Raw genomic sequence first — 461373 nt, forward strand, 5'->3', positions numbered from 1 at the left:
CATCATGCTCATGGACCTGAATGCCCAGATCAAGGAAGGCGACAAGGTGCCGCTGACCCTGACCGTGGAAGACGCCAGAGGTGAGAAAGAGTCGATTCAGGTTGAAGCCGTTGCCAAGGCGATTGGCACCATGGATCACGGCAACATGGCGCATGATCACAGCAAGATGAATTGATTTCCCCGTCAGTTGAAACACAGAACCTGTGGGAGCGGGCTTGCTCGCGATGAGGCCGGCACATCCAACAACGATATTGGCTGACCCACCGCCATCGCGAGCAAGCTCGCTCCCACAGTTTTGATCTTCAGTGAATGTGAGCCCCCCCGGTCGGCCACAATACCTGTGGGAGCGGGCTTGCTCGCGAAGAGGCCGGCACATCCAACAAAGATGTTCGCTGACCCACCGTCATCGCGAGCAAGCTCGCTCCCACAGTTTTGATCTTCAGTGAATGTGAGCCCCCCGGTCGGCCACAATACCTGTGGGAGCGAGCTTGCTCGCGATGAGGCCGGCACATCCAACAAAGATGTTCGCTGACCCACCGCCATCGCGAGCAAGCTCGCTCCCACAGTTTTGATCTTCAGTGAATGTGAGCCCCTCCGGTCGGCCACAATACCTGTGGGAGCGGGCTTGCTCGCGAAGAGGCCGGCACATCCAACAACGATATTGGCTGACCCACCGCCATCGCGAGCAAGCTCGCTCCCACAGGAGTTGCCCAAAAATATCCCTTGGAAATCCACCGTCGTCGACAATTTCAACGTGCGCGACCCGCCCTGAGTCAGGTCGTTGTTGGCGGCGAGCCTTTCAGGTCTTGGCGACACCCCATGTCATTCGCCAAGACCTTTTCACATCAATTCAAACCAGCTTGAGCACGACGTTGATGTTGTTGCGCGTGGCTTTCGAGTACGGGCAGTACTGGTGCCCGGTGTCGACGATTTTTTGCGCGGTTTCACGATCCAGCCCTGGCAGGCTGACATTGAGCCGCGCCTGCAACAGGTAGCCGCCTTCATTGGTGCCCAGGTCAACTTCGGCGTCAACGGCCACATCCTTGGGCAACGCCACTTTCATTTCCCTGGCCGCCACTTGCATGGCGCCGATGAAACAGGCTGACCAACCAGCAGAGAACAGTTGTTCCGGATTGGTTCCGCCGCCGCCCGCGCCCGGGGACGACAGCTTCACATCAAGGATCCCGTCGGAGCTGCGTGAGGCGCCGTCTCGCCCGCCCGTGGTGTGGGTTTTGGCGGTGTACAACACTTTATCGATCTGGTTCATGGTGACCTCCTGATTGAGTTGTAAGAAACCGGTTTTAACACCCCATCCAGTCGCGGGGATGGTCAATCAATATAGACGTCACAGGCCAATACCGTGGTCGAGCCGACAGGCGTCCGCTTTCTATTTACTTGCGCGCCAACTTGTACCTGACGCAGTCCTCATAAAAGCTCTGCCGTACAGCAGTCGGTTTCAATCGCGACGGACTGTCATAAGTTTGTTCTGTAATACCAAGTGCCATCATGCGCATCCAGGATTTGGCGAACTTGTAGACCTGGATTTTCTGGCGGGCGGCATACAGGGAAACGCCCGAGAGCTTGAGTTCCTGCGCCCTCGCAGCGGTGCCCGCCCCCCAACTGCACATGTACTGATCATTGCTGGCCAGTTCTTTTGCTTGAGCCGAATGGGCTATACCCGCAACAACTAGCGGAATTAATACGATCCATGTCTTGCGCATCTTGACCTATTTAAGCAACTGAAAATGAACTAATTTTGCTGAGGATTTTTAAACTTGGGGGCCAGCATCGTGCCTTTTCTGCAAATTAATGCAAAAAAGAAATGGATAACGCCATTTCTTGCGAGTTTTCAATCCTTTGCTATAGCTAAGACTCTCAATCGCCAACTAAGTGAGGCAACGGAATGTCAGTCGCAAAGAAAATGAGTGTGGGGCAACTGACAATGTTGACCGCCGTCAACATGTTGGGGTCAGGTATTGTGCTACTACCAACAAAACTGGCGGAAGTCGGTGCAATTTCGATCCTTTCCTGGCTGGTGACGGCCACCGGCTCACTCGCTCTGGCCTACGCCTTTGCGCGATGCGGGATGCTCAGCCGCAAGACCGGCGGCATGGGCGGTTATGCCGAATACACGTTCGGCAAAGCGGGTAACTACATCACCAACTACACCTACGGTCTGTCGCTGTTGATTGCCAACGTGGCGATCAGTATTACCGCGGTCGGCTATATCCAGGTGTTGTTCGGGATAAAACTCGATTCGCTGCAAGTCGGTCTGGCGACTATTGCTCTGCTGTGGATCACCACCTTCGCCAACTTTGGCGGCGCGCGCATTACCGGCCGGATCGGTGCGGTGACCGTCTGGGGTGTGATTGCGCCGGTGGTGTTGGTATCCACTGTCGGCTGGTTCTGGTTTGACAGCAGCGTTTACGCCGCCGGCTGGAACCCCCACGACAAGGGCTGGTTCGAAGCGGCCGGTGCCTCGGTGGCTATCACCCTGTGGGCCTTCCTCGGTCTGGAATCGGCTTGCGCCAACACCGACGCGGTGGAAAACCCTGAGCGCAACGTACCGATTGCCGTGCTGGGCGGCACCCTGGGTGCGGCGGTGATCTACATCGTCTCCACCAACGTCATCTTCGGTATCGTCGGCAACGAAGAACTGGTCGCGTCCACCGCGCCGTTCGGCCTGGTGTTCGCCAAGATGTTCACCCCGATGGTCGGGGACATCGTGATGGCGACGATGGTGCTCGCCTGCATCGGTTCGCTGCTGGGTTGGCAGTTCACGATTGCCCAGGTGTACAAAAGCTCGGCGGACACCGGTTACTTCCTGTCGATCTTCGCCAAGGCCAACAAGGCGGGTACGCCGATTGTCGGCATGCTGGTACTGCTCGCCGCACAGACCGCACTGGCCCTGCTCACCATCAGCCCCGACTTGAGCAAGCAGTTCGATACCCTGGTCAACCTCGCGGTGGTGACCAACCTGGTGCCTTACATCCTGTCCATGGCCGCGCTGATGACCATGCAGAAAGTCTCCAACGTGCCGGAAGGCAAGGCACTGGTGACCAACGTCATTGCCCTGATCGCGGCGGCCTACAGCTACCTGGCGCTGTACAGCTCCGGTGAGCAGGCCCTGATGCTGGGCGGCGTGGCCACGATCGTTGGTTACACCCTGTTCGGTTTCGTCAACAACCGTCTGATCCGTCTCGAAGCTCTCAACAACAGCGTACCGACGCAAACCGTCAGCGCGCAGCACCTCACTGCCGAGCCAGTGCCGGTGAACAATCTGATTAAAACCACTATGGAGGTTCAAGCATGACGGAATATAAACACTCACTGGGCATGCTGGCGCTACTGGTCAGCAGTCCGCCGGACAAACGAACGGTGTTTGGCCGCGCCCTGGATCAACTGGTCCACGACGTAGAGGGCCGTGGTGTCAGCGTACTGGCCTCGGAAAGCCTCACCGATGCCGCCTCGATCCTGCGCTCGGACCCTGCCGTTCAGTGCGTGCTCATCCGCTGGGAAATGGACACCAGCGAAGGCCACGCCGACTGCACCAAATTGCTGGTCAAACTGCGCGAGCGCAACACCCGGGTGCCGGTGTTCCTGATCAGTGACCGCACCACCGCGTCGACCATTCCGTTATTGGTCATGCAACACGCCGACGACTTCATCTGGCTGCCCGAGGACACCTCCCGTTTCCTCAGCGGGCGCATCCTGGCGGCCATCGAACGCTATCGCCAGGCCGCCCTGCCGCCGATGTTCGGCGCCCTGGTCAAGTTTGCCCGCAACTATGAATACTCGTGGCACACCCCCGGCCATGCCGGCGGCACCGCGTTCCTGAAGAGCACCGCAGGCCGGGCCTTCTACGAGTTCTTCGGCGAGAACCTGCTGCGTTCCGACCTGTCGATCTCGGTCGGCGAACTGGGTTCGCTGCTCGATCACAGTGGTCCGATCGGCCAGGGCGAACGCTATGCCGCCAAGGTCTTCGGCGCCCACCGCACTTACTACGTGACCAACGGTTCGTCGATGTCCAACCGCGTCATCCTCATGGCCAGCGTCACGCGCAACCAGATCGCCCTGTGCGACCGCAATTGCCACAAGTCCGCCGAGCATGCGATGACTCTGTCCGGGGCGATTCCGACCTACCTGGTGCCGACCCGCAACCGCTACGGCATCATCGGCCCGATCCTGCCGCAAACCCTGAGCGCCGAAGGCGTGAAAGCCGCCATTGCCAACAACCCGCTGGTCAAGCAAGGCATCGACCCGACGCCAGTGCACGCGATTGTCACCAACTCGACCTACGACGGCCTGACCTACAACGTCACCCGCGTCGAAGAGTTGCTGGGCGAAAGCGTCGATCGCCTGCACTTCGACGAGGCCTGGTACGGTTATGCGCGCTTCAACCCGCTGTACAGCGGACGCTATGCCATGCACGGCAACCCGGCCGATCACGACAAGTCCAGGCCGACCGTGTTCGCCACCCAGTCGACCCACAAGTTGCTGGCCGCCTTGTCCCAGGCCTCGATGATCCACGTGCGCGACGGCCGTAACCCGATTGAACATGCGCGCTTCAACGAGTCGTACATGATGCACGCCTCGACCTCGCCGAACTACGCGATCATGGCGTCCTGCGACGTCAGCTCGGCGATGATGGAAGCGCCGAGCGGACAGATCCTCACCAACGAATCGATTGAAGAAGCGATCAGCTTTCGCCAGGTTCTCTCGCGCATGCACAACGAGATGCTGAGCAAGGATGACTGGTTCTTCACCTGCTGGCAGCCGCCGACCGTACAGGTTGGCGCAGCGACCGTGCCGTTCCATGAAGTCGACCCGGCGACCCTTAAAACCGACCCGAACTGCTGGGTCCTGCACCCGAACGCGGTATGGCACGGCTTCGGCGACATCGAAGATGGCTACTGCATGCTCGACCCGATCAAGGTCTCGGTGCTCAGCCCGGGCATGGGCGACGACGGCAACCTGCTCGCCTCCGGTATCCCGGCCTGTGTGATCACGGCGTACCTGGGTCGTCAGGGTATCGTGGTCGAGAAAACCACCGACTTCACTATCCTGTTCCTGTTCTCGATCGGCATCACCAAAGGCAAATGGGGCACGTTGCTCAACGCCCTGCTCGACTTCAAGCGCGACTACGACGACAACGCCGAACTCGAGCTGTGCCTGCCCGACCTGTACAACGCCAACCAGCAACGCTATACCGGCATGGGCCTCAAGGATCTGGCCGACGAAATCTTCGCCGCCATGAAGAAGCACAAGACCACCGCCAACATGTCCCAGGCCTTCGGCACCCTGCCAAAAGCCGAGTTCAGCCCGGTGGAGGCCTACGAAAAACTGGTGCGCAACGACATCGAACTGGTCACCCTCGAGCAAGCCGCCGGGCGTCTCGCCGCCACCGGTATCGTGCCGTATCCACCAGGCATCCCGTTGCTCATGCCAGGTGAGAACGCGGGGCCGTCGGACGGTCCGTTGCTGGCGTACCTCAAGGCGCTGGAAGCCTTCGACAAATCCTTCCCCGGCTTCACCCATGACACCCACGGGATCGAAGTCGAGGACGGCGTTTATCGGATGCTGGTCTTGAAGTGATTTAAACGGGACCTCCAACAAACGCAGTACCAATGTGGGAGCGGGCTTGCTCGCGAAGGCGTCGTGTCAGACAACATGAATGTTGGCTGCAAGATCGCTTTCGCGAGCAAGCCCGCTCCCACATGTTTAGATCGCCTTCACGCCAAAATCCCTATGGGCAAACTCAATCACAGCGCTCTATGATTGATCCCCATGACCACCACCGCTGCGATTCGCCAACCCTGCCCGCCCGGCGCCTGCGACTGCGGGCGTGACCCGTTGCTGGAAACACCGGGGGCGGACCTGCGCATTCTGTTTCTGACCCGCAACGAAGAAAAACGCCTGATCGAACGCCTGGAGAACCTGCAGAGCCTGGGCGATCTGGAGCACCTGCAACGGCGCATGTTCGAACAGTTGGGCATCCGCGTGGACATCGCCCCCGGCTTCAACGAAGTACGCACCATGCGCGGCATCGGCATCCAGATCGGCGAACTGCCGGGGCTGTGCCGCAAGACCCGCGCCAACATCCCAGCCGCCATTCGCCGGGCCATGGAAAAGCGACCGGAGATTGCCTACGCGCTGCTCAATGCCAACGACCTGTTGCGTGACGCCTGATGAAGCCCATTCTCGATTTCCCCCTCACCGACAAGATTCTCACCTCGTTCGCACTGGCCATCGGTGCCGATCTGCAGGGCTACCGCAACCACATTTACCGGGTGCTGAATTTCCACACTGCCCTCAACGGTACCGAAGGCCTGCCCTCTGAGGCTGTTCAAATCGCGGCGGCGTTTCATGACCTGGGTATCTGGACCGATGACACCCTTGACTACCTGCCCCCGTCCATTGCCCTGGCCACCGAATACCTCGACAGCCAACAACGCTCCCAACTGAACGCTGAAGTCAGCGCGTTGATACTTGAACACCACAAGCTGCGCCGCTATCGCGGCGCCTACGCCAACAGCGTCGAACCCTTCCGCCAGGCCGATCTGGTGGACGTGTCCCTGGGCCTGGTCCGTTTCGGCTTGCCCCGCCCCTTCATCAAAACCGTACAGTCGGCCTTTCCCGACCATGGTTTTCACTTGATGCTGATGAAGCTTTCGGCAAAGCAATTCATCCGCTCGCCGTTGCGGCCGCTGCCCATGTTTCGCTGGTGAAACAGGCGTCTGTTACCCCCTTGAATATGCACCGGAACAGGATCAGCGGTCGTACATGAATCGCGGGCCACTGCTATGCCTTCCTTGGGAGATTTTGCCGCAAGCCAGCCAGGACGGAGCTGGAAACCCAAGCGTGGCCACGGCCCCGGCGCCAGCCAGGTACGCGCAGAACACAGGTGCCAGTGCGCAACAGGAGGTGGCCGATGTTATTCATCGTCAGTTGGACAATCAGCCCTGACAACCGTGATGCCGCAATCGCACGCTTTCTCAAGACCGGTGGCGCGCCGCCCGCGGGCGTCACCATGCATGGACGCTGGCACGCCGTAGGGAGTTCGGCCGGCTTCGGCATTGCCGAGGCGAGTGATCTGGTGCCGATTCAAAAGTGGGTGCTGGAGTGGAACGACCTGATGAGCATGGACGTGCACGCCGCATTGACCGATGAGCAAATCGCACCATTGCTGGCCGCCACTGCCGGCCGGTAATGACGATGAAGGCGGCGAGCATCGCTCGCCGCCCGATTCGACCGGCACCTTTGCCGGTACGCCATTTCGATACAAGCGCCTGAAACGCTGACTTTCTGGCTATTCAATGCTGGATATTTTGCAATTCAAACCTACGCTCTTCGCGGGGTATTACGAATTTTAATGGCGATTGGGGGTTCGTCTCGATGTACAGACACTAGTACGCAGGAGCTCGACATGAACCGGACAACCTTATCCTCGATCTTCGCTATTCCCCTGTTGCTGTCTGCAATGACATTTCCCGGCCAGACCCTGGCCGCCGACAAAGCCCCCAACATCCTGGTGATCATGGGCGACGATATCGGCTGGTCGAATATCGGCGTCTACAACCAGGGCATGATGGCCGGCAGAACCCCCAACCTCGACCAACTCGCGAATGAAGGCATGCGCTTTACCGACTACTACGCCGAAGCCAGTTGCACCGCCGGGCGCGCCAACTTCATCACCGGCGAACTGCCGATTCGTACTGGCATGACCACCGTCGGCCAGGCCGGCTCGCCCGTGGGTATTCCTGCCGAAGCCGTCACCATCGCGACTGCCCTCAAGGCCATGGGGTATGCCACCGGCCAGTTCGGCAAGAACCACTTGGGCGACCTGAATCAGTTCCTGCCCACCGTCCACGGTTTCGACGAATTCTTCGGCTACCTCTATCACCTCGACGCCATGGAAGACCCGGCGCACCCCAATTATCCGAAGGAACTGCTGGAAAGCGTCGGCCCACGCAACATGGTCCACAGCTGGGCCACCACCACCGATGACGCCACCGTGATGCCGCGCTGGGGCAAGGTCGGCAAGCAGAAAATCGAAGATGCCGGCACGCTCTATCCGGACCGGATGAAAACCGTCGACGACGAGATTCGCGACAAGGCCTTCTCGTTCATCGACAAGGCCAAACAGGACAACAAACCGTTCTTCGTCTGGCTCAACCCGACCCGCATGCACATCGTCACGCACCTGTCCGACAAGTACCAGGCCATGCGCAACTCGGAGAATGGCTGGTCGGAAGAGGAAGCCGGTATGGCGCAGCTCGATGACATCGTCGGCGATGTCCTGGCGAAGCTGAAAAAAGACGGCATGGACGACAACACCATCGTGATTTTCACCACCGACAATGGGGCGGAAAACTTCACCTGGCCCGATGGCGGCACGACACCATTCGCCATGGGCAAAGGCACGGTCATGGAAGGTGGCTTCCGGGCACCGGCAATCATTCGCTGGCCGGGCAAAGTACCGGCCAACCAGGTCGCCAACGGCATCATGTCCGGGATGGACTGGTTCCCGACCCTGGTCGCGGCGGCGGGTAACCCGAACATCAAGGCAGAGCTGCTCAAAGGCAAACAATTGGGCGACACCACCTACAAAGTTCACCTGGACGGCTATGATCAAACTCCAATGATCACCGGAAAAGGTCCGTCAAACCGGCATGAAATCTTCTACTTTGGAGAGAGTGCCCTGGGTGCGATCCGCATCGATGACTTCAAGTACCGCTTCATCGATCAGCCCGGAGGCTGGCTGGGGGCCAAGGTCACGCTGGACATGCCGATCCTGACTAACCTGCGCCTCGACCCGTTCGAACGCGCTGGATGGCCGGAGAACATGGCGGCCAATGGTTCGCTGGAGTATTTCGAGTGGTTCAAATTCCAGTTCTGGCGTTTTGTGTTTGTGCAGCAACAAGTGGTCAAACTGGCCGAATCAGCCGTGGAGTTTCCGCCAATGCAGAAAGGTGCAAGCTTCAATCTTGAAGCGGTCAAGGCCAAGATCGAAGCGGCCCGGGCCGCCATGGCCAAGTAAACAGCCGAAACCGTGGGTGGCCGGCACAAGTCACCCACATTAAAAATGGACATTTGCCGAGGTTGTTACATGCGCACAAGCACACTGGCCCTACCTGCCTGTACGTTACTTGCACTGTGCTGCCAGCCAGCCTGGGCCGGCGGCATCCTGCTCTATGAAGTCGGCACCGATAACACCGGACTGGCCAACGCCGGTGCCGCTGCCCGCGCGCAAGGCCCTTCGACCATCGCCAGCAACCCCGCCGGCATGAGCTACCTGCCAGGCACACAAATCACCGCCGGCCTGCAGGTTCTGTACGGCGATTTGAGCTTCGACCGCGACGCCGGCACCAACGTCCAGGGCAGCGGCAGTGGCAATGCCCTCGATCCGATTCCCGGTGGCAGCTTCTTCATCAGCCATGAACTGGACGAGCACTGGAGCGTCGGTTTCGGCCAGTACGGTGACTTCGGGTTGGCGGTCAACTACGACAACGATTGGTCAGGCCGCTACTTCACGCAAAACTCCAGCCTGCTCGGCTTGTCGCTGGTGCCGAGCGTGGCCTATCGCTTCAACGAGCAGTGGTCGGTCGGCCTCGGCATCAAGGCCATGTACGGCATGTTGAAGGCAGACACTGCCATCAACCGCGCTCCATTGGGTTTCACTGACCGCGCTGACGGCCAATTCAAATACAGGGACAACACCTGGGGCTATGGCGCCAACGTCGGCGTGATCTACGCCCCGCAACCCGGCACGCGCATCGGCCTGACCTACACCAGCCAGGTTGACCTGGACTTCGAGGACCGGCTCGATGTGAAGGGCGATGGACGTCTGCTCGAGCGCGTCAACAACACCAACACCGAACTCGACATGAAGGTGCCGCAAACCGTAACCCTGAGCCTGTTCCAGCAACTGGACCGGCAATGGGCGCTGCTGGCCTCGGCCAACTGGCAGGACTGGTCCGAGTTCGGCGACATCGCCGTGGAGGTCGACACCACGGCGTTTGGAGCGCAGTCGACTACGGTCGACGCCGGCTTCAAGGACACCTGGCACCTCTCCCTGGGTGCGCAATACCAGGCCACCGAGCAGTGGTTGTGGAACTTTGGCGTGGCCTACGACAGCAGCGCCGTCTCGGACAGCAATCGCAGTGTGGTGGTGCCGATGAACGAATCCTGGCGCATTGCGACAGGAGCCACCTATGCTCTGAACAAGGACACCGATGTCAATGTCAGTTGGGCCATGGTCTGGCTCGGCGACATGCCGGTGGACCAGAGCAAGTCCGCATCGGGCGATCGAATTTCCGGTCAATTCGACAATGCCTGGATTCAAGCATTGGCAGGGAATATGACCTGGCGCTTCTGATGTTTTGTAAACGTAAGAACGACGATTTCATCCAAGGAGTAAACACCACTATGAATCTGTCCCGAAAACTGCTCGTCGGCGCCACGCTGGCCGGTCTGTTACTAGGCGGTTGTACCTCGAAAGTCACTGAGAAGGCGCAATACTCAGGCTTCCTGTCCAACTACAACAACCTGCAGGAAGTCCAGACGCCGAGCGGCGGAACCGCGATGCGCTGGGTCAGCCCTTCGTGGAACGCGAATGCTTATGACACCGTGGTGTTCAACAAACTGGAACTGTACCCGGCACCCAAACCCAATGAGCGAGTCAACCAGCAGACGCTGGCCGACATTCAGAACTACATGACCAACAAGGCCAAGACCACACTGGGCCAGAAGTACCGCGTAGTGTCCAATTCCTCCTCCGCACCGGCGGGTTCCCGGTCCCTGATCATGCGTGCGGCGATTACCGGGGTCAGCGCCGAAAACGAAGGCATGAAGTGGTATGAAGTAGTCCCCATCGCAGCCGTAGTCGGGGCAACGCAGGCAGCCACCGGTCACCGTGACCAGGAAACCATCCTGTTCATCGAAGCCGAGTTCATCGACGCAAAGAGCAATCAGACCGTGGCCAAAGTGGTACGCAAGGTGTTTGGCACTGCCCTGGAAAATGAGAGCCAAAAGGTTACCGCCAAGGACTTCAAGGCGGCGATCGACAAAATGGGTAGCGATTTCCAGACGTTCCTGAAGTAACACGCTCTTGTGGCGAGGGAGCTTGCTCCCTCGCTGCATGGAGTCCGGCCTGAGCTATTTTTTCATCCCGACGGTGATCGCCTGCCGAGATCTGTGCAGTTCCGTCCATGACCATGGGGGCGTTACGTTTTTGCCGCCAAAGCCAATTCAGGCACCGCACCAGGCCTGCTGCTCCAGATGCAATTGCAGCTGCGGGTCAATCTGCAACGCCGCTGCCAATTCATCCAGATAATTACCTTCGGCATCCTGCTGGTCGTCCACCAGCATGACACTGGCCAGGTACATCTCCGAGGCCATTCCAGCATCGGTCGCCGAGCCCGCCTTGGGCCGACGCGCCAGCGCCCCCCTGTTGCGCCATCGAGCCCTGACCGGCGCGCAGTAACTGTTCGAGCAGATCGCGGGTGTTCATGCCGTTTGTCCTCTTTGGAAGGATTTTATCCAGTCAGGCAACGATAGTCCCCGCAGGTGAATGTGCCGGCACCGTTGGGCTGACGCGCCCTCACTGCCGCGGATTTGTCCGGGGTGTTTTTTGCCGGCGCAGCTAAGATTCATAGGTGGTGAACCTTATTCCCGGATACCCGGTCGATACCTGCAACCCGACCCGGTTTGCCACCGCCCCCACCCGGGGTGATAACTGGCTTGCTTCATTTACTGGAGAACGCCCCTGTGATTTCAACCCTGTACATCGCCAGACTCAAAGCATGGGGCGCCCATGGTTTTACGGCCACCGGCGTAGTCACCGCTTTCCTCGCCACCCTGTCGCTGCTGGATAACCAGCCGACCCATTGCCTGCTGTGGCTGGGTGTCGCCCTGATCGTCGACGGGCTGGACGGTGCGCTGGCGCGCAAGGTCAATGTGCAGTCGGTGCTGCCGAGTTTCGATGGCTCGATCCTCGACCTGGTGATTGATTACCTGACGTATGTGTTTATCCCGGCATTGTTCATCTATCGCTACATCCCGCTGCCGGACTACACCTTGCTGCTGAGCGTATCGCTGATTCTGGTGTCGTCGCTGTTCTGTTTCTGCAACGTCAACATGAAGAGCAAGGACAACTACTTCCAGGGCTTCCCCGCCGCCTGGAACGTGGTTGCCCTGTGCCTGTACATCATCGCCCCATCGCCGTGGATCACCTTCTTTACCGTCATTGGCCTGGCCCTGCTGACCGTGACCCGGATGAAATTCCTGCATCCGTTCCGCGTACGCCGGTTCATGCCGATCAACATTGCGGTGACGGCCATCTGGCTGCTGTGTAGCTTGTCGCTGGTGCTCAACCATCCGCTGATCAACCCGTTGGTAATGGGGCTGTGGCTGCTGATGTCGGCGTATTTCCTGGGCGTCTGCTTGTGGCGTACGGCACTTGAGTGGTTCGACGAATCGCGGCTCAAGTAGCCATGCCGGTCCATATCGTTCAACTCGGATCACCCCGTCGCCCCGACGAAGGCTTGCGCCTGGGCACGGTACGCCGCCCTCCCCGTGGCGTACCGAAAGCCGAATTCGCCCGTCGGGATTTTTATGATGTCTGGCAACCGCTGCTGTCGCCCAGTGCGCAATTGGTGGCTGAGGCCAAGGCCGCGCAGGATGCCAGGGCCTGGGAGGTGTTCAGGCGCAAGTTCAAGGCCGAGATGAACCAGCCCGCTGCCAGTCAGATGCTGGACCTGCTGGCCGCGCTGTCCCATCAGACGTCCCTGGCCGTGGGGTGTTATTGCGAGGATGAAGCGCATTGTCATCGGTCGGTATTGCGCGAGTTGCTGGAGGCGCGGGGGGCTATAGTGATTTAGATACTATGACCACCACACAATCCCTGTGGGAGCGAGCTTGCTCGCGATAGCGGTGTATCAGACACAGCACTTGTGACTGGATGACCGCCATCGCGAGCAAGCTCGCTCCCACAGGGTTTCGCATTGTGGCCACTCAACGCCGTGTGATCACCACCTCCAGGTATTCACTCGGCACCACCAGCGACTTGTCGTCCGCCCGGTTCATCCGGTTGATCAAGTCGGTCAGGTCCGTTTCCAGGGCCATGGCGCCATCCGGTGGCAGTGCCGCGAAGGCTTTGTGCATCGGCCCGTACCAGTCGCGGAAGGTGTCGATGAAATGCACCGCCGAGCGATAGCGGAAATTGAAGGTGCGGCGCGTCACCTGAAGCAGAAACTCACGCGCGTCAAAATGCTCGTGCAGCCAGGCTTCGGTGCCCCAGCGTGAGGGCGGATTCGCTCCCGCCGGGGGTGGCAGGTGCTGGCCCAGGGTCTTGAACATCTGGCCGACGAAACCTTCCGGCGTCCAGTTCGCCAGGCCGATCCGGCCGCCCGGGCGACAAACCCGCGCCAGTTCTGCGGCGGCTTTGGGCTGGTCCGGCGCGAACATCACGCCGAAGGTAGAAAGCACGGCGTCAAAACTTGCATCGGCGAATGGCAAGGCTTCGGCGTCCGCCACCTGGAAGGTGACATTCAGGCGTTCTGCCCGGGCCCGTTCTTCGCCGCGCTCCAGCAAGGCAGCGACATAGTCGGTGGATGTCACCTGGCAACCACGACGCGCAGCGGCAAGTGTCGCGTTGCCGTTGCCGGCGGCAACGTCGAGCACGCGTTCATCGCACAACAGGTCGCAGGCTTCGGCCAGTTGTTCGCCGACGATCTGCAGGGTGGTGCCGATCACGGCGTAGTCGCCGCTGGCCCACGAGGCCATCTGGCGGTTTTTCAAGGCAGTCAGATCAATGGGTGTACTCATGGAGACGGTCTCTGGGTTGAAACACGAATCGGGTCTGAGCGCGGTTACTCCGCCGTCGTCGGATCGATGATGTTCATGACCCGGGAAATACGGTTGGCGGGAAAACCACTGATCCTGGCGTGCTCCTGAATCTGCTCCTCGCTTGGCGAGATGTACACGCAGTAGAGCTTGTCACCGGTGACATAACTTTGCAGCCACTGCACCTCTGGCAACTCACGCAACGCCCGGCAGGACTTTTGCGAAGCGGCTTTCAAATCCCTCTCCGACAGCGCACCGGCGCCCTGGATCTCGCGTTCAATGACGAACTTCGGCATGGCAACCTCTCTTTTCTTGTTGTGGGTGGCAGGGCCGGCACAGACCCTGTGAACCAACTATCGTCCTGACGGGCGCTGGCGTCCTGCCCGATCGTCGCCCAAGCCTGCCCGATCGTCCGGAGATTCCACGTTGCGCGCCGAGGCGTTCACAATCAGGAATCCTGTCACGGGGAAAGCCCTATGGACGCTCTGTCACAGACCCTGCGCGTTGTGCACCTGGTCGGCGCGATCTTCATCAACGCCCGGTTCACCGCGCCCTGGTGCTACCAGTCACCCAGCGCAGACACGGCAGCGCCGTTTCTGGAGCCCGATGCAGAACGGGTGGTGATCTTCCACTTGATCACCGAAGGCGAGTGTTACGTGGAACTGGGTGATGAGCCACCGCTGCTCCTGAGTGCGGGTGACGTGGTGATCTTCCCCCAAGGCGATGCCCATCGCATGTGCTCCCGACCGGGATTGCCCCCGGCCACGGGTGCGCGACTGGATGCGGTGCTGGCACGCCGCCCCCGCCAGCTGAGCTATGGCGGAGGTGGCGCGGTCACCCGGTTGGTGTGCGGCTACCTGGCATGCGACACGCGTCTGGCGGGCATATTGCTCAAAGGTTTGCCCGCTGTGGTGCGGGTCAATGTGCGCGGTTCGAATGCCGGTATCTGGCTGGAATCCTCCGTGCGCTACGCCCTCGCCGAAGCCCGCTCACCCCGCCCCGGCGGTGAAGGGGTATTGGCCAAACTGGCCGAAGTGCTGTTCATCGAAGTGTTGCGTCTGTACATGAACGAACAGGGCGAAGGGCGTACGGGCTGGCTGGCCGGTGTGCGCGACCGGATTGTCGGCGCCGCCCTCAATGCCTTGCACAAAAAACCCTGCCATGCCTGGACACTGGACGAACTGGCACGCACGGCCAGCACGTCGAGATCGGTGTTGGCCGAACGCTTCCAGCAACTGGTGGGGATGTCGCCGATGCAGTACCTGACGCAATGGCGCATGTTGCTGGCCGCCAATCTGTTACGCAGCAGCAACAGTTCATTGACGCGGATCGCCGAAGAAGTCGGTTACCAGACCGATACCGCCTTCAGCCGCGCCTTCCGTCGCGAGTTCGGTGCGCCGCCGGCGGCGTGGCGGCGCGGTCAGGAGAAAAAAACCATGGCCCACGAGGCCAGGCCTGTGAGCCATTGATCAAGCGGATTACGCCGCTGGCGCGCTGGCCCTGGCCTCCTCCAGCAACTGCTGAATCATTTTTTCCTGCGTGTCGTAGCTGCCCTCACCGAAGTGGGTGTAACGCACCTGCCCCTTGGCATCGATGATGTAGTGCGCCGGCCAGTACTGGTTGTCGAAGTTGCGCCAGATCGCGTAGTTGTTGTCGATCGCCACCGGGTAGGTGATGCCGTATTCCTTCACCTTGGCCCTGACGTTGTCGATGATGCGTTCAAAGCCATATTCAGGCGTGTGCACGCCGATCACCACCAGTCCGTCCTTTTCATATTTCTTCGCCCAGTCCTTCACGTACGGCAAGGTGTGCTTGCAGTTGATGCAGTCGAAGGTCCAGAAGTCCACCAGCACCACTTTGCCTTTCAAGGCTTCGTTACTCAGTGCGGGGGAGTTGAGCCAATCCACTGCACCGGACAGCGAGGGCATGGCGCCTTGGGCGTTGTCCATGGTGCTGTCGGCCTTGACCTTGCTGACCAGGTAATCGACGACTTTCGGCACGGTTTCCAGCACGCCTTTCTCCACACGGCTGACACCTTCCGATGAGGTGTTGGCCAGCAACAGGTCATTGGCGCCAGTGGCGATCACCGCCGCACCGGCCAGCACCGCAACCCCGGCGCCACGACGCAACCAGCCAGTGACCGGGATCGACGGTTTCAAACGATTGACCAGGCCGCGACCGGCAAAGATCAACGTGCCCAGGGACAACGCACTGCCCGCGCCATAAGCCACCAGCAGCAGACTGGTGCCGGCGTTCGCGCCTTGCAACATGGCACTGGTGAGAATCACCCCGAGGATCGGCCCGGCGCACGGTGCCCAGAGCAACCCGGTGGCGACACCGATCATGATCGAAGCCACAGGCCCGGACATCTTGCGCGAGTCCGGGTCGATGCGATTGCCCAGCAGCACGAAAGGACGCGCCAGCCAGTCGCCGACTCGGGCGGAGATCAGCGACAGGGCGAACAACACCATCACGAACAGGGCGACGTGGCGGCCGGTGTTGCTGGCCTGGATCACCCACTCAGTGCTGACCACGGCCAGGCTGGAAACCAGGGCAAAGGTCAGGACCATACCGCCGAGGGTCAGCAGGATCGAGGAGCGTGTGCGGTCGGCACCGGCAAACAGGAAGGGCACGACCGGCAGGATGCACGGGCTGAGGACGGTCAATATGCCGCCCAGGAACGCGATGAGTAACATGGGATCACCTAAGACAAATCAGAGGGCGACACACAATCAATGTGGGAGCGGGCTTGCTCGCGAAAGCGTACGTTCAGCCAGCGATGATGCGGCTGACACACCGCTTTCGCGAGCAAGCCCGCTCCCACAGTGGGTCGGGGGTGTTTTCAAGCCATCTGCTCATCCAGCAACTGCCCCTGAGGCGTGCGGCTGGAACCATTCTCGGCAAGCATCTGCCCTTGCGGCGTACGGCTGGAACCGTCTTGCGCAAGGAAGCCATTGGTGCCCTTCTCTGCCACTGGCGTGAGCTGAAAGCAGGTGTTGCTGCCGCAGGCGCTTTGCTCGACAACGGCGTTGGCATGAGCTGCCGCACCAGCAAAGGAAAAGGCGATGGCGGTGAGAAAGCGGGATACGTTGTTCATGATGTCCTTCCTGTTTCAAATGGATTAAGCGGTCGTTGATCGCAACACTCAGTTTTCCGAGTTGCAGTTGTCAGCCAATTTGCGGTAATCCAGCACCTGGGTCTTGGACCGGGAATCGAGGTACGTCAGCCGCGCATTCACCACGCCGCAGGACGGTGCAGTGTCCTCGGTCAGCGACAGCACTTTCTTGATGTCAAGTTGGGTGCCGTAGGTGTAGGTTTTAGGCGCAACATCGGCTTCGGCACGGGCCGACAAGGTGCAGATATTCAGTGCGGCAAACAGGCAGGCGGCGTAGATGGCTTTGGTGTTCATGGCGGATTCCTCAAGGTTTCGACAGGTTGACCGTTGGTTGATCCGAGGCGGTTGGGTTTGCCTCGATGGAACCTATTAAAAGCCTGCGAGGTATCTCGTCTGTGTCGGGAATCGGCGTGAATCAATCGGTACGTATCAGAACGGTGCCTGGATACACAGCAATACAAAACCGCTGAAAACCGGCTTTTTTGCCTTCGTGTGTATCCGCAGGCAAGCCAGATACACTGCAATACAAAGGGCGGCAGGCGAGCCCGCCCAGGCTCGATAGACTGTGTGGCAATCCCCATTTATCAGAGGTTTGGCCCAATGGATCACGTTGATCACATCCTCATCGTTGACGATGACCGCGAAATCCGCGAGCTGGTAGGCAATTACCTGAAGAAGAACGGCCTGCGCACCACCGTCGTGGCGGATGGACGGCAGATGCGTGCTTTTCTGGAAACCACCCCGGTGGACCTGATCGTGCTGGACATCATGATGCCGGGGGACGATGGCCTGCTGCTCTGCCGCGAATTGCGCGCCGGCAAACACAAGACCACGCCAGTGCTGATGCTCACCGCCCGCAACGATGAAACCGACCGCATCCTCGGCCTGGAAATGGGCGCCGACGACTACCTAGTCAAACCCTTCGCTGCCCGTGAACTGCTGGCGCGGATCAACGCGGTGCTGCGGCGCACACGCATGCTGCCGCCGAACCTGGTGGTGACCGAAGCCAGCCGCCTGTTGGCCTTCGGCCGCTGGCGCCTGGACACCTCGGCCCGTCACCTGCTCGATGAAAACGACACCATGGTCGCCCTGAGCGGTGCCGAGTACCGATTGCTGCGGGTGTTTCTCGATCATCCGCAACGGGTGCTCAACCGTGATCAATTGCTCAACCTGACCCAGGGCCGCGACGCCGACCTGTTCGACCGCTCCATCGATCTGCTGGTCAGTCGCCTGCGTCAGCGGTTACTCGATGACGCCCGCGAACCGGCCTACATCAAGACCGTGCGCAGCGAAGGCTATGTGTTTTCCCTGCCGGTGGAAATTCTGGGCGATCAATCATGACGCAGGCGTTACATTGGCCGCGTACCCTGGCCTCGCGGCTGTCGTTGATTTTCCTGATCTGCCTGATCCTCGCCCAGGCACTGTCCTTCGGCGCGCAGTATTACGAGCGCTACGAATCCTCGAAAAACACCATGCTCGGCAACCTGGAAACCGACGTTTCCACGTCCATTGCCATCCTCGACCGTTTGCCCGCCGAAGAGCGGGCCGGGTGGCTGCAGCAACTGGAACGACGCAACTACAGTTACCTGCTCAACGAAGGTTCGCCCGGCACGCCCATACGCACCGACATGCCCGATGCACCTATTGCCATCACCTCGATCAAAGACGCCATCGGCCATGACTACCCGATGACCTTTACCGACATCCCCGGACCGAAAAAACATTTTCAAGTGCACTTGAACCTGGCGGATGGCAGCCCGCTGACCATTGACGTGCGCCCCGCAATGGTCCCGTTGTCGCCCTGGCTGCCCATCGTGTTGCTCGGGCAACTGGCGCTGATGCTGGCCTGCTCCTGGCTGGCAGTCAGAATCGCCATCCGCCCCCTCACCCGTCTCGCCGGCGCCGTCGAAACCCTGGACCCCAACGCCCATCCCGTGCTCCTGGACGAAAAAGGCCCGACCGAAGTCGCCCACGCTGCCAAGGCTTTCAACTCGATGCAGGCACGCATCGCTGCCTACTTGAAAGAACGCATGCAATTGCTCGCCGCGATTTCCCACGACCTGCAAACCCCGATCACCCGCATGAAATTGCGCGCCGAGTTCATGGACGACTCCAGCGAAAAAGACAAACTGTGGAACGACCTGGGCGAGATGGAACACCTGGTACGCGAAGGTGTGGCCTACGCCCGCAGCATCCACGGCGCCACCGAAGAAAGCCGCCGCACCGACCTCGACTCGTTCCTCGACAGCCTGGTGTTCGACTATCAGGACATGGGCAAGGACGTTCAGCTCACCGGCAAGAGCGCAGCTGTCATCGACACCCGCCCACACGCCTTGCGCCGGGTGTTGGTCAACCTCACGGACAACGCATTGAAGTTTGCCGGTGCTGCCGAGTTGCGGGTGGAGAAACAGGCCGATGGCAACCTCTCGATCAAGATCCTGGACCGAGGCCCGGGGATCGCCGAGGAGGAACTCAAGCAAGTGATGGAACCGTTCTACCGTGTGGAAAACTCCCGCAACCGCAGCACCGGTGGTACCGGGCTGGGGCTGGCGATTGCCCAGCAACTGGCGATAGCGATTGGTGGGTCGTTGACCTTGAGCAATCGCGAAGGGGGCGGCTTGTGTGCGGAGCTGAAGCTGCCGCTACTTCACTGAATTTCTCGCCTTCCTCTGTGGGATCTAATTACACCGAGGGGTCGACCATTGGTCACCACTGTCAGAACTGACAGTAGCCAGCACTCCCCGGGCTCCTGTGCAATGTCTGTCCACAGGATCAATGGGAAACCACGATGGACTTGCTCGAATCAGTGACCCGGGCGTGCACGCGACTGGCGCCTGGCGGCTGGCATTCGTTGTTACTGCGCCATGGGCTGGACATCCTCGCAGCACCGCTCGCCACTGAGCTGATCAAACCGCTGACCATCGACCGCAGCCTTCCAGGCTTTGAGGATTTTTCCAGCGCCGGCAACCGGGCGATTGAATCCGGCCAGCCGTCGCGCAGCCTGCTGTATCACGCGTTGGCCTCGCCCGAGGTCACTCTCGACGGAGCTGGGCAGCCTCTGCTGTGGTATCCGACACCTGCCGAAATTGAAGCAGTTCTCGATTATGTCTATGGCGTGAACCCACCCACACTCGAAGACCTCCAGCGAAAAGCCGAGGGCGCACCTCTGGCGCTGGTGGTGTTTGCCAGCGAGTACCGTTGCGCCGGCGACACCGTGCACGGTGAACACGCCGACCTGTGTTTCTCCCGTACCGGCATCGCCCGCGTCGGTACCGCCGCCGCTCGTTACGACCCCCAACTGCGGTGTTTCCTGCCGTTCGTAGACGATGATGTGCACGGCATCAGGGTCATGCCCGTGCGTTACAGCGCTTACATCGCCATGCAACACAAGGGTGACGCCACACGCTTCGGACCGATGGATTTTCGAGCCGATGTGGATGCCGATCTGGATTTCTGGGTGCCGCTGCACAAGTTGTTCGATGGTACGCAGTGCCTGGCCGGGCTGGACCTGACACTTGAACTGGATAAGTACCAGATCAACGAGAAATTACGGCATATCCATCTGCGCCACAGCGGTACAGGCTGGGGGGAACCGGAAATCAGCCAGCCGCCGTTCGTCATCACTGACGGTTTGGCAGATTGGGCTGCGCACGCAGACTTTGGGCTGGGGTTGTTACTCCCACAGCCAAAATCCAGGCTGGTGGAGCTTGCCTATCACCAAGGCAACCCCTTGTCCTTCCAGATGCCTGCCGGAACCGCAGGCATGGTACATGGCCGACATAAGGTGCTGGAGGACGGTAGCATTGAGGATCTGAATGACCGGGAAGGCGTGGCGGAGCTGGTCAGGCAAGGTGGCTATCCTGCCAGGCATTACCTGGATGGCACGGCCGATGGCTGGGTTCAGGCTCGTTGCCCTGCTTTGGAGAATGTTCTGCCAACGGTAGCGGCGTATTCGGTGATCGGCGCCCCGGACTTCTTTCCGTTGTGCAGCCAGCGTCAACTCAAACGCTGGGCAAATACAGAGCCCGCCCTGCCCTCACCGGATATCTGGCATGCACGACTGGAGGCGTTGTCGAATGTTCGATACTGCGCCAACCTGAGCCTGAAAGATCAACCCTTTTCGCCGGATGATCGCGGCGTCACGGCCATTGTGGCCTTGCCGCGTGAGGTTGGCTCGACGCTGTCTCCCAGCCTGCAACGGCCACCGGTTATGCGCCCGTCCTCGTTGCCGGATGCTGCAGCCGGCATCTTCGGCCCCGGCTGGGAAGTCGGATGGGTTCGACAACAATCCGAAGACGGGACCTGGCTGGATTGCCTTAGCGGATACCAGATGGCCAGCCCCTTTACCGAAGATGTGCGGATCTGCGCGGCCCTGGGCTCCTACTGGCCGGGTGTGGCGCCGGATTCGGCGCGCACCTTTGAACCACGGGGTAGCCTGCACACCATCATCCCGCTGACCGACCAGGAAATCGGCCAGACCGACGACCCGGCCTGGGATAACCAGCGAGGGCCACGCCTGGTACAGGAACAGCAAACGAAGGACGTGTTCGTCCAATACGACGCCTACGAATACACCGACTACACCCGGGTGGCACTTGATGGACACTTCTCCCTGCAACTGACGGGCAACACCACGCTGCTGGATTATGAAGACCGGGTGCTGTCGATGCATCGGGTGTACAACGCGCTGGGAATCGGGAATGACAAACCCCTGCGCAATACGTGGCCGTTGTTGTCATTCACCCTCGTACAGCGGCCGAATCCGGAACTCGATACTGCGCAGCAGGAGACCGGTCTGCAACTGAATGGCTGGGTGCATCGCTATCAGTTGTACGAGCGAGGATCCGACCCGACCCCGGATATCAACTTCAAACTGCGCAATGTAAAGATCCTGCACCTGGCGACCCTGTTGGTCAGTGCCGAAGCGATCCTGGTCAAACACGACGAATCGCCTTGGCAGGATGCAAGTGAATCACTTTGATGTGTTGGTGGTCGGGGGCGGTCCGGCGGGAAGTGCCGCAGCGATCAGTTGCGCGCAGCGTGGACTGCGGGTGGCGCAGCTCGAGGGTCAGGGTTTTCCGCGATATCGTCCTGGCGAAAGCCTGCACCCGGGCATCGAGCCCTTGCTGCAGCAATTGGGGGTGGCCGATCAAGTGTGCAGCCAAGGGACGATTCGTTTTCCCGGGCAGTGGGTGCAGTGGGACAGCCCGCCTCGCTTCTGTGGTTTTGGCGAGGACCTTACCGGTCCCTGGCTTGGTTTTCAGATTGCCAGGACGCGACTGGACGCGGTATTGCTGCAACAGGCTGCGATGCTGGGCGTCAGGGTGCTGCAACCGTGCCAGGCCCGACGCCTGCTGACCCACGACCAGCGAGTGATCGGCCTGGAGTCCGATTCTGGCCCCTTGTTCGCGCCATACGTGATCGACGCCAGCGGGGCAACGGGTTGGCTGGGCCGGCAACTCTCGTCAACGGTGCGTCGCCATTCGCCACAGTTGATCGTCCGATACGGCTACCTGAAAGGCTGCATCCATCCCTACGAACAAAGCCCACATCTGCTGGCCGACGTCTATGGCTGGACATGGATTGCACGTGTGGAAGACCAGTTGCTGCACTGGACGCGCCTGTGTTTTGACAAAACATTGGCCCTGTCCCGAACCGCTCCCGGGCACCTGCGGCGATTACCCCGAGTGGGACCGATTCGCGGCGCCGATGTGTCCTGGCGCATCAGCGCGGCGCCTGCCGGTGCAGGTTTTTTCACGGTTGGCGATGCGGCCAGTGTTCTCGATCCGGCGGCTTCGCACGGCGTACTCAAGGCGCTAATGACTGGCATACAAGCGGCGCAGGCAGTGTTCGACGGCCTGCAGCAGCCTGTCTTCCAATACGAGGCGCAGGCGCAATACAGTCGCTGGCTTCGTGACTGGTTCGAACGTGACCTGGTGCAAATGCGTCGCTTCTATAGCGCTCATCCTTGCCCGCCAGATTGGCTGGAGCACTCTACTCGATCCGTGAGCTGACTCGTGAGGGTGACGGGTGCAGTGGTCAACTAATTCCGGACACCTCGATAGGTGGAGAATGCATCTATCGAGGTGTCCGGGGAAATTAGACCACTACAAGCTCGCCCCCACAGGGGGATTGGGTATACCTGTGAGTAATTGGTCGGCTAACAGGCAGCCATCGCGAGCAGGCTCACTCCTACAATTGGACCGAGTACATTCGGTGGAAATTGGTTGGCTGGCAGGTCGTCTTCGCGAGCAAGCCCGCTCCCACAATTTGATCGGTGGGCATCAGCAAGAAATTGGTCGGCTGGCAGGTCGTCTTCGCGAGCAAGCTCGCTCCCACAGAAAAGCAACAGGAGAGCAGCCCACACCACCGCGTCGCTTCTCACCACTCATCAGGCCGAGCGTTAGCTCGCCTGCAGCTCTTGATCTTGATCTTGATCCACCCGCCCCCTCGGGAGGCCTCGTTCCGGCGTTCATCCGGGGGTAGGCGCGCAGCGCCGTTCGACGCAGTCGAACACATCGAGAGGAGGTCGAAGCGAAGCCGACCGGAGGCGATGCCCCCGGATGAATGCCGGAGCGAAGGAACCCCGAGCCTCAGCGAGGGGCCGTACGTAACGGGCGAGACCTTTTGGTTCCTTTTGGGGCGTTTGCCAAAAGGGACTCGCCGTAAGGGCGAAACCATAAGCCGCCGTGACCGCAGCAACGGATATGTACTCAATCAACCCAGAACCTGGTCGGCCCAAAGGCCGCCACGGTCAAAGAAGGTCAAAGAACGTCAAACAACCCCAACTACCCCTTCCTCATGCATCTGCCGCAACAACCCCAAACCACCCTCGAAAAACACCGAAGAACCAACCTGCCCCGCCTCCACCGCCAACCCCTGCAACTGCGCAAGCCCGGTCAACTCCGGGAACTCGCCAATGCGCTGCAACAACCGCCACGCCAACGGACTCAACTCGGAAAACTTCACACTCCAGTCCTCGGCACGACGCACCAGCAACAACGTAGGCTGAGCCGGTAAAACGTCAGGCTGATAATCCGGTCCCACTTGCTGCACCGGCCAGGCATACGCCAACGGCCAGGCCAGTGGCGACACTTGCAACGGCCGATCCAGCAACGCCCCGGCATCACCCGTGACCAAAGGCCCGGCCTCGGACTGTTGCAGCGCCATCTCCACCCACTCGTAATGCGCCAGCTCCACCATGAACGGCGGCCACGGCCCATCGGTCAATGCCTGAGGTCCAGTCGCGAGAAACTCGACAAACTCCTGAGCAATCTCACCAAATTTCGGTGTACGGGCGCGGTAGTCCCGCAGAAAGATCCGCACCAGTGAACGCCAGCGTTCATCGCCCAGAATCCTCACCAACACCGGAAAGGTGCCACTGAGCAGTGAACACAGATTGGCAAACACCAGGTCGCGATAAACCTGCGCCCGCGCCGGGTCCATTTCGGTGGGCGGCGCGTGGTGTTCAGGGTCACGCAGGTACAGGCCCATGGTGGTTTGTTGATGCAAAAGACTCGACTTATCCACGGTTCACCCCCTCCTGTTGCAACTGGCGAATGACCTGCAATTCCGCCAAGAGCTCGGCGAATACCGGAAAATTGAAATCCCGCTCCAGCAAGGTCGGTTGTGCACCGAACCGGGCATAAGCCTGGGCCAGCAACGACCACACCGCCGGTTTGACCGAGGCGCCATGGGTGTCGATTTTCAAGGTATCGGACTCGTCGAAATGCCCGGCGATGTGCATGGCCACCACCCGACCCGAATCGATGCCAGCGAGAAACGCCTGCGGATCGAAGCCGTGGTTGATCGAATTGACATACACGTTGTTGACGTCCAGCAGCAGGTCGCAATCGGCCTCACGCAGCACGGCATTGGTGAATGTCACCTCGTCCATGTCTTGTTGGGGCGCGGCGTAATAGGAAACGTTTTCCACCGCCAGCCGCCGGCCGAGGATGTCCTGGGCCTGACGGATCCGCGCGGCGACGTGGTGCACCGCTTCTTCGGTGAAGGGCAACGGCAACAGGTCGTACAGGTGACCGTCATCACTGCAGTAACTCAAGTGCTCGCTGTACAGCGGCACGTTGTAGTGATCGAGGAAGCGGCGAACCTCTTGCAGAAAATCGACGTCCAGCGGCGACGGTCCGCCCAGGGACAGGGACAAACCGTGACAGGACAACGGATAACGTTCCGCCAGGGCCCGCAATGCCGCGCCGTGGGCGCCGCCGATGCCGATCCAGTTTTCCGGCGCGACTTCCAGAAAATCGAAATCGCCTGCCGGCGCGGCCTGGAGGTCTTTCATTAAACCGCGGCGCAGGCCAAGGCCAACGCTGGCCTTGGCTTCGGGGGGAATGGAGGTCTGCATGGTGTCGATCTCACAAGATGTTCAAGGACGCGAGCCGGTGCCCGCCATGAGACACAGTTAATCGAAGGGGTGTATCGGGACTGTGTTCGGCTTGTGCCGGAATAAGAGGTCACTGTGTCAAAAAGGGGTCTGGATACAGTGGGATACACACGATCCTTGTGGGCACTGCTGATCCCTGTGGGAGCGGGCTTGCTCGCGAAAGCGGCGGGTCAGTCAACCTCTCTTTTGAATGTGCCGGCCTCTTCGCGAGCAAGCCCGCTCCCACAAGGTCCAGCGTCCGTCAGGAAGATGTAGCTTTCGTCGCCCAACGCGGCGCTGTATGGCCTGCGAACTAAACTGAATGCACGCAGGACCCGCTTGGTGCCCTGCACATTCCCACGACCACCGCCCAGCGGCGAACAACTCCCCAAACAATGCCTCTGGACCGTGATCCTGCTGAAGGAGCACACGTGATGGACGAGGCCAGACTTAACGATTTCATGGGCAAACTGGTGAATGACATGGGCGGCGCAGCGATGCTCGCCAACGTCATCCTCGGCGAAGAGCTCGGTCTGTACCGGGCGATGGCCGACAGCCAGCCCATCACCCCCGAAACCCTTGCCGAGAAAACCGGCTGCAACACCCGCCTGCTGCGCGAATGGCTCAGCGCCCACGCTGCCTCCGGCTACATGGAACACCGCGACGGCCGGTTCCGCCTGCCCGAAGAGCAAGCCCTGGCCTTGGCCATCGAAGACTCACCGGTCTATATCGCCGGGGGTATCGGTGTGGTCGCGTCGTTTTTCCACGACAAGGACAAGCTGGTCAACGCCATGCGCGGCAACGGCGCCCTGCCCTGGGGCGAGCACCATCCGTGCATGTTCAGTGGTACCGAACGTTTCTTTCGCCCAGGCTACAAAGCCCACTTGGTCACCGAATGGTTGCCGGCCCTCGACGGCGTGGTGGCCAAACTGGAAGACGGGGCCAAAGTGGCGGACATCGGCTGCGGTCATGGCGCCTCGACGGTGATCATGGCCCAGGCGTTTCCGAATTCGCGCTTCGTCGGCTTCGACTACCACGCGCCCTCCGTGACTGTCGCCACGCAACGGGCCGAAGAAGGCGGTGTGTCCGGCCGGGCCAGGTTCTTCCAGGGCACGGCAAAAAGCTACCCCGGCAGCGACTACGACCTGATCTGCTACTTCGACTGCCTGCACGACATGGGTGACCCGGTGGGCGCGGCCAAACATGCTTATGAATCGCTGAAAGACGACGGCACCGTGCTGCTGGTCGAGCCCTACGCCAATGACTTGCTCGACGACAACATCAACCCGGTAGGACGCTTGTTCTACGCGGCGTCGACCTTTGTCTGCACGCCCAACTCGCTGTCCCAGGAAGTCGGCCTCGGGCTGGGTGCCCAGGCCGGTGAAGCGCGGTTGCGCAAAGTGTTCACCGACGCGGGTTTCACACGCTTTCGCCGGGCGACGGAAACGCCGTTCAACCTGATTCTGGAGGCGCGCAAATAAACACCGCCGCCACTTGCAGAAGCGTGCGAGCGGCTGTTGCCGTTATTGGCGGAGCGACTCTATTGCTGATCAACCCAATACCCCGTGGGAGCGAGCTTGCTCGCGATGAGGGCAGCACAGTCAACACATTTACTGACTGATCCACCGCCATCGCGAGCAAGCTCGCTCCCACAAGGGATTGTGATCAATTCATGGAGAAACGCTGCCCAAGGTTTTCCTCCTTCAGCACATCAAACAATGCCTGCGCCGCCGCCGACAGCTCTCCCCCCGGCAACGTCAATACCCCAAGTGCCCGCTCTACTACCGGGTCACGCAAAGTGATGCAACGCGCGCCCAGTTCACGCATCTGCCCCGCGCACAAGGCCGGCACCGCGCTCACGCCAAGGCCACTGGCGACCATGCGCCCGACCGTCGCCAGTTGATGGCTTTCAAACTCCACCGACAGCTTCATGCCGCGGGTCTGCAAATGCTCCTCCAGCATCACCCGCACGGTGGAAGGTCGCTGCAAGGTAATGAATGGCTCCTTGAGCAACGTTTGCCAGTCGATGTCATCCCGCCCGGCCAGCGCCGAATCCAGGGGCACCACCGCGACGAAGCGGTCGATGTACAGCGGTGTGAATTGCAGCGGCGAACTCTGGGTCGGCTCGAACGCCACCCCCAATTCCACCTGGCGGTCACGGACCATTTCCAGCACTTGCTCGTTGATCACGTCATTAACCGTCACGTTGACGTTCGGATAGCGGGCGCGGAATGTCTTGAGGATCGGCGGCAGCAGGTTGCCGGCGAACGAGGGCATCGCCGCCAGGGTCACGCGACCGCGCTGCAGGGTGAAGCGCTGACGCAGTTCATCTTCGGCATTGTCCCAGTCGGCGATCAACCGGCGTGCCAGCGGTACCAGGGTTTCTCCTTCGGCGGTGAGCGCCACGTTGCGCGTGTTGCGGGTGAACAAGCGCCCGCCCAGGCCCTCCTCCAGCGCCTTGATGGTCAGGCTCAGGGCCGATTGCGACAGGTGCAGGCGTTCACAGGCCACGGCAAAGCTCAGGCTCTGGGCTACAGCCAGAAAGGCACGGATCTGCTTGACGGTCATACTCGCTCTCTCCCGGGTCTTGTAGGAGCTGCCGAAGGCTGCGATCTTTTGATTTTGATCTTGCGCCAAAAAACAGGATCAAAAGATCGCAGCCTTCGGCAGCTCCTACACATTGTTGAGTTTTATCTATCAATCAACATTAAAAATCAACTTAACAAATGAATTAACCAGCGCGACACTCAACTCCATTCGGCTAGCCAGCCGCCCACAAAGAATAAAAGAGGTGCATATGGCAGGTTTCGACAAGCGCGTGAGTTCCTACGAGCAAGCGTTGGCAGGTCTTGAAGACGGCATGACCGTGATCGCTGGCGGCTTCGGCCTGTGCGGGATCCCGGAAAACCTGATCGCCGAGATCAAGCGCAAAGGCACTCGCAACCTCACCGTGGTTTCCAACAACTGCGGCGTCGACGGTTTTGGCCTTGGCGTACTGCTGACCGACCGCCAGATCAGCAAAGTGGTGGCGTCCTACGTCGGCGAAAACAAGCTGTTCGAAGAGCAACTGCTCAAAGGCGAAATCGAAGTCATCCTGACCCCGCAAGGCACGCTCGCCGAGAAAATGCGCGCTGGCGGCGCTGGCATTCCAGCCTTCTTCACCGCCACCGGCGTTGGCACTCCCGTTGCCGAAGGCAAGGAAGTGCGCGAATTCCATGGCCGCAAGTACCTGATGGAAGAGTCCATCACCGGTGACTTCGCCATCGTCAAAGGCTGGAAAGCCGACCATTTCGGTAACGTGATCTATCGCCACACCGCCCAGAACTTCAACCCGCTGGCCGCCACTGCCGGCAAGATCACCGTGGTCGAAGTCGAGGAAATCGTCGAACCCGGCGAGCTGGACCCGGCACAGATCCATACCCCTGGCATCTACGTCGACCGGATCATCTGCGGCACGTTCGAGAAGCGCATCGAACAGCGCACCGTGCGTAAGTGATCCCCTGCCCCCGGACCGAATGAAGGAATAACAACAATGGCACTTTCCCGCGAACAAATGGCTCAACGCGTCGCCCGCGAAATGCAGGACGGCTTCTACGTGAACCTGGGCATCGGCATTCCGACCCTGGTCGCCAACTACATCCCCGAAGGCATGGAAGTCATGCTGCAGTCGGAAAATGGCCTGCTGGGCATGGGTCCGTTTCCTACTGAAGAAACCATTGATGCCGACATGATCAACGCCGGCAAGCAGACCGTGACCGCCCGTATCGGTGCTTCGATCTTTTCCTCGGCCGAGTCCTTCGCGATGATCCGCGGTGGTCATGTCGACCTGACCGTGCTGGGCGCCTTCGAAGTGGATGTGCAGGGCAACATCGCCTCATGGATGATCCCCGGCAAGCTGGTCAAGGGCATGGGCGGCGCGATGGATCTGGTGGCCGGCGCGGACAACATCATCGTCATCATGACCCACGCGTCCAAGGATGGTGAGTCCAAGCTCTTGTCGCAATGCAGCCTGCCGCTGACCGGCGCCGGTTGCATCAAGCGCGTGCTGACCGACCTCGCCTACCTGGAAATCGAAAATGGCGCATTTGTCCTCAAAGAACGCGCACCTGGCGTCAGTGTTGAGGAAATCGTCGCCAAAACCGCTGGTAAACTGATCGTGCCGGACCACGTGCCGGAAATGCAGTTCGCTGCCCAGTGAGGAATCATTCCATGCAAGAAGTCGTCATTGTTGCCGCCACGCGCACCGCGATCGGCAGTTTCCAGGGGTCGCTGGCCAATGTGTCCGCGGTTGACCTGGGCGCTGCGGTGATCCGCCAGTTGCTGGCGCAAACCGGCCTGAACCCGGTCGAAGTCGATGAAGTGATCATGGGCCAGGTGCTGACCGCCGGCGCCGGGCAAAACCCTGCGCGCCAGGCTGCGATCAAGGCCGGCCTGCCCTTCGCTGTACCGGCCATGACCCTGAACAAGGTCTGCGGTTCCGGTCTCAAGGCCCTGCACCTGGGCGCCCAGGCGATCCGCTGCGGCGATGCCGAGGTGATCATCGCCGGTGGCCAGGAAAACATGAGCCTGGCCAACTACGTCATGCCCGGCGCGCGCACCGGCCTGCGCATGGGCCACGCGCAAATCGTCGACACCATGATCAGCGATGGCCTGTGGGATGCGTTTAACGACTACCACATGGGCATCACCGCCGAGAACCTGGCCGAGAAGTACAGCCTGACTCGCGAGCAGCAGGACGCGTTCGCCGCCGCCTCGCAGCAGAAAGCCGTGGCCGCCATCGAAGCCGGGCGCTTTGTCGATGAAATCACCCCGATCCTGATCCCGCAGCGCAAGGGCGATCCGCTGTCCTTCGCCACCGACGAGCAGCCACGGGCCGGCACCACCGCCGAATCTCTGGGCAAGCTCAAGCCAGCCTTCAAGAAGGACGGTTCGGTGACCGCCGGCAACGCGTCGTCGCTGAACGACGGTGCCGCCGCCGTGATCCTGATGAGCGCCGAAAAAGCCAAGGCCCTGGGCCTGCCGGTACTGGCGAAAATCGCGGCTTACGCCAACGCAGGCGTTGACCCGGCGATCATGGGCATCGGCCCGGTGTCGGCCACCCGTCGTTGCCTGGACAAGGCCGGCTGGAACATCGACCAACTGGACCTGATCGAAGCCAACGAAGCCTTCGCCGCGCAATCGCTGGCCGTGGCCAAGGACCTGGAATGGGACTTGAACAAGGTCAACGTCAACGGCGGCGCCATTGCCCTGGGCCACCCGATCGGTGCTTCGGGTTGCCGCGTGCTGGTAACCCTGCTGCATGAAATGCTCAAGCGTGATGCCAAAAAAGGCCTCGCCACCCTGTGCATCGGTGGTGGTCAGGGCGTGGCACTGGCGCTCGAACGGGCTTAAAGCGTTCAACAGACGGCGCGGGGACCCACGAAGATCCGTCGCCGTCTGGACAAACACCCGGTGCGATGCAAGTCGTACCGGGTTCTTTTTTGCCTGCGTTTTTTCAGGTGGACCGCGTTATCGTTTTTCGCGAGCAAGCCCGCTCCCACAGTGGGCCGTGCTCGTCTGGACAACTGTGGGAGCGGGCTTGCTCGCGAAGGGGCCCGACAAGTCACCCCAAGAACTGCAGAGTCAACCCACTGTCCGCCCCACTGATCACCACAAAGCAAAGTCTACGGAGCCATGCCCAGCAACTGCTGGCGCAATTCGGGGTTGCTGGTACGCGGATCGAGCCAGATGGCAAAAAATGCCTGGGCGAATTGCAGGTCCTTCACTTCACGCAATAACTGCTGGCCAAGAAAAAACCGCGCGCCCTGCCCCGGCAGATACACCCCGGTCAGCCGCGTACCGGCCTGCACATCGACGAACGACTGTTGCATCTGCGTCTGCCAGGACGCCAGTTGCTCGGCACTGACCGAGGTACCAGAGAGTCGCTTGATTTCCCTGACGCTGGCGTTCACCAGATCTTCACAGGAAATGCTGCGCTGGTAGATCAGTTCCAGGGCGAACGGCTGATCGCCCGCCAACGGCCGCGACGTGCTCCAGAGCCGCGCGCTGTAAACATCGAAGCCGTACTTGCGAAAATCACCACTGCCGATGACTTGCGCACCGGGCAGCGAATCCTGCCAATTGGCCAGGGCCTGGCAGTTCAGCAAAACAAGCAGCCACAGACCATGGCGCAGCGGTAATCGTCGGCGGTTCATGCGGGTTGGCCTCATCGCGGGATGCCCAGAAAAACGTATGCGCAAAAGGCCCCTTCGGAGAATTTCCTAAGGGCCGTATTTTTGTATACAAAATCCGCATACAGATAAAGCAATCTACCCGACGCAATGTTACCGTTGCTACCTCACACAGGTCGGAGACATGCGCGTGTTAATCCTCAAATTGCTGGTGATTCCAGGCTTCCTGCTGCTGATTTCCCTGGCTGGCAAACGCTGGGGGCCGAGCGTGGCCGGTTGGTTGTCGGGATTGCCGGTGGTGGTCGGACCGATCCTGTTGTTCCTCGCCCTTGAACAAGGCCAGGCGTTCGCTGCGCAATCGGCCACCGCGGCACTGTCGGCCATGTTCGCGATGATTGCGTTTTGCGTGACCTACGCCCAGGTCGCACAACGGGCCGGATGGCCGGTGGCGTTGACGATCTCGCTGTCGGTCTGGGCGGTGGTGGCGGTGGTCCTGTCGCTGATCCCGGCATCCCTGGTGTTTTCGGTGTGTGCCGCCGCGACCGCGCTGCTCGCCGCACCGTACCTGTTCCCCACCGTGCAACCGGTGCTCAGTGGCCCGGCGCCGAAATCCGACAAACTCTTGTTGCGCATGGTGGCCGGTGCATTGCTCACATTGATCGTGACAGTGTTGGCCAGCACTGTCGGCGACCGCTGGAGCGGCCTGCTGGCGGTATTTCCGGTATTGGGCAGCGTGATGGCGGTGTTCTCCCAGCAAACCCGTGGCCCGGCCTTTACCGCTGCGTTGCTGCGCGCCACCGCCACCGGTATGTACTCGTTCGCCGCATTCTGTCTGGTGTTGGCGGTGACACTGCCGACGATGGGAATGAACGCCTTTGTGCTGGGCATCGCGGTGTCGGTGGCCATGCTGGGGGTGACCAAACGCCTGCTGGCGCGGCCGGTTGGCTCGACGACGGACGCTGAAGACACCGTCAAAGCACCGAAACACGTTCGATAATTCCGCACAATTGGAGCAACAACCTCGCACGTCAATCGAACGGGTTTGCTTCAACATCAGCCTCAGTTCCAACCCCTACCCGACTGAGGCCTACACCATGAAATTGTTTTTCCACCCTTCGCCGAACCCGATGAAAGTTGCCCTGCTGCTCGAAGAGCTGCAAACGCCTTACGAATTGATCGGCGTCGACACCTTCAAGGGCGAGCAGCACCAGCCAGCCTTTCTGGCAATCAACCCGAACGCCAAGGTACCCGCGCTGGTTGATGGCGATGCCACCGTGTTCGACTCACAGGCGATCCTGCTGCACCTGGCACAGAAACATCAGCGTTTCCTGCCAATGTCCGCTGCCGGCCAGGCCGAAATGCTGTCGTGGCTGATGTTCATCGGCACCGGCCTGTCGCCGTTCTCCGGTCAGGCAGTGCACTTTTTGCACCACGCACCGGAAGATCTGCCTTACGCGAAAAACCGTTATTCCAAGGAAGTCGAACGCCACTATCGCATCCTCAACGAGCGCCTGGCCCAGCATCAGTACCTGGCAGGCGACACCTACAGCATCGCCGACATGGCCCTGTGGGGTTGGGCCAACTACGCGCCCTACATCCTCGGCGAGAGCGGTCTGGCGGCCTACCCGAACGTCAAGCGCCTGTACGATGAAATCAGCGCCCGCCCAGCCGCCCGGCGTGCCCACGGTTTGAAAGAGAAACTGGTGCTCAAGGCCGAATTCGACGAAGAAACCCGTCGTAACCTGTTCCCGCAAAACCAGGCGTAAGAAGAAAGTGACCGCTCGTTAGAGCACGCTGGAATGCACCACAACCTCCATGGGATGATCGCGCCCCACCGCGCGCCCGTCCCTGGAGATTTCGATGTCATTGTTGAGTAAAAAAGCCCTTGTCCTGCTGCTGGCAGCCGCTACCGGCCTTGGGGCTTTGAATGCGCAGGCCGCCAAGGCCACTTCCAGCGATGCGCCAGCACAGAAGGTCTCGATGCTCGGCGGCAAGTTCACCTTCAACCTGCCCAAGGGTTTCAGCGCCAACCCGCTGCCCGCCAGCCCGGACGGTGCCAGCGGCACCCTGTACAGCAATGCGACCACCAGGACCGTGGTGATCGCCGCGGAAAACACCCTGCCCAATGGTGTCAACGTCAAGGACAACGACGGCGGGTTCCTCGATGGCACCGTGGCTGACTTCGATGCGGCGCAACACAAATCCCTGCCCGACTACAACAAACTGAGCGAGAAAAGCCTGACCCATAAAACCGGCCTGGGCCTGCGCCAGGTCGATGGCACCGCCACTCAGGGCGGTGGCATGACCCTCACCACCACACTGATGGCGGCATCCGGCACCCGCATGGCGGTGATTCAGGTGATCTCCCGTCCCGGCGACATGGCGGCCCATGAAACCCTGATCAAACAGATTGTCAGCGGAAAATAAGGTTCAGGGGTTCAGACGCTGCAGCCAGGCGCTCAAATCCTCTATCTCGTCGGCGCTGATGTTATGACCGACACCTTGGTAGCCGTGGAACTCGGGTTCGAGTGACACGCTCTGCAACAGGCTGTTGGCTTCGGTACCGTCGCTGTAGGGAAGGCGTTTGTCCTCCTCGCCATGACCAATGAAAATCGCCAGCGACTGGCGTTTTTCATCCGGTTTGAGCTCGGACTTGAGCACCGGCAGAATCCGCCCGCTCAACGCAGCAATCCCACCTAGCGCCTCGGGATGCCGCAAGCCTGTTTCGTAGGACATGATCGCGCCCTGGCTGAAGCCCACCAGGTACACCTTCTCGGGTTCGGTGTGATATTTCTTCGTGGCCTGTACGACGAAATCCAGCAACAACTGACCGCTGGACGTCAGATCATCGGTCTCGCCGTTGTAGGCCCCGTTGCCCTTCTTGCGGAACCACTGATAGCTGCCCGCCTCCATCACCAAAGGTGCCCGCACCGACAGGTAGGTGTAGGCCGCGGGCAAGTCGTCCTTGATGCCGAACAGGTCCTGCTCGTTACTGCCGTAACCGTGGAGGAAAATCACCAGGGGTTGATGGTTGGAATCGGCGCCGGCCTGCTCCAGGTACTTGAGCGGCAGGTCGGTTTGCAGCGGGGTTTGGGCGTGGACGGCAGTGGATGCCAGGAGGGTGAGCAGCGCGAGAATCTTCAACATGGGTCTTCCTTCACGGAATGCAGGATTCGCGCAAGAGCCTAACACTGCTCAGTAGGCAGGAACATCTCGGGCGTGGCTGATGCCGCCTTCGCGAGCAAGCCCGCTCCCACATTTGGAATGCATTTCCTGTGGGAGCGGGCTTGCTCGCGAAGAGGCCCGAACAGGCAACAAAAATCTCCCGGTCAATCGTTGATCAACTTGCCCGCCCGAATCGGCTCGCGCCCGGCGACTTTCGCCTGCCATGTGCCCGGCTGGGTGTAGCGCCCACGGTCGATGGCGAACAGCACACCACTGGTGCCGGCCTGCACGGTGGTGACCTTGTCGTTCAATGGGTCGACCACCTCGAACAACGCATCGCCCTTCTCCACCCACTCCCCGGCCTCACGCAGGAAACTGACCACGCCGTGATGCGGGGCGAACAGGTATTGGGTGCCTTCGAACGGCATGCCTTCACAGCATTCGGCCGGTGCCGCCGGCCAGGTGCCGGAGATGAAACCTTGCTCGGCGAGGAACCCGAGGATTGCCTCGCAATTGGCCTGCGCCTGGTCGACCCGGGTATCGCCCATGCTGCCCAACTCCAGCGTGGTCGCCAGATTGGCCGGTGGAATCGCCGCTGCCGGGAACGCCCTGGCCAGACGCAACCATGGCGCAGAGCAGGATTCATCGAACGAGCTGCCGCCGGAGTCTTCACACAACAACGCCACGCCAGCCTGCAAGCGCGCCGCCAGGGATTGCCATTGCGGCCAGTGCTGCGGCAACGCATAGATGTGGATCGCCGCATCGAAATCGCAATGCAGGTCGAGGGTGATGTCGGCGTCGCAGGCATGGCGCAGCAACAGGCGGTGCATCGCCTCCAGCTGCGATGTCGCTGCCGGCAAATCGTCGATGACCTGGCCCATGGCCTGGCGAATCAGCGCGATGTTGGCCTGGGCATCGGAACCCAGGCGAGCACCGATCAATTCGGCCACCGGCGCAGCGAGTTCGACGAACGAGCGGTTGAAGTTCTTGCCGCTGCCCAGCTCGAAACGACCCATGTGGCTGCCCTGCAGGTGCTGATCGAGGCCAATGGGATTGGCCACCGGCACCAGTTCGATCACACCGTTCAATTGTCCGAGTTGTTCAAGTTCGGCCAGGCGTTTTTTCAACTCCCAGGCCGTGCGCATGCCCGGCAGTTCGTCGGCGTGCAGGCTGGCCTGGATGTATACCTTGCGCGTGCCCGCGCCATAACGAAACACGCTGAGGGTACGCTCGGTGCCCAGGTGGCTCCAGGGCAATGGGTGGTCGATGCGTTGCATGGGGAACTCCTACATACCAAGGTCACCATTATGGGAGCGGGCTTGCTCGCGAAGGCGTCCTGTCAGTCAATTTATTTGTTGAATGATAAGACGCTTTCGCGAGCAAGCCCGCTCCCACAGGTATCTCAGTGCTGAAAATGATTGCACAAAAAAAATGGCAACCGCGCCAACGGTTGCCACTTTTTTAAACGGCTCGCTTACTCGCCGTAAACGTCAAACTTGAAGTATTTGTCCTGCACTTGCTTGTACTTGCCGTTGGCGCGGATTTCGGTGATGGCTTTGTTGAACTGCTCGGCCAGGACGGTATCACCCTTGCGCACGGCAATGCCTGCGCCGCCACCGAAGTATTTCGGATCGTTGTACTCAGGACCGACGAAGGCAAAACCTTTACCGGCGTCGGTTTTCAGGAAACCGTCGTCCAGGTTGACCGAGTCGGCCAGCAGCGCATCGATGCGGCCGGACACCATGTCGAGGTTGGCTTCCTGCTGGGAGCCGTAGCGCACCAGCTCGATACCGGCAGGCACCAGCACTTCCGTGGCGAAGCGGTCGTGGGTACTGGCGCGCAGCACACCGACTTTCTTGCCTTTGAGTTCGGTCAGCGGATCCTTGATGCTGGAACCTTCCTTCATCACGAAGCGTGCCGGGGTGTGGTAGTACTTGATGGTGAAATCGACGTTCTTCTTGCGGTCATCGGTGATGGTCATGGACGACAGGATGGCATCGATTTTCTTGACCTTCAGCGCAGGGATCAGGCCATCGAACTCTTGCTCGACCCAGGTGCATTTGACTTTCATCTGCGCGCACAGAGCGTCGCCAATGTCCACGTCAAAACCGGTGAGTTTGCCGTCAGGGGTTTTCATCGAGAATGGCGGGTAGCCGGCTTCGATACCGATGCGAATCGGCTTGGTGTCTTCGGCCACAGCGGTCAGGGACAACATCGACAGTGCCAGGGCACCGAACATCACTAGCTTCTTCATTTATTACTCCTGTGTGCGGAGGCTTTTATTGGCAGCTTCGATTGGCAGCGTTCGGTCATCGCTTCGTGAGCGGGAACCGAAGTGGGCGGCAGTCTAGAGTGGCTACAGGAGGGCAAATTACGCTGAGGCGACAAATATTTATAGAAAAGTGGCGGCAGGATGCAGGCGTTGAGATGCACGCTCCATGACGGTGCAAAGTCTGTCAGACAAGCCGCTTATTCAGACCAGACCTACAAGTTTTCCGGCGTCATCCGACGGAATGAACCGACTGGCGATACCAGGAGTTTTGCGGCACATTGAGCGCCCTTGCGTCCCATCGAGAGTAGCGTGATGCCCACGTTGAACCTGATCCAGCACCACCCCGCCGAAGGTCCGGGCGCCATCGCCTTCTGGGCCGAATCCCGAGGGCTGACGCTGAACGTGTTTCGCGCCGACCTCGGCCAATTGCCGCCCGTCAGCGCCGATCCCGTGATCCTGTTGGGCGGGCCTTATGAATCCAATGCCGGTCCGACCTGGCTGGAAGCCGAGCGGCAATGGCTCAAAGGCAGCCTGGATCGGGACGCAGCCGTTTTCGCGATATGCCTGGGGGCACAATTGCTGGCGTTAAGCCTGGGCGGGAACGTCAGGCGTATGGACCGGACTGAAACCGGATGGACCACCGTGACCTTTATCGACGGGCAAACGCTGAAGGTGCTGGAGTGGCACGAGGACGCCATCGACCTGCCGCCTGCCGCACAGCTGTTGGCCAGCAGCGAACACTGTGTGCAGCAGATGTACCGCGCCGGGCCGGCGCGGCTGGGGTTGCAGTTTCATCCGGAGTGGAACGCCGAGTCGGTGGCCATGCTCAATGCGCATTTTGGCGATGAATCGCCGTTGCCCCGGGGTCCGCAGGACGGTGCGGCCTACGCCCAAGTGTTTACGTGGTTGCAGGCAACACTGGATGAGTGGTGGGCGGCCGCTGCCTGTCGCTGATGTAGATCAAAGCGCATTCCTGTGGCGAGGGGGCTTGCCCCCGTTGGAGTGCGAAGCGCTCCCAAAATACTCGACTAATGCCCAGATTTTGAGGTTGCTGCGCAACCCAACGGGGGCAAGCCCCCTCGCCACAGAACTCAATGGGGTTTGAAGATCAGCATTCGCAACCGATCACTTCACTGACAGGCCGCGGCACCACGGCACTCAACTCAAACCCTTCATCCAGCCATCCGGTCACGCCGCCGATCATCTCCTTGACCGGGTAACCCAGGGCCGCCAGCTTCACGGCTGCCTTGTTGGCGCCGTTGCAGTGAGGCCCGGCGCAATAGACCACGAACAGGCTGTCTTTCGGATAACCCGCCAAACCTTCGGCTGTCAGCAAACGCCCGGGAATGTTGATCGCTCCCGGCACATGCCCGCGCTCAAAAGCCAGCGGCCCACGAACATCCACCAGAATGAAATCGACTTCACCCCCCTGCTGGCTGGCGTGGACGTCAGAACAATCGGTTTCGAGGGTAAGACGGTTGCTGAAATGCATCAGGGCTATGGCCGATGGGGCAGCAGGAATTTCGCGAACCAGGCTGGTCATGGGCTGTACTCCAAAGAAGCGGTGGGTGTGGGAAGACTTTATCCGCCAGACACTTGCGGCTACAGTGGCGCACAAGACACTCACCGGGAATTTTCCGCCAAATGCACCCTACTCCAGGAATGGTCGCGATTCTGGCCTACGACGGCCTCTGCACGTTCGAGTTCGGCATTGCCGTGGAGATCTTCGGCCTGCCACGACCTGAATTCGATTTTCCGTGGTACGAGCACCGTATCGTCGCTGTCGATCAAGGCCCGATGCGTGCCATGGGCGGCATCCAGGTACTGGCCGATGGCGGCATGGAATTGCTCGCCAATGCCCGCACCATCATCATCCCCGGCTGGCGCGACCGTAGCGCCACGGTGCCCGTGGAGCTGATCGCCGCCCTGCGCCAGGCCCATGCCCGGGGTGCGCGGTTGCTGTCGATCTGCTCCGGGGTTTTCGTCCTCGCTGCCACCGGGTTGCTCGACGGGCACGGTGCGACCACGCACTGGCGCTATACCTCGGAACTGGCCGAGCGGTTTCCCGGCATCCTGGTGGACCCGGACGTGCTGTATGTCGACTCCGGCCAATTGATCACCTCCGCCGGCAGCGCGGCAGGCATCGATGCCTGCCTGCATCTGGTGGCGCGGGATTTCGGTACGCAAGTAGCCAATTGCGTGGCCCGGCGCCTGGTCATGTCGCCGCAACGCAGCGGTGGCCAGGCGCAATTCATTCCGACGCCGGTCAGTCCTACACCGCGCAGCGATCTTTCCCGCGTCATGCAGTGGGCACGTGAGCGTTTGCACGAGCCACTGGAAGTGCGCGACCTGGCCAGCAAAGCCGCGATGAGCGAACGCACGTTCCTGCGTCGCTTCACCGAAGCCAGTGGCCAGTCACCGAAAACCTGGTTGCAGCACGAACGTCTGGGCCGCGCCCGCGAGCTGCTGGAAAGCAGCGACCAGAACACCGAGCAGATTGCCGAACGTTGTGGTTATCGCTCGGTGGAAAGCTTCCGGGTAGCCTTTCGAACGGTGGTCGGCGTACCGCCTTCGGTGTATCGGGAGCGGTTTGGGCGTGGGGGCAACGCTGTGTTTTGAGGTGTTCTCAAGGCCCTCTTCGCGAGCAAGCCCGCTCCCACAGACAACACAAAACCTGTGGGAGCGGGCTTGCTCGCGAAGGGGCCAGACCGGGCTACCCAACTTTCAAGGCTTGCGCAATAAATAGGTATCCATGATCCAGCCATTGGCCAGCCGCGCCGCCTTGCGCACCCGTTCAATTTCATCCGCCACATCCTTGAGCTTGCCGCGGATCAGGATTTCATCCGGCGTCCCCAAATAGGCCCCCCAGTAAATGTCGGTGTCCTGATCGGCCACCTGATGGTAGGCATCCTGGGCATCGAGCATCACCACCAGGCTGTCGGCATCGCTCACCTGCCCCGCCGCCAGGCGCCGGCCTGTGGTGATTTCTACGGAGCGGCCAATCTGGTTGAGCGGCACCTTGTGCTGTGCTGCCAACGCCTGGACGCTAGTAATGCCGGGGATCACCTCGAACTCGAACGCACAGGCACCTGAGGCCTGGATCGCCTGAAGAATACGAATGGTGCTGTCGTACAGCGCCGGGTCGCCCCACACCAGAAAACCGCCACACTGACCGTCAGCCATTTCCTCGTTGATCAGCCGCTCGAAGGTCTGCTGTTTGGCCAGGTTCAAGGCGTCAACGCTGCACTTGTAGTCCACCTCACCGCGCTCGCGCTCCGGGCTGTGGGCTTCGACAAAACGGTAATCGTGATCGGTGATATAGCGTTCGCAGATTTCGCGCCGCAAATCGGTGAGTTTGTTTTTGCTTTCACCCTTGTCCATGAGAAAAAAAACATTGACCTGATTCAGCGCCTTCACCGCTTGCATCGTGATGTAGTCGGGATTGCCGGCACCAATACCGATGACCAGGAGTTTTTTCATCACAGCAGGTCCTCGGGATCAGTGCCCGGCAAACGCAGCCGCCAGCGGCCATGGAACCTCAGCTCGACAGCCGCCAAGGGTTCGACGTCGATCAGGCTGGACGCCCCCCCCTGCAACACGTGCGTCAGCGCTGCGCGAATGACAAAGGGATGGGTAATGGCAACGATGTGCCCTGGTGTCGACTGCAACGCTGTCAACCACGCGCCCACTCGCTCGCCCAATTGCACCAGTGACTCACCACCGTGTGGTGCCGAAGCAGGGTCCCCCAGCCAATACTGGAGCACCTCGGGTTCGGCTTTTTGCAGATCGCCGATACGCTCGCCGCTCCAGCGCCCGAAGTTGCAGTCCCTCAGGGCGTCGACAAGCTCCGGCACGCTGCCGAACAGTTCAGCGGTTTGCCGGGTGCGCAACTCCGGGCCGCAGACAAGGCGTGGAGCACCCTTGAACTGATTACAACGGGAGAGCCTGAGCGCTTGCCAATCCATCTCCAACGGTTCATCCAACGGAAAACGCGCCAATTTCTGTGCGACGGTTCGAGCGTGGCAAATCAGGGTTAAACGGGTTGCCTGCACCAGGAGTCACTCTATGGATGGAAAGGAACAATGGTTCAATTGTGCCGCAAGTAAGCAGACCAGGGGGGTAATGCCCGCCAGTTAAGCAATTTCAGCCGCGACACCCGTTGTAGCAGCTGCCGAGCCCGCGAGGCTGCGTTCGGCTGCGAAGCAGTCGTGAGTCCAGCTGACGCGGTCTGCCTGACGTACCGCAATGACTGATTTTACGACTGCTTCGCAGCCGAACGCAGCCTCGCGGGCTCGGCAGCTGCTACAGATCGCATTACCGTTTAACTGACTGACATTAGGCCTGGGGGGTGTTTAATTTTCCTGTTTGAAACTGATTCCTTCAGTCATTTCCTGGCAGATTTTCTGATATGGCTGACCGCAATTCAGGCAATGACCTACAGGACTTTACGACATCGGCCTAGCCCTCTGGCACAGGCATTTCGCCCCTTTTCCGGACACGACCGGACCATGCAAAAATTAACTAGACAGGCAGTACGCGATAATTAAATACTCCTTTCAACGGACTGTTAAAACATGTTCCACGCTCATCCAGCAGGAGCCCGGATGCCCTTTCTCGAACACCCGATCAATGCGTCTGGTCAGACACCATCTCCGGCCGAACCTTCCGTTCCTCGTTTAATGCAGTCAATCCCAAGAAATATCTGACAAGAAAAAGAGTGGCGCCTGACAACGTTCAGACGACCATCGATTTAATGTGTGGCAAAACCGACAGTGATAGTCAGGTTCGGCTCAAACCGCCGAGTCGTTTGATACAGGAGTGTCTCCATGATGGTCTTGCGTCCAGTCGAGTTGGCCGACCTGCCCCAGTTGCAGAGGCTGGCTCGTGAAAGTCTTGTGGGCATCACGTCCCTGCCCGACGATAGCGAACGGTTGCGCGAAAAAATCCTCGACTCCTGTGCCTCGTTTGAAAAGGACGTCGATGGTCATGGCCCGGAAAATTATTTCTTTGTGCTCGAAGACCTGACGACGCAACACTTGGTCGGCTGCTCGGAAATCCTCGCCACGGCGGGGTACAGCGAGCCGTTCTACAGCTTGCGCAATCGGCACTTCACCAGTGCCTCGAGGGAACTGAACATCGAGCACGGCGTACCGGCCTTGTCGTTGTGTCACGACCTCAGTGGCCACACCTTGCTGCGGGGTTTCCATATCGATGCCGCGTTGGTGCGCACCGCGCACTCCGAACTGCTGTCGCGGGCGCGCCTGTTGTTCATCGCCGCCCATGCCCGGCGCTTTTCCGAAACGGTGATCACTGAAATCGTCGGCTACAGCAGTGATGAAGGCCACTCGCCATTTTGGGACGCCGTGGGCAAGCATTTCTTCGACTTGCCCTACGTCGAGGCCGAACGGCTTTGCGGCCTGCAGAGCCGCACCTTTCTCGCCGAACTGATGCCGCAATACCCGATTTACGTGCCCATGCTGCCCCGGGCGGCACAGGACTGCATCGGCAGCATCCACCCCGATGGCCAGGAAGCCTTCGATATCCTCGAACGTGAAGGCTTCGAAACCAACAGTTACATCGATCTGTTCGATGGAGGCCCTACACTGTACGCGCGCACGTCGGGCATTCGTTCCATCGCCCACAGCCAGTGCGGCGTAACGCAACCGGGACCGATGATCGATGCCCGTGGCAGCTATCTGGTGAGCAACGATTCCTTGAAGGATTATCGGGCCATCGTCGCCGATCTTGACTACATCACCGGGCAACCCGTCACGCTGGACACCGCCATGTGCAAGGCGCTGAAGGTAACCGAGGGCAGCCCGATCAGGCTGATTGCCCTGTGAACACCCTCCAGGTTCAATACCCGAGCACATGTGAACAAGGAACTGCAGCATGATTGTCCGTCCAGTCCAGATCACCGACCTGCCTGCCGTGTTCACGCTGGTGCGTCAGGCCAGTCCGGAGCTCACCAGCCTGCCGGCCGACGAAGAGCGCCTGGCTCACCGGATCCGCTGGGCTCAACGCACTTTCGCCGGGCAGGTCGATCGCGCCGATGCCGATTATCTGTTCGTGCTCGAAGACGACGAGCAGCAAGTGGTGGGCGTCAGCGCCCTGACGGGTGGCGTCGGCCTGCGCGAGCCCTGGTACAACTACCGGGTCGGGCTGACGGTCAGCGCTTCAGCGGACCTGGGTATCCAGCGTCAGATCCCGACCCTGTTCCTGAGCAATGAATTGACCGGGCAATCGGAAGTCTGCTCGTTGTACCTGCGTCCCGATCAACGCCGGGCAAGCAACGGCCGCCTGCTGTCGCTCGGGCGTTTTTTGTTTGTGGCCGAGTTTACGCAGCTGTTCGGCAACCGGCTCATCGCCGAATTACGCGGCAGTGCCGACGAACGAGGTGGCTCGCCGTTCTGGGACAGCCTCGGCCGGCACTTTTTCAAGATGGATTTCAGCTACGCCGATCACTTGTCCGGGCTAGGCAACAAATCGTTCATCGCTGAACTGATGCCGCGCCAGCCGCTGTACACCTGCCTGCTCACCGAACAGGCCCAGGCGGTGATCGGCAAGGCCCATCCGAATACCGAGCCGGCCCTGAAAATCCTCAGCGCCGAGGGGTTTGCCCACAAGGGCTACATCGATATCTTCGACGGCGGACCGGTCATCGAAGCCCCGGTTTCCGGGGTTCGCACCGTGCGCGACAGCCAACCGCTATTACTGGACATCGGCTCGCCGGACGATACAGCGCCCATCTGGCTGATTCACAACCGTCGCCTGGAAAACTGTCGCATTACTTGCGCCCCGGCCCGACAAATGGGCAACAGCCTGGTGGTTGATCGCCAGACCGCCAAGCGCTTGCAGCTACAACCCGGCGACTCGGTGCGCGCCGTGCCGCTGCTTGACCAACGGCAACAGGCCGTGGCGGCGTGACTTATCAGGTCCATCGCTGCGACGTCAATCGGCCTTGCCCAGCAAATTCGTCATCATTCTCCCCTTGCCCGCGTGATAGCCTTTTATTTCTTTGGCGTTGACACTTTTGCTCAAGCCCTTCCATTCCATTGGTGGAACTCATATGTCCAGGCTTTCCCATCAAGATTTGCGCCGCAGCTTTCGCCAACTGTTCGCCTCCAGCACCTGCTACCACACGGCCTCGGTTTTCGACCCGATGTCGGCCCGCATCGCCGCCGACCTGGGCTTCGAAGTCGGGATCCTCGGTGGTTCGGTCGCATCGCTGCAAGTGCTGGGCGCCCCTGACTTTGCCTTGATCACCCTCAGCGAATTCGCGGAACAGGCCACCCGCATCGGCCGTGTCGCCCAGTTGCCGGTGATTGCCGACGCCGACCACGGCTACGGCAACGCGCTCAATGTCATGCGCACCATCGTCGAACTCGAACGTGCCGGCGTCGCCGCGCTGACCATCGAAGACACCCTGCTGCCTGCGCAGTTCGGCCGTAAGTCCACCGACCTGATCACGGTCGCCGAAGGCGTCGGCAAGATCCGCGCGGCACTGGAAGCCCGCTGCGATAAGGAAATGGCGATCATCGCCCGCACCCACGCAGGGATTCTGCCGGTGCAGGAAATCATCAGCCGCACCCGGCAATACCAGCGCGCCGGAGCCGACGGGATCTGCATGGTGGGCGTAAAGGACTTCGACCATCTGGAACAGATCGCCGAGCATCTGAGCGTGCCACTGATGCTGGTTACCTACGGCAACCCGCTGCTACACGATGACAAACGCCTGGCCGAACTGGGTGTACGCGTGACCATCGACGGCCATGGCGCGTACTTCGCCGCGATCAAGGCGACCTACGACAGCCTGCGTGAGCAACGCCAGATCCTCACCCAGACGTCGGACCTGAGCGCGACCGAACTGACTCACACCTACACGCAACCCGAGGAATACATCCGCTACGCGGAAGAGTTCATGAGCGTGAAGGAATGACGGTTTAAACCGACACACCGCCTTCGCGAGCAAGCCCGCTCCCACATTTGATCGCGGCTGTACGCCAATGCTGTGCTTACCGTAATTCCACTGTGGGAGCGAGCTTGCTCGCGATGAGGCCATCACAGCCAACATCCATACCGCCTGACACACCGCCTTCGCGAGCAAGCCCGCTCCCACATTTGGATCGCGGCTGTACGCCAATGCTGTGCTCACCGAAAATCCACTGTGGGAGCGAGCTTGCTCGCGATGGGGCCATCACAGCCAACATCCATACCGCCTGACACGCCGCCTTCGCGAGCAAGCCCGCTCCCACATTTGATCGCGGCTGTACGCCAATGCTGTGCTCAACACAAAGCCACTGTGGGAGCGGGCTTGCTCGCGATGAGGCCATCACAGCCAACATCCATACCGCCTGACACGCCGCCTTCGCGAGCAAGCTCGCTCCCACAGGTTTTGCAGTGGACGGTCAGACCGAGTCGAGCAGTTCGTGATGGGGTTTGCCGTCACCGCAACAGATCACGCGATTGCGCCCGGTGGTTTTGGCTTCGTATAGCGCATGATCGGCGTCATTGAGCCAAAACGTCGCGTCGGCGTGGGTCGGGTTGAATGATGCCATGCCAATGCTCAGGCTGACTTTCAGCGCAGGGTTCTGCTCGTACCCCAAGGCGGCGAAGCGATCACGCAGGGCATCCATGACGGCGGCGGCGCGGTTCAGGGGCAGATCGGGAAGGATCACGCAGAACTCGTCACCGCCGTAGCGCCCTGCCACATCAGTCGCTCGCAGGTTCTGCTTGAGCATTTTGCTCAACTGACGCAAAACGATGTCGCCGGCAACATGACCGTAGGTGTCATTGATGGCCTTGAAATGGTCGATGTCGATCAGCGCGATCGCGCCGCCCTTTTGCTGGCGTTTGCAACGCTGGAACTCGACCTCCATCTGGTCTTTCCAGGCCCCATGGTTCAGCAGGCCTGTCAGGCTGTCGGTGCGGCTCAGTGCCAGCAGTTCACGCTTCTGAAGGCCGAGGGTATGGGCCTGGCGGAAGCAGATCCAGCCCAAGGACAATGGATACAGGCACAGCAAGGGCAAACAGGCATAGAGTTGCACCGGACTGGTGGCAGGAATGAGCGCCGGGGCAAAAATCTGCAAGCCAACGCAGAGGCCCAGCACCTGCGCGGCAGTCCCGGCCAGCAGGAAGCGTAAGCCGCCGATGGCCACGTTGTGCATGGCCATCATGGAAATGGTGGTCGCGCTGGGTAGTGGATTGAAATGCATGGCGGCAATCCAGAAGCCGCCGAGAAAGGCATCGATCAGCAGATTGCGGTGTTCGGCGTGATAAGGCTTTCTGGCCCGGCGCGCCCATTGGTAAGCCAGGTGCGGCCAGACCAGGCCATTGAACCACATGAACCCCCAGACCCAGGGCGCCGGATCGAGTGGATACATCGCCGCACTCACACACACCAATCCAAGGGCCAGCCCCAGAATTCGCGATGTATAGAGCCTCCTGGCCAATGAGAATCCCCTTCCTCCCGTATTTTCCATAAGGCCTCTGTGCCACTCGACGGAATGCGATAACAGCCCGTGCCTATGCGCTGGAGTCTATCAGGGCGAGATTAAATAGCCATCACCGGCTGGCGGGCTGCATATCCGTACATCACGCTGACATAAAAGCAAAAGCCTCGCCTCAAGAAACGGCTATACATGAAATAAGGGTTGATCAATGACCATAAGAGGAGGCCCATGCAGACCTTTCAAGTATTGATCATCGGCAGCGGGTTTGGCGGCCAATGTGCCGCAATCAATTTGCTCAAGGCCGGCATCGACGATTTTCGCCTGTTGGAGCGACGGGATTTCTTCGGCGGCACCTGGTGTCAGAACACCTATCCCGGCGCAGCGGTCGATGTGCCCTCGCCGCTGTACTCCTTGTCTTTCGCTCCGTATCGCTGGACGCAAATGTTCGCCGAACAGGCCGAACTGCACCGCTACACCCGCCATGTGGTGGAACACTTCGGGCTGCGGGACAAGGTGGAACTGGGCGCTAATGTCGAGCACATCGAATGGGACGACACCAACAAGCACTGGACGGTGTACACCGCCGGCAAAGGCACGTTTTGCGCGCAGTTCCTGATCAACGCCACCGGGCCGCTGAGCCAACCGGTGGTTCCGCACTTCGACGGCCTGGAACGCTTTCAGGGCAAGACGTTTCACACCAACAACTGGGATCACAACTACGACTACCGGCAAAAACGCGTGGCCATCGTCGGCAGCGGCGCCAGTGCGGCCCAGGTTATTCCGGCCATTGCGCCGGACGTCGGGCAGTTGCATGTGTTCCAGCGCACTCCCCACTGGGTGTTGCCCCGCGCAGACCGCAGATTCAGCCGCTTGCAGCGTTGGCTGCTGGGGCTCAAGCCAGCCTACAAGCTGCTGCGCTGGTGGATCTACTGGCAATTCGAAACCCGGGTGTTTGGCTTCAAGTATTCGAAGCCGGCCGTGCACAGGGTCCAGCGCCAGGCCCTGCACTTTCTCAAACACCAGGTGCCGGACGCCGAACTGCGGCGCAAACTCACGCCGGACTACACCATCGGCTGCAAACGGGTGATTCTGTCCAGCACGCTGTACCCCGCACTGGCCCGTCGCAACGTGACACTGCACTGCCGCGAGCAAGGCATCGCGGCCATCGACGAAACCGGCATCGTTACCCTCGATGGCCAACACATCGACGTGGACCTGATCGTCTGGTCCACCGGCTACGACGCCACCGACGGCGTGATTCCCTACCCGGTAACGGGAAAAAACGGCACCCGTCTCAAGGATGTCTGGGCACCGTACCCGCGTGCCTACCTTGGCACCGCCCTGCCGGACTTCCCCAACCTGTTCATCGTCACCGGGCCGAACACCGGCATTGGCCACACCTCGGCGCTGTTCATCATCGAATCCCAGATGAACTACATCCTCGATTGTATTTGCACCTTGAAGGCTCAAGGATTGAGGAGCATCGAAGTTCGCCATGAAGCGGAACGTACCTACACTGAAATGATCCACCGCGAAATGGAACGTACCGTATGGAAGTCCGGTGGTTGCCACAGTTGGTATCAAAGCAAGAGCGGTCATGTGATTGCCATGTTTCCCGGGTTCAGCTTCAGCTTTCATCGCTTGACCCGAGCGCTGAAACCCGCCGATCACATATTGTCCTGAGCAGATAGAAGGGAGACGCGTGATGCTTTTGTTGTTCGTCGTTTTCGCAGTTTTCGTCGCCTGGAGCTGGCTGACCTACCCGGCCATCGGCTACTGGCTCTATGACTTGAACATGGCGGCCGAGGCCAAGCTGTACCGGCTGCACAAAATCGTCGTGCCCATCCCCGAGATGACCGTCTCGACCTGGCAAGGCGGGCCGTACGAAGCCACCAGCAATGTACTGATGCTCCATGGCTTCAGCGCCGACAAGAACCTCTGGCTGCGTTTCGCCCGGCACTTTGTCGGTAGCCATCGGGTGATCATCCCGGACATCGCCGGCCACGGCGAAACCGGCTTCAAGGCAGGCGGCGGCTATGACATCCCGCTGCAGGCCAAGCGCATGATCCAGCTGCTGGATGTGTGCGGTGTCGAGAAAGTCCATGTCATCGGCAACTCCATGGGTGGCTACATGGCGGCGTGGCTCGCGGCCACTTACCCGGAGCGCATTGTGTCCTTGGCCCTGATTGACCCGGCCGGGGTCACTTCGCCAGAACCCAGTGACCTTGAGCGGCATTTGGCCAAGGGCCACAACCCGTTTCTGATTCACTCGCGGGAAGAATTCCAGCGCTTCTACGCCATGACCATGGCCTCACCGCCCTGGGTACCGAAGCTCGTGCTCGATGCCGTCGCCCAGCGCTATGAACAGTCCCGCGAGGAACTGGAAGAAATCTTCCGGGATTTCCGCGCCAGCCCGCCGATGGAACCGCACCTGCCCGACATCACCGCCCCGGCGCTGTTGCTATGGGGGCGCAAGGACCGGCTGATCGATGTCAGCAGCGTGGCGGTCTGGAGCAAGGGCATCGCCGACCTGCGTGTGCATATCTGGGACGCCGTCGGGCACATGCCCATGGTGGAAGCGCCATCCGGTTCAGCACGCCTGTATCGGGAGTTTTTGGCATCGCTGCGCTCGGAGAGTCCACAGGATCAACGACTGCACTAGGGGAAACTAATTGAGAACGCCCCCTTGCAGTCCTTTGCAGAATGAAGTTCGTCAGAAACTTCGTTTGTCGGCGTCGCTGAAGGCTGCGATCTTTCGTCCATCCTTTACGTCACCGCGCCAGGAATCCTGTTCATGAACCACCCGAACTTCGTCAGCCCTGACCTGATCCGCCAACGCTTCTCCAAAGCGATGTCCGACATGTATCGCGAGGAAGTGCCGTTGTACGGCGCGTTGATGGAACTGGTGGAGCAAACTAACCGCCACGTGCTGAACAACGATCCGCACATCCTGCAACAGCTCAAAAGCACCGGCGAAATCGAGCGACTGGACCTGGAGCGTCATGGTGCGATCCGCGTCGGAACGGCCGACGAACTGGCCACCCTCGCCCGCCTGTTCGCGGTGATGGGCATGCAACCGGTGGGTTACTACGACCTGACGCCGGCTGGTGTACCGGTACATTCCACGGCGTTTCGCGCGGTGCATGAAGCGTCATTGCAGGTCAGCCCGTTCCGGGTATTCACCTCACTGTTGCGCCTGGAATTGATCGACGACCTGGAATTGCGAGCGTTCGCCCAGTCGATGCTCGACCAGCGCTCGATCTTCACCCCCACGGCCCTCACGCTCATCGAGCGCGCCGAATCCCTGGGTGGCCTGACCGGGCAGGAAGCCGAGGTATTCGTCGAACAGGCACTGGAAACGTTCCGCTGGCACCACAGCGCCACCGTCACCGCCGAGCAATATCAAAAGCTCAGCGCCCAGCATCGTTTGATCGCTGATGTGGTGGCGTTCAAGGGCCCGCACATCAACCACCTGACACCGCGGACCCTGGACATCGATATCGTGCAGGCGCAAATGCCGGCCCATGGCATCACCCCCAAAGCGGTGATCGAAGGTCCGCCCCGCCGCCAGTGCCCGATCCTGCTGCGCCAGACCAGTTTCAAGGCCCTGGACGAGCCGATTGCCTTCACCGATCAAAACGAGGCGCGCGGCAGCCACAGTGCCCGCTTCGGCGAAATCGAACAGCGCGGTGCCGCCCTCACGCCCAAAGGCCGCGCACTCTACGACCGCTTGCTCAATGCCGCACGGGACGAACTCAAGGACTTCCCCAACGAAGCCAACGCCGCGCGCTATAACGCCCTGATGGGGCAGCATTTCAGCGAATTTCCTGACACTTGGGAAGGCATGCGCCAACAGGGCCTGGCTTACTTTCGCTACTTCGTGACGGAAAAAGGCCTGGCGGCGGGCGACCTTAAAAACACTTCCCTGGAAGACCTGCTCAGCAGGGGTTTCCTGCGGGTTGAACCGTTGGTGTACGAAGATTTCCTGCCCGTCAGCGCGGCGGGGATCTTTCAGTCAAACCTGGGGGACGCAGCGCAAACACGCTACGGTGAACACTCCAATCAGCAAGCGTTCGAAAAGGCCCTGGGACGTTCGACGATCGATGAGCTGGAGCTGTATGCCGAGAGCCAACGGCGTTCGATTGAACAGTGTTTCGCTGCGTTGGGCCAGTAGGCCTCGACACGACAGGTTTCAGCGGGTGAACCGAAGGGTTGCCTCGGTTGTGACGCAGCGCCTTGGTGTGCAAGAAATCGCCCGGTCGAGCCCGCGACAACGCTTTTTTTCACGCTGAAGAGCCTGCTTGTCAGGCCCCTCAACCCGGTACGCAAGAACCTGCGCGATGCTGTGCAAGTTCTTGCGTAAATTTCCGCGTTTATTCTGCCGAAAAGCCTGCAAATCTCGAAATAAAATCATAACTATCTGATTTATATCGATTTTATAAGTCGTGGCACAGTCCTTGTTATCTGTCAGGTCCCCAGGAGGTAATGCTGCCTCCCGGGCAACCTCACGTTTGAGCAAGGAGAGCCTGCATGGCTACACCCGCGTATATGTCCATTACGGGCGAGAGACAAGGTTTGATCACTGCCGGTGCATTCACCGCCGACTCCGTTGGCAACATCTACCAGGAGGGTCACGAAGATCAAGTCATGGTCCAGGGCTTCAGTCACGAAGTGATCATCCCTCGTGACCCGCAGTCCGGCCAACCCACCGGTCAACGCATTCACAAACCCGTCGTGATCACCAAAGTGTTCGACAAGTCCTCGCCACTGCTACTGGCGGCCTTGTGTTCGGGCGAGAAGTTGCCCCAGGTCGAAATCCAGTGGTTCCGCACGTCGGCTCAAGGCACGCAAGAGCACTATTACTCAACGGTTCTGGAAGACGCGATCATCGTCAATATCAAGGACTACATGCACAACTGCCAGGACCCGGCGACCGCACATTTCACCCATCTGGAGGACGTACATTTTTCCTACCGGAAAATCACCTGGACGCACCATAACTCCAACACGACGGGCCACGATGACTGGCGCACTCCGGTCGCTGGCGGTTAAGTCTCACCGGACGCAAACATCGACCCTTGGCCGATGTTGCTCAAGTCAATAAAAACCATGGCTGATCGACCCTTCACAAATCAATAAAAAGAACCGGGTCATTCAGCCAAGGCGCGACAAAAAAATGGGCGACCTACAGGTCGCCCATTTTTATAACCGAAACTTTTAATACAGCGAAGAAAGTGTTCGCCCAGTGCAATGGCCTCGGCAATCCATGCACTGGTAAAGAGCCCTGACACTGGGCGAACGGAAGGTATTTTAGTAGAAGCGAACTAATATGTCCGCAGTACGAAGATGAAATTTATCGACACAATGTTTAACAAAATGTCGACTTAAATACTATGCCGCATGGAACCTTAAACTCACCAGTTCGACCATATGAGCTGATTATTCCTACACAAAACTTGCATAAAAACAATCAACCCATATAGAGCCATTACTCAATATCAGTGCTTGCTGGTCACCGTCAATATGTCGGTGTAAACCACGTTAACGCTTTGCCCGACTTTCAAGTCCTTGAGTTTGGCCTGGACTTCAGGTCGTTTGACATCGACTTTCTTGGACTGGCCTTGCGGATTTTCGAAGGTCACCTGGTTTTTCTTCAGGTCAATGTGGGTGATTTTCAGCTGCACTTTCACCTGACGGTAAGCTTCGCCGCCCGGGTTGGCGCTACCTGGTGCAGCACGCACTTCACCGGTGGCTTCGGCGGTGCCGGGCAGGCCTTTGTCGACAACGGTGTCGAGGTAGGCTGCAACGGCGCTGGTGACCCTGATGTCGACCGTGTCGCCGGCCTTGAGGTTGTCGAGGTTTTTCGCCTTGTCGGTCAGTTGCACAGGGAATTCATTACCCTGCGGGCCTTTCAGGACCACGATACGGTTTGCGGTATCTACCGAAACGACATGGGTGGCGACCTGATCAACCACCACAACTTCGGACAACGGGAGTTCGGCGGCAACCGCACCGAAACTGGCGGCAGACAGCAAGGTTGCGAGGGTGATGGCTTTGGTCAGTGCGTGGCGTTTCATAGGCAGAACTTTCCCTGTGATAGATGGCAACAGACGGCGTTGAAGCCGGGCTCAACGCCATGTGTGCGATGAGCATAGACGCTGTTCGGCGAGTGGTCGCTGCGGGCCACTGATTTTCGTGGCGCAGGTTACTGGTAACCGGTCATTTCCAGATATCCGTTCCCTGCATGACTGCCACTGAGGTGCACCGGGCCTTCCCAGTAGGGTATGCGCAAGTCCATCCAGGATTGGGGATTGAGTGCGGTGATAGCGATATCAAGGTGTTTGGCGGGAATTTTGATCGACCAGCGAATGGGCATCTCGCGCCCGGCAACGCTGGCGGTGTCTTGCGGCGTGAGGCTAATGTCACTGGCGTGCAGCAATTGTGTCTGACCCCGGGCGTCGATCCAGGTGCCGGTGAGGTAAGGTTCGCCGTCCTTTTGCCGCATGCGATACAGCATCACCTGCTCGCCGCTGTCCAGGTGCAGGGAGAACCAGTCCCAACCGGTCTGGTTGCTCGTCAGGGGCTGGCTGCTCCATTCGCGGTCGAGCCAGGCCGGGCCACTGACCAGAAAGGTTTTGCCGTCGATTTCCAGCGTGCCGCTGGCCTGGAAAAACGGCTGACTGTAGTAGTAGGAGGCCTGGCCCTGTTCGGATTTCTGGCTGAACCCCTGGTCCCCCTGAAGCACCAGCGGACCTGTCGAGGTCAACCGCAGCCGGTAGCTGAAACGCTGATCGCGGGCACTGAGTTGCAGGTCGGCCAACGGATTGTCGACAGTCGCCTGGCTACGCAACTGCCAGTCATCGATCCATGCATTGAACGGCGCGCCGCTGACTCCGGCCTGACCGACGCCACCACGGGCGTAGCGTTCGGCCGCGTGGTGCACGGTCGCCGACGTCACCGCCGCATGGCCGAGCCAGATGGTCTGATTCTGCCATCCCGCCCCTTCAGGAGTGGCTTTCAAGGCGCTGCGGAACAACGTCCATTGCGCGCCGAACTCACGCCCCTGATCGTCCTTCAGGTTGGCCGTGACGTACCACCATTCGATGCGAAAGCCGTCGTGCGGGCCGTGATCCACCGGGAAGCTGAACACCCGACCGGGCACCACCGGGGTGAACGCGGCAGCCTGGTTGCCCAGCCCGGCAAACCCCTTTTCTATCGGTGCCGGTTGATCGCAACCGCTCGACAGCAGCGCCAGGAGCAATACGCCGACCTTAATCTTCATGGGCAAACATCCGTAGCAGGTCCGCCGGTTGCGTGCGGTACAAACGGTACAACGGCCAGGCCGAGGCCAATAACGTTGCCACCAGTGCCAGCCCCATCAACTGCACCAGTTGCAGTGGAAACACCCGCAACGGCAGGCGCCAGCCAAAGGCCTGAACATTGATCACCGTGTCCAGGCACCACGCCAGGGCGATGCCCAACGGCAATGCCAGTACCAGGGTCAACAGCGCCAGCAACCAGGTTTGCCCGAGGTTGAGCAACATCAAATGCCGACGTGTCACGCCCAGCGCCCACAACGGCGCCAGTTGCCCGAGACGGCTCTGACTTTGGGTCAACAGGCTGATGAACAGCGCCACACCGGCCACGCACAACGTCAGGCTGTTGAGCGCGGCGGTGGCGGCGAAGGTGCGTTCGAAGACTTGCGTGGACCAGCCCTTGAGTCGCGCCTGATCGACGATGCGGCTGTCGTCCAGGGTAAAACGCGCCTGCAACGCCGTGACGAACGCCGGGATCGATGCAGGTTCGATGCGCAGGTTGAACCGATTCGGTGCCAGTTGCGGCCAGCCGCGTAACAGGTGGTTGATGTTGACCAGGATGTGGCCCCTGGGATTGCCATAGTCGGCGTAGATTCCGACGATTCTCGGCGACCACGGGCCGGTTGGCGTCGGCAGCGTCAGGTGATCGCCCAGTTGCACGTGCAGGCGCCGGGCCAGTTGTTCGCTGAGCATCACCGCATCGTCCTTGGCCAGTCGTTCCCAAGGGCTGTCGCCCAAGGCTTCGAGCAACGGCCAGTGCTGGCGATAGGTCGGGTGGTCGATGATCCCGGACAGGTCCGTCGGCCAGCCCTGCAACTGGATCGACACCGGCCAGTTGGGCAGCACCGCCGCCAGTTGCGGCTGCTGGTTGAGCCAACTGTGCAGCTCCCTGGCCTGGGCCGGGTTCTGTGGATTGAGGTAAAGCTCGGCCGTCAGCCGTTGTTCGAGCCAATCGCTGAAGGTTTGGCGGAACCCCGCGGTCATGCTGCCGGCACCGATGTTTGCCGCCATGGCCAACAGCAATGCCATCAACGCCAGGCTCAACGCCGGAAGTTGCTGGCGGCAATCGGCCACAAACCACTGGCCAAGCACCGAGCGACTGCGCTGCAACCCGAGACTGAGCAGTGCACTGAGCACCACCGGTAACACCAGCGCGGCACCGATCAACAGTGCGCCCATCAGCACGAAGCCACTGACCAGGCTGTCGCCGAAAATCAACGCCAGCAGCCCTGTCACCCCGGCTATTGCTGCCACCCAACCCTGGCGTCGCAACCAGTGTGCATGGGCCTGATGCCAGGCCTGCGGGTCGGCCAGTGCCAGCAATGGCAAGCGCGCCGCCCGCAGCAGACTGTTGGCCCCGGCCAGCAATGCGCCGATCAGACTCAGGCCGATACCACTGAACCACCATGTCAGGCTGAGGCTCAACTGCCCCGCCACTTCGGCGCCATACAAGCCACGCAGGCTGGCGGCGACATCCGGCAACAGCACGCTGGCTAGCAGGTAGCCGCTGACCACCCCGGCCACACCGCCGATCAGGGCCAATCCGCCCAATTCGACGGCGAGACAAGCCACCAGCATCCGCGCACTCACACCGCAGGCACGCAGGGTCCGAAGCAAGCCTCGCCGTTGCTCCAGCGCCAGCCCGATGGCGGCGTGCACGATAAACAGGCCGACCACGAACGACAGCACCCCAAGGGCGTCGAGGTTCAGGTGAAAGCTTTCGGTCAGGCGCGCCAGGTTGTTTTCTTCGTCGGCGCTCTTGAGTTGCAGCTGTCCCTTGAACGGATCGGGCAGCGTCGCGGTGTAATCCTTCGGTAACAACAGTCGCGACAGTTGATCCGGCAACCCGAGAATCTGCTGGGCAAAACCGATGTCCACCAGCAGCACTCCGGGCACCATATCGGCCTGCACATGCAGCGGCGGCAGTGCCGCGCCAGCCAGGTTCAATGGCCGGTCACCTTCGCGCAATCCCAGTGCCTGCAAGGTCTGCGACGAAATCCAGGTACTTCCCGGCGCGCTGAAGAAACCGACAACCTGTTCGATCGCCAAGGCCTGCCCGGCCACCGCCGCGCCCGCCGGCAACGACACCGGCTCGATGCCCATCAACAGCAAACGCTGCTCTTCATGCCCCTTGAGCGTGACCCGCCCTTGCAGCACCGGTGACACCGGCCACCCCGCGCGGCGCAGATCGATAAACCATTGCTGTGGGAACGTGCCGCCACCGGGTGCACTGAGGCTGGCCTGGGGTTCGCCGCCGATCAACCGGCTGGCCCGGGCATAGCTGTCGCGCGCCTGACTGTTGAGTGCCTGGACGCCGGTCAACAGACTGGTAGCCAGCCACAGCCCGGTCAACACACTGAAAAACTGCACCGGATGCTGCCGCCAATGGCTGAGCAGCGCGCGCAGGGTTTCGCCAAAGATGCGCATGTCAGCGCTCGTCCGCAACGGCCAGACGACCACCGCACAACAGCGCTTTTTCCGCCAACCGTGCCGCCACACCGGAACTGTGGGTGACCATCAACAGGCTGGTGGAGCTGTCGTCGAGCAATTCCAGCATCAACTGCAACACCTCGACACCGGTGGTTTCATCGAGGCTGCCGGTGGGCTCGTCGGCCAGCAACAATTGCGGGCGCGACGCCAACGCCCGCCCCAGCGCAACCCGTTGCTGCTGGCCGCCGGACAGTTGCTCCGGGTAGCGCCGCAGCAACTCGCCCAAGCCCAGGCGCCGCACCAGATGCGCCTGCCAGCGTGGGTCGTGGCGCCCGGCCAGACGCGCCTGAATCGCCAGATTGTCTTCGACCCGCAGGCTGCCGATCAGGTTGAATTGCTGAAACACCAGGCCGATTTCCGTACGACGCCAGTTCGCCAGTTGCCCTTCATTCATCCGTTCCAGGCAATGCTCGCCACTGCGGATGCTGCCGCGATCGACCTTGTCCAGCCCGGCGATCAGATGCAACAACGTGCTTTTGCCACTGCCCGATTCGCCCATCAGCGCCAGGCTGCTGCCGGGCTTGAGCGTCAGGTCGACGCCTTGCAGCACCGGTAGCGGCCCTTGCGGTGTGGCGTAGCTTTTGAAAACGCCGTGGACTTCAAGCATGGGTCAACCTGCTGGATATGCGTGGTCCAAGAATAGCGGCCCTGAATGCTTTTTGTCCGTTGCTGATGATCGCCGTGCCCGAGCCCCGTCCTACCCTCAAAGCTGGTCTAACCATAACGATAAAAAACGGAGACGCCATGCCTCGTTTCACCTTGAGCCCTCGTGGCCTGCTCGCTTGCCTGATCACTGCCTGCCTTGCGCAATCGGTGGTTGCCGCCGACGAACCGGTCGCGGCCAGCCCGCAGACCACGGCCAGTAACGCCGCCGTCCTGCAACAACTGCCATTCACCGACCGCACCGACTACGAGTCGGTCAAGAAAGGTTTGATCGCGCCGTTCAAGGGCCAGATCAAGGACGCCTCGGGAAAGGTCATCTGGGATATCCAGGCCTATGACTTCCTCGCCAGGGATCAGGCCCCCGAGTCAGTCAACCCGAGCCTCTGGCGCCTGGCCCAACTCAGCGCCCATGCCGGATTGTTCGAAGTCAGCCCTCGGCTGTATCAGGTGCGCGGCCTTGACCTGGCCAACATGACCATCATCGAAGGCGACGACGGGCTGATCATCATCGACCCGCTGACCATGGCCGAAACCGCCAAGGCTGCACTGGAACTGTACTACCGGAACCGTCCGCACAAACCGGTGGTGGCGGTGATCTACAGCCACACCCACGTCGACCACTTCGGTGGCGTGCGCGGGGTCATCGACGAGGCCGACGTCAAGGCCGGCAAGGTCAAGGTGTTCGCCCCCGCCGGGTTCATGGAACACGTGATGAGCGAGAACGTCTACGCCGGCAACGCCATGAGCCGCCGTGCGCAGTTCCAGTTCGGCAGCCTGCTGCCCCGTGGCGAAAAAGGCCAGGTCGATGCTGGCCTGGGCAAGAGCACGCCGAGCGGCGGCACCGTCACCCTGATCCCGCCCACCGACCTGATCGACAAAGAACTGGAAACCCGCACCATCGCCGGCCTCGACGTGGAATTCCAGTTGACCCCGGGCACCGAGGCGCCGGCGGAAATGAACCTGTACCTGCCGCAGTTGCGCGCCTTGTGCATGGCGGAGAACGCCACGCAAATGATGCACAACATCCTCACCCCACGCGGCGCGCAAGTGCGTGACGCCAAGGCCTGGGCAGAGTACCTGGACGACAGCCTGGCGCGGTACGGTGACAAGAGCGACGTGTTGTTCGCCCAGCATAACTGGCCGACCTGGGGCGGCGAACGCATCCGCACCTTCCTCGCCGACCAGCGCGACATGTACGCCTTCCTCAACGACCGTACCTTGCACCTGCTGAACCAGGGCCTGACGCCAGTCGAGATCGCTGATTCAATCAAGAAACTGCCCGGCAGCCTGGACCAGAAGTGGTACACCCGAGGCTACTACGGCTCGCTGAGTTTCAACACGCGTGCGGTGTATCAGCGTTACATGGGGTTCTATGACGGTAACCCGGCCAACCTTAATCCGCTGCCACCGGTAGAGACCGCCAGACATACGATCGAAGCCATGGGCGGCGACGCGGCAGCACTGGGAAAAATGCAGGCGGCAATGGCCATGGGTGAATACCGCTGGGCCGCGCAACTGGGCAATCAGTTACTGTTCGCCAACCCGGACAACAGCGATGCGCGCAAAGCCCAGGCCGAGGCGCTGGAGCAATTGGGCTATCAAAGTGAAAACGCCACCTGGCGCAACATGTACCTGACCGGCGCCATGGAACTGCGCACCGGCGTGCCGCCCCATGCGGGCACTTCGGTGTCGGTAGACATGGTGCGGGCCATGAGCCCGCAGATGTTCTTCGACTTCCTGGCGGTGCGTCTGGACAGTGAAAAAGCCGTGGGCCATGACCTGACCCTGAACTGGACCTTCGAGGATCAGAACAAGGACTTTAACCTGACCCTGCGCAACGGCGTGCTGACCCACCGTGCCGGCCTCAATGCCCAAGCGGATGCCAGCGTAACCATGAGCAAGGCCACCCTGGAACAGATCAGCCTCAAGCAACTGGATATCCCGACAGCGATCCAGAACGGCCTGATCAAGCTTCAAGGCAATGGCAAGAAACTGGGGGAATTGATGAGCAGCCTCGATACCTTTGCGCCGCAGTTCAATATCGTTACCCCGTGAAACCAGGCTTGCTCCCACAGGTAAATGCAGTTTCTGTGGGAGCGGGCTTGCTCGCGAAGGGGTCATCAGATTCGACACGTCATTGCCTGACACACCGCCTTCGCGAGCAAGCCCGCTCCCACAGGGATCCAGGCTGTTCACGGCAATTGTGAATTACTCAGACACCACTTCAACCACCGGCATTTGCCAGTGTTGATTGACCACCTGCTGCCCGGGTCCATACAGGCGCAGGACCAGGGTGAACACCCCGCTTGCTGGCGTCGGCAACCAGTTGCTCTGCTCCGGCGGAGCGGTGTTCTGCAGGATCAACGTCAACCCGCCGTCCGCGTCCACTTGCAAACGATCCCGGCTGCTCAGGCTGTAGCGATTGATCGGGTTGGCCACCAGTTGCCGGTCCGGCAAGTCATACAACGTCAGCGACCAGAACTCGCTGGCCGGCGGCAATTGACCCGGTGCGAAACGCAGGCGATAGCTTCGCCCGCCCTGCAAAGGTTGCCCCTGATTATCCATGCGGGTGCCGGTGTAGAAGGCCTCTTCCACGCTGTTTCCGTAGATGCCGACATTCGCCGCCACGGCGCGGTTGAGGTAATTGCCGTTCAGCGCTTCGCGAGTGCCGAACAGGCCGAGGGTGGTGCGTACCTGGCTCACTGCGGTTTGCAGTTGCGCCTGGGCATCCTGAATCCCGGCGAGCAGTGCCTGGCGCACATCCGCCGGCAGTGCCGTCACATCGAAAGCCTGACCCGGCACGATGCCGATCCGCGCAAATCGTGCGCGCAAGGCTTGTTCGGACGGTTGTGTCGGACACAGGCTGAGGATCTGATTCAGCGCCGCAATGAACTCCGGCCCCAATCCGGTCTTGCTGTCCCAGGGTTGCCAGTTAATGGCTGGCGCAGCCACAGGCGGTGCACTGCCGAGGTATGCATGCAACGGTCGCAAACCGTATTGCTGCTGCAAGGCACGCACCGCTGGCAGGTCCTCGGCGTTTTTCAGGCCCGTTCTCCCAAGCACCATGACGATTTCGGTTTCACTGCGCAGCACGGCCTTGACGCCGTCCGGTGTCGGGCCTTGCCAGTCGGGGCCGGCGATCAGGTAATTCCCCGCATCGCGACCGGTGCTGAGCACGCCGATATAGGCAAAGTTGTGGGTGTACTGGTCGACCAGTTGAAGCACGTAATAGCGGTCGTCAGGCACGGCCGGCACACTCAACACCTGCGGCTCGCTGCGCAGGTCAAGCCACGCCCAGGAGTACGGCGTGTCATTGTTCGGCGTGACGATTTCGCGGTTGTTCGGGGTGTACAACTGGCTGTAATGGCGAAAGCGATTGAAGCCGCCGACGTACTCCGGCGCCGCCGGGTCGAGCACCTGCTTTTCCATCGTCTGGTAATGCATGAGCATCGGGTAGGCATAGATCCATGCCTCCCGGGCAATGGTGCGCAGATCATCTGGACCGGCGGCCAACAACCAGCGTGGAAACATCAGGCTTGCTCCCAATACTCCCATGCTGCCCAACACCCGGCGGCGACTGAAGATCATGTTCATGGCTCGACCCTCGCAATGGTCGGCAATCGATAACTGCCATCCAACGCCCCACCTTTTGGCAAGTACAGGCGCAGCAACAAGTTGAACGGCCCCTCGGGAGTCGGCAGCCAGTTGCCCTGCGGCGCAGCCTTGGGCGCATCGGCTTGCAGGATCAGGGTCAAGCCGCCGTCGGCATCATATTGTAGACCAGGGGTGCGGTCGCCCAAGGCGTAACGCTGGATCGGGTTGGCCACCAGCAACTGGGTTTTGCCGTCATACAAGGTCAGCGACCAGAACGCATTCACTGGCGGCAATTGCCCGGCGGGGAAATGCAGGCGATAGGCGTGTTGACCGTCGAGTGGCTGTCCCTCGGTGTCGTGCAGTGCCATCGGGTACAGCGCTTCCACTGCATCGTTGGCGTAGATGTAGCGCCAGGCAACCGCGGCACGGGTCAGGTCGTCGTCGCCGAATTTGCCGACGTTGGAAGGCGACGGCAACCAGCCCTGCTGTTCCACCGACAACTGGCTCGAAGCCGTGCGCACCTGTTCGCGACCGGCTTCGGCGCCCTGGGCGATGGCTGCGCTCAAGTCTGCAGGCGCCTGAAATTCGCTCCCCGGCTTCACGCCGATGGCGGCGAAACGAGCCAGTTTCTCTTGCTCGCTGGCGGTCCATTGATGCAAAGGTGCCAGTGCGTTGAAGGTGTTGAACAGCGCCTGCGCCGGACCCAGTTTGGTGTCCGTATAGGCTGGAAGTTGCAGCGGCGCCAACGGTTCAGGCACCGCGCTACCACTCACTGTGGACAGCGCTTGCAAGGCGTAGCCCTGCAGCACTTGTGCGGCGTCTTTCTGGTCCGCTTCGCCTTTGACCTCGGTGCGCCCCAACAGGAATACCAGCCGGCTCGGTGAGCGAATCACAGCGCTGAATCCCGACGGCACTTCGCCCTTCCAGTCCGGCCCGACAATCAGGTAGCGCCCTGCCTGATCACCCGTGGCGCGGGTACCGATGTAGTCGAGGTTGTCGGTGCGCATGTCCACCAGTTGAAAACTGTAGTAACGCCCCTGCACGGCTGGCACCTCCAGAACCATTGGTTCGCTGCGCAAATCAAGCAAGGCGCGGGAATAGAAGGTGTCGTTGTTCGGCGATACGACTTTGTTGTCCTGCGGGCCGAGCAAGCGCGGTTCGCTGTAGAGCCGGTTGAACGGCAGCTTCGCGGCGATGGCGCTGAGCACTTTGTCGTGCTCGACCGTGGCGTAGGCGAACACATAGGCCTCCTGGGCCAATGCCTTCGCCTTGGGTTGATCGAGGGTTGCCGCGTGAACGGTGCCCAGGCTTGCGCCCAGGGCCAGAACCGATATCCAGTAGCGCACGATTGATCTCCTTTAGATAAACATCGGCACACACAGATCCCTGTGGGAGCGGGCTTGCTCGCGAAAGCGGTGTGTCATTCACTAATGATGTCGACTGACACGACGCCTTCGCGAGCAAGCCCGCTCCCACATTGGATTTGTGGTGACTTGGCGAATGGTTACTTGGCCCAGCGCCGCAGGTCCGACGGGGTGTAGTCGTCAGTCTTGGCGGTGAAGCCCACGCGCATCGGTTCGGTCTCTTCGTTGGCCAGGCCGCCGGCGTAGTAGCGTCCGGAGATCAGGTCATAGGAGGTTTCCAGCACGTTGTAGGTGAAGCCATGGTCGTACTGTTGAATCGCGTGCAGTTCACCGCTGCGCCATAGCTCACCGCGGCTGTCGTACTGATCCGACTGGGCGATCTGCCAACTGTCCTCGTCCACATAAAAGCGGCGCTTGGCGTAGATATGCCGCGCACCGGGCTTGAGGGTCGCTTCCACCACCCACACGCGGTGCTTCTCGTAGCGGGCCAGGTCCTGGTTGACATGGTTGGGCTTGATCACGGCATCGTACTTGAGGTCGTGGCTGCCGATCTTGTAGCTGTTGTAAGGGATGAACAGCTCTTGCTTGCCCACCAGTTTCCAGTCGAAACGGTCCGGTGCGCCGTTGTAGCCGTCGATGTTATCGGCGGTGATCAGGCCGTTGCTGTAACGGGCGCTGTTGTCGTAGGCGATCATCGGCGCACGACGCACGCGACGCTGGCCAGGCAGGTATTGCCAGGCCGAACGCGGCTCGGCGACCTGGTCGATCGGTTCATGCACCAGCACCGCCTCGCCGGACAACCGCGCCGGCTCCAGGACCCGGCTCTTGAACATGAACAGGATGTTGGAGCCCGGCTCCAGCCCACCCACGGTGTCGGCGAAGTTGATCAGCGACTGGTTGCGCACGTAACTGGTGGCACCGTTTTCACGCACCAGTGCGGCGCTGCTGATGCGCTCGTAACTGCCACCGCGATAACGGGTCATGTGGTTCCACATCACCTCCAGGCCTTCGGTGGGCAGTGGAAACGGGATGCCCCTGGCGTAGTCATGCAGACCGTTACCGCCATCGGCCAAGCTGGTTTTGGCGACATTGTCGCGGCTCGCTGCCAACACATCCTTGGGCAGGTTGGCGCTGCGATGCGTCGGGTAGATGTTCATCTTGTAAGTGTCGGGATAGCGCTTGAACAACGCGACTTGCCCGGGACTGAGAAACTTCTCGTACTGCGCCACGTTCTTCGCGGTCACCGTGAACAACGGTTTCTCGGCGCCATACGGATCACTGTAACCGCCCTTACTGTCGACCGTGCCGGCGTTGCTCGCCAGGCCCCCGGTCCAGGCCGGAATGCTGCCGTCGGCATTGGCTGCCATCTCTGAACCCATGGGGGTCAAGGTCTTGCCCAGGGCCGCCGGATCAGTGCCTTTGGCCTGAGCCAGGCCGACGGTGCAGGCCAGGGCCAGCACGCACAATTGCATACGCATAACGATTCTCCTTAGAAGTCTGCCTTGAAGCTGACGGATGCGAAGTCGCGGTCGTCGAGGGTGCTGTAGTCGTTGGAACCGAAGAACGTGTTGTAAGCCAGTTCCACGCTGTAATCGTTCATGTAGACGCCGGTCAGGCTCACGCCGAGGGCTTGTTGACCTTCCTGGAACGGCCCTTGCGGATCGTAGGAAAAACCCTCGACGTCATGCCGCCAGTTGATGGCCGGAATCAGGTTGATGCCCGGCAACACGTCGCTGTATTCGAGGCTGGCGCGCAGGCGATAACCCCACGACCACTCGGTGGCAAAGCCCTTGTCGGTGCAGTACTGGTTGGTGACGCCGGAGGCCTCGGTGTTGCACAGCGTGCCGTTGCGCGGGGCGCTGCGGCCGAACGCGGCGTTACGGCCCAGGCGCTCGTCGCCGAGATCGTCGATGTGCACGACCCCGGCTTCACCGAACAGGCTCAGGCGCGTGGCGCCCAGCACGTTGTCGATGGCCTGGGTGGCCGAACCGGTCAGCTGCCAGACGCCCTTGCGTTCCCACGCATCGAACTGGCTGCCATTGGTGGTGCTGAAGCCGGGCGGCAACTGCACCCAGGAACTGCCCCCCGGCCCGGAAATCACGGCGACGTTGACGTCGGGTGCGTTGATCGCGATCGGCATGTTCGGCCGGTAGCTCAATTCACCGGCCAGGGAAATCCCGGTGACCGGCTCGACGCCGTTGAGGCTGATGCCGTACAGGTGAATGTTTTCCGGGAAGGCCGCCGCATAGCTCGGCCCCTGGATGCCACCGGGAAAGGTGCCGGGCAAGGCGGTGTTCCTGGCATTAATGGTGAAATACGGCAACCGCGAGTGATAGTTGATGTAGTAAATCGCAGCTTCGGCATCGTTCAGCGCCGGGATCATCTGGCGCAGGGCGAAGCCGAACTGGCCGTTGTCGGACGGCGATTCGTTGCCCCGGGACGTCGCGAACAAACCCGCGGCCTGCATCTGTTGATCGGTCTGTACCTGACTCAGAAACAGCGGCCCGCAACCCGGCTGGATCACGTCGCTGCTGGCGAAGAAGGTGCCGCAACCATCGAGGACGCTGGGGCGCCAGTTGTATTGGTAGAAACCTTCGAGGTTGGTGGTGTCGGTCAGGCCGAAGCTGAACGACACCATCTCCACCGGCAACTGGCCTTCCTTGATTTCCACACCGGGGCGGTTGAACGCCGAGACATCGAGCGGGTTGATCACGTTGATGCCGTTCTGGATCAGCAGCGACTCACCCCAGGACAACACCTGGTTGCCGACCTTCACGCTCAGCGGATGCCCGGCCACCTGGAAGTCTTTCCAGACATAGGCATCGAGCACCTCGAACCCCTTGAACTTCGACAGGTCGTCCCAGCCTGAATCATCGAAATCCTTGAAACGGCCGTTACCGGTTTCATAGGCGTGGTCGTACCAGTATTTGAAGCGAATGAACGCGCCCTGGCCCTGGCCATCGAGACTGAAATCGGTGAGGCCCTTGAAGAGCTGCGAGATGGGGTCGCCCTTCTCGAAGTTCAGCCGGTTGTCGTCGGCACTGACGCTGCTGCCATTGGCATTCACACCCTGGGCCTGCAGGGCGTTGGCGCGGGTCATCAGGCTTTTGTCGGGGTTTTGCGTCGACCAGCTGCTGCCCAGGCTCAGGCTGGTCTTGGTCGACAGGCTCCAGTCTTCGTTAAGGTCAAATGTGCTGGCGTACGCCGGCCCCGTGAGTACGGCAAGAATCGCCAGCGCAAGGGGTTGCGGGCGGGTGTGGCCAAGCCGGTGAAGTCGTTGGCGGACTCCGGCTGTGGCCGAGCATTTTTTTATCATTATTAGGCTCCGGTCTGGTTTGCTCAGCCCGGACAAGGTGCCCAACTATCGGCCGCGACACGCAAGCGATGGCCGACAAAAAATAATCATCGGGGGGCTGCGTGGCGGGTGGTTTATGTTTTGAAGGTGTACATATTCGTTGCTGCGGTAACGGCTACTTGTGGGAGCAGGCTTGCTCGCGAAGGCTTTGTGTTGGGCGATATGTTTTTTACGGGTGTACATATCCGTTGCTGCGGTCACGGCCGCTTATGGTTCCGCTCTTACAGCGGGTCACTTTGGAAAAGCCCCAAAGTAACCAAAGGGCTCTTGCCCCTGACATTCGGTGCCTCGCCGTGGCTCGGCATGCCCTCGCTCCGGTCCTGCTCCGTGGGCCCGCCGCCATCGGCCATCCATGGCCGGGGGCGGCTAACCCGGCATCCATGCCGGGTTGCCCACTGCGCAGAACCTTTGCTCGGCCTCACGAGGGGGCGTACACCGCAAAAGCAAAGCGAGGCGGCCTACCGGCCGGCCTGATCGCGGGGTTCGTTCGCCTGTGAGAATTGAGTTGGCTGACAGGCCGTCATCGCGAGCAAGCTCGCTCCCACAGGAAGCCGGGGATGTACATGGATTTTGCGCCTGACACTGGTCAACTGTGGGAGCGAGCTTGCTCGCGAAAGCGGAGTGTCAGCCAACAGAGATGTTGAATGATCAACCGCATTCGCGAGCAAGCCCGCTCCCACAGAAAAGCAAAAGCAGATCGTCGTACACCTTCGCTCTACACCACTCATCAGGCCGAGCGTTAGCTCGCCTGCAGCTCTTGACCTTGATCCACCCGCCCCCTCGGCAGGCCTCGTTCCGGCGTTCATCCGGGGGTGGGCGCGCAGCGCCGTTCGACGCAGTCGAACACATCGAGAGGAGGTCGAAGCGAAGCCGACCGGAGGCGATGCCCCCGGATGAATGCCGGAGCGAAGGAACCCCGAGCCTTGGCGAGGGGCCATACGTCAGGGGCGAGACCTTTTGGTTACTTTTGGGGCGTTTGCCAAAAGTGACCCGCTGTAAGAGCGGAACCATAAGCCGCCGTTACCGCAGCAACGGATATGTACACACCCTACAAACCAAGGCGAAACTGCTTAGGCGTAATCCCGAACTGCTTGCGGAACGCCCGAATGAAATTACTCGGCTGCCGATACCCCAGCCTCTCGGCAATCCGCTCAATCGGCTGGTCCCCCGCCGTCAACCAGTGCCGCGCCAGCTCCAGACTGTCGCTACGGGTGTGTTGCGCCGCCGCGGTCTGCCAGTGCCGCAACATGCTCTGATGCAAAAACGCATTAGCCCCCAGCAACGGCTCATCGAGACTAGCCGCTGACAGGCTCAAACACGGATGTGCCCCCTCCAGCACCTCGATACCGACACTGCGCAACCACTGCCCGGCCGCTTGTTGTGGAGTCAGGCGGACGGCGACGAACACCTCGGCCGGGGTACGCCCCAGGCGTCGGGCGATGTTGCGCACCAACGTCAGGGTCGCCGCATCGAGACCAAAAAAATGTGGCTGTTGATCGGCACTGCGCAAGTGCAAGCGAGCCTGCCCGCCACCCTCCTCCAGTTCCGCCACCACGTAGTTGGTCACCCGAGGCAGAAAATCGGTGAGGCATGCCAGGCTTGCGCGCAGGGTCGCGGCGGAGTCCAGCAGAATGTTCAAACCCCGTAGCGTGGTGGTGGCCATGCCGTTGACCAGATCGCAGCCAAACGATGCACCCGCGCCCGCACGTTCACATTCACGCCACAGGCGTTCGACCAGATGCGCGGGCACCTGCAAATCCTGCCCGTCGAGCAACGACAGGCAAATGCCGGACCGTTGCAGCAGTTGGTCCTGGCACAGGCCGGACTGCCGCGCATGGCTGAGAATGGTGCGGGTGAAGGCGCTGGAAATGAACGGTTGGCTGGTCATGGCAAGCTACGGCGAGAAGACAGGCGTGTACTTATGCCAGCCTCTGTGCTATCGATCCAATGCATTAAAAGTATTCGCCGAATGCAGGAGACGCATGATGGATCTACGCCAACTCCGCCACCTTGTCGCACTGGCCGATTACCGCAATTTCGGTCGTGCCGCCGAGGCCATCAATCTCAGCCAACCCGCTTTCAGTCGCAGCATCCAGACCCTGGAACGTGATCTCGACTGCGTGCTGGTGGAGCGCAGCAGCCGCGAATTCCGCCTGACCGGCCAGGGTGAACTGGTGCTGCAACATGCCCGGCGGCTGCTCGCCGGCAGCCAGGCCTTGCACAACGAACTGACGCAATACAACGGCCTGACCGGTGGCGAGTTGCGCTTCGGCTGCGGTCCCTATCCGGCCCAGTTACTGGTGCCCGAGGCACTGGCGGAATTCATCCAGGCTCATCCGGCGATCCGCATCAGTTTCCATCAAGGTGACTGGGAACAATTGGCGCTGTGGCTACGGGAACAGCAAATCGAATTTCTGGTGGCCGACGCACGCTACTTCACCGGCGACCCGCAATATCAGGTGCAACTGCTGCGCCCACGCAACGGACGGTTCTTTTGCCGCATCGGTCATCCACTGGCCAAGCGCGAAAACCTGTCCCTGCGCGCCCTGCTCGACTATGCGGTGGTCGGCACGCGGATACCGCCGATGATCCGCAAGATCCTCGCCGACGTGCAGGGCGAAGCAGACTTCAACCCGAGCGTTGAGTGCGCGCAATTCGATGCCATCCGCCGCGTGGTCATGCGCTCCGACGCAGTCGGCATCGCCACCGTGGAGGCTCTTGCCGAACTGGTCGATCAGGGCCAGATCCGCCTGCTGGAATTTGCCGATGTGCCCAAGGATGATCCCGGCCTGCAACTGCACTACGGCATCGTCAGCCGCGCCGGCCACTCCCTGACACCGGCCGCGCTGGCGATGGTCGATGCGGTGCTGACGGTCGACAAACGTTTGCTGGCATCGAATTAAGGCATGCCAGCAACACCGCAATCCCTGTGGGAGCGGGCTTGCTCGCGAAGGGGCCGTGTCAGTCGACATCATTAGTGAATGACACACCGCTTTCGCGAGCAAGCCCGCTCCCACAGGGTTTCACGCACGCCGGGCGAACGACTGCAATGTCCGCGGCTCACCGAGGGCACGCAGCAGGCAATGCGTTGCCTCCTCGCGGCTACGCTCGAAGCGATAGCGCGACTCGATGTACAGCGCCAGTTTCAATTCCACCGGTTCGTCCAGGGGCAGCGGCACCTGTTGCAAGCCCAGCACACTGGCGACCCGGCTTGGCAGGCTGATGCCGAACGGCTGACGGTCGGCGATCAGCTTCGCGGCGAGGGTGCTTTGGGTGCTCATCGCCACGTTCCGACGCAAGCCCTTCAAGCCAAGTTGCAAGTCCACCGGGCTGAGCCCGTCACGGCGGCTGGACACCTGAATCTGCGGCTGCTCCAGATAGTCCTGCAGGGTGCGCGGCGGTTCCTTGAGCGCAGCACCGTAGGCGAACACGTAGTGGTCGGCGGGCAAAGCCTGTTTGTGCAGGCCGGCAAGCCCGGCCAGCGGTTGATCGAGGTCGATCAGGATATCCAGCTTGCCGCTGGCCAGATCCTGCAAGGCGTCACGGCGCCGGGGCTGGAAGTAACGCACCTGCCAATCGGCGTGGGGCGATGCGAGCAAGGCATCGAGCAACACCGGTTGCAGGCAATCCAGACAACTGATACGCAGCAGCGGATTGTTCTGCCGCGCAGCGGGAATCATGCGCAAGCCATCGCGCAACGACTCTAGCGCTGCACGCACGTAGTCGGCCAGACGATGGGCGACCAGTGTCGGCGTCACGCCCAGGCGACTCTTGATGAACAGCGGGTCGCCGCACAAGTCGCGCAGGCGACGCAGTGCATTGCTCATGGCCGGTTGCGACAGGCACATCACCTCGGCGGCACGGGTAACGCTGCGCTGCTGGTAAATCGCATCGAAGGCAAGCAACAGGTTCAAATCGAGCTGGCGTAAATCAAGCATGGTCTTGCTCCGGCAAATCGCTTAACGTCGGGCAGCCTAACCAGTGTTCTAGGACAAGCTGTGAGCCCTACATGACAAAAAGCGATCAGCCACTGCACGACCAATCAATCCCCAATGCGTTCTACGCGCCGACCCTGTTGCCGGCCATCGAAGAGTTGCTGGCTCGCGGTGTGTCCCGCGATAGCATCGAAGGTCTATTTCGTCGCAGCCTGTTCGAGTTGCGCACGCCATTCATGCGCATCCCACTGTTCATGTCGCGGCGCTTCTGGGCGTTTGCCCTGGAACAGAGCGGCGACCCGCTGATCGGCCTGGCGGCCGGTCGGCGTTTCGTTTCCACCGCCACCAATGGCCTGACGTACCTGTTCGACGTGGCCGCCTCACTGGACAGCGCCTGCCAGTATTTCGTGCACTTCTTTCCGTTTTTCAACGGGCACTTCCGGGCGCAGATTGTGCGCGGCGCAGACCGCATCGAACTGTGCCTGCTCGACTGCGGTAGCGTGAAAGCCAGTGCAGCGACCGCCGATTACATCCTCATCAGCCTGTGCAGTATGTTACGGCGCAAATTCCTCGCCAGTGGCCTGGAACGGGACCCGATTCTCCACGTTGGCCTGGTCGGTGCTTGCACGGCCAACTCGCGGGAACATGAACAAGCCTTTCGCGCATCGGTGCAATGGGGGCAGGCGCAGCACTCGATCCGCCTCGATCCGCAGCTGTTCGTCATCCCGTTGACGCCGGGCAATCATGAGCTGGAACACACGTTGGTCGAACTGCTGGAACAGACCCGACGCAATAGCGAACCGACCTTGCTGGAGCAAGTCTGTGACCATTTGATCACCGACCTCTCCGAGGCCAACTGGCAGCAATTCTGTACCACCCAGCACTTGCTCGAGCGCACCGCCGCCCGACGCTTGAAGGCGTTGGGCTGGAGCTTTTCAGAGTTGCTCGACGAGTACCGCCGCTACCGGGCCGAAGATTTTTTGCAGGGGACAGACCTGGAACTGGTGGAGATTTCCGACCGTCTGGGCTACAGCGATGTGCAAAGCTTCAACCGTGCGTGCCTGCGTTGGCTGGAGTGCGCGCCGGGCGCCTGGCGAACCCGGCAAGGTCAATGAAAAACCACGCTCTTGCGCCACGGGTACCTTGAGTTTTTGCGTCCGCCCATTTTCCAGCTACAAATGATGAGTGGGTTGGGTGTCCAAAAACCTGACAGTGCTTGTCATGGGTCGGACGTCAAGGGACGGCTTCAATTTCAGGGATGACGCGCCCAGCGGCCACAGTCGCCACCCCGGCGCCCGGCGCGACACCCGCGGTCAAAACGCCTGCGCCTACGGAAAAACTCAAGGAGGGTGAACATGCCTCGGCAAGTGATAGTCAACGCTGACGACTTCGGCCTCAGTGCCTGCGAAAACGCCGTGATCCTGGGCGCGTTCCAGGCCGGGCTCATCAGTTCCGCCACCGCCATGGCCAACATGCCGGCGTTCGAAGCGGCCTGCGTCCTGGCCCGGCATCCATTGCTCGAAGGCCGCATTGGCCTGCACTTCAACCTGACCTACGGCCGTCCGTTGAGCCAAAGCATTGTGCAACGCCCGGCGTTTTGCGACGGTGCCGGCGTGTTCGACCTCAATCTGCCCCGCACCCGCCTCTGGCTCGGGCGCCGGGATCGCCACGCCGTGCTCGAAGAACTCGAAGCCCAGTGGCAGCGCTGCCTGGACAACGGCATCCGCCCCAGTCACCTGGACTCCCATCAACACGTGCACAACATCTGGCCAATCGGCGAGATCGTCGCGCGCTTCGCTGCCCGCCAGGGGGTACCGGTGCGTCTGGCGCGCAACCTGGGACAAAACCTCAGCCTGCCCAAGCGCGTGTTCAAGGACCTGCTCAACCGTCGCCTGAGCAACCTGGCCGGCACCACCGCCGACTACGTGTGCACCCCGGTGGACCTGCGCAATGCCGAGCCGCCGCCCGACGGATTGCTGGAAATCGTCGCCCACCCGAACCGGCTCGGCGCCGACTTCGGCGATGCCTACCTGGAACCGGGAGAGTCTTTGAGTGCGTTGCTGGAACAGCGTTTGCCGGGTGTGCCGAGGGTGGCCTACACCGCTGCTGGCGATGCCACACATCAACGTGCGCAGACCGTTCTGGAGTAACCCGCAATCCTTGTGGGAGCGTGGCTGCTCGCGATGGGATCGCCTACATCCTCCTCAGAAAAAAACCATCTGATCGCGGAAATGTCTGACTGCTCATCTGTATCCACTTGGATACATTTGAGCAATGAATTATCTTGTCCAGCAAACCGCTACTTTCGCAGCATGGCACGCCTCGGTTCGCGATATGCGAGCCAAGCTAGCTATCGCTCGTCGCATTGACCGTGCATCTGCGGGTAATCTTGGCGACAACAAGTCTGTCGGTGATGGCGTTTCTGAAATGCGCGTGGACGTGGGTGCCGGATACCGGGTTTACTTCACGATGCGAGGTGGTGTCGTCATTGTCCTGCTGGCCGGAGGTGACAAGTCATCTCAAACCGCCGATATCAAACGCGCAAAAAAAATGGCAAAGGAGGTTTAACCATGAGCCAGACTTTGACGACTTTCGACATGGCAGCCCTGCTCGACAGTGATGAGGCCATTAGCGAGTATCTGTCTCAGGTACTGGCAGACGGCGACAATGAGGAGTTTCTTCGCGCTATTGGCTATGTGGTGAAAGCCCGTGGCATGACACAGATAGCCAAAGACTCGGGAATGGGTCGCGAAAGCCTCTACAAAGCCTTCGCGCCGGGAGCAAAACCACGTTTCGATACGGTCCTGAAAGTCATTCATGCCCTGGGCATAGATCTCTGCGCGCAACCGGGGCACACCGTCAATCACTCAAATCTCTAATTTGATTCTCCGTGTTATGTTGCTGGCTTCACCACCACCCACGTAAAACACAACGGCAACTGCGCCACCTGCTGCTGATAGCAGTCATAAAGTTCTTCGCGATTGGAGTGCGGGTATTCCTTGAAGTGACGGATCTGCAGCCCTGCCGCAATGGCAGCGCTGAAGAGGTCGCCCAGGGTATGGACGAACCAGTAGGACGCCGCCGCCGGCTGTTCGACCTTGCCTTCGTAGACGATCGGTTTGTGCTGCACGAACGGTTCGCTACGGAAGTATGAGGTGGCCAGGTGATGAGGGTCGGTTGCCTCGGGGTCGAACATCTCCAGGAACGGGTGGGTTTCGTACACCACCAGCGCGCCACCCGGCTTCAGTGTGCGCGCCACATGGTGGAAGAATTCGCCAATGTCCGGCATCCAGTTCAAGACGCCGATGGTGATCAGCGCCAGGTCAAAGCGATCCTGCAGTTGAGCAGGCAAGTGGTGTATGTCCGCTTCAATGAATTGCGGTGCATGGGGGGAGCGGGATGCCAGTTCCCGTGCCTGTTCGAGAAACGCGCCGGACTGGTCGACGCCCACCACGCTTCGTGCACCCAGGGCGAACAGCGACAGACTTTCGCGGCCGTTGTTGCAGCCCAGTTGCACCACCTCCTTGCCGTCGACACCTGTTTGGGTCAGCAATGCGGTCAGGGTGTCATCCAGGCAGGAAAAATCCGCGTGGGCCACGTCTTTCAACAAGGCTTGCCATTCGCAGGAGTCTTTGTGGTGACGGGCGGAATCATTCCAGGCATCGCGGTTACTGGCGATGGCTTGTTCTTTTGAAGGCAGTTCCATTGCTCGCTCCAGGGTTCGGGTCGTCGATTTGACCGGCCGGAGTCTAGATCAACCTCATCCTGGCATGTGTTGCGAACTTGTAATCCGCACAGCGCCGACGGCTGCCCACGGCGGCAGCTATAGTTAATGACCTTGGGGAGTGCGATTAAACCGATTTCGCAGGTGTTGCCATGAAAAAAACCGACCTGACGTTTTTGCTCGCCTTCTGCCTGAGCGCGACCGCTGTCGCCCACGCCGGCGACTTTCCAAACACCACTGACTACAGCAGTGAATTCAACTATTACGGCGCCGACCAACCCTTCGCGCACCCCGTGCCACCGTCCATCAGCATCGTGCCCCCGGGTTCGTACATCCCGACCGCGCCCGGGGAATTCATTCCGGTTTCGGGCGAGCACGTGTTCTATGACTCGCGCCTGCCGACAGTGGCTGACGCCACGGTTCGTGTGTTTATCCGCTCCTACGATCCGGAGCATGGCGTCTACGTGAATCAGGAAGTCCAGGACTCCGGCTGCATGCAGTCCTGCCTCAGGCAAGGCCCTATGTTGCAGTGAGCCTAGGGGGCGTTCTCAATTGGTTTCCCCACCGCGTCAGGGAAACCGATTGAGAACGCCCCCTACCACTGGCGTTTGTCCGGACGGGCGAGGCCGAGCTTTTCGATCCGGTAGCGCAACATGTCGCGGCTAAGACCCAACAGGCGTGCCGATTTGGTAACGTTCCAGTCTGTCTTGTCGAGCATCTTGCGCACCATGTCGCGCTCCACTTCCGGCAGGTTCATGGATTCGGTGCCGTTGCAGGACGGACGCGGTTCGCCGAGTTGTTGCGGCTCGTTATGAAACGTCGGTGGCTCATCCACCAGGCTCAGGCAGACGTTCAACTGATGGGCGGCGATGGTGTCGCTTTGCGCCAGCAACACGGTTTGCTCCAGCATGTTGCGCAACTCACGCACATTGCCTGGCCAGCTGTAGCTGAGCAGCAACTCTTCGGCCTGATTGCTGAAATGCAGGTTCGGCTTGCCGTAGCGTTTGCCATGCACCCCCAGGAAGTGCCGGGCCAGCAGCAGGATATCGTCGCCACGGATAAACAGACGCGGCACCTTGATCGAAATGATGCGCAGGCGGAAAAACAGGTCGCGGCGGAATTTGCCTTGCTGAACCATTTGTTCGAGATTGCAGTTGGTGGCGCTGATCACCCGCAGATTGACCTTTCGCTCCTTCACCGAACCGACCCGGCGAATGGTCCGGTCTTCCAGCAGTTTCAGCAGCTTGGCTTGCAACAACAGGTCCATTTCACCGATTTCATCGAGGAACAGCGTACCGCCATCGGCCGCTTCCACCAGCCCCATGCGACGATCCTTGGCGTCGGTGAAGGCGCCCTTCTCGTGACCGAACAGTTCCGATTCCACCAGATTGGACGGGATCGAAGCACAGTTGAATTCAATGAACGGGCCTTTGCTGCGCGGGCCGTCGAAATGCAAGGCCCGGGCCACCAGTTCCTTGCCGGTGCCTGTCTCGCCTTCCACCAGGACGGGCGGCAGATCGCTGTTGGCCATCCGCCGTTCGGCGTCGAGCAACTGGCTGATGGTGCCTTTGAGGTACACCATCGGTGCCGACTCGCCAATCAGTGCCTGCACCCCCGACTTCTGGGCCTCGCGCTCCTGGTAAAACGAAAGCGTACGCTCCATGCGGTCAGTAGCCAGGGCCTTGTCCAGCAGCAGCTTGAGCTCTGGCAGGGCCACCGGTTTGGTGACGTAGTGAAAGGCCCCCTCTTTCATCGCTACCACAGCGTCTTCGACGTTGCCGTAGCCGGTCATCATGATCACTTTCAGATCCGGCGCGCGGATGCGCAGCTTCTGGATCAGGTCGTGACCACTCATGCCCGGCAACGAGTTGTCGGTCAGTACCACATCAGGAGCGAAAGAACCCAATTGCTCCAGTGCATCTTCAGCCGAGTGGCAGACGGTCACCTCGAAGTCCTTGCGCTCCAGGTAAGTCTGAATATTCTCGGCGAGGATTTCGTCATCCTCGACCAGCAGAATGCTGTGCTCCATACTCCCCTCCCGTTGCCACTTTGAAATTGAGACAAACGCGGGTTCCTTCCTGCTCCCGACTGGTCAGTTCGACGGAGCCGTCAAACCGCTCCATTATTCTTTTGACCAGGGCCAGGCCTACACCCAACCCGCCTTGTTTGGTAGTGAAAAACGGCTTGAAGACCATTTGTTGCTGTTGTTGGGACATGCCCTTGCCCGTGTCGGTCAGGATCATGCTCAAGTCACCGGGCACCGGGGAGTCGATCTCGATCGTCAGCACGCCCCCCTTGGGCATGGCTTCCAGTGCATTCGCAAACAGGCTATTGAGGATTTGCGTGAGCAGCATCTGTTGGCTGACAACCGGTGGCACGCTGACAGGAGCGAAACGCACTTCGACATTCGAACGTTTGATCAAGGACTCAAAGGCACTCAACGTGTCATCGAGGGCCAGCACCAGGTCGACCGTTTCACAGTCGTCATTCATCGGCCGCAACGACACCAGCAATTCACGGACCCAGCGCGACATGCGGTCGACCTGATTGATGATGTCGCCAATGTTCTTTTGAGCGCTCTGGGTGGCGATTTCCTGGGCCAGCTCGGCGCTGGAACGGATATTCGCCAGCGGATTGCGCAAGCTGTGGGCGACCGCCGAAGACATCTCGCCAAGGGCGACAAAGGTCTCGTTGGCGATCAGTTGTTTCTGCTGGCTCTGCAACAGCGTCGCTGCGCGTCGCACGATCCAGAACAGCCCCAGGTAAATGGCCGCCCCGCCGATCAGTGTGGCCAGCCAGATTGCCTTGAAGCCACGCTGGATGCGTTCAACCAGATCCAGTGGCTCCTTGTAGATCTCCACCATGGCAATCACTTTGCTTCTGTCGGCGTTGAACATCGGAATGTAATTCTCGACGAACAAGTATTCCGGTTCACGCAGCATGCGTTGCTCAGGACGCTCCTCATCGATTTCGTGGTAGCTGGTGGACACCTGGGATTTCATTTCAAAGGATTCGTCCAGCTCATCGTTGCCTTCGATGCGCACGCCGATCAACTCGGGGTTGGTCGACCAGACCACCGTGCGGTCCAGGGCGTACACCGTCGCCAGCAGAATGTCTGGCAGATGCTCCACATGGTCGAGAAACTCAACGCGAGCGGCGGCCCGGGATTCAGGGCTGATATCGGGGTCGGCATGGTCCAGGCGCGGGTCGAGCATTTCGCCCATGGTTCGGCTCGAGACAATGCCGGCATGACGGATTTCGGCCTCGCCAATGGCCTGGATGAACTGCGCGGTCAGCATTGAATCGCGCTCGATGCTTTCGTTGACCACAAAGCGCGTGGAGATGTACCCCAGACCCAGCGCCACCGCAGCGATGATCAGAAAGCTCGCCAGGGAGAACCAGCGCAGCAAGTTGAACTGCGGCCGCCACCCCTTGCGTTGTGCTGCCGAAGCCTGTGGCGCAGCTACTTTTTGTTGTTCTAGTATCTGCATGGCGGTGTCCTGGATGCTTGAAATCGAGCCTGTTCAGCCGCTTTCTGTATCAGTGTAGGTGGCATTAATAGCCACTGACCGGCCAACGTAATTCTTTTGACACGACTGCACCTATGGCATGTCGGGTTGCGCAACCCCGTGATGATGCTCCGGCTCCTCGTTACCGCTGACCATGGGCGCCGCCGGCGGATGCTGGCGATTGGTTTCTTCCTGCAGGAAATCGATGATGGACTGGGCGGAAAGCTCATCCAGCCGCAAGTTGGGCATCGCGATCTTGTTGTAGCGATTGAACAGTTCCATCGCAATCGGGTCCTTTTCGGCGAGCATGCGGTCAGGTTCGCGGATCCAGCGGATTAGCCAGGCCGGATCGCGCTGAAGGGTCACGCCGATCAGGTCCGGGCCGATGCTGTGCAGACCGATGCCCTGCCCGTCCAGCGGACCGAGGCTGTGGCAAGACGCGCAACGGGTGCGGAACAGCTCTTCGCCATTGCTCGGCGGACGAATTTCCGGAGCGTCGGCGTAGCTTTCTTCCACGCTGGGTTGCTTCCAGTTGTGCAAGGAATTGGCCAGTTGGTCGGCCAGAATCCACGGATTTTCGAACGGCGAGGATTTCATCCAGCGCCCCGTTCCCTGGTTGCCGATGATCAGGCTCAGGTTGTGGTCCTTGCTGCGCCCGTTATCGATGCCTTCGATGAACAGCCCCAGCTTCTTGCGCAGTTCGGTGACGTCGGCGAACTCTCCGGTGAGGAATTTCCACCCGGGTCCGACCTGGAAGCGTTGTGCATAGGCCTTGAGCACCTCGGGGGTATCACTCAAGGGGTCGATGCTGATGGAGTAGAAAAAGATGTCCTTGCCGACCCGATCCCCCAGCAGTTTCTGCACCTGGCGCAGGCGTGCGGTTTCCAGGGGGCAGGAGTCGCTGCACGTGGTGAAGATGAAGTTGATCACCACCACCTTGCCTTTGATCATGTCATCGAAAAAACGCATTTGCTGACCGTCCTGGTCGGTCAACAGGGTGTTGGGAAAATAGTCGCCACCCCACGGGGTAGCGGCTTCAACGTCAGTGGCCACGGGAGTCGACGCCAGAGCACGTGCGGGCGCCGACGTCAGCTGGTTGGTGACCAGCAGGTGGCTGGCCAGCAATCCGGTCACCAACATCAGCACAAGGTCCATGCCCAAGGCTCGTGAGCGTGGTGAACTCGTCTTCATGCTCATGTCGACATCCTCCCTGTTCAAGGTTTGACCACCACTTTAGGGCCGAAGCCGTCGCCATTGAGGAAGGTTGGCGGTACGGCAGAGTTCACGTAGCGCACACCGTCCCGGTTGCTGTCGTTGGCGATCATGTGGAATGGCACCCTGGCATAGGACACACCGGAGTCTTTGGAGCCTTGGAACTCGCCGCTGGTTCATCAGCGGGTTCGTCATAATAGGCCGAAGGATCGGATGGCTCTGGCTGTCGCTCATCATCAATGGGGCTGGCGCGCAGTGTCGCTGTACCCGGCGTCATCGTCAGCAGGACGCCCAAGGGCGTTAGCAGTCCGGGACGCTTGAAGTTGTACTGCGCTTTTTTCTCCATCACCAGCCGCCTCGAGGTCGTGAAGGGGGTGATGGTGGATGTGCAAGGACCTCGCCAATCTTGCAACTCTTTTACATAAAAGCATTAACACTCTACAGAACAATGGCTTATCAAAATTGATAGGCCACGACCGTGGAAATGTCTGGGGATTGAAACCCGTTAACGGGGATAGTTCATCCCCATGTTCAGGGGACCAGATTAAACAACAGGCGGACAGTGGTGCCCTCGCCTTCACGACTATCCAGGGTCACCTCACCACCAAAGCGCTCCATGATCCTCTTGACCAGTACCAGCCCGACTCCCAGCCCGCCCTGCTTGGTGGTGAAGAATGGCCGGAAGGCCATGGCGCGCTGTTCTTTGCTCATGCCTTTGCCGGTATCGCTCACACTCACGCAGACGCGCCGGGCATCGCGCGGCTCGATCTGGATGGTCAGCGTACCGCCGCTGTCCATGGCTTCCACCGCATTGGACAGCAGGCTGTTGAGGATCTGGGTCAGTTGCACCTGCTGGCTCAGGACCATGGGCGTCTGGTCCGGCTCGAACACCACGTTGACCCTGGCCTTGCTGATCTGATGCTCGTAAGCCATCAGGCTGTCATGCACTGCCGCCACCAGGTTCACCGGTTCAGCCTCGTTATTGAGCGGTCGCAGGGACTGGAGCAACTCCCGTACCCAGTTCGACATGCGATCGACCTGAACAATGATGTCGTTGATGCTCCCGTGTGCCGGACCGTTGTCGAACTCAATCGCCAGCTCGGCGCTTGAACGGATGGTCGCCAACGGATTGCGTAAACTGTGGGCGACTGCCGAGGACATCTCCCCCAGAGCCACAAAGGTTTCATTGGTGATCAATTGTTTCTGTTGCGCCGCCAGCAGGATCGCTGCTCGCCGCACGATCCAGTACAGGCCCAGATAAATCAGACCTCCGCCCAGGGCGGTCGTCAGCCAGATCAGCACCAGGCCGCGCTCCATGCGGTTGATCAGGTCCTGCGGTTCCTTGTATATCTCGACCATCGCCGTGACGGTGGTGCCATCGGCATCGAACAGGGGAATGTAATTTTCGATGAAGATGAACTTGGGCGGCTCCACGAACTTCTGCTCCATGCGGGATTTGTCCACTGCATGGTAACTGGTCGACACGAGAGTCTTCGAATTGAACGCCCGGTCGAGGTCTTCATCGCCATGGATCGTGGTGCCCATCAAGGCCGGGTTGGTCGACCAGGTCACCACGCGGTCGGGGGCATAGATGTTGGCCAGAATCACGTCCGGCAAATTTTCGATATGGTCGAGGAAATCTTTACGGGCACTGGCGCGGGCCAGCGGGTCGACGTCAGGAAAGTCCATGTCTTTTCGTGGGTCGAGCAACTCGCCCATGGTCCGGATATTGGGAATCGACACATGGCGCACATCGGCCGAGGCAATCGCCTGAATGAATTGCGCGGTCAACAGCGCATCGCGCTGCACGCTTTCGGTGATCACGAATCTTGTAGACACCGCCCCCAGCGCCACCGCCACCGTGCCTATCACCACCATGCTGATCAACGAAAACCAGCGCAGCAGATTGAACGGCTCCTTGCGCGTGTTCAAGCGAACCTCGCTTTCGGTCACAAGTACTTTGGCGATAGTGTTCATGGACACGGTTCCCGGAAACCTCCTATAGGTTTATAGCCCACACATGGCCGTTTGCCCGAACCTGGGTACTGCGATTCCCACCTCCCGCGGCCCCATCTACCCCCAAAGTTGGGGACAGCTGCCCGTCCCCCAACTTCCCGGTCTATCGCCAGCGACTGCGCCAACGCCTTGACTCCGGGCTTCTCACGGGCGTTTTCGCTGATTGGTATGGAAGTTGCCAAACACCCTGCCAACTAACCCGTCCCCAAGGGGCAGGTACTTCGATAGAGGGAATACTCATGCACCCTTTACTGTCCAAAGCCGCGACTGCCCTGGTCGTGACCGCTCTAGCCCAAGGCATTGCCCAGGCAACGCTGTTTGCCGTAGACCCCGGACCCTACCTGCCAGCCAATGGCAATTTTGCCGCCTGGTATCAAGATACCCACGGCCGAACCCTTGACCTGTGCTTATCCAAAGCTGTCAGTTCCAGGGTTCCAAGCGCGCCAGGCGCGCCGACTTACATGTGCTCGTTGATTCCGACCCCAGGTATTTTCGACGACACCAAACCGTTGGTCTTCCCGACCAATTTCCCCGACGAAGCGTTCTGGGCCACCGGCGAAACCACCATCGTCGATGCTGCCCGGGGCATTGATCTGACCTATGTCTCGGCGCTCGAAGCAGCCTTCAGTGGCGGTGATCCACTGGAGGGCGACCAGATCAGCTTCGCCCGTATCCGTATTCGCATCGACGTGCCCACCGCCGGCACTTACATCGTCACCCACCCCTACGGCGTCGAAGTGTTCACCGTCGATACCCCCGGCCGGAGGGCGATCAACATGACCCGGGACATCGGCATCGGTGCACCAAAAACCTACAACGGCGCGCTCAAGGGTGACGTCGGGCCGTTCCTGCGCAGCGTCAATGGCCCCTACACCGAAACCAACCCGACCACTGGCCAGACCGAACAATTCGTCGGCGATCCGAACCTCACGGAAGCCGTCACCGGCAGCCCGTTCAACACCAACTACGTCCGCATCGAAGGCCCCAATGGCCTGGACTTGCGCACTAACCTGTTCGCTGTATCCGGCAAGTTGTCGACGGTGGTCCGGCCGACGCCGGTGATCGCCGAGCGCAGCACCTACTCGCGACAGGCCGGCACCAGCGCTCCGGTGGCCCAGCAGGATGTGTTCGTGCTGGCCCCGCCACCACCGGCCACCGTGACCCTGGACAGCAACAACCCGGTCCTGAACTTCACTGAAGCGAACACCACCGGCCACTGGTATGCGCAGTCGCCGAACAATCCGACGCTGCCAAGCACCTTGCAAGTGACCGCCGATAACCACCTGGCCATCGCCAGCAGCACGCCGACCACCTTGCCCATGCCGCTGACCGACCTGGTGACGATCTCACGCGCCGAGTACAGCCTGAGCACCGGGCAAATCACCATCGTGGCTTCGACCAGCGATGAAACGTCGCCACCGGTGCTCACCGCCACCTCCGGCACCGGTATCGCCATCGGCGCCCTGAGTGGTGACGGCGCAGTGAAAAGCCTGGCCACCGGCATCACGCCGATTCCGCCAGCCCAGGTTCGCGTGACGTCATCCAATGGCGGCAGCGATACCGAAGAAGTGGTCATCGTGCAATGAACGCTCACATGCCCAGATCCTCATCAGGAGGCATCATGAACAAATGGCCACGCCTGGCGGTCAACGCCCTGGGACTGACTCTAGCGCTGTCCGGCAGTGCTTTCGCGCAACTCGCCGCCGTCGATCCCGGCCCTTACACCTTTGCCACCGGAAAATTCCCGATCTGGTATCAGGACAACAATCAACTGTCGATGGAACTGTGCCAGTCCCGCGCCGCCAGCTCGCGGGTCGCTGCCAGCGTGCCACCCGCCTACATGTGCACCCTGCTGCCGACACCGGGTATTTTCGACGACACCCAGCCGATGGTGTTCCCGGATAACTGGCCAGACGAAGCCTTCTGGTTTCTCGCCGAGACCAGCATTCCCGACAACACCGCCGGCTACGGTATGGACGCCTATGTCGCCGGGATAGAAGCGGCATTCGCTGGCGGAAATCCGCTCGATGGCGATCAAATCAGCTTCGCGCGGATCCGTATGCGGGTGAACATTCCCGTCGCCGGAACCTACACTATTACCCACCCCTACGGCGTGGAAACGGTCAACGTCACCACCCCCGGCCGTCGTGCGATCAACCTCACCAGGGACGTCGGCATCGGTGCACCGGGTAATTTCAGCGGCGCACTCAACGGTGCGGTCGGTCCGTTCCTGCGCAGTGTCAACGGCCCCTATACCGAGGTGAACCCGGACACCGGCGCCGTCGAAACCTTTGTCGGCGACCCGAACCTCACCGAACCCGTGACCGGCAGCCCCAACAACACCAACTTCGTGCGCATCCAGGGTCCGGCCGGCACTATCCAGACCAACCTCTTCACCCTGTCCGGCAAGGTGCTCGACAATCGCGCGCAAACTGCAGTAGACATGAGCCGTGCCACCTACCGCCGCACAACAGGCACGGGCGGCACCAACACCCGGGTCGAAGTGTTTGCCACAGCGGCCAACGGTTCGAGCCTGTGCTTTCGCGAAAGCATCGCCCTGGTGCCCGGCCCGCCTGTGTCACCTTGCCAGACCAACATGGTCAGCGATAACAACGGCGTGTTCTTCGCCCAGCATCTGCTGACCAACGGAACCGTGCCTGCAGTCGTGGTAGTCACCGCCACCGACCCGGCCGGGACCACCCGCCCGACCTCGGTGTCGAGCAAGCTCTCGGACGTGGTGAAAATCCAGACCGCCCGTTACAGCTGGAGCAACCACAGCCTGCTGATCGAGGCCACCTCTACAGACGAAGTGGTGGTTCCGGACATGGTTGCCCAGGGTTACGGACGGCTGTCGAAAACCGGCACCCTGCAAAGCCTGACAGTGCCTGACCTGAGCCAACCCCCTGCAACCGTTACGATCAAATCCGCCGCCGGCGGCAGTGACACCGAGCCAGTCGCCGTAGTCGGTACGGCACCGGACACCGGCGCGAACCAGGCACCGATCGCCGTCGCCGATACCGGCAGCACCAGCTTCGGCGTGCCGATCACACTCAACCTGCTGGCCAACGACCGTGACCCGGACGGCAACACGCCGCTGAGCATCACCGCGTTGACCCAACCCGCCGCAGGCCAGGGCACCGTGGCACTGAGCGGCACTACAGCGGTGGTCTACACCCCTCCAGCCGTCGTCAACGCACCGCTGACCACGACCTTCACCTACAAGGCCCAGGACGTCAAAGGCCTGGCCTCGACAACAGCGGCAACCGTGACCATTACCGTGGCGCCTAACCGGCCTCCGGTGGCAGTCGCCGATGCCGTTACGACACTGGGGGTGGCGATTCCAATCAACGTGCTGGCCAACGACACCGATCCGGAAGGCAACTTACCGCTAGCGGTCGCCAGCTTCACTCAACCACCGGCAGGTAGCGGCACCGTCAGCAGTAACGGCACGGTGCTCACCTACACCCCACCGGCCACCGTCACCACAGCCTTCACCACGACCTTCACCTACATCGCCCGGGACAGCTTCGGCGCCCAGTCGACGTCGCCGGCCACGGTCACGGTGCAGGTCTCGCCACGGCCTGCTGCGGAATCCTTCGCAGTGACCACCGCAACGGTGAGCGCCCGCTCCAATAACCGCTTCACCTGGAACTTTGCCGGCACCTCATCGGTGACCACCGGCAACACCATCACCGTCAAGGTCACCACGCCGACCGGGCTGGTCACCCTGGGCACCACCTCTGTCCCGGCGAATGGACGCTGGAAGTTGACGGTGAACAACACCACCACGGTCGTTCCGTCGGCGAACCCGACCGCCACCATCACCTCGTCCCAAGGCTCCGTGCGGACGGTGCCGGTGATCGCCAACTGAGCCCGCGCCCCCATTAGCCACGTTGGTTGATGGGGCCGGCTTCAACCCTCTGGAAAACCGCGGCCTCGGGTGGGGAGGCCGCGGTTTTTTTGCCGGGTGCATTGATGGAAGCAATCCAGCGGTGGTCTGGCTGCCATCACTGGCGCGGTGTCCGACCACAACTGCAAGTGAATGGTTGGCTCGTAAGCCGCCATCGCGAGCAAGCTCGCTCCTACAATTGGACCGAGTACATTCGATGGAAATTGGTCGGCCGGCAGGCCGTCTTCGCGAGCAAGCCCGCTCCCACAATTGGACCGAGTACATTCGGTGGAAATTGGTCGGCTGGCAGGCCGTCTTCGCGAGCAAGCCCGCTCCCACAGAAGAGCAAAGGCCGAGCGGCGTACACCCACGCTCTTCACCACTCATCAGGCCGAGCGTTAGCTCGCCTGCAGCTCTTGATCTTGATCCACCCGCCCCCTCGGCAGGCTGAGGGGAGGCGTTCATCCGGGGGTGGGCGCGCAGCGCCGTTCGACGCAGTCGAACACATCGAGAGGAGGTCGAAGCGAAGCCGACCGGAGGCGATGCCCCCGGAGGAAGGCCGGAGCGAAGGAACGCCGAGCCTCAGCGAGGGGCCGTACGTAAGGGGCGAGACTTTTTGGTTCCTTTTGTGTCGTTTGACAAAAGGGACTCGCCGTAAGGGCGAAACCATAAGCAGCCGTTACCGCAGCAACGGATATGTACTCAGACCCACAGACCCACAACCTGATCGACGAGTCCAACAACGCCAACACACCGCGCTGACTGCGCGGTGTGTTGAATGGACAGCCCTAGCGCACCAGTCGCCCGGCCAACGCCTTGGCCTGGCTTGCCACATCGGTGACGGCGGTACTTTCCCACCACATGCCGCGCAACGGCGGACCCATGGCAAACAGACGGCTGGCGGGCTGGCCCTCGGCGTTCAGGACGGCGCCATCGACCTCTGCGGCGATGCCCAGGGCCAACGGCCCGGGCCGGACCAGGCCACGGGCGAGCAGTTGCCGGGGCAACGGCCGCGCAACCCGGCGCCAGTCGTATTCGATTCCGCTGGAGTTGATCAGGGCGGCACCGCTGACGACACAGCTGTGCGCCTCGCCGCGCCGTCGAAGGCGGATACTCACCTCGCCATTGAGCGAAGGCTCAAGCCCCTTGAACGAGGCCGCGTGAATACGTAACCGCCCTTCTTTATATAAGTGCTCCACCAGTTCGGCACTCAAGGGTGGCGAACGGTGGTGATGGCTTTCCCACCACGGCCGCACATGCCGCACGAACTGCCGACGCTGCACGTCCGTCGCCTGATGCCACAAGCGGCCGATGTGTGCCCGCACCGTGTCCAGTGGCGCTTGCCAGTCAATGCCCAGGGCGATGGCGTCCCGGCAGTGCCGACGCAGTTCGCGCATCAACTGACGAGGTGTGCGGATGCTCTGGTCCTGCTCGAGAAAATCCACCCAGACCGGTGGCTGGCGACGCACATGGGGCAGCAGGCCATGGCGGGAAAACACTTCAATCGGACCACGATGCCCGGACTGATCCAGGGACACCACGGCATCGACCATGGTCAAGCCCGAGCCGATGATCATGACCGTCGACTGCGGATCGAGCTGCCGCATGGCTGCCACATCCCACGGATCGAGGGCCGCAGCGTTCAAACCACTGGATTGGGTTTGCGGTGTGCGCGCGGCGGGGAACATACCGGTGGCCAGCACCGCAAACGCCCCTTGCAGGCATTGGCCATCACTCAGTGTCAGCCGCACGTTATCCGTACCGGTTTGCAAATCCACCACTTCGGCCCGCACATGTTCGACGGTCGAACCGTTCAAGGCACCCACTGCTTGCGCTTCTGCCAAACGCTGCTGCGCGTACAGACCGAATATCCCCCGGGGCGGAAACAATTCGCTGATCGGCACATGCTGCTGGTCCGACTCCGGCCAGCCGCCGCCGGCAATATAGTCGGTGAGCCATTGGGTCAGATCGTCGGCGTTGTCCGGATCGACACTCATCCGCGCCGCGTTGCCATTGAGCGTATGCCCCAACTCCACCGCGCTATAGGCCTCGCCCCGGCCGAGTTCGGCACGGGGCTCAATCACCAGCACCTTGCGCTTGCCTGGCCGGCGCATCAACTGCGCCGCCAGCATCGTGCCACTGAGGCCGCCACCGACAATCAGGATGTCGGCGTCATGGGTCAAGGCGTGGTCCATCGTGTTCTCCCTGTTCAGATCACCACGTTACGCACAAACCTTGCCGCCACCGCCCCGTCGTTGCGATAACAGTGCGGCTGGTTGCTGGCGAACATGAAGAATTCACCCGCAGCGATATTCTGCGGCTGGTCGCCGAGCATAACGGTCAGGCAACCTTCGAAGACATAAATCTGCTCGCTCCAGCCATCGGCGTCCGGCTCCGACGGATACACCTCGCCCGGTTGCAGGCACCATTCCCACTGCTCGACTTCGCGGCTGGCCTGGGCCTTGGAAAGCAACACCGCTTTACTGCCAGGAATCGTGCCGGTCCAGGCCAGCTCATTGATACGGCTGGGGTCGCGGGCGTCGGGCGCCTGGATCAAATCACTGAAGGCAACGTCGAGGGCTTCGGCCACCCGGTCGAGGGTGGTCAGGCTGACGTTCTTTTCCCCCGCCTCGATCGCCACCAGCATTCGGCGGCTGACACCGGACTTTTCGGCCAGCGCGGTCTGGCTCATGTCGGCGGCATGACGCAAACGACGAACATTTTGACTGACGTGCTGGAGCACCGATGCCCGCTGGGTAGAATCTTTGTGCACTATATTGCTCACTGAGTGGGGTTGGGCAGTATACTGCGCAACATTCGGCGCATTGTGCGTCCCCCTCCAGTAGCGTGCAAGGTCATGACGTCGGTGAACTCCCCAAAAGCTTCCTCCCGTTTTACACGGTTCAGCAAGGCCGAATGCGTGCTGGTGCTGATCACGATGATCTGGGGCGGAACCTTCCTGCTGGTACAGCATGCGATGACTGTCAGCGGCCCGATGTTTTTCGTCGGCCTGCGCTTTGCCGCTGCCGCGAGCATCGTCGCCCTGTTTTCCTGGCGTCACCTGCGCGACCTGAGCCTGTTCGAACTCAAGGCCGGGTCGTTCATCGGCGTCGCGATCATGCTCGGCTACGGCTTGCAGACGGTCGGGTTGCAAAGCATTCCCAGCAGCCAATCGGCATTTATTACCGCGCTGTACGTCCCTTTTGTGCCGTTGCTGCAATGGCTGGTGCTGGGGCGGCGTCCGGGGTTGATGCCCAGCATCGGCATCATGCTGGCCTTTACCGGGTTGATGTTGTTGTCCGGACCGTCCGGTGCGTCGTTCAACTTCAGCCCCGGTGAAATCGCTACCTTGATCAGCGCGGTGGCCATTGCGGCCGAGATCATCCTGATCAGTACCTATGCCGGCCAGGTCGATGTGCGCCGGGTGACGGCGGTGCAACTGGCGGTCACTTCCGTGCTGTCGTTCCTGATGGTCGTGCCCACCAATGAGGCGATCCCGGACTTCTCGTGGTTGTTGCTGTGCAGCGCGTTGGGCCTTGGGGCGGCGAGTGCGGCGATTCAGGTGGCAATGAACTGGGCACAAAAAAGCGTTTCACCGACCCGCGCCACGCTGATCTATGCCGGCGAGCCGGTATGGGCCGGGATTGTCGGGCGCATCGCCGGGGAACGCTTGCCGGCGATTGCCCTGGTCGGGGCCGGGTTAATTGTGGCGGCGGTGATTGTCAGTGAGCTGAAGACCAAGGGTAAGGCTGTTGCGGTCGAGGAAGAGCTGGAACAGGAAACACAGCGATAAACCGCTGCTTCTGCATCGCTGGATAGACCGCCTTCGCGAGCAAGCCCGCTCCCACATTGAAATGCGTTTCAAATGTGGGAGCGGGCTTGCTCGCGAAGGGGCTGATACAGGCGAAATCCCTCTACCGGAAACAATGTGAATCAGGGGTTTTTCCATCTACCGTGTAGGATTCTGCGACAGCTTGGCGTTTGGTGATCCGGGAGCTGGCACGTATGATGCTTCACAAACTTCCGCAGATTAGAAGCCTATGTCCCTGATAGTTCTACTGCTTCTGCCTTTCATAGGTAGCTGTTTGGCGGCCGTGTTGCCGCACAATGCACGTAACGCCGAATCCCTGCTGGCTGGCCTGGTCGCCCTGATCGGTACCGTCCAGGTTGCGCTCCTGTATCCGCAGATCGCCCATGGCGGCGTTATTCGCGAAGAGTTTTTCTGGCTGCCCAGCCTGGGTCTGAACTTCGTCCTGCGCATGGATGGTTTCGCCTGGCTGTTCTCCATGCTGGTACTGGGCATTGGCACGCTGGTTTCGCTGTACGCCCGCTACTACATGTCGCCGGACGATCCGGTGCCGCGTTTCTTCGCGTTTTTCCTGGCGTTCATGGGCGCCATGCTTGGCCTCGTGATCTCCGGCAACCTGATCCAGATCGTGTTTTTCTGGGAGCTGACCAGCCTCTTCTCATTCCTGCTGATCGGCTACTGGCACCATCGCGCCGATGCCCGGCGCGGCGCCTACATGGCACTGATGGTCACCGGTGCGGGCGGATTGTGCCTGCTGGCGGGGGTCATGCTGCTCGGCCATGTGGTCGGCAGCTATGACCTGGACAAGGTCCTGGCCGCCGGCGACCTGATTCGCGCCCATGCCCTCTACCCGATTCTATTGCCCCTGATCCTGATCGGCGCCTTGAGCAAAAGCGCACAATTTCCTTTCCATTTCTGGCTGCCCCACGCCATGGCCGCACCGACCCCCGTGTCGGCGTACCTGCACTCGGCGACCATGGTCAAGGCCGGGGTTTTTCTGCTCGCAAGGCTCTGGCCATCGCTCTCGGGCAGTGAAGAATGGTTTTATATCGTCAGCGGCGCCGGTGCCTGCACCCTGTTGCTCGGGGCGTACTGCGCGATGTTCCAGAACGACCTCAAGGGGTTGCTGGCCTACTCGACCATCAGCCACCTCGGCCTGATCACCCTGCTGCTCGGCTTGAACAGTCCACTGGCCGCCGTCGCCGCAGTGTTCCACATCCTCAACCACGCCACGTTCAAGGCCTCGTTGTTCATGGCCGCGGGTATCATCGACCACGAAAGCGGCACTCGCGATATCCGCAAACTCAGTGGACTGTTCAAACTGATGCCGTTCACCGCGACCCTGGCCATGGTTGCCAGCGCCTCGATGGCGGGTGTGCCGCTGCTTAACGGCTTCCTCTCCAAAGAGATGTTCTTCGCCGAAACCGTGTTCATCAATGCCACGCGCTGGGTCGAACTGAGCTTGCCGATCGTGGCGACCATTGCCGGTACCTTCAGCGTGGCTTATTCCCTGCGCTTCACCGTAGATGTGTTCTTCGGTCCGCCGGCAACCGACTTGCCCCACACACCCCACGAGCCACCGCGCTGGATGCGCGCGCCAGTCGAGCTACTGGTGTTCACTTGCCTGCTGGTGGGGATCTTCCCGGCGCAGGTGGTCGGCCCGCTGCTGGCTGCCGCGGCGCAACCGGTGGTCGGCGGCACGCTGCCCGAATACAGCCTGGCCATCTGGCACGGCCTGAACGCACCGATGATCATGAGCCTGATCGCCCTCTCTTGCGGCACCCTGCTCTACTTGCTGCTGCGCAACCAATTCAAGCGTGGACGCTTCCACTACCCGCCGGCCATTGGTCGTCTCGACGGCAAGCGCCTGTTCGAGCGTGGCTTGGTCGTGATGGTGCGCCTGGCTCGTCGCCTGGAGCCCCGGATTGGCACCAAACGCCTGCAAATGCAGTTATTCCTGGTGGTGCTCGCCGCCGTGCTGGCGGGGTTGATTCCCATGTTGCACAGCAGCCTGCACTGGGGGGATCGACCGAAAATCCCGGGGTCGATCGTCTTCGTCACCCTGTGGTTGCTGGCCATCGCCTGCGCCCTTGGCGCGGCCTATCAGGCCAAGTATCACCGTCTCGCGGCCCTGACCATGGTCAGCGTCTGCGGCCTGATGACCTGCGTTACCTTCGTCTGGTTTTCGGCGCCGGACCTGGCCCTGACGCAACTGGCGGTCGAAGTGGTGACCACGGTGCTGATCCTGCTGGGCCTGCGCTGGCTGCCACGGCGGATCGAAGAAGTCTCGCCGTTGCCGGGCAGCCTGCGCCGGGCACGGGTGCGGCGTATCCGCGACTTGCTGCTGTCGACCGCGGTCGGTATCGGCATGGCGTTGCTGGCCTACGCCATGCTGACGCGCCAGACACCCAACGATATTTCCTCGTTCTACCTGAGTCGCGCCTTGCCCGAAGGCGGCGGCAGCAACGTGGTCAACGTGATGCTGGTGGACTTCCGTGGTTTCGACACCCTCGGTGAGATCACCGTGCTGGTGGCCGTGGCCCTGACCGTGTTCGCCTTGCTGCGCCGCTTCCGTCCGCCGAAGGAAAGCCTGCAACTGCCGGCCCAGCAACGCTTGCTCGCACCGGACGTGGTCACCGACCTGGTCAACCCGCGCCACGCCAGCGACACCGCGCTCGGCTTCATGATGGTGCCGGCGGTGCTGGTGCGCCTGCTGTTGCCGGTGGCGCTGGTGGTGTCGTTCTACCTGTTCATGCGTGGGCACAATCAACCGGGCGGCGGCTTTGTCGCGGGGCTGGTGATGTCGGTGGCGTTCATCCTGCAATACATGGTCGCCGGCACGCAGTGGGTCGAGGCGCAAATGAGCCTGCGGCCGCTGCGCTGGATGGGCACGGGACTGCTGTTTGCCACGGCCACTGGCCTGGGTGCGATGCTGGTCGGCTATCCGTTCCTGACCACCCACACCTGGCATTTCTCGTTGCCGCTGCTGGGTGACATTCACCTCGCCAGTGCGCTGTTCTTCGACATCGGCGTGTACGGCGTGGTGGTCGGCTCGACCCTGTTGATCCTCACCGCCCTCGCCCACCAGTCGGTGCGGGGTCACAAAACCGCTGCCCAGCCTAAATCCGTTGCCGTCAAAGGAACCGTCTGATGGAAGAAGTCATCGCAATCGCCATCGGCGTACTGGCCGCGTCCGGCGTCTGGCTGATCCTGCGCCCACGGACGTTTCAGGTGGTCATGGGCCTGTGCCTGCTGTCCTACGGCGTCAACCTGTTCATCTTCAGCATGGGCAGCCTGTTCATCGGCAAGGAACCGATCATCAAGGACGGCGTCCCTCAGGATCTGCTGCACTACACCGACCCGTTGCCGCAAGCGCTGGTGCTGACTGCAATCGTCATCAGCTTCGCCATGACCGCGCTGTTTCTGGTGGTGCTGCTGGCCTCCCGGGGCCTGACCGGCACCGACCATGTGGATGGCCGGGAGCCTAAGGAATGATGGCGATGTCTCACCTGATCGTCGCGCCCATTCTGCTGCCGCTGCTGACGGCCGCGATCATGCTGATGCTCGGCGAGAAACACCGACCGCTCAAGGCAAAGATCAATCTGTTCTCCAGCCTGCTCGGGCTGGGTATCGCCGTGGCGTTGTTGCAATGGACACAAACCACCGGCGTGCCCGGCTCCATTGGCGTGTACCTGCCGAGCAACTGGCAGGTGCCGTTCGGCCTGGTGCTGGTGGTCGATCGCCTGTCGGCGCTGATGCTGGTGCTGACCGGCATCATCGGCGTCAGTGCCCTGCTGTTCGCCATGGCCCGCTGGGACAGCGCCGGTTCGAGTTTTCACGCGCTGTTCCAAATCCAGTTGATGGGGCTTTACGGTGCGTTCCTCACCGCTGACCTGTTCAACCTGTTCGTGTTCTTCGAGGTGTTGCTGGCCGCATCCTACGGGCTGATGCTGCACGGCTCGGGCCGGGCGCGGGTGTCGTCGGGGCTGCATTACATCTCGATCAACCTGCTGGCCTCGTCGCTGTTCCTGATTGGCGCGGCGCTGATCTATGGCGTCACCGGCACGCTGAACATGGCCGACCTGGCGGTAAAAATCCCGTTGGTGTCCGAGGCCGATCGTGGCTTGCTTCACGCCGGCGCAGGGATTCTGGCCGTCGCGTTTCTGGCCAAGGCCGGCATGTGGCCACTGAACTTCTGGCTGGTGCCGGCGTATTCCTCGGCCAGCGCACCGGTGGCGGCGATGTTCGCGATCATGACCAAGGTTGGCGTCTATACCTTGCTGCGCTTGTGGACGCTGCTGTTTTCCGCCCAGGCCGGGGCATCGGCGTTCTTTGGCGGTGAGTGGCTGATTTATGGCGGCATGGCGACCATTGTCTGCGCCGCCATTGCGATCCTCGCCGCACAACGCCTGGAGCGCATGGCCAGCCTGAGCATTCTGGTGTCGGCGGGCATTCTGCTGTCGAGCATCGGTTTCGCCCAGCCGAACCTGGCCGGCGCGGCGCTGTTCTATCTGTTCAGCTCGACCCTGGCATTGAGCGCGCTGTTCCTGCTGGCCGAACTGATCGAGCGCTCGCGCTCGGCCAATGAAGCCCTGCTCGAGGATGAAGCCGAACTGCTGCCCCGGCCACTGGAATCTCTGTATCCGCCCAAAGGCATCAACCTCGACGACGAGCAGAAAGCCGTGGTCGGCCAGGTGATTCCCTGGACCATGGCGTTTCTTGGCCTGAGCTTCATCGCCTGTGCCTTGCTGATCATCGGCATGCCGCCACTGTCCGGCTTTATTGGCAAACTCGGGTTGATCGGTGCCCTGCTCAATCCGCTGGGCTTGGGCAACAGCGGTGACGAACCGATTTCCAACGCCGCGTGGGGCCTGTTGGTGTTGTTGATTTTGTCAGGGCTGGCGTCGCTGATCGCGTTCTCGCGTTTGGGTATCCAACGCTTCTGGACGCCGGCGGAACGGCCATCGCCCCTGTTGCGACGCCTGGAATGCGTGCCGATTTTCGCGCTGCTGGGCTTGAGTATTCTGCTGACCTTCAAGGCCGATCCGCTGTTGCGCTACACCCAGGCCGCCGCCGATGCCTTGTACAACCCGCAGCAATACGTGATGGCCGTACTCGACACTCGCGTCGTACCGAACCCTGCGGCCAAGGCGACCCCGCAGGAGGTGCAACCATGAAGCGCCTGTTTCCGGCACCGTTGCTGTCGCTGGCCTTGTGGCTGCTGTGGCTGTTGCTGAACCTGTCGACCAGCCCCGGCAATCTGCTGCTGGGTGCCGCGCTGGGGTTCTGCGCGCCGCTGATGATGCGCAGGCTGCGTCCCCTGCCGGTGCGCATCCGTCGTCCCGGGGTGATCCTGCGCCTGGTCCTGCTGGTCGGGCGTGATGTGCTGGTGTCCAATTTCGCCGTGGCCTGGGGTGTGCTCAGTGCCGGTCGCCGCCCGCCCCGCTCGCAATTCATCAAGGTGCCGCTGGACTTGCGTGACGCCAACGGCCTGGCCGCGCTGTCGATGATCACCACGGTGGTGCCCGGTACGGTCTGGTCGGAGCTGGCACTGGACCGCAGCATTCTGCTGTTGCACGTCTTCGATTTGGACGATGAGGCGCTGTTCATCCAGCACTTCAAGGCAACCTACGAACGTCCGTTGATGGAGATCTTCGAATGAGCCCATTGCTGTCGAACGCGATCCTGCTGAGCCTGTTCTTCTTTTCCCTGGCGATGATCCTGACCCTGATTCGCCTGTTCAAAGGGCCGTCGGCCCAGGATCGGGTCCTGGCGCTGGACTACCTGTACATCGTCGCATTGCTGATGATGCTGGCGCTGGGTATTCGTTATGCCAGTGACACCTACTTCGAGGCGGCGCTGCTGATCGCACTGTTCGGTTTCGTCGGCTCGTTCGCCCTGGCCAAATTCCTGCTGCGTGGTGAGGTAATCGAATGAATACGCCATTGTCGTTGTGGGTGGAAATCCCGGTGGCGATCCTGCTGGTGCTCGGCAGTCTGTTTGCATTGATCGGCGCCACGGGCCTGCTGCGCATGAAGGACTACTTCCAGCGCATGCACCCACCGGCCCTGGCCTCGACGCTCGGGGCCTGGTGCGTGGCGCTGGCTTCGATCATCTACTTTTCGGCGCTCAAGTCCGCGCCGGTCTTGCACGCCTGGCTGATTCCAATCCTGCTGGCGGTTACCGTGCCGGTGACCACCTTGCTACTGGCCCGGGCGGCGCTATTCCGTAAACGCATGGCCGGGGATGATGTGCCGGCCGAGGTGAGCAGCCGGCGGACCGAGAGCGGCAGCTAGACCAAAGTTTTTTAGTGCCTGGACCGGCCTCTTCGCGAGCAAGCCCGCTCCCACAGGGATTGCGTTGAGCCCTGTGGGAGCGGGCTTGCCCGCGAAGGCGATAGACCTGCAATACATCAGCACCGGTCTGTCTCAGACCCAGGCCACCGCCAACAACCCAGCCCCCAACACCACACACAACGGCGAGTAAACCCAGGTGTCCAGTCGGGCAAATTCCGAGCCTTTGACCTCTTTGAAAAACCCCACCAGCTCCGAATCGCCAATGGCCCGGGCAAACAGCAAAATCGCAATCGCGCTGATCAACCACTGCAACGACCAGTGATGCAACGGTGGCAGCCACCAACCCACCCGCAAACACACCAGCACGGCAATCAACAGCAGCGCTGCGGCCACCACCAGCGTGATCCAGCCCCGCGGCTTGAACGCTGGCCTCAGTTGTGCGCTGCCCTCCTGCGGTACTTGCGGCACCGCCGCTACCGCCGCCCATTCGCCACCCAACGCCCAATACACATGCACCAGACTGATCACTGCGAAGATCGCCACCAGCCATTGAGCCAACAACAAGGTCATGGTTCAGAGATCCTTGAAAGGGATTTGAACAGAACATTGTAGGAGCTGCCGCAGGCTGTGATCTTTTGATTTTGCTTTTTTAAGACAAGATCAAAAGATCACAGCCTGCGGCAGCGCTTACAGGGCGGCGGAGACTTTATCCGCCACGTCCTTGGGCAGCCAGGCTCGCCAGACATCCGGATGAGCCTTCATGAACGCCTGCGCAGCCTGACGCGGCGGCGTGTGTTTCTCACTCATCTCGGCCAGTGCTTTGTTCAGGGGGTCGATCGGAAAGTCGACTTTGGCGAAGAACTCGGCAATCTGCGGATATTGTTTCTGGAACGGTGTGGAGACACCGATGGACAGTTTGGAGGCCAGGGAACGGGTCGGCTGTGGATTGGGATTGTCAGCGTCGGTCAAGGTCTTCCAGGCTTCGGCGTCGAACGGTGGCTCTTCGAGTTGAATCAGCTTGAAGCGGCCGAGCAACGGCGTGGGCGACCAGTAGTAAAACAGCACCGGCTTGCCACGATGAATTGACGAACTGATCTCCGCATCCAGTGCCGCGCCCGAACCGCTGCGGAAGTTCACGTAGCTGTCGTCCAGCCCATAGGCCTTGAGCTTCTGCTTGTTGACCACTTCCGAAGTCCAACCGATGGGGCTATTGAGGAAGCGTCCCTTGGCCGGGGCTTCCGGGTCCTTGAACACGTCTTTATAGCGCGGCAGGTCGCTGACGCTGCGCAGGTCCGGCGCCAGCGGCTTGATGCCCTTGGCCGGGTCGCCCTTGATCACATACTCCGGCACCCACCAGCCTTCGGTCGCACCCTTGACCGTGTCGCCAAGGCTGACGACTTTGCCCTCGGCCTCCGCCTTGACCCAGACCGGGCTGCGACCGGCCCACTCTTCGCCAATGACCTGAATGTCATTGTTGGCCAGCGCGGTTTCCAGAGTAATGGTGGTGCCCGGCAAGGTGTCAGTCGGCAGCCCGTAGCCCTTCTCGACAATGATGCGCAAGACATCGGTGATCAGGCTGCCGCTTTCCCAGTTCAGGTCGGCGAAGTGGATGGGCGTCTGCGCGGCAAACACCGGGGCGGCTGTCACCATCAAGCCGAAAGTGGCCAGGACAGCAGCCAGCAACCGTCGAAATCCGTTCATGCTTTTGCACCTCGTGCTGTTCACAGCAATAGCAGGATGGCCTGGCAGTAGACCGCGAAGCCTCTGAATACTCAGTCCAATGACTGTAGTAGAGGTTCGTGCTTTCGAGGTGCGCGGATCAGTTTTCGGAAGTTTCCTGCAAACGCATCAGCTCTCGTCTGACCATGCTGGCGTATGCCGCCGGTTGCAGTTGGTAAAGCTGTGACGCCACCCAATTCAGCCAGGCTCCTTGCAGAATAGTCTTCTGCCCGAACAGCCGCCGCGCCTCGTCTTGAGCGCTGGCCTGGTTCTGTTCGTGGAAATCGGCGCGGGTCAGGGTCATCACTCGCTGGCCTTGAAGGTCACCAACTCGCCCTTGCGCCACTTGGCAGCTTTGGCAGTCACGGCTTTCAGGGTCTTGGTCAGGCCTTCCTGCAACTGTTGATGGGCGGCAAACACCATCACCACGCTGTGACCTTCCTTGAACACGATCCCCTGGCCGTCGGCCGTGGTCACGAAGGCGTAATCGCCAATTCCGTAAACCGTCAGCTTGATGTCGCGGAACTTGATGTCCAGCTTGCCGCCTTCGCGACTGGGCAGCACGGATGCGCTGAAATGATCGCCGACCTTGAGTTTGAGTCCGGGTTTGTCGTCCACCACCAGGGCCGATTCGGTGTCGATTTCGGCAATGTAGATGCCTTCAGCGTTCTGTTCGGTGATGTAAACGAAACGTGACTGAAACTGCTTGACCAGCTTTGCGCGCAAATCACCCAGCACGAACAAAGCATGCATATCGAGATTACTTACTGCCAAGGAAACATCCCCACATCTGAAAAATGGTGCCGTGCGCGAAAAAAAACGCACAGCCAAAAAAGCGGCAATGCCGAAGGTGTAGCCAAAGAACCCGGATTGAAGTCCTGAATGAGCAGTGCACTCACTTATCACGAAGCTTGAGAAGACTACTGGAACGTCACCCGCATCGTCTTGCCTGGCGTTCGTCACAGGCTGAAGGAAAACACCCTTCCTGCTGCCAGAAAATTATGGACTATCAACTTCGGGGAAAAATCTCATCAAGAAAAAATCTTTTCCTACATATCGTCCGCAAAAAATTGCTTTAGATAAACATCATTCACCCACCAGTGAGGGTGATTCTAGAGCAGCGATGCTCTTGGAGACTAGCCAAAACGACGTACATACGTCGATAAAACAATGAAAAGGACTTCATATGTGCACGCTCACACACATTGCCTATCCCCTGGTGCCTGACACAGAAACAACGTCGATCTCGCCGCCGATACGGTTCCATCCCCATGAACCGCTTCACGATGTCCCGACCCACCCGCGATTTCGAGTCGTCATGGCGGGCAATGCCTTCTTCCATATCAAGGACATTTCTACAGGCAGCGTCAGAGGTTTCCGAGCTGATCATAACGAAGCGTGTGCTCTCGCCCGGCTTCTTGAATCACGTTGTTGACATGCCCGGCGCGGTCATTTCCATCGACGTTTCGTCTGCCCGCCGACTTATCTCAGCCGTCGACAGGCAACTACTGCCATACTGCCCGCCCAATAAAACGGATCCGCAAAGAATCGGGTTACGTTGACAACAACAATGTATTTCCAGGGGAAGCCTGCAACGTGACGGAATTTGATATCGGCGAGTTTTTTATCCGCGGTGAAGCCAGAGAAGTCGGTGGTGAATTCCAGGCCGTGATTGTCATGCGCGCCAAACCACCACTGAAGACCGTGACGTATTACCAGGTCGAAAAGGATCGCTGGTTCAAAACCCCGGATGTTGCCGCCATTGCGGCCCAGGAGTCAGCCAGGGAACTGAAGACGGCGGTCGATGCGGGCGCATTGAAAGCCTGATTGTCGGGTTGGCGGTCTATGCTCACTGTTGCGCCTGAACATCGCGATCGAACTCCACCCGTGCGTCGCCCTTGAAGCCAGGGTATCGCACCCCGTTCCTCGACCCGACTGATGACCTGCAAGGAGATGAACATGGAATCACCGACCCACGACTTGAAAGGCCTTTTTGACCAACTCGGCCTGGACTCCAGCCAGAAAGCGATCGACGACTTCATTGCCAGCCATTCCCTGCGTGACGACAAGAAACTCATCGATGCCGAGTTCTGGTCACCGCAACAGGCCGGTTTCCTCAAAGAGCAATTACGCGAAGACGCAGACTGGGCGCGGGTGGTCGACGACCTGAACCTGCGCATGCACCAGACGCACTGACAACCTCAATGCAGGCTGCCAGGTCTTTCGGCGTTCAATTGCGCCAACCAGGCAGTCTTGCACTCCTCCGCTTCATCGCGACTGGAGAACGCCGTGCCCCGGCGCTCGCCATTGAGCAACACGACCCAGCAAACCTTGCGCCCCAAGGAGCGCAAATTGGCAGGTACACCGCTGCCGATCATGACCGCGACATCAACTTTGCCTTGCATGCTGACCTCCCGAACTTCATTAGCAACCTAATTAGTAGGTATGTTAATTAGTTTTCCGGCGAGGAAACAGCAAAACCCTGTACAGGTCAGTTGCCGGATCCGTAACAATCGCCCGGCATCCCGGGGTTTCTAGCGTGGCTTTTCCGGTTTGTAGCCCAGGCGCAAACCGCCCCAATGCCTGCCCTTGAGCGTGATCGGTACCGAGAGATCGTGCATCAACTCTCCGGTGTCGCGTGTATAGGTTTGCAGCAGCACTGCCTTCTGATGGCTGCCACAGCGAATCCCGGTGCGATCAGCGAACTTGCGCTTGGTCCGGCTCTGCAAGGCATCGATCTGGGCGTCGCCCGTCAGCGGCTGACTGAACACACTGTTGTGGGTCGGCACATAACCCTGCTGGGTACAGGCGATGGCAAACACCAATCCTTCGTGGCGCGGTAACAACGGTTCCTGGATCGCCGGCAGAACCTGATCGGTGTAGCGGTCGAAGCGAGTCTGGTACTTGGTCGGGCTCGTATTGGGGATAGTCTGGTAATTACGGTCGAACAAATCGTCGAGACTGATTCGGCCGGCGTCGATATCCGCTTCGAAACGCGCTGCAATCTGGCTCGCACCTTCGCGTGCCAGGTCATAGATCCGCTGGTGATAGTCATCCAGCCCCACCTCGGCAAGACGCTCGCTGATGGTTTCGGCTTGCCCTTCCATTTGTACCGCCGCATGGGCCAGGCGTTGAGTCTGCTGGTCGCTGACCGCCAGGTCGCTGCGCATCTGTTCGATGGCGTGAAACAGGCTATCGAGTTGTTCACGGTTGGTGTCCGCGCCCTGGGAAATTTCCCCGACCCGGGATTCGACACTGGCGGCCAGACGGGCAATGTTCTCCAGGTGCTGTCCCGTTCGTTCGACCTGCTCGACACCTGCGCCCAGGTCGCTGGACAGTTGGCGGATCTGCTCCACCACCTGCGCGGTGCGTTGCTGGATATCGGCCACCATCTCACCGACTTCGCCAGTGGCGGTCGCCGTGCGTGCGGCCAGCCCGCGAACTTCGTCGGCCACTACCGCGAACCCGCGACCGTGCTCCCCCGCCCGCGCCGCTTCTATCGCTGCGTTCAATGCCAGCAGGTTGGTCTGGCTGGCGATGGACTGAATCACCAGGGTCACTCGCTGGATATCATCGCTGCGCAGGCTCAAGGCTTCGATCAGTTCGCGGCTGTTGCTGGCGCGCTGGCTGAGCTGATGCATGCGTGCAATGGACTCGATCAATTCCGTGCGCCCGGCCACCCCGCTTTGGTGAGCCTCACTGGCGGCACTCAGCGCCTGGCGACTGAGCGTCGAGGTGGCCTGTTCGGTGGTGATCATGACTTCGGCGTTACTGACGATCTGTGCCGCCGCCGTGAGTTGCGATTGCAACTTGTCCGCCAACTGCCGAACCGAAAACGCGACACCGGCGGCCGACAGCGCGTTATGGCTGGTGGTGTAGGAAAGATCGCGAGTCAATTCGCCAATGGCATCGGGGTTGGCTGGGTAAGCAGCCTCAGGGGTCGCGCGCGAACGCAGGCGAGGCAGCCAGATAATCAACACGGCCAGGGGCAAGGCAAGGTAAAGCGACCAGTCGCCCAGCGTCATGCCACTTAACAACAGCATCAGGGCGATGCTTTGCAACGTCGGCGTCAACCAGCGGCTTTTCGGCAACAGCACTGGTGCAGGCACTGCTGCAACCAGAGACCCGTCTCTCGTCTTCATCGTCACCCCGGAAAGCTTCTAATTGTTGTCTTCGCATTAAACGCCACCATAAGGCCATTATCCATGCGCCTTTAGTCGCGAACGTTGCAGCAGATCAATAGAAGAACCGGGAAATCGAAGACGGCAGAAAACAAAGATCGCAGCCTGCGGCAGCGCCCTACTTCAATTGCGTAGGAGCTGCCCCAGGCTGCGATCTTTTCAAGGCAGCCCGGATCAAAGGGGCTGCCTCGCAGAATCAGGCCTGACGCTGGTGCTTGTCGATTTGCTCGTGGCGTTCTTGAGCTTCGATGCAGTACTTGGTGGTCGGGCTGATCAGCAGGCGCTTGAGGCCAATCGGCTCGCCGCTGTCGTCACACCAGCCGAAGCTGTCTTCCTTGATGCGTTCCAGCGCTTGTTCCAACTGAGGCAGCATGCGCTGGTCACGATCGATCGCGTTCACCAGCCAGGTGCGCTCTTCTTCAACCGAAGCCGCGTCTGCCGGATCGGCCGGGGTGTCCAGGCTTTCGATCGCGATGCGGTTCTGCTCGATGCGCTCATGGGTTTCGACTTTCATGTTCTGCAACAGCTCTGAGAAAAAAGCATGTTGCTCGGCATTCATGTAGTCATCCGCCGGCATGGCCAGCAACTTGTCCTTTGTCATTGATATCTCTATAAAAAAACGTGCATTAAGGCGAATTAGGGAGCGTTCCGGCAGACCTGGGCAGGCCATCGGAAAGGCGCCGTTTGTTCCAAGCGCCACCCGGCACTCAATTTACGAGGGGCGGCAGTCTACGGCCGACTTGAGGCCTCAGCAACTGAAAAGACAGCGAATTTGTCCGACAAAGCCCTGAAAATGCTCTACGGCAGGCTTTGAGGCGGTAATCGGAGTGCCTTTATAGCAAGAAATTCAATCGAGCGGCTGTATATAGAAGACCAGCGGCTGCCACCGGGCATTTTTCACGGTCATTTGCAGGGATGCAAACCTCAGCTAAGGTTGTCCCTCCCAAAATGGCCATATAAAGGAAAGGACCATGAAGCTGATCGGTATGCTCGACTCGCCCTACGTAAGGCGCGCAGCCATTTCTGCCAAATGTCTGGGAATCACGCTGGAACATCAATCGGTGTCGGTGTTCCGCCACTTCGAACAATTCCGGGAGATCAACCCGGTGGTCAAAGCGCCCACCCTGGTGCTGGATGACGGTGAGGTGTTGATGGACTCGACGCTGATCATCGACTACCTGGAAACCCTCGCCGATAACAGTCTGATGCCCGTCGAACCGGCTCAGCGTCTGCGCGCGTTGCGCCTGATTGGCCTGGCGCTGGCCGCCAGCGAAAAGTCCGTGCAGCTTTACTACGAGCGCAACCTGCGGCCGGCAAAAGTTCAGTTCGAACCTTGGGTGCAGCGGGTCGAGGGACAACTCGCGGCAGCCTATACGGCGCTGGAGCAGGAACTGGAAAAGCAGCCGCTGAAGACTGACGGTGCGATTGAGCAGGATGGCATCACCCTCGCCGTGGCCTGGAGCTTCACCAACCTGGTGGTGCCGGATCAGGTGAATGCAGCGCAGTTTCCGCGGATCGCCGCGTTCACGAAGTATGCCGAGGGACTTGAGGTGTTTGTGGATACGCCGATCGAATAGATAGATTCGCTTCGCCTGACCTGCCGTCTTCGCGAGCAAGCCCGCTCCCACAATAATTTTCGTCGTACGCGGATTTTGTGCTCGACATCATTCCATTGTGGGAGCGAGCTTGCTCCGGGCGGCATTCCGACGATGGCGTCGTGTCAGTCGACCCATGAATTGCCTGTCAGCCCGCTATCGTGAGCCAGATGAAAGTTAATTTATTAAGTCGCAGGCAATTCTTGGCAAAATGTTCGCAACTTCGTATTGAACTGCTTATCAGGCCAGCCTTATGACCCGCATCTTGACCATCGAAGACGACGCCGTGACCGCCCGGGAAATTGTCGCCGAACTGAGCAGCCACGGCCTCGACGTCGACTGGGTCGACAATGGCCGCGAAGGGCTGGAGCGTGCGGTCAGCGGCAATTATGACCTGATCACCCTCGACCGCATGTTGCCCGAGCTCGATGGCCTGGCGATCGTCACCACACTGCGGACCATGGGCGTGACGACGCCGATCCTGATGATCAGCGCACTGTCCGATGTCGATGAGCGAGTGCGCGGCTTGCGCGCTGGCGGCGACGACTACCTGACCAAACCCTTCGCCACCGATGAAATGGCCGCCCGGGTCGAAGTCCTGCTGCGCCGGCAGAACACCGTGACCGCCCAGGCCACCACGCTGCGGGTGGCGGATCTGGAGCTGAACCTGATCAGCCACGAAGCCAGCCGCGACGGCCAACTGCTGACGCTGTTGCCCACCGAATACAAGTTGCTGGAATTCCTGATGCGCAATACCGGGCAAATCCTGTCGCGGATGATGATTTTCGAAGAAGTCTGGGGGTACCACTTCGACCCCGGCACCAACCTGATCGACGTACACATTGGCCGTCTGCGCAAGAAGATCGACCCGCCTGGCAATGTCCCACTGATTCGGACCGTGCGAGGCTCGGGTTATGTCATTGCCGAACCCGTCTAAAGGCTGGCGCTCTTCCAGTAGTCGCCTGCTCGCGCTCTACAGCTCCCTGTTCGTGATCTGGAGCGGGATTCTCATGGGGGTCATGTACTACGAGGTTTCCGCTTACCTGGACAACCTGGCCAAGCATTCGCTGATGCAGCGCCAGCACCTGTTTTCACGCTTCTCCGGCGAGCAACTGGTGGACGCCCTCGCCGTCAGCATGACCTTCGACATCCGCGGCATCGACGCCTACGGCCTGTTCGATGCCCACCACCGTTACCTCAGCGGCGCCCTGCGCTACATTCCGGACGGCTTGCCGCTCGACGGCAAGATCCACATGCTCAACGACTGCGATGCCTCCGATGACACCGACGACCAGACGCTGCCTGCCGACAGTTGCGACGCCGTGGCGACCCGCACCCTCGACGGCCGCTGGCTGGTGCTGGTGCGTGACAACGGTTCGTTGTTTGCCGTGACCCGGATCATCCTTCACGCCTTGTTCTGGGGGGTGACGCTGACCATTGTGCCGGGCATCGTTGGCTGGTATTTGCTGCGGCGCCGTCCGTTGCGGCGCATTCGCGGGATTCAGGCCAGTGCCGAAGCCATCGTCGCCGGCGACCTGAGCCGGCGCCTGCCACTGTCCAATCGGCGTGACGAACTGGACATGCTCGCCGCCATCGTCAACGCCATGCTCGAACGCATCGAGCGCTTGATGAACGAGGTCAAGGGCGTGTGCGACAACATCGCCCATGACCTGCGCACGCCCCTCACCCGCCTGCGCGCGCAGCTTTACCGCATGCAGCAGCAAGCCGGCGAAGGCTCGCCGCAGGCCATGCAACTGGACCTGGTGCTGGCCGAGGCCGATACACTGATGGCGCGTTTCCGAGGCTTGCTGCGGATTTCCGAACTGGAAGATCGCCAGCGCCGCTCCGGTTTCGTACAACTGGACCCGGTGCCGTTGCTGCAAGAACTGCATGAGTTCTATCTGCCCCTGGCGGAAGACGACGGCCTGGTTTTTCAACTGCACCTGCCCGCCTCCTTGCCCCCCCTCAATGGCGACCGGGCACTGCTGTTCGAAGCCGTGGCGAACCTGCTAAGCAATTCGATCAAATTCACCCCGCCCGGTGGCGCAGTGATTTTGCGTGGGGTCAACGATGGCGGGCATACACGGATCGAAGTGCTCGACTCCGGCCCGGGCATTCCCGAGGCGGAACGTGAGGCGGTGTTCCAGCGGTTCTATCGTGCCGAGGCGGGCAATCAAAAAAGCGGCTTCGGGCTGGGGCTGTCCATCGTCGCGGCGATTGTCAGCCTGCACGGATTTACGCTGGAGGTCGGCAGCAGCGAACTGGGTGGTGCGCGGCTGGTGCTCGATTGTCGGGAGAGTTTGATAGCGCAGGCCTAGTGTTCATCCGAAGATCAAAACAGATCCTTTGTGGGAGCGGGCTTGCTCGCGAATGCGGTTTCTCATTCAACAAATATGTTGTTTGACTCTCCGCTTTCGCGAGCAAGCCCGCTCCCACAGGAAATGGTGTTTTGACTGTCAGACCGGGTAATTGGCCCGCAGCGCCTCAAGCCCACCCTGATAGATGCCGGTAAACAACGCCTCCACCTCCTCCACGCTCACGCCCACCGGCTCGAACCTCCCGGACCAGGTCACCCGCGCGCCCTTGCCTTGCGCCTCGACCTTGATCGTCGCCAGATAATCAGTCGCCGGAAAGGGTGCCTGTAAAATCGAGTAGCTGTAGGTTTGAGCCGCGTTGTCGAACGCTTGCAGACGTTCGATCACCACCGCGCCGTCCGCCGTTTGCAGGCTGCGCACACGCCCGCCTTCGCTCAGTTCGCTCTTGGGAATGAACGGCAGCCAGTCCGGCAGCGAATTGAAACCGCCAATCAATTGCCAGACCTGTTCGGCCGAAGCCGGGATGTCGATGAAGGCTGATGCAGTTGCCATGAAATATTCTCTCTAATCAATAAGGTTCAGATGGCCAGACTGTCGACGACACCGCCGTCAACTCGCAAGGCAGCGCCGGTAGTGGCAGAGGATAACGGCGAAGCGATGTAGGCCACCAGATTGGCAACCTCCTCGACATCCGCCACGCGCTGGATGATCGACGTCGGCCGGGCCTTGCGCACGAACGCATCGGCTTCGTCCCGGGCGCTGCGCCCGGATTCGGCCGTGGCGTCCTTGAGCATTTCTTCCAGGCCATCGGTAAAGGTCGGGCCGGGCAGGATCGCATTGACCGTCACGCCGGTGCCGGCCAGACGTTTGGCCAAACCATGGGACACGGCCAGGTTGGCGCTTTTGGTCACGCCATAGTTGATCATGTCCGCCGGGGTTGCCACGCCGGATTCCGAAGACAGGAAGATCACCCGCCCCCAGCCCTGCTTGACCATCTCCGGCGTGTAGTGCCGGGACAGGCGCACGCCGGAGATCACATTGACTTCGTAGAAGCGTGTCCACTCACTGTCCGGGGCGTCGAAGAAGTCCACCGTGTTGAAGATCCCGAGGTTGTTCACCAGGATGTCCGCCCGAGGTTCGGCGGCGAACAATATTTCGGCGCCTTCGGCGGTGCCGAGGTCGGCGGTCACGCCGCGCAATTGCGCGCCGGGTACGCGTTGGCGAATGCTCGCCAGCGCCTGCTCGACCTTGACCGTGTCGCGGCCGATCACCACCACCGTGGCGCCCGCCTCGGCCAGCGCCTGGCTGATGCCCAGGCCAATGCCGGCGGTGCTGCCGCTGACGATTGCCAATTTTCCACTCAAATCAATCTTCATGCTCAAGCTCCAGTGAGGGGCAAGGGTGCGCGCTCGGAAACCAACTTCGCCTCACGCATCGCCTGCCAGAATGCAGCGGGAATCACCGCCGACAACGCGGCCACATCTTCGGCGATCCGCTCCGGGCGACTGGAGCCCGGAATCACCGCGGCCACTGCCGGGTTGGCCAACGAGAATTGCAATGCAGCGGCTTTGACGTCGACACCGTGGGCCGTCGCAATGCGTTTGATCTGCTCGACCTTGTTGATGATCGCCGGGCTGGCCTTCTGGTATTCGAAGTGCGCGCCACCGGCGAGGATGCCCGAGCTGTACGGGCCACCGACCACGATTTCGACGTTCTGCGCCTGGGCAGCGTCCATCAGACGCTGCAAGGCACGATCATGGTCGAGAAGAGTGTAGCGGCCAGCCAACAGGAAACCGTCCGGCTGCGCTTCACTCAGATCAAGGGTCAGTTCGCACGGTTCGACCTTGTTCACCCCCAGGCCCCAGCCCTTGATCACGCCCTCTTCGCGCAAACGCGTCAGCACTTTGAAGGCACCGGTACGGGCCTGGTTGAAGTACTCCAGCCACTGATCGCCGTAGAAATCCTGGGCGATGTCGTGCACCCAGACGATGTCCAGGCGATCGGTTTGCAGGCGCTTGAGGCTGTCCTCGATCGAACGCATCGTTGCATCGGCGCTGTAGTCGTTGACGATCCTGTTCGGCCGGCCGTGCTCGAACACTCCGCTCTTCTCGCCCAGGTCACGGGCGGCGGCGTCTTCAACTTCATCGAGAATCACCCGGCCGACCTTGCTGCTGAGTACATAGTCGTCACGGTTGTAGCGCGACAGTGCGCTGCCAAGGCGAATCTCCGACAGTCCCGAACCGTAGAACGGCGCGGTATCGAAGTAGCGCACGCCGGCATCCCAGGCCGCGTGGACAGTCGCCTGTGCTTCTTCTTCCGGGATGGCGCGGAACATGTTGCCCAGCGGTGCGGTGCCGAAACCCAGCGCGCCAGGCAGTTTGTCTTTCAAGCTCATGGATGATTCCTCGTCAGTAGTCAGGGGTCAGTGATGACCGTTGAGCAGATCCTAGATTGCGAGGATCTGACCGTCCAAGACATAATGTGCAGCACTTGAGTCCCTACAGGTCTGATATGATCGACATCCGCCAATTGCGCTACTTCGTCGCCGTCGCCGAGGAAGAACACGTCGGGCGCGCCGCCGAACGTCTGCACATTTCCCAGTCCCCCCTGAGCCGGCAGATCGCGCAGCTCGAAGAACGCCTGGGCCTGACCCTGTTCGAGCGCAGCCAGCAACGCATCCGCCTGACCCGCGACGGCCAGACCTTCCTCGCCGAAACCCGCGCCCTGCTGACCCACGCCAATCGCCTGGAATCCCTCGGCAAACGCCTGGGGCGCGGCGAAGAAGGCGGCCTGTGCATTGGCTACATCGAAAATGCCATGCACGCTGGCGTGCTGCCCAATGCCTTGCGCGTGCTGCGGGTGGACCGGCCGAACGTACATGTGGCGCTGTACAACCTCAGCTCGGCCGAACAACTGGAAGGCTTGCGCCAGCGAAGCCTGGACATCGCCCTGGTCAGCGAACCACCGACCGATGACGACCCCGACCTGCTGGGTTTCCAGGTGCTGGACGACCCGATGCTGCTGGCCCTGCCCGAGCACCATCGGCTGGCGCAGCAGACAGTGCTGACCCCGGCGGACCTCGCCGACCAGGAATGGATCGGCGTGCAGCACCGACAGAACGCCAGTTGCCACGACGACTTCATCAGCGCCTGCATCCGCGCCGGCTTCACCCCGGATATCCGCATGCAAGCCACCGAACCCTTCACCGCACTGGGGCTGGTCGCGTCGGGGCTGGGCATCGCGATGATCCAGAAAGGCCTGAGCCGCAACGCCCCGCCGGGGGTGGTGCTGCGGGAAGTGCCATGGATTTGCTACACCACGCCATTGTGGGCGGCGTGGCACCGGATCAATTTGCGGCCGCTGGTGGAGACATTCAGGAAGGTGTTGACGGAGCCTGAATCCACCACCTGAAACTGTGGGAGCGGGCTTGCCCGCGATTGCGATCTACCTGCCAACAAAACCGTCGGCTGACACTCCGCCATCGCGGGCAAGCCCGCTCCCACAGGTTTCGTGCTCAGCCCAAAGCCATGTTTTTGTCGTGACAACCGCACATTAAACATCGACTGACCACCCTTGTTTAACGGCTGTCAGCGTAACTTGATGAAAGCTACAGCGCCTTGCGTCATTGCCTACGGTTACGCCAGAATCCGCCGGCTTACGCGTCTTGGGTCCGGGCTTTATCGTTAGCCGGTCGCTGAAAAACAGCGATCGGGTTTGGTAGCCCGGAGTACTGCGCGTAGCGCCACTTCAAGCAGTTGCTGCTTTTATGGTCGTCATGCGCAGGGCCTCTTCGGGGGCGCCGGTTCCAGTACTCCGGTCTACCAACCTGTGCATGGCCACCGCCCTTCGTTTGGTAGCGAAAGTGATGGCTCCAATTTTTACAGTACTGGAGTTCTATCGATGATCAAACCAACACCCAACCCGCCAGAAACCGATCCAGCCTCCCCCTACGAAAGCCCCGACTCCAAGCAATTCCACGAAGCGGCCGAGCGCGCCCTCAATCACTACCTCAACCCCGCCGCCAACATCATGGCCACGCCCCACAAACCGTCCACGATGTTCACCATCAACCCCGACATCGACACCGAGACCCTGTTGGCCCACGCCTGCGAATCACTGGCCTCGGCCAATGTGATGACCAATGATCTGGCGGGTTTTCTTGAGGGCTCGCATCGCAACACACTGCTGGGCATTGCTCAGGTCATCATGCTGGGTGAACTGGCGGTGAACCGGGCGCTGGATCGACTTGATCCGCCTGAGTAAAGCGCCGAACGTGTGGGAGCGGGCTTGCTCGCGAATGCGGACGTTCAGTCGCCTTGATGTTGTCTGACACTCCGCGTTCGCGAGCAAGCCCGCTCCCACAGTTGATTGATGCCGTACGCAGCCTTTTTGCTCGCTGGCGATCCCGTGTGGGAGATTCTATGGAACGGGTCAACGATAACGATCCGGCAGAACGCTGGTTGCGTTCGAAAATTGCACAGCACATGGCGGTTCCACCACCGGCACATTGACCGGGCGGAACAGGAACGGCTCGGACTCGCGCAGGTACACCGGCATGTCGGTCACCGGTGGCATGGCCGGAATCTCGAAGTACATCTGCACCACCCAGCCACGGTGATAGCTGGCATGGTTGACCACGTGCAGCAGCATCGCGCCGGCGCTCATGATGCCGCTTTCGCCCGAAACAAAGGTGAACTCCACGAGCTTGTCCAGGGAGGCATCGGTTTGCCGGGCGCTCCAGTCGCAGTACCAGCGATCGATCTCTTTTTGCGCCATGCGCAGTTCGGACAGATCGGCATGCAGCAGATCGTGTGAGGTCTTGAAACCATGCCCCCGGCCTTCAAGATGCGCCTGCCAGATGCAATCCACCACGTAGACGTGATTGAGGGTACCGATCATGTTTTTGAACACCGACACCCGTTCTTTTTTGACTTCGCCCGGTGGGAGCGCCGCGAGACTGTCAAAGAGGCGCTGATTGGCCCAGCGTTTGTAATCGGCCAGCAGGCAGGCTGTGCGTACGGTGATCATCAGAGTTCTCCGATGGCGGTAAGCGCATTCCCTAGCATAGACCCGATGGCCGCGAAGCAGTACCAGCACTGATCATCGGTCGTTCAAGCGCTTCACCACGCGCTCGGCGGTGCCAGGGAACTCTTGGTGATCGCCGCGCATCCTAAATTATGTGGTACTTACCTTATGCTTCATGCTGTCGGAGGACACCGTCATGCGCCGTCTGTTTATCATTTCTTCCCTGGTTCTTTGTTTACCCTTCGGCTCGGCTCTGGCTAAAGTGGATGCCGGTGACGTCGCTACTTCCGCCGGGGTTTCCGCCTCGCTTTATTCGACGTTCAAAGACGACAAACTCATGATTCCCGCCCGGGATGACGCCTCCAGCTTCGTCGCCAGTGGCGGTGCGATTCGTGGTGCTTACCTGGAGTCGGTGTTGAAAAAAATCCGTCAGGACAATCCCGCTCTCAACAACGCAAGCGACGAAGACCTGGCCCGCGCCATCCTCGTCCGGGAAGGCGTTGCCGCCGATCACTGAGGATCGTCATCGTCAGCGGTGGGGCTTGTGACACCGGGATAGCGTTTCCAGCCCTACCTGGCGTGCGTGCCAGTGGACAAGCGTGCCCACCCGGCCACGAGTTGCGCGTTGATACTCACCCCGCCGCACACCACGATCACCACGTCATGGGCATCGGCAATCGCCGGGTGATCCAGGTAGGCAATCGCCAATGAAACCCCGCACGCCGGCTCGACCAACTGACGCAAATCATTGGCGTAACGCACCACGCCCATGATCGCTTCATCATCACTGAGTACCACGCATTCATGGGGGAAAGCGCCAATGTGCCTGACCGGCCACGCCGCCACTTGCGCGGCGCCCAGGGACGTGGCAACGGTGTCGATTTTCGCCAGTTTGACCGGGTGCCCGGCCGCCACCGCTGCGGCGAACGATGCCGCGCCCTCGGTTTCGCAGGCAATGAGCCGACAATCGGTGCGTCCATGACGGATCAGACCGGTGAGCAGCCCCGCCAACAGGCCACCACCGCCAACCGAGGTCACCAGCACATCGACCTGCGGACAGTCTTCGAGGATTTCATCGACCATTGTGCTGTGCCCTTCCCACAACACCGGGTGGTCGAAGGCCGGCACGAATTCGCTGCGCGGGTCCTGGGCGAGTTCCTGTGCCCGTTGATTGGCTTCGTCCCAGACCTTGCCGTGCACGATCACCTCGGCGCCGGTCTTGCTGATCCGCGCCCGGGTGCTTTGCGGAGTCGTATGCGGCACCACGATGCATGCCTTGAGCCCCAAACGGGCTGCAGCCATGGCCGTGGCCAGCCCCGCGTTCCCGGCGGAGGGACAGACCACTTCGCGCTTGCCCTGCTCCGCCGCCCGGCTGCACAGCAAACCCATGCCGCGCATTTTGAACGAACCGCTGGGTTGCAGGTTTTCCAGTTTCAGCCAGATACGCCGGGTCGGGGTCGACAGGCCAGGGTGCAGGATCAAAGGCGTTCGGATGTGAAGCATATGAACTCCTGTTACACGCCACCGGCTCGTCGAACTCCCGCGAGCCGGTGGTGAACGGTCCTCTCTCCCAAGCTTAGTTCACCCGACCTCGGGGCGACCGTCTCAACGATAACGCGGCGCCGCTGCGCAGTTGCCAAACAACCCGGACAGCGTCCGGCGCTGGGCTTCGTAACGGTCCCACTGGCTGCCATCGTGCAGGCCCGGAATAGTCACCACTTCGCCGGCCGCCAGGCCAACGAGCGCGGCATCGACCATGTCTTCGGCGGACATCACGATTTCTTTCGGCAGGTTTTCCACCGGGTTGCCGGCCTCGCTCCAGAAATCGGTGGCGGTCGCCCCCGGCAACACCGCCTGGATGCGTACGCCCTTGTCCGCCAGTTCATGCTGCATCGACTGGCTCAGTGCCAGGACAAACGCCTTGGTCCCGCCGTACACGCCGTTGAGGATTTGCGGGGCGATGGCGACGATGGAGGCGATATTGATCACGGTGCCGCTGCCCCGGGCGACGAAACCCGGTACAGCCGCATAGGCCAGGCGCATCAACGCCGTCACATTGAGGTTGATCATCGCGTCCATGTCGTCCACGGGACTGGCGAGCAGCGGCATGACGCCACCGACCCCGGCATTGTTGACCAACAGGGTGATGCTGGCGTCGCTGCGCAGGATCTGTTCGACCCGCAGCGAATCCGCCTTGTTCGTCAGGTCGGCGACAACCGCTTCCACGGTGCGCCCGGTTTCGTCGCTCAAATGGCTGGCCAGGGCATTGAGTCGGCCCCGGCTGCGAGCCACCAGAATCAGGTCGTAACCCTGCCGGGCGAGGCGATCGGCATACACCGCACCAATGCCCGAAGAAGCGCCGGTGATCAGTGCAGTGCCTTTGGATGAGAGAGCCATGGTGCAATTCCTCTACGGTGAGGCGAGAGATTCGCCGGGTGCAGACCGTTATAAAGGGACTTTCTACTGTCTCAAATGACGTTTAAAGTACGTTTTTCGGACACAAGCGTTTGAGGACAGATCCATGATCAGCGTGGGGTTCGTGGTTTTCGAGGGTTTCCAGTCCATGGCACTGGCCGCCATGCCGGTGTTCGAGTACGCCAATTTCAGTGCCGCAGAGACGCTGTATGACGTGCGCGTGCTGTCCGAAAACGGGCACAACCTGCGGGCCTCCGGCGGCTTGAGCGTTGGCACGGAGGCATTCGACGGGCGCGTATTCGACACGGTGATCGTGGTCGGTGGCGACTCAATCGTCGAACAGGCGCCCGAGGCCGTGCTGGATTACCTGCGGGCCAGCATCCACACGGCACGCCGGACGGCGTCGATCTGCTCCGGGGCGTTCGTCATGGCCCAGGCCGGTTTGCTCGACGGCCGGCGTGCCACCACTCACTGGGCCTACGCCCGGGAACTGCAAGCGCGGTTTCCGGCGATCAAGGTCGAAGCCGATCGCATCTATGTAATCGACGGTTCGATCTGGACCTCCGCCGGCATGACAGCGGGTATTGACCTCGCATTGGCCATGGTCGAAAAGGACCACGGCGCCGAGTTGGCCCGGGCGGTGGCACAGAAACTGGTGATGTACCACCGCCGCGCTGGCGGCCAGTCGCAGCACTCGGCGCTGCTGGAGCTGGAGCCGAAATCCGATCGCATTCAAACCGTACTCGGCTACGCCCGGGAACACCTAGCGCAACCGCTTTCGGTGGAGCAACTGGCGCAAGTGGCCAACCTCAGCCCCCGGCAATTCAGCCGGGCGTTTCGCGCCGAAACCGGGCAATCGCCGGCCAAGGCCATCGAAAACCTGCGCCTGGAAGCGGCACGACAGATGCTTGAACGCGGACGCCTGACCCTCGACCAGATCGCCCTGGAAACCGGGTTCAGTGATCGACGGCGCATGCGTGAAACATTCCTGCGGGTGTTCGGGCAACCGCCACAGGTGATCAGGCGCAATGCGCGAGCGGAGGTATCCGTGTAGCAGCCGGCTTGCCGGCGATTGCCTCAGAAGGATGTGTTGAGTCTGGAAACGCCATCGCTGGCAAGCCAGCTCCTACAATGAAGGGTGGTGAGATTCCTCGTGTGAGGTAGTTATGAAAATGTCGGCCAAACTGGCGTTTTTCGCCATCGTCAGCACCCTCGCCTACCTCGTCCTGGCGATCTGGGGGCTGGGTGGCTTCGCGGCTTATTTCAGCCACGGTTCTCTGGTCGTCGTTGCCCTGGCCACCCTGGTCATGGCCATTGCATCACTGTTCACCGAGGTCAACCTGAGTTCGGGGGAACGCGAAGACCGGGCCAATCGCTGGGTCCTCCCGGCTTTCGGCGTGATCGGTGTGCTGAGCGGCTTTCTGCCGGCCTATACCGACCGCATCGATTTCTGGACTTTCGGCGGTGAGGGCGTGCGTTGGCTCGGGGCGCTGTTGTTCATCGTGGGCGGCGCGCTGCGGTTGTGGCCGGTGTTTGTGCTGGGCAAACGCTTCAGCGGGCTGGTGGCCATCCAGCCGGGGCATCAGCTGGTCACCGAGGGGATTTACCGTAACCTGCGCAACCCCAGTTATCTGGGGATGATGGTCATCGCCGTGGGCTGGGCGCTGGCCTTTCGTTCGGGGGTTGGGTTGTTGCTGGCAGCCTTGACCTTGATCCCGCTGATTGCCCGGATTCACTCGGAAGAGGCTTTGCTGAAGGCGCAGTTCGGCAGCGAATACGAGGCCTATTGCGCCCGCTCCTGGCGGCTGGTTCCCGGACTTTACTGACTGCAACACTGATCCCCTGTGGGAGCGGGCTTGCTCGCGAAGGCGTCCTTTCAGTCGACATGTTGTTTGAATGATGGACCGCTTTCGCGAGCAAGCCCGCTCCCACATTAGATGGCGTGCAGGCGCAGACCAGCGGCATCCACCTGAACCCGCACCGATTCATAACTTGCCAGCGACGCATGCAACGTCTCGATCGGCTGCTCATGCGTCGCCGTGACAATCATCAAATCCGCCCCCGCCGCCTCGGCCGCCAGAATCCCCACCGTGGCGTCTTCAAAAATCAGACACTGCGCAGGCTCGACGCCCAGGCGCCGGGCTGCGAGTTTGTACCCCGCTGGATCGGGCTTGCCGGCCGTGACGTCCTCGGCAGTCACCAGCACCTCAGGCTTGGGAATCCCCGCCGCCGCCATCCGTCGCAACGCCAGTTCCCGCGGGGCGGAAGTGACGATGGCCCACTGGCTGGCTGGCAAAGACCGCAAAAATTTCGCCGCACCAGCCACTTCGAAGACCCCGTCGACGTCGTCGATTTCCGCTTCGGTAATCCAGGCGGCTTCGGCCTCGGCATCTACACCGGGCAACCCCAGGCGCCTGATGGTATCGATGGCGCGGGCGCCGTGAATGGTCGGCAGGAAGGTTTCGACATCGACACCATGACGCACCGCCCAGGTTGTCCAGACCCGCTCGGCGGCGGCAATGGAGGTCAGGACGGTGCCGTCCATGTCGAATAGAAAGGCACGGTAAGTCGAGTTGAAAACAGAATGATCAGACAAGGAATAGAACCTCGCAGGTGCCGCACGGATTTACCCGGCAATGTAGCATCTGCGAGGGCGTCAGTTGAGCTTCCTGGACTTTAAGGCGCCATCGACACAGTCCAGCAATGAACCGATGGCCCAGGGTTTCTTGATGAACGAAACGGCGTGTCGCACCCCGGAGCTGGCCGGGGTTTCAAAACCGGACATGATCATGATCGGCTTGTCCGGCCAGCGATCACCGAATTGGTTGGCCAGGTCCGCACCATTGAGCGTGCCGGGCATGGTGATGTCCGTCAGCAGCAAGCCCACCTCCGGCGCATGCTGTTCCAGATAGATGGCTGCCGCGTCTGCACTGACATGCGGCTCGACGACAAAACCTTCCTCCTGAAGAATCTCACAGAGAAATTCGAGGATCAGCGGGTCGTCCTCAACCACCAGAATCAACCCGCCAGGAAGATCTCGACCCGCTGTCGGTGCTCGACTCATGACCGTGCCGCTCCCTGATTGCCTCAATGATTTCGCGGGCTCTAGCCCGCCACTTAAAGTTATGAGCAGCGGATTCGGCGGAAATTCATTTTTGATACAGCCAGGTGACCGGCATCAAGCGTCCGGATCAATCACCGATGTCCTTTTTCGGGGTTCAGGCAGTTCGGGGCGACAAAAAACCTGTGGGAGCGGGCTTGCTCGCGAAGGCGTAGTGTCAGTCGCTATCAATGTTGACTGATACGCCGCTTTCGCGAGCAAGCCCGCTCCCACACGGTCTGCGGTGGTTGGACTTACTGAGACATTTCGCTTTTTTTCATTGCATCCTTGGACATCGCATCTTTTTTCATCGCGTCCTTGGACATGCTGCCTTTGGACATGGCGTCCTTGGACATCGAATCGGTTTTCTTCATCGCGTCTTTCTTCATCGCATCCTTGGACATCGCATCCTTGGACATCGAGTCCTTGCTCATGCTGTCGTTACTCATAGTGTCAGCTGCAAAGACACTGGCGGCACCAACGGCCAGGCACATGGACAGAACAACGGTGGTCAACTTTTTCATGATGAAACTCCTTGAAGCACGGGATTGCGGACGGTGAATGTTTCGGGCATTCATCAGCTGCCACCAAACCAGTTGTAGCCCTGGTCTTCCCAGTAGCCGCCGCTGTAGGTGTTGCTGACGAAAATCGCCTGAATGTGTTTGGGGTTCTTGTAGCCAAGTTTGGTGGGCATGCGCAGCTTCATCGGGAAGCCGTATTGGCGCGGCAGCACCGCGCCGTCATAGGTCAGCGTCAGCAGGGTTTGCGCGTGCAGCGCGGTGGCCATGTCGATGCTGGTGTAGTAGTCGTCGGCGCATTTGAAACCGACGTATTTGGCGTCGGTGTCGGCGCCGATGCGCTTAAGGAAATCGCTGAAACGCACGCCACCCCAACGGCCGATCGCGCTCCAGCCTTCAACGCAAATGTGCCGGGTGATCTGCTCGGTCTGGGCCATGGCACGCAGCTCTTCGAGGCGCCAGCTGCGTTTGTCGGCGACCAGTCCGGTGACTTCCAGGCGATAGCTCTCCTCCTCCACCGCCGGTGCCTCGTCGATACCGTAAAAGGCATTGAACGGAAACGGCCGGGTGATCATCGACTCGGGATAGGTCGGCGCCATCGCGTTGGGGTTGAACAGCCAGCCCTGCACGCGGTCGTTAAAGCGCGACATGGACGACAACGCGGTCTCGACGCTTTCGTTGTCGGTGATGTTGCAACCGGACAACATGGCCATGCCGCCCAGAGTCAGGCCGCGCAGCAGGAACGAGCGGCGCGAGCGGTCTTCAATCTGCGGGGCGAGGATCTTGCGGGCGTCGGTCAGGATCGACGACTCGTCCAGCCCGGGTATCTGAATGCGCTTTTTCATGCTTGCTCCTTGCGGCCGACGATCATGGCCAACAGCGTTTTCGGCACCAGCGCGACCATCAGCAGATGCACCGCCACGAAGGCCACCAACAGCGCCATGGCGAAGAAATGCACGCGGCGTGCGCCTTCGTAACCGAACAGCAATTCACGCAGCAGCGGGAACTGCACCGACTTCCACAACACCAGCCCGGAGAGCACCAGCAGCGTGATATCGACCATCACGAACAGGTAGGCGACTCGTTGCACCTGGTTGTAATGACTGAGGTCAGCGTGTCCGAGTTTTCCGCGCAACGCGGCCCACAGGTCATGCAACACGCCTCTGGGCGAAACCGGGAAGAAGCGTCGCTTCAGGCGTCCGCTGAACAGGTTGAAGGCCAGGTAGATCAGGCCGTTGATCGCCAGGAACCACATCGCCGCGAAATGCCATTGCAGCGCGCCGCCCAGCCAGCCGCCGAGGGTGATCGACTTGGGAAAACTGAATTCGTAGATCGGCGAGGCGTTGTAGATGCGCCAGCCGCTGGTGACCATCACCAGCACCGCCAGGGCGTTGAGCCAATGGGTCAGGCGTAGCCAGCGTGGATGACTGGACTTGGGTGAAGCAGTGGTCTGCGACATGTCCGGCTCCCGGTTGTTATTCGTTGGAGCCGATTATGGGAGCCGGAAGATCGCCAAATCCTCACGTAAAGTTAAATTAAACGTGATAACTCGTTCCTGACGAACATCAGAAAACCTGTGGGAGCGGGCTTGCTCGCGAAGGCGACGGCACATTCAACATTGATGCAAGCTGAACCACCGCTTTCGCGAGCAAGCCCGCTCCCACAGGGGGATTTGTGTGGTCCGCCGTATGCGCAATTATGTTTAAATGCCGCCCCCTACAAATGACCGACCCGACCCGATGAACCCTGAAGCCCTCGCCACCCTCAACCAACAGGTGCTGACTGCCCTGGCAGCCGCCCCCGCAGAAACCCGTCGCCTGTTCCACGGTCGTGGCCGCTGCTGGCCGGGGCTGGAGCAAGTGACTGTGGACTGGTTGCAAGGCGTGGTGCTGGTGGCGCTGTTCAAGGAGCCGGAAGCAGCGCAACTGGAAGACTTGAAGCAGTTGCTGATGGCGATCACCCAGTCTGAACAGTGGGCGAAATCCGGCGCCCATACGCTGCTGCTGCAACATCGCTACCTGCTGCAAAGCACCACCGAATGGCTGCTCGGGGAAGCCATCGAGGAAATGACCATCACCGAAGGCGGTCTGAAGTACCGGGTGGATCTTGGCCGCAAGCAAAACACCGGGCTGTTCCTCGACATGCGCTACGGTCGCGACTGGGTGCGGGCCAATGCCGAAGGCAAACGGGTATTGAACCTGTTCGCCTACACCTGCGGTTTCTCGGTGGCGGCCATCGAAGGCGGCGCGAGCCACGTGGTCAACCTCGACATGTCGAGCCCGGCCCTGAGCCGTGGTCGCGACAACCACCGGCTCAACGGCCACGACTTGAGCAAGGTGAGTTTCCTCGGCCACGACCTGTTCAAGTCCTGGGGCAAGGTGATCGGCAAAGGCCCGTACGATCTGGTGATCATCGACCCGCCGTCGTTCCAGAAAGGCAGCTTTTTACTGACCAAGGATTACCAGCGCGTGCTGCGCCGTTTGCCAGAGTTGCTCAGCCCTCAGGGCACTGTGCTGGCGTGCATGAACGACCCGGCCTTTGGCCCCGACTTCCTCATCGACGGCGTGACCCGCGAGGCACCGAGCTTGCGGTTCGAGCAGCGGCTGGAGAATCCGCCGGAGTTTCCCGATGCCGATGTCGAGTGTGGGTTGAAGGCGTTGGTGTTCCGGCTGGAAGGCTAAAAGATCACAGCCTGGACACTACTAATGCGGATTTCGTATGCCCTCGACTCTGTAATGAACATCACCTTGGTGGCTCAACATAAGTCGGTGGGCTCCCCGTTTGGTACTTCCAGGAAAACCTCGCAGATCCGCAGACCACAAACCGTCCTGATGCCGATGCCAACTGAGCGCTCCAGTGCGGCCTTCACGCAGACTGCTGATCGTTGAGGAAACACTTTTGTGGCGAGGGTCAGACGAATTACCCAGGATTGAATCCACCGCTTGGGTATCAATCTCCCAGTGTTGAACTGATTTCGGCGCCATTGATGATGCGACCGAGCTCGTACCGGACTGTGACGTTTTACCGGCCTTGCGCATGTTCGAAACAGAGGCACCTTCTACCTCAAATGATTCAACATAGGGCGATTGTTCAGTGGATGATTGCTCTTTCGGCGTATCTCGAACCAGCAGCGTGTTGTAGCCAAGCCGCTTTAGCTCTCGAACCGGATTTTTTTCCGTGCTAAGGACGCGCCATACCTTGCCTACGTTGCCTTCGGGACCTGTATAGCCAAATATTTTTCCTGTTTGCGAATGGAAAAGTCTAAGGGCCACCCCGTCACTTCCCGAGGCATTACGGTGTTCAAAAGCAAAGCTCGAAAACTTTGTAGTTTCCTCCTGTGTCAGGTTTTCGTTCGCCGCCAGGCTGGTGGCCAGATTTTTAATGTCCTCGCCAAACTGCCGTTCCACTACGTCTTGATTGGCGGCCACAGCCTCTGGTCGTAACTGTAGATACTCGTGCGTTCGCACAATCCCGAACAGCGCTCCACCCAGCAGGGCGCCGACTGAGGCACCTGTCATGGCATTGCCCGCCAACCAACCTAACCCGGCCCCGGTCAAGGTCAGCAAGAACACGAGAATAGCCCCTCCCAAAATCTGGGTACCCGTAACCTGCTCTCCGTTTAATCCGAGTCGATCAGCGAAGTTGATCGGGTTATTACCCACCATCTCATAGCGATTGGGCCCCTCCACTTCCCCCGCCGGATCCGGACAAATCCAGTGCTGCAACCAAGGGGCGTAATACCTATAGCCATAGTAATAGAGCCCAGTCGCATCCCGTTCCTTGCCCGAATAACGAATGGTTTTGTACTTCGCTACCAATGCGCTTTTACCCGCCCAGCACGCCGTACCGCCAAAGGGGTAATAGTGTTCCTGGGTCAGCACGCCCGCCTCGTCGTCCAGTTCCAGGGTGCTGGAACCGAGGTGGTCGCTGAGGCTGAAGCGTAATTGATCGTCATGAGTACCTTGGGGCCAGTGCAGTGCCCGCACGCTGCTGCGCCCTGCTTCGATACTGATAACGTGATGCTCTTCACCCTCGGCCTGGCGGTGGATTTCCAGACCGGGGAGGTAACGGACCTCGCTACACAGGGTGCGACCGCTGCTGTGGGCGAATCCCACTTTGCGCAGGCGATGACCGGGGCGGTCGTAGCGGTAGCCTTCGTAGTCGTCCGGCCCGGTTTCGCGTTTGACCAACGTCACGCGAGTCAATTGATTGCGACTGTCCCAGAGCATGGCTTGCCCGCGTTGCAGTTCCCGTTGATTGCCACCGGCATCAAAACCCGAGTCGATATCGGGCTCGCCCGGCAGCGAACCGTCGTCCCGTTGCCCGAGGCTGCGATTGCTTCGGGCCGAGGTGAACATCGAGAAACCGGGCGCACCGCTGTGCTGGCGGCTAATCAAATTGCCGCCCCGGTCGTACTCGAAGCGCTGGGTGTAATTACGCCGTTGATTAGGGTCCAGTGGCGTGGGCAGCAGTGTCGGCAGCGTCGGACCATGACTCAGCTGGCTGACCTCCCAACCTCGGGCTTCGACCAGTTGGTACAGGCTGTCGTAGCGGTAGCGGTTGATCGGGTCGATGCGCTGGTTGTTGAAATGGGTCACCGGTTGGGACCGGTCATGCAGTTCGACGATGTTGCGCGCCGCGTCGTAGACGTAGTTCAGGTCCTGCAAGGGGGTCTGGTTGCCGACCGCCGCCGTCAGCCGGATCAGACGCCCGTCATCGGCCGCGTACTCGACGCGGGTCAGCACGCCATTGCCGGCAGTTTCGCGTTCAACCTGATTGAGGGCGTTGTAGCGGATCGCACTGACCAGCCGTTGCGGTCGCGTGCCCTCGCCGGCCATGTGCAGCCAGGTCTCACTCACCTTGCCCGCCACGTTGTAGCCAAAGGTGCGAACGTTGCCCATGGCATCGGTTTGTACCCGCAGCTCACCGCCGGGAGTGAAGGTGTGGCGGGTGATGAACGATTGCGCTTCCAGCCATGTCTCGCACTCATCGATGTCCAAGGGCCATCAGGGATTTCGAGGTCAGCGAGGAAGCGTTGTTCTTCAACCAGCACGGCACCGGCAAGTCCATAGGCGGGGAAGATTTGAGTGCCCGCCGGATGGTCATGGCGGATCAACTGCCCGCATTGGTTGCGCTCGGCGAACGCTGGAGCGCAATCACCGTAGGTCAGTCGCTCCACTACCCGAGGCGCTTCTCCAGCGACCTGTTCCACGACGGCGATCGGTCGCTGTTGTGCGTCGAACCCGGTGTGCCGCTGACTGCCGCGCGCATCCCAGAACGAACAGGGCGAACCGGCCTGATCCGGCAAACCCAACTGCCATCCGGCATCGACGCTGTCCGTCAGCAACGGTTGACCGCTCAGGCCGTAGAGCGTGGTCAGGTTCGGTTTCGGCGCCGTGCCCCACAATCGCGGGTCCCAGGACTCAACCAAGCGGCCTGCCGCGTCGAAGCGTTGCCGGGTGATGCGTGGATCAATCGCCGGGCTGTCCGGGTGGCGGCAGTAACCGACGCTGCGCACTGCCAGGGTGCGCGGATCAATAACCGATAGCGCCGGTGTCCCGGCGTGGTGATGGTCGTTCACGGTATTGACGGTCCTTCGCTTTGACTGAGGAAAGACTGGGCCTTTTTTGGCCGGACCGAAACTGTAAGAAGTTACAGGTCGGCGCCTGTGAAATCGTCATCGCGAGCAGGCTCGCTCCTACAATGAATCGTGCCGAATGGACGGGAGCAAGCTCCCTCGCCACAGGTGATCACCGACTCTGGCAGGGAAGTTTTCATACAGGGAAATCAGCGCTTTACCGGGGAGACAGCAATGACTCTTGGCTGGAGAATGACTGGCAAATCCGCCCACGCCTAAAGTGAGCTACGCCGTCTCACTCCACTACTATTGAGAGATCTGGCTTCACTCTTCGAAGTTCTAAAGCTCTCAAGCTCCTCCCAAACACTTGGCCGACGTAACCCGGCAGCAGGTTTCACATGTACTAAAAAATCGGGTGGCGATTGGTATGCTCTGCCTTGAATGACAATCGCAGGCTCGTCAATTCGCTCAACTTTCCAAGGAGTCATTCCAAATACATCAGCAATTCTTTTCGTAGATTTACCATTTTCAGTTTTATCAAGAAATACATCCATCATCTCCTTCGACCCACTCTTCAAATTTTCCGTAAGCTTTATAGTGTTTGCATTCACTACAGCAGTACGCCTGATAACAGAAGGCAGATGACCAAAAAAACCATTATGCTTCGACACTGCTGAGTACTGATACTTAACCACATCGGCCGCATAGTATTCTTTCGCCTTGGATGGCCGCTTATTACGAATAAAACTCCACTCATCCTTGGTATAGAGATTATAAAACTCGTCACTGACACTTTGGGTAATTTCACCAACATAATTGGAAATTTTAGAGGTAATCCTCCCGCTCTCAATGGACCCAAGATCATGCTTTAAAGCAGACGAAACAAATTCATAGCGAGCGCCATCCTCACCCGTAATATTCAGCCGCGCTTGCAACTTCATGACCAATCTCTTTCCTACAAGATCCTGATATTCCCGTTCCCATCTATTAACAATAGGTTCATTGATTAATCCCTCGCTATCATAAAAGACTACAGGGTTATTTTTTACCATCTGGTACTGATTTGATCCCGCGACGTCTCCAGCCGGGTCCGAGCTCAACCACCGCTGCAACCACGGTGCGTAATAGCGATACCCGTAGTAATAAAGCCCCGTCACATCCAGTTCTTTCCCCGAGTACCGAATAGTCTTGTACTGCGCCACTAAGGCACTTTTGCCCGCCCAGCAGGCCGTGCCACCAAAGGGGTAATAGTGTTCCTGGGTCAGCACGCCCGCCTCGTCGTCCAGTTCCAGGGTGCTGGAACCGAGGTGGTCGCTGAGGCTGAAGCGTAATTGATCGTCATGAGTATCTGCGGGCCAGTGCAGCGCACGCACGTTGCTGCGCCCGGCTTCGACACTGATAACGTGATGCTCTTCACCCTCGGCCTGGCGGTGGATTTCCAGACCGGGGAGGTAACGGACCTCGCTGCGCAGGGTGCGGCCGCTGCTGTGGGCGAACCCCACTTTGCGCAAGCGGTGGCCGGGGCGGTCGTAGCGGTAGCCTTCGTAGTCGTCCGGCCCGGTTTCGCGTTTGACCAAGGTGACCTGGTGCAATTGATTGCGGCTGTCCCAGAGCATGGCTTGCCCGCGTTGCAGCTCCCGTTGATTGCCACCGGCATCAAAACCCGAGTCGATATCGGGCTCGCCCGGCAGCGAACCGTCGTCCCGTTGCCCGAGGCTGCGATTGCTTCGGGCCGAGGTGAACATCGAGAAACCGGGCGCACCGCTGTGCTGGCGGCTAATCAAATTGCCGCCCCGGTCGTACTCGAAGCGCTGGGTGTAATTACGCCGTTGATTAGGGTCCAGTGGCGTGGGCAACAGTGTCGGCAGCGTCGGGCCATGACTTGGCTGGCTGACCTCCCAACCTCGGGCTTCGACCAGTTGGTACAGGCTGTCGTAGCGGTAGCGGTTGATCGGGTCGATGCGCTGGTTGTTGAAATACGTCACGGACTGGGACTTGTCCTCCAGCTCGACGATGTTGCCCAGCGGGTCGTAGCGGTAGTTCAGGTCCTGCAAGGGGTTCTGGTTGCCGACCGCCGCCGTCAGCCGGATCAGACGCCCGTCATCGGCCGCGTATTCAACACGGGTCAGCACGCCATTGCCGGCGGTTTCGCTTTCAACCTGATTGAGGGCGTTGTAGCGGATCGCACTGACCAGCCGTTGCGGTCGCGTGCCCTCGCCGGCCATGTGCAGCCAGGTCTCACTCACCTTGCCCGCCACGTTGTAGCCAAAGGTGCGAACGTTGCCCATGGCATCGGTTTGACGCTGAAGCTCACCACCGGGGTTGAAGGCGTGGCGAGTGATGAACGACCGATCTTCCAGCCATGTCTCGCGCTCATCGATGTCCAAGGGCCAATCAGGGATTTCGAGGTCAGCGAGGAAGCGTTGTTCTTCAACCAGCACGGCACCGGCAAGTCCATAGGCGGGGAAGATTTGAGTGCCCGCCGGATGGTCATGGCGGATCAACTGCCCGCATTGGTTGCGCTCGGCAAACGCTGGAGCGCAATCACCGTAGGTCAGTCGCTCCACTACCCGAGGCGCTTCTCCAGCGACCTGTTCCACGACGGCGATCGGTCGCTGTTGTGCGTCGAACCCGGTGTGCCGCTGACTGCCTCGTGCATCCCAGAACGAACAGGGCGAACCCGCCTGATCCGGCAAACCCAACTGCCATCCGCCATCGACGCTGTCCGTCAGCAACGGTTGACCGCTCAGGCCGTAGAGCGTGGTCAGGTTCGGTTTCGGCGCCGTGCCCCACAATCGCGGGTCCCAGGATTCAACCAAGCGCCCTGCCGCGTCAAACCGCTGCCGGGTAATGCGTGGATCAATCATCGGGCTATCCGGATGGCGGCAATAGCCCACGCTGTGAACCGCCAGGGTGCGCGGGTCGATGACCGACAGCGTCGGTGTCGCGGCGTGAGGGTTCATGGCGTTGACGGCCCTTCGTTCTGACAGAGGACAGACTGAGCCCTTTTACGCCGGACCGAAACTGTAAGAAGTTACAGTTGAGCGTCTTTGACACCACCATGGTGGGCAACGCTTTTTCCATTCAAGCGGATGAGACGCAGGGCAGGCGATTCAACGCGGCTGCAACACCAAGGCAAACAACTCGCCATGCCCGCTCACGTTGAGCTTGTGATAGAGGTTGCGCCGGTGCACTTTCACTGTCTCCGGGGAAATGCCCATTTGCTGGGCGATGGCCTTGCTGGAGAAGCCCTGGAGAATCAGGCGCGCAGTTTCGATTTCCCGCAGCGTCAGGCGTGCGTCGAAGCGATCGAGCAAGGTCGCCAGATCGCCGGCCGGTGGTTCGGCGACCGGCCCTTCCGGCGGCAGCAAATCCAGGTGTCGGCGCATCGCTGCCAATACCCAATCACGCACGCACAGCAGGCGGCCCTGCTCCTCAAGGCTAAAGCGCGAAGAACGCCCGAGGGACAGACCGAGCACGGCGCCGTCGATGTTGACCATGAACTGCAACTCGTCCCCACCGACCACGGCGCTGAAGTAACTGAGGTAATACTCGCTGTGCTGGAACTGGTCGGGGGCCACTGATTCGAGGCTGTGCAAACCGTCGGCAATGCCCGCACAGGCGGCTTGATAGAACGGATCGAGCAGGTACATGCCGGCGCTGTAGTCCGCCAGTTCTTCCTGCTCATCGCGGTTGCCATTGGCATCGAAATCAATCAGCAGGCGCGGCACATGCCCCGGCCGCATCAGCGCCACCAGGGCGTTGTCCAGCGGCACCAGCAAGCGTAGGGTATCGACCAGCGCACGCCAGAAACCGTCCCGCCCCACTGCCGTGAAAACCCGCGCCAGCCCCTGGTGCACCGGCAACTCTTTCAACAACGCGTCCACGCACTACCCCTTTTGAGTAACCCATGATGGGAATGGGTGAAGGCCACCCCGGTCGATACGCTGCAAACTCCTGATTACCACCGGCCATAGCAGGCCAGGAGTGCCGCATCATGAGTCGTCACCGCTTGTATTTCAATCTGGGGTTTGGCGCCTGTCTGGCGGCGTCGCTGCCGGCCTTTGCCGTCGAAACCCCGACCGTGCACGTATACAACTGGTACGACTATATCGGCCCCACCACCCTGCAGGATTTCAAGCGTGACACCGGGATCGCGCCGGTCTACGACACCTTCGACAGCGCCGAAGTACTCGAAGGCAAGTTACTCACCAGCCGCAGCGGCTACGACGTGGTGGTGGCGAGCAACTTCAGTCTGCCCACCCTGATCAAGGCCGGCGCCCTCGCCCCACTGCCCCGCTCGCAGATGCCGGACTTCAAGAACATGGACGCCGATCTGCTGGCGAAACTGGCCAACAACGATCCGGGCAACCAGTACGCCGTGCCGTATCTTTGGGGCACCAACGGCATTGGCTACAACATCGACAAAGTGCGCGCGGTGCTGGGCGACAAAGCGCCTGTGGATTCCTGGGATCTGGTGTTCAAGGAAGAGAACCTGGCCAGGCTCGGCGAGTGCGGTGTGGCCATGCTCGACTCGCCGTCGGAGATGCTGCCGGTGGCCCTGCACTACCTCGGCCTGCCACCCAACAGCACCAATCCCGAAGACTACAAGAAGGCCGAAGCGCTGCTGCTCAAGCTGCGCCCGCACATCGCCTACTTCAACTCGTCGAAGTTCATCAGCGACCTGTCCAACGGCAACATCTGCGTGGCGGTCGGCTGGTCCGGGGCGATGCTCGAAGCCAAGACCACAGCCGAGCAGGCCGGCAACGGCGTGAAGATCGCCTACAGCCTGCCCAAGGAAGGCGCGCCGGTGTGGTTCGACACGCTGGTGCTGCTCAAGGACGCACCGCACCCCGAACAAGGGATGGCGTTCATCGACTACCTGATGCGCCCTGAAGTCATCGCCCCGGTCAGCGACCACCTCAACTATCCCAACGGCAACCGCAGCGCCACGACGCTGGTCGCCGAGGCGACCCGCAGTAACCCGGCCGTCTATCCGCCAGCGGAAGCCATGGCCACGTTGTTTACCCTCCAGCCTTTGCCTCCGGCCACCGAGCGAGTGCGCACGCGGATCTGGAGCAAGGTCAAAAACGGTCAGTAGCAAGGACACCGCAAAACCCTGTGGGAGCGAGCTTGCTCGCGATAGCGGTGGATCAGTTGCCATAGATGTTGAATGTAACGACCCCATCGCGAGCAAGCTCGCTCCCACAGTGTCCGTGGTGCCCAACAAATATTCTTTTTCTGCCACGATCTGAAGATGAGAAAGCCATGAAACCACGCGCCCGCGACCTGAAAATTCCGTTCGGCCAACTGCAACCCGGCCCGCTCAACGCCATCACCGATGTCCCCGGCGTGCGGGTCGGCCACAGCGATGTACGAGGCCGCACAGCCAATGGCCGCGACATCCTCACTGGCGTCACCGTCATCGAACCGCGTGCCGGTTCCACCAGTCAGCAACCCTGTTTTGCCGGCGTACATGTGCTCAACGGCAATGGCGATGCCACGGGGCTGGAGTGGATTCGCGAAGCGGGGTTGCTGACCAGCCCCATCGCGTTCACCAACACCCATAGCCTGGGTGTGGTTCGCGATGCGCTGATCGTGCTTGACCGCGAGCAGCAAGCCGATGACGGGCGTCTCTACTGGAACATGCCGGTGGTGCTGGAAACCTTCGACGGCCTGCTCAACGACATCAACGGTTTTCACGTGAAGCCTGAACACGTGGCCCAGGCCGTGCGCTCGGCGGCGGGTGGCCCGGTGGCCGAAGGTAATGTCGGCGGTGGCAGCGGCATGATCTGCCACGAGTTCAAGGGCGGCATCGGCACCGCGTCGCGACGCTTGAACGGCGCCCAGGGTGGCTGGACGGTGGGGGCGATTGTCCAGGCCAACCACGGTATCCGCCATGAACTGCGCGTCGACGGGTATCCGGTCGGGCGCTACATGGAACAGGTCGATTCGCCGTTCCTCAAGGCCTCGTTGCCCCATCCGGGCATGGGTTCGATCGTGGTCTGCCTGGCCACCGATGCGCCGTTGCTGCCACACCAGTGCACGCGCCTGGCCCAACGCGCCAGCCTCGGCCTGGCCCGCACCGGCGGCGGCAATGAAGACCACAGCGGCGACATCTTCATCGCCTTCGCCACCGGCAACGATCACGTGCCGCCGGCCGCCTATGAGAGCAAGAAAACACCGACCACCGACAACCTGAGCATGGTCAACAACGACCACATCAGCGAGCTGTTCCTGGCCGCCACCGAAGCCGTGGAGGAAGCCATCATCAATGCCTTGCTCGCCGCCGACACTGCCGAAGGCAACGGGCACGCGGTGCAGGGGCTGGATGTCGAAACGTTGCTCAAGGCGTTGCGTAGCGCTGGCTGGCCGGGGGATGCGACTAGTGGTACTTGAGTGAAATACTCGGTCTTTTTACGATGAACTTGCGCAGCCGTTTGTTGACTCAAACCGCTGCGTAGGTGGTGAGTGCACTGAACCCCTACCAAGCTCACCGCCTGCTTCACGCGCATCTTGAGCCTCACGGCTCCTCTTCCTCCCCATCAAAGAGCTTTGAGGCTCTTTTTTTGCCTCTGAAAACCAACACTATTCATTGTGGGAGCGGGCTTGCTCGCGAAGGCGGTGTGTCAGTCAATATTTATGGCGACTGATACGACGCCTTCGCGAGCAAGCCCGCTCCCACAGGGGGGGATTTTCATTGGGGTTGGGGGATGCACAGCGAACGCCACGCTGCCTGCGCCAGCATGTCCCGGTACGCCTTCGGGCTGCCCTTGACCCGGCCCGACAACCAGGCGCGGCAGTAACTGTCGGCCTGGCCGACGATCAGCGACGGTATCAATTCCGCCGGAAAATTCCCCAGCTCATTACCGTGTGCCCCCAACCACTCCAGCAACTGCTTGTTGCGCGTCTTGTTGCGGGTGGCGAGTTCGTCCTTGAACGGCCCCTTGGTGACGGCAAACCGCGCGTGGTACTGGAAGCGTGCCCACTCCGGCTGGCTATCGACCCAATCCACATAGCTGTGCACCAGCGCATGCACCCCTGCTTGTGTGGTGTGTGCATCAGCGAGGTAGCTGTCGCGCAAACGGGCCTGATCGTCGAGGGCGGTAAAAAACAGCGCCGCCACCAGACCTTCCTTGTTGCCGAAATGGTGATAGATCGCGCCGACACTGGTATCGCATTCGGCGCGAATCATTTCGATGGTCGTGGCCTCGATCCCCTGTTCGTTGAACAGGCACAGGGCCTTTCTGAAGATGCCGCGCTTGAGTTCGGCGCGTCGTCCGGGGTAGCAGCGTTCGAGCAGGTCGGCGGTTTCCATGCTGAAAAACAGTCCAGAACAATCATGAGGACGCTGGCGAATGCCAACGGGTAAGTCGCAACAGGTTGACAGATTTCTCATCGACAGAATACTGTTCCGTCACAGAACAATATTCTGTTACGGAATATTGTTCTGCAAACTGTCATCCTCAAGAGGCATCAAAATGAGTCAGTTCCTCAGCATGTTCAACAGCGCAGGCCCGGAAGCCTTCAGCCAAATGGCCTGCCAGGTAGCACCCTATTTCTCCAGCATCAACCCGCTGGTCAAGGACTTGCGCAATGGCTCTGCCACCGTGCACGTACCGTTCGCCCGGGAGATCACCAATCATTTGGGTACGGTGCATGCCATTGCCATGTGCAATGCCGCCGAACTGGCTGCCGGGATGATGACCGACGTTTCCATTCCCGCCGGCGCACGCTGGATTCCCAAAGGCATGACTGTCGAATACCTGGCCAAGGCCAAGAGCGATGTGACGGCGGTGGCCGCGGGGGAAGCAGTGGACTGGGCCACTGAAGGCGACAAGATCGTGCCGGTGGACATTCACGATGCCGAGGGCAAGAAGGTGTTCACGGCGCGGATCACCATGAATGTGAAGCTGCCCTAAACGCTGCCCGCAGTTAAATGTGGGAGCGGGCTTGCTCGCGAAGGCGTCGTGTCAGTCGCCATCAATGTTGGCTGACACACCGCTTTCGCGAGCAAGCCCGCTCCCACAGGAGGATTTGTGGTGTTTGGGAGAGTGCGATCAGACCAGGCGCAACCGGGAGCCAGACGCCGGCACCGCATCGTCACCCAACCGCGCCCGCACAAATTCATTGGCCTTGCGCGTCAACTGGTCCAGGTGCCGGTCGCGTTGTTTTTCCGCGTCGGTCATGGCCCGCTTGCCGTGCTTTTGCAGCAGGTAGGTATGAATCTGCCGCACTTCCAGCGAGCTGTAGATCGACGCCACATCCAGCAGCGCCATCAAGCCATCGGTGGCGTGGTCGCGGGTGTTCATCAACACCTGGGTCGCACGCACGCCCACCACCTGAAAACCCATCGCCTCGAAATACGGCACCTTGACCACCGCGCAGGTCAGCTCGGCATGGGGATAACGGCCGACCATTTCCCGCAGCATCCACCGGGCCACGCCCTGGCGCCGATATTCGGCCTGTACCGCCATGTACGCCACGCCGCAAGCCTCAGGGTCGTCCTGTACCGGCAGGTACAGCACAAAGCCAATGACCTTTTCCGGATCGTCTTCATCAGTGGCAACGATCAACTCCACGGCAATGCCCTTTTCTCCGTTCAGCGCCTCCAGATACAGATGCACCTCATAGCCGATCGCGTATTGATAGAGGTTGTACAGCAGGTTGCTGGGCGGGATCGCGACCATGCTGATGTCGGTCAGGTTGTCGACCACCATCTGCAGGATCTGGCTATTGATGTGCTCGGGGCACGGGGTCTTGAAGTGGCTGATCAGGGGCATTGCGGTGACAGGCTCCGGGAGGCAAGGGCCGCCTATCATAGCGCGCCTGACACCTGCGGTCCGAAGGGTGATGGACAGACATCCCCCCTATTCATGAGCCATGTACATCGCCGGCGTTTGCGTTACGGCTGGAGGCGTTGCGTTTTCGAGGCTGACAGCAATGACTCAGGCACAATTTGTGCTGGATGTAGTTGCCTCATCGCGAGCAGGCTTGCTCCCACAGGGGACTGCGGTTTTGCCCACTCCTCGATCTTCTGTGGGAGTTCGCATGCTCGCGATAGCATCCACTACCACAACGGCCTGCGGTGTGAATGGGGGGGAATCAATGGGTAAAGCCCCCCAACTGTGAGGATTCCCACCCACCAGGCCACTACGACTAAAGTCCGAACCGCCAGTCTTTTGATATCAATCAGGTTTTTGTCTCCCTCGATCTCCCCGCGATTGGCGCACCTCTTGCATTGAGCGAAATGCGAACGTCAGCCACACCGGCGCGCCCCGAGGGGAACAACATGAAAAAAATGCCTGACCTCCAGTCGCTCGGTTTTTTCCGAAAACCGGGCATCGCCGCTGTGTTGCTGATCAACGTCAGCATCGGCACCGCCAATGCCGTACCGCTGGATGATTTCGGTCCGCCACCACCGACGGACCCCTCGGCATTTAGCAATCCCCCGGCCGACCTCGACGCCGCAGCGGCTGCCTTACGGGCCATGCCACCCGTCAACCAAGGCTCCATCGCCCTGCCCAATGGCGCTTTTGGCACCCGCCTCACCACGCCAACGACTGATAACGTGCTGCCGCCAGCCCTGCAAACATCCTTCAAAATCCCCACCAATGGCAAGCCCAGCCCATTGTTCGGGGCGCAGCCGTACACTCAGCAACTGCTGCTGTTCGAAGAATTCGGTACGGAAAAACTCGACCCGACACTGCCGGCACCACCCCTGACCTTTCCGGTTCCGCTCGTCGGCCCGGCGCCCACGCAGGACCCGAACAACATCGCCCGCAGCGGCCCTTCGCCCACGGCACTGGTAGCCTTCATGCGCCAGCCGGGGCTGTACCCGTTTCCGTCGCAGTTTTCCAACGTACTGGACCGCAACCCGTGGAAAGCGCAGATCGAAGCCTTCCTCAACCGCCATCCGGTCGGTTCACCGGCCGAAGGTCGTCCGCCAGGAAAAGGCTGGTCGCACCAGCGCTGGAACGAGTTCTACCCGCAGGTCGGCTTCAAAACCGTGCAAGCGGGCGCCCAGCTCAACAGCGGCATGCGCGACCGCCGACAGTTGCACAACTACGCCGTCGGTGAGTTCGGGCCTGGCGGGCTCTACAACCAGACTTCGAGCACCCCGGTCATTGCGGGCACCACCAAAGGCATAAATGTTCGTTTTCACCCCAACATGCCGATTCAGAACCACAAGGCGCTCTGGACCTTCGACGGCACCTTTCCGCCAAAACTGTTGATGGTGCGTTACGGTCAAGCCGCGCTGATGCGCCACTACAACGCCCTGCCGATCGATCCAGCGGCCAACATGGGGTTTGGCCTGCACACCCTCACCACCCACGAACATAACGGCCACTCCCCGGCCGAAAGCGATGGTTTTTCCGGTGCGTTTTTCTTTCCGGGGCAGTACTACGACTATCGCTGGCCGATCCAGCTGGCCGGTTACGACACCATCAACACCAGCGCTCAGGATCCGCGTGCGGCGTTCCCTTGCGCCCCGGGCGAAACCCTGTTCGTCAACGATGCCACTCCAGGCCTGAAGACGTGCAACAACGGCAGCATCAAGATCCGTGGCGACTGGCGTGAAACCATGAGCACCCACTGGTTCCACGATCACATGGTCGATTTCACCGCGCAGAACGTCTACAAGGGCAACGCGGTGATGATGAACTACTACAGCGCCCTGGATCGCGGTAACGAAGCCTTCGAAGACGGCGTCAACCTGCGCCTGCCCAGCGGTTCGGCGCTGCCTTGGGGCAACCGCGACTATGACGTCAACCTGATGGTGGCCGACAAGGCCTGGGACGCCAATGGCCAACTGTGGTTCAACCCGTTCAACACCGACGGCTTCCTCGGCGATCAGGTCCTGGTCAACTGGCAGTATCAGCCACGCCTGAACGTGCGGGCGCGCAGCTATCGCTTCCGCATCCTCAATGGCTCGGTGTCGCGCTACTTCAGGATCGCGCTGGTGCGTGAAGTCGCCGGCACCGGTGGCGAATTCCCCGGGCCGGCCGGTTCCGGCGTGTCTTATAGCCGCGTGCCGTTCCACTTGATCGCCAACGACGGCAACCTTATGGAACATGCCGTGCCGTTCGACGGCAGCATGGACCTGGAAGGTAACGGTGACCTGCAGAACCACAACGCCATCCTGCCCACCATGGGCATCGCCGAGCGTTACGACATCATCGTCAACTTCGCGAAAAACGGGATCAACACCGGCGACAAGCTGTACTTCGTCAACCTGATGGAGCACCACGACGGCAAGGGGCCGGAGGCTACAGTGCTGAGCCTGGCCGACGTGCTGTCCGGGACGTACAAGGCGGTGCTCAAGCTGGGCAGCAAAGGGCTGGAATGGGACGGCGGCGACCCGGGGGTGGGCAAGTTCATGCAGATGGTGGTCCAGCCTTATACCGGCCAGGACGTGAGCATGAACCCCGCCGACTACGAACCCGCCAAACCGGGTAAACCGGCCGGCAAGACCATGATCCCGCTAACCCTCAACCGCGATGATCCGGTGGTACAGGCCAAGCTCAAGGCGGCGCGGCATCGCGAGTTCATCTTCGGCCGCTCCGATGGCACCGACGAAGCACCGTGGACGATCAAGACCGACGGTGGTCAATTCGGCTTCCCCATGGATACTCGAATCATCAGCGCCGCTCCGCAACTGGCCAACGGCCCGACCCCGGCCGGGTTCTCCGGCGACGGCACCCTGGAAGTGTGGAGAATCAAGAGCGGCGGCAACGGCTGGAACCACCCGGTGCACGTGCACTTTGAAGAGGGGATCATCCTCCACCGCGATGGCAACCCGCCGCCGGAATGGGAAAAATGGGCGCGCAAGGACGTCTATCGCATCGGCGATGGCATCGACAGCTCGGTGGACGTGGAAATGGCGATCCGTTTCCGGGAATTCGCCGGGACCTACATGGAGCACTGCCACAACACCCAGCACGAGGACACGTCCATGTTGCTGCGCTGGGATATCGAGCACCCCGGCCAGTTCCAGTTAATGCCAGCGCCCCTGCCCGGCTGGGACGGCGTCACCTACGTCAATTCCTCCGCGTTGCCGACCTTCCGCACTGGCGATACCCGCGCCAATAACGACGGCGATAACCAAAAACCGATCGCCAACCCCGACAGCGCCATCAGCAACAACGGCCAACCGGTGACTATCAACGTCCTGGCCAACGACACCGACCCTGACGGTAACGTGCCACTGAAAGTGGTGGGGCTGGAGCAACCGGACTCCGGCAAGGGCGTAGTCAGTACCGATGGTACGCGCGTGATCTACACACCACCGGCCACGGTCGCCGCGCCGTTCACTGCGACCTTTACCTATAAAGCCGCTGATGCCAAGGGCGCGGAGTCGGCATCGGCGACGGTGTCCGTGGCGGTCTCGGCAGCGGTCAACGAGAACCTGATCGTCACCAGCGCTACCGTCACCGCCCGCAGCAACAGCCGCTGGTATTGGGTGCTGTCCGGCACCACCTCGCGTGGCACGGGCAATACCATCACGGCGACGGCCACGACCACAACCGGTACGGTGAACCTTGGCACCGCCACCCTGACGCCTACGGCTACAGGTGCGCGCTGGAATATAGCGGTGACGACCGTCGGCAGTGGCCCGTCGCCTAGCCCGACAGCGACCATCAAATCGGCCTTCGGAAAAACCGTGACAGTGCCAGTAGTGGCGCAATAGAGCGGTTTGATCGGCGCCCGGTCCATGCAATGTGGACCGGGCGCTTTTTTGTGGATCGTACGGTGGTACCGAGGCCTGATTGATCTTAGCCTTTGTATTGACTGTGACAACGCCATCGCGGGCAAGCCCGCTCCCACAAGGATCTTCAGTGAGCACAGAAATTATGCTCGACTCAGATCCCTGTGGGAGCGGGCTTGCCCGCGATGGCGGCTCCTCGGTCGATCAGAAAAACCTCTCTATTTTCCCATCAGCATGGTCACGTCAATGGCCGGCAAATTATCGATGGGGTCTCCAGTCACCGCTGCGGCGCCACCATCCGAAAACGGATATTGATCTCGTTGGACACCACACTGTCCGCCCACTCGCCCTCGCCTATCTTGAAGTCGTCACGCTTGAGCACCAGTTGGCCCTCGAAAATGCCGATGGCGCTCTCCGATTTCAGCAGCACCGGTACACTCACTTCCCGAGTAAGCCCCCGCAGGGAAAGCTTGCCGGTGATGGTGTAGCGGTTATTGCCCAGGGCCTTGATGGAGGTCGACTCGAAGGTCGCCACCGGATAAGTCGCGGAGTCGAACCACGCCGGCTTTTGCAGCTCGGTATTGGCGTCGCTGCTGCCGGCATCGATGCTCTTCAGGTAGATGGTCAGCGCGGCATGGGCGGCGCTGGGGTCATCGGTGTCGAAGTCCAGTTTGGCCTTGAACTTGCCGAAGGTGCCGTAGGTTCTCGAACCCATTTGCTCATAGGTGAAACTCAATGTACTGGCCTTGGCGTTCACTTCCTTGTATTCCACGGCTCCAGCGAACGGCATAAGGCCGAACACAAACGTACCGGCCAGAGCGACGAAACACGCGGATCGAAGGTTCATGGCACTCTCCGGGAGGGCTCCCGTCTTGAGTTGTCGTGCCGCACACGAAGGGTGGCACCCAATGGACTAAAGCAAACTACGGGGGTTTATTCCACCTCAGGCGTTGTTTTGCGACCACCTGTCGATGGCCGCCCGCGTTACCCACACTCCTCGCGTTGCCACGCTCGCTGCAACAGCTCGATAACCTCGGTATCCGGGGTCTGGGAAAAATCCATGTACCAATGACCGATCGAAGTGAACCACTGCGGCATCAACAGGCAGACCAATTCATCCACCTCGCTACGCAGCGCCTGCGCCGTATCGACCGGCGCCACCGGCACCGCCACCACGATGCGCGATGGTGCCTGCACCCGCAGCGCCTGGATCGCCGCCATCATCGAAGCGCCGGTGGCCAAGCCGTCGTCGATCAGGATCACCACCTGGTCCTTGAGCTGCACCGGCGCCCGCGTGCCGCGGTAAACCCGCTCGCGGCGCAGCAGCTCGCGGGTTTCCCGTTCGACCACGGCGTCGAACGCGACACGATCAATCGGGTGCGCCCGCAGTGCCTCTTCATTGCGAATCTGGATACCGCCGCTGGCAATCGCGCCCATGGCGTACTCCGGACGGGACGGCACGCCGAGCTTGCGCACCAGCATCAGGTCCAGGCGAACCTTCAGCGCCGTGGCCACTTCATAAGCCACCGGCACGCCGCCACGGGGCAAGGCCAGAACAATCACATTGGGTCGGTTAGCATAAGACCGCAGCGGCTCAATCAAACGCCGCCCGGCCGCCGCCCGGTCCTGCAAAATGGAATGGGACAAGGGGTCCATTCGAAAACCTCCCCAGGCGATCACGCCTCATGCCAGTCAGTTAAGCGATAATGCGATCTGTAGCAGCTGCCGAGCCCGCGAGGCTGCGTTCGGCTGCATAGCAGTCGTGAGTCCAGCTGACGCGGCCTGCCTGACGTACCGCGATTACTGATTTTACGACTGCTTCGCAGCCGAACGCAGCCTCGCGGGCTCGGCAGCTGCTACAAAGGGTGTCACGGCTGAGATTGCTTGACTGACTGGCATAGGCGATCGCACCTGTCTTTTTCAGTCACACCGTCCTTTTGTGGCGAGCTTCAGTGAACAGCATGCCCCTTGCGCCGCGTCCCGCCTACACCAACCGCTCGATCTTCTGATGCTGCCACACCAGTTTGTAATACAGCGTCTGCAACACCAGCATCCCCAGATACGCCACCGGAAACGCCATCCATACTCCTTGCAACCCGAACTTCGCATCCAGCAGATACGCCGCCGGCAACTGCACGCCCACCACGCAGACAATGGAAATCGCCACCGGCACCAGCACCGTACCGCTGGCGCGCATGATGCCGCCGATAATCGCCTGGAAGCCAAACACCAACAGGCTCCAGAGCATGATGTGCAACAAGTGCCGGGCCATGCTGCGCGTCGCCTCTTCGGTCAGGAACGAGGCCAGCAACCAGTGCGACAGCAAGTAACCCAATACAACCAGACCACCGGTCAGGCACACGTTGATCATCAACCCCGTGCGCAGAATCGGACCCATGCGCTCGATGCGCCCGGCCCCGATCGCCTGCGCCCCGAGGATCGACGCGGTAATCGCAATCGACAGCGCCGGAAACTGCACGTAATTGACGATCTGCGTCACCGCCCCGTACGCCGCCGTCGCCTGGGAACCGTGTTGGTTCACCAGCGCCAGAATCACCAGCTCCGACAGCGACAACACCACCATCTGCAACCCGGTGGGCAAACCGATGCGCAACACCTTGCCGAGAATCGCCATGTCCAGCTTCATCACCGCAAAGAACTCCCGGTCCGGTGCCAGCGGATGGCCCTTGCCGATCAGCCGCCACGCGAGCAACCCCATCGCCACCAGGTTACCCACCAATCCGGCGTACGCCGCACTCTGAATCCCCATCGGCGGCAACCCGATCCACCCGCGAATCAACGCCGGCGTCAGCGCCAAACCCACGCACGTCGACACCACCAGCGCCAACAACGGCGACAACGTATCGCTCACCCCGCGCAATAACTGGGTGAACAACACAAACACCAACAGCGACGGCATGATCCACAACATCACGTGGGCATACGCCACCGCATCGTCCAACACATCCGCCGGCGTCCCCAACCCCACCAACGCCGACCGCGCAAACACACTCCCCACCACCGCCGCCACCAACCCGATCAACACCCCCAACAACAACGTCGCTCCGGCAATCGCCTTCACCAGATGCACCTCCCGCGCACCCCACGCCTGCCCGATCAACACCCCGGCGCCAGCACCGAGGCCGATGACCAGGGCGATGAAGAAGAAAACAATGGGGAACATGCCGGATACGGCCGCCAGGGCTTGGGTGCCGAGCATTTGGCCGATGTAGATACTGTTGACGGTACCGGACATGGATTGCAGGAAGTTCGACAGGACCATCGGGGCAAGGAAAAGCAGGTAGATTTTCCAGAGGGGGCGTTGGGAGGGTGGGGTTTGCATTGGATAGAGGTCCATCTCGACGGCGGGAGGGCTGATTGACGATAGCTTCGGTGAGTCAAAACCGGGGGGCAATGAACATCTCAGGTCTGTGTTTATATTTCCAGCAAATGCTTGCGAGCGCAGACCACGGAGTAATCGAAAGCGGGCGCCGAATGCACCTGATGCCAGTCAGGTAAGCCCCGGATATTGTGGGAGCGAGCTTGCTCGCGATGACGGTTGGACAGTCACACAAGAGGTGTCTGACAGTCCGCCATCGCGAGCAAGCTCGCTCCCACAAGGTTTGCAGTGTTCAAACACTTGACTGGCAGGCATCAGCCGAATGCCGCGCCTGGCGGGCTTCATGGACCAGCTACCTGCTCTTTCCGATCAATGATCTATGCTCGTGTACGGCAGTAAACCAGCTGGAGCCCTCGGCGCATCCAATCGCTGATCAGGACATCCAGGGCAGAGAGGACTGTGGTGACAGGAGCAACACAATGATGAAACCGGAATATTCAACCTGCATGAAATGGATCGCAATCGCTGCCGCCTCGGCGGCTCTTGTTGCAGGCTGTGCCAGCCAGAACGACCCTGTGGCCCAGGCCGGGAAAGCCGACGCAGCCAAAGGTATCGCCGCCCCCGGCCTCACCGAGACGAAGGCCATCGCCGAGGAAGCCTTCATCTACGGACTGCCGATCGTCATGAACTATGCGGTGATGTATGAGTACGCCGTGGACAAGAACGGCCCACAGTTCAAGGCCCCCTTCAACCAGATCAAGAACGAACCCCGCGTCTTCACCTACCAGGACACGGCCATTGTCACACCCAACAGCGACACGCCCTACTCCTTCCTCTGGCTGGATCTGCGCGCCGAGCCCATGGTGCTCACGGTACCGGCAGTGGAAAAGAAACGTTATTACTCGGTGCAACTGATCGACGGCAATACTTACAACTACGGCTACATCGGCAGCCGCGCCACGGGGAACGGCCCGGGCAACTACCTGGTGGCCGGGCCTGACTGGAAGGGGTCCACACCACCGGGCATCAACAAGGTCTTCCATTCGACAACCCCCTTCACGGTCGCTGGTTATCGCACCCAGCTCTTCAATCCCAAGGACATGCCGAACGTGATGAAGGTGCAGTCGGGCTACAAAGTCCAGCCGCTGTCGGCGTTTTTGAAACAACCGGCGCCACCGGCACCGCCGGTAATCAATTTCCCTGCGACTACCAAGGCGGGGATCAAGGAGAACTTCTTCGAGTACCTCGATACCGCGCTCCAGTACGTGCCGCCAACGCCGGAAGACCGGGAGATTCGGGCTCGAATCGCGAAAATCGGCATTGGACCGGGCAAGAGCTTCGAGTTCAAAGACCTCTCGCTCGAACACAAGGCCGCTGTCCTGCTGGGCATGAAGGAAGGTGACGAGAAGGTGGACAAGTGGTTGTCCGGCGGACTCAAGAACGTCAATGGCTGGGGCATCGGCTCGTACTTTGGCGACCGCCATTTCTACAATGGCGACTGGTTGAAGCGCGCGGGCGGGGCCAAAGGCGGTATTTACGGCAACGATGCCGTGGAAGCCACTTACCCCATCACCCGCACAACCGCGACCGGCGAGCCACTGGACGGCAGCAAACACAACTACACGCTCACCTTCCCCGCCGGGCAACTACCTCCAGTGAACGCCTTCTGGTCGGTGACCATGTATGACGGTAAAACACAGCTGTTGATCAAGAACCCGATCGACCGCTATCTACTGAACTCGCCCATGCTGCCCGGCATGAAGAAAAATGCCGACGGTTCGTTGACCCTCTATATCCAACGGAACTCGCCCGGCAAGGCGCTGGAAGGCAACTGGCTGCCCGCCCCCGACGGCCCGATCTACCTGGTGATGCGCCTCTACTGGCCCAAAGAGACACCACCTTCGATCCTGCCGGCTGGCGAAGGCACCTGGAAGCCAGCAGGCATCGTGGTATCGAAATAGAACCCGGCGCGCCAGAACGCACAGCCCCCCGACATCTGCCGGGGGGCTGCCCTTTCTCAGGAAGGTAGATACTGCGTCACACTCTCGTCCAGCAGCTTGATCAGCGCAGGCTCCATGAACTGGAACTCATCAGGTATGTTCAGGCAGACGATACGTTTGCCTGCCAGCTCAGAGCTATATCGCGCCATCAATTTTTGTCGATGGATCGGCTCCATCACACATATCAAATCAGCCCACTGCAGCAGCTCAGGGCTCACCGGAACAACTGCCCCGTAGTCCACACCCGCTGAAGCAGTTTCCACGCCGGGCCAATCAGCAAACCGTTGCTCGGCCGAGGGACTTCGCAGCCGATTCTGGCTGCAGATGAAGAGAACGTTCACATCGGATGACTCCAGACAGTGTTCGTACCCCGAGGTGGGAACGAGACACTGTTTTATGTTGAAGCAGATGAGGCGTGCCGTCAGCTACCTTGGGTCGTGGCGGTTGGTGGGTTCGAAACTTCAGGACCTGATTTGCACTGCATACCGCGTTTTGGGTGACTTGCAGCTCGGTCCTCGCGTAACGAGTAATGCAAACCAAGGCCGATTACCGCATTCGCGACGGAGTCGCAGGTGCTGGAGGCTCACTTCCGGCTTTGATATGTGAAAAGACATGGTTTGAATCTACCTGTGACCAATATCCCAACATAAGGCGAAGTTCAGTCCGATTCGCCCCGACGTTCATCGATTTATTTTTGATAATTATTAATTTCCCAGCCCCCTCTTTATCCGTTTTAAATGCGCATAGAGGAGGGTTAGCGAAAGTAGAACCTGCATGTGGCTTTGACGAGAGCTTCGAATGCCGTCAAATCTGCATCTACGGAGTCTGCCCCTTCTCACCTTGTTTACTGTTTCCCCCCGCATATTCAACCGGGACACGCAGACGAAAGTTCACACACCGCACTTCGGTTTTTTCCAGGTTCGAGACTGAGCTAAACCACCAAACGGAGGGACTCCAAGATGCTGATAAAAATCGAGAAAGCGAGCACACCGGAATACTGGAATGTATGGATGAATGCGTGGTGCGTTAAATTTCGCAGCTATGCAGAAGCCCTGGCGTTCGTGAACAGATTGGAAGGTCGGATAAATGCACCACACTTCTTGCCTATCAGCGAAGACAGACTTGTATTAGAACTGTCTTAACCTCGCGACCTCATCACCAACCACTGCGCACGCCTGGCTTCTGCCTTTTTCGCCGCTCCTTTCTTTCTACTCGGAGCTGCGGGGGGATAGGCTTTTCAGGGGCTTATGGTGGGGGAAGCAGCGGCTGCACTATTCTTGGCTGCCTTGGCAGGGGGTCGATTGAATCGACGCTATCTACGGTGTTGTATCGGCGCTCATTAATCTATTTTTGATAATTATTAATTTCTGTTCTCCCCTCCCTCAGCCTTAAATGCACTTCGAGGGGGGTTGACCAAGGTGGGGTTACAGGTGACACCTTAACGGATGCTTCGAATGCAGCCCAATCTGTATTTGAAGAGGCTGACCTTCCTCACCATGTGTACTTTTTTGCCCCGTATCTTCCCCCAGGAGATGCGGGGTTTTTTTACAGTAAAAAATACAAGTCAAACACTCGAACCATTACTGGCGGGTGTTTTGTATTTCCAGACTTTGTTTTTTCTTAAGATGCAGGTTCATCGAAATGAATTGTCCCTGGTTTCGTAGACATCTCTGAATGGCCTCGAAGTTCGCCTTGGATGAAGCGCTTCATGGGCAATTCTTGCAATGAAATCCTCAGGAATCATAGCGACGTCTCGCAGACTTGCCTTGGCCCATTGCGCCCGGAACGCATTCTGTACAGGACAGATATCTATCCACCACTCGCCGTAACTTTAAAAGCCATGAAGATATTGCAAGCACCGCGGCCATCACAGTCAGCATCACCGGACGGGCTCGGTGGAGGGTGGCATCCAGCACCGCTGTCTTGATCTGAATGCGGTCTGCTGTGCCGGACACCTCGACTCGCCTGCTCGGTCTCATCACGGCTTTTCAGCGCACCAAATTTAATGACAAAAATATCAATATTGAAATTATTCTCAATTTTGCATACCGTGACCCTGCCTGACGATGAGACCTGTACGCCTCACGACTTCAATCACAACAAGGGCTCGAGATGAACAACAACAAGAACGTTTCCGAATTGCCTCCCTCCGCCGTCGATGTGCTGGTCGTCGGTAACGGTCCGGTAGGTGCGACAATCGCAGCGCTGCTCGGCCGCTACGGTGTTACGACCCTGGTGCTGGACAAGCTCCATGAAATCGTACTGATGCCTCGTGCCATTGCTCTGGACAACGAGGCTCTGCGCATCCTGCAACTCGCCGGATTGTCGGAGGATGCTTTCGAAAAGATCGTTATCCCTGAAGTGAAAATGCACTCTCCAGTCCTCGGACAATTCGGTCGAGCCAATACTGAAGGGTGTATCCACGGCCATCCCAAGCTAGTGACGTTCTATCAACCCGACCTCGAACGAGCGATGCGCGGCCAGGTTTCCCGACTGAAATCAGTGACCAGCCTGGGTGGCTTCGAGCTGGAGAGTCTGGTCGAGGAAGCAGAGTGCGTAGTCGCCACTGTACGGGATCAAGATGGCCACTCGCATTCCGTTCGCGCCCAGTATCTGATCGGTGCGGACGGCGCCAGCTCCAGGGTCAGGGCGCTGATCGGCCAGGAGTTCGAAGGACAAACCTATGCCGAGGATTGGCTGATTGTCGATGCCAGGAACCGGCATCAGTCAGCCATTGATCACATTGAGTTTATCTGTGATCCGCGGCGACCCACGCCGCACATGCCCGCCCCCGGCGGAAGAGAACGCTGGGAATTCATGCTGCAACCCGGCGAATCCCGGGAGGAGCTGGAAAGCCCGGAAAGCATCGCGCGGCTCATTGCGCCATGGATCAATCCGCAGGAACTGGAAATCGAGCGCAAGGCGGTGTATCGATTCCACGCGCGTTGCTGCAATAGATTCAGCAAGGGACGTACTTTCCTCGTCGGTGACGCTGCACACATCACCCCCCCTTTTGTGGGGCAAGGTCTCGTAGCGGGCCTTCGTGACGGCGCCAACCTTGCCTGGAAGCTGGCTTGGGTTCTTCGTGGCCATGCCGCGCCTGCGATACTCGATACCTACGATGTAGAGCGCCGCCCGCATGCCCAGGCGATGATCAATCTGGCAAAACTCATGGGCCGCCTGGTAATGCCCAAGAACAGGATCGCGGCTTTCTTCATCCACGGTCTGATGCGTATGCTGGCGTTGACTCCAGCGACCAGAAGGTACTTCGAGCAACTGGACATCAAGCCGAAGAACACCTTCAAGCACGGCCTGTTCGTGCAGCATCGTCGGGGTGACAAGCTGGTACGTGGCAGCCTGTTTCCCCAAGCCTGGATTCGTACCCTGCAAAAGCAGATCAAACTGAGCGACGACGCACTGGGGGACAACCTGACCCTGGTTGGATTCGGTGTTGACCCGTTGTCACTGCTCACCACTGATCAGATCGTTTCCTGGGAAAAGATGGGGGGCCACTTCCTGGAGGTCAGACCCCGCGGTCAACGCTCCGGCGGCAGTTGTGACTTCATCGAAGACATGAACCATGACATCCTGCCGCTGGCGGCTAAAGGAACGCTGGTCGCCGTTCGTCCTGACCGTATCATCATGCACCACGCCCCCGGCACAGAGGCAAGCGGGCTCCTTCGAGACTGCCGGGGCCTGTTGATGAGCGATGACGCCACGCCTGACAACGTTTCGATTACCATCAACGAGCCGATTAAATTACGAGCCTGATCATGCATTCCCCCACCCATCCTTTAGAAGCTGCTGAGCCGGAACCTCTCACCAGGGGCCACAAGAAGCGTGAGCGCACCCGTCGCGGTCTGGTAGACGCGGCATTACGGCTTATCGCACGTAAGGAGGTGGGGGAGATTGCATTGTTTGAGGTAGCCGCAGAGGCGGCGGTATCCAACGGCACCATCTACAACTATTTCCGAACGCGCGACGAAGTACTCGAAGCGGTGGGTATTGCCATGGCCTCCGAGTTCTCTGACGCCATTTCCGTCATGAACTCGGACGTGCATTGCGGTGCGCAGCGGCTTTCGATTGGTGTTCGCATGTTTGTGTGTCGGGCGGCTGCCGACCACCAATGGGCGAATGCGCTGCTGCGCATCATCCATTTCGACCAGGCCATGCGCTCGCGTTTGGCTGCCCATGTACTTGGCGATCTGCGTGAGGGGCTGCGTGCAGGCACTTTTGCTTATGAGGATGAAGGGATCGCCCTGGATTTGGTCTTGTCGTGCACAACCGGAGCGATGCGTTCTGTTGTCGAAGGACGTGCAGTGATTGAGCACGATGTGCGGGTCGCCGAAATGATTCTCCAGGCCTTGGGCGTAACGCCTGCCAAAGCCCGGGAAATAGCCGTAAAGCCATTGCCCACCTGAAATGCAGGTTTTCGCTTCGCCTGTGCAGCGTTCCTCGCCATGTGTAGAGGCGTGTTCATCATTCAAACCGTATCCAGCTGGCGGGATCAGGCCGCGACCAAAAGGCTTATTGAACACTAGTGTTCAACTACGCCACTGTAATCGCTAATTTTTCAAGCCCATTTAAAACCAGCCCCCCCTTTCTTCTATAGACAAAATATGAGCTTCACATCAAATCAAGGCGCGAGGCGGGAGCTGTCATCCCGAAAACACGTTGACACAAACTGAACACAGGTGTTCAATCGAACCTCAGATGAGTCTGGAGATAAATTGTGCAATCCCTGAACCCAACACAGCGCCGCATTCACCAAGCCGCTTTTCGTCTATTCGCGGAAAAAGGCACCTCGCAAGTGAACATTCTCGATCTTGCACAAGAAGCAGGGGTGGCGCGCGGCACGATCTACAGCAACATCGAGAGCATGGAAAGCCTTTTCGAAGCAGTCGCCAGCCAGCTCGCCAAAGAGATGCATGAACGGGTCAACAAGAGTTTCAACTCCCTATCCGATCCCGCTCAGCGCCTGGCCAACGGCATCCGACTCTTCATTCGTCGGGCTCACGAAGACTCCCACTGGGGGGCATTCATCCATAAGTTCGCCATGAGCAGCTCTTCGCTGCGTGAAATGTTTAGCAGCCAGGCGACGACGGATCTTCTGAGTGGACTTTCCACCGGTCGGTACATGTTTCAGCAAGAGCAATTGCTCTCGGTCCTGACGCTGATATCGAGCAGCGTCCTCGGGTCCATTTTCCTGGTTCTGGAAGGGCACAGAACGTGGCGCGAATCGGGATCTGATACGGCCGAACTCGTGTTGCGGGCCTTGGGTGTGCCTCTTGAAGAGGCGAAAGCGCTGGCGGCCGTAGAGTTGCCGGCACTGCCTCCGATCGACTAAGCGCGGTAACCGACACTACGAGCAAACCCCTGGAATTTTCAGGGGTTCGGGGATCGCTTTGCCCTAAAAAACTGGAAAACAAGAACAATGAATAGCAAAAATGAAATGCCCTGGTTGGCAACGCAACAGCCTGCCAGGCATCCGCAACCGACGGTGAAAGCTCAAGGTCTGACTCACCTGATTTTTCAAAGGCCGGACTTGAATGAGGCAGCGCATTTCCTGACTGACTTCGGTCTGACCGTCAGTCATAAGAGCACCGAAATGCTCTATCTGCGCGGCACAGAGTCAGCTCCCTATTGTTACCGCGTGCACCGTGCAGAAAAGGCAGGATTTATCGGGTTCGGCCTGGCAGTCCGATCGCTCAAGGATTTGGAAAAGCTGACGCAAATTCCAGGTGCATCCTCGGTCGAGGCCTCGACCCATCCTGGTGGCGGCCACTACGTCAGACTGACCGATCCTTCCGGCTTTATCGTCGAGGTGGTTTGCGACCAGACGCCCGGTAAAACCCTGGAACACAGAGCCCCACTTCCTTGGAATCTGGCGCAAGAGCAGCCGCGAATCAACGCCACACAGCGCCCGCCGATTGCACCGCCTGAAGTCCTCAGACTGGGCCATATCGTCATTGAAGTGGCTGACTATCAGGCGACTTGTGCCTGGTATACCCAGCATTTCGGGTTTATTCCCAGTGATGTACAGGTACTCCCCGACGGCACCCCCATCGTCGCCTTCATGCGCCTTGATCTCGGTGACAGGCCGGCAGATCACCATACGTTGGCGATCGCACAGGGGTTCATGGCGACCTATAGCCATAGCGCCTATGAAGTCGTCGATGCAGACGCGGTGGGAATGGGACAGCGCGTCCTGCGCGAGCGCGGCTGGAAGCACTCCTGGGGCATCGGCCGACACATTCTGGGCAGTCAGATCTTCGATTACTGGCAAGACCCATGGGGCGATAAGCACGAGCATTACTGCGACGGGGATATTTTCACGGCCACTCGGCCTACCGGCATTCATCCCGTGAGTCCCGAGGCAATGGCGCAGTGGGGGCAGCGCATGCCCAAGAGTTTTACCAAACCCAGGATGAGCTTCAGCAATGTGCGTGCGCTGATCCGCAACCTGCGACGCAGCCCGGACTTAACCATTCGCAAGTTGATAACACTCATGCGGATGTTCGGGTAGAGCTGCCGCCATGTCGGGTAACTCAACCCAGTATGGCCGGCGGGATGTGCTCAAAGCCGGTGCCTTGATCGCCGGCGGCTCGTTGGTCTACAGCGTTACCAGCCCCCCTTCAGAACAACACCACAGTTCCCACGCCACCGAATGCGGGACAAACGCCGCTCCAGGAGTACCTTCAATGTCTGCTGTACATGTAGTCCGCTTTGAATTCGAGAACGGTATCCACTGGGGCGTGCTTCGCCAGGGCCGTATCACGGTCATCCCCGGTGTTTTTGAAACCACCGGTGATTTCATCCGCCAGAACAGTATTGACGACCTCGCTCAGCTGAAAGGTTCGGAGTTGGATGAGAGCGTAGTAAAACTGCTATCGCCGGTGACCCGCAACCAGCAGTTCGTCTGCCAGGGCGCCAATTACCGTCAGCACATGATTGAGTCGGGCATGGATCCGGATGCGAAGAAATTCAACATGATCTTCACCAAGGCGACGAGTTGCCTGGTGGCGGCTGACAGCGACCTGATCAAGCCGCGTACCGTGCGCTTCCTCGACTACGAGATTGAACTGGGGCTTGTGATGAAACGCGCGATCACCGGTTCCGTGTCTGTCACTGACGCCAATCTGCATGAGTTCATCGCAGGCGTCGTCATTGTCAATGACTACTCGGCCCGCGACATTCAGATTCCCCAGATGCAGTTCTACAAGGGCAAGAGTTTCCGCACATTTGGTCCGGTCGGTCCTTACCTCTGCCTTCTGGATGCCAAGGACATGCATTACCTGAAAGCTTTGCAGCTACGCCTGACGGTCAACGACCAGGTGCGACAAAACGACAGTACGGTAAACCTGGTTTACGGTCCCGCTGAAACCCTTACCGAACTCTCCGCCGTGCAAGATCTCGCCGTTGGAGATCTGATTGCCACCGGTACTCCTGCCGGCTGTGCTCTTACGATACCGTCGCCTGCGAAACAGCGCATCGCAGCCCTTATGCCAGAGGCCACCAAGTGGAAGCTTTTTCTAAAGGCGCAGGAAGGGCGGTCTCAGTACCTCAAGCCAGGAGACGTCGTCGAAGCGCGCATTAGCAGCGTTGATGGCGTGATTGATCTGGGTGTGCAACGCAACCGAGTCGTAGAGGAAGCCTGACGATGATGGTGCGATCACTGAACGACATTGAACGTATCGAGCAGGTCCCGTTGGCAGAGCGTAGCCTGGCTTCCAGCACCTATGAAGCACTGACACGGACAGCCAGGCTCAGCCCCAACGCGCCCGCACTGAGTTTCTTCGCCGACGCCAGCTGCTTCAGGAACACCCACCACTGGAGCTATGCCGAACTCGTCGAAGCTATCACTCGCGCGGCGAATGCCTTCCACGACCTGGGCATTACCCCGGGTGAAGTACTGGCCTTCATCCTGCCCAACCTGCCGGAAACCCACTTCACCATCTGGGGGGGTGAAGCGGCCGGTGTCGTCATGGCGATCAATCCGCTGCAAGAGGCCAAACAGATAGCGGCCTTGCTACGGGCCGCCAAGGCCAGCGTGGTGGTAACGCTCGCGCCGACCCCGGGCAGCGACCTGTGGCCCAAGCTGGCCTCTCAGCTCGATCAACTTCCCGAGATCAAGCACGTCGTTTGGGTTGGCATGGGACCCTACGTTGATGTCGCTCAGCGTGAATCCCTTGAATCCCTGGCAGAGAAAGAACGTGAGTTGCACAGGGGGGCCACGATTCACGAATTACGAACGTTGATGGACGCTCAGCCAGGCACGCAACTGAAGAGTGCCCGACTGTTCCGCCCTGAGGATCGTTCCTCTTACTTCTGCACCGGCGGTACCACCGGGCTGCCCAAGATTGCGATGCGTACGCACGGGGCGGAGGTCTTCAACGCGTGGGCCATGGACACGCACATGCGGCCACACGGGAGTGGCCAGGTCATTTTCTGCGGGTTGCCGCTGTTCCACGTAAATGCACAGCTGGTGACAGGCCTGATGCCTTGGAGCCAAGGTGATCATGTCATCCTCGGCACGCCGCAGGGTTATCGTGGTGAGGGTGTGATCCCACGCTTCTGGGAGATGGTTGAGTACTTCGGCATCAACTTCTTCTCGGGTGTTCCTACCGTCTATTCCGCACTTTTGCAAAATGAGCTGGAAGGCCGCGACCTGTCCAGCCTTCGTTATGCCATGTGCGGTGCCGCGCCGATGCCGGTCGAACTTTTCCGGGAATTCGAAGGCCGGACCGGGGTGAAGATCCTCGAAGGTTATGGACTCACGGAAGGCGCATGCGTCTCCTCGGTCAATCCACCCCATGGCGAACGCTACATCGGCTCCATCGGTATACGGATTGCCTACCAGGACATGCGCGCAGTCTTGCTCGATGACTCGGGAGAATATCTGCGCGATGCCAAAAACGATGAAATTGGCCTGATCACCATCACGGGTCCGAACCTGTTCGAGGGTTACGTTGAGGAAAACCATAACCGCGGCCTGTGGATCGAAATCAATGGTCAGCGTTGGCTGAATACAGGCGATCTGGGACGCCAGGATGAAAATGGCTATTTCTGGCTGACCGGGCGCAAAAAGGAACTGATCATCCGCGGCGGCCACAATATCGATCCCAAACAAATCGAGGAGGCTTTGCAGGCCCACCCAGCGGTGGCGTTGGCGGCCGCCATCGGCAGCCCGGACGCCTATTCGGGCGAAGTCCCGGTCGCCTACGTGCAACTGCGACCAGGCCACGTCTGCAATGTTGAAGAACTTGAGCAGTTTGCTCAGCACCACATCAGTGAGCGGGCAGCCATTCCCAAGCGGATCGAAATCCTCGACGCCCTGCCATTGACTGCGGTTGGCAAGATCTTCAAGCCTGCTTTGCAGCAGCGCGAGGTGGCCCGAGTAGTTCGGCAGGAAGTGGAACGCATGTGTCTGAAGGACATTGCGGTAGAGGTGATTCAGCACGAACAACGTGGGTTAGTCGCCTGCATCCGGGCCGGGAGAAATCAAGAGTCCCTGGCCCTCCTTCTGGGTCGCTATAGCTTTCAGGTGGAGTGGCTCAAATGATCCTGACTTCGTAAGTTCGGCACCTCGGTCCTGGCAGTAGTCGGCCAGGGCCTTTTTCACAACTTCGATCAACGCCAACCGGCACTGCCAAGTGCACCGGAAGGCGAAGCCTTGCCTGCGCACCAGTCAATAAAAACAATACGAGGTGGGAAATGAAACTGAGCAACCGTGCAACCCCGTGTCTCTCAGCTGTGCGAGAAGTGTCTTCCTGGATTAAATTCACAGGTGCCGCGGCAATACTCAGCGTTTCAACAAGCGCAAGCGCCAATGGCATTGCCCTTAACGAACAAAGTGCAAGCAGTGCGGGAACTGCTTATGCGGGCAGGTCGTCTTCCGCGCTGGATGCCAGCACTATCTTTGGCAATCCCGCAGGTTTGACCAAGTTGAAACGTGCTGAGATTTCCGGCGGAGCTGCGGTCGTCTCGGTGAGCGATGACATCAGTGATGCGCAGAGCAGTGCCCCGGGAACGAATAAAGGGGACTCGGTACCTTTGGGGGTCGTCCCTTTCGCCTATATGTCGACGCCGCTTGACGATCGATTTTCGATTGGTATTGGCCTGTATGCTCCGAGTGGTCTGATCAATGATTACGAGAGAAACTTTCAGGGCCGCTACCATGGCTCCTATAGCACGACCAAGGAAATAACCCTGCAGCCCACCATTGCCTGGCGGATCAATGATTACGTGTCCATTGGTGGCGGACCGACCATAAACCGTTTCAATGCAAAGCTTCAGAATTACCTGGCCACCGGCGCCCTGAACAACGGCCAGGACACACTGGTTACCATCAAAGGCGATGACACGGCACTTGGCTACAACGTCGGCGTTTTGTTTGATTTGAGTGATGCGACCCGTTGGGGGATTAACTATCACTCGAAGGTGAGCTATGAACTCAAAGGGCATACTGAGGTTTCCGGCTCCCCGAGCGTTATCCCGCTGGACGGAAACTATGACAACAAGATAGACCTCACGATGCCCGAATCCGTGGACACGTCTATCACCCATCATTTCAATAGTCGCTGGACGGGATACCTGGGGACCACCTGGAAACGTTGGAGCCGGATCAAGAAGGTCGAGGCAGTCAATAGCGGTCTTTCCCCCTTGGGTCAGGCGGCCGGCCTGGGAAGTGTGACCGAAGAAATGAACTGGCACGACACGTGGTCCACCGCAGTTGGCGCGTCCTGGCAATTGAACCAGCAATGGCTGCTGCGCGCAGGCTACGCCTATGATCCGTCGCCCATTGGAAATGCCGATCGCAGCGTGCGCGTTCCGGTCGGGAATCGCCAGGCCGTGACCTTGGGTGGCGCTTATTCGCCGAATTCCGATCTGACGATAGACTTTGCTTATGGTTATCTCTGGGATTCCAAAGCCTCAGTAAAACAGTCGAACAACTCCGGCCTTCAACCGGAATACAGTGCCAAGTACGAAAACAGTGCGAATGGATTTTCAGTCCAGGCAACCTATCGGTACTAATCGACAGCACTGAGTTTTTAATAAAGCCCATTATTGCGAGCCTTCCTGAAAGCTCTCCTTTCATCGTTAATCAACTATCCCAACGGGACGTGACGAAGTGCTGCCTGGCAATCAGCGCCCACTGCCGCGAATACGTTCGCGGTTGTGGGTGGGTTGTCATTTCATTACCGCTAATCCATCGAGTTTTCTGCGTGAACCTTCTGAATCACGGCCCTACAGGCGGGCCCCTACCCCGCTGACTCCGCATTCCTTGCCTCTAAATCCGCCAATACTCCCCACAAACGACGTAACACCCACCAAGAATAATGGCATTAGGCTACTCTCTCCTCGGTTTCTCATATTCACTGCAACACCCCAAAAAACGCCACAGCTTCAGTATCAGGCTCGCCTGACCGGTATCAGCCCCCTGCTTCATCCTCACTCAACTACATGGAGTAAGCGTGAATGCCCTTCCCCCCTCGTTTCCTCGATCACTACCGCAAAGCCGACCGCATCATGCTGGGCCTGATCTGGCTGATGTTCGTCTTCGCGGTGGGCCTGGCGTTCTGGCACGACACGTTCAAGCAAGCGCTTTTAGTGGGTGGCGGCACCAGTGTGTTGTTGACCGTGCTGTATCGCGCCATCGGCGGGTCGCGGTTGATGCGCTGTTTGCTAGGCGTTGGCTTGATGGTGATGGCGGCGTTGCATATCAATCAGGCCGAGGGGGTCATTGAGTCGCACTTCGGGATTTTCGCGTTGTTGGCGGTGCTGACGTTTTATCGCGACTGGTTGCCGATTCTGGTGGCGGCGGCTGCGATTGCCGTGCATCACGTGGTGTTTCATGTGCTGCAACATCAGGGTTTTGCGGTGTATGTGATGGCGCATCACGGTGGCTGGACGATGGTGTTCGTTCACGCTTTTTATGTGGTGATGGAGACGGTCGCGCTGCTCTATCTGGCGGTGCACAGTCAGGCTGATGCGGTGGAGAGCCAGGACATGCTGGACAAGATGCTCGCCACCACGTCGCAGTTCACCGCCAACGCCGAACAGGGTGACAAGGCGCGTGTGCATGTGTCGCTGGCGCAGCGTTTCGATCAGTTTTTGATGCAGATCACCGCGTTGGTCGACGGGGTGGTGCGTGACTCTCACGGCTTGGGTCAGTTGGGCCAGGAGTTGGCCAAGGCGAGTAATACGCTGGAGAAAGGCGCGAAGCATCAGTTGACGGAAATCGCGCAGATGACCGGGTCGATGCAGCGTATGGGCGATGCGATGGAGCATATCGTGGTGCATGTCGAGCATGCCGTTGAACATGCCGGCCAGGCCAGTGCGCAAGTCACTCGCGGTCAGGAAAGCGTGAACCGTGCGCGGCAGGAAATCACTCAGTTGGCGTCGCGCCTGGAAGGCACCAACCAGACCGTGCAGGTGCTGGCCGGGCAAGCACAGCAAATCGGCACGGTGCTGGAGGTGATCAGCAGTATTGCCGAGCAGACTAACTTGCTGGCGCTCAACGCTGCTATCGAAGCGGCGCGTGCCGGCGAGCAAGGCCGGGGCTTTGCCGTGGTGGCCGATGAAGTGCGCAGCCTGGCGCAGCGCACGGCGGTTTCCACCAAAGAAATCCGGACCATCATCGAGGCCTTGCAGCAAGGCAGCCGCAAAGCGGTCGAGGCCATGCAGGACAGTCGCGAGGGGGTGGAACGCTGTGTCGAGGACAGTCAGTTGGCGGCGGCGATGTTACAGGCCGTGGGCAGTGACATCTCGCAGATCGATGAACTCAATGGACGGATTGTCACGACAACCCGCGAACAATCCACGGCGAGTTTCGAGATCGTCGGGCGCTTGCAGTCGGTGCAGAGCATTGCGCAGAACACCGCAGACGATGTGGAAACCCTGGCGTTGAGCAGCCGGCGCTTGCCACCTATTGCCACGCGCCTGGATGCACTGGGGCGTACGTTTCATCAATGATCGTGCTGTGGTTTACATGAACAGTTTTTCATCTTGTAAATCATAGCCTTACATCACTTGATGGAGCAACCAAGCCACAATCAAAACCAACGCTTTATTCGCAATCCACTGACAATCCCATCACATTTCGCCGGATAGCCTTGTTGCTCCAGCCGCTTCACGCAACGTGCGAAATAGTGATGAAACATTCGTTAGTCAGGTTTCTGAAAAGTGACCAGGGTGCACTGACCCTTCTGCTCGGTGTATCCGCGTTTCTATTGCTGTTCGGGTTGGGGACAAGGGAGCTTTGGGGGGCGGAAACGCGCTGGGCGAACATCGCGCTGCAAATGTTGCAAACCGGCGATTACTTCGACCCTTATCTCAAGGGCATGCCCTATTACGACAAGCCGCTGCCTTCCTATTGGCTGATTACGGCCACTGCCCACCTGATGGGTGGCCTCGGGCACTGGTCGCTGCGCTTGCCTTCGGTTCTGACGGCGTGGCTGAGTGTCTGGCTGGTCTATTTGATCGGTGAATGGCAGTGCGGCGTTTATTCCCAATGGGAAAACGATGGGAATCCCTGTGGCCGGGCAAGCCTCGGTTCAATAGATGTATGAGGGGGGCAATCAACGAAACAGGGCGCCTTGCAGGCTAACGCCGATCAGCTACGCCTTCCTTGTAGCAGCTGGCGTAGCCTGCGTCCGGCTGCGCAGCAGTCGTAAATCCGCCTTGCACGATCTCTCTGACGTACCGCGAACTCTGATTTTGCGACTGCTGCGCAGCCGGACGCAGCCTTCGGCAGCTGCTACAGATTGCGTTGTGGCTTAACTGATCGGCATTAGCGTTGCAGACGCCTTTTTTTCGTCCGCATCCAGTCCACTGGTCGCACCGATATTGCTCTACAGATTCAATATATCTAAATTTGAGTCTATAGACCCATATCGAGCACACGAACATGGCCGTCCTCGCCCAAGCCCAATCCTTCAGTAAAAACCAATGCGTCACCGGCCTGCGCGCCGCTGTGAGCATTCTGGAAAAGTGGCAAGCCACCAGCGATCAGGCCTGTCGCATCCTGCGCATCTCCCGCAGCACCTATACCCGCGCCCGTCAGCGTGACCCGGAGTGGGCAGTAGCACTGGATGCGGACCAGATGCAACGCATCAGTTTTGTGCTGAACATTCATGCGACGTTGCGGCTGGTGTTCGATAACCCGGAGAACGTCTACGGTTTTGCTTCGATGGCCAACGACAATGAGTTTTTCAATGGCCGTAGCCCGCTGGAGATCATGGCTCAGGGCGACATGATTTCGCTGTATGAAACCTTCCGCCGCATCGACATGCTGCGGGGGGCGCAATGGTGATGGCGAGTGAGCTAGCCGCGTTTGCCGGAGAGTCGTTGCAGGCTTATCGCTTGGTCAATTCGAAGTTTCCGCCCATTGCGCTGTTTGATGATGTGGCGGACGCGGATGAGTTTGAGGTGTTGTTCGAGATTCAGGCGCTGACCAATCCACGGTTGAAGAATGAGGTGGGTCAGCTGGAGTTGATTGCGCGCAGTGAGATCCCGTTCGGGATTGCGGGTTGCTCTTATGCCATCGCGCCGTTTACTCATGTGAACCCGGCGGGTTCGCGCTTCAGTGACGGCAGTTTTGGCGTGTTGTACCTGGCGGATACGATGGAAGCGGCGCTGGCCGAGGTGCGGCATCACCAGGGGCTGTATTGGTCAAAGGTGCCGAGCCTGAACTATGAGCGGTTTGTGTTTCGGGGGTTGGCTTGTGCCTTTGGCGATGCCGGAATGAAGGATGCTGCGGCCCTGCCGATGAACGATCCGGTGTATGCGCCGGACGACTACAGCCATTCCCGTGTTCTGGGGCGGGCGGTGCGGGACGCCGGTTGTCCCGGTTTGCGTTATCACTCGGTGCGGATGCCGGGCAGTCATTGCTGGGCGTTGATGACGCCAAGGCCCGTGTCCTCGATCATTCAAGCGGCGCATTACGAGATGATCTGGAATGGGCAAATCACCAGTGTCAGCCAGATCAGCGAGGCTTGAATGCCTTGCGATAACCCTGTGGCCGCTGATGGCTCCGACAAACTGATGCAAAACCGCGTCGGCATGAAAGGTTCCCCGATTTATAGTGGGGTGTAGCAGCTGCCGAGCACCGCGAGGTTGCGTTCGGCGGCGCAGCCGTCGTAAACCCTAAGCGCACGATCTGCCTGACACACCGCACAATCTGATTTTACGACGGCTGCGCCGCCGAACGCAGCCTCGCGGTGCTCGGCAGCTGCTACAAGGGTTGCGCAGGCCACAAACAGAAACCATGGCCTCAACAGCCGGTTTTTTTCGTGCGGGTCATCAGTTCGTCCGTTGTTCATGCACTTTCGCGGATCGCGAGAGGCCAATCTTGATGCCGACCAGAATGGGCGCGGCAAAGACGAACAGCAGGGCCACGGCAAAGAACGCCGTATCGAAGGCAATCACCGTGGCCTGACCCGACACCGCTTTGCCCAGCAGGCTCGTGGCTGCCCGGCCGGCAGCTATCTGATCCATGCCCTTCCCTGCCAGCATCGCGGTAGTGGTCGTCAACCGTTCGATGACCGCGTGCGCCCCTGGGTTGACGTTGGCGCCGAGAACCGCGCCATTTGTGACAACGTGATGGTCGATCAAGGTCTGCAACCCTGCGACACCCATCAAGCCACCCAACTGGCGCCCGGTATTGAACAGGCCGATGCCGCTGGCCAGGATGCGGCTGTTGAGGGTGCTGAAGGCGATCAGCGTGATCGACAGAAACAGGAAGCCAAGGCCCAGGCCGCGCAACAGGATGGCCGCCATCATGTCATTGGTGCCGCTTTCGCTGGTGGAGCCGGACAGCATCCACATCGCCGCCATGATCAGCAGGATGCCAAAAGGCACGGTCGCCACGGGCGGCACGCGGCGGACCTTGAACAGATAGGCAGCGATGAGCAGCGAGCCGACAAAAAACCCGCCACTGGGCAACAGGAGCAGGCCGGCATCGGTCGGCGTGAACGCGAGTACCGACAGGGCGAACGCCGGGATCAGGTACGCGCTGCCGAACAAGGCGGCACCAGCGACGAAACTGACGATAAAGGCAAAGGTGAAGTCGCTTGATTTGAACAGGCTGAAATCGAGCAGCCCCTGGCCTTCGGCCAATACTTGCTGGCCGAGAAAAGCCAGCAACGCGGCGGTGCCGATCACTGTCAGCAACAGGATGCGCGGTTCCTCGAACCAGTCCCAGCGACTGCCCTGGCTGAGCACGTAAGTGAAACAGAACAGCGTGGCACAGATCAGTGCACAGCCGAGCCAGTCAAACGAACGTTGCCGGACCCTGGCGGGCATGGGGTGGTCGGCAATGAGCAAAAGGCCGATCGCCGCCAGGGCCAGCGGCACCACGCTGAAGAAAATCCAGGTCCAGGACTGGCTGTCGATCAACCACCCTTGCAGGGCCGGTGCGAGAGTCGCAGACGCGACCACGGCCGCCATGGCGAACAGGGCCTGGAGGATCGGCTGAAGGGCGCGCGGATAACCGCGAAAAATGATCGCCTGGCCCGCCACCAGCAAAGTACCGCCAGCGAAGCCTTGCAGGATGCGCAATGCGATCAGCAACTCCAGCCGGGCGGTAACGGCAGCCACGCAGCACGCCAGGCCCATGACCAGGGTGGCGCCGATGATCACGTTGCGCGCAGAAAACCTCTGCATCAGCCAAGGGGCGATCATGAACCCGATCAGCTTGAGTGCGATGTAGCCGACGTCCAGCCAGGCGAACTCGTCAGGCGTGGCATAGGTGTCGCCGATGATGTCGGCGCGGCCGAGGGCCAGCACGGTGCTGGCGATCGCTTCCGTCAACGTGGCCAGCACGATGCCCGCGATGAGCAGCACGCCGGTGGTCGGTCTGGTGCTACTCATGAACCTGCCCCTTGCGAAACCTCCACCCGCGCGGACAGCCCCGGCACGATGCGCCCCGGCAGCGGATTGCCAGCCAGGCGGATCTTCACCGGAACGCGCTGCACCACACGCACAAAGTTTCCGGTGGCATTGTCGGGTGGCAGCAGGCTGAACGCCGAGCCACTGCCCGGTGCAAAGCTGTCGACCACGCCATCAAGTGCCGCGTCGGGGTAGCCATCGACCGTAACGCGCACGTGCTGGCCGGGGCGAAGATGTTCGAGCTGGGTTTCCTTGAAATTCGCCACGACCCATACATCGTTAACCGGCACGATATCGAGCAGGGCGACACCCGGCGTGACGAAGCGGCCGAGGCGAACCTGACGGTTACCGACCACACCATCCACCGGTGCATGTACCACGGTGTGCTCAAGATCGATCCGGGCGAGATCGCGCGCGGCCTGTGCTTGCGTCACGGCGGCCACGGCAGCCTCGCGCTCGGCCACAAACACCGTGATGCGTTGTTGTTGCGCCTCGACCGTTGCCGAAGCGGCCGATACCGAAGCGGCGGCTCTGGATTGCGCCGTGCCGGTTTCATCGACCAGGGCCTGGCTCACCGCGTTGCTGACGATCAGCTTGCGGCTGCGGTCATGGGTCTTGGCCGCCAGGCTCATGTCGGCGGTGGCCGAGCGCCTTTGTGCTTCGGCCTGCCTGATCAGCGCATGCTGAAGCTGGATCTGCGCATCGACATGGGTCAGGCGCGCCTGGGCGGCGCTGACATTGGCCTCGGCTTGCGCAAGTTTGGCGCGATAGTCGCGGTCATCGATACGAAACAGCACATCACCCGCATGCACGGCCTGGTTGTCCCCGACCTCGACCGCCGTGACATAGCCGGCGACCTTGGCGGCCAGCGAGGTGACGTCTCCGCGAACATACGCGTTGTCGGTCGAGGTTACGCCACTGGAAAACGCCATGGCTCCCCAAACCGCCACGACTATCAAGGCACCGACGCACAGCAATAGGCCGATGGTCTTGCGCTTGCCGCGTCGCACCACGACCTCAGGCGTTCCGGTACTTGCGCTGGTGGCAATGGCGGCTTTGTCCAGGAGCGAGTTCATTTTTTCATTTCCTGTTCAGTGCCAAGAACTAAAGCAGCCACTGGGCGACAGGGTCTGCCGCCCGGCTGTCGAACGTTCATGAGCGCATTGATCGGCTCACTGTTTGATCGGTGTGACGAGCACCTTTTCTTCGGTGTCGAGGACGAACACCGCCAACAGGCGTGCAGGTTGGGTATCGCTGGCGTTGGCGCTGACCAGATGCACGGAACCCGGCTCCTCTACGAAGTTTTCACCGACGTTGTAGATTTTCTCCGGCTGACCTTTGACCTTGATGCGGAACGAGCCTTCAAGGACCGTTGCATAGATAAAGGCTGTTTTCGGATGGGTATGGGCCGGCGATGCGGCGCCCGGCCCATACTCGACGACCACGCCCCTCATGCTCTTGCCCGGGATATTGGGAATGGGACGGTCGAACACCACCGTCACCTTGCCGGGGGGCGGCTCGGCGGCCGATGCGGCGCTGATCGAGAGCGCGGCGAAGACAGCGGCCATCAGCAATCGGGTAACCATGGGATTTCTCCTGGATTCGTAGGGAAATGTGAGGGTGCGATTCGTTACTGCGCCGTCGACCGGGCCAGCCAGTCGTCGAAGCGGATCGCCCCCAGGCGTGCGTTCTTGCCGGTGACCAGCGATTGATCGTCGAGCACGGCGCCGAAGTAACGGGCATGTACATCTGGCACGACCTTGCGGTTGTCCTGGGTCGCCCGCAGATAGCGCCTGGCCAGTTCGTCGATCGGCATGGTTTCCGGACCGCCAATTTCAACCGTGCCATTGACCGGTGCTGCCAGCACGACATCGGCCAGCGCCGCTACCACGTCGTCGGACGCAATCGGCTGGATCAGCGCCGGCGAAGCATGAATCTCATCGCCGACGGTGAACGACTGGACAATGCCGCCGGCAAACTCGCAGAACTGCGTGGCACGCACAATGGTGTAAGGCATGCCGGACGCCTTGATAAGGGCCTCCTGCGCGACCTTGGCCCGGAAATAACCGGTATCGGGAAGCCGTTCGCTCCCGACAATCGACAGGGCAACGTGATGACGAACCCCGGCGGCGGCTTCGGCGGCCAGCAGGTTACGGCTCGACGTTTCAAAGAAATCGAGAACGGCCTGGTCCTCCCACGACGGCGCGTTCGCCACGTCGACCACCACATCAGCACCATCCATCGCTTCGGCCAGGCCTTCGCGGGTGATGCTGTTCACGCCCGTGCTGGGGCTGGCGGCAAGCGCGTCATGGCCGCGCTCGCGGAGGGTACTCACAAGTTTCGAGCCGATGAGGCCGGAGCCTCCTATAACGACGATCTTCATGGCTTTTCTCCTCTTGTCGACTGCAACTATTGCGTCGGTGTAGAGCGAGATTGCCTGCACGCGTGAAGCAAGTCCTTGCACCGGGCTTGGGATTGCCTTGGAGAGTGCTTGGATTTACGTCCAAAGCTGATGATGTTCGTCCAGCCGCCCTTGTCGCAGACGGTGCAGCGGCTGTCGAGCTGCCGTATCATCTCCCCCAGTTACCAACCGCCAGCCGCCTGGGACACGGCGTTGAGGGCGCTTCGCCAGGGGATGCTCAACTTGCCATTCGCGTTTGAAGATTACGTGCTCGATCAGGAGCGCCGGGAGCTGACCTTGCGCGGGCAGGTCGTGGCCGTCGGACCGCAGGTCTTCGACCTGTTGCTGCTGTTCGTCAACAATCCCGATCGCGTCCTCAGCAAGGACGAGTTGCTCAAGTCGGTATGGAGCGGCCGGATCGTTTCGGAATCGACGATCACCAGCCACATCAATGCGGTGCGCAAGGCCATCGGTGATACCGGTGAGGAACAGCGCCTGGTGCGCACCGTCGCCCGCAAAGGCTACCGCTTCGTCGGCCGGATCAACGGCGACACGACCGGGGAAGCACCCCGGCCCGACATCGACGAACGCTCGAGCGCTGCCCCGAAGCAAGTCCCCTCCTCTACGCTCGCCCTGCCGGACAAACCCTCGATAACAGTCCTGCCGTTCCAGAACCTGAGTGGCGATCCGGAGCAGGAATACTTCGCCGACGGCGTCGTGGAGGACATCATCGCCGCCCTGTCGCGTATCCGCTGGCTGTTCGTCATCGCACGCAATTCGAGCTTCACCTACAAGGGCCGGGCGGTGGACGCCAAGGGCGTCGGCCAGGAGTTGGGCGTTCGCTACGTACTCGAAGGCAGCGTGCGCAAGTACGGGAACAAGCTGCGCATTACCGGGCAACTGATCGACGCGACGAGCGGGACGCACATCTGGGCGGAGCGCTTCGAAGGCTTGCTCGACGACATCTTCGAACTGCAGGATCAAATCACCCAGAGTGTCGTCGGGGCTATCGCGCCGCAACTGGAACGGGCTGAAATCGAACGCGCCAAACGCAAGCCGACGGAAAGCCTGGACGCCTATGACTACTACCTGCGTGGCATGGCAAAACTGCACAGCGGCAGCCGGGAAGCCATCGAACAGGCGCTGCCAATGTTCTACCAGGCCATCGAACTCGATGCGGAGTTTGCCTCGGCCTATGGCATGGCTGCCTGGTGCCACTTCTGGCGCAAGCTTAATGGCTGGATGAACGACCGGCCTGCAGAAATTGTCGAGGGCATACGACTGGCGCGTCTGGCGGTGACCCTCGGCCGCGATGATGCCGTGGCGTTGACCCGGGGCGGACATGCGCTGGCCCATCTCGCCGGCGAAGTCGACGGCGGCATTGCACTGCTCGACAGGGCACGCCTGCTCAATCCCAACCTCGCCCCCGCCTGGTTTCTGGGCGGTATCCTGCGGGCGCTGCACGGTGAAACAGACGCCGCCATCGAGCATTTGAACCATGCCGTGCGCTTGAGTCCGCTGGACCCGGAAATGTTCAGGATGCAGGTCGGGATGGCGCTCGCGCATTTCTTCGCCGGGCACTTCAATACCGCTGCAGACTGGGCGGAAAAGGCACTGGGCAACCTGCCCAGCCTGCTGGTCGCGGCCGCGCTGGTGGCGGCCAGTCATGCGCTCGACGGACGAATGGATAAAGCGACGTGGGCGATGCAACGTCTGCAAGCGCTGGATCCCTCTCTGCATCTCGGCACCCTCAAGGACTGGTTGCCCATTCAGCGGCCTGAAGATTTCGCCCGTTTCATCGATGGATTGCGCCTGGCGGGATTGCCAGAGTAAAGGCGACCAACCCTGTAGGAGCGAGCTTGCTCGCGATGGTCGTCAACGATGACGCGGGGTTTCTGATTAATCGCGGTGTCTTCAAGTCCATCGTCGGAACGCCGCCCGGAGCAAGCTCGCTCCTACAATTGCAACGGTAGGCCTTTGACTCAACGCCACGTCCAAAATCGCTTTCTCGGATTCGATGTAACTTGCCTTCGGTGTTCATGGGTGCGACCGTTGATTGACGCGTTAAACGCATCCACTGAACTTACCAGCAGCGTGGCAAGTCATCCCCTGACGACTATCGCAGCACGCGATGAATTCAACCGCGGTTCCGTTCACTCAACGCGCCGTCCCCTCCCCCATCACATCCTCCGCCCAACTGATCGCCGCCACGACAGTCGGGAAACCGATGGTGCTGGTCAACGCGATCAGGGTGTGACGGATCTGCTCCGGCGTTGCACCCGCCTCCAGCGCCCGGCGGACATGACTGTGCACGGCGCCCTCGGAATGGATCGCCGCTGCGGCGCCGAGCTGAATCAGTTGAACAACTTGCTCGTCCAGCGGCCCGGCGTGACGCACGGCCGTGCCCAAGGCCTCAACTGTATCCAGGTAATCCGGGTAGTGCTGTTTGAGGTTCTGGTAGGTTTTGTTAGCTCTCTTCTTCACCATTTTCATTTCCCCGCGAGCCTGTACCGGCCTGCTTCGTTGGGCCTTCCACGGCCATGTTGACCCCGACTGGGCAAACTTCAATCACCGAAAACTTGCGGAAATCGACAGTAGGCTAAGCTTAGTGCAGCTAATTGCCCACGATGCTCGCGGCTGCAGTTTTTGGATTTTTCTGGAGAGCGTCTGCAACAGCTATTCCAGAAAGGCCCAAAAAATTTGCGCAGGATTGCCGTGATGACCGAGCCTCTACTCAGTTTTGACGATCTCAAGCGTGCTGCCGCTTCCGGCGAAATCGATACCGTGCTGGTGTGCATGGTCGACATGCAAGGACGGTTGGTCGGGAAGCGATTCCAGGTCGAGTTTTTCATCGACAGCGGCCACGAAGAAACCCACTGCTGCAATTACCTGCTGGCCGATGACATCGACATGGAGCCCGTGCCCGGTTATGCCGCGGCCAGTTGGAGCAAGGGCTACGGCGATTTCGTGCTCAAGCCCGACATGTCCACCCTGCGGCGCGTGCCGTGGCTTGAGTGCACGGCGCTGGTGCTGTGCGACGTGCTCGATCATCACCATCGCAAAGACCTGCCCCACAGCCCCCGGGCGATTCTGAAAAAGCAGGTCGAGCGCCTGCGCGAGCGCGGCTATACCGGCATGTTTGCCTCGGAACTCGAGTTCTATCTGTTCGATGAGAGCTACGAGGCGATCCACCAGCGCAACTATCGCAAACCGAAAACCGCCGGCCATTACATCGAGGATTACAACATCCTGCAGACCACCCGCGAAGAGCCAGTGCTGCGGGCGATTCGCAAGCATTTGCAGGCATCGGGCATTCCCGTGGAAAACTCCAAGGGTGAGTGGGGCCCGGGCCAGGAAGAGATCAATATCCGCTATGCCGATGCCATGACCATGGCCGACCACCACGTCATCATCAAGCACGCCTGCAAAGAGATCGCGCAGTTGCAGGGCAAGGCGATCACGTTCATGGCCAAGTGGCGCTACGACGCTGCCGGCTCCAGCAGTCACATCCATAATTCGCTGTGGGACAAGAACGCCAAAAAGCCGCTGTTCTTCGACACGAAAGCCGAATTTGGCATGTCGAAACTGATGCGTGCCTGGGTCGCCGGGCAGCTCAAGTACGCCAACGACATCACCTGTTTTCTCGCGCCCTATATCAATTCCTACAAGCGCTTCCAGGTCGGCACTTTTGCGCCGACGCGGGCGGTATGGAGCCGCGACAATCGCACCGCCGGCTTTCGCTTGTGTGCCGAAGGCAGCAAAGCCATCCGCATCGAATGCCGCATCGGCGGCGCCGACCTCAACCCCTATCTGGCCTTCGCCGCGTTGATCGCGGCGGGCCTGGCCGGTATCGACGAGAAGCTCGATCTGGCGCCGCCGTTCGAAGGCGACGCCTATCTGGATGAGCATTTGCCGGAAGTGTCCAAGACCCTGCGCGATGCGAGCGCCGCACTCAAGGCCTCCAGCATGTTGCGCAAAGCGTTCGGCGATGAGGTGGTCGACCACTACGTGCACACCGCCGAGTGGGAACAGAAAGAGTACGACCGGCGAATCACCGACTGGGAATTGCAGCGCGGTTTCGAGCGCTACTGAGAACATCATGACTGCGAAGGTTCAACTGATCTCACCGGTCGATGGCCGGGTGTACGTCGAACGCGATCTGGCCGATACGGCGCAGGTCGAGCAGGCGTTGACGACTGCTGCCAGCGCACAGGCGTCATGGCAACGCCGCTCACTGAGCGAACGCGCAGCTTTTTGCAATGCCGCGGTGGACGCGATGCTGTCGATGCAGGCTGACATCGTGCCGGAGCTGGCCTGGCAAATGGGCCGCCCGGTGCGTTTTGGCGCCAGCGAACTGCGCGGGTTTGCCGACCGCGCCCGGCACATGATCGCTATCGCGCCGCACGTCCTGGCCGCTGTAGAACCGGAACCGGTGGCGGGTTTTCGACGTTACATCAAACGCGAGCCGTTAGGCACGGTGCTGGTGGTTGCCCCGTGGAATTACCCCTATCTGACGGCGGTGAACACGATTATCCCGGCGCTGATGGCCGGCAACAGCGTGATCCTCAAACATGCGTCACAGACGCTGTTGGTGGGCGAGCGTTTTGCCGAGGCCATGCGCCGCGCCAATCTGCCGGAAGGGTTGTTCCATAACCTGCTGCTCGATCATCGGCAGACCGCCGCGCTGATTGCTTCGGGCCGCGTGCAGCAGGTCAACTTCACCGGCTCGGTCGACGCCGGCAAAGCCATGGAAAGTGCCGCCACGGGGCGTTTCATCGGCGTGGGCCTGGAGCTCGGCGGCAAAGACCCGGCCTACGTGCGGGCAGACGCCGACCTCGAACATGCGGTGGAAAACCTGGTGGACGGCAGCTTCTTCAATTCCGGGCAGAGCTGCTGCGCTATCGAACGCATCTATGTCGATCAAAAAATCTACCCGGCCTTTGTCGAGCGCTTTGTCGCCCTGACCAATCAGTATGTGCTCGGCAATCCACTGGACGCAGCCACCACCCTCGGTCCACTGGTGAATCCCGGTGCGGCGGACTTCGTGCGCAAACAGATCGCCGAAGCGTTGTCGCTGGGCGCCAAGGCATTGATCGATGCCAAGGCGTTTCCCGCCGACATACCGGGCAGTGCCTACCTTGCACCGCAAGTGCTGGTGGACGTGACCCATCAAATGTCGGTGATGCGCGAGGAAAGCTTTGGCCCGGTGGTCGGCATCATGCCGGTGGCCAGTGATGAGGAAGCCATCGCCTTGATGAACGACAGTCCGTTCGGGCTCAGCGCCTCGCTGTGGACGCAAGATCTCGGCGCTGCCGAACGCCTGGGCAACGAGATCGCCACCGGCACCGTGTTCATGAACCGCTGCGATTACCTGGACCCTGCGCTGGCCTGGACCGGGGTGAAGAACAGCGGGCGCGGCGTCACCCTGTCGCCCCTGGGCTACGAGCACCTGACCCGCGCCAAATCCTTTCATCTGCGTCACGAGGTGTAGACCATGAACCTGACAGGAAACTGGAACTACCCCACGAGCGTGCGTTTCGGTGTCGGTCGCATCGCGGAACTGGCCGATGTCTGTCGCAGCCAGGGTATCCAGCGACCGTTGCTGGTGACCGACAGTGGCTTGGCGCGCGCGTCGATCACCACGGCGGCGCTGGAGGCGTTGCGTGGTGCCGGTCTTGGTGTCGAGCTGTTTTGCGACCTCAAGCCCAATCCGGTCGAAGCCAACCTGGCCGGCGGGCTCGATGCCTGGCGCGCCGGCAAACATGACGGCGTGATCGCATTCGGCGGCGGCAGTGGCCTGGACATGGGCAAACTGATTGCGTTCATGAGCGGCCAGACCCGCCCAGTCTGGGATTTCGAAGACATCGGCGACTACTGGACCCGCGCCGACGACAGCCGCATCGCCCCGGTCATTGCGGTGCCGACCACGGCGGGGACAGGCTCCGAAGTCGGTCGTGCAGCGGTAATCATCGACGAACGTACTCACACCAAACGCATCATCTTCCACCCGAAAATGATGCCGCGCGTGGTCATCAGTGACCCGGCCCTCACCGTCGGCATGCCCGCCAAGGTTACCGCCGGCACTGGCATGGACGCGTTATCGCATTGCCTGGAAGCGTACTGCGCCCCCGGTTTTCATCCCTTGGCCGATGGCATTGCCGTGGAAGGCATGCGCCTGGTGGCCAACGCTCTGGTGAAAGCGGTACACACGCCGTCGGACCTTGAAGCGCGAGCACAAATGCTCGCGGCAGCGGCAATGGGCGCCACGGCATTCCAGAAAGGCCTGGGCGGGATGCATGCGCTCTCGCATCCGGTGGGTGCGCTGTACGACACCCATCACGGCATGACCAACGCCACCTTCATGCCCTATGTCCTGCAATTCAATCGCACCGCCATCGAGGAGCGCATCACTCGCCTGGCGGCGTACCTGCGCCTGCCCTCGCCGGGGTTCGACAGTTTCCTGGCCTTCGTCCTCAAGCTGCGCAAGGACATCGGCGTACCCCATACGCTGGTTGAACTGGGCGTAGATGACCGGCAGGCCGACTTGATTGCGGACATGGCGATTGTCGACCCCTCCGCCAGCGGCAACCCGCTGCCATTGACCCGGGACGACGTGGCAAAGATTTTCGACGCAGCACTTCACGGCCGTCTGTAGGAGCGAGCCTGCTCGCGATGGACTTGAGGATGACGCGGGGTGTCAGGCTCCCCGCGTCATCGTTGACGTTCATCGCGAGCACGCTCGCTCCTACAGAAAACCAAGGTCGAGCCTACGGCGGCTCAGTTCGGCCTGTCCAAAACCTGAAAAGGGGCGCACAACAATGAACCCAACGAGCCAGCCCGGCACCGACGTGCAGGACGATGACGTCAAGGTGCTGCACAGCATGGGCTACGCCCAGCAACTCTCACGACGAATGGGGGTTTTCTCCAACTTTGCCATTTCCTTTTCGATCATCTGCATCCTCTCGGGAGGCATCAACTCGCTGGCCCAGGGCACCTCGGGTGCGGGTGGCATATCCATCGGGATCGGCTGGCCGATCGGCTGCCTGATCTCCGGGGTATTCGCCATGGCCATGGCGCAGATCTCCTCGGCCTACCCCACCGCTGGCGGCCTGTACCACTGGGGCTCGATTCTCGGTAACCGCTTCACTGGCTGGCTGACCGCGTGGTTCAACCTGCTGGGGCTGGTCACCGTGCTTGGCGCGATCAACGTCGGTACCTATTACTTCTTTTTCGGTGCCTTCGGACCGGCACTGGGCATGGAGGATACGACCACGGTCAGGGTGATTTTCCTGGCGATCCTCGCGGGCCTGCAGGCGTTGTGTAACCACTTGGGTATCGGCCTGACCGCCAGGCTCACTGACTTCTCCGGTTACCTGATCTTCGCCACGGCGCTGGCACTGACCATCGTCTGCCTGATCTCGGCACCCAGCTATGAATTCGCGCGGTTGTGGACCTTCAACAACTATTCCGGCGAGGTGGGTGGCAGCGTCTGGCCGCAGGTCTCCAACGGCTGGATTTTCATGCTCGGCCTGCTGTTGCCGATCTACACCATCACCGGCTATGACGCCTCTGCGCATACCTCCGAGGAAACCCGCAATGCGGCCATGTCGGTGCCCCGCGGCATGGTCATGTCGGTCGTCTGGTCGCTGCTGTTCGGCTGGCTGATGCTCAGTGCGTTCCTGCTCATGCTGCCGAACATGGACGAGGCGGCCAAGCAAGGCTGGAACGTGTTTTTCTGGGCCATGAACACCCAGGTCAACCCGATACTGAAACTGGTGCTTTACGTGGCGATCTTCATCTCGCAGGTGCTCTGCGGGCTGGCCACGGTCACCTCGGTTTCGCGCATGATCTTCGCGTTTTCCCGGGACGGCGGCCTGCCCTGCTCAAAAGCGCTGTCATCGGTCTCATCGACCCATCGCAGTCCGGTCGCGGCCATCTGGACAGGTGCCACCCTCGCGGTGTTGTTCGACTGGGGATCGTCGGTGATCTCGATCGGGGCAACGCCGGTCTATACGATCGTGGTGTCCTGCACGGTGATCTTCCTGTTCTTTTCCTTCGCCATTCCCATCGTGCTGGGGCTGTTTACCTATGGGACGTCGAAGTGGCCGACCATGGGGCCATGGAACATGGGGCGATTCTGGTATTCGGTGTTCGCCATCCTCTCGATCCTCGCGATGGTGATCATTTTCGTCATCGGCATCCAGCCACCGAACGATTGGGCGCTGTACATCACCATCGGTTTCCTGATCCTGACGGCCATCGTCTGGTTCGGTTTTGAAGCCCGGCGCTTCCAGGGGCCGCCGGTGGGCGACATGATCGTCAAGCGTCAGGCGGAAATCGCCGCGGCGGAAGCGGCGTTGAACAGGGAATAGGCGAGTGATGAGTAACCTGTGGGAGCGAGCTTGCTCGCGATGAGGGCCTAAAGTTCAACATCAATGTTGACTGCCCCATCGCTATCGCGAGCAAGCTCGCTCCCACAAGGATTGCAGTGTTCAAACCTTTAACTGATCGGCATTACCCGATCAACCGGGCTTTTTTGCAGGCTGATGATCTATCCTGTGCCTCCCCCGATTCCACCCCGGAGACACCTGTGCCCGCCCTCACCGCCCGCGAGGTTTACCAGCCGTTGCGCGATGCCGCCCAGGGCATTCGTACATTCAAGCGTCTGGATGATCCGCGCACATCGAGCGCTGTGCTGGTCGACATCGACGGCTGGCGACTGATACTTGAAGTCGATGCCGGCCACTTGTGCCACTGCCTGCACGGCCAAAGCCCCGATGGCCGTGAGTATGCGTTCGACAACGGGCAGCGCTTCGGCACCGACCCGGTGAGTTTGCTCAGTACCTGGGAGCTGGCGCAGATTGAACGGTTGCTGGCCTGAATCCTTCGCAACCTATCGTTCCCTGGCCGCACTTGTGATAAACAAGCCTGAGTGATTTCTGCGTCCAAGGAGGTTCTGCCCATGCCCCGTTCCCCACGTCTGTCGCGCTGTCTGGCCTGTGCCCTGCTTGGTTTGTTCGCGGGCGGTACCCAGGCCGGCACGACGCCCCCGGCGCCCAATGCCTTGCAACCGTTGCTGGCGACGATGAATGAGCGGTTGTACATCAGCGAGCTGGTGGCGCTGACCAAGTGGGACAGCGGCAAACCGGTCCAGGACAACGCCCGGGAAGCGCAAGTCATCGCCAACGCCCGCATGCAAGCCACCCAGCGCAAACTCGACCCCGACGATGTCGCCAACCTGATCGCCGCCCAGATCGAAGCCAGCAAACTGGTGCAATATGGCCGGCTCGCGCAATGGCAAGCGACGCACAAGGCGCCGGACACGCCACGGCCAGACCTCAACAACGACATCCGGCCCAAACTCGACAAGCTGCAGAACCTGCTGCTCACGCAGTACGCCGCGTTCCTGCCCTACCGCAAAGACCCGAACTGCCCGCAATGGCTGGCCACCGAACGCTCCGCGCTGACCAAGGATTACCTGCATGACCAGGCGATGATTCGTGCGACCGGAGAGCTGTGTATCGCTGGGCGATAACCTCCAATGAGCCAGGTAGAAACCCTCGTCAAAATCCTGCTCGGCCCGTTGTTGCTGGTGCAGGGCCTGTATACCCGTCGAGTGACGCCCAGGTTGCCGGAGGCCGCAGGCGAACGCCAGGGCGAGGCCGGCAGCGGCGACGTTCTGCGCGTGTTGATTGTCGGCGACAGCGCCGCCGCGGGTGTGGGTGCGGCGACTCAAGGCGAGGCCCTCAGCGGTCGGCTCGTCGAGCGCCTGGCCGAGGATTATCAGGTGGCGTGGAAACTCTGGGCGCGCACCGGCCTGGATGCGCAAGGCTTGCTGGAACTGCTCGAACAGCACGCCGCCGAGCCGTTCGATGTGGCGCTGTTGTCGATTGGCGTCAACGATGTCACCAGCACATTGGCGGTTGATCAGTGGCTGGCCCGGCAACGGCGCTTGATGGCGCTGTTGTGCGACAAATTCGCGGTGAAGCAGATTGTGCTGTCGCCGCTTCCGCCCATGCATCTGTTCCCCGCCCTGCCCCAGCCGCTGCGCTGGTTTCTGGGTTTCAGGGCACGTCGTTTCAATGCACAGTTGGCGGATCTGGCGGAACGAGTGGATCAATGTACGATGCTGACAACCCCGCTGGCACCTGCACCGGGCTTGATGGCCAGCGATGGTTTTCATCCGGGGCCGATGCTCTACCGTCAATGGGCCGACGATGTCGCCAGGGTTATCGACCAACGCTTTCGCACTACAACAATAAAAACAGGAGTTGAAGATGTCTGAGCTGAACCTGAATTCCAATGTTGCAGCGTCCCTGAAGCACTGGCACGCGATGATCGGCAACCGCGACTTGAGCGGCTTGCCCGAATTGCTCGATCCGCAAGCGGTGTTCCGTTCGCCGATGGCGCACACGCCGTATCCGGGGGCGCCGGTGGTGTCGATGATCCTCAACACGGTCATGAACGTGTTCGAGGATTTTGCCTATCACCGCGAACTGGCGACGGCGGATGGCTTGAACGTGATCCTCGAATTCAGCGCCAGAGTCGGCGGGAAAGAGTTGAAGGGCATCGACATGATCCGCTTCAACGAGCAGGGCAAGATCGTCGAGCTCGAAGTGATGGTGCGGCCGCTGAGTGGCTTGCAGGCGCTGGGCGAGGAAATGGGCCGGCGCCTCGGTGCTTATCTGAAGGCCAGTAAGGCCTGATTTATCTGATTCAACAAATACCCTTGTGGGAGCGGGCTTGCTCGCGAAGGCGGCGAACCAGTCGATAGAGATGTTGACTGACACTCCGCTTTCGCGAGCAAGCCCGCTCCCACATTAGTTGTGTAAAAACTGAACTCATCACACCAACGGCGGGTGACTGGTCACGCAGTGAATCCCGCCGCCGCCCGCGGAAGTCGCGTCGATGTCGAGCTGCACCACCTTACGGTCCGGGTAGAGTTCGGACAGCAGGTCGAAGGCTTTGTCATCGGCTTCTTCATCGCCGAACTGCGGAGCAATGACCACGCCGGGCTCGGCATCGCGCTGGTAAGCCAGTTGCTGAGTCGACAGCGAGAACACGGCGATGGCACGCAGCTTCACTCAATGGCTGGTGGAGAACCCGGGCGAGTGATTACTGCGCCGGAAAAGTTTGCAGATAGGCCAACAGGTCTTCGATTTTTTCCGGATCGCTCAGCCCCCAGAAAATCATGCGCGTGCCGGGTACCACTTTCTTCGGCGCTTCAAGGTAGGCGATCAGGGTTTCGCGATCCCAGACCAGGTTGGCGGATTTCATCGCATCGGAATACACGTAATCCGTGGTGGCGGCGGAGTGACGACCGATCACACCATTGAGTTGCGGGCCGAAGAAGGCGCGAGCCGATTCGCCGATCTGATGGCAGCCGCTGCAGAGGCGCTTGAAGACTTTCTCCCCGGCCTGGACATCGCCCGCAGCAAGGGTGGGAGTGCTGAACAGGCCAGCGGTGAGCGCCATGGCGAGGGTCAATGCGGCGATTTTCTTCATGTTCCGTTTCCAGTCGGGTATTGCCGGATGACTATTGGAACACGGTGGTCGGGGATATCCCAAGTGGTCAAATGGACGCAATCCCTGTGGGAGCGGGCTTGCTCGCGAAAGCGATAGTCCAGTCACCTACGATGTTGAATGTGAAGGCCCCTTCGCGAGCAAGCCCGCTCCCACAGGAACTTGTGCATGGCTTATTTTTTGGATTGGGTTCGGGATGTATTGAGTTCAATAGCCGCCTGAATCAATGCCTTCAGCGCCGTTTCGTTGATCTGCTCGCCCTCGTGGATATCAATCGCACGGCGGGTATTGCCTTCAAGGCTTGCGTTGAACAGTTTTGACGGATCGTCCAGTGAAGCACCCTTGGCAAAGGTCATCTTCACCACTTGCCTGTAGGTTTCCCCGGTACACAGGATGCCGGCATGGGACCACACCGGCACACCCCGCCACTTCCACTCTTCAATCACTTCGGGGTCAGCTTGCTGGATAATCTTGCGGATGCGCGCCAGAGTTTCGCCGCGCCAGTCCGCCAGTTCGCGGATTCTTTCGTCGATCAGCGCCGAAGCTTCGCCTGACTCAACCTTGTCCGTTTTCATCGCCATCTCCACCTTCTTCATGAGGGTTGTGATCGATGAGGGTAGACGGCGTTCGAGGTTTTTTAAACGCAGCGGACTGGTGGCAGCGCAACGCGACACAGCTGGCCGGTTTCAGTGTTTGCTCATCAATCCATGCAGCACGCCGAACCGCAAACCCGGTTCAGACGCAATCATATGCGTGATCCCGAACACCTTGAACGCCGCCAGCATGACCACCAGACCGCCGGGCAAAATGCTCAGGCGATGGGTGGGCAAACCCGCCAACTTGAGGTGTTTGACATGTTTGACTTCCAGCAGTCGCAACGACAGGCGCAACAGGCCGCCGTAGGTGATGCCGCTTTGACCATCGTCATTCAAGCCATTGGCCTTGAGCACCTTGGTCAGCATCCGCGCCGTCCCGGAAGAGCCGATCGCCTGCTGCCAGCCCATGGCGCGGTAACGGCGGGCAATGCGTTCGAATTGCACGGTGGCCGCGCGTTCGGCCTCCAGCAGCGCTTCTGCCACGATCCGCCCGCCATGGAAGTAATGCGCACCGAAGGTTCCGCTGCCGATGGCAATGCTCTCGGTAACCAGCAACTGGTCGCCACGGCCGATGATCATTTCCGTGGAGCCACCGCCGATATCCACCACCAGCCGCGTGCTTTGCGCCGGCAAGGTGTGGGCCACGCCGGCGTACACCAGTTGCGCTTCTTCCTGACCGGAAATGACGTCGATGCGAAAGCCCAGGTGACGCTCGGCGCTGGCCAGGAACAGCGGCGCGTTGTCCGCTTCGCGCACGGCGCTGGTGGCCACCGCCCGCACGCGCCCGGCCTCAAAACCGCGCAACTTCTTGCCGAATCGCGCCAGCGCCTGCCAGCCCCGGTCCAGCGCCAATTCATCGAGTGCCCCGCCCTGCAGGCCTTCGGCCAGACGCACCGGTTCACGCAGGGTTTTCACTTCCTGGATGACCATCTGCTGGTTCCGTCTCACCGACTGACCAATCATCAGGCGAAACGCATTGGAACCCAGGTCGATGGCGGCAAACAGCGGGGCATCTTTCATACGGGGTTCCTTGCACATTCATCTGCCGGCAGGCTGACGGCCGCCGGGTACTCAAGACGGATTGCGAAGATCTTGCCATGGCTTTCGATGACACCAAGATGACACCAGCGGGCATCACCACTTCGTAACAAACTTTGTCCAGGATCGGCAGTGCCACCCACGACCCGAGTGTCTCACCATGCTTTCCAATCAGGACACCTTGATCCAGCGCATCCACCGCGAGCTGCTCGATATCAGTGACGAAGAGCTGGAACTGGAATTATCGGAAGACGGACACAACCTGGACGCACTGTTCGATGAACACATCGAGGATGGCAGCGAGAAAGAAGCCCGGCGCCGTTACTTCGCCGAACTGTTTCGCCTGCAAGGCGAACTGGTGAAACTGCAGAGCTGGGTGGTGAAAACCGGGCACAAAGTGGTGATCCTGTTCGAAGGCCGCGATGCCGCCGGCAAGGGTGGCGTGATCAAGCGCATCACCCAGCGCCTCAACCCTCGGGTTTGCCGGGTGGCCGCCCTACCCGCCCCCAACGACCGCGAACGCACGCAGTGGTATTTCCAGCGCTACGTTTCGCACCTGCCCGCCGCCGGCGAAATCGTGTTGTTCGACCGCAGCTGGTACAACCGCGCCGGGGTCGAGAAGGTCATGGGGTTCTGTAATGACGACCAGTACGAAGAGTTCTTCCGCACCGTGCCGGAATTCGAGCGCATGCTCGCCCGCTCCGGCATCCAGCTAATCAAGTACTGGTTCTCGATTTCCGACCAGGAACAGAACCTGCGCTTTCTCAGCCGCATTCACGACCCGCTCAAGCAGTGGAAACTCAGCCCCATGGACCTGGAGTCGCGCCGCCGCTGGGAAGCCTATACCAAGGCCAAGGAAATCATGCTCGAGCGCACCCACATTGCCGAAGCGCCATGGTGGGTGGTGCAGGCCGACGACAAGAAAAAGGCCCGGCTCAACTGCATCCATCACCTGCTCAACCAGATGCCTTATGAAGAAGTCGAGCTGCCGGTAATCGAATTGCCGCAGCGGGTCCGGCAGAAAGACTATTCACGCGTCCCGGTGCCGCAGGAAATCATCGTGCCGGAGATTTACTAAAGCTCCCTCGCCACAATTAATCGACAGTCGCTGGACTACCGGTGTCCTGACGAATGGCCATAAAGCCGTCATCGAATCGTCATGGAACAACCGCCATACTCAGTCCATCCAATGCGTGCTTTAACTTTCTGCTGCCAATTCTGGCGGCTTTTTTTTGTGTTTTTTTCAGGCATTGCCGGGGCGCATGCCCTTGAACCTCATACAAAAGCCCCCCATCCGTCTCGCCCCTTCCGTGTATTGATTGGCTGAAGGCTTTTCTGACAGCCACGGACCTCAATACAAGCTTCCTAATCCCACACGCGCTCAAGACACGACCGACAGCATCCCCACGCCCCTGGCGCGCACTCTTGTCCCTGAAAAGCGATCACTTGATTTGGCGCCCAGGGAGGGGCATTTCACTGAAAGGAATGCACTCATGGGACAGGATCTTGAGGGGTACCACTGCGCCGTCTGCCGCGACCAGGCCAAGGCCCGCGCCCGACAGCCCAAGCACTGGGATGCGGCAGAGGAGCAACGCAAATACGCGGAAATGCTGGCTCGACAACGGGCGCGCGAAGAGCAGGCCAACCAGGCGTGGGAAGAAAAAAAGGCCCGGGAAGAAGCGGCACGCGTAAAGGTCACCCTGCGCATCGGCGTATTTTTCGACGGCACCGGCAACAACCCGTTCAATGTCGAGATGGGGCGTAAATGCGGGGCTCATCATCCGGTGTCGGAGGACGATCTGGATGGCAGTTGCAAGCCGTATATGCGGGACCCTGAGAGCAGTTATGGGGGGGAAGTGACGAATGTTAAGCGGTTGCATGAGTTGTATGCGGAAACTCATGACGCGCAAATAATAACTCGACAAAAACACGTATTCGATAAGGTCTACGTCGAAGGAATTGGCACAACCGCAGGCGAACCAGACCGATTGCTGGGCGCCGCGTTCGGTCGCGGTGAGACCGGAATCGAGGCCCGGGTATATGACGCGTTTGCTCAGATCAAACGGCGGTTACGCAACTTCCATGAACGCTTCCCGGACCTGCAGATCCAGTCCCTGATCTTCGATGTCTTCGGCTTCAGCCGTGGCGCGGCCGCCGCCCGCCACTTTGCCTACTTGTGCATGGTCGGCATCAACAGCCCGCTCGTAGATACGTTGTACCTGCCGGATCGCCTGTTCGCCCGCGGCTTCAGCAAGGTGTTCGGTGAAGGGGTCAAGACCGGGTTCATCGGTCTGTTCGACACCGTCGCTTCCGTGGGTGGCCTGAGCAACCTGGGGTATGTGCGCAGCCCCGCTGCCCCCGGGGTCAAGCTGCACTTGGCGCCGCGTTTCTTCCCCAACGTTCTGCAACTGGTGGCCCGGGACGAATACCGCGCCAACTTCGCCCTTAACCGCGTCGGCCCGGACCATCCGGAAATCAGCCTGCCGGGAGCCCACTCGGACATCGGCGGGGGTTACCGGGATGACGTCGAAGAGTGCGTGCTACTCAGCCCCCTGCAAGCCCTGGACGTGGGCGAGTTCACCGAGGTCAAAACCACCTCGATCTACCGCGAGGCCGAGCAGGAACGGGAAAAATGGCACGCCAAGGGTTGGCCACTGGAAATGCTGGAACTGGTGACTCCAGATCCCGTCAAGCTGCTGCCTGCCCCCAGAGAGCAGGCAGCGCCGAAACAGAAGCGGGTGTTTGTCGGCTTGCAGCTACGGCGCAAGGTCAGTGCCGGACTGGCGCTGGTGTACTTGCGGGTGATGTATGAAGCCGCCAAAAAGCATGGGGTGGAGTTTGACGACCTTCAAGAAGATCCCGAATTGGCTCCGCCTGTCGAACTTCAGTCCATGTGTGAGCGGTTTGTCGCGGGGGACTACAGCCTGACCGCTGCCGAAGAGCAACTGCTGAAGCTACGTTACATCCACCAGTCGTCGCACTGGAACCCGACTTTTCTCTCCGGGCCTCGCAGCACCCGATTCGAGCTGGCTTATGCCCATGTCCCCACGGCGGATACCGTAAGGGTGCTCCACCCCCATGTTCCGGAATGGAGGCTGTCACCATGAAAACCCTCATGGCACTACTGGCAACGTTGGCGATCAGCGCCTGCCAGTCCGGCGATCCGCTATCCGCCAAAAATGATTACAGAACATCCTGGTGGTACATCGGTTTCACCGAACCCGCCCACATGACCGTCTGGGTCGAGACCTCGGCTGTCGAGGACATAAAGGGACGGGTACTTCACCATATCGCGGCGGGCGCAGCAGCCCGCAGTGATAATGAGAATGGCACCGAAAATGCTCACGGATGGATAGGTGTGGGTGGCGCCGGCATGCCCGTCACGGGCGCCGACCTGCCAAAACGCCTCTTTGTGCGCTGGCAATCGATTGTCGAACGCCAGACCTACGCCGGCTGGATCGATATCTCCGAATCGACCCGCGACATCATGCGCAACTCGACGGCCCAGCGTTGTCACGAGACACCCCAGTTCACCGCCAACCCAAGTGCCGCCCTGAATCTGGGACTGGCGCCGGGCGGCATCATTCAGGTCTGGGTTCGGGACGACTGCTTCCGCGCCCACAAAGTCGACCGCGGACAAGTCGGCATCGAACCCTTGGGTCCCAACCAAGGCAAGTACAACGGCCATTACAGAAAAATCAAAGACTCCTCCCAACGCTACATCGAACGCTTCGGCATCCCCTATGGCAGTTGGTAATCATGAGCCTTGGTTTTCACCCATGTCCCCACGGCGGACACCGTGCGGGTGCACCACCCCCATGTTCCGGAATGGAGGCTGTCACCATGAAAAACCTCATTGCACTACTGGCCACGTTGGCGATAAGCGCGTGCCAGCCCGTCGATCCGCTGTCAGCCAAAAATGACTACAAACTGCGCTGGTGGGGAATTGGCTTCACCGAGCCTGCCCACATGACGGTCTGGGTCGAGACCTCGGCTGTCGAGGACATAAAGGGGCGAATCATTCACGATGTCGCTGCGGGTTCTGCGGGCAGCAGCGACCTCGAAAATGGCACCGAAAATGCTCGTGGCTGGGTGGGCACGGGTGGTGAGGGCATGCCGGTGTTGGGCGCCGACCTGCCCAAACGCCTCTTTGTGCGCTGGCAATCGATTGTGGAGCGCAAGACCTACGCCGGCTGGATCGATATCTCCGAATCGACCCGCGACATCATGCGCAACTCGACGGCCCGGCGTTGCCACAAGTACCCGCAGCATAGCGCTAACTCGAGTGCGCAACTGAATCTGGGACTGGCGCCGGGCGGCATCATTCAGGTTTGGGTTCGGGACGAGTGCTCGCACGCCCACAAAGTCGACCGCGGGCAAGTCGGCATCGAACCCTTGGGGCCCGACCAAGGCAAGTACAACGGCTTCTACGGCAAGATCAAAGACTCCTCCCAACGCTACATCGAGCGCTTCGGCATTCCCTATGGCAGTTGGTAATCATGAGCCTTGGTTTTCGCCCATGTCCCCACGGCGGATGCCGTACGGGTGCATTACCCTCATGTACCAGAATGGACGCTGTCACCATGAAAATTCTATTTGCCTTGCTGGCAATGTTGGCGATAAGCGCGTGCCAGTCCGCCGATCCGCTGTCAGCCAAAAATGATTACAGAACGCCCTGGTGGTACATCGGCTTTACCGAGCCTGCTTACATGACTGTTTGGGTGGAAACGACTGCGGTTGTCGATATACAGGATCGACTTATCCCCGCAGGGGCCTCAGGCGCAGCGGCGCAAACGCCAGACGGTGAATACACCAAGGAAATCGCTCGCGGATGGGATGGCATTGGCGGCTCTAGCATGCCGGTCACGGGCGCCGACCTGCCAAAACGCCTCTTTGTGCGCTGGCAATCGATTGTCGAACGCCAGACCTACGCCGGCTGGATCGATATCTCCGAATCGACCCGCGACATCATGCGCAATTCGACGGCCCGGCGTTGCCACAAGTACCCGCAGCATAGCGCTAACCCGAGTGCGCAACTGAATCTGGGACTGGCGCCGGGTGGCATCATTCAGGTTTGGGTTCGGGACGAGTGCTCGCGCGCCCACAAAGCCGACCGCGGGCAAGTCAATGTCGAGCCCTTAGGTCCGTATCTTGGAAAAAACAAGGGCCGGTACGCGTGGAAGATCAAAGACTCTTCCCAACGCTACATCGAACGCTTCGGCATTCCCTATGGCAGTTGGTGACTACCTCAATCGTCATTAACCTACAAACATTCCTGTGCCGCACGCTCGAAACTCGATGGCACGAAGGTTGACGCCAGCAGCTTGCGTTCGTACAGGAACACCTTGCCGCCGTTCGAGGCCTTGTAGGTTTCCATCACATTGTCCGCCGCCACCTTGCTCGGGACGACGATGCGGTAGCTGCGCTGGGTCTGCGATACGGTGGGGTTGAGCGCTTCGTGCTGTAACTTCGGCACCACGCAATGGGTGTATTCCTCGGGTGACTTCGACGTCTGCAAGGTCAGCGTCGGGTCATTCGGCGTGCCGGCACAACCGGCCAGCAGCAGCGAGACGAAGGCCATGGCGGGGGCAAGGGAAGCGCGCATGAGTCAGGTCCTGTAAAGCAATCCACGGTTGATTGAGTGCCCGCCGTTCAATGGGCGACGGGATTGGTTAACTTGCTGTTGTTTCAGCCGGCCGTTACCAGCGCTTTCAACGACGCATCGAACTGTTTCAGCGCGGTCAGTTGCAGGTCGCGTTGCTGTTCGATTTGCGCGGCGATCTCGGGCGCGGCTTTGTCATGCACCCACACCGACGGCAGTTGTTTCTCCACCGCGCCTTCGGCCTTGCCGATGTATTGCAGGTTGGCGTCGTAGAACCGCGCGGCGAAACGTGCTTCGACCCGGTCGTTACGCTGGGTCAGCAACTGGTTGTGGGTATCGAGCATCACCACCACGTCCGGGTGGGCCTGCACCAGCGCATCGAGGTTGTCGTAGACCGTCACGGACAGAAAGCTGTTGTGCAGTGAACCCATCAGCCAGTCGATGGCCAATTGCGGATCGGAGCTGTTGACGAACGCCTGGCGAATCCGCGCATCCAGTGCGTTCTTCGCACCGTTCACGGCCACCGAGTGGTATTGCTCGAGGTATTGCTGGTTTTCCACGGTGTTTTCGCTGTAGAGCACCCCGACCGTCTGCCCGTATTGCAACCCGCTGTGACCGCCGATAATCGGCGACAGGCGGCAAGCGCTTGTGTCCTCGGCGTAGGCCGATGCGGTGGATGCAACACTGCCCAGCAACAGGGCAATCACAGCCAGTCGGGTCAACATTTTCATCGCGCAGGTTCCTTGAGCAGCGTGTTCAATGCAGGCGATTTTCCGCCTTTGCACAAAAAACAGAACTTGCGATTCTTGATGATGACTATTGACTGAACCGATAGTGCGACAGCGCCAGCGGCAAACACTTTGTGGCGAGGGAGCTTGCTCCCTCGCCACAGGTATAGGTTCGTGTGCTTACTGTACGTTCTTCAGCTTGACCACATCACCGGAGATTTTGGTGGTGTAACCCGTCAGGACCCACGCCCAGAACCAGCGTTCCTGCACCTGTGTGTTGATCATGGCATCGCCGCCTTTGGCCTTGATTGCCTCGTCCTGTGCGCGTACAAAACGACTGTTCTGACGGATAGGGATGACGCCAAACAGCAACAGGCCGGTGGCGCTCGCTTCACTGTGGCCCAGCACGGTGTACTGGCTGCTGTCGTAATGCTGGGTATTCATCGGGGCACTGTTGCAACCGGCCAATACCAGGCCGAACAGGGTAACGGCAGCCACTTTACTGAGGTATTTCACTGAACAACTCCAGGGGGAAAACGCCCGTGATCCAATTCTCGGGCTGTGCGCATCCTAGCAAAATGATGCCTCATTGACATCACTCTTGAGGCTGACCATAAAAACAGGGTTCAGTTGGCGCAAATTTACCGGTCTATGGCGCATACAGTGCTGTGGCGACAGCTGCAATCAGCGGATAGTCAGACGCTTTATCAAGGAGAGAAACCATGGTCACTTGCTACCTGAAATACGTACTCGACCCCTACCAGCTCGAAGCCTTCGAGCACTACGGCAAGTTGTGGATTCCACTGGTAGAAAAATTCGGCGGCCAGCACCACGGCTACTTTTTGCCTTCGGAGGGCGCCAACAACATCGCCCTGGCCCTGTTCACCTTCCCCAGCCTGGCGGCGTACGAACATTACCGGCAGCAATCGATGAGCGATCCGGACTGCATCGCGGCGTTCAAGTACGCCGAAGAGAGGAAATTCATCCTCAGCTACGAGCGTTCATTCATGCGGCCGGTGTTTGGCTGAAAGGCTCGCTGACTCAGTCTTTTTTCAGATCCAGGCAATAGGTGTAGTAACCGGGGTCGCGCACCCAGCCCAGGGATTCATACAGGCGCTGGGCGGTGAAGTTGTCGGTGGCGGTTTCCAGGGTCATGCCCTTGCCGCCAGCCAGCTGCGCAAAGTCGCGGGCGGTGTTCATCAGCAGTGTGCCGACGCCTTTGCCCCGGGCGGCGGGCGTGGTGAACAGATCACCAAGCAACCAGGTGCGGTGGGCGTCGATGGAGGAAAAGGTCGGGAACAACTGGACGAAGCCGAGGTTTTCCCCGTCGCTGTCCCGGGCAAGAAAAATCACCGATTCATCCCGGGCGATGCGCTCGGCAATGAAGGCACGCGATTGCGCCAGGTTCGATGGCTGCCTGTAGAACATCCGGTACGCGTCAAACAAAGGGGCGATCTGGTCGATGTGCGATGCGTCGGCGCGCAGGGCCTGAATAGCCATGAGGGTGCTCCATTGCGGTCTCAAGGATTTACAGACTAGCAATGGCCAGGAAACAACGACGCACTATTTTCCTGAAAGCACCGTTAACCCTGTGGGAGCGGGCTTGCTCGCGAAGGCGGCAGCACATTAAACATGGATGTGACTGATCCACCGCTTTCGCGAGCAAGCCCGCTCCCACATTAGGTTTGCACACTGATTGCCGGTTGCAATCAGACCCGCACGTTACGCCCCGGCAGCGAACTGCGCTGGCTGCTTTCCCAACCTTCGACCAACCCCACCGGCACATCCGACGCCGGCAGCATCTTCACGCCACGCACCAGATCGGACGCCCGTTCGGCGAGCATGATGGTCGGCGCATTGAGATTGCCGTTCGGCTCCGTCGGGAACACCGACGAATCGATCACCCGCAGACCGGCGATGCCGCGCACGCGCAATTCGGAGTCGACCACCGCCATGTCGTCCTCGCCCATGCGGCACGAACCGCACGGATGGTAGGTGCTTTCCAGGTTGTCACGCACGAAGGCGTCGAGGTCTTCATCGCTGGTCACCTGCGCGCCCGGGGCGATTTCGCCGTCGCGGAAGCGGTCCATGGCTTTCTGGCCGATGATTTCCCGGGTCAGGCGAATACAGCGGCGGAAGCCTTCGCGGTCCTCTTCCCGTTGCAGGTAGTTGAAGCGAATCTCTGGATGCTCGTACGGATCGGCCGAGCGTACCCGCACATAACCACGGCTTTTCGGTTTGTTGGGACCGGTCAGCACCATGAAACCATGGCCCTTGATCGGCTTGTTGCCGTCGTAGCGCATCGCCGCCGGCAGGAAGTGGAACTGGATGTCCGGCCAGCGCAGACCCTTCTCGGAGCGGATGAAACCACCGGCCTCGAAGTGGTTGGTGGCACCGAGGCCGTCCTTGAACAACAGCCAGCGCAGACCGATCATCAGCTTGCTCAGCGGGTCCATCTTGCTGTTGAGGGTCACCGGTTCCTTGCAGCCGAACTGGATGTACACCTCGGCGTGATCCTGCAGGTTCTCCCCTACCCCCGGCAGATCATGGCGCACGCCGATCCCGGCCTTGCGCAGGACCTCGGCTGGGCCGATGCCGGAGCGTTGCAGCAGGTGCGGCGAACCGATGGGGCCGGACGAGATCAGCACTTCGCGGTTGCAACGCACCTGGTGGGTCTGACCACCGTGGTCATACATGACCCCCACCGCCCGCTTGCCTTCAAGGATGATCTGGCGGGTCATCGCATGGGTGATCACCGTCAGGTTCGGACGGCCCATGGCCGGGCGCAGATACGCGTTGGCCGTGGAGCAACGCACGCCATTCTTGACGGTCATGTGCATGGCACCAAAACCTTCCTGCATGTAGCCGTTGCAGTCTTCGGTCTTGATGTAGCCCGCTTCGGCACCGGCTTCGACCCAGGCGCCGTACAGCGGGTTTTTCATGTGGTTGCCGTTGGTGGTGTGCAGCGGCCCGCTCTGACCGCGATAGCTGTCACCACCTGACTCGTAGCTCTCGGCGCGCTTGAAGTACGGCAGGCAGTTGCGATAGCCCCAGCCTTCGGCCCCCAGGGATTCCCATTCGTCGAAATCCAGCGCGTGGCCACGGATGTACACCAGGCCGTTGATAGACGACGAACCGCCCAGCACCTTGCCCCGTGGGCAGTGAATCCGCCGGCCGTTGAGGTAAGTCTCCGGCTCGGTCTCGTAGCGCCAGTTGTATTTCTTGGTGTTCATCGGGATCGAGAAGGCACTGGGCATCTGGATCACTACGCTCTTGTCACTGCCGCCGAATTCCAGGACCAGCACCGAGGTGGCCGGGTCTTCGCTCAGGCGGTTGGCCAACACACAACCTGCCGAGCCTGCGCCAATGATGATGTAGTCGTATTTTTGCGTCGCCATTTTTTGCGTGGTCATTCTTTGCGTGGTCATAGTTATCTCCCGACCGTCGATTCAGTGAATACCCGCGGTGGCTGCTGCTTGTGGGTCAGCGTGTCGCCGGTGGTGTATTGCGGGGAGGTTTTTTCGATCTGCTGGATCACCGCTTCTTCGCGCTTGAGATCGATCGAGCGGCTCAGCCAGTAGTACGCCAGCCCCGAGACGATCAGCCCGACCAGCCAGGCGATGTCAATGCTGCCCAGCGCCTTGGCGAGCGGGCCGACATACACCTCGCGCTGTTCAACGCCGTCGAAGATGTAGAAGAACGGGATCATCGAGATAAAACCGATGGCATACGCGGCGATCCCGCGCAGCCCCCAGCTGCCATAGATGTTGCCGTGGGGCATGAAGAAGTGCGGGATGGCGTAGCGGCCCTTGCGCACGAAGAAGTAGTCGGTGAGGTTGACCGAGGTCCAGGGCACCAGGAAGTACAGCATCACCACCAGGTAGATCCCCAGCACCGACAGGCCTTTGCCCGAACTCTGGATGCTCAGCGCCACGCCCAGTTGCAGCAGGATCACGAAGCCGATGGCCAGGATGCGTGCCTTGCGTGTTGGCTCGATGTGCTTGATCGAGTCGACACAGGTCAGCGTGGTCAGTTTGGCGCTGTAGATATTCATCGCGATCACCGGCAGGAACGCCAGGATAGTGACGACCACCACCGCCGTGCCCACCAGCGGCGACACGGTGTTGCCGACTTGCCCGAGGGCCACCAGCACGTCCGTGGAATGCAGGTGATCGGCGAGCCAGCCACCCACGGAAATCATCCACGCACCAGACAGCGAAGCCCCGAGAAACACCACCGCGATCAGCTTGCCGCTGGAGGTGTTCTTCGGCAGGTAGCGCGAGTAGTCCGACACGTACGGGGCATAGGCGATGTTGTAGCTGGCGGCCGCCGCAAACTGCGCGATGAAACCGGTCCAGTTGAAACCCAGCGGTTCCCGGGCCACTTCACCCGCTGCCAGCGCCGGCATGGCCGCATCCGGCACCCAACCCATCAGCACCGCCACGGTCACCAGGCCATACAGTGGCAGCGACAGGAACAATGCCCATTTGAAACTGCGGTGCATCCAGTCGTGGCCGAGAATCGCCAGCACCGCTGCCGGAATGGTCACCGCCACCGCGATCACTGCGGGGTTGAACCCGAACAGCGTGTGCAACCCCTGCATCATCAACACCAGGTTGACGATGTTGAAGCCGGCGAACACGAACAGCGTCGCCAGCAGCACCAGGATCACTCCGCGATAACCGAACTGCGCACGGGACTGGATCATTTGCGGCAAGCCAAGGTGCGGGCCTTGCGAGCCATGGAACGCCATGAACAGCGTGCCGAACATGATGCCCAGCGTGCCGGCGAGCGTGGTCCACAGCGCGGTCAGGCCAACGCTCGGGCCGACGAAGCCGATGGTCATGGTGAAGAAGGTGAAATTGCCGAGAAACCAGAACGGGCCCTGGCTCGACAGTTTGTCGGTGCGCTCGTTCTCGGGGATGAAGTCAATCGAATGCCCCTCGACGACGGATTTTTCATCGAGGCTGGACACGCTCGGGGCGGACTTGGCGTTAGTGTTCATGATGGACTCTTATTGTTGGAAGATCATGACGAGATAACCGCGTTCTTTTCGGTGAACGTCCTTGTAATGAGCACCTCTGTGGTGAGGGAGCTTGCTCCCGTTGGACTAGCGCAAAACCTGTGGGAGCGGGCTTGCTCGCGAAAGCGGTGGGTCAGGCAACATAGATGTCGGATGTGCCGGCCTCTTCGCGAGCAAGCCCGCTCCCACAAGGGCGCGCTTCAGCCTGGCAGCGTGATCCATACCGCCTTGGTTTCGAGCAGGTAATCGAGCTGCTCGGCGCCCAGGTCCTTGCCGAATCCGGACTGTTTGTAGCCACCGAACGGCATCGACGGATCGAGGGTGCCGTGGGCGTTGACGTAGACCGAACCTGCCTTGAGGCGCGGGATCAGGCTGTGCACTTTGCCAAGGTCGTTGGAATACAGTGCGGCAGCCAGGCCAAAGGGCGAGTCGTTAGCCAGGGCCAGTGCCTCTTCCTCATCATCGAACGGTGCAGTGACCAGCACCGGGCCGAAGATCTCTTCCTGGACAATGCGCATGTCGTTGCGGCAATTGGCGAAGATGGTTGGCTCGACGAAGAAGCCAGGGCCATCGACCGGTTGGCCGCCGTAGACCAGTTCGGCGCCTTCGGCCTTGCCGGTTTCGATGTACTCGGTCACACGCTGCTTTTGCAGGGCCGAAACCAGCGGGCCGATGAAGCAGTCCGGGTCCAGGCCCGGGGCCATTTTCAGGGTGCGTGTGTAGGCGATCAGCTCACGCAGGAATTCGTCGTAGACGCTGCTATGAATATAGGCCCGTGTACCGGCATCGCATACCTGCCCGGAGTTGAAAAACACGCCGTTGGCGACCGCTTGCGCTGCGGTGGGGATGTCGGCGTCGGCGCAGACGATGACCGGTGATTTGCCACCGAGTTCGAGGGTCAGGCGTTTCATGTCATCCAGCGCTGCGCGGCCGACAGTCTGACCGACCGGAGTCGATCCGGTGAAGGTCAGTTTGTCGATGCCGGGGTGCGTGGCCATGGCCGCACCGACCACGCTGCCGCGCCCGGTGACGATGTTGATCACGCCGTCGGGGATGCCCGCTTCCTGCACCAGTTCAGCGAAGCGCAGGGCCGACAACGAAGTCAGCTCGGCGGGTTTGACTACCACGGTGCAACCGGTCGCCAGGGCCGCGCCGAGTTTCCAGGCCATGGTCTGCAACGGGAAGTTCCACGGCACGATGGCGCCGACCACGCCGACTGCTTCCTTGCGGGTATAAGCCAGGTAATTGCCCGGCAGCGAAGGCTCGACGGTACGGCCATGCAGCTTGGTGGCCCAGCCGGCGAAGTAACGCAGGGTGTCGACGGTGCCCTGGATGTCCACGTCCTTGGCGAAGGCCACGGACTTGCCCATGTCGATGGATTCGATTTCCGCCAGCTCGGCAGCGTTCTGTTCGATCAGGTCGGCCAGGCGTTGCATCATCCGTTCGCGCTCGGCCGGTTTGGCCTGACGCCAGGCGCCGCCGTCGAACTGGGCGCGGGCGGCTTGCACGGCGCGGTCCAGATCGTCGGTAGTACCCATGGGAATACGGGTGATCAGGCCTTCGGTCGAGGGCTCGATCACATCGGAGGTTTCGCCGTTGCTGGATTCAACCCAGGCGCCGCCGATGAACATCTTCTGGACCTTGCTGAGGAAGGTCTGGGTGGCTTCGCTGACGCCGAATTTTTGCAGGTAACTTTTGACGATCGTGTCCATTTTTATTCTCTCTGCCCGGCAGTCAGGCACTGCCGGGGCTCTGGTTTCTGAGCTTTGTGGTTTCGATGATCAGGCTGGAGTCGACTCGCTCTCGGCGGCGGCCCGCACCTTGCCACGTTCGTGGAAGATGAAACCAATGCTGTTGAGCAACAGTTGCGCGGCGAGGATCGAGGTCATGCCGGTCGGGTCGTACACCGGCGCCACTTCCACCAGGTCCATGCCGACGATGTTGCCCTTGCTGCGCTTGGCCAGGGCCTGGATGATTTCCAGTACTTCGTAGTAAAGGAAGCCGCCGTGGCTCGGGGTGCCGGTGCCGGGGGCGATAGACGGGTCGAAACCGTCGATGTCGATGGTGATGTAGTAGTTGATGTTCTGCGGGATCAGCGCCAGCACGCCCTCGACACCAAGGCGACGCACATCACGCACCGAGAGAATTTTCGAGCCGGCTTCATGGGCCGCTTCGTAGTCGTCGCGGTTGGACGACGACACGTTGCGGATGCCCATTTGGGTCATGCCGACAATGTGGTTCATTTCCGAGGCACGACGCAGCGGGTTGCCGTGGCCGTAGCGCACGCCGTGGCGTTCGTCGACGAAATCCAGGTGCGCATCGAAGTGAATGATGTGGATCGGGCCGCGGCCTTCGAAGGCCTTGATCACTGGCGCGTGCACCGAGTGGTCGCCGCCGAGCACCACCGGCATCACGCCGGCATCGAGGATCTTGCGTACGGCGTATTCGGTGTTCTTGTTACTGGTTTCCATGTCGGTATGCACGATGTCGGCATCACCGACGTCGACCATGCGTACGTCCGAAGCGGTGAGGTACATCACGTCATCTTCGTGGTCGTAGGCGCCGGCGTGGCCGAAGGAAAACAGCGTCGATGCTTCGCGAATCCCGCGTGGTCCGAAGCGTGCGCCGGAGCGCCACTGGGTGCCCATGTCGTTGGGTACGCCAAGCACCGCGACGTCGGCATCCAGCGCGTCCCAATCGGTGCACACCGGGGATTTGCCAAAGGTGCAATGCCCCACGAATGGCAGGTTCAGACGACCGGATTCATAACCGTTGTTCGACATTTCTAGCCTCTCCACTTCTTGTTATCGGCCTGGCGGACTGCAAGGCGACCGCCGTTGGAAAGACTATGGGCGCAGGTTTTCGTGGAAAAAATGCTAAACATCAGATACTCATATCGGCATTACCGATGCATCCACCAGCGGGAGGTTCCAGGTGATTCAGCTGCACGATGTCGATCTGAAGTTGCTCAGAGTATTTGCCACGATTGTCCGCTGTGGCGGCTTTTCCGCCGCGCAGGCGGCGTTGAACGCCGGGCAGTCAACCATCAGCGAACAGATGACCCACCTGGAAACCCGCCTCGGGGTCAAACTCTGCCAGCGCGGGCGCAGCGGCTTTCGCTTGACCGAGCAAGGCGTGGCGATCCATGAAGCCACCCAGCGCCTGCTGTCGGCGGTGGAAAATTTCTGCATGGACGCCGACGTACTCAAGCAGCACATCAGCGGCAAGCTCAACCTGGGGATCATCGACACCACGATTACCGACCCCGATTCGCCCATTCCGCGCACCACCCAGCGCTTCGTCTCCCGCGGGCATGACGTGCACCTGAACGTGTACGTCGGCACTCCGGCGGAGCTCGAAGAGCGCGTGCTCGACGGCCGGCTGCACCTGGCCATCGGGCACTTCCCGATCCATGTGCCGGGCCTGCAACACACACCGCTGTATCAGGAAGCCCTCGGTTTGTATTGCGGGCGGCGCCACCCGTTGTATGGCAGTCATGCCGAAGGCGAGGAACTGCTCGAAGAGGTTGGCGCAGGGCGGATCGTGGTGCGCGGCTACATGCAGCAATACGACCTGGAACACCTGGGCGTCAGCAAGGCGGCGGCCACCGTGGACAACATCGAGGCGTCGGCGATCCTGATCATCTCCGGCGCCTACATCGGTTTTCTGCCCGAACACTTCGCCAGCCAATGGCTCAAGACCGGCGAAATGCATCAACTGGCACCCGCGAGCTTGCGTCTGAAATCGCCGTTCGACGTGATCACCCGACGCGGTACGGCACCGCCGCCGATCCTCCAGGCGTTCCTCGAGGACCTGGCCGCCAGCGCCCGTAAAACCGGCACGCCGTGAGGTGACGCTCGCCAAATTGAAATTTTGCCGGGCATACTGATTTTAGTTCGCCAACCTTGCAGGCCCGTCATGCGCATCCACGTCACCTTCATCGACCGCGTCGGAATCACCCAGGAAGTGCTGGCCCTGCTCGGCGGACGCAGTTTCAATCTGGACGCCGTGGAGATGGTGCCGCCGAATGTCTACATCGACGCGCCGACCCTCGGTACCGAGGTGCTGGAGGAGCTGCGCGAAGCGCTTTTCGGTGTGCACGGCGTGCAAGCGGTGACCATGGTCGACATCCTCCCGGGGCAACGCCGGCGCCTGCAACTGGACGCATTGCTGGCAGCCAGTTCCGACCCGGTGCTGGCGGTGGATGATCGCGGCCATGTGCTGCTGGCCAACCCGGCGCTGATCGCCCTCTGCGGGCGTGAACCGGCCGGTGAATCGCTGACCGCACTGTTCGACGATGCCGATTTGCAGCGCACCCTGATCGCCCATCATTTCCGCCTGCCGATGCACGAGGTCAGCCTCGGCGGCCAGACCTTGCTCCTCGACGCCATGCCAATCACCGACGCCGGCGCCCTGCTCACCCTGTATCAACCCAATCGCATCGGCGAACGCCTGTCGGCGCTGCACCATGACCACGCCGAAGGCTTCGATGCGCTGCTCGGCGAATCGCCGCCGATCCGTGCGCTCAAGGCCCGCGCTCAGCGTGTAGCGGCCCTCGATGCGCCGTTGTTGATCCAGGGTGAAACCGGCACCGGCAAAGAACTCGTGGCCCGTGCCTGCCACGCGATCAGTCCACGGCACGATGCGCCGTTCCTCGCCCTGAACTGCGCGGCGCTGCCGGAGAGCCTGGCCGAAAGCGAGCTGTTCGGCTACGCCCCCGGCGCCTTCACCGGCGCACAACGGGGCGGCAAGCTCGGTCTGCTGGAACTGGCCGATCAGGGCACGGTGTTCCTCGATGAAGTGGGTGAAATGTCGCCTTATCTGCAAGCCAAGTTGCTGCGCTTTTTGAGCGATGGCTGCTTCCGTCGGGTCGGTGGCGACAAAGAGGTCCGGGTCAATGTGCGGGTACTCAGCGCCACCCACCGCGACCTGGAAAAAATGGTCGCCGAAGGACGTTTTCGCGAGGACCTGTTCTACCGCCTCAACGTGCTCAACCTGCAAGTACCGCCGCTACGCGAGCGCGGTCACGACATCCTGCTGATGGCCAATCACTTCATGCAACAGGCCTGCGCGCAGATCCAGCGACCGGTTTGTCGTTTGGCGCCGAGCACCTTCAGCGCCCTGCTCGGCAACCGCTGGCCAGGCAATGTGCGGCAATTGCAGAACGTGATCTTCCGTGCAGCGGCGATCTGCGAAAACCCGCTGGTGGACATCGACGACCTCGACATCGCCCGCACCGCCGTCGAGCGGCAAAACGACGGCGAAGTGGGCAGCCTGGAAGAGGCCGTTGGCGACTTTGAAAAGAACCTGCTGGAGCAGCTCTACCGCAGCTATCCGTCCAGTCGCTTGCTCGCTGCGCGGTTGCAGACGTCCCATAGCGCCATCGCGATTCGCTTGCGCAAGTACGGGATTCCCAACAAACCGTAAGACTGACTCGGTCAAAATGTGGGAGCGGGCTTGCTCGCGAAAGCGCCGTGTCAGGCAACACTGATGGTGAATGACACACCGCCTTCGCGAGCAAGCCCGCTCCCACAGGGGGATCAGTGTTGTTGCCGGATTCTCTGTCTGAAAATCGATACAACGTAGCGAAATCAAGACAACCACTTGCCTGCCAGCAATCACGGTGCTTGCGTCCGAGGCTTTACTTGCCTGTATTGATTTCAATACGGCACTCGTCGTTCCCTTCTTGTAAAAACACTTTAAGCCATTGATTTAAAACAACTAACAAACGTTGGCACCGCCCTTGCTATCACTCCTCCAACCCCGCTCGTCGCCCCGCCACGAGCCTTAAAACAATAAGGAGTTGAGATGAGCCAATTGCGTTTTACCGTCGATCACGAATGGTTGCGCCTTGAGAGCAATGGCCTGGTCACCGTCGGCATCACGGCGTTTGCCCAGCAGGCGCTGGGGGATGTGGTGTTCGTTCAGGTGCCTGAACTGGGCGCCTTCGATGCCGGCGCTGAAGTGTCGGTGCTGGAGTCGGTGAAAGCCGCCAGCAGTATCGGCATGCCGCTGGACGGTGAAGTGGTCGAGATCAACGCGACGCTCGAGAGCACCCCGGAATTGGTCAACGAAGACCCGTTGGGCGAAGGCTGGTTCTTCCGTTTCAAACCGGTCGATGTCGAGGCGTTGAGCGACTTGCTGGATCTGGACGCCTATGAACGCCTGACCGCCGAACACGCCGACGCTTGAAGCCCCCCACGAATCCAGAAAAAGGACCACACCATGTTCAGCAAACACGACCAGATCAAAGGCTACGACGATGAACTGCTGGCGGCGATGAACGCCGAGGATGCGCGGCAGGAACACCATATCGAACTGATCGCCTCGGAAAACTACACCAGCCAGCGGGTCATGCAGGCCCAGGGCAGCGGCCTGACCAACAAGTACGCCGAAGGCTATCCGGGCAAGCGCTATTACGGCGGCTGTGAACACGTCGATGTGGTCGAGCAACTGGCCATCGACCGTGCCAGACAACTGTTCGGCGCCGACTATGCCAACGTCCAGCCGCACTCCGGCAGCCAGGCCAACGCCGCGGTTTATCTGGCCCTGCTGCAAGCCGGCGACACCGTGCTCGGCATGAGCCTGGCCCACGGCGGCCACCTGACCCACGGCGCCAAGGTGAGTTTTTCCGGCAAGCTCTACAACGCCGTGCAGTACGGCATCGACACCACCACGGGCCTGATCGATTACGACGAAGTCGAGCGCCTGGCGGTCGAGCACAAGCCGAAGATGATCATCGCCGGGTTCTCGGCCTATTCGAAGACCCTGGACTTCCCGCGCTTCCGCCAGATCGCCGACAAGGTCGGCGCGTACTTCTTCGTCGACATGGCCCACGTCGCTGGCCTGGTGGCCACCGGTCTGTACCCGAACCCGTTGCCTTACGCCGACGTGGTCACCACTACCACCCACAAGACCCTGCGCGGCCCACGCGGCGGTTTGATACTGGCCAGGGCCAATCCCGAACTGGAGAAAAAACTTAACGCCGCCGTTTTCCCCGGCGGTCAGGGCGGCCCGTTGATGCACGTGATTGCCGCCAAGGCCGTGTGTTTCAAGGAGGCGCTGGAACCGGCATTCAAGACCTATCAGGCGCAAGTGATCCGCAATGCCCAGGCCATGGCGTCAGTTTTTATCGAACGTGGTTACGACGTGGTGTCTGGCGGCACTGACAACCATCTGTTCCTGGTCAGCCTGATCCGCCAGGGCCTGACCGGCAAGGACGCCGACGCCGCCCTCGGCCGCGCCGGCATCACCGTCAACAAGAACGCCGTGCCCAACGATCCGCAATCGCCGTTCGTGACGTCCGGCCTGCGCATCGGTACCCCTGCGATCACCAGCCGTGGTTTCAAGGAAGCGCAAAGCATCGCCCTGGCAGGCTGGATCTGCGACATCCTCGACCATCTGGGCGATGCCGATATCGAGGCCAACGTCGCCCGACAAGCGGCGGCCCTGTGCGCGGACTTCCCGGTCTACCGCGACTGATCACACAACACAAAACCCCTTGTGGGAAAAAACTCTGTGGGAGCGAGCTTGCTCGCGATGGCGGACTTTCATTCAACATCAATGCTGAATGTAATGGCCTCATCGCGAGCAAGCTCGCTCCCACAGGGTCTCCCACAGGTTATGTGCCCTGCCGCACAAGGAAAACACCATGAACGCCATTGTCGAATCAACCGGCAACAACCCGGCCAAGGTGGAGGTCGGCACCAAACTGCGCGGCGCGGACAAGGTCGCGCGGATTCCGGTGAAGATCATTCCCACGGATGAATTCCCGCGCAAACCCGACTGGATTCGCGTGCGCATGCCGATCTCCCCCGAGGTCGAGCGGATCAAGCAACTGTTGCGCAAGCACAAGCTGCACAGCGTCTGCGAAGAAGCCTCGTGCCCCAACCTCGGCGAGTGTTTTTCCGGTGGCACCGCCACGTTCATGATCATGGGCGACATCTGCACCCGTCGCTGCCCGTTCTGCGATGTCGGCCATGGCCGGCCCAAGCCGCTGGATGCCAACGAACCGATGAACCTGGCCGTGGCCATCGCCGAACTGCGCTTGAAGTACGTGGTGATCACCTCGGTGGATCGCGACGATTTGCGCGATGGCGGCGCCCAACACTTTGTCGATTGCCTGCGTGAGATCCGCAAGCTGTCGCCCGGCGTGCAACTGGAAACCCTGGTTCCGGATTATCGCGGACGCATGGACGTGGCCCTGGCGATCACCGCCACTGAACCGCCGGATGTGTTCAACCACAACCTGGAAACCGTACCGCGCCTGTACAAAGCCGCACGGCCGGGTTCGGACTTCGAATGGTCGCTGGACCTGCTGCAGAAATTCAAGCACGCGGTGCCCCACGTGCCGACCAAATCCGGGCTGATGCTGGGCCTTGGCGAAACCGACGAGGAAGTCATCGAAGTCATGCAGCGCATGCGCGAGCACGACATCGACATGCTGACCCTCGGCCAGTATCTGCAGCCCTCCCGCAGTCACTTGCCGGTGCAGCGCTTCGTGCACCCGGACACCTTTGCCTGGTTCGCCGAGGTAGGTGCGCGCATGGGCTTCAAGAACGTCGCGTCCGGGCCGCTGGTGCGCTCGTCCTATCACGCCGATCAACAACTTCATGGAGGTGCAGGCGGTTTCAAGCCATGATGAGTTGACTGGTCATGCATGGAGCCGTTCCCGATGTCTCGTTCACCCTGCCTATTGATGCTGTGCCTGAGCCTTGCCTTGCCGTGCATGGCCGACGAGCCGAAACCCGGGCACATGGTGTATCTGCGTGCGGTCGACCCGGGCATCGTGCAGGACATCCGCTACGCCAGCGCCCACAACTTTACCGGACACCCGCTCGACGGTTATCAGGCGCCGGAGTGCCTGCTGTCCGTGGACGCCGCCAAAGCCCTGGCCCGAGTGCAAACGGCGCTGAACGCCGAGGGTTACGGTTTGAAGGTATTCGACTGTTATCGCCCGGTGCGGGCGGTGGCGGACATGGGCCGCTTCGCCAACGAGCCCGGTGACCCGCTCAAGACCGAATTCTATCCACGGGTCGACAAGCAGGACTTCTGGCGCTTGGGTTACGTGGCTCGGGTGTCCAATCACTCCCGGGGCAACACCGTCGACCTGACCCTGACCGGCCCCGACGCCCTGCCTGCCGATACCTGGACGCCATCCGCGCATCCGGTGGATTGCACGGCACCCTACGGCCAGCGCTGGCACGACGGCGCGCTCGACATGGGCACCGGGTTCGATTGCTTCGATGAACGGGCGCACACCGATTCGGCGCTGATCAACGCCACGGCCAAAGCCAATCGCCAGCGACTCAACAGCGCGATGGAAAAAGAGGGTTTCAGCGGTTATTCGGCCGAGTGGTGGCACTTCACGTACAACGCAAATACGCAGAAACCGGACGTCATGGACTTCCCCATTACGCCGTTGGCGCCATGAACAATCTGCTCAAAACCCTGTTGCTGCTGTTTTTTCCATGGGTGGCGATGGCCCAAGGACTCGACGGCAGCGATCAGCTGATCGTGGTCACCAGTAAAAACTGGGATGACGTTCAAGCCACTGCTCAGCGCTATGAGCGGCACGGCAAGACCTTTGAAAAATTCGAAGCGCCGTTTGCGGTGGTGCTCGGCAAAAATGGCATGGGCTGGGGCAAGGGGCTGCTCGACGTCGGGCAACCTGAAGGACCGGTGAAACAGGAAGGCGATGGCAAGGCCCCGGCCGGAATGTTCAAGCTGGGCACGGCGTTTGGCTACGGGCCTTCCGCCGAAACCCGCCTGGCCTATCTGGCCTTGACGCCAACTATCGAATGCGTGGACGACAGTCAGTCTGCACGCTACAACGAATTGGTCGACGGCGCGGTGGTTGCGAAGGACTGGACCAGTTCCGAACGCATGCGCCGCAGCGATGACTTGTACCGCCAAGGCATTTTCATCGAGCACAACACTCCGGCCAGCCCCACTGCCGGCTCGTGCATTTTCTTCCACATCTGGCGCGGCCCCACGGCACCGACCCGCGGCTGTACGGCCATGGACCCGGCAAATATCGCGCAGTTATTAAACTGGCTGGACCCGGGCAAATCCCCGGTGCTGGTGCAACTGCCGCAAGCGCAGTACGAGCAGTTGCGTGAGCGTTGGAGCCTGCCAGCACGTTAATCACGCCTGGCACCGAACCTGTGGCGAGGGGGCTTGCCCCCGTTGGACTGCGCAGCAGGCCATCTTTTAGGGCCGCTTCGCGCCCCAACGGGGGCAAGCCCCCTCGCCACAAAAGCTCGCCGCTCTTCCTGTGTTAACCCCGTTCAACCACCACGCCACTCATCGACGGCCTGGCCAGCGCGTAATAAATCCCCCCCGGTACCAACAACCCGACGATCCACGAAATATCCACACCGCCCAGTTGCGCAACCATCGGCCCGGAGTAGAAATGGGTGTCGACAAAGGGCAACTGGATCAACACGCCAATCACGTACACGCTGATCCCCAGCACGTTCCAGCGACCGTATCGCCCTGCCGGGTCGGACAATGCCGGGATGTCGTAACGTTCCTTGTTGATGAAGTAGTAATCCACCAGGTTGATCGCGCTCCACGGAGTGAAGAACGTCAGCAAAAACAGGATGAAGTACTTGAACGAGTTGAGAAACGAGTACTGCCCCAGCAACGCCAGCGTGGTGGATGCCGCGACGATCAGCAGCACAAACAGCATGCGCTGGCGGGCGGTGATTTCCAGGCGACGGCAGAAACCGCTGAGGATGGTCGCCACGCACATGAAACTGCCGTAGGCGTTGAGGGTCGACACCGTGACCTTGCCGAACACAATGCTCAGGTACAGCAGGGACGCGATCACCCCGCTACTGCCCAGACCGACAATGGTCGCCACTTCGTGCCCACGGAAATTCGCCCCGGCCAATGCGGCGGCGAACACCCCCAGCACCATCGAAGCCTGAGCCCCCAGCACCGTGCCCAGGCCCACGGCAGCGAAGGTTTTCCACGATGAAGTCTTGCTCGGCAGGTAACGCGAATAATCCGCCACATAAGGACCGAACGCGATCTGCCAGGACGCCGAGAGTGACACCGCCAGCAGGAAGGTGCTCCAGCCAAAATGACGATTGTCGAGCAGCAGGCCGATATCGTTGAGGGTCATCAACCGGGTGAACAGGTAGGCGAAGGCGATGATGCCCAGCACGCTGGCCACCCGCCCGACCAGGTGAATCACCCGATAACCGAAGATTGTCAGGAACGCGATGCACGCCGCGAAAATCAGGATGCCGGCGCTGTCGCTGACGTTGATCAACTGCGCAATCGCCTGCCCCGACAACACCGCGCCGGTGGCACTGAAACCGAGGTACATCAGGCACACCAGGACAATAGGGATCGCCGCGCCATACACCCCGAACTGCACACGACTGGAGATCATCTGCGGCAGGCCGAGCTTCGGCCCTTGCGCTGCGTGCAACGCCACCACGGCACCGCCGAATAGCTGACCGATGAGCAAGCCGATGAGTGACCAGAACACATCGCCGCCCAGCACCACGGCCAGGGCGCCGGTGACGATGGCAGTGATTTGCAGGTTGGCGCCGAGCCACAGGGTGAACTGGCTGTAGAGACTGCCGTGACGCTCGGCCTCGGGGATGAAATCGATCGAACGGGTTTCGATCAGGGGACTTCGTTGCACACTCATGACGGTGTTTCCTTTGAGGAACTGTTTTTGTTATCAGAGATAGAACTCAGAAGGTCTTGGTGGCGCTCGCCACCACCGTGGCCGAGCACAGATCGTCATAGCCATACCAGCCACTGCACTCGCTTTTCGACAGGTCGGTGTCGACATAACTCAGGCCCCAGGTCACGCCGACGAAATCGCGGGTCAGCTTGGCTTCCCACTCGTAGTAAGCCTCGCGGTTGTCGCCGTTGGCGGACCAGAAGGCCGGGTCTTTCACATCGTTGCGTCCCACGCGCAGCTCCAGGCCGACCTCGGCCGGCAGCGCGATTTTATAGCCCAGATAGGTGTAGAGCGTGTCTTGGTCTTCGCCGAAAGCGTTCGGTGTGTCCTTCGAGTAATAGGCGCCAAGCTTCACGCCGTACACGTCGAGAATGGCGTAGACCTCGCTCAGGTTGAATTCTGAATTTTTCGGATAGTCGTACTTGATGTAGCCCAGATCGAGGCTGATCGCGTCCGTCGCCTGCCAGTAGTAACCGGCGTAGTACTCAAGTTCCTGCCGGGTATCGAAGCCGCCACCGAAATCCACGTTGGAGGTCCAGGCGCCAATGTACAGGCCGCTGCTGTGCAGCAATGTTGCGCCGGCCTGGGCCGCCGGATCGCCCAGGGTCTGCGAGATGCCGCGGCTACGGTAGTCGCTGACGACGCCCAGGGTCATGTCCAGGCTGAAGTCATCGTTGAGGGCCAGGGCCTGGCTGGTCAAAGGCGCCAATGCCAGTGCGGCGAGGGTCAAAGCTGAAAGTACGTTCATGCGCTTCTCTTGTTTTTATGGGGATACGGGGAATTTCAGCCACGGCGCTGCCAGACCCGTCGCAATGCGAGGGGCCTGGCAGTTTTCAGGCAATGCGGTTGAACGCAGGTCAGGACGCGGGCGCGTAGACCTGCTTGCCGGCGAAGAAGGTGTTCAAGACTTTGGTCTCGAACAGTTCGTCATCGCTGACCTTGAACACATCGCGGTCGAGGATGATCAGGTCAGCCTGTTTGCCCGGCGCCAGCGAACCGATCTGCTGCTCCAGGCGCAGGGTTTTGGCGGCGTTGAGGGTGTAGGCGTAGAACATGGTCTGGCGATCGATGCTCTCCTTGGCATTGAGCACACCGAGCGGCCCTTTGCGCGTACTGGCCTGGGCAATGGCGTTGAACGGATTGGGGCTGGACACTGGCCAGTCACTGCCGCCGGCAATCACTGCGCCGGCGTCATGCAGCGATCGGGCGGGATACTGGTAACCGTAGGCGAAAGCGCTGATGTAGGGTTTGACCAGTTCGACAGTGTAGGTCTCGCCGGTGGCCCACAGCAGTTGCATGGAGGCGATCACCCCCAGTTGCTTGAAGCGCGCAAACTCCTTGGGATTGACCAGTTGCAGGTGAGCGATGCTGTGCGGCACCGGCGTCGGGTTGAGCTTGCGCGCATAAGCCACGCCATTGAGCGACTCACGCACCGCACGGTCGCCGACCGCATGCATGTGCACGATCCAGCCACGCTTTTCTGCCGCCACCACCAACTCACCGAAGTGCGTCGGGTCGATCAGTAGCTGACCGTTCTTGTGGCTGTTCTTGAACGGCACGATGACCGCGGCGGTCTGCCCCGGAAATTCGAGAATGCCATCGGTGAACACCTTGATGCCGGGGAATGTCAGGTTGGGAACGCCTTCGAACTGCTGCATCACCGTGGCGATCACTTCCAGATCGGCCGGGCGGCTCTTCGGGTTGGTGACCATCAATGCCGCGACGTGAGCACTGAGTTCACCGTTCTGCGCCAGCGCCTTGTACAGCGGCAGCACGCCGACACTTTCCGTGGTGGCCTTGAAATCGAACAGCGAATCCTCACTGCCGCCGTTCGCCGCAGCGTCCATCCAGGCGGTGATGCCGTATTGATTGTTGACCCTCACCGCCTCGCGAGCGGCTTTGAGCATGGTCTCCGGGCTGGGCGCGGGGATCCCGCCGCGCACCACGTCCCAGCGGGATTCGGCAAAGTAGCCGTTAGGTGTGAAGTCCTGTTCATGCCCGATATAACCGCGGTCTTTTTCCGGCAAGCTTTTAACCAGTGCTGCGTCGATATTCAGGCGCTTGAGCATCGCGTTGTTGGCCCAACCGGTGTGGCCGTCGATGCCGCTGAAGACAATCGGCTGATCGGCCCAACGCCCCTGATTGAACACTTTGCCGAGTTCACGGCTTTTCTCCCAATAGGCCGAACTGACCCCGGCGACGCTGATCACATCACCGGCCCGGGCACGGCCGGCCTTGTCCTCCTCGATCAACCATTGCTCCAGTTCCGGCAAGGGTTTGACCTCGTCCAGCAGGTTGGCCTTCATGTTGTCAAAAGCGCCCACGACCGGGTGGCTATGGGTGTCGATCATGCCTGGCATCAACACCTTGCCCGCCAGGTCGATGCGCTGGGTCCCGGCATCGGCCAGGGCATTGATTTCAGCATCGCTGCCGACCTTGAGGATCTTGCCGTCTTGCACCGCAACAGCCTGCACCAGCGCCTGGCCGGGTTCGGCGGTAAAGACCTTGCCGTTGAACAACACCAGGTCGGCGGCGGCCATCGCTTGCACCGACGATAACGCCAGTGCGGCGGCCAACAGGTTTGGAATAAATCGCATCGGAACACTCTCTGGTTTTTATTGGACGGATCGGGAAGTAACGACTTGGGAAGCAACCTGTGGAGCGAGCCCGAGGAACGGCGCCTTGGCCCATACGACCTTGCCGCCGACCAACGTCAGCAGCACGTCGTTGCGACCCAACGCCTCCTCGGGCACCTGCATGAAGTTCTTGTCGAGCACGATCAGGTCAGCGAACTTGCCGACTTCGACCGAGCCCAGCACCGCATCCAGCTTCAGCTGCCGGGCGGCATTGAGGGTGATGCTGCGCAGCACTTCGGCTCGCGACATGGCCGGTTCGGCATTGAGTCGCCCGGCATACTTCGGTCCATAGCTGTGCGGATTGGTGGGGTCGCCGGAGCGGGTGACCCCGACTTTCAGCGCCAGGAACTCATCGAGGGGATCGACTGGCCAGTCGCTGCCAAACGCCACACGACCGCCAGCATGGGCGATGCTGCCCGAGGGTTCCATGCGTTCGAATCGCTCGGCGCCGAGGTGATCGCTGGTGCCGTCGACCGTGGACGGCGCCTGCTGCGCCCACTGGAACGACATGGTGGCCGTGACGTCCAGTGCCTTGAAGCGTGGGTAGTCGGCAGGGTCGACCGACTCGGCGTGGGCGATGGCCGGGCGGAAGTCTTGACCGGGCAGTTCCTTGCGCACGTAGGCGACGCTGTCCAGTGCGTCCCGCACCGCGCGCTCACCGGTGGCGTGCAGGTGCGGATCGAAACCGGCCTTGACCGCTTGCAGCAACAGCGGATTGAGCACCTGCGGCGGGAAGTACAATTCGCCCAGGTTCTTGCCCGGTGTCCACTTCGGCGCCTGTTCGGTGCCGCTGTTGTGCAGATACGGGGTCAACATGGCGCCGGTGTCCGCCGGGGCATTGATGATGCCGTCCATGAACAGTTTGACGTGGCGCATGTTCACGCCCGGCGCGACATGCACTTCGCCCTGGTCGTAGGTGTTGGCCAGGGCCTTGGCCTCGGCGATGGTTTTCACCGGGTCGGCGGCAGCGGCGGCCGGGTCCAGCTTGATCGCCAGCAAGGCCCGGGCGGTCAGTTCGCCGGTTTTTTGCAGACGGGTAAAGGCCTTGCCGTTTTCCGGCCCCGACAGGGCATCGAAGAAGCTGGTGATGCCCTGCTGGCGCATGGCGTCGAGGGCCGCACGGGTCTGGTTGAGTTTTTCTGCGTCGGTCGCGGGTGGCACCACGGCGGCCAACGATTCGGCGGCGCCGTCCTCGCAGATGCCGTTCGGGTTGCCGGTGCTGTCACGTCGGTACTTGCCGTCTTCGGGGTCGGCGGTGTTCTTGTTGATCCCGGCCAGTTCCAGGCCGCGAGAGTTGGTCAACACGGTGTGAAAATCGGTGGAGCGCACCTGAATCGGGCGCCGGGTCTTGAGCGCGTCCAGGGTCGATTTGTCAGCGTCGCCGTCAAGCCCGGTCATGCCTATACGATCCCAACTGCCGACTTCCAGCCAGACATCCGGACCCTTGTCCTTCTCGGCATCGAGGCAGGCCTGGATGCTCGCCTGAAACTGCGCGCGGGTCATGGTCTGGTATTTCAGATCGCACAGCGTCATGGCACGACCGCCATCCCCCGGATGCATGTGCGCATCGACGAACCCCGGCATCAGCATGCGCCCGGCCAGGTCGATCAGTTGGGTTTGCTTGCCGATGTAGCCATCGACCCCGGCATCGCTGCCCACGTAGACAATCTTGCCGCCGGAAATCGCGATGGCCTGTTGCACGGAATCCTGGCCATCGACGGTGTAGACGTAGCCATTGCGCATGACCGTGTCGGCGGGCGTCGCGCCCAATGCCATGCAGGAAAACGCCGTTGTCGACGCAACGGCGATGAACAACCTGGAAAGTCTCAAATGCCTCACCCCTGTTCTTATTGTTTTGAAGCGGCCCGAAGCGACTGCACAAGCCCTTGATAGACAGGGACTACCCTATAGGGCGCGGCGCTCGAATGGACCTCTGCAAATGAGGAGGGGGCAGGCAAATAATTGAAACGGCGGGGATTAATCCCGGCGCACGGACTCCGCCAGCGTACCCGGCGAACGCAGGACGGAGCCCAGCTCCACCTTGCTTTTCACACCGAGCTGCAAGTAGCAATTACGCAGGTAGGTGCGCACGGTCGCGGGGCTCAGGGCGAGGAGTTTGGCGATCTCTTTGTAGGAATGGCCGGCGGCGAACAGCATCGCTGCGGTGCGTTCCCGTGGCGCCAGACCGTCCCCGCCCGACGGTGCTTCGAGGGACAGGATAACGTGTTCGGCGTTGGGGCTGAGGGTCAGGGCGCAGCGGCCCAGGCGGATCACGCAGGGGGCTTTGGACAATTGCGCAACGACTTCGACCGGCAGTGTCGAACCGCTCCAGCCGGGCAATTCGCGCTGGATTGCGGCGCACAACCTGGCGCCGACATAGAGCAGACTGCCGTCCAGGCGCGCGATCCCGGAGTCGCTCGCACCATGGTCGGTGTCGAAGCGGATCATGTCCTGCACCTGAAACCGCCACAGCTGGAACAGGTGTTCGCAGTAAGCCGCAAACAGCTCGCCTTCCGTTTCATTGAATGCCTGCTCATGCTCACCACGGTAGAGGCAGACGAAGAACATCAAGCCGCTTTCCGGCAGTTCGAAGGTGATGCACATCAAATGAAACAGGTCGTGACGCCGGGCGAAGTCGTTGACCGCTTCACAGGGGTCATTGAAACCGCTGTCGCGCAACACCTCGCCAGGTTGATTCAAGGTGGTATGGGAGAATTTGTCGTTGGCCGCTACCGGATGCCATTCGGCAACAAAGGATTCGGGCAGGTTGATGCGTCCGTGCATCCAGCTTTGGGTGGTCACGCTGCTCGGTGAGGACATCTCGCCCCACCAGGCAGACGCGAACGGCACCAGGGGACTGAAAGCCTGCACGCCATCGGCGATGAAGCGTGACGCCCCGCTCTCCCGCGCCAGCCGGCCAAGGTGCAATACGCAATGATTGAACGCCTTGAGCGTGGCCATCGTCGCGTCACCGCCGACCTTGTTACCCTCCCCCATCATTTCGATCCCGTTCACTGCATGGCCTTTCGTCTCGACGATGCCATAGGCCCGTGATGGGCGTCCAGCACGCAATGACATCAACGGTTACAAACTGCTGTTCAACCCGTACAACCGTGGCCTGCGGTCCTGGTGCAAGTCATTGCGGGCGCTGATGCGCTTGTTGCGCGCCTCGGCCAGATTCAGCGTGGCCAGCAAAATCTGCTCGCCACCCTGCTCCGCCGGCCCGGCCAACGGATAGCCGTCGGCGTCGACAATAACCGAGCCCTGGACCCAGCCGACGCCGCGCTCATGACCATAGCGGTCACACGCGGCAATGAACATCCGGTTCACCGACGCATTGGCCTGCACCCGCAGCACCTCCGCCGGGCGCTCGGTTTGCGGCCGCGGACCGTCGGGCCAGTTGACCGGCGCGCACAACAGATCGGCCCCGGCCAGTGCCGGCAGTCGCACCCACTCGGGAAACTCCAGGTCGTAGCAAATCAGCATGCCGAGACGCCCATGAACCGTCTCGACCACCGGTGGCGCGGCATCGCCGGCGCTGAAGATTTCTTTTTCGGCATCCCACAGATGCGCCTTGCGGTACACCGCACGCAGCCCATTGGCGTCGATCATCGCCGCGCTGTTAGCCAGTTCATTACCGGGCAGGCGTTCGCAGAATCCGCCGACGATCACCAGGTTCAACTCCCGTGCCAGGGACTGCCACAGTTGCAAGGTCGGACCGTCGGCGGGTTCCGCCAGGGACAGCGCTTCGTCGCGGTCGGCAAACAGATAGCCGCTCTGCACCAGTTCGGGCAACACGACAACCTGCGCGCCCAGGTACGCCGCCTGACGAATCGCACGTTCGGTGAGCGTGCGGTTATAAGCCAGGTCGCCGATTTTCGGTGCCAATTGGCAGCAGGCGACCACGGTATTTTTTACGCTGTTCAACGCCCTGCCTCCGCAGATGAATGGGTCATGGCGACGATGTCGCTTTCGCTCAGCGCGTCGATCACCCGGCGCTCGGCGGCCAGATCAATCGAGCGGCTGAGCAGGTAATAGGTCAGCCCCGACACCACCAGGCCCACCAGCCAGGCGATGTCCACGCCTTCGAGCACCCGCGCCAGCGGGCCGACGAAAACCTCTTTGCCGGCGGCGGCATCGAAGATGTAGAAGAACGGCACCATCGCGGCGAAGCCGATCAGGTACGAGACAATGCCGCGAAATTGCCAGGCGCCGTAGATGCCCTTTGGCGTGAAGAAATGCGGGATCGCATAGCGGCCCTTGCGCACGAAGAAGTAGTCCACCAGGTTGACGGCGGTCCACGGCACGAGGAAGTACAGCAACAGCACCAGAAAGGTGTTCAACAGCGCGATGCCGTCCCCTTTGATCGATAGCACGCAGGTCAACAGAATCACGCTGATCACACTGATCGACAGCACGCGGGCGCGGGGAGTCGGGGTGATTTTCTTGATCGAGTCGACACCGGTCAGCAGCGTCAGCATGGCGCTGTAGGTGTTGAGCGCGATGATCGGCAGGAAGCCCGCCACCGAGACGATCACCAGCAGGTTACCCAGCCCCGGCACCATCGAAGAGCCGACCTGATTCAACGCAACCAGCGCGTCTGCCGCTTTCAACTGCTGCGCCAGCCAGGCGCCGAGGCCGATCATCCAGCTGCCGGACAACGAGGCACCGATGAACACCGCCGCGATCAATTTCACCCGGCTGGTGTTTTTCGGCAGGTAACGGGAATAGTCGGACACGTAGGGCGCATAGGAAATGTTGTAGCTGGCACCGATGGCGAACAGCGTGGCGAAAGCCACCCAGTTGAAGCCCAGATCGGTCGCCGGTGCAACGCCCTCCTGACCCGCACCGAACATCAGGGCAATGGTCACCAGGGCGTACAGCGGCAAGGTCGCCAGCAAGGCCCACTTGAACGCCTTGTGCATCAGGTCGTGGCCGTAGATCGACAACAGCGCACCGATCAGCACCACGGCGACGGCGACGATGGTCGGGTCGATGCCAAACACGTGCTCCAGGCCATTCATGATCAGCGAGATGTTCACCACGTTGAAGCCGACGAACACGAACATCGTCGCCATCAACGCCAGGATGACCCCGCGATAACCGAACTGGGCGCGGGACTGGATCATTTGCGGCAGGCCCATTTCCGGGCCCTGGGAGCCGTGGAACGCCATGAAAATGGTGCCGAACATGATGCCCAGGGCACCGGCGAGCATGGTCCACAGTGCTGACAAGCCGAGGCTCGGGCCGACAAAACCGATGGAGATGGTGAAGAAGTGAAAGTTGCCCAGGAACCAGAACGGTCCCTGGCTGCTGAGTTTGGCGTGACGTTCGTTTTCCGGAATGTAATCGATGGAGTGGCCTTCGATGGCCAATCCGCCGCTCGTCTCGGCGGCGTGCGCAGACACTGGGGAACCTGACATACGATTGTTCCTATGCTGTTGTTTGTTGTTTTTGTGGGTACAGCGCTCGCCACGACGTCCAGATCCGGTGAAACTCCATAAAAAGCTGACGATGACGCTGGTTTCACGGCAATGTAGGGCGTGAGTTCCGGCAATAAAATATCGCAGGCACACTGTTCACATAGATCAGAACCTATGTAAGTGAGAATCGGGAGCCCCCATGCTGGGAACTGTAACGGAGCTGGATCTGCGTCTGATCCGGGTATTTCTGACCGTCGTCGAGGCTGGCGGCATCTCGGCGGCGCAAACCGCCCTCAACACCACCCAACCGACGATCAGCGCGCAACTGGCGACGCTGGAAGCGCGGGTCGGTTTCCGCTTGTGCGAACGCGGTCGTGGCGGGTTTTCCGTAACGCCCAAAGGCACTCAATTCATCGAGGCGGCCCGACGCTTGCTGGCGGCGGCCGAGGGTTTCCGGGTCGAGGTGCAGCACATCAACCGCAAAGTCTCGGGCAGCATCAACATCGGCCTGTTGGGGCAAATCGACCCGGTGGCGAACAAGAAAATCGGCCTGGCCATTGCCCGTTTGCGGGCTCGGCACGAGGGGCTGTATTTCCATTTCACCGAGCTGTCGTCATCCTTGCTGGAGGAGAAAATCATCAACGGCCATATCGACCTGGCCATTGGTTACTTCTGGCACCGCTTGCCCAGCATCGATTATTTCCCCTTGTTCCCGGAAACCCAGATTGCCTACTGCGCACCCTCGCATCCGCTGTTCGGGCAAGTCGGCGCACTGACCCGCGAAGATGTCAGCGGGTTTGACTGGGTCTGGCCGAGCCATCCGCTGCCGGAAATGCCGGCCCCCACGTCAATTGAACGCCTGACCGTGCTCACCGACAGCATGGACGGCGCGGCCCTGCTGATTCTGTCCGGCCAGCACCTGGGGTTTCTGCCGCAGCACTACGCGACCCGCCATGAACAACTGGGGCAGTTGCACCCGCTGAATCCGGACCTGCTGCGCTATGAGGTCAGCTTTCATGCGGCGGTGCGACATTCGTCTCGTCAGCGCGATCTGGTGAGTGCGTTCCTGAATGAGCTGATCGAGATTTTCGGCGCGGTGTAGATCCTGTGGGAGCGGGCTTGCTCGCGAAAGCGTCGTTACAGTCAATATTGATGTTGACTGACCCACCGCTTTCGCGAGCAAGCCCGCTCCCACAGGGAAATGCGGTGGTTTCAGAAATAGATGTCCTTGGCCGGTATCACATCGATCCGCGCCACGGAGCCGGTCAGGTGCGCCAGGTCCTTGTTGTGTTCGGCAATGATGTCTTCGGCGCTGAGGTTGCCGTTGTCGACGGTGGAATGCGCGTCGCCCGCCAGCACCACGTCGTAGCCCAGTTTCAGGGCCTGGCGCACGGTGGCGTTGACGCAATAGTCAGTCTGCAGGCCGCAGATGACCAGGCGTTCGAAGTCCTCCTTCGGCAACAGTTTTTGCAGGTTGGTCTGGTAGAACGAATCCCCGGTGGTCTTGCGCACGCGATGATCCTTGGGCGAGGTTTGCAGCCCTTCGGCCAGTTGCCAGCCGGCAGCCTCATGAACCAGCGGACTGTCCGCCTCTTCGTGCTGGATCAGCACCACGGGAATTCCGGCCTTGCGCGCCCGGGCAGAAAGGTCATTGATGGTATCGATGACGCGCCCGATCTCGAAGCACGCGTACTCACCGGAACACAAAGCCTGCTGGACGTCGATGATTAACAGTGCAGTGCTCATGATTTCCTTCCTTGAACGGTCGATGGATCAGGGGACGAACATAAGCCCGTCCCCTTCCGGACACAACCCTCAATAACCCAGCGACAACCCGGTGTTACGCCGTGGGTCGTTCGCCCCGTAGAAACGGTTCTTGCCCACCGGTTTGCCACCCAGGGACGGCGCGCCGACCAGGATCGCCGCCAGATGGTTGGCATCCTGGGGACCGGTGAACTTGTGGCCCCAGCTTTCGAGGATTTTCACCGTGTCCGGGCTGGTGGTGAAGGCTTCCAGGTTGGTTTCCTCCGGCAGCCACTGCTGGTGGAAACGCGGCGCATCCACCGCTTCCTGGATGTTCATGCCGTAGTCGATCACGTTGAGCATGGTCAACAAGGTCGCGGTGATGATACGGCTGCCACCCGGAGTGCCGACCACCATCACCACTTTGCCGTCCTTGGTGACAATGGTCGGGCTCATGGACGACAGCGGCGCCTTGCCGGGCGCGATGGCGTTCGCCTCGCCCTGCACCAGGCCGTACATGTTCGGCACGCCGATTTTCGAGGTGAAGTCGTCCATTTCATCGTTGAGGATGACCCCGGTCTTGCTCGCCATAACCCCGGCACCGAACCAGTCGTTGAGGGTGTAGGTCACCGACACCGCGTTGCCCCATTTGTCGACGATGGAGTAATGCGTGGTGTTGTTGCCTTCATGGGGCGCTACGCCCGGCTTGAGTTCACTGGATACCGCGGCTTTTTGTGGTTTGATCGCTTCGCGAAGCTTGGTCGCGTAGTTTTTATCCAGCAGATGAGCGATCGGGTTTTTCACGAAATCCGGATCGCCCAGGTAGCTGTTGCGGTCCACATAGGCGTGGCGCATCGCCTCGATCTGATAGTGCATGCCCTGGGCCGAGTGATAGCCCAGGTCCTTCATCGGATAGCCTTCGAGGATGTTCATGATCTCGCAGATCACCACGCCGCCGGAGCTCGGTGGCGGTGCGGAAACCACGTGATAGCCACGGTAGTCGCACTCGATGGGCGCCAGTTCGCGGGTCTTGTATTTGTCGAGATCGGCCTGGGTGATGATGCCCTTGTTGGCCTGGCTGGAAGTGACGATGGCGTCGGCGACCCAGCCCTTATAGAACCCGTCGGCGCCTTTCTCGGAGATTTCCCGAAGGGTCTTGCCGAGGTCCTTTTGCACCAGTTTCTGGCCAACCTGCATCGGCTCGCCCTTGCTGAGGAAGATTGAGCCGGAGTCCTTCATGTCCTTCTTGAACATGTCAGTGGCGTAGTCCAGCAGATCGACGTCACCCTGCTCCAGTTCAAAACCCTCTTCAGCAAGCTTGATGGCCGGGGCGATGATTTCCTTGCGCGGCTTGGTGCCGTACTTGGACAGCGCCAGTTCCATGCCCGAAACGGTGCCCGGTACACCCACGGCCAGGTGACCACGGGTACTCAAATCGGGAACGACGTTGCCCTCTTTGTCCAGGTACATGTTGGCGGTAGCGGCCAGCGGGGCTTTTTCACGGAAGTCGAGGAAGGTCTTGCGCCCGTCCGCCAACTGAATCGTCATGAAACCGCCGCCGCCGAGGTTACCTGCCGCGGGATACACCACCGCCAACGCATAACCGACCGCGACCGCCGCATCCACGGCGTTGCCGCCTTTCTTGAGCACATCCACGCCCACATGACTGGCCAGATGCTGGGCGGTGACCACCATGCCGTTTTCCCCGGTAGCCGGGGCCACGGAGGCGGCGTGAGCAGTCAGACAGCTGAGTGCCAATGAGGTCGCAATCAGCGATTTGGCAAAAGGTTCATACTTCATGAGTCAGTCTCTTCTTGTTATTACGTAGGAAAACGCTTCAAAAGCCGTAGCCAAGTATGGTCGGGATTACGTATTGCGCCTCCCCGTCGAGACAGTATCCTTAACGCCTGTTCAGCCATTTCCCGCGAGCCCCGGCATGACCTACACCTGCATCACCATCGCTTCGCCCGTGGGCCAGTTGAAGCTAGTCGCGAACGGTTCACGACTGGCGGCCATCCTCTGGGAAAACGACAAACCCGGTCGGGTGCGCCTCGGACCGATGAGCGAAGCGCCGGATAACCCGATCCTGGTGCGCACGGCTGCGCAGCTTGGCGAATATTTTTCCGGCACCCGCGATCGCTTCGAACTGGAACTGGATTTTGCCGGCACGGAATTTCAGAAAAAGGTCTGGGCGGCCCTGCTGACCATCCCGTTCGGTGAGACCCGCAGCTACAGCCAGATCGCCGAGCAGATCGGCAACCCGGCGGCAGTCAGGGCGGTGGGTGCGGCGAATGGCAAGAACCCGATATCGATCGTGGCGCCGTGTCACCGGGTGATTGGCGCATCGGGCAAGCTGACCGGGTTTGCCGGGGGGCTTGAGGCGAAGGAGCTGTTGCTCACACTTGAAGGTTGCGAGTGGTCTGGCGCCAGTCGCATGGATGATTTGTTTTAAGGAAACACACCATATTTGTGGCGAGGGGGCTTGCCCCCGTTGGACTGCGCAGCGGTCCCAAAAGCATTTGTACTTTTATTCTGGACGTTCGCACGCTCCGCGATGACGACTGCTTCGCAGCCGAACGGGGGCAAGCCCCCTCGCCACAAAAGCCCTTCCACCACAGGGTCAGGTTGGGGCGAAGAGGTTCTTCATCGCCGCATACTGCAACAGCATGATGGTCTTGGCGTCGCAGATCTCGCCGCGGTAAAACGCTTCGAGCGCATCGTCGAAACGCCATTCCAGCACTTCCAGTTCCTCGGTTTCCGCCTCCAGCCCGCCACCGTCGCTGACTTTCGAGTTCGCATCGTACTCAGCGATGAAGAAGTGCAATTTTTCCGTCACCGAACCGGGGCTCATGTACGCCTCGAACACTTTCTGCACATGGTGCACGCGGTAACCGGTCTCTTCCTCCGCCTCATCGCGGATGCGGTCTTCGGGTGCCGCGCCCTCCAGCAGCCCCGCCGCCACTTCGATCAACAGTCCATCGTGACCATTGACGAACACCGGCAGGCGAAACTGCCGGGTCAGAACCACGGTTCGCTTTTCGCGGTTGTACAAGAGAATCGCCGCGCCGTTGCCACGGTCGTAGACCTCTCGTGTCTGGCGTTGCCACTCGCCGTTGTTGCGATGGTAATCGAAGGTGATTTTCCTGAGCAGGTACCAGTCGTGGGACAACACTTGAGACTCAAGGATATTGACCCGCTCGGCTGTGTTCGACATGACAACGCGTCCTTTTACTTGTCTGAAGGCCCACATGTTAAATGAAAACGTACAGCGCTTGCCCCCTCAAGCAAGCTGCGCGTTGACGACGGTTCAACTTTTCCGGGGATGGAACAATCGCTGCAAGCGGGATAGGCTGCGGTTTCAATGCCATATGGATATAGCCATGAACCTGCGTATCGAACTGTCGCAAAACCCCACGGAAGAACAACGCCAGGCGATCCTCAAGCCATTGCGCGCGTACAACGGCTCGAAGGCCGAAGGTAACGTGCCTGAGCACATCGCCTTGCTGGTGCGCGACGACAACGACGAAATCCTCGGCGGCCTGCATGGCCGATTTTTTTACCAGTGGCTGTACATCGACTTGCTGGTGGTGCCGGAACAGGCGCGGGGACAGGGCATGGGCTCGAAGCTGATGCAGATGGCCGAGGACCTGGCGCGGGAGCGGCGCTGCATCGGGCTGTGGCTCGACACCTTTGAATTCCAGGCACCGGAGTTCTACAAGAAATGCGGCTACAGCGAGATCGGGCACATTGCCGACTATCCGCCGGGCCACAAACACTTCTTCTTCCAGAAGCGCCTGAATTATTGATCAACACAAAACCAATGTGGGAGCGGGCTTGCTCGCGAAAGCGGTAGATCAGTCGACATCAATATTGACTGAAGGACCGCTTTCGCGAGCAAGCCCGCTCCCACAAGGGACTTGCATCTGCTATCAGATCACAGACAAGTCGCCAACGCCGCCAACCGGCGCTTGGCCACGAAATCGTCCTTCTGCGCGTAGTAGCTCAAAACCGTGCCCGAGGCATCGGTGGTCACGTCGACGAAAGACTCCGCCGAACGCGTGTAAACCGTAGTGCCGCCCTTCTCGCCTGCCTGCAAATACGCCGCGGCATCGACACCGAACACGGCCTCGTCCTGCCAGGAAAACTGCACGCACTGGGCGACGTCTTTTGCCGGTTTTTCCGAGTTCAGAGTCTTGTACGGGGCCTTGGTGCGGGCATCGTTCATCACCGAGCCCGCGCATCCCGCCAGCAATGTCACGGCCAGCGCCACCATCAGAAATCGCATTGCATTCACTCATCAGGAAAAAGCGGACTTTATCACCCCGGCAGCCCGTATCGTTCTGCTTTACTGCATTTATACCGCGACACCGCGCAACGATTCGCGCACCCTGTCGCGCCAATACCGCCGCATCGCGCCTATCACTGGAATTCTGATGACACCTAATGCCGAGTTTTACAAACCGACCGCAGAATATGCCGACAAGCTGATCAGCCAGATCGGTCAGACGCCTTCATGGATCGCCAAGCGAATCGGTGTCACTGACAAGCGGATTCGCTACATCCTCAACGGCGAAAGAACCGTCAAAGGCGAAACCACACCAATCCAGATGACCTACACCGAACAGTTTGCCCTCGAATGCCTGGCAGCAGCGGCCAAGGCCAGCAAGAAGCAGTCTGCGTAATCCTCACTCAAGGAGCGACCATGGCGGCAACCGAACAGCAACATGAACAGGCACTGAAGCGGTTTCTCGACGAACACCCCGATTTGCGCCACGACCTCGACAACCTCAACCCGCTACTGGCGCAGGCCAAGGGAGAAACCCCGGCGCAATACCGCGACGAACGCCTGCATGAAGCTTTTGAAGCCGAAGCCGAACGCCTTGGCCTGTTTGCCTGGGAACTGACCTTGCAACTGACGGCCGCCACGCCGCAGGACTATGAAACCCAGCGCCGTGAAGTGCATCGGGAAGTGGCGGAGATGGCTGGCATGGATTGGCTGGAGTATTGCGACTTGTATGGGATAGAACCATAGGGTTTGCTGTCAGTCCGCCTTCGCGAGCAAGCCCGCTCCCACATTAAACCGCGCTCTTCAGATAGAACCCGGTCGAATGTGGGAGCGGGCTTGCTCGCGAAGGGGCCAGAACAGCCAACATCACTTTAGCCGCCCCACCGATAAAGCATTATCATGGCCGCAGTTTCGCTGATCGAGTCCGTCATGAAGTTCGCCATCGCCGTATTTTCCGCCGCCCATGCGCCCTCCTCGCGCCGCGCCTTGCTGTTCGCCCAAGCGGCGCTGGCCGGCGGGCATGAGATTGTCCGGTTGTTTTTCTACCAGGATGGCGTCTACAACGCATCCGGCAGCGTGGTCACGCCCCAGGATGAACTGGACTTGCCCAAGCAATGGCGCACATTCGTCAGCGACCATCAACTTGATGGCGTGGTGTGCATCGCCGCCGCCCTGCGTCGTGGTGTCTTGAATGAAGAAGAAGCCAAGCGCTATCAGCGCGAAGCTGTAGCCGTCGGCGCGCCCTGGGAATTGTCCGGCCTCGGCCAATTGCATGACGCGGCACAGGATGCCGACCGTCTGATCTGTTTCGGAGGCGCATGACATGGCCAAGTCCTTGTTGATCATCAGCCGTCAGTCGCCATGGTCCGGCCCTGGCGCGCGGGAAGCGCTGGATATCGTGCTGGCCGGCGGCGCCTTCGATCTGCCGATTGGCCTGTTGTTTCTCGATGACGGCGTGTTCCAGCTCGCCGCCGGTCAGAACGCCAAGGTCTTGCAACAGAAAGACCTGAGCGCCAATCTGCAGGCCCTGCCGATGTTCGGTGTCGAGGAACTGTTTGCCTGTGGCGACAGCATCACCCAGCGCGGCCTCGACCCGAGCGGCCTGTCGCTGGAAGAAGCCCAGGTGTTGGCCGCCCACGAAATCACCGCCCTCATTGACCGTTACGACCAGGTGATCACCCTCTGATGTCGACTTTGCATGTGTTGTCTCATTCCCCGTTCGGCGACGAACGCCTGACCAGTTGCCTGCGCGTGATCGGCGCCAACGATGGGTTGCTGCTGTCCGGTGATGCGGCCTATGCGTTGCAACCGGGCACCGCACCATTCGTTGCGCTCAGCGCACGTGGCCTGAAACTGTTCGTCCTGGCCGAAGATGCCCAGGCCCGTGCGCTTGCGGTTCCAGACTGGGCCCGGGCCATCGATTACCCGGCCTTCGTCGAACTGTCGATTCACTACGACAAGGTCAACAGTTGGCTATGAATGCATTGACAGTTGGCGCCCGCGCCATCGAGCTGGACAAGGACGGTTTCCTGGTCGAACTGAGTGACTGGTCTGCCGATGTGGCCAGTGCCCTGGCGGCTGCCGAAGACATCGAGTTGACGCCCGAACACTGGGAGGTCCTCGAACTGCTGCGCAGTTTCTACGCTGAGTTCCAGCTGTCACCGGCCACCCGTCCGCTGATCAAATACACCGCATTGAAACTCGGCCCGGAAAAAGGCAACAGCCTGCACCTGAACCGCCTGTTCAAAGGCACCCCCGCCAAACTCGCCGCGAAACTGGCGGGCCTGCCCAAACCGACGAATTGCTTATGACTGACTATCCTGCACTGACCCTCGAAACGCCCGCCGAGCACCCGTTCGCCCAATTCGTGCGGATCCTCGGCAAGGGCAAGCGTGGCGCCCGCGATCTGACTCGGGTCGAAGCCCGCGAAGCCATGGGCATGGTGTTCGATGACAAGGTCGAGGAAACCCAACTCGGCGCCTTCCTGATGTTGTTACGGCACAAGGAAGAAAGCGCCGAGGAAATGGCCGGGTTCACTGAAGCCTTGCGTGAACGCCTGAATCCGCCGGCACTGGCGGTGGATCTGGACTGGCCGACATATGCGGGCAAGAAGCGTCATCTGCCGTGGTTTCTGCTGGCGGCCAAGTGTCTGGCGCAAAATGGCTTGCGGATTTTCATGCATGGCGGCGGTGCCCACACGGCTGGCCGGTTGTACACCGAGCAACTGCTGGGCGAGTTGAACATTGCGCTGTGCCGTGACTGGCAACAGGTGGGCTCGGCGCTGGATAACGACGGACTGGCGTTCATGCCGCTGGTTGACTGGGCGCCACAGCTGCAACGGATGATCGACCTGCGCAACACCCTGGGCCTGCGCTCGCCGATCCACTCGCTGGCACGGATTCTCAATCCGCTGGGGGCGCGTTGCGGCCTGCAGAGCATTTTCCACCCTGGCTATCAGGCCGTGCACCGCGACGCCAGCGGATTGCTCGGTGATACCGCCATCGTGATCAAGGGCGATGGCGGCGAGATCGAGGTCAACCCGGACGCCGACAGCCACCTGTACGGCACCACTGGCGGTGTCAGCTGGGATGAGGAATGGCCGCAGCTGTCGAGCCAGCGCCATGTCAAACCGGCCAGCCTCGATCCGGAGCACCTCAAAGCCGTATGGCGTGGCGACGTGGTCGACAGCTATCCGCAAATGGCCCTGATTTCGACCATGGCCCTGGCCCTGCGCGGCCTCGGCCAGAGCCGCGAACAGGCCTTCGAAACCGCCGAAAAATACTGGGCTGCGCGGGACAAATCGATTTAACCGATCATTCACGCCCGATTTTTGCGCTTTTTGTTCGAACCCATCGGAATAGACTCAACTGCAACGCTTATGGGTTTCGGGAGTCTTGAACATGGGTTTGTTAGTCGATGGCCGCTGGCAGGACAAGTGGTATGAAAGCAGCAAGGACGGCGCGTTCCAGCGCGAACAGGCGCAACGCCGCCACTGGTTGACCACTGACGGCAAGCCGGGACCGACCGGTGTCGGTGGATTTGCGGCCGAACCCGGGCGCTATCACCTGTACGTGTCCCTGGCCTGTCCGTGGGCTCATCGCACGCTGATCCTGCGCAAACTCAAAGGCCTCGAAAAGCTGATCGACGTCTCGGTGGTCAGTTGGTTGATGCTGGAAAACGGCTGGACCTTCGACCGGTACCTGGGCTCGACCGGCGACAAGCTCGATCATTTCGACTTCATGCACCAGCGCTACACCGCCGATGCCGCCGACTACACCGGCCGCGTCACCGTACCGGTGCTGTGGGACAAACAGCAAAAGCGCATCGTCAACAATGAATCATCGGAAATCATCCGCATGTTCAATGGTGCCTTCGATGATTTGACCGGCAATGACCTGGATTTCTACCCGGCGCCACTACAGGGTGAAATTGATGCGCTGAACGAGCGGATCTACCCGGCGGTGAACAACGGCGTATATCGCGCCGGGTTTGCCACGTCGCAACAGGCTTATGAAGAAGCCTTCGACGATGTGTTTGCCGAGCTGGATCGACTGGAGCTGCTACTCGGCGCCAACCGTTACCTGGCTGGCGAGTACCTGACCGAAGCGGACATCCGTCTGTTCACCACGCTGATTCGCTTCGATGCGGTGTACTACGGGCACTTCAAGTGCAATCTGCGGCGGATCGCCGACTACCCGAACCTGTCGAACTGGCTGCGCGAGATTTATCAGTGGCCGGGGATTGCCGAGACGGTGGATTTCACCCACATCAAGAACCACTACTATGCCAGTCACCGCACCATCAACCCGACGGGTGTGGTGCCGAAAGGCCCGGCACAGGACTTCACCGCGCCCCATGATCGGGAGCGGTTGAGCGGCAAAGGGGTTTGGCGCAAGGCCTGAGCTTCGCACTGGCTTTGAGGGCCTCTTCGCGAGCAAGCCCGCTCCCACAGAGGATTTGTGTCGTTCACGAATCCAATGTGGGAGCGGGCTTGGTCGCGAATGGGGGCGACGCGGTCTCTAGACCTGCCCCTGAGCCCCTTCAAACCACGCCAGTTTCTCGCGCAGCTGCACCACTTCACCGACGATCACCAATGTCGGCGCATGCACTTCGTGCTCCGCCACCAATCGCGGCAGGTCCGCCAGGGTGCCGGTGAACACACGCTGATTGACCGTGGTGCCCTGCTGGATCAACGCCGCCGGGGTATCAGCGCCGCGACCGTGCTTGATCAACTGCTCGCAGATGACCGGCAAGCCCACCAACCCCATGTAGAACACCAGGGTTTGTGCCGGCGCGACCAGATCGGCCCACGGCAAATCGGTTGAGCCGTCCTTCAGGTGCCCGGTGACAAAGCGTACCGATTGCGCGTAATCGCGATGGGTCAGCGGAATCCCGGCATAGGCTGCGCAACCGCTGGCCGCCGTGATCCCCGGCACGACCTGGAACGGGATGCCATTGGCCGCCAGCTCTTCGATCTCTTCACCGCCACGACCGAAGATGAACGGATCGCCCCCCTTCAAACGCACCACACGCTTGCCCTGTTTGGCCAGATCCACCAATTGCTGGTTGATCTGATCCTGCGGCACCGCGTGATCGGCACGGCGCTTGCCGACGTAAACCCGCTCGGCGTCGCGACGGCACAGTTCGAGAATCGCCGGCGCTACCAGACGGTCGTACAGCACCACGTCGGCTTGCTGCATCAGACGCAATGCCTTGAACGTCAGCAGGTCGGGATCGCCCGGCCCTGCGCCCACCAGATAGACTTCACCGGTTGCAACCGGCGCTTCACCATCGATCTTCGCTTGCAACAACCGCTCGGCTTCACCGCCCTGCCCGGCCAGTTGCCGATCGGCAATCGGGCCCTGGAAAACATCTTCCCAGAACGCCCGTCGCTGCTGCACATCCGGAAACAGGCCTTTGACCTGATGACGAAAACGCGCCGCCAGTCCGGCCAGTTGACCGAAGGTGGAAGGAATCCAGGTTTCGATCCTGGCGCGGATCAAACGCGCCAGCACCGGCGCATCGCCGCCGCTGGACACCGCGATAATCAGTGGGGAACGATCGACGATGGCCGGGAAGATCACGCTGCACAGGGCCGGCGCGTCCACCACGTTGACCGGTACGCAACGCCGATGGGCATCGGCGGAGACTTGTGCGTTCAACGCTTCGTCGTCGGTGGCGGCAATGATCAGCCCGCAACCGTCCAGATCCGCCTCGGCATAACCACGCAACAGGCACTCGCCACCGCTGCCGGCAACCAGTTCGCGCAATTGCGCTTCGATTTCAGGTGCAACCACCCGCAGCAGCGCACCGGCATCGGCCAGCAGGCGGGATTTGCGCAAGGCAATTTCCCCCCCACCGACGACCAACACACGACTGCCGCGAAGGTTGTGGAACAGCGGCAGATAGTTCATTTAGCCAATGACCTCAAGGCCACCCATGTACGACTTGAGAACTTGCGGCACACGGATCGAACCGTCGGCCTGCTGATAGTTCTCCAGCACCGCCACCAGTGTACGACCCACCGCCAGGCCGGAGCCGTTCAGGGTGTGCACCAGTTCCGGCTTGCCGGTTTCCGGATTGCGGAAGCGCGCCTGCATGCGGCGGGCCTGGAAGTCGCCGCAGTTGGAGCACGACGAAATCTCGCGGTACTTGTCCTGGCTCGGGATCCACACTTCCAGGTCGTAAGTCTTGACCGCGCTGAAGCCCATGTCGCCGGTGCACAGCGCCAGGGTGCGATAAGGCAGTTCCAGCAGTTGCAGGACTTTCTCGGCGTTGGCGGTCAGGCCTTCCAGCGCTTCCATCGACTTCGACGGCTCGACGATCTGCACCATCTCGACCTTGTCGAACTGGTGTTGACGGATCATGCCGCGGGTATCACGACCCGATGCGCCGGCCTCACTGCGGAAGCACGGTGTGTGGGCGACGAACTTGATCGGCAGCAGTTTCGAGTCGACGATTTCGCCAGCGACGATGTTGGTCAGCGACACTTCAGCGGTCGGGATCAGGTACAGGTCGGCTTCGCCTTCGCGCCCGATCTTGAACAGGTCTTCTTCGAACTTCGGCAACTGACCAGTGCCTTGCAGCGCCGGCGCCTGGACCAGATAAGGCGTGTACGCCTCTTCGTAGCCGTGCTCGGTAACGTGCAGGTTGATCATGAACTGCGCCAGGGCGCGATGCAGGCGAGCGATCGGGCCGCGCAGCAAGGCGAAACGAGCGCCGGACAGCTTGGCGGCAGTTTCGAAGTCCAGCCAGCCGAACTTCTCGCCCAGGGCCACGTGGTCCTGAACCGGAAAATCGAAGGCAGTCGGGGTGCCCCAGCGGCGCACTTCGACGTTGCCGTCTTCGTCGTCGCCAACCGGTACCGATTCGTGCGGCAAGTTGGGGATACCGAGCAGGATCGAGTCCAGTTCGGTCTGGATCGCGTCGAGTTCGACTTTGCCGGCGCTCAATTCGCCCGCCATGCGCTCGACGTCCGCCATCAGCGGCGCGATGTCTTCACCGCGCTGCTTGGCCTGACCGATGGATTTGGAGCGCGCATTACGTTCAGCCTGCAGTGCTTCGGTGCGGGTCTGGACGGTCTTGCGCTGTTCTTCCAGCGCTTCGATGCGCGCAACATCCAGCACAAAGCCACGGGATGCCAGGCGGTCCGCTACGTCCTGAAGGTTGCTACGTAACAGTTTGGAATCGAGCATGTCGGTTTCTCGTTATCAAAGTTTGGTCAAGGACAGGCCGGCCCAGGTGGCGAGCAGCCCGCCGAATACGCTGATGGCCGCATAGCCCAGGGCCAGCGGCACTTGCCCGGTTTCCAGCAGGCGCACCGTATCCAGTGAAAAGGATGAAAAAGTCGTCAGCCCCCCGAGGAAGCCGACGATCAACCCGGCGCGTACCGCAAACGATACTTCCGGGCGAATCAAAAACAGGCCGTATAGAACGCCGATCAGCAAACAGCCCACGATATTAACGGCCAGCGTCGCGGTATAGAAGTGCCGCGGCCAATTCGCGTTGATCCAGTTGCCCGTGGCGAAGCGCAACAACGTGCCGGCAATCCCGCCGACGGAAACCGCAAAAATCAATGGAAGCACTACTTTCTCCGCTGCCTTGGGCTTAAACGATCGAGTTTCGCCAGGTGATTGAGCTTTTCGCCGATTTTCAACTCGAGGCCACGGGGGACCGGTTGATAGAACGGGATCGGGTCGAGTTCTTCCGGGAAATAGTCTTCGCCAGCGGCATAGGCATCCGGCTCATCGTGGGCGTAACGGTATTCATCGCCGTAGCCCAACTGCTTCATAAGCTTGGTCGGCGCATTGCGCAGGTGCAGCGGCACTTCCAGCGAGCCATGTTCGGCGGCGGCGCGCAGTGCGGTCTTGAAACCCATGTACACCGCGTTGCTTTTCGGTGCGCAGGCCAGATAGGTGATGGCCTGGGCCACCGCCAGTTCACCTTCGGGGCTGCCGAGGCGCTCCTGCACTTCCCACGCCGCCAGGCACAGGCTCAGAGCACGTGGATCGGCGTTGCCGATGTCTTCGCTGGCCATGCGCACCACGCGCCGGGCCAGGTACAAGGGGTCGCAACCGCCGTCGATCATCCGCGCAAACCAGTACAGCGCACCATCCGGGTTGGAACCACGCACCGATTTATGCAGCGCGGAAATCTGGTCGTAGAACGCTTCGCCGCCCTTGTCGAACCGGCGGCGGGTGTCACCGAGCAGACTTTGCAGGAGCTCGGTGCCGATTTCACTGTTGTCCTCGGCCAGGTCCGAGGCGTTTTCCAGCAGGTTGAGCAAGCGCCTGCCGTCGCCATCGGCGGCCGACAGCAGCATCTGGAAGCCTTCATCACTGAGGCTCAGGTTGCGCTTGCCCAGGCCCCGCTCTTCGGTCAGCGCGCGCTGCACCAGTTTGCGCAACGCCGTTTCATCAAGACTCTTGAGCACATAGACACGCGCCCGCGACAGCAAGGCGTTATTGAGCTCAAACGAAGGATTTTCCGTGGTCGCGCCAATGAAAATCAGCGTGCCGTCCTCAACATAGGGCAGGAACGCATCCTGCTGGGACTTGTTGAAGCGATGCACTTCGTCGACGAACAGAATGGTGCGGCGGCCGTACTGCGCGGCCTGCTGCTTGGCGATTTCCACCGCCTGACGGATCTCCTTGACCCCGGCCAGCACCGCCGAGACCGTTTCGAAGTGTGCATCCGAGACTTCCGCGAGCAATCGCGCCAGCGTGGTTTTACCCACCCCGGGCGGCCCCCAGAAAATCATCGAATGCAGGGTACCCTGCTCCAGCGCTTCGCGCAGGGGCTTGCCGCGAGCGAGCACGTGTTCCTGACCGACGTACTCGTCCAGATTGGCCGCACGCAAGCGGGCGGCCAAGGGCTGGGCGATCGGGGCACTTCCAAACAGATCCATGACTACCTGTGAAACCTCACTGGGCTTATATGCCACACCGTCCAGAGATTGGACAAAGATCCCGTGGGAGCGGGCTTGCTCGCGAAGAGGCCGTGTCAGTCGACATTTTGATTGAATGACACATCGCCTTCGCGAGCAAGCCCGCTCCCACAGGTCCGGCGTTTTACTCTTGAATCACATCCGCACCCTTGGGGATGTCGAACTTGAATTTGGACGCCGGGATCGGCTCGTTGGCCTTCACCCCGGTGAACAGGATATTGGTGCGCTGACCAACGCTGTCGATCAGTTGCATGTCGTTAACCAGACCATTGCGGAACGACAGGCGCAGGCTGTCGAACAGCGTGTCCTTGGTCTTCGGCTTGAGGGTGAAGTCGATCACGCCGCCGGCTTCCTTGGCGCTGATATCGAAGCTCTGGCTGATCTTGGACACGTCACCGGACAGCAGCAAGGCCGGCGTCTGGGTCAGGCGCTGGTCGAGCTTCTTGATGGTCGCCTGTTCCAGGTCCGGGTCCCACAGGGTGACTTTCTTGCCATCGGAGATCATGGTCTGCTCGGCCGGCGCATCGGTGTGCCAGTAGAACAGGCCCGGACGCTGCAGGGACATCTCGCCGGCAGTTTCCTGCAACTGGGTGCCGGTGCCATCAAGGGTCAGTTGCGAGAACCGTGCGGTCAGGGTCTGGGATTTTTCCAGCAGTTGGGTCAGGCGCGCCACGTCCTTGTCATCGGCGTGAGCCGAGAGCGTGGTCAAAGCCAGTACCGGCAGCAACAGCATGCGGATCAGACGCATGGGAGTCCTCATAACATTCGTGGGAGTGCGGGCGGCGCCAAAAGACGCCGCCCTTTCATACTTGGGTCAGTCGCGCACCGGGCCCGGGGCCAGGACTTCACGCGAACCGTTGGTGTTCATGGACGTCACGACCCCGGCCATTTCCATGGCTTCGATCATGCGCGCGGCGCGGTTATAGCCGATTTTCAACTTGCGCTGAACGGCGGAAATGGAGGCGCGACGGCTTTCCAGGACAAACTGCACTGCTTCGTCGTACAGCGCGTCGGCCTCGGGATCGTCGCCATCGCCGCCACCGCTGCTGCTTTCAAAGCCACTGCCCGCCTCTTCGACACCGTTGAGAATGTCGTCGTTGTATTCCGGCGCGCCACGCAGTTTCCAGGCTTCCACTACGCGGTGAACCTCATCGTCGGACACGAAGGCACCGTGAACACGAATTGGCAGACTGGTGCCCGGCGGCATGTACAGCATGTCACCGTGGCCCAGCAATTGCTCGGCACCGCCCTGGTCGATGATGGTCCGGGAGTCGATCTTGCTCGATACCTGGAACGCCATGCGGGTCGGGATGTTGGCCTTGATCAGGCCGGTGATCACGTCCACCGACGGACGCTGGGTCGCGAGGATCAAGTGGATACCCGCCGCACGCGCTTTCTGCGCAATACGGGCGATCAGCTCTTCAACTTTCTTGCCGACGATCATCATCATGTCGGCGAATTCGTCGACCACCACCACGATGGTCGGCAGCTTTTGCAGGAGCGGCGCTTCGTCGTGGATGCTTTCGCGCTTGTACAGCGGATCGCTCAACGGCTCGCCGGCGTCCTGGGCTTCCTTGACCTTGGCGTTGAAGCCCGACAGGTTCCGTACGCCCATCTTCGCCATCAGCTTGTAGCGTCGCTCCATCTCGGCAACGCTCCAGCGCAAGGCATTGGCGGCGTCCTTCATGTCGGTGACCACCGGGCACAACAGGTGCGGAATGCCTTCGTAGATCGACAGTTCAAGCATTTTCGGGTCGATCATGATCAGCTTGGCGTCTTCCGGGCCGGACTTGAACAGGATCGACAGGATCATCGCGTTCACACCCACCGACTTACCGGAACCGGTGGTACCGGCCACCAGCAGGTGCGGCATTTTCGCCAGGTCGGTGATGACCGGCTTGCCGCCGATGTCATGGCCCAGGGCCAGGGTCACCGGCGACTTGAAGTTGTCGTACTCGGGGGTCGACAGCACTTCGGAGAAGCGCACGATCTGCCGGTCTTCGTTGGGGATCTCGATACCGACCGTGGTCTTGCCCGGAATCACTTCCACCACGCGCACGCTGGTCACGGCCAGGGAACGGGCCAGGTCTTTGGCCAGGTTGGAGATGCGGCTGACTTTTACCCCGGCAGCCGGCTGGATTTCGTAACGGGTAATCACCGGGCCCGGGTGAATCGAATCCACCGCGACTTCAACGCCGAATTCCTTGAGCTTGATTTCCAGCAAGTGGCCAACCGCAGCCAGGGATTCAGGCGAGTAATTGAGCTGTTTCTTTTCCGCCGGATCAAGAATCGAGATCGGCGGCAAGGTACCTTCCACGGCGCTGTCGACGAACAGCGGCGCCTGTTTCTCTTTTTCGACGCGTTTGCTCGGTGCGACAGGCTTTGGCGGCGCGGGCGCAATCACTGGCGGCACCTGCTTCTCGCGCTCGGACATGTGCTTGCTCAGGGCTTGCTCACGCTCGATCAGGCGCTCCTTGACCTTGGCCTGCTCGCGCTTGTCGGTAACGGTCGGCGCGACCACTTCATCCATACGGTCGTCGACCTCACGCAACTGGGCAACCAGTTGTTTGCGCTCGGTACGGGCCGCCCACCAGCGATTGGCCGCCCCCTGGAACAGTTCGAACAGGTCGAGGGTGATCTTGCCGGTGATGTCCATCACCTTGAACCACGACAGGTCGGTAAACACGGTCAGGCCGAACAGGAACAACGCAATGAACAGCAGCGTGCTGCCCTGGATATTCAGGGCATTCCTGGCCAGGTCGCCAAGGCTTTCGCCCAGCGCACCGCCCGCACCGGCCGGCAGACCGGTCGCGGCATGAAAATGAATATGGGCCAGCGCAGCGCCGGACAGCACCAGGAATACCAGGCCGATCAAGCGCCAGGAGAACAGCCAACCGCTCCACTGCCACGGTTCGTGACGCTGACGGAATATCTGGTAAGCCTTGATCGCCAGCAGCAACGGGAAGATGTAGGCGAAGTAACCCAGCACCATGAACAGGATATCGGCGCTGTAGGAGCCCGCGGGCCCGCCGAAGTTCTGCACATCGTCGATCTTGCTGTTATGACTCCAGCCCGGATCATCCTTGCCATAGGTCAACAAGGCCATCATCAGGAACAGGCACAAGGCACCGATGGCGATCAGCGCACCTTCCTTGAGTCGGTAGTGCAAGTGCTGGCGCCAGAGCGGAACGACGGCTGGTTTAGGTGCTGCGGTGGATTTCTTCAAAACGCTTCTTTTCCTGCGCCATGGGCGCGTCCATCTGGTGAATGTCTATAAAAACTGCCAAAAACTGCTCAATCCAGGCAGGTAAAAAAGTTAACACACGTAACCGGGACTACTTTTAACACTGCACCTCGGTCTTTATAAACACGGCGCGCACTGAGTATATGTAACACGCAAGGCATTGTACGGGTTTGTACGCCCGACGCCATGCTTGAGCCCCTTGGGTGTAGCATAGTCAACAGCACATGACATGCTGTTCAATTTGAGCATGCATTCTCTTTTGTGACAAAGGCTTATGAGGTGTTTTTATGAGCGAAGCGAAGCATTCCCGCCTGATTATCCTGGGCTCCGGTCCTGCCGGTTACAGCGCAGCCGTTTATGCCGCCCGCGCCAACCTCAAGCCCGTTGTCATTACCGGCATACAGGCAGGTGGCCAGCTCACCACCACCGTCGAAGTCGATAACTGGCCAGGCGACGTCGAAGGCCTGACCGGACCGGTCCTGATGGACCGCATGCAAAAACACGCCGAGCGCTTTGCCACCGAGATCGTTTACGACCACATCCATACTGCCAAGTTGCAACAACGGCCGTTCGAGCTGATCGGCGATGGCGGAACCTACACCTGCGACGCACTGATCATTGCCACCGGCGCGAGCGCGCAATACCTGGGCCTGCCGTCGGAAGAGTCATTTGCCGGCAAAGGGGTTTCGGCCTGCGCGACCTGTGACGGATTCTTTTATCGCAACCAGGTGGTTGCGGTGATCGGCGGCGGTAACACGGCGGTCGAAGAAGCATTGTATCTGTCGAACATCGCCAAAGAAGTGCACCTGGTCCATCGGCGCGACAAGCTACGCTCGGAGAAAATCCTCCAGGACAAACTCTTCGAAAAAGCCGCCAACGGCAATATCCGCCTGCATTGGAACCAGAATCTGGACGAAGTGCTCGGCGATGCCAGTGGCGTGACCGGTGCCCGCCTGCGAGACAGCCGAACGGGTGAAACCAAAGAGCTGCCGCTGGCCGGCGTATTTATCGCCATCGGCCACAAACCCAACACCGACCTGTTCATCGGGCAACTGGAAATGCGCGACGGGTACCTGCTGGTCAAGGGCGGCAGCGAAGGCGATGCTACCGCCACGGCGATTGCAGGCGTGTTTGCCGCCGGCGACGTGGCCGATCATGTTTATCGCCAGGCCGTTACGTCTGCCGGGGCCGGTTGCATGGCGGCACTGGACGCCGAAAAATACCTCGACGACATTCCTGTCGTTTGAAGGCAAACTTTACGACGGGTCAACACCCGCCACCGCCCTCCCCTTCTGCAAGCCCGGACGCCATGCTGACTTGGTTACAACGCAACTCCCTGACCTTTCCACCGCTGGAAAAGGCCATGCGCGACCCCAACGGGTTGCTGGCTGCCGGTGGTGACCTGTCCGCTGATCGGTTGATCAACGCCTATCGCCACGGGTGTTTTCCATGGTTTTCCGAGGGCCAGCCGATCCTCTGGTGGTCTCCGGACCCGCGCACGGTTTTGTTTCCCGACGAATTGCACGTCTCGCGCAGCCTGAACAAACTGCTGCGTCAGCAACGCTATCAAGTGACCTTCGATGAGGACTTCGCCGCCGTCATCCGCGCCTGTGCGGCTCCCCGGGATCACGCCGACGGCACCTGGATCACCGACGCGATGCAGGACGCCTACATTGAGCTGCACCGGCGTGGTCACGCCCACTCGGTGGAAGTGTGGGACAACAACGAATTGGTCGGCGGATTGTATGGCTTGGCGATGGGCCAGCTGTTTTTCGGCGAATCCATGTTCAGCCGCGCTGACAACGCCTCGAAATTCGGCTTTGCGACACTGGTTCGACATCTGAAAGACTCAGGTTTTGTGCTGATCGATTGCCAGATGCCCACCGATCACCTGCACAGCCTGGGAGCGCGGGCAATTCCTCGCCGCGACTTTGCCAATTACCTTGCGCAGTATCTGGACCAGCCCAGCAGCGCCAATTGGGTTTGCTGAGCGACATTTGCGCGCGTGGCTTACACTTATTCAAAAGCATTATCCCGAGGGTTGATCATGACCGAGTTGGCGCGTTTGAAGTTCTATGCCACTCAGCCCCACTCTTGCAGTTATCTGCCCGAGGAGCAGGCCACGACCCTGTTCCTCGACCCTAGCCAGCCCATGGATGTGCATGTCTATGCAGACCTGTCAGAGATGGGTTTTCGTCGCAGTGGCGATCATCTCTACCGGCCGCACTGCCAGAATTGCAATGCGTGTGTTCCGGCGCGCATTCCTGTAGTGCAATTCACCCCCAACCGTCAGCAGAAGCGCATCTTCAAGCGCAATGCCGACTTGCAGGTACGCCCCGCCAAGCCGGGTTTCAACGAAGAGTATTTCGATCTTTATCAGCGTTATATCGAACAACGCCATGCCGACGGCGACATGTACCCGCCCAGCCGCGATCAGTTTTCCACGTTCCTGGTGCGCGACCTGCCGTTTTCCCGGTTCTACGAATTCCGTCTCGACGGCCGTTTGCTGGCGATCGCCGTCACCGATCTTCTGCCGAACGGTCTGTCGGCGGTGTACACCTTCTATGATCCCGCTGAAGAGCGTCGCAGCCTGGGACGCTACGCCATCCTCTGGCAGATCGCCGAAGCCCGGCGCCTGGGGCTGGATGCGGTCTATCTGGGTTACTGGATCAAAAACTGCAAAAAAATGAACTACAAGACCCAGTATCGCCCCATTGAACTGCTGGTTAACCAGCGCTGGGTCGTCCTGAACTAGAGCGCACCCTAAACCCCTTGGCTTGAACCCCACTTTTCGGGCACAATGCACGCCGCTTTTGCCTGGCGCAGTTGCACCGGGCCATTCACTGGACACCGAGGGCTTTACTGCATGTCGAAAGAAGACAGCTTCGAAATGGAAGGCACTGTCGTCGACACCCTGCCCAACACCATGTTTCGCGTGGAGTTGGAAAATGGGCACGTCGTAACCGCGCACATCTCCGGCAAGATGCGCAAGAACTACATCCGTATTCTTACCGGCGACAAAGTGCGCGTCGAGCTGACGCCCTATGACTTGAGCAAAGGGCGCATCACTTACCGCGCTCGCTAATCAAGTCAATACAAGACGCCCGGCTTATGCCGGGCGTTTTTGTTTGTGTGGGAGCGGGCTTGCTCGCGAATGCGGTGTGACAATCGACATCTTCTTCTCTGACCCACCGCTTTCGCGAGCAAGCCCGCTCCCACATTTGAATTGCGTACGACCGAGACAGCAAAAAGGCGCCTTTTGGCGCCTTTTTGCTTTATCGCGATAGAACGTCAGGCCATCTCGGCCGTGGTCTCGAACTCGAAGGTCAGCTCCCCGTCCTTGATGTCGATGTGCACCACACCGCCATGTTCGGCCAGTTCGCCAAAGAGAATCTCCTCAGCCAGCGGACGCTTGATCTTGTCCTGGATCAGGCGAGCCATTGGGCGAGCCCCCATTGCCGCGTCGTAACCACCTTCGGCCAGCCAGTTGCGGGCCGCATCGGTAACCTCCAGCAACACCCGCTTGTCTTCCAGTTGCGCCTGAAGTTCGGTAAGGAACTTGTCCACCACGCTCTTGATGACCTCATGGCTGAGGCGACCAAACTGGATAATGGTGTCCAGACGGTTGCGGAATTCCGGCGTGAAGCTCTTCTTGATCACTTCCATCGCATCGGACGAGTGATCCTGATAGGTGAAACCGATCGAAGCGCGAGCTGCGGTCTCGGCACCGGCGTTGGTCGTCATGATGACGATTACGTTACGGAAATCCGCCTTGCGCCCGTTGTTATCGGTCAACGTACCGTGATCCATGACCTGCAGCAGCAGGTTGAAGACTTCCGGATGCGCTTTCTCGATTTCATCGAGCAACAACACGCAGTGTGGCTGCTTGGTGATGGCTTCGGTGAGCAGACCGCCCTGATCGAACCCGACATAACCCGGAGGCGCACCGATCAGACGCGATACGGTGTGGCGCTCCATGTACTCGGACATGTCGAAGCGAATCAGCTCGACGCCCAACGCCTTGGCCAACTGACGTGCCGCCTCGGTTTTACCGACACCGGTAGGCCCTGCGAACAGGAACGAACCAACAGGCTTGTCAGGGGATTTGAGCCCGGCACGGGACAGCTTGATCGCGGTGGCCAGCGAGTCGATCGCGGCATCCTGACCGAACACGGTCAACTTCAGGTCACGCTCAAGGTTACGCAACAGCTCCTTGTCGGAACTGGTGACGTGTTTAGGCGGAATCCGCGCGATTTTCGCGACGATGTCCTCGACCTGAGGCACTTCGATGCGTTTAACGCGCATTTCGATCGGCTGCAGGCGCTGATAGGCACCCGCCTCGTCGATCACATCGATCGCCTTGTCCGGCATGTGCCGATCATTGATATAGCGCGAAGCCAGTTCGGCGGCGGCGCGCAGGGCTTCATCACTGTATTCGATATTGTGATGGCTTTCGAAACGCCCCTTCAGGCCGCGCAAAATGCCAATGGTATCTTCCACCGAAGGTTCCGACACATCGACCTTCTGGAAACGCCGGGCCAAGGCACGGTCCTTCTCGAAGATGCCACGGAACTCCTGGAAGGTGGTCGAACCGATGCAACGGATATCACCGGACGACAGCAGCGGCTTGAGCAGGTTCGAGGCATCCATGACGCCACCGGACGCGGCACCCGCACCAATGATGGTGTGGATCTCGTCGATGAACAGGATCGCCTGCGGACGCTTTTTCAGTTCATTGAGCAACGCCTTGAAGCGCTTCTCGAAATCGCCACGGTATTTGGTACCGGCCAGCAAGGCCCCCAGATCAAGGGAGTAAACCACGCTGCTGGCCAGCAGATCTGGCACCTGGTTGTCGACAATGCGCTTGGCCAGGCCTTCGGCAATCGCGGTTTTACCCACGCCTGCCTCGCCCACCAGCAGCGGGTTGTTTTTGCGACGACGCGCCAGGATCTGCGCGACACGCTCGACTTCCAGCTCACGACCTACCAACGGATCAATACGACCCTGGCGCGCCAGCTCATTGAGATTGCTGGCATAAGCATCCAGGGGATTGCCTGAGGAAGAAGACTCACCGCCCTCGTCGTCCTGCATATCTTGCTCACCTTCAGAGTGATCGCCATGCCCCGGCACCTTGGAAATGCCATGGGCGATGTAGTTGACGACATCTATACGGGCAACGCTCTGCTGTTTCAGCAGGAACACTGCCTGACTCTCTTGCTCACTGAAGATCGCGACCAGCACGTTGGCACCAGTCACTTCGCGTTTGCCCGAGCTCTGTACGTGAAACACAGCACGCTGCAGTACACGCTGGAAGCCCAGGGTTGGCTGGGTTTCGCGATCCTCGTCATGAACAGGGATCAATGGCGTGGTGGAGTCGATGAACTCCTGCAGGTCATGCTTGAGTTTGTCGAGGTTTGCGCCGCATGCACGCAAAACGGTGGCGGCAGCCTCATTGTCCAATAGGGCCAGCAAGAGGTGTTCGACGGTCATGAACTCATGACGCTTCGAACGGGCCTCCTTGAAGGCAAGATTGAGGGTGACTTCGAGCTCGCGGTTTAACATAGCTTCACCTCATACCCAAGTGGTCGGCGATTAACCGTCCTTCTCGATTTCACAGAGTAGCGGATGCTGGCTTTCCCTGGCGTACTGGTTGACCTGCATGGCCTTGGTCTCGGCGATGTCGCGGGTAAACACTCCACATACTGCCCGCCCTTCTGTATGGACGGCCAGCATGACCTTGGTCGCCAGCTCGCGATTCAGGTTAAAAAACACCTCGAGCACTTCGACGACGAAATCCATCGGTGTGTAGTCATCGTTGAACAAAACCACCTTGTACATCGGCGGCGCCTGTAATGCAGGCTTTGCCTCCTGAACAGCAATGCCTGCGGAATCGTCGTCGTGTAAATCAGGGCGATCCTGATTGAATGTTAGTCGAATCTGGCTGATTGCATGCATGGAAAGAAAGGTTCGTCAGTTGTTCAAATACAGTGGTGGGGGCGGCTATCAGCGTTTTCAACTCCGACTGCCCGGTCAGCTTGACTATCGGCAAAACGGTGTTACAACCAATAGAGCCCACAGTGGGTAAAAAAGGTCCGCGGAGTCAATCTTATTTACAGATTCGACTGCGGATGTACTGGATGATACTCCAGTGATGGAGTCTGTTGCAGAGGGAGTTGGTATGGCTGTCGGCAAGGTCAAATGGTTCAACAATGCCAAGGGTTACGGTTTCATCAACGAGGAAGGCAAGACAGAAGATCTGTTTGCCCACTACTCGGCCATTAAAATGGATGGTTATAAAACCCTGAAAGCCGGGCAATCTGTCGTATTCGATATCATCCAGGGCCCCAAAGGCCTGCACGCGGTCAACATCAGCAACCCGGTGGACACCTCGAAAATCACGACACAGACACCTGAACAGACCGTTTCGGTTTAACACCGCCGCGTCATCCAGTCATAAAAAAACCGCCTGACTCAACTTCTTGAATCAGGCGGTTTTCATGTGCCGGCGTATTCTTACATGTGCGAGATCAGCGCATCACCGAAGCCGGAAGACGAAACCAGCTTCGCACCCTCCATCAGACGCTCGAAGTCATAGGTCACGGTCTTGGCGGAAATCGCGCCGTTGGTGCCCTTGATGATCAGGTCGGCCGCTTCGGTCCAGCCCATGTGGCGCAGCATCATTTCGGCGGAAAGGATCAGCGAACCCGGGTTGACCTGGTCCTTGCCGGCGTACTTCGGTGCAGTACCGTGGGTAGCTTCGAACATGGCCACGGTGTCGGACAGGTTGGCCCCTGGCGCGATACCGATACCGCCCACCTCTGCCGCCAGGGCGTCAGAGAGGTAGTCGCCGTTCAGGTTCAGGGTTGCAATCACGTCGTACTCGGCCGGGCGCAGCAGGATCTGCTGGAGCATGGCGTCGGCGATGGCGTCCTTGACGATGACGTTCTTGCCGGTTTTCGGGTTCTTGAACTGCATCCACGGACCGCCATCAAGCAGGGTCGCGCCGAACTCTTGCGCCGCCACTTCGTAGGCCCATTCCTTGAAGGCACCCTCGGTGAACTTCATGATGTTGCCTTTGTGCACGATGGTCAGCGAATCGCGATCGTTGTCGACCACATATTGCAGGGCCTTGCGCGCCAGACGCTTGGTGCCTTGCAGGGACACCGGCTTGACGCCGATACCGCAGTTCTCGTCGAAACGGATCTTGGTAACGCCCATTTCTTCCTTGAGGAACTTGATGACCTTGGTGGCTTCCGGCGTGCCAGCCTTCCACTCGATGCCGGCGTAGATGTCTTCGGAGTTCTCACGGAAGATGGTCATGTCGACATCGCCTGGCTTCTTGACCGGGCTAGGCACGCCTTCGAACCAGCGCACCGGACGCAGGCAGACGTACAGGTCGAGTTGCTGACGCAGGGCCACGTTCAGGGAACGGATGCCGCCACCGACCGGGGTGGTCAGCGGGCCCTTGATGGAAACCACGTAATCCTTGACCGCGTCCAGGGTTTCCTGAGGCAGCCAGGTGTCCTGATCGTAAACCTGAGTCGCTTTCTCCCCGGCGTACACTTCCATCCAGGAAATCTTGCGCTCGCCACCGTAGGCCTTCTTAACAGCAGCATCGACAACCTTGATCATGACCGGACTGATGTCGACACCAATGCCGTCGCCTTCGATGAAGGGGATGATCGGGTTATTAGGAACGTTGAGAGAATGGTCTGCATTGACGGTGATTTTGTCGCCGACGGCTGGAACCTGAATCTTCTTGTAACCCATGCTGAACTCCATTGATTGGATTGAACATCTGGCTTGGTTCGAGCGTAACCCAGTTGAATCGGCGCGCAAACCCTATGTTCTATCCATATGCCGCAAAGCCGTACAACCAGCGGCCTACAAGCCTGAAAGCAAAGGGAAAAACGCCAAACTCAAGCACGACGAATGACCTTACGCCCTCCTCGCCCCTGCGACCTTTAGACCAATGGACGACATTCGTTGCGTATGAACCATCGGCAGATTGCCAGCTACCTATGTATAATGCCGCCGCTGACTAAAGGGTCACGCCAGGTTGGACAGCTCTACGACGAGCATTTCCGCCAGTTGGGCCGATCTGTTACCGCAGCCCGGCTACTTGACACCCTACTGATGCACCCAACATCACAGCAACGAAACCTCGATATTCGGCTCATGGATGACTTTGAACGAACGCGCTTACCCGGCGCCCTCGAGTTTCTGCGCACGCTTTAGCAAAGAAGAGAGAGTTAATCCGAATATGCCCACCCGCTCGAAGATCATCTATACCTTCACCGACGAAGCTCCTGCCCTCGCCACCTATTCACTGTTGCCTATCGTAGAGGCGTTCACCGCCTCGGCTGATATCGCCGTTGAAACCCGCGATATCTCTCTTGCAGGGCGCATCCTGGCCAGCTTCCCCGAGCAACTGGGTGACAAAGCCGTAGCCGACCACCTCGCCGAACTGGGCGCCCTGGCCGTTACGCCTGAAGCCAACATCATCAAGCTGCCGAACATCAGCGCCTCGGTTCCACAACTGCAAGCCGCGATCAAAGAGCTGCAAGCCCAGGGCTACAACCTGCCGGACTACCCGGAAACCGTGACCTGCGACGCCGACAAAGAAGCCAAGGCGCGCTACGACAAGATCAAGGGCAGCGCCGTAAACCCGGTTCTGCGCGAAGGCAACTCCGACCGCCGCGCTCCGCTGTCGGTCAAGAACTATGCGCGCAAGCACCCGCACAAAATGGGCGCCTGGGCCAAGGACTCCAAGTCCCACGTCGCGCACATGAGCACCGGCGATTTCTACGGCAGCGAAAAAGCCGCCCTGATCGACGCCGCTGACGCCGTGAAAATCGAACTGATCGCTCAAGACGGCACCACCACCGTCCTGAAAGAAAAGACCAGCGTACAAGCCGGCGAGATCCTCGATTGCGCGGTCATGAGCAAAAACGCCCTGCGCAGCTTCATCGCCGCCGAAATCGAAGACGCCAAGGCACAAGGCGTGCTGCTGTCGGTTCACTTGAAAGCCACCATGATGAAGGTCTCCGACCCGATCATGTTCGGCCAGATCGTTGCCGAGTTCTATAAAGACGCACTGGCCAAACACGCTGACGTGCTGACACAGATCGGCTTCAACCTGAACAACGGCATCGGCGACCTGTACGCTCGCATCAAGGCATTGCCTGCCGAGCAGCAAGCCCTGATCGAAGCTGACATGCAGGCGGTCTACGCCGCTCGCCCTTCCCTGGCGATGGTCAACTCCGACAAAGGCATCACCAACCTGCACGTGCCGAGCGACGTTATCGTCGACGCCTCGATGCCGGCCATGATCCGTGACTCCGGCAAGATGTGGGGTACCGACGGCCAGCTGCACGACACCAAGGCCGTGATCCCGGATCGCTGCTACGCGACCATCTACCAGGCAGTGATCGAAGACTGCAAGGCCAACGGCGCATTCGATCCGACCACCATGGGCAGCGTGCCAAACGTTGGCCTGATGGCGAAGAAAGCCGAAGAGTACGGCTCCCACGACAAGACTTTCCAGATCAAGGCTGACGGCGTTGTTCGCGTCACCGACAGCAAGGGCAACCTGCTGCTGGAGCAGTCGGTTGAAGCCGGCGACATCTTCCGCATGTGCCAGACCAAAGACGCGCCGATCCAGGACTGGGTCAAACTGGCCGTCAACCGTGCTCGCGCCAGCGGCACCCCGGCGATTTTCTGGCTGGACCCAATGCGTGCCCACGATGGCGTGGTGATCGAGAAAGTTCAGGCCTACCTGAAGAATCACAACACTGCCGGCCTGGACATCCAGATCATGTCGCCGGTCGACGCGATGAAGTACACCCTGCAGCGCACCCGCGAAGGTAAAGACACCATCTCGGTGACCGGCAACGTACTGCGCGACTACCTGACCGACCTGTTCCCGATCATGGAACTGGGCACCAGCGCCAAGATGCTGTCGATCGTGCCGCTGATGAACGGTGGCGGGCTGTTCGAAACCGGCGCCGGCGGTTCGGCTCCGAAGCACGTTCAGCAGTTGCTGGAAGAGAACTTCCTGCGCTGGGATTCGCTGGGTGAATTCCTGGCCCTGGCCGCGTCCCTGGAACACCTGGGCGTGACCTACAACAATCCAAAGGCGCTGGTTCTGGCCAAGACCCTGGACCAGGCCACCGGCCAGTTCCTGGACAACAACAAGTCGCCATCGCGCAAAGTCGGCAACATCGACAACCGCGGCAGCCACTTCTACCTGGCGCTGTACTGGGCTCAAGCCCTGGCAGCCCAGACCGAAGACACTGCACTGCAAGCGCAGTTCGCGACCCTGGCCAAGACCCTGACCGAGAACGAGGCGACCATCGTTGCCGAACTCAACGCTGTCCAGGGCAAGCCAGTGGACATCGGCGGTTACTACCACGCCGACGCCGAGCTGATCAGCAAGGCCATGCGCCCGAGCGCAACCTTCAACGCGGCTGTCGCTGCGCTGGTTTAAGGTTGTAAGGAAGCACCACAAACCCCGGCCCAGCGCCGGGGTTTGTGTTTGTGGCCCGATCCAATGTGGGAGCGGGCTTGCTCGCGAAAGCGGTTTATCATTCAACACCTTCATTGACTGACTCACCGCTTTCGCGAGCAAGCCCGCTCCCACAGGGACAGCATTTCAACTTCGAGGAGATCTCATGGACTGGAAACCCCACATCACCGTCGCCACCATCGTCGAAGACAACGGCCGCTTCCTGATGGTCGAAGAACTCAAGCACGGTCGCGTGGTGCTCAACCAGCCCGCCGGCCATCTCGATCCGGACGAAACCCTGACCGAAGCCGCTATCCGCGAAACCCTAGAAGAAACCGGCTGGGACATCGAACCGACCGGTGTACTGGGCATTTACCTCTACACAGCCCCGAGCAACGGCGTGACCTACCAGCGGGTCTGCTTCATCGCCAAACCGCTGAAACACCACGCGGACTATCAACTGGACGACGGCATCGTCGGCGCCAAGTGGTTGACCCGCGAGGAATTAATCGAACAACGCGACAACTGGCGCAGCGAGCTGATTATCCGCTGTATCGATGACTATCTGGCAGGCTTTCACTTCAGCCTTGAATTGATCCGTCCTTCTCTTTAGCCATGCAGGCTCCAGCCTGTTAGAATCGCGTCCTTTTTCAAGACACTCATTGAATCCCTATGCGTGATCCAGCCCCTTCTGACACACAAAAGAAGCGCGTCATTGTCGGCATGTCCGGCGGCGTGGACTCTTCCGTTTCCGCCCTCCTGCTGATCGAGCAGGGCTATGAGGTGGAAGGCCTGTTCATGAAGAACTGGGAAGAAGACGATGGAACGGAGTACTGCACCGCCATGGATGACCTGGCGGATGCCCAGGCCGTGTGCGACAAGATCGGTATCAAGCTGCACACCGCCAACTTCGCCGCCGAGTACTGGGACAACGTGTTCGAACATTTCCTGGCCGAATACAAGGCCGGACGCACGCCGAACCCGGACATCCTGTGCAACCGCGAAATCAAGTTCAAGGCGTTCCTCGACTACGCCATGATGCTCGGCGCCGATCTGATCGCCACCGGTCACTACGTGCGTCGCCGTGACATCGATGGCCGCACCGAACTGCTCAAGGGCCTGGACCCGAACAAGGACCAGAGCTACTTCCTGCATGCCGTCGGTGGCGAACAGATCGCCAAGACCCTGTTCCCGGTCGGCGAACTGGAAAAGCCGCAAGTACGTGCCATCGCCGAAAAATACGAGCTGGCGACCGCGAAGAAAAAGGATTCCACCGGGATCTGCTTTATCGGCGAGCGCCGTTTCAGCGATTTCCTCAAACAGTACCTGCCGGCGCAACCGGGCGAGATCAAGACCACCGAAGGCGAAATCATCGGCCGTCATCACGGCCTGATGTATCACACCATCGGCCAGCGCCAGGGCCTTGGCATCGGCGGGCTGAAAGATGCCGGTGACGAGCCGTGGTACGTGCTGATCAAGGACCTGGAGCACAACGAGCTGATCGTCGGCCAGGGCAATGACCACCCATGGCTGTTCTCCCGCGCCCTGCTCGCTTCCGATATCTACTGGGTCAACCCGATCGATCTCAGCCAGCCACGCAAGCTGACCGCCAAGGTTCGTTATCGCCAGAGCGACCAGCCCTGCACCCTGGAAAAAACCGCCACGGGTTATCGCGCAACCTTCGATGACCCGCAACGCGCGGTCACTCCGGGTCAGTCCGTGGTGTTCTATGACGGCGAAATCTGCCTCGGTGGTGGCGTGATCGAAATAGCGGAACCATGGACGAGCAAGGGCCAGGCCCTATGAACCCAATTCAGGAGCAACTGACAGCACTGGGCGGCGTATTTCTCGCCGCGGTGCTGGTGGACAGGATTGCCAAAACCGGCCAGACCAACGAAGCCGGCCTGACCTGCATGCTCGGCAGCCTGCTGATCCGCGACCCCAAGGACACCCTGGAAGTCTACGGTGGCGACGACATCAACCTGCGCGAAGGCTATCGCGCACTGATCGGTGCCCTCGAACGCGATCCGAGCGCCCTGCAACGCGAACCGCTGCGTTACGCCCTGGCCATGCTCGGCCTTGAGCGCCAACTGGCCAAGCGCAAGGAAATGCTCGACGCGATCGGCAAACGCCTGCCGCAGATTCAGTCCCAGGTCGAGCACTTCGGCCCGGCTCACGAAAACGTGATCGCTGCCTGCGGCGCGCTGTATCAGGACACCCTGAGCACCCTGCGCCAGCGCATTCAGGTGCACGGCGACATGCGCAACCTGCAACAACCGAGCAACGCCTCGAAAATTCGCGCCCTGCTGCTGGCCGGCATCCGTTCGGCCCGCCTGTGGCGGCAATTGGGCGGTCATCGCTGGCAGCTGGTGATCAGCCGCCGCAAATTGCTGAAAGAGCTTTACCCGTTGATGCGTAACGAATAACTCGCATCAGCAAACCTTTACACCGTGTTACGCGTAATACGCCGGTCAGTTGGCGACGGACCGGCGGATTTTTTCATGTATGATACGCGCCCCATTTCGTTGCCCGACTGTCCGAGAACACCCCATGCAGCTCTCTTCGCTCACTGCGGTTTCCCCTGTTGACGGCCGCTACGCCGGCAAAACCCAGGCCCTGCGCCCAATTTTCAGCGAGTACGGCCTGATCCGTGCCCGCGTTCTGGTTGAAGTGCGCTGGCTCCAGCGCCTGGCCGCTCACCCTGCCATCAGCGAAGTACCGGCGTTCTCTGCCGAAGCCAACGCTGTGCTCAACACCCTGGCGGAAAACTTCTCTCTGGAGCACGCCGAGCGCGTCAAAGAGATCGAGCGCACCACCAACCACGATGTCAAAGCCATCGAATACCTGCTCAAAGAGCAAGCGGCCAAGCTGCCGGAACTGGCCAAGGTCAGCGAATTCATCCACTTTGCCTGCACCAGCGAGGACATCAACAACCTGTCCCACGCCCTGATGCTGCGTGAAGGCCGTGATGACGTGATGCTGCCGCTGATGCGCCAGACCGCCAACGCCATCCGTGAACTGGCCATCCGTTTCGCCGACGTGCCGATGCTGTCGCGCACCCACGGTCAACCGGCCTCGCCGACCACCCTGGGCAAAGAACTGGCGAACGTGGTTTACCGTCTGGAGCGCCAGATCGCTCAAGTCGCCGCCGTTCCGCTGCTAGGCAAGATCAACGGCGCTGTCGGCAACTACAACGCTCACCTGTCGGCCTACCCCGAGATCGACTGGGAAGCCAACGCCCGCGCCTTCATCGAAGACGAGCTGGGCCTTGGCTTCAACCCGTACACCACGCAAATCGAACCGCACGACTACATCGCCGAGCTGTTCGACGCAATCGCTCGCTTCAACACCATCCTGATCGACTTCGACCGCGACATCTGGGGCTACATCTCCCTGGGTTATTTCAAACAGCGCACCATCGCTGGCGAAATCGGCTCGTCGACCATGCCACACAAGGTCAACCCGATCGACTTCGAGAACTCCGAAGGCAACCTGGGCATCGCCAACGCACTGTTCCAGCACCTGGCGAGCAAGCTGCCAATCTCCCGCTGGCAGCGCGACCTGACCGACTCCACCGTACTGCGCAACCTCGGTGTCGGCTTCGCCCACAGCGTGATCGCGTACGAAGCCAGCCTCAAGGGCATCAGCAAACTGGAGCTCAACGAGCAGAAGATTGCCGCCGACCTGGACGCCTGCTGGGAAGTATTGGCCGAGCCGATCCAGACCGTGATGCGCCGCTACAACATCGAAAACCCGTACGAAAAATTGAAAGAACTGACCCGCGGCAAGGGCATCAGCCCTGAAGCGTTGCAGACTTTCATCGACGGCCTGGACATGCCAGCCGCCGCCAAGGCCGAGCTGAAATTGCTTACCCCGGCGAACTACATCGGCAACGCTGTAGAGCAAGCCAGACGCATCTGATCGATCGCTAGACCCTTTTAAGACGCCCGGCCGCGCCGGGCGTTTTTATTCCCGTCTGAAAAGTGCATTTTTTCAATAGGTTACACATGAATCCTGATACTCCTCTTCAACTTCTGGGCGGCATCACGGCACGGGAATTCCTGCGCGACTACTGGCAGAAAAAACCACTGCTGATCCGTCAGGCGATTCCTGATTTCGAAAGCCCGATCGACGCCGACGAACTGGCCGGCCTGGCACTGGAAGAAGAAGTCGAATCGCGCCTGATCATCGAGAATGGCGAACGCCCATGGGAATTGCGTCGCGGACCGTTCGCCGAAGACGAATTCAGCAAGCTGCCGGAACGCGAATGGACCCTGCTGGTGCAAGCCGTGGATCAATTCGTGCCGGAAGTCAGCGAACTGCTGGAAAACTTCCGCTTTCTGCCGAGCTGGCGCATCGACGACGTGATGATCAGCTACGCAGCCCCGGGTGGCAGCGTCGGTCCGCACTTCGACAACTACGATGTGTTCCTGCTGCAAGGCCACGGCAAGCGCAACTGGAAAATCGGCCAGATGTGCAACTCCGAAAGCCCGATGCTGACCCACGCTGACCTGCGCATCCTCTCCGAATTCGAAGCGACCGACGAGTGGGTGCTGGAACCGGGCGACATGCTCTACCTGCCACCGCGCCTGGCCCATTGCGGCGTCGCCGTCGATGAATGCATGACCTACTCGGTCGGCTTCCGCGCACCAAGCGCCGCTGAAGTGCTGACCCACTTCACTGACTTCCTCAGCCAGTTCCTGTCGGACGAAGAACGCTACACCGACGCCGACGCCTTGCCGACAGCCGATCCTCACCAGATCCAGCGCGACGCACTCGACCGTTTGAAACTCCTTCTGGCCGAGCACATGAGCGACGAGCGCCTGCTGCTGACCTGGTTCGGCCAGTTCATGACCGAGCCACGCTACCCGGAACTGGTGGTTGGCCCGGAAGACGTCGCAGAAGACGACGTCATGAACGAACTGGAGCAAGGCGCGATCCTGATTCGCAACCCGAGCGCACGCCTGGCCTGGTCCGAAGTCGATGACGACCTGCTGCTGTTCGCCAGCGGCCAGAGCCGCTATCTGCCGGGCAAACTGCGCGAATTGCTGAAGATGATCTGCGCCGCCGACGCGCTGCACGCCGACAACCTGGGCGAATGGTTGAGCGATGAAGACGGCCGCGGCTTGCTGTGCGAACTGGTCAAGCAAGGAAGCCTGGGGTTTGCCGATGAATAAGATTCACGTACGTGTCGCAGACTGGCAAAAGGATAACGCCGAGATCCGGCGCATTCGTGAAACGGTGTTTGTCGCCGAGCAGTGCGTTCCACCCGAGCTGGAATGGGATGCCGACGATGCAACCGCCGTGCATTTCCTCGCGTTCGAAGGCGATTTTCCGATTGGCACCGCCCGCCTGCTGCCTGACGGTCACATCGGCCGGGTGTCGGTGCTCAAGGACTGGCGCGGTCTGAAGGTCGGCGATGCGCTGATGCAGGCGGTGATTGGCGAAGCCGAAGAGCGCGGATTGAAGCAGCAGATGCTCAGCGCTCAGGTACAGGCCACGGCGTTCTATGAGCGCCTGGGCTTTCACATGGTCAGTGAGGAGTTCCTGGAAGCCGGGATTCCGCATGTGGACATGGTTCGTCATTCGGCCTGATACCTTGTGGCGAGGGGGCTTGCCCCCGTTTGAGTGCGCAGCACTCACAAAATCATGAAGTCAGTTGAATTTTGGGGCCGCTTCGCAGCCCAACGGGGGCAAGCCCCCTCGCCACAAAAGCTGCATGCAAACACCACAAAACGCCCTGACATCACACGATGCCGGGGCGTTTTGCTGTCTAGCATTCAACTAGCGCCACTCCAGGCCGACAAACTGGCAATATCAAGCCTTTAGAACGCGGAGATAACGGATATGTCCCTACGCACCCTGCTCAGCACCTTGCTGGTGGCCTGCAGTTTTTCGGTCATGGCAGCCACCGAAATCGTGCCCCTGAACTACCACACCAGTGCCGACCTGTTGCCGGTAGCACAGGACTTCATCGGCAAGGAGGGACAAGTCAGCGCCTATGGCAATCAACTGATCGTCAACGCCGATCAGCGCAAGATCGACGAACTTAAAGCCCTTATTTCGCAACTCGATACGGCACCCAAGCGCCTGCTGATCACCGTCGACACCAGTGACAACAACTTCCAGGGCGACCAGGGTTACTCGGTGAACGGCGCCAAGCCAAGCCAGACCCGCATCGTCAACTACAGCACCGACAGTCGTGACGGCGGCATCCAGCAAGTGCAAGCCAGCGAAGGCGCACCGGCGCTGATCCAGGTCGGCCAGAGCGTACCGATCACCAGCAGCCAGAACGACGCCTATGGCGGTTACAGCAGCCAGACTGAGTACCGCAATGTCACCCAGGGTTTCTACGTCACGGCAAACGTCACCGGCGACATCGTTCACCTGTCGATCAGTACCAACCGTGACCGCATGAGCCAGGAACGTCCCGATGTAGTGAACGTACAAAGTACCGACACAACCGTCACCGGCCACCTCGGTGAGTGGATCCTGCTGGCCGGGGTCAATGGCCAGACCCAGGCCGACAAACAGGGCCAGACCCGCAGCTACTCAACCCAGAGCCGCAACGACATGACTTTGCGGGTGAAAGTCGACACCTTGGACTAAACCACCAAAAACTGACTGGCGAGTCGTATTAGACCAAAGATGTAGTGCCTTAAAAAAAGCACTACAAAACGTTTGACGAGCCAAAAAAGCGAAGGCATGATGACCTCGCTCCCGCTAATCAGGGGCCCTGGCAAGGGCCTTCGAGGCGATGTTCGCAACCTACCCCCGCGAACCGCTTCGTGTCTGTACCGCCCACAAGGTGTGTTTGACGAGGTTGTCGACTGGAACGAAGTTGTCCCGAGGGACGGAAGCGTAATTAGGTAACCCGGCACCACACTGATGTTCGTACCAAGGCCCACGACGCCCGAATGCGCCCGCAGTTCGCCTTTACCTGCTCACTTCCCCTCGAGCCCATCGTTCTTCCCGTCGCCCTCCCCGCCGAATCCGACTTGACCGCTTAAGCTTCTGGTCAGCGAGCGCAGGAATTTTCCACCGCAGAACAACTTTTCATAAAGACGCGACGAGGTTTATCTCCCATGGCACTGACACGCGAACAGCAAATTGCAGCCCTCGAAAAAGACTGGGCTGAAAACCCGCGCTGGAAAGGCGTGACACGCACTTACTCCGCTGCTGACGTCGTCCGCCTGCGTGGCTCGGTTCAACCTGAGCACACTTTTGCAAAAATGGGCGCCGAGAAGCTGTGGAACCTGGTCACCCAGGGTGCCAAGCCGGCCTTCCGTCCTGAGAAAGATTTCGTCAACTGCATGGGCGCCCTGACCGGCGGCCAGGCCGTACAACAAGTCAAAGCCGGTATCCAGGCGATCTACCTGTCGGGCTGGCAAGTGGCTGCGGACAACAACTCCGCCGAATCGATGTACCCGGACCAGTCGCTGTACCCGGTGGACTCGGTTCCGACCGTGGTCAAGCGCATCAACAACTCGTTCCGTCGTGCCGACCAGATCCAGTGGAAAGCCGGCAAGAACCCGGGCGACGCTGGCTACATCGACTACTTCGCGCCAATCGTAGCTGACGCCGAAGCCGGTTTCGGCGGCGTACTGAACGCTTACGAGCTGATGAAGAGCATGATCGAAGCAGGCGCCGCCGGCGTTCACTTCGAAGACCAGCTGGCTTCCGTGAAAAAATGCGGCCACATGGGCGGCAAGGTACTGGTTCCGACCCAGGAAGCCGTACAGAAGCTGACTGCTGCCCGTCTGGCTGCTGACGTTGCCGGTACCCCGACCATCATCCTGGCCCGTACCGACGCGAACGCCGCTGACCTGCTGACGTCCGACTGCGACCCGTACGACCAGCCATTCGTGACTGGCGAACGTACCCAGGAAGGCTTCTACAAAGTGCGCGCCGGTCTTGACCAGGCGATCGCTCGTGGCCTGGCCTACGCGCCGTACGCCGACCTGATCTGGTGCGAAACCGCCAAGCCGGACCTGGACGAGGCTCGTCGCTTCGCTGAAGCGATCAAGAAGGAATACCCGGACCAACTGCTGTCGTACAACTGCTCGCCTTCCTTCAACTGGAAGAAAAACCTGGACGACGCGACCATCGCCAAATTCCAGCGCGAACTGTCCGCCATGGGTTACAAGCACCAGTTCATCACCCTGGCCGGCATTCACAACATGTGGCACAGCATGTTCAACCTGGCGCACGACTACGCCCGCAACGACATGACTGCCTACGTGAAGCTGCAAGAGCAGGAGTTCGCTGACGCCGCCAAGGGTTACACCTTCGTGGCTCACCAGCAGGAAGTGGGCACCGGCTACTTCGACGACATGACCACCGTGATTCAGGGTGGCTCGTCTTCGGTGACCGCGCTGACCGGTTCGACTGAAGAAGAACAGTTCCACTGATCTGCTTCGCCTGAGAGATCAGCCGCTGCAGACCCGATAGAAAGCTAACCGCAGCGCTGCACATCTGACGCCCCGACTGGTTCGGGGCGTTTTTTTTGCCTGCGATTTCTTGATCGCCCCCTGTAGCAGCTGCCGAAGGCTGCGTTCGGCTGCGCAGCAGTCGTAAAACCCAAGCAACACGGTGAGCGGCCTGGCGAGGACTGCGTCCTCGAACGCAGCCTTCGGCAGCTGCTACAGGGATCGCGTGCATGCCAGGTTCTGCGCGAAAATCATTGATCCAGAGCCGTTTCCCGATCAGGAAAAAAGGCTAAAACGCCCCCGCTCACTACTTGCAGTAACGCGCATATAAGCCAACTTTCCAGCCACTCATCCGTTAAACAGTTTAAAAAACGACTCAAATAATATTGATTATCATTTATCGGCAACTATGTTCGTTACATTCCCTACAAAACATAATTGACGAAATGCCGGCTAATGCCCACGGGCCAAGGGCCACAGGGCTTTTTTGGTTCGCTATGTCCTTATCCCTGTAAATAATTTCGCTACAGGAATTTTACTTGCCGGGTGTTTAGCCATAAAATCAGCGGGATTGATTGCTGCGACATATCGTCACTGCTTTTGTTTCTTTTCAAGCTCAGAGACCTTTGCTCTCTGTTAAGGATTACCAGCATGCCCGAAGCGACAGGACTCATGGCCCACAACTGGGGCTTTGCCATTTTCCTTCTAGGCGTCGTCGGCCTCTGCGCCTTCATGCTCGGTGTCTCCAGCCTACTCGGGTCAAAAGCCTGGGGCCGCAGCAAAAACGAACCGTTCGAGTCCGGCATGCTACCTACAGGTGGCGCCCGCTTGCGGCTCTCAGCCAAATTCTATCTGGTCGCGATGCTTTTCGTGATCTTCGATATCGAAGCCCTCTTTCTCTTTGCATGGTCTGTGTCCGTCCGCGAAAGCGGCTGGACCGGATTCGTCGAAGCTCTCGTTTTCATAGCAATTCTGTTGGCAGGCCTTGTCTACCTATTCCGAGTGGGCGCCCTTGACTGGGCTCCGGAAGCTCGGCGCAAGCGGCAAGCGAAGCTGAAACAATGAGGCTTTGGCAATGCAATACAATCTCACCAGGATCGACCCCGATGCTCCTAACGAGCAGTATCCGATTGGCCAGCGGGAAACCGTTTCCGATCCGTTAGAAGATCAAGTCCACAAAAACATTTTCATGGGCAAGCTCGAAGACGTGCTCAACGGCACGATCAACTGGGGGCGCAAGAACTCCCTGTGGCCGTATAACTTCGGTCTTTCGTGCTGCTACGTGGAAATGACCACCGCCTTCACGGCGCCCCACGACATCGCGCGCTTTGGCGCCGAGGTTATCCGGGCATCGCCGCGCCAGGCGGATTTCATGGTTATCGCCGGTACCTGCTTCATCAAGATGGCGCCGATCATTCAGCGTCTCTACGAGCAAATGCTTGAGCCTAAATGGGTCATCTCCATGGGTTCGTGCGCCAACTCCGGTGGCATGTACGACATCTACTCTGTCGTTCAAGGGGTGGACAAGTTCCTGCCCGTGGACGTCTACGTGCCTGGCTGCCCGCCCCGCCCTGAAGCTTTCCTGCAAGGCTTGATGCTGTTGCAGGAGTCGATTGGCCAGGAGCGTCGCCCACTTTCCTGGGTCGTTGGCGATCAAGGCGTGTATCGCGCCGAGATGCCTTCCGAGAAGGAAAAGCGCCGCGAACAGCGTATTCAGGTAACCAACCTGCGCAGCCCCGACGAAGTCTGATCCAGATCTGCTTCTTTCCATAGAACGAGAACCTGGCTTCATTCTTTACGTTGACCGAAAGCGATAAATAACCATGACTACAGGCAGTGCTCTGTACATCCCGCCTTACAAGGCAGACGACCAGGATGTGGTCGTCGAACTGAACAACCGTTTTGGCCCGGAGGCGTTCACCGCCCAGCCTACCCGCACCGGCATGCCGGTGCTTTGGGTTGCCCGTGCCAAACTCGTCGAAGTCCTGACATTCCTGCGTAACCTGCCCAAGCCGTACGTCATGCTCTATGACCTGCACGGTGTGGACGAGCGTCTGCGCACCAAGCGTCAAGGTCTGCCGAACGGCGTCGACTTCTCCGTGTTCTATCACTTGATGTCGATCGAACGTAATAGTGACGTAATGATCAAGGTCGCCTTGTCCGAGAGCGACCTCAGCCTGCCGACCGTCACCAGTATCTGGCCGAATGCCAACTGGTACGAGCGTGAAGTCTGGGACATGTTCGGCATCGACTTCAAAGGCCACCCGCACCTGTCGCGCATCATGATGCCGCCGACCTGGGAAGGTCACCCGCTGCGCAAGGACTTCCCGGCCCGCGCCACTGAATTCGACCCGTTCACCCTGAACCTGGCCAAGCAACAGCTCGAAGAAGAGTCTGCGCGCTTCAAGCCGGAAGACTGGGGCATGAAGCGTTCCGGCCCGAACGAGGACTACATGTTCCTCAACCTCGGCCCGAACCACCCGTCCGCGCACGGTGCGTTCCGCATCATCCTGCAGCTGGACGGCGAAGAGATCGTCGACTGCGTACCGGACGTCGGTTACCACCACCGTGGTGCCGAGAAGATGGCCGAGCGTCAGTCGTGGCACAGTTTCATCCCGTACACCGACCGTATCGACTACCTCGGCGGCGTGATGAACAACCTGCCGTACGTGCTCTCGGTCGAGAAGCTGGCCGGCATCAAGGTGCCCGAGAAGGTCGACGTCATCCGCATCATGATGGCCGAGTTCTTCCGGATCACCAGCCACCTGCTGTTCCTGGGTACCTACATCCAGGACGTCGGCGCCATGACCCCGGTGTTCTTCACCTTCACCGATCGCCAGCGCGCGTACACGGTGATCGAAGCCATTACCGGTTTCCGTCTGCACCCGGCCTGGTACCGCATCGGTGGCGTCGCCCACGACCTGCCGCGCGGCTGGGAAAAACTGGTCAAGGACTTCGTCGAGTGGATGCCCAAGCGTCTGGACGAATACCAGAAAGCCGCACTGGACAACAGCATCCTGCGTGGCCGGACCATCGGCGTCGCCGACTACAACACCAAAGAGGCCCTGGAATGGGGTGTCACCGGTGCCGGCCTGCGTTCGACCGGTTGCGATTTCGACCTGCGTAAAGCGCGCCCGTACTCGGGCTACGAGAACTTCGAATTCGAAGTGCCGCTGGCCGCCAATGGCGATGCCTACGACCGCTGCATTGTGCGTGTCGAAGAGATGCGCCAGAGCATCAGGATCATCGACCAGTGCCTGCGCAACATGCCGGAAGGCCCGTACAAGGCGGATCACCCGCTGACCACGCCGCCGCCGAAAGAGCGCACCCTGCAGCACATCGAAACCTTGATCACGCACTTCCTGCAAGTTTCGTGGGGCCCGGTCATGCCGGCCAACGAATCCTTCCAGATGATCGAAGCGACCAAGGGCATCAACAGTTATTACCTGACGAGCGATGGCGGCACCATGAGCTACCGCACCCGGATTCGTACCCCAAGCTTCCCGCACCTGCAGCAGATCCCTTCGGTGATCAAAGGCAGCATGGTCGCGGACTTGATTGCGTACCTGGGTAGTATCGATTTCGTTATGGCCGACGTGGACCGCTAAGCATGAACAGCACGCTTATCCAGACAGACCGTTTCACCTTGAGTGAAACCGAGCGCTCGGCCATCGAGCACGAGTTGCATCACTACGAAGACCCGCGCGCGGCGTCGATCGAAGCCCTGAAGATCGTCCAGAAGGAACGTGGCTGGGTGCCGGACGGCGCCCTGTACGCCATCGGCGAGATCCTCGGCATCCCGGCCAGCGACGTTGAAGGCGTGGCGACGTTCTATAGCCAGATCTTCCGTCAGCCGGTCGGCCGTCACATCATTCGTGTCTGCGACAGCATGGTCTGCTACATCGGCGGCCACGAGTCCGTGGTCAGCGAAATCCAGAGCAAACTGGGCATCGGCCTGGGCCAGACCACTACCGACGGTCGTTTCACCCTGTTGCCGGTCTGCTGCCTCGGCAACTGCGACAAGGCGCCGGCGTTGATGATCGACGACGACACTTTCGGTGATGTGCAGCCTGCCGGCGTTGCCAAATTGCTCGAGGGCTACGTATGACCCTGACTTCTTTCGGTCCAGCCAACCGCATCAAGCGTTCGGCCGAGACTCACCCGCTCACCTGGCGTCTGCGTGACGACGGCGAAGCCGTCTGGCTCGACGAATACCAGGCCAAGAACGGTTACGCCGCTGCGCGCAAGGCCTTCGCCGACATGGCCCAGGACGACATCGTCCAGACCGTGAAAGATTCCGGCCTCAAGGGTCGCGGCGGTGCAGGCTTCCCCACCGGCGTGAAGTGGGGCCTGATGCCCAAGGACGAATCCATCAACATCCGCTACCTGCTGTGCAACGCGGATGAAATGGAGCCGAACACCTGGAAAGACCGCATGCTGATGGAGCAACTGCCCCATCTGCTGATCGAAGGCATGCTGATCAGTGCCCGCGCACTGAAAACCTACCGCGGCTACATCTTCCTGCGCGGCGAGTACACCACCGCTGCCAGGCACCTCAACCGTGCCGTGGAAGAAGCCAAGGCAGCGGGCCTGTTGGGCAAGAACATCCTGGGCAGCGGTTTCGATTTCGAGCTGTTCGTCCACACCGGTGCCGGGCGTTATATCTGCGGTGAAGAAACCGCACTGATCAACTCCCTCGAAGGCCGCCGCGCCAACCCGCGCTCCAAACCGCCCTTCCCGGCCGCCGTTGGCGTGTGGGGCAAGCCGACTTGCGTGAACAACGTTGAAACCCTGTGCAACGTGCCGGCGATCATTGCCGACGGCGTGGACTGGTACAAATCGTTGGCTCGCGAAGGCAGCGAAGACATGGGCACCAAGCTCATGGGCTTCTCCGGCAAGGTCAAGAACCCGGGCCTGTGGGAACTGCCGTTCGGCGTCACCGGTCGCGAGCTGTTCGAAGACTACGCCGGTGGCATGCGCGACGGTTACAAGCTCAAGGCCTGGCAACCTGGCGGCGCCGGTACCGGCTTCCTGTTGCCGGAACACCTGGACGCACAAATGTACGCCGGCGGCATCGCCAAAGTGGGTACCCGTATGGGTACCGGCCTGGCCATGGCGGTAGACGACAGCGTCAACATGGTGTCCCTGCTGCGAAACATGGAGCAGTTCTTCGCCCGCGAATCCTGTGGCTTCTGCACCCCGTGCCGCGATGGCTTGCCATGGAGCGTCAAGCTCTTGATGGCCATCGAGAACGGCGAAGGCCAGCCAGGCGACATCGAGACCCTGCTGGGTCTGGTCGGTTTCCTCGGCCCAGGCAAGACCTTCTGTGCTCACGCACCGGGTGCGGTGGAGCCGTTGGGCAGCGCAATCAAATACTTCCGCCATGAGTTCGAAGCCGGTATCGCGCCTGTCAGCGCCACCGTCCCGCCTCTGGCAAGGCCGATCCTGGTCGGCGCGTAAACGCTTAAAAAAGGCGAAGGGTCCGTGCCCTTCGCTTTTCGTGTGATGACGCCTTTAACGGCTGTGTTGATTCACGCGGATAACAAGATTCCATTAGCCACGCCCGCTGACACCGGGCCAACGAAGAACTTTGAACCATGGCCACTATCCACGTAGACGGCAAAGAGCTCGAAGTCGATGGGGCAGACAACCTGTTACAGGCATGTCTGTCGCTAGGCCTCGATATTCCTTATTTCTGCTGGCACCCTGCCCTTGGCAGCGTTGGCGCTTGCCGCCAGTGCGCGGTCAAGCAGTACACCGACGAAAACGACACCCGTGGTCGTATCGTGATGTCCTGCATGACCCCTGCCACCGACAACACCTGGATCTCCATCGAAGATGAAGAGTCCAAGGCCTTCCGCGCCAGTGTTGTCGAATGGCTAATGACCAACCACCCTCACGACTGCCCGGTCTGTGAAGAAGGCGGTCACTGCCACCTGCAAGACATGACGGTAATGACCGGCCACAACGAGCGCCGTTACCGCTTCACCAAGCGTACCCACCAGAACCAGCAATTGGGCCCGTTCATTTCCCACGAAATGAACCGCTGCATCGCTTGCTACCGCTGCGTGCGCTTCTACAAGGACTACGCCGGCGGCACCGACCTGGGTGTATACGGCGCACACGACAACGTGTACTTCGGTCGCGTTGAAGATGGCGTGCTGGAAAGCGAGTTCTCCGGCAACCTTACCGAGGTCTGCCCGACCGGTGTGTTCACCGACAAGACTCACTCCGAACGCTACAACCGCAAGTGGGACATGCAGTTCTCGCCGAGCATCTGCCATGGCTGCTCCAGCGGTTGCAACATCTCCCCGGGCGAGCGTTACGGCGAACTGCGCCGCATCGAAAACCGTTTCAACGGTTCGGTGAACCAGTACTTCCTGTGCGACCGTGGCCGTTTCGGCTATGGCTACGTCAACCGCGAAGACCGTCCGCGTCAGCCACTGCTGGCGGGTGGCACCAAGCTGAGCCTCGACGAAGCGCTGGATAAAGCCGCGGACCTGCTGCGCGGTCGCAACATCGTCGGTATCGGCTCGCCTCGCGCCAGCCTCGAAAGCAACTACGCGTTGCGCGAACTGGTCGGTGCCGAACACTTCTACTCGGGTATCGAAGCGTCCGAACTGGAACGCATCCGCCTGGTCCTGCAAGTGCTCAAAGACAGCCCGCTGCCAGTGCCGAACATGCGCGACATCGAAGACCACGACGCCGTGTTCGTCCTCGGTGAAGACCTGACCCAGACGGCTGCGCGCATGGCCCTGTCCCTGCGTCAATCGGTCAAGGGCAAGGCCGAAGACATGGCCGATGCCATGCGCGTTCAGCCTTGGCTCGACGCCGCGGTGAAGAACATCGGCCAGCATGCGCTGAACCCGCTGTTCATCGCCAGCCTGGCTGAAACCAAGCTCGACGACATCGCCGAAGAATGCGTTCACGCAGCTCCCGATGACCTGGCCCGCATCGGTTTCGCCGTGGCTCACGCCCTCGACGCCAGCGCTCCAGCCGTTGAAGGTCTGGACGCGGAAGCCCTCGAGCTGGCCAAGCGCATTGCCGACGCCCTGCTCGCAGCCAAGCGTCCGCTGATCATCGCCGGTACTTCTCTGGGCTCCAAAGCCCTGATCGAAGCGGCCGCGAACATCGCCAAGGCCCTGAAGCTGCGCGAGAAGAACGGTTCCATCAGCCTGATCGTGCCAGAGGCCAACAGCCTCGGCCTGGCCATGCTCGGTGGCGAATCGATCGACGCCGCGCTGCAAGCCGTGATCGACGGTAAGGCTGACGCCATTGTCGTGCTGGAAAACGATCTGTACACCCGTACCGACAAAGCCAAGGTTGATGCCGCGCTGACCGCCGCGAAAGTGCTGATCGTGGCGGACCATCAGAAGACCGCCACCAGCGATCGCGCGCACCTGGTCCTGCCAGCCGCCAGCTTCGCTGAAGGCGACGGTACCCTGGTCAGCCAGGAAGGTCGCGCCCAGCGCTTCTTCCAGGTTTTCGATCCGAAGTATCTGGACGCGAGCATCCTGGTTCACGAAGGCTGGCGCTGGCTGCATGCCCTGCGCGCCACCCTGCTGGGCCAGCCGATCGACTGGACCCAACTGGACCACGCCACCGCCGCTGTCGCTTCCAGCACTCCGATTCTGAACCGCATTGTCGACGCCGCACCGTCCGCCGCGTTCCGCATCAAGGGCATGAAACTGGCCCGTGAACCGCTGCGCTATTCCGGTCGTACCGCCATGCGCGCCGACATCAGCGTGCACGAACCGCGCACCCCGCAGGACAAGGACACCGCGTTCGCCTTCTCCATGGAAGGTTACTCGGGTTCGGCCGAACCGCGTCAGCAAGTGCCGTTCGCCTGGTCTCCGGGCTGGAACTCGCCGCAAGCCTGGAACAAGTTCCAGGATGAAGTCGGTGGTCACATTCGCGCTGGCGACCCGGGCACTCGCCTGATCGAAACCAGCGGTGACTCGCTGAACTGGTTCGCCAGCGTTCCGCGTGCGTTCAACCCGGCCCAGGGCACCTGGCAGGTCGTGCCGTTCTTCCACCTGTTCGGCAGCGAAGAGAACTCTTCGAAAGCCGCTCCGGTTCAGGAACGCATTCCGGCTGCTTATGTTGCTCTGGCCAAGTCCGAAGCCGACCGCCTGGGTGTCAATGACGGCGCCATGCTGAGCCTGAACGTGGCCGGCCAGACCCTGCGTCTGCCGCTGCGCATCAATGAAGAGTTGGGCGCCGGACTGGTGGCACTGCCTGCGGGCATCGCCGGCATTCCGCCAGCGATCTTTGGCAAATCCGTTGACGGTCTGCAGGAGGCAGCGCAATGACCTTGTTCACTCCTGAAGTGATCGACATCATCATCGCGGTCCTCAAGGCCGTGGTGATCCTGCTCGCCGTGGTGGTCTGCGGCGCCCTGCTGAGCTGGGTCGAGCGTCGCTTGCTCGCCCTCTGGCAGGACCGTTACGGTCCGAACCGCGTCGGCCCGTTCGGCGCGTTCCAGATCGCGGCCGACATGATCAAGATGTTCTTCAAGGAAGACTGGACGCCGCCATTCGCCGACAAAGTGATCTTCACTTTGGCGCCGGTCGTGGCCATGAGCGCCTTGCTGATTGCCTTCGCAATCATCCCGATCACCCCGACCTGGGGTGTCGCGGACATCAACATCGGCATCCTGTTCTTCTTCGCCATGGCCGGTCTGTCGGTCTACGCGGTGCTGTTCGCCGGTTGGTCGAGCAACAACAAGTTCGCCCTGCTGGGCAGCTTGCGGGCCTCGGCGCAAACCGTGTCGTACGAAGTGTTCATGGGCCTGTCGCTGATGGGCATCGTGATTCAGGCCGGCTCGTTCAACATGCGCGACATCGTTGAATACCAGGCGCAGAATCTGTGGTTCGTCATTCCGCAGATCTTCGGTTTCCTGACCTTCTTCATCGCTGGCGTCGCCGTGACTCACCGTCACCCGTTCGACCAGCCGGAAGCGGAACAGGAACTGGCCGACGGTTACCACATTGAATACGCCGGCATGAAATGGGGCATGTTCTTCGTCGGCGAGTACATCGGTATCGTGCTGATCTCGGCGCTGCTGGTGACCTTGTTCTTCGGTGGCTGGCACGGTCCGTTCGGCATTCTGCCGCAGATCCCGTTCATCTGGTTCGCGCTTAAAACCGCGTTCTTCATCATGTTCTTCATCCTGCTGCGCGCCTCGATTCCGCGCCCACGGTATGACCAAGTGATGGATTTCAGCTGGAAGTTCTGCCTGCCGCTGACCCTCGTCAACATGCTGGTGACCGCTGCGATCGTGTTGCTCAACACGCCCGCCGTCGCGGCTCAGTGAGGATAGAGAATCATGAAGTACATTTTTGACATCGTGCATGGCTTCTACACCCAGCTTCGCAGCCTGGTGATGATTTTCGGCCATGCCTTCCGCAAGCGCGACACGCTGCAATATCCGGAAGAGGCGGTGTACCTGCCGCCACGCTTCCGTGGCCGGATCGTGCTGACCCGCGACCCCGACGGCGAAGAGCGTTGCGTAGCGTGCAACCTGTGCGCCGTGGCGTGCCCGGTCGGCTGCATCTCGCTGCAGAAAGCTGAAACCGAAGACGGTCGCTGGTACCCGGACTTCTTCCGCATCAACTTCTCGCGCTGCATCTTTTGCGGCCTCTGCGAGGAAGCCTGCCCGACCACCGCGATCCAGCTGACGCCGGATTTCGAAATGGCCGAGTTCAAACGTCAGGACCTGGTTTACGAGAAAGAAGATCTGCTGATCTCCGGCCCCGGCAAAAACCCTGATTACAACTTCTATCGTGTTGCAGGTATGGCGATTGCCGGTAAGCCCAAAGGCTCCGCGCAGAATGAAGCCGAACCGATCAACGTGAAGAGCTTGCTGCCTTAAGGAAGAAAGATGGAATTCGCTTTCTATTTCGCATCGGGTATCGCTGTGGTGTCCACGCTCCGCGTGATCACCAACACCAACCCTGTGCACGCCCTGCTCTACCTGATCATTTCGCTGATCGCCGTGGCGATGACGTTCTTCGCCCTCGGCGCACCGTTTGCCGGTGTCCTGGAAGTGATCGCCTACGCTGGCGCCATCATGGTGCTGTTCGTGTTCGTGGTGATGATGCTGAACCTTGGCCCGGCCTCGGTTCAGCAAGAGCGCGTCTGGCTCAAGCCCGGTATCTGGGGCGGCCCGGTCCTCCTCGCCGCGCTGCTGCTGGCAGAACTGCTGTATGTGCTGTTCTCCCACCATAGCGGCCAGGCCGTCGGCCACACCACCGTAGACGCCAAGGCCGTGGGCATCAGCCTGTTCGGTCCTTACCTGCTGGTGGTCGAACTCGCCTCGATGCTGCTGCTCGCCGCAGCCGTCACGGCGTTCCATCTGGGCCGTAACGAAGCCAAGGAGCAATGACGATGCCTGCTATCCCTATGGAGCATGGTCTGGCGGTCGCCGGCATCCTGTTCTGCCTCGGTCTGGTCGGCCTGATGGTCCGCCGCAACATTCTCTTCGTGCTGATGAGCCTGGAGGTCATGATGAATGCCTCCGCCCTGGCGTTCATCGTTGCCGGTAGCCGCTGGGCGCAGCCGGATGGACAGATCATGTTCATCCTGGTGATCAGCCTGGCAGCTGCCGAGGCCAGTATTGGCCTGGCGATCCTGCTGCAACTGTATCGCCGCTTCCACACGCTCGATATCGACGCTGCCAGTGAGATGCGCGGATGAACCTTCTCTATCTGACTTTCCTGTTCCCTCTGATCGGTTTTGTGCTGCTGGCGTTCTCCCGGGGACGCCTCTCGGAAAACCTCTCGGCGCTGATCGGCGTCGGCTCCATTGGCCTGTCGGCGATCGTCGCGACTTATGTGATCTGGCAATTCAACGTTGCCCCGCCGGAAGGCGGCCACTACACACAGGTGCTGTGGCAATGGATGGCGGTGGAAGGCTTCACGCCGACCTTCACCCTGTATCTGGACGGCCTGTCGGTGACCATGCTCGGCGTGGTCGTCGGCGTCGGCTTCCTGATCCACTTGTTCGCATCCTGGTACATGCGCGGTGAAGACGGCTACTCGCGTTTCTTCGCCTACACCAACCTGTTTATCGCCAGCATGCTGTTCCTGGTCCTGGCCGATAACCTGCTGTTCGTGTACTTCGGTTGGGAAGGCGTGGGCCTGTGCTCGTACCTGTTGATCGGTTTCTACTACAGCAACCGCAACAACGGTAACGCCGCACTCAAGGCTTTCATCGTGACCCGTATCGGTGATGTGTTCATGGCCATCGGCCTGTTCATTCTGTTTGCCCAACTGGGCACGCTGAACGTTCAGGAACTGCTGGTGCTGGCTCCGCAGAAATTCCAGGCCGGCGACTTCTGGATGGTCATGGCCACCCTGATGCTGCTCGGTGGCGCTGTCGGTAAATCCGCGCAACTGCCGCTGCAAACCTGGCTGGCGGACGCGATGGCCGGTCCTACTCCGGTTTCGGCACTGATCCACGCCGCGACCATGGTGACCGCTGGCGTCTACCTGATCGCCCGTACCCACGGTCTGTTCACCCTGGCGCCGGAAATCCTGCACCTGGTGGGCATCGTTGGCGGTGTGACCCTGGTTCTGGCGGGTTTTGCTGCCCTGGTTCAGACCGACATCAAGCGTATCCTCGCCTACTCGACCATGAGCCAGATCGGCTACATGTTCCTGGCCCTGGGCGTTGGTGCCTGGGACGGCGCGATCTTCCACCTGATGACCCACGCCTTCTTCAAGGCGCTGCTGTTCCTTGCTTCCGGTTCGGTAATCGTTGCCTGCCACCACGAGCAGAACATCTTCAAGATGGGCGGCCTGTGGAAGAAACTGCCACTGGCCTACGCCAGCTTCATCGTCGGCGGCGCGGCCCTGGCGGCCCTGCCTCTGGTAACCGCAGGCTTCTACTCCAAGGACGAAATCCTCTGGGAAGCGTTCGCCAGCGGCAACCACGGCCTGCTGTATGCGGGTCTGGTCGGCGCATTCATGACCTCGTTGTACACCTTCCGCCTGATCTTCATCGCGTTCCATGGTGAAGCGAAGACCGAAGCACACGCCGGTCACGGCATCGCCCACTGGCTGCCACTGTCGGTGCTGATTGTATTGTCCACTGCCATCGGTGCGATGATCGTTCCACCGCTTCACGGCGTGCTGCCGGAAAGCGTCGGCCATGCCGGCGGCGAAGCCAAGCACAGCCTGGAAATCGCCTCGGGCGCCATCGCCCTGGCCGGTATCCTGCTGTCCGCGCTGCTGTTCCTCGGCAAGCGTCGCTTCGTCACCGCCATCGCCAACAGCGGCATCGGCCGTATCCTCTCGGCCTGGTGGTTCGCTGCCTGGGGCTTCGACTGGATCTACGACAAACTGTTCGTCAAGCCTTACCTGGCGATCAACCACATCCTGCGCAAAGACCCGCTGGACCAGACCATCGGTCTGATCCCGCGTATGGCCAAAGGCGGCCACACCGCCCTGAGCCGTACCGAGACCGGTCAACTGCGTTGGTACGCCGCCTCGATGGCTGCTGGTGCCGTGCTGGTAATCGGCGCCGTCGTGCTGGTAGCGGTCTGATATGAACCTTGCGAACTTGCGAAAGGAATTGAGCCCGTCATGATTCTGCCTTGGCTAATCCTGATCCCCTTCATCGGCGGCCTGCTGTGCTGGATGGGTGAGCGCTTCGGCGCCACCCTCCCCCGCTGGATTGCGCTGATCACCATGTCCCTGCTGCTCTCCCTCGGCCTCTGGCTGTGGGCCAACGGTGACTATTCATTTGCACCGGCACCTGGCGCCGATCCGACCTGGGCGCTTGAGTTCAAGCACGTCTGGATCGAGCGCTTCGGCATCAACGTGCACCTGGCCCTCGACGGCCTGTCGCTGTTGATGATCCTGCTGACCGGTCTGCTGGGTGTCCTCTCGGTACTCTGCTCGTGGAAAGAGATCCAGCGTCACGTCGGTTTCTTCCACCTGAACCTGATGTGGATCCTGGGTGGTGTCGTCGGCGTGTTCCTCGCCCTCGACCTGTTCATGTTCTTCTTCTTCTGGGAAATGATGCTGGTGCCGATGTACTTCCTCATCGCGCTCTGGGGTCACAGTTCTTCGGACGGCAAGAAAACCCGGATCTACGCGGCGACCAAGTTCTTCATCTTCACTCAGGCTTCCGGCCTGATCATGCTGGTGGCGATCCTGGGTCTGGTACTGGTCAACTTCAACGACACCGGCGTGATTACCTTCAACTACGCCGACCTGTTGAAGACCAAGATGTCGACGACCACCGAGTACATCCTGATGCTCGGCTTCTTCATCGCCTTCGCGGTCAAGCTGCCGGTCGTACCGTTCCACTCCTGGCTGCCTGACGCTCACGCCCAGGCGCCGACCGCAGGTTCCGTCGACCTCGCCGGTATCTTGCTGAAGACCGCGGCCTACGGCTTGCTGCGTTTCGCCTTGCCGCTGTTCCCGAATGCCTCGGCCGAGTTCGCGCCGTTCGCCATGACCCTGGGTCTGATCGGGATTTTCTACGGTGCGTTCCTGGCGTTCGCGCAAACCGACATCAAGCGTCTGATCGCCTTCTCGTCCGTTTCCCACATGGGCTTCGTACTGATCGGCATCTACTCCGGCAGCCAACTGGCGCTGCAGGGTGCGGTGATGCAGATGCTGGCGCACGGCCTGTCGGCGGCGGCACTCTTTATCCTGAGTGGCCAGCTGTACGAACGCACCCACACCCGCGACATGCGCGAGATGGGTGGCCTGTGGTCGAAGATCGCTTACCTGCCTGCCCTCAGCCTGTTCTTCGCAGCCGCGTCGCTGGGCTTGCCGGCTACCGGTAACTTTGTCGGTGAGTTCCTGATCCTGATCGGTACCTTCGCCAGCGCGCCATGGGTCACAGTGATCGCCACGTCCGGCCTGGTGTTCGGTTCGGTCTACTCGCTGATCATGGTCCACCGTGCCTTCTTCGGCCCGTCGAAATCGGACGCGGTGCTGCATGGCATGGACGGTCGCGAAATGATCATGGTGGTCGGTCTGGCAGCGCTGCTGATTTACATCGGCGTCTACCCGCAACCGTTCCTCGATACCTCTGCCGCTACGATGCATGGCGTGCAGCAATGGCTCGGCACCGCCTTCACTCAACTCGCTTCGGCCCGGTAAGAGCGCTATGGAATTCACGACTCAACACTTTATCGCGCTTGCGCCGTTGTTGATCACCAGCGCCACGATCATCGTGGTGATGCTGGCGATTGCCTGGCGCCGCAACCACTCCCAGACCTTCCTGCTGTCGGTGGCGGGTCTGAACCTGGCTTTGCTGTCGATCCTGCCAGCCTTGAAGGTCGCGCCATTGGCTGTGACCCCACTGCTGCAAATCGATAGCTTCGCTTGCCTGTACATGGCGCTGATCCTGGTCGCCACCCTCGCGTGTGTCACCCTCGCCCACGCCTACCTCGGCGATGGCGGCACGGGTTACCCGGGCAACCGTGAAGAACTGTACCTGCTGATCCTGATGTCCGCTGCCGGTGGCCTGGTTCTGGTCAGCGCGCAGCACCTGGCCGGGTTGTTCGTCGGTCTGGAACTGCTGTCGGTGCCGGTCTACGGCCTGGTGGCTTATGCCTTCTTCAACAAGCGTTCGCTGGAAGCCGGCATCAAGTACATGGTGCTGTCGGCCGCCGGTTCCGCGTTCCTGTTGTTCGGTATGGCCCTGCTCTACGCTGACGCCGGTTCCCTGAGCTTCAACGGCATCGGCCAGGCCCTTGCGGCCACCGGCCTGCCAAGCTCGCTGGCGCAACTGGGCCTGGGCATGATGCTGATCGGTCTGGCATTCAAACTGTCGCTGGTACCGTTCCACCTCTGGACTCCAGACGTTTACGAAGGTGCTCCGGCGCCGGTTGCAGCGTTCCTGGCTACCGCTTCGAAAGTGGCGGTGTTCGCGGTGATGGTGCGCCTGTTCCAGATCTCGCCAGCGGCGAGCAGCGGCGTGCTGAGCAACGTGCTGACCATCATCGCCATCGCGTCGATCCTGTTCGGTAACCTGCTGGCCCTGACCCAGAGCAACCTCAAGCGTCTGCTGGGTTACTCGTCCATCGCCCACTTCGGCTACCTGCTGATCGCCCTGGTGGCGAGCAAGGGTCTGGCCGTGGAAGCCATCGGCGTGTACCTGGTCACTTACGTGATCACCAGCCTTGGCGCGTTCGGCGTGATCACCCTGATGTCCTCGCCGTACAAAGGTCGCGACGCAGACGCCCTGTACGAATACCGCGGCCTGTTCTGGCGCCGTCCGTACCTGACCGCCGTCCTCACTGTGATGATGCTGTCCCTGGCCGGTATCCCGCTGACCGCGGGCTTCATCGGCAAGTTCTACATCATCGCCACCGGTGTCGAGTCGCACCAATGGTGGCTGGTCGGTTCCCTGGTACTGGGCAGCGCCATCGGCGTGTTCTACTACCTGCGCGTCATGGTCACCCTGTACCTGATCGAACCGAACCTGCGCCGCGTCGACGCCCAGCTGCACTGGGAACAACGTGCAGGCGGCGTGATGCTGCTGGCTATCGCGGTACTGGCTTTCTTCCTCGGCCTGTACCCACAACCACTGCTGAACCTGGTTCAACAGTCGGGTCTGGCGGGTTGATCGCTTAGGCGACTCTCGGTAACAAACAAAAACGGCACCTGAGGTGCCGTTTTTGTTTTTGTAAGATTTGTTACCACTGCCCTGCCCTCCCTCGGGAAACCCGGAACGCTCTCGCACAATACTCAGGGTCGTCCTACAGCCGGCATTGAGTAGCTTGCTTTATCTTGAATGACTTCAGGATAAATAAATCAACGCGAGAACGAACAATGAACCGTGACATTTTTTCCGAACTGAAGGACGGCCTCGAGGCTCTGGCCGACGAGCGCCAAGGCAAAGTGACGCTGCGGACACACAAGGTCAAACTGCCAAAACTGGCACCTGACACTGTCGAGCCGTTGGCTGCGTTGGAGGTGAATCACGCGATAGAGGCAGAACAGTCACATAACCAACGAATAGGAACAATGAAAGCCAAACTGGTGATCTCTGAAGACTTTGATGCCCCGTTGCCTGATGACATGCTTGATGACTTCGAAGGTAGTCAAATTTGAGGCTTCTGATTTTCGCCAAATGACTCAACACGTAGATGTTCGTTCGGCTGATGAAATTTGGTGACTGAGACGGCCCCTTCGCGAGCGAGCCCGCTCCCACAGTTGATGTGCAGCGAACAAAAAAATGGTGCCCGACGCTGATCCAGTGTGGGAGCGGGCTTGCTCGCGAAGGGGGCGGAACGGGCACAAACAAAAACGGCACCTTTCGGTGCCGTTAGCGTTTACGGCTTAGCTGTTATTTACGCGCATCCGCCCACGATTTCAGCAGCTGGTTGTAGCTCACGGTTTCGCCTTTCGGCTTCTCGTTTTCCAGTTTAGGTTTCGGCGCGCCCGGTTGGTCGAACCAGTATTGCGCGTCTCGCTCAGGATTCATTTTCGGTGCGCAGGTGGCTTGTGCCTTCGAACGCTCCAGACGGGACATGATCGCGTCCTGATCCTTGGCCAGACCGTCGAGTGCCTGTTGCGGGGTTTTATCGCCGCTGGCTGCTTCGGCAATGTGGCTCCACCACAACTGCGCGAGGCGAGGATAATCAGGCACGTTGGTCCCGGTCGGGGTCCATTGCACGCGGGCCGGGCTGCGGTAGAACTCCACCAGGCCACCGAGCTTCGGCGCCAGGTCAGTCATGGCTTGCGAGTTGATGTCCGACTCGCGGATCGGGGTCAGGCCGACGATGGTTTTCTTCAGCGAAACGGTTTTCGAGGTCACGAACTGCGCGTAGAGCCAGGCTGCCAGTTTTTGCTTTTCAGGCGTGGACTTCATGAAGGTCCAGGAACCGGCATCCTGATAGCCGAGTTTCATGCCCTCCTCCCAATACGGACCTTTCGGCGACGGCGCCATCCGCCATTTCGGCGTGCCGTCGGCATTCATCACTGCCAGACCTGGCTTGGTCATGTCGGCGGTGAACGCGGTATACCAGAAGATTTGCTGGGCGATGCTGCCCTGGGACGGCACCGGGCCCGATTCGGAGAACGTCATGCCTGCCGCTTCCGGTGGCGCGTACTTCTTCAGCCAGTCAACGTATTTGGTGGTGGCAAACACCGCCGCCGGACCGTTGGTGTCGCCGCCGCGAGTCACGCTGGAACCGACCGGATGGCAATCCTCGACACGAATGCCCCATTCATCCACCGGCAAGCCGTTGGGAATGCCCTTGTCGCCGCCACCGGCCATGGAGAACCAGGCATCGGTGAAGCGCCAGCCCAGGGACGGGTCTTTCTTGCCATAGTCCATATGCCCGTAGACGCGTTTGCCGTCGATTTCCTTGACGTCCTCGCTGAAGAACTTGGCGATGTCTTCATAGGCCGACCAGTTCACCGGCACGCCCAGCTCGTAGCCGTACTTTTCCTTGAACTTGGCTTTCAGGTCCGCGCGTTCGAACCAGTCGGCACGGAACCAGTAGAGGTTGGCGAACTGCTGGTCGGGCAATTGATAGATCTTGCCGTCCGGTGCGGTAGTGAACGAGATGCCGATGAAGTCCTTGATGTCCAGGGTCGGCGAAGTGAAGTCCTTGCCTTCATTGGCCATCAGGTCGGTGATCGACTCGGTCTTGCCGTAGCGGAAATGTGTACCGATCAGGTCCGAGTCGTTGACCCAGCCGTCATAGATGCTCTTGTCCGATTGCATCACCGTCTGCAGTTTTTCCACCACATCGCCTTCTTGCAGCAGGTCGTGGGTGACTTTGATCCCGGTGATCTCGGTAAAGGCCTTGGCCAGCACCTTGGACTCGTACTCGTGGGTGGCGATGGTTTCCGACACCACCTTGATGTCCATCCCGCGAAACGGCTCGGCGGCCTTGATGAACCACTTCAGTTCCGCCAACTGCTGATCGGCCGTCAGGGTGGACGGCTTGAACTCGCTGCCGATCCATTTCTTCGCGGCGTCTTCATAGGCATCGGCCCAGGCCGAAGCGCTCAAACCGCTGAGTGCCAGCATGGCTGCCAATGAAATGCTATGTCGCAGCTTATTGTTTTTATCGAACATAAGACCTCCTTATTGAGTTTCGGAGCAACATTGCCGAGCGATTCGACTAGCCCCAACGCATCACAGCCAACAGCCACACCAGGGACAACGCGAAGGCTACCCAGATGCTCCAGTCGGTGACGCCGATTACCAGCAAGTGCAGGTAGGCGCTGCCGAGAAGACCGATAAACAACCGATCGCCACGGGTGGTGGCAATCGGTAGAACTCCTCGCCGAAGCACGCTCGGCGAACGCAATTCCCAGGTGGTCATGCCCAACAGAATCAAGGCAATAACGCCGAAGAACGCCGCCGTGGGGACCGTCCAACTCATCCATTCCATCATCAGCTCCTCATACCCGGCCCAGGGCAAAGCCCTTGGCCACGTGGTTGCGAACAAACCAGATCACCAGCATGCCCGGCAGGATGGTCAACACCCCGGCCGCCGCCAGTACCCCCCAGTCGATACCGGATGCCGAGACGGTGCGGGTCATTACCGCTGCGATCGGCTTGGCGTTCACCGAGGTAAGGGTTCGCGCCAGCAGCAGTTCGACCCAGGAAAACATGAAGCAGAAGAACGCCGTCACGCCGATGCCGGAGCCGATCAGAGGGATGAAAATCTTCACGAAGAACTTGGGAAAACTGTAGCCATCGATGTAGGCGGTTTCGTCGATTTCCTTGGGCACGCCGGACATGAAGCCTTCGAGAATCCACACCGCCAGCGGCACGTTGAACAGGCAGTGAGCCAGGGCCACGGCGATGTGGGTGTCGAACAACCCGATCGACGAATACAGCTGGAAAAAAGGCAACAGGAACACCGCCGGCGGCGCCATGCGGTTGGTCAGCAGCCAGAAGAACAGGTGCTTGTCGCCAAGGAAGCGATAACGCGAAAACGCATAAGCCGCCGGCAGCGCCACGCTCAGGGAAATCACCGTGTTCAGGCTCACGTAGTACAGCGAGTTGAGGTAACCGGTGTACCAGCTCGGGTCGGTGAAGATCACCTTGTAGTTGTGGAAGGTGAAATCCTGGGGAAACAGCGTCAGGCCACCGAGGATTTCGTTGTTGCTCTTGAAGGACATGTTCAGCAACCAGTAGATCGGCACCAGCAGGAACAGGATGTAGAGCAGCAGTGGAACAAGCTTTCTCTTGCTCATGGCGGGCCTCAGCGGTTGGCGTCGGAGTGAGTCATGGCGGTGTAGAACAGCCAGGACACCAACAGAATGATCAGGAAGTACACCAGCGAAAATGCCGCTGCCGGCCCCAGGTCGAATTGCCCTACGGCCATCTGGGTCAGGGTCTGACTGAGGAACGTCGTGGCATTGCCCGGACCGCCGCCCGTGAGTACGAAGGGCTCGGTGTAGATCATGAAGCTGTCCATGAAGCGCAGCATCACAGCGATCAGCAGCACGCTCTTGAGCTTGGGCAACTGGATATGCCGGAACACCGCCCAGGCCGAGGCACGGTCGATCCGCGCCGCCTGGTAATACACATCCGGAATCGCCCGCAACCCGGAGAAGCACAACAGCGCCACCAGCGAGGTCCAGTGCCAGACGTCCATCACCAGCACGGTGACCCAGGCGTCCATGGTGTTCGCCGCATAGTTGTAGCTAATGCCCATGGCATTGAGGCTCGAACCGAGCAGGCCGATATCGGCGCGGCCGAAGATCTGCCAGATGGTGCCGACCACGTTCCACGGGATCAGCAGCGGAATCGCCAGCACGATCAGCACCACCGAAGACCAGCGGCCCTTGGTCGGCATGGTCAGGGCGATGGCGATGCCCAATGGAATTTCGATCAGCAACACGCAGGCCGAGTAGATGAACTGGCGCAACAACGAGTCATGCAGGCGCGGGTCGAGCAACACCTGCTTGTACCAGTCGGCACCGACGAAATAGCGGCTGGACTGGTCGAAAATGTCCTGCACCGAATAGTTGACCACGGTCATCATCGGGATCACCGCACTGAACGCCACCAGCAGGAACACCGGCAGCACCAGCCACCAGGCCTTGTTGTTCTGCACCTTGTTCATGGCTGCGCCCCTTTGTTGACCATGGCTTCGTTGACGGCTTGCGCCTCCAGCAGGAATTCATCGGCGTAAACCATCAGCCACTGCGCCGGAAAACTGATGTAGGCCGTGCCTTGTGGCACAACTTTGTCTTCGGCCAGGCGCACTTTCAGGGTGGCTCCATCGAGGTTGAGGGTCACGATCTTGTAGGTGCCCAGGTCTTCGACGTGTACGACTTGTGCCCGCAGCGCGTCATCAAAGGCTTCGTCCCACACATGGACGAACTCCGGGCGAATGCCGACCTTGAGGGTTTTCCACCCGGATTCGGCAATACGCTGCTGCATCGCTTCGGACAGCGGCAGGTGGGTCGAGGCGAAACCGACGCCACCCGGCTGCGGCTGCACTTCGATCAGGTTCATCCCCGGGCTGCCAATGAAGTAGCCGACAAAGGTGTGGCTCGGGCGCTCGAACAATTCCCTTGGCGTGCCGAATTGCACGATCTGCCCGCCGTACATCACCGCAATCTTGTCGGCGAACGTCGAGGCCTCCAGTTGATCGTGGGTGACGTAGACCATGGTGATGTTGAACTGCTCATGGATCTGCTTGAGCTTGCGCCGCAGCTTCCACTTCAGATGCGGGTCGATCACCGTCAACGGCTCATCGAACAGGATCGCCGACACGTCATCGCGCACCAGCCCACGACCCATGGAAACTTTCTGTTTTTCGTCGGCGGTGAGGTTTCGCGCCTTCTTGTACAGCAGCGGCTGCAGATCGAGGACTTCGGCGATTTCCTGCACCTTGCTATGCACCTTTGCCTCGGTCAGGCCTTGATTGCGTAGCGGAAAGGCCAGGTTGTCGAACACTGTCATGGTGTCGTAGACCACCGGAAACTGGAAAACCTGGGCGATGTTGCGCTTCTCCGGAGTCAGGTCGTTGACCGCTTTACCGTCGAACAGCACATGGCCCTGGGATGGGCTGAGCAACCCGGAAATGATGTTGAGCAAGGTCGACTTGCCGCAGCCTGATGGCCCGAGCAAGGCGTAGGCACCGCCCTGCTCCCAGATGTGATCCATCTCGCGGATCGCGTAGTCCTCGGGGCCTGCCGGGGTCCTGGTGTAGCTGTGGGCGAGACTCTGCAAACGGATTTCGGCCATCAGGCAACCCTCGCGATACGCCGGCCCGGCGCCTGGACGAGCCGCCCCTGCGTATCGAACACAAACAGTTTATGGGTCGGGATATAGATACGGATCGGCGCGTCGACGTCGTATTCGTGAACACCCGGCAAGTGCAGCACCAGCAGGAAATGCTCGTTGCGCACGTGAAGAAAGGTTTCCGAGCCGCTGATTTCCGCGACTTCGACAGTCACCGCCAGTTCGAGATCATCATCGTTGCTCGGCACCAGCGAGATATGGCTGGGCCGCACCCCGAAACGGAACTCGCCCTCTCCCACCGGGCGCAAATCGACGTTCAGCGGGAAGTGCACGAAGTTGGCGAAACTCACTTCGTTGCCGGCAATGCGCCCCGGCATCAGGTTGATCGGCGGCTCGGAGAACAGCTCGGCCGCCAGCACGGTTTGCGGCTGGTGATAGACCGAGGACGACTGGCCGCTCTGGATCACCCGGCCTTCATGAAGAATGGTGGTGGTGCCGCCCAGGGCCAGGGCCTCGTTGGGTTCGGTGGTGGCGTAGATGGCAATGGTGTGATGCGCCTTGAACAACTCGCGCATTTCCTGGCGCAGCTCTTCACGCAATTTGTAGTCGAGGTTGACCAGTGGCTCGTCGAACAGGATCAACTCGGCATCCTTGACCAGCGCCCTGGCCATGGCCGTGCGTTGTTGCTGACCGCCGGAAAGCTCCAGCGGATAGCGCTTGAGAAACTTTTCGATGCGCAGCATCTTCGCGGTTTCCAGCACCTTGCTCTGGATCAGATCATTGGATACACCGGCCTGACGCAGCGGCGAGGCGATGTTGTCGAACACCGTCATGGTCGGGTAATTGATGAACTGCTGATAAACCATCGATACATTGCGCAAGCGCACGGGGCGCTGGGTAACGTCGACGCCATTCATCAGGACGCGGCCGCTGTCGGGCTTGTCCAGACCGGCCATCAGGCGCATCAGGCTGGTTTTGCCGGACAAGGTCCGACCCAGCAAAACGTTGAAGGAACCGGGTTCAAAACTCAGGTTGGCATCGTCGATCCAGATCTGACCCTCGACGGTGCGGCTGACGTGTTCCAGGGTTAATGACATGGCTCGGCCTTTTTTATTTTTGAAATCAAGCGACCGGAGCTGTAAAGCGACATTTGTGCCAGAAATTGCAAACGATTGATTCAGTTTGAAATTTCTGAAAATGACTACGGAGTCACGTTCGTTGCTGAACACAAATGAACAACCGGAAATGAACAACTGAACAGTTCACCCATTGACAGTGAACAATAGTGAACAACACTCTACGGATGCGTTTTGCCTTTCCCGGTACCTGAAATAGATGCAAAACCTGTGGGAGCGGGCTTGCTCGCGAAAGCGGCCTGACAGTCACATTGATGTTGAATGTGCCGCCGCCTTCGCGAGCAAGCCCGCTCCCACATGAAGTTCGTCGTGCTGCAGAACTACCCATAACAACAATAAAGTCTTGTTCAGAGATCGACTGCCATGGCCGCATCCGCATCGCCGCTGTCCCACGACGCCATCATCCAGGACTCCTGGTCCCGTTGCCGCGCGTTCGGCCTCAGTCATCAGAGCACGCCGGCATTCGACCAATTGCCGGCCGCGGGCATCGCGCAATTGCTGGAGAGCCAGCATTCGCTGGTGCAAACCACCCATCAGGAAGTGCTGCCCTACTACGAGAACATCCTGAGCAATTCCAATTGCCTGATCATGCTCGCCGACCATCAGGGCCAGGTGCTCACATCGTGGGGCACCCAGCGCTTTATCGAACCCAAGCTGGCCCGGGGGTTCAGCGCCGGCGCCAGCTGGATGGAACGCTGCAGCGGCACCAACGCCATCGGCACCGCCCTGGCCTGCGAGCAAGCGGTGCACATCGAACACGACGAACATTTCCTCAAGGCCAACCGCTTCATGACCGGTTCCGCCGCGCCGATCTTCGATGCCGAGCGCAAGGTGATCGCGGTGCTGGACGTTTCCAGTGACAGTTACCTCCCGCCATCCCATACCCTGGGCATGGTCAAGATGATGAGCCAGACCGTGGAAAACCGGCTGATCCTCAATCTGTTCCACGGTCAGCATTTCCAACTCACGTTCAACACCGGGCTGAACAACCTCGACAGCCAATGGGCCGGATTGCTGATATTCGATGAGACTGGCCAGGTGCTGTCGGCCAATCGGCGGGCCGATAATCTGCTGGGCATCAGCCTGTCGCGGGTCAGTATCGAGAACCTGTTCAAGGTCTCGCTGCTGGAGTTGCTCAATCAGCCCGAAGGCCTGCCCTTTGCCTTGCAAACCTCCGGGCGCAACCGCTTCCAGTGCTTGTTGAAACGGCCGAAACAGGCATCCATTCAACCCCGAGTGTTCACCGAACCGGTTGTAGCCACACCCGCGGCCATCAGCCTCAACTCCCTGCATTTCGGCGACAGTCGTGTGGAAAAAGCCGTGCGCCAGGCCGAGCGATTGCTGGAAAAAGACATTCCACTGCTGATCCACGGTGAAACCGGGGTCGGCAAGGAAGTGTTCGTCAAAGCCCTGCATCAGGCCAGTTCGCGCAGCAAAAAAGCGCTCATCGCCGTCAACTGTGCGGCGATTCCCGCCGAACTGGTGGAGTCCGAGTTATTCGGTTATGAGAAAGGCGCGTTCACCGGCGCCAACCAGAAAGGCAGCATCGGGCTGATCCGCAAGGCTGACAAAGGCACACTGTTCCTCGATGAAATCGGCGACATGCCGCTTCCAACCCAGGCCCGTTTGCTCCGTGTGTTACAGGAGCGTTGTGTGCAACCCGTGGGCAGCAGCGAGTTGTTCCCTGTGGACCTGCGCATCATTTCAGCGACCAATCGCTCGCTACGGGAACAAGTACAACTGGGGCGGTTTCGTGAAGACCTGTATTACCGCATCGGCGGCCTGACCCTGGAGTTGCCGCCCCTGCGCGAACGCAGCGATAAGGATGCACTGTTCAAACGCCTGTGGGAGCAGCACCGTGAACCATCGCAATGGGCCGGTTTAAGCCAGGAAGTGATGGCGTTATTCGGCCGCCACCCGTGGCCGGGCAACCTGCGCCAGGTCAGCAGCGTGATTCAGGTGGCCCTGGCCATGGCCGAGGAACAGCCGGTGCGACCTGAGCATTTGCCGGATGATTTTTTTGTCGATCTGGAGATGGATCCGGTGGAGATGCCGGAACCATTGGCCGTTGACCTCAATGATGTCGAGGACTTGAACCGGCAGTTGCAGGCGGTCGGGGGGAATATTTCGTATCTGGCCCGGCGGTTGGGGGTTAGTCGCAATACCCTGTACAAGCGGTTGCGTCAGGCCGAATGACAAGTTGGCCGAATGGGCCTCTTCGCGAGCAAGCCCGCTCCCACATTGGATTTGCGTCGTACACAAAGCTCAAACACACTAAAGATCAACTGTGGGAGCGGGCTTGCCCGCGAAGACGTCAGTCCTGTCGCCAAAGAACGAACAGCCAACCCCGAAAAACAAAAACCCGCACAAGGCGGGTTTTGTTTTACAGCGGATCAGGCAATCAGTCAGCCAGACGCCAGGTTGTGCCGCCCTTGCCGTCTTCCAGCACCACACCCATGGCGGTGAGCTGGTCGCGGATGCGGTCGGATTCGGCCCAGTCCTTGCCGGCACGTGCCGCCAGGCGCGCTGCAATCAGCGCCTCGACTTCAGCTGCATCCACGCGCCCTTCGGCGCCGGCCTGCAGGAAGTCATCGGCTTCGAGCTGCAACACACCCAACACGCTGGCCAATTCTTTCAAACGGGCTGCCAGACCGGCCGCTGCGTCGAGATCGCTCTCGCGCAGGCGGTTGATCTCGCGGACCATCTCGAACAGCACCGCGCAGGCTTCCGGTGTACCGAAGTCGTCGTTCATCACCTGGGTGAAACGCTCGACAAAGGCTTCGCCGCCCGCCGGCGCCACGTTCGGCAGGCCTTTCAACGCGTGGTAGAAACGCTCCAGTGCGCCTTTGGCGTCCTTGAGGTTGTCTTCCGAGTAGTTGATGGCGCTGCGGTAGTGGCTCGACACCAGCAGGTAACGCACGACTTCCGGGTGGTACTTGTCGAGCACGTCGCGAATGGTGAAGAAGTTGTTCAAGGACTTGGACATCTTCTCGCCATTGATGCGGATCATGCCGCAATGCATCCACGCGTTGGCGTAGGTCTTGCCGGTGGCTGCTTCGCTCTGGGCGATTTCGTTTTCGTGGTGCGGGAACTCCAGATCGCTGCCGCCGCCATGAATGTCGAAGGTCTCACCGAGGCAGCAAGTGGACATCACCGAGCATTCGATGTGCCAGCCCGGACGCCCGGCGCCCCACGGCGATTCCCAGCTCGGCTCGCCCGGCTTGGTGGCTTTCCACAGCACGAAGTCCAGCGGGTCCTGCTTGGACTCGTCGACTTCGATGCGCGCACCGATGCGCAGGTCTTCGATCTTCTTGCGCGACAGCTTGCCGTAGCCCATGAACTTGGCGACGCGGTAGTACACGTCGCCGTTGCCTGGTGCGTAGGCGTAGCCCTTGTCGATCAGGGTCTGGATCATGCTCAGCATGCCCGGGATGTGATCGGTGGCACGCGGTTCCATGTCCGGCTTGAGGATGTTGAGGCGTGCCTCGTCCTCATGCATGGCGGTGATCATACGTTCGGTCAATGCGTCGAACGGTTCGCCGTTCTCCCGGGCCCGATTGATGATCTTGTCTTCAATGTCGGTGATGTTGCGTACATAAGTCAGGTTGTAGCCACTGAAGCGCAACCAGCGGGTCACGAGGTCGAACGCGACCATGCTGCGGCCGTGGCCAATGTGGCAGTAGTCATACACGGTCATGCCGCACACGTACATGCGCACATTGTTGCCATCGAGCGGCTTGAAGACTTCTTTGCTCTTGGTGAGCGTGTTGTAGATCGTTAGCACGTTATTTCCCTTGACGCTGAATCACTGGCCCCACGAATCACGCAGGGTCACGGTACGGTTGAATACCGGCTGACCTGGTTTCGAGTCCTTGAGATCGGCGACGAAGTAACCTTCGCGCTCGAACTGGAAACGGTCTTCCGGCTGTGCATTGCCCAGCGAAGGCTCAGCACGACAACCGGTGAGTACCTGCAGCGAGTCAGGGTTGATGTTGTCCAGGAAACTGGCGCTGTCTTCGGCCTTCTCCGGGTTCGGAGAACGGAACAGACGATCGTACAGGCGCACTTCGCACTCGACGCTGGCAGCGGCCGGCACCCAGTGGATCACGCCTTTGACCTTGCGACCTTCCGGGTTCTTGCCCAGGGTATCCGGATCGTACGAGCAGCGCAGTTCGACGATGTTGCCATCGGCGTCCTTGATCGCTTCGTCGGCACGAATCACGTAGCTGCCACGCAGACGCACTTCACCGGCCGGCTCCAGGCGCTTGTAGCCCTTCGGCGGCTCTTCCATGAAGTCTTCACGGTCGATATAGATTTCACGAGCGAACGGCAGCACACGCACGCCCATATCTTCCTTGGGATGACGCGGCAGTTCGAGGTTCTCGACCTGGCCTTCCGGGTAGTTGGTGATCACGACTTTCAGCGGACGCAGTACGCACATGGCACGCGGAGCGCTGTGGTCGAGGTCGTCACGGATGCTGAATTCGAGCATGCCGAAGTCGACCACGCCGTCGGAACGGTTGGTGCCAATCATTTCGCAGAAGTTGCGGATCGATTTCGGCGTGTAGCCACGACGACGGAAACCCGACAACGTGGACATGCGCGGATCGTCCCAGCCGTTGACATGCTTTTCATCGACCAGTTGCTTGAGCTTGCGCTTGCTGGTGATGGTGTAGTTCAGGTTCAGGCGGCTGAACTCGTACTGGCGCGGCTTGGCCGGCACCGGCAGATTGTCGAGGAACCACTCGTACAGCGGGCGATGGCTTTCGAACTCCAGGGTGCAGATCGAATGAGTGATGCCTTCGATGGCGTCCGACTGACCGTGGGTGAAGTCGTAGTTCGGGTAGATGCACCACTTGTCGCCGGTCTGGTGGTGGTGAGCGTGACGGATGCGATACATGATCGGGTCACGCAGGTTCATGTTCGGCGAAGCCATGTCGATCTTGGCCCGCAGCACGCGTGCGCCGTCGGGGAATTCGCCGGCCTTCATGCGCGCAAACAGGTCCAGGTTTTCTTCGACGCTGCGCTCGCGGAACGGGCTGTTTTTGCCCGGTTCGGTCAGGCTGCCACGGTATTCCTTGGCTTGCTCCGGAGTCAGGTCATCGACGTAGGCCTTGCCGGACTTGATCAGTTCAACGGCCCAGTCGTGCAACTGGTCGAAATACTGCGAGGCGTAGCGCACTTCGCCGGACCACTCAAAGCCCAGCCATTTGACGTCGCTTTCGATCGCGTCGATGTATTCCTGGTCTTCCTTGGCCGGGTTGGTGTCGTCGAAACGCAGGTGGGTAACGCCGCCGAACTCCTGGGCCAGGCCGAAGTTCACACAGATCGACTTGGCGTGACCGATGTGCAGGTAGCCGTTGGGCTCAGGCGGGAAACGGGTGACGATCTGCGTGTGCTTACCCGAGTCCAGGTCCGCCTGGATGATCGGGCGCAGGAAATTGACCGGCACAGCGGGGCCGGTCTTGGAATTCGAGGTAGGGTCGACAGTGGGCTTGCTCATAGGATCCTTGAACGTACAAGTGCGCGGCCGGGAAGACGGGCCTGACAAAACAAAGCCGCTATCATAGCCGATGCTGTCAAGGGCCTGACAGAGCGCACTCTGTAAACCGTCGTATTTAATAGGCTGTAAATGAAAAAACAGCCTCGAAATTCGCGTCTGGCACGCTAAACTGCGCACCTTGGCCAAAAAGGCTGAACCGGTGACGGGACATGAGGTTCCAACACCACGAATTCCTTATAAAGAGTAACAATCATGACCCAAGTCAAACTGACTACCAACTTCGGCGACATCGTCCTCGAACTGAACGCCGACAAAGCCCCGATCACCGTGGCCAACTTCGTCGAATACGTCAAAGCCGGTCACTACGAAAACACCGTTTTCCACCGTGTCATCGGTAACTTCATGATCCAGGGCGGCGGTTTCGAGCCAGGCATGAAAGAAAAGAAAGACAAGCGTCCAAGCATCCAGAACGAAGCTGACAACGGTCTTTCCAACGACAAGTACACCATTGCCATGGCCCGCACCATGGAGCCGCATTCGGCTTCCGCACAGTTCTTCATCAACGTGGCGGACAACAGCTTCCTGAACCACAGCGGCAAGAACGTACAAGGCTGGGGCTACGCGGTATTCGGTAAAGTGACCGCTGGCACCGACGTTGTCGACAAGATCAAAGGCGTGGCCACCACTTCCAAGGCCGGCCACCAGGACGTACCGGCAGACGACGTGATCATCGAGAAAGCCGAGATCATTGAGTGATACTGCTGATTTCAGACTTGCATCTGGAAGAGGAGCGCCCGGACATCACCCGGGCGTTTCTGGATTTGCTCGCCGGACGCGCCCGCTCGGCGAGTGCGTTGTACATTCTGGGCGACTTTTTCGAGGTGTGGATTGGCGACGACGCCATGACACCGTTCCAGCGCTCCATCTGCCAGGCCCTGCGCGATCTCAGCGACAGCGGCACGGCCATTTTTCTGATGCACGGCAATCGCGACTTTTTGCTCGGCAAGGCGTTCTGCAAAGAAGCCGGCTGCACATTGTTGAAGGACCCGAGTGTCGTGCAGCTCGCAGGCGAGCCGGTGCTGCTGATGCACGGCGACAGCCTGTGCACCCGCGATGTCGGCTACATGAAGCTGCGCCGCTACCTGCGCAACCCGGTCACCCTGTTCATTCTGCGCCACCTCCCGCTGCGCACACGCAAGAAATTGGCGCGCAAGCTGCGCAGCGAAAGCCGTACGCAGGTGCGAATGAAGGCCAACGACATCGTCGACGTCACGCCCGAAGAGATTCCGCGGATCATGCAGGAGTACGGCGTGAAAACCTTGATTCACGGGCATACCCATCGTCCCGCAATTCACAAGTTGCAGCTTGGCGAGCACGCGGCCAGGCGCATTGTGCTGGGGGACTGGGATCGTCAAGGGTGGGCATTGCAGGTCGACGAACAAGGGTTTGCGCTGGCGCCCTTTGATTTCACTCCGCCACCGCAACTGGCAGATCACGCGAACTGAAGGCTGTAGGAGATCCCTGTGGGAGCGAGCTTGCTCGCGATAGCGGATTAACATTCAACATCTCTGTTGACTGATCAACCGCCATCGCGAGCAAGTTCGCTCCCACAGGGGTTCTGCAGTGTTTGTTAGTGCCCGGCAGACGCCGCAGGCCCGGCCTTCGCCGTAAACGGTGGCTTGGCCAGCCACACAATCAGGATCAGCCCCAGGAACATCCAGCCCAGCAAGGTGAAGTAATCCACCGTGGACATGATGTACGCCTGGCTGATCACCATCTGATCCAGCTGCGTATAGGCCTTGGCCCCTGCCCCGCCCAGATGGGTAATCGCCTCGCGGGTCGCCGGGTCGAACGGCGTAATGCTTTCAGTCAGGTACGCATGATGCTGATCCGCCCGACGAATCCAGATCCAGGTCGTCAGTGACGCCGCAAAACTGCCGCCCAAGGTCCGTAAAAACGTCGCCAGCCCCGAGCCGTCGGCAATCTGGCTCGGTGGCAAATCCGAAAGGAGGATGGTCAGGGTCGGCATGAAGAACAGCGCCACGCCGATCCCCATGAACAACTGCACCAGCGCGATGTGCTGAAAGTCCACTTCATTGGTGAACCCGGCGCGCATGAAGCAGCTCAGGCCGATGGCCAGGAATGCCCCGCCCGCCAGCACCCGCATGTCGAATCGCGGCGCGTACTTGCCGACAAACGGCGCCAGCAGCACCGGCAGGATCCCCAGCGGCGCCACGGCAAAACCGGCCCAGGTCGCGGTGTAACCCAGTCGCGTTTGTAGCCACTGCGGCAGGATCAGGTTGATCCCGAAGAACCCGGCATAGCCCAGAATCAGCACGATGGTGCCGTAGCGGAAGTTGCGATGGGCGAACAGGCGCAGGTTGACCACCGGGTGCTCGTCGGTCATTTCCCAGATCACGAAGAACGCCAGGGCCACCACCGAAATCACGCTGCCGATCACGATGAAGCTCGATTCAAACCAGTCGGCGTCGTTGCCCTTGTCGAGCACGATCTGCAACGCGCCGACACCGATGATCAGCGCGATCAAACCGACGTAGTCCATCGGTTGGCGGCTGGTGACCACCGGGCGCTTTTTCATCTGCCGGGTCACCACCCATGCCGCGAACAAGCCGATCGGCACGTTGATGAAGAAAATCCACGGCCAGCTGTAACTGTCAGTGATCCAGCCGCCAAGGATCGGCCCGGCAATCGGCGCGACCACCGTGACCATTGCCAGCAATGCCAGGGCCAACCCCCGTTTCGCCGGGGGGTAAACCGCAATCAGCAGGGTCTGAGTCATCGGGTACAACGGCCCCGCCACCACGCCTTGCAAGACCCGAAATCCCACCAGCTCCGGCATGGACGTCGAAATCCCGCACAAAAACGAGGCCAGCACGAACAGCAGCGTGGCCCACACAAACAGCTTCACCTCGCCAAATCGGCGACTGAGCCAACCGGTCAGCGGCAAAGCGATGGCGTTGCTCACCGCGAACGAGGTGATCACCCAGGTGCCCTGTTCCGAACTCACGCCCAGGTTGCCGGAAATCGTCGGCAACGCCACGTTGGCGATGGTGGTGTCGAGCACTTGCATGAAGGTCGCCAGCGACAGGCCGATGGTGCTGAGCAGCAAGCTCGGTGGCGTGAAAGACGCGTTATTGCTCATCACGAATCCTTTGAAACCTGATCGGTGCTGCGCCTGTTACAGACGCAGCTAACCCTGTGGGAGCGGGCTTGCTCGCGAAGAGGTCGGCACATTCAACATGGATGTCGCCTGACGCTCCGCCTTCGCGAGCAAGCCCGCTCCCACAGGGTCGATGTAATGGCATTTCAGCGTTGCGCGGTCTTGCTGACCGCGGCGCTGTTGTCGTGGATCAACTGGGTGATCATCGCGTCCGCCTCGGCCAACTGACGGTCGTAGACATTGGTGCTGAACGAGGCCTTTTGCGGCGGCTGTTGTGCCAGCACCGGGCCACTCTGGTCGCGCAGGTTCACGTCAACCATGGTCGACAGACCGACCCGCAACGGGTGCCTGGCCAGTTCTTCGGCGTCGACGTGGATCCGTACCGGCACGCGCTGCACAATCTTGATCCAGTTGCCGGTGGCGTTCTGCGCCGGCAGCAAGGCAAAGGCGCTGCCGGTCCCGGCACCGAGGCTGTCGATGGTGCCGCTGTATTTGACGCTGCTGCCGTAGAGGTCGGTTTCGATCTCCACCGGTTGGCCAATGCGCATGTCACGCAACTGGGTTTCCTTGAAGTTGGCGTCGATCCACAGCTGATCCAGCGGAATCACCGCCATCAGCGCGGTGCCCGGCTGCACACGCTGGCCCAGTTGCACCGAACGCTTGGCCACGTAACCGGTGACCGGTGCAATCAGGACGCTGCGTGAGTTGTTCAGGTAGGCCTGACGCAATTGCGCGGCGGCGGCCATCACGTCCGGGTGCGATGAAACCACGGTGTCATCGACCAGCGCGCTGGTGGTCTTGAGCTTTTGTTCGGCGTTGGCCAGGGCGTTTTGCGCCGAGGTCAGGTCGTCGCGGGCGTGGGACAGTTCTTCCTGGGAAATCGCCCCGCCGGCGGCGAGGTTCTTGCGGCGGCTGAAGTTGTCCTGGGCCTTTTGCACTTCCGCTTTCTGGGCGTTGACCTGGGCTTTCATGCCATCCACATCGCTGTACAAGCCGCGCACCTGACGCACGGTACGCGCCAGATTGGCCTGGGCATTTTGCAGACCGATTTCGGCGTCGTTCGGGTCGAAGTTCACCAGCACCTGGCCTTCATGGACCAGATCGCCATCGTCGGCGCCGATGCTGATCACGGTCCCTGTGACCAGCGGCGTGATTTCCACCACGTTGCCGTTCACATAAGCGTCGTCGGTGCTTTCGCTCCAGCGCCCGTAAAACTCGTGGTAGGCCCAGACGCCCGCGCCGCTCAGCACGACAGCAGCCGCCAGGACCAGCAACATGAACTTGCGCTTGCCCGAATTGGGGTTGCCTTGAGTGTTTTCAGGAGGTTGAGTTGTATCGGTAGTGGCCATGACAGGTACCTTGAATTAGTGGGTCAGCGTGGCTGGCGTGGCGTTGGTCGAGGCGATGGCCTCAGGCTGGAAACCACCGCCCAGTGCCTGCATCAGTTGGATCGACAGGTCGATCTGCTCGGCATTCAGGTTGGCCAGCTGACGCTGGGCCTGGAGCAATTGCTGCTCGATGCTGAGCACGTCCAGGTAGTTGCCGATGCCGGAACCGTAACGCTGGACCACGGTGTTGTAGGAATCCTGGGCGATGTCGGTGGCGTGCTGCTGGGCCGCGATCTGCCGACCGATATCGCGCAACTGGTTGATGCTGTCACCGACATCCCCCAGCGCCTTCACCAGGCTTTTGTTGTACTGCGCCACGGCGAGGTCGTAATCGGCGTCACGCGAATCGAGGTCGGCGCGCAAACGGCCACCGTCGAAAATCGGCACAGAGATCGTCGGTGCAATGTTGAAGAAGCGGCTGGCCGAACCAAACATTGCATCGCCCAACAGGGATTCGGCACCGGCAGCGGCGCTGAGGTTCAAGTTGGGATAGAACCGGGTCTTGCCGGCGTCGATACTTTTGCTCGCCGCCTCGACCCGCCAGCGTGCGGCCACCAGGTCCGGACGACGCCCGAGCAGCTCGGCCGGCAACACCGAAGGTAGCGCTACCGCGCTCGGCTGAAGAATGTTCGGGCGGGCGATTTCATTGCCACGGTCCGGGCCTTTGCCGAGCAGCACCGCAAGGGCGATTTTCGCGGTGTTCAGGCGCTTTTCAGCGTCGATCAAATTGGCTTGGGAGGTGGCTTCCAGGCTTTCGGTCTGCAGGAACTGGTACTGGCTGTCGATCCCGGCAGTCAGGCGCCGCTGGCTCAGGTCGAGCATTTGCCGGGTGCGTTTGAGGTCTTCGCTGGACAGGTCATAGACGATATGCGCCTGCCCCAGATCGCTGTAGGCACGAGCGACGTCAGCGGCCAAGGTCAGTTGCGCGGCCTGCTGGTCGACTTCGGCAGCACGGGCCTGGCCCAGGGCCGCTTCCCAGGCATCGCGTTGGCCGCCCCACAGGTCGAAGTTGTAGTTAAAACTGCTGCTGATGTTGCGAATGGTGGCGTAAGCGTCGCCTTGCCCGAGCGGGTCCTGGTCCCGGGCCAGGCGCGAGCGGCTGACACCGGCGCCAGCATCCAGGGTCGGCATCCGCGCGGCGTCGGCAGCGTAGGCGGCAGCGCTGGCCTGATGGGCACGGGCGTCGGCGATTTGCATGTCCGGACTATCACGCAAGGCCTCGCGGATCAGTCCGTCGAGTTGCGGGTCGCCGAGGCTTTTCCACCAGTCGCTTTTCGGCCAGGCGGCCGGCGACAACGTCACGCCGCCGAGAGATTGCCCGGCCTTGAGGTTTTTCGCGTCGAGGCTGACACCTTCGGTTTTCAGGCCGCTGTAGCTGGCGCAACCGGCCAGGCTCATGGCCAACAGCACCAGGCTCAGGCTGGTACGCAAGGGTTTACTGCTCATTTGTCACCTACCCGCAGCAGGGTGATCGAGTCACCGGCGGCTACCAGAATTTTCTTCAGAATCATCTCCAGGGTCTTCAGCTCATCCGGAGTGATGGCACCGGCCAGCTCATTCATGGCTTCGGCACCGATGTGCGGCAACAGCCCGGCGAGCTTTTGCCCTTCTTCCGTGAGTACAAGCTGCACCTGGCGGCGATCCGCCTCGGAGCGCTGGCGGGCGAGGAAACCTTTCTGTTCCAGACGATCGAGCATGCGAGTCATCGAGCCGCTGTCCAGGGACAGGTGACGGCACAACTCGCCCGGCGAGTCGACGCCGTACTGGGCCATGATGATCAACACCTTGAACTGCGCGGCGGTGATGCCGTGGGGTTCCATGTGGGTGTCGATGATCCGGTCCTTGAGCAGCGCGGCGCGCCCGAGCAGCAGGCCGAGATGGCAATTGTGGAAATCGTCCGGAGAGAAATGTTTCATCTGACCACCAATTAGCTGCCTAGGCAGTGAATGTATGTCGAGATGTTACTGCCTAGGCAGCGAATGTCAACGCGATAGTTAGCATGCTTGGTAAATAATTGACCAATGGTGTCGGGATTTGTGCTGCCCACACGGACGCCTTCGCGAGCAAGCCCGCTCCCACAAGGATCACGCTGAACCTGTGGGAGCGGGCTTGCTCGCGAATGGGGCGACTCGGTCTTTTGTAGGAAATGCGGGCCTAGAAATCCCGCTTGTAGAAGATGTCCAGCGAACTGGCGACGCCGCCGGCGGCTTCGAGGTAGACCTTTTTGCTCAGCTTGTAGCGCAAGGCAATGGTGTTGGCCGGTTCGAACACGCCAACGCCATAGCGCAGGCTGAGCTTTTCGGACAGGTTGCCGCTGGCCACCACGCTGGTGGTGGTGCCGCTGCCCTGGGTGTCGAGCTGGAAGTCCTGGATCCCCAGGTTCTTGGCCAGACCGCTGGTGACCCCGGAGCTGCCCATCAAGCCCAGACCGAGGGCCGCCTGGGCGAGCATGTTGTTGTCTTCGCCATTGCTGCTCAGCGGACGCCCGAGCACCAGATAGGACAGGGCCTGCTCCTGGCTCATGGCCGGCTCCGAGAAGATCTGCGTGGTCGGCTGCTCGGCGCTGCCACTCAGGCGGATGCCGGCGATGATGTCATCCGTCTTGCGAATGGCTTCGATGTCCAGGTACGGCTGATCGATGGGACCGGCAAACAGCAAGCGTGCCCGGCGCACTGAAAGCCGCTGGCCGTAGGCGCGATAACGCCCGTCGTTGAGCCACAGCTCGCCGCGGGTGTCCATGTTGTCGCCGACGTGCACATGCCCCTGTACATTCGCGGTCAGGCCAAATCCTGCGAAGCTCAGCTTGTCTTCGCCGACGATCACTTCAATGTCCATCTTCATCGCCAGCGGCGACTTGCCCTCCTCGGTCTGCTGACCGACGATCACGGTGTCATCGGAGACCTTGACCGTTGATGGCGGCAACTCACGAATGGTGATTTCGCCCTTGGGCACCAGCACTTTACCGGCGATGGCCAGCTCGTCGTCCTTCATCGAGATTTTCAGGTCCGGTGCGACTTCCAGCTTGGCGTAAGGCTCGACGGTGACCGGCAACTGCGAACCCTTGAGCGCCAAATCCACTACCAGCGCCTGGCCCCAGGCGATGTTGCCGCTCAAGCTGCCCTGCCCGGCCTTGCCGCTGTTCCAGCCGCCGTTCAGTTGTACGCTTTCACCGGCGATGAGCGCTTGAAGGTGCAGGTTTTGCAGCTCCATCGGCAATTCCGGTCCAGAGATCACGCCATCACTGAGTTGCAGGCTGCCATTGACCTGCGGCGCCAATAGACCGCCAGCGATCGTGCCGCTGCCATTCAAGCGCCCGGCCAACTTCTCGACCATCGGTACAAATGGCCGCGCCACCGACAGATCCAGCCCGCTCAAGCGGAACGAACCGCTCAACGGTTTGTTCTTCGGCAACGGATTGAGCTGCGCCTGGACCATCAGTTCGCCGAGTTTGCCACCGACGAAGTTGAGCTCGGTGTCGATGCGTTTGGGCGTGAGTTTGCTGGTGAGTTTCAGGGTCTGGTACGGGAAGTCCAGCCACTGGTCCTTTTCCTTGATGCGCAACGTGCCGCCGCCGGCATCGACGCTGATCTGGCCGTTCGGACCGCTGTCCGGCAGGTCCAGTTGCAGGTCGGCATTGAGGTGGCCCTGCCAGGCGAAATCCTTCGGCAGCCACTGGGCGAGGCTGTCGATCGGGAATTGCTTGAGGTGATAACGCAGCTTCGGCTCGGGCATCAGGCGCGAATCCTCACCGCACAGGCTGGCCTGGCCGGAGGCCCAGCAATGGGCGCCAAAGTTGATTTTGCCGTCCGCCAGGCGTTCAAGTTTCGCCGGCCCTTGCAGCTTCCAGTCCTGGCCACCGGCCTGAATATCACCGCTGGCCAGACGTCCGCGCCAGTTGCCCTGGTCCAGTGCACCATCCAGCCCAAGCGCGAGTTTCAGCTGCGGCCCTTGCAGGTCGAGATTCAGCTTCTGGTTTTTGATGTCGCCCTGACCGCTGGCGGTCAGCGTTCCCAGTGAAGTGTCGCCCGCCCGGATGCCGCTGCCCTTGAGGTCGATTTTTGCTCGTTGTGCGCTGTCCAGGGTGGCGTCCAGGTTCAGGCTTTGCAGGCGATTGTCCTGGAAGGCCAGTTGCGAACCTTGCAGGTCAAGCTTGCCTTGCGGCGCCTTGAGTGTGCCGGCGACATCCACGCGGCCATTGAGTTGGCCGCGCAGTTGTGGCCAGAGCTGGGCCAGACGCGGCAATTTGAGATCGATCTGCCCAACGAGTTTCTGTTGCAGGCTACCTTTGCCGCTAATGCTGTTGTCGCCAAGGCGAACTTGCAGGGCGTTGAGGTTCCATCGCTCGCCGCTGCCATCGGCCTTGGCCTGGATCACTGCCGGTTGACCGCGCAGCTTGCCTTTGAGGTCCAGGTCGGCATTGAGGCTGAGCGTTTCATTCTTCATCTCGCCCTGGCTGCGCAACGGCCCGGCCAGCGTGCCCGGCAGCTCCGCGACCCAGTAAGCCGGGTTGATCGCCGACAAATCCAGCGCGGTGTCCCAGGCAATGCCGTCGGCGAATTGCAGGTTCAGGTGCCCTTCGGCCTTGCCCTGCCCGGCCTGGAGTTGAATCTGTTGCAGGTAGATTTTCGTCAGGTCGCCAGCGAAAGGGCTGGCCAGGGTGAAGGCCCCGGCCGGACCATCCATGGCCGCATCGAAGTGGCCGAGATATTGACCGTCGGTGTAGGAGACTTCGCCGGTGAAGGAGCGCAGCGCTACTTGCGGTTCGTCGATGAGCGGATAGAGCCTGTGCCACGGAAAATCCAGCCAGTCGATTTTCGCTTCGGCGCTCAGGCCTTTGCTCCAGTCCACCAGCCCGGTGAGCTTGAGGCTTTGCTTGTCGTTGGCGGTCAGGTCCAGCGCGGCGATCTGCGCGCCCTTGGCGTCGACCTTGCCTTGCAGCGCCAAGGCGACTGGCCCTTGCTCGGCAGGCAGCGTGGCCTGGCCGAACAGCGCGTAGCCGTTCTTCAAGTCGCCGGCGCCGGTGAGCTCCAGTTGATTGAGTTGCAGGGTGTCCGGCAGATCGGCACTGGGCTTGAAGCCATCGGCGGTGATCCGCACCTTGGCCGGCAGGTTTTCCACCAGCGGTTGCAGTTCGCCGGTCAATTGCCCGTTTAGATAACCGCTGCTGTCGGCCTTCAGGTTCAGGGTTTTCAGCAGGTCGCCGTCGACTTTCAGCGCCAGCGCCAGGGGTTCAGGCGTCGACAACAGGATCAGCTTACCTTCGGCGTTGAGCGGCCAGTTGCCACTCGGTTGCAACAGGCCGGACAGATTCAGGCTCAGGTCATCGCGCTGTAACGCTACCGAATCGATCTTCAAACCGGCCGCCGTCCAGTGCGCCGCCAGCTGCAACCCTTTGAGTTCTTCGCTGCCGTTGAACAGCAGGCGGCCGACCTTGATTTCTCCCAGCTCGATGGCCAACGGTAACTTGAGCTCCGGGAGCGTGATCGGGCCGCTGTCTGGTTCTTCGGTACCCGGCGGGAACGTCAGGCTGACCTGATCGGCCTGCAATTGCTCGATGCACAAGGTCATGCGGGTCAGGCACAACGGCGACCAGGCGAAAATCACCTGGTTCAGTTCAACCCGGCTGGTGTCCTGCTGCCACAGCACCCGGTCAGCACTCCACTGCCCGCCCAGACGGCCCTGGAAGTTTTCCAGGGTCAACCCCGGCACAAACCCCAACGCCCAGCGGCTGCCCGTCGCCGTGCCCAACACCGTGGCCAGCGTCAAAACCACCAGCATCAACAGCGCCACTATCGCCAGCAGCGATACTTTCAAACCACGCTTCACAGCTCGGGCCCCATGGAAAAGTGCAGTCGAATGCCGCCATCGTCGTCCAGCGCATGGGCCAGGTCGAGGCGGATCGGCCCCACCGGCGATACCCAGCGCACGCCGATACCAACGCCGGTCTTGAGGTTCGGCAGTTCGAGTGTATTGAAGGAGTTGCCCTGGTCGACAAAGGTCGCGACCCGCCATTTTTCGGCGATCGAATACTGATACTCCGCACTGGCGGCCACCATGTAGCGCCCACCGATGCGGTCACCGTCGGAGTTTTCCGGGGACAGGCTCTGATAGTCGTAACCGCGCACGCTCTGATCGCCACCGGCGAAGAAGCGCAGCGATGGCGGCACCGATTTGAAGCCATTGGTGGCACTGCCGCCGACCTGCACGCGCCCGAGAAAGCGGTGGTTGTCGAACACTGTGGTCAGGCCTTTGACCAATGCCGTGCCGTAGACCAGGTTGCTGTCGGAACCCAAACCTTCCTTGGCCACTTTGGATTCGAATTGCAGCCGATAGCCGTTGTGCGGGTCGATGCGGTTGTCGCTTTTGAGGTACGCGTAGCTCACACCGGGCATCAGCAGATTACTGAGTCCCGAGTCGTCGCCGAGTTGATAATCCTCGCGCTGCCACTTCAGCGACACCACCCGTTGCCAGCCGCTGGGCAACTTGCTATGCCATTCGGGGCCGAGGGTCAGCAGCTTACTGTGGGTGTCGGTGCCGGCGATGTCTTCATTCTGATAGCCGCCGGCAAAACGCAGTTTGTCGGTCAGTGGCGGGTCCAGCGGAATGTCGTAGAACAGCCCGACGTTTTGCCGAGGCGCCGAGACTTCGGTCTCCCAACCGTAACTGTGCCCTTGCGCGTTAACCCAGTGGCGGGTCCAGTTGGCCTTCGCCCGTGGGCCGACGTCGGTGGAGAAACCCAGGCCCAGGCCCATGGTCCGGGGCTTGCGGGTTTCGAGTTTGACCTCCACCGGGATCGCATCGTCCCTGGATGCCGTGGGCGCCGCGTCCACCCGCACGCCTTCGAAGTAACCACTGGATTGCAGGTTCTGATTGAGTTCGGCGATCAACTCCGAGTCGTACGGCGTACCGGCCTTGAATGGCACCATGCGTTGCAGCAGCTCGTCGTCGAACGGCGTATCACCCTCGAAACTGACTTTGCCCAAGGTATGACGCGGACCACTTTCATAGATCAGTTCGATATCGGCGACGCCGGCACGCGGGTCGACCGATAACTTTGACCGAGTGAAGTGGCCGCTGAAAAAGCCATAGCGCGAAGCCTGATTCTGGATCAGGCGCTTCGCATCCTCGTAATGACCATGATTGAGCACGGCGCCGGGCTTGAGCGCGTCGCTTTTGGGGACTCGAAAGGATTTGAGGGCGGCGGCCGGGCCGTCGACACGCACCGTGACATTGCGCAAGTGCACCGGCTCGCCGGGGTCGACCGTCAACACCAGGCGCGGGTCCTTGCCCCCCTTCACCTCGCTGTCGATGTGCGGCTGGTAATACCCCAAGGCCTGGGCGGCCTTGCGCGCCTGTTCTTCGGCACCACGGCTAAAGCGCAGCAAGGCTTCTTCGTCACGATCGCCGAGGCTGCCGATATAGCCTTCTATATTGGCCTTCAGCTCATCATTGGACGGTTTGATCCGTACATCCAATTCACTTTGTGCCAGCGCTGTGCAGCTGGTCATCAGCATCAGCGCACCGCTGGTAATTCTTCCTGGAAACTTCATAGGCGCGGATGCTATCACGAGCTTGAGAGCGTGATAGAGCCTGGCACGCAAGGAAAGTTCGCCGTTCAGGCCGATGCGGTGTGCAACACCTGGGGATTGGGGTGAAAAAACACGTGCTCACGAATCGATCCTACAGCAACTTCACCGATTTCCTCATAGCCCTGACGCTTATAGAACTCCAGATAGCGAGGATTCCCGGTATCGAGGATCACACCCTGTGAGTTCTCATCCACGGCGCACCAGTTGTGCACGGCTTGCAACAGTTGTTCGCCGAAATGTTTGCCCTGGAATTCCGGATGAACCCCCAGCAACGGCAGGACGTGCACCGAGTCGTTCGGCACGCAGGCCTCCACGGCAGCGTGATATTCAAGGTAGCGACGGGTGCAGCGAAACCCCGTACTGAGCACCATGCGCAGGCGCCAGGCCCAACTTTCGGTGACGCCAAGGCGCCGTTGCGGCGGTGCGATCAGGGCGATACCGATCAGGCGATCGTTGACCAGCAGGCCGATGGCCGGCAAGTCCTGGAGAAAATGCTGGGTCACCAGTTCGCGCACGGTGGCGCGAACCCGCTGTTCGTAGCCGGGGCGTTCGGCTTCGAACAAATAGCCGAAGGTCGGCTCGTGTCGATAAGCCTGGTACAGCAGCGAACGCGCTTCGCGGGCGTAGCCGCTGTCGAGCATGTGAATATCGGCGATGGCGGTCGAAGTTTCGGGCATGACGGTTAATCTCCCCGGCACAGCTCGGGTGGCTGCGCTCTTGTTGTTACGAGCTGATCGGCGCTGACACAGTTCCTTACAGATCCGAAATGAGTGTAGGCAATGAAATCGCCTTCGCGAGCAAGCCCACCCCCACAAAAGCAAAGGCAGGCGCCTAACCTGTGGGAGCGGGCTTGCTCGCGAAGAGGCCATCACTGCTCACACAAGGCTGACTGGCAAAATCGAATCCTCTCACCCCACACTGGCCCGATTCCCACATGTCAGCTAGCATCGCCCTTTTGCCAGGACTGCCGACCATGAAGATCGTCTCCTTCAACATCAACGGGCTGCGCGCCCGTCCCCATCAGCTGGCGGCGCTGATCGAAAAGCACCAGCCCGATGTGATCGGCTTGCAGGAAACCAAGGTCCACGATGAGCAATTCCCGTTGGCTGAGGTTCAGGCTCTGGGTTATCACGTGTATTTCCACGGGCAAAAGGGTCATTACGGCGTCGCCCTGCTGTCGCGCAAAGAGCCGTTGGCCCTGCACAAAGGTTTCGCCACCGACGAAGAAGATGCCCAGCGTCGCTTCATCTGGGGCACCTTCGCCGACGGCAACGGCGTGCCGGTGACCATCATGAACGGCTATTTCCCACAGGGCGAAAACCGCGACCACCCGACCAAGTTCCCGGCCAAGGAACGCTTCTATAGCGATTTGCAGCAACTGCTGGAAAGCCAGTTCAAGAACGATCAGGCGCTGGTGGTGATGGGCGATGTGAACATTTCCCCGGAAGACTGCGACATCGGTATTGGCCCGGACAACATGAAGCGCTGGCTGAAGACCGGCAAATGCAGCTTCCTGCCGGAAGAACGCGAGTGGATGGCGCGCCTGAAGAACTGGGGCCTGGTGGACAGTTTCCGCCACCTGAACCCGGACGTCACCGACACCTTCAGCTGGTTCGACTACCGCAGCCGTGGTTTCGAAGACGAACCCAAGCGTGGCCTGCGCATCGACCTGATCCTCGCCTCCAACGGCTTGCTGCCGCGGGTGAAGGCCGCGGGGGTGGACTACGAACTGCGCGGCATGGAAAAACCTTCGGACCATGCGCCGATCTGGCTTGAGTTGAGCTGATCCCGAGTCGTACGCAACACCAATGTGGGAGCGGGCTTGCTCGCGATGAGGGAGTGTCAGTCGACATCATTGTCACTGAACCACCGCTATCGCGAGCAAGCTCGCTCCCACAGAGGACCACCACTGCAACTTGTCATTTTTCGGAAACCTTACTGACTTAATCTCCCGACACCTCCTTTCGCTATATAAGGTGCCGGCATGATGCTGCGCGTGCTGTTCCTGTTGATGCTGTGCCTGGGCTTGCCGCAGGTGGCTTCGGCCGGTGGACTACCGACACCCGAACACGGCCCGGTGCTGCGCATTCAGGGTTCCAACACCATCGGCGCGGCCCTGGGACCGGCGCTGGTCGAGGGCCTGCTGAGCGAACAGGGTCTGCGCAGTATTCACCGCGAACCACTGGACACCGCCAACGAACTGCGCATCGTCGGTGAAACCGTTCAGGGTCGTCGGGTCGTGGTAGAGGTGGCGGCCCACGGTTCCAGCACTGGTTTTGCCGCCCTGAAAACCGCCAATGCCGACCTCGCCGCGTCATCGCGCCCGATCAAGGACAGCGAACTGGTGAACCTTGAATCCTTGGGCGATCTGAAAAGCCCTGGTGCCGAACAAGTCATCGCCATCGATGGCCTGGCGATCATCCTTCATCCGGACAATCCATTGAATCAACTCGGCACCGAGCAACTGGCGCGCATTTTCAGCGGCGAAGTCAAAACCTGGGAAGACATCGGCGGCAGTGGCGGGGCGATTCATTTGTATGCGCGGGACGATCAGTCCGGTACCTACGACACCTTCAAGGAACTGGTTCTGAGTGAGCGTGGAAAAAGTCTCAGCCGCACGGCAAAACGCTTCGAGTCCAGCGAACAACTGTCCGACGCGGTCAGTGCGGACCCACAAGGTATTGGCTTTATCGGCCTGCCCTATGTGCGTCAGGCCAAAGCCGTGGCGATTGTCGATGGGCAATCACAAGCCATGCTGCCACTGAACAGTCTGATTGCCACGGAAGACTATCCGCTGTCCCGTCGACTGTTTTTTTATCTGCCACCGAATGGAAAAAATCCTTGGGCCGATGCACTGGCTGCATTCGCTCAGAGCAATAAAGGACAAGCGACTGTGGCCGCCAACAGCTTCATCGCCCAGACCGTCCAGGCCATGACCGTGACGCCCAATGCGTTGATGCCCGAGGGTTATCAGGCCCTCAGCCGCCATGCGCAGCGGTTATCGGTTAACTTTCGTTTCGAAGAAGGCAGTGCGACTCTGGACAACAAGGCACAACAAGACTTGTCCCGGGTGCTCGACTATATAAAGCAGCACGACAAAGCCAATGGCCAGGTAACACTGGTGGGCTTTGGCGATGCCAAAAGTAACCCGGCGCGCGCCGACTTATTGTCGAAACTGCGAGCCATGGCCGTGCGGCGAGAGTTGGTGAAGAGCGGCGTGGTGTTTCGCGAGATTCGCGGCTTCGGCGCCGAAATGCCGGTGGCAGCCAATAGCGCCGATGAAGGGCGGATCAAGAATCGGCGGGTTGAGGTTTGGGTGTATTGAATCTGATGTTGCTGCATTGGCTGGAATGACGCCTTCGCGAGCAAGCCCGCTCCCACAGGGGTCACACTGAGCCTGTGGGAGCGGGCTTGCTCGCGAATGGAAGGCGCCGTGGTCTTAATGCCCGCTGCGCAGCATCTCTTTCGGCACATATTTGCCGATTTCAAACTTTCCGATCGCTGCGCGGTGCACTTCGTCCGGGCCGTCGGCCAGGCGCAGGGTGCGCTGCATCGCGTACATGTAGGCCAGCGGGAAATCGTTGGAAACCCCGGCCCCGCCATGGATCTGGATCGCCCGGTCGATCACTCGCAACGCAACGTTTGGCGCGACGACCTTGATCTGCGCGATCTCGCTACGGGCCACTTTGTTGCCGACCGTGTCCATCATGTACGCCGCCTTCAGTGTCAGCAGGCGTGCCATGTCGATTTCCATCCGCGAATCGGCGATCTTGTCGACGTTGCCGCCCAGGCGTGCCAGGGGCTTGCCGAATGCCGTACGGCTCACCGAACGCTTGCACATCAGTTCCAGCGCACGCTCGGCCATGCCGATCGAACGCATGCAGTGGTGAATCCGGCCCGGGCCAAGGCGACCTTGAGCGATTTCGAAGCCGCGTCCTTCGCCCAGCAGGACGTTTTCGTACGGTACCCGGACGTTTTCGAACAACACTTCGGCATGACCGTGGGGAGCGTCGTCGTAGCCGAACACCGGCAGCGGACGCAGGATTTTTACCCCGGGGGTGTCCACCGGCACCAGAATCATCGAGTGCTGGGCATGACGTGGCCCGTCCGGATCGCTCAGCCCCATGAAAACCAGGATTTTGCAGCGCGGGTCGCAAGCACCCGAGGTCCACCACTTCTTGCCGTTGATCACCCACTCATCGCCATCGCGCACTGCACGAGCGGCCATGTTGGTGGCGTCGGAGGAAGCGACATCCGGTTCGGTCATGGCGAATGCCGAGCGAATCTCGCCGCGCAGCAACGGTTCGAGCCAGCGTTGTTTCTGCTCTTCGTTGGCGTAACGAACCAGCACTTCCATGTTGCCGGTGTCGGGTGCCGAGCAGTTGAACGGCTCTGGCCCCAGCAGCGAGCGGCCCATGATTTCCGCCAGCGGCGCATATTCAAGGTTGGTCAACCCGGCACCTAACTCGGACTCAGGCAGAAACAAATTCCATAGACCTTCAGCCTTGGCCTTGAGTTTGAGTTCTTCCATGATCGCGGTCGGCTGCCAGCGATCACCTTCGGCGACCTGACGCTCGAACACGGCTTCGGCGGGATAAACGTAGGTGTCCATGAACGCAGTCACGCGCTCACGCAGTTCCTGAACCTTGGGCGAATAAGCGAAATCCATGAGCAGATACCTTCTTGCGGGAGGTTGTTTAGATCATGCAATCGATGCTAGAACAGCCATGAAAATTTACCTAGCCTATTCTCGGCGTGTATAAACATTCATCACCGATATATGATCGGCTGATCGTCAAGGTCAGTCCGCCCACACAATAAGAGAGCCGCGTAATGAATCTGAGCAAGGTCGATCTCAACCTTTTCATCGTCTTCGACGCGATCTACACCGAAGCCAACCTGACCCGCGCCGGGCAAATCGTCGGCATCACCCAACCGGCAGTGTCGAATGCGCTGGCGCGTCTGCGCGAGACCTTCAACGACCCGCTGTTCGTGCGCACCGCCCAGGGCATGGTGCCGACGCCCATGGCCCAGAACATCATCGGCCCGGTGCGCAACGCGCTGTCGCTGCTGCGGGTGTCGGTGCAGGAAAGCCGCATCTTCAACCCGCAGCAGGCGGTCAAGACCTACCGCATCAGCATGACCGACCTCACCGAAGCGGTGATCCTGCCGCCGCTGTTCCAGCGCCTGCGCCGCCTGGCGCCGACGGTGATCATTGAAAGTTTTCTGTCCAAACGCCGTGAAACCACCAAGGAACTGGCGGCCGGCCGCCTCGACTTCGCGGTCGATGCGCCACTCAATACCGACCCGCAAGTGCGTCACGTCAAATTGATGGAAGACCGCTACGTGTGCGCCATGCGCAAGGGGCATCCGCTGGCGGGCAAAGAGAAACTCACGCTGGATGATTACCTGGGCTTGACCCACATCCATATTTCCAGCCGCCGCAGCGGCCTCGGCTATGTCGACCTGGCGCTGGGCAAGATGGGCATCCAGCGCAAGATCGCCCTGCGTTCCCAGCATTACCTGATGGCCTCGCAGGTGCTGCAACAGACGGACATGGTCATGACCGTGCCGGAACGCTTCGCCCGCCGTAACGACCTGCACGCCTTTTATCTGCCGGTCAACGATGTGCCGCCGGTGGAAACCCACCTTTACTGGCACGAAAGCACTGACCAGGACCCGGCGAACCGCTGGATGCGCGAGCAGATGATCGAGTTGTGCCAACAGGTGACGGCGCAGGAGAAAAAGCTCGAGAAGGTGTAGGGCTCGATATCGAGGTGACTTCTTCGCGAGCAAGCCCGCTCCCACATTGGATCTTCAGTGGACACAATTCTTGTGCCCTGCACAGATCCCTGTGGGAGCGGGCTTGCTCGCGAAGGGGCCAGCAAAAACACTGAAAGTTCGCGCCCCTTGACGTAAACGTCAACCTGCCATTAGCTTAGCGCCATGACCTTTTGCGAGCGCTTCCATGAGCAGCCAGACCTACAGCATTTCCGACCTCGCCCGCGAGCTCGACATCACCACCCGCGCCATTCGCTTTTATGAAGAGCAAGGCCTGCTCAGCCCCGAGCGCCGTGGCCAGGAACGCATTTACTCGCCCCGCGACAAGGTCAGCCTGAAGCTGATCCTGCGGGGTAAACGCATCGGTTTCTCGCTGGCTGAATGCCGTGAGCTGATCGAGCTCTACGACCCGTCTAGCGGTAACACCAAACAGTTGCACAGCATGCTGGCGAAAATCAGCGAGCGCCGTGAGCAGCTTGAACAGCAATTGCTGGACATCGAACAAATGAAACTGGAACTGGATACCGCCGAAGAGCGCTGCGTGCAGGCGCTGGAGCAGACCCTCAAAAGCCAGGAATCGGCTCAGTAACCATATGAAGATCCACTGTGGGAGCGGGCTTGCTCGCGAAGGCAATTTGTCATTCAACACTGATGTCGACTGAGCCGACGCCTTCGCGAGCAAGCCCGCTCCCACATTAGATCCCCGCTCACCATGACTACAGGTGAATCTCTTATGTCCCTCCCCACCCACGTACGCATTGTCGAAGTCGGCCCACGCGACGGTCTGCAAAATGAAGCCCGGCCCATCAGTGTTACCGACAAGGTGCAACTGGTCGATGCACTGACCGCAGCCGGGCTCGGCTATATAGAAGTCGGCAGTTTTGTTTCGCCCAAGTGGGTGCCGCAGATGGCCGGTTCCGCCGAGGTCTTCGCGCAGATACAGCGCAAACCGGGTGTGGTCTATGGCGCTCTGGCTCCCAACCTGCGCGGTTTCGAAGATGCCCTCGCCGCCGGGGTCAAGGAAGTGGCCGTGTTCGCGGCGGCGTCCGAAGCGTTTTCCCGGCGCAACATCAATTGCTCGATCAGCGAAAGCCTGGACCGTTTCGTACCGATCATGGAGGCCGCCAGACAACATGGGGTTACCGTGCGCGGGTACGTGTCGTGTGTGCTGGGATGCCCCTATGAAGGTAACGTCGCACCGGAGCAGGTCGCCCTGGTCGCCCGCGAGCTCTATGCCATGGGCTGCTATGAGGTCTCGCTGGGCGACACCATCGGTACCGGCACCGCTGGCGCGACCCGGAAAATGTTTGAAGTGGTATCGAAGGATGTGCCCCGGGAAAAACTCGCCGGGCACTTCCACGACACCTACGGCCAGGCAGTGGCCAACATCTACGCCAGCCTGCTGGAAGGCATCTCGGTGTTCGACAGCTCCATCGCAGGTCTCGGCGGCTGCCCCTATGCCAAGGGCGCCAGCGGTAACGTCGCGACTGAAGACGTGGTTTACCTGCTCAACGGCCTGGGCATCGACACAGGAATCGACCTCGACGCACTGATGCTCGCCGGACAGCAGATTTGCAGCGTATTGGGTCGCCCTACCGGTTCCCGCGTGGCCAGGGCCCGCAGCGCACAGTGAGTGTGCTGTGTGTGTCCAGGTGTTACCGCATCGACACAAACGTGGACGCAAGCGAGTAACACGGAAACAAAATGTAGGGTTTTGCCTGAGACGGAAAACCCTACAAAACTCCAAACCGTTGATTTTAAAGGCTTTTAAAAAGTTGGCACGGCTCCTGCTATCTCTATCGCACAACAAGAATAAAAAAATTGCAGCAAACCTAATAAAAACAAGACGTAACGACTCTGACATAACAAAAACAACACGGCAGAGACGCAGCTAACAGATTTTTTTGGAGAAGATGTGCTTTTCAGGGTGCTTTTCGGAGTTACCCGCAACCGGACAGAGAATAATAAAACTACCTTCAGGTAGCTCCCGAACTGGTTGGATCGCTCAGCGAGAAAGTAGATCAGCGCTCAAAAAAATACGTTTGCTCTTGATCCCGGATGGGGATCGCCAAAAACAGCAGTAAAGGGCAACGGTTGCCAAAAACAAAAACAGACCGCCCCTCAATAATAAAAAAAGAGCACGCGCAACAAAAAATTAAAGGGGAGCTTCGGCTCCCCTTTGTGCTGTCTGGCATTCAGGTTTTCCTCGATCAAAACTGTGGGAGCGGGCTTGCTCGCGAAAGCGTCGGATCAGTCGATACATGTATTGACTGAAGCACCGTCTTCGCGAGCAAGCCCGCTCCCACATTGGGTTGTGCTCAGCCTTTGTTGATGCGCAACTCCTCGATACTGATCTCGCGCATCCGGAATTTCTGGATCTTGCCCGTCACGGTCATCGGAAACTCCTCGACGAACTTGAAGTAACGCGGCGTCTTGAAGTGCGCGATGCGCTCCTTGCACCAGGTTTGCAGCTCTTGCTCGGTGGCGCTGTGGCCGGGGTGAAACTTGATCCAGGCGACGATCTCTTCACCATATCGCGAACACGGGATACCAATTACCTGCACGTCGGCCACGGCCGGGTGGGTAAAGAAGAACTCTTCCAGCTCCCGCGGGTAAATATTCTCACCGCCACGGATGATCATGTCCTTGTTGCGCCCGGCAATGCACACGTAACCCTCATCGTTCATGCTCGCCAGGTCACCGGTGTGCATCCAGCCTGCCTGGTCGATGGCTTCTGCGGTGCCTTCAGGGTTGTTCCAATAGCCAAGCATCACGCTGTAACCGCGGGTGCACAGCTCACCGATGGTGCCGCGCGGCACCAGGTTGCCCGCTTCGTCGATGATCTTGCTTTCAAGCTGCGGCTGGGTGCGGCCGACGGTGGTCACGCGCAATTCCAGGTCGTCTGCGGGGCCGGTTTGCAACGACACCGGACTGGTTTCCGTCATGCCGTAGGCAATCTGCACTTCGCTCATGTGCATTTCGCTGATGACCCGGCGCATCACTTCGATAGGACAGGTCGCGCCCGCCATGATCCCGGTGCGCAGGCTCGACAGGTCGAACCCGGCACGTTGTGGTTGATCGAGCATGGCGATGAACATGGTCGGTACGCCGTACAGCGCCGTGGCCTTTTCTTCAGCCACAGTGCCGAGGGTCAGCAATGGATCGAATGCGTCGTTGGGATAAATCATCGTGCTGCCATGGGTGATGCAGCCGAGGTTGCCCATGACCATGCCGAAGCAGTGATACAGCGGCACCGGAATCACCAGTCGATCGGCCGCCGTCAGCCCCAGGCTTTCGCCGACCATGTAACCGTTGTTGAGAATATTGTAGTGACTGAGGGTCGCGCCCTTGGGAAAACCGGTAGTACCGGAGGTGTACTGGATGTTCACCGGTTGATCGAAATGCAGGCTGTCCTGGCGTTCATGCAATTGCTCGACCGTCACGCTGCCCGCCAGGTCGGCCAGTTGCGACCACGGCAGGAACCCCGATGGCGGCTGCGCATCCAGGCTGATGACGCCACGCAACTCCGGCAGCCGCTCGCTGTGCAACTGGCCGATGGATTGCTCGGCCAGCTCTGGCACCAGGCCTTGCAGCATCGCGTGATAGTTCGAAGTCTTGAAAGCCCCGGCACACACCAGCCATTGGCAACCGGATTGCTTTAACACGTATTCGAGTTCGGAGCTGCGGTAGGCCGGATTGATGTTGACCAGGATCACGCCGATTTTCGCGGTGGCAACCTGGCTGATGCACCACTGCGCGCAATTCGGCGCCCAGATGCCGAGGCGGTCCCCGGCTTGCAGTCCCAGTGCCAGCAGTGCTCTGGCGTGCAGGTCCGCAGCTTCAGCCAATTGCCGCCAGGTGTAACGCAACTGTTGATGGCGCACCACCAGCGCCTCCCCGTCCGGGTACTGCGCGACCGTGTTGTCGAACGCCTGGCCGATGGTCATCGCCAGCAAGGCTTTGTCCTGGGAACCACGGGTGTAACTGCGTTGCGGGCTTGCACTGGGTTGATCCATGACGACCCCTATTGTCTTTATTTATGGGCTTGCCGCGGCTACCTGTGGGAGCAACCTGTGGCGAGGGGGCTTGCCCCCGTTTGAGTGCGCAGCACTCACAAGATCTTCGATACATCGGAAATTTTGGGGCTGCTTCGCAGCCCAACGGGGGCAAGCCCCCTCACCACAGACCATCACCACAGAATGGGTCCGCGTTCTATCTTGAACTGGCTCTACTCTCGCTCAAGTTGACGTTAACGTAAAGGGTGATTGACAGCCATTCGTCACAGGCTTACGTTAACGTAAAGGTGAGAACCGAATCACGGTCCTCCCCACCCGACAAAAAAGCCAAAAGGTGCCCCATGAGCTATCCATCCCTGAACTTTGCCCTCGGTGAAACCATCGACATGCTGCGCGATCAGGTTCAGTCCTTCGTCGCCAAAGAGATCGCCCCGCGCGCCGCTCAGATCGACATCGACAACCTGTTCCCCGCCGACCTGTGGCGCAAATTCGGCGACATGGGCCTGCTGGGCATCACCGTACCGGAAGAATACGGCGGCGCTGGCCTGGGTTACCTGGCCCACGTGGTGGCCATGGAAGAAATCAGCCGTGGCTCGGCCTCGGTGGCCCTGTCCTACGGCGCGCATTCCAACCTGTGCGTCAACCAGATCAACCGCAACGGCAATCACGAACAGAAAGCCAAATACCTGCCGAAACTGATCAGCGGCGAACACATCGGCGCCTTGGCCATGAGCGAACCGAATGCCGGTTCCGACGTGGTGTCGATGAAACTGCGCGCCGATAAACGCGGCGATCACTATGTGCTCAACGGCAGCAAAACCTGGATCACCAACGGTCCGGACGCCAACACCTACGTGATCTACGCCAAGACCGACCTGGAAAAAGGCCCGCACGGCATTACCGCCTTCATCGTCGAGCGCGACTGGAAAGGCTTCAGCCGCAGCAACAAATTCGACAAGCTCGGCATGCGCGGTTCGAACACCTGTGAGCTGTTTTTCGATGACGTCAAAGTGCCGGAAGAAAACATCCTTGGCGTGCTCAATGGCGGCGTGAAGGTATTGATGAGCGGCCTCGACTACGAGCGCGTCGTGCTCTCCGGCGGCCCGACCGGGATCATGCAGGCGTGCATGGACCTGATCGTGCCGTATATCCATGACCGCAAGCAGTTCGGCCAGAGCATCGGCGAATTCCAGTTGATCCAGGGCAAGGTCGCCGACATGTACACCCAACTCAACGCCAGCCGTGCCTACCTGTACGCCGTGGCCCAGGCTTGCGAGCGCGGCGAAACCACGCGCAAGGACGCCGCCGGGGTAATCCTCTACAGCGCCGAACGCGCCACGCAAATGGCCCTCGACGCGATCCAGATTCTCGGTGGCAACGGCTACATCAACGAATTCCCGGCCGGCCGTCTGTTGCGCGATGCCAAGCTGTACGAAATCGGCGCGGGCACCAGTGAGATCCGTCGCATGCTGATCGGTCGCGAACTGTTCAACGAAACCCGCTAAACGGAGCTGTCCATGGCTACCCTGCATACCCAGCTCAACCCCCGTTCAGCGGAGTTCGCGGCCAACAGCGCGGCGATGCTCAAACAGGTCGACGCCCTGCACACCCTGCTCGCCCAAGTGGCGCAGGGTGGTGGGCCGAAGGCTCAGGAACGCCACACCTCGCGGGGTAAATTGCTGCCTCGCGAGCGCATCAACCGTTTGCTGGATCCGGGCTCACCGTTTCTGGAAATCAGCCAACTGGCGGCTTACGCGGTGTATGGCGAGGACGTACCGGCGGCTGGCGTGATTGCCGGGATCGGCCGTGTGGAAGGCGTCGAATGCATGATCGTCGCCAACGATGCCACCGTAAAAGGTGGCTCGTATTACCCGCTGACGGTGAAAAAACACCTGCGCGCCCAGACCATCGCCCAGCAGAATCGCCTGCCGTGCATCTATCTGGTGGATTCGGGCGGCGCCAACCTGCCGCGTCAGGATGAAGTGTTTCCCGACCGCGAGCACTTCGGCCGGATCTTCTTCAACCAGGCCAACATGAGCGCCCTGGGCATCCCGCAAATCGCCGTGGTCATGGGCTCGTGCACCGCTGGTGGCGCGTATGTACCGGCGATGGCCGACGAAGCAATCATGGTCCGCGAACAAGCGACGATCTTTCTCGCCGGCCCGCCGCTGGTGAAAGCCGCGACCGGTGAAGTGGTCAGTGCCGAAGACCTCGGCGGGGCCGATGTGCACTGCAAGATTTCCGGGGTGGCCGACCACTACGCCGAAAGCGACGAACACGCCCTGGCCCTCGCCCGCCGCAGCATCGCCAACCTCAACTGGCGCAAGCAAGGTGAGGTTCAGCAACGCACTCCGATCGCCCCGCTCTACAGCAGTGACGAGTTGTACGGCGTGGTCCCGGCCGACGCCAAGCAACCGTTCGATGTGCGTGAAGTCATTGCGCGGCTGGTGGACGGTTCGGTGTTCGATGAATTCAAGGCGCTATTCGGCACCACACTGGTGTGCGGTTTTGCCCACCTGCACGGTTACCCGATCGCGATCCTCGCCAACAACGGCATCCTGTTCGCCGAGGCCGCGCAAAAAGGCGCGCACTTTATCGAACTGGCTTGTCAGCGCGGCATCCCGCTGCTGTTCTTGCAGAACATCACCGGCTTCATGGTCGGCCAGAAGTACGAAGCCGGCGGCATCGCCAAGCACGGCGCGAAACTGGTGACGGCCGTGGCGTGCGCCAAGGTACCGAAATTCACCGTGATCATCGGCGGCAGTTTCGGTGCCGGTAACTACGGCATGTGCGGCCGAGCCTATGATCCGCGCTTTTTGTGGATGTGGCCGAATGCGCGCATCGGCGTGATGGGTGCCGAACAGGCTGCCGGTGTGCTGGTGCAGGTCAAGCGCGAACAGGCCGAACGCAGCGGCCAGGGTTTCAGCGCCGAACAGGAAGCCGAGATCAAGCAACCGATCCTCGACCAGTACGAAGAACAGGGTCACCCCTACTATTCCAGCGCGCGCCTGTGGGACGACGGTGTTATCGACCCGGCCCAGACCCGCGACGTACTGGCCCTGGCCTTGTCCGCGTCGTTGAACGCGCCAATCGAACCGAGCCGCTTCGGCGTGTTCCGGATGTGATTTTCTGTGGGAGCGGGCTTGTGTGGCGAGGGAGCTTGCTCCCGTTCGATTGCGCAGCAATCGTAAAATCGTTTCGCGAGCAAGCCCGCTCCCACAAGGACCGTGGAGACGGACGAATATGAGCGACTTCAACACCCTCGAACTGCAGAGCGATCCAAGGGGTTTTGCGACTCTCTGGCTCAGCCGTGAAGAAAAAAACAACGCTTTCAATGCCGAAATGATCCGCGAACTGATCCTCGCCCTCGACAAAGTCGCGAGCGATGCCAGCCTGCGATTTCTGATCGTGCGCGGGCGCGGCAAGCATTTCAGCGCCGGCGCCGACCTGGCCTGGATGCAGCAATCGGCCGAACTCGATTACGCCACCAACCTCGACGACGCCCGGGAACTGGCGGAGTTGATGTACAACCTGGCCAAGCTGAAAGTCCCGACGCTGGCAGTGGTGCAAGGCGCAGCCTTTGGTGGCGCACTGGGCCTGATCAGTTGCTGCGACATGGCCATCGGTGCCGATGACGCGCAGTTCTGTCTGTCGGAAGTGCGCATCGGCCTGGCGCCGGCGGTGATCAGCCCGTTTGTGGTGCAAGCCATTGGCGAGCGTGCTGCACGTCGCTATGCCTTGACCGCTGAGCGCTTCGGCGGGCAGCGGGCACGGGAAATCGGTTTGTTGTCGGAGAGCTATGCGAGTGCCGAGCTGGAACAGAAAGTCGAACAGTGGATCGACAATCTGCTGCTCAACAGCCCCGCCGCGATGCGCGCCAGCAAGGACTTGTTGCGTGAAGTCGGCGACGGCTCGTTGACCCCGGCCCTGCGCCGCTACACCGAAAACGCCATCGCCCGCATCCGTGTCAGCCCCGAAGGCCAGGAAGGCTTGCGCGCCTTCCTGCAAAAACGTCCGCCGAGCTGGCAAGCCGAAACCACCAAGGAGCCCCGTTGATGAGCGCACCTGTCCTCACTACCCTGCTGGTGGCCAACCGTGGCGAAATCGCTTGCCGGGTGATGCGCACCGCCAAGGCCCTGGGCCTGACCACCGTGGCCGTGCACAGCGCCACCGACCGTGACGCCCGGCACAGCCGCGAAGCCGACATTCGTGTTGACCTGGGTGGCAGCAAAGCCGCCGACAGCTATCTGCAGATCGACAAACTGATTGCCGCTGCCAAAGCCAGCGGCGCCCAGGCGATTCACCCCGGCTACGGCTTTCTGTCGGAGAACGCCGGGTTCGCCCGCGCCATCGAAAACGCCGGTCTGATTTTCCTCGGCCCACCCGCCTCGGCCATCGACGCCATGGGCAGCAAGTCCGCCGCCAAAGCCTTGATGGAAACCGCTGGCGTGCCGCTGGTCCCCGGTTATCACGGCGAAGCCCAGGACCTCGAAACCTTCCGCGACGCCTGCGAACGCATCGGCTACCCGGTGCTGCTCAAGGCCACCGCAGGTGGCGGCGGCAAAGGCATGAAAGTGGTCGAAGACGTCAGCCAACTGGCCGAAGCCCTGGCCTCGGCCCAGCGTGAAGCGCAATCGTCGTTCGGCGACTCGCGGATGCTGGTGGAGAAATACCTGCTCAAGCCACGTCACGTGGAAATCCAGGTGTTCGCCGACCAACACGGCAATTGCCTGTACCTCAATGAACGCGACTGCTCGATTCAGCGGCGGCACCAGAAAGTCGTCGAAGAAGCGCCGGCACCTGGCCTGAGCCCGGAGCTGCGGCGCGCCATGGGTGAAGCCGCCGTGCGTTCGGCGCAGGCCATCGGTTATGTCGGTGCCGGCACCGTGGAGTTTCTGCTGGATGCGCGGGGCGAGTTCTTCTTCATGGAGATGAACACCCGCCTGCAAGTCGAACACCCGGTCACCGAAGCCATTACCGGCCTCGACCTGGTGGCCTGGCAGATTCGCGTGGCCCGCGGCGAAGCATTGCCGATGACCCAGGATCAGGTGCCGCTGGTGGGACACGCGATCGAAGTGCGACTGTATGCCGAAGATCCGGGCAATGATTTCCTGCCGGCGACCGGTCGTCTGGAACTTTATCGCGAATCCGCTCAGGGGCCGGGGCGTCGAGTCGACAGCGGTGTTGAAGAAGGCGACGAGATCTCGCCGTTCTACGACCCGATGCTCGGCAAATTGATTGCCTGGGGCGAGGACCGTGAACAGGCGCGTTTGCGCCTGCTGAGCATGCTCGACGAGTTCGCCATCGGCGGGTTGAAGACCAACATCAATTTCCTGCGGCGCATCATCGGTCACCCGGCATTTGCCGCTGCTGAACTGGATACCGGCTTCATTCCGCGTTATCAGGAACAGTTGCTGCCGGCCCCCTCGGAGCTCAGCAATGATTTCTGGCAAGCCGCCGCCCAGGCGTTTGCCCAGAGCCAACCGCATGCAACCCGTGCCGATGACCCGAGTTCGCCGTGGGCGGCGCCTAATGGGCTGCGCGCTGGCTTGCCGAGAGAAATCACCCTTCACCTGAGTTGTGAAGGCCAGGACCAGGCACTGACGCTGGGCGACATCAATGCCCACAGCGTTCGGCTCAAGGGCGAGTATCTGCTGACCGAGCAGGCTGGCGTGCGCCGTCAACACCGGGCAATACGCCGTGGCGACCATGTGTATTTGCAATGGGATGGCGAGTTGCGTCGCATCGAGTCTTACGATCCGATCAGCGCCGTCGAGGCCAGCCACAGCCATCATGGCGGGCTGACCGCCCCCATGAACGGGAGCATCGTCCGCGTGCTGGTGGAGGCCGGACAATCGGTCGAAGCCGGGGCGCAATTGGTAGTACTTGAAGCGATGAAGATGGAACACAGCATCCGTGCGCCCCACGCCGGGGTGATCAAGGCGCTGTATTGCCAGGAAGGCGAAATGGTCAGCGAAGGCAGTGCGCTGGTCGAACTGGAAGAAGCGTGAAATGAAGATCGGTCCTACGCATCGCGAGGACCGATCTGATCAGAACTTGGCCGTTGCCTGAACCACCACGCCGATGATTCGGCACTCTTCGGTGTACAAGGCTTTCGGATACGTCGGATTGAGCGGGACCAGATAACGCTGCCCGCCCTCTTCGATGAACTTGCGGAAGGTGGCTTCGGCGCTGTCCGGCCACTGGGCAATAACCAGCTTGCCAGGCACGGCTTCCACGGCCGGATCCACCAGGATCAGCATGCCTTCCGGGATGCTGATGCCATTGGGTGCGGTCATCGCGTCGCCTGCTACTCGCAACCAGAACGCCGGCCCCCGGGCGTGGTAATCGGACAATTCGAAATGCCCTTTCCCATACACTGCGACCTCGCCATCGCGCACTTCGGCAGGTTCGCGCCAGTCACTGACCGGGTAGCGGAAATACGGGTTGTACTTCTGCGCCAGAGGGATTCCATCGTCCGTTGACGCCTGCGGTTCCCGGATCACCAGCGCTACTTCGAGAAACTCGAGACCCAGTGCCCGCAGGACACGGTTCATGTCTTCGATGCCGGGTTCACGGCGTTTGTTGAGCCAGTGGCCAATCCCGCCCTGGGACATCCCGAGGCGCTCGGCGAGTATCTCTTGAGTGATTTTGAGTTCACTCATCTTGGCCTTGACCAATTCAATCCATTTATCCATGTGCGGCACGATACGTGGGCGACTCCGGCCATCAAAACACAAATTGTAGTATTTAAATTATCGTCACAAATACACTTCGTACTAGGATCGTTTCACGGATCTGAATCTAACACGGAGCTAGTCATCGCCATGAACATACCCGCCAACGACCTGCACGACATGCAAATCGACACCACCCTTACCTCGCCCCTGGACTCAGCGGCGGCGCAACGCGCGCTGGACTATTACTTGAAACCAGCTGTTTCAGAGGAGGTGGTCGAGCCGCGTTTTTTTGATGTGAACCGCAACATCAAAGGCGAAGAGGCGCTGGTCCACGCATCAGACCTGTTGCGCTGTGCTGCCGCCACCGCGTACGAGTCAGCCAATCACCTGCAAGGCGCAAATCGCGACCTGGCGTTTTCGACAGTGCACATGATCGACATGGCCAGGGCGATGGTTGATCGATCGCTGGAAGGCTATGCAAACGGTTTGAGGTGAGAACGCAAAACAAGAGGACAGGAAAGAATTTCCCTATCGGGCAGGTAAAAACATTTGACTTGCAAACGAGAATGATTACTATTGCACCAACTGGTCGCGAGATCAGTCGATGGACCAGGTGACCTTAGGTCGGTCTCCTGGACTATCTCCTCATCAGGCTAATCACGGTTTTTGACCCGGCTTTTTGCCGGGTCTTTTTTTGCCAGTTTTTCTGGCTTTGGCTTCAGGCTAATGAAGTCTTCAGGTGTCGCAAATTCGATGGCGCGGATGATAGCAAAAGAATGCCAGCTGGCAAGAAAAGCCCGGCATCATTGGTTCTAACCGACGACAAATAGCGCTTGAGAGTCAATCGCACAGCCTCTAAGCTGCGACAGCGTCAAGGAGGACGCCCCCACCTCTGCACCCCGCAATTTCCTTCGGTTTCACCCCACTCTTGCGTGTAAAGTAGCCGCCATAAAAATCATATTCAGGACCCGATTATGAGCGTGGCTAAATCCTCTTTCGACATCAGTGCCAACTTCGACAGCGGCAACATCCAAGTCATAGACATCAGCGATCCGCTCAAACCGCTTCTGGCCATTCGCCCGGACACCCGCAGCGCCCATTTTCAGTGGTTCCACTTCAAGGCCAGCGGCCTGCACGTCGGCCAGGAGCACTGGTTTCGCCTGAACAATGCCAGCCAATCTTCCTATAACAAAGCCTGGACCGGTTATCAGGCAGTGGCGTCCTACGATCATGTCAACTGGTTCCGCGTACCCACCATTTTCGAAGGCGACTGCCTGCGTTTCTGCCTCGAGGCCGAGCAGACCCACGCCTGGTTCGCTTACTTCGAGCCCTACAGCCGTGGCCGCCACGACTGGCTGATCGAGCAGGCACTGACCAAGGCCGGCACCGAACTGCTGGCCACCGGCAAGAGCGTCGAAGGCCGCGACATCCAGTTGCTGCGCAAAGGCACCGGGGCCGAAGGCCGACGCAAGGTGTGGATGATTGCCCAGCAACATCCAGGCGAGCACATGGCCGAGTGGTTCATGGAAGGCGTGATCGAGCGCCTGGAAAAACAAGACGACCCTGTGCTGAACAGACTGCTGGCCAGCGCCGACCTGTACCTGGTGCCAAACATGAACCCGGACGGCGCTTTCCACGGCCACCTGCGCACCAACGCCATGGGCCAGGACCTCAATCGTGCCTGGCAGAGCGCCAGCCAGGAAGCCAGCCCGGAAGTGCTGTTCGTTCAGCAGCAGATGGAACAGTACGGCGTCGACCTGTTCCTCGACATCCATGGTGATGAGGAAATTCCTCACGTATTCACCGCCGGTTGCGAAGGTAATCCAGGCTACACGCCACGGATCGCAAAGCTTGAGGAACACTTCCGCAGCCACCTGAAGCACACCACCAAAGACTTCCAGACCAAGTACGGCTACACCCGCGACGAACCGGGCCAGGCCAACATGACGCTGGCCTGCAACAGTGTTGGCCAGAAGTACGACTGCCTGTCGCTGACCCTGGAAATGCCCTTCAAGGACCACGACGACCATCCGAACGCGGAAACCGGTTGGTCGGGCAAGCGTTCGAAGCAACTGGGCAAGGATGTGCTGACCACCGTTGCGGATATGGTCGATACCTTGCGCTGATCACCCTTTCAAGATCAAAAGATCGCAGCCTTCGGCAGCGCCTACAGGAATCGGCGTACCTCTGTAGGCGCTGCCGAAGGCTGCGATCTTTTTTCAGGCGGCGATTAACCGCGATCCTTGCCCCGCAACATGCTGTCCAGTACTTCATCTCGCCGCACCCAGCCGTGAAACAACGCGGCCGCCAAATGCAGCAACACGGTCAGAAACAGTAGATACGCCAGATACCCGTGCGACTTGCGCAAAAACGCAAACATCTGCGCGTTCGCCGGCACAATCGACGGCAACTGTAACGAACTGCTGAGCATCACCGGTTCACCCGAGGCCGAAATCATCGCCCAACCCAGCAGCGGCAAGACCAGCATCAAGGCGTACAGCAACACATGCGACGCCTTGGCCGCCAGCGCTTGCCAGCCCGGCAGATCCGCCGGCAGCGGTGGCTGCGTGGTGGAAAAGCGCACCACCAGCCGCACGATCACCAACAGCAAAATCGCGATGCCCAAGGGTTTGTGCAAATGAATCAGCCATTCATGACGCTCGGACACCGAGGCAACCATGCCGGCACCGATAAACAGCATGGCGATGATCATCAGCGCCATCAGCCAGTGCAGCAGACGCGCCAGTGGAGCGAAGTGGTTCGGTTGGGTGCTCATTGCCGGGTCTCCTGTTTGGCGGCGGGCAACTGGCTGACTTCGCTGGTGCGACGCAGGTAGGAATTGGCGTAACCGGCTGAACGAGCGGCGAGCAACGGGTCGTCGGAACCTTCGATCCCGGCAGGCAACACCAGCGGGTCGTAGTTGATATCACGGCATTCGCCGTTGAGTTGCGGCTGGGTGCTTTCCAGCACCAGCGTGCCGGCATTCAACACCTTGCGCCCCTCCGGCCAGGCTTTGCTGGCGTCGTTGACCGGATCGCCGGGATTGGCCAGTGTGATGTTCAACTGCCAACGCAGCGGGCCGGCGGCTATACGCTGCACCAGGTCTTTCTCGAGGAAATCATTGCCTTGCGGTGCCGTGGCCCCCGGTGCGTCCTGGGCCAGTGGCACCATGTTCCAGCGCACGGCCTGGCGTTGGCCGGCGGCGTTGACCAGGTAGAACGCATTGACGCTGTTGTAGTTTTCGGTCACGTAACTGGCCGACGGTTTGGCGGTTTTGATCCAGGCCAGGAACGGTGCGGCTTCCGGGTGCGAAGCAAAAAATGCGGGCACCGCCTTAGGGTCCGGTTTGCCGGTGGACGGGTCTGGCGACTGGGCTTTTTGCAATTGATAGAACGCCTCGGGCGTGCCCACAGGGAACACCGGCATGCTGTTCATCCCCGTGCGCCACTGCTGGCCGTTGGCTTGAGTGAAACGCAAAGCCATGCTGCGGATCGGCACGGCACTGTCCGGTGCGTAGGGATTGCCGGCCGGCAAGGCGAAACGCCCAACCACCGGCGTCCGCGCTTCGTTGAACACCTGAGCGGTGGAATAACTGCGTACCTCGCCGCTGCTCTCGAAATGCCCGATCACGCACACGCCTTTGGAATGGTTGCGTCGGAAACCGGGATGCACGCCATTGTTGGTTTCCAGTACGTTGATCAGTTTCTTCGGCGTCAGGCGCTGTGGGTCAAAGGTGCCATTAACGTAGGCAAACGCCCCAGCCATTGCGGCAACGACCACGGCAATGCCGGCCAGACGCAATGTCAGGCTCGCCGCACTCAAGGGTGGCCGGGTTGGCGGTGATGATCGATCTACCATGAAAGACTCCAGGGCCATCGGCCACAAGTGAGAAGAATCAAGCAGACGAACCGCACACCGGTTTATTCCTGCGTGCGGTGTTTATTTTTTTTTGCGTGGAATAACCTCGAGTGCCGGGCGTCTTCCTGGTCCACAATCCAGCGTAGTGGCTAGTCAGAACTTCATGAACGATATCGACGAACAACTGAGAGAAATCATTCCCGGATTGCGGCGGTTTGCCGTGTCGTTGACGCGCAACACCAGCAGCGCTGACGACCTGGTGCAGGCGAGCCTGGAGCGAGCGTTGTCGAGTTGGGGCGGCAAACGTCCCGAGGGCGATTTGCGCGCCTGGCTGTTCTCGATTCTCTATCGGCAGTTTCTCGATGCGCACCGCCGCTCCCGGCGCTATGCACGCATGCTCGAATTCTTCACCGGGCGTGATGATGCACAGCCCTCGGTGGAGCGTTCCGTGATTGCACAGTCCACCCTCAACGCCTTCGATCAACTGCCCACCGAACAACGGGCGCTGCTGCTCTGGGTGTCGGTGGAAGGCTTGAGCTACAAAGAGGTCGCCAAGATTCTCGACGTACCCACCGGCACCGTGATGTCCCGCCTGTCCCGGGCTCGCCAGGCCCTGCGCCAACTCAGCGATGGCGAAATCAACCGCCCATCCCTGCGGAGACTCAAATGATCAGCATGCCCCCAAGCGAGCGTGACCTGCACGCCTACGTCGACCACCAACTCAACGACGCCGACCGACACCTGGTAGAGACTTTTCTGGCCGGCAATCCGGAAATTTCCGCGCAAGTGTGCGCCTGGCAACTGGACGCCCGGCAACTGCGCACAGCCCTCGGCGGCGCCTTGCAGCAACCGGCCAACCCGGAGCTCGATCCGGCCGTGATTCGCCAACGCCTGAAACGCCAATCGCGGCAACATCTGGCCAGCGCGGCCGTATTGCTGATCGCGGTCAGCGTCGGCGGCTTCAGTGGCTGGCAGGCCCGTGAGATGACCTTCACTGGCGCACAGCTGCCGATGACCGATGCGCTGCAGGCCTATCGTCTGATTGCCCAGCAAGGGATCCTGCCAGCCGACTACAAGGCCAGCGACGACGGCGACATGCAGGGCTGGCTCGACCGTTATTTCACCCAGGCCAATCGCTTGCCTGACCTGTCGAGGGCAGGCTTCAAACCGGCCAGCGGGCGCTTGCTCAGCACCGAACAAGGGCCGGCGGCAATGGTGGTCTACGAGAATGAGGGCGGGCAGAAAATCAGCTTCTACGTGCGCCCACCGGGACCGAAAAACTTCATGCTGCCAAGAGGCAGTCGCAGTGATGGCGACTTGCAGGCCGAGTATTGGTCGGGGAGCGGTTACAACTATGCGATGGTCAGCCCGGCAGATACGCCGGCAGCGCAGATGCTGAGGCAGACCGCGCAGTTCTAATCACACCCACAGAACATGAATGGAACACTGTTCTATTGTGGGAGAGGGCTTGCTCGCGAAAGCGGAGTGTCAGTCGACATTCATTTATCTGATACACCGCCTTCGCGAGCAAGCCCGCTCCCACAGGGGATCGGTGGTGACTCACCCCTGTCCAAATATTTGAGAAGGCCGCCGCAGCAACGGATCGAACGGATTGATCCGCGGCCCGATCAGCGCCGCTTCACGCTTGAGCATTTCCACCACCGTCGGCAAGCGATCCGGCCCCAGGCGATCACTCACGGTCGCCACGCTCAACGCCGCCACCGCCCGGCCTTCACGGTCAAGAATCGGCACCGCCACACCGGCCATGCCCTGCAGCACCCCGGTGTTGCGCCCGGCGTAACCGAGCTTGCGCACATTCTCGACTTCCGAGCGCAGGAACACCTCGTCATACAGATGGAAATCCTTCAGCCGCGGCAGGTTGTAATGGATCACCGTGTCGCGCTCCTCTTCCGGCAGGAACGCCAGGATTGCCAGGCTGCCCTGCCCCACCCCCAATGCCACGCGCCCGCCGATGTCACCGGTGAACGTACGAATCGGAAACGGCCCTTCACTGCGATCCAGGCAGATTGCATCAAAGCCGCTGCGCGCCAGCAGAAACAACGAATCCCCCAGCGATGCCGAAAGCCGTAGTAACGCCGGGCGCACCAGTTCGCGCAAGTTGCCGCTGTTGCCCGCACGGGCGGCCAGTGCAAAAAAATCGAGGCTCAGTCGATAGCGTTTGCTGCGCGCGTCCTGCTCGACCATGCCCTCATCCATCAGGTTGCGCAGCAAGCGGTGGGTGGTCGGTTGCGACAAACCGATGTGTTGCGCCAGTTGCGTCACGCGCTCCCCGCCCTCGACGGTATCGCCCAGCGCACGCAGCACCGCAAACAGTCGTGAGACGGCGCCGACACCGACGTCATTTTTATTTTCATTCCGCTCAATGGAATCAGACATTAATTTTCTCGACAATTAATTTACTCACCGAATGAAACTGAAAATAGTCAGCGCTTCAGTGAAATAGGCCATTGAGCCCATCCTAGTCTTCGTCCTAATCTGCGTCCAGACAGGGGCGATTCGAACAACAGCGGCAGCCGACTCAAGTCGAGCGCCAACGCCCCCCGGAATCATTTTTTCGTATCTGCCCATACAAAAAAGCGCGCCTTCGGGCGACGCATAACAATCTCAGGTGGAGGCGCAGTCATGGCTTTTGTGCAACTTGAAAAACTCGGCAAACGCTACGGTGAAATCGACGCCGTGGTCGCCACCGACCTCTCGGTGGAGAAAGGCGAATTCGTTTCCCTGCTCGGCCCTTCCGGATGCGGTAAAACCACCACCCTGCAAATGATCGCCGGCTTCGTTGAAGTCACCAGCGGGCGTATCGTCCTGGACGGTCGTGACATCACCCATGCCAAGCCCGCCAGCCGTGGCCTGGGCGTGGTGTTCCAGAGTTACGCGCTGTTCCCGCACATGACCGTCAAGGACAACGTCGCCTTCGGCCTGCGCATGCGCAAGGTGCCGAATGCCGAGATCCGGCAGCGGGTTGAGCGGGTACTGAAACTGGTGCGCCTGCATCAGCATGCCGAGCGCTACCCACGGGAGCTGTCCGGCGGCCAGCGTCAGCGTGTAGCTCTGGCTCGGGCTTTGGTGATCCAGCCACCGGTGCTGCTGCTCGATGAACCGCTGTCCAACCTCGACGCCAATCTGCGCGAAGAGATGCAATTCGAGATCCGCCGCATCCAGCGTGAGGTCGGCATCACCACGCTGATGGTCACCCACGACCAGTCTGAAGCCCTGTCGATCAGCGACCGCGTGGTGGTGATGCAGGCCGGACGCATCACCCAGATCGACGCGCCCTACACCCTCTACGAACACCCGCGTACCGAGTTCATTTCCGGGTTCGTCGGCAAAGCCAACCTGCTGCCCGGTGAACGCGACACGGCCGGTGTGGTTCAGGTGTGCGGACGTGGCGATGGCGACCTGACCCTGAGCCTGCGCCCGGAGAAAATCGACCTGCGCGAGGCTGGCGTTGGTCGCCTGCAAGGCAAGGTCAGCAGCCGTTTCTTCCTCGGCAGCCAATGGCTGTACGGTGTGTCGACGACCCTGGGCGAACTCTGCGTGGTGCGCCGCAACGACGGCTCGGCACCATTGAGCGAAGGCACGCCGGTTGGCCTTGACTGGGACGCAGCGCTGTTGCGGGTACTGAGCGTCGATGAGGTGACGGCATGAGTGCACTCGCCGCCATTCGCCAGGGGCGTCAGGGTTACCTGCTGTCGGCGCCCGCCCTGGCGTTGTATGTCAGCCTGCTGGTGATCCCGCTGATGCTGACGCTGCTGCTGTCGTTCAACGTCTTCGACTACGGCTCGGGGATCAAGGGCGACGCCTACACCATCGAACACTACGACAGCCTGCTGGGCGATCCGTACTTCTACGAGATTTTTCTGCGCACCCTGTGGATCAGCGCCCTCACCACCTTGCTCTGCGTGCTGATCGGGGTTCCCGAAGCGTACATCCTCAGCCGCATGGGGGCGCCGTGGCGTTCGATTTTTTTGATCCTGATCCTCACTCCGCTGCTGATCTCGGTCGTAGTACGCGCCTTCGGCTGGAGCCTGCTGCTCGGCGCCGACGGCCTGATCAACCAGACCCTGCAAGCCTTCGGTGGCTCGCCGATGAAGCTGCTCTACACGCCGTTCGCGGTGGTGATTGCGTTGGTTCACGTGATGCTGCCGTTCATGATCATTCCGGTGTGGACCTCGCTGCAGAAACTCGACCCGGCCGCTGAACAAGCTGCGTTGTCGCTGGGCGCCGGCCACTTCACGGTGATTCGCCAGGTGGTATTGCCGCAGATCATGCCCGGCATCCTGTCCGGCACCCTGATCGTGTTCGGCCTCGCCGCCAGCTCCTTCGCCATTCCCGGCCTGCTCGGCGGACGTCGCCTGAAGATGGTCGCCACGCTGATCTACGACCAGTACCTGTCGGAACTCAACTGGCCCATGGGCGCGGCCATCGCCGTGGCTCTGCTGCTCATCAACCTGCTGATCATGCTGTCGTGGAACCGCATGATCGAAGGCCGCTACAAGAAGTCATTGGGATAATTCGTCATGTCCAGGAACGGTTCTTTCGCCCTGCTGTTTCACACCCTGGTGGTGCTGTTCATGCTCGCACCGCTGGTGATGGTGTGCCTGGTGGCCTTCACTCCCCAGAACACCCTGAGCCTGCCGACCACCGAGTTTTCCCTGCGCTGGTTCCGGGCCGTGTTCGAGCGCGCCGACTTTGTCGATGCCTTCTACAACAGCCTGATTCTGGCGTTCAGCGCGGCCAGTCTGGCGACGCTGATTGCCGTGCCGGCGGCGCTGGCGATCACTCGTTTTGAATTCCCTGGCCGGGATTTTTTCAACGGGCTATTTCTGTCGCCAATCATCATTCCGCACCTGGTACTGGGTGTGGCGCTACTGCGTTTGTTTGCGCTGATGGGGGTCAACGGCAGCTTTGCCTGGCTGATCTTCGCCCATGTGCTGGTCATCACCCCGTACGTACTGCGACTGGTGCTGGCGTCGGCCATCGGCCTGGATCGCAGCGCCGAACACGCCGCGCAATCCTTGGGTGCCGGGCGTTTCACGCTATTCCGGCAGATCACTTTGCCGATGATCCTGCCGGGGGTCGCCGGTGGCTGGCTATTGGCATTCATCAACAGTTTCGACGAAGTCACCCTGTCGATCTTCGTCACCTCGCCGGCCACGCAAACCCTGCCGGTACGCATGTACGTCTACGCCACCGAATCCATCGATCCGATGATGGCGGCGGTGTCGGCGCTGGTCATCGCGCTGACCGCGCTGACCATGATTCTGCTCGATCGGGTCTATGGCCTGGATCGGGTTCTGGTGGGCAAACAATGAGGGCGCCATGGCTCTGCTGAAACGACTGGCCGAAGGCGACCGCCCGGTCCTGGACTTTACTCTCGACGGCCAACCGGCCAGCGGCTTGCTCGGCGACACCGTGCTGACAGCGGTGCTGACCTGCAGCGATCACCTGCGCGGCAGCGACTTCAGCGCCGAACCGCGCGCCGGCTTCTGCCTGATGGGCGCCTGCCAGGACTGCTGGGTGCGCCTGGGCGATGGCCGCCGGGTACGTGCGTGCTCGACGTTGCTAGAAGCCGGGCAACACATCAACCGCGAACCGGGGCGATCGATATGAACACCCACTCCAACTACAGAAACCGAATCCCCTGTGAGAGCGCGCTTGCCCGCGAAAGCGGCCTGCCAGTCAACATCTCAGCGGCATGGGGCGCCGTCTTCGCGAGCAAGCCCGCTCCCACAAGGGGCCGGCGTCGTGCACAAAAACCGTGGTCATCCCCGATCAACTGTGGGAGCGCGCTTGCTCGCGAAAGCGGCCTGCCAGTCAACATCTCAGCGGCATGGGTCGCCGCCTTCGCGAGCAAGCCCGCTCCCACAAGGGGCCGGCGTCGTGCACAAAAACCGTGGTCATCCCCGATCAACTGTGGGAGCGGGCTTGCCCGCGAAAGCGGCCTGCCAGTCAACATCTCAGCGGCATGGGTCGCCGCCTTCGCGAGCAAGCCCGCTCCCACAAGGGGCCGGCGTCGTGCACAAAAACCGTGGTCATCCCCGATCAACTGTGGGAGCGGGCTTGCCCGCGAAAGCGGCCTGCCAGTCAACATCTCAGCGGCATGGGTCGCCGTCTTCGCGAGCAAGCCCGCTCCCACAAGGGGCAGGCGTCGTGCACAAAAACCGTGGTCATCCCCGATCAACTGTGGGAGCGGGCTTGCCCGCGAAAGCGGCCTGCCAGTCAACATCTCAGCGGCATGGGTCGCCGTCTTCGCGAGCAAGCCCGCGCCCACAAAAGCACAGCAGCCGAGGTACGCATGAAACCTGTCGTCGTCATAGGCGCCGGCCCTGCCGGTATTCGTGCGGCGCAAACCCTGGTCGCCCACGGCGTTCACCCGGTGCTGCTGGACGAAGCTGCACGCGGCGGCGGACAGATTTATCGGCGTCAGCCGGCCAACTTCAAGCGTTCGCCAGTCAAGCTGTATGGCTTCGAAGCGCGCAAGGCCAGTGCGTTGCACCAGACCATCGACGAGTTGCGCGAACTGCTCGATTACCGCCCTGAAACCCTGGTGTGGAATGCCGAGGACGGCGCCCTCGACACCTTGCAGGACGGACGTGCCGCACGACTGGAATTTTCCCGGGTAATCGTCGCCACCGGCGCCACCGACCGGATTTTACCGGTGCCGGGCTGGACGCTACCCGGGGTCTACAGCCTCGGCGCGGCGCAGATCGCCTTGAAGTTTCAGGGTTGCGCCATCGGCGAGCGCGTGGTGTTCGCCGGCAGCGGCCCGCTGCTGTACCTGGTCGCATATCAGTACGCCAAGGCGGGCGCCAAGGTGCTCGCAGTACTCGACAGCTCCCCCTTCAGCGCCCAGGCTCGTGCCCTGCCCGGCCTGCTGTCACAACCGGCCACACTGGCCAAAGGCGTCTATTACCGTGGCTGGCTGACCGCCCACGGCATCCCGGTGCATCAGGGCGCCACCTTGAAACACGTCGCAGGCGAACAACGGGTGCAGGTGCTGATCTGGTCCGACGCAAAAGGCGAACATCGACTGAACTGCGATGCCGTCGCCTTCGCCCACGGCCTGCGCAGCGAAACCCAGCTCGCCGACCTGCTCGGCTGCGACTTTGCCTGGAACCCGCTCAATCGCGCCTGGCTCCCACAACGCGATCGCGCCGGGCGCAGCAGCGTCGCCGAGGTATACCTGGCCGGTGACGGCGCCGGGATCATGGGCGCCGACGCCGCGGAAATGGCCGGCGAACGCGCCGCATTGGCGTTGCTCGAAGACATCGGCTACCTGATCCCGACGCAGCGCACCCTACAGCTTGAACAGGTGCTGGAACGCATCGGCGATTTTCGTCAGGGCCTGGAACGCGCCTTCGCCTTTCCCGAGAACTGGGCTGCCGACATCGCCGATGACGTGATGGTCTGCCGCTGCGAAGAAGTCCGCGCCGGTGATATTCGTGAAGTGGTGCGCGAGGGTCACTGGGAAATAAATCGGGTCAAGGCCCATTGCCGGGTCGGCATGGGCCGCTGTCAGGGACGGATGTGCGGCGCGGCGGCAGCGGAGATCATCGCCTGCGAAAGCCAGCGCGCGGTGTCCGACATTGGCCGGCTACGGGCCCAGGCCCCCATCAAGCCGCTGCCCTTTGGCCTGGAGATCGACGCATGATCGAAGTCGACGCAGTGATCATCGGCGGTGGCATCGTCGGTGCTTCGGCGGCGCTGTTTCTTGGCAAGGCCGGGCGTCGCGTGGTGCTGCTGGAGCGGGACTTCTGCGGTTCGCATTCCAGCGGCGTCAACTACGGTGGCGTCCGCCGCCAGGGCCGACCGTTATCGCAATTGCCGCTGTCGCAACGTGCCCACGCCATCTGGGCGCAGCTGCCGCAATTGATCGGCATCGACGGCGAATATCAACGCAGCGGCCACCTCAAACTCGCCCGCAGTACAGACGATTTGCGTGCCCTGCAAGACTACGCCGCCAGCAGCCAGGGCTTCGGCCTCGACTTGCAGGTGCTTGACCGCACCGAACTGCGCAGCCGTTTTCCATGGGTGGGAGACGTTGCGGTGGGCGCCTCGTATTGCCCGGATGACGGTCACGCCAATCCGCGTCTGGTGTCCCCTGCATTCGCCCGGGCAGCGCAGCGCCACGGTGTGCAGGTGCATGAACAATGCGCGGTCAGTGCCGTTGAACACGACGGCCAGCGCTTTTGCGTACGCACGCAAAACGGCCTGCAGTTGCGCGCACCCTGGCTGCTGAACTGCGCCGGGGCTTGGGCGGGCAGCATCGCCGCGCAATTCGGCGAACCGGTGCCGATGCATTCCGGGCACCCGGCAATGCTGGTCACCGAACCCCTGCCATTGGTGATGGATGCCAGCACCGGCGTCGAGGGTGGCGGCATCTACGCGCGACAGGTCACCCGGGGCAATTGCGTGTTGGGTGGCGGCCAGGGCTTTGCGCTGGACGACGCCCGCGCCCGCCCCGGTCAAGGCGCCGTGCTGGAAATCCTGCGCCAGGCCGTCGAGCTCTATCCGTTTCTTGAAGGTGCCCAGGCGATTCGTACCTGGAGCGGCACCGAGGGTTACCTGCCTGATCGCCAGCCGGTGATCAGCCACAGCCGTACCCAGCCCGGTCTGTTGCATGCGTTCGGCTTTGCCGGCGCCGGTTTCCAGATCGGCCCGGCGGTGGGCCAGGCGCTCACCGAGATCATCTGTAGCGGCGCGTCAAAGACGTCGCTGGATGCGTTTTCCATCACCCGGTTTCACTCCATCTCCGTAGCTTGATAGAGGAAGGTCGCGCCAATGAAAAACCTCAAACGCAACGCACTGCTCGGTTTGTCCTGCATGAGCGCCCTGCTCACCATCACCCCGGCCCACGCCGAACCGACGCTTTACCTGGGCATGAACGGCGGGACCATGGAGCGGCTTTACGCCGACAAGGTACTGCCGGCTTTCGAGAAGGCCAACAACGTCAAAGTGGTGATCGTGCCCGGTACCTCCGCCGATATCCTGGCCAAGGTCCAGGCCAGCAAGGACAACCCGCAGATGCATGTGATGTTCCTCGACGACGGCATCATGTACCGCGCCATCGCCATGGGCCTGTGCGACAAACTCGAAGACAACCCGACCCTGGCACAGATTCCCGACAAGGGGCGGATCAAGGATCAGGCGGTGGCCGTCAGCCTCGGTGTCACCGGGCTGGCCTACAACACACGCCTGTTCAAGGAGAAAGGCTGGAGCGCGCCGACCTCGTGGATGGACATGGCTGACCCGCGCTTCAAGGACAAACTGGTGTTCCAGTCGATGGCCTCCTCCACCTTCGGCCTGCACGGTTTCCTGATGTTCAACCGGATTCAGGGCGGTAGCGAAACCAACGTCGATCCGGGCTTCAAGGCCTGGCCAAACACCGTCGGGCGCAACGTGCTGGAATATATTCCAAGCTCGGCAAAGATTTCAGAAATGCTCCAGACCGATGAAGCGGCGCTGTTCCCGCTGACACCGACCCAGGTCACCGCCCTGAAGCTCAAGGGCATGCCAGTGGAATACGCACAACCGAAAGAAGGCGCCGTGGTGCTCAACGTCGCCGAATGCGCCATCGCCAACAACACGCAACCGCAACTGGCGCAAAAACTGGCCGAGTTCCTGCTCACCCCCGAAGCCCAGGCCGCCGCGCTTGAGGACGGCGACCAGATTCCTTCCAACCCCAATACCCCGACCTCCGAACGAACCCGTGGGCAGGTCGAAGCGATGCAACAATACCTGGAGACGGCAATCGCGGTGGATTGGGATCAGGTCAACGAACAGCGCCCCGCGTGGAATGCACGGTGGAACCGGAACATCGAGCGATAGGCGACTGACACGACTGCGTTTCGCAAACGACACCCCCCTGTAGGAGCGAGCTTGCTCGCGATGGACGTCAACGATAACGCGTGCTGCCTGAGTGCCCGCGCTATCCAGAGTTTTTCGCGAGCAAGCTCGCGCCTACAGGCCCTTCCAAGTGACCGGTCGGAACCGCTCCGACGCGCACTGACACAACTGGAAGCAAATTCCCTGCTCTGGTTACACTATGTCGCCGCAGCTCGGGGAGCCTGCCCGCACAGCAGAGGTGACATCTCAGTGGCCGTTCGACCGCCCAATCGTTCGCGAATCAAATCGCGCTGGCAATCGTTGCGTCGCCTTCTCGGCAATGCACCGGCCGCCGGCAGCGCCGAGGCAGGCGAGGTTATCCACGACTACTTTCGCTACCAGGCCCATTCCCGGGGCTACACCCTCAGCCACAGCCAACAACGCGTGATCGACTGGATGGCCCGGCATGCCTGCATGCTGATGGGCGCTTCGACGAAACACTGCCCCGGCCTTTACCTGCATGGTGCCGTAGGGCGCGGCAAAAGCTGGCTGCTCGACGGGTTTTTCCGGGCCATTCCCCTGGCGGAAAAACAACGCCTGCACTTCCATCAGTTTTTCGCCCAACTGCACCAGGGCATGTTCAAGCACCGCGAACAGGCCGACGCCCTGGCGATCACCCTCGATGAGCTGCTCAGCGATTGCCGGGTGCTGTGTTTCGACGAGTTCCATGTGCATGACATCGGCGATGCAATGCTCATCACCCGGTTGTTCAAGGCACTGTTCCAGCGCGGCATCCTGGTGCTGGTCACCTCCAACTACCCGCCTGCAGGCCTGCTGCCCAATCCGCTGTACCACGCACGTTTCAAGCCGGTGATCGACCTGATCAATGCGCGCATGCAAGTGATGGAAGTCGGCGGGCCGCACGATTATCGCAGCCAGGCCCGAACCCACGCACAACAGTTGTTCACCCAGGGCCATTACGTCTGGCCGGCCAGCGCGGCGCAGCGACGGTCATTGAATCTGCCGGATCGTGACCTCCCACCTGTTTGCTTGCCAGTGGGCACCCGGCATTTCCAGGCACGTTTGTGCGAAGGGCGCAGCATCGGTTTTACCTTTGCCGACCTGTGCGACCAACCCACGGCTGTGATGGACTACCTGGAGCTGTGTCGCCATTTCGACCGCTGGATCATCGATGACCTGCCGCCGCTCGGTGAGTGCTCGATTGCCGCCCAGCAACGTTTCATCAACCTCATCGACGTGCTCTACGATCAGGACAAGCACTTGACGCTGCTCGGGCAGCACGCCTTGCGCGAAAGCCTGGACGGCGATGCCATTGATCTGGCACGCACCCGCAGTCGATTGGCGCAACTGGCGGAAGTCAGCGAACCGGCCTGAGCGATATTATTTTGTCGTATTGAAGGGCCCCTTCGCGAGCAAGCCCGTTCCCACATTGGATCTGTGCCACGACAAAAGTCCAATGTGGGAGCGGGCTTGCTCGCGAAAGCGGCCTGACAGTCGTCACATCTTTCCCGCTATCATGTCGCCCATTTCCAGGGCCACGCGCCCTCCCCTTGGTTAATGGCGAATCTGTTCATGCATACCCTTGCTCAATTGCGTGCCGGCGAGTTGTCGGGCATCACGCGGCTGGATCTGGTCGACGGCCTCACCGAATTCCCTCGGGAGATTTTCGATCTGGCCGACTCGCTGGAAGTGCTCAACCTCAGCGGCAATGCCTTGAGTACCCTGCCCGAGGACTTGCATCGCCTGACCCGCTTGCGCGTGCTGTTCTGTTCCGATAACCGCTTCACCGAGTTGCCGGCCTGCCTGGGCCAATGCGCTGCACTGACGATGATCGGCTTCAAGGCCAACCGCATCGCCCGCGTGCCCGCAGAGGCGCTGCCACCGTTGCTGCGCTGGCTGATCCTGACCGACAACTGCATCGAAACCTTGCCGGCCGAACTGGGAGAGCGCCCGTATCTGCAGAAACTCATGCTCGCCGGCAACCGCTTGCAAGCACTGCCGGAATCAATGCGCCAGTGTCATCGACTGGAGCTGATCCGCATCGCCGCCAACCAGTTGACCGAGTTGCCGCAATGGTTGCTGCAATTGCCGAGCCTGACCTGGCTGGCCTATGCCGGTAACCCGCTGGAAACCGAAGCCGATGCCGCGGCCCTCGACGCCACACCCCGCATTGACTGGTCGGCATTGCGTCTGGAGAAAAAACTCGGCGAAGGTGCATCCGGAGTGATTCACCAAGCCGTTTGGCAATCGGCTGAGCAGCCACCCATGGCCGTTGCGGTGAAGCTCTACAAGGGCGAAATGACCAGTGATGGCTCACCGCTGCACGAGATGAATGCCTGTATCACCGCCGGCCTGCACCCGAACCTGATCCGCGTCGAAGGGCGGATTGTCGATCACCCGCAACAAACCGCCGGGCTGGTGATGCAACTGATCGCACCGAGTTACCGCAACCTCGCTGCGTTGCCGAGCCTGGCGTCGTGCAGCCGCGACATTTACCCCGACGACTTGCGCTTCAGTGCCACGGTGGCGCTGCGCATTGCCTCGGGCATTGCCTCGGTGGCCGAACACTTGCACGGCCATGGCATCACCCATGGCGACCTCTACGGGCACAATATTTTGTGGAATGAACTTGGCGACTGCTTGCTGGGGGACTTTGGTGCGGCGTCGTTCCACGCGATTTCCGACAGCCTTGAAAGCCGTGCCTTGCAGCGGATCGAGGTGCGGGCGTTCGGAGTGTTGTTGGGGGAGTTGCTGGCGCGAATCGACTCGGGGTTGAGCGATGAGCTGCGTCGGACGCTGGAAGATCTGGAGCGGCGTTGCTGTCAGCCGCAAGTGCTGGCGCGGCCGGGGTTTGGTGAAGTCGTGGAGCAACTGAAAAATCTGTGACCGCTGCGCGGTCATTCGCGAGCAAGCCCGCTCCCACAGGGACAGCGCTAAACCTGTGGGAGCGGGCTTGCTCGCGAAGACGGTGTCACTGGCGAATCAGATCAACCCGCCAACCCGACAAACATGTCCTGCACGTCGTCGTGGTTATCGAGGCCTTCGAGGAACGCTTCGACTTCCGCCATCTGCTCATCGCTCAGGCCGCTGACCGGGTTTTTCGGCTGGTAGCCCAGTTTGGCCGACAGCACGGTGAAACCTTGTTCCGGCAGGGCTTTCTGTACCGCGTCGAGGTCGGTCGGCTCGGTCAGGAACAGGGTCGTACCCTCTTCTTCACCCGGCTCAAAATCCTGTGCACCGGCTTCGATGGCGGCCATCTCCGGATCGGCGTCCGGGGTGTCGGGTGACGCTTCGATCATGCCGACATGGTTGAAGTCCCAGGACACCGAACCGGAAGCGCCCAGTTGGCCCTTGCGGAACGCCACGCGGATCTCGGCGACGGTGCGGTTGATGTTGTCGGTCACGCATTCAACGATCAGCGGCACCTGATGCGGTGCGAATCCTTCATACGTCACGCGATGGTATTGCACGGTTTCGCCCAGCAGGCCCGCGCCCTTCTTGATGGCGCGATCCAGTGTTTCCTTGGGCATCGAGGCTTTCTTGGCCTGTTCGACCACCAGACGCAGGTGTGCGTTGGTGGCGGTATCGGCACCGTTGCGCGCAGCAATGGTGATTTCTTTCACCAGTTTGCCGAAGATCTTGCCCTTGGCATTGGCTGCCGCTTCTTTGTGTTTAACCTTCCACTGTGCGCCCATTTCTCACTCTCTTATCTGTGGCATCTGTGGCGCCGAGACATCTATTGGCCGACGCTTTGCACAAGTTTATACGGCCTAAAGTTGGCAATCGACCAAAAAATCCCTACCAGCATCGACATCTTCACCAGCGGTTGTAGGGCGATTCTGAAATGTCGATTTGCGCTGCCCGCAAAGCGCTGGGGTTTCGTACGCTTTGCGCCCTAATTCCACGGCAGCTGCGTATTCGATGCACAACGACAAGGAAAGTCCTACCACCCTGACGCTTCTCGACGACCACCTGTGTCTTCAGGTGGTCCGGTTCAGTGGTCATGAAGCACTCAACCAGCCCTATCGATTCGACATCGAGGTGATCGGGCTGGCACCGGCCCTGAACCTCGAACGATTGCTGCAGCAAACGGCGTTCCTCGAACTTGGCCACGACCAGGGCATTCATGGCGTGCTGCACAGCGCCAGCTGCGAACATCGAAGCGCGCATCGGGTCGCTTACAAACTGGTGCTGGTGCCCCGTATGCAGGCGCTGGATCAGCAACGATGCCGGCGTGTTTTCCAGCACGCCAGCGTGCCCATGATCCTGCACCGGTTGCTGGAGGAACATGTGCTGCCCGCCAGCAGTTATCGCTTTGAACTGGCAACCGGACACTATCCCCTGCGACCTTTTTGCATCCAGTACGACGAAACCGACCTGGCGTTGCTGCAACGGCTGTGCGAGGAAGAAGGCATCCACTTTCACTTCGAGCATCAACGCGACGGTCATGTGCTGGTGCTGGCCGATGACAGCCTGAGTTTCCCCCAGGAACCGCTGTGCATGCCGTTACACCGCGACGCCCTCGACGAACACCACGAACCGGTGATCAGCGAGTTATTCCAGCGCCATGACGCTCCGCTCTACCCCGAGCACCCAAGTGCGAGGAATCCTGGTGCGCCGGACATCGGCGACGGCGCAGCCAATCACTTGTTCGCCCCGCCGAAACACTTTCCCGCTCGCGAACAACAACATCGCGACCAGCTCAGCCGTCGCCAACTGGAACGCCTGCGCTGTCGACACTTGCAGATCCACGGTCAAAGTAACCATGGTGCATTACGAAGCGGCCGGATCGTTCAGGTGGCCGGGCATCCGCTGGCGAATTTCAATGATCAATGGCTGGTCACCGAAATCCGCCATCAGGGGCGTCAGTCATCCATTCTGCTCGACGACACACCGGACATGGCTCCGGGCTACCGCAATCAATTCAGCGCCATCCCCTGGTCGACGGTGTTCAGGCCGGCGCTCAAACAACCCAGGCCGAGTATCCCCGGGTATCAGCCCGGCCAGATGTGCGGCCCGGTCGGGCAACCGGCGACGGTGGATGAGGATGGCCGGGTTCAAGTGCAACTCTGGCCCGCCACACCATCTGCCGCCGAGACTTCCAGCGGCCTGTGGCTACCGCTGGCGCTGACCACCACCGAGGACTGTATCGATCCGACCCGCCTGCCCGTGGCCGGTAGCGAGGTACTGGTGATTTTCCTCGACAGTGACCCGGATCGCCCGGTGCTCTGTACGGCCATGGGCCCTCGGCAACCTCCTCGCCGCCCCCATCCGCATGAGCCCCGTGGCGATACCCGCCTGCTGTTCGACTGGCTGCTCAACCGCTCGGACCTTGCGCCCTGATACTCAGCCTTTGTCGGCCTTGCCGGCCGCAGCAGCGAACTTCGCCAGACGCACGTCCAAATGCCGTGGCCGGCGCCCGTGATCCTCCGCACGCTCCTTGCGGCGGATGGCGTTGCGCACCATCAGCGAACCGATGTAGCGGATCGGCTCCGGCGGGAAAAACCCCAGCGGCCCGTTGACCAGCGGCGAGCGGGTCCAGGGGTTGTCCAGGCCCTGGACCATCGACGCCAGAATCTGCCCGCCCATATGGCATGGCCCGACACCGCTACCGGAGTAGCCGAATCCGTAGAACACATTGCCACTGGCGCTCATCTGCCCGAAAAACGGCAGCCCGGTCACCGAACGATCCGACGGACCATTCCACGTCGCTTCGACTTTGACTTCGGCAAACGCCGGGAAAAAGTCCGCCAGGCTGTTCTGCAACAAACCGGCGTAAGGCGAAGGCTGATCGAACACCGGCAGCATGCGTCCACCATAAGCGAAGGTATTGCCGCCCTTGCCAAGCATGATCCGGCCGTCCGGGGTGTTGTGGTAGTAGTGCACGAAAATCCGCGAATCGAGCACCGTGACACCGCTGGTCAAACCGATTTCATTGAGCAAATCCGGCCGTGGCTCGGTGATCAGCATGTCGCTGGAAACGATCGCCACGCTACGTTCGAACTGCGGGAACGCCCGGGCCATCCAGGCGTTCATCGCCAGCACCACGCGGTCGGCGCGAATGGTGCCATTGCGGGTTTGAATGCCTGCCGGCCGGCCCTCTTCCAGCCCGGTCATCGCGGTGTTTTCGTGAATCCTCACGCCCAATTGCAGGGCGACCCGGCGCAGCCCGCGCACCAGTTTGCCCGGTTGCACACTGGCCGCGGCCGGGGAAAACCAGCCTTCCAGGTGTTTGCTGGAACCGGCCATGCGCTGCACATCGGCCACTGGCCGCTGAGTGAAGGAGTTGATGCCGTTGCGCTCCAGTGCGGCGATGACCGCATCGGTCGAACCGCATTGCGCACGGTTGGTGGCGGTGTAGAGCGTACCGTCGAGGCGGTAATCGGCCTCCACCGCATACTGTTCGCAGAAGGCACCGATGGCATGGATGCTGCGCTCGGACTCCTTGACCAGGCGCACGGCCTCTTCGACGCCGAACAAACGCTCAAGGGTGAAATACTTGGCCGACCACGACAACGCACAACCGCCATTGCGTCCACTGGCCCCGGCACCGCAGATATCCGCTTCGATCAGCAACACGTCGAGTTCGGGGTTCTGTTCCTTGAGCATGATCGCGGTCCATAACCCGGTGTAACCGCCACCGACGATGCACACGTCGGCGCGGCTGTCGCCTTCCAGTGGCGCACAGGTTTCGGATGCATCAGCCTTCAAGGCCTGGTCCAGCCAAAAGGGTCTCATGGGGAAAATCTCCAGTCAGTGGCCCACACGCCGGCCTGCCGCAGACGCAGCAGGCCGCGAGGGACAGGATTCAGGTACGCAGGGGTTTGACGGTCATCGCTTGATTGGGTACGTAGGCGAAGTGGGTACCCAGGCCGCCGGGGCGGCTGTTCCAGTGCGGAACCAGCACCAGTGCAGAGAACATTGCGCAGCCGGCGAAGACAATGAACACGGTAACAGTGTCGAAGTAACCCGGCAGCAGCCCGCCGAGGATCGCCCCGACCGAGCCGCAGCCGTTGACGAAACCGGCCGCCGTCGCACCAGCCTTGGCCGTGCCGAAATCGATGGCGGCAGCGCCGCTGATCATCGAGTCAGGTCCATAAAGGGTCAGGCCCATGACGAACAGCAATGCCACCACCAGGATCACGCTGCCAGTGTGCAAGGCGCCCATGAACAGCGCCAAAGACACGGTCAGTGCCAGCAGGCTGATGACGCAAGCGGGCATGCGCCGGGCGCCGAACAGCTTGTCCGAAGCCAGGCCGATCATGATCGGCCCGAGCAATCCGGCCAGCTCGAACGAGGTCGGAATGATCGCCGCACCGACCTTGCCCACCGAAGGCATCTGTTCGAAGACGATCACCGGCCCCCACAGCAAAATCGCGTAACGCGCCGGTTTCAGCATGAAGTACGCCAACCCCAGCACCAGCACCGTGCGGTTGCGCAGGATTTCCTTCAGCGGCTCCCAGATGCTGATTTTGCTTTGGGCGAGGGTTTCCTCGGCCGTCAGTTCGGGCTCCGGCTCCACGGCCGGCAAGCCCACGTCTTCAGGTTTGTTGCGTTGAAAAATAAAAAACAGCACGGCGACCAGCCCAACCACCGCCGCACTGGAAACAAACGCCGCGTGCCAGCTACCGATGAGCGTATACGCCCACCAACCGGCAAACGGCGACGCCACGAGACCGCCAAAGGCGTAGCAGGAACTCCACAGGCCCAATACCCTCCCGCGCTGCTGGGAGGGAAAGAAACTGCCGAGGTTCTTGCACAGCCCCGACCAACCGGTGGACTGCGCCAGGCCTTGTATCAGCATACAGGTAGCGAAAATCGGTAACGTTGCGAAGTTGCCCATCACCAGCGCCGCACCGGCGGAAATCAGCAACCCGCCGAGCACCACCACCCGCGGCCCGAAGCGGTCGGCCAGGATGCCCCAGGTGAATTGGCCGACGGCGTAAGCCGTCAGGTAGATGGCGTCGAGGTTGGCCATGGCCATTTTGTCGAGCATAAAGGTCGGGTCTTCGGCGATGCCGAGCTTGGCCACCGAGAACGCTTTACGGGTGAAATAGAAAGCGGCGTAGGCGAGCCAGGTGATCGCGAAGATCTGCACGCGCCAACGCTTGATGGTGCCGATGTGCTTGTTCATTGTGGTTCTGACCTCAGGGTGTGAGTGTGCCGGCAGAATTGGAAGAAAACGCCTGTGTTTTTATTGTTGAGCACTGCGATATCGCCCTGTCCCTACGGCGGATACCGGTCAGATGAGTCCTGTTATTGCACGCACAGGCTCATGGCTCCCGCTGCTGTTCGACTGACCAGTCACCGGGGCTGAGGTGGATAAAAACAATTACTGATTAATAAGTGAAATCGATTTATCGTATTTCAAAAATAAGCTCAGCTTGTTACTGGAGATTCCCATGTCGGTTTCCCACGCCCAGCTCAAAGCGTTCCATGCCGTGGCGGTCCATGGAAGCTTTACCAAAGCCGCCGAGCGGCTTTTTCTGACGCAGCCGGCGATTTCCGATCAGGTGCGCAAACTCGAAGAGCGCTACGGGGTTTTGCTGTTTCACCGCAACAAGCGCTCGGTGCGCCTGACCGATCTGGGTGAGCGCCTGCTGAGCGTTACCCAGCGGCTTTTTGTGATTGAATCGGAAGCCCAGGAACTGCTGCAGGACTCCCAGGCCTTGCAGACCGGCAGCCTGATTCTGGCGGTGGATGCGCCGGTGCATGTGCTGCCGCAGATCGCGCGGTTCTGCGAATGCTACCCCGGCATCAGTGTGAAGATCGAAACCGGTAACACCGATGAGTCGCTGTTTCGGCTGTTCAACTATCAGGCCGACCTGGCGTTGCTGGGCCGTGACGTCAGCGATGAACGGCTGATCTCCCTGCCCCTGCGTAACGACCCGATGGTGGCGTTCGTGTCGCGCAATCATCCGTGGGCCGACCGCGAATCCATTACCCTCGCGGACCTCGACGACACGCCGCTGGTGTTGCGGGAAATCGGTTCGGTGACGCGCCAGACCCTGGAGGAAGAAATGGCCGGCGCCGGGTTTCGAATTCGTCCGGCGATACAGGTCGAAGGCCGGGAAGCAGCGCGTGAAGCGGTGGTGGTGGGAATTGGCGTTGGCGTGGTGTCCGCCGCCGAGTTCGGTGCGGATTCCAGGGTGTGCGCGTTACCGATTACCGACTGCAAACGGCGATTGACCGAGACGCTGGTGTGCTTGCGCGAGCAGAGTTCGCGGCGGCTGGTGGCGACCTTTCTGCAGATGGTGCGCGAGAGTCTTGCGTAGGCAGGTCTGGCCTCTTCGCGAGCAAGCCGGCTCCCACAGGTGATCTATGAACGACACAAATCAAATGTGGGAGCGGGCTTGCTCGCGAATGCAGGCGACTCGGTCTACCTGACTGGCGCCAACCCCAAAAACGCCTGAATCAACCGCAAATCCCGTCGCCGCTCCATGCACCCGATCATGTGCCGATTCACCAACCCCTCGCCAATGATCGGCACCGCCGCCACCCGCGGGTCGTGGCTGACCTCCACCGACGACACCACCCCAACCCCCAACTCGGCGGCCACTGCCTCGGTCACCGCTTCGCGGCTATCCAGTTCCAGCAGCACCCGTGGATTGACCTTGGCCAGGGCGCAAGCCTCATCGAAGGTGCGCCGGGTAATCGAACTCGGTTCGCGCAGCACCATGATCACCTGATCCAGCTCCTTGAGCTGCACGCCTTTGGACTTCTGCGCCCAGGGATGACCGTCGGGCACCAGTGCACAAATCCGTGATTCGTTCAGCGCCTGCAGATGCAAGCCCTTGCGCGGCTCGACTTCGGTCAGGACCGCCACGTCGGCATGTTCGGACAGCAGCGCCGCCAGGGTTTCCTGGGCGTTGCCCAGGCGCAGGTTCACCGTGACTCCCGGATAGCGCGCCCGCAGGCTGGCGAGCATCGGCATGACCATGTGCGGGCCGTCCGCCGCCACCTCCAGACGCCCGGTGAGCAATTGCCGATTGGCTTCGAGCATCACCTGCGCCTCTTCGGCCAGACCGAACATCGCCCGGGTGATGGCCGCAAGTTTGGTGCCCTCCTCCGTCAGCTCCACTCGACGGGCGGTACGGCGCAGCAAGGTGATCTGGTAGTGCTCCTCCAGGGCCTTGATGTGCCCGGTGACCGCCGGCTGGCTGATGAACAGCCGCGCCGCCGCCCGGGTAAAGCTGCCTTCCCGGGCCACGGCATCGAAGGCGCGGAGCTGAAACAGGTTCATGAATAACCCTCACTGATGGCTGGCATAACAACAAACAATTTGATTGATAACACGGCAAATTGCAATTTAGGCCACGTAGCTTCATCCCATCGATTGCGAGGACACGAGAATGAGTACTGCCGAACCCATCCTGCTCACCCCCGGCCCGTTAACCACGTCGGCCCGCACCCGTCAGGCGATGATGACCGACTGGGGTTCATGGGATGACCGCTTCAACCAACTGACCGCCAGCCTCTGCGAACAACTGCTGGCGATCATCAACGGCGCCGCCACCCACCACTGCGTGCCCCTGCAAGGCAGCGGCACCTTCGCGGTCGAGGCGGCGATCGGCACGCTGGTGCCTCGCGATGGCAAGGTTCTGGTACTGATCAACGGCGCCTACGGCAAACGCCTGGCGAAAATCTGCGACGTGCTGGGCCGCACCTTCAGCACCTTCGAAACCGCCGAAGACGAACCGACCACCGCCGCCGACGTCGACCGTCTGCTGCGCGCCGATAACGGCATCACCCACGTCGCCCTGATTCACTGCGAAACCAGCACCGGCATCCTCAATCCGCTGCCGGCAATCGCCCAGGTCGTCGCAGAACACGGCAAGCGCCTGATCATCGACGCCATGAGCTCCTTCGGTGCCCTGCCGGTGGACGCACAACAAGTGCCGTTCGACGCACTGATCGCCGCCTCGGGCAAATGCCTGGAAGGCGTACCGGGCATGGGTTTTGTATTCGCCCGCAAAGAGTCCCTGGCCAGCGCCGCCGGCAACTCGCATTCGCTGGCGATGGACTTGCAGGACCAGCACGCTTACATGGCCAAGACCGGCCAGTGGCGCTTCACCCCGCCGACCCATGTGGTCGCTGCGCTGCACGAAGCCCTGCTGCAATACAACGAAGAAGGCGGCTTGCCGGCCCGGCACCAACGCTACGCCGCCAACTGCCAGGCATTGATGGAAGAGATGGGCAAACTGGGGCTGCGCAGCTTCCTGCCAGCGGCGATCCAGGCACCAATCATCGCCACCTTCCACGCCCCGAAAGATCCGCGCTACCAGTTCAAGGAGTTCTACGAGCGGGTCAAGGCCAAGGGTTACATCCTCTACCCCGGCAAACTGACCCAGGTCGAAACCTTCCGCGTCGGCTGCATCGGCCATGTCCAACCAGCCGAAATGCGCGAAGCCGTGGCAGCGATCGCTGAAGTACTGCGCGAGATGGAAGTCCTCGACATCTAAATCACACCGCATTCCCCTGTGGGAACGGGCTTGCTCGCGAAGACGGACTGACATTCAACATAGATGTCGCCTGACACACCGCTTTCGCGAGCAAGCCCGCTCCCACCCAAAGCTGCTCTTCATCCGCCAGTTTCCAAGGAATTTGATCACCATGAACTACACCAACCCAACCAAACTGCAAGCCGCCATCCTCGACTGGGCCGGCACCGTGGTCGATTTCGGCTCCTTCGCCCCGACGCAGATTTTCGTCGAAGCCTTCGCCGAGTTCGATGTCCAGGTGTCCATCGAAGAAGCCCGTGGCCCGATGGGCATGGGTAAGTGGGATCACATCCGCACCCTGTGCGATCTGCCGGAAGTTGCCGAGCGTTATCGCAAAGTGTTTGGGCGCACGCCGACCGACGATGACGTGACCGCGATCTACCAGCGCTTCATGCCGCTGCAAATAGAAAAAATCGCCGAGCACTCGGCACTGATTCCCGGGGCGTTGGAAACTATCGCCAACCTGCGCCAGCAAGGGATCAAGATCGGCTCCTGCTCCGGCTACCCGAAACAGGTCATGGACAAAGTGGTCGAGCTGGCCGCCACCAATGGTTACGTGGCCGATCACGTGGTCGCCACCGACGAAGTGCCGAATGGCCGCCCATGGCCCGCCCAGGCACTGGCCAATGTCATCGCCCTGGGTATCGACGATGTCGCCGCGTGCGTGAAGATCGATGACACCGTGCCGGGCATTCTCGAAGGTCGCCGTGCCGGCATGTGGACCGTGGCGTTGATCTGCTCGGGCAACGCCCTGGGCCTGGACTATGAAGGTTATCGCGCGCTGGGCAGCGACCAACTGGACAGCGAACGCAAGCGCATCCACGCCATGTTCGAAGGTTCGCGCCCGCACTACATGATCGACACCATCACCGATCTGCCGGAAGTGATCGCCGACATCAACAAGCGTCTGGCCAACGGCGAAATGCCACAATCGAGCTGATCCCCTTGTGGGAGCGAGCTTGCTCGCGATGACGATCGTTCATTCAGTACGTGTATTGACTGATCTGCCCCCATCGCGAGCAAGCTCGCTCCTACAGGTTTTTCTGTCTACTACCTGAACCAGAGCATCCAGCGACCAATCGCCTCAGGCAAAGCCGGTGAAACAGGATTACAGTTAAGGCACACCGTCGGACAAGAACGGTGGCTTTAGACCGGACCTCTGAGGAACACCGTATGCCATGGAAAAATTCCGCCTCGCGCTACAGCACCGTATCGATCGCGCTGCATTGGTTGATGCTGGTCCTGCTGGTGCTGGTTTACGCCTGTATCGAGTTTCGCGGGCTCTTTCCCAAGGGCAGTGGCGGGCGCACGCTGATCGTCGAATCACACTTCATGCTCGGCCTGACCGTATTCGTTCTGGTCTGGCTGCGATTGTTCGCACGCAGTCTCGGCCCGGCGCCAGAGGTCTTCCCGGCCTCGCCGCACTGGCAAACGACGCTGGCCAGGCTGATGCATTGGGCGCTGTACATTTTCATGATCGCTACGCCGATTCTCGGGTGGCTGGTCGTCAGCGCCAAAGGCAATCAGGTGATGTTCTATGGTTTCGACCTACCGATGCTGATCGAGGAAAACAAGGACCTGGCCAAACAACTCCAGGACTGGCACGAGCTCGGCGGCACTATCGGCTATTGGCTGATTGGCCTGCATGCCGCGGCCGCGCTGTATCACCACTATGTGGTGGGCGATAACACCTTGCTGCGGATGATGCCCAAGCGGGTAGACCGCGACTCCTGAAACCAATGAACTCCAATGTGGGAGCGGGCTTGCTCGCGAAGGCGGAGTATCAGTCGATTTTGTATTGCCTGACACACTGCCTTCGCGAGCAAGCCCGCTCCCACACTGGATCGCAGCGCCGCTCAGTTTTTTGAACTCAAACCCCGCCACCCCTGCAAGCCGCCGGTGTGGATGAAGATCAGTCGCGTACCTTGGGCGAATCGGCCCGCTTCGACTTGCTGCTTGAGTGCCAGCAGCGCTTTGCCGGTATACAGCGGTTCCAGGGGGATGCCGCTGGCCTGCCCGGTCTTTTCGATGAACTCAAGCAGCAGCGGATCGACCTTGGCAAACCCGCCGCGACTGGCCTCAAACAATTCATACACCGGGACCTGATACGCCCGCTTGCCCCACGATCATCTCGACCTGCTGCGCCACGCCATGATCGTCAGGCACCGCCAACGCCCCGTAAACCGGATGATCACCGGCTTCGGCCAGCACCAGCCCCGCGAGGGTCGTGCCGGTGCCGCAGGCCAGCCACCAACCGTCGTAATCGCTCCAGCCCAATCCAGCCAGTTGCGCACCAACCTGCGCCCGCAACTGCATGCACCCTCGTGCGCCGGCTAATCCGCCTCCACCTTCAGGCACCGGATGCAACGTCGGGTACTGCGTTTGCCAGGGCTGCCAAAAACCGGCCTCGTGTCGCGCCCGATAGCCGCCGTAACCCAGCCAGTGCAACTGCATGCCAAATGCCTGCAAATCCCTCACGGTCGGCGTTACCTGAGGATGCCCGCGCAACAGGCCGACAGTGGCAAAGCCGAAACGCTGGCCCGCCGCCGCCAACGCATGGAGGTGATTGGAATGCGCCCCACCGAGACTGATGATGCCTTCGGCACCGACGCGCCTGGCGGTCTTCAGGTGCTCAATGAGCTTGAACCATTTGTTGCCGCTGATCAGCGGGTCGATCCGGTCCAGACGCAGGATGGCGACTTCGATACCGGCGTGGGTAAGCCAGTTGAGATCAACGTGTTCGAGGGGGGGCTGGGGTAGCCAGGTGGAGGAAGGGAGAAGCATTGACGCCTGATCCGAGTAGGGAACAGGCATCTTAACAGCCTTGAGGACGCCTTCGCGGGCAAGTCGAATCGTCGCACCGCCGCTCCCACAGTGGATTTGCGTCGGCCACAAAATTCATGAACAACACAATAACTGTGGGAGCGGGCTTGCCCGCGATAGCCATTGGCACGCTGGACCTGCGTATTACAACTGCGCCGCCAGACGCGAACCCTGGTTGATCGCCCGCTTGGCATCCAGTTCTGCCGCGACGTCCGCGCCGCCGATCAGGTGCACGCTCTGCCCCGCCGCCACCAGACCGTCATGCAGCTCGCGCAGCGGATCCTGCCCGGCGCAAATCACGATGTTGTCCACCGGCAGCACCTGCGGCTCGCCGGTTTCGCCGATGCGGATGTGCAGGCCTTCGTCGTCGATTTTCAGGTATTCAACACTGTTGAGCATCTGCACCTGCTTGTTCTTCAGACCGGTGCGATGAATCCAGCCGGTGGTTTTACCAAGCCCGTCGCCGACCTTGGATTTCTTGCGTTGCAGCAGGAACACGTCGCGGGCCGGGGCATGGGGCGCCGTCTTGATACCAGCGACACCGCCGCGTGCTTCAAGGTGCGTATCGATGCCCCATTCCTTCCAGAAAGCGGCACGGTCCTGGCTGGTGGCGACGCCTTCGTGGACAAGGAACTCGGAGACGTCGAAACCGATACCTCCCGCACCAATCACCGCGACGCGCTTGCCTACCGGTTTGCGCTCCAGGATCACATCCAGGTAGCTCAGCACCTTGGCGTTTTCCACCCCTGGAATGGCCGGCACGCGCGGCGCAATGCCGGTGGCCAGAATGATCTCGTCGTAACCGCCTTCGACCAGTTCTGCCACATTCACTCGGGTGTTCAGGCACACCTCGACGTTGGTGGTCTGCAGCTTGCGGTTGAAGTAGCGAATGGTTTCGTAGAATTCTTCCTTGCCCGGAACGCGCTTGGCGATGTTGAACTGACCACCGATCTCGCTGGCCGAATCGAACAGCGTCACCTGATGGCCACGCTCGGCGGCCACGGTCGCGGCAGACAAACCGGCAGGGCCGGCACCGACCACGGCGATTTTCTTCAGTTGCTGCACGGGCAGGTAATTGAGTTCGGTTTCGTGGCAGGCACGCGGGTTGACCAGGCAACTGGTCAGCTTGCCGCCGAAGGTGTGATCGAGGCAGGCCTGGTTGCAACCGATGCAGGTGTTGATTTCATCGGCGCGACCTGCAGCGGCCTTGTTGACGAAATCCGGGTCGGCAAGGAACGGCCGCGCCATGGACACCATGTCGGCATCACCCTCGGCGAGAATCTGCTCGGCGACTTCCGGTGTGTTGATGCGGTTGGTGGTGATCAGCGGAATAGTGACCGAGCCCCGCAGCTTGGCCGTGACCTTGCTGAAGGCCGCACGTGGCACTTTGGTGGCGATGGTCGGAATCCGCGCTTCGTGCCAGCCGATACCGGTGTTGATGATAGTCGCACCGGCCTGCTCGATGGCCTTGGCCAGTTGAACGATCTCTTCCCAGGTACTGCCACCTTCGACCAGGTCGAGCATCGACAGGCGGAAGATGATGATGAAATTCGGGCCCACCGCTTCACGCACGCGACGAACGATTTCCACCGGCAGGCGCATGCGGTTTTCGTAGCTGCCACCCCAGCGGTCGGTACGATGGTTGGTGTGGGCCGCGAGGAACTGGTTAATGAAGTAGCCTTCCGAACCCATGATTTCCACACCGTCGTACTCGGCGGTTTGTGCCAGTACTGAACACGTGACGAAATCGCTGATCTGCTTCTCGATGCCTTCCTCGTCCAGTTCTTTAGGCTTGAACGGGTTGATCGGGGCCTGGATTGCACTGGGCGCGACCTGTTTCGGGCTGTAGGCATAGCGACCGGCGTGGAGGATCTGCATGCAGATCTTGCCGCCTGCGTCATGCACCGCACGGGTAACGATGCGGTGTTTCAGTGCTTCCTCTTCGGTAGTCAGCTTGGCTGCACCGGAATACACGCCACCTTCGTCGTTCGGGCCGATGCCGCCGGTGACCATCAGGCCGACACCGCCACGGGCACGCTCGGCAAAGTACGCCGCCATACGCTCGAAGCCACCCGGCTTCTCTTCAAGACCGGTGTGCATCGACCCCATCAGGGTGCGGTTGCGCAGCGTGGTGAAACCCAGGTCCAGCGGAGCCAACAGGTGCGGGTATTGAACGGCGGTCATCGGAAACTCCACATCGTGCGATCACGGAAAGTGCAAGGGCTCTACGGCCCCTGTCAGTCATGCTCGACAGACTAAGAGTCGCACCGCTGCCGCTCAATGACCGTAACTGACAACTTATTGATCGAAATGAGCAGCAACACTTGGCAAGCGACGACATGGGCCATAACCTAGTCGACGAACCCTGCACGCGACCGTTGACTGTTCCCCATGCGCAAACTTTTGTACCTGACGCTCTCCATGGCGATGGTTGCCGCCCTCACGGCTTACGCGATGTGGGCCGCGGACCGACCGGTGGGTCATTACCTTTCGGACTTGCGGATCAATCTCGCCGTCGATCAGGGCACACCTGCCGATCGCGGCAACCTGCTGGGCATCCAGCCCGAGCTGTTTCCCACCGATTACCAAAGTCCCGAACGCCTGCACCGTAAACTTGCGGCTTACTTGCAGAAGGCCCGGGACCAGGGCCTGTTGAACGGCAAAACCATCGTCGTGTTGCCGGAACATGTCGGCACCTGGCTGATGGTCAGCGGCGAGAAAGACGAGCTGTACCAGGCCACCACCCTCAAGGAGGCCATGAACTGGCTCGCGGTGAGCAATCCCTTGAAGTTCGTTCGCGCCCTGATCAGCGCCGAGGGCGGCAACCGCCTGGACGATGCCCACCTGCGCATGAAGGCCAAGGCGATGGCCAGGGACTATCAGGCGCTGTTCGGCGGGTTGGCAAAAGAATTCCACGTGACCCTGGTGGCCGGGTCCATTGTATTGCCCGAGCCCAGCATCATCGACGGCACCCTGAAAATCGGCCGCGGAGCGCTGTACAACAGCAGCGTCGTGTTCAGTAGCGAGGGGCTGCCCATCGGTCAGCCCCAGCGCCAGATGCATCCGGTCTTCGCTGAACAGGAGGCAATCAAGGCCAACGGCGAGCATTCGCTGAATGTCGTCGACACCCCGGCCGGACGCCTGGGCATACTGATCGGCCGCGACAGCTGGTACCCGGACAACTACCGCAGGCTCGACGACCAAAGCGTGCAACTGATCGCCGTCCCCGCATACGTGGCTGGCCGGGGCACGTGGGACCAACCCTGGCGCGGTTATCGGGGTACATCGACACCGGCTTCAGTGAACCTCAAAACCGGCGAGATCAGTGAAGGCCAGGCCTGGCAACGCCTGACCCTCACCACGCAGGCACCGGCCAGCCAGGCCATCGCCGGCATGAGCGTGTTCCTGCGGGGCCAGTTCTGGGATCAGGGCAGCGCCGGCCAGAGTTTTCTCAGCAGCAACGGGCGGCAATTCGCCGACGGCGATGCCCATGGGGCGCGCTTGCTGAACCTGTGGTTGTAACCCATGAAACCACTGCCGATGCGTCTTGGCGATTTGTCTGTAGGCTTTGTTCACAGCCTGGCTGACGCTGTGCGCAGCCATGGCGCGGACCCACAACCACTGCTCGAACAATACGGCCTCGACGCCGCTCGCCTGAGCGAAGCCGGTGCGCGACTGTCGATCCCACGCTATATGCGCCTGGGCCACAGCGCCATTCAGCTGACCGACAACCCGGCGCTCGGCTTGCGCATGGCTCAGTTCAGCCGCTTGAGCCAGGCCGGCCTGGCCGGTATCACCGCCGCCCAGGCGCCGACGGTGCGTGAAGCGGCACGCTGCCTGATTCGTTTTGAAGCCCTGTACGGCTCGAACTATCGCGGTCAATCGAGCTTTCATGAAGATGCCCAGGGCGCCTGGCTGCGCTTTTATTCCATCAGCCCGTACAACGCCTACAACCGTTTCGTGGTGGATTCGATCATTGCAGGCTGGTTGCACCAGCTCTCCAGTGTCAGCCCTGCCCCGATACGCGCCGAACGCATTGAAATCGAGTTCGAACAGCCCGACTACCGCGCCGCCTACGACGTCCTGGGTGACTGCCCGATTGTGTTTGGCAGCGAGCACAATCAACTGCGCTTGAGCCTTTCCAGCCTCGCACAGCGCAACCCCGAGCATTGCCCGAGTACCTGGCGGCACTTGCTGCAACTGTGTGAGCGGGAACTGGAGCAACTGACACGTACCCGCAGCCTGCGTGAACGCATCATCGCGCTGCTGGGACCATTGCTCAATGGCGGCCGGGAACCCGACCTGGAAGAAGTGGCGGCACGCTTGAAGCTGCCAACCTGGACCCTGCGCCGCAAACTCGCCGAGGAAGGCACGCAATTTCGCGCCATTCTCAACGATACCCGGCGCGACCTCGCCATGACTTACATACGCGACACCGAACTGGCATTCGGAGAAATCGCCTACTTGCTGGGATTTGCCTCAGCCGAGGCGTTTCAACGCGCTTTCAAACGCTGGAACGGGCAGACACCCGGCGAATTTCGCCGCAGCCATAGAAAAACAGCCTGAAGCCTCTAGCTGCAAGCGACAAGTTGAAGCTTTAAAGCTCAGTAGCGTCTTCTGCGGGTTCCAGCGGGTCCAGTTCGAAAGCCTGGTACTCGAGCAGTTCTTCTTGATAATCGTCCATTTTTGAATCCCCCAACCCGTATTGAAAAACATCTGAATACTTGACCAATGCCTTGAGCATAAGGTGTCCGCGTGAAAGAAAAATGACGCGGGCACGACACTTCGTCGCTACTGAATAAAACGTAGCAGGCAGTCTGGAATTTATCACGGGTTTTTTCGCTACAGGCCGCAGGACAGCGGCCTTGTTTGACGCGGATCAATCTTTGCGCCGGCTACGGGACCGTTACTCGTTGGCCGATCCCGTAGCGCAATCAATCACTGGCCGGAGGCAGGCATCGCCGGAATCGGCTCGCTCGGCGGAGGCATGTCCGTCCGGTTCGCCGGTGGCGTGATGGAGTCCACCGAAGGTACCTGCTCTGTGTTCTGAACCGGGGTAATCGGTGCCGCTTCAGGCGGCGGAGCAAGCGGTTCAGAGGCCGCCGGGGCGGGTTCCACTGGAGCAGGTGCCGGGGCTGCCGGGGTTGGCGCGGCGGCCGGTGCGGTTGTCGGGGCCGGCGCCAGTGGAGCCGGTGCTGCCTTGGCTTCAGGCATGCCCAGGTCTGTTTTCGGCTTTTCGGTGATGTGCGCAGCCTTTTTCGCTTCCGGCGGCAGGAACAGCTCGACCAGTGCGAAGAAACGCTCGTAGAACTTGGCAGACGATACAGTTTCGCTGGCGACCTTGACCATCGAGTCATCAGAGGAGCCGATCGGCATCGACACCGAGCCCAACACCCCCACACCGAGACTGGCGGAGTTGTTAGTCTTCTTCAGCGCATAACGATCCTGCAAGGCGTTGGCGAATACCGTCGCGTGGTGCCCTTCGCTACCATCATCGGCACACACCACACTGAAACTGATCTCCATGTGATTCTCGCCGGTCTGCTGGAAGCTCTTGTGACCGCTGACCAGCTTCGGATCATTGCTGGTGATGATGTAACCCTGGCTCAACAAGGCGCGGCGGGCCGCTTCGCAACTCTGGGTATCGGTGACCGGGTAGTTGCGGGAAAACGTTCCGGAATCGTCGAAGTTCTCATGCTCATAGATGGCCGCCTTGTTCGATGAACAACCGGCCGCAACGGCCAGCACGGCAACCAGCCCGACAACCCGCATGGGAAATGATTTAAACATTGAACATCCTGAGGAAAACGGTTCGGGGCGTATTGTGCAACAGATCGATGCTTAGCGGAGCAACGATTGTGTCTTAAAACAGTTACAGGCTGATTGACCCCGGTTTCAAGGAAAAGTCACCGCAGCAAATGACGTACGGCAAACAAAAAGACCCCGGCCTTTCGGCCGGGGTCTCCTGTGCAGCACTAAACCTTGTCAGGCATCAGTAACGCTTGATGTCCGCCTGGCTTTCCAGCTGCTTGCGGTAAGCCGCAAAGTCTTGCTGGCCGATGCGCGAAGCGAGGTAGCGACGATATTGCGCTTTCTCTTCTTCGGTCGGCGCCGCGCCTTCGTTCACGCCATTGAGGCGCACGATCATCAGGCTGCCATCCGCCAGCGTCACGCTGGTGAAGGTCGGCTTGTCCCTGGCCGCAGGCTTCGCCATGCGGAACAGCGCTTGCAGCACCGCCGGGTCGCCCCCTTCCTGAGCGCGGGTCGCCGCTTCGGTGACTTTCCAGGCCTGGCCGTCGATCGCCTTATCCAGCGGGGTCTTGCCGTCGCGCAGGCTAGCAATCAACGCTTCAGCCCTGGTCTTGGCATCAGCACTGGCGTGCTCCTTGGCCAATTGCTCGCGGATGTTGACCGCAACGCTTTCCAGCGGCAGTTGCGAAGGCTTCAGGTGCTCCTTGGCGCGCAACACGACCACGGTTTCCGGATCGAGCTCGATGGCGGTGCTGTTCGCGCCCTCATCCAGGACTTCCGGGCTGAACGCTGCAGTGATCACGGCACGGTTGGCTGCAATACCCTCACCGCCTTCACGGCCGAACGGCTTGGACGTGTGGACGGTCAGTTTCAGGTCCTGCGCTGGCTGAGCAAGATCGGACGCTTCGAACGAGGCGTCTTCCAGTTGCTTGCTCGCTTCGACGAAGCGCTGCTCGACCTGCTGGGTTTTCAGACCACGGGTCAGCTTGTCTTTCAGGCTGGCGAACGTTGGTACTTCTGGCGCTTCCACGCCCAACAGCTTGATCAGGTGGAAACCGAAGTCAGTGCGAACCGGCCCCGATACCTGGTCCTGAGTCAACGAATACAGGGCTTTTTCGAACGCAGGGTCGTAGACGCCAGGACCGGCATAACCCAGGTCACCGCCGTTGTTCGCCGAACCCGGATCCTGGGAGAATTCCTTGGCCAGAGCCTCGAATTTCTCGCCCTTGGCCAAACGGGCCTGGATCTCTTCAATCTTCGCCTTGGCTTGCGCCTCGGTGGTCTTGTCGTTGACTTCAATCAGAATGTGCGCAGCCCGGCGTTGCTCGGACAGGTTCGCGATTTCTTTCTGATAGGCCGCTTGCAGGTCTTCGTCGCTGACACTGACCTGATCGAAGAAGGAAGCTTTCTTCAACTCGAGGTAATCAATGATCACCTGATCCGGCGTCATGAATTCCTTGGCGTGTTCGTCGTAATAGGCCTTGACCTCTTCGTCGGTCAGCTTCACAGCCGCCGGGTCAGCCTTGATGTTCAGCGAAGCGAAATCGCGGGTCTGTTTTTCCAGTCGGGCAAACGCCAGCACCTGTGCATCGGTCACGAAACCGCTGCCTGCCAGGCCGGCACGCAGCTGACCAATCAGCATTTCCTGAGCCAGCATCTGGCGGAATTGCATGCGGGTATAGCCCAGTTGGCGAATCACCTGGTCGAAACGCTCCGAGCTGAACTTGCCGTCAACCTGAAACTCTGGTGTTTGCAGGATGACCTGATCAAGTGCCGCTTCGGAAAAAGCGAATTTCGATTTTTCTGCGCCTTGCAGCAGCAATTTGCGATCGATCAGGCCCTTGAGAGCCGATTCGCGCAACATTTTTTCATCCAGCAAGGAGGCATCGAAATCCTTGCCCAGCTGTTGCATGAGCTGGCGGCGTTGCATATCGACCGCCTGGCTCAGCTCGTTCTGGCTGATTTCATCGCCGTTGACCTTGGCCGCATCATTACTGTGCGACGTGGCCTTGAAAATGGCGTCGAAACCGGTCAAGGCCATCAGAACAACGATGACCCCGATAATAGTCTTGGCAATCCAGCCTTGTGAATTGTCCCTGATATTCTGCAGCATGCGTCCCCCAGAAACGGTTGAACTTCAAAATTAGGCAACCGTGGAGCGTGGGTAGAATCCGGATAGAAGAAAGGCGCATCCGAGGATGCGCCTTCTCGTAACTGGCGGAGCGGATCGAGGGCTCGAACTCGCGACCCTCGGTGTCTTGAACCGGCGACCTGCAGTCAGGACTGCCGCTCCGCTGCCAAGTCAGGCATGACCCCGACCCGGATGGGTAAAAACCTGAATCGAACTTAGTTGACAGCTTCTTTCAGTGCTTTACCGGCTTTGAAACCTGGTTTTTTGGCTGCAGCGATTTCCAGCGTCTTACCGGTCTGTGGGTTACGACCAATGCGAGCTGGACGATCAGTTACGGAGAAAGTACCGAAACCAACCAGAACAACAGAGTCGCCAGCCTTGAGAGCGCCAGTGACGGATTCGATTACAGCGTCCAGCGCACGGCCAGCAGCAGCTTTCGGGATATCAGCGGATGCAGCGATAGCATCAATCAGTTCCGACTTGTTCACTCTAAGTCCCCTTATATCTATTTGAGTATGATTCTAAGTTTTTTTGGTGAAAGCAAAAACGAGTGCTGAATGGCCTACAGACACTTAAGAGCCGCTTTATAACAAGGGCTCTAAAAAGCTGTCAAGAAAGCCCCCCAGGCAAATACGTACTAATGCGTGCTAATTCTTTCCTTAGAATCTGCGTCGCGTTTCTCATCCTTCGCGACTATCTCCGGAGCCACGTCCGGCAAGGGCTCCGGCGCGTATTGCAACGCAATTTGCAGGACCTCGTCAATCCATTTAACCGGTTTAATCTGTAGATCCTGCTTGATATTGTCCGGAATCTCTTTGAGATCGCGCACATTCTCTTCAGGAATGATCACGGTCTTGATTCCGCCACGATGGGCAGCCAGCAGTTTTTCTTTCAAGCCGCCAATCGCCAGCACCTGGCCACGCAAGGTGATTTCGCCGGTCATGGCGACATCCGCGCGTACCGGAATGCCGGTCAATGCCGATACCAGGGCCGTGCACATGCCCACACCGGCGCTAGGACCGTCCTTCGGAGTCGCCCCTTCCGGCATGTGGATGTGCGTGTCGCGCTTCTCGTGGAAGTCCAGGGGAATGCCCAGGCTTTTCGCCCGGCTGCGAACAACGGTCAAGGCAGCGGTGATCGACTCGACCATTACGTCACCCAGCGAACCGGTCTTGATCAACTGCCCCTTGCCCGGCACCACAGCGGCTTCGATGGTCAGCAGTTCGCCGCCCACCTGAGTCCATGCCAGCCCGGTCACCTGGCCGATCTGATCCTGCTGCTCCGCCAGGCCGTAGCGGAATTTGCGCACGCCCAGGAAGTGTTCCAGCGTGTCTGCGGTGACCTTCACCGAGAAGCGTTTTTCCAGCGCGTGCTCCTTGACGGCCTTGCGGCAATACCTTGGCAATCTGCCGCTCCAGCCCACGCACACCGGCTTCACGGGTGTAGTAGCGGATGATGTCGCGAATCGCTTCGGCGTCGAATTCCAGCTCGCCTTTCTTCAAGCCGTTGGCAGTGATCTGCTTCGGCGAAAGGTATTTGACGGCGATGTTGATCTTCTCGTCTTCGGTGTAGCCCGGCAGACGGATCACTTCCATCCGGTCCAGCAACGCCGGCGGGATGTTCATCGAGTTCGAGGTGCACAGGAACATCACATCGGACAGGTCGTAATCGACTTCCAGATAGTGATCGTTGAAGTTGTGGTTCTGCTCGGGATCGAGCACTTCCAGCAACGCCGATGCCGGATCGCCACGCATGTCGCTGCCCATTTTGTCGATTTCATCGAGCAGGAACAGCGGGTTGCGCACGCCCACTTTTGTCATCTTTTGAATCAATCTTCCTGGCATCGAACCGATGTAAGTACGGCGATGGCCACGAATTTCCGCTTCATCACGTACGCCGCCGAGGGCCATGCGCACGAACTTGCGGTTGGTGGCGTGAGCAATCGACTCCGCCAGGGACGTTTTGCCCACCCCGGGAGGACCGACCAGGCACAACACCGGACCACGAATTTTCTTCACGCGCTTTTGCACGGCGAGGTATTCGAGGATGCGTTCTTTGACTTCTTCCAGGCCGTAGTGGTCGGCATCCAGAATGTCTTCTGCACGCGCCAGATCCAGGCGCACCTTGCTCTGGGCCTTCCACGGCACCTGAACCAGCCAGTCGATGTAGGAGCGCACTACGGTCGCTTCCGCGGACATCGGCGACATTTGCTTGAGCTTGTTCAGTTCAGCCGTCGCCTTGGCCAGGGCGTCTTTCGGCAGGCCGGCGGCATCGATACGCTTTTTCAGGTCCTCGACTTCGTTGTGACCTTCGTCGCTGTCGCCGAGCTCTTTCTGAATGGCCTTCATCTGCTCATTCAGGTAGTACTCGCGCTGACTGCGCTCCATTTGCTTTTTGACGCGGCCGCGAATGCGTTTTTCGACTTGCAGCAGATCGATCTCGGCATCCAGCAACGCCAGAACGTGCTCAACCCGGGCCGACAAATCGATGATTTCGAGGATTTCCTGCTTCTGTTCGATCTTCAGGGCCATGTGCGCGGCCATGGTGTCCACCAGGCGGCCCGGCTCGTCGATGCTGTTGAGCGATGACAGGACTTCAGCGGGGACTTTCTTGCCCAACTGCACATATTGCTCGAACTGAGACAGCAGGCTGCGAACGAACACTTCCGACTCGCGCTCTGGCGCGTCGACTTCGTCGATCAGGGAGACTTCGGCACGGCAGTGGCCATCCACTTCGCTGAAGCGCTCCACGGCGCCCCGCTGCTCGCCTTCGACCAGAACCTTGACCGTTCCGTCAGGCAGCTTCAGCAGCTGCAGAACGGTGGCAATTGTACCGACGCGATACAGGGCATCTTCACCGGGATCGTCGTCAGCCGGGTTTCTCTGGGCCAGCAGAAGAATCTGCTTGTCACCCGTCATCGCGGCCTCGAGGGCTTCGATGGATTTCTCGCGCCCCACGAACAGCGGGATAACCATGTGCGGATAAACCACGACATCACGCAATGGCAGGAGAGGCAATTCGATGGTTGTCTTCATGATTTCGCCTCTACGGCGGCCGCAAGGCCGTAAACAGATGGAATTAAGCTTGAAACCAAGATGGGGGCTGCCTTGAAAAAAAACAAGCGCAAAGACAGTGTTAAAACGCACTAAAAGAAAAGGGGCCCGAAGGCCCCTTCTTTGTTCAAGCTGCGTGACGCTTAAGCGTCTGGCGCGGCCTTGGCGGTCGGCTCACTGTTTTCGTAGATATACAGTGGCTTGGACTTGCCTTCTATCACGCTTTCATCGATCACTACTTTGCTCACCTCGGATTGCGAGGGGATTTCATACATAGTGTCGAGCAATACACCTTCGAGAATCGAACGCAGGCCACGGGCACCGGTTTTACGTTCCAGGGCACGCTTGGCGACCGATTTCAGAGCGTCGGAACGGAATTCCAGATCAACGCCTTCCATCTCGAACAATTTGGCATATTGCTTGGTCAGAGCATTTTTCGGCTCGGTGAGGATCTGCATCAACGCAGCCTCGTCAAGCTCGTCCAGCGTGGCAAGTACCGGCAGACGACCGACGAATTCCGGGATCAGACCGAACTTGACCAGATCGTCAGGCTCGACTTCACGCAGGGACTCGCCCACCTTCTTGCCTTCTTCCTTGCTGCGCACTTCCGCGTTGAAACCAATGCCGCCCTTGGTGGAACGGTTTTGAATAACCTTTTCCAGACCGGAGAACGCACCACCGCAGATGAACAGGATGTTACGGGTGTCGACCTGAAGGAATTCCTGCTGCGGATGCTTGCGACCACCTTGTGGCGGAACGGAAGCGACCGTGCCTTCGATCAACTTGAGCAGGGCCTGCTGCACGCCTTCACCGGAAACATCCCGGGTGATCGACGGGTTGTCAGACTTACGCGAAATCTTGTCGATTTCATCGATGTAGACAATGCCCATCTGGGCTTTTTCTACGTCGTAATCGCATTTCTGCAGCAGTTTCTGAATGATGTTCTCGACATCTTCACCCACGTAACCCGCCTCGGTGAGGGTGGTTGCGTCAGCGATGGTGAACGGAACGTTCAGCAAGCGGGCCAGTGTTTCGGCAAGCAGGGTCTTACCCGAGCCTGTCGGGCCGATCAGCAGGATGTTGCTCTTGCCGAGTTCGACGTCGTCATTCTTTTTGTCACGCTGATTCAGGCGTTTGTAGTGGTTGTACACCGCTACGGCCAGAACCTTTTTCGCACGCTCCTGACCAATCACATACTGATCAAGGATGCCGCTGATTTCTTTAGGCGAAGGCAATTTATGCGCGCTGCTTTCGGCCTGTGCTTCCTGCACCTCCTCGCGGATGATGTCATTGCACAGGTCGACGCACTCGTCGCAGATAAAGACCGAGGGGCCGGCAATCAATTTGCGCACTTCATGCTGGCTTTTGCCACAGAAGGAGCAATAGAGCAGCTTGCCGTTGTCCTCGCCGTTGCGGGTGTCAGTCATTCGTTCGATCCAAATCCGATAGGCTTGCAACACAAGATGAAGGCTATTGCGGGCTTTTTCAAGCCCGCAGGTGATCGGACCCGCCGACCAACCCTATTTTGAGCTGCTTATTTTAAGCAGGGCGCTGAGTGATCACTTCATCGATCAACCCGTACTCACGCGCGGCTTCTGCACTCATGAAATTGTCGCGGTTTGTATCGCGCTCGATTTCTTCAAGAGTGCGCCCGCTATGCATGGCCATCAGCGTGTTGAGGCGCTCACGGATAAAGAGGATTTCCTTGGCATGGATTTCGATATCCGACGCCTGGCCCTGGAAACCGCCCAGTGGCTGGTGAATCATCACACGCGAGTTCGGCAGGCAGTAACGCTTGCCAGGGGCACCGGCCGTCAGCAGAAACGCGCCCATGCTGCACGCCTGACCGATACAGGTGGTGGCCACGTTGGGTTTGATGAACTGCATGGTGTCGTAGATCGACATGCCCGCCGTCACCGAACCGCCCGGGGAGTTGATGTAGAGATGGATGTCCTTGTCCGGGTTTTCCGCTTCAAGGAACAGCAGTTGCGCACAGATCAGGTTGGCCATGTAGTCCTCTACCGGACCAACCAGAAAGATCACTCGCTCCTTGAGCAGGCGCGAGTAGATGTCGTAGGCGCGCTCGCCACGAGCGGACTGCTCGACAACCATCGGGACCAGGCCACCTGCGGCCTGGACATCAGAGTTCTGCTGAATATACGAATTACGGAACATGCTCTGCAGTCACTCCCAAATAGTTATGTCTTGAATACGCATAAGCCAGCTCGAGAGCTGGCTTATGGTGTGTGCTTCTAACGCAGTAACAATCAGTCGGCTTGTGGAGCTTCTACCGGTTTGACCGCTTCTTCGTAAGAGACCGATTTGTCGGTCACGCTAGCTTTCTGCAGAACAGTATCCACAACTTGCTCTTCCAGCACAACCGAACGGACTTCGTTCAGTTGCTGGTCGTTCTTGTAGTACCAGGACACAACTTGCTCAGGCTCCTGGTAAGCCGAAGCCATTTCCTGAATCATTTCGCGAACGCGAGCTTCGTCAGGCTTGAGGTCGAACTGCTTGACCACTTCAGCCACGATCAAACCCAGTACCACACGGCGCTTGGCTTGTTCTTCGAACAGCTCGGCCGGCAGTTGGTCTGGCTTGATGTTGCCGCCAAACTGCTGAACAGCCTGCACGCGCAGACGGTCAACTTCGTTGGACAGCAGAGCCTTTGGCACTTCGATCGGGTTGGTGGCCAGCAGACCGTCCATCACCTGATTCTTGACCTTGGATTTGATCGCCTGACGCAGCTCGCGCTCCATGTTCTTGCGAACTTCGGCGCGGAAGCCTTCCAGGCCGGTTTCCTTGATGCCGAATTGAGCGAAGAACTCTTCGGTCAGCTCTGGCAGTTTTGGCTCGGAAACAGTGTTTACAGTCACGGTGAACTCGGCGGTTTTGCCAGCCAGGTCCAGGTTCTGATAGTCCTCTGGGAAAGTCAGGTTCAGAACGCGTTCTTCACCGGCTTTTGCACCAACCAGACCATCTTCGAAACCCGGGATCATGCGGCCGGAACCCAGAACCAGCTGAGTACCCTTGGCGGAACCACCAGCGAACACTTCGCCGTCGACTTTGCCGACGAAATCGATGTTCAGCTGGTCTTCGTTCTGGGCAGCGCGATCGGCCACTTCGAAACGGGTGTTCTGCTTGCGCAGGATTTCCAGCATCTTGTCCAGATCGGCATCAGCCACGTCAGCGCTCAGGCGCTCGACGGTGATACCTTCGAAACCGGCAACGGTGAACTCAGGGAACACTTCGAATACAGCGACGTATTCCAGGTCCTTGCCTGCTTCCAGGGATTTAGGCTCGATCGAAGGCGAACCAGCCGGGTTCAGCTTCTGCTCAACCACAGCTTCGTAGAAAGAAGACTGGATCACGTCGCCTACAGCTTCCTGACGAGCATCGGCACCGAAACGGCGCTTGATTTCGCTCATTGGCACCTTGCCTGGACGGAAGCCAGCAATCTTGGCCTTTTGGGCGGTCTGCTGCAGACGCTTGTTGACCTGGCTCTCGATGCGCTCAGCCGGCACGGTGACGCTCATGCGGCGCTCAAGAGCAGTAGTATTTTCAACAGAAACTTGCATGGATATTCCTCGTTGCACAGACGTTAGCCGGCCGTTTCCGACCCCAGAATCAAGGGCATGCATTCTAGTGGGTCAAACTCAAGAAGTCACCCTACTGAAAACGGGTAAAAACGCAGCAGGCAATTTATAGGTGCGAATGCACGGGTGCACCTCGCCCCGATGGCAAATACAACCAATCACGCCAGGGCTCTGCACCAACCCTTCTATATATAGAAGAGGTAGCCAATCATCTCCCTGACAGCCGATCTCGCAAGCGAGGCCGGCGGACAGGACGGCATCATCGAGAAACATAAATACGACGAAACGCCCTGCCCCTGCGGCCCGGAACCGGCAGCCGCTGAAACAAAAAAGGCGCCAGACTTTTCAATCTGGCGCCTTTCGAAATATGGGGTGGACGATGGGGATCGAACCCACGACAACGGGAGTCACAATCCCGTGCTCTACCAACTGAGCTACGCCCACCATATTGCCTGTTAAAGAAGCCAAACAACTTCTTTATCAAGCTCCAGCCAGGCCAACGGCCTGAGTGAAGCTTTAATTGGTGCGGATGAAGAGACTCGAACTCTTACGCCTCGCGGCGCTGGAACCTAAATCCAGTGTGTCTACCAATTCCACCACATCCGCGGATGAATCCGTTAAAGCAAAGGCGCCAGACTGTTAATCTGGCGCCTTTCGAAATATGGGGTGGACGATGGGGATCGAACCCACGACAACGGGAGTCACAATCCCGTGCTCTACCAACTGAGCTACGCCCACCATATTGCGCTACTTGTGCCAATGCTGCCTAATGGCGCACCCGGCAGGACTCGAACCTGCGACCATCCGCTTAGAAGGCGGATGCTCTATCCAGCTGAGCTACGGGCGCCTTGTTAGCTGTAACCTTGGAGGACTACAAACTAAGTGCTTTCCAGTCTTGCAGAATCGTAATCCTGCTCAACCTTCTTAACCAGTGCTAGGCTGTGCCCGACAAGTGCGACGAATAGTATAGAGCCCCCTTAAGGTCGTCAAATCCTTTTTAAAAAAAATTCATTTAATTAAAGGAGTTAGGGGAATTTGCAGACCAAGCGCCTTTGCCCTCACCGCATGACATGCGAGAATGCGTTCTCTTTTTTTCCCCTCTCGATGGTTAATCACGCGCAATGACTGCACAACTTATCGACGGCAAATCGATCGCCGCCAGCCTGCGCCAGCAGATCGCCCAACGTGTCACCGAGCGTCGCCAGCAAGGCCTGCGCACGCCCGGCCTTGCGGTGATCCTGGTCGGCAGCGATCCTGCCTCTCAGGTTTATGTCTCGCACAAGCGTAAAGACTGTGAAGAGGTCGGCTTTCTATCCCAAGCTTATGACCTGCCTTCCGAAACCACTCAAGAAGCGCTCGCCGACCTGATCGATCGCCTGAACGACGATCCTGCAATCGACGGCGTTCTGCTTCAGCTTCCGCTTCCCGAACACCTGGACGCCTCCAAACTGCTGGAGCGCATTCGTCCGGACAAAGACGTCGACGGTTTCCATCCTTATAACGTCGGTCGCCTGGCCCAGCGTATCCCGCTGCTGCGCCCATGCACCCCCAAAGGCATCATGACCTTGCTGGAAAGCACCGGGGCCGATCTCTACGGGATGAATGCCGTGGTGGTCGGTGCGTCCAACATTGTTGGCCGCCCGATGGCGATGGAATTGCTGCTGGCCGGCTGCACCGTGACAGTCGCCCACCGCTTTACCAAGGACCTGGCCGGCCATGTCGGCCGTGCGGACCTGGTCGTCGTTGCCGCTGGCAAGCCCGGCCTGGTCAAAGGCGAATGGATCAAGGAAGGCGCGATCGTGATCGATGTCGGCATCAACCGTCAGGACGACGGCAAGCTGGTCGGTGACGTCATCTACGAAACCGCCCTGCCCCGCGCCGGCTGGATCACTCCGGTACCGGGCGGCGTTGGCCCGATGACCCGTGCCTGCCTGCTGGAAAACACCCTGTACGCCGCTGAAACCCTGCACAGCTGAGTTTCACCGCAGACGCTGACAGCGTGTCAAAGAACCCCGCCCTTGGCGGGGTTTTTTTTGCCTGCGAAACAAGCTCGACCACCCGACGGAAAATTACTTTTTTTTCATGTTTCTCAGGACTTTCACCTGTTACTTGAACAACCATCGACAGTTATTCAGCCATACTCCAGAATGTCGCGCTTTTTAAGAAATAGCCCGTTACAAAACGGCTTATCAACACTTTATGAGTCTGCCAGCGTGAAAATCCGTCTTTCCATCCTGAGCCTATTTTTTGCAGTTACAGGGGTTTTCCTCACGCCAATCGCCAGTGCTGACGAGACCACCGCAGCGCCGCGAGAGACGAAGACACTCAAGCTCGCTTCCGGCAGTTCCTTACTGCTGGACATACAGACCAACAAAGTCATCTATGCCAGCAACCCTGACGTGGTGGTGCCGATCGCTTCCGTCAGTAAGTTGATGACTGGCCTGGTCGTGGTTGAATCCCGACAGAACATGGACGAATACATCGACGTCAACATCAGCGACACACCGGAAATGAAAGGCGTGTTCTCCCGGGTCAAGCTGCGCAGCGAACTGCCGCGCCGGGAAATGCTGCTGATTGCCCTGATGTCTTCGGAAAACCGCGCCGCCGCGACTCTGGCGCACCACTATCCGGGCGGCTATGCCGCGTTCATTGCTGCAATGAACGCCAAGGCCCGGGCACTGGGCATGACCAACACGCATTTCGTCGAGCCGACTGGTCTTTCCCCGCGCAACGTGTCGACCGCTCGCGACCTGAGCAAGCTGTTGATCGCCGCGCACAAATACCCGTTGCTGACAGAGCTGAGCACGACCAAGGAAAAAACCGTCTCGTTCCGTAAACCCAACTACAGCCTGGGCTTTCGCAACACCGACCATTTGGTCCGCAAGCCGGACTGGGACATTCAACTGACGAAAACCGGTTTCACCAACGAAGCCGGTCACTGCTTGGTGCTGGTGACCCGGATGAGTAACCGTCCGGTTGCCCTGGTGCTCCTGGACGCTTATGGCAAATACACACACTTTGCCGATGCTGCCCGCATCCGCAATTGGGTCGAAACTGGCAAGAGCGCCAATGTGGCTTCTGCAGCCCTGCAGTACAAATCGGACAAGAACCTCAAGCAGCGCCAGAGTGGTGTAGTTGAAGCTTCGAAGTAAGCAGGCAGCTACAGCAGGCAAAAGCCCCGATCATTCGGGGCTTTTTTTCGTCAGCTGTTAATCGTTGGGCAGAGGCATCTGGTCATCATCCGGAATGCCATCACCTTTGCTTGGGTCTCGCCAGTCCTGCGGATGTTTGGTCGGCACCACCGTCGGCCGCGCCAGCGGATCGCGCATCGGGCTGTCCGGATCCATCACTGGGTCCGTGTCCTGCTCGGGAGTGGTCGGAACGGTTTCCGGACGCTTATCGTCGAAACTGGAATCGGTAGACATACGCACCTCCATTGGACCTAGGGTTTCAGATTGCCCAGTGGATCGTAGGGTTTGGCCGGGGCCTTGGGGTTGTCGCCCGGTTTCACATCCCTCGGTGCCTTGGCCGGTCCGACGGGATCAACCTGAGGATCGGAAAGGTCCGGGGAATCCGGGTCGAACCCCAGTTCATCACCGGAGGAATGTTCAGATGAATGCGGGCCAACAGGCGTGGGGGGATGAGCCATGGGCACCTCCTGATCTCGAACCGATGGTTGCAGGTCGTTATAGATCAGAGGCTGGCGACGGGCAATGGTGCCCGTCGGGTGACCAACGGACTTACTGCGCGGCCAAGGCTTTTTTAGCCTTGGTCGCCGCTTGTTCCTGACCGGCCTGAGCCAGATCGTTGGCGGCCTTGAGCCAACGCTGCTGATCGACCTGAGCCGGGATCTGCGTCGGCTTCTGGATCAGCACGGCCCAACCACCGGCGTCCTTGAACGCCGACTCGAAGGAACTGAAGCTCATCAGTTCGCGGCGATTCATCCCGGCGCGCAGCAGGACCGTCTGCTTCTGACGGTTGTAGCCGGCAAGAATGGCGTAACGCGGTTCGGCCCACATGGCCGAGCCTTCAGTGAAGCGCACCATCACCGGATATCCGGCGGCGACTTGCGTCAATAAAGCCGGAAGGTTGCTGTCGACGGGATAAACGATCATCCCGTACTCGCGGGCCAGGTTCTGCATGTTCTGTTGCAACTGGGCTTCGCCCCCCGGCAAATGCAAGGGCTTGTCGAGCAAACCCGGGGTGATCACGATGCCCTGCTGGGACAGCATGCTGGCCAGTACCTGCGGCCCGCTTTGATAGGCATCGCCCCGATAGAATCGGCCGCTGAGTTCGACACGCTCCGGCAAACGCTTGATCTCGGGAGCAACGCTACCGGCACAGCCCGCCAGGCTTGCCACGCAACCCGCTATCAGCATGGCCGACAAAATTCGAGAAAATACCCGCACCATCATCTCTCTCTTGTTCAGGTTCAGACGCCAGGCAACCCCACTCCTGGCTTGGTTGTCGATCATAGGTTGCCGCGCCGCTACGGTATAGCTCTAAACGGTAGTTGAGTGCATTCGATAGAGCGAACTGGTTGGTGACAGGCGACTTTCGGTCAATAGCCTGAAATGCAGCAACGGCTAGACTGTTCCCTGATGCGACAGCAGCAATGCGTGTGCGCCCGTAACGGGGCAAAGAGGAGGCACGGATGAGCCTGACAATGATCATTGTGATGTTGATTTCCGGTTGGCTGGCGGTAGCCGGCGCCATGCTGTGGGGCGTGCTGCGCATTACCCGTCGCCACCATCACCCTGTTCAGCCAGCACCTGCGCCGAAAACGGACAAGACGCCGAGCCAACACGCCAACGCTCACTGACAAAGACTTTTAGCCGATGCAAACAAAAACGGCCGCCTGCACTCCTTGGAGTTCAGGCGGCCGTTCCTTTCAGCAACGATTAAGCTTCAGCAGCAACCCGCTTCTGCCTTACCCGGCGGGACATCATGTTCAACATCTCGATCGAAGCCGAGAATGCCATGGCCGCATAGACGTAGCCTTTCGGTACATGGGCGCCAAAGCCTTCGGCAATCAGCGTCATGCCGATCATGATCAGGAAGCCCAGCGCCAACATCACCACCGTCGGGTTATCGTTGATGAATTTGGCCAGCGGATCAGCCGCAAACAACATCACCAGCACCGACACCACCACCGCGATGATCATGATCGGCAAGTGCTCGGTCATGCCGACTGCGGTGATGATGCTGTCGATGGAAAACACCATGTCCAGCATCAGGATCTGACCGATCGCAGCGGCAAAGCCCAGGGTCACGGTCGACGTCTTCGAGGTCGGATCTTCCGGGGCCGGGTCCATGCTGTGATGGATCTCGGTGGTCGCCTTCCACAACAGGAACAGGCCACCGCCGATCAGGATCATGTCCTTCCAGGAGAACGCATGGCCGAGAATCTCGATCACCGGCGCGGTCAACTGGACGATGAACGCGATGGTGCTCAACAGGCCGAGTCGCAGGATCAGCGCCATGCCGATACCGATGCGTCGCGCCTTCTGCCGGTGCTGCTCGGGCAGTTTGTTGGTCAGGATCGAGATGAAGATCAGGTTATCGATGCCGAGCACGATTTCCATCACTACCAGGGTGGCGAGGGCGACCCAGGCGGTGGGGCTGGCGGCAAGTTGTAAAAGGTAGTCCATGGGTCAGTCCTGACTCGTTGTAATACGGTTTAGATTTCCTGGGAGGAAGATTCGGATTTTTCCGCATCTTTTTCCGGTGATTCTTTTTTGCCGCTCAACCCGCCGGTGGCATCGCTGAGCGCTTGTTCGGCGGCCTTGTGGGTATCGTCAATCGCCTGTTTGGCACTTTCGGCGGCCTTGCCCATCAACTGTTGCGCGCTTTTCTCAGCCTGGTCGCAACCGGCCAGTACCAGTAAAGACGTGATCAACAGTGCCGTGGTTTTCAGCTTCATGATGCTTTCCTCGATAGAACAAACGGGACCTGAACGATGGCCCGTTGATAGCGACGCATTCTAGGGAGAGGAACACTTCAGGAAAATTCGTATTTTCAGCGGTTATACTTCGGTTTTTACGAACTGTAGACCAACATGCTCAACTATCGGCAGTTACATTACTTCTGGGTGGTGGCCAAGACCGGCAGCATCGTGCGCGCCTGCGAGCAGCTGAACCTGACACCCCAGACCATCAGCGGGCAAATATCCCTGCTCGAACAAACCTACGGTATCGAATTGTTTCGCCGGGTAGGCCGGCAACTGGAACTCACCGAAGCCGGGCGACAAACCCTGTCCTACGCCGAGCAAATGTTTCAGCTGGGCGGCGAACTGGAGCTGATGTTGCGGGCACAACCCAATGAACAGCAGATTCTGTTTCGCGTCGGCGTGGCGGACGTAGTGCCCAAATCCATCGTCTATCGCCTGATCGCACCGACCATGGAGTTGAGCGAACCACTGCGCATCACTTGCCGCGAGGACAAACTAGAACGCTTGCTGGCCGACCTGGCGATCCAGCGCCTGGATCTGGTGATTTCCGACAGCCCGATGCCGTCGCACCTGGACATCAAGGGCTACAGCCAGAAACTCGGTGAGTGCGGGATCAGCTTCTTTGCCACCCCTGAGCTGGCGGCACGTTACGGTCACGACTTTCCGCGCAATCTGCACGGTGCGCCGCTGCTGATTCCCGGCCCGGAAACCGTAGTACGCAGCCGTTTGCAGCGCTGGTTCGCCGAGCAGCAGATCCAGCCACAAATTGTCGGCGAGTTTGACGACAGCGCCCTGATGCAGGCTTTTGGCCAATCCGGCAGCGGGATTTTCATCGGCCCGAGCGTGATTGCCGATGAAGTGCAACGCCAGTATGGCGTGGAAGTGATCGGCCAGACCGACGCGGTGAGCGAGTCGTTCTATGCCATCTCAGTGGAGCGCAAGGTCAGACACCCCGGCATTGTTGCCATTACCGAAGGTGCCCGACGTCAGCTGTTTACCGAGTTTTAAGGCGCTCAGGCGCAAACTTCCCGGGGCTGGAAGGTCATCAGCGCAATCGCCAGCAGGATCGAGGCGAGGATAAAAGCCGCCGCGGCGAAGCCAAGGCCTTGCAGGCCGACGCTGTCGATCACCCGCCCACCGATCATCGCGCCCAGGCCGATGCCGAGGTTGGCCCCGGCGATGTTCAGCGACGCGGCGAACGCCGGCGCCTCGGGTGCGGCTTTCATCAGGCGCACATGGCTGACCAGGAACAACGCTGCCTGGGTCACGCCCCAGATGCCCATCGCCGCCGCCAGACCGACCGGCGAATGGATATTCGGCACCAGCGCCACCAGGCCGGCAATCATGAATGCACAAAACATCATCGACGCCATCAGCGGATGACGATCCACCGCCCGGCCGCCCAGGGAGTTGCCGATCAGCCCGACCGCGCCGAAGCCCATCAGGCACCAGCCGACCACGGTGCCGTTGAAGCCCGCCAGACGCTCGAGGATATCGGCCAAATAGGTATAGGCCGTGAACATGCCGCTGAACACAATCACCGACAGCAACACATGCCCCAGCATCAGCGGGCTGCGCAGGATCTTGAACTGCGAAATGAAACTCACCTGATGCTGGTGCAAGTTGGTCTTCGGCAGGTAGATAAACAGCAGCAACGCCTTGGCAAAGGCGATGACCGCCAGAATGGCAAAGGCACTGCGCCAGCCGAACGCGTCGGAAATCAGCGTGCCCACCGGAATGCCGAACACCGTAGCGCAGACAATGCCGAAACCGATCTTGGCAATGGCGCGACCGGCGTAATCCGGCCCGACGATGTCCACCGCCGTCTCGCTGGCCAGCGCCCAGAACACCGGCAGCCCCAGCGCCGGGATCAGCCGGGCAAACGCCATCACCCAGATGTTCGGCGCCAGCGCCGCCAGCGTGTTGGCCAGGCCGAACAGGATCAGCACCGAGATGAACAGCTTGCGCCGCTCGAAGCGAGCGAAATAGGCAGTCAGAAACGGCCCGAACGCGGCCACAGTGAAGGCGAACAGGGTCACCAGCAAACCCGCTTGCGGGATGCTGACGTCAAGGTCGCGGGCGATAGCCGGCAACAGGCCGACAATGATGAATTCCGTGGTCAGCACCGTGAAACCGGCGGCAGACAACAGAAGAATGGGCAATAACCGCATGCACAACTCCAGAAAACGACGACACCAGCGATAGCCCGGAGGCCCACTGGCAGACATGAAAATGAGGATGGCGAAGCTTAACAGAGTGTTTCCAGTCAGAGTTGCACGAACCTGCCGATCTCGTTGATTGCCCGAGTGGCGGATCGTCACAGGTCTGAAGGATCGTGCCTGCGCTGTGATAAAGTCCGCGCCCTGAAAAACGTACACCCTGTGGTTAATGCCGATTATTTAAGGGCAAAACCTGTGGGAGCGAGCTTGCTCGCGATGGCGGACTGTCCGACAACGCAACTATGGACTGTGCCACCGTCATCGCGAGCAAGCTCGCTCCCACAAGAAATGCGACGTTCAACACCTTAAATGACATTGATCCCTGTGTTCCCCACTCGGTTTCCCGTCTGCGGCCTGCCCTGTTTGTTGCTGCACACCTGCGAAACCTTGCACCTAAAAAAATCAGAGATGCCGTTTTATGACTGCTTCATCCCCTTCTCTATTGCAACGCCTCAAACGCTTGAGCCTGGTCACGCAGATTGTGATCGGCCTGATCGCCGGTATTGCCCTGGCCCTGTTTGCCCCTGACGCGGCGAAGTCCACGGCGTTCATCGGCAAAGTGTTTGTCAGCGCATTGAAAGCCGTCGCGCCGATTCTGGTGTTTGTGTTGGTCATGGCGTCGATTGCCAACCATAAACACGGTCAGGAAACCCACATCCGGCCGATTCTGTTCCTGTATCTGCTGGGCACTTTCGCCGCCGCCGTGGTCGCGGTGGTTGCCAGCATGATGTTCCCGTCGAGCCTGGTGCTGTCGACCCAGGACGTCGCGGTCACGGCGCCGGGCGGGATTGGCGAAGTGCTGCAAAGTCTGTTGCTGAGCGTGGTCGACAATCCGGTCAGCGCCCTGATGAACGCCAATTTCATCGGCATTCTGGCGTGGGCCATCGGCATGGGCATCGCCATCCGCCATGCCGGCGACACCACCCGCGAAGTGCTGGGCGACTTGTCCAACGGCGTGACGGTGATCGTACGCCTGGTGATCAGCTTCGCCCCGCTGGGCATCTTCGGCCTGGTGGCCTCGACCCTCGCCACCTCCGGCTTCGGCGCCTTGATCGGCTACGCGCACCTGCTGGCCGTGCTGCTCGGCTGCATGCTGTTCGTGGCACTGGTGATGAACCCGCTCATCGTGTTCTGGAAACTGCGCCGCAACCCGTACCCGTTGGTGCTGACCTGCCTGCGCGAGAGCGGCATCACCGCATTCTTCACCCGCAGCTCGGCGGCGAACATTCCGGTCAACCTGGAATTGAGCAAGCGCCTGGGCCTTCACGAAGACACCTACTCGGTATCGATCCCGCTGGGCGCGACCATCAACATGGCCGGCGCGGCGATCACCATCACCGTGCTGACCCTGGCGGCGGTGCACACCCTCGGTATCGCGGTGGACATTCCGACTGCGATCCTGCTGAGCGTCGTGGCAGCGATCTGCGCCTGCGGTGCTTCGGGGGTGGCCGGTGGTTCGCTGTTGCTGATTCCACTGGCGTGCAGCCTGTTCGGCATCCCGAGCGAAATCGCCATGCAGGTGGTGGCGGTGGGTTTCATCATCGGCGTGTTGCAGGACTCGGCGGAAACCGCGCTGAACTCCTCTACCGACGTGCTGTTCACCGCGGCGGCTTGCCTGGGTGAAGAGCAGAAAGCAGCACGATTGGCCTGACACACACCACCCCATGTGGGAGCGGGCTTGCTCGCGAAAGCGGTGGGTCAGCCAACATTGATGTAGCTGACACTCCGCCTTCGCGAGCAAGCCCGCTCCCACAGGATTTGTGGTGTAGCTGAACAATGCGTGCACATGAAAAAGCCCCCGCAGCCTGAGGTTGCGGGGGCTTTTTTGTACCTGGGCGGTTTAGAACGCGCCCATGTAGTCGCGCTTGCCTACTTCCACGCCGTTGTGGCGCAGCAGTGCGTAAGTGGTGGTGACGTGGAAGAAGAACTGCGGCAGGCCGTAGGTCAGCAGGTAGGACTGGCCGCTGAAGCGTTTCTCTTTCGGCGTGCCCGGGCGGGTGACGATCTCGATGCCTTCCTTGCCGTTGATCTGCTCCGGTTTGATGCTGCCGATGAAAGCCAGGGCCTTGGCGATCAGCGCTTGCAGTTCGGCGAAGGTGGTTTCGCTGTCGTCGTACTTCGGCAATTCGACTTCGGCCAGGCGACCGGAAACGCCTTTGCTGAAATCAACGGCGATCTGCACCTGACGCACCAGCGGGAACATGTCCGGGAACAGGCGCGCTTGCAGGAACGCGTTAGGGTCGATGTTTTTTTCGGTGGCGTGAGCCTCGGCCTTTTTCAGTACATCGCTCAGGGCGTTGAGCATTTGCTGGAAAACAGGCACGGAAGCGTCATACAGGGAAATGGTCATGGCAGGTCTCGTGTGGTGACGGGAGGATCGCGGGAAACCTGTGGGAGCGTGCTTGCTCGCGATGGACGTGAACGATAACGCGTTCTGTCTGAATACACGCGTCGCGCTGGAGTCCATCGCGAGCAAGCTCGCTCCCACAGAGGTTCGATTTTGGCCGATTATAGCCGTGCGCCGCCCATCTGAGACCGGTCTTTTTCAGCTGCCGTACACTTTGGCCGCCGGGACCGCTTGCGTCAGCAGTTGCGCGACGGCATCGCCCATCTCGCCAACCGCCCAGCGGCCCTGGCGATCCAGTTGCGGGCCACGGCGCCAGCCGTCGGCAATCGACAACTTGCCGCCCTCGACTTCGAACATCTGCCCCGTCACCTCGGCGGACGCCTCGGAACCCAGCCACACCACCAGCGGCGCGACGTTTTCCGGGGCGAAGTAATCGAAGCCCTCTTCAGGCTTTTTCATGGTGTCGGCGAACACCTGCTCGGTCATCCCGGTACGCGCGGCCGGCGCCAGGGCGTTGGCGGTGATCCCGTAGCGGTGCAGTTCAGCCGCCTGCACCAGCGTCAGCGAGGCAATACCGCCCTTGGCCGCTGCGTAGTTGGACTGGCCAATGGAACCCTGCAAACCGGCGCCAGAACTGGTGTTGATGATCCGCGCATCGACCTTGGCGCCGCCCTTGGCCTGTTCACGCCAGTACTTCACGGCGTGGCTGGAAATGCAGAAGTGGCCCTTCAGGTGCACGGCCACCACGCTGTCCCAGTCGGATTCGCTGAGGCTGGCGAACATGCGGTCGCGGCAGATGCCGGCGTTGTTGACCACCACGTTCAGGTCGCCAAAGGTTTCGATGGCCTGACGCACGATCAACCCTGCCGAATCGTAGCGGGTGATGTCGTCGCTGTTGGCCACGGCGCTGCCACCCTGGCCGAGGATTTCGCCTACCACAGCCAGTGCCGCTTCGCGGTTGATGTCGTTGACCACTACTTTCGCGCCTTCGGCAGCGAAGGCCAGTGCATAGGCGCGGCCCAGTCCACCGCCGGCGCCGGTGATGATCACGACGCGGTTTTCACAGATATTCATGCGGGTATTCCTTCAGATTCATAACTAATCGACACAATCCCCTGTGGGAGCGGGCTTGCTCGCGAAGGCGGTGAGTCAGTCATCATCAATGTTGAATCTCATGGCCCCTTCGCGAGCAAGCCCGCTCCCACAGGGGTTGGTGGCGTTCTGATTTACAGGCGTTCGATGATGGTCACGTTGGCCTGGCCGCCGCCTTCGCACATGGTCTGCATGCCAAAGCGTCCGCCGCTGCGCTCCAGCTCATGCAGCAGGCTGCACATCAAGCGGGTGCCGGTGGCGCCCAGCGGATGGCCGAGGGCAATCGCGCCGCCGTTGACGTTGGTCTGGTCGTGGGGATAGCCCGTCTCTTTGAGCCAGGCCATGGCCACCGAAGCAAAGGCTTCGTTGATCTCCACGCGGTCGATGTCTTCGAGCTTCATGCCGGCACGCTTGAGCGCGTAGGCGGTGGCCGGGATCGGCGCGGTGAGCATCCAGATCGGGTCTTCGGCGCGCACGCTCAGGTGATGGATGCGTGCCCGTGGCGTCAGGCCGTAACGCTTGAGCGCCGCCTCCGAGACGATCAGCATCGCGCTGGCGGCGTCGCAGGTCTGGCTCGACACCGCGGCGGTGACCCGGTCGCAACCGAACAGAAACTCCAGCTCGGCCATTTTTTCCAGACTGGTCTGGCGTGGCGTTTCATCGTGCAGCACACCGGCCAACGGCACGATTTCGCGGTTGAAGCGGCCTTGCTCGATGGCCTGCAAGGCACGTCGATGGGACTCAAGCGAATAGGCTTCGAGCTGCGCCCGGGACAGGTCCCACTTTTCCGCGATCATCTGCGCCGAACGGAATTGCGTCGGCGGTTGCGCGCCGTAGCGCCGCACCCAGCCTTCGGAGCCGCTGAACGGATCGGTGAAGCCCAAGGGCTCGGCAGCGATCATCGCCGAGGAAATCGGGATCTGGGTCATGGTCTGCACGCCACCGGCGATGACCACGTCCTGGGTGCCGCTCATCACCGCCTGGGCGGCGAAGTGCACCGCTTGCTGGGACGAACCGCACTGGCGATCGATGGTGGTGCCCGGCACCGATTGCGACAGGCCGGCCGCCAGCCAACTGGTGCGGGCGATGTCACCGGCCAGCGGGCCGATGGTGTCGACACAGCCGAAGATCACGTCGTCGTAATCCTCGTCGGGTATGTCATTGCGCTCGACCAGCGCACGTAATACGTGGGCGCCCAGGTCGGCGGCGTGGATCTGGCTCAGACCACCCTTGCGCCGCCCGGTGGGCGTGCGCAGGGCGTCGACAATATAAGCTTCAGGCATGGTCTACCTCGGTATAAAAAGTAAAATCAGGCGCCGATAACCTGTGGGAGCGGGCTTGCTCGCGAAGAGGCCGGCACATTCAAAATTGATGTTGCCTGCCATGCCGCCTTCGCGAGCAAGCCCGCTCCCACAGGGTTTTCGGCGCTCTTACTGACGAGCATCAACCACAGTCGCCGTTAGAAAGTATTGCCCGCACCCAGCGCAGGGTTGCCGTCGAACAGCGCCGCGCGAATCCGTCCTTTATGACGGCCGCGATCGCCCCAGACCTTGTCCAGCGCCCAGGCGCGTTTCATGAACAGTTGCAAGTCGACTTCCCAGGTGTAACCCATGGCGCCGTGGGCCTGGATGCTGTTCTTCGCGGCGAGCATGGCCGCTTCCGCGGTTGCCAGTTTGGCGTGGGACACCAGCACGTCCTGCCCCGGTTGCTGTTCGGCCAGCGCATAAGCGGCGCGGTAGAGCGGGCCTTTGGCAAACTCGATCTGCACCGCGACGTTGGCCATCAGATGCTTGACCGCCTGGAACGAGCCGACAGGCTTGCCGAACTGCTTGCGCTCGAAGGTGTAGTCCACCGCCAGGTCGACCATGCGTTTGGCCAGCCCGAGCAATTGCGCGGCACTGGCGAGGGCGCCACGGTTGAAGGCGGCTGCCCACAAGCGCCGTCCCTGTTCGCCGCTGGCGACACAGGTGGCGGGCGTTGGCGTCCATTCGACCTGGAACAACTGACGGCTCGGGTCGACCGACTCGTTGCGGATCAGGCGCACGGCGTCGCGCTCCAGTGCATGCACTTCATCGCCATTGGCCAACAACAGCAGATCGGCAACATGGGCATCGCTGACCAGCGGATTGCCCGGTTCGGAAACGGCCAGCCGCGCACTGCCCTCGGCGACCCGCGTCAACCAGTATTGCTTGAGCGTCGCGTGTTGCTCATTGAGGGCGGCGAGCAACGGCACGCCGACCAGCATGGTGTCCACCAACGGCTCAGGCAGACCGGCGTAACCGCATTCCTGGGCAATCAGCACGAAGTCCAGCTCATTCATGCCCATGCCGTCCTGCGCCTCGGGCACGGTCAGCGCGGTCAGGCCCAGCCCCACCAGTTGCGCCCAGAGTCGTTCACTGCGCCCGCTGTCGCTCTGCCACAGTTCGCGAATGCGCTCGGGGGTGACTTCGTTGATCAGGAAGCTGCGGACGTTGTCCTGAAACAGCAGTTGGTCGCGGCTGAAACTAAAGTCCATGGTCTATTCCTCAGGCACGCGGCATGCCGAGCATGCGTTCGGCAATGATGTTGCGCTGGATCTCGTTGGTGCCGGCGTAGATCGGCCCGGCCTGGGCAAACAGGAAACCGTCCAGCCAATGGCCGACGTCACCGGCGGCCGGGGCTTGCGGCAGCAGCTCGCCACGCAAACCAAGAATGCTCATGGCGGTGTCGTGCATGCGCTGGTCGAGTTCGGACCAGAAGATCTTGTTGGTCGACGATTCCGGCCCGATCTTGCCGCCCCGCACCAGTTGCGAGGCGGTCATGTAGGTGCTCAGGGTGTACGCCTCGGCATCGAGCCAGGCGCGCATCACCGCCTCTCCGATGGCCGGGTCGCGGTCGGCCTGCTCGCGGTTGGCCAGGTACAGCTGCACCAGACGCTTGGCGGTTTCCTGGAAGCGCGCCGGCGAACGCAGCAGCAAACCGCGCTCGAACCCGGCGGTGGACATCGCCACGTGCCAGCCCATGCCCTCGCCACCAAGAGCGTTTTCCACCGGCACCTTGACGTCATCGAAGAAGATTTCGGCGAAACCCGGCAAGCCGTTGAGCTGCGGAATCGGCCGCACGGTGATGCCCGGCGTGTCCAGCGGCAGCAGGATAAAGGTCAGGCCGTGATGACGCTGGGACTGCGAGTCGGTACGGAAAATACCGAACGCCCAATCGGCCCACACCGCGCGGGTCGACCAGGTTTTCTGGCCGTTGATCACGTAGTGGTCGCCCACCCGTTCAGCCTTGGAGCGGATCGCCGCCATGTCGGAACCGGCACCCGGTTCGGACCAGGCCTGGGCCCAGATGTCTTCGCCGGTGGCCATGCGCGGCAGGAACCGTGCCTTTTGTTCTTTGCTGCCGTACTCCATCAGGGTCGGGCCGAGCAGGAAGATGCCGTTCTGGTTGACCCGTGCCGGTGCCCCGGAACGGTAGTATTCCTCTTCGAAAATCAGCCATTCGATCAGGTCGCAGCCGCGCCCGCCGAGCTCGGTCGGCCAGGTGACCATGCCCCAACGGCCTTCGTTGAGTTTGGCTTCCCAGGCGCGGTGCTCGGCAAAGCCCTGTTCGGTGTCGAACGATTGCAGCGGTTCACTCGGTACATTGGCCGCCAGCCAGGTCCGCGCCTCAACGCGAAAGGCCTGCTGGGCCGGGGTATAGGTCAGGTCCATGGATATGCCTTCAGCCGTTGAATCGGGCATCGCGTTTCTCGACGAACGAGTCGCGTGCTTCCTGAGAGTCCAGTGAGCGGTAGGCTTCGAGGGTGAAGCCCTGCTCCCAGCGGTATTTGTCTTCCAGATTGCCGTCTTCAATGCCGGTCAACGCTTCCTTGGCCAGGCTGATCATGCCCGGGCTCTTGGCGGCGATGGTGCGGGCGATCTGCAACGCGGCTTCGCGCAAGTCTTCGCGCTTGACCACCCGCTCCACGGCGCCCAGGCGATACGCCTCGGCGGCGTCGATCGGCTCGCCGGTGAAGTACATGTGGCGGACTTTCTGCACCGGGAACAGCCGCTGCAAATGCGCGCCGCCGCCCATGGCGCCGCGATCAACTTCCGGCACGCCGAAGGTGGCGCACTCGGACGCGACGATGATGTCGGCAGCGCCGCAGATGCCGATGCCACCGCCCAGCACGAAGCCGTGCACGGCGACAATCACCGGTTTCGGGTTGCGGTGAATGGCCTTGAAGCTGTCGTAGTTGCCCTTGTTCACCGCGACGATCAGGTTGCCGTCGGCGGCCAGTTCCTTGATATCAACCCCGGCGCAGAAGCCGCGACCTTCGGCGCGAATCACGATCACCCGCACGTCGCTGTTGCGGCCCAGGCCTTCGATCTCGCTGGCGATATCGGTCCAGCCCTGGCAATTGAAAGCGTTGACCGGTGGCCGGTTGAACACCAGTTCGGCAATGCCGTTATCTAACCTGACGCTAAATGGTTTCATGGTTTCCTTCCTTCACAATGCATGGCCCCTTACGACACACGGCGGCACAGCTCGCCCAGGCGCGCTTCGGCGTCGCGGACGATCTGTTCAATCAATTGGGCGCAGCTGGGCAAGCTGTCGATGGATGCGGCGATCTGTCCGGCAGGCAACACGCCGGCAGCTGGTTGCCCGTCGACCATGGCTTTCTGGATCACCATCGGCGCGTTGGCGGCCATGATGCTTTGCGCGGCGGTCAGCTCACCGCTGCCGCGCATCTTCAGTGCGCTGGTCAGCAGTTGAGTCAGGCTCATACCCGTGTGGCGGCGGTAGGCCAAACCACTCTGCAAGGCCAGCAACAGGCGCTTGAGGCCACCGCTGTTTTCCAGCCGGTTGAGCAATTCATTGCGGATCATCCGTTGCGGCATGCCGTCGATGGCACGGCTGATGATGATCGCGGCCGGGTCCTTGACCGCCAGGTAACGCGCCAGGGTCGCCTGCGGCACCGGGCTGTCGGCGCACATCAGAAAACGCGTGCCCATGGCGATGCCTTCGGCACCGTAGGCCAGGGCCGAAATCAGACCGTTGCCGTCCTTGAAACCACCCGCCGCCACCACCGGCACGGAGACTGCGTTGACCACTTGGTCGAGCAGCATCGAGGTCGGCACCGAGCCGGTATGCCCGCCGCCCTCGCCGCCTTGCACCGTCACCGCATCAGCGCCCATTTCCACGGCTTTCTGCGCATGCTTGAGCGCGCCGACCGTGGGAATGCACACCACGCCGGCGTCTTTCAGGCGACTGATCATCTGCTTGCCCGGCGAACGGCTGTAACTGACCGCGCGGACTTTATGGCGCAAAACCAACTCGACGATCTCGCCGGCATTGGCCTGGTACATGTGGAAATTCACCCCGAACGGCTGATCGGTCAGGCGCTTGGTTTCGAGGATCGCAGCCTCCATGAGCGGCGGCTCGATGGTCGCCCCGGCGAGAAAACCGAAACCGCCGGCATTGCCCGTGGCCGCCACCAGTTTCGGGTCAGCGACCCAACCCATGGCGGTCTGGATGATTGGGTAGCGGCAACCGAGCAATTCGGTCAAACGGGTATTCAACGAGATCGCCATGCTCACGCCCCGTCCGCTTTGCGTTGCGAACTGGCCATGGCCTTGGCGTCGTAGCCGCCGAGGCGGTCGCCGGACACCAGTTCGTTGTGGGCATGGGCGAAGTGATGCAGGCCGAACACCATGTCCATGGTCGCGCGCTTGCCCATCAGGTCTTCGGCGTTGTTCACCGCTTGCTTGCTCAATTGCAGGCCCAGGCGCGGCATCTGGGCGATGCGCCCGGCGATGTCGAGCGCCTGTTGCTCCAACTCGTCGCGAGCAACCACCCGATTGAGCATGCCCATCTGATAGGCCCGTGGCGCCGGCATGCGCTCGCCGAGGAACAGGAATTCCTTGGCGATGCGCGGGTTCAATTCATGCACGTGGGCGAAATACTCGACCCCGGGAATGCCCATGCGCACCACCGGATCGGCGAAATAGGCATCCTCGCTGGCGACGATCAGGTCGCAGACCCAGGCCAGCATCAGCCCACCGGCAATGCACGCGCCCTGGACCATGGCGATGGTCGGTTTGGGCATCTCGCGCCAGCGCCGGCACATGCCCAGATAGACTTCCTGCTCGCGGGCATAGAGAAACTCGCCACCCGGTTTGTTGGTGTGGTCGTACCAAAGGCTCGCCCGATCGAACGTTTTGTCGACGTCACGCCCCGGCGTGCCGATGTCATGCCCGGCGGAGAAATGCTTGCCCGCGCCGCGCAACACAATGACCTTCACCTCGTCGTCATCGCAGGCCCGGCGAAACGCCGCGTCTAGCGCATAAGTCATCTGCGAGTTCTGTGCGTTGTGGTACTCGGGGCGGTTCATGGTGACGATTGCCACCGCCTCGCGCACTTCGTACAGGACCACTTCGGCCTCGTTCTTGTCGTTATGTTCAGCCATCACTTGTCTCCGAAAACGCGGGCGCTCAGCGCTGGCCTGGCGGATTGTCTTTAAGCTGCAGGGCGCGCAGGTTGTGCGGGTCCAGACGCTGGATCAGTTGCAATTGCTCGGCGGTCGGGGCCGCGGTGGTCGGGCAGTCGTCCGGCACGTGCAACTCGAACCCGGTGTTGTCCTGGACCTGCGCCGCCGTCACGCCGGGGTGCAGCGAACGAATGCGCATCTGCCGTTGCGGGCCCTGGAAATCCAGGACGCAGAGGTCGGTGATGATCAGGCGGATGTCGATGTCGTCCAGCGACCAGCCCCGTGCCAGGCGGGCCGGGTTGTAGCCGACCGAGGCGACCATATCGACCTCGCCCTCGACGAACACCCGGCGGTTGTGGCTCGGCACGCAAAACGAGTTGGCGTGGCTGATCGAGTTGCCGGGGAAACCGCGCACACCGAGCATCTGCGCCTTGGGTTTGGCGTAGTCGCCGATGCAGGAAATGTTCGCCTGGCCAAAGCGGTCGATCTGGGTCGGGCCGACCAGGGCATGGCGCTTGCCGCCCCAGACGTTGTCGAAAATCCGCGAGAACCCCATCCAGCTGTCACGCTTGGGCTCGTAGCCCTTGCGCGCGCCCAAAGGCACCGGTTCGGCGACCATGTAGGCTTCGGAGTCGGTCATCAGCAGTTGCGGGTTGCTGGTCAGCATGGCCAGCGAAGCGGCCAGACGCGGGATCACGCCGATGCCGCTGGCCAACACTTCGCCGTCTTCGCGCCAGGCTTCGGACGCGGCGCAAATCATCAACTCAGCGAGGCTGTAATCAGTAGTGCTCATCGGAAGGCTTCCTTAGAAAATCGGCAACGGCAGTTCACGGATCGCAGCCAGGCCGCCAACCTTGTCCAGATACTGTTCGTGGGTGCAGTCGACGTAGTCGCGCACGTACCCTTCCCAGCCATCGGCCGCCTGCACCGTGGCGTTGTAGGCCTTGAAGTGCGCGACGTCGAAACCGTACAGCGGCGCGCAGGACGACGGATGCGCACCGCCCGGCACGTGGGCCACGGCGGTGGTCAGGTTGCGTTCCCAGAACACTTGATGGGCGCGGGCGCTGTTCTGGTGGAAATACTCGCTGTCGACCAGTTCATCGCAGGTCACGTAGCTGTGGGTCGCGGCCCGCACGAACAGGTCGTCCATGTAGTGATCCGGACCGTTGATCTGGCACACGCCGCGTTTGTCGGCGCGGTCGACATGCACCAGCGCCGCGTCGAGATTAAGGGCCGGCATGGCGACCCAGTCCTTGCCATCGGCATAGGGCGAGGCGATCAACTTGATCTGGCGGTTGTGGCGCAGTACGTCAGTGCCCAAGCCCACGGCGGTCGGAATGAACGGCACATTCATCGCTGCGGCGCGCAGGCCAAGCAGCAACATGCCTTCATCGATCTCCATCACGTCCAGAGCCGCTTCCTGGCGCGCCTTGCGGAAGTACGGCTCCAGCGGAATGAAATCCAGGGAGACGAAGGCGAACACCAGTTTTTTGATCTTGCCGGCGGCGCAAAGCATGCCGACATCCGCCCCCCCGTATGCAACAACAGTCAGCTCCTTGAGGTCCGAGCGCAGAATCTCCCGCACCAGCGCCATCGGCTTGCGGCGCGGGCCCCAGCCACCGATGCCGATGGTCATGCCGTCACGCAGTTGGCCGACGATCTCGGCGGTGGTCATTTGCTTGTCCATCGTCATGTTCCTCATTGGCGACCGACACTGAAGTCGTGGCCCCAGTGGCTGACCACGGTGCTTTCGAACGGCGTGTGGCGGTCCCAATCGACCACCAGGCCATCGCAGCCGTATTCCAGGTCAAACCCGGACGGGGTCTTGATATAGAAAGAAATCATCTGGTCGTTGGTGTGCTGGCCGAGGGTGGCCGACAGCTTCACGCCGTTGGCGTGCACGCGGTCCAGGGCGCGGCCGACTTCGTCCAGCGCGTTGACCTCGACCATCATGTGCACGCAGCCGTGGGGCATCGGGCACTCGAAAATCGCCAGCGAGTGGTGGCGGCCGTTGTTGCAGTGCAGGAAGTGGATGCGCTTTTGCGGCTCGGCCGGGTCCGGGGTGAAGCGGACTTTCATCAGGTCCGACAGGCCGAAACCCATCACTTGTTCGTAGAAATCGCGGCAGCGCTCGAAGGTCGGTGCCGGCAGCACCACGTGGCCCATGCCGAGGTCGTTGGTGACAAAACCTTTGACGCCGACCGGCGAGACGAATCGGGCGAAGTCCTGCAACGGGCCCCAGAAAATTTCGTGGCGATTGCCATCCGGGTCGCTGAAGTGCACCAGCTCCTGGACCTTGCGCAGCTCGGCTTCCGCCACGGTGCCGCGAGTCACTTGCACGTCGGCCTGTTGCAGCTCAAGCACCGCCTGCTCGAGAGCCGCTTTGCCAGCCACTTCCCAGCCGCAGGCACCGAAGCCGTTGTCGGCATTTTTCTGCACCAGGATGCGGTAGTGACGCTCATCCATCTTCAGGTACAGAAACTCATCGTTGCCGCTGACCATCATGCCCAGCACCTGACTCGCGTAATGACGCCATTGCGCCAGGTCGCTGGACAGCAGGGTGACGTAACCCAGACCACGGATATCCATGGATGCACTCCTCGTTTTACTCAGGCGATGCCACCCTTCGGCGACTGCCGGGGGAGACTTTATGTAGGGCCTATTCAAACGGGTTCGGCGAGGGCCAACATCGTCCAATGGGACTAGCAGATTTGATGGGGTACACGCATCAAAACTGTGGGAGCGGGCTTGCTCGCGAAGGCGGTGTGGCAGTCAACATAGATGTTGAATGTGCCGGCCTCTTCGCGAGCAAGCCCGCTCCCACAGGGGGGCAGTGGTGTTGCGGGTTTATGTAGGCGGATCGATTTGATCGAGTACACGGTTTGCGGTGATTTCGGCCAGCATCACGCTGTTGGAAATGCCCAGCAGGGCATTGCGGTCGCCGCCCTCCAGGTGATCCACCAGTTGATGGACCATCACATCCACCGAGGCCAGCGTTTCCACCAGGTAAACCATAAGGGTTTCGGTCTTGACTTCGGGGTCGACGGTAAACAGGGTACTGACGGTGCGCGGGGTGGCTTTGATGTCGGCAGACGACGGGAAGTGGAAGTCGAGGGCGCGTTCGGCGGCTTCGTTGAGTTTTTTTGAATCGGGTTCGTACGGGGATGTTGGATCGGTGTCCGGCGGATTGGGTGTGACCTTGAACATATTGTGGATTCCTGATGTGGGCTGGAACCACTTCTCTACTAAAAGAAGGGGTGGCAGCTGTACGCAGGTTAGTAGACCGGGGAATCCAAGAAGCCGGCGCGCCCAAGGGCGCCCTGCGTACAGCCACCATCAAAATGCAGGCACACAGCCTGATTGATGCGTTGTACGTCTTGGATTAAGCCTCGGGCTACTAAACCCGATCACTGGGAATCAGTGACATGAATCAAGTTACCGATGGCCTCCAAGGCGCACAAGCCGGCGGATTCTGGCGTACCTGTAGGCAATGCCGCAAGGTCTTGTAGCTTTCATCAAGTAACACTGACACTGGTTAAACAGGCTCTGTTTAAAGATCCACAGGATTAGTCCAGGCATAAAAAAACGGGCCTTGGGGACCCGTTGGAAAGTTGGCCTGACGTCCATGCCAGGCCTGAAGAACTGTAGCAGCTGCCGAAGGCTGCGTCCGAGTGCGCAGCGCTCGCAACCTGGCAAACCGAGTCCGTCCAGAAACACCGCCTATTGCCCTTTTTCGAGTGCTGCGCACTCGGACGCAGCCTTCGGCAGCTGCTACAGTTTTGCGCTATCTCAAATCAGCTCTTGCGAAAGTGCGGAATCACCTTCTCGCCAATGTTCTTCAGGGTTTCCAGCTGTGCCCACTGCGGCACGGTGCCCATCTGGCAGATGAACAGGATTTCGTCGGCGCCGGCATCGATCAGGCGCTGTACGTAGCCAATGCAATCCTCGACGGTGCCGTAGGCGTGGTTCGGGTTCATCATCGCCATGGTCGGGTCGGAGAAGTCGACGCTGACTTCTTCGGAGGCGAAGCGCGACTTGATCACGCTCTGGCCGTTGCCATCGACGAAGGTGTCGTCCTTCCACTTCTGCGGATCCGGACGCTCGCCACCGCCGTACCAGTAGCCCAAGGATTCCATGAAGTAGCGCTGGCCACGGATACCGATGCGGCGCGCTTCTTCGTTGTCGTCCAGCACGATGGCCGGGCACAGCGCGGCGATGTGACGGTTTGGACGGAAGCCCACTTGCTTCTTCTCATCGCGGTTGTCGTAAGCCGTGTGATACACCTCGACCTTCTTGGCGATCTCTTCCGGGCCACCGAAGCCCAGCACCAGGGCGCCCATGCCACGACCACCGGCATTCTTCAGCGACTCGGTGTTGGTGCACGCCAGGTACATCGGCGGGTGCGGGTCCTGATACGGCTTTGGATGGATCGGACGTTTGGGGATCTGCACGAAGTCGCCGTTGTGCTCGATCTCGTCCTGCACGAACATTTTCGGGATCAGGTACATCATCTCGTCGATCTGCGGCTGCAAGGTCGCCAGGTCGTAGCCGAAGGTGCCGGCTTCCTGCTGGGTGCCGCCCTTGCCGACGCCGAAGTGCACACGGCCCTTGGACAGCAGGTCGAGGGTGGCGATGCGCTCGGCGACCTTCACCGGATGGTTCATCGCCGGAGGCAGGCAGACCACACCGTGGCCGATGCCGATGCGCTCGGTTTTACCGGCCACGAAAGCCAGCATGGTTTCCGGCGCGGACATGTGCGAGTAGTTGCTCAGCGCGGTGTGTTCCACGCACCAGAAGGTGTCGAAGCCAAGCTTGTCGGCGAGGACGGCCTGCTCGACGGTGTCCTGGAAAATCTTGCGGTCGCCTTCGCGGCTGGAGTCCACCGTCTGGGCTTCGTAAATCAGGGAAAATTTCATGGTTGATCCTTGTGCTTATTTGGATGCGCAGTCGGCGCCGTAGACCTTCGCCTTACCGCCAATGCTCGTGCATCGACGGGGCGCTCGAATCACGCAAACGGACTAGCCCGATTTATAGAAAAGAGCCATGGGTAACGGTCAGAGGAAAAAGTCGTTGCTGTCCTGGCCCATGCTCACGCCGCCAAGGTTCCAGGCGTACTTGGCCGGGCTGTTGGCGACGTGGGCGCGACCGGTGTGAATGTCGCGGAAGGCACGGTTGATCGCGTGACTGCGGAAGATCGTCGAAGCACCGCTGTTGAACATCAGGTCGCCAACCGCCTTGGCGCACTTGTCGGCCACCAGCGCCGAGTCGTAACGCATCTTCACCCGCTCGGGCATGCTCAACGGCTCGCCCTTCTGCGCGCGCTCCAGCATCAAAGCGAAATTGCGATGCAGCACGGTCTTGCACTCGTCGACGCAGACCATGGCATTGGCCAGGGCCGATTGCGCGGCCGGGTCCTGGACCATTTTGCGACCATCGTTGACCCCGACCCGGGCGCGGTTGTGCTCGACAAACTGATCCACCGCACCTTGCAGGGCACCGATGGCGGACGACGACACCGCACGCACGAAAATCTGCCCGAATGGCAGACGGAACAACGGCGCAGTGTTCACCGCGTTGCCCGGACTGTTCTGCATGAAACCGTCGAACGCGCGATGGGTGCGGTACTCCGGCACAAAAGCGTTCTCCACCAGAATGTCGTGGGAGCCGGTGGCTTCCAGACCCATGACATTCCAGTTGTCGAGAATCTGGTAATCGCTGCGCGGCACCAGGAACGTCCGGTAATCCGGCGCCCCGCCCGCCTCGGCCGGCGGCACCAACGCACCGAGGAATACCCAGTCGCAATGCTTGCTGCCGGAAGAAAACCCCCAGCGCCCGCTCAACTTGAAACCACCTTCGACCCGCTCGACCTTGCCCACTGGCATGTATGAGGAGGAGATCAGCACGCTGGAATCGCTACCCCAGACATCCTGCGCGGCGCGGTCGTCGAACAGCGCCAGTTGCCAGTTGTGGATCGCTACCACGCCAAGTACCCAGGCTGAGGACATGCAGCCTTCGGCGAGGGTCATCTGCACGTCGAAGAAATCCTTGGGCTCCAGCTCATAGCCTTCCCAACGGGACGGTTGCAGGATGCGAAAGAACCCGGCGTCGTGGAAATCCTTCAGGGTTTCTTCAGGCAACTGGCCTGCTTGCGCGGCATTCAGGGCGCGTTCACGCAGGATCGGCACCAACTCACGGGCACGTTGGCTCAGACGCTGGCGAATCAGGTCTTGGTTGAGCATTTTTATTGTTCTCCTTTGTTCACCCCATCCGCCGGGGCGCGCGTGCAACGGGGCGGGTGTAGTGCCCCTACGCTGGCATTCAAACAATGCGCAACAGAGTGGACATCCCTCAAACGGACCATGTGGAGTCGGGGAATGGGTATCAGGGGGGGCATCTGAGAAGGATGTGTTGGTTGACAGGCCGTTTTCGCGAGCAAGCCCGCTCCCACATTGGGTCTCCGGTTTTACTCGGGACTTGTGGCCACTGAAGATCCCTGTGGGAGCGGGCTTGCTCGCGAAGGCTTGGTGTCAGGCGGTGGCCTCGGCATGCCCTTGCTCCGCGAGGCGGCCTGGCTCTTTCCTGCGCATGTCCCTGTAGGAGCTGTCGAGTGCAACGAGGCTGCGATCTTTTGGACGTGATACATCCACAAAATTCCAGTCGGCTGTCGGGCCGTCTTCGCGAGCAAGCCCGCTCCCACAATTTGATCGGTGGGCATCAGCAAGAAATTGGTCGGCTGGCAGGCCGCCATCGCGAGCAAGCTCGCTCCCACAGAAGAGCAAAGGCAGATCGGCGTACCCCCACGCTCCTCACCACTCATCAGGCCGAGCGTTAGCTCGCCTGCAGCTCTTGATCTTGATCCACCCGCCCCCTCGGCAGGCTGAGCGGAGGCGTTCATCCGGGGGTGGGCGCGCAGCGCCGTTCGACGCAGTCGAACACATCGAGAGGAGGTCGAAGCGAAGCCGACCGGAGGCGATGCCCCCGGAGGAAGGCCGGAGCGAAGGAACCCCGAGCCTCAGCGAGGGGCCGTACGTAAGGGGCGAGACCTTTGGTTACTTTGGGGCGTTTGCCAAAGTGACCCGCTGTAAGAGCGGAACCATAAGCCGCCGTTACCGCAGAAACGGATATGTACTCGACCACCCAAGAGCCTGGTCGGCCCAGAGGCCGCCAAGGCCTAGTCCCCTCGGACGATGTTCAAGACCAGAGCCAGAGCAAGAATCCATCGCACTCCCTGCACAACCAAAAGGCCCAGTGCGATGAACGACGTCAATCTCAAAGCCGACATGCTCCAGGCTATGCGCCGCCTGGCCAAGTCAGTCACCATTATCAGCACCAGCAACGGCTCCGAACGTTTCGCCATGGCCGCCACCGCGGTCGACTCCCTGAGCACCGAACCACCATCGCTGCTGATCTGCGTCAACAAGACCGCCTCCCCCCACGCCGCACTGGCGACCGGCGCGGACTTCTGCGTGAACATCCTCGGCGTCGAACAACAAGACCTGGCCCACCTGTGCAGCGGCGCGATCAAGGGCGAAGCACGCTTCGACCGTGGCAACTGGCTCACCAGCCCCGGCGGCATTCCGTACCTGGGTGACGCCCAGTCGGCAATCCTCTGCCGTCAGGACGGCCACTTCAGCTACGGCACCCACACCGTGTTCATCGGTCGCATCCTGCAAATCCACACCAGCGACGCCATAACCCCGCTGGTCTACCTCGACGGCAGCTACACCACCACCGCCAAACCCACACCTTCCTTAGCGGCTGCAGGCTGAGCTGAACATGGACAACCTGAACGGGTTGACGGCGTTGCGAGTGAACAGCGCCGACCAGTTGCCATGGGATGATCGCTGCGATTTGCTGGTGGTCGGTTTCGGCGGCGCCGGCGCCTGTGCTGCGATCGAAGCCGCCAGCCGTGGTCTCGCGGTGTTGGCGCTGGATCGCTTCGAAGGGGGCGGCGCCACTGCCCTCAGCGGCGGTGTTGTTTATGCCGGTGGCGGCACGCCGTATCAGCGTCAGGCTGGCTATGAAGACACCAGCGAGGCGATGTTCAATTACCTGCGCCAGGAAGTCGGCGAGGCCGTCAGCCCCGAGACGCTACGGGATTTCTGCGAAGGCAGCCGCGAACAACTGGCCTGGCTGGAGCGTCAAGGTGCGGCATTCGAGGCCAGCGTTCCACCGCACAAAACCTCGTACCCGAGTGACCAGTACTACCTCTATTACTCTGGCAACGAAGCCGTACCGGCCTATGCCGCCAACGCCAAGCCGGCGCCCCGTGGCCACCGTACCAAGGGCCCGGGCATGTCCGGCGCCAGCCTGTTCGCCCCGCTCAAGGCCAGCGCCTTGCGTCACGGTGCACGCCTGCGCAGCCAGTGCGAAGTGCGCAGGCTGGTGCTCGACCTAGACGACAAGGTCATCGGTGTCGAAGCCTGGCAGTTGCCTTCCGGCAGTCGCGCCGCCCGGCAACATGCGCGCCTGTCGCGCTGGGCCAGCGCTATTCATATGTACGCTCCGGCCCTGGCCGACCGCTTGCGCGCCCGTCAGCGTCGCATCGAACAGAGCAGCGCCATCCGCCAATTGATTCGCGCCGAACAGGCGGTGCTGTTGAGCAGCGGTGGTTTCATCTTCAATCGCGACCTGGTGCGCCAGCACGCGCCGCAGTACCTGGCCGGTTTGCCGCTGGGCGCCACCGGGTGCAATGGTAGCGGCATCGCCCTGGGCCAGAGCGCCGGGGGCAGCGTAGCGCGGATGGACAAGGTCAGCGCCTGGCGTTTCATCAATCCGCCACTGGCCTGGGCCCGGGGGCTGATCGTCAATGCCCGTGGACAACGTTACGCCAACGAAGAAATCTACGGCGCGACCCTCGGCCACGCCATGGTCGAAGAACAGGATGGTCGCGCCATTCTGATTCTCAATCGGGCGCTGGTTCGAGAAGCACTCAGTCAGGTCGCCCCCGGCAAAGTGTGGAATTTCCAGCGCCTGCCGGTGCTGCTCAATTTGCTGTTCAACGCCAAACGCAGCACCAGCCTGGCCGGGTTGGCCAAACGCTGCCATCTGCCGCCGGAACTGCTGCGCCAGAGTGTCGAACGCTATAGCCGCGCGGCACGCGGTGAAGTCGCCGACGAGTTCGACAAGTCCGCGGCAATGCTCGCCAACCTCGACCAGGGTCCGTGGTACGCCCTCGATCTTTCATTCGCCAGCAAACTGTTCCCCTGCCCGGTCATCACCCTGGGCGGGCTGAAAGTCTGCGAGGCCAGCGGTCGGGTGCTGTCCCCTGCCGGCCAGCCAATAAACGGCCTGTACAGCGCCGGCCGCAACGCCGTCGGGGTCGCCTCCAACCTGTATGTCTCCGGCCTGTCACTGGCCGATTGCATCTATTCCGGTCGCCGGGCTGCCGCCCACGTGGCCGACCAATTCGCACTTCAAACCGCACGATCAGGAGAACAACAATGCAACGTGTAGAAGGCAAAGTCTGCATCATCACCGGCGCCGCCAGCGGCATCGGTCGCGAAGACGCCCTGCTGCTGGCCCGCGAAGGCGCCAAAGTGGTACTGACCGACCTCAACGAAGAAGCCGGCCGCCATGTCGCCGCAGAAATCGGCGCCAACGCCCTGTTCATCCGCCACGACATCGCCAGCGAAAGCGACTGGCAACACGTGCTCAAGACCACCGTCGAACACTTCGGCCGCCTCGACGTACTGGTCAACAACGCCGCGATCCTGGCCCTGGGCAGCATCGAAGACACCACCCTGGAGCTGTGGCAGAAGGTGCAGAAGATCAACGGCGACGGCTACTTCCTCGGTTGCAAGTACGCGATCCAGGCGATGAAGGAAACCGGTGGCGGCTCGATCATCAACATGTCGTCGGTGGCCGCGTTGGGTGCGATGCCGATGTTCTGCGCTTACTCGGCGTCCAAAGGCGCGGTGGCGGCGATGACCCGTTCCATCGCCCTGCACTGCAAGCAACAGGGCTATCGCATTCGCTGCAACAGCGTGCACCCGGATGGCGTGAACACGCCGATGACCCAGGCCCTGGCCGGTGGTCAGCCGATCCCTCAGGAAGCGCTGGACCAGGACCCGATGAACCGCATGGCCGCGCCACGGGATATCGCCAACGTGGTGCTGTTCCTCGCCACCGACGAGTCGCGGTTCGTCAACGGTGCCGAGATCCGCGTCGACAATGCCCAACTGATCAGCGGGCTCTGAGGTCGAGGTGAACATGGGCACGCAACAACAGAATCTGACCCCGGCCGAACACACGACGGCAAGCGTCTCATTGCAAGTGTGCGCGGTGATCGACGAGACCGCTGACGCGCGCTCGCTGGTGCTGGACGTACCGCCAAACCTGCGTGAGCGCTTTCGCTACAAACCGGGCCAGTTCCTGAGTTTTCGCGTGCCCTTCGCTGGCAAACTGTTGACCCGCTGCTACTCCATGGCCAGCTCGCCCCTCGCGGACGCGCTGCCCAAGGTCACGGTGAAACGGGTCGACGGTGGCCGGGTGTCGAACTGGATGAACGAAGTGCAGGTCGGCGCCTGGCTGGAAGTGCTGCCACCGGCCGGGCATTTCTGCCTGGATCCGCAGGCGGACACCGAAAAGCCCCTGATCCTGTTCGGGGGCGGTTCGGGCATCACCCCGGTGTTTTCCATTCTCAAATCAGTGCTCCATGGCAGCCGGCGGCCGATCAAGTTGATCTACGCCAACCGCGATGAAGCGTCGGTGATTTTCAAGGACGAGCTGTGCCGGTTGATCAAGGCGCATCCTGATCAACTGCACGTGGTGCACGTCCTCGATTCGGTGCAGGGTTTCCTGACGGACCATCAGGTCCGTCATCTGCTACGGGGCTCGGCTGGCGGTGATTACTTCATCTGCGGGCCGGGGCCGTTCATGGACACCGTGGAGCGCACGCTGCTGGCGCTGGGCGAGGCGGCCGAGCGTATCCATGTCGAACGTTTCGTCTCGCCACCGGACCCTGATGAACTACTGGCCGAAGAAGCCGTGGCGCGAGCCGCGGCCATGGATTCGCAATGTGAGGTGCTGATCGTCGAGCTCGACGGCCAGCAACATGAAGTTGCCTGTAAACCCGGGGACACCTTGCTGCAAAGTTGCAAAGCGGCTGGCCTCGACGTGCCATCGTCCTGTGAAGAAGGCTTTTGCGGCGCGTGCATGTGCGTGGTCAAGGAAGGTGAAGTCCAGTTGGCGCGCAACGATGTGCTGACGCCCAAGGAACTGGCCGACGGCTGGACACTGGCTTGCCAGAGCCGACCGACGGGTGCGCGGGTACGCCTGAAATTCCCCGATTGAGGGTACGTTCCTACGGGGAAATCCAATCAGTTGTGGGAGCGGGCTTGCTCGCGAAGACGGTGTGTCAGACAACGATGATGTCGAGGCTGCCGCCCCCTTCGCGAGCAAGCCCGCTCCCACAGTTGAAATGTGCACGACGGGAGAACTGTTGCTTAGTCTCAACGGACGATCACTCAGGCCAAGTCTGCAGTTAGACTCGACCCCAGCATTAGCCCACAACAATAAAGAGGTGCAGTTATGGCTCGTTTGCAGAATAAGGTCGCGGTGGTCACCGGCGGCGCTTCGGGGATCGGCCTGGCCTGCGTGCGCCGTTTCGCTGCCGAAGGCGCGCAAGTGGTCGGGCTGGACATCGGCAGCGTACCGGCAGACTTTCCCGGCCTGTTCATGACCCTCGACGTGCGCGACGAAGCGCAGGTGCAGCAGGTCCTGCAAGACGTCATCAGCCGCTTCGGGCGCATCGATATTCTGGTCAACGCCGCCGGCGTCGCCGACCAGGGCAGCGTGACTCAGACCACCACCGCCAACTGGCAACGGGTGATGGACATCAACCTGACCGGCAGCATGCTCACCAGCAAATACGCGCTGGCGTCGATGGTGGAGCAGCGCGCTGGTTCGATCATCAACGTCGGTTCGATCTTCGGCCTGCAAGGCTGCGACGGCAACGTGGCCTACAACGTGTCCAAGGGCGGCATCAACCAGCTGACCCGCTCGATGGCCATCGACTACGGCTACGCCAACATTCGCGTCAACGGCCTGTGCCCGGGCCTGATCGAAACGCCGATGACCAGCATGGTCCGTGACAATGACGCGTTCCACGCTTTCTTCGCCTCGCAACACATGCTCAGCCGCTCCGGGCAACCGGAAGAAGTGGCCAATGTCGCGCTGTTCCTGGCCTCGGACGAAGCGTCCTTTGTCAGCGGCCAGATGATCGCCGTGGACGGTGGTTTCTCCGCCGGTCGCCGTTTCGCCCCGCCCGCCCAGTAATTCGTAATCCGGCCGGGCGCCCTGCCCGGCCTACTCCCTTTTTCGCAACTGTCTTCTAACCGGGGAGGCCCCATGCCGCCTGTCGCCACCGCACTGACCATCGCTCAACTGTTCGCCAACGCTGCCCAGGCCTACGGCGACCGCCCGGCCATCGAGGACGCGGGCCACACGATCAGCTATCGCCAACTCGACCAGTTGCGTCGCCAGGCCGCCCGCGCACTGCTGGCCCTCGACGTACAGGTCGGGGATCGCGTGGCGATCTGGGCGCCCAACGTATGGGAATGGATCGTCGCCGCCGGCGCCCTGCAAAGTGTCGGCGCCGCCCTGGTACCGCTCAATACCCGGATGAAGGGCAGCGAGGCTGGCTACATCCTGCGCGAAAGCGGCACCTGCGTGCTGTTTGCCATTGGCGAATTCCTCGGCGCGGACTACCCCGGCATGCTGGTGTCGGAAGACCTCCCTGAACTGCGCCACATCGTCAGCCTGCGCGGCGCCAATTCGGGCACCCTGGCCTGGGAGCGGTTTATGGATCTGGGGGCCGACGTGCCGCACCTGGCCTTGCGCACCCGCGAGCAAAGCGTTGGCCCGCAGGCCTTGTCCGACGTGCTGTTCACCTCGGGCACCACCGGCAAGCCCAAAGGCGTGATGACCAGCCACGGCCAGAACCTGCGCATCGTGCGCGACTGGAGCGACATCGTCGGGCTGCGCGAAAGCGATCGCTACCTGATCGTCAATCCGTTCTTCCATTCCTTCGGCTACAAGGCCGGTTGGCTGGCGGCGTTGATGCGCGGCTGCACCCTTCTGCCGCAGCAGGTGTTCGACGTGCAGGCGGTGCTCGAATGCGTGCAGCGCGAACGCATCACCGTGTTACCCGGGCCGCCGACGCTGTATCAGTCGTTGCTGGCCCATCCGCAACGCAGCGAGTTCGACCTGAGCTCATTGCGGGTGGCGGTGACCGGCGCGGCGGCGATTCCCGTGGAGATGATCCACCGCATGCGCGACGAACTCGGATTCGCCACCATCGTCACCGCGTATGGCCTGACGGAAGTCTGTGGTTTCGCCACGATCTGCCGCTCTGGTGACTCCGCGGAACTGGTCGCCAACACCAGTGGCCGGGCGATGCCGGGGGTGGAAGTGCGCTGTGTCGGCAACACTGGCCGCAGCCAACCGGCGAACACTCCCGGTGAAGTGCAGATCCGCGGTTACAACCTGATGCAGGGTTACCTCAACAATCCCGAAGCCAGCCAGGAGATTCTCGACGCGGACGGCTGGCTGCACACCGGCGACATCGGCATGCTCGATGAACAGGGTTACCTGCGCATCACCGACCGCCTCAAGGACATGTTCATCACCGGTGGCTTCAACGTGTACCCGGCGGAGATCGAACAGTGTCTGCTGACCTATCCGGGCGTGGCCCAGGCAGCGGTGATCGGTATTCCTGACGAGCGCCTGGGAGAAGTGGCGATGGCGTTCCTGCTGCCCGCCCCCGGGATGGACATCGAGCAAACCCGATTCCTCGCCTGGTGCCGTGAGCAGATGGCCAACTACAAGGTGCCACGTCGGGTGCAGGTGCTGCAGAGCATGCCGATCAATGCGGCGGGCAAAGTGACGAAGAATGTGTTGCGTGAGTGGGCATTGCAGCCAGTCAATTAATCCCAATCCCTGTGGGAGGGTGTAAGCAGATTTCGCATCCGATACAGATCAACTGTGGGAGCGGGCTTGCTCGCGAAAGGGTCATCAGCTTCAACATTATTGTTGACTGACACACCGTATTCGCGAGCAAGCCCGCTCCCACAGGGTTTTATGTTTTACCTGCTACTGAGTCAGACCACCCGCGCCGGATGCTGCTGGCGCGGGTCGCCGAGCAGGGCGCGGTGCGACGGTGGCTGGCGGCCTTCGGCTTCGCTGATGCCGTAGCCAGGCGCGATTTCGGCGGTGATCAGGGTCTGCCCGGACAGTGCCATTAACTGTGGATCATTGAGCAAGGCATGTATCACCCGCCCGTTGAACTGCGGGGTTTCAGCGTGGGCGAGAAACGCCTGGTACTGCTCGCCATGCTGCTCGCCGGCAATCCTGGTGCGTTCAGTCAGTTGCGGGCCGAGCCACAGCGACAACGCCGCCACGCCCTGCCCCTCAAAATCGATCGCCATGTCCGCCGCCAGTTTGTCGACTCCGGCCTTTTGCGCGCCGTATGCCGGACCGTGCATGTAGCACCCGGCCCCGAACGACGAGGTAAAGCAAACCAGCCCTTGGGCACTGCGCAACAACAGCGGCGCGGCGTAGTAGCTGGCGATGTAGGCCGAGCGCAGGCCGACGTCGAGAATCCGTACCAGCTCCAGCGGTTTGGCCCAGAACGGCCCCGGTTCGATCAACTGGTCATGGATGAACGCGGCGTTGTTCACCAGCAAATCCAGATGCCCGCACTCCTCTTCTACGCGGGCAAACAGCGCCCGAACCTGCGCGTCATCGGCGTGATCACAGACCACCGCGATACCCCGTCCACCGGCTGCGGTGATCGCGGCGGCGGTGTCCTGTAGCGAACCGCGCAAGGCATGCCCGTACAGATTCGACCCGCCCTGCGCCGGAGCGCGGCCAGTGACGTACACGGTCATGCCGGCCGCCCCGAGGGCCAAGGCGATGCCTTGGCCCACTCCGCGACTGGCGCCGGTCACGACAGCGATTTGTTGATGTGGCTGATTCATTCAACGCTCCCGAACAAGGTTTTCGCCGAAGCGGTTTCGCTCTGGCGCTTGATGTGATTGGCCGCCAGGTAGCCGAAGGTCATGGCCGGACCGATGGTCGAACCGGCACCTGGATAAGTGCGGCCCATCATCGAGGCGGCGCTGTTGCCGATGGCGTACAGGCCGTTGATCGGTTCTCCGTCTTCATGCAGCACGCGGGCGTGCACGTCGGTCAACAGGCCACCCTTGGTGCCGATGTCGCCGGCGTCGATGCGCACGGCGTAGAACGGCCCCTTGAGCAACGGCGCCAGGCACGGATTGGGTTGCACGTTCGGGTCGCCGTAGTAGCGGTCGAACAGTGATTCGCCCTTGTGGAAATCCTCGTCGACACCCTGCACGGCCATGCCGTTAAAACGCTGCACGGTGCGGACCAGTCCGCCAGCATCGACGTCGATTTTCGCCGCCAGCTCCTCAAGGCTCGCTGCCTTGTGGAAGTAGTCGCGCAGATGCTCGGGCAGTTGCCAATCGCGCTGGGCATAACCCGGCAACAAGGCGCCGCACGGGTATTTGCGCCGGAACTCGGCGTCGAACACCATCCAGCACGGCACACTCGCGGCGCCTTCGCGGTGGTTGGCGTACATCGCGTAAACGATATCGGTATAGGGCGCGGCTTCGTTGACGAAACGCTCCCCCGCCGCATTGACCATCACGCACCCCGGCAAGGTGCGTTCAACGAACAGCGCACGCTGTTTTTCTTCGCCCTTGACGTAAGTGGTCGGCGCCCACCAGCTGTGTTCCATCAACGCGGTTCGCGCGCCGATGGCCTGGCCGGCGCGGATGCCATCGCCGGTATTGTTCGGCGGCGTGGCACTCCAGTTCGCCTGGGACGGCTGCGGCAGATATTGCTCGCGCATCGCCTGATTACGCTCGAAACCACCGGCGGCAATGATCACCCCGTAGCGCGCCTTGACGTTGAGCCGTTGACCGTTGCGATTGACCCGCGCACCGCCGACCCGGTCGCCGACCAGCAGCAATTCTTCGAGTGCACAGTTGAGCCACAGCGATTTGCCGCGATCCTGCAACGAACAGCGCAAGGCACCGATCAAGGCATTGCCCAGGGTCAGGTAGCGGTCGCGGCGGGACAAACGCCGGCCTTCGCGATCACGCCAGTAACGCCACATCACCCGCAGGGTCAGGCGCAACCAGCCGGGGCCACGGCATAGCAGCACTTGTGCCTCTTTCATGGTCATCGCCATGCGCCCCATCATCAGGGTGCCGGGGGACGGCGCACGCATGCGCAGGAATTCTTCGCCGAGTTCGGCGGCATCGAACGGTTGCGGGTCCATCGAGCGATAGCCCGGTTTGCCGCCCGCGACTTCCGGGTAGTAATCGGCGTAACGCGGTTGCGCCTCGAAACGCACGCGGGTGTGTTTTTCCAGGTACTCGACCATCTCCCGGCCATGTTCGACATAGGCTTCGATGCGCCCGTCGTCGATCTCGCCATGGGTCACGGCACGGATGTAGGCAATCGCTTCGGCTGCCGAATCACTGCCGCCGATGGCGTTGATCCGGTGGTTGTTGGGGATCCAGATGCCGCCGCCGGACACCGCCGACGTGCCGCCGTACTCGCCACTCTTCTCGATCAGCAGCGCATTCAAGCCGAGGTCATGGGCGCGCAGCGCAGCGGTCATGCCCCCGGCTCCCGAGCCAATCACCAACACATCACAGCACTCGTCCCATTTGATCCCGGCAGCGTTCATGCGATCACCCTTGTTCAGCGCCCATCAGGCAGAAACCGCCACCGCCGGATCTTCGCCCGGTGCAGTCGGTCTCGGGATTGTTCGCCGCGCACGCCGGGTGTTCATCGTCCGATGGGACTAAGGCCAGGCCTGCGGCCACCCCGTGCAAATCGCTTAGTCCGCTTGGACGATGTTGCGCACAAGTCATGACTCCATAGTCGCCCACAGCACCAATCCCCCCTGAAATGCAGGTCGGGCAGGTCTGACCTGGGCCATGAGGACGACATGATAAAAACAATAATCGCCCCACCAACACAGCACCCTCGCACACAGCTTGTTCTGTTGATGCTGGCTGGCGGATTAAGCGCTCACGTTAACGCCATGAGCTTTCAGCCGAGCGAAGACTTGAGCATCGACTGGGACACCACACTGACGTACAGCCTCGCCTGGCGGACCGAGTCTCGCGATCACAAGCTGACTGCCAATGCCAACGCCAACGACGGCGACAACGCGTTCGACAAAGGCAGCCTGATCAACAACCGCAGCGGCTTTCTCACCGAAGCCAACATCAAGTGGCAAGACGACTACGGCGTGTTTGTCCGTGCGACCGGTTTCTACGACAACGTCTACGATCAGGACAACGACAACACCACCGGCACTTCCAACTGCTTCGCCGGCGGCCATTGCAGCCAGCCTGATCGCTTCTCCCAGGACACCATCGACCAGCATCGCAATGAACTGCGCATGCTCGATTACTACGCCTATGGCACGTGGGACGTGAGCGGCCATGCCCTCAACGCGCGCCTGGGTAACCAGGTGGTGAGCTGGGGTGAGAGCCTGTTCTATCCGGGTATTTCCGCGGCCCAGAGCCCGGTGGACGCGACCAAGGCGACCACTCCCGGTGTCGAGGTCAAGGAAATCCTGCTGCCGGTCGGCCAACTGTTCACCCAGTTCGCCCTGACCGAAAGCCTGGGTGTCCAGGCCTACTACCAATACAAGTGGGAAAAGACCGAGCTGTTCGGCGTGGGTAGCTACTTCTCCACCACCGACTTCATTGATGAGGGTGGTTTCAACGACGCCTCCGGTTTTGTCACCCGTCTGAAAGACGACAAGCCAAGCGACAGCGGCCAGTACGGTCTGGCCTTCACCTACGCCGCCGAGTCGTTGAACAACACCGAGTTCGGCATCTACTACTCGCGTTACCACGACAAGACCCCGTCGCTGGATTTCGCGACGATGCTGGGCCGCTACCAGGTGCGCTACTTCGACAACATCGACCTGTTCGGCGCGAGCTTCGCCACCGTGCTCGGCGATGTCAGCTGGGCCGGTGAAGTCAGCTACCGCGACGGTACGCCGGTGATGGTCGACAACGGTTTCTCCAGCCCCGTGCGTGGCAAGACCGTGCAAGCGCAAACGTCGTTGATCTACGTGCTCGGCCCGACCTCCTTCGCCGACAACACCACCCTGACCGGTGAAGTGGTCTACAACACCGTGGTCAGCAACGACAAGTCGCAGCCGGTCACCCTGGCGCCGGGCTTCGCGCTGCCGGGTACCGACAGCCTGGTCTATGACCGCGATGCCTGGGGCTACACGGTGCAGGCGAACTTTGACTACAACGACGTGTTCAGCGGCTGGGACATGTCGGTGCCTGTCACCTTCAGCGCCGCCGCCCACGGCGACAGTTCGATGGTCGGCTCGATCAACGCCGGCCAGAACGATAACCGCGCCAGCATCGGCAGTTCGTGGCGCTACCTGGGCAACTTCACCGTCGAGGCCCGCTACAACGCCTACCTCGGCAACGCCAACAACAGCCCGTTGGCCGACCGCGACAACGTCGCGCTCAACTTTAAGTACCGGTTCTGATTCCCCTGTCGGAGGAGCACAGCATGTCCAGATTCACCCAAACATTATTGAGTACGGCATTGACCGTCGGCCTGCTCGGCAGTGGCCTGGCTTACGCCAAAGTCAGCCCCGAAGAAGCCGCCCGCCTGGGCCAGGACCTGACCCCGATGGGCGCCGAAAAAGCCGGCAACGCCGACGGCAGCATTCCGGCCTGGACCGGCAAATGGCGCGGCCTGCCACCGCAGCTCAAATACGCCGGCCCCGGCACTCCGTATCCGGACCCGTACGCTGCGGAAAAACCGCTGTTCGTGATCGATTCGAAGAACATGGACAAGTACGCCGACAACCTGACCGATGGCCAGAAAGCGCTGCTCAAGCGTTACCCTGATACCTTCAAGATCCCGGTGTACCCGAGCCACCGCGACTTCCGCCTGGATCAGCGCCTGGAAGACCAGATCAAGAAAAACGCCGTCACTGCCGAACTCGACAACGACAACAACGACACCAAAAACGCCTGGGGCGCCTCGCCGTTCCCGATCCCGAAGAACGGCAGCGAGTTGATGTTCAACCATACCTTGCAGGGGCGCGCCAACACTGAAGAGGCCAACTACGGCCAGGCGGTGGTGTACTCCAACAAGGAAAAGGTGCTCGAAGAGGTCAACTACAAGATCTTCTCGATCTGGTCGAGCCCGGACAAATCCCTGGATACCGCCAACGGTGTGCTCACCAACTTCCTGATCACCACCCTGGAACCGGTACGCAAGAAAGGCGAGATCGTGGTCGGTCACGAGTTCATCAACCCGACGTCTTCCCCGCGCCAGGCCTGGCAGTACAGCCCGGGCCAACGCCGGGTACGTCGCGCACCGACCGTGGGCTACGACTCGCCGACCGGCGCGGGAGGTTTTCGCGTGTACGACGAAGACCGTTTGTTCAACGGTGCGCCGGACCGCTACAACTGGACCATCGTCGGCAAGAAAGAAATCTACATCCCGTACCACAACTACAAGATCGACGACCCGAGCGTAACGGCCGAGCAGATCCTGTCCACCACCGGTCACGTCGATCCGCAGTACATGCGCTATGAGAAACACCGTGTCTGGGTGTTGCAGGCCAACCTCAAGGAAGGTGCCCGCCATGTATACGCCAAGCGCGTGCTGTACCTCGACGAGGACACCTGGTCCGCGACCATGGCCGATAACTACGACAGCCGTGGCCAGTTGTGGCGCACCAACATGCAGACCTCGATCTACGCCTACGAGATGCAGCGCTACCACGCTCGCCTCGGCATCTACCACGACCTGATGGCCGGCTCCTACCTGGTTGACCGCATGCTGGTCGATCAGAAACCGGCCAAGCTCAACGCCACCGCCTTCACCGAAGACGAATTCACCCCTGGCAACCTGCGCAAACTCGGCACCCGCTAAACCCGCCACGCCCCGACCGATTCATTCGGTCGGGGCGTTGTGCTTTTCTAAATTCGTAGATTTCACGGAAGACTGCCCATGAACAAACTCCTCACCGGCATTATCGCCATGGCCAGCGTTGGCCTGTCGATGCAAGCCAATGCCCTGAACATTTTGCTGACCAACGACGATGGTTGCCGCGCGCCCGGCATCGATGCGATGTACCGCGCCCTGACGGCGGCCGGGCACAAGGTCACCCTGGTCGGCCCGTTGCACGACAGCAGCGGCATCAGTGCCGCCAGCGTGGTCGTGCCCGGCCAGGCCCTGGCGGTGACCGAACTGGCGCCGGGCAAGTTTTGCGTCGGGCCGCCGGAAGGCTACACCCCGCCCGCCGGCAAGACCTCCGCCATCGGCACACCGGTGGATGCGGTCAACGTCGGCCTCGACGTGATCCTCAAGGATTCGCCGCCAGACCTGGTGGTGTCAGGCAGCAACTTTGGCGAAAACGTCGGCCCGCTGACGCAGATGTCCGGCACCCTCAACGCGGCTGTGCGGGCAATGTTCAAGGGGATTGCGGCGGTGGCGGTGTCCACGGGGATCGACATGGACTTGATCATCCGCGACCAGCAGGCAGGCGCCCGCAAAACCCTCGGCGCCATGGACGACACGGCGCAGTTTGCGGTGAGGGTCATTGAACAGGCGAGTCTGGCCGGCACCGAAGCCAAACAGGCCTGCGCCAGAAATAAACATCAGTGTGATTTGAACGTGCTCGGCCTGCCGGGTGTCAGCGGCCTGAACCTCAACTACCCACCCCTGAAACCCGATGAAGTCAAAGGTGTGAGCTTTGCCCCGATCGGCAATTGGGACCGCGTGAACTTCACCTCCCAGCGCGGCGCCGACGGCGTGGTCCACGTCAACCTGGCCGCCCCCTCGACACCGACCGACGCCCAGCAAAAGGCCGATGCGTACCAACTGTGGCAAGGCCATGCAGTGATCACCGTGATCGACGGCAACATGACGGCACCGGAGGCGGTACAGGATCAGGCGAAGAAAATCTTGCGCGGGATCAAGCCATAATCCAACGCAAAACCTGTGGGAGCGGGTGTACGCAACATCTGCGAACAGCCAAAAATTACTGTGGGAGCGAGCTTGCTCGCGATGAGGCCAGCACATTCAAAAAAGATGTCGACTGACACTCCGCCATCGCGAGCAAGCTCGCTCCCACAGGGTTAGCGGGTGTACGCAGCATCTGCGAACAACCAAAAATTACTGTGGGAGCGAGCTTGCTCGCGATGAGGCCAGCACATTCAAAAAAAATGTCGACTGACACTCCGCCATCGCGAGCAAGCTCGCTCCCACAGGGTTAGCGGGTGTACGCAACATCTGCGAACAACCAAAAATTACTGTGGGAGCGAGCTTGCTCGCGATGAGGCCAGCACATTCAAAAAAGATGTCGACTGACACTCCGCCATCGCGAGCAAGCTCGCTCCCACAGGGTTAGCGGGTGTACGCAACATCTGCGAACAACCAAAAATTACTGTGGGAGCGAGCTTGCTCGCGATGAGGCCAGCACATTCAAAAAAGATGTCGACTGACACTCCGCCATCGCGAGCAAGCTCGCTCCCACAGGGTTAGCGGGTGTACGCAGCATCTGCGAACAGCCAAAAATCACTGTGGGAGTGAGCTTGCTCGCGATGGTGGCAATCCGGTTCCGGATCAAACCCATATCGCATCCCACAGAGGATAATCGCCAAGCTTTTCCACCAACCCAGCCCGTAACGGGTTGGCAACAACATATCGTGCAAGCTTTACCAGATCTTCATCTCGCCGCAGCGCCCGATCGTGATAGCCCTGCTGCCAAAGGCTGCCTCTTCGTCCGATGGACATGTTCACGGCACGGGTACTCAATGACTTGGTTGATTGCATCAACTCACGGAGTGAGCACTGCTGCAGCTCGATCAACCAATGAAAATGATCGGGCATGACGATCCAAGCCAATGAGTTCGCTCGACGTTGCTCTTGAGCTGCTCGAAACTGATCAACGACCAACCTGCCCAAGTGAAAGTCCCGGAAAACAGGTGCTCGATCTAGAGTGTTGGTAGTGAGCAGGTAAATCCTGTTGGACTCAGCATAACGGCCGATGCGTAGACGATGCGAAGCAGGTAAATCAGGCATTCCATTACCTCCAATGATGAAGTCATGGAGAAGGCTAGACTTGGAAATGCTTGAGCGTAGCGGCAACTTTTGACTGGATATGTCTGATAGATAGCCATCGCGAGCAAGCTCGCTCCCACAACGATTTTGGTTGCTCGCAGATATTGCGTACACCCACTACCCCTGTGGGAGCGAGCTTGCTCGCGATGAGGCCAGCACATTCAAAATAGTTGGTGACTGACACTCCGCTATCGCGAGCAAGCTCGCTCCCACAGTTTTTTGTGTTGGCTCTAGCCTGCGGATTGAAACGGCACAAACTCGGTCACTTCCAGATCGAATCCGGACACGGCCTTGTACGGCACCGGCGAGCTCATCAGGCGCATTTTGCGCACGTTCTGATCGCGCAGGATTTGTGCGCCGATGCCCAGGGTCCGTTGCGGAAACTGCGGAGTACGCAGTTTGCCGCCGCTACGCTGGCGCAACTGTTCAAGTACGCCGTCGGCAGTTTCCTTTTGTGCCAGCAACACCAGGACGCCGTTACCGGCGGCGGCGATGCTCGCCAGCGAGCGTTCGAGGGTCCACTGCTGTGTCCCGCTTTCGCTTTCACATCCCAGAACGTCGCGCAATGTCTCGATGCTTTGCACCCGCACCAGCACCGGTTGCGTGCTGTCGATCCGGCCCTTGACCAGTGCCAGGTGCAACGCGCCCTGGTAGGTGTCCTGATAGGTCGTCACCTGGAACTCGCCGTGGCGGGTATGCAACGGATATTCGTCGCCGCGCTCGATCGTGCCTTCATGCAGAATGCGGTAGTGGATCAGGTCGGCAATGGTGCCGATCCGCAGGCCATGACGTTGGGCGAATTCATGCAACTCGGCGCCACGGGCCAGTTCGCCGTCCTCGTTGAGAATCCCCACCAGGGTCGCCGCCGGTTGCAACCCCGCCAGGCGCGTCAAGTCACACGCAGCCTCGACATGTCCGGCGCGCTGCATCACGCCACCAGGCAAAGCCTGCACCGGGAAGATATGCCCCGGTTGCACCAAATCCGCCGGAACGCTGGCCGGGTCGACCGCCACCTGGATCGACCGCGCCCGGTCCGCCGCCGAGATGCCGGTGGACACCCCGGTGGCGGCTTCGATCGAGCGGGTAAAACCCACGCCGTGTTGCGCTCGCGAGTTGGGCACCATCAGGTCCAGCCCCAAGGCGCGGCAACGCTGTTCGGTCAAGGCCAGGCAAATCAGCCCGCGTGCCTGCACCGCCATGAAGGTGACCGCCTCGGCCCCGGCCTGTTCGGCGGCCATCAGCAACGAGCCTTCGCCGTTGTTTTCGTCGTCGGTGATCACCACCATCTGACCGGTGCCGATGGCTTCGATCAGTTGTGGCACCGTGTTGAAAGCCGGGCCGCTCATTTGAGTGCTCCACGCAGGTCGACCGCCGCATCGGTCAGGGCCTGTGCCGCTCCTTCGACAAAGGGCGCCATGCTGATAAAACCGTGAATCATGCCTTCGCAACGTTGCAATCGCACCGGTACGCCGGCCTCGCGCAAACATTCGGCCAACGCCTCGCCTTCGTCACGCAACGGGTCGAACCCGGCAGTGATCAGGGTGGTCGGCGGCAAGCCCGCCAGGCTCTCGGCGCGCAGTGGCGAGGCCAAAGGATCATCAGCCTGCCCGACGTCTTGCAGATATTGCTGCCAGAACCAGCGCATCATCCCGGCGGAAAGCAGATAGCTCTCGGCAAAGTCCTCGAAGGACTGACTGTCGCAACCTGCATCCGTGACCGGGTAAAACAGGCACTGATAACTGATCTTCGGCCCCTTGCGTTGTACCGCCAATTGACTGACCGCCAATGCCAGGTTGCCCCCGGCACTGTCCCCGGCCACGGCCAGTCGGCGACCATCGACACCCAGTTCAGCGGCCTGTTCGACCAGCCAGCAAGTGGCCGCATAACAATCGAGGGGCGCCGCCGGGAACGGGTGCTCCGGGGCCAATCGATAGGCGACCGAAATAACCACCGCCTCGGTCTGGCGCGCCAGCGAACGACAGAGGTTGTCGTGGGTATCAAGATTGCCCATGACAAATCCGCCGCCATGGAAAAACACCAGCAACGGCAGGTTTGACTCTTGCGATGGCCTGTACAACCGCGCATCCAGCTCGCCATCTGCGCCGGCCACCCGCAGGTCACGCACCTCGCTCATCGGATCGCCGGGAATGGCCGGCAGCAAGTTGTCGGAGAACTGCCGGTACTGAGCGGCATCGACCTGGCTGAAATCGGGCTCAGGAATATCGCGGAACTGCTGGAGAACCCCAGCGATCTGCTTATCGAGCGGCATGGGCATCGTCCTCTACGTCAGTCATTTGAAATCGCGGATTGGTCTCGCCCAGGATGCTTTGTACCCGGCGTTCCAAGGCCGGTTTGAACCCCTTGTGAGGCAGAATCCAGAAGCGTTTTTCCGCGACGGCGGCGAACACTTGCGCAGCCAGTTCCGCCGGGGTCATGCCCTGGCGAATGGTGCTGTCGAGCAGTTGACTGAAATCAGAACCGGCACTGTCCACCACCTGGTTCGAGGCCATGATTTCACTGGCCACCGGCCCCGGGCACAGCACCGAAACCGACACTGGTGCTCCGAGCATGGCAAGTTCGTAATGCAGGGTTTCCGAGAGCGCGACCACCGCCTGTTTGGTCACGTTGTACGGCGCCATCAGCGGGCTGCTGACCAGCCCGGCAAGGGACGCGGTATTGATCACATGGGCCGCCCGGCCCTGACTGAGCAGCAGCGGCACAAAGCTGCGAATGCCGTTGATCACGCCGCTCAGGTTGACGTCGAGCATGCGCTGCCATTGCGTCTCGGTGATTTCCCAACTGAATCCGGTCTGCATCACCCCGGCGTTGTTGAACAGCAGGTCGACCCCACCAAAGTGCTCGACAGCCCGGTCACGCAAGCGCTCGACCTGCTTCACCTCACCGACATCGGTGACGCAGGCAATCGCTTGCACACCGCTGGCCTTCAATTCGTCGCACAGGGCTTGCAAGCCCGCCGCATCCCGATCCGCCAGCACCAGGCGCATGCCCAGTGTCGCCGCGTGTTCAGCCAGGCCTCGGCCGATACCACTGGCGGCCCCGGTAATCACCGCTACCGGCCCTTGTTCATCACTCATCGCCAACTCCTGCCATGGGTCCAATGGCGCCAGTAGAGCGGGCCTGCCCAATGCAGCCATCGTCCATTCAGACGATGCCCGCTTTTACAGGGGCGGCAGAATCCCTTACATGCGCCAACCCCGTGATCCCTTGGGAGAATAATAAGATGAGTACCCTGCACCGCATCGAAGCCAAACTGCTGGAAGACCGCTACGCCCGTGGCTGGCATTGCCTGGGCCTGGCCGCGCAATACCGCGACGGCAAGGCCCATCGCCTGGAGGTGTTCGGCACCCGCTTGGTGGCGTTCCAGGGTGAAGACGGCGAGCTGCATATTCTTGATGGCTACTGCCCGCACATGGGCGCAGACCTGAGCACCGGTTGCGTCGAAGGCAACTCGATCCGCTGTCCGTTCCACGCCTGGCGCTGGGGTGCCGATGGCGTCTGCGATGACATCCCCTATTCCAAACGCATTCCGCCACGGGCCAAAATCAAAAGCTGGCCGATCATGGAGGAAAACCAACTGCTGTTCGTCTGGAATGACCCCGAAGGCAACGCGCCGCTGCCGGAACAACGCATCCCGCGCATCGACGCCTGCTTCAGCGACGAATGGGCTGCGTGGGAAGTCGCCGAATTGCAGATTGGCACCAACTGCCGCGAACTGATCGACAACATCGCCGACATGGCGCACTTCGGCACCGTGCACGGTGCACCGGTCGAGGAGTTCATCAACGTCTTCGAAGGCCACCTGGCGACCCAGATCATGCGTGCCCGCAGCGAGCGTCTGTCCGGTGACAGCGTGTTGAGCACTGAAGCCACCTATTTCGGCCCGGCCTATCAGATCACCGAAATGAACGGCGCCATGAACGGCCAGCCGATCCATTCAATCCTGCTCAACTGCCACGTGCCGATTGACCTCGACAGCTTCACCCTGCGCTACGGCGTGCTGGTGAAAAAGATCCCGGGACTTAGCGAAGAGCAGAACCAGGCGATGGCCAAGGCCTACGTGGCTCAGGCCCAGGCAGCTTTCTACGAAGACGTGGCCATCTGGCACAGCAAGACCCGCGTCGACAACCCGCTGCTGTGTGACGGCGACGGCCCGGTCTATCAGTTGCGCCGTTGGTACGAGCAGTTCTACACCGACGTCGCGGCGCTGTCGGCGGACGTTGCCGAGCACAAGAAGTTTGTCGTGCGCGCCAGCGAACGGGTCTGACGCCAGCGGCTTTTCGCCCGCCCCGGGCCTGAGCGGCAGCCGCCGGTCAGGCCCTGAGCCCGAGCGTTGCAAGGAGTCGATACCGGCGCTTATTCTCGGCCACCGCCAACGCTAATAATAAAAACGGTTTTCCCTATGCAGCAGAGCCTCAGCCTCGATACGTTCAGTGATTTGATCGGCAACCTCTATCAGGGTCCGCTGGAAAATATTCCCTGGGCGACTTTCCTCAATCAGCTCAATGTGCATCTGAACAGCAAGTACGTGACCTTCATCCTGCGTCCGCCCAGTGCCCACGTGGACGGTTTGATGGTCAACACCACCGGCACCTCGACCGAGGCGACCGCGTCGTACAACAAACACTTTTTCAGCCTCGACCCGTTTGTCGACCTGCCCAACCGCCAGGTCGTGACCCTCGCCGAGTTCGTCTCCAACGACGACTGGCAGAACTCCGAGTTCTACAAGAATTTCCTTGAACCGGTGGACGTGTTCCACATCCTCGGTGCCGACATCAACACTGTCGATGGCGCCCAGTGCCGCATTCGCATCAGCCGCGGGCGTGATGACAAGCCCTTCGGCAACGAAGAAAAGGCCATGCTCACGCATTTCATTGCGCACCTGGAGCGGTCGATCAAGATCCACATGCAGCTCAACCGCATCGAAGCCGAACGCAACCTGTATGCCGGCGCGGTGAACCAGATGGCGGTTGGCACGATCATCCTCGACGAGTCCGGCAAGGTGCTGCAGACCAACCAGGTCGCCGACCGGCTGATCCAGGAAAAGGACGGCATCAAACTGGTCAACGATGGCCTGCAGGTCGGTACGGCCCGGGACACCCAGGAGTTCCGCCGACTGGTCAAGCAGTCGCTGTTGTCGCAAAAGAGCAGCAACCCGTCGGTGGTCGAAGCCCTGCGCGTGCAGCGGCCGTCCGGGAAAGCGGATCTGGGGATCATCGTGCGTTCGGTGCCATTGACGGACTGGAGCGAAGGCAAGCAGTGCCCGACCGTGGTGATTTTCATCAGCGACCCGGAGCAACAGTCCACCGCACCGCAGGAGATCGTCCGCGCCCTGTTCGACTTCACCCCGGCGGAAACCCAGCTGGCGATGTTGCTGGCCAACGGCTTGACCCTCGACGAAGCCTCGGAAGAACTGGGCATCAGCCGCAACACCTCGCGGGCCCACCTGCGTTCGACCTTCTCCAAGACCGGCGTGACCCGCCAGACCATGCTGGTGCGCCTGATCCTGCGCAGCGTGGCAACCCTCGGCTAGCCGTCCTCGTCCGCTCGGACGATGGCGGCCCCCGTTGGACAGCGCACAGTGTCTTCATCCCAAACAGGGGACTGCCCCATGCGCAACTGCCCAACCATCCTCAAGACTGAACTGCTGGCGCAAAGCGGCCACTTTCAGATCGAAGCCCTGCACCTGCAATTCAGTAACGGCCAGCAACGGGTCTACGAACGCCTGCGCGGCACCGGTTATCGCTCGGTGATGCTGGTGGCGATGCCCGATCCGCAGCATGTGTTGCTGGTGCGCGAATACGCGGTCGGCGTGGAAAAAACCATACTCGGCCTGCCCAAGGGCGGCGCGGAGCCCGATGAAGACTATTTGCAGGCGGCGCAGCGCGAACTGAGCGAAGAAGTCGGCATGCGTGCCGCACGCCTCACCGAGCTGGGCGAGCTGACGCTGGCACCGGGGCATTTGTGCCATCGCTACCGGGTGGTGCTGGCCGAACAACTGAGCCCCTGCCAACTGCAAGGCGACGAACCCGAACCCCTGGAATGCCTGCGCATACCACTGGCGCAGATCCCCGAACTGGTAGCCCGCGGCGAACTCCACGAAGCCCGGGCAATTGCAGCGTTGTTCATGGCCATGGGCGCCCTCGCCCGACGAACCTGACACCACACAAAACCTGTAGGAGCGAGCCTGCTCGCGAAGAGGCCGGCACAGCCAACATCCACGTCGCCTGACACTCCGCTTTCGCGAGCAAGCCCGCTCCCACAAGGGATTGCAGCCAGACACAGATCCCGGAAACACCCAATAAACCTGTGGGAGCGGGCTTGCTCGCGAAGAGGCCGGCACAGCCAACATCCATGGCGCCTGACACATCGCCATCGCGAGCAAGCTCGCTCCCACAGAGGATCACGGCCTGACGCAAATCCGGGAACGCCCAATAACCTTGTGGGAGCGGGCTTGCTCGCGAAGTGGCCGGCACAGCCAACATCCATGGCGCCTGACACTCCGCTTTCGCGAGCAAGCCCACTCCCACAAGGGGACGGGGCAGCTTCAAATTGATCGGCTAGTCCATTCGGACGAAGTCACCCTCGCGCTACCGCCATAACCTGTCTCTACAACAATAAAACCGTGTCGAGACCCATCATGCGCAAAACTACTTGTGCTTTGTTCATCATCCTCTGTGCGGGTACTTCCACCAGCCTGTGTCAATTGTTCAAAAATGAAGCCTACCGACCGACCACCGCGTACTTCAGCTGTTCGAGCGCGGCCATCAACTGCTATCCACCCGTGGTGCGCAATCTGCTGCCTTGAGCACGGTTTGCAATAGTCATAAAAAAACCACCAAATTCGGTGGTTTTTTCGTTCCGGCAAGGATCAGGTCGGCAAGATCCCACGAGCGCGAGACAAGGTCAGTGCCAGGTCTTCGATCATGTCCTCCTGCCCCCCCACGGTGCCGCGTCGACCCAACTCCACCAGCAATTCGCGAGCGGCAACTCCATACTTTTGCTCGGCGCGTTTGGCGAACAGCAAAAATGAGCTGTAGACCCCGGCGTACCCCAAGGTCAGGGCATCGCGGTCAAGACGGATCGGCTGGTCCATCATCGGCACCACCAGGTCTTCGGCCACATCCATGATCCGGTACAAATCGACACCACTGTTGACGCCCATCCGCTCCAGCACCGCAACGAACACTTCCAGCGGCGTGTTGCCCGCTCCCGCGCCAAGGCCCGCTACCGAGCCATCGATGCGCGCAGCACCGGCCTCGATGGCGGCCAGGGAGTTGGCGATGGCCATGCCCATGTTGTGGTGGCCGTGGAAACCGACTTCGGTCCCGGCGTTCAGCCCGGCGCGCAAGGCGCCGATCTTTTGCGTGACTTCATCGGGCAGCATGTAGCCGGCCGAGTCGGTGCAGTAGATGCAGTTGGCGCCGTAGCTCTCCATCAGCCGCGCCTGCTCCAGCAGTTTCTCCGCGCTGACCATGTGCGCCATCATCAGGAAGCCGACAGTGTCCAGGCCCATCTTCGCCGACATGCCGATGTGCTGGCCCGACACGTCCGCTTCGGTGCAATGGGTGGCGACACGAATGGTCGACACACCGTGTTCGTGGGCCATTTTCAGGTGGTCGAGGGTGCCGATCCCCGGCAACAACAGGGCCGAAACCTTGGCCTGCTTCATCTGCGGGATCACCGCGGCGAAATACTCCTCGTCACTGTGGGCCGGAAAACCGTAGTTCAACGACGCACCGCCCAAACCATCGCCGTGGGTGATTTCGATCAGCGGCACGCCGGCCGCATCGAGGCCGGTGGCCACCGAGACCATTTGTTCAATGCTGATTTGATGCTGTTTGGCGTGCATGCCGTCGCGCAGGCTCATGTCATGCAGACGGACGCTCTTACCTTGCAAATTCATAGCGATTCTCCACTCAACGGGCAGGCAGTTGCAGGGTGCCCTTGTGGGCTTCTTCGGCGAACATCTCGGCCGTGCGCAATCCGGCGGCGGTCATGATGTCGAGGTTGCCGGCGGACTTGGGCAGGAAATCACCAAGGCCTTCGACCTCGATAAAGATCGACACCTTGCGCCCGTCGAACACCGGCCCGTTGATCAGCTTGTAGCCGGGCACATAGCGTTGAACTTCGCGAACCATCTCCAGCACCGAGGTGCGGATCGCATCCTGGTTCGGCTCGTCATCGGTCAGGCAGTGGATGGTGTCGCGCATCATCAGCGGCGGCTCGGCCGGGTTAATGACGATGATGGCTTTACCGCGTCGGGCACCGCCGATCTTCTCCACCGCACCGGCCGTGGTACGGGTGAATTCGTCGATGTTCTGCCGGGTGCCGGGGCCGACCGAACCGGAAGACACGGTGGCAACGATTTCGCCGTAGCTCACCGGTTGCACCCGCGACACCGCCGCCACCATCGGGATGGTCGCCTGGCCACCGCAGGTGACCATGTTGACGTTCATCGCCAGGCTCGACGCGTGCTCCTTGAGGTTGACCGGCGGCACGCAGAACGGGCCGATGGCCGCCGGCGTGAGGTCGATCATGATCACCCCCAGCTCGTTGAGCTTGCGGCTGTTTTGCGCATGCACGTAGGCCGAGGTGGCGTCGAAGGCGATGCGAATATCGTCGTCGAGTACGTGCGGCAGCAAGCCATCGACACCGCCGGCGGTGGTTTTAATGCCCATTTCCCGGGCACGTTTCAGGCCTTCGGATTCAGGATCGACGCCGACCATCCATACCGGTTCGATCCATTGCGACCGGCACATTTTCATCAGCAGATCGGTGCCGATATTGCCCGGGCCGATAATGGCCGCTCTGAGTTTTTTGCTCATGGGGTCAAACTCCAAAAGTCAGGCGCAGAAAGACACCCGGGCACTGCCCAGGCCATCGATGGTCAGAGAAAAACAGTCGCCGGCTCGGGCCGGTTCCAGTGGCACCAGGGAGCCGGACAAGATGATTTCCCCGGCCTTGAACGGAATGCCGAAGGCGCCCAGGGTGTTGGCCAGCCAGGCCACCGCCGTCAACGGATTGCCCTGCACTGCCGAACCCAGGCCTTCACTTAGCGGCTCTCCGTTCTTGAACACGCGCATGCGCAAGTTGGGCAGGTCCAGCTCGCGCGGGTCGACCTGGCTGTCGCCCAACACGAACACACCGCAGGAGGCGTTGTCGGCCACGGTGTCCTGGATGCGGATGCGCCAGTCGTGAATCCGTGAATCGACGATCTCGAAGCACGGCATCACGTATTCGGTGGCGGCCAGCACATCCGCCTCGGTGATGCCGGGGCCGACCAGATCATGCTTGAGCTTGAAGGCGATTTCGCCCTCGGCACGGGGCTGGATCAGTTTGTTGGCCGACAGGGAAATCCGCGCATCGTCATCGAACGACATCTGCCGCGTGATGAAGCCGAAATCCGGCTGATGCACGTTGAGCATCTGCTGGACCGCCGCCGAGGTCACGCCGATCTTCTTGCCGACGATCCGGTCACCGGCCGCCACCCGACGCTCAATGGCGTACAGGGAAATGTGATAGGCGTCTTCGATGCTGATCGACGGCCAACGCTCGGTCAGCGGCGCCAGGGTGGAGCCACTGAGCAGCGCCTGATAAAGCTCTTCGCCGAACTCACGGCGCAATTGCACGCTCATCCGCGGGCCTCCTGAAAAAATGCCAGGCACTGGCGGTTGAACAGATCACGGTGCTCGACCTGAACCCAATGTCCGCACTCGCTGAGCATCACAAAGCGAATGCGTGAGCAATTTTCGAGCATGGTCCGGGCACCGGAGGACGGGCAGAACTTGTCGTTCATGCCCCAGAAACCGAGGATCGGGCACTGCAGTTCACCCAGGCGTGCGGTCATGTTCGGCACCTGCATGGTCGACAACACACACACCGGCTGTTGCTGCACGACCGCCACCCGCTCGTTGACCGTTTCGTCGCTGATCAGGCTTTCGTCGAACAGTTGCAGCGCCAGCAGGCGACGCATGCCCGCCGCATCGTTCAGTTCACCCTTGGCGAAGGCCGCACCCATTTTCTGGATGCCTTCCATCTGCAGGTAATACTGTTCTTTTTCCATCAGGCCACCGGGCGCCATTAGCACTAGACGGCTGACGCGCAGCGGTTGGTCGAGGGCCAGCTTGATGGCGATGGCACCGCCCAACGAGTTGCCAACCAACACGCAACGCTGGATGTCGAGGGCATCGAGCAGACCGCTCAGGGCGGTAACAAAGAAGTCCAGGGTGTAGAGGGTGTCGGGTTTGTCCGAGGCGCCATAGCCCGGCAGGTCCGGGACAATGACTCGATAACCGGCCTCGGCGAACACCGGGTAGTTCTGCTTGAAGTTGCTGTGACCGCTGGCTCCCGGCCCGCTGCCATGGATGAAAATCACCGGCTCGCCGCTCCCGCCATCCTTTCCGCTTATATCCACATAGCGCAGCTGCAAACCATCCGGCAGCGTAACGAAGTGCCCTTGCGCTGAAGCGCCCATAAGGTGTCCTCCCGGCCTGTTGTTGTAGCCGGATTATTCCGACGGGCCGGCTGCGCAACATCGTCCGACAGGACTACCTAGTCCCTTTGGACGTTGGCCGGCACAAGGCTGCGGACCTAGCATCGACGGCATTCCCGAGCGGCAAAAAGAGAATTCCCATGCTTGATCCAATGGACTTTCGCGGCAAAGTGGTACTGGTCACCGGCGGTGGCAAAGGCGTCGGACGCGGCATCAGCCAGCGCTTTCTCGACTGCGGCGCCGAGGTGGTGATCTGCGGTCGCGAAGCCCCGCAATCCTTGCCTGCCAGCGGCGGGCGCGAGGCGCTGTTCGTGCCCTGCGACCTGCGGGATGTCGAGCAATCCGGGCACTTGATCGCGCAAATCGTCGAGCGCTTCGGCCACCTCGATGTGCTGGTCAACAACGCCGGAGGCTCACCGAATGCCGACGCTGCCACGGCTTCGCCGCGATTCAGCGAAGCGATCATTCGCTTGAACCTGATCGCGCCACTGAACCTGTGCCAGCAGGCCAACCAGGTGATGCAGGCCCAGGACGACGGCGGCGCGATCATCAATATCTGCAGCGTCAGCGCCACCCGCCCGTCTCCCGGCACCGCCGCTTATGGCGCGGCCAAGGCCGGTCTGCTGAACCTGACCACTTCGCTGGCGGTGGAATGGGCGCCGAAGGTGCGGGTCAATGCGGTGACCGCCGGGCTGATTCTCACCGAGCAGGCAGCCATGCATTATGGTGACGACGCGGGCATTGCCCGGGTGGCAGCGACCATTCCGTTGCAACGTCTGGCGACTCCGCAAGACATTGGCGATACCTGTTTGTACCTGGCGTCATCGCTGGCCCGCTATGTCAGCGGCGCGGACATCGCGGTGCATGGTGCCGGCGAGCGACCGGCGTTTCTTGACGCGGCGCAATCCTGAAAAGATCGCAGTCAGCGGCAGCTTCTACAGTTGAACCTCAGTCTCTGTAAGAGCTGTCGAGTGAAACGAGGCTGCGATCTTTCAAGCATTCAAATAACAAAAGGAGTTCCGGCATGCCCGCAATCGCCAGCCACAGTGTTTTTCTCGATCTCCCGCCACAAGCCGCCTGGGCCAAACTGCGCGACCTGAGCCTCGCCCCGCACTATGTGCCGGGGTTGACCGGTTGCCGGTTTCATCCCGGTGCAATGGAAGGTGTCGGCGCCAGTCGCCGGGTGTTGCGCAAGGGCGGTCAGTATCTGGATGAAAGCGTGGTGCAGTGGCAGGAAGGCACAGGGTTTGTGCTGCGGTTGCACAAGGGCGGCAATGAATCGCCCTTCCCGTTTCGCCGGGCCAGCTTCAGCTATGCCCTGCAAGCCGAGGGCGACGCGACCCGCATCACCCTGCAAATGAGTTACAGCCTGCGCGGTGGCAGGCTGATTGAAGGAGTGCTGGCCAAGGCCTTCAACAAGGTCGTGCAGCAGATTGCCGAGAACCTCAAGGCCTTCTACGAAACCGGCCGGACACAGAATCCGGATATGGCTGTCAGCACATCCAACATCAATGTTGCCTGACACGCCGCCTTCGCGGGCAAGCCCGCTCCCACAGGGGATTGGGGGTGTTTGCAAATGCCGGGGTCACCACAAAAACTGTGGGAGCAAGCTCGCTCCCACAGATTGCCGCTCGATCACTACAAGGCACCGAACTCGACCCGGATGGTCAGCGCACCGGTGTTATCGCTCAAGCCAGCCCCGTGTTGCCCGGTCAGATCATCATTGATGCACAATTGCAGCTCCCCTTGCTGGTTGCCCGGCACCTGCGCCAGATCCCCCACCAGGAACGGCTTGCCACCGCTGCCCACACGACCGATCAAGGCGCCTTCGGCAGCACCGGGCAAGGCATAGCTGCTGTAGTCGATGTGCCTCGAACCGCCGTTTCCATCGACATTGCCGCCTTGTGGGCTGGCACACCATAGCCCACTGACGTAGCGAACCAGGCGCGGCACCAACCCGTTGATCTGCACGCCGGTGCCCTGCCAGGTTTGATTGGCCTGGACCGTCAAGGTCACTGCCTTCAGATCGTTGGCCACGGTGTCTCCGGCCTGGAACGACAACGCGGCGATCGTCAGGCTCGGATTCGAGGTCCCGCTGCTGGGGAAAACGCCATCGCCTACCAGGAACAGGTTTTTGTGATCCCAACTGCGCTGGTCCTTGTCGACCACCGATGTGGCCGGATCACTGCCCATGCGATAGGTGCCCATCAGATGTCCGGCTCCTTGGAAGCTCATAGGTTCGTTCCCGTAAGTGAACGTCCCTGGCGTAAGCGGTGTGGTCAGCTCCACGGCGCCGAGCAGGTCTTTGATAATGTGAGTGGCCAGCCGTTTTGCCTCCAGGAACCCCTTCTGGGTGTACTTGGACAATTCATAGTGGATTTCCGGCCGGGGAATACCGAGCCGGTCCTTGAAGTCGGCCGACGGCACGATGTAGCACTTGGCGTTATCGGGATCGTCTTCCACCTGCTCCACCAGGAACGCGATGCGGAACTGCCGGACGAAGATGTCGTTGAGCTTTTGCACCAGCGCTGTTCCATAAAGCGCCTCGGTAGGGGGTTTGGGGTCCTGGTCCGACTTCAGCGGGTTGACGCCGTTGGCGTTCGTACCGTCGATAAAGTCGGCCACCGTTTTGTAGGGATCGTTGGCCGGCCAGTTCCAGCCCTCGTTGCCGATCTCAATACGCCACGCCGCGCGCTCGCTGCGAAAGGCACCGTCACGCAAGCTCTCGATACCCGCGGTAGACAGGGGGCCACGGTAGGGAAAAATCGCCTTGCCTTCAGGCATCAGCCCCCACGCCAGGTAGATCGGGTGGTCGGCCAGGTTACGCCCCACCTGACCGCTGCTGTTGGCCACGCCCTTGGGCCAGGCGGGCGTGGCGGAGTTGAGCAACAGCTTGGGGGTTTCGATGGCATGGGCGGCGATGACATAACGTTGACCAAGGGCCTCGCCAAAGCCGGTGATCGGTCCATCACCCAATTGATACTGCTTGAATTCCACACCGAAGATAGTGCCGTCCAACCCTACGTTCAACTTGGTGGCAACCGTCCTGTACAGCACCTTGACCTTGCCGGTGGCCAGGGCCTTGTTCATCGTCACGGTGGCGTCGTACTTGGCCTGGATCGGGCAGATCGGTGTGCAGTTGGTATTGCCGGCACACACACGGCGCCCCGCGTAGGGCTCGGAGTTGCGTCCGGCGGGCGTCGGACTGACCACCAGAGGCAAGCCGTCGAAGGTCTGCCCGGTCACCGCCGCGACAAAACTGCCATCGACCAGCGACAACGGAATGCTGCGCATCGGGAAAGCGTAGCCCTCGGGGAACGTCATGCCCAGGTAGGCCTGGTCGGCGACGTTGGCCGAGACACCGATTTCCGCTTCGGCCCGGCAATAGGCGCTCTGCAGGTCATCGTAGCCGATAGGCCAATCCACCCCGACGTTATAAAGGGACCTCAGGCGAAAATCGTTCGGCACCATGCGCAGGCACGTCCCGACCCAGTGCCAGGTGGTCCCGCCGCCGACTCGCTCATAGGTGCTGGTGAAGGGCATCGGGCCTTTCTGCACCAGGTAACTGACTTTTGGATCGTCCCAGCCCAGGATCAGGTCGGCGATGGTTGCACGCGGGGCGTTCTGCCCGGCCGGATCACGGGGCGGGTCCAGGCTGGTGACTGGTGGATAGGGCGATTCCGGGGTTTTCAGCGTGGTCGTGTAGAACCGCTCCAGGTATTGAGCCCGGTTGACCGGGATCTCCGGTCCCGACTCGAGCACCAGCACCTCCACCCCGGCCATGGCCAGTTGATAGGCGACAATACTGCCGGCCAGTCCGGCGCCAACGATCACCACTTCGGCTTGTTCAATACTCATGACCGGTCTCCTTGCTGTGCACTGGAAGACGCGGTGGCGGGCACGCCGGTCAAGTCCTCGAGGCTCGACGGCTGTTCGTTCCAGTAACCGAAGAACGATTCGCTGTAGCCCATGGGGTGAGCCTGGGCCACTTTCCAGGCCCAGCTGTAGATGTAGGCCTGGTCGGACACCACCGCTGAATCACCCTTTTTATAGCTCCCTGCGTCATACGGCTGGTACCAGACGCCCAGAAACCAGAGCTTCATGATTGAACGCGCCGCCAGCACGGAGTTGGGGGTCGGTTGCGTGGTGACCAGCACCTGCTGGGCGATCTTATCCGGCGGCACGTGGTCGGCCGCCAGCGTGGCGTACTGCGTCAACAACGGGTTGAGCACATCCGTGGTGATGCGTGGAGTGACGTAATCGAGAAAGAGCGGTGGCAAACCCACCGGGTCGAGCTGCGGCGCCAGGCGCGCGATGGGAATACCGGTCAGGGCCGATGACAGGCCGACGAAATTGTCCAGGTCAGTGCTCATTGTTTGGCTCCTTGTCCGGAAGTGGACTGCGCGCGTTCGAGCAAATAGGTGAAGTCCGCGAAGCTGGTACGTGGGGATTCGGTGACATGAGTAGCGGCGTTGCCATGACAGGCCATGCAACTGGAAGACGCCTGGGGCGTGGTGCCCTGGATGTAGGTTTCCAACGTAGCGTTGGCCAGGAACGAGGGCGCGGGATTGCCCAGCGGGTTGGCGGCCGAAATCTGGCAGTTCGGTGGCGGCGCGGCGGTCGGCCACTGGGTGCTGATCAACTGATAGTTGGCCCAGACACTCTGCGGGTTGGCCGTGCGCAACAGGGCCTGATACTTGGCGTTCAAGGTGTTGGTGGGCCCGGTCAGCGGCACTTCGCGCACGATCTGCGAGGGCGTCGCCTTGACGGCCGGGTTCCATGGTCGTGGCGGAGGCTGGTTGATCGCACTGTCGCTGGCGGCGTTGTAGAACAGGTACGGGCCTTTGCGCTGCGCCACCGGTGTGGATTGTTCCGGCACGTTGTTCACATGCTCGAAGGTCGACCAGACCCACTGCGGTGCACTGGCGGTCTTATGGACGATGTGCAAGCCCACCAGACCGACCGACTGGGATGCACACGACTCCTCGACTATCGGCCCGTGGCTCGGGTCGCTGTTGCCCGGCGTATAGACCAGCGCATCGACCGTGTGGAAATCCTGGGGACGGTCGTTGGCTCCCAGCACCTTCCAGGATGCCTTCACCATCACCGAACCGACCTGACTCGTGTCGTTGGAGCCACAGCTGAATGCCACGGTGTTGGTCTTTTTCGCGGCAAAGAATTTCTGCTGGCCTTCGATGCTGTACAGGCCGTTGTCGACGATCCCGTTGAACATCGATTGGTTGACCACGATTTCATTGCGCGTATAAGCGCCGTTCTGATCCACCAGCGGGCCGCTCTCGAAGGGCTGGATAAATTCATCCAGCATGTCGGGGACCTTGCCCATCTGCTGCAGCAACCGCCCGGGCTTGAGCTGCTTGCACACTTCGGGAAGCGTCGCCGGCGCATCCCAGGGCAAGGGTGTCTGGCCCTTGGCGCGGAAAATCTGGTAGCTCTCTTTCCAGCTTTCCCAGACCGTGGCCCCATCCTGCTTGCCAATGGTGGTGCCGGTATCGGGATTGCCATTGTCCAGGGCCGGCCAGTTCAGGGCGATGAAGGTCTGCCACGACAGTTCATCGAAATTGCCTTGCAGGCTGGACAGGGAGATGGGTTGGGTGGCCGTGACATCGAAGGGTATCTGCGGCGACAACGAGGGGGCGGCGCTGGCGAACGGGCACAGCAAAACGCCGAACAAGGCACAGCCCAGCGGGCCATGCCGACTGACTTCCATTCTCATGCTTGATCTCCTTGGCATCAGGGCACCAGGAGATCACACCGGTCCGTCGTGGACTCTCACTGCCTCCTGGCACGTAGGAGTCTAGGTAGGGTTTTATGCTGGAGGAGGTTTGGAGGTAGAACCAATCGAAGCAAAACCAGACGGCGTTATTCGGACTCAAAGAGCGGTGTCATGATGGACGCCGTCGCGAGCTGGCTCCCACAAGGGACTATGGGTGGCCACAAATAGGGGGGCACCGCCGGCCACTGTAGGAGCCCGCTCCCACAGGGGATTGGGGGTGTGCGCAAATACCAGGTTCACCCTAAAACCTGTGGGAGCGGGCTTGCTCGCGAAGGGGCCGGCACATCCAACATCAATGTTGCCTGAAACACCGCCTTCGCGGGCAAGCCCGCTCCCACAGAGGCCACCTCTGGAGTGAGCGCCCTTCAGGAACGCGCCACTTCCGAGTGAGCGGTAAAACGGGTGGCGACAATCTTCCACTGCCCGGCGATGCGCTGGTAACGGTCCTCATAGAACCCACCCAACTGCCGCGTCGCCCCGCTCTCGCCATCCACGTTGAAATACCACAGGGCCCAACGACCCTGGGCTTGATCTTCATTCAGTACTTCGATTTCCGGATTGGCACCATGATGCAGATCGATCACCCGCTCATGGCAAGCGAGTTCGCGGTACAGCGCGACAAAACTGTCGCGCTCACGAAAGATCCCCAACGGACCGTAATCGATCAGCACTTCACCGTCGGCAAAGCAGTCGGCAATCACCTCGACTTGCTTGAGGTCGCAGGCATTGAGGTAGCGATGCTTGAGCTGGCGGATGTCCTCCAGCGCCTCCAGGCGGGCGATCCGCTGTTCCAGATTCATGCTGCACCTCGCGCCGTCACGTTGACCTCACTCCAGAAGGCTTTCATCGACCGGATCTTGCCGTCGGCATCGAACTCCATCACGTCGATCACATGCAGCGAGCACGGTTGCCCGCCCCACTCCATGTCGACCCGGAACGGCATCGCGCCGCAACCGTTGAGCGTCGCGCGCACCGGGCCGGTCCGGGTCGCCGAGACTTTCATCGCCCCCAGTCCTTCACGGTAGAAACGTTCGATGGCTTCGATGCCCTGCAACGGCGCCTGGCCGACCGGGTCTTCAACGGTGGCGTTTTTGGCGTAGAGCGCGAGGATGCCGTCGATGTCGCCGGCATCCACCAGCTCCACGTAACGCGCCATGCTCTCTTGCACATGCTGTGCGCTGATCATTCAGACCACCTCGAACAGGGCAGCGGCGCCCATGCCGCCACCGATGCACATGCTCACCACCACGTAGCGCAAACCGCGACGCTGGCCCTCGATCAACGCATGGCCAACCATCCGCGCCCCAGACATGCCGAACGGATGGCCGATGGAAATCGCCCCGCCGTTGACGTTCAGGCGCTCGGCCGGAATGCCCAATGTGTCGCGGCAGTACAGCACCTGACAGGCGAACGCTTCGTTCAACTCCCACAGCCCAATGTGGTCCATGGTCAAGCCATGGCGCTTGAGCAGCTTGGGAATGGCATACACCGGGCCGATGCCCATCTCGTCGGAATTGCAACCGGCGACGGCCATGCCGCGATAGATCCCCAGCGGTTCCAGGCCACGCTTCTCGGCCATTTTCGCGCTCATCAACACCGAGGCCGACGCACCGTCGGACAGCTGCGAGGCATTGCCGGCGGTGATGAAACGCCCCTTGTCGCTCCACTGACCGCCCGGCCATACCGGCTCCAGCGCTTTCAGGCTTTGCAGGCTGGTGTCGATGCGGTTGCACTCGTCGCGCAGCAGGGTGACGGACTCATGGCGGGTTTCGCCCGTGGCCTTGTCGACGATCATCTGGCGGCTGGCCAGCGGCGCCAGCTCGCGGTCGAAGCGCCCGGCGCTCTGGGCCTGTGCGGTACGCAGCTGGCTCTGGTAGCTGTATTCGTCCTGCTCGTCGCGGGAGATGCCATAACGTGCGGCGACGATCTCGGCGGTTTCGATCATCGGGATGTAGGCGTGCGGGTCCAGTTCGATCACCGAGCCCGACTGGTTGCGATAGAGGTTCTTGTGCTTGTTCTGCACCAGGGAAATCGACTCCAGGCCACCGGCCACGGCGATGTCGATTTCGTCGCACATGATGCCTTTGGCGGCCATGGCAATACTCATCAGCCCCGACGAGCACTGGCGCTCGACGGCCATCCCGGCGACGGAAGTCGGCAAGCCGCCGGCAATCGCGCACAGGCGCCCCAGGTTGTAGGACTGGGTGCCCTGCTGCGCGGCGGCGCCGATGATCACGTCGTCCACTTCACCCGGCTCGATGCCGGCACGGCGCACGGCTTCGCGCACCACGTGGCCGCCCAGTTGCGGCGCTTCGGTGTCATTGAATGCGCCACGAAAGGCTTTGCCGATCGGGGTGCGGGCGGTGGAAACGATGACGGCTTCTTTCATGCTGGATTCCTCGAAAATGCTGTTGAAGGTCAGGCCGGGTAATAGCGACTGATGGTGTCGACTACGCAGCCGGGGCGTTCCTCGCCGTCGATGTCGACGCTGACGCGGATGGTCGCCTGCACGCCGCCCTTCACTTCCTCGACCGCGATCAATTGCGCACTGCCGCGCACCCGCGAGCCAACGCGCACCACCGAAGGAAAGCGCACCCGCTCACAGCCGTAATTGACGCCCATGGCCAGGCCACGGACCTCGACGATCTGCGGCAAGAACAGATTGACCAGCGACAGGCTCAGGTAGCCATGGGCAATGCACGCGCCAAACGGGCCGCTGGCAGCCTTGAGCGGATCGACGTGAATCCATTGGTGATCGCCGGTGGCATCAGCGAACCGGTCGATGCGGTCCTGCTCCAGCAGCAGCCAGGCGCTGACACCGAGCGATTCGCCGACGGCGTCGAACAAGGCCATCGGCGTGTCGAAAATACGTGGCATGGTCACGCCCTCTGGCTGGACACCGACAACACTTCGCCGGTCATGTAGGAGCTGTAGTCGCTGGCCAGGAACATCATCACGTTGGCCACTTCCCAGACTTCGGCGGCACGACCGAACGCTTCGTTGGCGGCGAGTTGATCGAGCACCGACTGGGGCGCGGATTTGCGCAGGAAATCGTGCAGGGCGATGCTCGGGCTGACCGCGTTGATGCGGATGCCGTAGTCGGCGGACTCGACCGCTGCGCAGCGGGTCAGCGCCATCACGCCGGCCTTGGCCGCGGCGTAGTGCGCCTGTTCTTTCTGTGCGCGCCAGCCCAGTACCGAGGCGTTGTTGACGATGACCCCGGCACGCCGCTCCATCATTTTCGGCAGCATGGCGCGGGTCATGCGCATGGTGCCGGTGAGCGTCACATCCAGCACCCGGTTCCACTCTTCGTCGCCCATCTCCACCAGCAAGCGCGAGCCGCCAAGACCAGCGTTATTGATCAGCACATCGACGCCTTGCAGATCACGCTCGGCGCTGGCAATCAGTTGCTGCACCTGGGCTTCGTCGGCGACGTTGCAGACCTGGCCGAAGACCTGTTGCAGCCCGGTGGTTTGACGAATTTTCACCACCGCCTCGGCCAGGCGGCCTTCATGGATATCGCTGATCATCAGCGCCCGGCAACCTTCCTCGGCGGCGCGCACGGCGGCGGAAAAACCGATCCCGGCACCCGCCGCCGCCGTGATCAGCACCGACTTGCCGCGCAGCAGGCCGCGACCTTCAACATATTGAGGTACAGACATGAACTCTCTCCTTTCAGGCGCGCGGACGCGGTTCTTTGGGCATGCCCAAGGCACGCTCGGCGATGATGTTGCGCTGGATTTCGTTGCTGCCGCCGTAGAGGGTGTCGGCGCGGCTGAACAGGTACAGCGACTGCAAACGGGTCAGTTGGTAGGGCGCGGCTTCGAGCAGTTCCGCCTCGGCGCCGAGCACGTCCATCGCCAACTTGCCGAGGCTGGCGTGCCAGGTCGACCAGAACAGCTTGTAGATGGTCGCCTCTTTGCGCAGCGAACCGTCCTGGCTACCCGAGAGCATGCGCAGCGAGTTGTAGCGCATGATCCGCAGCCCGCTCCAGGCTTCGGCCAGACGCTGGCGCAGGAGCGGATCGCGGTCGGCACCGTTGGCTTTAGCAATGGCGATGATTTCATTGAGTTCGTTCTGAAACTGCATCTGCTGGCCGAGGGTCGACACACCGCGCTCGAAACCCAGCAGCGCCATGGCGATCTTCCAGCCATCGCCCGGCGCGCCGATGATGTTGGCGGCGTCGGTGCGGGCATCGTCGAAGAACACTTCGTTGAATTCCGAGGTGCCGGTCAATTGCTCGATGGGCCGCACGGTGACTTGCGCCTGGGCCATCGGCACCAGCAGGAATGACAGGCCGCGATGGCCGACACTGCCCGGTTCGGTGCGGGCAATCACGAAACACCAGTCCGACTCGTGGGCCAGGGACGTCCAGACTTTTTGCCCGTTGATCACCCAACTGCCGGTCACTTCATCCAGCGTTGCGCGGGTCTTGACGTTGGCCAGGTCGGAACCGGCGCCCGGCTCTGAATAGCCCTGGCACCAGAAGCTCGTGCCGCTGACAATCCCCGGCAGAAAGCGCTGTTGCTGTTCGACCGTGCCAAACGCGGCAATGGTCGGCCCGGCCAGCCCTTCTCCGATATGCCCCATGCGACCGGGGCCACCGGCGCGGGCGTATTCTTCATTGAAAATCACTTGCTGAGTGATCGACAGTCCGCGCCCGCCGTGCTCCGGCGCCCAGCCGACGCAGGTCCAGCCGCCCTCGGCGAGTTTGCGCTCCCAGGCTTTGCGCTCCTTGGGAAACATGTGTTCATCACCCGGACCACCGCGAAACCGCAGGGCCTCGAACTCACCGCAGAGGTTGGCGCTCATCCAGTCGGCGACTTCCCGGCGGAAGCGTTCGTCCTGCTCGCTGAAACTGATTTTCATCGCTGCTCTCCAAGAATCACCGCGGCAATCCGCTCGCGATGCCAGGCCGGTAGCCCGAGGAAGCTTTCGCTGGCGCGGGCGCGCTTGAAGTAGAGGTGCGGGTCGTATTCCCAGGTGAAGCCGACGCCGCCATGCAACTGGATCGACTCGGACGCGCAGTGGAAGTAGGTTTCAGAGCACTGCGCCTTGGCCAGCGCCGCCGCCAGCGGCAGCTCGGCCGCCACTTGCGGATCCCCCTGCGGATCGAGGACTTCCTGGGCCACGCACGCGGCGTAATAACTGGCCGAACGCGCGCATTCGACTTGCAGCATCATGTCGGCGACGCGGTGTTTGAGGGCCTGGAAACTGGCAATCGGACGACCGAACTGCTGGCGTTCCTGCATGTAGGCCACGCTGAGGTCGAGCACCTGCTGCGCGCCGCCGGTCTGCTCGGCGGCCAGGCCGATGCAGGCCAATTGCAGGACCCGCTCCAGATGCGGCCAGCCGTGACCGAATTCACCCAGCAGCGCGTCGGCTTCAAGGTACAGGCCCTTGAGCTGGATCCGCGCCTGGCGCCGGGTCTGGTCCATGGTCGGCAGCATTTGCCGCTCGATACCGGCCCGTACCGCGTTCACGACAAACAGGCTGATGCCCGCTTCGCCGGTCGAACCGGGTTGCCGCGCGGCAATGACTAAGAGATCGGCGCCATGCCCGTCAAGCACATGTTTGAGGGTGCCGTCGAGGACAAATCCGTCGCCCTCGGCCACCACCGTTGCCTGGACGTCGTCGGCCGTCCAGCCATTGGCACTGCTGAAAGCCAGGGTCGCGGTCACGCTACCGTCGGCGATCGAGGGCAACCAGCGCTGCTTCTGTTCGTCATTGGCAGCCAGCAACAATGCGGGGGTGGCCATGCAGGCCGTGGCGAAAAACGGCGAGCACAGCAGTCGCCGGCCCATCTGTTCCAGCAGGATCGCCAGTTCGACAAAGCCCAGCCCAAGGCCACCATAAGTTTCGGGGATATGAATCGCCGGCCAGTACATTTCCTGGCACAGACGCTGCCAGAGGGCTTCATCAAAACCCCGTTCACTGACCATTGCCGCCCGCACGGCGGCAGAATCCGAGACATCGGCGAGGAAGCCCTCGGCCGATGCGCGGATCATTTCCTGTTCGTCGCTGAATGCAAACTCCATCGCGGCGCCTTCTGCTCGTTTGGCGGGGCGCGCGTGGCGCAACACCCCTTTGAGCATGAAGTTTGGCGCCGGCCGGACGCGGCAGAATCGTTAGCCCTGCCTAGTCCGAACGGGTGATGTGCTGGCGTGGGTGTTCGGCCGCGAAGCCGATCAGCGGCAGTCACCGCCCATGCGCACCAGCAGCGCTGAGCCGTGCGGTTTCAGGTACGGGTTGATTTCACCGACCTGGCATGACGCCAGGTTTTGCAGTTCCGGTACGAGGGGTTCTTGCACAAACAACAGCCCTGCCGGACGGGACTCCGATTGCAACTGCGCCACCGTCAGCGGCGCCACTGGCCGCCCCATGTAATAGACCAGACGGATATCCGGCTCACCAAGGGTATAAGCCTTCTGACCCGGCTGCCCGTCGGCCAGCGTGGCAATCTGCTCAAGACCGTCAACCCGGTGCGACAGCACCCGCGCTTCGACGAACATGTAGAACATCACAAACCCGGCCAGCATCACGTAGGGCACAACGGCCAGGACCGTGCTCCAACGCCCCTTCAGGTCATCGAGCAGCGCCGACCAGTGCATCGCCAGCAGCAACGCCATGGACGGGTAAACCGGCAACAGGTACTTGCCATGCTTTTCGGTGAACAGGGAAAACACCAGCAGTGGCAACAGGCTGCAGCACAGCAGCATGCCGGCCTCGCGGCGCGAGCGGATCATTGCCCAGAACTTGCGCGGCTGCACAAACACGATCAGCCAGAACGGGAAAAAATCACCGGCCAGGTACAGCAGATAGGCGTACCAGGCCTCGGCGCCCTGCCCGTCGATCTTCTTCACGATGTCTTCGCTGATGATCGAAGCCCAGATGCCCCAGCCCTGATTCACCGACACCACCAGGTACCAGGAACTGCCCAGCACCACGGCAATCAGCCAGCCCCAACCGTCGCACAGATACGCCTTGGCCCGCGCATCGCGATAGATCAAGGCATAGGCCAGGATCGGCGCCGTCACCCACAACAGGCAAACCGGCCCTTTGGTCAGCAGTGCGCAACCCAGCAGCACGTAGCTGAGCCGACTCCACCAGACCCGGCCTTGTTGGAAGATGAATTGCCAGGCCGCCAGCAGCGCGCCGAAGCACAGCAGGGTCAACAGCATCTCGATTTCCGAGCGCCGTGCGAACAGGCTGAAGGCACCGTTCGCGGCCAGGAACACCATGGCGAACAAACCGACCTGCCGCCCCGCCTGCCGAACGCCGTACAGGTAGGTGCAAAAACAGCACAAGGCGGCGGCCAGCGCCGAAGGCAGGCGCACGCTCCACTCGGACAAGCTGCCCAGCACCGCCGTCGAAACCAGGCCGGCCCAATAGAAAAACGGCGGCTTGGACAAGTACAAGTCGCCGTTCATGTAAGGCAGCAGCCAACTCCCTGCCTCGCGCATTTCTCGCACGGTGACGGCGCGGCGGGCCTCGTTGACACTGAGGAACGGCACGCTGCCCAGCCCCCAGAAAAACAGCAACGCAATCGCGATGGCCACAAGCAACGTAATATTCCGGGTCGATAACGATCCGCGCATGACCTACTCCTTCAGGTGTTTGCTTTTGGCGATCAACTGCAAGTTGCGAAAATAGACGATGGAGCCAAACGCCTGCCCGGCGATAAACACCGGGTCTTCGCGGTAAATGGCATAGGCAAGCAACAGGGTGCTGCCGACGATGCTCAGGTACCAGAAGCTCACCGGGATCACGCTGCGTTTCTTGTATTCGCTGTACAACCACTGCAGGACAAACCGCCCGGTAAAGGCGATCTGGCCGGCAAAACCGACGATCAGCCACAAGGCTTCACGGGAGATGTTCATCCTTCGATCTCCTGGGCAATGGTGTTCAGCCGCGTGCGCTTGATCAGCCACCAGACACCGAACAAATCGAGAATGCCCACCAGCGCACGGTCGAGGTTGCCGTATTTCGACACCCCGGCCGTGCGATGCCGGTGGTTGACCGGGTGCACGATCATGCGGCCGTTATGGCGCTGGATCAGGGCTGGAATATAGCGATGCATGTGGTCGAAGTACGGCAGGCGCAAGAACGCCGCACGCTCGATCAGCTTCAGGCCGCAACCGGTGTCCGGGGTGGCGTCCTTGAGCAGGCGGCGGCGCAGGTTATTGGCGAAACGCGAGGCGTAGCGTTTGCTCGCCGTGTCGCGACGGTTGACCCGATGCCCGGCAACCAGTTGCACATCGACCTTGCCCGGCTCGCCGCGCACCAGCGCGAGCATGCCGGGGATGTCCGCCGGGTCGTTCTGGCCGTCGCCGTCGAGGGTCGCCAGCCACGTGCCCCGTGCCTCACGGGCGGCATGGTAGAGCGAGGTGCTCTGCCCCAGCGAACGCTCATGATGGAGGATGCGCAAGGTGTTCAAGCCGTCGTGACGGATCTGCCGCAATTCATGCAGGGTCGCGTCGGTGCTGCCATCGTCGACCACGATGATTTCGTAAGACTCATCGGCCAGCGCCACGCGGATTTCCTCAAGCAACGGCTTGAGGTTGTTCGCTTCGTTTTTCGCGGGAATCAGTACGGATACAAAAATGTCTTGGCTCATGGAGTCACTCTCGCCTTTATTGGATTTCTTTTATCAGAGGCGAATGAAGGTGTCGTACACCGGCCGACTCGATGCAGGGTTCAGCTATTCAGGGCGATGACGCCAACAATATCCCGCCCTGTGGACGCACTCGCGCGCGACCCCGCATACGGTGCCCGGCCAATTGTAAAAATGGCGTTAATATTTCATACACTTTTTGTCATCATTCCCCGGATGATGCAGCGAATTCTGTTGCGATTGGCGCCTGCCCATCTAAAGTGCACCCACGCAAGTGAAAAACATGAATCGGGTAAGGATGCACAACCATGAGCACTGAGCAAGAGACGACTTTCGACGAGCCGCGGCTCGACAGTACGGAAATCCGCATTCTGGGCTCGTTGATCGAGAAACAGGCCACCAGCCCGGAAACCTATCCCCTGACCCTCAATGCCCTGGTGATTGCCTGCAACCAGAAAACCAGCCGCGAGCCGGTGATGAACCTCACACCGGGCCAGGTCGGCCACAGCCTGCGCGCCCTCGAAGGACGCGGCTTCGCCAGACTGGTGATGGGCAGCCGCGCCGACCGCTGGGAACACAGGGTCGACAAGGCCCTGGAACTGGTGCCGGCGCAGGTCATCCTGACCGGGCTGATGTTCCTGCGCGGCCCGCAGACCGTCAATGAACTGCTGACCCGCAGCGGCCGCATGCATGAGTTCGAAGACGCCGAACAGGTTGCGCATCAACTCGAACGCCTGATTGCCCGCGGCCTGGCCGTGCTGATTCCACGGCAGGCCGGCCAGCGCGAAGACCGTTATACCCACGCCCTGGGCGATCCGGCGGATATCGAAGCGATCCTCGCGGCACGGCACAACCCGGCCGAGCGTGGCAGCAGCGGGGTTTCGGTTGAACGGATCGAAGAACTGGAAGCACGGATTGCGGCGCTGGAAGAAAGACTGGCTCGGCTCGAATAGCCTGGATGTTTGCCTGACACAAAACCTGTGGGAGCGAGCTTGCTCGCGATGGCGGACTTTCAGTCACATCAATGCCGGACAGGCCAACGCTATCGCGAGCAAGCCCGCTCCCACAGTAGTTTGAGGGTGTCTGCGCTTACTCGCCATCCCAGTAGTCAACCCCATCCGCCTGCCGGGCCACCGCAACAAAACCTGAAGCATTACCCTCGGCATCGACCTTGAAGTCATCCATTACGGCGTATTTGCCGGAATCCGGATATTCACAGATCTCCGGCGATTGCTGGGTACTGACGGCCAGGTGACGCTGTTGATAGCGACCGGCGGCCTCACCGGTCGGCGCAAACGATTCGGGCAGTGGTTCAAGTTCGACCGAATTCAGATTGAGAATGGGGGGAGGCATCGATACCTCCTAGCTGCGGGCAAACGCTACGGCCTTGTGGAATTGCTCGTCCGTCGGACGTACGCCGGTATAGAGCACAAATTGCTCCAGTGCCTGGATCGCGATGACTTCCAGTCCGGTGATGACCCGCTTGCCTTCGGCACGAGCATGCACGATCAGCGGTGTTTCCGAGGGAATCGCCACCACATCAAAGACAGTTTCCGCTTTTTCGATCACGTCAGGCTCGAAGGCCAGTTGCTCGGCCTCCGGTCCTCCCGTCATGCCGATCGGGGTGACGTTGACCAGCATCTGCGGGCGACGACTCCCCAGCTCTGCCTGCCACTCATACCCCAACGACTGCGCCAGCGCCTGCCCGGCGCGCTCGTTACGGGCCACGATCAGGCCGTTTTCGTACCCGCCATCGCGTAAGGCGCTCGCCACGGCCTTGGCCATGCCGCCACTGCCGCGCAGGGCAAAGGTCGAGTCCTTGGGCACCTGGTGTTTTTCCAGCAACTGCGCAACGGCAATGTAATCGGTGTTGTATGCCTTGAGATGACCGTCGGTGTTGACGATGGTGTTGATCGATTGAATGGCGGCGGCCGACGCATCGAGCTCATCCACCAGGGCAATGCAGGCTTCCTTGAACGGCATCGACACGCCACAGCCACGAATCCGCAGGGCGCGAATGCCGGCAACGGCACCCGGCAGATCCTGGCTGGCAAAGGCCTTGTAGTAAAAGTTCAGGCCCAGCTGTTCATACAGATGATTGTGAAAACGCAGACCAAAGTTCCCGGGGCGTCCAGAAAGGGACATGCACAGCTGGGTGTCTTTGTTGGGGTTCATCTGCATCGGGAAGCTCCTTCAAATGCACTTTTCGGATAGACGGGTTTAGCCCCCCATCGGGTTCTGATCGATCATATAAGCCTGATTACACGGACTTACACAGACCGGTAAGAAAGTCGGTACAGACCTTACACAAAATTTACCAAGCGGCTGTGCTGATTTTCGAAAAAACGCTGTCTTAGAAGTATCCCCGCGACAATCCTTGGGTCTATTGCAGACACAAGCGCCGGGTTGAAGAACCGAGGAACTATCATGATCCGTAAAGTCCCCACAGTTGCCTTGCTGATCGGTGCACTCGCTGTCGCAGGACAGGCGCAAGCCCATGGTGGTGGTAATTACTGGCAAGGCCCGGCGGTGTTTGGCGCGATCGTCGGTACTGCCATCGTCGGCTCGGCCCTGATCAACGCCAACCGCCCGGTTTATGTCGCACCGCAACCGGTCTACTACCAGCCCGCGCCGGTTTATTACGCCCCACCGCCTCCGGTTTACTACCAACCGGCCCCGGTCTACGTGCAACAACCGATGTACTACCGTCCGGCCCCGATCTACTACGGACCACCCCGTGGTTACTACGGCCATCACTACGGTCGCTGGTAACGGACTCATCAAGCCCCGCTGAAACAGCGGGGTTTTTATGCCCTTTCGTCGGTGCAGGTCTGGATAAATCTCGCCAAGGTCGTTATCGGAACAGCGCTGGCGACTCAAGTTGGCAAGATTGACCTGGTATTGTTTCTGCCGTGCGGCAGCAAACGGTCATATTTATGTCATGTCAGGTCCGCAAGCTCGGGTCTGTCCGTCAATAACAGGTTGATAACAACAAGGACGACCACATGCCAACACAAAACCCGCACCGCATCGTCGGTCTGTGCACCTCCAGCAAGGTCTACAACGCACTGACCGAACTCAAGCACCTGGAAGGTCATCGCAGCGCCAAGTTTCTCTCGCTGCTGACGCAAAACCTGGTGCGCAAGGGCCTGCTCAACGAGCAGGAAGTGGTTCATATGCTCGATCAGGTGGTTAGCTGACCGACCAACGGTCGTTTGCCCTCGCTGGCGTCAATGACCACTATCGAAAGCGTTGATTACCCCTCAAGGCACCCTGACCTTAAAGTGACTCCACAGATTGATGGAGGTACTTGTCATGCCCAAGGTTCAGATCATGTCCGTTATCGGCAGTGCCGTCCCTGCACAGCTCAGAGAGATGGGCATGCTTGCCTGTTGGTATCTGGTGCAGGACGGCGTGCAGATCAGCGGCCCGCTCACTTCACTGCCCGCCGCCCAGGCATTGTCACAACGCATCGGCACCGGCCAGACCGGCAGGCTCAGCGCCTAAGGCAACTGCACCCGCGGTTTGGTTTCGATGAAGATGGCCCAGCTCGACATGAACAGGGCCGCGATCAACGGGCCGATGACAAAGCCGTTCAGCCCGAATATCGCCAGGCCGCCGAGGGTCGAGATCAGGATCATGTAGTCCGGCATCTTGGTGTCCTTGCCCACCAGCAGCGGCCTGAGCAGGTTGTCCACCAGTCCGATCACGAAGATCCCGAACAACCCCAGCACCACGCCCTGCCAGATCGCCCCGGTGAGCAGGAAAAACATCGCCACCGGCGCCCAGACAATCCCCGCCCCGACCGCCGGCAACAGTGACAGAAACGCCATCAACACCGCCCAGAGCAATACACTGGGAATGTCCAGAAACCAGAAAATCAGACCACCCAGCGCGCCTTGCGTGATCGCCACCAGCAGGTTGCCCTTCACCGTGGCCCGCACTACACGATTGAACTTGAGCTGCAAACGGCGTTTCTGCTGTTCCTGCAATGGCACCGCCAGGCGCACCTTGCGCGCCAGTTCCGCACCGTCGCGCAGGAAGAAAAACAGCAGGTACAGCATGATGAAAAAGCTGACGATGAACTCGAACGTGCCCTGGCCAAAACTGAAGACCTGAGTGGCGAAGAACTCGTTGCCGGTCATCGCGCTCTTGATGATTTTCTCCCTCAGCCCATTGAGTTCCCCGATGCCGAAGCGGTCGAGCAAATGCTGGAAATATGACGGCAGGCTGTGCTTGAACTGCGCCACATACCCGGCGATGTCCAGCTCGCCGCTTTCGATGTTCTTGTAGAGCGCGGCTCCCTCCTGGACCAGGAAGACGCCGAGGACTATCACAGGCAGGATCGCGCTCAACAGGCAGATGCTCAATGTGAGCAGCGACGTGAGGTTGCGCTCCCAGCCGAACTTCAGTTGCAGTCGCCGTTGCAGGGGGGCAAAGAGGATCCCGAGGATCACCGCCCAGAACACGGCGCCGTAGAACGGCAGCAGAATCCAGACGAAAGCGATGCTCACCAGGGCCAGCAGGACGGTCAGCGATCTGTCTTTCAGGGTTTCGTCGTTCATGTAGGATCCATGCCAGTCTGCCCGGACGCAAAGGTACGTCCTGATGCTTAGGTCGCCACGGCCAGCGCGAGTGCCTTCCGTTCGTGAACAAAGCATAGATCCAGATCAATAAACCCTCGGGCCAAGTCGTTTACCCTGCGCGGCTTTTGCGATCGACCCGCCATGAACCTGATTGCTCCCGAACTGCTTGCCCCCGCCGGCACCCTGAAAAACATGCGTTACGCCTTCGCCTATGGTGCCGATGCGGTGTACGCCGGCCAGCCGCGCTACAGCCTGCGGGTGCGTAACAACGAATTCGACCACGCCAACCTGGCCCTCGGCATTCGCGAAGCCCAGGCCCAGGGCAAGCGTTTTTACGTGGTGGTGAACATCGCGCCGCACAACGCCAAGCTCAAGACCTTTCTCAAGGATTTGGCGCCGATCATCGCGATGGCGCCTGATGCCCTGATCATGTCCGACCCCGGCCTGATCATGCTGGTGCGCCGCCACTACCCGCAGACGCCAATCCATCTTTCGGTGCAGGCCAATACGGTGAACTGGGCGAGCGTCGAGTTCTGGCAGCAGCAAGGCTTGAGCCGGATTATCCTGTCGCGGGAGCTGTCGCTGGAAGAAATCGCCGAGATCCGCGAGCAAGTGCCCGCCATGGAACTGGAAGTGTTCGTGCACGGCGCGTTGTGCATGGCCTATTCCGGGCGTTGCCTGCTGTCGGGCTACATGAACAGGCGCGATGCCAATCAGGGCAGTTGCACCAACGCCTGTCGCTGGAAATATTCGGCGCAACCGGCCACGGAAAACCAGCTCGGCGAGATCGTCCAGACATTCGCCCCCGAACCGACTCTGGGCATTGGCGCGCCCACCGGGCAGGTGTTTCTGTTACAGGAAGCCAATCGTCCCGGCGAACAGATGCCGGCCTTCGAAGACGAACACGGCACTTACATCATGAACGCCAAGGACCTGCGCGCCGTGCAGCACGTCGAACGCCTGACACACATGGGCGTGCACTCGTTGAAAATCGAAGGCCGGACCAAATCCCACTTTTACTGCGCGCGCACCACCCAGGTTTATCGCCGGGCAATCGACGACGCAGTGGCGGGCCGGGCCTTCGACCGTAACCTGATGACCGACCTGGAATCCCTCGCCCAGCGTGGCTACACCGAAGGTTTTCTGCGTCGGCATGTGCATGACGAATACCAGAACTACCAGAACGGCAGCTCAGTCTCGGAACGCCAGCAGTTTGTCGGTGAACTGACCGGCCAGCGGCGGGATCGCCTGGCCGAGGTCAAGGTGAAAAACCGCTTCGGCCTGGGCGACCACATGGAACTGATGACGCCCAAGGGCAACTTCCACTTCGACCTGCACCAGTTGCAAAACGCTAAAGGTGAAACGATCGACGTAGCGCCGGGCGATGGGCATACGGTGTATTTGCCGATACCGGATGCGGTGGATCTGGGTTTTGGATTGTTGATGCGGGATATCAACATGCCGTAGCCCCTGTGGGAGCGGGCTTGCTCGCGAAGGCGGTGTATCAGTCACTATTAATGTTGGCTGACACGCCGCCTTCGCGAGCAAGCCCGCTCCCACAGGTACTGCGTCAGGCAAATTCCTCGCGGAGCATCGCCACGAACGCCTCGCGCGCCGGGTGCACTCCGGCGTTTTCGTGCCAGTAAAAAAGATTGTCGACGGCGGTCAGTTCGGGAAACTCAAACCCTGCGCACCCCGCACCTTTGGCGTATTGATCGAAGATGCCTTTGGGTACCAGCGCCACGCCAGCCCCGGCGCTGACGCAACCGACAATCGCGCCATAACTGGCCAGGCTGACAATCGGCAGTGCCTGCCCTTGTCGCAGCAACCAATGCTCCAGCGCCGCCCGGTACGGACAGCCCTGGGGCCACATGAATACGGTCTGGTCCTGCAAATCGCTGATGTCACGCAGCGGCCCCAGGGATGTCGAGGCAATCAGCAGCAAATCTTCGCGGTACATCGGCGTGCGCTTGAGGTGCGAACGCTCGACATCCACCGCGACGATGGCGCCGTCGAGTTTGTGATTAAGCGTGTCATCGAGCAACTGGCCCCAGGAGCCGGTGGTCAGCTCCAGTGCCACCCGTGGAAAACGCTTGTGGAATTTCGCCAGCAGACGTGGCAAACGCCCGGTGGCCGACGACTCGATGGCCCCGATGCGCAAGGGGCCGGAGGGCTCGGCCGAAGGGTCGACCGCGCGTTTGGCCTCGGCGGTGAGGGCCAGAATTTTCGAGGCGTAGGCCAGAAACGTCTGCCCCGACGGGCTGATGCGCAGCCCCCGGCCCTCGCGCAGAAACAGCGCGACACCCAGTTCGGCCTCAAGGGCCTTGATCCGTGCAGTGATGTTCGACGGCACGCAATGCAACAGCTCAGCTGCGCGGGCGATGCTGCCGACGTCGGCCACGGTCTTGAACATGCGAATCTGTGCCAGCTCCATACATCACCCACAGTGAACGATTAGCGCAGTATAAGTCAGTTGTGGCGAATGATCCGCTTTCTGATACTCGGTGCATCCGCCCACAGGTGCACGACCATGAAGCCGCTCTCACCCTCCCCCGTTTCGCCCTTGAAAATCATTCTGGCCATGGCGTTTGTCGTGGTGTGCTGGGGCTATTCCCCAACCGGCATCCATATCGGCTTGCAGGCCTACGACCCCGTACATCTGGCACTCCTGCGCTTCTTGCTGGCTTCCGTGTTCATGGCCGTGGTCGCGATATTCAAGAGCATTCGCTTACCCGGGCTTCGAGACTTACCGCTGATGTTCGGCCTGGGCTTCTTTGCCGTGAGCCTGCACCACGTGGCGATCAACTTCGGACAGCAGGGTGTCAGCGCCGGCGCTTCGAGCGTCCTGGCCCAGACCACGCCGCTGTTCAGCACATTGATTGCGCGCTTCGTGTTCAAGGATCAGGTGAGCCTGTGGCGCTGGGGTTGTGTACTGCTCGGGCTGCTTGGCGTGGTGATTGTGGTGGCGGGCGACCATGGCCTGGGCAGTCTCGATGCCCACGGCTTGCTGATCCTGCTGGCGGCGCTGTCCTGGAGCCTCTACTTCGCCCTGCAAAAGCATCACACCGGGCGTTACGACGGACTGACGCTGGTGTGTTACACGGTGTGGTCCGGGACGGTGCTGTTGCTGGTTTACTTGCCTGGCCTGGTGGAGCAAGTCGCCCTTGCACCGCCGCACGTGCAGTTTGCGGTGATCGCCCTGGGGATATTCCCCAGTGCCCTGGCCTACCTGGCCTGGGCGTTTGTGCTGGCGCATGTCGATTTGAGCCGGGCGACCATGACGCTGTATTTGACGCCGCCGACGGCGATGGTCATTGCGTCTTATGCGTTGGGTGAGCGGCCGACATTGATGATCGTGGTCGGCGGGCTGGTGGTGTTGACGAGTGTGCTGGCGTTGAATCTGGAGCGGCGGGCTGTCGTTGTTCAGGTTGCCCGGGGCTGATCCATGTTTTTTGCTGCCTGGACTGACGCCTTCGCGAGCAAGCCCGCTCCCACAGGTTCAGGGTCTGCTCAGGAACCGCGGCAAACATAAAACCCTGTGGGAGCGGGCTTGCTCGCGAAGAACGACCACTCGGTATAACTGAAAAAACGCCACCTGATCAGCATCAACTGGGCGAAAACCGGTCACGACTGTTGCTCAGGTGCAACCACATCGCCGCCCGCGCCGCGTCCGGGTCCTGGCGCCTGATGGCATTGAGAATCGCCTCATGCTCGAGGTTGGCCAGCTCGCCGAGTTTGCTCAAGTCCACTGCGCCACGCTCGGCCGCATTGACCCGGGTGCGCGGAATCATGGCACTGCCCAGGTGCTGCATGATCTCGGTGAAGCACAGGTTGCCGGTGGCTTCGGCGATCAGCAGATGAAAACGCCGGTCGGCTTCGACACAGCTGTCGTTGTTAGCCAGCAGGCTTTGATAGTCATCCAGCGCTGCCCGCATCTGCGCCAGTTGCTGATCGCTGCGGCGCATTGCCGCCAATGCGGCCGCCTGGGTTTCCAGGCCCATGCGCAACTCCAGAATGCTGCGGACCCCCAGCGCGGTATCGACATTGAGCCGTAACCCCTGCTCCGGTGCGCGCTCGATCACGAACGTGCCGATGCCATGCCGGGTTTCCACCAGCCCCGAGGCCTGCAACTTCGAGATTGCCTCACGCACCACCGTGCGACTGACCCCGTGTTCCTGAACGATGGTGTTTTCCGACGGCAACTTGTCACCGGGCAACATCTGGCCGAGCAGGATGCGCTGGGTCAGTTTTTCGACCAGGTCATGGGCCAGGTTGTGGCTGCGCTTGCGGGCGGGAGCTTCGAGGTCTTCGTGCATGAGGGTGTCCGGAAATCAGGGCAATCGAATCGTAGCACCGCGCCTGGTGGGAATCTTGAAAAATCTCGCCAAACTTGTATGACAACACTCATCAACACTCCCCTTCCGAGCCATTTCAAAGACCAGAGATCGCCGTAAAAAGAATAAGAACAGTCAGACAACGCGCCATTTTGTTGGAAAAACACAGTTGCACGATGAAAAAATGTAGTTGTATGATGTCTAGCAACAACGCAGCACCCAGCCTTACCCCGCATAAAAATAACGAGTGGGAGAAAACACAGTGAATACATCCATCTCCGGGATGCAGGACGACGCCAATTCAGCGCTGAAGTCCGCCATCGCCAAAGTCAAACGTCACGTCTTGCCGCTGTTCGTCATCATGTTCATCGTCAATTACATAGATCGCGTGAACATCGGCTTCGTCCGCGCCCACATGGAACATGACCTGGGCATTGGCGCTGCCGCCTATGGCCTCGGTGCCGGGCTGTTCTTCATCGGTTATGCGCTGTTCGAAGTGCCCTCCAACATCCTCCTGCAAAAAGTCGGCGCGCGGATCTGGCTGACACGGATCATGCTGACCTGGGGCCTGGTCGCCGCAGGCATGGCATTCATCCAGAACGAAACCCACTTCTACATTCTGCGATTTCTGCTAGGCGTGGCCGAAGCCGGTTTCTTTCCCGGGGTGATCTACTACTTCACCCGCTGGTTGCCCGGCGTGGAGCGCGGCAAGGCGATTGCCATTTTCCTCAGTGGCTCGGCGTTCGCGTCGCTGATCTCAGGCCCCCTGTCCGGTTTGCTCCTGCAAATCGAAGGGCTGGGCCTGCACGGTTGGCAGTGGATGTACTTCATCGAGGGCATGTTTTCGGTGGGGTTGTGCGTGTTCGTCTGGTTCTGGCTGGACTCCAGGCCCCACGACGCCAAATGGCTGAGCCGCGAAGAGCAGGACGCACTGGTCAAGGCCATCGACGACGAACAACTGGCCCGGGAAGCGGCGACCCCCATCAAGCCGTCGCTGGGCAAACTGCTCAAGGATCGCCAGATCATCCTGTTCTGCCTGATCTATTTCTTTATCCAGCTGACCATTTATGCCGCAACCTTCTGGCTGCCCAGCATCATCAAGAAAATGGGCGAGCTGAGCGATGTCCAGGTCGGGCTGTTCAACTCGATTCCGTGGTTGCTGTCGATTGTCGGCATGTACGCCTTCGCTTCGCTGTCGGCCAAATGGAAACACCAGCAAGCCTGGGTTGCAGCCGCCCTGCTGATTGCAGCCGCCGGGATGTTCATGTCCACCACCGGCGGGCCGGTCTTCGCCTTCGTCGCCATCTGCTTTGCAGCACTGGGCTTCAAATCAGCCTCGTCACTGTTCTGGCCGATTCCCCAGGCCTATCTGGATGCGCGCATTGCGGCCGGCGTCATCGCGCTGATCAACTCGGTGGGCAACCTCGGCGGCTTCGTTGCACCGACCACTTTCGGCATGCTGGAAGAACACACCGGCTCCATTCAGGGCGGGCTCTACGGCCTGGCAGCGACCTCGATCATCGCCGCCATCATCGTGTTTGCCGCCCGCAACAAACCCAAATCCGCGCCTGCCGTCGAATCGGCCAAAGCTGCGCCACGTCACGCCTGAAAGGATAAAAAATGACCGCACAAGAAATCGCCAAAGCCCCGATCATCACCAGCATGCAGATTGTTCCGGTGGCCGGCCACGATGGCATGCTGCTCAACCTGAGCGGCGCCCACGGCCCGTTTTTCACTCGCAACATCGTGATCCTCAAGGACAACGCCGGCCACACCGGCGTCGGCGAAGTGCCAGGGGGCGAGCGCATCCGCCAGACCCTGGAAGACGCGCGCAGCCTGGTGGTGGGCAGCCCGATTGGCACCTGGCAGAAGATCCTCAATCAAGTACGCCAGACCTTCGCCGACCGCGATGCCGGTGGCCGTGGTTTGCAAACCTTCGACCTGCGCATCACCATCCACGCGGTCACCGGCCTGGAAGCCGCGTTGCTCGACCTGCTCGGCCAGCATCTGGACGTGCCGGTGGCTGCCCTGCTGGGTGAAGGCCAGCAGCGCGATGAAGTGAAGATGCTCGGCTATCTGTTTTATGTCGGTGATCGCAACGAAACGGACCTCGCCTACCGCAGCGAACCGGACGCCGACAACGACTGGTTCCGCGTACGGCACGAGAAAGCCATGACCGCCGACGCGGTGGTCCGTCTGGCGGTCGCGGCCCATGCCCGTTACGGTTTCAAGGATTTCAAACTCAAGGGCGGCGTGCTCAGTGGCGACGCCGAAATCGAAGCGGTGACTGCGCTGGCCGAACGCTTCCCCGACGCACGCATTACCCTGGACCCGAACGGTGCATGGTCACTGAAAGAGGCCATCCGCCTGTGCCGCGATCAGCACCGCGTGCTGGCCTATGCCGAAGACCCGTGCGGGGCGGAAAACGGTTACTCGGGTCGCGAAGTCATGGCTGAATTCCGCCGGGCCACGGGCCTGAAGACCGCGACCAACATGATCGCCACCGACTGGCGGGAAATGGGCCACGCGATCCAGTTGCAATCGGTCGACATTCCTCTGGCCGACCCGCACTTCTGGACCATGCAGGGTTCGGTGCGCGTGGCGCAGATGTGCCACGAATGGGGTCTGACCTGGGGTTCGCACTCCAACAACCACTTCGACATCTCCCTGGCGATGTTTACCCATGTCGCGGCGGCCGCGCCGGGCGAGATCACGGCGATCGACACCCACTGGATCTGGCAGGACGGCCAGCGCCTGACCAAGGCCCCGCTGCAAATCGTCGACGGCTGCGTGCAGGTTCCGCAGAAGCCGGGGCTGGGGGTGGAGCTGGACATGGATCAACTGGCAAAGGCCCACGAGCTGTACAAAGGCATGGGCCTGGGTGCGCGGGATGACAGCGTGGCGATGCAGTTCCTGATTCCCGGCTGGAAGTTCGATAACAAGCGGCCGTGCCTGCTGCGTTGAATCGCCAAGTGAGTTGAATCAATGGTTGCGCGTGGCCGCCTGTTGGCGGCCTATTTTAAAAAGCGCTCGGAGCATGGCGCTTCACGCCCTAAAATGACGCGCAACTGAATCAACGACGGATGAAACCAACATGGACAGGCTGAAAACCATCGCCGCTTGCATGGCGATATTCGCCGCGGGCCAATGCGTGGCGCAGGATCAAATCGAGACACTGGTGAACGCCGCTGTACAACCGGTGATGCAGGCCGAGGGTATCCACGGCATGGCCGTGGCGGTCACCGTCAACGGCCAACCGCATTACTTCAACTATGGCGTCGCCTCGACAGAAACCGGCAACCCTGTCACACAAGACACCTTGTTCGAAATCGGTTCCGTCAGCAAAACCTTCACCGCCACCCTCGCCGCTTACGCCCAGGCCTCGGGCACACTGACACTGTCGGACAAGGCCAGCCACGTGCTACCGGCCTTGCGCGGCAGTGCTTTCGACCACATCAGCGTGCTGCAACTGGGCACCTACAGCGCTGGCGGCCTGCCGCTGCAATTCCCTGCTGAATCTGATTCGGCCGACAAAATGCTCGACTACTACAAACAATGGAAACCGCTCTACGCCCCCGGCAGCCACCGACTGTATTCGAACCCCAGCCTGGGCCTGTTCGGCTACCTCGCCGCCCACAGCTTGGGCCAGCCGTTTGATGACGCCATGCAAAACACCCTGCTTCCCAAACTCGGTTTGGAGCACACCTACCTGAGGGTGCCGCAGGACCAGATGGCGCTTTACGCCCAGGGCTACAACAAGGACGGCAAACCGGTGCGGGTTGGTCCAGGCGCACTGGACTCCGAGGCGTACGGGGTAAAAACCAGCGCTGCGGACCTGATGGCGTATGTTGAAGCGAACATGAAGCCGTCGCGCCTGGAAAAACCGTTGCAACAGGCAATCGCGTTAACTCATAGCGCCTACTACACCGTTGGCGACATGACCCAGGGCCTCGGTTGGGAGATGTATCGCTACCCGATCACACTGGATCGCTTGCTGGACGGCAACTCCACGCCGATGGCCATAGAGGCGCACAAAGTCCAGTGGCTGAATCCGCCGCAAGCGCAGCCGAAAAACGTGCTGATCAACAAGACAGGTTCAACCGGTGGTTTTGGTGCTTACGTGGCGTACGTGCCATCGAAGGGCATCGGCATTGTGATGCTGGCCAACAAGAATTATCCCAATGCGCAGCGGGTCAGGATCGCCCATCAAATATTGAGTGCCCTTCCCCAATAATTCCTGATCCGTCTGTGGGAGCGAGCTTGCTCGCGATAGCGGTATGACATTCAACATTGATAGCAATTGTTACGACGCCATCGCGAGCAAGCTCGCTCCCACAGGTTCTCTGCTCATCACCAGAATTCCGTGCCGGATCAATCATCCGGCATTTCAGGTGGTTTGGCGGGCTTCGCCGGTTTGCTGTTTTTGCCAGCCTTGGTGCCTTTGGCACCTTTGGCAGCCGGCTCGGCTTCAGCGACGGGAGCGGCCACTGTCGCCGTAAATTCTTTTTCGGCCGCCGGCAACTGATCGACAGCGCTGAAAATCTCTTCCAGCTTGACGGCGTCCGATTGTTCAAGTTTCTTTTCGCCGTCCTTGCCGACCAGTATCACCTTGGTCTTGGCGCCGGCACCCAGTTTGAGCGAGCGGATCAGCGCCGCCGTGTCTTGTGGCCCGAGGTCTTTGCCGTCGCGCTGGCCCATCAGATTGAGCACGGTGTAGAGCACCATGTTACGGTCGGTGAACCCCTTGTGATTGGCCGGCTCATCCAGCGACTTTTTCAGGCTGACCCAGATCGGATCAACGGTGCTTGGTGCGATGACAATCAGTGGCCGGGCTCTGCCCTTGTCCATGTCCAGCGGTGAGCCGTCATCGGCGGCGAACAAGGGGCTGGCGATAGCCAGCAAGGTTGCCAGGGTCAGTGACCTGATGAGCATGCGCATCTCCTTTTGATATCCACGCTCTAATGATTGCGCATCGCGGCGATCGTTCCGGGTGACGTACCGCAATTGTGTTTCGCCTTGCCCCAAGCTTAGGTCAGGGCGGTCATTGCGCAACAGGCTGAGCTAATCTGAAGACTCAAGACAACCCGCATGATCCGCCGTGAGGACTTGCCCATGAGCGCTCAGTTGAACCACACCATCGTCTGGTGCCGGGACAAGCAGGTTTCGGCGAACTTCCTGGCCGGATTGCTCGGCCTGCCCGCCCCCGAGCCCTTCGGGCCGATGCTGGTCGTCCGGCTGGATAACGGCGTGTCACTGGATTTCTACGACAACGATCCGCCGATAGCGTCTCAGCACTATGCGTTTTTGATTGGCGACGAGGATTTCGATGCAGCCTTCGCACGCCTGCAAGCCAGCGGTCAGCCGTGGTGGGCGGATCCGTGCAAGCAGCGGCCAAGGGAAATCAATGATTACGCGGGAGGACGGCGGGTGTATTTCGATGACCCGGACGGGCATCTGCTGGAAATATTCACCCGCGAATGACGCATTGGACTGGCAGTGGTCAGAGTAGGATAAGATGCCTGCAAATCAGGCTCGCTGTGAGTAGCCCCGCATGACAGATAACAGTCGGAACACCACCCGTCTGATCAAGAAGTACCCGAATCGCCGTCTGTATGACACGCACACCAGCAGTCATTTGACCCTTGCGGATATACGCCAATTGGTCGTCGATAAAATCCCGTTCGAGGTGGTCGACGCCAAGACTGGCGAGGATCTGACCCGAAGTATTTTGCTGCAGGTCATTCTGGAAGCCGAAAGTGGCGGTGAGCCGATATTCTCCAGCGAGATGCTCATGGGGATTATCCAGTTCTACGGTCCCTACCAGAGCGTCCTCGGCAGCTACCTGGATAAAAGCATCCAGACGGTCATCGACATCCAGTCCCAGACCGGCGCTCAGTCCTCTGAAGCCTGGAGCAAGTTCATGCACCAGCAAGCACCGGTTATGCAGGATTTGATGCGCCAGTATGTCGACCAGTCAAAAAACCTCTACCTGAACACTCAGAACCTCTTCGGCCTGTTCGGCGGCGTGCCACCAGGCAAGCCAGGTGCCGGTGGCGGGCCGAAAAAAAATGGCGATGGGGAGTAAACCCATCGCCATCAGTGTAACCGCTCTAATGTGACTTACTTGTTACCGCTTGTAGCCTTGGCACCAGGAGCGCTTTTGCCGGCTGCGGCGGTCGCTGCGTCAAAACCGCTCTGGGCAACGTCAGCAGCCTGTTTTACGGCGTTCTGTGCGCTCTCAAAAACGGTACCGGCATTCGCCAGCGACGACTTGAACGCGGCCACAACAGGCTCGGAGCCAGCCGGTGCATTCTTGCTGATCACTTCAACGAACTCTTGCACCTGCTGGGTGCCCACCTCGACCTGACGCGAGGTCAGTTTGGCGATTTCCGAGTGAGTGCCGACAATCAACGCTTGCACTTGGCGATTGAACTCAGCCAGGCGTTCGGCTTGCACATTTGGCTGGGTGAAAGAAGTCTGGAGCTCAGCGAGCCCTTGTAGATCACGGACTGCCAGCAGCTTGCGAATGCCGTCGAACTGCTCCTCGGTGGAGGCCTGCAGAGTCTTGAACTGCAATTGGGTGAGCTGTTCAACGCTGGCGAAGACTTTGCCACTGATTTGCTGCAGGAGGTCGAGGTTGGCTTTCTGAGCGTCTTGCAATTTTTCCGAGTTGAAAAAAGACATGCTTGAATCTCCTGATTCTGAAAAGCCGACATGGGCCTGAGGACGCGATAGCGATCCTGCCGGTCATCGCGTTAGCCTTAATATTGCAGCGCACAAATCCGTTTAGCAATGATTTTTTTGTGCAGCGCACAAAAATCTTTCTTCTCCTGCCTCTATTCGCTATAAACTCCTGACATCGAACAGCCAGCCAAGCCCTCTTTATTAAAGAGGCGCATGCAGCTGCCTCTCATGCATAACGCCAGGAGATCACCATGGGCCAGGAAGATATTATTGCATCGCAATATGAAAAACCCTCCTCTCAACGCGGCCTGTTCGAACACCTGAGTCATCTGCAGCACCTCAACACCCTGAACGTCCTTGATGCTTTGCGCCAACGCCAGGAAAAAACCCTCGCCCCCCTGAAACGGGGTCAACTCAGACAACCCACGCCCACTGACTGGCAGGAATACTTCACCGACCTCGGCCAACGCAGCCTGCTGTTCTGGGACACCCTGCGCCAGCGCGGCGACAATACGCTGGCCCATGAACGCGCCGGGTATCCTCTGCTGCTCAAGTTCGATCATGAAACCCTGATCGCCGGCTCCGATCTCCCACGCCCGGTCAACTATTCACTGCTGCGAATCCTCCCCGGACCAGAGCAAAGAATCGACAGCAACGGCCAGCCGGTGATCATCATTGACCCACGCGGCGGCCACGGCTCCGGAATCGGCGGCTTCAAACAGGATTCGCTATTAGGTGAAAGCCTCAGAGCCGGCCACCCCACCTATTTCATCTCTTTCAGTCACTCGCCACAGCCTGGACAAACCCTGGCCGATATCGTTGAAGCCCAGGCCCGGTTCATCGAAGTCGTCAGCGCCCTTCACCCGACCAACAGCGAACCGATCATCATCGGTAACTGCCAGGCGGGCTGGGCGTTGATGGGACTGGCTGCAACACGACCGGAACTGCCGGGATTGATCATTATCAATGGTGCCCCCTTGTCATACTGGGCCGGTGTCAATGGACGCAATCCGATGCGCTATACCGGAGGCCTGCTGGGTGGCGGCTGGATGGCTCGCTTGGGCAGCGACTTGGGCAATGGCCGCTTTGACGGTACTTGGCTGGTCAGCAATTTCGAAAACCTGGACCCGGCCAACACCTATTGGGGTAAGTACTACCAGTTGTTCAGCCAGGTCGACAGCGAGGCTACGCGCTTCCTCGACTTCGAACGCTGGTGGGGCAGCCCGACCCTGCTCAATGGCGAAGAGATTGAGATGATTGTCGATGACCTTTTCATCGGCAACCAATTGTCCGGTGGTCTCGGCCGCAAGAGCAGCGGCATTGACCTGAAACGGATCGAAGTACCGGTAGTGGTGTTCTGTTCCTACGGAGACAACATCACCCCTCCCCAGCAGGCATTGAACTGGATCGCCGATGTTTATCCCAGCGATCTCGCTTTGCATGACGCAGGACGTACCATCGTCTACCTGCGGCACGCCAGCATCGGCCATTTAGGTATTTTTGTTTCCGGCAAAGTGGCGCGGCGCGAACACCGTGGGATGCTCGGCGCGGTCGAAACCATCAAGGCGCTGCCGGCAGGACTGTATGAAATGCTGATTGACGATCTGCCAAGCTCCTCAGGCAGCGATGACATGCAATACCGAGTGCGTTTCGAATCAAGGCGAATCGCCGATATCCATGATGACGTCGAGCCGGCCCGTGATGACGATCGCGAATTCTCTCTGGTGGAGCGCGCCTCTGAAATCAACAACGCGTTTTACGACGGGTTCATACGTCCGTGGCTGCGTCAGATCGTCAACGAGCCAATTGCCGAACTGTTGCGCAGGGCGCACCCCTTCCATCAGCAGCAAGTGCTATGGAGCAGCCTGAATCCGGCGCTGTGGTGGTTAGCCGGGACCTCCTCCCAAGTGAGCAGTGATCGTCATCCTGCACGCAAAGACAACCCGTTGCTGGCCTGGCAAGCGTTGTTTTCCAACCAGATGCAAGACGCCCTGAATGCTTATCGCGATGTGCGTGACGCCACTCAGGAGCTGTGTTTTTACGGTATTTACGGCGCACTGAGTGCCCTCACCAACAACAAGCCTGTGCGAAATCTCCAGGCACATGCCGACCAGCTGGACCAGGTCCTGATCGAACGCCTGCAGGATGCGCTGCCCCATGGCGGCCCCCTGGAAGCATTAGTGCGGATTCTGTTTTTGCTGGGCCGCGACAGCGACAAGGCGGGCAAGGAAAGCATCGAGAAGCTGATCCAGCAGGTGCACCTGCTGGTCCAGGACTACAGCAATGAGCCCACTGCCCTGCGCGAAGCCATCCGATTGCAGAACTTGCTGGTTTTCGCCCACCCGCAAGAAAGCTTGCGCAGCCTGCCCTTGTTGCTACCAGAGGCAAAGGAACGCCAACAGGTCCTGACAGCCGTTGGGCAATTGATGCCTGAACTGCTAGCGACCGTTGGAGCTCAAGGCGAATTCTGGCGTGAGCTGCACACGTTGCTCGAAGTCCCCCTGCCGGGCTTCAGCCTGACCCAACCACCCAGTGAGACAGTTGTCATCCCGCAGGAGACCCCTTCGCAGCCATCTCCGTCGCCGCAGATCACACCACCGCCCGCTCCTGCCATCGAAGTTAAAGCCCCGAAGCGCAAAGCGAGCAAAGGGACAACAGGCCCCAAGCCTCAATGACCCTTCACAAGGGATTAGCGGTGCATCCGTTCGGCGGAGCCTGCGATCTTTTGATCTCTGTACAGACCGATGGGGTTCATGGATCCGACCCGCGCGACCTTTTCGACCACAGGCGACAACTCGTCGGTTCGATACTGACCGGGGGTCATACCGAACCAACGGATGCATGCCTTATGGAAGCTGCTGTGATCATGGAAGCCGAGCAGGCAAGTCACATGCTTCATGTTGAAATGAGAATGGCGCAAATAGAAGTCAGCCATCTGCCGGCGCACATCGTTCAGGACGTCCTTGAATTGCGTGCCATCCTTCTCAAGGCCTCGTTGAAGCGTTCGCTTGCTGATATTCAGTGCCGCCGCAATCGATTCCATATCACATTGCCCTTGGCCTTGCCCCTGGCTCAAGCGCTCGGTAATCAGCGCGCGAATCCTGCCAACGATAAAGTAACCGGACAACAGGTCCAATTGAGCCTCGGCAAAACTGTCATGGAGCGTGGCCAATGCCTCGTTGGCCATGCTCAACGGACTCAGAAGCTCCTGGCCATCGAACAAGATGCTGTCATATGCCGCCCCGAAACTCAGCGGACAGTCAAAAAGCCGCTGATGCTCCGACGTGTCTTCAGGTTCGGGATAAGTGAACTCCACACTCAACGGTTGCGGCGACTTGCCACCTGCCAGCCAACGGCAGAAACCCAGCAGCGAAGCCAACGCTGCATCCGTGTATTGCCGGGGTTTGACCGAGCCATGTTGCTGATGATCGAGACTGGCCAATCGGTAATGCTGCTGCTCCCTGACAAGGAAAAGGCTGAATCCGGTCCCGATCAACGGGCTGAAACGAACCAGACGTTCAAGCGCTCTTTTCAGATTCGAACTGGACATCATCGTGTAGCCCACGATCTGAAAACTACTGGGATGGAATTCCCCGTAGGCTTTCAAACCGATATTCACATCATCCGAAGCCTGAGCAGCCAGGTCCCAAAGACGATAGATCACGCTTCGCTCGCAGAATGCTCCTGGTGTATTCACGAACCCGACATCCAGTCCCGCCTCCTGGCACAGACCGGCAAGGTCCAGTCCTTGGGCCAAAAACGTATTCGCCAGCATGCTGGCATAGCCTGAACTCATTCTATACATGGCGTCCTCATTGACCAATGGAACCGAACGTCCTGTCCGGAGCCGATACTGACATGCGCTGAACATATTTCAACAGTGTTTCAGTAATATTAACTATCCATTGAGTTTTAAGAATTGATCCCAGTATGGGTGCTCCTCATTTTTTTGCCAGCAGGCCAAAACACCCGCGTGGCACCGATGGACAGGAGAACGTCACCTACAAACACTTCCGCACGGCCCGTCGATATCGAACAATCTTCTCTCCTGCAGCGCAAAAAAATGGAGTAGATGTATGGAATCGCGTAGTCGCATTGCTTTGGTAACGGGTGGTATGGGCGGTATCGGTACGGCAATCAGCCAACGTCTATACAAGGAAGGATTCAAGGTAATCGTCGGCTGCAGCTCTGATTCCAGCCGCAAGAACGAATGGCGTGCCAGCCAACTGGAGGCGGGTTATGAGTTCGAGTTCATTTATGGTGACGTCACCGATTGGGAGTCAACCCGCAAGGCTTTCGAGATGGCTCGTGAACAATTCGGCCCGATCGATGTGCTGGTCAACAACGCCGGCATCACCCGCGACGCCTCTTTTCGCAAGCTCACCCCGGAAGACTGGAACAGCGTGATCGGGACCAACCTGACGGGGTTGTTCAACACCACCAAGCAGGTCATTGAAGGCATGTTGTCCAAAGGCTGGGGGCGGATCATCAATATCTCCTCGATCAACGGTCAGCGTGGTCAGTTCGGCCAGACCAACTACTCCGCCGCCAAGGCTGGCATCCATGGTTTCACCATGGCACTGGCCCGGGAAGTCTCCGGCAAGGGCGTGACCGTCAATACCGTATCCCCAGGCTACATCCAGACCTCCATGACCGCGGCAATTCGCCCGGACATTCTCGAAGGCATGATCGCTGCAACTCCGGTCGGTCGCCTTGGCCAACCAGAAGAGATCGCCTCAATCGTGGCCTGGCTGGCTTCCGATGAGTCCGCCTACAGTACCGGTGCCGATTTCTCGGTAAACGGCGGCATGAACATGCAATAACTCCGATCAGGGCAGGAATGCCCTGGTTTGCTCGACGAATTTTGTCTTTTCGATGAGGTCACGCATGAACGAAGTCGTAATCGTTGCCGCTACTCGTACCGCCATTGGCAGTTTCCAGGGTGCTTTGTCTGCAATTCCCGCGACCGAACTGGGTGCCGCAGTGATTCGCCGCTTGCTGGAGCAGACGGGTATCGATGCTGCTCAAATTGATGAAGTGATCCTCGGCCAGGTACTCACTGCCGGCGCTGGGCAAAACCCGGCACGCCAGACAGCGATCAAGGCCGGTTTGCCACACACCACGCCTGCCCTGACCTTGAACAAGGTCTGCGGCTCCGGTCTCAAGGCGGTCCATCTCGCCGTCCAGGCAATCCGTTGCGGCGACGCGGAACTGGTAATCGCTGGTGGTCAGGAAAATATGAGTCTGGCCCCCTATGTTCTGCCCAAGGCACGCACCGGCCTGCGTATGGGCCATGCGCAACTGCAAGACAGCATGATCCAGGATGGCCTGTGGGACGCCTTCAACGACTATCACATGGGTATCACCGCCGAGAATCTGGCGCAGAAGTACGAGATCTCTCGTGAAGCACAGGATACCTTCGCTGCCGCCTCGCAACAGAAGGCCGCCGCAGCCATTGAGGGCGGGCGTTTCCAGAGCGAAATCACCCCGATCCTGATTCCTCAGCGCAAGGGCGAACCGCTGGTCTTCGACACCGACGAACAGCCGCGTATCGACAGTACTGCGCAAGCCTTGGCAAAACTCAAACCGGCATTCCAGAAAGACGGCAGCGTGACTGCCGGCAACGCTTCGACCCTCAACGATGGTGCGGCCGTGCTGTTGCTGGCCAGCGCCGCTAAAGCACAAGCGCTCGGCCTTCCGGTACTGGCACGCATCAAAGCCTATGCCAGCGCCGGTGTAGACCCGTCGATCATGGGCATCGGCCCGGTCCCGGCTACACGCCTGACCCTGCAAAAGGCCGGCTGGAGCGTCGAGGACCTGGACCTGATCGAAGCCAATGAAGCCTTCGCCGCCCAGGCGCTGGCGGTTGGCAAAGAGATGGGCTGGGACACCAGCAAAGTCAACGTCAACGGCGGCGCGATCGCCCTTGGCCATCCGATCGGCGCATCGGGGGCACGGATTCTGGTGTCGCTGGTGCACGAACTGATCCGTCGCGACGGCAAGAAGGGGCTGGCCACTTTGTGCATCGGCGGCGGACAAGGCGTCGGCCTGGCTATCGAGCGCTAACCAACGGCATCTGAGTAGCCCATGCGCGGACTTGGGCCCCTTGTTCCGCGCATCAGGTTGGCGTCAGACAACGCTGCCCGTATTCCTGCCGTCGCTACGCCGGAGTCCGGCAAAGCGCGGCTTTTTTTCTGCCCGGCTCATCTGTATGGGCAAGGAACTTTATGGACAACAACGCGCATACATTCAAAACCTATTGGTCAGGCCAGGTTCCGTTCATCGCTTCCTTTGCAGTGCAACAATTACGCCTATGGGTCAGCACCAATCCGTGGTTTTCCGGGCATGAGCACGGCGCCTGGTTCGAGTTACCTCGCGAAACCCTGGACAGCCTTCAAGCGGACTACCAGGTTCAATGGGGCCAACTCGGTCAAAAACTGCTGACCGGCCAATCCTTCAGCTTCGATGATCGACGCTTCTCCAGCAGCAACTGGAGCGAGCCACTGTTCGGCTCCCTCGCTGCGTTTTACCTGCTCAACGCAAGCTTTCTCCTGAAACTGCTCGACAAGCTGCTGATCAAAGAAAAAAAACCACGCCAACGCCTGCGCTATCTGGTGGAGCAAGCCATTGCCGCCAGTGCGCCAAGCAATTTTCTGGTCAGCAACCCTGATGCGCTCCAGCGTGCGGTTGAGACTCAAGGTGCCAGCCTGCTCACAGGTATGCAGCATCTGGTCAGCGACATGAACGAAGGCAAAATGCGCCAGTGTGATAGCGGCGCCTTCAAGGTTGGCGTCGATCTGGCTAACACCCCCGGCGAAATCGTCTTTGAGAATCAGCTATTCCAGCTAATTCAGTACTACCCGCAAAGCGAAACCCAGTACCGACACCCGGTATTCGTCGTACCTCCGTCGATCAACAAGTACTACATCCTTGATCTGCGCCCGGACAACTCAATGGTCCGTCACCTGCTGGAACAGGGACATCCCGTATTCCTGATGTCCTGGCGCAACTTTGACGAGGAACACGCTGGCACCACCTGGGATGACCTGATTGAGCACGGGGTAATCGACGCCTTGCAGGTGACCCGCGATATCAGTGGCGAGCAGCGACTCAATTGCGTGGGCTTCTGCATCGGCGGCACCCTGCTGAGCACGGCGCTGGCAGTACTTGCTGCACGCGGCGACCGGGAGATCGCCAGCGTGAGCCTGTTCACCACGTTCCTTGATTACCTGGATACCGGTCCCATCGACATATTCGTCGACGAAGAACTGGTGGCCTATCGAGAGCGCACCATCGGCGGCATGAATGGTCCCATCGGTCTGTTTCGTGGTGAGGACATGGGCAATACCTTTTCCCTACTGCGCCCCAACGAGCTGTGGTGGAACTACAACGTCGACAAATACCTCAAGGGGCAGAAGCCGATCCCGCTTGATCTGCTGTTCTGGAACAACGACAGCACCAACCTTCCGGGGCCGATGTACTGCTGGTATCTGCGCCACACCTATCTGCAGAACGATTTGAAATCAGGCGAGCTGGAGTGTTGTGGGGTCAAGCTGGATTTGCGTGCAATTGACGCTCCCGCTTACATCCTCGCCACCCATGACGATCACATCGTGCCCTGGAAAAGCGCCTACGCCAGCACCAACCTGCTCTCCGGGGCCAAGCGTTTTGTATTAGGAGCTTCAGGGCATATCGCCGGCGTCATCAATCCACCGGCCAAGCAGAAGCGCCATTACTGGACCAATAATCGGGTCACGAAAAACCCGGAGACCTGGTTCAAGAATGCTGAGCAGCAACCCGGTAGCTGGTGGAATGACTGGTTCAACTGGCTGGCGGGACACTCCGGCGAGCGCCAACCAGCGGCTCCGCACATAGGGAATGACAAATTCCCGCCTCTGGAGCCAGCGCCAGGCAGTTATGTAAAGCAATGAAAGACTGTTGTGGGCCAGAGCGCGACACTTTCCAGTACGTGACGCTCGACTTCCTGGATGACGGCAGCGTAGAGATGTTGTGGGTTGTGCCGAAGTATGATTGATCGGAAACGGGCAACGAGTCGTACCGACGGCAACACAGCAGTTTGATTGCACAGACGAAAATCAAATCACGCAAACGTAGGCGCAAGGACAAGGTGGGTACGGAGGAAGACCAGCAATTTTGACTGTTGTTGTGGAAATGCCCTGCTGCATGACTGCATGCAGCAGGTCTTCTCATTTATTTGGGTACAAGGAGAGACGACCCATGAGCACCCCGTTCCGTCTCAACGAAGCACTTTTGATTGCCGGCCACGCATTCGAACCTTTTCAATGCGTCACTTGGGCTCCGCAAGACGGTAATGGCGAACTGAGTCTGACCGTCATCGACCGGGCCAACACTCGTATTTGTCGCAAACAGATTCCAAGCAGTGCCTATTCCGACCCGGCGCAGCTGGAAAGCCTGCTGGAAGAGGTGCGCGCCGAGTTGAGCCAGGAGGGCTACAAACTACAATCCTGGACAATGCCAGAGTAAGCATTCTCGCGGATCGCTACCTGTGATCCGCCTGATACTCAACTCTCAAGATTAAGATCACGATAATACAGAACTTGCCAAGCTACTGAGATCTGCACTCAGGAAGTACTCATCAGCGAAGCTTCTACGGTTTTCAGGAGCTACAACGGCTCCAGATCATTGTGGTAGACGCTAGAACGCCAGTTTGTAACCGATCAACAACAGCATGGTCGCCAGGCAAGGACGCAGCAGTTCGTCGGAGATGCGCCCGGTCAGGTGGCTGCCCAGGTAAATCCCCGGCAACGAACCCACCAGCAGGTAAGCCAGGACGTGCCAGTCCATGTTGCCCATGCTGGCATGGCCAAGGCCCGCGACCAGGGTCAACGGTACGGCGTGGGCAATTTCAGTCCCCACCAGGCGGCGGGTTGGTAGCATCGGATAGAGAATGAACAGTGCTACGGTGCCCAGTGCACCGGCGCCGATGGACGTCAGCGCGACCATGGTGCCAAGGACCAGCCCGCGTGATGACTGTCATCACATTCAAGCGCAATCCGCTGGGGTTGTAGTTGCCGCCCGCACGTTTGTGGGCGAAGTCGAGCAGGCGCTTCTTGAACAGGATCGCCAGTGCCGTGGCAAACAACACAAAACCGAGGGCCTGCTTGATGATTGCGTTCATCGCCTCGGGGGCGCTGTGCAGGGTGCTGAGGAACCACAGTGTCAATGCCACCGCGGGCACGCTGCCCAAGGTCAGCCAGCCGGTAATCGCCCAGTCGATGTTGTTGTTCTTGCGATGAACCAGTACACCACTGGATTTGGTGATGGCGGCGTACAGCAGATCGGTACCGACCGCCGTCGCCGGGTTGATGCCGAACCCAAGCAGGATCGGGGTCATCAGCGACCCGCCACCTACGCCAGTCATGCCGACGATGAAGCCGACGACCAGCCCGGCAACAATCAACCCGATGTTCACTAAATCCATGAATACTTCCACAAAGATCGCAGGGGGAAATCTGGCCCGCAGCATAGCGATATTTCTTATAACCAGTTATATCGATGCGATCTATCTTTATACCCTGAACTTAATTCCACTGTGGGAGCGGGCTTGCTCGCGAAGGCGTAGTGTCAGGCAGCATTAATATTGACTGACCCACCGCTTTCGCGAGCAAGCCCGCTCCCACAAGGAATATGTGTCGTGCTCACTGCACTGGCAGGACCCTAACGCCAGTCAGTTAAGCGGTAGTGTGATCTGTAGCAGCTGCCGAGCCCGCGAGGCTGCGTTCGGCTGCATAGCAGCCGTGATTCGAGCTGACGCGGCCTGCCAGGCAGACCGCAATGACTGACTTTACGACTGCTTCGCAGCCGAACGCAGCCTCGCGGGCTCGGCAGCTGCTACAACGGGTGTCGTGGCTGAAATTTTTGCCGCCGAGGACGGGCAGCGGCTGCTGCTGTTCGATGGCCATGCGCACTTGCTTGCCAGCTGTGCGGGCATCAAGGAATCCGGACTTTTTCAGCTCATCTGGGTGAAGATGTCGCCGCCCTGCTGCTGGCTGCAACCGGTGACGAAGAACATCGACAGACCTGCCAGCAGCAGGCAATGACAGCGTATTCTCGTAATGATGCGGGGTGAAACTCGAGCCATGGGTTCTTGGATTTGGGCATGGGCCGACGGTGGGGATCGCCGCAGGCTGCCATGGATAGAGCCGGACATTTCGAAAAAGTGCAGTATCGGCACGGAGCAATCGATCACCGGCAACGTGAGACTCAAATGATTGCAGCCTGCGAAAATCCCTGCGGCGGAACCGATGGACTATTCTGCTGCCCATTGAAATGACCATCGGCATTCATAAAGGAGGTTTGCATGCGCACGCTTGAATTGGCTGGGGCCAGGGTCCCGGTTATCGGCCAAGGCACGTGGCAGATGGGCGAAGACCGCTCGCGACACACACAAGAAGTCGCGGCACTGCGCCAGGGCATCGAACTGGGCATGACCCTGATCGACACCGCTGAAATGTATGCTGAAGGCGGCGCCGAGGAAGTGGTCCGCGATGCCATCGCCGGCCAGCGTGACAGTGTCTTTCTGGTCAGCAAAGTGTACCCGCACAACGCCAGCCGCCAGGGCATTCCCCAGGCTTGCGAGCGCAGCCTGCGCAGGCTTGGCACCGATTACATCGATCTGTATCTACTGCATTGGCGCGGCCAGTATCCCCTGGAAGAAACCGTCGAAGCCTTCGAGCGCCTGCGCGAAGCCGGCAAGATTGGCCGTTGGGGCGTGTCCAATTTCGACCTCGATGACTTGCTGGAACTGGACGCCCCGACCTGCGCCACCAATCAGGTGCTCTACAACCTGGAACAACGCGGCATAGAATTTGATTTGCTGCCCTGGAGCCAACAACGGCGGTTGCCGGTCATGGCTTACTGCCCGATTGGCCAAGGCGGCAAAATGCTCGCCAATGCTACGCTCAAACTAGTAGCCAGCCGTCACGGCGTGACACCGGCAGAGGCAGCACTGGCATGGATTCTGCGTCAGGACGCAGTGATTGCCATCCCCAAAGCGGTGCATCCCGAACATGTACGCCTCAACGCCCAGGCCGCCAGGTTGCAGCTTGAAGCAGAGGATCTGGAGGCGCTGGACCAAGCGTTTCACGCGCCACAACGCAAACAGCGGCTGGCCATGGTCTGAACCACCGCAGTCTGTCAGAGAGCTTCGCCATGAGAAGCACCGACCACCTGGACCCGTTCAATCTGCAACGCTTTCTCCAGGCTCAGGACCCGGTATTCGACCGGGTTCAAGACGAGTTGAGCAACGGACACAAGCGCAGTCACTGGATGTGGTTCATTTTTCCACAGTTTGCCGGGCTCGGCGGCAGCGAGATGTCGCGCCGCTTTGCCATCCGCTCGCGGGAGGAAGCCCTGGCCTACCTTGAGCATCCATTGCTGGGCGCCCGGTTACGCGCCTGCACCCAGGAAGTGCTGAATATCCGGGAGCGCTCGGTGGCCGGTATTTTCGGTCATCCCGACGACCTGAAATTTCACTCCTCGATGACCCTGTTTGCCCAGGTCGCTGCCGCCGACAGTCTTTTCCAGCAAGCCTTGAACCAATATTTCCACGGCATCCTGGATGACTGGACCTTGTCACTGATGGATTCAAAACAGGCCCAGTTGCCCACCAATCAGGGTTGAGAAGTCGTCGTCGACAAACGGCAGTATCGCGTCCGCCACCGGTTGCAGTTGCCGGGTGATGTAGTGGTCGTAATCGATGGGCGCGCTGCGCACTTCCAGCGGTTCAGGGCCGGCAACGGTGATCACGTAGCTGATCCAGCCGCCGTTCTGGTATTGCCGCGGGCGACCCTGCCGGTCGTTGTATTCGTCGGCCAGGCGCGCCGCGCGTACGTGGGGCGGGACATTACGCTGGTAGTCATCAAGGGTGCGACGCAGGCGTTTGCGGTAGATCAGCCGGTCATCGAACTCGCCGGCCAGGGTCTTGCGCACGTAGTCACGCACATAATCCTGATAGGGCTTGCGCAGGAAGATCCGCGAATACAGTTCCTGCTGGAATTGACGGGCCAGCAGCGACCAGTCGGTGCGCACGGTTTCCAGGCCTTTGTAGACCATTTCGTCGCTGCCATCGGCGCGAGTCACCAGACCCGCGTAGCGCTTTTTACTGCCTTCTTCGGCACCGCGAATGGTCGGCATCAAAAAGCGCTTGTAGTGGGTTTCGAACTGCAACTCGAGAACGCTTTGCAAGCCGTATTCCTGCTGCACGTGCTCGCGCCACCACTGATTGACGTGCGCGACCAGTGCATGGCCGATCTGCGCCGCCTCCTGCTGGCCATGGGCGCGACGCAGCCAGACGAACGTCGAGTCGGTGTCGCCATAAATCACCACATGCCCCTGCGCTTCGATCAACTGGCGGGTACGCAGCATGATCTCGTGCCCGCGCAGGGTGATCGACGAGGCCAGGCGTGTGTCGAAAAAGCGACAACCGCTGGAGCCTAGTACGCCGTAGAAGGCGTTCATGATGATTTTCAGCGCCTGGGACAGCGGTGCGTTGTGCTCGCGCTTGGCGGTTTCCCGGCCTTCGGCCACTCGGGCGACGATGGATGGCAGGCAATGCCGGGTGCGAGAAAAACGCGCGCCACGAAAGCCCGGTACCGATTCGCTGTCGTCCGGGTGCTTGAGCCCTTCAATCAGCCCCACGGGGTCAATCAGGAAGGTGCGGATGATCGACGGATAGAGGCTTTTGTAATCGAGCACCAGCACCGATTCGTACAGTCCCGGTTGCGAATCCATGACAAAACCGCCGGGGCTGGCTTGCGGCGGCTTGCCACCGAGGTTCGGCGCAACGAAACCCTGACGGTGCATCAGCGGCATGTACAGGTGTGTGAACGCCGCCACCGAACCGCCCATGCGATCGGCCGGTAACCCGGTGACGCTGGCCCGCTCCAGCAGGAAGGTGAGCAACTCGGTCTTGGCGAAAATCCGCGTGACCAGTTCGCAGTCCTTGAGGTTGTATTTGGCCAGCGCCGGTTTGTCCTCGGCGAACATGCGATTGATTTCGTCCATACGCTGGTACGGGTTGTCGATGGACTTGCCTTCGCCGAGCAAGGTTTGCGCGACGTTTTCCAGGCTGAACGAGGGGAAACTCCAGGTCGCCGAACGCAGGGACTCGATACCATCGATGATCAAGCGGCCAGCGGCTGAAGCGAAGTAATGGTTGCCGTTGCCGTGTTCGCGCCACTGCATTTCCTCGCCACCACGCCCCAGTTTCAACGGCACCGCCAGGCGCCTGGCGTGTTCGTGAAGCACCCGCAAGTCGAACTGCACGACGTTCCAGCCGATGATCGCGTCGGGGTCGAACCGGGTAAACCATTCGTTGAGTTTTTTCAGCAACAGGGTTCGCGAGTCGCAGTATTCGAGCTGGAAATCCACCTGGCTATCGTCGCCGTTGGGCGGACCGAGCATGTACACCTGACGCTCGCCACAGCCTTCCAGGGCAATGGAATACAACTCGCCCTGGGCCGTGGTCTCGATGTCCAGGGACACCAGTTTCAGGCTCGGCCGGTAATCGGGGTCGGGTTTCATCTGTGCGTCGAGCAGCAGGCCCTCGGCATTCGGCGTGCCACTGAAGCGCACCGGTGCGGTGATGAAGCGTTCCATCATGTAGCGTTCCGGCGGGCGCACGTCAGCTTCGAACACCTCGACACCGGCCCGGCGCAGCGCGGTTTCGAGGCGCATCAACTGGCCATGTTGCTGGCAGTAAAGACCAAGGACCGGGCGATACTCGAAATCCCTCAGGGCCAGGGGCCTGAGCTCGACGTTTTTCTCATCATGCAAAACGCTTTCGGCGGGCTGACGCTGCACAGCAGGAAGAAACGCCACCGAGGGCTGGAAAGGCAGGCGGATGCGCCGGGGACCGCTATCGGTCGCCAGCCAGAACTCGACTTCCGTACCGGCCGGGGTGTCGCGCCAATGCCGGGTCAGGACGAAGCCCTGCTGTAGATCCACCGCTGCAACCTCAATGCTGATTCAGAGGATGATTCTACCCGTCATCAGCCGCGATAGCGCGTTCGCCGCCAGCCTATCAGGCAGACACCGATCCTGTGGGAGCGGGCTTGCTCGCGAAGGCGTAGTGTCAGGCAGCATTAATATTGACTGACCCACCGCTTTCGCGAGCAAGCCCGCTCCCACAAGTCATCTACTGGCCGGAAATGTGAGGTTTGCCGAAGAAAAACCACCGAATGACGTTTTTTGCGCGTTATCTGCCGCTTTCGCCCTTGCTCTGAACGCTTGCGTCTACGATTCTTCAAGAACAACGACAACACCCGAGTAACCACCATGAAAACCGTCGCCCAACTGCTCAAGCTCAAAGATCAGAAGAATCAGGAAGTGCACCAGATCAAACCCGACCACATGGTGCTCGAAGCGCTGATGAAGATGGCCGAGAAAAACGTCGGCGCCTTGCTGGTGGTGGAGAATGATGAAGTGCTGGGCATCATCAGCGAACGGGACTATGCACGCAAACTGGTGCTGCATGGCCGCTCTTCGGTGGGCACGCCGGTGCGCGATATCATGGTGTCGCCAGTGATTACCGTCGACACCCATCAAACCGTGGAGACCTGCCTGGGCATCATGTCCGATAAACGCCTGCGTCACCTGCCGGTGGTCGAAGGCGGCAAGTTGATCGGCTTGCTGTCGATCGGTGACCTGGTCAAGGAAGCGATTGCCGAACAGGCGGAACTGATCAAGCAGCTGGAGCAGTACATTCGCGGGGAGTGAGTCGACACGCCGAGGATCCCTGTGGGAGCGGGCTTGCTCGCGAAGGCGGTGTGCCAGTCGACATTAATGCTGTCTGACACTACGCCTTCGCGAGCAAGCCCGCTCCCACATTGGTTTTTGGTGTTCAGGCCGGCCAATGCCGGGCGAACACCGGGGCCAGCGCCGGGTGGCGGTCAATGCGTTCCAGCCAGGCGAAAAAACCCGGCCGGGCATTGCGCAAATGTTCCCGACTGCCCGCCCATCGCGAGATCACCGCCGCCAGTACATCCAGGGCCCTTGGCTTCTCGCTGCCCAGGTACAACTCGCCCGAAAACTGATCGGCAAACACCTCCCAACTCCAGTGCAGGCGCCGGCGGGCACCCTTTATGAGGTTCTGCCTGGACGACTCATCCGCCTCGGCCAGCCAGCGTTCGGGGTAATCGATAATACCGATGGCCGCATAGCAATTGCTGACGATGTACGCCATGCCGCGAATGGCTTGGTCCCGCTTGGCCGGATCCTGCGGCAACAATCCCGATGCGGGAAAGGTCAGCCCGAGGTGAATCAGGATCGCCGCGCTCTCGGTCAGGACGCCGCCATCGGGCCGCTGCAAGGTCGGAATCTGTTTGAGCGGGTTGAGTTTCTGCAGCGTCTGGGCCGCCTCCGCGGACGACTCGACATCGATGAAGCGATAAGGAACATCACAGAGTTCAAGGGCGGCTTCGATGGCCGCCGCTCCGGAGTTCTGATGACCGTAGAGCTGGTACATAAACGCCTCCTTTAACACCGCGCCCCCCGCAGTGCCGCATCAAGCTATCCAGTGTAGAAGCCGCCACCCGCCACACAGCGGCCATCCGACGACCGCACCATCACGTTCACAAGGAGTATGGCGCGGGTCCTATCATTGCCGTCGATGTTCACCATCATCTCAATGAAGTTCTCATAAAAAATCCCCGGCGTAACATCTGCTCCATACCAACCCATGACACCCCGGAGCACACCATCATGAAACGCCAAACCCTTCTCAGCATCGCTTTCTCGGTTTTCGCCGTTAACGCTTTCGCCGCTACCTCTGCTCAACCTGTGGTCGCTGAAGGCGGCTCGGATCGTCTGATTGAAAGCCGTGTGGCTGAGGGTGGCTCCGATCGCCTGATCGAGAATCGTGTAGCTGAAGGTGGTTCGGATCGCCTGATCGAGAATCGTGTGGCTGAAGGTGGTTCGGATCGCCTGCTGGAAAACCGCGTTGCCGAAGGTGGTTCCGACAAACTGCTGCAAAACCGCGTCGCCGAAGGCGGTTCCGACAAACTGCTGCAAAACCGCGTCGCTGAAGGTGGTTCCGACAAACTGCTGCAAAACCGCGTCGCTGAAGGTGGTTCCGACCGCCTGATCCAGAACCGTACTGCCTGAATGCAGGGCGGTACCGCAAGACCCGACGAAAGCCCGGCCTCACCCGCCGGGTTTTTTATGCTTTTTACGCCGCGATTACTTCCCTGCCCGCGCCATGCAGCGCTGGTAGCGTTCATCGACCCGTTTGGCGAACCACGCCGTGGTGAGTTTGCGGGTGATCTTCGGGCTTTGCAGCACGATCCCGGGCAACACTTCACGAGGTAACGGCCGACCCTCGGCCTGTTCGGCCAGCTCGAAAACCCGTCGATAGAGTTTGCTGTCTTCGAACGCCAAGGTATTCCCCTCTTCCAGTTGCTCGCGGATCGTCGGATTGCGCATGTCCAGTTGCTTGCCGAGGGTACGCACGGCCAGTTCCGTGGTCCCGGGCATGATCGAATCGTAGCGCACCAGATCGCCATCCAGCGCCAACGGGATACCCGAAGCCCGACTCACTGCGTTCTGAAATGCGGCGTTACGGCTGGCGTACCAACCCGCATTGAAGTCCGCAAATCGGTAAAGCGGTTGCGGGTAGCTCACCGGATACCCAAGCAGATGCGCAATGCCGAAGTACATGCCGCCGCGCCGGGTGAACACTTCATGGCGAATCGAGCCCTTCACCGGGTACGGATAGCCCTTGGCCTGCTGCTCGGCAAAATCAATGCTGACCTGCATCGGCCCGCCGGTATGCACCGGGTTGAAGCCTGCGAACAGGGTTTTACCCATGGGTACCATGCCGATGAAGTCGTCGAAAATCGCGCTCAGTTCCTTTTCACTGCGCGCGGCATTCAGGCGGTCGTTGTAGCTTTTACCGCTGGGGGAATCGAGCTTTAACGTACCGCTCACCAGCAGTCCGGGAATGTGTGCCTTGGCGGCACGACGGTCGATCTCGTCGCGGGCGATCTTGCCCAGGCCCGGGACGCTCGGATCGACCTGAAAGGTCGACTCCTGTTCGGTCACGGCCAGTACCGAGCACAGGTTTTGCGTGGTCGGCGAGATGTCTTGCGCGGCAAATGCCGCCTGGATATCAGTGGCCCAACCCTGAGGATCGGCAGCTTTCGCCGGCAACAAACGCACAATTTCGGCCTTCACTTCGGCCGGACTGCGCGCCGCCGGTTCCTGGGTCCGTTGGCTGCCGCAACCGGCCAATACCAGCAACACGGCGACGCTTGTGATCAATCTGATTTGCATGTCGTTCCATCTGATCCGTTGGTCCGGGTCAACCATACGACCAATGGCATGCCAGCGGCTACGGTCGTGGCAGTCCGATGGTTGCCGCCCTCCCCGACTGGACCATACTTGATCCACGTAGCGAGGAGGACAGTTCATGCACCGTAGCGACGTGTTGATCATCGGCGCTGGCCCGACCGGGCTGGTCCTGGCGTTGTGGTTGAGCAAACTGGGCGTGCGCGTGCGGATCATCGACAAAACCTCCGCCCCCGGCACCACGTCGCGGGCACTGGCCGTCCAGGCACGGACGCTGGAGTTGTATCGCCAGCTCGGACTGGACGACGCCGTGGTGCAAAACGGCCATCAAGTGGTGGCCGGCAACTTCTGGGTCAAGGGTGAGCCCGTGTCGCGTCTTCCGCTGTCTCAGATCGGTGAGGGCCTGACCCCCTACTCGTTTCTTCAAATCTTCCCACAGGACGAACACGAACGGCTGCTGATCGAGCGCCTGGAAACCTTCGGCATCACGGTGGAACGCAACACTGAACTGACCAGCTTCGAGCAAACCGCAGACGGCATCACGGCCACGCTGCACTTGCCCGACGGCCAGCAGGAAACCTGCCAGGCCTGTTACCTGGCCGGGTGCGACGGTGCCCGGTCGATTGTGCGCAAGACCCTCGATACCGGGTTTCCCGGCGGGACCTACCAGCAGATTTTCTACGTCGCCGACGTGCAGGCCTGCGGCCCGACATTCAATGGCGAACTGCATGTGGATCTCGACGAGGCGGACTTCCTCGCCGTGTTCCCGCTGGCAGACACTGGTCGCGCGCGCCTGATCGGCACGGTACGCGACGAGCGCGCCGAACACGCCGAGACCCTGCGTTTCGAGGACGTCAGCAGCCGGGCCATCGAGCATATGAAGGTGGAGATCGAACAACTGAACTGGTTTTCGACCTATCGTGTGCATCATCGGGTGGCGGATCACTTCCGCAAAGACCGGGCGTTTTTGCTGGGTGATGCCGCCCATGTGCACAGCCCGGCGGGCGGCCAGGGCATGAACACCGGGATTGGCGATGCCATCAACCTGGCCTGGAAACTGGCGGCCGTGCTGAGTGGCGGTGCCGAGGCCAGGCTGCTCGACACCTATGAAACCGAGCGCATTGCGTTTGCGCGCAAACTGGTGGCGACCACTGACCGGGTCTTCACGTTCGTCACCGCGGACGGGCCGATTGCCGATTTGCTGCGTACTCGCCTGGCCCCGTTCTTGATACCGAAAATAACCTCGTTCGAAACCTCCCGCCAGTTCCTGTTTCGCACGGTGTCGCAGATCACCCTGAATTATCGTGGAATGCCGCTGAGCACGGGCGTTGCCGGGCATGTGCATGGCGGTGATCGCCTGCCCTGGGCCCATGACGGTGAGGGGGATAATTTTGAATCGCTGAAGTGCCTGACCTGGCAGGTGCATGTCTATGGTGACACCAGCGACGAGATGATTGCCTGGTGCCACGAGCACCATCTGCCGCTGCATGTTTTCGACTGGCGGCCGGCGTTTGAAGCGGCGGGACTGGGGCGCAACGGGTTCTATCTGTTACGGCCCGATACCTATGTGGCGATTGCCGAAACGTGCTCTGACCCTAAAGTGATCGCTCGGTACTTCCGTGATCACGGGATCCGGCCGTTTTTTGGCACGCCCTGAGAACACCACATTCCCCCTGTGGGAGCGGGCTTGCTCGCGAAAGCGGTATGCCTGTCACATGGATGTTGACTGTGCCGCCGCCTTCGCGAGCAAGCCCGCTCCCACAAGGGATTGGGTGGGTTTCAGATCCCGGCCAGCGCCAGGTCCATCGCAAAATACGTAAAGATCAGGTCGGCCCCGGCACGCTTGATCGCCCCCAGACTCTCGCGCACCACACGGTCCTCATCGATGGCCCCGGCCTGGGCGGCAAACTTGATCATCGCGTACTCACCGCTCACCTGATACGCCGACAGCGGCAGGCGCGAAGCTTCGCGGATGTCGCGGATGATGTCCAGGTACGCACCGGCCGGCTTGACCATCAGCGCATCGGCGCCTTCCTGTTCGTCGAGCAACGATTCGCGCACCGCTTCGCGGCGGTTCATCGGGTTCATCTGGTAGCTTTTACGGTCGCCCTTGAGCGCACTGCCGCCCGCCTCGCGGAACGGACCATAGAGCGCCGAAGCGAACTTGGTCGAATAGGCCATGATCGCCGTCTGGGCAAACCCGGCATCATCGAGCGCCCGGCGAATCGCCTGGACCTGCCCGTCCATGGCCGCCGACGGGGCAATCACATCGGCACCGGCATGGGCTGCCGCGACGGCTTGTCTGCCGAGGTTGATCAGGGTCTGATCGTTGTTGACTTCATGGTTGTGCAGTACGCCACAATGGCCGTGGTCGGTGTATTCGCAAAAACAGGTGTCGGACATCACGATCATTTCCGGCACCGCGTCCTTGGCGATGCGCGACATGCGCGAGACCAGGCCGTCATCGCGCCAGGTGTCGCTGCCGCTGCTGTCCAGGTGATGGGACACGCCGAAGGTCATCACCGACTTGATCCCGGCACGGGCATAGCGCTCGATCTCGCCGGCCAGTTTCGACTCGGGAATGCGCATCACGCCGGGCATGCTTTTGATCGGCACGAAGTCGTCGATTTCTTCTTCGACGAAAATCGGCAACACCAGATCGTTCAGGCTGAACTCGGTCTCCTGGAACAGACTGCGCAGGCTCGCATTGCGGCGCAGACGGCGTGGGCGTGCTTCGGGGAACTGACTGGACATGGGTATTCCTGAATTTCAGAGGACGTAACGAAAGTCGTAGGGAAGCCGGCGCGGGGCACAAACCCTGCAACCAGCACAGAACCCTGTGGGAGCGGGCTTGCTCGCGAAGGCGTAGTGTCAGGCGACATTTAGAGTGACTGACCCACTGCCTTCGCGAGCAAGCCCGCTCCCACAGGTTATGCGGTGTATCAGCTGGCGACGGGGCTTGGAATCTGCAACCCGCGCACCACTGCCGGCCGCGCCAGGAAGCGCTCCAGCACCCGCGTGACGTTAGGGAAGTTCTGAATGCCCACCAGATCACCGGCTTCGTAGAACCCGATCAGGTTGCGCACCCAGGGGAAGGTGGCGATGTCGGCGATGGTGTAGCGCTCGCCCATGATCCAGTTGCGCCCTTCCAGCCGGCCATCGAGCACCTTGAGCAGGCGTTTGCTTTCCTCGACGTAGCGGTCACGGGGACGCTTGTCTTCGTAGTCCTTGCCGGCGAACTTGTTGAAAAACCCGAGCTGGCCGAACATCGGCCCGATGCCGCCCATCTGGAACATCAGCCACTGAATGGTTTCGTAGCGCGCGGCCGATTCCTGGGCCAGCAGTTGCCCGCTCTTGTCCGCCAGGTAGATCAGAATCGCCCCCGACTCGAACAACGCCAGCGGCCGGTCGTCCGGACCGTGGGGGTCGAGGATCGCCGGGATCTTGTTGTTGGGGTTGAGGGAAAGAAATTCCGGGGACATCTGGTCGTTGGTGTCGAAGCCTACCCGGTGGGGTTCATAGGGCAGGCCAATCTCTTCGAGCATGATCGAGACTTTGACGCCGTTGGGGGTCGGCAAGGAGTACAGCTGAATCCACTCCGGATATTGGGCAGGCCATTTGCGGGTGATGGGGAATGCGGACAAATCGGTCATGGGCGGGATCCACGAAGACATTGAGAGTGACGATCATAATGTAGATATCGGGTCAGCGATCCCTTGAAGCCATCAATCTCGCTGATAGAGAAGATCAAAAGAGATCACGACGGTTTCGACACCATCCGGTGTAGCGTGTCCACAATTCCGCAACATCCTGTCGATAACCTTCACTGCAAACCCTTGAAGGTTACCGGTACATTGCTGCGCACTCGGCCGGAATCGAACCAAACGGGTTCAGGGGACTCTGAGCACCACCCCTTTGAAAACGGACCGGCTGCAATGACATGGAAAACACTCGACGCAGGACAATCGTGGTGTAAAGGTTTGTCAGCCTTAACCGAATTGCGCTGAAGATCCCTTTACTCATGAACCTGTTCAACTTTGCCAGACGCTTCAAGCATCGCGCCTACCTTTTGTTGTCCACCTTGTTGGCGGTCAGCGCGTTGTTTCTGTCGCTGGGGTCCGGCCTGAGCCGCGCCCAACCGATGGATGGCACCCAGACGCTGGTGTTCCTGCGCCACGGGGAAAAACCCGCGGGCGGCCTGGGCCAGCTCAATTGCCAGGGGCTCAACCGCGCCATCGACCTGGCCACCCTGCTGCCGGAAAAATTCGGCAAGGCCAACTATGTGTTCGCGGCCAACCCGACGCGTAACGTCGAGGAAGGCGAGTTTGACAATTCCTACAGCTACATTCGCCCCCTGATGACCATCAGCCCCAGCGCCATCAAGCTGGGCCTGCCGGTGAACATCAGTTTTTCCGCCAATGACACCAGTGACCTGGCCGAAGAGCTGCTACGCGACAAATACCACAACTCGGTCATTTACACGGCCTGGTCCCACGGCTACCTGCCAGAGCTGATCAACACGGTTGCCGGCGACGCCACCGGCAAAAAAATGACCATCACGGATGACTGGGAGTCCAGCGATTATGACTCGCTGTATGTGCTCACCCTGACCTGGCAGAACGGCAAGGCCAGTGTGCAGAGCCATGTGTACAAGCAAGGCCTGGATAATGGCTCGCAGACTTGCCCGACCTGAGGTAATTGCATTGTTTGCTCGGGCCCCTTCGCGAGTAAGCCCGCTCCCATATTCGATCTCCAGCAAACACAAATATTGTGACCGCCGCTGATTAAATGTGGGAGCGGGCTTGCTCGCGAAGGGGCCGGCAAAAGCACCCTCAGCCCTTCTGATTCACCCGCTCGCGCAAATACTCGAGAACCGCCCCGCGCTCCCCGGCAAACTCGATCCGTGCGTCTTTCTTCTCCCGCTGAAACGCGTACATCGGATCGTAATACTCGCGCAGCAACCCTTCGATCCAGCCCCGATGCAGATCCACCGCGCCACTGCGGGCCTGCTCCGCCAACGCCTCTTCCATCAAAATCAACATGCGTTGATGACGTTCGCCGCCCAGGCGCTTCTGCACATTGTTCAGGCTCGCCAGCAACCGTTCGGAAAACAACGCAAAGCCCTCCTCGCCATGCACGTCGATGAATTCGGCGCATAAATCCACCACGTAATCGCGCAGGATCCGCTCGACCCGACCTTCCTGGCTGTCTTCCAGCCAGACCATCGGGAATTGCTGCATGCCCTGGTACAGCGGCAACGGCAACGCACAACTGCCCACCGCACGGCTCTCGTCTTCCAGTACGAACTGCTCGATGCCCCGGGCGCGCTTTTTCAATACATCCACGGCCAAGCGGTTTTCGAAGTCGATATTGGAAGGCTGGCCCGTGGCGCGTTTGCCGAAGCTGGAGCCGCGATGGTTGGCATGACCTTCAAGGTCCACGCCGTTGTCGAGTTGCGTGAGCACCTCGGTTTTACCGGTGCCGGTCATGCCGCCCAACAGGACGAAATCACACTGGGTCACGGCTTGATCGAGGGTGTCCAGCAGGAAGGTACGCATGGCCTTGTAGCCACCGCCCACCCGTGGATAGTCGATGCCCGCCTCGTCCTTGAGCCATTGCTGGACAATCTGCGAGCGCAGGCCGCCGCGAAAGCAATACAGATAGCCCTCCGGATGTGCCCGGGCAAAATCGGCCCAGGCCTGGATGCGCTCGGCCTTGACCGCGCCCGACACCAGTTGATGCCCCAGCACGATTGCCGCTTGCTGGCCGTGCTGCTTGTAGCAGGTGCCGACCCGCTGACGTTCAAGGTCATTCATCAACGGCAGGTTGACCACGCCGGGAAACGAGCCCTTGTTGAATTCGACTGGCGCGCGGGTATCCATCATTGGCCGGTCGTTGATGAAGATGTCGCGGTAATCGGTGTAATCAACAGACATCAAAACACCTCGACCGCGTTGCTCTGTCGCTCGACCAGTTCACCGATCGGTTCCAGGCTCAGGCCCAGTTCGGCGGCCACCGAAAGGAATTGTTCGTTGCCTTCTGGTGTCACGGCAATCAACAGGCCGCCGCTGGTCTGCGGGTCGCAAAGCACGCGTTTGTGCAGTTCCTGAAGGCGTCCGAGTTTGCTGGCGTAACTGTCGTAGTTGCGCAGTGTCCCGCCCGGTACGCAGCCCTGTTCGAGGTAATACTCGACGCCCGGCAAGCGCGGAACGCGGTCATACTCGATACGCGCAGTGAGCTGGCTGCCGTCGGCCATTTCCACCAGGTGCCCGAGCAGGCCGAAACCGGTGACATCGGTCATGGCGGTCACACCATCGAGCTTGCCGAAACGGCTGCCGGGTTTGTTCAGGGTACACATCCAGTCCCTGGCCAGGCCGATATCGGCGTTGCGCAACTTGCCCTTTTTCTCGGCGGTGGTCAGGATGCCGATGCCCAGGGGTTTGGTGAGATAGAGCAGGCAGCCGGCCGTGGCGGTGTCGTTGCGCTTCATGTGGCGCTTTTCCACCAGTCCGGTGACGGCCAGGCCAAAGATCGGTTCTGGCGCGTCGATGGAGTGCCCGCCTGCCAGCGGGATGCCCGCCGCGTCACACACCGAACGCCCGCCGCGTATCACTTCCCGGGCAACTTCCGGCGCCAGCACGTTCACCGGCCAGCCCAGAATCGCAATCGCCATCAAGGGATCGCCACCCATCGCATAGATGTCGCTGATCGCATTGGTGGCGGCAATTCGGCCGAAATCGAACGGATCGTCGACGATCGGCATGAAAAAATCCGTGGTCGAGACCACGCCGCGTTCTTCATCGATGGCATACACCGCCGCGTCGTCACGCGAGGCATTGCCGACCCAAAGCTTCGGGTCGAGGTTCTGCGCCCCGCTGCCGGCCAGGATCACTTCCAGCACCTGGGGAGAAGTCTTGCAACCGCATCCAGCGCCGTGGCTGTATTGGGTCAGGCGAATCGGTTCGCTCATAGGGGCACCTCATTGGGTCAATGGGGCCGATTCTAACAGAGCGAGGCCTGCACAAGGCGTTGCGCGACCATGGACCTTGTGGGAGCGGGCTTGCTCGCGAAGGCGGCGTGTCAGGCAACATTCATAGTGACTGATACACCCTCTTCGCGAGCAAGCCCGCTCCCACAGGGGGTGGGTTATGGCAGCAGAATCACCTTGTCACCACTGCCTTGATTCACTTCGGCATAGCGCTCCAGGCCTTCAGCCAGTGGCGACTCGAACAACCCCTGGGGCAATGGCAACAAGTCTTGATCGAAGAACCGGCCAAACTGGTCGAGCATCGCTGCACAGGCCTGTACCCCGTACAGCAACGAGTTGATCCCCACCACTGAGCCACCCTTGCGATACAACGCCAGGGCCGGCAACTGCACGTGACCATCCGCGGGCGCTGCAATGATCGCAATGCGGCCGAACGCGGCCAGGGCTGGCACCGAAGCCGGCAGCCAGAAACCGGTGGTGTCGAAAATCACGTCGGCACCGCCGGCATAGACGGCGTTGACCTGAGCCCCGAGGTCTTCAGGTTTATTCAGTTGCAGGGTCTGATAGCCTTGGCCCTGCAAGTCATTGACCTGCTCCGGACGCCGCGCAGCCGCCAGCACCCGGGCACCGCGCACCTTGGCCAGGGCCAGCGCGGCACTGCCGACCGCCCCGCCACCAATGACCAGCAATCGGGTTTCAGCCGTAACCAGGCTGCGCTCCAGCGCATCCCACGCCGTGGTGTACGGCACGCCGAGGCTGGCGGCCTGGGCGAAGCTCAAATGCGCGGGTTTGAGCGCCACGCCATTGGCCGGCAGCTTGACGAACTGCGCATGGGAACCGTCGGCGAAAAAACCCAGTTCCCGGCCCGTGCCCCAGACTTCCTGACCGATCAGCGCCTGCGGGCCAGCCACGACAACACCGGCAAAATCACGACCGGGAATCCGCGGCAAAGTGGTGTAGGGAAAACGCCCCAGCACGTTCTTCACATCGCTGGGGTTGAGACCGGCGGCCTTGATCTCGACCAGCACTTCATCGGCACCGGGAACGGGGGTAGGCACCTCAACGTAGCGCAGGGCCGACAGATCACCGGTTTTATCGAATTGCAGAGCTTTCATGGGCATATCCATCGAGTCAAAAAGGGTTCAGGAGATCCAGCCAGCCACCAGCTCGCGGCCCATCGGCCAGAGCTTTTCGCCGGCGAGCATGCCCAACAGGCCTACCAGCGCGATGGCCGGGGGTGCGGGGGAACGAAAATCCAGGGCGCCGTAGAGCAATCCGACGCCCAGACCGATGGCCAGTGACATGAGGTAGTTCATGGCAGACTCCAGGGGCAATTGAGGTATGCGCCGAGTCTAGAGGGCGACGCCTGCGGGCATCGGCCAAGTGCTTCTGAATTTCGGCCAAAGCATGGCGTCGGCGAATTCAGTCCTGGCGTTGCGCCGAGGGAAACTGCGAAGGAGCAACCCCCAGTTCACGACGAAACATGTCACTGAAGCTGCTCGGAGAATAGCCCAGCTCCCGGGCAATCGCGCTGACCGGTACGCCCTGGATCAACTCGGCCACTGCCGTTGCCAATTGCACCTGTCGCCGCCACTCGGCGAAACCCATGCCCAGGCTGTCCTTGAACAAACGCGCCAGGGTCCGCACGCTGGCACCGGCGTTTTCCGCGTGTTGCTCGAACGGGATATCCAGCGATGGCGCCGACATGACCGCTTGACACAGGTTCATCAGCCGTCGGTCGGAATCATCCGGCAGCGGGATTTTCAGCAGCGAGCGCCTCGCCCGCCTGAGCTCCAGCAGCGCCAGCCCCACCAACGCGTCGTAATACTCGGGCGGCCCGTCGTTGCCCTGCTCCACCAGACCGACGATCAGTTCGCGCAGCAGTCCACCGACCTCGATGACTTGCACGCTGTCATCCAGGGTCGCCGCCAGGGACGGGCGCAAGTAGATATTGCGCATTTGCAGGTCGGACACCACGCGAATCCCGTGGGGCACACCGGGCGGCAGCCACACCGCCCGCTGCGGTGGCACCACCAGCGCCTCGTGCGGCGTCTCGACCCACATCACCCCACTCATTGCATACAGCAACTGGCCCCAGACGTGCTCGTGGGGCTCGATGTACAACCCGCGCGGATAGGTGCGAGCCAGCGGTTGCACAGGCACATCGGTGTCGCTCAGGTCAGGCGGTGCGGCAAGGGCCATGATCAATGTTCATTGGGGTTTCGGAAGCCTGCATGGTAACGAGGCGCCGAACTTGTCGCCAGCGACCGCCGCCGTCCTACAATTCGAGTGAATTTTCCTGATGGCACGCGATCCGTTTATGTACAACAGGGAGGAACCGGGGCTTTATGAACAGTGCAAAGTTATTCGTCATCGAGTACACCCTCCATGGCGCTCCGAAATCATTCATTATCCGTCTGGACAAAATGGACAACGCAGAAGCCTGGCATTGGGCGAGCTGTGACGCGGGGGTGGGGCGAATCCCCCGTTTTGGACGCGAGAAGGTACAAAAGACCAGCAAGCCGATGGCTGAAAAATTCGGCGTGGAAAACGTCAAGTGGCGTCCGGCGAACTGACGCCTGCCGCTGTCAACATGGGGGGGAAGGGAAATGGTCGCGACACCCGTCAGCAGCCCTGCGCAACTGGACTACGACCTGGACACGCCGGTTGGCCGCATCACCAGGAGCGCCGAGTGCCGGATCGGCCTGGAGCAAGTCGAAAATGACGCATATTGCTTTGCAATACGCGTCTGCGCGCCACTGCCGGAAGACCTGGAGCAGGCGAAGACCCTGGTGCTGCGGGTCGAGGGGCGGCGCTTGCAGGGCACCGTCCGCCACAGCGAACGCCTGGAGGATGACAGCCTCAGGCTGGAAGTGGAGCCGGACTAGGCTCCACTTTGGCATGTACCGTGGTTTTCAGTGGGCACACTTGCAGCCTTGGGAAGCGCACTCCTCGCCGTGCTCATGGTGTTTGGCGCAGGCTTCACAGCAATAGTGCTTGCCGTGACGGGCAATCGGATGTTCACCGAGTTTGCAGGAACATTTCGGGCAATCGCAGATACTTTCGCGGTCAATCATGGAGTTGACTCCTCAAGCAAGGTCGTACAGTGCTCGGATACACAGAATAAGTGTAGTGGCTGTCGCTCCTGCCGATCACAAATCCCTGTGGGAGCGGGCTTGCTCGCGAAGGCGGTGTGTCAGACAACATCTATCGTGACTGACACTCCCTCTTCGCGAGCAAGCCCGCTCCCACAGGTTTTGTCTCTGTTCTGTCAGATACGAAACTGTCCGACCAGGCTGCCCAGGCGCTGACCGAGGTCGGCCAGGCTGCGGGAGGTTTGCGCACCGAGTTGGGTTTCGTCGGCGACGTTGTCCACGGCCACGGCAATCTGATGCACGCTGCGGTTGATCTCTTCGGCCACGGCGGTCTGTTCTTCAGCGGCGCTGGCGATCTGTGCGTTCATTGAATTGATAGTCGCGATCAACTGGGCCATGGTGTCCAGCGAAGCCCCCGCTTCGTTGGCCTGGGCCGAGGTGCCGTCGCCGGCCTCGCTGGAGCGACGCATCGCCTCCACTGCCGACTGGGTGCCGGCCTGCAGGCGGTCGATCATGCCCTGGATTTCCTGGGTGCTGATTTGCGTGCGGCTGGCCAGTGCCCGCACTTCATCGGCCACCACCGCAAAACCGCGCCCGGCCTCGCCGGCGCGAGCGGCTTCGATGGCCGCGTTGAGCGCCAGCAAATTGGTTTGCTCGGCAATCGAGCGGATCACCCCGAGTACGCTGACAATCGACGACACATCTTTTTGCAGGCTGTCCAGGGACACGCCGCTGCTGCGGATGTCGTCGACCAAGGCATGGATCTTCTCGATGCTGCCGGCCACCACACGCTTGGCCGCCTGACCTTCTTCGTCGGTCTGTTGGGCAGCCACCGCGGCATTCTGTGCGCTCTTGGCCACTTCCTGGGCCGCCGCCGACATTTCGTTGATCGCCGTAGCCACCTGATCGGTCTCATGGCGCTGACGTTCCATGGCCTGATCCGAGCGATGCGCCTGGTCGGACACCTGGCTCACCAGCCCGGTCAGTTGCGAGGTCATTTCGGTGATCTGGCGCACCAGGCCGTGGATCTTGTCGACGAAGCGGTTGAACGAGCCAGCCAGTTCGCCCAGCTCGTCCTGGCTGGTGATGGTCAGGCGGCGGGTCAGATCACCCTCGCCCGCCGCGATGTCGTCGAGGTTGGTCTTCATCAAATGCAATGGACGCAGAATGGTGTTGGCCAGCAACATCCCGGCAGCGGCGATCACCAGTAGCACCACGACCGCCACGCCGACGATACTCAGCACCATGCCTTGCATGCGCTCCTGGACCTTGGCTTCGACCACGGCCACTTGCGCTTCGATGCCGTCGAGGTTGACCGAGGTGCCGACCGCCATGTCCCACTTCGGCAGGTATTCGGTGTAGCCGAGCTTGGGCACCAGCACCTGGGTGTTGCCGGGCAATGGCGAGCTGTATTGCAGATAGTGCGTACCGTCCCTGGCGACTTTCACCAGGTCGCGGTTGACGTAGACACCGTTCGGGTCGCGGTTGTCCTTAAAGCTCTGGCCCACGCCTTCCGGGCTGTTGGCCTTGAACAGGCGCACGGTGTTGGAGTCGTAGCCGAAAAAATAACCGTCCTTGCCATACGTGATGCTCGACAGCAGCTTGATCACCTGGGCCCGCGCTGCGACGTCGCCAGGGGCGGCCGCGTCGTAGAGCGGCTTGATCGTGGTCATGGCCACCGCCACGTAGCTTTGCAGGGTCGCCTTGGCATCGCTGAGCAGACGCTCGCGGGTCTGCTCGACTTCCTTGCGGGCCTGTTCCTGCAGAATGAACAGCGTGGTCAGGCTGATGACCAGCGCAAACAGCAACACCGGGAGGACGGCAAGGGACAGGACTTTAGCCTTGAGGCTCATGCGCATGACGTTCACTCTTTTTATTTTATTGGCGTGGGTAAAAGCTTTAACGGCACGCCGGGGCAAAAGTTGAACGCGGTCAGTCGGACCACTGTAGATCCCTTGTGGGAGCGGGCTTGCTCGCGAAGAGGGAGCGTCAGTCACTATAAATGTTGTCTGACACGCCGCCTTCGCGAGCAAGCCCGCTCCCACAGGGATTTCGGGGTTACAACACCATCGCCGCCACCCAGCCAAACACCAGCAGCGGCAGGTTGTAGTGCAGGAAAGTCGGGACCACGGTGTCCCAGATGTGATGGTGCTGGCCGTCGATGTTCAGGCCGGAGGTCGGGCCCAGGGTCGAGTCCGAAGCCGGCGAACCGGCGTCGCCCAAGGCTCCGGCCGTGCCGACGATGCATACGATCGCCAATGGGCTGAAGCCCAGTTGCACGCACAGCGGCACGAAGATGGCCGCCAGAATCGGCACGGTGGAGAACGAAGAGCCGATGCCCATGGTCACCAGCAACCCCACCAGCAACATCAGCAAGGCGCCGATGCCCTTGCTGTGATCGATGTACGACGCCGACGACTCGACCAGCGTCTGCACCTCACCGGTGGCCTTCATCACTTCGGCAAACCCGGAGGCTGCGATCATGATGAAGCCGATCATCGCCATCATTTTCATGCCTTCGGTGAACAAATCGTCGGTGTCGCGCCATTTGACAATGCCCGACACCGAAAAAATCAGGAAACCGGCCAGTGCACCGATAATCATCGAATCCAGCAACAACTGAATAATGAACGCCGCCGCGATGGCCACGCCGGCGACCATCAGGCTCAGCGGGTTGTATTGCACCGCCACTTGCTCGACCTGTTCGATCTTTGCCAGGTCGTAGACCCGCTTCTTGCGGTAGCTGACAAACGCGATCAACAGGCCCGCCACCATGCCCAGGGCCGGAATGCCCATGGCGTGGGTCACATTGATACCGCTGATGTCCACACCGCTGCGGGCGACGTTGGCCAGCAGGATCTCATTCAGGAAGATGTTGCCGAAGCCCACCGGCAGGAACATGTACGGCGTGATCAGGCCGAAGGTCATCACACAGGCGATCAGTCGACGGTCCAGTTGCAGCTTGGTCAGCACATATAGAAGTGGCGGCACCAGCAACGGAATAAAGGCGATATGAATCGGCAGGATGTTCTGCGAGGCGATGGCCACCACCCACAGCAACCCAATCAGCAGCCACTTGACCTGCCCGCCAGCGCTGGCGTGCTGGCGGTCGACCATCGCCAGCGCCTTGTCGGCCAGCGCATGGGCCATGCCGGACTTGGCAATGGCCACGGCGAAAGCACCGAGCAAGGCGTAGGACAACGCCACCGTCGCCCCGCCGCCAAGGCCACTGTTAAAGGCCTTGAGGGTCGCGTCGATGCCCAGGCCGCCGGTCAAGCCACCCACCAGCGCACCGACAATCAGGGCGATGACCACATGCACGCGGGACAGGCTGAGGATCAGCATGATGCCGACCGCGGCAATCACTGCATTCATTTCGTTACCTCGAGACAAACGGAAAGACTCCGTCCGGCAGTCTGCGTGAGCCGCCAGCGGATAAAGGAATGGGTTTTATTAGAGGGCGCGCACTTTGAATGAAGCAGCGGCAAGCTGCAAGCCTCAAGCCGCAAGCTTTTGTGTTTCCCGCTTGCAGCTTGAAGCTTGTAGCTCAAGAAAGCTGCTTTTATGCCGCTACAGTGCAAAGTCTCAGATATTTATCGAATAAGGACGTCTCCATGTCGCTCAGACAACTTTCCATTCAATGGAAAATCACCCTGCTGGCCGGGCTGTGCCTGGCGGGCATCGTGACCCTGCTGGTGGGTCTTTCGCTGTACCGCATGGAGCACAGTTCCGAGCTGGTGAAAGCCTCGAGCATGGAGATGCTGACCGAAGCGGCTCAGGCGCGGATCGAGTCCCAGGGCGAAAACCAGGCACTGGGGATTCGCCAGCAGTTCATGGACGCCTATCAGTATGGCCACGGCTTTTCGCGGCAGGTGCTGTTCCTGCGTGAACAGGCCGAGAAGCGCTTTCTCGATGCCTTCGACCTGCGCGAAGACCTGACCCGCCAGGTCAAGTCGGCCCTGCAAGCCAACCCGGAGCTGCTCGGCCTGTCCCTGGTGTTCGAACCCAATGGGCTGGACGGCAAGGACGAACTGTTCACCGGCCAAGCCGAACTGGGCAGTAACGAAAAGGGCCGTTTCGCCCTGTACTGGTCGCAGCCGACGCCGGGCAAAGTGACGTCCATGGCGCTGCCGGAAAAGGACATGGCCGACACCAGCACCGGCCCCAGCGGCGAAGCGGCCAACGCCTGGTTCACCTGCCCGCGCAGCACGCTCAAGCCGTGCGTGATCGAACCCTACTTCTATGAAATCGACGGCCAGAACGTGCTGATGACCAGCATCGTTTTCCCGCTGATGGTCAATGGCAAAGTCATCGCCTCGCTGTCGGTGGACATTAACCTCAACAGCCTGCAAGCAGTCAGTCTGGGCGCGAGCAAGAAACTCTACGAAGGCCAGACCAGCGTCAGCATCATCAGCCCGGTCGGTTTGCTCGCCGGCTACAGCCCGGACGCCAGCAAACTCAGCCAGCGCCTGGATGCCGTGGACAAGACCAGCGGTGCCGAACTGCTGCGCATGCTCGCTGCCAGCAGCAAAACCACCAGCCTGAACAGCAATCAGCAACTGAAAGTGCTGGCACCGTTCCAGCCGATTCCCGGCGGCAAGTCCTGGGGCGTGTTGCTCGACGTGCCGGAGAAAGTCCTGGTCGGCCCGGCCGAAGCCCTGAAAAAGCAACTGGATGACAGCAACACCGCCGGTACGCTGGTCGAGCTCGGCCTGGGGGTACTCGCCGCGCTGCTTGGCCTCATGCTGGTGTGGCTGATGGCCCGCAGCGTGACCAAACCGATCCTCGGCGTGGCGCACATGCTCGAAGACATCGCCAGCGGCGAAGGTGACCTGACCCGTCGCCTGGCCTACGACAAGAAAGATGAACTGGGCCAGTTGGCCGGCTGGTTTAACCGTTTCCTCGACAAGCTGCAACCGATCATTGCCGAAGTGAAACGCTCGGTGCAGGACGCCCGCAGCACGGCGGACCAGTCGTCCGCCATTGCCACCCAGACCAGCGCCGGCATGGAGCAACAATATCGGCAGGTCGATCAGGTGGCGACCGCGTCCCATGAAATGAGCGCCACGGCCCAGGATGTCGCCCGAAGCGCCGCGCAAGCGGCCCATGCCGCGCGGGATGCCGATCAGGCGACCCGTCAGGGTCTGACCGTGATCAACCGCACCACCGCCAGCATCGATAACCTCGCGGCCGACATGAGCGCGGCCATGGTCCAGGTCGAAGGCCTGGCAGCCAACAGCGAGAAGATTGGCACGGTGCTGGAAGTGATCCGTGCGATTGCCGAGCAGACCAACCTGCTGGCCCTCAACGCCGCGATCGAAGCGGCCCGGGCCGGTGAAGCCGGGCGCGGATTTGCCGTGGTCGCCGATGAAGTGCGCAACCTGGCGCAGCGTACCCAGGAGTCTGTCGAAGAAACCCGCCTGGTGATCGAACAACTGCAAAGCGGCACCCAGGAGGTGGTGGGTTCGATGAACAACAGCCATCGACAGGCCCAGGGCAGTGTCGAACAGGTTGGCCAGGCCGTGACGGCACTGCGCCAGATCGGTGACGCGGTGACTGTGATCAATGACATGAACATGCAGATCGCCAGCGCCGCCGAAGAGCAAAGCGCGGTGGCCGAGGAGATCAACAACAACGTGGCGACCATTCGCGACGTGACCGAGTCGCTGTCGGGCCAGGCGAATGAATCGGCACGGGTCAGCCAGTCGCTCAACAGCCTGGCGAACCAGCAGCAGAGTCTGATGGATCAGTTCCGCGTTTAAGCGGCGTGGAGCCCTTGTGGGAGCGGGCTTGCTCGCGAATGCAGTGTGTCAGACGCAATCTTTGCTGACTGATCCACCGCATTCGCGAGCAAGCCCGCTCCCACACTTGTTTCCCACATTTATTTCTGCGCCCCGCTCAATGAAGTGATGGCGAGTGGATATCTGCCGCAAGGTGATTATGCTTCTAGGAACCTTGCAACGTTTCGTAGCGTCAACCTGTATGCAAGACCCGTAATCCGATGACATCAGTCCCAGGGCCTGGGTAGGGTAAGTGTTAGTGGGAACTCCGGCCTACAACAAGAGCAAGACGGAGAAAACTCATGGCAGCAATCGACAATGCAACCACGGGCAGCGCGCCCCACCACGGGATCACCAGGGAGGAGCGCAAGGTCATCTTCGCCTCGTCCCTGGGCACCGTGTTCGAATGGTACGACTTTTACCTGTACGGCTCCCTCGCGGCGATCATCGCCAGGCACTTCTTCGCCGGTGTCAACGAAACGACTTCCTTCATCTTCGCCCTGCTCGCCTTCGCCGCAGGCTTCGCCGTTCGGCCCTTCGGCGCCATCGTGTTCGGTCGGCTGGGCGACATGATCGGGCGCAAACACACCTTCCTCATCACCATCGTGATCATGGGCGTCTCCACGGCCGTGGTGGGTTTGCTGCCGGGCTACGCGACCATCGGCGTAGCCGCGCCGATCATCCTGATCAGCCTGCGCCTGCTGCAAGGCCTGGCGCTGGGCGGTGAGTACGGCGGCGCAGCTACTTACGTGGCCGAACATGCACCCAAGGGCAAACGCGGCTATTTCACCTCATGGATTCAGACGACAGCCACCCTCGGCCTGTTTCTGTCACTGCTGGTGATCCTCGCCTGCCGTACCGTGCTGGGCACTGAAGCCTTCGAGGCCTGGGGCTGGCGGATTCCATTCCTGCTGTCGATCCTGTTGTTGATTGTCTCGGTGTACATCCGCCTGCAGCTCAGCGAGTCGCCGGTATTCCAGAAAATGAAAGCCGAAGGCAAGTCCTCCAAGGCACCGTTGACCGAATCCTTCGCCCGTTGGGACAACCTCAAGATCGTGATCATGGCCCTGCTCGGTGGCACCGCCGGCCAGGCCGTGGTCTGGTACACCGGGCAATTCTATGCGCTGTTCTTCCTGTTGCAGACGCTGAAGATCGACCCGCAGACCGCCAACTTGCTGATTGCCGGCTCGCTGCTGATTGGCACGCCGTTCTTCGTCATATTCGGCAGCCTGTCCGACCGCATCGGTCGCAAGGGCATCATCATGGCCGGCTGCATTATCGCGGCACTGACGTACTTCCCGATCTTCCACGCGTTGACCCAATACGGTAACCCCGACGTGTTCGTTGCACAGGAGAAGAATCCGGTCTCGGTAATCGCCAATCCCGGCCAGTGCTCGTTCCAGTTCGACCCGGTGGGCAAGGCCAAATTCACCAGCTCCTGTGACCTGGCCAAGAGCGTGCTGGCCAAAAAGGCCATCCCCTACCAGAACGTGAACGCCGAGCCGGGCGCCGTTGCGCAAGTCCGCATTGGCCAGAAAGTGCTCGAGAGCTTCGAGGGCACCGGCATGCCGGCCGCCGACTTCAAGGCCAAAAACGACGCGTTTACCGCCGCGCTCACCACCGCCCTCAAGGACGCCGGCTACCCCGAGAAGGCCGACCCGGCCAAGACCAACTACCCGATGGTGTTGCTGCTGCTGACGATCCTGGTGATCTACGTGACCATGGTCTACGGCCCGATTGCCGCGTGGTTGGTGGAATTGTTCCCGGCGCGCATCCGCTACACCTCGATGTCGCTGCCCTACCACATCGGCAACGGCTGGTTCGGCGGCTTCCTGCCGACGGTGGCGTTCGCCATGGTGGCGGCCACGGGGGATATCTACTACGGGCTGTGGTATCCGATCGTCATTGCGGTGATGACGGCGGTGCTGGGTATTTTCTTCATGCCGGAAACCAAGGATAGGGAGATTCATCACACCTGAGGCCTGCCAGCCAATCAGTGAAACCCCTGTGGGAGCGGGCTTGCTCGCGAAGGCGGAGTGTCAGCAGACATTTTTATCGACTGACACTCCGCCTTCGCGAGCAAGCCCGCTCCCACAATGAAACTCAGTGTTTGGGCAATTCGATCACAACCTTCAGACCGCCCCACTCGCTCTCCAGCAGCGATAGCCTGCCACCCCAGGTATCGACGATGTCGCGCACGATGCCCAGGCCCAGGCCGTGCCCGTCGGTCTGTTCGTCCAGCCGCGTCCCTCGACCGAACACCTGATCACGGCGGTCTTCGGGAATGCCCGGGCCGTCGTCCTCGACGCTGAGCTCGAATCCCCCGGCGGTCTCGACAACACTCAGCCGGATCTCGGCGTCCGCCCATTTGCAGGCGTTGTCGAGCAAATTGCCCAGCAGTTCCAGCACGTCTTCGCGATCCCAGGGCAACTGCAAACCGGCCGGAGCGCGGTAGCTTAGCGCCAGGTGTTCGCCGTGAATCATGTTCAAGGTTGCCAGCAATCCCGGCAGTTCGGCGTCGCAATCGAACAATGCGCCCGGCAGTGCATCGCCGGACAAGCGTGCGCGATTGAGTTCGCGATTGAGCCTCTGCCGGACTTGCTCCAGTTGTTCCTTGAGGACTTTGCGAAGTTGCGGGTGGGCCTCAAGCTGCTCACTTGAGGCCAGGCTCAACAACACCGCCAGCGGTGTCTTCAGGGCATGGCCGAGATTGCCCAAGGCGTTGCGCGAACGCTTGAGGCTGTCTTCGGTGTGGGCCAGCAAGTGGTTGATCTGCGCCACCAGTGGCTCAAGTTCCACCGGCACCTGATCATCGAGTTGCGAGCGCTGACCCTGCTGCAACTGCGCGATCTGTTCGCGTGCCTGTTCCAGCGGACGCAAGGCGCGGCGCACGGTGATCCGTTGCAACAACAGAATCAGCAGCAGCCCTGTCAACCCGAGGCCCAACCCAACCTGTTGCATACGCCGGAAGCTCTCGCGTATCGGCGTGTAATCCTCGGCGACACTGATGGAAATCGGCAGCCCCAAACGCCGATAGTCCGTACGCAGCACCAGCAACTGTTGCCCTTCCGGCCCCAGTTGCAGGTTGCCGTGCAGACCGGGGTGATCGAGCGTCGGCAGTTCCTGATCCCATAACGAACGGGAACGCCAATGCCCGTCAGCAAAATCGATGCGGAAATAGTGCCCGGAAAACGGTCGCTGATAGGCCGGTGACAGGCGTCGTTCATCCAGTTGTAAGCCTTGCGGACCGCGCACCAGCGCCGCCAGCAGGCTCTCGCTGTCATTGCGCAACCCGGCTTCGAGGTAGCGCTGCAAACCCATTTCGAACAGCCACAGGCTGGTTTGCGCCAGCACCAGGCCAACGACCACCATCACGCTGATCAGGCCCAGGCTCAGGCGGCGCTGGATCGATCTCACCGGGCTTGCCCGCCGAACAGGTAACCCTGGCCACGACGGGTTTCGATCACGCTTTTGCCGAGCTTGCGGCGCAAGTGGTTGACGTGGACTTCCAGCACATTGGAGTCGCGCTCGGTTTCACCGTCGTAGAGGTGTTCGGCGAGGTGGCTTTTGGAGAGGATCTGCTCGGGGTGCAACATGAAATAACGCAACAGGCGAAACTCCGCAGCGGTCAGCTGAATGTCCGCACCGTCGCGGGCAACACACTGGCGACCTTCATCCAGATGCAGCCCGGCGGCCTGGAGCGTCGGCTGGTTGACCTGGCCATGGGAGCGGCGCAGCAACGCCTGGATGCGCAAATGCAGTTCTTCGGGATGGAATGGCTTGGTCAGGTAATCGTCGGCGCCGGCCTTGAGACCTTCGATGCGTTCGGCCCAGGAACCACGGGCCGTCAGGATCAGCACCGGCGCGGCCAAACCCGCCGCGCGCCATTGCGCCAGCACCTCAAGCCCCGGCACGCCCGGCAAACCGAGGTCGAGGATGATCAGGTCATAAGGCTCAGTACTGCCCTGATGTACCGCGTCGCGACCGTCGGCCAGCCAGTCCACTGCGTAACCCTGGCGGTTGAGACCGGCCAGCAGTTCATCGACCAGGGGCACATGGTCTTCCACCAGAAGCAAACGCATGGATCAGTCTTCCTTGTCTTTGAGTAAACGGCCGGTGGTGGCATCGATGCCCAGCTCGCGGACCACGCCCTCAGGGCTCAGCAGCTCGACTTCATAAATGTAGACGTCGTGTTTTTCTTCGAGCTCGGCTTCCAGCAGTTTCGCGCCGGGGTAGCGATCCATTGCCTGCTGCAGCAGTTGCTCCAGCGGCAGGATCACACCTTGTTGACGCAGGCGCAGGGCTTCATCCTGATCCAGGTCACGGGCCATCACTGCCGAGCAAAATGCCAGAAGCACCAGCGCCATCCGCCCGCTGGTGCATCGATTGAGCAAAAACACCTTCATTACCAATCCTGATGATCCTTGAGAAACTGCCCGCTGACAGCGTCTAATTCCACGTCCCAGTCGATGCCCTGAGGATCGTGCAGCTCTACTTTGTACAGGTAGCAGCCCGGACTCACTGACGGTGGAACCCGGATGCCTGGCCACCGCGCTGGCATTGAGTGTCTCGAAAGACACAATGGTACCAGCGTCGCGCAATCTCAGCGCTTCGTGCGGGCCAGGTTACCGGGCGTGGGCGACACCTTAACCGGATCAACTTAATTGAAACTGAATGGCCATCACGGCTGACAGCGCAATCCCCTGTGGGAGCGGGCTTGCTCGCGAAGGCGTCATGTCAGCCAGTTCAATGCTCAATGACACACCGCTTTCGCGAGCAAGCCCGCTCCCACAGGGGGTGCGTATAATCCTTGCGCTTGCCACACATCGAGACCGGTATGACCGCCATTCACATCAAGTTCCCTTCCCTGACCCTCAAGGCCGGCCCGCGTGCTTTTGCGCGCATCCGTGAGAGCGGCTTGAACGCCGCCGATGTCGGCACCCTGCCCGGCGCAGCTGGCGGCCCGAAGGCATTGGGGATTCAGGGGCTGGACCTGGCGCTGTTCGGCGAGTGGCTGCCGGCGGCACCGCGGGAACGCTCGCTGATTGGCGCATCGGTGGGTTCCTGGCGCTTCGCCAGCGCCTGCCTGCCAGACGCCGCCGAGGGCATCCGGCGTCTCGGGCAGCTGTACACCGAGCAGAACTTTGCCAAGGGCGTGACCATGGCGCAGATCAGCCAGAGCTCACAGCGCATGCTCAACGACCTGCTTGACGGTCGCGATGCCTCGATCCTCGGCAACAGCGATTACCGCCTGAACATCATGGTGGTCAAAAGCCACGGTCTGCTGGCCGACGATCATCGCGGTCGCCTGGGGCTGGGGCTGTCATCAGTCATCGCCGACAATCTGCGCGGCCGGGCGCGGCTGGCACGGCACTTCGAACGCCTGATCATCCACGACCCGCGCCTGGCGCCGCCGGTCGACGCCTTGAATGACTTTCCGTCGCGCTTCGTCGCCCTCAGTTCCGACAATTTGCGCCAGGCCTTGCTGGCTTCGGGTTCGATTCCGATGGTGATGGAGGGCGTGCGCGACCTGCCGGGTGCCGGCGCCGGTATCTATCGCGACGGCGGTCTGCTGGACTATCACCTGGACCTGCCTTACAGCGGCAGCGACATCGTGCTCTACCCGCATTTCACCGACCGGGTGATTCCTGGCTGGTTCGACAAGACCCTACCGTGGCGCCGCGCCTGCCCGACACGCTTGCAAAATGTGCTGCTGCTGGCACCGTCGAAGGAATACCTGGCGCGCCTGCCCTACGGCAAACTGCCGGACCGTAACGACTTCAAGCGCTTCATGGGCGACGCCCCGAGCCGGCAGAAATACTGGCGCACGACGATGGATGAGAGTCGCCGCCTGGGCGACGAATTCCTCGAACTGGCCGCCAACGGTCGTCTCGGCGAGCGCTTGCTGACCCTTTAGTCAGGACAAACTGTTAAACTCGCCACCTGCCCGAATCGCTGCGGCGAACGCCACCTGAACAGAGCTGAAATCACTGTGGAAATCTTCAAGGAATTTACTTTCGAATCCGCCCACCGCCTGCCCCACGTCCCGGAAGGCCACAAGTGCGGGCGCCTGCACGGTCACTCGTTCAAAGTGGCAATCCACCTGAGCGGCGACCTCGACCCGCACACCGGCTGGATCCGCGACTTCTCGGAAATCAAGGCGATCTTCAAGCCGCTGTACGAGCGCCTCGACCATAACTATTTGAATGACATTCCCGGGTTGGAGAATCCGACCAGTGAAGTGTTGGCCAAGTTTATCTGGAATGAGATGAAGCCGTTGTTGCCGGAGCTCAGTGCGATTCGCATCCATGAAACCTGCACCAGCGGTTGCATCTATCGCGGCGAGTAATCTTCAGGCAACACGGCTCCCCTGTGGGAGCGGGCTTGCTCGCGAAAGGGCCGCGCCAGTCACCATCAATGTTGAATGTCAGGCTGCCTTCGCGAGCAAGCCCGCTCCCACGTCGGAATGCGTTTCGTCAGTCGTTCAGTTAGGCGAACCCGCTACGCCTTCCTCGTAGCAGCTGGCGTAGCCTGCGTCCGGCTGCGCAGCAGTCGTAAATCCGGCTTGCATGATCTCTCTGACGTACCGCGAACTCTGATGTTGCGACTGCTGCGCAGCCTGACGCTGATCGACCCGATGGCGCTGACGCCCTGGGGTTCGCCGTTCGTGCGGCGACCCGACTTGCCCGTAAAAGGAGCAACCCGGTGCCAAGGCTGACTCAGCCCTTGAGCACCCGCGCCAGCGTTGACTTCACCTTGCCCATCCCGTCATGCAATGCCTGCTCTATCTCGGCCATAGTGATTACCGCCGTCGACTTGCCCGCCGCCGGGTTCACCACCAGCGCCAGACAGGCGTAATCCAGCTCCAGTTCGCGAGCCAGGGCCGCTTCCGGCATGCCGGTCATTCCAACAATGTCGCAGCCGTCGCGCTCCAGTCGAGCGATTTCAGCCACTGTCTCCAGGCGCGGTCCTTGAGTGCACGCATACACACCATGACTGCTGTAGCCCACACCCTCTGCCGCCAGCGCCGCGATCAGTTGCTGACGCAAGGGTTCGCTGTAGGGGTAGCTGAAGTCGATATGGGTGACGTGTTCCAGGTCATCGGCAAAGTAGGTGTGCTCACGACCACTGGTGTAGTCGATCAACTGATGCGGCACGCAGAAATGCCCGGTCCCCATGGCAGCATGGATGCCGCCCACGGCGTTGACCGCCAGGATGGCTTCGGCACCGGCCTGCTTCAGTGCCCAGAGGTTGGCGCGGTAGTTGACCTGATGCGGCGGAAAACGATGCGGATGACCGTGACGCGCGAGGAAAAGCACTTCCTTGCCGGCATACTCGCCGATCTGAACTTCGGCCGAAGGTGTGCCATAAGGCGTGTCCACTGCCAGTGACTGACGAATGCTCAAACCTTCGAGCTGAGTCAGGCCAGTGCCACCGATAATCGCGTAAACCGTCATAACGAACAGTCCTTAATCAATCAATTGAGCTTCTTTGAGCGCGCCGACAGCGGTGAGCCAGCGCGGGTCCTGACGGTATTCGGTATTGGCAAACGACTGACCGCGCATCCGCGCGATCCGCCCGGATGGCTTGACCTTCAGACGCTGGGTCGCGCTCAGGGCAAGTTCGGCAGCCGCACGGTCGTTGCAAACAAGCCCCATGTCGCAACCGGCAGTCAGCGCCGCTTCTATTCGACTCGCGGCATCGCCGACCACGTGAGCGCCGGCCATGGACAGGTCATCGCTGAAAATCACCCCGTCGAATTGCAGTTCGCCACGCAAAATATCCTGCAACCAGCGACGGGAAAAACCGGCCGGCTGGGTATCGACTTGTGGATAGATCACATGGGCCGGCATGACCGCGGCGAGTTGCTTGCTCAACCTGGCAAACGGCACCAGGTCGTTGGCGCGAATCTCATCGAGACTGCGCTCATCATTCGGGATCGCGACGTGGGAATCCGCTTCGGCCCAGCCATGACCCGGGAAGTGCTTGCCGGTGGCCGCCATGCCTGCACTGTTCATCCCGCGGATGAATGCACCGGCCAATCGGGCGGCACGCTCCGGGTCACCCTCGAACGAACGGGTACCCACCACAGCGCTGCGTTGGTAGTCGAGGTCGAGCACCGGGGCGAAACTCAGGTCCAGGCCAACGGCCAGAACTTCGGTCGCCATGATCCAGCCGCATTGCTCTGCCAGGTATTCGGCGTTCGGGTTGTCGGCAATGGCGCGCATGGCAGGCAAGCGCACGAAACCCTGACGAAGGCGCTGCACACGGCCGCCCTCCTGATCCACAGCCAACAACAAATCGGGACGGATGGCGCGGATTGCCGCACTCAATTCACGCACCTGGCGTGGATGCTCGATGTTGCGGGCAAAGATGATCAGGCCGCCCACTTCGGGTTGGCGCAACAATTGGCGATCTTCAGCCGTCAGCCAGGTACCGGCGACGTCCACCATCAACGAGCCTTGCAAGCCAGCAGTCATAGATATTCCTTGATAACAGAAAACCCGCCCTGCACGAATACGCCGCCAAGGGCAAGGCCCGGCAGTTTGGCGATATCAATGGGAAACGGGTTCAGAACGAGAGTCGGCATGGGCGGCTAGCTTAGCGGATGTCAGCTGCCGCGCCCACCCATGTGCGGTTATACCTTGGCGGCAACCGGGGTCGACTTGCTACGCGGACGCAACTGGGCAGTGGCCATGGCCGCATCAGTCACGCCAGTCTCGGCACGCATGCCAGCAGCGAGGAATGGCACCATCAGGCGCATGACTTGCTCGATGGAGGTGTTCACGCCGAAGTCGGTTTCAGCAATCGCACGCAAGGCCTTGATACCGGACATGCTGAACGCCGCAGCACCCAGCATGAAGTGCACGCGCCAGAACAGTTCGATGGGCGGAATGCGCGGCGCCGCCTCATTGACCAGCATCATGTAGCGGCGGAACACCTTGCCGTACATGTCTTCCAGATAGCGACGCAAGTGCCCCTGGCTCTGACTGAACGCCAGTCCCAGCAAACGCATGAAAATAGACAGATCGTTGCCGCTGCGCGGCTGCACCACCAGTGCCTGCTCGACAAGGATTTCCAGCAACTCTTCAAGAGTAGGCTTGATATCGGGCTTGGCCTGGCGCCGCTCCAGCTCTTTATCGAGACTGATGCAGAACGGCCCGAGGAACCGCGAGAAAACCGCTTGAATCAACGCCTTCTTCGAACCGAAGTGATAGTTCACCGCCGCCAGGTTGACACCCGCCTTGCTGGTGATCAGACGCAACGAGGTTTCGGCGAAACCTTTTTCCGCGAACAACTGCTCGGCAGCATCAAGAATGCGTTCAACGGTTTCCGACTGGGCCATGGCTACTCCGCCTGACAAACACTTGTTTGAAACATACGTTTCAGCCTGCGCCTTGTCAAGCCTGGCAGTTCGTTTCGGGAATGGTCGGTCAGATATTTAACCACACAACGGTGAAGCTTCAATCCACTGACTGATTGACCGTCCGGCGGACACTGAAAAATGGAGCATTGCCAAGACCGTCTCACTGTATATAATCCCAGTCACTGTATAAAAAAACAGAGCGATCAAAATGCTAAAGCTGACGCCACGACAAGCAGA

The 461373-nt window shown here is 60.5% G+C and carries 420 protein-coding genes, 5 tRNA genes and 12 pseudogenes (2 of these 437 running past the window's edge); 222 read left to right on the forward strand and 215 right to left on the reverse strand.

Translation table 11 applies throughout. The annotated features are described in order from the left end of the window. Positions 1-175, forward strand: the 3' portion of a protein-coding gene (locus ABIA48_RS03030) for a copper chaperone PCu(A)C (protein WP_429487000.1). Its footprint begins 335 nt before the window's first position; the window shows 175 of its 510 coding nt (coding positions 336-510); the start codon falls outside the window, past its left edge; its stop codon occupies positions 173-175. 675 nt (positions 176-850) lie between these two features. Here the strand turns inward: ABIA48_RS03030 and ABIA48_RS03035 are convergent. Together ABIA48_RS03035 and ABIA48_RS03040 are read right to left on the reverse strand one after the other, a co-directional pair. After that, positions 851-1267, reverse strand: a complete 417-nt coding sequence (locus tag ABIA48_RS03035; protein ID WP_007991821.1) for an organic hydroperoxide resistance protein — start codon at positions 1265-1267, stop codon at positions 851-853. A gap of 124 nt (positions 1268-1391) precedes the next feature. Beyond that, positions 1392-1721 carry a hypothetical protein gene (locus ABIA48_RS03040; protein WP_429487001.1) on the reverse strand — a complete coding sequence of 110 codons (330 nt, stop codon included), beginning with the start codon at positions 1719-1721 and terminating at the stop codon, positions 1392-1394. Between the two features lie 182 nt (positions 1722-1903). Between ABIA48_RS03040 and potE the strand changes: the two genes are divergently transcribed. From potE to ABIA48_RS03080, 8 genes are all read left to right on the forward strand, one after another. After that, on the forward strand, positions 1904-3313 hold the full coding sequence (potE, locus tag ABIA48_RS03045) for a putrescine-ornithine antiporter (protein ID WP_429487002.1): 1410 nt from the start codon (positions 1904-1906) through the stop codon (positions 3311-3313). Further along, entirely contained in the window at positions 3310-5595 is a 2286-nt protein-coding gene (locus tag ABIA48_RS03050; protein WP_429487003.1) for an Orn/Lys/Arg decarboxylase N-terminal domain-containing protein, read from the forward strand. The genes potE and ABIA48_RS03050 overlap by 4 nt, the downstream gene beginning before the upstream one ends. A gap of 192 nt (positions 5596-5787) precedes the next feature. Beyond that, on the forward strand, positions 5788-6189 hold the full coding sequence (locus tag ABIA48_RS03055) for a hypothetical protein (RefSeq protein WP_429487004.1): 402 nt from the start codon (positions 5788-5790) through the stop codon (positions 6187-6189). Then, on the forward strand, positions 6189-6728 hold the full coding sequence (locus ABIA48_RS03060) for an HD domain-containing protein (RefSeq protein WP_429487005.1): 540 nt from the start codon (positions 6189-6191) through the stop codon (positions 6726-6728). Before ABIA48_RS03055 ends, ABIA48_RS03060 begins: the two co-directional genes overlap by 1 nt. Positions 6729-6931: 203 nt before the next feature. Then, positions 6932-7210 (forward strand): DUF3303 domain-containing protein, encoded by a 279-nt coding sequence (locus ABIA48_RS03065; RefSeq protein WP_008002635.1) that lies wholly within the window; start codon positions 6932-6934, stop codon positions 7208-7210. 216 nt (positions 7211-7426) lie between these two features. Beyond that, positions 7427-9040, forward strand: a complete 1614-nt coding sequence (locus ABIA48_RS03070) for an arylsulfatase (RefSeq protein ID WP_429487006.1) — start codon at positions 7427-7429, stop codon at positions 9038-9040. Between the two features lie 69 nt (positions 9041-9109). After that, positions 9110-10378 carry an OmpP1/FadL family transporter gene (locus ABIA48_RS03075; protein WP_429487007.1) on the forward strand — a complete coding sequence of 423 codons (1269 nt, stop codon included), beginning with the start codon at positions 9110-9112 and terminating at the stop codon, positions 10376-10378. Positions 10379-10428: 50 nt separating this feature from the next. Continuing rightward, positions 10429-11103, forward strand: coding sequence for a DUF3313 domain-containing protein (locus ABIA48_RS03080; protein ID WP_429487008.1), 675 nt, complete (start codon positions 10429-10431; stop codon positions 11101-11103). Positions 11104-11250: 147 nt separating this feature from the next. Here ABIA48_RS03080 and ABIA48_RS03085 read toward each other — a convergent pair. Then, positions 11251-11424: pseudogene (locus ABIA48_RS03085) on the reverse strand (DUF533 domain-containing protein); the annotation flags it as partial. 345 nt (positions 11425-11769) lie between these two features. Here ABIA48_RS03085 and pcsA point away from each other — a divergent pair. Continuing rightward, positions 11770-12492, forward strand: a complete 723-nt coding sequence (gene pcsA / locus ABIA48_RS03090; protein WP_429487009.1) for a phosphatidylcholine synthase — start codon at positions 11770-11772, stop codon at positions 12490-12492. Positions 12493-12494: 2 nt separating this feature from the next. Further along, the gene (locus ABIA48_RS03095; protein ID WP_429487010.1) at positions 12495-12881 is read left to right on the forward strand and encodes a DUF488 domain-containing protein; all 387 of its coding nucleotides are present in this window, start codon (positions 12495-12497) and stop codon (positions 12879-12881) included. Positions 12882-13014: 133 nt separating this feature from the next. Here the strand turns inward: ABIA48_RS03095 and ABIA48_RS03100 are convergent, their stop codons facing one another. Further along, positions 13015-13827, reverse strand: coding sequence for a class I SAM-dependent methyltransferase (locus tag ABIA48_RS03100; RefSeq protein WP_429487011.1), 813 nt, complete (start codon positions 13825-13827; stop codon positions 13015-13017). Between the two features lie 44 nt (positions 13828-13871). Continuing rightward, a complete protein-coding gene (locus ABIA48_RS03105) occupies positions 13872-14141 on the reverse strand; it encodes a DUF4242 domain-containing protein (RefSeq protein WP_007987714.1) in 270 nt (89 codons plus the stop codon). Between the two features lie 180 nt (positions 14142-14321). Here ABIA48_RS03105 and ABIA48_RS03110 point away from each other — a divergent pair, with 180 nt between their 5' ends. Then, positions 14322-15314 carry an AraC family transcriptional regulator gene (locus tag ABIA48_RS03110; RefSeq protein ID WP_429487012.1) on the forward strand — a complete coding sequence of 331 codons (993 nt, stop codon included), beginning with the start codon at positions 14322-14324 and terminating at the stop codon, positions 15312-15314. A gap of 9 nt (positions 15315-15323) precedes the next feature. On the opposite strand, the gene ABIA48_RS03115 is transcribed toward ABIA48_RS03110, so the two are convergent. The 3 genes from ABIA48_RS03115 to ABIA48_RS03125 all read right to left on the reverse strand — a co-directional run bounded on the left by ABIA48_RS03115 (position 15324) and on the right by ABIA48_RS03125 (position 17254). After that, entirely contained in the window at positions 15324-16541 is a 1218-nt protein-coding gene (locus ABIA48_RS03115; RefSeq protein WP_429487013.1) for a cytochrome c biogenesis protein DipZ, read from the reverse strand. Positions 16542-16687: 146 nt separating this feature from the next. Continuing rightward, complete coding sequence (locus tag ABIA48_RS03120) at positions 16688-16942, reverse strand: hypothetical protein (protein ID WP_429487014.1); 255 nt, start codon at positions 16940-16942, stop codon at positions 16688-16690. 48 nt (positions 16943-16990) lie between these two features. Further along, positions 16991-17254, reverse strand: coding sequence for a DUF2790 domain-containing protein (locus ABIA48_RS03125; RefSeq protein WP_429487015.1), 264 nt, complete (start codon positions 17252-17254; stop codon positions 16991-16993). A gap of 306 nt (positions 17255-17560) precedes the next feature. Here ABIA48_RS03125 and ABIA48_RS03130 point away from each other — a divergent pair, with 306 nt between their 5' ends. The 4 genes from ABIA48_RS03130 to ABIA48_RS03145 all read left to right on the forward strand — a co-directional run bounded on the left by ABIA48_RS03130 (position 17561) and on the right by ABIA48_RS03145 (position 22974). Next, positions 17561-18301, forward strand: coding sequence for a response regulator (locus ABIA48_RS03130; RefSeq protein WP_204930431.1), 741 nt, complete (start codon positions 17561-17563; stop codon positions 18299-18301). Beyond that, on the forward strand, positions 18298-19614 hold the full coding sequence (locus ABIA48_RS03135) for an ATP-binding protein (RefSeq protein ID WP_429487016.1): 1317 nt from the start codon (positions 18298-18300) through the stop codon (positions 19612-19614). The genes ABIA48_RS03130 and ABIA48_RS03135 overlap by 4 nt, the downstream gene beginning before the upstream one ends. Before the next feature lie 134 nt (positions 19615-19748). After that, a complete protein-coding gene (locus ABIA48_RS03140; protein ID WP_429487017.1) occupies positions 19749-21941 on the forward strand; it encodes a hypothetical protein in 2193 nt (730 codons plus the stop codon). After that, positions 21928-22974: an NAD(P)/FAD-dependent oxidoreductase gene (locus ABIA48_RS03145; RefSeq protein WP_429487018.1), complete on the forward strand. Its 1047-nt coding sequence runs from the start codon at positions 21928-21930 to the stop codon at positions 22972-22974. The genes ABIA48_RS03140 and ABIA48_RS03145 overlap by 14 nt, the downstream gene beginning before the upstream one ends. 760 nt (positions 22975-23734) lie before the next feature. On the opposite strand, the gene ABIA48_RS03150 is transcribed toward ABIA48_RS03145, so the two are convergent. After that, positions 23735-24490 carry an HvfC family RiPP maturation protein gene (locus ABIA48_RS03150; RefSeq protein ID WP_429487019.1) on the reverse strand — a complete coding sequence of 252 codons (756 nt, stop codon included), beginning with the start codon at positions 24488-24490 and terminating at the stop codon, positions 23735-23737. Beyond that, positions 24483-25325, reverse strand: coding sequence for an HvfB family MNIO-type RiPP peptide maturase (locus ABIA48_RS03155; protein WP_429487020.1), 843 nt, complete (start codon positions 25323-25325; stop codon positions 24483-24485). The genes ABIA48_RS03150 and ABIA48_RS03155 overlap by 8 nt, the downstream gene beginning before the upstream one ends. Before the next feature lie 452 nt (positions 25326-25777). Between ABIA48_RS03155 and ABIA48_RS03160 the strand changes: the two genes are divergently transcribed. Then, positions 25778-26824, forward strand: a complete 1047-nt coding sequence (locus ABIA48_RS03160) for a class I SAM-dependent methyltransferase (protein ID WP_429487021.1) — start codon at positions 25778-25780, stop codon at positions 26822-26824. A gap of 184 nt (positions 26825-27008) precedes the next feature. On the opposite strand, the gene ABIA48_RS03165 is transcribed toward ABIA48_RS03160, so the two are convergent. Beyond that, positions 27009-27911 carry a LysR substrate-binding domain-containing protein gene (locus tag ABIA48_RS03165; protein ID WP_429487022.1) on the reverse strand — a complete coding sequence of 301 codons (903 nt, stop codon included), beginning with the start codon at positions 27909-27911 and terminating at the stop codon, positions 27009-27011. A gap of 229 nt (positions 27912-28140) precedes the next feature. Here ABIA48_RS03165 and ABIA48_RS03170 point away from each other — a divergent pair, with 229 nt between their 5' ends. The 3 genes from ABIA48_RS03170 to ABIA48_RS03180 are packed head-to-tail and all read left to right on the forward strand — an operon-like array spanning position 28141 to position 30734. Then, on the forward strand, positions 28141-28839 hold the full coding sequence (locus ABIA48_RS03170; protein WP_310059418.1) for a CoA transferase subunit A: 699 nt from the start codon (positions 28141-28143) through the stop codon (positions 28837-28839). Between the two features lie 36 nt (positions 28840-28875). After that, positions 28876-29541 (forward strand): CoA transferase subunit B, encoded by a 666-nt coding sequence (locus ABIA48_RS03175; protein WP_007975748.1) that lies wholly within the window; start codon positions 28876-28878, stop codon positions 29539-29541. An 11-nt stretch (positions 29542-29552) separates the two neighbouring features. Beyond that, a complete protein-coding gene (locus ABIA48_RS03180) occupies positions 29553-30734 on the forward strand; it encodes an acetyl-CoA C-acetyltransferase (RefSeq protein ID WP_429487023.1) in 1182 nt (393 codons plus the stop codon). 272 nt (positions 30735-31006) lie between these two features. Here the strand turns inward: ABIA48_RS03180 and ABIA48_RS03185 are convergent, their stop codons facing one another. Further along, complete coding sequence (locus ABIA48_RS03185) at positions 31007-31537, reverse strand: chalcone isomerase family protein (RefSeq protein ID WP_429487024.1); 531 nt, start codon at positions 31535-31537, stop codon at positions 31007-31009. A 166-nt stretch (positions 31538-31703) separates the two neighbouring features. Here ABIA48_RS03185 and ABIA48_RS03190 point away from each other — a divergent pair, with 166 nt between their 5' ends. From ABIA48_RS03190 to ABIA48_RS03200, 3 genes are all read left to right on the forward strand, one after another. Beyond that, positions 31704-32510 carry a hypothetical protein gene (locus ABIA48_RS03190; protein WP_429492775.1) on the forward strand — a complete coding sequence of 269 codons (807 nt, stop codon included), beginning with the start codon at positions 31704-31706 and terminating at the stop codon, positions 32508-32510. A gap of 97 nt (positions 32511-32607) precedes the next feature. Then, positions 32608-33279 (forward strand): glutathione S-transferase family protein, encoded by a 672-nt coding sequence (locus tag ABIA48_RS03195; RefSeq protein WP_429487025.1) that lies wholly within the window; start codon positions 32608-32610, stop codon positions 33277-33279. Positions 33280-33373: 94 nt separating this feature from the next. Further along, positions 33374-33940 carry a hypothetical protein gene (locus tag ABIA48_RS03200; RefSeq protein WP_429487026.1) on the forward strand — a complete coding sequence of 189 codons (567 nt, stop codon included), beginning with the start codon at positions 33374-33376 and terminating at the stop codon, positions 33938-33940. A gap of 3 nt (positions 33941-33943) precedes the next feature. Here the strand turns inward: ABIA48_RS03200 and ABIA48_RS03205 are convergent, their stop codons facing one another. From ABIA48_RS03205 to ABIA48_RS03215, 3 genes are all read right to left on the reverse strand, one after another. Next, positions 33944-34660 carry an alpha/beta hydrolase gene (locus ABIA48_RS03205; RefSeq protein ID WP_429487027.1) on the reverse strand — a complete coding sequence of 239 codons (717 nt, stop codon included), beginning with the start codon at positions 34658-34660 and terminating at the stop codon, positions 33944-33946. Positions 34661-34842: 182 nt separating this feature from the next. Then, positions 34843-35955 (reverse strand): succinylglutamate desuccinylase/aspartoacylase family protein, encoded by a 1113-nt coding sequence (locus ABIA48_RS03210; protein WP_429487028.1) that lies wholly within the window; start codon positions 35953-35955, stop codon positions 34843-34845. Positions 35956-36152: 197 nt separating this feature from the next. Further along, on the reverse strand, positions 36153-36932 hold the full coding sequence (locus ABIA48_RS03215) for an ABC transporter substrate-binding protein (protein ID WP_429487029.1): 780 nt from the start codon (positions 36930-36932) through the stop codon (positions 36153-36155). A gap of 330 nt (positions 36933-37262) precedes the next feature. Here ABIA48_RS03215 and ABIA48_RS03220 point away from each other — a divergent pair, with 330 nt between their 5' ends. Beyond that, on the forward strand, positions 37263-37904 hold the full coding sequence (locus ABIA48_RS03220) for a type 1 glutamine amidotransferase (RefSeq protein ID WP_429487030.1): 642 nt from the start codon (positions 37263-37265) through the stop codon (positions 37902-37904). A gap of 154 nt (positions 37905-38058) precedes the next feature. On the opposite strand, the gene ABIA48_RS03225 is transcribed toward ABIA48_RS03220, so the two are convergent. Further along, positions 38059-38493, reverse strand: a complete 435-nt coding sequence (locus ABIA48_RS03225) for a rhodanese-like domain-containing protein (RefSeq protein ID WP_429487031.1) — start codon at positions 38491-38493, stop codon at positions 38059-38061. A gap of 101 nt (positions 38494-38594) precedes the next feature. Here ABIA48_RS03225 and ftrA point away from each other — a divergent pair, with 101 nt between their 5' ends. After that, entirely contained in the window at positions 38595-39569 is a 975-nt protein-coding gene (gene ftrA, locus ABIA48_RS03230; RefSeq protein WP_429487032.1) for a transcriptional regulator FtrA, read from the forward strand. 105 nt (positions 39570-39674) lie between these two features. Here ftrA and cobF read toward each other — a convergent pair whose 3' ends face one another. Further along, the gene (cobF, locus tag ABIA48_RS03235) at positions 39675-40430 is read right to left on the reverse strand and encodes a precorrin-6A synthase (deacetylating) (RefSeq protein WP_429487033.1); all 756 of its coding nucleotides are present in this window, start codon (positions 40428-40430) and stop codon (positions 39675-39677) included. Further along, positions 40430-41002, reverse strand: a complete 573-nt coding sequence (locus ABIA48_RS03240) for a histidine phosphatase family protein (RefSeq protein ID WP_429487034.1) — start codon at positions 41000-41002, stop codon at positions 40430-40432. The genes cobF and ABIA48_RS03240 overlap by 1 nt, the downstream gene beginning before the upstream one ends. A gap of 774 nt (positions 41003-41776) precedes the next feature. On the opposite strand from ABIA48_RS03240, the gene ABIA48_RS03245 reads away from it, so the two are divergent. The 3 genes from ABIA48_RS03245 to ABIA48_RS03255 all read left to right on the forward strand — a co-directional run bounded on the left by ABIA48_RS03245 (position 41777) and on the right by ABIA48_RS03255 (position 44889). Further along, a complete protein-coding gene (locus ABIA48_RS03245) occupies positions 41777-42793 on the forward strand; it encodes an arginine N-succinyltransferase (protein ID WP_429487035.1) in 1017 nt (338 codons plus the stop codon). Between the two features lie 49 nt (positions 42794-42842). Continuing rightward, a complete protein-coding gene (gene astA, locus ABIA48_RS03250) occupies positions 42843-43877 on the forward strand; it encodes an arginine N-succinyltransferase (RefSeq protein ID WP_429487036.1) in 1035 nt (344 codons plus the stop codon). A gap of 142 nt (positions 43878-44019) precedes the next feature. Continuing rightward, entirely contained in the window at positions 44020-44889 is an 870-nt protein-coding gene (locus tag ABIA48_RS03255) for an isocitrate lyase/PEP mutase family protein (RefSeq protein ID WP_429487037.1), read from the forward strand. A gap of 469 nt (positions 44890-45358) precedes the next feature. Here the strand turns inward: ABIA48_RS03255 and ABIA48_RS03260 are convergent, their stop codons facing one another. Next, positions 45359-46432: a diguanylate cyclase gene (locus ABIA48_RS03260; RefSeq protein WP_429487038.1), complete on the reverse strand. Its 1074-nt coding sequence runs from the start codon at positions 46430-46432 to the stop codon at positions 45359-45361. A gap of 198 nt (positions 46433-46630) precedes the next feature. Between ABIA48_RS03260 and ABIA48_RS03265 the strand changes: the two genes are divergently transcribed. The 4 genes from ABIA48_RS03265 (at position 46631) to ABIA48_RS03280 (ending at position 51454) form a co-directional block, all read left to right on the forward strand. Next, entirely contained in the window at positions 46631-48085 is a 1455-nt protein-coding gene (locus tag ABIA48_RS03265) for a flavin-containing monooxygenase (RefSeq protein WP_429487039.1), read from the forward strand. Positions 48086-48107: 22 nt separating this feature from the next. After that, positions 48108-49064, forward strand: a complete 957-nt coding sequence (locus ABIA48_RS03270; protein WP_204930476.1) for an alpha/beta fold hydrolase — start codon at positions 48108-48110, stop codon at positions 49062-49064. Positions 49065-49196: 132 nt separating this feature from the next. Next, positions 49197-50576 (forward strand): 2-oxoadipate dioxygenase/decarboxylase HglS, encoded by a 1380-nt coding sequence (gene hglS / locus ABIA48_RS03275; protein ID WP_429487040.1) that lies wholly within the window; start codon positions 49197-49199, stop codon positions 50574-50576. 356 nt (positions 50577-50932) lie between these two features. Further along, positions 50933-51454: an Hcp family type VI secretion system effector gene (locus tag ABIA48_RS03280; protein WP_310059474.1), complete on the forward strand. Its 522-nt coding sequence runs from the start codon at positions 50933-50935 to the stop codon at positions 51452-51454. Positions 51455-51900: 446 nt separating this feature from the next. Here ABIA48_RS03280 and ABIA48_RS03285 read toward each other — a convergent pair whose 3' ends face one another. The 4 genes from ABIA48_RS03285 to ABIA48_RS03300 form a co-directional block, all read right to left on the reverse strand. Next, positions 51901-52479, reverse strand: a complete 579-nt coding sequence (locus ABIA48_RS03285) for a hypothetical protein (protein ID WP_429487041.1) — start codon at positions 52477-52479, stop codon at positions 51901-51903. Positions 52480-52607: 128 nt separating this feature from the next. Beyond that, positions 52608-53684: a lipocalin-like domain-containing protein gene (locus ABIA48_RS03290; RefSeq protein WP_429487042.1), complete on the reverse strand. Its 1077-nt coding sequence runs from the start codon at positions 53682-53684 to the stop codon at positions 52608-52610. Then, positions 53674-56145 (reverse strand): ABC transporter permease, encoded by a 2472-nt coding sequence (locus ABIA48_RS03295; protein WP_429487043.1) that lies wholly within the window; start codon positions 56143-56145, stop codon positions 53674-53676. The genes ABIA48_RS03290 and ABIA48_RS03295 overlap by 11 nt, the downstream gene beginning before the upstream one ends. 1 nt (position 56146) lies before the next feature. Further along, positions 56147-56815 (reverse strand): ABC transporter ATP-binding protein, encoded by a 669-nt coding sequence (locus ABIA48_RS03300; protein WP_429487044.1) that lies wholly within the window; start codon positions 56813-56815, stop codon positions 56147-56149. 137 nt (positions 56816-56952) lie between these two features. Between ABIA48_RS03300 and ABIA48_RS03305 the strand changes: the two genes are divergently transcribed. Continuing rightward, positions 56953-58926, forward strand: coding sequence for an alkyl/aryl-sulfatase (locus tag ABIA48_RS03305; protein WP_429487045.1), 1974 nt, complete (start codon positions 56953-56955; stop codon positions 58924-58926). Between the two features lie 153 nt (positions 58927-59079). Here the strand turns inward: ABIA48_RS03305 and ABIA48_RS03310 are convergent, their stop codons facing one another. The 5 genes from ABIA48_RS03310 to ABIA48_RS03330 all read right to left on the reverse strand — a co-directional run bounded on the left by ABIA48_RS03310 (position 59080) and on the right by ABIA48_RS03330 (position 67072). Further along, positions 59080-60465, reverse strand: coding sequence for a DUF1254 domain-containing protein (locus ABIA48_RS03310; RefSeq protein ID WP_429487046.1), 1386 nt, complete (start codon positions 60463-60465; stop codon positions 59080-59082). Beyond that, positions 60462-61811 carry a DUF1254 domain-containing protein gene (locus ABIA48_RS03315; RefSeq protein ID WP_429487047.1) on the reverse strand — a complete coding sequence of 450 codons (1350 nt, stop codon included), beginning with the start codon at positions 61809-61811 and terminating at the stop codon, positions 60462-60464. The genes ABIA48_RS03310 and ABIA48_RS03315 overlap by 4 nt, the downstream gene beginning before the upstream one ends. A gap of 158 nt (positions 61812-61969) precedes the next feature. Next, positions 61970-63307: a DUF1329 domain-containing protein gene (locus ABIA48_RS03320; RefSeq protein WP_429487048.1), complete on the reverse strand. Its 1338-nt coding sequence runs from the start codon at positions 63305-63307 to the stop codon at positions 61970-61972. Positions 63308-63318: 11 nt separating this feature from the next. After that, positions 63319-65145, reverse strand: a complete 1827-nt coding sequence (locus ABIA48_RS03325; protein WP_429487049.1) for a DUF1302 domain-containing protein — start codon at positions 65143-65145, stop codon at positions 63319-63321. 1087 nt (positions 65146-66232) lie between these two features. Beyond that, positions 66233-67072 carry a helix-turn-helix domain-containing protein gene (locus tag ABIA48_RS03330; protein WP_429487050.1) on the reverse strand — a complete coding sequence of 280 codons (840 nt, stop codon included), beginning with the start codon at positions 67070-67072 and terminating at the stop codon, positions 66233-66235. 94 nt (positions 67073-67166) lie between these two features. Here ABIA48_RS03330 and ABIA48_RS03335 point away from each other — a divergent pair, with 94 nt between their 5' ends. Further along, complete coding sequence (locus ABIA48_RS03335) at positions 67167-68087, forward strand: LysR family transcriptional regulator (RefSeq protein ID WP_310059507.1); 921 nt, start codon at positions 67167-67169, stop codon at positions 68085-68087. Positions 68088-68207: 120 nt separating this feature from the next. On the opposite strand, the gene ABIA48_RS03340 is transcribed toward ABIA48_RS03335, so the two are convergent. Next, positions 68208-69122, reverse strand: coding sequence for a LysR family transcriptional regulator (locus ABIA48_RS03340; protein ID WP_429487051.1), 915 nt, complete (start codon positions 69120-69122; stop codon positions 68208-68210). Between the two features lie 71 nt (positions 69123-69193). On the opposite strand from ABIA48_RS03340, the gene ABIA48_RS03345 reads away from it, so the two are divergent. The 4 genes from ABIA48_RS03345 to ABIA48_RS03360 all read left to right on the forward strand — a co-directional run bounded on the left by ABIA48_RS03345 (position 69194) and on the right by ABIA48_RS03360 (position 71998). Then, a complete protein-coding gene (locus ABIA48_RS03345) occupies positions 69194-70234 on the forward strand; it encodes an AraC family transcriptional regulator ligand-binding domain-containing protein (RefSeq protein WP_429487052.1) in 1041 nt (346 codons plus the stop codon). A gap of 240 nt (positions 70235-70474) precedes the next feature. After that, on the forward strand, positions 70475-71269 hold the full coding sequence (locus ABIA48_RS03350; RefSeq protein WP_429487053.1) for a carbohydrate deacetylase: 795 nt from the start codon (positions 70475-70477) through the stop codon (positions 71267-71269). A gap of 124 nt (positions 71270-71393) precedes the next feature. Then, a complete protein-coding gene (locus ABIA48_RS03355) occupies positions 71394-71687 on the forward strand; it encodes a type II toxin-antitoxin system RelE/ParE family toxin (protein WP_429487054.1) in 294 nt (97 codons plus the stop codon). Between the two features lie 2 nt (positions 71688-71689). Then, positions 71690-71998 carry an addiction module antidote protein gene (locus tag ABIA48_RS03360; RefSeq protein WP_057397260.1) on the forward strand — a complete coding sequence of 103 codons (309 nt, stop codon included), beginning with the start codon at positions 71690-71692 and terminating at the stop codon, positions 71996-71998. Between the two features lie 14 nt (positions 71999-72012). Here the strand turns inward: ABIA48_RS03360 and ABIA48_RS03365 are convergent, their stop codons facing one another. After that, complete coding sequence (locus ABIA48_RS03365) at positions 72013-72825, reverse strand: class I SAM-dependent methyltransferase (protein WP_429487055.1); 813 nt, start codon at positions 72823-72825, stop codon at positions 72013-72015. A 170-nt stretch (positions 72826-72995) separates the two neighbouring features. Between ABIA48_RS03365 and ABIA48_RS03370 the strand changes: the two genes are divergently transcribed. Beyond that, positions 72996-73376 (forward strand): hypothetical protein, encoded by a 381-nt coding sequence (locus ABIA48_RS03370; protein ID WP_429487056.1) that lies wholly within the window; start codon positions 72996-72998, stop codon positions 73374-73376. A 62-nt stretch (positions 73377-73438) separates the two neighbouring features. Here ABIA48_RS03370 and ABIA48_RS03375 read toward each other — a convergent pair whose 3' ends face one another. The 5 genes and pseudogenes from ABIA48_RS03375 to ABIA48_RS03395 all read right to left on the reverse strand — a co-directional run bounded on the left by ABIA48_RS03375 (position 73439) and on the right by ABIA48_RS03395 (position 79541). Further along, positions 73439-74872: a sigma-54-dependent transcriptional regulator gene (locus tag ABIA48_RS03375; protein ID WP_429487057.1), complete on the reverse strand. Its 1434-nt coding sequence runs from the start codon at positions 74870-74872 to the stop codon at positions 73439-73441. After that, on the reverse strand, positions 74841-76334 hold the full coding sequence (locus tag ABIA48_RS03380) for a sensor histidine kinase (protein WP_429487058.1): 1494 nt from the start codon (positions 76332-76334) through the stop codon (positions 74841-74843). The genes ABIA48_RS03375 and ABIA48_RS03380 overlap by 32 nt, the downstream gene beginning before the upstream one ends. Positions 76335-76445: 111 nt before the next feature. Then, on the reverse strand, positions 76446-77549 hold the full coding sequence (locus ABIA48_RS03385; RefSeq protein ID WP_429487059.1) for an SCO family protein: 1104 nt from the start codon (positions 77547-77549) through the stop codon (positions 76446-76448). A gap of 181 nt (positions 77550-77730) precedes the next feature. Next, positions 77731-77910, reverse strand: a pseudogene (locus ABIA48_RS03390) (hypothetical protein); the annotation flags it as partial. Positions 77911-78095: 185 nt separating this feature from the next. Then, on the reverse strand, positions 78096-79541 hold the full coding sequence (locus tag ABIA48_RS03395) for a sensor histidine kinase (RefSeq protein ID WP_429487060.1): 1446 nt from the start codon (positions 79539-79541) through the stop codon (positions 78096-78098). A 278-nt stretch (positions 79542-79819) separates the two neighbouring features. Between ABIA48_RS03395 and ABIA48_RS03400 the strand changes: the two genes are divergently transcribed. Further along, entirely contained in the window at positions 79820-81166 is a 1347-nt protein-coding gene (locus tag ABIA48_RS03400; RefSeq protein WP_429487061.1) for a hypothetical protein, read from the forward strand. Between the two features lie 35 nt (positions 81167-81201). Then, on the forward strand, positions 81202-83451 hold the full coding sequence (locus ABIA48_RS03405; RefSeq protein WP_429487062.1) for an Ig-like domain-containing protein: 2250 nt from the start codon (positions 81202-81204) through the stop codon (positions 83449-83451). 806 nt (positions 83452-84257) lie between these two features. Here ABIA48_RS03405 and ABIA48_RS03410 read toward each other — a convergent pair. Both ABIA48_RS03410 and ABIA48_RS03415 read right to left on the reverse strand, forming a co-directional pair. Then, positions 84258-85664, reverse strand: coding sequence for an FAD/NAD(P)-binding protein (locus tag ABIA48_RS03410; RefSeq protein ID WP_429487063.1), 1407 nt, complete (start codon positions 85662-85664; stop codon positions 84258-84260). Between the two features lie 14 nt (positions 85665-85678). After that, positions 85679-86242 carry a helix-turn-helix domain-containing protein gene (locus ABIA48_RS03415; RefSeq protein ID WP_310059593.1) on the reverse strand — a complete coding sequence of 188 codons (564 nt, stop codon included), beginning with the start codon at positions 86240-86242 and terminating at the stop codon, positions 85679-85681. A gap of 84 nt (positions 86243-86326) precedes the next feature. Here ABIA48_RS03415 and ABIA48_RS03420 point away from each other — a divergent pair, with 84 nt between their 5' ends. The 7 genes from ABIA48_RS03420 (at position 86327) to ABIA48_RS03450 (ending at position 93573) form a co-directional block, all read left to right on the forward strand. Beyond that, positions 86327-87262, forward strand: coding sequence for a DMT family transporter (locus tag ABIA48_RS03420; protein ID WP_429487064.1), 936 nt, complete (start codon positions 86327-86329; stop codon positions 87260-87262). Positions 87263-87509: 247 nt separating this feature from the next. Continuing rightward, complete coding sequence (locus tag ABIA48_RS03425; RefSeq protein WP_429487065.1) at positions 87510-90428, forward strand: monovalent cation/H+ antiporter subunit A; 2919 nt, start codon at positions 87510-87512, stop codon at positions 90426-90428. Continuing rightward, positions 90428-90772: a Na+/H+ antiporter subunit C gene (locus ABIA48_RS03430; protein ID WP_007986256.1), complete on the forward strand. Its 345-nt coding sequence runs from the start codon at positions 90428-90430 to the stop codon at positions 90770-90772. Before ABIA48_RS03425 ends, ABIA48_RS03430 begins: the two co-directional genes overlap by 1 nt. Next, positions 90769-92454 (forward strand): monovalent cation/H+ antiporter subunit D, encoded by a 1686-nt coding sequence (locus ABIA48_RS03435; protein WP_429487066.1) that lies wholly within the window; start codon positions 90769-90771, stop codon positions 92452-92454. The genes ABIA48_RS03430 and ABIA48_RS03435 overlap by 4 nt, the downstream gene beginning before the upstream one ends. Continuing rightward, complete coding sequence (locus ABIA48_RS03440; RefSeq protein ID WP_429487067.1) at positions 92451-92939, forward strand: Na+/H+ antiporter subunit E; 489 nt, start codon at positions 92451-92453, stop codon at positions 92937-92939. The genes ABIA48_RS03435 and ABIA48_RS03440 overlap by 4 nt, the downstream gene beginning before the upstream one ends. Beyond that, positions 92936-93214 (forward strand): K+/H+ antiporter subunit F, encoded by a 279-nt coding sequence (locus tag ABIA48_RS03445; protein WP_429487068.1) that lies wholly within the window; start codon positions 92936-92938, stop codon positions 93212-93214. Before ABIA48_RS03440 ends, ABIA48_RS03445 begins: the two co-directional genes overlap by 4 nt. Then, on the forward strand, positions 93211-93573 hold the full coding sequence (locus ABIA48_RS03450) for a Na+/H+ antiporter subunit G (RefSeq protein WP_007986252.1): 363 nt from the start codon (positions 93211-93213) through the stop codon (positions 93571-93573). Before ABIA48_RS03445 ends, ABIA48_RS03450 begins: the two co-directional genes overlap by 4 nt. 132 nt (positions 93574-93705) lie before the next feature. Here the strand turns inward: ABIA48_RS03450 and ABIA48_RS03455 are convergent, their stop codons facing one another. The 4 genes from ABIA48_RS03455 to ABIA48_RS03470 form a co-directional block, all read right to left on the reverse strand. Next, positions 93706-94143, reverse strand: a complete 438-nt coding sequence (locus ABIA48_RS03455; RefSeq protein ID WP_204933751.1) for a DUF3995 domain-containing protein — start codon at positions 94141-94143, stop codon at positions 93706-93708. 117 nt (positions 94144-94260) lie between these two features. Then, the gene (locus ABIA48_RS03460; RefSeq protein ID WP_429487069.1) at positions 94261-95274 is read right to left on the reverse strand and encodes an ABC transporter substrate-binding protein; all 1014 of its coding nucleotides are present in this window, start codon (positions 95272-95274) and stop codon (positions 94261-94263) included. 118 nt (positions 95275-95392) lie between these two features. Next, positions 95393-95596 (reverse strand): hypothetical protein, encoded by a 204-nt coding sequence (locus ABIA48_RS03465; protein ID WP_007986248.1) that lies wholly within the window; start codon positions 95594-95596, stop codon positions 95393-95395. Continuing rightward, positions 95596-96066: a hypothetical protein gene (locus tag ABIA48_RS03470; RefSeq protein WP_007986246.1), complete on the reverse strand. Its 471-nt coding sequence runs from the start codon at positions 96064-96066 to the stop codon at positions 95596-95598. Before ABIA48_RS03470 ends, ABIA48_RS03465 begins: the two co-directional genes overlap by 1 nt. On the opposite strand from ABIA48_RS03470, the gene ABIA48_RS03475 reads away from it, so the two are divergent. From ABIA48_RS03475 to ABIA48_RS03490, 4 genes are all read left to right on the forward strand, one after another. After that, positions 96040-96174, forward strand: a complete 135-nt coding sequence (locus tag ABIA48_RS03475) for a hypothetical protein (protein WP_429492968.1) — start codon at positions 96040-96042, stop codon at positions 96172-96174. The genes ABIA48_RS03470 and ABIA48_RS03475 overlap by 27 nt on opposite strands. A gap of 304 nt (positions 96175-96478) precedes the next feature. Then, complete coding sequence (locus ABIA48_RS03480; RefSeq protein WP_429487070.1) at positions 96479-96727, forward strand: hypothetical protein; 249 nt, start codon at positions 96479-96481, stop codon at positions 96725-96727. A 161-nt stretch (positions 96728-96888) separates the two neighbouring features. Next, positions 96889-97119, forward strand: coding sequence for a hypothetical protein (locus ABIA48_RS03485; RefSeq protein ID WP_429487071.1), 231 nt, complete (start codon positions 96889-96891; stop codon positions 97117-97119). 132 nt (positions 97120-97251) lie between these two features. After that, a complete protein-coding gene (locus tag ABIA48_RS03490; protein ID WP_429487072.1) occupies positions 97252-97488 on the forward strand; it encodes a DUF2789 domain-containing protein in 237 nt (78 codons plus the stop codon). A gap of 5 nt (positions 97489-97493) precedes the next feature. Here the strand turns inward: ABIA48_RS03490 and ABIA48_RS03495 are convergent, their stop codons facing one another. The 3 genes from ABIA48_RS03495 to ABIA48_RS03505 form a co-directional block, all read right to left on the reverse strand. Then, positions 97494-97697: a hypothetical protein gene (locus tag ABIA48_RS03495; RefSeq protein WP_007986241.1), complete on the reverse strand. Its 204-nt coding sequence runs from the start codon at positions 97695-97697 to the stop codon at positions 97494-97496. A gap of 129 nt (positions 97698-97826) precedes the next feature. Continuing rightward, positions 97827-99434 carry a methyl-accepting chemotaxis protein gene (locus ABIA48_RS03500; RefSeq protein WP_429487073.1) on the reverse strand — a complete coding sequence of 536 codons (1608 nt, stop codon included), beginning with the start codon at positions 99432-99434 and terminating at the stop codon, positions 97827-97829. A 235-nt stretch (positions 99435-99669) separates the two neighbouring features. Further along, on the reverse strand, positions 99670-100074 hold the full coding sequence (locus tag ABIA48_RS03505) for a TraR/DksA family transcriptional regulator (RefSeq protein ID WP_007935965.1): 405 nt from the start codon (positions 100072-100074) through the stop codon (positions 99670-99672). A gap of 370 nt (positions 100075-100444) precedes the next feature. Here ABIA48_RS03505 and ABIA48_RS03510 point away from each other — a divergent pair, with 370 nt between their 5' ends. The 3 genes from ABIA48_RS03510 (at position 100445) to ABIA48_RS03520 (ending at position 103386) form a co-directional block, all read left to right on the forward strand. After that, on the forward strand, positions 100445-101050 hold the full coding sequence (locus ABIA48_RS03510) for a glutathione S-transferase (protein ID WP_429487074.1): 606 nt from the start codon (positions 100445-100447) through the stop codon (positions 101048-101050). Between the two features lie 271 nt (positions 101051-101321). Then, a complete protein-coding gene (locus ABIA48_RS03515) occupies positions 101322-102005 on the forward strand; it encodes a response regulator transcription factor (RefSeq protein ID WP_007986234.1) in 684 nt (227 codons plus the stop codon). Beyond that, the gene (locus ABIA48_RS03520) at positions 101983-103386 is read left to right on the forward strand and encodes a sensor histidine kinase (RefSeq protein WP_429487075.1); all 1404 of its coding nucleotides are present in this window, start codon (positions 101983-101985) and stop codon (positions 103384-103386) included. The genes ABIA48_RS03515 and ABIA48_RS03520 overlap by 23 nt, the downstream gene beginning before the upstream one ends. Before the next feature lie 138 nt (positions 103387-103524). Here ABIA48_RS03520 and ABIA48_RS03525 read toward each other — a convergent pair whose 3' ends face one another. From ABIA48_RS03525 to ABIA48_RS03535, 3 genes are read right to left on the reverse strand one after another with little or no spacing between them, the layout of a single operon-like run. Continuing rightward, complete coding sequence (locus ABIA48_RS03525; RefSeq protein WP_429487076.1) at positions 103525-103935, reverse strand: SRPBCC family protein; 411 nt, start codon at positions 103933-103935, stop codon at positions 103525-103527. Positions 103936-103961: 26 nt separating this feature from the next. Continuing rightward, positions 103962-104759 (reverse strand): SDR family NAD(P)-dependent oxidoreductase, encoded by a 798-nt coding sequence (locus ABIA48_RS03530; RefSeq protein ID WP_429487077.1) that lies wholly within the window; start codon positions 104757-104759, stop codon positions 103962-103964. Positions 104760-104761: 2 nt separating this feature from the next. Further along, positions 104762-105778, reverse strand: coding sequence for an aldo/keto reductase (locus ABIA48_RS03535; RefSeq protein ID WP_429487078.1), 1017 nt, complete (start codon positions 105776-105778; stop codon positions 104762-104764). A 116-nt stretch (positions 105779-105894) separates the two neighbouring features. On the opposite strand from ABIA48_RS03535, the gene ABIA48_RS03540 reads away from it, so the two are divergent. Together ABIA48_RS03540 and ABIA48_RS03545 are read left to right on the forward strand one after the other, a co-directional pair. Further along, positions 105895-106794: a LysR substrate-binding domain-containing protein gene (locus ABIA48_RS03540; RefSeq protein ID WP_429487079.1), complete on the forward strand. Its 900-nt coding sequence runs from the start codon at positions 105895-105897 to the stop codon at positions 106792-106794. Positions 106795-107283: 489 nt separating this feature from the next. Then, positions 107284-107646, forward strand: coding sequence for a DUF6124 family protein (locus tag ABIA48_RS03545; RefSeq protein WP_007986222.1), 363 nt, complete (start codon positions 107284-107286; stop codon positions 107644-107646). Between the two features lie 168 nt (positions 107647-107814). On the opposite strand, the gene ABIA48_RS03550 is transcribed toward ABIA48_RS03545, so the two are convergent. Further along, the gene (locus ABIA48_RS03550) at positions 107815-108411 is read right to left on the reverse strand and encodes a DinB family protein (RefSeq protein WP_429487080.1); all 597 of its coding nucleotides are present in this window, start codon (positions 108409-108411) and stop codon (positions 107815-107817) included. Between the two features lie 193 nt (positions 108412-108604). Between ABIA48_RS03550 and ABIA48_RS03555 the strand changes: the two genes are divergently transcribed. Further along, complete coding sequence (locus ABIA48_RS03555; protein WP_429487081.1) at positions 108605-108925, forward strand: DUF2388 domain-containing protein; 321 nt, start codon at positions 108605-108607, stop codon at positions 108923-108925. Positions 108926-108978: 53 nt separating this feature from the next. On the opposite strand, the gene ABIA48_RS03560 is transcribed toward ABIA48_RS03555, so the two are convergent. Both ABIA48_RS03560 and ABIA48_RS03565 read right to left on the reverse strand, forming a co-directional pair. Beyond that, positions 108979-109911, reverse strand: coding sequence for a pyridoxal-phosphate dependent enzyme (locus ABIA48_RS03560; RefSeq protein WP_429487082.1), 933 nt, complete (start codon positions 109909-109911; stop codon positions 108979-108981). Positions 109912-110013: 102 nt separating this feature from the next. After that, positions 110014-110805, reverse strand: a complete 792-nt coding sequence (locus tag ABIA48_RS03565) for an SDR family NAD(P)-dependent oxidoreductase (RefSeq protein ID WP_429487083.1) — start codon at positions 110803-110805, stop codon at positions 110014-110016. 124 nt (positions 110806-110929) lie between these two features. On the opposite strand from ABIA48_RS03565, the gene ABIA48_RS03570 reads away from it, so the two are divergent. Next, positions 110930-111877: a GlxA family transcriptional regulator gene (locus tag ABIA48_RS03570; RefSeq protein ID WP_429487084.1), complete on the forward strand. Its 948-nt coding sequence runs from the start codon at positions 110930-110932 to the stop codon at positions 111875-111877. A gap of 112 nt (positions 111878-111989) precedes the next feature. Further along, complete coding sequence (locus tag ABIA48_RS03575) at positions 111990-112649, forward strand: methyltransferase family protein (RefSeq protein WP_429487085.1); 660 nt, start codon at positions 111990-111992, stop codon at positions 112647-112649. 107 nt (positions 112650-112756) lie between these two features. On the opposite strand, the gene ABIA48_RS03580 is transcribed toward ABIA48_RS03575, so the two are convergent. The 5 genes from ABIA48_RS03580 to ABIA48_RS03600 form a co-directional block, all read right to left on the reverse strand. After that, positions 112757-113419 carry an HAD-IA family hydrolase gene (locus tag ABIA48_RS03580; protein ID WP_429487086.1) on the reverse strand — a complete coding sequence of 221 codons (663 nt, stop codon included), beginning with the start codon at positions 113417-113419 and terminating at the stop codon, positions 112757-112759. Between the two features lie 60 nt (positions 113420-113479). After that, positions 113480-113887, reverse strand: a complete 408-nt coding sequence (locus ABIA48_RS03585; protein ID WP_429487087.1) for a response regulator — start codon at positions 113885-113887, stop codon at positions 113480-113482. 290 nt (positions 113888-114177) lie between these two features. Then, on the reverse strand, positions 114178-114447 hold the full coding sequence (locus tag ABIA48_RS03590) for a pentapeptide MXKDX repeat protein (protein ID WP_429487088.1): 270 nt from the start codon (positions 114445-114447) through the stop codon (positions 114178-114180). Positions 114448-114500: 53 nt separating this feature from the next. Further along, positions 114501-115286, reverse strand: a complete 786-nt coding sequence (locus ABIA48_RS03595) for a molybdopterin-dependent oxidoreductase (RefSeq protein ID WP_429487089.1) — start codon at positions 115284-115286, stop codon at positions 114501-114503. Continuing rightward, entirely contained in the window at positions 115283-115900 is a 618-nt protein-coding gene (locus tag ABIA48_RS03600) for a cytochrome b/b6 domain-containing protein (protein ID WP_007984961.1), read from the reverse strand. Before ABIA48_RS03600 ends, ABIA48_RS03595 begins: the two co-directional genes overlap by 4 nt. A gap of 280 nt (positions 115901-116180) precedes the next feature. Between ABIA48_RS03600 and ABIA48_RS03605 the strand changes: the two genes are divergently transcribed. After that, a complete protein-coding gene (locus ABIA48_RS03605; protein WP_429487090.1) occupies positions 116181-117122 on the forward strand; it encodes a class I SAM-dependent methyltransferase in 942 nt (313 codons plus the stop codon). 21 nt (positions 117123-117143) lie between these two features. Here ABIA48_RS03605 and ABIA48_RS03610 read toward each other — a convergent pair whose 3' ends face one another. The 4 genes from ABIA48_RS03610 to ABIA48_RS03625 all read right to left on the reverse strand — a co-directional run bounded on the left by ABIA48_RS03610 (position 117144) and on the right by ABIA48_RS03625 (position 123906). Beyond that, a complete protein-coding gene (locus ABIA48_RS03610) occupies positions 117144-119414 on the reverse strand; it encodes an RHS repeat domain-containing protein (protein ID WP_429492777.1) in 2271 nt (756 codons plus the stop codon). Beyond that, on the reverse strand, positions 119297-120022 hold the full coding sequence (locus ABIA48_RS03615; protein ID WP_429487091.1) for a hypothetical protein: 726 nt from the start codon (positions 120020-120022) through the stop codon (positions 119297-119299). The genes ABIA48_RS03610 and ABIA48_RS03615 overlap by 118 nt, the downstream gene beginning before the upstream one ends. 272 nt (positions 120023-120294) lie before the next feature. Then, a complete protein-coding gene (locus ABIA48_RS03620; protein ID WP_429487092.1) occupies positions 120295-122982 on the reverse strand; it encodes an RHS repeat domain-containing protein in 2688 nt (895 codons plus the stop codon). Positions 122983-123132: 150 nt separating this feature from the next. After that, positions 123133-123906, reverse strand: a complete 774-nt coding sequence (locus tag ABIA48_RS03625; RefSeq protein WP_429487093.1) for a helix-turn-helix transcriptional regulator — start codon at positions 123904-123906, stop codon at positions 123133-123135. Positions 123907-124016: 110 nt separating this feature from the next. On the opposite strand from ABIA48_RS03625, the gene ABIA48_RS03630 reads away from it, so the two are divergent. Next, positions 124017-125120 carry an extracellular solute-binding protein gene (locus tag ABIA48_RS03630; protein WP_429487094.1) on the forward strand — a complete coding sequence of 368 codons (1104 nt, stop codon included), beginning with the start codon at positions 124017-124019 and terminating at the stop codon, positions 125118-125120. Positions 125121-125287: 167 nt separating this feature from the next. Beyond that, entirely contained in the window at positions 125288-126418 is a 1131-nt protein-coding gene (locus tag ABIA48_RS03635) for a P1 family peptidase (protein ID WP_429487095.1), read from the forward strand. A 298-nt stretch (positions 126419-126716) separates the two neighbouring features. Here ABIA48_RS03635 and ABIA48_RS03640 read toward each other — a convergent pair whose 3' ends face one another. Then, the gene (locus ABIA48_RS03640; protein ID WP_429487096.1) at positions 126717-127337 is read right to left on the reverse strand and encodes a TetR/AcrR family transcriptional regulator; all 621 of its coding nucleotides are present in this window, start codon (positions 127335-127337) and stop codon (positions 126717-126719) included. A 163-nt stretch (positions 127338-127500) separates the two neighbouring features. Between ABIA48_RS03640 and ABIA48_RS03645 the strand changes: the two genes are divergently transcribed. Further along, a complete protein-coding gene (locus tag ABIA48_RS03645; RefSeq protein WP_429487097.1) occupies positions 127501-127941 on the forward strand; it encodes a hotdog fold domain-containing protein in 441 nt (146 codons plus the stop codon). 138 nt (positions 127942-128079) lie between these two features. On the opposite strand, the gene ABIA48_RS03650 is transcribed toward ABIA48_RS03645, so the two are convergent. Continuing rightward, the gene (locus ABIA48_RS03650; RefSeq protein WP_429487098.1) at positions 128080-128802 is read right to left on the reverse strand and encodes a GNAT family N-acetyltransferase; all 723 of its coding nucleotides are present in this window, start codon (positions 128800-128802) and stop codon (positions 128080-128082) included. A gap of 509 nt (positions 128803-129311) precedes the next feature. On the opposite strand from ABIA48_RS03650, the gene ABIA48_RS03655 reads away from it, so the two are divergent. Further along, a complete protein-coding gene (locus ABIA48_RS03655) occupies positions 129312-132710 on the forward strand; it encodes an Ig-like domain-containing protein (protein WP_429487099.1) in 3399 nt (1132 codons plus the stop codon). 295 nt (positions 132711-133005) lie between these two features. Here ABIA48_RS03655 and ABIA48_RS03660 read toward each other — a convergent pair whose 3' ends face one another. The 3 genes from ABIA48_RS03660 to ABIA48_RS03670 all read right to left on the reverse strand — a co-directional run bounded on the left by ABIA48_RS03660 (position 133006) and on the right by ABIA48_RS03670 (position 136071). Then, positions 133006-133575, reverse strand: coding sequence for a YceI family protein (locus tag ABIA48_RS03660; protein ID WP_429487100.1), 570 nt, complete (start codon positions 133573-133575; stop codon positions 133006-133008). Between the two features lie 137 nt (positions 133576-133712). Further along, complete coding sequence (locus ABIA48_RS03665; protein WP_429487101.1) at positions 133713-134384, reverse strand: phosphoribosyltransferase; 672 nt, start codon at positions 134382-134384, stop codon at positions 133713-133715. Between the two features lie 328 nt (positions 134385-134712). Continuing rightward, positions 134713-136071 carry an MATE family efflux transporter gene (locus ABIA48_RS03670; protein WP_429487102.1) on the reverse strand — a complete coding sequence of 453 codons (1359 nt, stop codon included), beginning with the start codon at positions 136069-136071 and terminating at the stop codon, positions 134713-134715. 479 nt (positions 136072-136550) lie between these two features. Here ABIA48_RS03670 and ABIA48_RS03675 point away from each other — a divergent pair, with 479 nt between their 5' ends. Beyond that, positions 136551-138029 (forward strand): DUF1254 domain-containing protein, encoded by a 1479-nt coding sequence (locus tag ABIA48_RS03675; RefSeq protein WP_429492779.1) that lies wholly within the window; start codon positions 136551-136553, stop codon positions 138027-138029. Between the two features lie 56 nt (positions 138030-138085). Here ABIA48_RS03675 and ABIA48_RS03680 read toward each other — a convergent pair whose 3' ends face one another. Beyond that, on the reverse strand, positions 138086-138409 hold the full coding sequence (locus tag ABIA48_RS03680) for a low molecular weight protein tyrosine phosphatase family protein (RefSeq protein WP_429487103.1): 324 nt from the start codon (positions 138407-138409) through the stop codon (positions 138086-138088). A gap of 1771 nt (positions 138410-140180) precedes the next feature. Here ABIA48_RS03680 and ABIA48_RS03685 point away from each other — a divergent pair. The 11 genes and pseudogenes from ABIA48_RS03685 to ABIA48_RS03735 all read left to right on the forward strand — a co-directional run bounded on the left by ABIA48_RS03685 (position 140181) and on the right by ABIA48_RS03735 (position 153068). Then, a complete protein-coding gene (locus ABIA48_RS03685) occupies positions 140181-141839 on the forward strand; it encodes a bifunctional 3-(3-hydroxy-phenyl)propionate/3-hydroxycinnamic acid hydroxylase (protein ID WP_429487104.1) in 1659 nt (552 codons plus the stop codon). Positions 141840-141841: 2 nt separating this feature from the next. Then, complete coding sequence (locus tag ABIA48_RS03690; protein ID WP_429487105.1) at positions 141842-142489, forward strand: TetR/AcrR family transcriptional regulator; 648 nt, start codon at positions 141842-141844, stop codon at positions 142487-142489. Positions 142490-142800: 311 nt separating this feature from the next. Continuing rightward, positions 142801-143415 (forward strand): TetR/AcrR family transcriptional regulator, encoded by a 615-nt coding sequence (locus ABIA48_RS03695; protein ID WP_429487106.1) that lies wholly within the window; start codon positions 142801-142803, stop codon positions 143413-143415. Between the two features lie 87 nt (positions 143416-143502). Beyond that, positions 143503-144594 carry a VOC family protein gene (locus ABIA48_RS03700; RefSeq protein WP_429487107.1) on the forward strand — a complete coding sequence of 364 codons (1092 nt, stop codon included), beginning with the start codon at positions 143503-143505 and terminating at the stop codon, positions 144592-144594. Between the two features lie 175 nt (positions 144595-144769). Further along, positions 144770-145726, forward strand: coding sequence for a fumarylacetoacetate hydrolase family protein (locus ABIA48_RS03705; protein ID WP_429487108.1), 957 nt, complete (start codon positions 144770-144772; stop codon positions 145724-145726). A gap of 2 nt (positions 145727-145728) precedes the next feature. Continuing rightward, positions 145729-147630, forward strand: a complete 1902-nt coding sequence (locus tag ABIA48_RS03710) for an acyl-CoA synthetase (RefSeq protein ID WP_429487109.1) — start codon at positions 145729-145731, stop codon at positions 147628-147630. A 152-nt stretch (positions 147631-147782) separates the two neighbouring features. After that, positions 147783-149102, forward strand: a complete 1320-nt coding sequence (locus ABIA48_RS03715; protein ID WP_429487110.1) for an outer membrane protein transport protein — start codon at positions 147783-147785, stop codon at positions 149100-149102. Positions 149103-149546: 444 nt separating this feature from the next. Next, positions 149547-151043 carry a methyl-accepting chemotaxis protein gene (locus ABIA48_RS03720; protein WP_277529827.1) on the forward strand — a complete coding sequence of 499 codons (1497 nt, stop codon included), beginning with the start codon at positions 149547-149549 and terminating at the stop codon, positions 151041-151043. A 179-nt stretch (positions 151044-151222) separates the two neighbouring features. After that, positions 151223-151558: pseudogene (locus ABIA48_RS03725) on the forward strand (ArnT family glycosyltransferase); the annotation flags it as partial. Positions 151559-151977: 419 nt separating this feature from the next. Continuing rightward, complete coding sequence (locus tag ABIA48_RS03730; protein WP_429487111.1) at positions 151978-152382, forward strand: antitoxin Xre-like helix-turn-helix domain-containing protein; 405 nt, start codon at positions 151978-151980, stop codon at positions 152380-152382. Next, positions 152376-153068 carry an RES family NAD+ phosphorylase gene (locus ABIA48_RS03735; protein ID WP_429487112.1) on the forward strand — a complete coding sequence of 231 codons (693 nt, stop codon included), beginning with the start codon at positions 152376-152378 and terminating at the stop codon, positions 153066-153068. Before ABIA48_RS03730 ends, ABIA48_RS03735 begins: the two co-directional genes overlap by 7 nt. 303 nt (positions 153069-153371) lie before the next feature. Here ABIA48_RS03735 and ABIA48_RS03740 read toward each other — a convergent pair whose 3' ends face one another. The 4 genes from ABIA48_RS03740 to ABIA48_RS03755 form a co-directional block, all read right to left on the reverse strand. After that, complete coding sequence (locus ABIA48_RS03740; RefSeq protein ID WP_429487113.1) at positions 153372-154940, reverse strand: DHA2 family efflux MFS transporter permease subunit; 1569 nt, start codon at positions 154938-154940, stop codon at positions 153372-153374. Next, positions 154937-156034 (reverse strand): HlyD family secretion protein, encoded by a 1098-nt coding sequence (locus tag ABIA48_RS03745; protein ID WP_429487114.1) that lies wholly within the window; start codon positions 156032-156034, stop codon positions 154937-154939. Before ABIA48_RS03745 ends, ABIA48_RS03740 begins: the two co-directional genes overlap by 4 nt. Before the next feature lie 96 nt (positions 156035-156130). Beyond that, positions 156131-156544: a cupin domain-containing protein gene (locus ABIA48_RS03750; protein WP_204933053.1), complete on the reverse strand. Its 414-nt coding sequence runs from the start codon at positions 156542-156544 to the stop codon at positions 156131-156133. A 44-nt stretch (positions 156545-156588) separates the two neighbouring features. Then, complete coding sequence (locus ABIA48_RS03755; protein WP_429487115.1) at positions 156589-157341, reverse strand: SDR family oxidoreductase; 753 nt, start codon at positions 157339-157341, stop codon at positions 156589-156591. A 261-nt stretch (positions 157342-157602) separates the two neighbouring features. On the opposite strand from ABIA48_RS03755, the gene ABIA48_RS03760 reads away from it, so the two are divergent. Beyond that, positions 157603-159192, forward strand: a complete 1590-nt coding sequence (locus ABIA48_RS03760) for a winged helix-turn-helix domain-containing tetratricopeptide repeat protein (RefSeq protein WP_429492781.1) — start codon at positions 157603-157605, stop codon at positions 159190-159192. Positions 159193-159516: 324 nt separating this feature from the next. Here the strand turns inward: ABIA48_RS03760 and ABIA48_RS03765 are convergent, their stop codons facing one another. Beyond that, the gene (locus ABIA48_RS03765) at positions 159517-159846 is read right to left on the reverse strand and encodes a carboxymuconolactone decarboxylase family protein (protein WP_429487116.1); all 330 of its coding nucleotides are present in this window, start codon (positions 159844-159846) and stop codon (positions 159517-159519) included. Between the two features lie 231 nt (positions 159847-160077). On the opposite strand from ABIA48_RS03765, the gene ABIA48_RS03770 reads away from it, so the two are divergent. The 8 genes from ABIA48_RS03770 to ABIA48_RS03805 all read left to right on the forward strand — a co-directional run bounded on the left by ABIA48_RS03770 (position 160078) and on the right by ABIA48_RS03805 (position 168065). After that, positions 160078-161451, forward strand: a complete 1374-nt coding sequence (locus tag ABIA48_RS03770; protein WP_429487117.1) for a glutamine synthetase family protein — start codon at positions 160078-160080, stop codon at positions 161449-161451. 7 nt (positions 161452-161458) lie between these two features. Continuing rightward, entirely contained in the window at positions 161459-162850 is a 1392-nt protein-coding gene (locus ABIA48_RS03775; RefSeq protein ID WP_429487118.1) for an aldehyde dehydrogenase family protein, read from the forward strand. A gap of 3 nt (positions 162851-162853) precedes the next feature. Continuing rightward, positions 162854-164014 (forward strand): iron-containing alcohol dehydrogenase, encoded by a 1161-nt coding sequence (locus ABIA48_RS03780; RefSeq protein WP_429487119.1) that lies wholly within the window; start codon positions 162854-162856, stop codon positions 164012-164014. A 163-nt stretch (positions 164015-164177) separates the two neighbouring features. Beyond that, complete coding sequence (locus tag ABIA48_RS03785; RefSeq protein WP_429487120.1) at positions 164178-165731, forward strand: amino acid permease; 1554 nt, start codon at positions 164178-164180, stop codon at positions 165729-165731. Between the two features lie 218 nt (positions 165732-165949). Continuing rightward, on the forward strand, positions 165950-166240 hold the full coding sequence (locus ABIA48_RS03790) for a DUF7693 family protein (protein ID WP_429487121.1): 291 nt from the start codon (positions 165950-165952) through the stop codon (positions 166238-166240). 81 nt (positions 166241-166321) lie between these two features. Further along, a complete protein-coding gene (locus ABIA48_RS03795) occupies positions 166322-166894 on the forward strand; it encodes a chorismate mutase (protein WP_429487122.1) in 573 nt (190 codons plus the stop codon). A 6-nt stretch (positions 166895-166900) separates the two neighbouring features. Next, on the forward strand, positions 166901-167644 hold the full coding sequence (locus ABIA48_RS03800; RefSeq protein WP_429487123.1) for an SGNH/GDSL hydrolase family protein: 744 nt from the start codon (positions 166901-166903) through the stop codon (positions 167642-167644). After that, positions 167637-168065: a nuclear transport factor 2 family protein gene (locus tag ABIA48_RS03805; RefSeq protein WP_429487124.1), complete on the forward strand. Its 429-nt coding sequence runs from the start codon at positions 167637-167639 to the stop codon at positions 168063-168065. The genes ABIA48_RS03800 and ABIA48_RS03805 overlap by 8 nt, the downstream gene beginning before the upstream one ends. 138 nt (positions 168066-168203) lie before the next feature. Here ABIA48_RS03805 and ABIA48_RS03810 read toward each other — a convergent pair. The 4 genes and pseudogenes from ABIA48_RS03810 to ABIA48_RS03825 form a co-directional block, all read right to left on the reverse strand. Continuing rightward, positions 168204-168371, reverse strand: a pseudogene (locus ABIA48_RS03810) (agmatine deiminase family protein); the annotation flags it as partial. A 103-nt stretch (positions 168372-168474) separates the two neighbouring features. Continuing rightward, entirely contained in the window at positions 168475-168864 is a 390-nt protein-coding gene (locus ABIA48_RS03815) for a c-type cytochrome (protein ID WP_007988361.1), read from the reverse strand. A 191-nt stretch (positions 168865-169055) separates the two neighbouring features. After that, positions 169056-169457 (reverse strand): DUF1801 domain-containing protein, encoded by a 402-nt coding sequence (locus ABIA48_RS03820; RefSeq protein ID WP_429487125.1) that lies wholly within the window; start codon positions 169455-169457, stop codon positions 169056-169058. Positions 169458-169568: 111 nt separating this feature from the next. Then, positions 169569-170498, reverse strand: a complete 930-nt coding sequence (locus ABIA48_RS03825; protein WP_429487126.1) for a Ppx/GppA family phosphatase — start codon at positions 170496-170498, stop codon at positions 169569-169571. 178 nt (positions 170499-170676) lie between these two features. Between ABIA48_RS03825 and ppk2 the strand changes: the two genes are divergently transcribed. The 5 genes from ppk2 (at position 170677) to ABIA48_RS03850 (ending at position 175759) form a co-directional block, all read left to right on the forward strand. Beyond that, on the forward strand, positions 170677-171594 hold the full coding sequence (ppk2, locus tag ABIA48_RS03830; protein WP_007988352.1) for a polyphosphate kinase 2: 918 nt from the start codon (positions 170677-170679) through the stop codon (positions 171592-171594). A 415-nt stretch (positions 171595-172009) separates the two neighbouring features. Continuing rightward, positions 172010-173623, forward strand: a complete 1614-nt coding sequence (locus tag ABIA48_RS03835) for a phospholipase effector Tle1 domain-containing protein (protein ID WP_429487127.1) — start codon at positions 172010-172012, stop codon at positions 173621-173623. After that, positions 173620-174273, forward strand: a complete 654-nt coding sequence (locus tag ABIA48_RS03840) for a DUF2931 family protein (RefSeq protein ID WP_429487128.1) — start codon at positions 173620-173622, stop codon at positions 174271-174273. Before ABIA48_RS03835 ends, ABIA48_RS03840 begins: the two co-directional genes overlap by 4 nt. A gap of 86 nt (positions 174274-174359) precedes the next feature. Beyond that, positions 174360-175013, forward strand: coding sequence for a DUF2931 family protein (locus ABIA48_RS03845; protein ID WP_429487129.1), 654 nt, complete (start codon positions 174360-174362; stop codon positions 175011-175013). 86 nt (positions 175014-175099) lie between these two features. Next, a complete protein-coding gene (locus ABIA48_RS03850) occupies positions 175100-175759 on the forward strand; it encodes a DUF2931 family protein (RefSeq protein ID WP_429487130.1) in 660 nt (219 codons plus the stop codon). Between the two features lie 20 nt (positions 175760-175779). Here ABIA48_RS03850 and ABIA48_RS03855 read toward each other — a convergent pair whose 3' ends face one another. The 3 genes from ABIA48_RS03855 to ABIA48_RS03865 form a co-directional block, all read right to left on the reverse strand. Further along, a complete protein-coding gene (locus ABIA48_RS03855) occupies positions 175780-176121 on the reverse strand; it encodes a hypothetical protein (RefSeq protein ID WP_429487131.1) in 342 nt (113 codons plus the stop codon). A gap of 83 nt (positions 176122-176204) precedes the next feature. After that, the gene (locus ABIA48_RS03860; RefSeq protein ID WP_429487132.1) at positions 176205-176849 is read right to left on the reverse strand and encodes an ATPase; all 645 of its coding nucleotides are present in this window, start codon (positions 176847-176849) and stop codon (positions 176205-176207) included. Positions 176850-177026: 177 nt separating this feature from the next. Then, on the reverse strand, positions 177027-177362 hold the full coding sequence (locus ABIA48_RS03865) for a hypothetical protein (protein WP_007987360.1): 336 nt from the start codon (positions 177360-177362) through the stop codon (positions 177027-177029). A 206-nt stretch (positions 177363-177568) separates the two neighbouring features. Here ABIA48_RS03865 and ABIA48_RS03870 point away from each other — a divergent pair, with 206 nt between their 5' ends. Further along, positions 177569-177874: an NIPSNAP family protein gene (locus ABIA48_RS03870; RefSeq protein ID WP_310059849.1), complete on the forward strand. Its 306-nt coding sequence runs from the start codon at positions 177569-177571 to the stop codon at positions 177872-177874. Between the two features lie 13 nt (positions 177875-177887). On the opposite strand, the gene ABIA48_RS03875 is transcribed toward ABIA48_RS03870, so the two are convergent. The 5 genes from ABIA48_RS03875 to speB all read right to left on the reverse strand — a co-directional run bounded on the left by ABIA48_RS03875 (position 177888) and on the right by speB (position 184652). After that, positions 177888-178346 (reverse strand): GNAT family N-acetyltransferase, encoded by a 459-nt coding sequence (locus ABIA48_RS03875; RefSeq protein WP_429487133.1) that lies wholly within the window; start codon positions 178344-178346, stop codon positions 177888-177890. Positions 178347-178555: 209 nt separating this feature from the next. Further along, entirely contained in the window at positions 178556-180244 is a 1689-nt protein-coding gene (gene betA / locus ABIA48_RS03880) for a choline dehydrogenase (protein ID WP_007987354.1), read from the reverse strand. Positions 180245-180276: 32 nt separating this feature from the next. Continuing rightward, on the reverse strand, positions 180277-181851 hold the full coding sequence (locus tag ABIA48_RS03885) for a purine-cytosine permease family protein (RefSeq protein ID WP_429487134.1): 1575 nt from the start codon (positions 181849-181851) through the stop codon (positions 180277-180279). 218 nt (positions 181852-182069) lie between these two features. Continuing rightward, positions 182070-183581, reverse strand: a complete 1512-nt coding sequence (locus tag ABIA48_RS03890; protein ID WP_429487135.1) for an aldehyde dehydrogenase family protein — start codon at positions 183579-183581, stop codon at positions 182070-182072. Between the two features lie 69 nt (positions 183582-183650). Continuing rightward, positions 183651-184652 (reverse strand): agmatinase, encoded by a 1002-nt coding sequence (gene speB, locus ABIA48_RS03895; RefSeq protein WP_108230635.1) that lies wholly within the window; start codon positions 184650-184652, stop codon positions 183651-183653. Positions 184653-184803: 151 nt separating this feature from the next. Here speB and ABIA48_RS03900 point away from each other — a divergent pair, with 151 nt between their 5' ends. The 7 genes from ABIA48_RS03900 (at position 184804) to ABIA48_RS03930 (ending at position 192015) form a co-directional block, all read left to right on the forward strand. Continuing rightward, complete coding sequence (locus ABIA48_RS03900) at positions 184804-185718, forward strand: LysR family transcriptional regulator (RefSeq protein ID WP_277529871.1); 915 nt, start codon at positions 184804-184806, stop codon at positions 185716-185718. Positions 185719-185787: 69 nt separating this feature from the next. Continuing rightward, positions 185788-187296 (forward strand): sigma-54-dependent transcriptional regulator, encoded by a 1509-nt coding sequence (locus ABIA48_RS03905; protein WP_007987345.1) that lies wholly within the window; start codon positions 185788-185790, stop codon positions 187294-187296. A 381-nt stretch (positions 187297-187677) separates the two neighbouring features. Then, positions 187678-188061 (forward strand): glycine cleavage system protein GcvH, encoded by a 384-nt coding sequence (gene gcvH / locus ABIA48_RS03910; protein WP_429487136.1) that lies wholly within the window; start codon positions 187678-187680, stop codon positions 188059-188061. A gap of 33 nt (positions 188062-188094) precedes the next feature. Beyond that, on the forward strand, positions 188095-189351 hold the full coding sequence (gene glyA, locus ABIA48_RS03915; protein ID WP_429487137.1) for a serine hydroxymethyltransferase: 1257 nt from the start codon (positions 188095-188097) through the stop codon (positions 189349-189351). A 169-nt stretch (positions 189352-189520) separates the two neighbouring features. Continuing rightward, the gene (lipA, locus tag ABIA48_RS03920; protein ID WP_429487138.1) at positions 189521-190510 is read left to right on the forward strand and encodes a lipoyl synthase; all 990 of its coding nucleotides are present in this window, start codon (positions 189521-189523) and stop codon (positions 190508-190510) included. Positions 190511-190543: 33 nt separating this feature from the next. Next, positions 190544-191302, forward strand: coding sequence for a M15 family metallopeptidase (locus tag ABIA48_RS03925; RefSeq protein ID WP_429487139.1), 759 nt, complete (start codon positions 190544-190546; stop codon positions 191300-191302). Next, complete coding sequence (locus tag ABIA48_RS03930) at positions 191299-192015, forward strand: L,D-transpeptidase family protein (RefSeq protein ID WP_429487140.1); 717 nt, start codon at positions 191299-191301, stop codon at positions 192013-192015. Before ABIA48_RS03925 ends, ABIA48_RS03930 begins: the two co-directional genes overlap by 4 nt. 133 nt (positions 192016-192148) lie before the next feature. On the opposite strand, the gene ABIA48_RS03935 is transcribed toward ABIA48_RS03930, so the two are convergent. From ABIA48_RS03935 to ABIA48_RS03965, 7 genes are all read right to left on the reverse strand, one after another. After that, positions 192149-193537 (reverse strand): purine-cytosine permease family protein, encoded by a 1389-nt coding sequence (locus tag ABIA48_RS03935; protein ID WP_429487141.1) that lies wholly within the window; start codon positions 193535-193537, stop codon positions 192149-192151. Positions 193538-193583: 46 nt separating this feature from the next. Next, entirely contained in the window at positions 193584-194324 is a 741-nt protein-coding gene (locus ABIA48_RS03940) for a TorF family putative porin (protein WP_429487142.1), read from the reverse strand. Positions 194325-194433: 109 nt separating this feature from the next. After that, positions 194434-196173 (reverse strand): amidohydrolase, encoded by a 1740-nt coding sequence (locus ABIA48_RS03945; protein WP_429487143.1) that lies wholly within the window; start codon positions 196171-196173, stop codon positions 194434-194436. A gap of 18 nt (positions 196174-196191) precedes the next feature. Beyond that, complete coding sequence (locus ABIA48_RS03950) at positions 196192-197988, reverse strand: amidohydrolase (RefSeq protein WP_429492783.1); 1797 nt, start codon at positions 197986-197988, stop codon at positions 196192-196194. A gap of 201 nt (positions 197989-198189) precedes the next feature. Then, on the reverse strand, positions 198190-199209 hold the full coding sequence (locus tag ABIA48_RS03955) for a helix-turn-helix transcriptional regulator (protein ID WP_429492785.1): 1020 nt from the start codon (positions 199207-199209) through the stop codon (positions 198190-198192). Between the two features lie 87 nt (positions 199210-199296). After that, positions 199297-200139, reverse strand: a complete 843-nt coding sequence (locus tag ABIA48_RS03960; protein ID WP_429487144.1) for a nitrilase family protein — start codon at positions 200137-200139, stop codon at positions 199297-199299. Continuing rightward, positions 200136-201635 (reverse strand): purine-cytosine permease family protein, encoded by a 1500-nt coding sequence (locus tag ABIA48_RS03965; protein WP_429487145.1) that lies wholly within the window; start codon positions 201633-201635, stop codon positions 200136-200138. Before ABIA48_RS03965 ends, ABIA48_RS03960 begins: the two co-directional genes overlap by 4 nt. A 199-nt stretch (positions 201636-201834) precedes the next feature. On the opposite strand from ABIA48_RS03965, the gene ABIA48_RS03970 reads away from it, so the two are divergent. Continuing rightward, positions 201835-202737: a LysR family transcriptional regulator gene (locus ABIA48_RS03970; RefSeq protein ID WP_310059896.1), complete on the forward strand. Its 903-nt coding sequence runs from the start codon at positions 201835-201837 to the stop codon at positions 202735-202737. Between the two features lie 110 nt (positions 202738-202847). Here the strand turns inward: ABIA48_RS03970 and ABIA48_RS03975 are convergent, their stop codons facing one another. Further along, positions 202848-203381: a cysteine hydrolase family protein gene (locus tag ABIA48_RS03975; protein WP_429487146.1), complete on the reverse strand. Its 534-nt coding sequence runs from the start codon at positions 203379-203381 to the stop codon at positions 202848-202850. A gap of 69 nt (positions 203382-203450) precedes the next feature. After that, entirely contained in the window at positions 203451-205178 is a 1728-nt protein-coding gene (gene ggt / locus ABIA48_RS03980; protein WP_429487147.1) for a gamma-glutamyltransferase, read from the reverse strand. 136 nt (positions 205179-205314) lie between these two features. Between ggt and ABIA48_RS03985 the strand changes: the two genes are divergently transcribed. Next, positions 205315-205830, forward strand: coding sequence for a methylated-DNA--[protein]-cysteine S-methyltransferase (locus ABIA48_RS03985; protein ID WP_429487148.1), 516 nt, complete (start codon positions 205315-205317; stop codon positions 205828-205830). Between the two features lie 168 nt (positions 205831-205998). Here the strand turns inward: ABIA48_RS03985 and ABIA48_RS03990 are convergent, their stop codons facing one another. Beyond that, on the reverse strand, positions 205999-206592 hold the full coding sequence (locus tag ABIA48_RS03990; protein WP_429487149.1) for an NUDIX domain-containing protein: 594 nt from the start codon (positions 206590-206592) through the stop codon (positions 205999-206001). 166 nt (positions 206593-206758) lie between these two features. Between ABIA48_RS03990 and ABIA48_RS03995 the strand changes: the two genes are divergently transcribed. Continuing rightward, a complete protein-coding gene (locus tag ABIA48_RS03995; RefSeq protein ID WP_429487150.1) occupies positions 206759-207184 on the forward strand; it encodes a GNAT family N-acetyltransferase in 426 nt (141 codons plus the stop codon). A 128-nt stretch (positions 207185-207312) separates the two neighbouring features. Here the strand turns inward: ABIA48_RS03995 and ABIA48_RS04000 are convergent, their stop codons facing one another. Further along, on the reverse strand, positions 207313-207663 hold the full coding sequence (locus ABIA48_RS04000) for a hypothetical protein (protein ID WP_429487151.1): 351 nt from the start codon (positions 207661-207663) through the stop codon (positions 207313-207315). 148 nt (positions 207664-207811) lie between these two features. Between ABIA48_RS04000 and ABIA48_RS04005 the strand changes: the two genes are divergently transcribed. The 8 genes from ABIA48_RS04005 (at position 207812) to ABIA48_RS04040 (ending at position 212066) form a co-directional block, all read left to right on the forward strand. Beyond that, entirely contained in the window at positions 207812-208060 is a 249-nt protein-coding gene (locus ABIA48_RS04005) for a hypothetical protein (protein WP_007986868.1), read from the forward strand. Positions 208061-208080: 20 nt separating this feature from the next. Further along, on the forward strand, positions 208081-208410 hold the full coding sequence (locus ABIA48_RS04010) for a DUF6388 family protein (RefSeq protein WP_429487152.1): 330 nt from the start codon (positions 208081-208083) through the stop codon (positions 208408-208410). A 183-nt stretch (positions 208411-208593) separates the two neighbouring features. Further along, the gene (gene tusD, locus ABIA48_RS04015; RefSeq protein WP_008000825.1) at positions 208594-208986 is read left to right on the forward strand and encodes a sulfurtransferase complex subunit TusD; all 393 of its coding nucleotides are present in this window, start codon (positions 208594-208596) and stop codon (positions 208984-208986) included. Position 208987: 1 nt separating this feature from the next. Beyond that, entirely contained in the window at positions 208988-209350 is a 363-nt protein-coding gene (gene tusC, locus ABIA48_RS04020; RefSeq protein WP_429487153.1) for a sulfurtransferase complex subunit TusC, read from the forward strand. Further along, positions 209350-209643: a sulfurtransferase complex subunit TusB gene (gene tusB / locus ABIA48_RS04025; RefSeq protein ID WP_108230656.1), complete on the forward strand. Its 294-nt coding sequence runs from the start codon at positions 209350-209352 to the stop codon at positions 209641-209643. Before tusC ends, tusB begins: the two co-directional genes overlap by 1 nt. Further along, positions 209640-209975 carry a TusE/DsrC/DsvC family sulfur relay protein gene (locus ABIA48_RS04030; protein WP_046037873.1) on the forward strand — a complete coding sequence of 112 codons (336 nt, stop codon included), beginning with the start codon at positions 209640-209642 and terminating at the stop codon, positions 209973-209975. The genes tusB and ABIA48_RS04030 overlap by 4 nt, the downstream gene beginning before the upstream one ends. Beyond that, complete coding sequence (locus ABIA48_RS04035; protein WP_429487154.1) at positions 209972-210973, forward strand: glycosyl transferase family protein; 1002 nt, start codon at positions 209972-209974, stop codon at positions 210971-210973. Before ABIA48_RS04030 ends, ABIA48_RS04035 begins: the two co-directional genes overlap by 4 nt. A gap of 91 nt (positions 210974-211064) precedes the next feature. After that, positions 211065-212066 (forward strand): glutathione S-transferase family protein, encoded by a 1002-nt coding sequence (locus ABIA48_RS04040; RefSeq protein ID WP_429487155.1) that lies wholly within the window; start codon positions 211065-211067, stop codon positions 212064-212066. Positions 212067-212183: 117 nt separating this feature from the next. Here ABIA48_RS04040 and cysG read toward each other — a convergent pair whose 3' ends face one another. The 6 genes from cysG to ABIA48_RS04070 form a co-directional block, all read right to left on the reverse strand. Then, positions 212184-213578, reverse strand: coding sequence for a siroheme synthase CysG (gene cysG / locus ABIA48_RS04045; RefSeq protein WP_429487156.1), 1395 nt, complete (start codon positions 213576-213578; stop codon positions 212184-212186). Further along, complete coding sequence (gene serS, locus ABIA48_RS04050) at positions 213579-214859, reverse strand: serine--tRNA ligase (protein WP_429487157.1); 1281 nt, start codon at positions 214857-214859, stop codon at positions 213579-213581. Between the two features lie 15 nt (positions 214860-214874). After that, the gene (gene crcB / locus ABIA48_RS04055) at positions 214875-215249 is read right to left on the reverse strand and encodes a fluoride efflux transporter CrcB (RefSeq protein WP_429487158.1); all 375 of its coding nucleotides are present in this window, start codon (positions 215247-215249) and stop codon (positions 214875-214877) included. Next, the gene (locus tag ABIA48_RS04060) at positions 215249-216571 is read right to left on the reverse strand and encodes a replication-associated recombination protein A (protein WP_429487159.1); all 1323 of its coding nucleotides are present in this window, start codon (positions 216569-216571) and stop codon (positions 215249-215251) included. Before ABIA48_RS04060 ends, crcB begins: the two co-directional genes overlap by 1 nt. Before the next feature lie 163 nt (positions 216572-216734). Then, positions 216735-217358 (reverse strand): outer membrane lipoprotein chaperone LolA, encoded by a 624-nt coding sequence (lolA, locus tag ABIA48_RS04065; RefSeq protein ID WP_223461587.1) that lies wholly within the window; start codon positions 217356-217358, stop codon positions 216735-216737. A gap of 66 nt (positions 217359-217424) precedes the next feature. Then, on the reverse strand, positions 217425-219836 hold the full coding sequence (locus ABIA48_RS04070) for a DNA translocase FtsK (protein WP_429487160.1): 2412 nt from the start codon (positions 219834-219836) through the stop codon (positions 217425-217427). Positions 219837-220141: 305 nt separating this feature from the next. Here ABIA48_RS04070 and trxB point away from each other — a divergent pair, with 305 nt between their 5' ends. The 4 genes from trxB (at position 220142) to infA (ending at position 222939) form a co-directional block, all read left to right on the forward strand. Continuing rightward, the gene (gene trxB / locus ABIA48_RS04075) at positions 220142-221101 is read left to right on the forward strand and encodes a thioredoxin-disulfide reductase (RefSeq protein WP_429487161.1); all 960 of its coding nucleotides are present in this window, start codon (positions 220142-220144) and stop codon (positions 221099-221101) included. Between the two features lie 62 nt (positions 221102-221163). Next, the gene (gene aat, locus ABIA48_RS04080) at positions 221164-221844 is read left to right on the forward strand and encodes a leucyl/phenylalanyl-tRNA--protein transferase (RefSeq protein WP_310059943.1); all 681 of its coding nucleotides are present in this window, start codon (positions 221164-221166) and stop codon (positions 221842-221844) included. 57 nt (positions 221845-221901) lie between these two features. Beyond that, positions 221902-222609 carry an arginyltransferase gene (locus tag ABIA48_RS04085; protein ID WP_429487162.1) on the forward strand — a complete coding sequence of 236 codons (708 nt, stop codon included), beginning with the start codon at positions 221902-221904 and terminating at the stop codon, positions 222607-222609. Between the two features lie 111 nt (positions 222610-222720). Next, a complete protein-coding gene (gene infA / locus ABIA48_RS04090) occupies positions 222721-222939 on the forward strand; it encodes a translation initiation factor IF-1 (protein WP_002553999.1) in 219 nt (72 codons plus the stop codon). 206 nt (positions 222940-223145) lie between these two features. Here the strand turns inward: infA and clpA are convergent, their stop codons facing one another. After that, the gene (gene clpA, locus ABIA48_RS04095) at positions 223146-225416 is read right to left on the reverse strand and encodes an ATP-dependent Clp protease ATP-binding subunit ClpA (protein ID WP_429487163.1); all 2271 of its coding nucleotides are present in this window, start codon (positions 225414-225416) and stop codon (positions 223146-223148) included. Between the two features lie 30 nt (positions 225417-225446). Continuing rightward, the gene (gene clpS, locus ABIA48_RS04100) at positions 225447-225809 is read right to left on the reverse strand and encodes an ATP-dependent Clp protease adapter ClpS (protein WP_015094394.1); all 363 of its coding nucleotides are present in this window, start codon (positions 225807-225809) and stop codon (positions 225447-225449) included. A 223-nt stretch (positions 225810-226032) separates the two neighbouring features. On the opposite strand from clpS, the gene cspD reads away from it, so the two are divergent. Further along, entirely contained in the window at positions 226033-226287 is a 255-nt protein-coding gene (gene cspD / locus ABIA48_RS04105) for a cold shock domain-containing protein CspD (protein WP_429487164.1), read from the forward strand. Positions 226288-226367: 80 nt separating this feature from the next. Here cspD and icd read toward each other — a convergent pair whose 3' ends face one another. Continuing rightward, positions 226368-227624 carry an NADP-dependent isocitrate dehydrogenase gene (icd, locus tag ABIA48_RS04110; RefSeq protein ID WP_429487165.1) on the reverse strand — a complete coding sequence of 419 codons (1257 nt, stop codon included), beginning with the start codon at positions 227622-227624 and terminating at the stop codon, positions 226368-226370. A gap of 493 nt (positions 227625-228117) precedes the next feature. Here icd and ABIA48_RS04115 point away from each other — a divergent pair, with 493 nt between their 5' ends. The 23 genes from ABIA48_RS04115 to ABIA48_RS04225 all read left to right on the forward strand — a co-directional run bounded on the left by ABIA48_RS04115 (position 228118) and on the right by ABIA48_RS04225 (position 254869). After that, the gene (locus tag ABIA48_RS04115) at positions 228118-230343 is read left to right on the forward strand and encodes an NADP-dependent isocitrate dehydrogenase (protein ID WP_429487166.1); all 2226 of its coding nucleotides are present in this window, start codon (positions 228118-228120) and stop codon (positions 230341-230343) included. A 184-nt stretch (positions 230344-230527) separates the two neighbouring features. Beyond that, on the forward strand, positions 230528-230974 hold the full coding sequence (locus tag ABIA48_RS04120) for an NUDIX hydrolase (protein ID WP_429487167.1): 447 nt from the start codon (positions 230528-230530) through the stop codon (positions 230972-230974). A gap of 59 nt (positions 230975-231033) precedes the next feature. Then, positions 231034-232167 carry a tRNA 2-thiouridine(34) synthase MnmA gene (gene mnmA / locus ABIA48_RS04125; RefSeq protein ID WP_007981279.1) on the forward strand — a complete coding sequence of 378 codons (1134 nt, stop codon included), beginning with the start codon at positions 231034-231036 and terminating at the stop codon, positions 232165-232167. After that, entirely contained in the window at positions 232164-232787 is a 624-nt protein-coding gene (gene hflD, locus ABIA48_RS04130) for a high frequency lysogenization protein HflD (protein ID WP_429487168.1), read from the forward strand. The genes mnmA and hflD overlap by 4 nt, the downstream gene beginning before the upstream one ends. A 124-nt stretch (positions 232788-232911) precedes the next feature. Further along, positions 232912-234282: an adenylosuccinate lyase gene (purB, locus tag ABIA48_RS04135; protein ID WP_007981277.1), complete on the forward strand. Its 1371-nt coding sequence runs from the start codon at positions 232912-232914 to the stop codon at positions 234280-234282. An 86-nt stretch (positions 234283-234368) separates the two neighbouring features. Then, on the forward strand, positions 234369-235538 hold the full coding sequence (locus ABIA48_RS04140; RefSeq protein WP_429487169.1) for a JmjC domain-containing protein: 1170 nt from the start codon (positions 234369-234371) through the stop codon (positions 235536-235538). After that, positions 235531-235956, forward strand: coding sequence for a GNAT family N-acetyltransferase (locus tag ABIA48_RS04145; RefSeq protein ID WP_033063012.1), 426 nt, complete (start codon positions 235531-235533; stop codon positions 235954-235956). Before ABIA48_RS04140 ends, ABIA48_RS04145 begins: the two co-directional genes overlap by 8 nt. Positions 235957-236208: 252 nt before the next feature. Beyond that, a complete protein-coding gene (locus tag ABIA48_RS04150) occupies positions 236209-236970 on the forward strand; it encodes a secretin N-terminal domain-containing protein (protein ID WP_429487170.1) in 762 nt (253 codons plus the stop codon). A gap of 476 nt (positions 236971-237446) precedes the next feature. After that, positions 237447-238772 (forward strand): isocitrate lyase, encoded by a 1326-nt coding sequence (aceA, locus tag ABIA48_RS04155; protein WP_007970439.1) that lies wholly within the window; start codon positions 237447-237449, stop codon positions 238770-238772. 669 nt (positions 238773-239441) lie between these two features. After that, positions 239442-239855, forward strand: coding sequence for an NADH-quinone oxidoreductase subunit A (locus tag ABIA48_RS04160; RefSeq protein ID WP_003223812.1), 414 nt, complete (start codon positions 239442-239444; stop codon positions 239853-239855). 10 nt (positions 239856-239865) lie between these two features. Further along, complete coding sequence (locus ABIA48_RS04165; protein ID WP_007970441.1) at positions 239866-240540, forward strand: NuoB/complex I 20 kDa subunit family protein; 675 nt, start codon at positions 239866-239868, stop codon at positions 240538-240540. 73 nt (positions 240541-240613) lie between these two features. After that, positions 240614-242398 (forward strand): NADH-quinone oxidoreductase subunit C/D, encoded by a 1785-nt coding sequence (gene nuoC, locus ABIA48_RS04170; protein ID WP_007981273.1) that lies wholly within the window; start codon positions 240614-240616, stop codon positions 242396-242398. A 2-nt stretch (positions 242399-242400) separates the two neighbouring features. Then, positions 242401-242898 carry an NADH-quinone oxidoreductase subunit NuoE gene (nuoE, locus tag ABIA48_RS04175; protein WP_008053447.1) on the forward strand — a complete coding sequence of 166 codons (498 nt, stop codon included), beginning with the start codon at positions 242401-242403 and terminating at the stop codon, positions 242896-242898. Then, on the forward strand, positions 242895-244250 hold the full coding sequence (gene nuoF, locus ABIA48_RS04180) for an NADH-quinone oxidoreductase subunit NuoF (protein ID WP_429487171.1): 1356 nt from the start codon (positions 242895-242897) through the stop codon (positions 244248-244250). Before nuoE ends, nuoF begins: the two co-directional genes overlap by 4 nt. A 137-nt stretch (positions 244251-244387) precedes the next feature. Further along, a complete protein-coding gene (gene nuoG / locus ABIA48_RS04185; RefSeq protein ID WP_429487172.1) occupies positions 244388-247102 on the forward strand; it encodes an NADH-quinone oxidoreductase subunit NuoG in 2715 nt (904 codons plus the stop codon). Then, a complete protein-coding gene (gene nuoH / locus ABIA48_RS04190; protein WP_108230673.1) occupies positions 247099-248106 on the forward strand; it encodes an NADH-quinone oxidoreductase subunit NuoH in 1008 nt (335 codons plus the stop codon). The genes nuoG and nuoH overlap by 4 nt, the downstream gene beginning before the upstream one ends. Positions 248107-248118: 12 nt before the next feature. After that, complete coding sequence (gene nuoI / locus ABIA48_RS04195) at positions 248119-248664, forward strand: NADH-quinone oxidoreductase subunit NuoI (protein WP_277529987.1); 546 nt, start codon at positions 248119-248121, stop codon at positions 248662-248664. A 9-nt stretch (positions 248665-248673) separates the two neighbouring features. Further along, entirely contained in the window at positions 248674-249177 is a 504-nt protein-coding gene (nuoJ, locus tag ABIA48_RS04200) for an NADH-quinone oxidoreductase subunit J (RefSeq protein ID WP_429487173.1), read from the forward strand. A gap of 2 nt (positions 249178-249179) precedes the next feature. Continuing rightward, positions 249180-249488, forward strand: coding sequence for an NADH-quinone oxidoreductase subunit NuoK (nuoK, locus tag ABIA48_RS04205; RefSeq protein WP_007946416.1), 309 nt, complete (start codon positions 249180-249182; stop codon positions 249486-249488). Then, a complete protein-coding gene (gene nuoL / locus ABIA48_RS04210) occupies positions 249485-251338 on the forward strand; it encodes an NADH-quinone oxidoreductase subunit L (protein ID WP_007981263.1) in 1854 nt (617 codons plus the stop codon). Before nuoK ends, nuoL begins: the two co-directional genes overlap by 4 nt. A gap of 39 nt (positions 251339-251377) precedes the next feature. Further along, a complete protein-coding gene (nuoM, locus tag ABIA48_RS04215) occupies positions 251378-252910 on the forward strand; it encodes an NADH-quinone oxidoreductase subunit M (RefSeq protein ID WP_108230675.1) in 1533 nt (510 codons plus the stop codon). 7 nt (positions 252911-252917) lie between these two features. Beyond that, positions 252918-254381, forward strand: coding sequence for an NADH-quinone oxidoreductase subunit NuoN (gene nuoN / locus ABIA48_RS04220; RefSeq protein ID WP_007981259.1), 1464 nt, complete (start codon positions 252918-252920; stop codon positions 254379-254381). Positions 254382-254587: 206 nt separating this feature from the next. Next, entirely contained in the window at positions 254588-254869 is a 282-nt protein-coding gene (locus tag ABIA48_RS04225) for a hypothetical protein (protein ID WP_429487174.1), read from the forward strand. 235 nt (positions 254870-255104) lie between these two features. Here ABIA48_RS04225 and ABIA48_RS04230 read toward each other — a convergent pair whose 3' ends face one another. Genes ABIA48_RS04230 through ABIA48_RS04255 form a run of 6 tightly spaced genes read right to left on the reverse strand, consistent with a single transcriptional unit; the run spans position 255105 to position 261076 of the window. After that, entirely contained in the window at positions 255105-256847 is a 1743-nt protein-coding gene (locus ABIA48_RS04230) for an ABC transporter substrate-binding protein (protein WP_007981252.1), read from the reverse strand. 46 nt (positions 256848-256893) lie between these two features. After that, entirely contained in the window at positions 256894-257166 is a 273-nt protein-coding gene (locus ABIA48_RS04235) for a DUF2160 domain-containing protein (protein WP_007981251.1), read from the reverse strand. A gap of 10 nt (positions 257167-257176) precedes the next feature. Continuing rightward, positions 257177-257977: a carbohydrate ABC transporter permease gene (locus ABIA48_RS04240; protein WP_007981249.1), complete on the reverse strand. Its 801-nt coding sequence runs from the start codon at positions 257975-257977 to the stop codon at positions 257177-257179. A gap of 8 nt (positions 257978-257985) precedes the next feature. Continuing rightward, complete coding sequence (locus tag ABIA48_RS04245) at positions 257986-258852, reverse strand: carbohydrate ABC transporter permease (RefSeq protein WP_007981247.1); 867 nt, start codon at positions 258850-258852, stop codon at positions 257986-257988. Further along, the gene (locus ABIA48_RS04250; protein ID WP_429487175.1) at positions 258849-259982 is read right to left on the reverse strand and encodes an ABC transporter ATP-binding protein; all 1134 of its coding nucleotides are present in this window, start codon (positions 259980-259982) and stop codon (positions 258849-258851) included. The genes ABIA48_RS04245 and ABIA48_RS04250 overlap by 4 nt, the downstream gene beginning before the upstream one ends. After that, positions 259982-261076: an ABC transporter ATP-binding protein gene (locus ABIA48_RS04255; protein WP_310060011.1), complete on the reverse strand. Its 1095-nt coding sequence runs from the start codon at positions 261074-261076 to the stop codon at positions 259982-259984. The genes ABIA48_RS04250 and ABIA48_RS04255 overlap by 1 nt, the downstream gene beginning before the upstream one ends. 402 nt (positions 261077-261478) lie before the next feature. Here ABIA48_RS04255 and ABIA48_RS04260 point away from each other — a divergent pair, with 402 nt between their 5' ends. Then, on the forward strand, positions 261479-263311 hold the full coding sequence (locus ABIA48_RS04260; protein ID WP_429487176.1) for a sigma-54-dependent Fis family transcriptional regulator: 1833 nt from the start codon (positions 261479-261481) through the stop codon (positions 263309-263311). A 205-nt stretch (positions 263312-263516) separates the two neighbouring features. On the opposite strand, the gene cysS is transcribed toward ABIA48_RS04260, so the two are convergent. Together cysS and ABIA48_RS04270 are read right to left on the reverse strand one after the other, a co-directional pair. Further along, on the reverse strand, positions 263517-264899 hold the full coding sequence (gene cysS, locus ABIA48_RS04265; RefSeq protein WP_310060017.1) for a cysteine--tRNA ligase: 1383 nt from the start codon (positions 264897-264899) through the stop codon (positions 263517-263519). Positions 264900-264920: 21 nt separating this feature from the next. Beyond that, complete coding sequence (locus ABIA48_RS04270) at positions 264921-266618, reverse strand: glutamine--tRNA ligase/YqeY domain fusion protein (RefSeq protein WP_429487177.1); 1698 nt, start codon at positions 266616-266618, stop codon at positions 264921-264923. A gap of 252 nt (positions 266619-266870) precedes the next feature. On the opposite strand from ABIA48_RS04270, the gene ABIA48_RS04275 reads away from it, so the two are divergent. Further along, positions 266871-267374, forward strand: coding sequence for a peptidylprolyl isomerase (locus ABIA48_RS04275; protein ID WP_007981235.1), 504 nt, complete (start codon positions 266871-266873; stop codon positions 267372-267374). Further along, positions 267371-268123, forward strand: coding sequence for a UDP-2,3-diacylglucosamine diphosphatase (gene lpxH / locus ABIA48_RS04280; protein ID WP_429487178.1), 753 nt, complete (start codon positions 267371-267373; stop codon positions 268121-268123). The genes ABIA48_RS04275 and lpxH overlap by 4 nt, the downstream gene beginning before the upstream one ends. A gap of 125 nt (positions 268124-268248) precedes the next feature. Here lpxH and ABIA48_RS04285 read toward each other — a convergent pair whose 3' ends face one another. The 7 genes from ABIA48_RS04285 to ABIA48_RS04315 form a co-directional block, all read right to left on the reverse strand. Next, complete coding sequence (locus tag ABIA48_RS04285; protein ID WP_429487179.1) at positions 268249-269781, reverse strand: DHA2 family efflux MFS transporter permease subunit; 1533 nt, start codon at positions 269779-269781, stop codon at positions 268249-268251. Positions 269782-269945: 164 nt separating this feature from the next. Next, complete coding sequence (locus ABIA48_RS04290; protein ID WP_429487180.1) at positions 269946-271148, reverse strand: efflux RND transporter periplasmic adaptor subunit; 1203 nt, start codon at positions 271146-271148, stop codon at positions 269946-269948. A 15-nt stretch (positions 271149-271163) separates the two neighbouring features. Continuing rightward, on the reverse strand, positions 271164-272633 hold the full coding sequence (locus tag ABIA48_RS04295; RefSeq protein ID WP_429487181.1) for an efflux transporter outer membrane subunit: 1470 nt from the start codon (positions 272631-272633) through the stop codon (positions 271164-271166). Beyond that, complete coding sequence (locus tag ABIA48_RS04300) at positions 272630-273103, reverse strand: MarR family winged helix-turn-helix transcriptional regulator (RefSeq protein ID WP_007999548.1); 474 nt, start codon at positions 273101-273103, stop codon at positions 272630-272632. Before ABIA48_RS04300 ends, ABIA48_RS04295 begins: the two co-directional genes overlap by 4 nt. 238 nt (positions 273104-273341) lie before the next feature. Then, positions 273342-277013, reverse strand: coding sequence for a translocation/assembly module TamB domain-containing protein (locus tag ABIA48_RS04305; protein ID WP_429487182.1), 3672 nt, complete (start codon positions 277011-277013; stop codon positions 273342-273344). After that, positions 277010-278737, reverse strand: a complete 1728-nt coding sequence (locus tag ABIA48_RS04310) for an autotransporter assembly complex protein TamA (protein WP_429487183.1) — start codon at positions 278735-278737, stop codon at positions 277010-277012. Before ABIA48_RS04310 ends, ABIA48_RS04305 begins: the two co-directional genes overlap by 4 nt. Before the next feature lie 65 nt (positions 278738-278802). Next, entirely contained in the window at positions 278803-279453 is a 651-nt protein-coding gene (locus ABIA48_RS04315) for a GNAT family N-acetyltransferase (RefSeq protein ID WP_429487184.1), read from the reverse strand. A gap of 296 nt (positions 279454-279749) precedes the next feature. On the opposite strand from ABIA48_RS04315, the gene xthA reads away from it, so the two are divergent. Beyond that, positions 279750-280562, forward strand: coding sequence for an exodeoxyribonuclease III (gene xthA, locus ABIA48_RS04320; protein ID WP_429487185.1), 813 nt, complete (start codon positions 279750-279752; stop codon positions 280560-280562). Between the two features lie 198 nt (positions 280563-280760). Further along, positions 280761-282101, forward strand: coding sequence for a substrate-binding domain-containing protein (locus ABIA48_RS04325; RefSeq protein WP_429487186.1), 1341 nt, complete (start codon positions 280761-280763; stop codon positions 282099-282101). 114 nt (positions 282102-282215) lie between these two features. On the opposite strand, the gene ABIA48_RS04330 is transcribed toward ABIA48_RS04325, so the two are convergent. Continuing rightward, positions 282216-283445 carry an acyl-CoA dehydrogenase gene (locus tag ABIA48_RS04330; RefSeq protein ID WP_007981212.1) on the reverse strand — a complete coding sequence of 410 codons (1230 nt, stop codon included), beginning with the start codon at positions 283443-283445 and terminating at the stop codon, positions 282216-282218. Between the two features lie 164 nt (positions 283446-283609). Here ABIA48_RS04330 and ABIA48_RS04335 point away from each other — a divergent pair, with 164 nt between their 5' ends. The 3 genes from ABIA48_RS04335 (at position 283610) to ABIA48_RS04345 (ending at position 286190) form a co-directional block, all read left to right on the forward strand. Next, positions 283610-284539 (forward strand): LysR family transcriptional regulator, encoded by a 930-nt coding sequence (locus ABIA48_RS04335; protein WP_008053617.1) that lies wholly within the window; start codon positions 283610-283612, stop codon positions 284537-284539. Positions 284540-284744: 205 nt separating this feature from the next. Further along, positions 284745-285146, forward strand: coding sequence for a MerR family transcriptional regulator (locus ABIA48_RS04340; RefSeq protein ID WP_429487187.1), 402 nt, complete (start codon positions 284745-284747; stop codon positions 285144-285146). Between the two features lie 144 nt (positions 285147-285290). After that, positions 285291-286190: a hydroxymethylglutaryl-CoA lyase gene (locus tag ABIA48_RS04345; RefSeq protein ID WP_429487188.1), complete on the forward strand. Its 900-nt coding sequence runs from the start codon at positions 285291-285293 to the stop codon at positions 286188-286190. 685 nt (positions 286191-286875) lie between these two features. On the opposite strand, the gene ABIA48_RS04350 is transcribed toward ABIA48_RS04345, so the two are convergent. Continuing rightward, positions 286876-288573, reverse strand: coding sequence for an AMP-binding protein (locus tag ABIA48_RS04350; RefSeq protein WP_429487189.1), 1698 nt, complete (start codon positions 288571-288573; stop codon positions 286876-286878). A 341-nt stretch (positions 288574-288914) separates the two neighbouring features. Between ABIA48_RS04350 and ABIA48_RS04355 the strand changes: the two genes are divergently transcribed. From ABIA48_RS04355 to ABIA48_RS04370, 4 genes are all read left to right on the forward strand, one after another. Then, complete coding sequence (locus ABIA48_RS04355) at positions 288915-290078, forward strand: isovaleryl-CoA dehydrogenase (protein WP_429487190.1); 1164 nt, start codon at positions 288915-288917, stop codon at positions 290076-290078. 12 nt (positions 290079-290090) lie between these two features. Then, the gene (locus ABIA48_RS04360) at positions 290091-291698 is read left to right on the forward strand and encodes a carboxyl transferase domain-containing protein (RefSeq protein WP_429487191.1); all 1608 of its coding nucleotides are present in this window, start codon (positions 290091-290093) and stop codon (positions 291696-291698) included. A 118-nt stretch (positions 291699-291816) separates the two neighbouring features. Beyond that, positions 291817-292629: a gamma-carboxygeranoyl-CoA hydratase gene (locus ABIA48_RS04365; protein ID WP_429487192.1), complete on the forward strand. Its 813-nt coding sequence runs from the start codon at positions 291817-291819 to the stop codon at positions 292627-292629. Continuing rightward, the gene (locus tag ABIA48_RS04370; protein WP_429487193.1) at positions 292629-294584 is read left to right on the forward strand and encodes an acetyl/propionyl/methylcrotonyl-CoA carboxylase subunit alpha; all 1956 of its coding nucleotides are present in this window, start codon (positions 292629-292631) and stop codon (positions 294582-294584) included. The genes ABIA48_RS04365 and ABIA48_RS04370 overlap by 1 nt, the downstream gene beginning before the upstream one ends. A gap of 39 nt (positions 294585-294623) precedes the next feature. On the opposite strand, the gene ABIA48_RS04375 is transcribed toward ABIA48_RS04370, so the two are convergent. Next, positions 294624-295271: a LexA family protein gene (locus ABIA48_RS04375; protein ID WP_429487194.1), complete on the reverse strand. Its 648-nt coding sequence runs from the start codon at positions 295269-295271 to the stop codon at positions 294624-294626. A 129-nt stretch (positions 295272-295400) separates the two neighbouring features. Here ABIA48_RS04375 and ABIA48_RS04380 point away from each other — a divergent pair, with 129 nt between their 5' ends. Both ABIA48_RS04380 and ABIA48_RS04385 read left to right on the forward strand, forming a co-directional pair. Then, complete coding sequence (locus ABIA48_RS04380) at positions 295401-295748, forward strand: DUF6124 family protein (protein ID WP_429487195.1); 348 nt, start codon at positions 295401-295403, stop codon at positions 295746-295748. Between the two features lie 479 nt (positions 295749-296227). Next, positions 296228-297379 (forward strand): M14 family metallopeptidase, encoded by a 1152-nt coding sequence (locus ABIA48_RS04385; RefSeq protein ID WP_429487196.1) that lies wholly within the window; start codon positions 296228-296230, stop codon positions 297377-297379. Between the two features lie 104 nt (positions 297380-297483). Here the strand turns inward: ABIA48_RS04385 and ABIA48_RS04390 are convergent, their stop codons facing one another. Together ABIA48_RS04390 and ABIA48_RS04395 are read right to left on the reverse strand one after the other, a co-directional pair. Then, positions 297484-298029, reverse strand: a complete 546-nt coding sequence (locus tag ABIA48_RS04390) for a cytochrome b (protein ID WP_429487197.1) — start codon at positions 298027-298029, stop codon at positions 297484-297486. Beyond that, positions 298026-299111, reverse strand: a complete 1086-nt coding sequence (locus ABIA48_RS04395; protein ID WP_429487198.1) for a catalase family peroxidase — start codon at positions 299109-299111, stop codon at positions 298026-298028. Before ABIA48_RS04395 ends, ABIA48_RS04390 begins: the two co-directional genes overlap by 4 nt. A 163-nt stretch (positions 299112-299274) precedes the next feature. Between ABIA48_RS04395 and ABIA48_RS04400 the strand changes: the two genes are divergently transcribed. Continuing rightward, on the forward strand, positions 299275-299781 hold the full coding sequence (locus tag ABIA48_RS04400) for a sigma-70 family RNA polymerase sigma factor (RefSeq protein WP_429487199.1): 507 nt from the start codon (positions 299275-299277) through the stop codon (positions 299779-299781). After that, positions 299778-300530, forward strand: a complete 753-nt coding sequence (locus ABIA48_RS04405) for an anti-sigma factor family protein (protein WP_429487200.1) — start codon at positions 299778-299780, stop codon at positions 300528-300530. Before ABIA48_RS04400 ends, ABIA48_RS04405 begins: the two co-directional genes overlap by 4 nt. A gap of 141 nt (positions 300531-300671) precedes the next feature. On the opposite strand, the gene ABIA48_RS04410 is transcribed toward ABIA48_RS04405, so the two are convergent. Further along, entirely contained in the window at positions 300672-301508 is an 837-nt protein-coding gene (locus ABIA48_RS04410) for an IclR family transcriptional regulator (RefSeq protein ID WP_007992815.1), read from the reverse strand. 246 nt (positions 301509-301754) lie between these two features. On the opposite strand from ABIA48_RS04410, the gene ABIA48_RS04415 reads away from it, so the two are divergent. The 9 genes from ABIA48_RS04415 to ABIA48_RS04455 all read left to right on the forward strand — a co-directional run bounded on the left by ABIA48_RS04415 (position 301755) and on the right by ABIA48_RS04455 (position 311867). Next, a complete protein-coding gene (locus tag ABIA48_RS04415; RefSeq protein ID WP_429487201.1) occupies positions 301755-302780 on the forward strand; it encodes an ABC transporter ATP-binding protein in 1026 nt (341 codons plus the stop codon). Continuing rightward, positions 302777-303646, forward strand: a complete 870-nt coding sequence (locus ABIA48_RS04420) for an ABC transporter permease (RefSeq protein ID WP_429487202.1) — start codon at positions 302777-302779, stop codon at positions 303644-303646. The genes ABIA48_RS04415 and ABIA48_RS04420 overlap by 4 nt, the downstream gene beginning before the upstream one ends. Positions 303647-303652: 6 nt before the next feature. Beyond that, positions 303653-304447: an ABC transporter permease gene (locus ABIA48_RS04425; protein WP_429487203.1), complete on the forward strand. Its 795-nt coding sequence runs from the start codon at positions 303653-303655 to the stop codon at positions 304445-304447. A 7-nt stretch (positions 304448-304454) separates the two neighbouring features. Then, positions 304455-304745, forward strand: coding sequence for a (2Fe-2S)-binding protein (locus tag ABIA48_RS04430; RefSeq protein ID WP_095966538.1), 291 nt, complete (start codon positions 304455-304457; stop codon positions 304743-304745). Positions 304746-305430: 685 nt separating this feature from the next. Next, positions 305431-306786, forward strand: coding sequence for an FAD-dependent oxidoreductase (locus ABIA48_RS04435; RefSeq protein WP_429487204.1), 1356 nt, complete (start codon positions 305431-305433; stop codon positions 306784-306786). Further along, entirely contained in the window at positions 306783-307898 is a 1116-nt protein-coding gene (locus ABIA48_RS04440) for an NAD(P)/FAD-dependent oxidoreductase (RefSeq protein WP_429487205.1), read from the forward strand. The genes ABIA48_RS04435 and ABIA48_RS04440 overlap by 4 nt, the downstream gene beginning before the upstream one ends. 18 nt (positions 307899-307916) lie before the next feature. Then, complete coding sequence (locus tag ABIA48_RS04445) at positions 307917-308963, forward strand: ABC transporter substrate-binding protein (RefSeq protein WP_429487206.1); 1047 nt, start codon at positions 307917-307919, stop codon at positions 308961-308963. A 267-nt stretch (positions 308964-309230) separates the two neighbouring features. Continuing rightward, positions 309231-310355, forward strand: coding sequence for a cell division protein ZapE (zapE, locus tag ABIA48_RS04450; RefSeq protein WP_429487207.1), 1125 nt, complete (start codon positions 309231-309233; stop codon positions 310353-310355). Positions 310356-310553: 198 nt separating this feature from the next. After that, positions 310554-311867 (forward strand): leucine-rich repeat-containing protein kinase family protein, encoded by a 1314-nt coding sequence (locus ABIA48_RS04455; RefSeq protein ID WP_429487208.1) that lies wholly within the window; start codon positions 310554-310556, stop codon positions 311865-311867. Between the two features lie 101 nt (positions 311868-311968). Here the strand turns inward: ABIA48_RS04455 and ABIA48_RS04460 are convergent, their stop codons facing one another. Then, positions 311969-312676, reverse strand: coding sequence for a YebC/PmpR family DNA-binding transcriptional regulator (locus ABIA48_RS04460; protein WP_007989141.1), 708 nt, complete (start codon positions 312674-312676; stop codon positions 311969-311971). 226 nt (positions 312677-312902) lie between these two features. On the opposite strand from ABIA48_RS04460, the gene ABIA48_RS04465 reads away from it, so the two are divergent. After that, positions 312903-314324 carry a type VI secretion system Vgr family protein gene (locus ABIA48_RS04465; RefSeq protein WP_429487209.1) on the forward strand — a complete coding sequence of 474 codons (1422 nt, stop codon included), beginning with the start codon at positions 312903-312905 and terminating at the stop codon, positions 314322-314324. A 3-nt stretch (positions 314325-314327) separates the two neighbouring features. Here the strand turns inward: ABIA48_RS04465 and ABIA48_RS04470 are convergent, their stop codons facing one another. Continuing rightward, the gene (locus tag ABIA48_RS04470; protein WP_429487210.1) at positions 314328-315719 is read right to left on the reverse strand and encodes an FAD-dependent oxidoreductase; all 1392 of its coding nucleotides are present in this window, start codon (positions 315717-315719) and stop codon (positions 314328-314330) included. A 70-nt stretch (positions 315720-315789) separates the two neighbouring features. Continuing rightward, positions 315790-317115, reverse strand: coding sequence for an MFS transporter (locus ABIA48_RS04475; protein ID WP_007989134.1), 1326 nt, complete (start codon positions 317113-317115; stop codon positions 315790-315792). 268 nt (positions 317116-317383) lie between these two features. Between ABIA48_RS04475 and ABIA48_RS04480 the strand changes: the two genes are divergently transcribed. Further along, positions 317384-318256 carry a LysR family transcriptional regulator gene (locus ABIA48_RS04480; protein WP_429487211.1) on the forward strand — a complete coding sequence of 291 codons (873 nt, stop codon included), beginning with the start codon at positions 317384-317386 and terminating at the stop codon, positions 318254-318256. A 104-nt stretch (positions 318257-318360) separates the two neighbouring features. Here ABIA48_RS04480 and ABIA48_RS04485 read toward each other — a convergent pair whose 3' ends face one another. After that, positions 318361-319224, reverse strand: coding sequence for a LysR substrate-binding domain-containing protein (locus ABIA48_RS04485; RefSeq protein ID WP_429487212.1), 864 nt, complete (start codon positions 319222-319224; stop codon positions 318361-318363). A 109-nt stretch (positions 319225-319333) separates the two neighbouring features. On the opposite strand from ABIA48_RS04485, the gene ABIA48_RS04490 reads away from it, so the two are divergent. From ABIA48_RS04490 to ABIA48_RS04500, 3 genes are all read left to right on the forward strand, one after another. Next, positions 319334-320443 carry a 2-aminoethylphosphonate--pyruvate transaminase gene (locus ABIA48_RS04490; RefSeq protein ID WP_429487213.1) on the forward strand — a complete coding sequence of 370 codons (1110 nt, stop codon included), beginning with the start codon at positions 319334-319336 and terminating at the stop codon, positions 320441-320443. A gap of 151 nt (positions 320444-320594) precedes the next feature. After that, positions 320595-321422, forward strand: coding sequence for a phosphonoacetaldehyde hydrolase (gene phnX, locus ABIA48_RS04495; RefSeq protein ID WP_204932827.1), 828 nt, complete (start codon positions 320595-320597; stop codon positions 321420-321422). Between the two features lie 233 nt (positions 321423-321655). Continuing rightward, positions 321656-322216: a cytochrome b gene (locus ABIA48_RS04500; RefSeq protein ID WP_429487214.1), complete on the forward strand. Its 561-nt coding sequence runs from the start codon at positions 321656-321658 to the stop codon at positions 322214-322216. Positions 322217-322338: 122 nt separating this feature from the next. Here the strand turns inward: ABIA48_RS04500 and ABIA48_RS04505 are convergent. Beyond that, a pseudogene (locus tag ABIA48_RS04505) lies at positions 322339-323266 on the reverse strand (1-aminocyclopropane-1-carboxylate deaminase/D-cysteine desulfhydrase). 183 nt (positions 323267-323449) lie between these two features. Next, positions 323450-325489, reverse strand: coding sequence for an FAD-dependent oxidoreductase (locus ABIA48_RS04510; protein WP_429487215.1), 2040 nt, complete (start codon positions 325487-325489; stop codon positions 323450-323452). A 207-nt stretch (positions 325490-325696) separates the two neighbouring features. Here ABIA48_RS04510 and ABIA48_RS04515 point away from each other — a divergent pair, with 207 nt between their 5' ends. After that, positions 325697-326827: a nitrilase-related carbon-nitrogen hydrolase gene (locus ABIA48_RS04515; RefSeq protein WP_429487216.1), complete on the forward strand. Its 1131-nt coding sequence runs from the start codon at positions 325697-325699 to the stop codon at positions 326825-326827. A gap of 3 nt (positions 326828-326830) precedes the next feature. Continuing rightward, positions 326831-327871, forward strand: a complete 1041-nt coding sequence (locus tag ABIA48_RS04520; protein ID WP_429487217.1) for an AraC family transcriptional regulator — start codon at positions 326831-326833, stop codon at positions 327869-327871. Positions 327872-327902: 31 nt separating this feature from the next. On the opposite strand, the gene ABIA48_RS04525 is transcribed toward ABIA48_RS04520, so the two are convergent. From ABIA48_RS04525 to ABIA48_RS04585, 13 genes and pseudogenes are all read right to left on the reverse strand, one after another. Next, positions 327903-328049, reverse strand: coding sequence for a hypothetical protein (locus ABIA48_RS04525; RefSeq protein ID WP_429487218.1), 147 nt, complete (start codon positions 328047-328049; stop codon positions 327903-327905). Between the two features lie 194 nt (positions 328050-328243). Then, entirely contained in the window at positions 328244-329095 is an 852-nt protein-coding gene (locus tag ABIA48_RS04530; RefSeq protein ID WP_429487219.1) for a DUF2242 domain-containing protein, read from the reverse strand. Positions 329096-329297: 202 nt separating this feature from the next. After that, positions 329298-331169 carry a SurA N-terminal domain-containing protein gene (locus ABIA48_RS04535; RefSeq protein WP_429487220.1) on the reverse strand — a complete coding sequence of 624 codons (1872 nt, stop codon included), beginning with the start codon at positions 331167-331169 and terminating at the stop codon, positions 329298-329300. A gap of 102 nt (positions 331170-331271) precedes the next feature. Next, positions 331272-331349, reverse strand: a tRNA-Leu gene (locus ABIA48_RS04540). 53 nt (positions 331350-331402) lie between these two features. Continuing rightward, positions 331403-331675 (reverse strand): HU family DNA-binding protein, encoded by a 273-nt coding sequence (locus ABIA48_RS04545; protein ID WP_002552737.1) that lies wholly within the window; start codon positions 331673-331675, stop codon positions 331403-331405. 149 nt (positions 331676-331824) lie between these two features. After that, positions 331825-334222: pseudogene (gene lon / locus ABIA48_RS04550) on the reverse strand (endopeptidase La). A 161-nt stretch (positions 334223-334383) separates the two neighbouring features. Next, positions 334384-335667, reverse strand: coding sequence for an ATP-dependent Clp protease ATP-binding subunit ClpX (gene clpX / locus ABIA48_RS04555; protein WP_007982210.1), 1284 nt, complete (start codon positions 335665-335667; stop codon positions 334384-334386). Between the two features lie 112 nt (positions 335668-335779). After that, a complete protein-coding gene (gene clpP, locus ABIA48_RS04560; protein ID WP_310060158.1) occupies positions 335780-336415 on the reverse strand; it encodes an ATP-dependent Clp endopeptidase proteolytic subunit ClpP in 636 nt (211 codons plus the stop codon). A gap of 92 nt (positions 336416-336507) precedes the next feature. Then, positions 336508-337818: a trigger factor gene (gene tig, locus ABIA48_RS04565; RefSeq protein ID WP_007982206.1), complete on the reverse strand. Its 1311-nt coding sequence runs from the start codon at positions 337816-337818 to the stop codon at positions 336508-336510. 386 nt (positions 337819-338204) lie between these two features. Then, a tRNA-His gene (locus tag ABIA48_RS04570) sits at positions 338205-338280 on the reverse strand. 77 nt (positions 338281-338357) lie between these two features. Continuing rightward, a tRNA-Leu gene (locus tag ABIA48_RS04575) sits at positions 338358-338442 on the reverse strand. 56 nt (positions 338443-338498) lie between these two features. Continuing rightward, a tRNA-His gene (locus ABIA48_RS04580) sits at positions 338499-338574 on the reverse strand. A gap of 32 nt (positions 338575-338606) precedes the next feature. Next, positions 338607-338683: transfer RNA gene (locus tag ABIA48_RS04585), tRNA-Arg, on the reverse strand. Between the two features lie 274 nt (positions 338684-338957). Here ABIA48_RS04585 and folD point away from each other — a divergent pair. Beyond that, complete coding sequence (gene folD, locus ABIA48_RS04590; RefSeq protein WP_310060164.1) at positions 338958-339812, forward strand: bifunctional methylenetetrahydrofolate dehydrogenase/methenyltetrahydrofolate cyclohydrolase FolD; 855 nt, start codon at positions 338958-338960, stop codon at positions 339810-339812. Between the two features lie 237 nt (positions 339813-340049). Further along, positions 340050-340988: a D-alanyl-D-alanine endopeptidase gene (gene pbpG / locus ABIA48_RS04595; RefSeq protein WP_007986491.1), complete on the forward strand. Its 939-nt coding sequence runs from the start codon at positions 340050-340052 to the stop codon at positions 340986-340988. Between the two features lie 57 nt (positions 340989-341045). On the opposite strand, the gene ABIA48_RS04600 is transcribed toward pbpG, so the two are convergent. The 3 genes from ABIA48_RS04600 to ABIA48_RS04610 all read right to left on the reverse strand — a co-directional run bounded on the left by ABIA48_RS04600 (position 341046) and on the right by ABIA48_RS04610 (position 342311). Then, on the reverse strand, positions 341046-341261 hold the full coding sequence (locus ABIA48_RS04600; RefSeq protein ID WP_008001568.1) for a hypothetical protein: 216 nt from the start codon (positions 341259-341261) through the stop codon (positions 341046-341048). A 17-nt stretch (positions 341262-341278) separates the two neighbouring features. Beyond that, a complete protein-coding gene (locus ABIA48_RS04605; RefSeq protein WP_007986494.1) occupies positions 341279-341485 on the reverse strand; it encodes a DUF6021 family protein in 207 nt (68 codons plus the stop codon). Between the two features lie 91 nt (positions 341486-341576). Next, positions 341577-342311, reverse strand: a complete 735-nt coding sequence (locus tag ABIA48_RS04610; RefSeq protein ID WP_429487221.1) for a peptidase C39 family protein — start codon at positions 342309-342311, stop codon at positions 341577-341579. Between the two features lie 179 nt (positions 342312-342490). Here ABIA48_RS04610 and ABIA48_RS04615 point away from each other — a divergent pair, with 179 nt between their 5' ends. After that, positions 342491-342658, forward strand: coding sequence for a hypothetical protein (locus tag ABIA48_RS04615; RefSeq protein ID WP_007986498.1), 168 nt, complete (start codon positions 342491-342493; stop codon positions 342656-342658). 79 nt (positions 342659-342737) lie between these two features. On the opposite strand, the gene ABIA48_RS04620 is transcribed toward ABIA48_RS04615, so the two are convergent. Then, positions 342738-343487, reverse strand: coding sequence for a TerC family protein (locus ABIA48_RS04620; protein ID WP_429487222.1), 750 nt, complete (start codon positions 343485-343487; stop codon positions 342738-342740). Between the two features lie 29 nt (positions 343488-343516). Then, positions 343517-343759, reverse strand: coding sequence for a hypothetical protein (locus tag ABIA48_RS04625; RefSeq protein WP_204934586.1), 243 nt, complete (start codon positions 343757-343759; stop codon positions 343517-343519). Between the two features lie 135 nt (positions 343760-343894). Here ABIA48_RS04625 and nhaR point away from each other — a divergent pair, with 135 nt between their 5' ends. After that, the gene (gene nhaR / locus ABIA48_RS04630; protein ID WP_429487223.1) at positions 343895-344794 is read left to right on the forward strand and encodes a transcriptional activator NhaR; all 900 of its coding nucleotides are present in this window, start codon (positions 343895-343897) and stop codon (positions 344792-344794) included. Between the two features lie 5 nt (positions 344795-344799). Here nhaR and ABIA48_RS04635 read toward each other — a convergent pair whose 3' ends face one another. Beyond that, positions 344800-345957, reverse strand: a complete 1158-nt coding sequence (locus ABIA48_RS04635; protein WP_429487224.1) for an MFS transporter — start codon at positions 345955-345957, stop codon at positions 344800-344802. Between the two features lie 466 nt (positions 345958-346423). Here ABIA48_RS04635 and sstT point away from each other — a divergent pair, with 466 nt between their 5' ends. After that, a complete protein-coding gene (sstT, locus tag ABIA48_RS04640; RefSeq protein ID WP_429487225.1) occupies positions 346424-347656 on the forward strand; it encodes a serine/threonine transporter SstT in 1233 nt (410 codons plus the stop codon). Between the two features lie 189 nt (positions 347657-347845). Here the strand turns inward: sstT and ABIA48_RS04645 are convergent, their stop codons facing one another. The 14 genes from ABIA48_RS04645 to ABIA48_RS04710 all read right to left on the reverse strand — a co-directional run bounded on the left by ABIA48_RS04645 (position 347846) and on the right by ABIA48_RS04710 (position 362134). Next, positions 347846-348355 (reverse strand): DUF1993 domain-containing protein, encoded by a 510-nt coding sequence (locus tag ABIA48_RS04645; RefSeq protein WP_007986510.1) that lies wholly within the window; start codon positions 348353-348355, stop codon positions 347846-347848. A gap of 195 nt (positions 348356-348550) precedes the next feature. After that, a complete protein-coding gene (locus ABIA48_RS04650; protein ID WP_429487226.1) occupies positions 348551-349426 on the reverse strand; it encodes an SDR family oxidoreductase in 876 nt (291 codons plus the stop codon). Positions 349427-349578: 152 nt separating this feature from the next. Further along, the gene (locus ABIA48_RS04655; protein WP_429487227.1) at positions 349579-350727 is read right to left on the reverse strand and encodes an acetyl-CoA C-acetyltransferase; all 1149 of its coding nucleotides are present in this window, start codon (positions 350725-350727) and stop codon (positions 349579-349581) included. Between the two features lie 176 nt (positions 350728-350903). Beyond that, on the reverse strand, positions 350904-351959 hold the full coding sequence (locus tag ABIA48_RS04660; RefSeq protein WP_429487228.1) for an acyl-CoA dehydrogenase family protein: 1056 nt from the start codon (positions 351957-351959) through the stop codon (positions 350904-350906). A 10-nt stretch (positions 351960-351969) separates the two neighbouring features. Further along, positions 351970-353136, reverse strand: coding sequence for an acyl-CoA dehydrogenase family protein (locus ABIA48_RS04665; RefSeq protein ID WP_429492788.1), 1167 nt, complete (start codon positions 353134-353136; stop codon positions 351970-351972). Positions 353137-353146: 10 nt separating this feature from the next. Next, complete coding sequence (locus ABIA48_RS04670; protein WP_429487229.1) at positions 353147-353902, reverse strand: enoyl-CoA hydratase family protein; 756 nt, start codon at positions 353900-353902, stop codon at positions 353147-353149. A gap of 29 nt (positions 353903-353931) precedes the next feature. Beyond that, positions 353932-354999, reverse strand: coding sequence for an NAD(P)H-dependent flavin oxidoreductase (locus ABIA48_RS04675; protein WP_429487230.1), 1068 nt, complete (start codon positions 354997-354999; stop codon positions 353932-353934). A 2-nt stretch (positions 355000-355001) separates the two neighbouring features. Next, positions 355002-355874: an enoyl-CoA hydratase gene (locus ABIA48_RS04680; RefSeq protein WP_429487231.1), complete on the reverse strand. Its 873-nt coding sequence runs from the start codon at positions 355872-355874 to the stop codon at positions 355002-355004. Positions 355875-355899: 25 nt separating this feature from the next. Then, positions 355900-356688, reverse strand: coding sequence for a CoA-transferase subunit beta (locus tag ABIA48_RS04685; protein WP_429487232.1), 789 nt, complete (start codon positions 356686-356688; stop codon positions 355900-355902). Positions 356689-356700: 12 nt separating this feature from the next. Further along, positions 356701-357582 carry a CoA transferase subunit A gene (locus ABIA48_RS04690; protein ID WP_429487233.1) on the reverse strand — a complete coding sequence of 294 codons (882 nt, stop codon included), beginning with the start codon at positions 357580-357582 and terminating at the stop codon, positions 356701-356703. 11 nt (positions 357583-357593) lie between these two features. Beyond that, a complete protein-coding gene (locus ABIA48_RS04695; RefSeq protein WP_429487234.1) occupies positions 357594-358484 on the reverse strand; it encodes a VOC family protein in 891 nt (296 codons plus the stop codon). Between the two features lie 258 nt (positions 358485-358742). Then, the gene (locus ABIA48_RS04700) at positions 358743-359102 is read right to left on the reverse strand and encodes a DUF6124 family protein (RefSeq protein WP_007992077.1); all 360 of its coding nucleotides are present in this window, start codon (positions 359100-359102) and stop codon (positions 358743-358745) included. Between the two features lie 587 nt (positions 359103-359689). Continuing rightward, complete coding sequence (locus ABIA48_RS04705) at positions 359690-360811, reverse strand: LLM class flavin-dependent oxidoreductase (RefSeq protein ID WP_429487235.1); 1122 nt, start codon at positions 360809-360811, stop codon at positions 359690-359692. Positions 360812-360949: 138 nt separating this feature from the next. Then, complete coding sequence (locus ABIA48_RS04710; RefSeq protein WP_204934558.1) at positions 360950-362134, reverse strand: flavin-dependent monooxygenase; 1185 nt, start codon at positions 362132-362134, stop codon at positions 360950-360952. Between the two features lie 1014 nt (positions 362135-363148). On the opposite strand from ABIA48_RS04710, the gene ABIA48_RS04715 reads away from it, so the two are divergent. From ABIA48_RS04715 to ABIA48_RS04740, 6 genes are all read left to right on the forward strand, one after another. Continuing rightward, positions 363149-363664, forward strand: coding sequence for a flavin reductase family protein (locus ABIA48_RS04715; RefSeq protein ID WP_007992165.1), 516 nt, complete (start codon positions 363149-363151; stop codon positions 363662-363664). A gap of 7 nt (positions 363665-363671) precedes the next feature. Beyond that, positions 363672-365351 carry an FAD-binding protein gene (locus ABIA48_RS04720; protein WP_429487236.1) on the forward strand — a complete coding sequence of 560 codons (1680 nt, stop codon included), beginning with the start codon at positions 363672-363674 and terminating at the stop codon, positions 365349-365351. Continuing rightward, complete coding sequence (locus tag ABIA48_RS04725; RefSeq protein WP_429487237.1) at positions 365339-366094, forward strand: glucose 1-dehydrogenase; 756 nt, start codon at positions 365339-365341, stop codon at positions 366092-366094. The genes ABIA48_RS04720 and ABIA48_RS04725 overlap by 13 nt, the downstream gene beginning before the upstream one ends. Before the next feature lie 13 nt (positions 366095-366107). Then, positions 366108-367190 carry a 2Fe-2S iron-sulfur cluster-binding protein gene (locus ABIA48_RS04730; protein ID WP_429487238.1) on the forward strand — a complete coding sequence of 361 codons (1083 nt, stop codon included), beginning with the start codon at positions 366108-366110 and terminating at the stop codon, positions 367188-367190. A gap of 237 nt (positions 367191-367427) precedes the next feature. Then, positions 367428-368174, forward strand: a complete 747-nt coding sequence (locus ABIA48_RS04735; protein WP_429487239.1) for an SDR family NAD(P)-dependent oxidoreductase — start codon at positions 367428-367430, stop codon at positions 368172-368174. 72 nt (positions 368175-368246) lie between these two features. After that, complete coding sequence (locus ABIA48_RS04740; RefSeq protein WP_429487240.1) at positions 368247-369827, forward strand: FadD3 family acyl-CoA ligase; 1581 nt, start codon at positions 368247-368249, stop codon at positions 369825-369827. Positions 369828-369997: 170 nt separating this feature from the next. On the opposite strand, the gene ABIA48_RS04745 is transcribed toward ABIA48_RS04740, so the two are convergent. Together ABIA48_RS04745 and ABIA48_RS04750 are read right to left on the reverse strand one after the other, a co-directional pair. Then, the gene (locus tag ABIA48_RS04745) at positions 369998-370876 is read right to left on the reverse strand and encodes an SDR family NAD(P)-dependent oxidoreductase (RefSeq protein ID WP_429487241.1); all 879 of its coding nucleotides are present in this window, start codon (positions 370874-370876) and stop codon (positions 369998-370000) included. Next, positions 370873-372615 carry an FAD-binding protein gene (locus tag ABIA48_RS04750; RefSeq protein WP_429487242.1) on the reverse strand — a complete coding sequence of 581 codons (1743 nt, stop codon included), beginning with the start codon at positions 372613-372615 and terminating at the stop codon, positions 370873-370875. Before ABIA48_RS04750 ends, ABIA48_RS04745 begins: the two co-directional genes overlap by 4 nt. A 324-nt stretch (positions 372616-372939) precedes the next feature. Here ABIA48_RS04750 and ABIA48_RS04755 point away from each other — a divergent pair, with 324 nt between their 5' ends. From ABIA48_RS04755 to surE, 3 genes are all read left to right on the forward strand, one after another. Beyond that, a complete protein-coding gene (locus tag ABIA48_RS04755; protein WP_429492790.1) occupies positions 372940-374457 on the forward strand; it encodes a DUF1302 domain-containing protein in 1518 nt (505 codons plus the stop codon). Positions 374458-374480: 23 nt separating this feature from the next. Further along, complete coding sequence (locus ABIA48_RS04760) at positions 374481-375860, forward strand: DUF1329 domain-containing protein (protein ID WP_429487243.1); 1380 nt, start codon at positions 374481-374483, stop codon at positions 375858-375860. Between the two features lie 78 nt (positions 375861-375938). Then, complete coding sequence (gene surE, locus ABIA48_RS04765; RefSeq protein WP_429487244.1) at positions 375939-376916, forward strand: 5'/3'-nucleotidase SurE; 978 nt, start codon at positions 375939-375941, stop codon at positions 376914-376916. Positions 376917-377555: 639 nt separating this feature from the next. Here the strand turns inward: surE and ABIA48_RS04770 are convergent. The 4 genes from ABIA48_RS04770 to ABIA48_RS04785 form a co-directional block, all read right to left on the reverse strand. Further along, positions 377556-378014, reverse strand: a complete 459-nt coding sequence (locus tag ABIA48_RS04770; protein WP_429487245.1) for an REP-associated tyrosine transposase — start codon at positions 378012-378014, stop codon at positions 377556-377558. Positions 378015-378283: 269 nt separating this feature from the next. Further along, positions 378284-379399: a 3,4-dihydroxy-2-butanone-4-phosphate synthase gene (locus ABIA48_RS04775; protein ID WP_429487246.1), complete on the reverse strand. Its 1116-nt coding sequence runs from the start codon at positions 379397-379399 to the stop codon at positions 378284-378286. After that, positions 379396-380322 carry an alpha/beta hydrolase gene (locus ABIA48_RS04780; protein ID WP_429487247.1) on the reverse strand — a complete coding sequence of 309 codons (927 nt, stop codon included), beginning with the start codon at positions 380320-380322 and terminating at the stop codon, positions 379396-379398. The genes ABIA48_RS04775 and ABIA48_RS04780 overlap by 4 nt, the downstream gene beginning before the upstream one ends. Continuing rightward, positions 380309-381148, reverse strand: a complete 840-nt coding sequence (locus ABIA48_RS04785; protein WP_429487248.1) for an SDR family NAD(P)-dependent oxidoreductase — start codon at positions 381146-381148, stop codon at positions 380309-380311. The genes ABIA48_RS04780 and ABIA48_RS04785 overlap by 14 nt, the downstream gene beginning before the upstream one ends. Before the next feature lie 146 nt (positions 381149-381294). Between ABIA48_RS04785 and ABIA48_RS04790 the strand changes: the two genes are divergently transcribed. From ABIA48_RS04790 to ABIA48_RS04805, 4 genes are all read left to right on the forward strand, one after another. Beyond that, positions 381295-382338, forward strand: coding sequence for a Rieske 2Fe-2S domain-containing protein (locus ABIA48_RS04790; protein ID WP_429487249.1), 1044 nt, complete (start codon positions 381295-381297; stop codon positions 382336-382338). Positions 382339-382473: 135 nt separating this feature from the next. Beyond that, positions 382474-383604, forward strand: coding sequence for a helix-turn-helix transcriptional regulator (locus ABIA48_RS04795; RefSeq protein WP_429487250.1), 1131 nt, complete (start codon positions 382474-382476; stop codon positions 383602-383604). 78 nt (positions 383605-383682) lie between these two features. Continuing rightward, entirely contained in the window at positions 383683-384231 is a 549-nt protein-coding gene (nudE, locus tag ABIA48_RS04800) for an ADP compounds hydrolase NudE (protein WP_429487251.1), read from the forward strand. A gap of 480 nt (positions 384232-384711) precedes the next feature. Beyond that, entirely contained in the window at positions 384712-384879 is a 168-nt protein-coding gene (locus ABIA48_RS04805; RefSeq protein WP_007986291.1) for a hypothetical protein, read from the forward strand. A gap of 63 nt (positions 384880-384942) precedes the next feature. Here the strand turns inward: ABIA48_RS04805 and dmpG are convergent, their stop codons facing one another. From dmpG to ABIA48_RS04825, 4 genes are read right to left on the reverse strand one after another with little or no spacing between them, the layout of a single operon-like run. After that, positions 384943-385977 (reverse strand): 4-hydroxy-2-oxovalerate aldolase, encoded by a 1035-nt coding sequence (dmpG, locus tag ABIA48_RS04810; RefSeq protein ID WP_429487252.1) that lies wholly within the window; start codon positions 385975-385977, stop codon positions 384943-384945. Between the two features lie 13 nt (positions 385978-385990). Then, positions 385991-386899, reverse strand: a complete 909-nt coding sequence (locus ABIA48_RS04815) for an acetaldehyde dehydrogenase (acetylating) (protein WP_429487253.1) — start codon at positions 386897-386899, stop codon at positions 385991-385993. A gap of 18 nt (positions 386900-386917) precedes the next feature. Then, positions 386918-387709 (reverse strand): fumarylacetoacetate hydrolase family protein, encoded by a 792-nt coding sequence (locus ABIA48_RS04820; protein ID WP_007986285.1) that lies wholly within the window; start codon positions 387707-387709, stop codon positions 386918-386920. Beyond that, a complete protein-coding gene (locus ABIA48_RS04825; protein ID WP_429487254.1) occupies positions 387706-388548 on the reverse strand; it encodes an alpha/beta fold hydrolase in 843 nt (280 codons plus the stop codon). The genes ABIA48_RS04820 and ABIA48_RS04825 overlap by 4 nt, the downstream gene beginning before the upstream one ends. A 158-nt stretch (positions 388549-388706) precedes the next feature. On the opposite strand from ABIA48_RS04825, the gene ABIA48_RS04830 reads away from it, so the two are divergent. Then, entirely contained in the window at positions 388707-389477 is a 771-nt protein-coding gene (locus tag ABIA48_RS04830) for an SDR family oxidoreductase (RefSeq protein WP_429487255.1), read from the forward strand. 113 nt (positions 389478-389590) lie between these two features. Beyond that, positions 389591-390088 carry an SRPBCC family protein gene (locus ABIA48_RS04835; RefSeq protein ID WP_429487256.1) on the forward strand — a complete coding sequence of 166 codons (498 nt, stop codon included), beginning with the start codon at positions 389591-389593 and terminating at the stop codon, positions 390086-390088. A 116-nt stretch (positions 390089-390204) separates the two neighbouring features. Here the strand turns inward: ABIA48_RS04835 and ABIA48_RS04840 are convergent, their stop codons facing one another. The 13 genes from ABIA48_RS04840 to ABIA48_RS04900 all read right to left on the reverse strand — a co-directional run bounded on the left by ABIA48_RS04840 (position 390205) and on the right by ABIA48_RS04900 (position 402977). Next, a complete protein-coding gene (locus ABIA48_RS04840) occupies positions 390205-392424 on the reverse strand; it encodes a GMC family oxidoreductase (RefSeq protein WP_429487257.1) in 2220 nt (739 codons plus the stop codon). Then, positions 392421-392939, reverse strand: coding sequence for a sorbitol dehydrogenase (locus ABIA48_RS04845; RefSeq protein ID WP_429487258.1), 519 nt, complete (start codon positions 392937-392939; stop codon positions 392421-392423). The genes ABIA48_RS04840 and ABIA48_RS04845 overlap by 4 nt, the downstream gene beginning before the upstream one ends. Then, on the reverse strand, positions 392936-394300 hold the full coding sequence (locus ABIA48_RS04850) for a cytochrome C (protein ID WP_429487259.1): 1365 nt from the start codon (positions 394298-394300) through the stop codon (positions 392936-392938). Before ABIA48_RS04850 ends, ABIA48_RS04845 begins: the two co-directional genes overlap by 4 nt. 425 nt (positions 394301-394725) lie before the next feature. After that, on the reverse strand, positions 394726-395160 hold the full coding sequence (locus ABIA48_RS04855) for a nuclear transport factor 2 family protein (protein ID WP_429487260.1): 435 nt from the start codon (positions 395158-395160) through the stop codon (positions 394726-394728). Then, on the reverse strand, positions 395157-395546 hold the full coding sequence (locus ABIA48_RS04860) for a steroid Delta-isomerase (RefSeq protein WP_429487261.1): 390 nt from the start codon (positions 395544-395546) through the stop codon (positions 395157-395159). The genes ABIA48_RS04855 and ABIA48_RS04860 overlap by 4 nt, the downstream gene beginning before the upstream one ends. Then, the gene (locus tag ABIA48_RS04865) at positions 395547-396749 is read right to left on the reverse strand and encodes an acetyl-CoA C-acyltransferase (protein ID WP_429487262.1); all 1203 of its coding nucleotides are present in this window, start codon (positions 396747-396749) and stop codon (positions 395547-395549) included. It lies immediately after the preceding gene. Between the two features lie 29 nt (positions 396750-396778). Continuing rightward, positions 396779-397237 (reverse strand): MaoC family dehydratase, encoded by a 459-nt coding sequence (locus ABIA48_RS04870; protein WP_429487263.1) that lies wholly within the window; start codon positions 397235-397237, stop codon positions 396779-396781. 2 nt (positions 397238-397239) lie between these two features. Beyond that, the gene (locus tag ABIA48_RS04875; RefSeq protein WP_429487264.1) at positions 397240-398022 is read right to left on the reverse strand and encodes an SDR family oxidoreductase; all 783 of its coding nucleotides are present in this window, start codon (positions 398020-398022) and stop codon (positions 397240-397242) included. A gap of 13 nt (positions 398023-398035) precedes the next feature. Next, positions 398036-399229 carry an acyl-CoA dehydrogenase family protein gene (locus tag ABIA48_RS04880; RefSeq protein WP_429487265.1) on the reverse strand — a complete coding sequence of 398 codons (1194 nt, stop codon included), beginning with the start codon at positions 399227-399229 and terminating at the stop codon, positions 398036-398038. Then, positions 399226-400398, reverse strand: coding sequence for an acyl-CoA dehydrogenase family protein (locus ABIA48_RS04885; protein ID WP_429487266.1), 1173 nt, complete (start codon positions 400396-400398; stop codon positions 399226-399228). Before ABIA48_RS04885 ends, ABIA48_RS04880 begins: the two co-directional genes overlap by 4 nt. Positions 400399-400548: 150 nt before the next feature. Beyond that, positions 400549-401958 carry an ArnT family glycosyltransferase gene (locus ABIA48_RS04890; protein ID WP_429487267.1) on the reverse strand — a complete coding sequence of 470 codons (1410 nt, stop codon included), beginning with the start codon at positions 401956-401958 and terminating at the stop codon, positions 400549-400551. A gap of 3 nt (positions 401959-401961) precedes the next feature. After that, positions 401962-402240, reverse strand: coding sequence for a lipid-A-disaccharide synthase N-terminal domain-containing protein (locus tag ABIA48_RS04895; protein WP_108230253.1), 279 nt, complete (start codon positions 402238-402240; stop codon positions 401962-401964). Then, positions 402237-402977 carry a glycosyltransferase family 2 protein gene (locus ABIA48_RS04900; protein WP_429487268.1) on the reverse strand — a complete coding sequence of 247 codons (741 nt, stop codon included), beginning with the start codon at positions 402975-402977 and terminating at the stop codon, positions 402237-402239. The genes ABIA48_RS04895 and ABIA48_RS04900 overlap by 4 nt, the downstream gene beginning before the upstream one ends. Before the next feature lie 305 nt (positions 402978-403282). Here ABIA48_RS04900 and ABIA48_RS04905 point away from each other — a divergent pair, with 305 nt between their 5' ends. Beyond that, positions 403283-403927 (forward strand): YceH family protein, encoded by a 645-nt coding sequence (locus ABIA48_RS04905; RefSeq protein WP_429487269.1) that lies wholly within the window; start codon positions 403283-403285, stop codon positions 403925-403927. 136 nt (positions 403928-404063) lie between these two features. Here the strand turns inward: ABIA48_RS04905 and ABIA48_RS04910 are convergent, their stop codons facing one another. After that, the gene (locus ABIA48_RS04910; protein ID WP_429487270.1) at positions 404064-404327 is read right to left on the reverse strand and encodes a hypothetical protein; all 264 of its coding nucleotides are present in this window, start codon (positions 404325-404327) and stop codon (positions 404064-404066) included. A 9-nt stretch (positions 404328-404336) separates the two neighbouring features. Next, positions 404337-405155 (reverse strand): shikimate 5-dehydrogenase, encoded by an 819-nt coding sequence (locus ABIA48_RS04915; RefSeq protein ID WP_429487271.1) that lies wholly within the window; start codon positions 405153-405155, stop codon positions 404337-404339. 246 nt (positions 405156-405401) lie between these two features. Here ABIA48_RS04915 and ABIA48_RS04920 point away from each other — a divergent pair, with 246 nt between their 5' ends. The 3 genes from ABIA48_RS04920 (at position 405402) to ABIA48_RS04930 (ending at position 406481) form a co-directional block, all read left to right on the forward strand. Further along, positions 405402-405746 (forward strand): hypothetical protein, encoded by a 345-nt coding sequence (locus ABIA48_RS04920; protein WP_277530181.1) that lies wholly within the window; start codon positions 405402-405404, stop codon positions 405744-405746. A gap of 233 nt (positions 405747-405979) precedes the next feature. Further along, complete coding sequence (locus tag ABIA48_RS04925; protein ID WP_007988042.1) at positions 405980-406174, forward strand: hypothetical protein; 195 nt, start codon at positions 405980-405982, stop codon at positions 406172-406174. 115 nt (positions 406175-406289) lie between these two features. Then, entirely contained in the window at positions 406290-406481 is a 192-nt protein-coding gene (locus tag ABIA48_RS04930; RefSeq protein ID WP_429487272.1) for a hypothetical protein, read from the forward strand. Here the strand turns inward: ABIA48_RS04930 and ABIA48_RS04935 are convergent. Continuing rightward, a complete protein-coding gene (locus ABIA48_RS04935; RefSeq protein ID WP_429487273.1) occupies positions 406478-407539 on the reverse strand; it encodes an AI-2E family transporter in 1062 nt (353 codons plus the stop codon). The genes ABIA48_RS04930 and ABIA48_RS04935 overlap by 4 nt on opposite strands. Positions 407540-407701: 162 nt before the next feature. Between ABIA48_RS04935 and yegQ the strand changes: the two genes are divergently transcribed. Then, a complete protein-coding gene (gene yegQ / locus ABIA48_RS04940; RefSeq protein WP_429487274.1) occupies positions 407702-409027 on the forward strand; it encodes a tRNA 5-hydroxyuridine modification protein YegQ in 1326 nt (441 codons plus the stop codon). A gap of 103 nt (positions 409028-409130) precedes the next feature. Here the strand turns inward: yegQ and ABIA48_RS04945 are convergent, their stop codons facing one another. Next, on the reverse strand, positions 409131-409994 hold the full coding sequence (locus ABIA48_RS04945; protein WP_429487275.1) for a LysR family transcriptional regulator: 864 nt from the start codon (positions 409992-409994) through the stop codon (positions 409131-409133). A gap of 96 nt (positions 409995-410090) precedes the next feature. On the opposite strand from ABIA48_RS04945, the gene ABIA48_RS04950 reads away from it, so the two are divergent. Next, positions 410091-411002 (forward strand): DMT family transporter, encoded by a 912-nt coding sequence (locus ABIA48_RS04950; RefSeq protein ID WP_429487276.1) that lies wholly within the window; start codon positions 410091-410093, stop codon positions 411000-411002. A 163-nt stretch (positions 411003-411165) separates the two neighbouring features. Here ABIA48_RS04950 and ABIA48_RS04955 read toward each other — a convergent pair whose 3' ends face one another. Beyond that, entirely contained in the window at positions 411166-411876 is a 711-nt protein-coding gene (locus ABIA48_RS04955) for a FadR/GntR family transcriptional regulator (RefSeq protein ID WP_277530196.1), read from the reverse strand. A 280-nt stretch (positions 411877-412156) separates the two neighbouring features. On the opposite strand from ABIA48_RS04955, the gene ABIA48_RS04960 reads away from it, so the two are divergent. The 3 genes from ABIA48_RS04960 to ampC all read left to right on the forward strand — a co-directional run bounded on the left by ABIA48_RS04960 (position 412157) and on the right by ampC (position 416128). Further along, the gene (locus ABIA48_RS04960; protein ID WP_429487277.1) at positions 412157-413503 is read left to right on the forward strand and encodes an MFS transporter; all 1347 of its coding nucleotides are present in this window, start codon (positions 412157-412159) and stop codon (positions 413501-413503) included. Positions 413504-413514: 11 nt separating this feature from the next. Then, positions 413515-414858: a glucarate dehydratase gene (gene gudD / locus ABIA48_RS04965; RefSeq protein ID WP_429487278.1), complete on the forward strand. Its 1344-nt coding sequence runs from the start codon at positions 413515-413517 to the stop codon at positions 414856-414858. A gap of 160 nt (positions 414859-415018) precedes the next feature. Next, on the forward strand, positions 415019-416128 hold the full coding sequence (gene ampC, locus ABIA48_RS04970) for a class C beta-lactamase (protein ID WP_429492792.1): 1110 nt from the start codon (positions 415019-415021) through the stop codon (positions 416126-416128). A gap of 137 nt (positions 416129-416265) precedes the next feature. Here the strand turns inward: ampC and ABIA48_RS04975 are convergent, their stop codons facing one another. Next, positions 416266-416826 carry a DUF4174 domain-containing protein gene (locus ABIA48_RS04975; RefSeq protein ID WP_429487279.1) on the reverse strand — a complete coding sequence of 187 codons (561 nt, stop codon included), beginning with the start codon at positions 416824-416826 and terminating at the stop codon, positions 416266-416268. A 180-nt stretch (positions 416827-417006) separates the two neighbouring features. Between ABIA48_RS04975 and ABIA48_RS04980 the strand changes: the two genes are divergently transcribed. Both ABIA48_RS04980 and phaR read left to right on the forward strand, forming a co-directional pair. Continuing rightward, positions 417007-417375, forward strand: a complete 369-nt coding sequence (locus tag ABIA48_RS04980; RefSeq protein ID WP_429487280.1) for a VOC family protein — start codon at positions 417007-417009, stop codon at positions 417373-417375. Between the two features lie 70 nt (positions 417376-417445). After that, positions 417446-417979, forward strand: coding sequence for a polyhydroxyalkanoate synthesis repressor PhaR (phaR, locus tag ABIA48_RS04985; protein WP_429487281.1), 534 nt, complete (start codon positions 417446-417448; stop codon positions 417977-417979). A gap of 35 nt (positions 417980-418014) precedes the next feature. Here phaR and phaP read toward each other — a convergent pair whose 3' ends face one another. Continuing rightward, positions 418015-418578: a TIGR01841 family phasin gene (gene phaP, locus ABIA48_RS04990; RefSeq protein WP_277530209.1), complete on the reverse strand. Its 564-nt coding sequence runs from the start codon at positions 418576-418578 to the stop codon at positions 418015-418017. A gap of 251 nt (positions 418579-418829) precedes the next feature. Between phaP and ABIA48_RS04995 the strand changes: the two genes are divergently transcribed. Continuing rightward, complete coding sequence (locus ABIA48_RS04995; RefSeq protein WP_429487282.1) at positions 418830-421253, forward strand: DUF3141 domain-containing protein; 2424 nt, start codon at positions 418830-418832, stop codon at positions 421251-421253. Positions 421254-421267: 14 nt separating this feature from the next. Here the strand turns inward: ABIA48_RS04995 and ABIA48_RS05000 are convergent, their stop codons facing one another. Then, on the reverse strand, positions 421268-422383 hold the full coding sequence (locus ABIA48_RS05000) for an AraC family transcriptional regulator (protein ID WP_429487283.1): 1116 nt from the start codon (positions 422381-422383) through the stop codon (positions 421268-421270). Positions 422384-422654: 271 nt separating this feature from the next. Between ABIA48_RS05000 and phbB the strand changes: the two genes are divergently transcribed. The 5 genes and pseudogenes from phbB to ABIA48_RS05025 all read left to right on the forward strand — a co-directional run bounded on the left by phbB (position 422655) and on the right by ABIA48_RS05025 (position 427083). Further along, positions 422655-423401, forward strand: a complete 747-nt coding sequence (gene phbB, locus ABIA48_RS05005; protein WP_429487284.1) for an acetoacetyl-CoA reductase — start codon at positions 422655-422657, stop codon at positions 423399-423401. Between the two features lie 64 nt (positions 423402-423465). Continuing rightward, positions 423466-424644, forward strand: a complete 1179-nt coding sequence (locus ABIA48_RS05010; RefSeq protein ID WP_007988008.1) for an acetyl-CoA C-acetyltransferase — start codon at positions 423466-423468, stop codon at positions 424642-424644. Between the two features lie 161 nt (positions 424645-424805). Beyond that, positions 424806-426509: a class I poly(R)-hydroxyalkanoic acid synthase gene (phaC, locus tag ABIA48_RS05015; protein ID WP_277530217.1), complete on the forward strand. Its 1704-nt coding sequence runs from the start codon at positions 424806-424808 to the stop codon at positions 426507-426509. 107 nt (positions 426510-426616) lie between these two features. After that, positions 426617-426736 (forward strand): annotated as a pseudogene (locus ABIA48_RS05020) (AAA family ATPase); the annotation flags it as partial. An 80-nt stretch (positions 426737-426816) separates the two neighbouring features. Next, positions 426817-427083 (forward strand): hypothetical protein, encoded by a 267-nt coding sequence (locus tag ABIA48_RS05025; RefSeq protein WP_429487285.1) that lies wholly within the window; start codon positions 426817-426819, stop codon positions 427081-427083. 171 nt (positions 427084-427254) lie between these two features. Here the strand turns inward: ABIA48_RS05025 and ABIA48_RS05030 are convergent. Further along, positions 427255-428041: pseudogene (locus ABIA48_RS05030) on the reverse strand (sulfite exporter TauE/SafE family protein). Positions 428042-428465: 424 nt separating this feature from the next. Here ABIA48_RS05030 and ABIA48_RS05035 point away from each other — a divergent pair. The 3 genes from ABIA48_RS05035 (at position 428466) to ABIA48_RS05045 (ending at position 430242) form a co-directional block, all read left to right on the forward strand. After that, the gene (locus ABIA48_RS05035; RefSeq protein WP_429492970.1) at positions 428466-428660 is read left to right on the forward strand and encodes a hypothetical protein; all 195 of its coding nucleotides are present in this window, start codon (positions 428466-428468) and stop codon (positions 428658-428660) included. Between the two features lie 260 nt (positions 428661-428920). After that, complete coding sequence (locus ABIA48_RS05040) at positions 428921-429742, forward strand: aldo/keto reductase (RefSeq protein ID WP_429487286.1); 822 nt, start codon at positions 428921-428923, stop codon at positions 429740-429742. Positions 429743-429771: 29 nt separating this feature from the next. Next, positions 429772-430242 carry a DUF1810 domain-containing protein gene (locus ABIA48_RS05045; RefSeq protein WP_429487287.1) on the forward strand — a complete coding sequence of 157 codons (471 nt, stop codon included), beginning with the start codon at positions 429772-429774 and terminating at the stop codon, positions 430240-430242. On the opposite strand, the gene ABIA48_RS05050 is transcribed toward ABIA48_RS05045, so the two are convergent. Next, the gene (locus ABIA48_RS05050) at positions 430207-432567 is read right to left on the reverse strand and encodes a DNA polymerase II (protein WP_429487288.1); all 2361 of its coding nucleotides are present in this window, start codon (positions 432565-432567) and stop codon (positions 430207-430209) included. The two genes, ABIA48_RS05045 and ABIA48_RS05050, sit on opposite strands and share 36 nt — an antisense overlap. A gap of 330 nt (positions 432568-432897) precedes the next feature. Here ABIA48_RS05050 and ABIA48_RS05055 point away from each other — a divergent pair, with 330 nt between their 5' ends. Next, a complete protein-coding gene (locus tag ABIA48_RS05055; RefSeq protein ID WP_115947557.1) occupies positions 432898-433338 on the forward strand; it encodes a CBS domain-containing protein in 441 nt (146 codons plus the stop codon). Between the two features lie 124 nt (positions 433339-433462). Here ABIA48_RS05055 and ABIA48_RS05060 read toward each other — a convergent pair whose 3' ends face one another. Next, positions 433463-434086: a glutathione S-transferase family protein gene (locus ABIA48_RS05060; RefSeq protein WP_429487289.1), complete on the reverse strand. Its 624-nt coding sequence runs from the start codon at positions 434084-434086 to the stop codon at positions 433463-433465. Positions 434087-434322: 236 nt separating this feature from the next. Between ABIA48_RS05060 and ABIA48_RS05065 the strand changes: the two genes are divergently transcribed. Next, entirely contained in the window at positions 434323-434724 is a 402-nt protein-coding gene (locus ABIA48_RS05065; protein ID WP_429487290.1) for a hypothetical protein, read from the forward strand. Positions 434725-434799: 75 nt separating this feature from the next. Here ABIA48_RS05065 and ABIA48_RS05070 read toward each other — a convergent pair whose 3' ends face one another. Then, positions 434800-435891 (reverse strand): DUF1615 domain-containing protein, encoded by a 1092-nt coding sequence (locus ABIA48_RS05070; RefSeq protein WP_429487291.1) that lies wholly within the window; start codon positions 435889-435891, stop codon positions 434800-434802. A 136-nt stretch (positions 435892-436027) separates the two neighbouring features. On the opposite strand from ABIA48_RS05070, the gene ABIA48_RS05075 reads away from it, so the two are divergent. Further along, complete coding sequence (locus ABIA48_RS05075; protein WP_429487292.1) at positions 436028-437563, forward strand: FAD-dependent oxidoreductase; 1536 nt, start codon at positions 436028-436030, stop codon at positions 437561-437563. 122 nt (positions 437564-437685) lie between these two features. Here ABIA48_RS05075 and hemB read toward each other — a convergent pair whose 3' ends face one another. Then, a complete protein-coding gene (gene hemB, locus ABIA48_RS05080) occupies positions 437686-438660 on the reverse strand; it encodes a porphobilinogen synthase (protein WP_429487293.1) in 975 nt (324 codons plus the stop codon). 188 nt (positions 438661-438848) lie between these two features. Beyond that, entirely contained in the window at positions 438849-439559 is a 711-nt protein-coding gene (locus tag ABIA48_RS05085; protein ID WP_007982418.1) for a glutathione S-transferase family protein, read from the reverse strand. A 368-nt stretch (positions 439560-439927) separates the two neighbouring features. Between ABIA48_RS05085 and ABIA48_RS05090 the strand changes: the two genes are divergently transcribed. Then, positions 439928-440599 carry a histidine phosphatase family protein gene (locus tag ABIA48_RS05090; protein ID WP_429487294.1) on the forward strand — a complete coding sequence of 224 codons (672 nt, stop codon included), beginning with the start codon at positions 439928-439930 and terminating at the stop codon, positions 440597-440599. Positions 440600-440738: 139 nt separating this feature from the next. On the opposite strand, the gene mnmH is transcribed toward ABIA48_RS05090, so the two are convergent. The 5 genes from mnmH to ABIA48_RS05115 all read right to left on the reverse strand — a co-directional run bounded on the left by mnmH (position 440739) and on the right by ABIA48_RS05115 (position 445096). Next, on the reverse strand, positions 440739-441842 hold the full coding sequence (gene mnmH, locus ABIA48_RS05095; RefSeq protein WP_429487295.1) for a tRNA 2-selenouridine(34) synthase MnmH: 1104 nt from the start codon (positions 441840-441842) through the stop codon (positions 440739-440741). After that, positions 441842-442876: a selenide, water dikinase SelD gene (gene selD / locus ABIA48_RS05100; protein ID WP_429487296.1), complete on the reverse strand. Its 1035-nt coding sequence runs from the start codon at positions 442874-442876 to the stop codon at positions 441842-441844. Before selD ends, mnmH begins: the two co-directional genes overlap by 1 nt. 176 nt (positions 442877-443052) lie before the next feature. After that, positions 443053-444009, reverse strand: a complete 957-nt coding sequence (locus ABIA48_RS05105) for a quinone oxidoreductase family protein (protein WP_429487297.1) — start codon at positions 444007-444009, stop codon at positions 443053-443055. Positions 444010-444036: 27 nt separating this feature from the next. After that, entirely contained in the window at positions 444037-444210 is a 174-nt protein-coding gene (locus ABIA48_RS05110) for a DUF1427 family protein (protein ID WP_007982408.1), read from the reverse strand. 106 nt (positions 444211-444316) lie between these two features. Continuing rightward, complete coding sequence (locus ABIA48_RS05115; RefSeq protein ID WP_429487298.1) at positions 444317-445096, reverse strand: AraC family transcriptional regulator; 780 nt, start codon at positions 445094-445096, stop codon at positions 444317-444319. Positions 445097-445242: 146 nt separating this feature from the next. Between ABIA48_RS05115 and ABIA48_RS05120 the strand changes: the two genes are divergently transcribed. Both ABIA48_RS05120 and ABIA48_RS05125 read left to right on the forward strand, forming a co-directional pair. After that, the gene (locus ABIA48_RS05120) at positions 445243-445470 is read left to right on the forward strand and encodes a DUF6555 family protein (RefSeq protein WP_007982405.1); all 228 of its coding nucleotides are present in this window, start codon (positions 445243-445245) and stop codon (positions 445468-445470) included. A 33-nt stretch (positions 445471-445503) separates the two neighbouring features. Continuing rightward, positions 445504-445782 (forward strand): hypothetical protein, encoded by a 279-nt coding sequence (locus ABIA48_RS05125; RefSeq protein ID WP_108230287.1) that lies wholly within the window; start codon positions 445504-445506, stop codon positions 445780-445782. A 27-nt stretch (positions 445783-445809) separates the two neighbouring features. Here the strand turns inward: ABIA48_RS05125 and ABIA48_RS05130 are convergent, their stop codons facing one another. The 4 genes and pseudogenes from ABIA48_RS05130 to ABIA48_RS05145 all read right to left on the reverse strand — a co-directional run bounded on the left by ABIA48_RS05130 (position 445810) and on the right by ABIA48_RS05145 (position 449364). After that, a complete protein-coding gene (locus ABIA48_RS05130; RefSeq protein WP_007982401.1) occupies positions 445810-445971 on the reverse strand; it encodes a metallothionein in 162 nt (53 codons plus the stop codon). A 194-nt stretch (positions 445972-446165) separates the two neighbouring features. After that, positions 446166-446987 carry a methyl-accepting chemotaxis protein gene (locus tag ABIA48_RS05135; RefSeq protein WP_429492794.1) on the reverse strand — a complete coding sequence of 274 codons (822 nt, stop codon included), beginning with the start codon at positions 446985-446987 and terminating at the stop codon, positions 446166-446168. 36 nt (positions 446988-447023) lie between these two features. Further along, a pseudogene (locus ABIA48_RS05140) lies at positions 447024-447848 on the reverse strand (cache domain-containing protein); the annotation flags it as partial. 199 nt (positions 447849-448047) lie between these two features. Continuing rightward, positions 448048-449364, reverse strand: coding sequence for a Na+/H+ antiporter family protein (locus tag ABIA48_RS05145; protein ID WP_429487299.1), 1317 nt, complete (start codon positions 449362-449364; stop codon positions 448048-448050). Positions 449365-449822: 458 nt separating this feature from the next. Between ABIA48_RS05145 and ABIA48_RS05150 the strand changes: the two are divergent. The 3 genes and pseudogenes from ABIA48_RS05150 to ABIA48_RS05160 all read left to right on the forward strand — a co-directional run. Further along, a pseudogene (locus ABIA48_RS05150) lies at positions 449823-450893 on the forward strand (HAMP domain-containing protein); the annotation flags it as partial. A gap of 294 nt (positions 450894-451187) precedes the next feature. Beyond that, positions 451188-451751, forward strand: a pseudogene (locus ABIA48_RS05155) (methyl-accepting chemotaxis protein); the annotation flags it as partial. A 320-nt stretch (positions 451752-452071) separates the two neighbouring features. Next, positions 452072-453748 carry an MFS transporter gene (locus ABIA48_RS05160; RefSeq protein WP_429487300.1) on the forward strand — a complete coding sequence of 559 codons (1677 nt, stop codon included), beginning with the start codon at positions 452072-452074 and terminating at the stop codon, positions 453746-453748. Between the two features lie 124 nt (positions 453749-453872). Here ABIA48_RS05160 and ABIA48_RS05165 read toward each other — a convergent pair whose 3' ends face one another. From ABIA48_RS05165 to ABIA48_RS05180, 4 genes and pseudogenes are all read right to left on the reverse strand, one after another. Beyond that, entirely contained in the window at positions 453873-455186 is a 1314-nt protein-coding gene (locus ABIA48_RS05165) for an ATP-binding protein (RefSeq protein ID WP_429487301.1), read from the reverse strand. Further along, complete coding sequence (locus tag ABIA48_RS05170) at positions 455183-455851, reverse strand: response regulator transcription factor (protein WP_429487302.1); 669 nt, start codon at positions 455849-455851, stop codon at positions 455183-455185. The genes ABIA48_RS05165 and ABIA48_RS05170 overlap by 4 nt, the downstream gene beginning before the upstream one ends. A 3-nt stretch (positions 455852-455854) precedes the next feature. After that, a complete protein-coding gene (locus ABIA48_RS05175; protein WP_429487303.1) occupies positions 455855-456175 on the reverse strand; it encodes a PepSY domain-containing protein in 321 nt (106 codons plus the stop codon). After that, positions 456175-456391, reverse strand: a pseudogene (locus ABIA48_RS05180) (PepSY domain-containing protein); the annotation flags it as partial. The gene ABIA48_RS05175 and the pseudogene ABIA48_RS05180, both read right to left, overlap by 1 nt. Positions 456392-456606: 215 nt before the next feature. Between ABIA48_RS05180 and ABIA48_RS05185 the strand changes: the two are divergent. Then, positions 456607-457686 (forward strand): patatin-like phospholipase family protein, encoded by a 1080-nt coding sequence (locus tag ABIA48_RS05185; RefSeq protein WP_429487304.1) that lies wholly within the window; start codon positions 456607-456609, stop codon positions 457684-457686. A gap of 75 nt (positions 457687-457761) precedes the next feature. After that, positions 457762-458118 (forward strand): 6-carboxytetrahydropterin synthase QueD, encoded by a 357-nt coding sequence (gene queD, locus ABIA48_RS05190; protein WP_007991413.1) that lies wholly within the window; start codon positions 457762-457764, stop codon positions 458116-458118. Positions 458119-458488: 370 nt separating this feature from the next. Here queD and ABIA48_RS05195 read toward each other — a convergent pair whose 3' ends face one another. From ABIA48_RS05195 to ABIA48_RS05205, 3 genes are all read right to left on the reverse strand, one after another. Beyond that, positions 458489-459226, reverse strand: a complete 738-nt coding sequence (locus ABIA48_RS05195) for an S-methyl-5'-thioinosine phosphorylase (protein ID WP_429487305.1) — start codon at positions 459224-459226, stop codon at positions 458489-458491. Positions 459227-459238: 12 nt separating this feature from the next. Next, complete coding sequence (gene nagZ / locus ABIA48_RS05200; RefSeq protein ID WP_429492796.1) at positions 459239-460237, reverse strand: beta-N-acetylhexosaminidase; 999 nt, start codon at positions 460235-460237, stop codon at positions 459239-459241. A 170-nt stretch (positions 460238-460407) separates the two neighbouring features. Continuing rightward, the gene (locus tag ABIA48_RS05205; protein WP_007991408.1) at positions 460408-461115 is read right to left on the reverse strand and encodes a TetR/AcrR family transcriptional regulator; all 708 of its coding nucleotides are present in this window, start codon (positions 461113-461115) and stop codon (positions 460408-460410) included. A 229-nt stretch (positions 461116-461344) separates the two neighbouring features. Here ABIA48_RS05205 and lexA point away from each other — a divergent pair, with 229 nt between their 5' ends. Then, on the forward strand, positions 461345-461373 hold the start of the coding sequence (gene lexA / locus ABIA48_RS05210; RefSeq protein WP_007974043.1) for a transcriptional repressor LexA. The gene runs 580 nt beyond the window's last position; only the first 29 of its 609 coding nucleotides appear in the window; its start codon is at positions 461345-461347; its stop codon lies beyond the right edge, outside the window.

Origin of the sequence: Pseudomonas sp. S30_BP2TU TE3576, assembly GCF_050436025.1 — a bacterium.
In the GTDB taxonomy this organism is placed as follows: domain Bacteria; phylum Pseudomonadota; class Gammaproteobacteria; order Pseudomonadales; family Pseudomonadaceae; genus Aquipseudomonas.

Excerpts from the sequence above, each read along its gene's own strand:
- lipA (WP_429487138.1), top strand. The coding sequence starts at position 189,521 with ATGAACGCCATTGTCGAATCAACCGGCAACAACCCGGCCAAGGTGGAG.
- ABIA48_RS03595 (WP_429487089.1), bottom strand. The coding sequence starts at position 115,286 with ATGAAAAAGCGCATTCAGATACCCGGGCTGGACGAGTCGTCGATCCTG.
- ABIA48_RS05195 (WP_429487305.1), bottom strand. The coding sequence starts at position 459,226 with ATGACGGTTTACGCGATTATCGGTGGCACTGGCCTGACTCAGCTCGAA.
- nuoM (WP_108230675.1), top strand. The coding sequence starts at position 251,378 with ATGATTCTGCCTTGGCTAATCCTGATCCCCTTCATCGGCGGCCTGCTG.
- ABIA48_RS05090 (WP_429487294.1), top strand. The coding sequence starts at position 439,928 with ATGAACCTGTTCAACTTTGCCAGACGCTTCAAGCATCGCGCCTACCTT.
- ABIA48_RS04365 (WP_429487192.1), top strand. The coding sequence starts at position 291,817 with ATGAGCGACTTCAACACCCTCGAACTGCAGAGCGATCCAAGGGGTTTT.
- ABIA48_RS03540 (WP_429487079.1), top strand. The coding sequence starts at position 105,895 with ATGATCGACATCCGCCAATTGCGCTACTTCGTCGCCGTCGCCGAGGAA.
- ABIA48_RS03270 (WP_204930476.1), top strand. The coding sequence starts at position 48,108 with ATGCTTTTGTTGTTCGTCGTTTTCGCAGTTTTCGTCGCCTGGAGCTGG.
- ABIA48_RS04245 (WP_007981247.1), bottom strand. The coding sequence starts at position 258,852 with ATGAACAAGGTGCAGAACAACAAGGCCTGGTGGCTGGTGCTGCCGGTG.
- ABIA48_RS03465 (WP_007986248.1), bottom strand. The coding sequence starts at position 95,596 with ATGACCCTGACCCGCGCCGATTTCCACGAACAGAACCAGGCCAGCGCT.
- ABIA48_RS04375 (WP_429487194.1), bottom strand. The coding sequence starts at position 295,271 with ATGGATAAATGGATTGAATTGGTCAAGGCCAAGATGAGTGAACTCAAA.
- ABIA48_RS04435 (WP_429487204.1), top strand. The coding sequence starts at position 305,431 with ATGAAACCTGTCGTCGTCATAGGCGCCGGCCCTGCCGGTATTCGTGCG.
- ABIA48_RS04400 (WP_429487199.1), top strand. The coding sequence starts at position 299,275 with ATGAACGATATCGACGAACAACTGAGAGAAATCATTCCCGGATTGCGG.
- ABIA48_RS04760 (WP_429487243.1), top strand. The coding sequence starts at position 374,481 with ATGTCCAGATTCACCCAAACATTATTGAGTACGGCATTGACCGTCGGC.
- tusD (WP_008000825.1), top strand. The coding sequence starts at position 208,594 with ATGAAGTTCGCCATCGCCGTATTTTCCGCCGCCCATGCGCCCTCCTCG.
- ABIA48_RS03305 (WP_429487045.1), top strand. The coding sequence starts at position 56,953 with ATGCCTCGTTTCACCTTGAGCCCTCGTGGCCTGCTCGCTTGCCTGATC.
- tusC (WP_429487153.1), top strand. The coding sequence starts at position 208,988 with ATGGCCAAGTCCTTGTTGATCATCAGCCGTCAGTCGCCATGGTCCGGC.
- ABIA48_RS04360 (WP_429487191.1), top strand. The coding sequence starts at position 290,091 with ATGGCTACCCTGCATACCCAGCTCAACCCCCGTTCAGCGGAGTTCGCG.
- ABIA48_RS04010 (WP_429487152.1), top strand. The coding sequence starts at position 208,081 with ATGGCGGCAACCGAACAGCAACATGAACAGGCACTGAAGCGGTTTCTC.
- ABIA48_RS03795 (WP_429487122.1), top strand. The coding sequence starts at position 166,322 with ATGCCCCGTTCCCCACGTCTGTCGCGCTGTCTGGCCTGTGCCCTGCTT.
- ABIA48_RS04335 (WP_008053617.1), top strand. The coding sequence starts at position 283,610 with ATGAATCTGAGCAAGGTCGATCTCAACCTTTTCATCGTCTTCGACGCG.
- ABIA48_RS05120 (WP_007982405.1), top strand. The coding sequence starts at position 445,243 with ATGAACAGTGCAAAGTTATTCGTCATCGAGTACACCCTCCATGGCGCT.
- clpX (WP_007982210.1), bottom strand. The coding sequence starts at position 335,667 with ATGACTGACACCCGCAACGGCGAGGACAACGGCAAGCTGCTCTATTGC.
- ABIA48_RS04060 (WP_429487159.1), bottom strand. The coding sequence starts at position 216,571 with ATGGATCTGTTTGGAAGTGCCCCGATCGCCCAGCCCTTGGCCGCCCGC.
- ABIA48_RS04330 (WP_007981212.1), bottom strand. The coding sequence starts at position 283,445 with ATGGATTTCGCTTATTCGCCCAAGGTTCAGGAACTGCGTGAGCGCGTG.
- ABIA48_RS04625 (WP_204934586.1), bottom strand. The coding sequence starts at position 343,759 with ATGAAGCTGAAAACCACGGCACTGTTGATCACGTCTTTACTGGTACTG.
- ABIA48_RS04420 (WP_429487202.1), top strand. The coding sequence starts at position 302,777 with ATGAGTGCACTCGCCGCCATTCGCCAGGGGCGTCAGGGTTACCTGCTG.
- ABIA48_RS04920 (WP_277530181.1), top strand. The coding sequence starts at position 405,402 with ATGATCCGTAAAGTCCCCACAGTTGCCTTGCTGATCGGTGCACTCGCT.
- ABIA48_RS03925 (WP_429487139.1), top strand. The coding sequence starts at position 190,544 with ATGTCTCGTTCACCCTGCCTATTGATGCTGTGCCTGAGCCTTGCCTTG.
- serS (WP_429487157.1), bottom strand. The coding sequence starts at position 214,859 with ATGCTCGATTCCAAACTGTTACGTAGCAACCTTCAGGACGTAGCGGAC.
- ABIA48_RS03930 (WP_429487140.1), top strand. The coding sequence starts at position 191,299 with ATGAACAATCTGCTCAAAACCCTGTTGCTGCTGTTTTTTCCATGGGTG.
- ABIA48_RS04685 (WP_429487232.1), bottom strand. The coding sequence starts at position 356,688 with ATGAGCACTACTGATTACAGCCTCGCTGAGTTGATGATTTGCGCCGCG.
- ABIA48_RS03495 (WP_007986241.1), bottom strand. The coding sequence starts at position 97,697 with ATGCAAGGCAAAGTTGATGTCGCGGTCATGATCGGCAGCGGTGTACCT.
- ABIA48_RS04085 (WP_429487162.1), top strand. The coding sequence starts at position 221,902 with ATGACCGAGTTGGCGCGTTTGAAGTTCTATGCCACTCAGCCCCACTCT.
- ABIA48_RS04780 (WP_429487247.1), bottom strand. The coding sequence starts at position 380,322 with ATGCCGCTCGATAAGCAGATCGCTGGGGTTCTCCAGCAGTTCCGCGAT.
- ABIA48_RS03605 (WP_429487090.1), top strand. The coding sequence starts at position 116,181 with ATGAACCCTGAAGCCCTCGCCACCCTCAACCAACAGGTGCTGACTGCC.
- ABIA48_RS04455 (WP_429487208.1), top strand. The coding sequence starts at position 310,554 with ATGCATACCCTTGCTCAATTGCGTGCCGGCGAGTTGTCGGGCATCACG.
- ABIA48_RS04790 (WP_429487249.1), top strand. The coding sequence starts at position 381,295 with ATGAGTACCCTGCACCGCATCGAAGCCAAACTGCTGGAAGACCGCTAC.
- ABIA48_RS04340 (WP_429487187.1), top strand. The coding sequence starts at position 284,745 with ATGAGCAGCCAGACCTACAGCATTTCCGACCTCGCCCGCGAGCTCGAC.
- ABIA48_RS03660 (WP_429487100.1), bottom strand. The coding sequence starts at position 133,575 with ATGAACCTTCGATCCGCGTGTTTCGTCGCTCTGGCCGGTACGTTTGTG.
- ABIA48_RS04715 (WP_007992165.1), top strand. The coding sequence starts at position 363,149 with ATGAACGACGTCAATCTCAAAGCCGACATGCTCCAGGCTATGCGCCGC.
- ABIA48_RS03835 (WP_429487127.1), top strand. The coding sequence starts at position 172,010 with ATGGGACAGGATCTTGAGGGGTACCACTGCGCCGTCTGCCGCGACCAG.
- ABIA48_RS04910 (WP_429487270.1), bottom strand. The coding sequence starts at position 404,327 with ATGCCTCCCCCCATTCTCAATCTGAATTCGGTCGAACTTGAACCACTG.
- ABIA48_RS03195 (WP_429487025.1), top strand. The coding sequence starts at position 32,608 with ATGAAATTGTTTTTCCACCCTTCGCCGAACCCGATGAAAGTTGCCCTG.
- ABIA48_RS03995 (WP_429487150.1), top strand. The coding sequence starts at position 206,759 with ATGAACCTGCGTATCGAACTGTCGCAAAACCCCACGGAAGAACAACGC.
- phaP (WP_277530209.1), bottom strand. The coding sequence starts at position 418,578 with ATGTCTTTTTTCAACTCGGAAAAATTGCAAGACGCTCAGAAAGCCAAC.
- ABIA48_RS04690 (WP_429487233.1), bottom strand. The coding sequence starts at position 357,582 with ATGGACAAGCAAATGACCACCGCCGAGATCGTCGGCCAACTGCGTGAC.
- ABIA48_RS03050 (WP_429487003.1), top strand. The coding sequence starts at position 3,310 with ATGACGGAATATAAACACTCACTGGGCATGCTGGCGCTACTGGTCAGC.
- ABIA48_RS03740 (WP_429487113.1), bottom strand. The coding sequence starts at position 154,940 with ATGAGTAGCACCAGACCGACCACCGGCGTGCTGCTCATCGCGGGCATC.
- ABIA48_RS04525 (WP_429487218.1), bottom strand. The coding sequence starts at position 328,049 with ATGCTCAAGGCATTGGTCAAGTATTCAGATGTTTTTCAATACGGGTTG.
- ABIA48_RS04755 (WP_429492790.1), top strand. The coding sequence starts at position 372,940 with ATGCTGGCTGGCGGATTAAGCGCTCACGTTAACGCCATGAGCTTTCAG.
- ABIA48_RS03295 (WP_429487043.1), bottom strand. The coding sequence starts at position 56,145 with ATGCGCATCTTTGGCGAAACCCTGCGCGCGCTGCTCAGCCATTGGCGG.
- ABIA48_RS05085 (WP_007982418.1), bottom strand. The coding sequence starts at position 439,559 with ATGACCGATTTGTCCGCATTCCCCATCACCCGCAAATGGCCTGCCCAA.
- ABIA48_RS03705 (WP_429487108.1), top strand. The coding sequence starts at position 144,770 with ATGTCTGCTGTACATGTAGTCCGCTTTGAATTCGAGAACGGTATCCAC.
- ABIA48_RS03095 (WP_429487010.1), top strand. The coding sequence starts at position 12,495 with ATGCCGGTCCATATCGTTCAACTCGGATCACCCCGTCGCCCCGACGAA.
- ABIA48_RS04500 (WP_429487214.1), top strand. The coding sequence starts at position 321,656 with ATGCCATGGAAAAATTCCGCCTCGCGCTACAGCACCGTATCGATCGCG.
- ABIA48_RS03805 (WP_429487124.1), top strand. The coding sequence starts at position 167,637 with ATGTCTGAGCTGAACCTGAATTCCAATGTTGCAGCGTCCCTGAAGCAC.
- ABIA48_RS03770 (WP_429487117.1), top strand. The coding sequence starts at position 160,078 with ATGACCGAGCCTCTACTCAGTTTTGACGATCTCAAGCGTGCTGCCGCT.
- ABIA48_RS03780 (WP_429487119.1), top strand. The coding sequence starts at position 162,854 with ATGAACCTGACAGGAAACTGGAACTACCCCACGAGCGTGCGTTTCGGT.
- ABIA48_RS03450 (WP_007986252.1), top strand. The coding sequence starts at position 93,211 with ATGAATACGCCATTGTCGTTGTGGGTGGAAATCCCGGTGGCGATCCTG.
- ABIA48_RS04005 (WP_007986868.1), top strand. The coding sequence starts at position 207,812 with ATGACACCTAATGCCGAGTTTTACAAACCGACCGCAGAATATGCCGAC.
- ABIA48_RS05205 (WP_007991408.1), bottom strand. The coding sequence starts at position 461,115 with ATGGCCCAGTCGGAAACCGTTGAACGCATTCTTGATGCTGCCGAGCAG.
- ABIA48_RS03635 (WP_429487095.1), top strand. The coding sequence starts at position 125,288 with ATGAAACCACGCGCCCGCGACCTGAAAATTCCGTTCGGCCAACTGCAA.
- ABIA48_RS03510 (WP_429487074.1), top strand. The coding sequence starts at position 100,445 with ATGAAGCTGATCGGTATGCTCGACTCGCCCTACGTAAGGCGCGCAGCC.
- cspD (WP_429487164.1), top strand. The coding sequence starts at position 226,033 with ATGGCTGTCGGCAAGGTCAAATGGTTCAACAATGCCAAGGGTTACGGT.
- ABIA48_RS03670 (WP_429487102.1), bottom strand. The coding sequence starts at position 136,071 with ATGCAAACCCCACCCTCCCAACGCCCCCTCTGGAAAATCTACCTGCTT.
- ABIA48_RS03340 (WP_429487051.1), bottom strand. The coding sequence starts at position 69,122 with ATGCTTGATTTACGCCAGCTCGATTTGAACCTGTTGCTTGCCTTCGAT.
- ABIA48_RS03215 (WP_429487029.1), bottom strand. The coding sequence starts at position 36,932 with ATGAAGAAGCTAGTGATGTTCGGTGCCCTGGCACTGTCGATGTTGTCC.
- ABIA48_RS03990 (WP_429487149.1), bottom strand. The coding sequence starts at position 206,592 with ATGTCGAACACAGCCGAGCGGGTCAATATCCTTGAGTCTCAAGTGTTG.
- lolA (WP_223461587.1), bottom strand. The coding sequence starts at position 217,358 with ATGCGTCTGATCCGCATGCTGTTGCTGCCGGTACTGGCTTTGACCACG.
- ABIA48_RS04720 (WP_429487236.1), top strand. The coding sequence starts at position 363,672 with ATGGACAACCTGAACGGGTTGACGGCGTTGCGAGTGAACAGCGCCGAC.
- ABIA48_RS04775 (WP_429487246.1), bottom strand. The coding sequence starts at position 379,399 with ATGAGCGGCCCGGCTTTCAACACGGTGCCACAACTGATCGAAGCCATC.
- ABIA48_RS04930 (WP_429487272.1), top strand. The coding sequence starts at position 406,290 with ATGCCCAAGGTTCAGATCATGTCCGTTATCGGCAGTGCCGTCCCTGCA.
- ABIA48_RS03350 (WP_429487053.1), top strand. The coding sequence starts at position 70,475 with ATGCCTCGGCAAGTGATAGTCAACGCTGACGACTTCGGCCTCAGTGCC.
- ABIA48_RS04260 (WP_429487176.1), top strand. The coding sequence starts at position 261,479 with ATGGCCGCATCCGCATCGCCGCTGTCCCACGACGCCATCATCCAGGAC.
- ABIA48_RS03755 (WP_429487115.1), bottom strand. The coding sequence starts at position 157,341 with ATGAAGATCGTCGTTATAGGAGGCTCCGGCCTCATCGGCTCGAAACTT.
- ABIA48_RS04795 (WP_429487250.1), top strand. The coding sequence starts at position 382,474 with ATGCAGCAGAGCCTCAGCCTCGATACGTTCAGTGATTTGATCGGCAAC.
- ABIA48_RS03800 (WP_429487123.1), top strand. The coding sequence starts at position 166,901 with ATGAGCCAGGTAGAAACCCTCGTCAAAATCCTGCTCGGCCCGTTGTTG.
- ABIA48_RS03120 (WP_429487014.1), bottom strand. The coding sequence starts at position 16,942 with ATGAACAACGTATCCCGCTTTCTCACCGCCATCGCCTTTTCCTTTGCT.
- ABIA48_RS03080 (WP_429487008.1), top strand. The coding sequence starts at position 10,429 with ATGAATCTGTCCCGAAAACTGCTCGTCGGCGCCACGCTGGCCGGTCTG.
- ABIA48_RS04230 (WP_007981252.1), bottom strand. The coding sequence starts at position 256,847 with ATGTTCGATAAAAACAATAAGCTGCGACATAGCATTTCATTGGCAGCC.
- ABIA48_RS03650 (WP_429487098.1), bottom strand. The coding sequence starts at position 128,802 with ATGCCCCTGATCAGCCACTTCAAGACCCCGTGCCCCGAGCACATCAAT.
- ABIA48_RS04295 (WP_429487181.1), bottom strand. The coding sequence starts at position 272,633 with ATGAGCAGTAAACCCTTGCGTACCAGCCTGAGCCTGGTGCTGTTGGCC.
- ABIA48_RS03965 (WP_429487145.1), bottom strand. The coding sequence starts at position 201,635 with ATGTCAGGTTCCCCAGTGTCTGCGCACGCCGCCGAGACGAGCGGCGGA.
- ABIA48_RS03070 (WP_429487006.1), top strand. The coding sequence starts at position 7,427 with ATGAACCGGACAACCTTATCCTCGATCTTCGCTATTCCCCTGTTGCTG.
- ABIA48_RS04240 (WP_007981249.1), bottom strand. The coding sequence starts at position 257,977 with ATGAGCAAGAGAAAGCTTGTTCCACTGCTGCTCTACATCCTGTTCCTG.
- ABIA48_RS03355 (WP_429487054.1), top strand. The coding sequence starts at position 71,394 with ATGAATTATCTTGTCCAGCAAACCGCTACTTTCGCAGCATGGCACGCC.
- ABIA48_RS03555 (WP_429487081.1), top strand. The coding sequence starts at position 108,605 with ATGCGCCGTCTGTTTATCATTTCTTCCCTGGTTCTTTGTTTACCCTTC.
- ABIA48_RS03785 (WP_429487120.1), top strand. The coding sequence starts at position 164,178 with ATGAACCCAACGAGCCAGCCCGGCACCGACGTGCAGGACGATGACGTC.
- ABIA48_RS03445 (WP_429487068.1), top strand. The coding sequence starts at position 92,936 with ATGAGCCCATTGCTGTCGAACGCGATCCTGCTGAGCCTGTTCTTCTTT.
- ABIA48_RS03490 (WP_429487072.1), top strand. The coding sequence starts at position 97,252 with ATGGAATCACCGACCCACGACTTGAAAGGCCTTTTTGACCAACTCGGC.
- ABIA48_RS03125 (WP_429487015.1), bottom strand. The coding sequence starts at position 17,254 with ATGAACACCAAAGCCATCTACGCCGCCTGCCTGTTTGCCGCACTGAAT.
- ABIA48_RS03320 (WP_429487048.1), bottom strand. The coding sequence starts at position 63,307 with ATGCGTATGCAATTGTGCGTGCTGGCCCTGGCCTGCACCGTCGGCCTG.
- ABIA48_RS03135 (WP_429487016.1), top strand. The coding sequence starts at position 18,298 with ATGACGCAGGCGTTACATTGGCCGCGTACCCTGGCCTCGCGGCTGTCG.
- ABIA48_RS03955 (WP_429492785.1), bottom strand. The coding sequence starts at position 199,209 with ATGGGGGAGGGTAACAAGGTCGGCGGTGACGCGACGATGGCCACGCTC.
- ABIA48_RS05070 (WP_429487291.1), bottom strand. The coding sequence starts at position 435,891 with ATGCAAATCAGATTGATCACAAGCGTCGCCGTGTTGCTGGTATTGGCC.
- ABIA48_RS03160 (WP_429487021.1), top strand. The coding sequence starts at position 25,778 with ATGGACGAGGCCAGACTTAACGATTTCATGGGCAAACTGGTGAATGAC.
- ABIA48_RS04600 (WP_008001568.1), bottom strand. The coding sequence starts at position 341,261 with ATGTCTACCGATTCCAGTTTCGACGATAAGCGTCCGGAAACCGTTCCG.
- ABIA48_RS04745 (WP_429487241.1), bottom strand. The coding sequence starts at position 370,876 with ATGAATCAGCCACATCAACAAATCGCTGTCGTGACCGGCGCCAGTCGC.
- ABIA48_RS04470 (WP_429487210.1), bottom strand. The coding sequence starts at position 315,719 with ATGAGACCCTTTTGGCTGGACCAGGCCTTGAAGGCTGATGCATCCGAA.
- nuoN (WP_007981259.1), top strand. The coding sequence starts at position 252,918 with ATGGAATTCACGACTCAACACTTTATCGCGCTTGCGCCGTTGTTGATC.
- ABIA48_RS03860 (WP_429487132.1), bottom strand. The coding sequence starts at position 176,849 with ATGAAAATGTTGACCCGACTGGCTGTGATTGCCCTGTTGCTGGGCAGT.
- ABIA48_RS05130 (WP_007982401.1), bottom strand. The coding sequence starts at position 445,971 with ATGATTGACCGCGAAAGTATCTGCGATTGCCCGAAATGTTCCTGCAAA.
- ABIA48_RS04725 (WP_429487237.1), top strand. The coding sequence starts at position 365,339 with ATGCAACGTGTAGAAGGCAAAGTCTGCATCATCACCGGCGCCGCCAGC.
- ABIA48_RS04300 (WP_007999548.1), bottom strand. The coding sequence starts at position 273,103 with ATGAAACATTTCTCTCCGGACGATTTCCACAATTGCCATCTCGGCCTG.
- ABIA48_RS05170 (WP_429487302.1), bottom strand. The coding sequence starts at position 455,851 with ATGCGTTTGCTTCTGGTGGAAGACCATGTGCCCCTGGTCGATGAACTG.
- ggt (WP_429487147.1), bottom strand. The coding sequence starts at position 205,178 with ATGAAGTATGAACCTTTTGCCAAATCGCTGATTGCGACCTCATTGGCA.
- ABIA48_RS04935 (WP_429487273.1), bottom strand. The coding sequence starts at position 407,539 with ATGAACGACGAAACCCTGAAAGACAGATCGCTGACCGTCCTGCTGGCC.
- dmpG (WP_429487252.1), bottom strand. The coding sequence starts at position 385,977 with ATGAATTTGCAAGGTAAGAGCGTCCGTCTGCATGACATGAGCCTGCGC.
- ABIA48_RS03065 (WP_008002635.1), top strand. The coding sequence starts at position 6,932 with ATGTTATTCATCGTCAGTTGGACAATCAGCCCTGACAACCGTGATGCC.
- ABIA48_RS04445 (WP_429487206.1), top strand. The coding sequence starts at position 307,917 with ATGAAAAACCTCAAACGCAACGCACTGCTCGGTTTGTCCTGCATGAGC.
- ABIA48_RS03640 (WP_429487096.1), bottom strand. The coding sequence starts at position 127,337 with ATGGAAACCGCCGACCTGCTCGAACGCTGCTACCCCGGACGACGCGCC.
- ABIA48_RS05175 (WP_429487303.1), bottom strand. The coding sequence starts at position 456,175 with ATGAAGGTGTTTTTGCTCAATCGATGCACCAGCGGGCGGATGGCGCTG.
- ABIA48_RS03765 (WP_429487116.1), bottom strand. The coding sequence starts at position 159,846 with ATGGTGAAGAAGAGAGCTAACAAAACCTACCAGAACCTCAAACAGCAC.
- ABIA48_RS04225 (WP_429487174.1), top strand. The coding sequence starts at position 254,588 with ATGAACCGTGACATTTTTTCCGAACTGAAGGACGGCCTCGAGGCTCTG.
- gudD (WP_429487278.1), top strand. The coding sequence starts at position 413,515 with ATGACCGCACAAGAAATCGCCAAAGCCCCGATCATCACCAGCATGCAG.
- ABIA48_RS04520 (WP_429487217.1), top strand. The coding sequence starts at position 326,831 with ATGAAACCACTGCCGATGCGTCTTGGCGATTTGTCTGTAGGCTTTGTT.
- ABIA48_RS03370 (WP_429487056.1), top strand. The coding sequence starts at position 72,996 with ATGAAAAAAACCGACCTGACGTTTTTGCTCGCCTTCTGCCTGAGCGCG.
- ABIA48_RS03500 (WP_429487073.1), bottom strand. The coding sequence starts at position 99,434 with ATGAAGACGAGAGACGGGTCTCTGGTTGCAGCAGTGCCTGCACCAGTG.
- ABIA48_RS04440 (WP_429487205.1), top strand. The coding sequence starts at position 306,783 with ATGATCGAAGTCGACGCAGTGATCATCGGCGGTGGCATCGTCGGTGCT.
- ABIA48_RS03570 (WP_429487084.1), top strand. The coding sequence starts at position 110,930 with ATGATCAGCGTGGGGTTCGTGGTTTTCGAGGGTTTCCAGTCCATGGCA.
- ABIA48_RS04275 (WP_007981235.1), top strand. The coding sequence starts at position 266,871 with ATGACCCAAGTCAAACTGACTACCAACTTCGGCGACATCGTCCTCGAA.
- ABIA48_RS03300 (WP_429487044.1), bottom strand. The coding sequence starts at position 56,815 with ATGCTTGAAGTCCACGGCGTTTTCAAAAGCTACGCCACACCGCAAGGG.
- ABIA48_RS04290 (WP_429487180.1), bottom strand. The coding sequence starts at position 271,148 with ATGGCCACTACCGATACAACTCAACCTCCTGAAAACACTCAAGGCAAC.
- glyA (WP_429487137.1), top strand. The coding sequence starts at position 188,095 with ATGTTCAGCAAACACGACCAGATCAAAGGCTACGACGATGAACTGCTG.
- ABIA48_RS05065 (WP_429487290.1), top strand. The coding sequence starts at position 434,323 with ATGAAACGCCAAACCCTTCTCAGCATCGCTTTCTCGGTTTTCGCCGTT.
- speB (WP_108230635.1), bottom strand. The coding sequence starts at position 184,652 with ATGTCGAACAACGGTTATGAATCCGGTCGTCTGAACCTGCCATTCGTG.
- ABIA48_RS03400 (WP_429487061.1), top strand. The coding sequence starts at position 79,820 with ATGCACCCTTTACTGTCCAAAGCCGCGACTGCCCTGGTCGTGACCGCT.
- ABIA48_RS03945 (WP_429487143.1), bottom strand. The coding sequence starts at position 196,173 with ATGCGATTTATTCCAAACCTGTTGGCCGCCGCACTGGCGTTATCGTCG.
- ABIA48_RS04480 (WP_429487211.1), top strand. The coding sequence starts at position 317,384 with ATGTCGGTTTCCCACGCCCAGCTCAAAGCGTTCCATGCCGTGGCGGTC.
- ABIA48_RS03905 (WP_007987345.1), top strand. The coding sequence starts at position 185,788 with ATGCGCATCCACGTCACCTTCATCGACCGCGTCGGAATCACCCAGGAA.
- ABIA48_RS04900 (WP_429487268.1), bottom strand. The coding sequence starts at position 402,977 with ATGAGCCAAGACATTTTTGTATCCGTACTGATTCCCGCGAAAAACGAA.
- ABIA48_RS05075 (WP_429487292.1), top strand. The coding sequence starts at position 436,028 with ATGCACCGTAGCGACGTGTTGATCATCGGCGCTGGCCCGACCGGGCTG.
- ABIA48_RS03170 (WP_310059418.1), top strand. The coding sequence starts at position 28,141 with ATGGCAGGTTTCGACAAGCGCGTGAGTTCCTACGAGCAAGCGTTGGCA.
- ABIA48_RS03480 (WP_429487070.1), top strand. The coding sequence starts at position 96,479 with ATGTGCACGCTCACACACATTGCCTATCCCCTGGTGCCTGACACAGAA.
- ABIA48_RS03040 (WP_429487001.1), bottom strand. The coding sequence starts at position 1,721 with ATGCGCAAGACATGGATCGTATTAATTCCGCTAGTTGTTGCGGGTATA.
- ABIA48_RS05060 (WP_429487289.1), bottom strand. The coding sequence starts at position 434,086 with ATGTACCAGCTCTACGGTCATCAGAACTCCGGAGCGGCGGCCATCGAA.
- ABIA48_RS03715 (WP_429487110.1), top strand. The coding sequence starts at position 147,783 with ATGAAACTGAGCAACCGTGCAACCCCGTGTCTCTCAGCTGTGCGAGAA.
- ABIA48_RS03430 (WP_007986256.1), top strand. The coding sequence starts at position 90,428 with ATGGAAGAAGTCATCGCAATCGCCATCGGCGTACTGGCCGCGTCCGGC.
- ABIA48_RS04830 (WP_429487255.1), top strand. The coding sequence starts at position 388,707 with ATGCTTGATCCAATGGACTTTCGCGGCAAAGTGGTACTGGTCACCGGC.
- ABIA48_RS03115 (WP_429487013.1), bottom strand. The coding sequence starts at position 16,541 with ATGTTACTCATCGCGTTCCTGGGCGGCATATTGACCGTCCTCAGCCCG.
- ABIA48_RS04825 (WP_429487254.1), bottom strand. The coding sequence starts at position 388,548 with ATGGGCGCTTCAGCGCAAGGGCACTTCGTTACGCTGCCGGATGGTTTG.
- ABIA48_RS04610 (WP_429487221.1), bottom strand. The coding sequence starts at position 342,311 with ATGATCGACAACCAAGCCAGGAGTGGGGTTGCCTGGCGTCTGAACCTG.
- ABIA48_RS04735 (WP_429487239.1), top strand. The coding sequence starts at position 367,428 with ATGGCTCGTTTGCAGAATAAGGTCGCGGTGGTCACCGGCGGCGCTTCG.
- ABIA48_RS04370 (WP_429487193.1), top strand. The coding sequence starts at position 292,629 with ATGAGCGCACCTGTCCTCACTACCCTGCTGGTGGCCAACCGTGGCGAA.
- purB (WP_007981277.1), top strand. The coding sequence starts at position 232,912 with ATGCAGCTCTCTTCGCTCACTGCGGTTTCCCCTGTTGACGGCCGCTAC.
- ABIA48_RS03825 (WP_429487126.1), bottom strand. The coding sequence starts at position 170,498 with ATGAAAGATGCCCCGCTGTTTGCCGCCATCGACCTGGGTTCCAATGCG.
- ABIA48_RS03875 (WP_429487133.1), bottom strand. The coding sequence starts at position 178,346 with ATGGCTATTCAGGCCCTGCGCGCCGACGCATCGCACATCGACCAGATC.
- ABIA48_RS03205 (WP_429487027.1), bottom strand. The coding sequence starts at position 34,660 with ATGTTGAAGATTCTCGCGCTGCTCACCCTCCTGGCATCCACTGCCGTC.
- ABIA48_RS03440 (WP_429487067.1), top strand. The coding sequence starts at position 92,451 with ATGAAGCGCCTGTTTCCGGCACCGTTGCTGTCGCTGGCCTTGTGGCTG.
- ABIA48_RS05110 (WP_007982408.1), bottom strand. The coding sequence starts at position 444,210 with ATGAACTACCTCATGTCACTGGCCATCGGTCTGGGCGTCGGATTGCTC.
- ppk2 (WP_007988352.1), top strand. The coding sequence starts at position 170,677 with ATGCTTTCCAATCAGGACACCTTGATCCAGCGCATCCACCGCGAGCTG.
- ABIA48_RS03110 (WP_429487012.1), top strand. The coding sequence starts at position 14,322 with ATGGACGCTCTGTCACAGACCCTGCGCGTTGTGCACCTGGTCGGCGCG.
- nuoJ (WP_429487173.1), top strand. The coding sequence starts at position 248,674 with ATGGAATTCGCTTTCTATTTCGCATCGGGTATCGCTGTGGTGTCCACG.
- ABIA48_RS04395 (WP_429487198.1), bottom strand. The coding sequence starts at position 299,111 with ATGGTAGATCGATCATCACCGCCAACCCGGCCACCCTTGAGTGCGGCG.
- ABIA48_RS04865 (WP_429487262.1), bottom strand. The coding sequence starts at position 396,749 with ATGAAAGAAGCCGTCATCGTTTCCACCGCCCGCACCCCGATCGGCAAA.
- ABIA48_RS04255 (WP_310060011.1), bottom strand. The coding sequence starts at position 261,076 with ATGTCATTAACCCTGGAACACGTCAGCCGCACCGTCGAGGGTCAGATC.
- ABIA48_RS04680 (WP_429487231.1), bottom strand. The coding sequence starts at position 355,874 with ATGGCTGAACATAACGACAAGAACGAGGCCGAAGTGGTCCTGTACGAA.
- cobF (WP_429487033.1), bottom strand. The coding sequence starts at position 40,430 with ATGAAAAAACTCCTGGTCATCGGTATTGGTGCCGGCAATCCCGACTAC.
- ABIA48_RS04750 (WP_429487242.1), bottom strand. The coding sequence starts at position 372,615 with ATGAACGCTGCCGGGATCAAATGGGACGAGTGCTGTGATGTGTTGGTG.
- ABIA48_RS03870 (WP_310059849.1), top strand. The coding sequence starts at position 177,569 with ATGGTCACTTGCTACCTGAAATACGTACTCGACCCCTACCAGCTCGAA.
- ABIA48_RS04270 (WP_429487177.1), bottom strand. The coding sequence starts at position 266,618 with ATGAGCAAGCCCACTGTCGACCCTACCTCGAATTCCAAGACCGGCCCC.
- ABIA48_RS04380 (WP_429487195.1), top strand. The coding sequence starts at position 295,401 with ATGAACATACCCGCCAACGACCTGCACGACATGCAAATCGACACCACC.
- tig (WP_007982206.1), bottom strand. The coding sequence starts at position 337,818 with ATGCAAGTTTCTGTTGAAAATACTACTGCTCTTGAGCGCCGCATGAGC.
- ABIA48_RS03970 (WP_310059896.1), top strand. The coding sequence starts at position 201,835 with ATGCTGGGAACTGTAACGGAGCTGGATCTGCGTCTGATCCGGGTATTT.
- ABIA48_RS03185 (WP_429487024.1), bottom strand. The coding sequence starts at position 31,537 with ATGAACCGCCGACGATTACCGCTGCGCCATGGTCTGTGGCTGCTTGTT.
- nhaR (WP_429487223.1), top strand. The coding sequence starts at position 343,895 with ATGCTCAACTATCGGCAGTTACATTACTTCTGGGTGGTGGCCAAGACC.
- ABIA48_RS03710 (WP_429487109.1), top strand. The coding sequence starts at position 145,729 with ATGATGGTGCGATCACTGAACGACATTGAACGTATCGAGCAGGTCCCG.
- ABIA48_RS03035 (WP_007991821.1), bottom strand. The coding sequence starts at position 1,267 with ATGAACCAGATCGATAAAGTGTTGTACACCGCCAAAACCCACACCACG.
- ABIA48_RS03165 (WP_429487022.1), bottom strand. The coding sequence starts at position 27,911 with ATGACCGTCAAGCAGATCCGTGCCTTTCTGGCTGTAGCCCAGAGCCTG.
- ABIA48_RS05115 (WP_429487298.1), bottom strand. The coding sequence starts at position 445,096 with ATGGCCCTTGCCGCACCGCCTGACCTGAGCGACACCGATGTGCCTGTG.
- ABIA48_RS03620 (WP_429487092.1), bottom strand. The coding sequence starts at position 122,982 with ATGAACCCTCACGCCGCGACACCGACGCTGTCGGTCATCGACCCGCGC.
- ABIA48_RS03950 (WP_429492783.1), bottom strand. The coding sequence starts at position 197,988 with ATGGCATTGGGCGCGACGCCCGCCGACACGGTCATGCGCAATGGCTAC.
- ABIA48_RS03460 (WP_429487069.1), bottom strand. The coding sequence starts at position 95,274 with ATGAACGGATTTCGACGGTTGCTGGCTGCTGTCCTGGCCACTTTCGGC.
- ABIA48_RS04465 (WP_429487209.1), top strand. The coding sequence starts at position 312,903 with ATGCACAACGACAAGGAAAGTCCTACCACCCTGACGCTTCTCGACGAC.
- ABIA48_RS03560 (WP_429487082.1), bottom strand. The coding sequence starts at position 109,911 with ATGCTTCACATCCGAACGCCTTTGATCCTGCACCCTGGCCTGTCGACC.
- ampC (WP_429492792.1), top strand. The coding sequence starts at position 415,019 with ATGGCGATATTCGCCGCGGGCCAATGCGTGGCGCAGGATCAAATCGAG.
- ABIA48_RS04415 (WP_429487201.1), top strand. The coding sequence starts at position 301,755 with ATGGCTTTTGTGCAACTTGAAAAACTCGGCAAACGCTACGGTGAAATC.
- ABIA48_RS05185 (WP_429487304.1), top strand. The coding sequence starts at position 456,607 with ATGACCGCCATTCACATCAAGTTCCCTTCCCTGACCCTCAAGGCCGGC.
- ABIA48_RS04345 (WP_429487188.1), top strand. The coding sequence starts at position 285,291 with ATGTCCCTCCCCACCCACGTACGCATTGTCGAAGTCGGCCCACGCGAC.
- nuoC (WP_007981273.1), top strand. The coding sequence starts at position 240,614 with ATGACTACAGGCAGTGCTCTGTACATCCCGCCTTACAAGGCAGACGAC.
- ABIA48_RS04535 (WP_429487220.1), bottom strand. The coding sequence starts at position 331,169 with ATGCTGCAGAATATCAGGGACAATTCACAAGGCTGGATTGCCAAGACT.
- ABIA48_RS03735 (WP_429487112.1), top strand. The coding sequence starts at position 152,376 with ATGGTGATGGCGAGTGAGCTAGCCGCGTTTGCCGGAGAGTCGTTGCAG.
- ABIA48_RS03385 (WP_429487059.1), bottom strand. The coding sequence starts at position 77,549 with ATGAGCATGAAGACGAGTTCACCACGCTCACGAGCCTTGGGCATGGAC.
- yegQ (WP_429487274.1), top strand. The coding sequence starts at position 407,702 with ATGAACCTGATTGCTCCCGAACTGCTTGCCCCCGCCGGCACCCTGAAA.
- ABIA48_RS04030 (WP_046037873.1), top strand. The coding sequence starts at position 209,640 with ATGAATGCATTGACAGTTGGCGCCCGCGCCATCGAGCTGGACAAGGAC.
- ABIA48_RS04150 (WP_429487170.1), top strand. The coding sequence starts at position 236,209 with ATGTCCCTACGCACCCTGCTCAGCACCTTGCTGGTGGCCTGCAGTTTT.
- ABIA48_RS04665 (WP_429492788.1), bottom strand. The coding sequence starts at position 353,136 with ATGGACCTGACCTATACCCCGGCCCAGCAGGCCTTTCGCGTTGAGGCG.
- nudE (WP_429487251.1), top strand. The coding sequence starts at position 383,683 with ATGCGCAACTGCCCAACCATCCTCAAGACTGAACTGCTGGCGCAAAGC.
- ABIA48_RS03840 (WP_429487128.1), top strand. The coding sequence starts at position 173,620 with ATGAAAACCCTCATGGCACTACTGGCAACGTTGGCGATCAGCGCCTGC.
- ABIA48_RS04430 (WP_095966538.1), top strand. The coding sequence starts at position 304,455 with ATGGCTCTGCTGAAACGACTGGCCGAAGGCGACCGCCCGGTCCTGGAC.
- ABIA48_RS04815 (WP_429487253.1), bottom strand. The coding sequence starts at position 386,899 with ATGAGCAAAAAACTCAGAGCGGCCATTATCGGCCCGGGCAATATCGGC.
- ABIA48_RS03985 (WP_429487148.1), top strand. The coding sequence starts at position 205,315 with ATGACCTACACCTGCATCACCATCGCTTCGCCCGTGGGCCAGTTGAAG.
- ABIA48_RS03155 (WP_429487020.1), bottom strand. The coding sequence starts at position 25,325 with ATGCAGACCTCCATTCCCCCCGAAGCCAAGGCCAGCGTTGGCCTTGGC.
- ABIA48_RS04485 (WP_429487212.1), bottom strand. The coding sequence starts at position 319,224 with ATGAACCTGTTTCAGCTCCGCGCCTTCGATGCCGTGGCCCGGGAAGGC.
- ABIA48_RS03850 (WP_429487130.1), top strand. The coding sequence starts at position 175,100 with ATGAAAATTCTATTTGCCTTGCTGGCAATGTTGGCGATAAGCGCGTGC.
- ABIA48_RS03425 (WP_429487065.1), top strand. The coding sequence starts at position 87,510 with ATGTCCCTGATAGTTCTACTGCTTCTGCCTTTCATAGGTAGCTGTTTG.
- ABIA48_RS03975 (WP_429487146.1), bottom strand. The coding sequence starts at position 203,381 with ATGAGCACTGCACTGTTAATCATCGACGTCCAGCAGGCTTTGTGTTCC.
- selD (WP_429487296.1), bottom strand. The coding sequence starts at position 442,876 with ATGAGCGAACCGATTCGCCTGACCCAATACAGCCACGGCGCTGGATGC.
- ABIA48_RS04635 (WP_429487224.1), bottom strand. The coding sequence starts at position 345,957 with ATGCGGTTATTGCCCATTCTTCTGTTGTCTGCCGCCGGTTTCACGGTG.
- ABIA48_RS04510 (WP_429487215.1), bottom strand. The coding sequence starts at position 325,489 with ATGACCGCCGTTCAATACCCGCACCTGTTGGCTCCGCTGGACCTGGGT.
- ABIA48_RS04925 (WP_007988042.1), top strand. The coding sequence starts at position 405,980 with ATGCCAACACAAAACCCGCACCGCATCGTCGGTCTGTGCACCTCCAGC.
- ABIA48_RS04845 (WP_429487258.1), bottom strand. The coding sequence starts at position 392,939 with ATGAGCACTGACCTGGACAATTTCGTCGGCCTGTCATCGGCCCTGACC.
- ABIA48_RS04850 (WP_429487259.1), bottom strand. The coding sequence starts at position 394,300 with ATGAGAATGGAAGTCAGTCGGCATGGCCCGCTGGGCTGTGCCTTGTTC.
- ABIA48_RS03220 (WP_429487030.1), top strand. The coding sequence starts at position 37,263 with ATGCCCACGTTGAACCTGATCCAGCACCACCCCGCCGAAGGTCCGGGC.
- cysG (WP_429487156.1), bottom strand. The coding sequence starts at position 213,578 with ATGAACTATCTGCCGCTGTTCCACAACCTTCGCGGCAGTCGTGTGTTG.
- ABIA48_RS03060 (WP_429487005.1), top strand. The coding sequence starts at position 6,189 with ATGAAGCCCATTCTCGATTTCCCCCTCACCGACAAGATTCTCACCTCG.
- ABIA48_RS03180 (WP_429487023.1), top strand. The coding sequence starts at position 29,553 with ATGCAAGAAGTCGTCATTGTTGCCGCCACGCGCACCGCGATCGGCAGT.
- ABIA48_RS03075 (WP_429487007.1), top strand. The coding sequence starts at position 9,110 with ATGCGCACAAGCACACTGGCCCTACCTGCCTGTACGTTACTTGCACTG.
- ABIA48_RS03935 (WP_429487141.1), bottom strand. The coding sequence starts at position 193,537 with ATGAGTGTGCAACGAAGTCCCCTGATCGAAACCCGTTCGATCGATTTC.
- ABIA48_RS04460 (WP_007989141.1), bottom strand. The coding sequence starts at position 312,676 with ATGGGCGCACAGTGGAAGGTTAAACACAAAGAAGCGGCAGCCAATGCC.
- ABIA48_RS03525 (WP_429487076.1), bottom strand. The coding sequence starts at position 103,935 with ATGGCAACTGCATCAGCCTTCATCGACATCCCGGCTTCGGCCGAACAG.
- mnmA (WP_007981279.1), top strand. The coding sequence starts at position 231,034 with ATGCGTGATCCAGCCCCTTCTGACACACAAAAGAAGCGCGTCATTGTC.
- ABIA48_RS03750 (WP_204933053.1), bottom strand. The coding sequence starts at position 156,544 with ATGGTTACCCGATTGCTGATGGCCGCTGTCTTCGCCGCGCTCTCGATC.
- ABIA48_RS03520 (WP_429487075.1), top strand. The coding sequence starts at position 101,983 with ATGTCATTGCCGAACCCGTCTAAAGGCTGGCGCTCTTCCAGTAGTCGC.
- ABIA48_RS04355 (WP_429487190.1), top strand. The coding sequence starts at position 288,915 with ATGAGCTATCCATCCCTGAACTTTGCCCTCGGTGAAACCATCGACATG.
- infA (WP_002553999.1), top strand. The coding sequence starts at position 222,721 with ATGTCGAAAGAAGACAGCTTCGAAATGGAAGGCACTGTCGTCGACACC.
- ABIA48_RS03310 (WP_429487046.1), bottom strand. The coding sequence starts at position 60,465 with ATGAACATGATCTTCAGTCGCCGCCGGGTGTTGGGCAGCATGGGAGTA.
- ABIA48_RS03380 (WP_429487058.1), bottom strand. The coding sequence starts at position 76,334 with ATGCAGATACTAGAACAACAAAAAGTAGCTGCGCCACAGGCTTCGGCA.
- ABIA48_RS04655 (WP_429487227.1), bottom strand. The coding sequence starts at position 350,727 with ATGCCTGAAGCTTATATTGTCGACGCCCTGCGCACGCCCACCGGGCGG.
- phaR (WP_429487281.1), top strand. The coding sequence starts at position 417,446 with ATGACAGATAACAGTCGGAACACCACCCGTCTGATCAAGAAGTACCCG.
- ABIA48_RS03530 (WP_429487077.1), bottom strand. The coding sequence starts at position 104,759 with ATGAAGATTGATTTGAGTGGAAAATTGGCAATCGTCAGCGGCAGCACC.
- ABIA48_RS05105 (WP_429487297.1), bottom strand. The coding sequence starts at position 444,009 with ATGAAAGCTCTGCAATTCGATAAAACCGGTGATCTGTCGGCCCTGCGC.
- ABIA48_RS04530 (WP_429487219.1), bottom strand. The coding sequence starts at position 329,095 with ATGTTTAAATCATTTCCCATGCGGGTTGTCGGGCTGGTTGCCGTGCTG.
- ABIA48_RS04475 (WP_007989134.1), bottom strand. The coding sequence starts at position 317,115 with ATGAACAAGCACATCGGCACCATCAAGCGTTGGCGCGTGCAGATCTTC.
- ABIA48_RS03175 (WP_007975748.1), top strand. The coding sequence starts at position 28,876 with ATGGCACTTTCCCGCGAACAAATGGCTCAACGCGTCGCCCGCGAAATG.
- ABIA48_RS04975 (WP_429487279.1), bottom strand. The coding sequence starts at position 416,826 with ATGCTCATCAGGTCACTGACCCTGGCAACCTTGCTGGCTATCGCCAGC.
- ABIA48_RS03365 (WP_429487055.1), bottom strand. The coding sequence starts at position 72,825 with ATGGAACTGCCTTCAAAAGAACAAGCCATCGCCAGTAACCGCGATGCC.
- nuoG (WP_429487172.1), top strand. The coding sequence starts at position 244,388 with ATGGCCACTATCCACGTAGACGGCAAAGAGCTCGAAGTCGATGGGGCA.
- ABIA48_RS03055 (WP_429487004.1), top strand. The coding sequence starts at position 5,788 with ATGACCACCACCGCTGCGATTCGCCAACCCTGCCCGCCCGGCGCCTGC.
- ABIA48_RS03820 (WP_429487125.1), bottom strand. The coding sequence starts at position 169,457 with ATGAAAACGGACAAGGTTGAGTCAGGCGAAGCTTCGGCGCTGATCGAC.
- ABIA48_RS05135 (WP_429492794.1), bottom strand. The coding sequence starts at position 446,987 with ATGACCTCGCAACTGACCGGGCTGGTGAGCCAGGTGTCCGACCAGGCG.
- nuoL (WP_007981263.1), top strand. The coding sequence starts at position 249,485 with ATGAACCTTCTCTATCTGACTTTCCTGTTCCCTCTGATCGGTTTTGTG.
- ABIA48_RS03745 (WP_429487114.1), bottom strand. The coding sequence starts at position 156,034 with ATGAACTCGCTCCTGGACAAAGCCGCCATTGCCACCAGCGCAAGTACC.
- ABIA48_RS03575 (WP_429487085.1), top strand. The coding sequence starts at position 111,990 with ATGAAAATGTCGGCCAAACTGGCGTTTTTCGCCATCGTCAGCACCCTC.
- ABIA48_RS03645 (WP_429487097.1), top strand. The coding sequence starts at position 127,501 with ATGAGTCAGTTCCTCAGCATGTTCAACAGCGCAGGCCCGGAAGCCTTC.
- ABIA48_RS05045 (WP_429487287.1), top strand. The coding sequence starts at position 429,772 with ATGAGAAGCACCGACCACCTGGACCCGTTCAATCTGCAACGCTTTCTC.
- ABIA48_RS04120 (WP_429487167.1), top strand. The coding sequence starts at position 230,528 with ATGGACTGGAAACCCCACATCACCGTCGCCACCATCGTCGAAGACAAC.
- ABIA48_RS03585 (WP_429487087.1), bottom strand. The coding sequence starts at position 113,887 with ATGAGTCGAGCACCGACAGCGGGTCGAGATCTTCCTGGCGGGTTGATT.
- ABIA48_RS04840 (WP_429487257.1), bottom strand. The coding sequence starts at position 392,424 with ATGAGTATTGAACAAGCCGAAGTGGTGATCGTTGGCGCCGGACTGGCC.
- ABIA48_RS03675 (WP_429492779.1), top strand. The coding sequence starts at position 136,551 with ATGAAACCGGAATATTCAACCTGCATGAAATGGATCGCAATCGCTGCC.
- folD (WP_310060164.1), top strand. The coding sequence starts at position 338,958 with ATGACTGCACAACTTATCGACGGCAAATCGATCGCCGCCAGCCTGCGC.
- surE (WP_429487244.1), top strand. The coding sequence starts at position 375,939 with ATGAACAAACTCCTCACCGGCATTATCGCCATGGCCAGCGTTGGCCTG.
- ftrA (WP_429487032.1), top strand. The coding sequence starts at position 38,595 with ATGCACCCTACTCCAGGAATGGTCGCGATTCTGGCCTACGACGGCCTC.
- phnX (WP_204932827.1), top strand. The coding sequence starts at position 320,595 with ATGAACTACACCAACCCAACCAAACTGCAAGCCGCCATCCTCGACTGG.
- ABIA48_RS04885 (WP_429487266.1), bottom strand. The coding sequence starts at position 400,398 with ATGGAGTTTGCATTCAGCGACGAACAGGAAATGATCCGCGCATCGGCC.
- ABIA48_RS04390 (WP_429487197.1), bottom strand. The coding sequence starts at position 298,029 with ATGAGCACCCAACCGAACCACTTCGCTCCACTGGCGCGTCTGCTGCAC.
- ABIA48_RS04405 (WP_429487200.1), top strand. The coding sequence starts at position 299,778 with ATGATCAGCATGCCCCCAAGCGAGCGTGACCTGCACGCCTACGTCGAC.
- ABIA48_RS03855 (WP_429487131.1), bottom strand. The coding sequence starts at position 176,121 with ATGCGCGCTTCCCTTGCCCCCGCCATGGCCTTCGTCTCGCTGCTGCTG.
- ABIA48_RS03885 (WP_429487134.1), bottom strand. The coding sequence starts at position 181,851 with ATGAACACTAACGCCAAGTCCGCCCCGAGCGTGTCCAGCCTCGATGAA.
- potE (WP_429487002.1), top strand. The coding sequence starts at position 1,904 with ATGTCAGTCGCAAAGAAAATGAGTGTGGGGCAACTGACAATGTTGACC.
- ABIA48_RS03420 (WP_429487064.1), top strand. The coding sequence starts at position 86,327 with ATGACGTCGGTGAACTCCCCAAAAGCTTCCTCCCGTTTTACACGGTTC.
- ABIA48_RS04425 (WP_429487203.1), top strand. The coding sequence starts at position 303,653 with ATGTCCAGGAACGGTTCTTTCGCCCTGCTGTTTCACACCCTGGTGGTG.
- ABIA48_RS04915 (WP_429487271.1), bottom strand. The coding sequence starts at position 405,155 with ATGCAGATGAACCCCAACAAAGACACCCAGCTGTGCATGTCCCTTTCT.
- ABIA48_RS05025 (WP_429487285.1), top strand. The coding sequence starts at position 426,817 with ATGAGCACCCCGTTCCGTCTCAACGAAGCACTTTTGATTGCCGGCCAC.
- ABIA48_RS03665 (WP_429487101.1), bottom strand. The coding sequence starts at position 134,384 with ATGGACCCCTTGTCCCATTCCATTTTGCAGGACCGGGCGGCGGCCGGG.
- ABIA48_RS04660 (WP_429487228.1), bottom strand. The coding sequence starts at position 351,959 with ATGGACTTTAGTTTCAGCCGCGACCAACTGCTGTTTCAGGACAACGTC.
- ABIA48_RS04035 (WP_429487154.1), top strand. The coding sequence starts at position 209,972 with ATGACTGACTATCCTGCACTGACCCTCGAAACGCCCGCCGAGCACCCG.
- ABIA48_RS04700 (WP_007992077.1), bottom strand. The coding sequence starts at position 359,102 with ATGTTCAAGGTCACACCCAATCCGCCGGACACCGATCCAACATCCCCG.
- ABIA48_RS03890 (WP_429487135.1), bottom strand. The coding sequence starts at position 183,581 with ATGGACACGATCGTCAAAAGTTACCTGCAAAAATTCGGCGTCAGCGAA.
- nuoK (WP_007946416.1), top strand. The coding sequence starts at position 249,180 with ATGCCTGCTATCCCTATGGAGCATGGTCTGGCGGTCGCCGGCATCCTG.
- trxB (WP_429487161.1), top strand. The coding sequence starts at position 220,142 with ATGAGCGAAGCGAAGCATTCCCGCCTGATTATCCTGGGCTCCGGTCCT.
- ABIA48_RS04820 (WP_007986285.1), bottom strand. The coding sequence starts at position 387,709 with ATGAGCGTGCAATTGCGCCGTGAGTTCGGCGAAGAGCTTTATCAGGCG.
- ABIA48_RS04875 (WP_429487264.1), bottom strand. The coding sequence starts at position 398,022 with ATGTCTGTACCTCAATATGTTGAAGGTCGCGGCCTGCTGCGCGGCAAG.
- nuoF (WP_429487171.1), top strand. The coding sequence starts at position 242,895 with ATGACCCTGACTTCTTTCGGTCCAGCCAACCGCATCAAGCGTTCGGCC.
- nuoH (WP_108230673.1), top strand. The coding sequence starts at position 247,099 with ATGACCTTGTTCACTCCTGAAGTGATCGACATCATCATCGCGGTCCTC.
- ABIA48_RS03475 (WP_429492968.1), top strand. The coding sequence starts at position 96,040 with ATGCATATCGAGATTACTTACTGCCAAGGAAACATCCCCACATCTGAA.
- ABIA48_RS03290 (WP_429487042.1), bottom strand. The coding sequence starts at position 53,684 with ATGAAGATTAAGGTCGGCGTATTGCTCCTGGCGCTGCTGTCGAGCGGT.
- ABIA48_RS03655 (WP_429487099.1), top strand. The coding sequence starts at position 129,312 with ATGAAAAAAATGCCTGACCTCCAGTCGCTCGGTTTTTTCCGAAAACCG.
- ABIA48_RS04285 (WP_429487179.1), bottom strand. The coding sequence starts at position 269,781 with ATGAGCAATAACGCGTCTTTCACGCCACCGAGCTTGCTGCTCAGCACC.
- ABIA48_RS04310 (WP_429487183.1), bottom strand. The coding sequence starts at position 278,737 with ATGAAGTTTCCAGGAAGAATTACCAGCGGTGCGCTGATGCTGATGACC.
- ABIA48_RS03845 (WP_429487129.1), top strand. The coding sequence starts at position 174,360 with ATGAAAAACCTCATTGCACTACTGGCCACGTTGGCGATAAGCGCGTGC.
- ABIA48_RS04675 (WP_429487230.1), bottom strand. The coding sequence starts at position 354,999 with ATGGCGATCTCGTTGAATACCCGTTTGACCGAATTGCTCGGTTGCCGC.
- ABIA48_RS03410 (WP_429487063.1), bottom strand. The coding sequence starts at position 85,664 with ATGGACCACGCCTTGACCCATGACGCCGACATCCTGATTGTCGGTGGC.
- sstT (WP_429487225.1), top strand. The coding sequence starts at position 346,424 with ATGACTGCTTCATCCCCTTCTCTATTGCAACGCCTCAAACGCTTGAGC.
- ABIA48_RS04325 (WP_429487186.1), top strand. The coding sequence starts at position 280,761 with ATGATGCTGCGCGTGCTGTTCCTGTTGATGCTGTGCCTGGGCTTGCCG.
- ABIA48_RS04950 (WP_429487276.1), top strand. The coding sequence starts at position 410,091 with ATGAAGCCGCTCTCACCCTCCCCCGTTTCGCCCTTGAAAATCATTCTG.
- ABIA48_RS03435 (WP_429487066.1), top strand. The coding sequence starts at position 90,769 with ATGATGGCGATGTCTCACCTGATCGTCGCGCCCATTCTGCTGCCGCTG.
- ABIA48_RS03940 (WP_429487142.1), bottom strand. The coding sequence starts at position 194,324 with ATGAACGTACTTTCAGCTTTGACCCTCGCCGCACTGGCATTGGCGCCT.
- ABIA48_RS04695 (WP_429487234.1), bottom strand. The coding sequence starts at position 358,484 with ATGGATATCCGTGGTCTGGGTTACGTCACCCTGCTGTCCAGCGACCTG.
- ABIA48_RS03505 (WP_007935965.1), bottom strand. The coding sequence starts at position 100,074 with ATGACAAAGGACAAGTTGCTGGCCATGCCGGCGGATGACTACATGAAT.
- icd (WP_429487165.1), bottom strand. The coding sequence starts at position 227,624 with ATGGGTTACAAGAAGATTCAGGTTCCAGCCGTCGGCGACAAAATCACC.
- ABIA48_RS04740 (WP_429487240.1), top strand. The coding sequence starts at position 368,247 with ATGCCGCCTGTCGCCACCGCACTGACCATCGCTCAACTGTTCGCCAAC.
- betA (WP_007987354.1), bottom strand. The coding sequence starts at position 180,244 with ATGGCGACGCAAAAATACGACTACATCATCATTGGCGCAGGCTCGGCA.
- ABIA48_RS04145 (WP_033063012.1), top strand. The coding sequence starts at position 235,531 with ATGAATAAGATTCACGTACGTGTCGCAGACTGGCAAAAGGATAACGCC.
- ABIA48_RS04705 (WP_429487235.1), bottom strand. The coding sequence starts at position 360,811 with ATGAAATTTTCCCTGATTTACGAAGCCCAGACGGTGGACTCCAGCCGC.
- ABIA48_RS04650 (WP_429487226.1), bottom strand. The coding sequence starts at position 349,426 with ATGAATATCTGTGAAAACCGCGTCGTGATCATCACCGGCGCCGGCGGT.
- ABIA48_RS03360 (WP_057397260.1), top strand. The coding sequence starts at position 71,690 with ATGAGCCAGACTTTGACGACTTTCGACATGGCAGCCCTGCTCGACAGT.
- ABIA48_RS04785 (WP_429487248.1), bottom strand. The coding sequence starts at position 381,148 with ATGAGTGATGAACAAGGGCCGGTAGCGGTGATTACCGGGGCCGCCAGT.
- ABIA48_RS03280 (WP_310059474.1), top strand. The coding sequence starts at position 50,933 with ATGGCTACACCCGCGTATATGTCCATTACGGGCGAGAGACAAGGTTTG.
- phbB (WP_429487284.1), top strand. The coding sequence starts at position 422,655 with ATGGAATCGCGTAGTCGCATTGCTTTGGTAACGGGTGGTATGGGCGGT.
- clpS (WP_015094394.1), bottom strand. The coding sequence starts at position 225,809 with ATGCATGCAATCAGCCAGATTCGACTAACATTCAATCAGGATCGCCCT.
- hglS (WP_429487040.1), top strand. The coding sequence starts at position 49,197 with ATGAACCACCCGAACTTCGTCAGCCCTGACCTGATCCGCCAACGCTTC.
- ABIA48_RS03130 (WP_204930431.1), top strand. The coding sequence starts at position 17,561 with ATGGATCACGTTGATCACATCCTCATCGTTGACGATGACCGCGAAATC.
- ABIA48_RS03330 (WP_429487050.1), bottom strand. The coding sequence starts at position 67,072 with ATGACCAGCCAACCGTTCATTTCCAGCGCCTTCACCCGCACCATTCTC.
- ABIA48_RS03600 (WP_007984961.1), bottom strand. The coding sequence starts at position 115,900 with ATGTCGCAGACCACTGCTTCACCCAAGTCCAGTCATCCACGCTGGCTA.
- ABIA48_RS04315 (WP_429487184.1), bottom strand. The coding sequence starts at position 279,453 with ATGCCCGAAACTTCGACCGCCATCGCCGATATTCACATGCTCGACAGC.
- phaC (WP_277530217.1), top strand. The coding sequence starts at position 424,806 with ATGGACAACAACGCGCATACATTCAAAACCTATTGGTCAGGCCAGGTT.
- ABIA48_RS05125 (WP_108230287.1), top strand. The coding sequence starts at position 445,504 with ATGGTCGCGACACCCGTCAGCAGCCCTGCGCAACTGGACTACGACCTG.
- ABIA48_RS04770 (WP_429487245.1), bottom strand. The coding sequence starts at position 378,014 with ATGCCTGATTTACCTGCTTCGCATCGTCTACGCATCGGCCGTTATGCT.
- clpA (WP_429487163.1), bottom strand. The coding sequence starts at position 225,416 with ATGTTAAACCGCGAGCTCGAAGTCACCCTCAATCTTGCCTTCAAGGAG.
- gcvH (WP_429487136.1), top strand. The coding sequence starts at position 187,678 with ATGAGCCAATTGCGTTTTACCGTCGATCACGAATGGTTGCGCCTTGAG.
- ABIA48_RS05000 (WP_429487283.1), bottom strand. The coding sequence starts at position 422,383 with ATGTATAGAATGAGTTCAGGCTATGCCAGCATGCTGGCGAATACGTTT.
- ABIA48_RS03455 (WP_204933751.1), bottom strand. The coding sequence starts at position 94,143 with ATGACCTTGTTGTTGGCTCAATGGCTGGTGGCGATCTTCGCAGTGATC.
- ABIA48_RS04410 (WP_007992815.1), bottom strand. The coding sequence starts at position 301,508 with ATGTCTGATTCCATTGAGCGGAATGAAAATAAAAATGACGTCGGTGTC.
- astA (WP_429487036.1), top strand. The coding sequence starts at position 42,843 with ATGATTGTCCGTCCAGTCCAGATCACCGACCTGCCTGCCGTGTTCACG.
- xthA (WP_429487185.1), top strand. The coding sequence starts at position 279,750 with ATGAAGATCGTCTCCTTCAACATCAACGGGCTGCGCGCCCGTCCCCAT.
- ABIA48_RS03210 (WP_429487028.1), bottom strand. The coding sequence starts at position 35,955 with ATGCAACGCATCGACCACCCATTGCCCTGGAGCCACCTGGGCACCGAG.
- ABIA48_RS04490 (WP_429487213.1), top strand. The coding sequence starts at position 319,334 with ATGAGTACTGCCGAACCCATCCTGCTCACCCCCGGCCCGTTAACCACG.
- ABIA48_RS03815 (WP_007988361.1), bottom strand. The coding sequence starts at position 168,864 with ATGAAGAAAATCGCCGCATTGACCCTCGCCATGGCGCTCACCGCTGGC.
- ABIA48_RS03140 (WP_429487017.1), top strand. The coding sequence starts at position 19,749 with ATGGACTTGCTCGAATCAGTGACCCGGGCGTGCACGCGACTGGCGCCT.
- ABIA48_RS04855 (WP_429487260.1), bottom strand. The coding sequence starts at position 395,160 with ATGAATCTGGAACAGCGGATCGCCCGCCTGGAGGCGCTGGAGGACATC.
- nuoI (WP_277529987.1), top strand. The coding sequence starts at position 248,119 with ATGAAGTACATTTTTGACATCGTGCATGGCTTCTACACCCAGCTTCGC.
- ABIA48_RS04870 (WP_429487263.1), bottom strand. The coding sequence starts at position 397,237 with ATGCCACGTATTTTCGACACGCCGATGGCCTTGTTCGACGCCGTCGGC.
- ABIA48_RS04710 (WP_204934558.1), bottom strand. The coding sequence starts at position 362,134 with ATGCTCAACCAAGACCTGATTCGCCAGCGTCTGAGCCAACGTGCCCGT.
- ABIA48_RS05040 (WP_429487286.1), top strand. The coding sequence starts at position 428,921 with ATGCGCACGCTTGAATTGGCTGGGGCCAGGGTCCCGGTTATCGGCCAA.
- hemB (WP_429487293.1), bottom strand. The coding sequence starts at position 438,660 with ATGTCCAGTCAGTTCCCCGAAGCACGCCCACGCCGTCTGCGCCGCAAT.
- ABIA48_RS04115 (WP_429487166.1), top strand. The coding sequence starts at position 228,118 with ATGCCCACCCGCTCGAAGATCATCTATACCTTCACCGACGAAGCTCCT.
- hflD (WP_429487168.1), top strand. The coding sequence starts at position 232,164 with ATGAACCCAATTCAGGAGCAACTGACAGCACTGGGCGGCGTATTTCTC.
- clpP (WP_310060158.1), bottom strand. The coding sequence starts at position 336,415 with ATGTTCCGTAATTCGTATATTCAGCAGAACTCTGATGTCCAGGCCGCA.
- ABIA48_RS03345 (WP_429487052.1), top strand. The coding sequence starts at position 69,194 with ATGACAAAAAGCGATCAGCCACTGCACGACCAATCAATCCCCAATGCG.
- ABIA48_RS04805 (WP_007986291.1), top strand. The coding sequence starts at position 384,712 with ATGCGCAAAACTACTTGTGCTTTGTTCATCATCCTCTGTGCGGGTACT.
- ABIA48_RS04880 (WP_429487265.1), bottom strand. The coding sequence starts at position 399,229 with ATGAAAATCAGTTTCAGCGAGCAGGACGAACGCTTCCGCCGGGAAGTC.
- ABIA48_RS04385 (WP_429487196.1), top strand. The coding sequence starts at position 296,228 with ATGAGCGTGGCTAAATCCTCTTTCGACATCAGTGCCAACTTCGACAGC.
- ABIA48_RS04955 (WP_277530196.1), bottom strand. The coding sequence starts at position 411,876 with ATGCACGAAGACCTCGAAGCTCCCGCCCGCAAGCGCAGCCACAACCTG.
- ABIA48_RS03690 (WP_429487105.1), top strand. The coding sequence starts at position 141,842 with ATGCATTCCCCCACCCATCCTTTAGAAGCTGCTGAGCCGGAACCTCTC.
- ABIA48_RS03265 (WP_429487039.1), top strand. The coding sequence starts at position 46,631 with ATGCAGACCTTTCAAGTATTGATCATCGGCAGCGGGTTTGGCGGCCAA.
- ABIA48_RS03225 (WP_429487031.1), bottom strand. The coding sequence starts at position 38,493 with ATGACCAGCCTGGTTCGCGAAATTCCTGCTGCCCCATCGGCCATAGCC.
- ABIA48_RS04835 (WP_429487256.1), top strand. The coding sequence starts at position 389,591 with ATGCCCGCAATCGCCAGCCACAGTGTTTTTCTCGATCTCCCGCCACAA.
- ABIA48_RS04895 (WP_108230253.1), bottom strand. The coding sequence starts at position 402,240 with ATGAACATCTCCCGTGAAGCCTTGTGGCTGATCGTCGGTTTTGCCGGC.
- ABIA48_RS04730 (WP_429487238.1), top strand. The coding sequence starts at position 366,108 with ATGGGCACGCAACAACAGAATCTGACCCCGGCCGAACACACGACGGCA.
- ABIA48_RS03395 (WP_429487060.1), bottom strand. The coding sequence starts at position 79,541 with ATGAACACTATCGCCAAAGTACTTGTGACCGAAAGCGAGGTTCGCTTG.
- ABIA48_RS04620 (WP_429487222.1), bottom strand. The coding sequence starts at position 343,487 with ATGGACTACCTTTTACAACTTGCCGCCAGCCCCACCGCCTGGGTCGCC.
- ABIA48_RS03565 (WP_429487083.1), bottom strand. The coding sequence starts at position 110,805 with ATGGCTCTCTCATCCAAAGGCACTGCACTGATCACCGGCGCTTCTTCG.
- ABIA48_RS03550 (WP_429487080.1), bottom strand. The coding sequence starts at position 108,411 with ATGATCACCGTACGCACAGCCTGCCTGCTGGCCGATTACAAACGCTGG.
- ABIA48_RS05055 (WP_115947557.1), top strand. The coding sequence starts at position 432,898 with ATGAAAACCGTCGCCCAACTGCTCAAGCTCAAAGATCAGAAGAATCAG.
- ABIA48_RS03375 (WP_429487057.1), bottom strand. The coding sequence starts at position 74,872 with ATGGAGCACAGCATTCTGCTGGTCGAGGATGACGAAATCCTCGCCGAG.
- ABIA48_RS03630 (WP_429487094.1), top strand. The coding sequence starts at position 124,017 with ATGAGTCGTCACCGCTTGTATTTCAATCTGGGGTTTGGCGCCTGTCTG.
- ABIA48_RS04350 (WP_429487189.1), bottom strand. The coding sequence starts at position 288,573 with ATGGATCAACCCAGTGCAAGCCCGCAACGCAGTTACACCCGTGGTTCC.
- nuoE (WP_008053447.1), top strand. The coding sequence starts at position 242,401 with ATGAACAGCACGCTTATCCAGACAGACCGTTTCACCTTGAGTGAAACC.
- ABIA48_RS03545 (WP_007986222.1), top strand. The coding sequence starts at position 107,284 with ATGATCAAACCAACACCCAACCCGCCAGAAACCGATCCAGCCTCCCCC.
- ABIA48_RS04140 (WP_429487169.1), top strand. The coding sequence starts at position 234,369 with ATGAATCCTGATACTCCTCTTCAACTTCTGGGCGGCATCACGGCACGG.
- ABIA48_RS04980 (WP_429487280.1), top strand. The coding sequence starts at position 417,007 with ATGAGCGCTCAGTTGAACCACACCATCGTCTGGTGCCGGGACAAGCAG.
- ABIA48_RS03405 (WP_429487062.1), top strand. The coding sequence starts at position 81,202 with ATGAACAAATGGCCACGCCTGGCGGTCAACGCCCTGGGACTGACTCTA.
- ABIA48_RS04860 (WP_429487261.1), bottom strand. The coding sequence starts at position 395,546 with ATGATCAGCGCACAGCATGTGCAAGAGAGCATGGCGCGTTACGTGGAG.
- ABIA48_RS04670 (WP_429487229.1), bottom strand. The coding sequence starts at position 353,902 with ATGAAACCATTTAGCGTCAGGTTAGATAACGGCATTGCCGAACTGGTG.
- ABIA48_RS03700 (WP_429487107.1), top strand. The coding sequence starts at position 143,503 with ATGAATAGCAAAAATGAAATGCCCTGGTTGGCAACGCAACAGCCTGCC.
- ABIA48_RS04250 (WP_429487175.1), bottom strand. The coding sequence starts at position 259,982 with ATGGCCGAAATCCGTTTGCAGAGTCTCGCCCACAGCTACACCAGGACC.
- ABIA48_RS03105 (WP_007987714.1), bottom strand. The coding sequence starts at position 14,141 with ATGCCGAAGTTCGTCATTGAACGCGAGATCCAGGGCGCCGGTGCGCTG.
- ABIA48_RS05160 (WP_429487300.1), top strand. The coding sequence starts at position 452,072 with ATGGCAGCAATCGACAATGCAACCACGGGCAGCGCGCCCCACCACGGG.
- ABIA48_RS04645 (WP_007986510.1), bottom strand. The coding sequence starts at position 348,355 with ATGACCATTTCCCTGTATGACGCTTCCGTGCCTGTTTTCCAGCAAATG.
- ABIA48_RS04905 (WP_429487269.1), top strand. The coding sequence starts at position 403,283 with ATGAGCACTGAGCAAGAGACGACTTTCGACGAGCCGCGGCTCGACAGT.
- ABIA48_RS03535 (WP_429487078.1), bottom strand. The coding sequence starts at position 105,778 with ATGAGCTTGAAAGACAAACTGCCTGGCGCGCTGGGTTTCGGCACCGCA.
- ABIA48_RS04890 (WP_429487267.1), bottom strand. The coding sequence starts at position 401,958 with ATGCGCGGATCGTTATCGACCCGGAATATTACGTTGCTTGTGGCCATC.
- ABIA48_RS03720 (WP_277529827.1), top strand. The coding sequence starts at position 149,547 with ATGCCCTTCCCCCCTCGTTTCCTCGATCACTACCGCAAAGCCGACCGC.
- ABIA48_RS04995 (WP_429487282.1), top strand. The coding sequence starts at position 418,830 with ATGGGCCAGGAAGATATTATTGCATCGCAATATGAAAAACCCTCCTCT.
- mnmH (WP_429487295.1), bottom strand. The coding sequence starts at position 441,842 with ATGTCTGTTGATTACACCGATTACCGCGACATCTTCATCAACGACCGG.
- ABIA48_RS03100 (WP_429487011.1), bottom strand. The coding sequence starts at position 13,827 with ATGAGTACACCCATTGATCTGACTGCCTTGAAAAACCGCCAGATGGCC.
- ABIA48_RS03515 (WP_007986234.1), top strand. The coding sequence starts at position 101,322 with ATGACCCGCATCTTGACCATCGAAGACGACGCCGTGACCGCCCGGGAA.
- ABIA48_RS03775 (WP_429487118.1), top strand. The coding sequence starts at position 161,459 with ATGACTGCGAAGGTTCAACTGATCTCACCGGTCGATGGCCGGGTGTAC.
- ABIA48_RS05145 (WP_429487299.1), bottom strand. The coding sequence starts at position 449,364 with ATGAATGCAGTGATTGCCGCGGTCGGCATCATGCTGATCCTCAGCCTG.
- ABIA48_RS04945 (WP_429487275.1), bottom strand. The coding sequence starts at position 409,994 with ATGGAGCTGGCACAGATTCGCATGTTCAAGACCGTGGCCGACGTCGGC.
- ABIA48_RS03590 (WP_429487088.1), bottom strand. The coding sequence starts at position 114,447 with ATGAAAAAGTTGACCACCGTTGTTCTGTCCATGTGCCTGGCCGTTGGT.
- ABIA48_RS05010 (WP_007988008.1), top strand. The coding sequence starts at position 423,466 with ATGAACGAAGTCGTAATCGTTGCCGCTACTCGTACCGCCATTGGCAGT.
- ABIA48_RS03335 (WP_310059507.1), top strand. The coding sequence starts at position 67,167 with ATGATGGATCTACGCCAACTCCGCCACCTTGTCGCACTGGCCGATTAC.
- ABIA48_RS03285 (WP_429487041.1), bottom strand. The coding sequence starts at position 52,479 with ATGAAACGCCACGCACTGACCAAAGCCATCACCCTCGCAACCTTGCTG.
- ABIA48_RS04605 (WP_007986494.1), bottom strand. The coding sequence starts at position 341,485 with ATGGCTCATCCCCCCACGCCTGTTGGCCCGCATTCATCTGAACATTCC.
- ABIA48_RS03200 (WP_429487026.1), top strand. The coding sequence starts at position 33,374 with ATGTCATTGTTGAGTAAAAAAGCCCTTGTCCTGCTGCTGGCAGCCGCT.
- tusB (WP_108230656.1), top strand. The coding sequence starts at position 209,350 with ATGTCGACTTTGCATGTGTTGTCTCATTCCCCGTTCGGCGACGAACGC.
- ABIA48_RS04235 (WP_007981251.1), bottom strand. The coding sequence starts at position 257,166 with ATGGAATGGATGAGTTGGACGGTCCCCACGGCGGCGTTCTTCGGCGTT.
- aceA (WP_007970439.1), top strand. The coding sequence starts at position 237,447 with ATGGCACTGACACGCGAACAGCAAATTGCAGCCCTCGAAAAAGACTGG.
- ABIA48_RS03730 (WP_429487111.1), top strand. The coding sequence starts at position 151,978 with ATGGCCGTCCTCGCCCAAGCCCAATCCTTCAGTAAAAACCAATGCGTC.
- aat (WP_310059943.1), top strand. The coding sequence starts at position 221,164 with ATGCTGACTTGGTTACAACGCAACTCCCTGACCTTTCCACCGCTGGAA.
- ABIA48_RS04160 (WP_003223812.1), top strand. The coding sequence starts at position 239,442 with ATGCCCGAAGCGACAGGACTCATGGCCCACAACTGGGGCTTTGCCATT.
- ABIA48_RS03325 (WP_429487049.1), bottom strand. The coding sequence starts at position 65,145 with ATGATAAAAAAATGCTCGGCCACAGCCGGAGTCCGCCAACGACTTCAC.
- ABIA48_RS04165 (WP_007970441.1), top strand. The coding sequence starts at position 239,866 with ATGCAATACAATCTCACCAGGATCGACCCCGATGCTCCTAACGAGCAG.
- ABIA48_RS04615 (WP_007986498.1), top strand. The coding sequence starts at position 342,491 with ATGAGCCTGACAATGATCATTGTGATGTTGATTTCCGGTTGGCTGGCG.
- ABIA48_RS03245 (WP_429487035.1), top strand. The coding sequence starts at position 41,777 with ATGATGGTCTTGCGTCCAGTCGAGTTGGCCGACCTGCCCCAGTTGCAG.
- ABIA48_RS04000 (WP_429487151.1), bottom strand. The coding sequence starts at position 207,663 with ATGCGATTTCTGATGGTGGCGCTGGCCGTGACATTGCTGGCGGGATGC.
- ABIA48_RS04040 (WP_429487155.1), top strand. The coding sequence starts at position 211,065 with ATGGGTTTGTTAGTCGATGGCCGCTGGCAGGACAAGTGGTATGAAAGC.
- ABIA48_RS03255 (WP_429487037.1), top strand. The coding sequence starts at position 44,020 with ATGTCCAGGCTTTCCCATCAAGATTTGCGCCGCAGCTTTCGCCAACTG.
- ABIA48_RS04515 (WP_429487216.1), top strand. The coding sequence starts at position 325,697 with ATGCGCAAACTTTTGTACCTGACGCTCTCCATGGCGATGGTTGCCGCC.
- ABIA48_RS03685 (WP_429487104.1), top strand. The coding sequence starts at position 140,181 with ATGAACAACAACAAGAACGTTTCCGAATTGCCTCCCTCCGCCGTCGAT.
- ABIA48_RS03260 (WP_429487038.1), bottom strand. The coding sequence starts at position 46,432 with ATGGAAAATACGGGAGGAAGGGGATTCTCATTGGCCAGGAGGCTCTAT.